The 461,373-nt window shown below is 47.4% G+C and carries 460 protein-coding genes, 1 tRNA gene, 1 other RNA gene, 4 pseudogenes, 2 riboswitches and 1 other annotated feature (2 of these 469 running past the window's edge); of the genes and pseudogenes, 132 read left to right on the forward strand and 334 right to left on the reverse strand.

The genetic code is table 11. The features are described 5' to 3' along the window. From MY7_RS13235 to nupQ, 4 genes are all read left to right on the forward strand, one after another. Window positions 1–197, forward strand: partial view of a BMP family lipoprotein gene (locus MY7_RS13235; RefSeq protein ID WP_007408665.1) — the end only. 877 nt of this gene lie to the left of the window's left edge; 197 of the gene's 1,074 nt are visible here — the last part of the coding sequence; its start codon lies beyond the left edge, outside the window; its stop codon occupies window positions 195–197. Between the two features lie 140 nt (window positions 198–337). Beyond that, a complete protein-coding gene (locus MY7_RS13240) occupies window positions 338–1,870 on the forward strand; it encodes an ABC transporter ATP-binding protein (RefSeq protein ID WP_007613416.1) in 1,533 nt (510 codons plus the stop codon). After that, window positions 1,863–2,909, forward strand: a complete 1,047-nt coding sequence (locus MY7_RS13245) for an ABC transporter permease (protein WP_007613418.1) — start codon at window positions 1,863–1,865, stop codon at window positions 2,907–2,909. The genes MY7_RS13240 and MY7_RS13245 overlap by 8 nt, the downstream gene beginning before the upstream one ends. After that, the gene (gene nupQ, locus MY7_RS13250) at window positions 2,910–3,869 is read left to right on the forward strand and encodes a guanosine ABC transporter permease NupQ (protein WP_003152071.1); all 960 of its coding nucleotides are present in this window, start codon (window positions 2,910–2,912) and stop codon (window positions 3,867–3,869) included. 43 nt (window positions 3,870–3,912) lie between these two features. Here the strand turns inward: nupQ and MY7_RS13255 are convergent, their stop codons facing one another. Then, on the reverse strand, window positions 3,913–4,131 hold the full coding sequence (locus tag MY7_RS13255) for a hypothetical protein (protein ID WP_007613420.1): 219 nt from the start codon (window positions 4,129–4,131) through the stop codon (window positions 3,913–3,915). Window positions 4,132–4,374: 243 nt separating this feature from the next. On the opposite strand from MY7_RS13255, the gene MY7_RS13260 reads away from it, so the two are divergent. From MY7_RS13260 to mnhG, 7 genes are read left to right on the forward strand one after another with little or no spacing between them, the layout of a single operon-like run. After that, entirely contained in the window at window positions 4,375–6,777 is a 2,403-nt protein-coding gene (locus tag MY7_RS13260; RefSeq protein WP_029326019.1) for a Na+/H+ antiporter subunit A, read from the forward strand. Further along, window positions 6,774–7,205: a Na(+)/H(+) antiporter subunit B gene (locus tag MY7_RS13265; RefSeq protein WP_007613424.1), complete on the forward strand. Its 432-nt coding sequence runs from the start codon at window positions 6,774–6,776 to the stop codon at window positions 7,203–7,205. The genes MY7_RS13260 and MY7_RS13265 overlap by 4 nt, the downstream gene beginning before the upstream one ends. Continuing rightward, on the forward strand, window positions 7,205–7,546 hold the full coding sequence (locus tag MY7_RS13270; RefSeq protein ID WP_003152063.1) for a Na(+)/H(+) antiporter subunit C: 342 nt from the start codon (window positions 7,205–7,207) through the stop codon (window positions 7,544–7,546). Before MY7_RS13265 ends, MY7_RS13270 begins: the two co-directional genes overlap by 1 nt. Beyond that, window positions 7,539–9,020: a Na+/H+ antiporter subunit D gene (locus MY7_RS13275; RefSeq protein WP_029326018.1), complete on the forward strand. Its 1,482-nt coding sequence runs from the start codon at window positions 7,539–7,541 to the stop codon at window positions 9,018–9,020. The genes MY7_RS13270 and MY7_RS13275 overlap by 8 nt, the downstream gene beginning before the upstream one ends. Before the next feature lie 5 nt (window positions 9,021–9,025). Next, the gene (locus MY7_RS13280; RefSeq protein WP_007613428.1) at window positions 9,026–9,502 is read left to right on the forward strand and encodes a Na+/H+ antiporter subunit E; all 477 of its coding nucleotides are present in this window, start codon (window positions 9,026–9,028) and stop codon (window positions 9,500–9,502) included. Further along, on the forward strand, window positions 9,502–9,786 hold the full coding sequence (locus MY7_RS13285) for a Na(+)/H(+) antiporter subunit F1 (protein ID WP_003152057.1): 285 nt from the start codon (window positions 9,502–9,504) through the stop codon (window positions 9,784–9,786). The genes MY7_RS13280 and MY7_RS13285 overlap by 1 nt, the downstream gene beginning before the upstream one ends. Then, entirely contained in the window at window positions 9,770–10,144 is a 375-nt protein-coding gene (mnhG, locus tag MY7_RS13290) for a monovalent cation/H(+) antiporter subunit G (RefSeq protein WP_007613429.1), read from the forward strand. The genes MY7_RS13285 and mnhG overlap by 17 nt, the downstream gene beginning before the upstream one ends. A 39-nt stretch (window positions 10,145–10,183) precedes the next feature. Here mnhG and MY7_RS13295 read toward each other — a convergent pair whose 3' ends face one another. The 6 genes from MY7_RS13295 to degQ form a co-directional block, all read right to left on the reverse strand. Next, complete coding sequence (locus tag MY7_RS13295; RefSeq protein ID WP_007613430.1) at window positions 10,184–10,567, reverse strand: hotdog fold thioesterase; 384 nt, start codon at window positions 10,565–10,567, stop codon at window positions 10,184–10,186. Between the two features lie 21 nt (window positions 10,568–10,588). Then, a complete protein-coding gene (locus tag MY7_RS13300) occupies window positions 10,589–11,233 on the reverse strand; it encodes a response regulator transcription factor (protein ID WP_003152052.1) in 645 nt (214 codons plus the stop codon). Window positions 11,234–11,313: 80 nt separating this feature from the next. After that, complete coding sequence (locus tag MY7_RS13305; protein ID WP_007613431.1) at window positions 11,314–13,602, reverse strand: histidine kinase; 2,289 nt, start codon at window positions 13,600–13,602, stop codon at window positions 11,314–11,316. An 11-nt stretch (window positions 13,603–13,613) separates the two neighbouring features. Further along, window positions 13,614–13,778 carry a competence pheromone ComX gene (comX, locus tag MY7_RS13310; protein WP_007613432.1) on the reverse strand — a complete coding sequence of 55 codons (165 nt, stop codon included), beginning with the start codon at window positions 13,776–13,778 and terminating at the stop codon, window positions 13,614–13,616. Then, window positions 13,778–14,689 carry a polyprenyl synthetase family protein gene (locus MY7_RS13315; RefSeq protein WP_007613433.1) on the reverse strand — a complete coding sequence of 304 codons (912 nt, stop codon included), beginning with the start codon at window positions 14,687–14,689 and terminating at the stop codon, window positions 13,778–13,780. Before MY7_RS13315 ends, comX begins: the two co-directional genes overlap by 1 nt. A 151-nt stretch (window positions 14,690–14,840) precedes the next feature. Further along, window positions 14,841–14,981, reverse strand: coding sequence for a degradation enzyme regulation protein DegQ (gene degQ / locus MY7_RS13320; protein WP_003152043.1), 141 nt, complete (start codon window positions 14,979–14,981; stop codon window positions 14,841–14,843). Between the two features lie 465 nt (window positions 14,982–15,446). On the opposite strand from degQ, the gene MY7_RS13330 reads away from it, so the two are divergent. Then, complete coding sequence (locus tag MY7_RS13330) at window positions 15,447–15,788, forward strand: hypothetical protein (RefSeq protein WP_007613435.1); 342 nt, start codon at window positions 15,447–15,449, stop codon at window positions 15,786–15,788. 6 nt (window positions 15,789–15,794) lie between these two features. Here MY7_RS13330 and MY7_RS13335 read toward each other — a convergent pair whose 3' ends face one another. From MY7_RS13335 to MY7_RS13410, 16 genes are all read right to left on the reverse strand, one after another. Then, window positions 15,795–17,018, reverse strand: coding sequence for an EAL and HDOD domain-containing protein (locus MY7_RS13335; RefSeq protein ID WP_007613436.1), 1,224 nt, complete (start codon window positions 17,016–17,018; stop codon window positions 15,795–15,797). 129 nt (window positions 17,019–17,147) lie between these two features. Beyond that, on the reverse strand, window positions 17,148–18,614 hold the full coding sequence (locus tag MY7_RS13340; protein WP_014418767.1) for a nicotinate phosphoribosyltransferase: 1,467 nt from the start codon (window positions 18,612–18,614) through the stop codon (window positions 17,148–17,150). A 17-nt stretch (window positions 18,615–18,631) separates the two neighbouring features. After that, a complete protein-coding gene (locus MY7_RS13345; protein ID WP_003152033.1) occupies window positions 18,632–19,183 on the reverse strand; it encodes a cysteine hydrolase family protein in 552 nt (183 codons plus the stop codon). A gap of 96 nt (window positions 19,184–19,279) precedes the next feature. Continuing rightward, complete coding sequence (locus MY7_RS13350; RefSeq protein WP_007613438.1) at window positions 19,280–19,678, reverse strand: YueI family protein; 399 nt, start codon at window positions 19,676–19,678, stop codon at window positions 19,280–19,282. A gap of 65 nt (window positions 19,679–19,743) precedes the next feature. Next, window positions 19,744–19,992, reverse strand: coding sequence for a YueH family protein (locus tag MY7_RS13355; RefSeq protein ID WP_003152028.1), 249 nt, complete (start codon window positions 19,990–19,992; stop codon window positions 19,744–19,746). 71 nt (window positions 19,993–20,063) lie between these two features. Beyond that, the gene (locus tag MY7_RS13360) at window positions 20,064–20,285 is read right to left on the reverse strand and encodes a spore germination protein (RefSeq protein WP_007408682.1); all 222 of its coding nucleotides are present in this window, start codon (window positions 20,283–20,285) and stop codon (window positions 20,064–20,066) included. Between the two features lie 61 nt (window positions 20,286–20,346). Further along, window positions 20,347–21,453, reverse strand: a complete 1,107-nt coding sequence (locus MY7_RS13365) for an AI-2E family transporter (RefSeq protein ID WP_014418769.1) — start codon at window positions 21,451–21,453, stop codon at window positions 20,347–20,349. 135 nt (window positions 21,454–21,588) lie between these two features. Beyond that, complete coding sequence (locus MY7_RS13370) at window positions 21,589–21,825, reverse strand: DUF2642 domain-containing protein (RefSeq protein ID WP_007613444.1); 237 nt, start codon at window positions 21,823–21,825, stop codon at window positions 21,589–21,591. A 138-nt stretch (window positions 21,826–21,963) separates the two neighbouring features. After that, window positions 21,964–22,494, reverse strand: a complete 531-nt coding sequence (locus MY7_RS13375) for an HD domain-containing protein (protein WP_007613450.1) — start codon at window positions 22,492–22,494, stop codon at window positions 21,964–21,966. A 164-nt stretch (window positions 22,495–22,658) separates the two neighbouring features. Continuing rightward, window positions 22,659–23,390, reverse strand: a complete 732-nt coding sequence (locus tag MY7_RS13380; protein ID WP_007613452.1) for a (S)-benzoin forming benzil reductase — start codon at window positions 23,388–23,390, stop codon at window positions 22,659–22,661. Between the two features lie 60 nt (window positions 23,391–23,450). Next, complete coding sequence (gene essA / locus MY7_RS13385) at window positions 23,451–23,924, reverse strand: type VII secretion protein EssA (protein WP_029326016.1); 474 nt, start codon at window positions 23,922–23,924, stop codon at window positions 23,451–23,453. Between the two features lie 7 nt (window positions 23,925–23,931). Next, a complete protein-coding gene (gene esaA / locus MY7_RS13390) occupies window positions 23,932–27,048 on the reverse strand; it encodes a type VII secretion protein EsaA (protein WP_007613455.1) in 3,117 nt (1,038 codons plus the stop codon). Beyond that, on the reverse strand, window positions 27,045–31,520 hold the full coding sequence (essC, locus tag MY7_RS13395) for a type VII secretion protein EssC (protein ID WP_007613456.1): 4,476 nt from the start codon (window positions 31,518–31,520) through the stop codon (window positions 27,045–27,047). Before essC ends, esaA begins: the two co-directional genes overlap by 4 nt. A gap of 54 nt (window positions 31,521–31,574) precedes the next feature. After that, window positions 31,575–32,861 carry a type VII secretion protein EssB gene (gene essB / locus MY7_RS13400; protein WP_007613457.1) on the reverse strand — a complete coding sequence of 429 codons (1,287 nt, stop codon included), beginning with the start codon at window positions 32,859–32,861 and terminating at the stop codon, window positions 31,575–31,577. Window positions 32,862–32,875: 14 nt separating this feature from the next. Then, on the reverse strand, window positions 32,876–33,115 hold the full coding sequence (locus tag MY7_RS13405) for an EsaB/YukD family protein (protein WP_007408690.1): 240 nt from the start codon (window positions 33,113–33,115) through the stop codon (window positions 32,876–32,878). A 75-nt stretch (window positions 33,116–33,190) separates the two neighbouring features. Continuing rightward, entirely contained in the window at window positions 33,191–33,484 is a 294-nt protein-coding gene (locus tag MY7_RS13410) for a WXG100 family type VII secretion target (RefSeq protein WP_003152013.1), read from the reverse strand. A gap of 315 nt (window positions 33,485–33,799) precedes the next feature. Between MY7_RS13410 and MY7_RS13415 the strand changes: the two genes are divergently transcribed. The 3 genes from MY7_RS13415 to MY7_RS13425 all read left to right on the forward strand — a co-directional run bounded on the left by MY7_RS13415 (window position 33,800) and on the right by MY7_RS13425 (window position 37,058). Next, the gene (locus tag MY7_RS13415) at window positions 33,800–35,029 is read left to right on the forward strand and encodes a PucR family transcriptional regulator (protein WP_007613465.1); all 1,230 of its coding nucleotides are present in this window, start codon (window positions 33,800–33,802) and stop codon (window positions 35,027–35,029) included. A gap of 103 nt (window positions 35,030–35,132) precedes the next feature. After that, window positions 35,133–36,263, forward strand: a complete 1,131-nt coding sequence (gene ald, locus MY7_RS13420) for an alanine dehydrogenase (RefSeq protein WP_003152011.1) — start codon at window positions 35,133–35,135, stop codon at window positions 36,261–36,263. A 117-nt stretch (window positions 36,264–36,380) separates the two neighbouring features. Continuing rightward, window positions 36,381–37,058, forward strand: coding sequence for a YukJ family protein (locus MY7_RS13425; RefSeq protein ID WP_007613467.1), 678 nt, complete (start codon window positions 36,381–36,383; stop codon window positions 37,056–37,058). 44 nt (window positions 37,059–37,102) lie between these two features. Here the strand turns inward: MY7_RS13425 and MY7_RS13430 are convergent, their stop codons facing one another. The 8 genes from MY7_RS13430 to MY7_RS13465 all read right to left on the reverse strand — a co-directional run bounded on the left by MY7_RS13430 (window position 37,103) and on the right by MY7_RS13465 (window position 50,853). Continuing rightward, window positions 37,103–37,318 (reverse strand): MbtH family protein, encoded by a 216-nt coding sequence (locus tag MY7_RS13430; protein WP_007408694.1) that lies wholly within the window; start codon window positions 37,316–37,318, stop codon window positions 37,103–37,105. Window positions 37,319–37,336: 18 nt separating this feature from the next. Next, window positions 37,337–44,467: an amino acid adenylation domain-containing protein gene (locus MY7_RS13435; RefSeq protein ID WP_007613469.1), complete on the reverse strand. Its 7,131-nt coding sequence runs from the start codon at window positions 44,465–44,467 to the stop codon at window positions 37,337–37,339. A 14-nt stretch (window positions 44,468–44,481) separates the two neighbouring features. Next, window positions 44,482–45,408: an isochorismatase gene (locus MY7_RS13440; protein WP_007613471.1), complete on the reverse strand. Its 927-nt coding sequence runs from the start codon at window positions 45,406–45,408 to the stop codon at window positions 44,482–44,484. 18 nt (window positions 45,409–45,426) lie between these two features. Next, window positions 45,427–47,052: a (2,3-dihydroxybenzoyl)adenylate synthase gene (locus MY7_RS13445; RefSeq protein WP_007613472.1), complete on the reverse strand. Its 1,626-nt coding sequence runs from the start codon at window positions 47,050–47,052 to the stop codon at window positions 45,427–45,429. Between the two features lie 18 nt (window positions 47,053–47,070). Next, window positions 47,071–48,267, reverse strand: coding sequence for an isochorismate synthase DhbC (gene dhbC / locus MY7_RS13450; protein ID WP_007613473.1), 1,197 nt, complete (start codon window positions 48,265–48,267; stop codon window positions 47,071–47,073). Window positions 48,268–48,290: 23 nt separating this feature from the next. Then, window positions 48,291–49,076 carry a 2,3-dihydro-2,3-dihydroxybenzoate dehydrogenase gene (locus MY7_RS13455; protein ID WP_007613474.1) on the reverse strand — a complete coding sequence of 262 codons (786 nt, stop codon included), beginning with the start codon at window positions 49,074–49,076 and terminating at the stop codon, window positions 48,291–48,293. Window positions 49,077–49,211: 135 nt separating this feature from the next. Continuing rightward, a complete protein-coding gene (locus MY7_RS13460) occupies window positions 49,212–50,081 on the reverse strand; it encodes an alpha/beta hydrolase (RefSeq protein ID WP_007613475.1) in 870 nt (289 codons plus the stop codon). A gap of 175 nt (window positions 50,082–50,256) precedes the next feature. Continuing rightward, on the reverse strand, window positions 50,257–50,853 hold the full coding sequence (locus MY7_RS13465; protein WP_007613477.1) for a sulfite oxidase-like oxidoreductase: 597 nt from the start codon (window positions 50,851–50,853) through the stop codon (window positions 50,257–50,259). A 98-nt stretch (window positions 50,854–50,951) separates the two neighbouring features. Here MY7_RS13465 and MY7_RS13470 point away from each other — a divergent pair, with 98 nt between their 5' ends. Beyond that, complete coding sequence (locus MY7_RS13470; RefSeq protein WP_003151994.1) at window positions 50,952–51,545, forward strand: biotin transporter BioY; 594 nt, start codon at window positions 50,952–50,954, stop codon at window positions 51,543–51,545. Window positions 51,546–51,591: 46 nt separating this feature from the next. Here MY7_RS13470 and MY7_RS13475 read toward each other — a convergent pair whose 3' ends face one another. Then, complete coding sequence (locus MY7_RS13475; protein WP_007613482.1) at window positions 51,592–52,920, reverse strand: Na+/H+ antiporter NhaC family protein; 1,329 nt, start codon at window positions 52,918–52,920, stop codon at window positions 51,592–51,594. A gap of 132 nt (window positions 52,921–53,052) precedes the next feature. Continuing rightward, on the reverse strand, window positions 53,053–54,543 hold the full coding sequence (locus MY7_RS13480; RefSeq protein WP_007613484.1) for a leucyl aminopeptidase: 1,491 nt from the start codon (window positions 54,541–54,543) through the stop codon (window positions 53,053–53,055). A gap of 147 nt (window positions 54,544–54,690) precedes the next feature. Here MY7_RS13480 and MY7_RS13485 point away from each other — a divergent pair, with 147 nt between their 5' ends. Further along, window positions 54,691–55,167 carry a divergent PAP2 family protein gene (locus MY7_RS13485; RefSeq protein WP_014418782.1) on the forward strand — a complete coding sequence of 159 codons (477 nt, stop codon included), beginning with the start codon at window positions 54,691–54,693 and terminating at the stop codon, window positions 55,165–55,167. A gap of 29 nt (window positions 55,168–55,196) precedes the next feature. On the opposite strand, the gene MY7_RS13490 is transcribed toward MY7_RS13485, so the two are convergent. The 4 genes from MY7_RS13490 to MY7_RS13500 form a co-directional block, all read right to left on the reverse strand. Next, window positions 55,197–55,838, reverse strand: coding sequence for a 3D domain-containing protein (locus tag MY7_RS13490; protein ID WP_029326015.1), 642 nt, complete (start codon window positions 55,836–55,838; stop codon window positions 55,197–55,199). A gap of 100 nt (window positions 55,839–55,938) precedes the next feature. Next, entirely contained in the window at window positions 55,939–56,259 is a 321-nt protein-coding gene (locus MY7_RS13495) for a YuiB family protein (protein ID WP_025285206.1), read from the reverse strand. Window positions 56,260–56,327: 68 nt separating this feature from the next. Then, window positions 56,328–56,453 (reverse strand): YuiA family protein, encoded by a 126-nt coding sequence (locus MY7_RS19615; RefSeq protein WP_007408708.1) that lies wholly within the window; start codon window positions 56,451–56,453, stop codon window positions 56,328–56,330. A 173-nt stretch (window positions 56,454–56,626) separates the two neighbouring features. Further along, the gene (locus MY7_RS13500) at window positions 56,627–57,847 is read right to left on the reverse strand and encodes an NAD(P)/FAD-dependent oxidoreductase (protein WP_029326014.1); all 1,221 of its coding nucleotides are present in this window, start codon (window positions 57,845–57,847) and stop codon (window positions 56,627–56,629) included. A gap of 311 nt (window positions 57,848–58,158) precedes the next feature. Here MY7_RS13500 and yumC point away from each other — a divergent pair, with 311 nt between their 5' ends. Then, the gene (gene yumC / locus MY7_RS13510; RefSeq protein WP_007613496.1) at window positions 58,159–59,154 is read left to right on the forward strand and encodes a ferredoxin--NADP reductase 2; all 996 of its coding nucleotides are present in this window, start codon (window positions 58,159–58,161) and stop codon (window positions 59,152–59,154) included. 40 nt (window positions 59,155–59,194) lie between these two features. On the opposite strand, the gene MY7_RS19770 is transcribed toward yumC, so the two are convergent. Next, window positions 59,195–59,338, reverse strand: coding sequence for a hypothetical protein (locus tag MY7_RS19770; RefSeq protein ID WP_003151982.1), 144 nt, complete (start codon window positions 59,336–59,338; stop codon window positions 59,195–59,197). 217 nt (window positions 59,339–59,555) lie between these two features. Between MY7_RS19770 and guaC the strand changes: the two genes are divergently transcribed. Further along, the gene (gene guaC / locus MY7_RS13515) at window positions 59,556–60,536 is read left to right on the forward strand and encodes a GMP reductase (protein ID WP_007613509.1); all 981 of its coding nucleotides are present in this window, start codon (window positions 59,556–59,558) and stop codon (window positions 60,534–60,536) included. Window positions 60,537–60,597: 61 nt separating this feature from the next. On the opposite strand, the gene MY7_RS13520 is transcribed toward guaC, so the two are convergent. The 6 genes from MY7_RS13520 to MY7_RS13545 form a co-directional block, all read right to left on the reverse strand. Then, entirely contained in the window at window positions 60,598–60,819 is a 222-nt protein-coding gene (locus MY7_RS13520) for a DUF5970 family protein (RefSeq protein ID WP_003151978.1), read from the reverse strand. 16 nt (window positions 60,820–60,835) lie between these two features. Then, window positions 60,836–61,363 (reverse strand): stage II sporulation protein M, encoded by a 528-nt coding sequence (locus tag MY7_RS13525; protein ID WP_007613511.1) that lies wholly within the window; start codon window positions 61,361–61,363, stop codon window positions 60,836–60,838. After that, entirely contained in the window at window positions 61,360–62,064 is a 705-nt protein-coding gene (locus MY7_RS13530; RefSeq protein WP_007613514.1) for an ABC transporter ATP-binding protein, read from the reverse strand. Before MY7_RS13530 ends, MY7_RS13525 begins: the two co-directional genes overlap by 4 nt. After that, entirely contained in the window at window positions 62,057–63,712 is a 1,656-nt protein-coding gene (locus MY7_RS13535) for a hypothetical protein (RefSeq protein ID WP_007613516.1), read from the reverse strand. Before MY7_RS13535 ends, MY7_RS13530 begins: the two co-directional genes overlap by 8 nt. Window positions 63,713–63,794: 82 nt before the next feature. After that, window positions 63,795–64,130, reverse strand: coding sequence for an uberolysin/carnocyclin family circular bacteriocin (locus tag MY7_RS13540; RefSeq protein ID WP_003151973.1), 336 nt, complete (start codon window positions 64,128–64,130; stop codon window positions 63,795–63,797). A 67-nt stretch (window positions 64,131–64,197) separates the two neighbouring features. Beyond that, complete coding sequence (locus tag MY7_RS13545) at window positions 64,198–64,770, reverse strand: hypothetical protein (RefSeq protein ID WP_007613520.1); 573 nt, start codon at window positions 64,768–64,770, stop codon at window positions 64,198–64,200. A gap of 363 nt (window positions 64,771–65,133) precedes the next feature. On the opposite strand from MY7_RS13545, the gene MY7_RS19950 reads away from it, so the two are divergent. Both MY7_RS19950 and MY7_RS13555 read left to right on the forward strand, forming a co-directional pair. Next, window positions 65,134–65,352: a MerR family DNA-binding transcriptional regulator gene (locus MY7_RS19950; protein WP_225307334.1), complete on the forward strand. Its 219-nt coding sequence runs from the start codon at window positions 65,134–65,136 to the stop codon at window positions 65,350–65,352. Window positions 65,353–65,543: 191 nt separating this feature from the next. Next, window positions 65,544–66,305, forward strand: coding sequence for an SDR family oxidoreductase (locus MY7_RS13555; protein ID WP_007613527.1), 762 nt, complete (start codon window positions 65,544–65,546; stop codon window positions 66,303–66,305). Window positions 66,306–66,447: 142 nt separating this feature from the next. On the opposite strand, the gene MY7_RS13560 is transcribed toward MY7_RS13555, so the two are convergent. From MY7_RS13560 to MY7_RS13575, 4 genes are all read right to left on the reverse strand, one after another. Then, window positions 66,448–66,810, reverse strand: coding sequence for a HesB/IscA family protein (locus MY7_RS13560; protein WP_003151967.1), 363 nt, complete (start codon window positions 66,808–66,810; stop codon window positions 66,448–66,450). 76 nt (window positions 66,811–66,886) lie between these two features. Further along, entirely contained in the window at window positions 66,887–67,741 is an 855-nt protein-coding gene (gene dapF / locus MY7_RS13565) for a diaminopimelate epimerase (RefSeq protein WP_007613534.1), read from the reverse strand. A gap of 123 nt (window positions 67,742–67,864) precedes the next feature. Further along, a complete protein-coding gene (locus tag MY7_RS13570) occupies window positions 67,865–69,082 on the reverse strand; it encodes a NupC/NupG family nucleoside CNT transporter (protein WP_012118346.1) in 1,218 nt (405 codons plus the stop codon). Window positions 69,083–69,216: 134 nt separating this feature from the next. Further along, complete coding sequence (locus tag MY7_RS13575) at window positions 69,217–69,453, reverse strand: YuzB family protein (RefSeq protein ID WP_007408721.1); 237 nt, start codon at window positions 69,451–69,453, stop codon at window positions 69,217–69,219. A gap of 266 nt (window positions 69,454–69,719) precedes the next feature. Here MY7_RS13575 and MY7_RS13580 point away from each other — a divergent pair, with 266 nt between their 5' ends. Beyond that, a complete protein-coding gene (locus MY7_RS13580) occupies window positions 69,720–70,787 on the forward strand; it encodes an NAD(P)/FAD-dependent oxidoreductase (protein WP_007613539.1) in 1,068 nt (355 codons plus the stop codon). Window positions 70,788–70,824: 37 nt separating this feature from the next. Here MY7_RS13580 and MY7_RS13585 read toward each other — a convergent pair whose 3' ends face one another. Further along, window positions 70,825–71,151, reverse strand: a complete 327-nt coding sequence (locus tag MY7_RS13585) for a YuzD family protein (RefSeq protein ID WP_007613541.1) — start codon at window positions 71,149–71,151, stop codon at window positions 70,825–70,827. A 79-nt stretch (window positions 71,152–71,230) separates the two neighbouring features. Here MY7_RS13585 and MY7_RS13590 point away from each other — a divergent pair, with 79 nt between their 5' ends. Next, window positions 71,231–71,566 carry a NifU family protein gene (locus tag MY7_RS13590; RefSeq protein WP_169510385.1) on the forward strand — a complete coding sequence of 112 codons (336 nt, stop codon included), beginning with the start codon at window positions 71,231–71,233 and terminating at the stop codon, window positions 71,564–71,566. Between the two features lie 40 nt (window positions 71,567–71,606). Here MY7_RS13590 and MY7_RS13595 read toward each other — a convergent pair whose 3' ends face one another. The 5 genes from MY7_RS13595 to yutH form a co-directional block, all read right to left on the reverse strand. Next, window positions 71,607–73,583, reverse strand: a complete 1,977-nt coding sequence (locus tag MY7_RS13595; RefSeq protein ID WP_007613544.1) for a S9 family peptidase — start codon at window positions 73,581–73,583, stop codon at window positions 71,607–71,609. 103 nt (window positions 73,584–73,686) lie between these two features. Then, complete coding sequence (gene thrB, locus MY7_RS13600; RefSeq protein ID WP_007613546.1) at window positions 73,687–74,616, reverse strand: homoserine kinase; 930 nt, start codon at window positions 74,614–74,616, stop codon at window positions 73,687–73,689. Then, the gene (thrC, locus tag MY7_RS13605; protein WP_007613548.1) at window positions 74,613–75,671 is read right to left on the reverse strand and encodes a threonine synthase; all 1,059 of its coding nucleotides are present in this window, start codon (window positions 75,669–75,671) and stop codon (window positions 74,613–74,615) included. Before thrC ends, thrB begins: the two co-directional genes overlap by 4 nt. Beyond that, the gene (locus MY7_RS13610; RefSeq protein WP_007613551.1) at window positions 75,671–76,972 is read right to left on the reverse strand and encodes a homoserine dehydrogenase; all 1,302 of its coding nucleotides are present in this window, start codon (window positions 76,970–76,972) and stop codon (window positions 75,671–75,673) included. The genes thrC and MY7_RS13610 overlap by 1 nt, the downstream gene beginning before the upstream one ends. A 201-nt stretch (window positions 76,973–77,173) precedes the next feature. Then, window positions 77,174–78,190, reverse strand: coding sequence for a spore coat putative kinase YutH (gene yutH, locus MY7_RS13615; protein ID WP_007613555.1), 1,017 nt, complete (start codon window positions 78,188–78,190; stop codon window positions 77,174–77,176). 154 nt (window positions 78,191–78,344) lie between these two features. Here yutH and MY7_RS13620 point away from each other — a divergent pair, with 154 nt between their 5' ends. Continuing rightward, window positions 78,345–78,845 carry a phosphatidylglycerophosphatase A family protein gene (locus MY7_RS13620; RefSeq protein ID WP_003151934.1) on the forward strand — a complete coding sequence of 167 codons (501 nt, stop codon included), beginning with the start codon at window positions 78,345–78,347 and terminating at the stop codon, window positions 78,843–78,845. Between the two features lie 27 nt (window positions 78,846–78,872). Here MY7_RS13620 and MY7_RS13625 read toward each other — a convergent pair whose 3' ends face one another. The 4 genes from MY7_RS13625 to lipA all read right to left on the reverse strand — a co-directional run bounded on the left by MY7_RS13625 (window position 78,873) and on the right by lipA (window position 81,526). Beyond that, window positions 78,873–79,643 (reverse strand): TIGR01457 family HAD-type hydrolase, encoded by a 771-nt coding sequence (locus MY7_RS13625; RefSeq protein WP_007613557.1) that lies wholly within the window; start codon window positions 79,641–79,643, stop codon window positions 78,873–78,875. Window positions 79,644–79,676: 33 nt separating this feature from the next. Continuing rightward, window positions 79,677–80,111 carry a DUF86 domain-containing protein gene (locus tag MY7_RS13630; RefSeq protein WP_007613558.1) on the reverse strand — a complete coding sequence of 145 codons (435 nt, stop codon included), beginning with the start codon at window positions 80,109–80,111 and terminating at the stop codon, window positions 79,677–79,679. Window positions 80,112–80,136: 25 nt separating this feature from the next. Next, the gene (locus MY7_RS13635) at window positions 80,137–80,412 is read right to left on the reverse strand and encodes a YutD family protein (protein ID WP_003151928.1); all 276 of its coding nucleotides are present in this window, start codon (window positions 80,410–80,412) and stop codon (window positions 80,137–80,139) included. A 217-nt stretch (window positions 80,413–80,629) separates the two neighbouring features. Then, complete coding sequence (gene lipA, locus MY7_RS13640) at window positions 80,630–81,526, reverse strand: lipoyl synthase (RefSeq protein WP_003151923.1); 897 nt, start codon at window positions 81,524–81,526, stop codon at window positions 80,630–80,632. A 202-nt stretch (window positions 81,527–81,728) separates the two neighbouring features. Here lipA and lytH point away from each other — a divergent pair, with 202 nt between their 5' ends. Continuing rightward, window positions 81,729–82,706, forward strand: a complete 978-nt coding sequence (lytH, locus tag MY7_RS13645; RefSeq protein WP_029325853.1) for an L-Ala--D-Glu endopeptidase — start codon at window positions 81,729–81,731, stop codon at window positions 82,704–82,706. A 37-nt stretch (window positions 82,707–82,743) separates the two neighbouring features. On the opposite strand, the gene yunB is transcribed toward lytH, so the two are convergent. The 6 genes from yunB to MY7_RS13675 form a co-directional block, all read right to left on the reverse strand. Further along, window positions 82,744–83,502, reverse strand: coding sequence for a sporulation protein YunB (yunB, locus tag MY7_RS13650; RefSeq protein WP_029325852.1), 759 nt, complete (start codon window positions 83,500–83,502; stop codon window positions 82,744–82,746). Between the two features lie 126 nt (window positions 83,503–83,628). After that, a complete protein-coding gene (locus MY7_RS13655) occupies window positions 83,629–85,023 on the reverse strand; it encodes a bifunctional metallophosphatase/5'-nucleotidase (protein ID WP_007613561.1) in 1,395 nt (464 codons plus the stop codon). A 17-nt stretch (window positions 85,024–85,040) separates the two neighbouring features. Beyond that, window positions 85,041–85,862: a sulfite exporter TauE/SafE family protein gene (locus MY7_RS13660; RefSeq protein ID WP_007613562.1), complete on the reverse strand. Its 822-nt coding sequence runs from the start codon at window positions 85,860–85,862 to the stop codon at window positions 85,041–85,043. 19 nt (window positions 85,863–85,881) lie between these two features. After that, window positions 85,882–86,733: a DUF72 domain-containing protein gene (locus MY7_RS13665; RefSeq protein ID WP_007613564.1), complete on the reverse strand. Its 852-nt coding sequence runs from the start codon at window positions 86,731–86,733 to the stop codon at window positions 85,882–85,884. Between the two features lie 26 nt (window positions 86,734–86,759). Then, the gene (locus tag MY7_RS13670) at window positions 86,760–87,113 is read right to left on the reverse strand and encodes a YunG family protein (protein ID WP_007613566.1); all 354 of its coding nucleotides are present in this window, start codon (window positions 87,111–87,113) and stop codon (window positions 86,760–86,762) included. A 72-nt stretch (window positions 87,114–87,185) separates the two neighbouring features. Further along, window positions 87,186–88,550, reverse strand: a complete 1,365-nt coding sequence (locus MY7_RS13675; RefSeq protein ID WP_007613568.1) for an allantoinase — start codon at window positions 88,548–88,550, stop codon at window positions 87,186–87,188. 179 nt (window positions 88,551–88,729) lie between these two features. On the opposite strand from MY7_RS13675, the gene MY7_RS13680 reads away from it, so the two are divergent. Further along, window positions 88,730–90,325, forward strand: coding sequence for a PucR family transcriptional regulator (locus MY7_RS13680; protein WP_007613571.1), 1,596 nt, complete (start codon window positions 88,730–88,732; stop codon window positions 90,323–90,325). A 106-nt stretch (window positions 90,326–90,431) separates the two neighbouring features. Here the strand turns inward: MY7_RS13680 and MY7_RS13685 are convergent. From MY7_RS13685 to allC, 6 genes and pseudogenes are all read right to left on the reverse strand, one after another. Beyond that, window positions 90,432–90,668: pseudogene (locus MY7_RS13685) on the reverse strand (XkdF-like putative serine protease domain-containing protein); the annotation flags it as partial. 62 nt (window positions 90,669–90,730) lie between these two features. Then, window positions 90,731–91,513, reverse strand: a complete 783-nt coding sequence (locus MY7_RS13690; RefSeq protein ID WP_007613573.1) for a TRADD-N-associated membrane domain-containing protein — start codon at window positions 91,511–91,513, stop codon at window positions 90,731–90,733. A gap of 83 nt (window positions 91,514–91,596) precedes the next feature. After that, window positions 91,597–91,797 (reverse strand): annotated as a pseudogene (locus MY7_RS19330) (hypothetical protein); the annotation flags it as partial. 976 nt (window positions 91,798–92,773) lie between these two features. Beyond that, the gene (locus tag MY7_RS13700; protein ID WP_007613575.1) at window positions 92,774–93,970 is read right to left on the reverse strand and encodes an MFS transporter; all 1,197 of its coding nucleotides are present in this window, start codon (window positions 93,968–93,970) and stop codon (window positions 92,774–92,776) included. Window positions 93,971–94,091: 121 nt separating this feature from the next. Further along, window positions 94,092–95,303, reverse strand: a complete 1,212-nt coding sequence (locus MY7_RS13705) for a pyridoxal-phosphate-dependent aminotransferase family protein (RefSeq protein ID WP_394852438.1) — start codon at window positions 95,301–95,303, stop codon at window positions 94,092–94,094. Window positions 95,304–95,363: 60 nt separating this feature from the next. Next, complete coding sequence (gene allC / locus MY7_RS13710; RefSeq protein WP_007613577.1) at window positions 95,364–96,605, reverse strand: allantoate deiminase; 1,242 nt, start codon at window positions 96,603–96,605, stop codon at window positions 95,364–95,366. 199 nt (window positions 96,606–96,804) lie between these two features. Here allC and MY7_RS13715 point away from each other — a divergent pair, with 199 nt between their 5' ends. Next, window positions 96,805–97,674, forward strand: coding sequence for an endonuclease I family protein (locus tag MY7_RS13715; RefSeq protein ID WP_007613579.1), 870 nt, complete (start codon window positions 96,805–96,807; stop codon window positions 97,672–97,674). A gap of 49 nt (window positions 97,675–97,723) precedes the next feature. On the opposite strand, the gene MY7_RS13720 is transcribed toward MY7_RS13715, so the two are convergent. Then, on the reverse strand, window positions 97,724–98,830 hold the full coding sequence (locus tag MY7_RS13720; RefSeq protein ID WP_007613581.1) for an ABC transporter ATP-binding protein: 1,107 nt from the start codon (window positions 98,828–98,830) through the stop codon (window positions 97,724–97,726). A gap of 155 nt (window positions 98,831–98,985) precedes the next feature. Here MY7_RS13720 and MY7_RS13725 point away from each other — a divergent pair, with 155 nt between their 5' ends. After that, complete coding sequence (locus MY7_RS13725) at window positions 98,986–99,714, forward strand: GntR family transcriptional regulator (protein ID WP_007613583.1); 729 nt, start codon at window positions 98,986–98,988, stop codon at window positions 99,712–99,714. Between the two features lie 24 nt (window positions 99,715–99,738). On the opposite strand, the gene MY7_RS13730 is transcribed toward MY7_RS13725, so the two are convergent. The 5 genes from MY7_RS13730 to MY7_RS13750 form a co-directional block, all read right to left on the reverse strand. Then, the gene (locus tag MY7_RS13730; protein WP_007613586.1) at window positions 99,739–100,593 is read right to left on the reverse strand and encodes a PfkB family carbohydrate kinase; all 855 of its coding nucleotides are present in this window, start codon (window positions 100,591–100,593) and stop codon (window positions 99,739–99,741) included. Between the two features lie 13 nt (window positions 100,594–100,606). Further along, window positions 100,607–101,491: a carbohydrate ABC transporter permease gene (locus MY7_RS13735; RefSeq protein ID WP_007613588.1), complete on the reverse strand. Its 885-nt coding sequence runs from the start codon at window positions 101,489–101,491 to the stop codon at window positions 100,607–100,609. 3 nt (window positions 101,492–101,494) lie between these two features. Then, window positions 101,495–102,385, reverse strand: coding sequence for a carbohydrate ABC transporter permease (locus MY7_RS13740; protein WP_007613590.1), 891 nt, complete (start codon window positions 102,383–102,385; stop codon window positions 101,495–101,497). Between the two features lie 24 nt (window positions 102,386–102,409). Then, window positions 102,410–103,675 (reverse strand): ABC transporter substrate-binding protein, encoded by a 1,266-nt coding sequence (locus MY7_RS13745; RefSeq protein ID WP_029325850.1) that lies wholly within the window; start codon window positions 103,673–103,675, stop codon window positions 102,410–102,412. Window positions 103,676–103,748: 73 nt separating this feature from the next. Further along, on the reverse strand, window positions 103,749–104,735 hold the full coding sequence (locus tag MY7_RS13750; RefSeq protein WP_029325849.1) for an SIS domain-containing protein: 987 nt from the start codon (window positions 104,733–104,735) through the stop codon (window positions 103,749–103,751). 313 nt (window positions 104,736–105,048) lie between these two features. Here MY7_RS13750 and MY7_RS13755 point away from each other — a divergent pair, with 313 nt between their 5' ends. Further along, window positions 105,049–105,321, forward strand: a complete 273-nt coding sequence (locus MY7_RS13755) for a DUF1648 domain-containing protein (protein WP_007410095.1) — start codon at window positions 105,049–105,051, stop codon at window positions 105,319–105,321. 38 nt (window positions 105,322–105,359) lie between these two features. Here MY7_RS13755 and MY7_RS13760 read toward each other — a convergent pair whose 3' ends face one another. The 3 genes from MY7_RS13760 to MY7_RS13770 form a co-directional block, all read right to left on the reverse strand. Beyond that, complete coding sequence (locus MY7_RS13760; protein WP_007410094.1) at window positions 105,360–105,734, reverse strand: nucleotide excision repair endonuclease; 375 nt, start codon at window positions 105,732–105,734, stop codon at window positions 105,360–105,362. A gap of 65 nt (window positions 105,735–105,799) precedes the next feature. Beyond that, on the reverse strand, window positions 105,800–106,915 hold the full coding sequence (locus MY7_RS13765; RefSeq protein ID WP_007613597.1) for an NAD(P)/FAD-dependent oxidoreductase: 1,116 nt from the start codon (window positions 106,913–106,915) through the stop codon (window positions 105,800–105,802). A gap of 37 nt (window positions 106,916–106,952) precedes the next feature. Beyond that, window positions 106,953–107,654: a class I SAM-dependent methyltransferase gene (locus MY7_RS13770; protein WP_007613598.1), complete on the reverse strand. Its 702-nt coding sequence runs from the start codon at window positions 107,652–107,654 to the stop codon at window positions 106,953–106,955. 77 nt (window positions 107,655–107,731) lie between these two features. On the opposite strand from MY7_RS13770, the gene MY7_RS13775 reads away from it, so the two are divergent. Both MY7_RS13775 and csn read left to right on the forward strand, forming a co-directional pair. Continuing rightward, entirely contained in the window at window positions 107,732–108,193 is a 462-nt protein-coding gene (locus MY7_RS13775; protein WP_029325848.1) for a DUF2691 family protein, read from the forward strand. A gap of 136 nt (window positions 108,194–108,329) precedes the next feature. Beyond that, the gene (gene csn, locus MY7_RS13780) at window positions 108,330–109,166 is read left to right on the forward strand and encodes a chitosanase (RefSeq protein ID WP_029325847.1); all 837 of its coding nucleotides are present in this window, start codon (window positions 108,330–108,332) and stop codon (window positions 109,164–109,166) included. Between the two features lie 34 nt (window positions 109,167–109,200). Here csn and sufB read toward each other — a convergent pair whose 3' ends face one another. The 19 genes from sufB to MY7_RS13870 all read right to left on the reverse strand — a co-directional run bounded on the left by sufB (window position 109,201) and on the right by MY7_RS13870 (window position 125,985). After that, the gene (gene sufB, locus MY7_RS13785) at window positions 109,201–110,598 is read right to left on the reverse strand and encodes a Fe-S cluster assembly protein SufB (RefSeq protein WP_007410090.1); all 1,398 of its coding nucleotides are present in this window, start codon (window positions 110,596–110,598) and stop codon (window positions 109,201–109,203) included. A gap of 19 nt (window positions 110,599–110,617) precedes the next feature. Then, complete coding sequence (gene sufU, locus MY7_RS13790; RefSeq protein WP_007613601.1) at window positions 110,618–111,061, reverse strand: Fe-S cluster assembly sulfur transfer protein SufU; 444 nt, start codon at window positions 111,059–111,061, stop codon at window positions 110,618–110,620. Continuing rightward, window positions 111,051–112,271, reverse strand: a complete 1,221-nt coding sequence (gene sufS / locus MY7_RS13795; RefSeq protein ID WP_007410089.1) for a cysteine desulfurase SufS — start codon at window positions 112,269–112,271, stop codon at window positions 111,051–111,053. Before sufS ends, sufU begins: the two co-directional genes overlap by 11 nt. Further along, the gene (gene sufD, locus MY7_RS13800; protein ID WP_007613603.1) at window positions 112,271–113,584 is read right to left on the reverse strand and encodes a Fe-S cluster assembly protein SufD; all 1,314 of its coding nucleotides are present in this window, start codon (window positions 113,582–113,584) and stop codon (window positions 112,271–112,273) included. Before sufD ends, sufS begins: the two co-directional genes overlap by 1 nt. A 17-nt stretch (window positions 113,585–113,601) precedes the next feature. Further along, the gene (gene sufC, locus MY7_RS13805; protein ID WP_003327022.1) at window positions 113,602–114,387 is read right to left on the reverse strand and encodes a Fe-S cluster assembly ATPase SufC; all 786 of its coding nucleotides are present in this window, start codon (window positions 114,385–114,387) and stop codon (window positions 113,602–113,604) included. Between the two features lie 176 nt (window positions 114,388–114,563). Next, complete coding sequence (locus MY7_RS19620; protein ID WP_003151857.1) at window positions 114,564–114,716, reverse strand: hypothetical protein; 153 nt, start codon at window positions 114,714–114,716, stop codon at window positions 114,564–114,566. A 192-nt stretch (window positions 114,717–114,908) separates the two neighbouring features. Then, window positions 114,909–115,286, reverse strand: a complete 378-nt coding sequence (locus tag MY7_RS13810) for a carboxymuconolactone decarboxylase family protein (RefSeq protein WP_007613607.1) — start codon at window positions 115,284–115,286, stop codon at window positions 114,909–114,911. A gap of 92 nt (window positions 115,287–115,378) precedes the next feature. Continuing rightward, window positions 115,379–116,194, reverse strand: coding sequence for a methionine ABC transporter substrate-binding lipoprotein MetQ (gene metQ, locus MY7_RS13815; protein ID WP_007613608.1), 816 nt, complete (start codon window positions 116,192–116,194; stop codon window positions 115,379–115,381). A gap of 13 nt (window positions 116,195–116,207) precedes the next feature. Further along, window positions 116,208–116,876, reverse strand: a complete 669-nt coding sequence (locus tag MY7_RS13820; protein WP_007613609.1) for a methionine ABC transporter permease — start codon at window positions 116,874–116,876, stop codon at window positions 116,208–116,210. Beyond that, window positions 116,869–117,894 (reverse strand): methionine ABC transporter ATP-binding protein MetN, encoded by a 1,026-nt coding sequence (metN, locus tag MY7_RS13825; protein ID WP_003151850.1) that lies wholly within the window; start codon window positions 117,892–117,894, stop codon window positions 116,869–116,871. Before metN ends, MY7_RS13820 begins: the two co-directional genes overlap by 8 nt. 105 nt (window positions 117,895–117,999) lie before the next feature. Beyond that, a riboswitch (SAM riboswitch) is annotated at window positions 118,000–118,106 on the reverse strand. 110 nt (window positions 118,107–118,216) lie between these two features. Continuing rightward, entirely contained in the window at window positions 118,217–118,567 is a 351-nt protein-coding gene (locus MY7_RS13830) for an SCP2 sterol-binding domain-containing protein (protein ID WP_007410085.1), read from the reverse strand. Between the two features lie 96 nt (window positions 118,568–118,663). Next, window positions 118,664–118,984, reverse strand: coding sequence for a thioredoxin family protein (locus tag MY7_RS13835; RefSeq protein WP_003151847.1), 321 nt, complete (start codon window positions 118,982–118,984; stop codon window positions 118,664–118,666). 2 nt (window positions 118,985–118,986) lie between these two features. Continuing rightward, window positions 118,987–119,352, reverse strand: coding sequence for a toprim domain-containing protein (locus MY7_RS13840; RefSeq protein WP_029325845.1), 366 nt, complete (start codon window positions 119,350–119,352; stop codon window positions 118,987–118,989). Between the two features lie 69 nt (window positions 119,353–119,421). Next, on the reverse strand, window positions 119,422–119,658 hold the full coding sequence (locus MY7_RS13845) for a YusG family protein (protein ID WP_003151845.1): 237 nt from the start codon (window positions 119,656–119,658) through the stop codon (window positions 119,422–119,424). Window positions 119,659–119,712: 54 nt separating this feature from the next. Continuing rightward, the gene (gene gcvH / locus MY7_RS13850) at window positions 119,713–120,096 is read right to left on the reverse strand and encodes a glycine cleavage system protein GcvH (protein ID WP_003151844.1); all 384 of its coding nucleotides are present in this window, start codon (window positions 120,094–120,096) and stop codon (window positions 119,713–119,715) included. Window positions 120,097–120,155: 59 nt separating this feature from the next. Further along, complete coding sequence (locus MY7_RS13855; protein ID WP_003151843.1) at window positions 120,156–120,512, reverse strand: arsenate reductase family protein; 357 nt, start codon at window positions 120,510–120,512, stop codon at window positions 120,156–120,158. Between the two features lie 113 nt (window positions 120,513–120,625). Further along, on the reverse strand, window positions 120,626–122,410 hold the full coding sequence (locus tag MY7_RS13860) for an acyl-CoA dehydrogenase family protein (RefSeq protein ID WP_007613612.1): 1,785 nt from the start codon (window positions 122,408–122,410) through the stop codon (window positions 120,626–120,628). A gap of 19 nt (window positions 122,411–122,429) precedes the next feature. Further along, the gene (locus tag MY7_RS13865) at window positions 122,430–123,605 is read right to left on the reverse strand and encodes an acetyl-CoA C-acetyltransferase (RefSeq protein WP_003151841.1); all 1,176 of its coding nucleotides are present in this window, start codon (window positions 123,603–123,605) and stop codon (window positions 122,430–122,432) included. A 10-nt stretch (window positions 123,606–123,615) separates the two neighbouring features. Continuing rightward, window positions 123,616–125,985, reverse strand: coding sequence for a 3-hydroxyacyl-CoA dehydrogenase/enoyl-CoA hydratase family protein (locus tag MY7_RS13870; RefSeq protein WP_007613613.1), 2,370 nt, complete (start codon window positions 125,983–125,985; stop codon window positions 123,616–123,618). Window positions 125,986–126,175: 190 nt separating this feature from the next. Here MY7_RS13870 and MY7_RS19335 point away from each other — a divergent pair, with 190 nt between their 5' ends. Then, a complete protein-coding gene (locus MY7_RS19335) occupies window positions 126,176–126,316 on the forward strand; it encodes a YuzL family protein (RefSeq protein ID WP_074534247.1) in 141 nt (46 codons plus the stop codon). A 29-nt stretch (window positions 126,317–126,345) separates the two neighbouring features. Here the strand turns inward: MY7_RS19335 and MY7_RS13875 are convergent, their stop codons facing one another. Continuing rightward, the gene (locus MY7_RS13875) at window positions 126,346–127,254 is read right to left on the reverse strand and encodes a proline dehydrogenase family protein (RefSeq protein WP_007613615.1); all 909 of its coding nucleotides are present in this window, start codon (window positions 127,252–127,254) and stop codon (window positions 126,346–126,348) included. Window positions 127,255–127,343: 89 nt separating this feature from the next. Between MY7_RS13875 and MY7_RS13880 the strand changes: the two genes are divergently transcribed. From MY7_RS13880 to MY7_RS13895, 4 genes are all read left to right on the forward strand, one after another. Continuing rightward, complete coding sequence (locus MY7_RS13880; RefSeq protein WP_015418171.1) at window positions 127,344–127,601, forward strand: hypothetical protein; 258 nt, start codon at window positions 127,344–127,346, stop codon at window positions 127,599–127,601. 11 nt (window positions 127,602–127,612) lie between these two features. Beyond that, complete coding sequence (locus tag MY7_RS13885; RefSeq protein ID WP_007613617.1) at window positions 127,613–127,945, forward strand: spore coat protein; 333 nt, start codon at window positions 127,613–127,615, stop codon at window positions 127,943–127,945. A gap of 138 nt (window positions 127,946–128,083) precedes the next feature. Further along, window positions 128,084–128,545 (forward strand): MarR family winged helix-turn-helix transcriptional regulator, encoded by a 462-nt coding sequence (locus MY7_RS13890; RefSeq protein WP_007613619.1) that lies wholly within the window; start codon window positions 128,084–128,086, stop codon window positions 128,543–128,545. A gap of 20 nt (window positions 128,546–128,565) precedes the next feature. Further along, window positions 128,566–130,161 carry an MDR family MFS transporter gene (locus MY7_RS13895; protein ID WP_007410079.1) on the forward strand — a complete coding sequence of 532 codons (1,596 nt, stop codon included), beginning with the start codon at window positions 128,566–128,568 and terminating at the stop codon, window positions 130,159–130,161. A gap of 110 nt (window positions 130,162–130,271) precedes the next feature. Here MY7_RS13895 and MY7_RS13900 read toward each other — a convergent pair whose 3' ends face one another. Continuing rightward, window positions 130,272–131,159, reverse strand: a complete 888-nt coding sequence (locus MY7_RS13900; RefSeq protein WP_007613631.1) for a LysR family transcriptional regulator — start codon at window positions 131,157–131,159, stop codon at window positions 130,272–130,274. Window positions 131,160–131,299: 140 nt separating this feature from the next. On the opposite strand from MY7_RS13900, the gene MY7_RS13905 reads away from it, so the two are divergent. Together MY7_RS13905 and MY7_RS13910 are read left to right on the forward strand one after the other, a co-directional pair. Further along, on the forward strand, window positions 131,300–132,046 hold the full coding sequence (locus MY7_RS13905) for an acetoacetate decarboxylase (protein ID WP_007613633.1): 747 nt from the start codon (window positions 131,300–131,302) through the stop codon (window positions 132,044–132,046). A gap of 12 nt (window positions 132,047–132,058) precedes the next feature. Next, entirely contained in the window at window positions 132,059–133,099 is a 1,041-nt protein-coding gene (locus tag MY7_RS13910; RefSeq protein WP_007613634.1) for a ketopantoate reductase family protein, read from the forward strand. Window positions 133,100–133,293: 194 nt separating this feature from the next. Here MY7_RS13910 and MY7_RS13915 read toward each other — a convergent pair. From MY7_RS13915 to MY7_RS13930, 4 genes and pseudogenes are all read right to left on the reverse strand, one after another. Next, window positions 133,294–133,561: pseudogene (locus MY7_RS13915) on the reverse strand (YusU family protein). Window positions 133,562–133,563: 2 nt separating this feature from the next. Next, window positions 133,564–134,388, reverse strand: a complete 825-nt coding sequence (locus tag MY7_RS13920; protein WP_029325844.1) for an ABC transporter ATP-binding protein — start codon at window positions 134,386–134,388, stop codon at window positions 133,564–133,566. Between the two features lie 155 nt (window positions 134,389–134,543). Beyond that, window positions 134,544–134,981, reverse strand: a complete 438-nt coding sequence (locus MY7_RS13925; protein WP_017418952.1) for a YusW family protein — start codon at window positions 134,979–134,981, stop codon at window positions 134,544–134,546. Window positions 134,982–135,099: 118 nt separating this feature from the next. Continuing rightward, window positions 135,100–136,881 carry a M3 family oligoendopeptidase gene (locus tag MY7_RS13930; protein ID WP_007613637.1) on the reverse strand — a complete coding sequence of 594 codons (1,782 nt, stop codon included), beginning with the start codon at window positions 136,879–136,881 and terminating at the stop codon, window positions 135,100–135,102. Between the two features lie 132 nt (window positions 136,882–137,013). Between MY7_RS13930 and MY7_RS13935 the strand changes: the two genes are divergently transcribed. Together MY7_RS13935 and MY7_RS13940 are read left to right on the forward strand one after the other, a co-directional pair. After that, window positions 137,014–137,856 carry an oxidoreductase gene (locus MY7_RS13935; RefSeq protein WP_007613641.1) on the forward strand — a complete coding sequence of 281 codons (843 nt, stop codon included), beginning with the start codon at window positions 137,014–137,016 and terminating at the stop codon, window positions 137,854–137,856. An 89-nt stretch (window positions 137,857–137,945) separates the two neighbouring features. Continuing rightward, the gene (locus MY7_RS13940; RefSeq protein WP_029325843.1) at window positions 137,946–138,410 is read left to right on the forward strand and encodes a Dps family protein; all 465 of its coding nucleotides are present in this window, start codon (window positions 137,946–137,948) and stop codon (window positions 138,408–138,410) included. A gap of 46 nt (window positions 138,411–138,456) precedes the next feature. On the opposite strand, the gene MY7_RS13945 is transcribed toward MY7_RS13940, so the two are convergent. Beyond that, the gene (locus MY7_RS13945; RefSeq protein ID WP_007613649.1) at window positions 138,457–139,818 is read right to left on the reverse strand and encodes a S1C family serine protease; all 1,362 of its coding nucleotides are present in this window, start codon (window positions 139,816–139,818) and stop codon (window positions 138,457–138,459) included. Window positions 139,819–140,094: 276 nt separating this feature from the next. Between MY7_RS13945 and MY7_RS13950 the strand changes: the two genes are divergently transcribed. Both MY7_RS13950 and MY7_RS13955 read left to right on the forward strand, forming a co-directional pair. After that, complete coding sequence (locus MY7_RS13950) at window positions 140,095–140,772, forward strand: response regulator transcription factor (protein WP_007613651.1); 678 nt, start codon at window positions 140,095–140,097, stop codon at window positions 140,770–140,772. Beyond that, window positions 140,769–142,124: a sensor histidine kinase gene (locus tag MY7_RS13955; RefSeq protein WP_007613652.1), complete on the forward strand. Its 1,356-nt coding sequence runs from the start codon at window positions 140,769–140,771 to the stop codon at window positions 142,122–142,124. The genes MY7_RS13950 and MY7_RS13955 overlap by 4 nt, the downstream gene beginning before the upstream one ends. 29 nt (window positions 142,125–142,153) lie before the next feature. Here MY7_RS13955 and spxO read toward each other — a convergent pair whose 3' ends face one another. After that, entirely contained in the window at window positions 142,154–142,318 is a 165-nt protein-coding gene (spxO, locus tag MY7_RS19625; RefSeq protein WP_007410067.1) for an anti-adapter protein SpxO, read from the reverse strand. A gap of 178 nt (window positions 142,319–142,496) precedes the next feature. Here spxO and MY7_RS13960 point away from each other — a divergent pair, with 178 nt between their 5' ends. Continuing rightward, a complete protein-coding gene (locus MY7_RS13960) occupies window positions 142,497–143,372 on the forward strand; it encodes a TetR/AcrR family transcriptional regulator (protein WP_017418948.1) in 876 nt (291 codons plus the stop codon). A 36-nt stretch (window positions 143,373–143,408) separates the two neighbouring features. Here MY7_RS13960 and fumC read toward each other — a convergent pair whose 3' ends face one another. After that, complete coding sequence (gene fumC / locus MY7_RS13965) at window positions 143,409–144,797, reverse strand: class II fumarate hydratase (protein ID WP_007410064.1); 1,389 nt, start codon at window positions 144,795–144,797, stop codon at window positions 143,409–143,411. A gap of 67 nt (window positions 144,798–144,864) precedes the next feature. Beyond that, entirely contained in the window at window positions 144,865–145,050 is a 186-nt protein-coding gene (locus tag MY7_RS13970; protein WP_003151806.1) for a YvzF family protein, read from the reverse strand. A 116-nt stretch (window positions 145,051–145,166) separates the two neighbouring features. Between MY7_RS13970 and MY7_RS13975 the strand changes: the two genes are divergently transcribed. From MY7_RS13975 to MY7_RS13985, 3 genes are read left to right on the forward strand one after another with little or no spacing between them, the layout of a single operon-like run. Next, window positions 145,167–146,609 (forward strand): spore germination protein, encoded by a 1,443-nt coding sequence (locus tag MY7_RS13975; protein ID WP_007613662.1) that lies wholly within the window; start codon window positions 145,167–145,169, stop codon window positions 146,607–146,609. Continuing rightward, window positions 146,584–147,684, forward strand: coding sequence for a spore germination protein (locus MY7_RS13980; protein ID WP_007613666.1), 1,101 nt, complete (start codon window positions 146,584–146,586; stop codon window positions 147,682–147,684). Before MY7_RS13975 ends, MY7_RS13980 begins: the two co-directional genes overlap by 26 nt. Further along, window positions 147,681–148,793 (forward strand): Ger(x)C family spore germination protein, encoded by a 1,113-nt coding sequence (locus tag MY7_RS13985; protein ID WP_007613667.1) that lies wholly within the window; start codon window positions 147,681–147,683, stop codon window positions 148,791–148,793. Before MY7_RS13980 ends, MY7_RS13985 begins: the two co-directional genes overlap by 4 nt. Window positions 148,794–148,835: 42 nt before the next feature. Here the strand turns inward: MY7_RS13985 and MY7_RS13990 are convergent, their stop codons facing one another. From MY7_RS13990 to MY7_RS14040, 11 genes are all read right to left on the reverse strand, one after another. Further along, the gene (locus tag MY7_RS13990) at window positions 148,836–149,468 is read right to left on the reverse strand and encodes a response regulator transcription factor (protein WP_003151798.1); all 633 of its coding nucleotides are present in this window, start codon (window positions 149,466–149,468) and stop codon (window positions 148,836–148,838) included. After that, window positions 149,446–150,528 (reverse strand): two-component system sensor histidine kinase LiaS, encoded by a 1,083-nt coding sequence (gene liaS / locus MY7_RS13995; RefSeq protein ID WP_003151796.1) that lies wholly within the window; start codon window positions 150,526–150,528, stop codon window positions 149,446–149,448. The genes MY7_RS13990 and liaS overlap by 23 nt, the downstream gene beginning before the upstream one ends. Then, complete coding sequence (liaF, locus tag MY7_RS14000; protein WP_007613669.1) at window positions 150,525–151,256, reverse strand: cell wall-active antibiotics response protein LiaF; 732 nt, start codon at window positions 151,254–151,256, stop codon at window positions 150,525–150,527. Before liaF ends, liaS begins: the two co-directional genes overlap by 4 nt. Before the next feature lie 26 nt (window positions 151,257–151,282). Continuing rightward, a complete protein-coding gene (gene liaG, locus MY7_RS14005) occupies window positions 151,283–152,152 on the reverse strand; it encodes a LiaG family protein (RefSeq protein WP_007613676.1) in 870 nt (289 codons plus the stop codon). A 105-nt stretch (window positions 152,153–152,257) separates the two neighbouring features. Then, a complete protein-coding gene (liaH, locus tag MY7_RS14010; RefSeq protein ID WP_007613678.1) occupies window positions 152,258–152,935 on the reverse strand; it encodes a stress responsive protein LiaH in 678 nt (225 codons plus the stop codon). A 13-nt stretch (window positions 152,936–152,948) separates the two neighbouring features. Continuing rightward, window positions 152,949–153,329, reverse strand: coding sequence for a protein liaI (locus MY7_RS14015; RefSeq protein WP_007410056.1), 381 nt, complete (start codon window positions 153,327–153,329; stop codon window positions 152,949–152,951). A gap of 166 nt (window positions 153,330–153,495) precedes the next feature. Further along, the gene (locus MY7_RS14020) at window positions 153,496–154,764 is read right to left on the reverse strand and encodes an MFS transporter (protein ID WP_007613685.1); all 1,269 of its coding nucleotides are present in this window, start codon (window positions 154,762–154,764) and stop codon (window positions 153,496–153,498) included. Between the two features lie 164 nt (window positions 154,765–154,928). Then, a complete protein-coding gene (locus tag MY7_RS14025) occupies window positions 154,929–155,498 on the reverse strand; it encodes a cob(I)yrinic acid a,c-diamide adenosyltransferase (protein ID WP_007613687.1) in 570 nt (189 codons plus the stop codon). Further along, a complete protein-coding gene (locus MY7_RS14030) occupies window positions 155,495–156,721 on the reverse strand; it encodes an ABC transporter ATP-binding protein (protein ID WP_007613689.1) in 1,227 nt (408 codons plus the stop codon). Before MY7_RS14030 ends, MY7_RS14025 begins: the two co-directional genes overlap by 4 nt. Next, complete coding sequence (locus tag MY7_RS14035; protein WP_029325842.1) at window positions 156,718–157,764, reverse strand: FecCD family ABC transporter permease; 1,047 nt, start codon at window positions 157,762–157,764, stop codon at window positions 156,718–156,720. Before MY7_RS14035 ends, MY7_RS14030 begins: the two co-directional genes overlap by 4 nt. Then, window positions 157,727–158,671 (reverse strand): ABC transporter substrate-binding protein, encoded by a 945-nt coding sequence (locus MY7_RS14040; RefSeq protein ID WP_007613696.1) that lies wholly within the window; start codon window positions 158,669–158,671, stop codon window positions 157,727–157,729. Before MY7_RS14040 ends, MY7_RS14035 begins: the two co-directional genes overlap by 38 nt. Window positions 158,672–158,858: 187 nt before the next feature. Here MY7_RS14040 and MY7_RS14045 point away from each other — a divergent pair, with 187 nt between their 5' ends. Beyond that, complete coding sequence (locus MY7_RS14045) at window positions 158,859–159,650, forward strand: SDR family NAD(P)-dependent oxidoreductase (protein WP_003151783.1); 792 nt, start codon at window positions 158,859–158,861, stop codon at window positions 159,648–159,650. Between the two features lie 51 nt (window positions 159,651–159,701). Here the strand turns inward: MY7_RS14045 and MY7_RS14050 are convergent, their stop codons facing one another. The 5 genes from MY7_RS14050 to MY7_RS14070 form a co-directional block, all read right to left on the reverse strand. Then, window positions 159,702–160,580 carry an SMP-30/gluconolactonase/LRE family protein gene (locus MY7_RS14050; protein WP_007613698.1) on the reverse strand — a complete coding sequence of 293 codons (879 nt, stop codon included), beginning with the start codon at window positions 160,578–160,580 and terminating at the stop codon, window positions 159,702–159,704. 63 nt (window positions 160,581–160,643) lie between these two features. Then, complete coding sequence (locus tag MY7_RS14055) at window positions 160,644–162,386, reverse strand: HAMP domain-containing sensor histidine kinase (RefSeq protein ID WP_007613700.1); 1,743 nt, start codon at window positions 162,384–162,386, stop codon at window positions 160,644–160,646. Continuing rightward, window positions 162,383–163,102, reverse strand: a complete 720-nt coding sequence (locus MY7_RS14060; protein ID WP_003151779.1) for a response regulator transcription factor — start codon at window positions 163,100–163,102, stop codon at window positions 162,383–162,385. The genes MY7_RS14055 and MY7_RS14060 overlap by 4 nt, the downstream gene beginning before the upstream one ends. Window positions 163,103–163,274: 172 nt before the next feature. After that, window positions 163,275–163,511, reverse strand: coding sequence for a sigma-O factor regulator RsoA (gene rsoA / locus MY7_RS14065; RefSeq protein WP_003151778.1), 237 nt, complete (start codon window positions 163,509–163,511; stop codon window positions 163,275–163,277). Then, window positions 163,508–164,044: a sigma-70 family RNA polymerase sigma factor gene (locus MY7_RS14070; RefSeq protein ID WP_108655020.1), complete on the reverse strand. Its 537-nt coding sequence runs from the start codon at window positions 164,042–164,044 to the stop codon at window positions 163,508–163,510. The genes rsoA and MY7_RS14070 overlap by 4 nt, the downstream gene beginning before the upstream one ends. Before the next feature lie 242 nt (window positions 164,045–164,286). Here MY7_RS14070 and MY7_RS19340 point away from each other — a divergent pair, with 242 nt between their 5' ends. The 3 genes from MY7_RS19340 (at window position 164,287) to MY7_RS14080 (ending at window position 166,207) form a co-directional block, all read left to right on the forward strand. Beyond that, window positions 164,287–164,442 (forward strand): YvrJ family protein, encoded by a 156-nt coding sequence (locus tag MY7_RS19340; protein WP_014418860.1) that lies wholly within the window; start codon window positions 164,287–164,289, stop codon window positions 164,440–164,442. A gap of 117 nt (window positions 164,443–164,559) precedes the next feature. Then, complete coding sequence (locus tag MY7_RS14075; RefSeq protein WP_007613711.1) at window positions 164,560–165,720, forward strand: oxalate decarboxylase family bicupin; 1,161 nt, start codon at window positions 164,560–164,562, stop codon at window positions 165,718–165,720. A gap of 64 nt (window positions 165,721–165,784) precedes the next feature. Beyond that, entirely contained in the window at window positions 165,785–166,207 is a 423-nt protein-coding gene (locus MY7_RS14080) for a YrvL family regulatory protein (RefSeq protein ID WP_007613713.1), read from the forward strand. A 37-nt stretch (window positions 166,208–166,244) separates the two neighbouring features. Here the strand turns inward: MY7_RS14080 and MY7_RS14085 are convergent, their stop codons facing one another. Genes MY7_RS14085 through MY7_RS14095 form a run of 3 tightly spaced genes read right to left on the reverse strand, consistent with a single transcriptional unit; the run spans window position 166,245 to window position 169,114 of the window. Next, window positions 166,245–167,048: an ABC transporter ATP-binding protein gene (locus tag MY7_RS14085; RefSeq protein ID WP_007613715.1), complete on the reverse strand. Its 804-nt coding sequence runs from the start codon at window positions 167,046–167,048 to the stop codon at window positions 166,245–166,247. A gap of 18 nt (window positions 167,049–167,066) precedes the next feature. Beyond that, complete coding sequence (locus MY7_RS14090) at window positions 167,067–168,077, reverse strand: FecCD family ABC transporter permease (protein ID WP_007613717.1); 1,011 nt, start codon at window positions 168,075–168,077, stop codon at window positions 167,067–167,069. Continuing rightward, the gene (locus tag MY7_RS14095; RefSeq protein WP_029973587.1) at window positions 168,077–169,114 is read right to left on the reverse strand and encodes a FecCD family ABC transporter permease; all 1,038 of its coding nucleotides are present in this window, start codon (window positions 169,112–169,114) and stop codon (window positions 168,077–168,079) included. The genes MY7_RS14090 and MY7_RS14095 overlap by 1 nt, the downstream gene beginning before the upstream one ends. A 247-nt stretch (window positions 169,115–169,361) precedes the next feature. Here MY7_RS14095 and MY7_RS14100 point away from each other — a divergent pair, with 247 nt between their 5' ends. After that, window positions 169,362–170,300 (forward strand): iron-hydroxamate ABC transporter substrate-binding protein, encoded by a 939-nt coding sequence (locus MY7_RS14100; RefSeq protein WP_007613720.1) that lies wholly within the window; start codon window positions 169,362–169,364, stop codon window positions 170,298–170,300. Window positions 170,301–170,474: 174 nt separating this feature from the next. Here the strand turns inward: MY7_RS14100 and MY7_RS14105 are convergent, their stop codons facing one another. Beyond that, window positions 170,475–171,887, reverse strand: coding sequence for an amino acid permease (locus MY7_RS14105; RefSeq protein WP_007613722.1), 1,413 nt, complete (start codon window positions 171,885–171,887; stop codon window positions 170,475–170,477). 110 nt (window positions 171,888–171,997) lie between these two features. Further along, a riboswitch (Lysine riboswitch) is annotated at window positions 171,998–172,178 on the reverse strand. Window positions 172,179–172,300: 122 nt separating this feature from the next. Further along, on the reverse strand, window positions 172,301–172,441 hold the full coding sequence (gene sspJ, locus MY7_RS14110; protein ID WP_007410034.1) for a small acid-soluble spore protein SspJ: 141 nt from the start codon (window positions 172,439–172,441) through the stop codon (window positions 172,301–172,303). Between the two features lie 183 nt (window positions 172,442–172,624). Here sspJ and MY7_RS14115 point away from each other — a divergent pair, with 183 nt between their 5' ends. Together MY7_RS14115 and MY7_RS14120 are read left to right on the forward strand one after the other, a co-directional pair. Further along, window positions 172,625–173,107 carry a metal-dependent hydrolase gene (locus MY7_RS14115; protein WP_003151759.1) on the forward strand — a complete coding sequence of 161 codons (483 nt, stop codon included), beginning with the start codon at window positions 172,625–172,627 and terminating at the stop codon, window positions 173,105–173,107. Window positions 173,108–173,149: 42 nt separating this feature from the next. Then, window positions 173,150–175,006 carry an LTA synthase family protein gene (locus tag MY7_RS14120; protein ID WP_007613725.1) on the forward strand — a complete coding sequence of 619 codons (1,857 nt, stop codon included), beginning with the start codon at window positions 173,150–173,152 and terminating at the stop codon, window positions 175,004–175,006. A gap of 30 nt (window positions 175,007–175,036) precedes the next feature. Here MY7_RS14120 and MY7_RS14125 read toward each other — a convergent pair whose 3' ends face one another. Beyond that, complete coding sequence (locus MY7_RS14125; protein WP_007613728.1) at window positions 175,037–175,963, reverse strand: substrate-binding domain-containing protein; 927 nt, start codon at window positions 175,961–175,963, stop codon at window positions 175,037–175,039. 117 nt (window positions 175,964–176,080) lie between these two features. Between MY7_RS14125 and modA the strand changes: the two genes are divergently transcribed. From modA to MY7_RS14160, 7 genes are all read left to right on the forward strand, one after another. Continuing rightward, complete coding sequence (gene modA, locus MY7_RS14130) at window positions 176,081–176,878, forward strand: molybdate ABC transporter substrate-binding protein (RefSeq protein ID WP_029325841.1); 798 nt, start codon at window positions 176,081–176,083, stop codon at window positions 176,876–176,878. Beyond that, complete coding sequence (gene modB, locus MY7_RS14135; protein ID WP_007613732.1) at window positions 176,859–177,542, forward strand: molybdate ABC transporter permease subunit; 684 nt, start codon at window positions 176,859–176,861, stop codon at window positions 177,540–177,542. The genes modA and modB overlap by 20 nt, the downstream gene beginning before the upstream one ends. 94 nt (window positions 177,543–177,636) lie before the next feature. Beyond that, entirely contained in the window at window positions 177,637–178,284 is a 648-nt protein-coding gene (locus MY7_RS14140; protein ID WP_007613734.1) for a response regulator transcription factor, read from the forward strand. Window positions 178,285–178,289: 5 nt separating this feature from the next. Continuing rightward, window positions 178,290–179,393 carry a sensor histidine kinase gene (locus MY7_RS14145; protein WP_029325840.1) on the forward strand — a complete coding sequence of 368 codons (1,104 nt, stop codon included), beginning with the start codon at window positions 178,290–178,292 and terminating at the stop codon, window positions 179,391–179,393. A 119-nt stretch (window positions 179,394–179,512) separates the two neighbouring features. Beyond that, complete coding sequence (locus MY7_RS14150) at window positions 179,513–180,448, forward strand: ABC transporter ATP-binding protein (protein ID WP_007613736.1); 936 nt, start codon at window positions 179,513–179,515, stop codon at window positions 180,446–180,448. A 23-nt stretch (window positions 180,449–180,471) separates the two neighbouring features. Continuing rightward, entirely contained in the window at window positions 180,472–181,566 is a 1,095-nt protein-coding gene (locus MY7_RS14155) for an ABC transporter permease (RefSeq protein ID WP_007613737.1), read from the forward strand. A 1-nt stretch (window position 181,567) separates the two neighbouring features. Continuing rightward, on the forward strand, window positions 181,568–182,713 hold the full coding sequence (locus MY7_RS14160; RefSeq protein WP_007613738.1) for an ABC transporter permease: 1,146 nt from the start codon (window positions 181,568–181,570) through the stop codon (window positions 182,711–182,713). Window positions 182,714–182,744: 31 nt separating this feature from the next. Here the strand turns inward: MY7_RS14160 and MY7_RS14165 are convergent, their stop codons facing one another. Further along, window positions 182,745–183,575, reverse strand: a complete 831-nt coding sequence (locus MY7_RS14165; protein ID WP_007410023.1) for an aldo/keto reductase — start codon at window positions 183,573–183,575, stop codon at window positions 182,745–182,747. Window positions 183,576–183,796: 221 nt separating this feature from the next. On the opposite strand from MY7_RS14165, the gene MY7_RS14170 reads away from it, so the two are divergent. After that, window positions 183,797–184,282, forward strand: coding sequence for a hypothetical protein (locus MY7_RS14170; protein ID WP_007613741.1), 486 nt, complete (start codon window positions 183,797–183,799; stop codon window positions 184,280–184,282). 36 nt (window positions 184,283–184,318) lie between these two features. Here the strand turns inward: MY7_RS14170 and MY7_RS14175 are convergent, their stop codons facing one another. The 5 genes from MY7_RS14175 to MY7_RS14200 form a co-directional block, all read right to left on the reverse strand. Then, entirely contained in the window at window positions 184,319–186,334 is a 2,016-nt protein-coding gene (locus tag MY7_RS14175) for a Na+/H+ antiporter (protein WP_007613743.1), read from the reverse strand. Between the two features lie 297 nt (window positions 186,335–186,631). Next, window positions 186,632–188,347: an assimilatory sulfite reductase (NADPH) hemoprotein subunit gene (gene cysI / locus MY7_RS14185; RefSeq protein ID WP_007613760.1), complete on the reverse strand. Its 1,716-nt coding sequence runs from the start codon at window positions 188,345–188,347 to the stop codon at window positions 186,632–186,634. Window positions 188,348–188,374: 27 nt separating this feature from the next. Beyond that, on the reverse strand, window positions 188,375–190,183 hold the full coding sequence (locus MY7_RS14190) for an assimilatory sulfite reductase (NADPH) flavoprotein subunit (RefSeq protein ID WP_007613762.1): 1,809 nt from the start codon (window positions 190,181–190,183) through the stop codon (window positions 188,375–188,377). A gap of 174 nt (window positions 190,184–190,357) precedes the next feature. Beyond that, complete coding sequence (gene helD / locus MY7_RS14195) at window positions 190,358–192,673, reverse strand: RNA polymerase recycling motor HelD (protein WP_029325838.1); 2,316 nt, start codon at window positions 192,671–192,673, stop codon at window positions 190,358–190,360. Window positions 192,674–192,792: 119 nt separating this feature from the next. Then, a complete protein-coding gene (locus MY7_RS14200) occupies window positions 192,793–193,401 on the reverse strand; it encodes a trimeric intracellular cation channel family protein (RefSeq protein WP_007410017.1) in 609 nt (202 codons plus the stop codon). Between the two features lie 222 nt (window positions 193,402–193,623). Here MY7_RS14200 and MY7_RS14205 point away from each other — a divergent pair, with 222 nt between their 5' ends. After that, window positions 193,624–194,424, forward strand: a complete 801-nt coding sequence (locus MY7_RS14205) for a zinc-dependent metalloprotease (RefSeq protein WP_007613764.1) — start codon at window positions 193,624–193,626, stop codon at window positions 194,422–194,424. A 33-nt stretch (window positions 194,425–194,457) separates the two neighbouring features. Here the strand turns inward: MY7_RS14205 and MY7_RS14210 are convergent, their stop codons facing one another. The 6 genes from MY7_RS14210 to csoR all read right to left on the reverse strand — a co-directional run bounded on the left by MY7_RS14210 (window position 194,458) and on the right by csoR (window position 201,017). Next, window positions 194,458–194,877, reverse strand: a complete 420-nt coding sequence (locus MY7_RS14210; protein ID WP_007410015.1) for a disulfide oxidoreductase — start codon at window positions 194,875–194,877, stop codon at window positions 194,458–194,460. Next, a complete protein-coding gene (locus tag MY7_RS14215; protein ID WP_007613765.1) occupies window positions 194,867–195,538 on the reverse strand; it encodes a DsbA family protein in 672 nt (223 codons plus the stop codon). The genes MY7_RS14210 and MY7_RS14215 overlap by 11 nt, the downstream gene beginning before the upstream one ends. A 117-nt stretch (window positions 195,539–195,655) precedes the next feature. Beyond that, window positions 195,656–197,767 carry a heavy metal translocating P-type ATPase gene (locus MY7_RS14220; protein WP_007613766.1) on the reverse strand — a complete coding sequence of 704 codons (2,112 nt, stop codon included), beginning with the start codon at window positions 197,765–197,767 and terminating at the stop codon, window positions 195,656–195,658. A 149-nt stretch (window positions 197,768–197,916) separates the two neighbouring features. After that, window positions 197,917–200,346: a heavy metal translocating P-type ATPase gene (locus MY7_RS14225; RefSeq protein WP_029325837.1), complete on the reverse strand. Its 2,430-nt coding sequence runs from the start codon at window positions 200,344–200,346 to the stop codon at window positions 197,917–197,919. Between the two features lie 83 nt (window positions 200,347–200,429). Beyond that, the gene (gene copZ / locus MY7_RS14230; RefSeq protein ID WP_029325836.1) at window positions 200,430–200,636 is read right to left on the reverse strand and encodes a copper chaperone CopZ; all 207 of its coding nucleotides are present in this window, start codon (window positions 200,634–200,636) and stop codon (window positions 200,430–200,432) included. Window positions 200,637–200,711: 75 nt separating this feature from the next. Next, complete coding sequence (gene csoR, locus MY7_RS14235) at window positions 200,712–201,017, reverse strand: copper-sensing transcriptional repressor CsoR (RefSeq protein WP_003151723.1); 306 nt, start codon at window positions 201,015–201,017, stop codon at window positions 200,712–200,714. A gap of 138 nt (window positions 201,018–201,155) precedes the next feature. On the opposite strand from csoR, the gene MY7_RS14240 reads away from it, so the two are divergent. Further along, window positions 201,156–202,196 (forward strand): oxidoreductase, encoded by a 1,041-nt coding sequence (locus MY7_RS14240; RefSeq protein WP_007613777.1) that lies wholly within the window; start codon window positions 201,156–201,158, stop codon window positions 202,194–202,196. A 44-nt stretch (window positions 202,197–202,240) separates the two neighbouring features. On the opposite strand, the gene azoRB is transcribed toward MY7_RS14240, so the two are convergent. The 10 genes from azoRB to MY7_RS14290 all read right to left on the reverse strand — a co-directional run bounded on the left by azoRB (window position 202,241) and on the right by MY7_RS14290 (window position 210,130). Beyond that, window positions 202,241–202,876, reverse strand: coding sequence for an FMN-dependent NADH-azoreductase AzoRB (gene azoRB / locus MY7_RS14245; RefSeq protein ID WP_003151719.1), 636 nt, complete (start codon window positions 202,874–202,876; stop codon window positions 202,241–202,243). Between the two features lie 195 nt (window positions 202,877–203,071). Continuing rightward, window positions 203,072–204,400, reverse strand: a complete 1,329-nt coding sequence (locus tag MY7_RS14250; RefSeq protein ID WP_007613779.1) for an LLM class flavin-dependent oxidoreductase — start codon at window positions 204,398–204,400, stop codon at window positions 203,072–203,074. Continuing rightward, window positions 204,397–204,684 (reverse strand): glutaredoxin family protein, encoded by a 288-nt coding sequence (locus tag MY7_RS14255; protein WP_007613781.1) that lies wholly within the window; start codon window positions 204,682–204,684, stop codon window positions 204,397–204,399. The genes MY7_RS14250 and MY7_RS14255 overlap by 4 nt, the downstream gene beginning before the upstream one ends. Window positions 204,685–204,695: 11 nt before the next feature. After that, window positions 204,696–205,703, reverse strand: coding sequence for an LLM class flavin-dependent oxidoreductase (locus MY7_RS14260; protein WP_007613783.1), 1,008 nt, complete (start codon window positions 205,701–205,703; stop codon window positions 204,696–204,698). Continuing rightward, window positions 205,700–206,479, reverse strand: coding sequence for an amino acid ABC transporter ATP-binding protein (locus MY7_RS14265; protein ID WP_007613788.1), 780 nt, complete (start codon window positions 206,477–206,479; stop codon window positions 205,700–205,702). The genes MY7_RS14260 and MY7_RS14265 overlap by 4 nt, the downstream gene beginning before the upstream one ends. Continuing rightward, a complete protein-coding gene (locus MY7_RS14270) occupies window positions 206,476–207,183 on the reverse strand; it encodes an amino acid ABC transporter permease (RefSeq protein WP_007613790.1) in 708 nt (235 codons plus the stop codon). The genes MY7_RS14265 and MY7_RS14270 overlap by 4 nt, the downstream gene beginning before the upstream one ends. A 15-nt stretch (window positions 207,184–207,198) precedes the next feature. Next, entirely contained in the window at window positions 207,199–207,921 is a 723-nt protein-coding gene (locus MY7_RS14275; protein WP_007613792.1) for an amino acid ABC transporter permease, read from the reverse strand. Between the two features lie 22 nt (window positions 207,922–207,943). Next, window positions 207,944–208,756, reverse strand: a complete 813-nt coding sequence (locus tag MY7_RS14280; RefSeq protein ID WP_007613794.1) for an amino acid ABC transporter substrate-binding protein — start codon at window positions 208,754–208,756, stop codon at window positions 207,944–207,946. Window positions 208,757–208,781: 25 nt separating this feature from the next. Beyond that, a complete protein-coding gene (locus MY7_RS14285; protein WP_007613796.1) occupies window positions 208,782–209,594 on the reverse strand; it encodes an amino acid ABC transporter substrate-binding protein in 813 nt (270 codons plus the stop codon). Next, complete coding sequence (locus MY7_RS14290) at window positions 209,591–210,130, reverse strand: GNAT family N-acetyltransferase (RefSeq protein ID WP_003151702.1); 540 nt, start codon at window positions 210,128–210,130, stop codon at window positions 209,591–209,593. The genes MY7_RS14285 and MY7_RS14290 overlap by 4 nt, the downstream gene beginning before the upstream one ends. Window positions 210,131–210,281: 151 nt before the next feature. Here MY7_RS14290 and MY7_RS14295 point away from each other — a divergent pair, with 151 nt between their 5' ends. After that, complete coding sequence (locus MY7_RS14295) at window positions 210,282–211,172, forward strand: LysR family transcriptional regulator (RefSeq protein WP_029325835.1); 891 nt, start codon at window positions 210,282–210,284, stop codon at window positions 211,170–211,172. Window positions 211,173–211,210: 38 nt separating this feature from the next. Here the strand turns inward: MY7_RS14295 and MY7_RS14300 are convergent, their stop codons facing one another. The 8 genes from MY7_RS14300 to MY7_RS14330 form a co-directional block, all read right to left on the reverse strand. Further along, complete coding sequence (locus MY7_RS14300) at window positions 211,211–212,005, reverse strand: SDR family NAD(P)-dependent oxidoreductase (protein ID WP_029325834.1); 795 nt, start codon at window positions 212,003–212,005, stop codon at window positions 211,211–211,213. A gap of 114 nt (window positions 212,006–212,119) precedes the next feature. Beyond that, window positions 212,120–212,425, reverse strand: coding sequence for a barstar family protein (locus tag MY7_RS14305; RefSeq protein WP_007613805.1), 306 nt, complete (start codon window positions 212,423–212,425; stop codon window positions 212,120–212,122). 74 nt (window positions 212,426–212,499) lie between these two features. Further along, window positions 212,500–212,862, reverse strand: a transfer-messenger RNA (tmRNA) gene (ssrA, locus tag MY7_RS19350). 167 nt (window positions 212,863–213,029) lie between these two features. After that, window positions 213,030–213,500 (reverse strand): SsrA-binding protein, encoded by a 471-nt coding sequence (gene smpB / locus MY7_RS14310; protein ID WP_003151688.1) that lies wholly within the window; start codon window positions 213,498–213,500, stop codon window positions 213,030–213,032. 139 nt (window positions 213,501–213,639) lie between these two features. Continuing rightward, window positions 213,640–215,973, reverse strand: coding sequence for a ribonuclease R (rnr, locus tag MY7_RS14315; protein WP_007613807.1), 2,334 nt, complete (start codon window positions 215,971–215,973; stop codon window positions 213,640–213,642). Window positions 215,974–215,991: 18 nt separating this feature from the next. Then, window positions 215,992–216,732 (reverse strand): alpha/beta hydrolase, encoded by a 741-nt coding sequence (locus tag MY7_RS14320; RefSeq protein WP_007409986.1) that lies wholly within the window; start codon window positions 216,730–216,732, stop codon window positions 215,992–215,994. A 118-nt stretch (window positions 216,733–216,850) separates the two neighbouring features. Beyond that, the gene (gene secG, locus MY7_RS14325) at window positions 216,851–217,081 is read right to left on the reverse strand and encodes a preprotein translocase subunit SecG (RefSeq protein ID WP_003151681.1); all 231 of its coding nucleotides are present in this window, start codon (window positions 217,079–217,081) and stop codon (window positions 216,851–216,853) included. A 123-nt stretch (window positions 217,082–217,204) separates the two neighbouring features. Continuing rightward, window positions 217,205–217,390: a helix-turn-helix domain-containing protein gene (locus tag MY7_RS14330; RefSeq protein WP_087920807.1), complete on the reverse strand. Its 186-nt coding sequence runs from the start codon at window positions 217,388–217,390 to the stop codon at window positions 217,205–217,207. Window positions 217,391–217,585: 195 nt separating this feature from the next. Between MY7_RS14330 and MY7_RS14335 the strand changes: the two genes are divergently transcribed. From MY7_RS14335 to MY7_RS14345, 3 genes are all read left to right on the forward strand, one after another. Continuing rightward, entirely contained in the window at window positions 217,586–217,996 is a 411-nt protein-coding gene (locus tag MY7_RS14335) for a helix-turn-helix domain-containing protein (protein WP_003151677.1), read from the forward strand. Window positions 217,997–218,020: 24 nt separating this feature from the next. Next, a complete protein-coding gene (locus MY7_RS14340) occupies window positions 218,021–218,452 on the forward strand; it encodes a helix-turn-helix domain-containing protein (RefSeq protein WP_007613811.1) in 432 nt (143 codons plus the stop codon). Between the two features lie 81 nt (window positions 218,453–218,533). Then, on the forward strand, window positions 218,534–218,851 hold the full coding sequence (locus MY7_RS14345; RefSeq protein WP_007613812.1) for a winged helix-turn-helix transcriptional regulator: 318 nt from the start codon (window positions 218,534–218,536) through the stop codon (window positions 218,849–218,851). Window positions 218,852–218,935: 84 nt separating this feature from the next. Here MY7_RS14345 and MY7_RS14350 read toward each other — a convergent pair whose 3' ends face one another. From MY7_RS14350 to MY7_RS14390, 9 genes are all read right to left on the reverse strand, one after another. After that, window positions 218,936–220,339, reverse strand: coding sequence for a sensor histidine kinase (locus tag MY7_RS14350; RefSeq protein ID WP_007613815.1), 1,404 nt, complete (start codon window positions 220,337–220,339; stop codon window positions 218,936–218,938). Then, window positions 220,330–220,992 (reverse strand): response regulator transcription factor, encoded by a 663-nt coding sequence (locus MY7_RS14355; protein ID WP_007613820.1) that lies wholly within the window; start codon window positions 220,990–220,992, stop codon window positions 220,330–220,332. Before MY7_RS14355 ends, MY7_RS14350 begins: the two co-directional genes overlap by 10 nt. A gap of 21 nt (window positions 220,993–221,013) precedes the next feature. After that, window positions 221,014–221,784 carry a lantibiotic immunity ABC transporter MutG family permease subunit gene (locus MY7_RS14360; protein WP_007613821.1) on the reverse strand — a complete coding sequence of 257 codons (771 nt, stop codon included), beginning with the start codon at window positions 221,782–221,784 and terminating at the stop codon, window positions 221,014–221,016. Next, window positions 221,781–222,515 carry a lantibiotic immunity ABC transporter MutE/EpiE family permease subunit gene (locus tag MY7_RS14365; protein WP_007613822.1) on the reverse strand — a complete coding sequence of 245 codons (735 nt, stop codon included), beginning with the start codon at window positions 222,513–222,515 and terminating at the stop codon, window positions 221,781–221,783. Before MY7_RS14365 ends, MY7_RS14360 begins: the two co-directional genes overlap by 4 nt. Then, window positions 222,512–223,225, reverse strand: coding sequence for a lantibiotic protection ABC transporter ATP-binding protein (locus MY7_RS14370; RefSeq protein ID WP_007613824.1), 714 nt, complete (start codon window positions 223,223–223,225; stop codon window positions 222,512–222,514). The genes MY7_RS14365 and MY7_RS14370 overlap by 4 nt, the downstream gene beginning before the upstream one ends. A gap of 111 nt (window positions 223,226–223,336) precedes the next feature. Continuing rightward, entirely contained in the window at window positions 223,337–224,014 is a 678-nt protein-coding gene (locus tag MY7_RS14375; RefSeq protein ID WP_007613829.1) for an ABC transporter permease, read from the reverse strand. 18 nt (window positions 224,015–224,032) lie between these two features. Further along, window positions 224,033–224,950 carry an osmoprotectant ABC transporter substrate-binding protein gene (locus MY7_RS14380; protein WP_007613830.1) on the reverse strand — a complete coding sequence of 306 codons (918 nt, stop codon included), beginning with the start codon at window positions 224,948–224,950 and terminating at the stop codon, window positions 224,033–224,035. 14 nt (window positions 224,951–224,964) lie between these two features. Then, window positions 224,965–225,618 carry an ABC transporter permease gene (locus MY7_RS14385; RefSeq protein ID WP_007613831.1) on the reverse strand — a complete coding sequence of 218 codons (654 nt, stop codon included), beginning with the start codon at window positions 225,616–225,618 and terminating at the stop codon, window positions 224,965–224,967. 16 nt (window positions 225,619–225,634) lie between these two features. Beyond that, complete coding sequence (locus MY7_RS14390) at window positions 225,635–226,780, reverse strand: betaine/proline/choline family ABC transporter ATP-binding protein (protein ID WP_029325833.1); 1,146 nt, start codon at window positions 226,778–226,780, stop codon at window positions 225,635–225,637. Window positions 226,781–227,065: 285 nt separating this feature from the next. Between MY7_RS14390 and MY7_RS14395 the strand changes: the two genes are divergently transcribed. Further along, complete coding sequence (locus tag MY7_RS14395) at window positions 227,066–227,599, forward strand: GbsR/MarR family transcriptional regulator (RefSeq protein WP_029325832.1); 534 nt, start codon at window positions 227,066–227,068, stop codon at window positions 227,597–227,599. A 33-nt stretch (window positions 227,600–227,632) separates the two neighbouring features. Here the strand turns inward: MY7_RS14395 and opuCD are convergent, their stop codons facing one another. From opuCD to opuCA, 4 genes are read right to left on the reverse strand one after another with little or no spacing between them, the layout of a single operon-like run. Beyond that, window positions 227,633–228,307: a glycine betaine/carnitine/choline/choline sulfate ABC transporter permease OpuCD gene (gene opuCD, locus MY7_RS14400; protein WP_007613835.1), complete on the reverse strand. Its 675-nt coding sequence runs from the start codon at window positions 228,305–228,307 to the stop codon at window positions 227,633–227,635. 17 nt (window positions 228,308–228,324) lie between these two features. Continuing rightward, window positions 228,325–229,218 (reverse strand): osmoprotectant ABC transporter substrate-binding lipoprotein OpuCC, encoded by an 894-nt coding sequence (gene opuCC / locus MY7_RS14405; RefSeq protein ID WP_007613836.1) that lies wholly within the window; start codon window positions 229,216–229,218, stop codon window positions 228,325–228,327. A 37-nt stretch (window positions 229,219–229,255) separates the two neighbouring features. Beyond that, complete coding sequence (locus MY7_RS14410) at window positions 229,256–229,909, reverse strand: ABC transporter permease (protein ID WP_003151654.1); 654 nt, start codon at window positions 229,907–229,909, stop codon at window positions 229,256–229,258. 20 nt (window positions 229,910–229,929) lie between these two features. Next, entirely contained in the window at window positions 229,930–231,069 is a 1,140-nt protein-coding gene (opuCA, locus tag MY7_RS14415; RefSeq protein WP_003151651.1) for an osmoprotectant ABC transporter ATP-binding protein OpuCA, read from the reverse strand. A gap of 260 nt (window positions 231,070–231,329) precedes the next feature. On the opposite strand from opuCA, the gene MY7_RS14420 reads away from it, so the two are divergent. Further along, window positions 231,330–231,887 carry a GbsR/MarR family transcriptional regulator gene (locus tag MY7_RS14420; RefSeq protein WP_007613844.1) on the forward strand — a complete coding sequence of 186 codons (558 nt, stop codon included), beginning with the start codon at window positions 231,330–231,332 and terminating at the stop codon, window positions 231,885–231,887. A 20-nt stretch (window positions 231,888–231,907) separates the two neighbouring features. On the opposite strand, the gene MY7_RS14425 is transcribed toward MY7_RS14420, so the two are convergent. After that, window positions 231,908–232,540, reverse strand: coding sequence for an NAAT family transporter (locus tag MY7_RS14425; protein ID WP_007409973.1), 633 nt, complete (start codon window positions 232,538–232,540; stop codon window positions 231,908–231,910). A 437-nt stretch (window positions 232,541–232,977) separates the two neighbouring features. Between MY7_RS14425 and MY7_RS14430 the strand changes: the two genes are divergently transcribed. Beyond that, window positions 232,978–233,688, forward strand: a complete 711-nt coding sequence (locus MY7_RS14430; RefSeq protein ID WP_007613846.1) for a hypothetical protein — start codon at window positions 232,978–232,980, stop codon at window positions 233,686–233,688. A gap of 41 nt (window positions 233,689–233,729) precedes the next feature. On the opposite strand, the gene MY7_RS14435 is transcribed toward MY7_RS14430, so the two are convergent. After that, on the reverse strand, window positions 233,730–235,520 hold the full coding sequence (locus tag MY7_RS14435) for a zinc ribbon domain-containing protein (RefSeq protein ID WP_007613855.1): 1,791 nt from the start codon (window positions 235,518–235,520) through the stop codon (window positions 233,730–233,732). Window positions 235,521–235,651: 131 nt separating this feature from the next. On the opposite strand from MY7_RS14435, the gene MY7_RS14440 reads away from it, so the two are divergent. Next, the gene (locus MY7_RS14440; RefSeq protein WP_007613857.1) at window positions 235,652–236,113 is read left to right on the forward strand and encodes a GNAT family N-acetyltransferase; all 462 of its coding nucleotides are present in this window, start codon (window positions 235,652–235,654) and stop codon (window positions 236,111–236,113) included. Between the two features lie 43 nt (window positions 236,114–236,156). Here MY7_RS14440 and MY7_RS14445 read toward each other — a convergent pair whose 3' ends face one another. The 17 genes from MY7_RS14445 to MY7_RS14530 form a co-directional block, all read right to left on the reverse strand. After that, window positions 236,157–237,392: an MFS transporter gene (locus tag MY7_RS14445; protein WP_007613859.1), complete on the reverse strand. Its 1,236-nt coding sequence runs from the start codon at window positions 237,390–237,392 to the stop codon at window positions 236,157–236,159. Beyond that, window positions 237,367–238,287 carry a TIM barrel protein gene (locus tag MY7_RS14450; protein ID WP_007613861.1) on the reverse strand — a complete coding sequence of 307 codons (921 nt, stop codon included), beginning with the start codon at window positions 238,285–238,287 and terminating at the stop codon, window positions 237,367–237,369. Before MY7_RS14450 ends, MY7_RS14445 begins: the two co-directional genes overlap by 26 nt. A 7-nt stretch (window positions 238,288–238,294) precedes the next feature. Continuing rightward, a complete protein-coding gene (locus MY7_RS14455; RefSeq protein WP_023357140.1) occupies window positions 238,295–238,972 on the reverse strand; it encodes a PIG-L deacetylase family protein in 678 nt (225 codons plus the stop codon). Then, the gene (locus MY7_RS14460) at window positions 238,935–239,693 is read right to left on the reverse strand and encodes a WbqC family protein (protein ID WP_007613865.1); all 759 of its coding nucleotides are present in this window, start codon (window positions 239,691–239,693) and stop codon (window positions 238,935–238,937) included. The genes MY7_RS14455 and MY7_RS14460 overlap by 38 nt, the downstream gene beginning before the upstream one ends. After that, window positions 239,666–240,547, reverse strand: coding sequence for a GNAT family N-acetyltransferase (locus MY7_RS14465; protein ID WP_007613867.1), 882 nt, complete (start codon window positions 240,545–240,547; stop codon window positions 239,666–239,668). Before MY7_RS14465 ends, MY7_RS14460 begins: the two co-directional genes overlap by 28 nt. An 11-nt stretch (window positions 240,548–240,558) precedes the next feature. Further along, window positions 240,559–241,815: an aminotransferase class V-fold PLP-dependent enzyme gene (locus MY7_RS14470; protein WP_007613869.1), complete on the reverse strand. Its 1,257-nt coding sequence runs from the start codon at window positions 241,813–241,815 to the stop codon at window positions 240,559–240,561. Further along, on the reverse strand, window positions 241,781–242,710 hold the full coding sequence (locus MY7_RS14475; protein WP_007613870.1) for an NAD-dependent epimerase/dehydratase family protein: 930 nt from the start codon (window positions 242,708–242,710) through the stop codon (window positions 241,781–241,783). The genes MY7_RS14470 and MY7_RS14475 overlap by 35 nt, the downstream gene beginning before the upstream one ends. Beyond that, complete coding sequence (locus MY7_RS14480; RefSeq protein WP_007613871.1) at window positions 242,707–243,837, reverse strand: DegT/DnrJ/EryC1/StrS family aminotransferase; 1,131 nt, start codon at window positions 243,835–243,837, stop codon at window positions 242,707–242,709. The genes MY7_RS14475 and MY7_RS14480 overlap by 4 nt, the downstream gene beginning before the upstream one ends. Window positions 243,838–243,885: 48 nt before the next feature. After that, a complete protein-coding gene (locus tag MY7_RS14485) occupies window positions 243,886–245,220 on the reverse strand; it encodes a nucleotide sugar dehydrogenase (protein WP_007613872.1) in 1,335 nt (444 codons plus the stop codon). Between the two features lie 266 nt (window positions 245,221–245,486). Beyond that, the gene (locus MY7_RS14490) at window positions 245,487–246,767 is read right to left on the reverse strand and encodes a M20/M25/M40 family metallo-hydrolase (protein ID WP_029325830.1); all 1,281 of its coding nucleotides are present in this window, start codon (window positions 246,765–246,767) and stop codon (window positions 245,487–245,489) included. Between the two features lie 168 nt (window positions 246,768–246,935). Further along, window positions 246,936–248,228, reverse strand: coding sequence for a phosphopyruvate hydratase (gene eno, locus MY7_RS14495; protein ID WP_007409956.1), 1,293 nt, complete (start codon window positions 248,226–248,228; stop codon window positions 246,936–246,938). A gap of 27 nt (window positions 248,229–248,255) precedes the next feature. Beyond that, complete coding sequence (gene gpmI / locus MY7_RS14500) at window positions 248,256–249,791, reverse strand: 2,3-bisphosphoglycerate-independent phosphoglycerate mutase (protein ID WP_007613875.1); 1,536 nt, start codon at window positions 249,789–249,791, stop codon at window positions 248,256–248,258. Beyond that, window positions 249,784–250,545 (reverse strand): triose-phosphate isomerase, encoded by a 762-nt coding sequence (gene tpiA / locus MY7_RS14505; protein WP_003151618.1) that lies wholly within the window; start codon window positions 250,543–250,545, stop codon window positions 249,784–249,786. Before tpiA ends, gpmI begins: the two co-directional genes overlap by 8 nt. Before the next feature lie 25 nt (window positions 250,546–250,570). After that, window positions 250,571–251,755 (reverse strand): phosphoglycerate kinase, encoded by a 1,185-nt coding sequence (locus tag MY7_RS14510; RefSeq protein WP_003151616.1) that lies wholly within the window; start codon window positions 251,753–251,755, stop codon window positions 250,571–250,573. Between the two features lie 321 nt (window positions 251,756–252,076). Beyond that, window positions 252,077–253,084: a type I glyceraldehyde-3-phosphate dehydrogenase gene (gap, locus tag MY7_RS14520; protein WP_003151611.1), complete on the reverse strand. Its 1,008-nt coding sequence runs from the start codon at window positions 253,082–253,084 to the stop codon at window positions 252,077–252,079. Between the two features lie 33 nt (window positions 253,085–253,117). After that, on the reverse strand, window positions 253,118–254,152 hold the full coding sequence (gene cggR, locus MY7_RS14525) for a gapA transcriptional regulator CggR (RefSeq protein WP_003151607.1): 1,035 nt from the start codon (window positions 254,150–254,152) through the stop codon (window positions 253,118–253,120). Between the two features lie 264 nt (window positions 254,153–254,416). Next, window positions 254,417–255,811, reverse strand: coding sequence for a sugar porter family MFS transporter (locus tag MY7_RS14530; protein ID WP_003151605.1), 1,395 nt, complete (start codon window positions 255,809–255,811; stop codon window positions 254,417–254,419). Between the two features lie 257 nt (window positions 255,812–256,068). Between MY7_RS14530 and MY7_RS14535 the strand changes: the two genes are divergently transcribed. Next, window positions 256,069–257,157, forward strand: coding sequence for a GntR family transcriptional regulator (locus MY7_RS14535; protein WP_007613876.1), 1,089 nt, complete (start codon window positions 256,069–256,071; stop codon window positions 257,155–257,157). A 35-nt stretch (window positions 257,158–257,192) separates the two neighbouring features. Here MY7_RS14535 and MY7_RS14540 read toward each other — a convergent pair whose 3' ends face one another. Beyond that, window positions 257,193–258,200 (reverse strand): LLM class flavin-dependent oxidoreductase, encoded by a 1,008-nt coding sequence (locus MY7_RS14540; protein WP_007613877.1) that lies wholly within the window; start codon window positions 258,198–258,200, stop codon window positions 257,193–257,195. A gap of 275 nt (window positions 258,201–258,475) precedes the next feature. Between MY7_RS14540 and MY7_RS14545 the strand changes: the two genes are divergently transcribed. Next, entirely contained in the window at window positions 258,476–258,883 is a 408-nt protein-coding gene (locus MY7_RS14545) for a hypothetical protein (RefSeq protein WP_003151600.1), read from the forward strand. Between the two features lie 33 nt (window positions 258,884–258,916). Here the strand turns inward: MY7_RS14545 and MY7_RS14550 are convergent, their stop codons facing one another. After that, complete coding sequence (locus MY7_RS14550) at window positions 258,917–259,795, reverse strand: LysR family transcriptional regulator (protein WP_007613879.1); 879 nt, start codon at window positions 259,793–259,795, stop codon at window positions 258,917–258,919. Window positions 259,796–259,892: 97 nt separating this feature from the next. Between MY7_RS14550 and MY7_RS14555 the strand changes: the two genes are divergently transcribed. Continuing rightward, window positions 259,893–260,810 (forward strand): DMT family transporter, encoded by a 918-nt coding sequence (locus MY7_RS14555; RefSeq protein ID WP_029325829.1) that lies wholly within the window; start codon window positions 259,893–259,895, stop codon window positions 260,808–260,810. A 34-nt stretch (window positions 260,811–260,844) separates the two neighbouring features. On the opposite strand, the gene MY7_RS14560 is transcribed toward MY7_RS14555, so the two are convergent. Continuing rightward, complete coding sequence (locus tag MY7_RS14560) at window positions 260,845–262,185, reverse strand: amino acid permease (protein ID WP_007613881.1); 1,341 nt, start codon at window positions 262,183–262,185, stop codon at window positions 260,845–260,847. 61 nt (window positions 262,186–262,246) lie between these two features. After that, window positions 262,247–262,486 (reverse strand) — a binding site (T-box leader). A 91-nt stretch (window positions 262,487–262,577) separates the two neighbouring features. Further along, window positions 262,578–262,736, reverse strand: a complete 159-nt coding sequence (locus MY7_RS19775; RefSeq protein ID WP_007613883.1) for a hypothetical protein — start codon at window positions 262,734–262,736, stop codon at window positions 262,578–262,580. Between the two features lie 152 nt (window positions 262,737–262,888). Here MY7_RS19775 and MY7_RS14565 point away from each other — a divergent pair, with 152 nt between their 5' ends. The 3 genes from MY7_RS14565 to MY7_RS14575 all read left to right on the forward strand — a co-directional run bounded on the left by MY7_RS14565 (window position 262,889) and on the right by MY7_RS14575 (window position 266,818). Continuing rightward, complete coding sequence (locus MY7_RS14565; RefSeq protein WP_007613885.1) at window positions 262,889–263,746, forward strand: MurR/RpiR family transcriptional regulator; 858 nt, start codon at window positions 262,889–262,891, stop codon at window positions 263,744–263,746. Between the two features lie 172 nt (window positions 263,747–263,918). Continuing rightward, a complete protein-coding gene (gene gntK / locus MY7_RS14570) occupies window positions 263,919–265,463 on the forward strand; it encodes a gluconokinase (protein WP_007613886.1) in 1,545 nt (514 codons plus the stop codon). Between the two features lie 26 nt (window positions 265,464–265,489). After that, window positions 265,490–266,818, forward strand: coding sequence for a GntP family permease (locus MY7_RS14575; protein WP_007407373.1), 1,329 nt, complete (start codon window positions 265,490–265,492; stop codon window positions 266,816–266,818). Between the two features lie 36 nt (window positions 266,819–266,854). Here MY7_RS14575 and MY7_RS14580 read toward each other — a convergent pair whose 3' ends face one another. The 5 genes from MY7_RS14580 to MY7_RS14600 form a co-directional block, all read right to left on the reverse strand. Further along, a complete protein-coding gene (locus MY7_RS14580; RefSeq protein ID WP_029325828.1) occupies window positions 266,855–267,577 on the reverse strand; it encodes a LutC/YkgG family protein in 723 nt (240 codons plus the stop codon). Then, window positions 267,577–269,007: a LutB/LldF family L-lactate oxidation iron-sulfur protein gene (locus MY7_RS14585; RefSeq protein WP_007613888.1), complete on the reverse strand. Its 1,431-nt coding sequence runs from the start codon at window positions 269,005–269,007 to the stop codon at window positions 267,577–267,579. The genes MY7_RS14580 and MY7_RS14585 overlap by 1 nt, the downstream gene beginning before the upstream one ends. A gap of 27 nt (window positions 269,008–269,034) precedes the next feature. Then, window positions 269,035–269,751 (reverse strand): (Fe-S)-binding protein, encoded by a 717-nt coding sequence (locus MY7_RS14590; protein ID WP_007613889.1) that lies wholly within the window; start codon window positions 269,749–269,751, stop codon window positions 269,035–269,037. Between the two features lie 181 nt (window positions 269,752–269,932). Then, complete coding sequence (locus MY7_RS14595) at window positions 269,933–271,123, reverse strand: aminotransferase-like domain-containing protein (protein ID WP_007613892.1); 1,191 nt, start codon at window positions 271,121–271,123, stop codon at window positions 269,933–269,935. A 30-nt stretch (window positions 271,124–271,153) separates the two neighbouring features. Continuing rightward, entirely contained in the window at window positions 271,154–271,873 is a 720-nt protein-coding gene (locus MY7_RS14600) for a FadR/GntR family transcriptional regulator (RefSeq protein WP_029325827.1), read from the reverse strand. Between the two features lie 205 nt (window positions 271,874–272,078). Here MY7_RS14600 and lutP point away from each other — a divergent pair, with 205 nt between their 5' ends. Continuing rightward, on the forward strand, window positions 272,079–273,755 hold the full coding sequence (lutP, locus tag MY7_RS14605) for an L-lactate permease LutP (RefSeq protein ID WP_007613900.1): 1,677 nt from the start codon (window positions 272,079–272,081) through the stop codon (window positions 273,753–273,755). A 37-nt stretch (window positions 273,756–273,792) separates the two neighbouring features. Here the strand turns inward: lutP and rpoN are convergent, their stop codons facing one another. Next, entirely contained in the window at window positions 273,793–275,103 is a 1,311-nt protein-coding gene (gene rpoN, locus MY7_RS14610) for an RNA polymerase factor sigma-54 (RefSeq protein ID WP_029325826.1), read from the reverse strand. 77 nt (window positions 275,104–275,180) lie between these two features. On the opposite strand from rpoN, the gene yvfG reads away from it, so the two are divergent. Continuing rightward, window positions 275,181–275,399: a protein YvfG gene (gene yvfG / locus MY7_RS14615; protein WP_003151570.1), complete on the forward strand. Its 219-nt coding sequence runs from the start codon at window positions 275,181–275,183 to the stop codon at window positions 275,397–275,399. 13 nt (window positions 275,400–275,412) lie between these two features. On the opposite strand, the gene MY7_RS14620 is transcribed toward yvfG, so the two are convergent. From MY7_RS14620 to MY7_RS14690, 15 genes are all read right to left on the reverse strand, one after another. Next, window positions 275,413–276,378: a polysaccharide pyruvyl transferase family protein gene (locus tag MY7_RS14620; RefSeq protein ID WP_007613909.1), complete on the reverse strand. Its 966-nt coding sequence runs from the start codon at window positions 276,376–276,378 to the stop codon at window positions 275,413–275,415. Further along, window positions 276,357–277,529 (reverse strand): aminotransferase class I/II-fold pyridoxal phosphate-dependent enzyme, encoded by a 1,173-nt coding sequence (locus MY7_RS14625; protein ID WP_029325825.1) that lies wholly within the window; start codon window positions 277,527–277,529, stop codon window positions 276,357–276,359. Before MY7_RS14625 ends, MY7_RS14620 begins: the two co-directional genes overlap by 22 nt. A 4-nt stretch (window positions 277,530–277,533) precedes the next feature. Continuing rightward, window positions 277,534–278,181, reverse strand: a complete 648-nt coding sequence (locus MY7_RS14630; protein WP_007613916.1) for an acetyltransferase — start codon at window positions 278,179–278,181, stop codon at window positions 277,534–277,536. After that, a complete protein-coding gene (locus MY7_RS14635; protein ID WP_007613917.1) occupies window positions 278,178–278,786 on the reverse strand; it encodes a sugar transferase in 609 nt (202 codons plus the stop codon). Before MY7_RS14635 ends, MY7_RS14630 begins: the two co-directional genes overlap by 4 nt. Continuing rightward, window positions 278,783–280,300, reverse strand: coding sequence for an MATE family efflux transporter (locus MY7_RS14640; RefSeq protein WP_007613919.1), 1,518 nt, complete (start codon window positions 280,298–280,300; stop codon window positions 278,783–278,785). The genes MY7_RS14635 and MY7_RS14640 overlap by 4 nt, the downstream gene beginning before the upstream one ends. Then, window positions 280,297–281,331 (reverse strand): glycosyltransferase, encoded by a 1,035-nt coding sequence (locus MY7_RS14645; RefSeq protein WP_007613921.1) that lies wholly within the window; start codon window positions 281,329–281,331, stop codon window positions 280,297–280,299. Before MY7_RS14645 ends, MY7_RS14640 begins: the two co-directional genes overlap by 4 nt. Continuing rightward, the gene (locus MY7_RS14650; protein WP_007613923.1) at window positions 281,328–282,404 is read right to left on the reverse strand and encodes a polysaccharide pyruvyl transferase family protein; all 1,077 of its coding nucleotides are present in this window, start codon (window positions 282,402–282,404) and stop codon (window positions 281,328–281,330) included. The genes MY7_RS14645 and MY7_RS14650 overlap by 4 nt, the downstream gene beginning before the upstream one ends. A gap of 4 nt (window positions 282,405–282,408) precedes the next feature. Further along, the gene (locus MY7_RS14655; RefSeq protein WP_007613925.1) at window positions 282,409–283,446 is read right to left on the reverse strand and encodes a glycosyltransferase family 2 protein; all 1,038 of its coding nucleotides are present in this window, start codon (window positions 283,444–283,446) and stop codon (window positions 282,409–282,411) included. An 18-nt stretch (window positions 283,447–283,464) separates the two neighbouring features. After that, window positions 283,465–284,568 (reverse strand): EpsG family protein, encoded by a 1,104-nt coding sequence (locus MY7_RS14660; protein ID WP_007613926.1) that lies wholly within the window; start codon window positions 284,566–284,568, stop codon window positions 283,465–283,467. Between the two features lie 3 nt (window positions 284,569–284,571). Further along, a complete protein-coding gene (locus MY7_RS14665) occupies window positions 284,572–285,708 on the reverse strand; it encodes a glycosyltransferase family 1 protein (RefSeq protein WP_007613927.1) in 1,137 nt (378 codons plus the stop codon). Continuing rightward, window positions 285,701–286,543 (reverse strand): glycosyltransferase family 2 protein, encoded by an 843-nt coding sequence (locus MY7_RS14670; RefSeq protein WP_007613928.1) that lies wholly within the window; start codon window positions 286,541–286,543, stop codon window positions 285,701–285,703. The genes MY7_RS14665 and MY7_RS14670 overlap by 8 nt, the downstream gene beginning before the upstream one ends. Further along, window positions 286,540–287,679, reverse strand: a complete 1,140-nt coding sequence (locus tag MY7_RS14675) for a glycosyltransferase family 4 protein (protein ID WP_007613929.1) — start codon at window positions 287,677–287,679, stop codon at window positions 286,540–286,542. The genes MY7_RS14670 and MY7_RS14675 overlap by 4 nt, the downstream gene beginning before the upstream one ends. 15 nt (window positions 287,680–287,694) lie before the next feature. Further along, entirely contained in the window at window positions 287,695–289,512 is a 1,818-nt protein-coding gene (locus MY7_RS14680; RefSeq protein ID WP_171971827.1) for a polysaccharide biosynthesis protein, read from the reverse strand. Between the two features lie 220 nt (window positions 289,513–289,732). Next, window positions 289,733–290,413: a CpsD/CapB family tyrosine-protein kinase gene (locus MY7_RS14685; protein ID WP_007407393.1), complete on the reverse strand. Its 681-nt coding sequence runs from the start codon at window positions 290,411–290,413 to the stop codon at window positions 289,733–289,735. Window positions 290,414–290,418: 5 nt separating this feature from the next. Beyond that, entirely contained in the window at window positions 290,419–291,126 is a 708-nt protein-coding gene (locus MY7_RS14690; RefSeq protein WP_007613932.1) for a YveK family protein, read from the reverse strand. 243 nt (window positions 291,127–291,369) lie between these two features. Between MY7_RS14690 and slrR the strand changes: the two genes are divergently transcribed. From slrR to MY7_RS14705, 3 genes are all read left to right on the forward strand, one after another. After that, window positions 291,370–291,825 (forward strand): HTH-type transcriptional regulator SlrR, encoded by a 456-nt coding sequence (gene slrR / locus MY7_RS14695; protein ID WP_003151541.1) that lies wholly within the window; start codon window positions 291,370–291,372, stop codon window positions 291,823–291,825. 80 nt (window positions 291,826–291,905) lie between these two features. Next, window positions 291,906–293,354 (forward strand): carboxylesterase/lipase family protein, encoded by a 1,449-nt coding sequence (locus tag MY7_RS14700; RefSeq protein ID WP_029325824.1) that lies wholly within the window; start codon window positions 291,906–291,908, stop codon window positions 293,352–293,354. 154 nt (window positions 293,355–293,508) lie between these two features. After that, entirely contained in the window at window positions 293,509–293,709 is a 201-nt protein-coding gene (locus MY7_RS14705) for a hypothetical protein (RefSeq protein ID WP_007613938.1), read from the forward strand. A 31-nt stretch (window positions 293,710–293,740) separates the two neighbouring features. Here MY7_RS14705 and MY7_RS14710 read toward each other — a convergent pair whose 3' ends face one another. Both MY7_RS14710 and MY7_RS14715 read right to left on the reverse strand, forming a co-directional pair. Continuing rightward, window positions 293,741–294,271, reverse strand: coding sequence for a dihydrofolate reductase family protein (locus tag MY7_RS14710; RefSeq protein ID WP_007613953.1), 531 nt, complete (start codon window positions 294,269–294,271; stop codon window positions 293,741–293,743). A gap of 80 nt (window positions 294,272–294,351) precedes the next feature. Then, window positions 294,352–294,981 carry a YczE/YyaS/YitT family protein gene (locus MY7_RS14715; protein ID WP_025853513.1) on the reverse strand — a complete coding sequence of 210 codons (630 nt, stop codon included), beginning with the start codon at window positions 294,979–294,981 and terminating at the stop codon, window positions 294,352–294,354. Between the two features lie 133 nt (window positions 294,982–295,114). Between MY7_RS14715 and MY7_RS14720 the strand changes: the two genes are divergently transcribed. Continuing rightward, window positions 295,115–295,633: a GNAT family N-acetyltransferase gene (locus tag MY7_RS14720; protein ID WP_029325823.1), complete on the forward strand. Its 519-nt coding sequence runs from the start codon at window positions 295,115–295,117 to the stop codon at window positions 295,631–295,633. Window positions 295,634–295,675: 42 nt separating this feature from the next. Here MY7_RS14720 and MY7_RS14725 read toward each other — a convergent pair whose 3' ends face one another. The 4 genes and pseudogenes from MY7_RS14725 to MY7_RS14735 form a co-directional block, all read right to left on the reverse strand. Next, window positions 295,676–296,164 (reverse strand): phenolic acid decarboxylase, encoded by a 489-nt coding sequence (locus MY7_RS14725; RefSeq protein WP_007407400.1) that lies wholly within the window; start codon window positions 296,162–296,164, stop codon window positions 295,676–295,678. A gap of 21 nt (window positions 296,165–296,185) precedes the next feature. Continuing rightward, window positions 296,186–296,347, reverse strand: a pseudogene (locus MY7_RS19360) (DUF3237 family protein); the annotation flags it as partial. Window positions 296,348–296,586: 239 nt separating this feature from the next. After that, on the reverse strand, window positions 296,587–296,871 hold the full coding sequence (locus MY7_RS14730; RefSeq protein WP_050585489.1) for a DUF1433 domain-containing protein: 285 nt from the start codon (window positions 296,869–296,871) through the stop codon (window positions 296,587–296,589). 236 nt (window positions 296,872–297,107) lie between these two features. Next, window positions 297,108–297,395 carry a DUF1433 domain-containing protein gene (locus MY7_RS14735; protein ID WP_029325822.1) on the reverse strand — a complete coding sequence of 96 codons (288 nt, stop codon included), beginning with the start codon at window positions 297,393–297,395 and terminating at the stop codon, window positions 297,108–297,110. A gap of 189 nt (window positions 297,396–297,584) precedes the next feature. Here MY7_RS14735 and MY7_RS14740 point away from each other — a divergent pair, with 189 nt between their 5' ends. Continuing rightward, on the forward strand, window positions 297,585–297,833 hold the full coding sequence (locus MY7_RS14740) for a helix-turn-helix transcriptional regulator (RefSeq protein WP_260627201.1): 249 nt from the start codon (window positions 297,585–297,587) through the stop codon (window positions 297,831–297,833). Window positions 297,834–297,857: 24 nt separating this feature from the next. Here the strand turns inward: MY7_RS14740 and MY7_RS14745 are convergent, their stop codons facing one another. Beyond that, window positions 297,858–298,202 carry a DUF1433 domain-containing protein gene (locus tag MY7_RS14745; RefSeq protein WP_029325820.1) on the reverse strand — a complete coding sequence of 115 codons (345 nt, stop codon included), beginning with the start codon at window positions 298,200–298,202 and terminating at the stop codon, window positions 297,858–297,860. Between the two features lie 53 nt (window positions 298,203–298,255). On the opposite strand from MY7_RS14745, the gene MY7_RS14750 reads away from it, so the two are divergent. Together MY7_RS14750 and MY7_RS14755 are read left to right on the forward strand one after the other, a co-directional pair. Continuing rightward, a complete protein-coding gene (locus tag MY7_RS14750; protein ID WP_007613965.1) occupies window positions 298,256–299,677 on the forward strand; it encodes a hypothetical protein in 1,422 nt (473 codons plus the stop codon). 16 nt (window positions 299,678–299,693) lie between these two features. Continuing rightward, a complete protein-coding gene (locus tag MY7_RS14755) occupies window positions 299,694–300,005 on the forward strand; it encodes a hypothetical protein (protein WP_007613966.1) in 312 nt (103 codons plus the stop codon). A gap of 59 nt (window positions 300,006–300,064) precedes the next feature. On the opposite strand, the gene MY7_RS14760 is transcribed toward MY7_RS14755, so the two are convergent. From MY7_RS14760 to MY7_RS14770, 3 genes are all read right to left on the reverse strand, one after another. After that, a tRNA-Arg gene (locus MY7_RS14760) sits at window positions 300,065–300,140 on the reverse strand. Between the two features lie 216 nt (window positions 300,141–300,356). Beyond that, window positions 300,357–301,826 (reverse strand): glycoside hydrolase family 32 protein, encoded by a 1,470-nt coding sequence (locus MY7_RS14765; RefSeq protein ID WP_007613974.1) that lies wholly within the window; start codon window positions 301,824–301,826, stop codon window positions 300,357–300,359. Window positions 301,827–301,840: 14 nt separating this feature from the next. Further along, entirely contained in the window at window positions 301,841–303,073 is a 1,233-nt protein-coding gene (locus tag MY7_RS14770) for an MFS transporter (RefSeq protein WP_007613980.1), read from the reverse strand. Between the two features lie 389 nt (window positions 303,074–303,462). Between MY7_RS14770 and MY7_RS14775 the strand changes: the two genes are divergently transcribed. Then, on the forward strand, window positions 303,463–304,437 hold the full coding sequence (locus MY7_RS14775) for a LacI family DNA-binding transcriptional regulator (protein ID WP_029325818.1): 975 nt from the start codon (window positions 303,463–303,465) through the stop codon (window positions 304,435–304,437). Window positions 304,438–304,683: 246 nt separating this feature from the next. Continuing rightward, a complete protein-coding gene (gene clpP, locus MY7_RS14780) occupies window positions 304,684–305,280 on the forward strand; it encodes an ATP-dependent Clp endopeptidase proteolytic subunit ClpP (RefSeq protein WP_003151513.1) in 597 nt (198 codons plus the stop codon). A 43-nt stretch (window positions 305,281–305,323) separates the two neighbouring features. On the opposite strand, the gene MY7_RS14785 is transcribed toward clpP, so the two are convergent. Beyond that, on the reverse strand, window positions 305,324–306,184 hold the full coding sequence (locus MY7_RS14785) for a LysR family transcriptional regulator (protein WP_003151510.1): 861 nt from the start codon (window positions 306,182–306,184) through the stop codon (window positions 305,324–305,326). Window positions 306,185–306,357: 173 nt separating this feature from the next. Here MY7_RS14785 and MY7_RS14790 point away from each other — a divergent pair, with 173 nt between their 5' ends. Both MY7_RS14790 and MY7_RS14795 read left to right on the forward strand, forming a co-directional pair. Further along, entirely contained in the window at window positions 306,358–307,488 is a 1,131-nt protein-coding gene (locus MY7_RS14790; RefSeq protein WP_007613984.1) for a 2-methylaconitate cis-trans isomerase PrpF family protein, read from the forward strand. A 43-nt stretch (window positions 307,489–307,531) separates the two neighbouring features. Continuing rightward, window positions 307,532–308,908, forward strand: coding sequence for an MFS transporter (locus MY7_RS14795; protein WP_007613985.1), 1,377 nt, complete (start codon window positions 307,532–307,534; stop codon window positions 308,906–308,908). 195 nt (window positions 308,909–309,103) lie between these two features. Here the strand turns inward: MY7_RS14795 and MY7_RS14800 are convergent, their stop codons facing one another. After that, window positions 309,104–309,679: a TIGR00730 family Rossman fold protein gene (locus tag MY7_RS14800; RefSeq protein ID WP_015240657.1), complete on the reverse strand. Its 576-nt coding sequence runs from the start codon at window positions 309,677–309,679 to the stop codon at window positions 309,104–309,106. 115 nt (window positions 309,680–309,794) lie between these two features. Here MY7_RS14800 and MY7_RS14805 point away from each other — a divergent pair, with 115 nt between their 5' ends. After that, the gene (locus tag MY7_RS14805) at window positions 309,795–310,115 is read left to right on the forward strand and encodes a MazG nucleotide pyrophosphohydrolase domain-containing protein (RefSeq protein ID WP_003151506.1); all 321 of its coding nucleotides are present in this window, start codon (window positions 309,795–309,797) and stop codon (window positions 310,113–310,115) included. Between the two features lie 44 nt (window positions 310,116–310,159). Here the strand turns inward: MY7_RS14805 and MY7_RS14810 are convergent, their stop codons facing one another. Together MY7_RS14810 and MY7_RS14815 are read right to left on the reverse strand one after the other, a co-directional pair. Next, window positions 310,160–311,749, reverse strand: coding sequence for a SulP family inorganic anion transporter (locus MY7_RS14810; RefSeq protein WP_029325817.1), 1,590 nt, complete (start codon window positions 311,747–311,749; stop codon window positions 310,160–310,162). 2 nt (window positions 311,750–311,751) lie between these two features. Next, window positions 311,752–312,333 carry a beta-class carbonic anhydrase gene (locus MY7_RS14815; protein WP_003151503.1) on the reverse strand — a complete coding sequence of 194 codons (582 nt, stop codon included), beginning with the start codon at window positions 312,331–312,333 and terminating at the stop codon, window positions 311,752–311,754. A 400-nt stretch (window positions 312,334–312,733) separates the two neighbouring features. Here MY7_RS14815 and MY7_RS14825 point away from each other — a divergent pair, with 400 nt between their 5' ends. Further along, the gene (locus MY7_RS14825) at window positions 312,734–313,699 is read left to right on the forward strand and encodes a 2-hydroxyacid dehydrogenase (protein WP_007613994.1); all 966 of its coding nucleotides are present in this window, start codon (window positions 312,734–312,736) and stop codon (window positions 313,697–313,699) included. Window positions 313,700–313,902: 203 nt separating this feature from the next. Next, window positions 313,903–314,292 carry a ribonuclease gene (locus tag MY7_RS14830; RefSeq protein WP_223151841.1) on the forward strand — a complete coding sequence of 130 codons (390 nt, stop codon included), beginning with the start codon at window positions 313,903–313,905 and terminating at the stop codon, window positions 314,290–314,292. A 60-nt stretch (window positions 314,293–314,352) separates the two neighbouring features. Here MY7_RS14830 and MY7_RS14835 read toward each other — a convergent pair whose 3' ends face one another. The 20 genes from MY7_RS14835 to MY7_RS14930 form a co-directional block, all read right to left on the reverse strand. Next, on the reverse strand, window positions 314,353–315,099 hold the full coding sequence (locus MY7_RS14835; RefSeq protein ID WP_007613997.1) for an arylamine N-acetyltransferase family protein: 747 nt from the start codon (window positions 315,097–315,099) through the stop codon (window positions 314,353–314,355). Between the two features lie 24 nt (window positions 315,100–315,123). Further along, window positions 315,124–315,381 carry an HPr family phosphocarrier protein gene (locus MY7_RS14840; RefSeq protein WP_003151495.1) on the reverse strand — a complete coding sequence of 86 codons (258 nt, stop codon included), beginning with the start codon at window positions 315,379–315,381 and terminating at the stop codon, window positions 315,124–315,126. Window positions 315,382–315,404: 23 nt separating this feature from the next. Beyond that, on the reverse strand, window positions 315,405–316,355 hold the full coding sequence (whiA, locus tag MY7_RS14845) for a DNA-binding protein WhiA (RefSeq protein ID WP_007407421.1): 951 nt from the start codon (window positions 316,353–316,355) through the stop codon (window positions 315,405–315,407). A gap of 26 nt (window positions 316,356–316,381) precedes the next feature. Further along, window positions 316,382–317,335, reverse strand: a complete 954-nt coding sequence (locus MY7_RS14850; protein WP_007407422.1) for a gluconeogenesis factor YvcK family protein — start codon at window positions 317,333–317,335, stop codon at window positions 316,382–316,384. Continuing rightward, on the reverse strand, window positions 317,332–318,219 hold the full coding sequence (rapZ, locus tag MY7_RS14855) for an RNase adapter RapZ (RefSeq protein ID WP_007613998.1): 888 nt from the start codon (window positions 318,217–318,219) through the stop codon (window positions 317,332–317,334). The genes MY7_RS14850 and rapZ overlap by 4 nt, the downstream gene beginning before the upstream one ends. Before the next feature lie 25 nt (window positions 318,220–318,244). Beyond that, window positions 318,245–318,712 carry an 8-oxo-dGTP diphosphatase gene (locus MY7_RS14860; RefSeq protein WP_029325815.1) on the reverse strand — a complete coding sequence of 156 codons (468 nt, stop codon included), beginning with the start codon at window positions 318,710–318,712 and terminating at the stop codon, window positions 318,245–318,247. Between the two features lie 273 nt (window positions 318,713–318,985). After that, on the reverse strand, window positions 318,986–319,936 hold the full coding sequence (gene trxB / locus MY7_RS14865) for a thioredoxin-disulfide reductase (RefSeq protein WP_029325814.1): 951 nt from the start codon (window positions 319,934–319,936) through the stop codon (window positions 318,986–318,988). A gap of 206 nt (window positions 319,937–320,142) precedes the next feature. After that, window positions 320,143–321,555: a C40 family peptidase gene (locus MY7_RS14870; RefSeq protein ID WP_029325813.1), complete on the reverse strand. Its 1,413-nt coding sequence runs from the start codon at window positions 321,553–321,555 to the stop codon at window positions 320,143–320,145. A gap of 396 nt (window positions 321,556–321,951) precedes the next feature. Beyond that, entirely contained in the window at window positions 321,952–323,406 is a 1,455-nt protein-coding gene (locus tag MY7_RS14875) for a tetratricopeptide repeat protein (RefSeq protein ID WP_029325812.1), read from the reverse strand. A 115-nt stretch (window positions 323,407–323,521) separates the two neighbouring features. Further along, window positions 323,522–324,583, reverse strand: a complete 1,062-nt coding sequence (locus MY7_RS14880; protein WP_007614006.1) for a sensor histidine kinase — start codon at window positions 324,581–324,583, stop codon at window positions 323,522–323,524. Continuing rightward, a complete protein-coding gene (locus MY7_RS14885; protein WP_029325811.1) occupies window positions 324,580–325,257 on the reverse strand; it encodes a response regulator transcription factor in 678 nt (225 codons plus the stop codon). Before MY7_RS14885 ends, MY7_RS14880 begins: the two co-directional genes overlap by 4 nt. Before the next feature lie 201 nt (window positions 325,258–325,458). Beyond that, entirely contained in the window at window positions 325,459–327,228 is a 1,770-nt protein-coding gene (locus MY7_RS14890; RefSeq protein ID WP_029325810.1) for an ABC transporter ATP-binding protein, read from the reverse strand. A 211-nt stretch (window positions 327,229–327,439) separates the two neighbouring features. Then, on the reverse strand, window positions 327,440–328,060 hold the full coding sequence (hisIE, locus tag MY7_RS14895; protein ID WP_007614016.1) for a bifunctional phosphoribosyl-AMP cyclohydrolase/phosphoribosyl-ATP diphosphatase HisIE: 621 nt from the start codon (window positions 328,058–328,060) through the stop codon (window positions 327,440–327,442). After that, window positions 328,057–328,815, reverse strand: a complete 759-nt coding sequence (gene hisF / locus MY7_RS14900) for an imidazole glycerol phosphate synthase subunit HisF (RefSeq protein ID WP_007614017.1) — start codon at window positions 328,813–328,815, stop codon at window positions 328,057–328,059. The genes hisIE and hisF overlap by 4 nt, the downstream gene beginning before the upstream one ends. Next, window positions 328,812–329,549, reverse strand: a complete 738-nt coding sequence (gene hisA, locus MY7_RS14905; protein ID WP_007614019.1) for a 1-(5-phosphoribosyl)-5-[(5-phosphoribosylamino)methylideneamino]imidazole-4-carboxamide isomerase — start codon at window positions 329,547–329,549, stop codon at window positions 328,812–328,814. Before hisA ends, hisF begins: the two co-directional genes overlap by 4 nt. Continuing rightward, window positions 329,546–330,184 (reverse strand): imidazole glycerol phosphate synthase subunit HisH, encoded by a 639-nt coding sequence (gene hisH / locus MY7_RS14910; RefSeq protein WP_007614021.1) that lies wholly within the window; start codon window positions 330,182–330,184, stop codon window positions 329,546–329,548. Before hisH ends, hisA begins: the two co-directional genes overlap by 4 nt. Continuing rightward, window positions 330,185–330,769, reverse strand: a complete 585-nt coding sequence (gene hisB, locus MY7_RS14915) for an imidazoleglycerol-phosphate dehydratase HisB (protein WP_007614023.1) — start codon at window positions 330,767–330,769, stop codon at window positions 330,185–330,187. Continuing rightward, window positions 330,735–332,048 (reverse strand): histidinol dehydrogenase, encoded by a 1,314-nt coding sequence (gene hisD, locus MY7_RS14920; RefSeq protein WP_007614024.1) that lies wholly within the window; start codon window positions 332,046–332,048, stop codon window positions 330,735–330,737. The genes hisB and hisD overlap by 35 nt, the downstream gene beginning before the upstream one ends. Further along, window positions 332,045–332,686, reverse strand: coding sequence for an ATP phosphoribosyltransferase (gene hisG / locus MY7_RS14925; RefSeq protein WP_029325809.1), 642 nt, complete (start codon window positions 332,684–332,686; stop codon window positions 332,045–332,047). Before hisG ends, hisD begins: the two co-directional genes overlap by 4 nt. Further along, window positions 332,679–333,851, reverse strand: a complete 1,173-nt coding sequence (locus tag MY7_RS14930) for an ATP phosphoribosyltransferase regulatory subunit (RefSeq protein WP_007614028.1) — start codon at window positions 333,849–333,851, stop codon at window positions 332,679–332,681. Before MY7_RS14930 ends, hisG begins: the two co-directional genes overlap by 8 nt. Before the next feature lie 236 nt (window positions 333,852–334,087). Between MY7_RS14930 and MY7_RS14935 the strand changes: the two genes are divergently transcribed. Beyond that, the gene (locus tag MY7_RS14935) at window positions 334,088–334,813 is read left to right on the forward strand and encodes a C39 family peptidase (protein ID WP_007614029.1); all 726 of its coding nucleotides are present in this window, start codon (window positions 334,088–334,090) and stop codon (window positions 334,811–334,813) included. 16 nt (window positions 334,814–334,829) lie between these two features. On the opposite strand, the gene MY7_RS14940 is transcribed toward MY7_RS14935, so the two are convergent. The 4 genes from MY7_RS14940 to hprK are packed head-to-tail and all read right to left on the reverse strand — an operon-like array spanning window position 334,830 to window position 337,790. Next, complete coding sequence (locus MY7_RS14940) at window positions 334,830–335,348, reverse strand: acyltransferase (RefSeq protein ID WP_022553852.1); 519 nt, start codon at window positions 335,346–335,348, stop codon at window positions 334,830–334,832. A gap of 3 nt (window positions 335,349–335,351) precedes the next feature. Then, window positions 335,352–336,002 carry a pyrophosphatase PpaX gene (ppaX, locus tag MY7_RS14945; RefSeq protein WP_007614031.1) on the reverse strand — a complete coding sequence of 217 codons (651 nt, stop codon included), beginning with the start codon at window positions 336,000–336,002 and terminating at the stop codon, window positions 335,352–335,354. A 25-nt stretch (window positions 336,003–336,027) separates the two neighbouring features. Then, a complete protein-coding gene (gene lgt, locus MY7_RS14950) occupies window positions 336,028–336,843 on the reverse strand; it encodes a prolipoprotein diacylglyceryl transferase (protein ID WP_007614032.1) in 816 nt (271 codons plus the stop codon). 14 nt (window positions 336,844–336,857) lie between these two features. Further along, window positions 336,858–337,790 (reverse strand): HPr(Ser) kinase/phosphatase, encoded by a 933-nt coding sequence (gene hprK, locus MY7_RS14955; protein ID WP_003151456.1) that lies wholly within the window; start codon window positions 337,788–337,790, stop codon window positions 336,858–336,860. Between the two features lie 169 nt (window positions 337,791–337,959). On the opposite strand from hprK, the gene nagA reads away from it, so the two are divergent. The 3 genes from nagA to MY7_RS14970 are packed head-to-tail and all read left to right on the forward strand — an operon-like array spanning window position 337,960 to window position 340,617. After that, the gene (nagA, locus tag MY7_RS14960) at window positions 337,960–339,150 is read left to right on the forward strand and encodes an N-acetylglucosamine-6-phosphate deacetylase (protein ID WP_007614036.1); all 1,191 of its coding nucleotides are present in this window, start codon (window positions 337,960–337,962) and stop codon (window positions 339,148–339,150) included. After that, a complete protein-coding gene (nagB, locus tag MY7_RS14965; RefSeq protein ID WP_007614038.1) occupies window positions 339,147–339,872 on the forward strand; it encodes a glucosamine-6-phosphate deaminase in 726 nt (241 codons plus the stop codon). Before nagA ends, nagB begins: the two co-directional genes overlap by 4 nt. A gap of 13 nt (window positions 339,873–339,885) precedes the next feature. Then, window positions 339,886–340,617: a GntR family transcriptional regulator gene (locus tag MY7_RS14970; RefSeq protein WP_007614039.1), complete on the forward strand. Its 732-nt coding sequence runs from the start codon at window positions 339,886–339,888 to the stop codon at window positions 340,615–340,617. Between the two features lie 145 nt (window positions 340,618–340,762). Here the strand turns inward: MY7_RS14970 and MY7_RS14975 are convergent, their stop codons facing one another. The 6 genes from MY7_RS14975 to MY7_RS15000 all read right to left on the reverse strand — a co-directional run bounded on the left by MY7_RS14975 (window position 340,763) and on the right by MY7_RS15000 (window position 347,477). Next, window positions 340,763–341,338 (reverse strand): TetR/AcrR family transcriptional regulator, encoded by a 576-nt coding sequence (locus tag MY7_RS14975; RefSeq protein ID WP_007614041.1) that lies wholly within the window; start codon window positions 341,336–341,338, stop codon window positions 340,763–340,765. A gap of 168 nt (window positions 341,339–341,506) precedes the next feature. Next, on the reverse strand, window positions 341,507–345,376 hold the full coding sequence (locus MY7_RS14980; RefSeq protein ID WP_007614043.1) for a metallophosphoesterase: 3,870 nt from the start codon (window positions 345,374–345,376) through the stop codon (window positions 341,507–341,509). Between the two features lie 93 nt (window positions 345,377–345,469). Further along, window positions 345,470–345,829, reverse strand: a complete 360-nt coding sequence (locus tag MY7_RS14985) for a phage holin family protein (protein WP_007407446.1) — start codon at window positions 345,827–345,829, stop codon at window positions 345,470–345,472. Next, window positions 345,830–346,024, reverse strand: a complete 195-nt coding sequence (locus MY7_RS14990; protein ID WP_007407447.1) for a PspC domain-containing protein — start codon at window positions 346,022–346,024, stop codon at window positions 345,830–345,832. It abuts the gene before it with no gap. Window positions 346,025–346,028: 4 nt separating this feature from the next. Continuing rightward, window positions 346,029–347,126, reverse strand: a complete 1,098-nt coding sequence (locus MY7_RS14995) for a DUF4097 family beta strand repeat-containing protein (RefSeq protein WP_007614045.1) — start codon at window positions 347,124–347,126, stop codon at window positions 346,029–346,031. Between the two features lie 24 nt (window positions 347,127–347,150). Continuing rightward, window positions 347,151–347,477, reverse strand: coding sequence for a hypothetical protein (locus MY7_RS15000; protein ID WP_003151444.1), 327 nt, complete (start codon window positions 347,475–347,477; stop codon window positions 347,151–347,153). Window positions 347,478–347,674: 197 nt separating this feature from the next. On the opposite strand from MY7_RS15000, the gene MY7_RS15005 reads away from it, so the two are divergent. Then, window positions 347,675–347,914: a hypothetical protein gene (locus MY7_RS15005; RefSeq protein ID WP_003151443.1), complete on the forward strand. Its 240-nt coding sequence runs from the start codon at window positions 347,675–347,677 to the stop codon at window positions 347,912–347,914. Between the two features lie 48 nt (window positions 347,915–347,962). Here MY7_RS15005 and uvrA read toward each other — a convergent pair whose 3' ends face one another. The 3 genes from uvrA to MY7_RS15020 form a co-directional block, all read right to left on the reverse strand. Further along, complete coding sequence (gene uvrA / locus MY7_RS15010; protein WP_007614061.1) at window positions 347,963–350,836, reverse strand: excinuclease ABC subunit UvrA; 2,874 nt, start codon at window positions 350,834–350,836, stop codon at window positions 347,963–347,965. Window positions 350,837–350,843: 7 nt separating this feature from the next. Next, window positions 350,844–352,829: an excinuclease ABC subunit UvrB gene (uvrB, locus tag MY7_RS15015; RefSeq protein WP_003151439.1), complete on the reverse strand. Its 1,986-nt coding sequence runs from the start codon at window positions 352,827–352,829 to the stop codon at window positions 350,844–350,846. A 175-nt stretch (window positions 352,830–353,004) separates the two neighbouring features. After that, complete coding sequence (locus MY7_RS15020) at window positions 353,005–353,241, reverse strand: CsbA family protein (protein ID WP_003151438.1); 237 nt, start codon at window positions 353,239–353,241, stop codon at window positions 353,005–353,007. A 300-nt stretch (window positions 353,242–353,541) separates the two neighbouring features. On the opposite strand from MY7_RS15020, the gene MY7_RS15025 reads away from it, so the two are divergent. The 3 genes from MY7_RS15025 to MY7_RS15035 all read left to right on the forward strand — a co-directional run bounded on the left by MY7_RS15025 (window position 353,542) and on the right by MY7_RS15035 (window position 358,048). After that, on the forward strand, window positions 353,542–356,043 hold the full coding sequence (locus tag MY7_RS15025; RefSeq protein WP_029325808.1) for a PEP/pyruvate-binding domain-containing protein: 2,502 nt from the start codon (window positions 353,542–353,544) through the stop codon (window positions 356,041–356,043). 71 nt (window positions 356,044–356,114) lie between these two features. Continuing rightward, window positions 356,115–356,738: a TetR/AcrR family transcriptional regulator gene (locus MY7_RS15030; RefSeq protein ID WP_015240677.1), complete on the forward strand. Its 624-nt coding sequence runs from the start codon at window positions 356,115–356,117 to the stop codon at window positions 356,736–356,738. Continuing rightward, window positions 356,711–358,048, forward strand: coding sequence for an MFS transporter (locus MY7_RS15035; protein WP_007614063.1), 1,338 nt, complete (start codon window positions 356,711–356,713; stop codon window positions 358,046–358,048). Before MY7_RS15030 ends, MY7_RS15035 begins: the two co-directional genes overlap by 28 nt. A 432-nt stretch (window positions 358,049–358,480) precedes the next feature. On the opposite strand, the gene MY7_RS15040 is transcribed toward MY7_RS15035, so the two are convergent. From MY7_RS15040 to ctpB, 8 genes are all read right to left on the reverse strand, one after another. Continuing rightward, complete coding sequence (locus tag MY7_RS15040) at window positions 358,481–359,254, reverse strand: thioesterase II family protein (protein WP_029325807.1); 774 nt, start codon at window positions 359,252–359,254, stop codon at window positions 358,481–358,483. 76 nt (window positions 359,255–359,330) lie between these two features. Continuing rightward, window positions 359,331–360,398, reverse strand: a complete 1,068-nt coding sequence (locus MY7_RS15045) for a DUF3810 domain-containing protein (RefSeq protein ID WP_007614066.1) — start codon at window positions 360,396–360,398, stop codon at window positions 359,331–359,333. Window positions 360,399–360,483: 85 nt separating this feature from the next. After that, the gene (locus MY7_RS19955) at window positions 360,484–360,681 is read right to left on the reverse strand and encodes a hypothetical protein (RefSeq protein ID WP_228767504.1); all 198 of its coding nucleotides are present in this window, start codon (window positions 360,679–360,681) and stop codon (window positions 360,484–360,486) included. Further along, window positions 360,682–361,236, reverse strand: a complete 555-nt coding sequence (locus MY7_RS15050) for a hypothetical protein (RefSeq protein WP_228767505.1) — start codon at window positions 361,234–361,236, stop codon at window positions 360,682–360,684. Beyond that, window positions 361,220–361,381, reverse strand: coding sequence for a hypothetical protein (locus MY7_RS19630; protein WP_153933082.1), 162 nt, complete (start codon window positions 361,379–361,381; stop codon window positions 361,220–361,222). Before MY7_RS19630 ends, MY7_RS15050 begins: the two co-directional genes overlap by 17 nt. A gap of 136 nt (window positions 361,382–361,517) precedes the next feature. Then, window positions 361,518–362,708 carry a S1C family serine protease gene (locus MY7_RS15055; protein WP_029325806.1) on the reverse strand — a complete coding sequence of 397 codons (1,191 nt, stop codon included), beginning with the start codon at window positions 362,706–362,708 and terminating at the stop codon, window positions 361,518–361,520. A gap of 74 nt (window positions 362,709–362,782) precedes the next feature. Continuing rightward, on the reverse strand, window positions 362,783–363,136 hold the full coding sequence (gene swrA, locus MY7_RS15060; RefSeq protein WP_014305920.1) for a swarming motility protein SwrAA: 354 nt from the start codon (window positions 363,134–363,136) through the stop codon (window positions 362,783–362,785). 372 nt (window positions 363,137–363,508) lie between these two features. Next, window positions 363,509–364,867: a carboxy-terminal processing protease CtpB gene (gene ctpB, locus MY7_RS15065; RefSeq protein ID WP_373418800.1), complete on the reverse strand. Its 1,359-nt coding sequence runs from the start codon at window positions 364,865–364,867 to the stop codon at window positions 363,509–363,511. Window positions 364,868–365,076: 209 nt separating this feature from the next. Here ctpB and MY7_RS15070 point away from each other — a divergent pair, with 209 nt between their 5' ends. Beyond that, window positions 365,077–366,483 (forward strand): right-handed parallel beta-helix repeat-containing protein, encoded by a 1,407-nt coding sequence (locus tag MY7_RS15070; RefSeq protein WP_029325805.1) that lies wholly within the window; start codon window positions 365,077–365,079, stop codon window positions 366,481–366,483. A 46-nt stretch (window positions 366,484–366,529) separates the two neighbouring features. Here the strand turns inward: MY7_RS15070 and ftsX are convergent, their stop codons facing one another. The 26 genes from ftsX to degS all read right to left on the reverse strand — a co-directional run bounded on the left by ftsX (window position 366,530) and on the right by degS (window position 388,799). After that, complete coding sequence (ftsX, locus tag MY7_RS15075; RefSeq protein ID WP_007407464.1) at window positions 366,530–367,420, reverse strand: permease-like cell division protein FtsX; 891 nt, start codon at window positions 367,418–367,420, stop codon at window positions 366,530–366,532. After that, window positions 367,413–368,099, reverse strand: coding sequence for a cell division ATP-binding protein FtsE (gene ftsE, locus MY7_RS15080; RefSeq protein WP_007407465.1), 687 nt, complete (start codon window positions 368,097–368,099; stop codon window positions 367,413–367,415). The genes ftsX and ftsE overlap by 8 nt, the downstream gene beginning before the upstream one ends. Window positions 368,100–368,317: 218 nt before the next feature. Continuing rightward, the gene (cccB, locus tag MY7_RS15085) at window positions 368,318–368,659 is read right to left on the reverse strand and encodes a cytochrome c551 (RefSeq protein WP_007614074.1); all 342 of its coding nucleotides are present in this window, start codon (window positions 368,657–368,659) and stop codon (window positions 368,318–368,320) included. 35 nt (window positions 368,660–368,694) lie between these two features. Next, on the reverse strand, window positions 368,695–369,543 hold the full coding sequence (locus tag MY7_RS15090) for a YitT family protein (RefSeq protein WP_007614078.1): 849 nt from the start codon (window positions 369,541–369,543) through the stop codon (window positions 368,695–368,697). 169 nt (window positions 369,544–369,712) lie between these two features. Further along, a protein-coding gene (gene prfB / locus MY7_RS15095) for a peptide chain release factor 2 (protein ID WP_096034905.1) occupies window positions 369,713–370,814 on the reverse strand; the annotation gives its coding sequence in 2 pieces (ribosomal slippage) (window positions 369,713–370,741 and window positions 370,743–370,814; 1,101 coding nt in all). A 74-nt stretch (window positions 370,815–370,888) separates the two neighbouring features. Further along, complete coding sequence (gene secA, locus MY7_RS15100; RefSeq protein ID WP_007614081.1) at window positions 370,889–373,414, reverse strand: preprotein translocase subunit SecA; 2,526 nt, start codon at window positions 373,412–373,414, stop codon at window positions 370,889–370,891. Between the two features lie 166 nt (window positions 373,415–373,580). Continuing rightward, complete coding sequence (gene hpf / locus MY7_RS15105; RefSeq protein WP_007614083.1) at window positions 373,581–374,147, reverse strand: ribosome hibernation-promoting factor, HPF/YfiA family; 567 nt, start codon at window positions 374,145–374,147, stop codon at window positions 373,581–373,583. 194 nt (window positions 374,148–374,341) lie between these two features. Then, entirely contained in the window at window positions 374,342–374,719 is a 378-nt protein-coding gene (locus MY7_RS15110) for a hypothetical protein (protein ID WP_013353772.1), read from the reverse strand. Window positions 374,720–374,728: 9 nt separating this feature from the next. Continuing rightward, on the reverse strand, window positions 374,729–375,073 hold the full coding sequence (gene fliT, locus MY7_RS15115) for a flagella biosynthesis regulatory protein FliT (RefSeq protein WP_007614086.1): 345 nt from the start codon (window positions 375,071–375,073) through the stop codon (window positions 374,729–374,731). Further along, a complete protein-coding gene (gene fliS / locus MY7_RS15120) occupies window positions 375,073–375,474 on the reverse strand; it encodes a flagellar export chaperone FliS (RefSeq protein ID WP_007614088.1) in 402 nt (133 codons plus the stop codon). The genes fliT and fliS overlap by 1 nt, the downstream gene beginning before the upstream one ends. A 19-nt stretch (window positions 375,475–375,493) precedes the next feature. Continuing rightward, a complete protein-coding gene (locus MY7_RS15125; RefSeq protein WP_007614090.1) occupies window positions 375,494–377,041 on the reverse strand; it encodes a flagellar hook-associated protein 2 in 1,548 nt (515 codons plus the stop codon). Window positions 377,042–377,290: 249 nt separating this feature from the next. After that, window positions 377,291–378,121, reverse strand: a complete 831-nt coding sequence (gene hag / locus MY7_RS15130; protein ID WP_007614094.1) for a flagellin Hag — start codon at window positions 378,119–378,121, stop codon at window positions 377,291–377,293. Between the two features lie 143 nt (window positions 378,122–378,264). Continuing rightward, entirely contained in the window at window positions 378,265–378,489 is a 225-nt protein-coding gene (gene csrA, locus MY7_RS15135; protein WP_003151402.1) for a carbon storage regulator CsrA, read from the reverse strand. Beyond that, window positions 378,483–378,914 (reverse strand): flagellar assembly protein FliW, encoded by a 432-nt coding sequence (gene fliW, locus MY7_RS15140; RefSeq protein ID WP_007614098.1) that lies wholly within the window; start codon window positions 378,912–378,914, stop codon window positions 378,483–378,485. Before fliW ends, csrA begins: the two co-directional genes overlap by 7 nt. Window positions 378,915–378,943: 29 nt before the next feature. After that, window positions 378,944–379,513: a DUF6470 family protein gene (locus MY7_RS15145; protein WP_007407476.1), complete on the reverse strand. Its 570-nt coding sequence runs from the start codon at window positions 379,511–379,513 to the stop codon at window positions 378,944–378,946. A 91-nt stretch (window positions 379,514–379,604) separates the two neighbouring features. Further along, window positions 379,605–380,522 (reverse strand): flagellar hook-associated protein FlgL, encoded by a 918-nt coding sequence (gene flgL, locus MY7_RS15150; protein ID WP_007407477.1) that lies wholly within the window; start codon window positions 380,520–380,522, stop codon window positions 379,605–379,607. Window positions 380,523–380,533: 11 nt separating this feature from the next. Continuing rightward, complete coding sequence (gene flgK / locus MY7_RS15155; protein WP_029325804.1) at window positions 380,534–382,051, reverse strand: flagellar hook-associated protein FlgK; 1,518 nt, start codon at window positions 382,049–382,051, stop codon at window positions 380,534–380,536. A gap of 15 nt (window positions 382,052–382,066) precedes the next feature. Then, the gene (locus MY7_RS15160) at window positions 382,067–382,549 is read right to left on the reverse strand and encodes a flagellar protein FlgN (protein ID WP_007614101.1); all 483 of its coding nucleotides are present in this window, start codon (window positions 382,547–382,549) and stop codon (window positions 382,067–382,069) included. A gap of 14 nt (window positions 382,550–382,563) precedes the next feature. Beyond that, entirely contained in the window at window positions 382,564–382,830 is a 267-nt protein-coding gene (gene flgM, locus MY7_RS15165) for a flagellar biosynthesis anti-sigma factor FlgM (protein ID WP_003151393.1), read from the reverse strand. A 69-nt stretch (window positions 382,831–382,899) separates the two neighbouring features. Continuing rightward, a complete protein-coding gene (locus MY7_RS15170) occupies window positions 382,900–383,319 on the reverse strand; it encodes a TIGR03826 family flagellar region protein (RefSeq protein WP_007614102.1) in 420 nt (139 codons plus the stop codon). Between the two features lie 73 nt (window positions 383,320–383,392). Beyond that, window positions 383,393–384,082, reverse strand: coding sequence for a phosphoribosyltransferase family protein (locus tag MY7_RS15175; protein WP_200866785.1), 690 nt, complete (start codon window positions 384,080–384,082; stop codon window positions 383,393–383,395). A gap of 5 nt (window positions 384,083–384,087) precedes the next feature. Continuing rightward, on the reverse strand, window positions 384,088–384,372 hold the full coding sequence (locus MY7_RS15180; RefSeq protein ID WP_003151389.1) for a late competence development ComFB family protein: 285 nt from the start codon (window positions 384,370–384,372) through the stop codon (window positions 384,088–384,090). A 57-nt stretch (window positions 384,373–384,429) separates the two neighbouring features. Beyond that, window positions 384,430–385,815 (reverse strand): DEAD/DEAH box helicase, encoded by a 1,386-nt coding sequence (locus MY7_RS15185; protein WP_007614104.1) that lies wholly within the window; start codon window positions 385,813–385,815, stop codon window positions 384,430–384,432. Between the two features lie 108 nt (window positions 385,816–385,923). Then, window positions 385,924–386,772: a DegV family protein gene (locus MY7_RS15190; RefSeq protein WP_007614105.1), complete on the reverse strand. Its 849-nt coding sequence runs from the start codon at window positions 386,770–386,772 to the stop codon at window positions 385,924–385,926. Window positions 386,773–386,869: 97 nt separating this feature from the next. Next, window positions 386,870–387,559, reverse strand: coding sequence for a two-component system response regulator DegU (gene degU, locus MY7_RS15195; RefSeq protein ID WP_003219701.1), 690 nt, complete (start codon window positions 387,557–387,559; stop codon window positions 386,870–386,872). 76 nt (window positions 387,560–387,635) lie between these two features. Beyond that, window positions 387,636–388,799, reverse strand: a complete 1,164-nt coding sequence (degS, locus tag MY7_RS15200) for a two-component sensor histidine kinase DegS (RefSeq protein ID WP_007614106.1) — start codon at window positions 388,797–388,799, stop codon at window positions 387,636–387,638. Window positions 388,800–389,021: 222 nt separating this feature from the next. On the opposite strand from degS, the gene MY7_RS15205 reads away from it, so the two are divergent. Together MY7_RS15205 and MY7_RS15210 are read left to right on the forward strand one after the other, a co-directional pair. Next, on the forward strand, window positions 389,022–389,669 hold the full coding sequence (locus MY7_RS15205; protein ID WP_007614107.1) for a YigZ family protein: 648 nt from the start codon (window positions 389,022–389,024) through the stop codon (window positions 389,667–389,669). A gap of 4 nt (window positions 389,670–389,673) precedes the next feature. Further along, window positions 389,674–390,855, forward strand: coding sequence for an LCP family protein (locus MY7_RS15210; RefSeq protein ID WP_007614108.1), 1,182 nt, complete (start codon window positions 389,674–389,676; stop codon window positions 390,853–390,855). Between the two features lie 102 nt (window positions 390,856–390,957). Here MY7_RS15210 and MY7_RS15215 read toward each other — a convergent pair whose 3' ends face one another. From MY7_RS15215 to MY7_RS15270, 12 genes are all read right to left on the reverse strand, one after another. Continuing rightward, on the reverse strand, window positions 390,958–392,034 hold the full coding sequence (locus MY7_RS15215; RefSeq protein WP_003151382.1) for a glycosyltransferase family 4 protein: 1,077 nt from the start codon (window positions 392,032–392,034) through the stop codon (window positions 390,958–390,960). Window positions 392,035–392,166: 132 nt separating this feature from the next. After that, window positions 392,167–393,363 (reverse strand): teichuronic acid biosynthesis protein TuaH, encoded by a 1,197-nt coding sequence (gene tuaH, locus MY7_RS15220; RefSeq protein WP_007614112.1) that lies wholly within the window; start codon window positions 393,361–393,363, stop codon window positions 392,167–392,169. Between the two features lie 19 nt (window positions 393,364–393,382). After that, complete coding sequence (tuaG, locus tag MY7_RS15225; RefSeq protein ID WP_007614114.1) at window positions 393,383–394,141, reverse strand: teichuronic acid biosynthesis protein TuaG; 759 nt, start codon at window positions 394,139–394,141, stop codon at window positions 393,383–393,385. Window positions 394,142–394,164: 23 nt separating this feature from the next. Further along, a complete protein-coding gene (gene tuaF, locus MY7_RS15230; RefSeq protein WP_007614122.1) occupies window positions 394,165–394,845 on the reverse strand; it encodes a teichuronic acid biosynthesis protein TuaF in 681 nt (226 codons plus the stop codon). After that, window positions 394,842–396,329: a teichuronic acid biosynthesis protein TuaE gene (gene tuaE, locus MY7_RS15235; RefSeq protein ID WP_029325802.1), complete on the reverse strand. Its 1,488-nt coding sequence runs from the start codon at window positions 396,327–396,329 to the stop codon at window positions 394,842–394,844. Before tuaE ends, tuaF begins: the two co-directional genes overlap by 4 nt. Before the next feature lie 67 nt (window positions 396,330–396,396). Further along, window positions 396,397–397,737, reverse strand: coding sequence for a UDP-glucose 6-dehydrogenase TuaD (gene tuaD / locus MY7_RS15240; protein ID WP_007614125.1), 1,341 nt, complete (start codon window positions 397,735–397,737; stop codon window positions 396,397–396,399). Window positions 397,738–397,741: 4 nt separating this feature from the next. Continuing rightward, a complete protein-coding gene (tuaC, locus tag MY7_RS15245; protein WP_007614127.1) occupies window positions 397,742–398,938 on the reverse strand; it encodes a teichuronic acid biosynthesis protein TuaC in 1,197 nt (398 codons plus the stop codon). Further along, complete coding sequence (tuaB, locus tag MY7_RS15250; RefSeq protein ID WP_007614128.1) at window positions 398,935–400,383, reverse strand: teichuronic acid biosynthesis protein TuaB; 1,449 nt, start codon at window positions 400,381–400,383, stop codon at window positions 398,935–398,937. The genes tuaC and tuaB overlap by 4 nt, the downstream gene beginning before the upstream one ends. Before the next feature lie 36 nt (window positions 400,384–400,419). Then, a complete protein-coding gene (locus MY7_RS15255) occupies window positions 400,420–401,079 on the reverse strand; it encodes an exopolysaccharide biosynthesis polyprenyl glycosylphosphotransferase (RefSeq protein ID WP_003151373.1) in 660 nt (219 codons plus the stop codon). Between the two features lie 217 nt (window positions 401,080–401,296). Next, the gene (locus MY7_RS15260) at window positions 401,297–402,787 is read right to left on the reverse strand and encodes an N-acetylmuramoyl-L-alanine amidase (RefSeq protein ID WP_007614130.1); all 1,491 of its coding nucleotides are present in this window, start codon (window positions 402,785–402,787) and stop codon (window positions 401,297–401,299) included. Window positions 402,788–402,808: 21 nt separating this feature from the next. Next, window positions 402,809–404,929 carry a SpoIID/LytB domain-containing protein gene (locus MY7_RS15265; RefSeq protein WP_007614131.1) on the reverse strand — a complete coding sequence of 707 codons (2,121 nt, stop codon included), beginning with the start codon at window positions 404,927–404,929 and terminating at the stop codon, window positions 402,809–402,811. A 32-nt stretch (window positions 404,930–404,961) separates the two neighbouring features. Continuing rightward, on the reverse strand, window positions 404,962–405,279 hold the full coding sequence (locus MY7_RS15270) for a hypothetical protein (protein ID WP_007407496.1): 318 nt from the start codon (window positions 405,277–405,279) through the stop codon (window positions 404,962–404,964). A gap of 180 nt (window positions 405,280–405,459) precedes the next feature. Between MY7_RS15270 and tagU the strand changes: the two genes are divergently transcribed. Further along, complete coding sequence (tagU, locus tag MY7_RS15275) at window positions 405,460–406,377, forward strand: polyisoprenyl-teichoic acid--peptidoglycan teichoic acid transferase TagU (protein WP_007614132.1); 918 nt, start codon at window positions 405,460–405,462, stop codon at window positions 406,375–406,377. A 30-nt stretch (window positions 406,378–406,407) separates the two neighbouring features. Here tagU and wecB read toward each other — a convergent pair whose 3' ends face one another. Beyond that, entirely contained in the window at window positions 406,408–407,547 is a 1,140-nt protein-coding gene (gene wecB, locus MY7_RS15280) for a non-hydrolyzing UDP-N-acetylglucosamine 2-epimerase (RefSeq protein WP_029325801.1), read from the reverse strand. Window positions 407,548–407,775: 228 nt separating this feature from the next. Between wecB and galU the strand changes: the two genes are divergently transcribed. Continuing rightward, on the forward strand, window positions 407,776–408,660 hold the full coding sequence (gene galU, locus MY7_RS15285; protein WP_003151367.1) for a UTP--glucose-1-phosphate uridylyltransferase GalU: 885 nt from the start codon (window positions 407,776–407,778) through the stop codon (window positions 408,658–408,660). A 38-nt stretch (window positions 408,661–408,698) separates the two neighbouring features. Here the strand turns inward: galU and tagH are convergent, their stop codons facing one another. The 5 genes from tagH to tagD form a co-directional block, all read right to left on the reverse strand. Continuing rightward, window positions 408,699–410,243: a teichoic acids export ABC transporter ATP-binding subunit TagH gene (gene tagH / locus MY7_RS15290; protein ID WP_007614136.1), complete on the reverse strand. Its 1,545-nt coding sequence runs from the start codon at window positions 410,241–410,243 to the stop codon at window positions 408,699–408,701. A 20-nt stretch (window positions 410,244–410,263) separates the two neighbouring features. After that, window positions 410,264–411,091, reverse strand: a complete 828-nt coding sequence (locus MY7_RS15295) for an ABC transporter permease (protein ID WP_007614137.1) — start codon at window positions 411,089–411,091, stop codon at window positions 410,264–410,266. A 185-nt stretch (window positions 411,092–411,276) separates the two neighbouring features. Continuing rightward, on the reverse strand, window positions 411,277–413,451 hold the full coding sequence (locus MY7_RS15300) for a CDP-glycerol glycerophosphotransferase family protein (RefSeq protein ID WP_007614139.1): 2,175 nt from the start codon (window positions 413,449–413,451) through the stop codon (window positions 411,277–411,279). Between the two features lie 49 nt (window positions 413,452–413,500). Then, window positions 413,501–415,039, reverse strand: a complete 1,539-nt coding sequence (locus MY7_RS15305) for a glycosyltransferase family 2 protein (protein WP_007614140.1) — start codon at window positions 415,037–415,039, stop codon at window positions 413,501–413,503. A gap of 137 nt (window positions 415,040–415,176) precedes the next feature. Further along, on the reverse strand, window positions 415,177–415,566 hold the full coding sequence (gene tagD, locus MY7_RS15310; protein WP_003151361.1) for a glycerol-3-phosphate cytidylyltransferase: 390 nt from the start codon (window positions 415,564–415,566) through the stop codon (window positions 415,177–415,179). A gap of 355 nt (window positions 415,567–415,921) precedes the next feature. Here tagD and MY7_RS15315 point away from each other — a divergent pair, with 355 nt between their 5' ends. Together MY7_RS15315 and MY7_RS15320 are read left to right on the forward strand one after the other, a co-directional pair. Then, window positions 415,922–416,692, forward strand: a complete 771-nt coding sequence (locus MY7_RS15315; protein WP_029325800.1) for a WecB/TagA/CpsF family glycosyltransferase — start codon at window positions 415,922–415,924, stop codon at window positions 416,690–416,692. A 32-nt stretch (window positions 416,693–416,724) separates the two neighbouring features. Beyond that, the gene (locus MY7_RS15320; RefSeq protein ID WP_007614142.1) at window positions 416,725–417,891 is read left to right on the forward strand and encodes a CDP-glycerol--glycerophosphate glycerophosphotransferase; all 1,167 of its coding nucleotides are present in this window, start codon (window positions 416,725–416,727) and stop codon (window positions 417,889–417,891) included. 61 nt (window positions 417,892–417,952) lie between these two features. On the opposite strand, the gene MY7_RS15325 is transcribed toward MY7_RS15320, so the two are convergent. Continuing rightward, window positions 417,953–420,598: an N-acetylglucosaminidase gene (locus tag MY7_RS15325; protein ID WP_007614152.1), complete on the reverse strand. Its 2,646-nt coding sequence runs from the start codon at window positions 420,596–420,598 to the stop codon at window positions 417,953–417,955. Between the two features lie 140 nt (window positions 420,599–420,738). Then, window positions 420,739–421,689, reverse strand: coding sequence for a mannose-6-phosphate isomerase, class I (gene manA / locus MY7_RS15330; protein WP_007614153.1), 951 nt, complete (start codon window positions 421,687–421,689; stop codon window positions 420,739–420,741). Window positions 421,690–421,905: 216 nt separating this feature from the next. Here manA and MY7_RS15335 point away from each other — a divergent pair, with 216 nt between their 5' ends. Genes MY7_RS15335 through MY7_RS15345 form a run of 3 tightly spaced genes read left to right on the forward strand, consistent with a single transcriptional unit; the run spans window position 421,906 to window position 425,596 of the window. Then, window positions 421,906–423,357, forward strand: a complete 1,452-nt coding sequence (locus tag MY7_RS15335; RefSeq protein ID WP_029325799.1) for a spore germination protein — start codon at window positions 421,906–421,908, stop codon at window positions 423,355–423,357. A gap of 5 nt (window positions 423,358–423,362) precedes the next feature. Next, window positions 423,363–424,469, forward strand: coding sequence for a GerAB/ArcD/ProY family transporter (locus tag MY7_RS15340; protein WP_007614158.1), 1,107 nt, complete (start codon window positions 423,363–423,365; stop codon window positions 424,467–424,469). Further along, the gene (locus MY7_RS15345; RefSeq protein WP_007614160.1) at window positions 424,466–425,596 is read left to right on the forward strand and encodes a Ger(x)C family spore germination protein; all 1,131 of its coding nucleotides are present in this window, start codon (window positions 424,466–424,468) and stop codon (window positions 425,594–425,596) included. Before MY7_RS15340 ends, MY7_RS15345 begins: the two co-directional genes overlap by 4 nt. A gap of 3 nt (window positions 425,597–425,599) precedes the next feature. Here MY7_RS15345 and MY7_RS15350 read toward each other — a convergent pair whose 3' ends face one another. After that, a complete protein-coding gene (locus MY7_RS15350) occupies window positions 425,600–427,012 on the reverse strand; it encodes a bifunctional glycosyltransferase family 2 protein/class I SAM-dependent methyltransferase (RefSeq protein WP_029325798.1) in 1,413 nt (470 codons plus the stop codon). 94 nt (window positions 427,013–427,106) lie between these two features. Beyond that, on the reverse strand, window positions 427,107–428,483 hold the full coding sequence (locus tag MY7_RS15355; RefSeq protein WP_007407509.1) for a sugar porter family MFS transporter: 1,377 nt from the start codon (window positions 428,481–428,483) through the stop codon (window positions 427,107–427,109). Window positions 428,484–428,787: 304 nt separating this feature from the next. Between MY7_RS15355 and MY7_RS15360 the strand changes: the two genes are divergently transcribed. From MY7_RS15360 to MY7_RS15370, 3 genes are all read left to right on the forward strand, one after another. Beyond that, window positions 428,788–429,774: an LCP family protein gene (locus tag MY7_RS15360; RefSeq protein WP_007407510.1), complete on the forward strand. Its 987-nt coding sequence runs from the start codon at window positions 428,788–428,790 to the stop codon at window positions 429,772–429,774. Window positions 429,775–429,928: 154 nt separating this feature from the next. Continuing rightward, window positions 429,929–430,786 (forward strand): Cof-type HAD-IIB family hydrolase, encoded by an 858-nt coding sequence (locus tag MY7_RS15365; protein ID WP_007614165.1) that lies wholly within the window; start codon window positions 429,929–429,931, stop codon window positions 430,784–430,786. Between the two features lie 103 nt (window positions 430,787–430,889). Next, window positions 430,890–431,615: a sunset domain-containing protein gene (locus tag MY7_RS15370; RefSeq protein ID WP_029325797.1), complete on the forward strand. Its 726-nt coding sequence runs from the start codon at window positions 430,890–430,892 to the stop codon at window positions 431,613–431,615. A 39-nt stretch (window positions 431,616–431,654) separates the two neighbouring features. Here the strand turns inward: MY7_RS15370 and MY7_RS15375 are convergent, their stop codons facing one another. The 5 genes from MY7_RS15375 to pgsB form a co-directional block, all read right to left on the reverse strand. After that, entirely contained in the window at window positions 431,655–432,890 is a 1,236-nt protein-coding gene (locus MY7_RS15375; RefSeq protein ID WP_007614169.1) for a C40 family peptidase, read from the reverse strand. Window positions 432,891–433,040: 150 nt separating this feature from the next. Further along, the gene (locus MY7_RS19635) at window positions 433,041–433,202 is read right to left on the reverse strand and encodes a hypothetical protein (RefSeq protein WP_003151344.1); all 162 of its coding nucleotides are present in this window, start codon (window positions 433,200–433,202) and stop codon (window positions 433,041–433,043) included. 7 nt (window positions 433,203–433,209) lie between these two features. Further along, window positions 433,210–434,358 (reverse strand): CapA family protein, encoded by a 1,149-nt coding sequence (locus tag MY7_RS15380; protein ID WP_007614174.1) that lies wholly within the window; start codon window positions 434,356–434,358, stop codon window positions 433,210–433,212. 18 nt (window positions 434,359–434,376) lie between these two features. After that, window positions 434,377–434,826 carry a poly-gamma-glutamate biosynthesis protein PgsC gene (gene pgsC, locus MY7_RS15385; RefSeq protein WP_003151340.1) on the reverse strand — a complete coding sequence of 150 codons (450 nt, stop codon included), beginning with the start codon at window positions 434,824–434,826 and terminating at the stop codon, window positions 434,377–434,379. A gap of 14 nt (window positions 434,827–434,840) precedes the next feature. Further along, window positions 434,841–436,022 (reverse strand): poly-gamma-glutamate synthase PgsB, encoded by a 1,182-nt coding sequence (gene pgsB / locus MY7_RS15390; protein ID WP_003151337.1) that lies wholly within the window; start codon window positions 436,020–436,022, stop codon window positions 434,841–434,843. Window positions 436,023–436,753: 731 nt separating this feature from the next. Here pgsB and MY7_RS15395 point away from each other — a divergent pair. The 10 genes from MY7_RS15395 to MY7_RS15440 all read left to right on the forward strand — a co-directional run bounded on the left by MY7_RS15395 (window position 436,754) and on the right by MY7_RS15440 (window position 446,772). Further along, complete coding sequence (locus MY7_RS15395; RefSeq protein WP_007407516.1) at window positions 436,754–438,223, forward strand: spore germination protein; 1,470 nt, start codon at window positions 436,754–436,756, stop codon at window positions 438,221–438,223. Continuing rightward, the gene (locus tag MY7_RS15400; RefSeq protein ID WP_029325796.1) at window positions 438,213–439,304 is read left to right on the forward strand and encodes a GerAB/ArcD/ProY family transporter; all 1,092 of its coding nucleotides are present in this window, start codon (window positions 438,213–438,215) and stop codon (window positions 439,302–439,304) included. The genes MY7_RS15395 and MY7_RS15400 overlap by 11 nt, the downstream gene beginning before the upstream one ends. After that, window positions 439,294–440,427 carry a Ger(x)C family spore germination protein gene (locus MY7_RS15405; RefSeq protein WP_007614183.1) on the forward strand — a complete coding sequence of 378 codons (1,134 nt, stop codon included), beginning with the start codon at window positions 439,294–439,296 and terminating at the stop codon, window positions 440,425–440,427. Before MY7_RS15400 ends, MY7_RS15405 begins: the two co-directional genes overlap by 11 nt. Window positions 440,428–440,520: 93 nt before the next feature. Beyond that, on the forward strand, window positions 440,521–441,510 hold the full coding sequence (locus MY7_RS15410) for a LacI family DNA-binding transcriptional regulator (RefSeq protein WP_029325795.1): 990 nt from the start codon (window positions 440,521–440,523) through the stop codon (window positions 441,508–441,510). After that, window positions 441,503–442,384 (forward strand): ribokinase, encoded by an 882-nt coding sequence (gene rbsK, locus MY7_RS15415; protein WP_007407520.1) that lies wholly within the window; start codon window positions 441,503–441,505, stop codon window positions 442,382–442,384. The genes MY7_RS15410 and rbsK overlap by 8 nt, the downstream gene beginning before the upstream one ends. Further along, window positions 442,381–442,776, forward strand: a complete 396-nt coding sequence (gene rbsD, locus MY7_RS15420; RefSeq protein WP_007407521.1) for a D-ribose pyranase — start codon at window positions 442,381–442,383, stop codon at window positions 442,774–442,776. Before rbsK ends, rbsD begins: the two co-directional genes overlap by 4 nt. Before the next feature lie 16 nt (window positions 442,777–442,792). After that, complete coding sequence (locus tag MY7_RS15425; RefSeq protein ID WP_007614198.1) at window positions 442,793–444,286, forward strand: sugar ABC transporter ATP-binding protein; 1,494 nt, start codon at window positions 442,793–442,795, stop codon at window positions 444,284–444,286. Beyond that, window positions 444,276–445,247, forward strand: a complete 972-nt coding sequence (gene rbsC, locus MY7_RS15430; RefSeq protein WP_007614200.1) for a ribose ABC transporter permease RbsC — start codon at window positions 444,276–444,278, stop codon at window positions 445,245–445,247. The genes MY7_RS15425 and rbsC overlap by 11 nt, the downstream gene beginning before the upstream one ends. A gap of 13 nt (window positions 445,248–445,260) precedes the next feature. Further along, window positions 445,261–446,178, forward strand: coding sequence for a ribose ABC transporter substrate-binding protein RbsB (rbsB, locus tag MY7_RS15435; protein WP_007614209.1), 918 nt, complete (start codon window positions 445,261–445,263; stop codon window positions 446,176–446,178). Window positions 446,179–446,238: 60 nt separating this feature from the next. Then, window positions 446,239–446,772, forward strand: a complete 534-nt coding sequence (locus MY7_RS15440; protein WP_007614212.1) for an SH3 domain-containing protein — start codon at window positions 446,239–446,241, stop codon at window positions 446,770–446,772. Window positions 446,773–446,896: 124 nt separating this feature from the next. Here MY7_RS15440 and MY7_RS15445 read toward each other — a convergent pair whose 3' ends face one another. From MY7_RS15445 to alsS, 3 genes are all read right to left on the reverse strand, one after another. Then, window positions 446,897–447,421 carry an NAD(P)H-dependent oxidoreductase gene (locus MY7_RS15445; protein ID WP_007614216.1) on the reverse strand — a complete coding sequence of 175 codons (525 nt, stop codon included), beginning with the start codon at window positions 447,419–447,421 and terminating at the stop codon, window positions 446,897–446,899. 102 nt (window positions 447,422–447,523) lie between these two features. After that, window positions 447,524–448,291: an acetolactate decarboxylase gene (gene budA, locus MY7_RS15450; RefSeq protein WP_003151318.1), complete on the reverse strand. Its 768-nt coding sequence runs from the start codon at window positions 448,289–448,291 to the stop codon at window positions 447,524–447,526. 60 nt (window positions 448,292–448,351) lie between these two features. Further along, a complete protein-coding gene (gene alsS / locus MY7_RS15455) occupies window positions 448,352–450,064 on the reverse strand; it encodes an acetolactate synthase AlsS (protein ID WP_007407527.1) in 1,713 nt (570 codons plus the stop codon). A gap of 156 nt (window positions 450,065–450,220) precedes the next feature. On the opposite strand from alsS, the gene alsR reads away from it, so the two are divergent. Together alsR and MY7_RS15465 are read left to right on the forward strand one after the other, a co-directional pair. Beyond that, a complete protein-coding gene (alsR, locus tag MY7_RS15460) occupies window positions 450,221–451,129 on the forward strand; it encodes an acetoin biosynthesis transcriptional regulator AlsR (RefSeq protein ID WP_007407528.1) in 909 nt (302 codons plus the stop codon). Window positions 451,130–451,323: 194 nt separating this feature from the next. Next, window positions 451,324–452,655 (forward strand): arsenic transporter, encoded by a 1,332-nt coding sequence (locus tag MY7_RS15465; protein ID WP_007614225.1) that lies wholly within the window; start codon window positions 451,324–451,326, stop codon window positions 452,653–452,655. Window positions 452,656–452,702: 47 nt separating this feature from the next. Here MY7_RS15465 and MY7_RS15470 read toward each other — a convergent pair whose 3' ends face one another. The 3 genes from MY7_RS15470 to MY7_RS15480 form a co-directional block, all read right to left on the reverse strand. Next, window positions 452,703–453,377: a hypothetical protein gene (locus MY7_RS15470; RefSeq protein ID WP_029325794.1), complete on the reverse strand. Its 675-nt coding sequence runs from the start codon at window positions 453,375–453,377 to the stop codon at window positions 452,703–452,705. Window positions 453,378–453,418: 41 nt separating this feature from the next. Then, window positions 453,419–454,312, reverse strand: a complete 894-nt coding sequence (locus MY7_RS15475) for a hypothetical protein (RefSeq protein ID WP_007614229.1) — start codon at window positions 454,310–454,312, stop codon at window positions 453,419–453,421. Between the two features lie 122 nt (window positions 454,313–454,434). Beyond that, on the reverse strand, window positions 454,435–455,529 hold the full coding sequence (locus MY7_RS15480) for a CotH kinase family protein (RefSeq protein WP_007614232.1): 1,095 nt from the start codon (window positions 455,527–455,529) through the stop codon (window positions 454,435–454,437). A 140-nt stretch (window positions 455,530–455,669) separates the two neighbouring features. On the opposite strand from MY7_RS15480, the gene cotG reads away from it, so the two are divergent. From cotG to MY7_RS15495, 3 genes are all read left to right on the forward strand, one after another. After that, window positions 455,670–456,200, forward strand: a complete 531-nt coding sequence (gene cotG / locus MY7_RS15485; RefSeq protein WP_007614234.1) for a spore coat protein CotG — start codon at window positions 455,670–455,672, stop codon at window positions 456,198–456,200. A gap of 156 nt (window positions 456,201–456,356) precedes the next feature. After that, window positions 456,357–456,977 carry a flavin reductase family protein gene (locus MY7_RS15490; protein ID WP_007614236.1) on the forward strand — a complete coding sequence of 207 codons (621 nt, stop codon included), beginning with the start codon at window positions 456,357–456,359 and terminating at the stop codon, window positions 456,975–456,977. Window positions 456,978–457,141: 164 nt separating this feature from the next. Then, a complete protein-coding gene (locus tag MY7_RS15495; protein ID WP_007614238.1) occupies window positions 457,142–457,486 on the forward strand; it encodes a DUF4181 domain-containing protein in 345 nt (114 codons plus the stop codon). A gap of 7 nt (window positions 457,487–457,493) precedes the next feature. Here MY7_RS15495 and ggt read toward each other — a convergent pair whose 3' ends face one another. Further along, window positions 457,494–459,071: a gamma-glutamyltransferase gene (ggt, locus tag MY7_RS15500; RefSeq protein WP_007614240.1), complete on the reverse strand. Its 1,578-nt coding sequence runs from the start codon at window positions 459,069–459,071 to the stop codon at window positions 457,494–457,496. A gap of 207 nt (window positions 459,072–459,278) precedes the next feature. On the opposite strand from ggt, the gene MY7_RS15505 reads away from it, so the two are divergent. The 3 genes from MY7_RS15505 to chrA are packed head-to-tail and all read left to right on the forward strand — an operon-like array spanning window position 459,279 to window position 460,892. Then, window positions 459,279–459,755, forward strand: a complete 477-nt coding sequence (locus MY7_RS15505) for an Lrp/AsnC family transcriptional regulator (RefSeq protein WP_007407537.1) — start codon at window positions 459,279–459,281, stop codon at window positions 459,753–459,755. A gap of 13 nt (window positions 459,756–459,768) precedes the next feature. After that, on the forward strand, window positions 459,769–460,359 hold the full coding sequence (gene chrB / locus MY7_RS15510) for a chromate efflux transporter subunit ChrB (RefSeq protein WP_007407538.1): 591 nt from the start codon (window positions 459,769–459,771) through the stop codon (window positions 460,357–460,359). Further along, a complete protein-coding gene (gene chrA / locus MY7_RS15515; protein WP_007614242.1) occupies window positions 460,356–460,892 on the forward strand; it encodes a chromate resistance efflux protein ChrA in 537 nt (178 codons plus the stop codon). The genes chrB and chrA overlap by 4 nt, the downstream gene beginning before the upstream one ends. 26 nt (window positions 460,893–460,918) lie before the next feature. On the opposite strand, the gene MY7_RS15520 is transcribed toward chrA, so the two are convergent. Together MY7_RS15520 and MY7_RS15525 are read right to left on the reverse strand one after the other, a co-directional pair. Then, complete coding sequence (locus MY7_RS15520; protein ID WP_029325722.1) at window positions 460,919–461,137, reverse strand: hypothetical protein; 219 nt, start codon at window positions 461,135–461,137, stop codon at window positions 460,919–460,921. Next, window positions 461,134–461,373, reverse strand: partial view of a flavodoxin family protein gene (locus MY7_RS15525; protein WP_007614245.1) — the 3' end only. 306 nt of this gene lie beyond the right edge of the window; the window shows 240 of its 546 coding nt (coding positions 307–546); its start codon lies off the right edge, out of view — the gene reads right to left on this strand; the stop codon is at window positions 461,134–461,136. The genes MY7_RS15520 and MY7_RS15525 overlap by 4 nt, the downstream gene beginning before the upstream one ends.

A 461,373-nucleotide genomic window follows, 5' to 3' on the forward strand; every position in this document is an offset into this window, starting at 1 on the left:
AAGCAAGTGACGGGAAATTCCCGGGCGGCAAAACATTAACATACGGTTTGGCGCAAGATGCAGTCGGCATCTCGGATCACAAGGAGAACCTTTCTGACGATGTCATCAAAGCAACAGACGATTGGAAGAAGAAAATCGCGGACGGACTCGAGATCCCTTCAACTGAAAAAGAATTGAAATCCTTCAAGGCTGAGTAAGAATCAGGGGATAAGGAGACTTCCGTCTTATCCCCTCTCTTTTATGAAAAGAGCGGTGAAGGAAAAGCTGCATCTCTTGCAGCTTTTCTTTTGCCAAGCTCTTTCTCATCAAAGTATCTCTGAAAAGGAGCGTCAAATCGGTGGATTATATCATTGAAATGCTTAATATACGCAAGGAGTTTCCCGGAATCGTCGCCAATGATGACGTCACGCTTCAAGTGAAAAAAGGCGAAATACACGCCCTTCTCGGTGAAAACGGCGCCGGAAAATCGACACTCATGAACGTTTTATTCGGCCTGTATCATCCGGAAAAAGGCGAGATCCGAGTGCGGGGCGAACTTGTTCACATCAACAGCCCGAACAAAGCCAACGATCTCGGCATCGGGATGGTGCACCAGCATTTTATGCTTGTGGATACCTTTACCGTCTCAGAAAATATCATTCTCGGAAAAGAGCCGAAAACATTCGGCCGAATTGACAGACAGCGCGCCGACCGGGACGTGCGCGATATTTCCGACCGTTACGGCCTGCACATTGATCCTGAAGCCAAAGTTGCCGATATTTCCGTCGGTATGCAGCAGCGGGCGGAAATATTAAAGACCCTCTACCGGGGCGCCGACATTCTCATTTTTGACGAGCCGACCGCGGTACTGACTCCGCACGAAATTCAAGAACTGATTCAGATTATGAAAAATCTTGTCAATGAAGGAAAATCAATTATCCTCATCACCCACAAATTAAAAGAAATTATGGAAGTCTGCGACCGTGTCACCATTATCCGGAAAGGAAAAGGCATTACAACACTCGATGTCGCACATACGGATCAAGATGAACTGGCAAGCCTTATGGTCGGACGCGAAGTGTCATTCAAGACGGATAAAAAGCCGGCCGATCCGAAACAAGAAGTGCTTTCGCTTTCTGATGTAACGGTGAAGGACGCGCGCGGCGTTGAGGCGGTCAAACAGCTCTCCCTCTCAGTCAGAGCCGGTGAAATCGTCGGCATTGCGGGCGTTGACGGAAACGGCCAGTCTGAATTAATTGAAGCCATTACAGGTCTCAGAAAAACAAATGCCGGCACGATCACGTTAAACGGCAAACAGCTGCAAAACATGCCGCCCAGGAAAGTCACTGAAGCCGGCATCGGGCATATTCCGCAGGACCGGCATAAACACGGGCTCGTCCTTGATTTTCCGATCGGAGAAAATATCGTGCTGCAAAGTTATTATCAAAAGCCCTACTCTTCTTTCGGCATATTAAATAAACACACGATTTATGACAAAGCGCGAAGCCTGATTGAAGAATACGATGTCAGAACACCTGATGAATATACGCCTGCGCGCGCTCTCTCCGGGGGGAATCAGCAAAAGGCCATTATCGGCCGGGAAGTGGACAGAAATCCGGATCTTTTAATTGCGGCCCAACCGACGCGGGGACTCGATGTCGGCGCGATTGAATTCGTCCATAAAAAGCTCATTGAGCAGCGTGACGCCGGTAAAGCGGTGCTTCTGTTATCTTTTGAACTTGATGAAATAATGAATCTCAGCGATCGCATCGCCGTCATCTTTGAAGGCAGCATCATCGCAAACGTCAATCCGCTTGAAACAAACGAGCAGGAGCTCGGACTTTTAATGGCGGGAAGTAAGCAAATGGAGGCGGAGAAAACACATGATTAATCGACTTTCTCATCTGGCTGTGCCGCTGATTGCGATCATCCTTGGGTTAGCTGCAGGTGCGGTCATCATGCTCGCCAGCGGCTACAATGTCGTAAGCGGGTATTCGGCTCTTTGGAGCGGCATTTTCGGTGAAGTGTATTACATCGGGGAATCGATCCGGCAGATTACGCCATATATTTTGTCCGGATTGGCCGTGGCATTCGCATTTCGGACCGGCCTGTTTAATATCGGGGTTGAAGGACAGCTCCTTGTCGGCTGGACCGCCGCGGTGTGGGTCGGCGCTTCCTTTGACGCCCCCGCTTACATCCACCTTCCGCTTTCGTTATTGGCGGCTGCGGCTGCGGGCGGCATTTGGGGCCTGATTCCCGGATTTTTAAAAGCCCGTTTTTTTGTCCACGAAGTGATTGTCACGATCATGATGAATTATATCGCTCTTCATTTAACCAATTATCTCATTTCCGATGTCATGACGGACCACCGGGACAAAACAGACAAAATTCATGAAAGCGCGTCGCTCCGCTCGCCGTTTTTAGAGCAGCTGACAGATTACTCCCGCCTTCACTGGGGCATTCTGATCGCTCTGTTTGCGGCAGTCCTCATGTGGTTTATCATTCATAAAACAAAAAGCGGATTTGAATTCCGGGCTGTCGGCTTTAACCAGCACGCCGCACAATACGCCGGAATGAGCGTCAGAAAAAATATGATGTACGCCATGATGATTTCCGGCGCCTTCGCAGGGCTTGCCGGCGCGATGGAAGGACTCGGAACCTTTCAATACGCAGCGGTTAAGGGCGCCTTTACCGGCGTCGGCTTCGACGGCATTGCGGTTGCGCTTCTCGGCGGCAGCACGGCAATCGGCGTGATTCTGGCGGCATGTCTTCTCGGCGGCCTTAAAGTCGGGGCACTAAATATGCCGATTGAATCCGGCGTGCCTTCTGAAGTCGTTGACATCGTCATCGCCATTATTATTTTGTTTGTGGCATCAAGCTACGCCATCCGTCTCATCCTTGATAAATTGAAGAAAAAGGGGGCGAAGTAAGTGGACTTCCTGCAGATTTTATCCATTATTGTCCCGGCAACACTCGTATATGCGGCTCCGCTTATTTTAACTGCTCTCGGCGGTGTGTTTTCTGAAAGATCTGGAGTTGTCAACATCGGTCTTGAAGGACTGATGATTATCGGCGCCTTTACAAGCGTCATGTTCAACTTATTTTTCGGACGCGAGCTTGGCGCCGCCGCTCCGTGGCTCGCCTTGGCTGCGGCTATGATTGCCGGCGGACTGTTCTCACTGATCCACGCGGCTGCCGCGGTTTCTTTCCGCGCCGATCAGACGGTAACCGGTGTGGCGATCAATATGCTTGCGTTAGGAGCAACACTGTTTATCGTCAAGCTGATCTACGGAAAGGCGCAGACTGATAAAATCCCGGAGCCCTTTTACAAAACGAACATTCCCGGGTTAAGCGATATTCCGGTTTTAGGAAAGATTTTCTTTTCTGACGTATATTATACGTCGATTTTAGCCATCGTACTGGCCTTTGTTTCCTGGTTTATTTTATTCAAAACGCCGTTCGGCCTCCGCATCCGTTCTGTCGGGGAACATCCGATGGCGGCCGATACGATGGGAATCAACGTGTTCGGCATGCGCTATATCGGCGTCATGATCAGCGGACTGTTCGGCGGGCTCGGCGGCGGTGTGTATGCTTCCACGATCGCGCTTGATTTCACGCACTCCACCATCTCCGGGCAAGGCTTTATCGCTCTCGCCGCACTGGTTTTCGGCAAATGGCATCCGATCGGCGCGCTCGGGGCGGCGCTGTTCTTCGGGTTTGCGCAGAGTTTGAGCATTATCGGCTCGCTTTTGCCCCTGTTCAAAGACATTCCGAATGTATACATGCTGATGGCTCCTTACATTCTGACCATTCTCGCGCTTGCCGGCTTCATCGGCCGCGCGGATGCGCCTAAGGCCAACGGCATCCCTTACATTAAAGGAAAACGCTGATTGCCACAAAAAAGAGTTCCGCACCCTGGTGCCGGAACTCTTTTCATCTATATACGATTCTGATATACTCACGCGGCTGAAACGGTGTTTGCATTGATTCAGCCGCACTCAGCTTGTCTTCCGCGTATTCCGCACCGAGAAAAAAACGCTCCCAATTATCTGTCTCCGTCTGCTGCCGCGTTTTGCAGAAATCGTCCGCTATGAATGTTCCTGCGATAATAGAACAAAATATTCCAATACAGGCCGCCGCCTTTCTCTTCATCTGATCAGCTCCTTCTTTAAAAGCTTGATCTGAAAGATAAATGTATATACAAAGATCAGGATATTTGATAAATTTATTTTGGGTTCAAAAGACCACAAAAACACAGAAAGGAATACATTATGCCGTAGCAGGGTAAAAAAAAGTGCGATATAATTTGTACTGGGTCCTATGACCGTGAATTGATTGATTCACTCTTACATAAAGCAGTTGCTTGATGAAAAAACAAGCAAAGGAGGTCTTCTGTTGCAGCTGTTACATTTCGCGATTTTGGCGCCTTTTTTATTTGCATTTATCGTTCCCTTTCTTTATAAACGGGTAAAACAAGTCCATACAGGCTGGTTTGTGCTGATAGTGCCCGTTGTGCTGTTTGTTTACTTTATCAGCAAGCTCCCTGTAACAATGGCCGGGGAAACCGTCCGATATGCGGCCGAATGGATTCCGTCCCTCGGTATTAACTATACCGTTTATCTTGACGGACTCGGGCTGTTATTCGCTTTATTGATTACGGGCATCGGCTCTTTGGTGACGCTTTACAGTATTTTTTACTTATCGAAGGACAAAGAAAAGCTCGGCCCCTTTTATGTGTACCTGCTGATGTTTATGGGCGCGATGCTCGGCGTTGTGCTCGTCGATAACGTCATCGTGCTTTATATGTTCTGGGAGCTGACAAGCCTGTCATCCTTCTTATTAATCGGGTATTGGCATAAGCGGAAGAAATCACGCTACGGTGCGGAAAAGTCACTGTTGATTACCGTCGGCGGCGGACTATGCATGCTTGGCGGCTTTATCCTGCTGTATCTGATGACGGATTCTTTCAGTATCAGGGAAATGGTCAACCAGGTGCATATTATCGCAGGCCATCCGTTCTTTATTCCGGCGATGGTTCTCCTGTTATTGGGAGCCTTTACGAAATCAGCGCAGTTTCCGTTTTATATCTGGCTGCCTGATGCCATGGAGGCGCCGACTCCTGTCAGCGCCTATCTGCACTCGGCTACAATGGTGAAAGCGGGCATTTATGTGATTGCCAGATTCAGTCCGGTTTTTGCATTTTCACCCGTCTGGTTTTGGACGGTTGCCTCAGTCGGTCTGATCACGATGGTATGGGCTTCCTTCAATGCGATTAAACAAACCGATTTAAAAGCGATTCTGGCATTTTCCACAGTCAGTCAGCTCGGTATGATTGTATCGATGCTCGGCGCAGGAGCCGCCGCGCTTCATTACCAGCATTCAGAATATTTTACGGCGGCTGTCACTGCGGCTGTGTTTCACTTAATTAACCATGCTACTTTTAAAGGAAGTTTATTTATGGCGGTCGGCATTATCGACCATGAAACGGGAACACGGGACATCCGCAGGCTCGGCGGCCTGATGGCGCTTATGCCGGTAACGTTCACCGTTTCACTGATCGGAACGTTTTCCATGGCCGGCCTCCCTCCGTTTAACGGCTTTTTAAGTAAAGAAATGTTCTTTACAAGTATGCTGCGGATTGCTCATGCAGATATTTTCAGCCTGGATACGTGGGGCGTGCTGTTCCCCGTTCTCGCATGGATCGGGAGCGTCTTCACTTTCATCTACAGCATGAAGCTGTTTTTCAGAACGTTCAGCGGCGCGCGCAAACCTGATCAGCTTGAAAAGACGCCGCATGAAGCACCGCTCGGCATGCTGATTTCGCCGGTCATTCTTGCCGCTTGCGCCGTCAGTCTGTTTTTTGCACCGAACGTTTTGTCTTACAGCCTGATTGAACCGGCGATGAACTCCATTTATCCGGCTCTGTTAACCGGCGGAGATACATTCCATGTCCATATTTCCCAGTGGCACGGGGTGACGGCTGAGGTAATGATGACCCTCGGCATTATCATTGTCGGCACGATCGGTTACGTAACGCTGTCTAAATGGGAGCATTTGTACGGTCTGTTTCCGAAAAAACTGACGTTGAACAAGCTTTACGATGCGGTGACAGGCAGTATGGAAAAAAGATCTTACCAGCTGACGTCATCTTATATGACCGGATTTTTGCGGGATTATCTGCTGTATATTTTTGCGGCGTTTATCATTCTAATCGGAGCGGCGTTCGTGATGAAAGGCGGCTTTTCCATGACAGCGAAAGGCATGGCTGAAATCGGCCTGTATGAAATCGTGCTGTCCCTTGTTATGGTGAGCGCAACAATTGCGACTGTGTTCGCCAAATCGCGGCTGACGGCCATTATCTCACTCGGTGTTGTCGGGTACACACTCGCGCTGTTTTTCGTGATTTTCAGAGCGCCCGATCTGGCGCTCACGCAGCTCGTCATTGAGACGATATCCGTCGCCTTGTTTCTTCTTTGTTTTTATCATCTGCCGAAAATGCGGCGGAAAAAGAAGACAAGAACATTCCGGATGACGAATTTTATCATTTCTCTCGGTGTCGGCGTCATCGTGACAATGCTCGGAATCGCGTCTTCCAGCGAAAAAACAAAAGACAGCATCTCCTCCTTTTTCACCGCTTACAGCCATAAGCTCGGGGGAGGAAACAATATCGTCAACGTCATCCTCGTTGATTTCAGGGGATTTGATACGATGTTTGAAATCACGGTGCTGTCGATTGCCGCACTCGGTATTTACGGCATGATCAGAACGAAAGTAAAAGAGGAGGGAGAAGAGCGTTGAGACAGCAAAAAACAAACGACATCATCCTTCAGACGGCAACGAAGCTTGTATCTTTTATCATACTGCTTTTCTCTTTCTATTTATTTTTATCGGGGCATAACGCTCCCGGCGGAGGATTTGTCGGCGGACTGATTACGTCTTCGGCCATCGTGCTGTTGCTTTTGGCCTTTGATTTAAAAACCGTCAAATCGATTTTGCCCGTCAATTTTATTTATGTGGCGGGCGCAGGTCTGCTTATCGCGATTGCAACGGGTGCAGGTTCGTTCTTATTCGGAGCACCCTTTCTCACCCATACATTCGGCCATTTTCATCTCCCGGTGCTTGGGAATACGGAGCTTGCGACGGCCACTTTGTTTGATTTAGGTGTGTATCTCGTTGTTGTCGGCGTGACGATGACCATTATTCAAACGATTGGAGAGGAAGAATAATGGAAATCTTAATGTCTGTCATTGCCGGTATTTTGTTTATGGCGGCAACCTACCTGCTGCTTTCTAAAAGTCTGCTGCGCGTGATTATCGGCACCGCGCTTTTAAGCCACGGCGTCCATTTGCTGCTCCTGACCATGGGCGGACTGAAAAAAGGCGCTCCTCCCATACTGGGCGGAAAAAGCACGTCGTTTGTCGATCCGCTGCCGCAGGCACTCATACTGACGGCGATCGTTATTTCGTTCGGCGTCACGTCCTTCCTGCTTGTGATGGCGTTCCGCGCCTATCAGGAACTGAAAACGGACGATATGGATCGAATGAGGGGAAATGATCAACATGAATAACTTTGTGATATTGCCTATTCTGGTGCCGCTGCTTGCCGCAGTGCTGCTGATTTTTATGAACAGGCGCGTGATGCTGATGCGGATATTCAGCACTGCCGCTTCCTGTGTCTCCATCGTCATCAGCGCCGCTCTCGTTCAGAGGGTTTTCACACACGGGATTCAGACGCTGACACTCGGCGGATGGAAAGCGCCGTACGGCATTGTGCTCGCCGCGGATCAGCTCGCCGCACTGCTTGTTTTGACAACCGCCATAATCGGGCTGCTCGTCATCCTGTACTCCTTCCGCTCCATCGGAGAAAAAAGGGAGCGCGCTTTCTATTATTCAGGAGTGCAGTTTCTTCTGGCCGGCGTAAGCGGAGCGTTTTTGACGGGTGACCTGTTCAACATGTATGTCTTTTTTGAGCTTCTGCTTATCGCGTCCTACATGCTGATCGTGCTTGGCGGAACGAAAATTCAATTAAGAGAATCATTGAAGTATATCGTGTTTAACATTGTGTCATCCGCGTTTTTTGTCATCGGCGTCGGTTACTTATACGCGGTGACGGGCACGCTGAATATGGCTGATCTAAGCGTAAAAATAAGCGAATCGGGCCAGACCGGGCTGATCACCGTCATCGGCGTCCTTCTTCTCGTTGTATTCGGTTTAAAGGGCGGGATATTCCCGCTGTATTTCTGGATGCCGGGCTCTTATTACGCCCCGCCGGCTGCGATTTCGGCTTTATTCGGGTCTCTTTTGACGAAAGTCGGCCTTTACGCCATTTTAAGAGTATTCACCCTGATCTTTATTCACGATACGGGCTTTACCCACCAATTGATGATGTGGCTTGCGATGCTGACGGTGCTATTCGGCGTAATCGGATCTATCGCCTTTTCGGATGTCATGAAAATCGTCATCTACAATATTATTACAGCCGTCGGCGTGATTTTGTTCGGCATTGCCATGAACACACCGGCCTCCATTCAAGGAGCGGTTTATTACTTGATTCACGATATGCTGATTAAAGGAGCGCTGTTTATGCTTGCCGGCACGCTTATCGCATTGACAGGCACTGCCAGCCTGCATAAAATGGGCGGACTGATCACCCGTTATCCCGTTTTGGGATGGATGTTCTTTATTTCAGCCATATCTTTGGCCGGCATCCCGCCGTTCAGCGGATTTGTGGGCAAGCTGAAGATCGCGGAAGGCGGGTTCGATAAGGGGGAAACATTGTTTTCCGTATTGATTCTCTTATCAAGCCTGCTTGTGCTCTATTCCGTGCTGAAGGTTTTCACGACGGCTTTTTGGGGGGAAGAAAAAGAAATTCCGGGCGCAGGCGGACGGTCCGCAAAAGGACTTCTTTATCCGGCAGCCGCTTTTCTCCTTTTGTCGCTTCTGTTCGGGCTCGGAACCGAATGGGTTTCACCGTATGTCAATCAGACGGCTGAGAATCTGCTGAATCCGGAAAAATACATTGAAGCTGTTTTGAAGGAGTAGATGGCATGGCTTTTCAACTATTATTAAATGTTCTTCTCGCTGTTTGCTGGATGTTTCTCACAAACAGCCTCAGCGCCGGGGGTTTTATGACCGGATTTATCGCGGGCTTGGCGGCGCTGTTTTTTTTCCGGCGCTTCTTCTCGCGGCCGTTTTACATTTGGAAAATATGGTCAGTCATCAAACTGGCGCTGATCTTTATAAAGGAATTATATTTGGCCAATGTCAGCGTGCTGAAAACCGTTATATCGCCGAAACTGAACATCCGCCCGGGCATTTTCGCGTTTAAGACGGAATTGACGGAGGATTGGGAGATCACGCTGCTCTCGCTGTTAATCACTTTAACACCGGGTACGCTCGTGATGGATATCTCCGATGACCGGTCGATTCTCTATATACACGCCATGGACATTGAAGATGCGGAGAAAGCGATCCATGACATCCGCGTCTCTTTTGAGAAAGCCATTCAGGAGGTGAGCCGCTGATGTTTACGTTTATTCTGCAATTATCACTCGGCATTATGGCGGTTTCGACTCTTCTGTACGTCATTCGCGTCATGAAAGGGCCTACGATACCGGACCGGGTCGTCGCGCTTGATGGGATCGGCATTAATCTGATTGCCATGACCGCGCTTGTATCCATTCTCTTAAACACATCGGCCTTTTTGGACATCATTCTGCTGCTCGGCATTTTATCGTTTATCGGCACGATTGCCTTTGCTAAGTTTTTGGAGAAAGGAGAGATTATCGAAAATGATCGAAATCGTTAAATGGGCCGTCGGCATTTGTATTCTGATGGGGTCGCTGATCTGCCTGGTCGCGTCTTTCGGCACACTCAGGCTTCCTGATGTGTATACGCGCGCCCACGCCTCTTCAAAAGGCTCGACACTCGGCGTTAATTTGGTATTGCTCGGGGTGTTAGGCTACTTGTGGATGCTGACCGGAGAAATTTCTGTAAAAATACTGCTCGGCATCATTTTTATCCTGCTGACGGCGCCGGTCGGAGCGCACCTCATATGCAGGGCCGCGTACAATTCGGGAGCGGCGCTTGATAAAAGAAGCGTTCAGGATGATTACAAAGGGATCAGAAACTTTGTGATCAAACGAAAAGAAGATTCATATTTGTAAAAACAAACAGCCGGACGATTCAGGGTTCCGGCTGTTTGTTTATTTTGTTATAACAGCCAGCGTGCAGCGGGAAACACAGATCAGCCTTTCCCGCTCATCGAAAATGTTAATCCCGTACACAATGGTTGCTCTGCCCGTGTGAACGGGTTCTGCTATTGCCGTGACCGTCCCGCCCTCTTTCACGGATTTTAAATGATTGGCATTAATCTCAAGCCCGACACACGCCTGTTTCGACCGGTCGATAAAATGCTGGGCCCCGACACTTGCAACAGTCTCCGCCAGCGCTGCTGACGCGCCCCCATGCAGATATCCGAAAGGCTGCACCGTTCTCTTATCCACCGGCATCACTGCCACGCATCTCTCCGGCGTGTTTTCAGTGATTTCAATACCGAGTGCGCCGAGCAATGTATTGTTCAGATTCATAGGTCATTCTCCCTTCAAGATTTATAGTACGTTATCTGACTTGGCGATCAGCACCGCTTCAGTGCGGGAGCCGACATTCAGCTTATTAAAAATGGATGTCAGGCTGTATTCAATCGACCGCTTGCTTAAGTGAAGCGCATCTGCGATTTCCTGATTGGTCAAACCTTTTTCGACCTCTTGGAGAATATGGCGCTCTCTCGGGGTTAACCGATCCTGCTCACTTTGAGGGGAAGAAGACGTTTTTGTTTTTTGCTGGGTCATCAGCTGTTTGAAATAGGAGAAATCAACTAAAATCTGTCCGTTGAGCACGTGATATATGTATTGCATGATTTTCTCTTTAGATTCGGTTTTGCTGATGGCGCCATGCAGGCCCGCGCGGATGGATTCTTCAAAATAATCTTCAACCTCATAGCCTGTGTAGACAATGATTTTACAGAGAGGATTCTCTTTTAAGATTTTCTTGGAAAGCTCTATGCCGCTGATGTCATCACCCAGATTTAAATCCATTAATATGAGATCGTAAGCTGAAAAATCATGCCGGAGAACGAATTGTTCACTGGCATCAGGACTGAGGCAATCGACAGAAAGATTCGTGTCCGTTTCCAGAATCGTCTTGGTGCCCTCCATGACAGCCGGATGATCATCAATCACTAGTATCTTTTTCATGGTTTCCTCCCTTTTACTCACTCATTTCCATTTTATTAAAAAGACTTGGCTTCTGCCAAGTCGATTTGGTGATAAATTGGTTACAATTCCATTTCAATATCCGCTTTAAAACCGTTTCCTTCACTTGTGTCAATTTTCATTCGTCCGTCAAGCGCACGAACGCGCTCCTTAATACCCGAAAGACCCATGCTCATCGACTGCCCGCCTTCTTCCTGATTGCAGCCGACACCGTCGTCTTCATAATGCAGAATCACTTTATTTTGAATGCTGATCAGCATAATCAGCACCTCATTCGCCTGTGAATGCTTCATGGCGTTCGAAAGAAATTCCTGAATGATGCGGTACAAATTCAGCTGCGTATCCAAATCCAGCGCCGCCGTAAACCGGCCCGTATTCAGACGGATATGAAACGGCGCACGCTCCTGCTGCTGTGCGGCAAGCTTGGATACCGCCTTGACCAGACCCAAATCATACAGCAGCTGAGGACGAAGCTCATGGCACGTCTCCCGGGTCATCAAAATGACATCCGACATCTGCTCATTCATCTGATGAAGCTTGTCCTGCACCTCTAACTGGCAAGGCTCCTCTTTCTTAAAATCGGCCAGAAACAGCTCACACTGGCGCTTCAAAGAAATCAAATCCTGCAGCACCGAATCATGCAGATCACGGGCCAAATCCGACCGCTGCTTTTCCTCGATCGTAAACATCAGCTTTTTGAGCCAGACCGGGTTTGTCTCTTGTTTCTTTAAATCTTCGAGATGATTCATAAGTTCTTCGATTTTCATCACGTTTTCTATTGAAACATTAACGTAAAAAGATAATGTTTTTAACCAAGAAATTTCTTCACGTGATAAACGGGGCGTATTCATCTTAGACAAACAGAGAACAACGAATGATCTATCTCCCCGTTCTCCTACTTTCATTGCGAAACCTTGATTAAACTCCGTTATTTTTCCTATCTCAATAGTAACACTATTTAAAAGCACTTGATAATCATCTATCAAACTTGAATCTCTTTCGTCAAATGCCTTTACATTCCCATCATACGTAACTTCAAATATATACACTTTACTTGTAAGAGTTACTTCGAGAATGGTGGTTTTTAATTCTCCAAAAACCTGATTTAAAGAAGACGAGTTTCTGATTAATTGGGTAAACTTATAAATACTGTCTTGGTAATTGAATCTTTCAGAGACCCTTTTTAATTTAAACCGGAAATCGAGTATTTCTTTATAATAAAAAACAGCTAACATTAAAATATAAATTAAAAATGTCAGTTTGAGATTGTAAAAATTTTCTTCCGGCTCACGTAATAACTCTATTGTCGTAACCAGAATTATAGTTGAGGTTAACGCTAAAAAGCCATAATATTTTAACTTACTTAAGATAAAATCAACGTTATATATTTTATTCGACATGAATTGATATACAAGTGAAAAAGGTATTAGCAGCATAAATGATGCTGTTAAGAAAGAAGAGACATAATAATCATTAAAAAATACATACGGTATAAGATACAGACATAAAAAAGGCGAAAATGCCAATATATTTATAACTACAAGCACCTTTATAATATGTGCCTGATCAGTATCTTTGTTTCTTCTCAAAATAACAATAAAGTAATATGCTACAATCAAAAAAAGAAGGAAAAACGAAATCAAATTAAATTTTGGAATAAAATCACCAAAAGATAATCGCGACCGAAATAATTCAAATAATATATTTATAGTTGGAAATAAATACAAAACGAAAACTTTTTTGCTGAAAAGCACTGTACCTAATTCTTTAAAGTAATGATAAAGAAACAGAAGATAATTTAAAGGTACAGTTATTAATGTTAACAACATGATACATCTGCTAAGCAAATCGCCTTTTGCCGATCCTCCAGCACTAATATATGCAATTGAGGCAGACAAAAGAAATACAATTAGCACCAAAGCAGATTTCAAGTTTTTTTCTTCATTTATTTTAATGATGAAGAAACAGCAAAATAAACATACTACATAAAAAATTATCGGTATTAAGTAAGTACTGAAGTTCCTATCATTAAATAAATTGAGCTTAATCTCAATATCATGACCGTTTCTATCAACGACCATCGAGTTTACATTTTTCAGCTTATTCATTTGAATATTAATTGACTTTACATTTTGGTGGTTAATATTCTTTACTATATCTCCCTTTTGCACTCCGGCGTAATATGCCATTGTAAAATCTTCTACATCTTTTATTTTAATTTCGCCCTGTTTATTTTCAGAAATTGTGGCGCCGACTAAAAGATTATTTGTGCTTATATAAGTCAGATAAATGACATATACCAATGTAAGCAGAATTAAGACAACTGAAACCTTATTGTACTTGGACTTCATTTATATCATCCTCAATATTTCCAATCACCGCCGAAAGAAATAACATCTATACCCTTAAACGCATTTATAACACAATCTGTTTGATCCTGGCTAACTCCAATCAGACTAGCATTGCCTTCAATCACTTTATTTAAAACTTCTGGATTTTTGGTTAAGTATCCTACAATTTCCTGCATTATTTTTCATCCTCCTCTAAATTAACAATCGCATTTAATAAAGTTTCCGTTTTATTTCTTTCTATCTCCAATTCAAATATCTTACTTTTTATTTTTTTTAACGACAAATGTTTCAAAACCAATAAGTATTGGGTTACACCTGCTTCAATTAATTTCTTTTTTATGTCTCGGGTCTTTAAGGTTTTGAATAACTCTGGGTTTTCATACCATTGTAAGATTTCTTCAGAAGCTTTATTGAATTTCTTTTTTAAGTATAAATAAGCAAGTGTATTTTTGCGTTGAACAAAATCATTATTCAAGTAAAACAAACCTTGATAATCATTATCAATCTGGGATATTATTCCGAGTTCATATGAATATGATTGAACGATTGGATTTAACTTTCCTGTAGCCAGCATCGCGCCCATAACGCAAGGCAATGCAGTTAAAGAGCCAGATTTATTCTTAATCATTTTCAAACACTCTTCTTCAGTTTGCGGTGCATTCAAAATATCATCTTGCTGGCCCTCAATTGAATTCAAAGCAAAGTTTAATATTTGCTTAAGAAAATACGGATTTTCACTAATCTGATTCATAACCTGTATACTTAATGTATAGATGGCCGTTACAGTATTCAGCGTAATGGGGAGACCTGTTTTCATCCATTCCATTTTCAGATTATCATTATCTTCTAAATCATCATAAATGTCGTATGACAGGACTAATAATTCTATGCCTACGGCTAACTTTAAAATCGCCTCTGTGTCTCTGCCATTGAACGCTTTGTAATGTTGATATGCCAATTCAGCAAATCCAAATGAATCTTTTGATGCAATAAATTTTAGAAGGTACATTTTCAAGTTAGTATTGCATATATTGTGCTCCACAATTTCCTTCATCTTCTCTTTAATCGTTTCGGCATCTAAACACATTTGCTCAATAATTGTCTTCACCCTCCCATTCTATTTTACTAAATGCAGGTGATGAAAGACAGCAGGTTTTTCGTTTTTTAACAATCGTATAATACTTTATCCATGAAATGGATAAAAAATGCACAAAAAAAAGACTTGTTTCCAAGTCTTTTTAAGAAATTTTCATTGCATATGAGAATTTATCGAGCTGATCAATGCTTTTGTTAATGTTTCGTAATGAGTCGGTTGTTTCTCTGATATCATTTTCAAGTCGGAATAATAATTGCTTTACTTCTTCTAATTTGTTTTCCACCGTTTCCACACTCCTTTTTTTGAAAGATCAATGAATTGTGTATGGTGAACGAGTCCTAGGTATTTGATCTGTTACTAATAGTGTAAACGTTTTTGCGGGATTTTTCACCGAAAAGTATGTGTAAAAGTATCTGCGTGACACCGCAAACCGGGGTAATCCCATAGTCCCGAATGGAGCATTTAGCGAACAGGACTATATAACTACCAGAAAGGCAGACGTTTAGGATGAAGCAGACCAATCTGGCGGTTCTGCTGTTTTTTTAACGGTTTTCCGACAAACCGGCAAGGACTATAGTCCCTGCCGTCGCAATTTCAAAACAGAATGGGCGAACAGCGTCGCATAACCACCGACAAACACCGAAAAGACCGCAACCCCCGCATTGTGGTCTTTTTGCATGTCATAACTCGTTATCACGCCGCCTATACTCATGTATAACCAATGTTTTCTCAGGAAGGAGGCCGCCGTATGCATTATGTGTATCCATGCTGTCCTGTTTTCGCCGCGCCATATCGGCATCCTGCGCCCAGTGCCCCGGTTCACGCAGATATTTTGACAGCGTCCGCAAAAGAGGCTGCGGGCATGCTGGAGGATGCGCGCCTGCTCCTTGCGCGGCTGTCGGCGTCAAAAGAGCTTGCGCGCCGCATCCTCACCGCAGCGCAATCATCTGACACCGCAGCGGTCAAGCGGCTCATTAAGCAGACCGGCATCAAAAATGACTTTGACGTGACGTATAATCCCGACGGCATCCGTGTCAGTCTGGTCAGAGAGCAAAGCCGGTTTATCATCGCCCTCAGGTGGTCGGCTTAAAGCGGCTCAATCCACGATCAGCTGCCGGCACCATTCGATCGCCTGTAGGTAACATTCATACGCTTCTTCTTTGTTCAGTTCTTTTCCCCACTCGTCACAGTCCCAGTTGTTGCATTCAATGGCTTTGACGAGCGCGAGCATCTTATAATAATCGTTTTCATAACCGAGCAGCGCCTGTCCGACTTCATCGATTAAAGGCAGTTCTTTGATGATATCCTCCAGCTCCCTGTGGAGAAGCGTATCGATGAGCGAAAACATGCCGATCAGCATGTAAGAAGAGGGCTGGGGCCTTCCGGTTCTTTTCGCCAGCAGTTCGCACAGTTTGGCCCTGATTAAGGAAATCTTAATGATTTCTTTTTGGCTTGAGTGGCTTTTCGCCGTTAAATCTCTGAATGAAAGAATGTAAATCAAGCGCTTAATCTCATTCAGCCCGAGCATCATGATGGCCTGCTGGATGCTGTCTATCTTTTTTTTCAGCCTTGTTTGCGATCCGTTTAAAAAACGCAGAATCTGATACGATAAGCTGACGTCCCGCTCTATGTATTCCGTCACGCGCTGTATATTGGGCTGGTCATTGTTTAATTCGCTTAAAAGCTGGTAGTAAGAATGAAAATGAAACGTCAGATCATTTCCGCTGATGACACGCGGTTCACTGAAAAAATATCCTTGAAACAGGTGAAAGCCGTCTATGGCCGCCTGTTTATAATCTTTTCTCGTCTCCACTTTCTCCGCTAAATAAATCAGACTTTTACAGCTGTACGTCTGAATGATTTTTTTGCGCTCCAGACGCGAGGATTGCAAAAAGTCGATTTTTAAAATATCAATATATTTCATCAGCTGTTCCACTAACTCTTCATTTTCCGGATTGATGGCGTAAAAATCATCAAGTGCTAATGTATATCCTAATTTCTTCAGCTGTCTGCATCTTGAGATGAGTGCCGGAGTGATCGGTATGTCCTCAAGAATTTCGATAATAAGCTGGTCAGGATCAAAGGAGGTAGGGAGATCTGAAAACATCAGGCTTTCTGTAAAATTCACAAAGCAGCGTTTCCCCTCAGTCAGCTTTTCGATTCCGATGTTGATAAAGCTGTTAATAATGAGATCCGTCGTAGCTTTATCTCCGTCAGCGGCCGAATAACGGTTCTCTTCGCTCTCCCGGTAAAGAAGTTCATAAGCAACAACCTGTTCGTTTCTGTTGAAGATAGGCTGTCTCGCAACAAACACCTTCATTCATTTACCCCCTTAGATGCGGCCTTCGAACATAAGTATATCAAATAACTTGACGAAATTTGTCTAAATGTGAAAAATATTATCACAACAAAAAGGCCTTTCCAGAGAAAGGAAAGGCCGCTTTGTCTTCTATTCAAGTTCCCGTTTCAGCTCGCTTTTGATTTCATGAATCCGCTGCATCTTGTTGCTCCAGCAGTCTTCGCTTAAATCGACCGGATATTCTTCCGGCTTGCTGATCCGTTTGTATTCCTCCCACAGAAGTTTGAGGTTATCCTGCACGTATTGCTGGATGTCGGTAATCTCGGGATTATCATAGCATAAAACGCCGTTTTCAAAGATCGGCTCATGCAAGTCTTTCGCATAGAAATCAGTGACGAATTTGCTGACGAACGTGTGGACGGGATGGAACATTTTTAAGCGTTTCTGATCATTTACCCGCTCGTCATAAAGCGCGATATAATCACCTTCCGAGTGATGATTCAGCTTGTTGATAATCCGGTATACTCTCTTTCTTCCCGGCGTTGTCACTTTTTCAGGGTTTGACGAAATTTTAATGGTGTCGGTCAGTTTGCCGTCCTCTTCAATGGCGACAAGCTTGTAAACCGCGCCGAGAGCCGGCTGATCGTATGCGGTAATCAGCTTCGTGCCGATGCCCCACGTATCGATTTTCGCTCCTTGCGATTTCAGATTTAATATCGTGTGCTCATCAAGATCGCTTGAAGCAATGACCTTTGCGTCTGTGAAACCCGCTTCATCAAGCATTTCACGCGCTTTTTTTGACAGGTACGCCAAGTCCCCGCTGTCCAGGCGGATGCCGATGAAGTTGATCCGATCGCCGAATTCCTTTGCGACTTTAATCGCATTCGGCATGCCTGAACGGATCGTATCGTACGTATCGACGAGAAACACGCAGTCTTTGTGGGTCTCCGCATATTTCTTAAAAGCCGTATATTCATCGCGGTACGCTTGTACGAGCGCATGAGCGTGCGTGCCGGATACGGGTATATTAAAACGCTTTCCGGCTCTTACATTACTCGTCGCGCTGAAGCCGCCGATCAGAGCCGCTCTCGCTCCCCACATAGCCGCATCCATTTCATGGGCGCGCCGCGTTCCGAATTCGAGGGCGTCTTCGTCACCGACAACGCCTTTAATGCGGGCCGCTTTCGTGGCGATTAATGTTTGGTAATTCACAATGTTAAGCAGAGCCGTCTCAATCAGCTGGGCTTCGATCAGGGGCGCTTCGACCCGCATAATCGGTTCGTTGTTAAAAACGAGCTCGCCTTCTTTCATGCTGTAAAGAGATCCGGTAAAAGAAAGATCCCGTAAATAATCAATGAAATCATCAGCATAGTGCAATTCCGTTTTTAAATAATTCAGATCGCTGTCGGTAAATTTGAAGTTCTCCAAGTATTCGATTGCTTTTTCTAAGCCCGCAAATACCGCATAGCCGTTTTCAAAGGGAAGCTTTCTGAAAAAAAGCTCAAAAATCGCTTTTTTCTCATGAATGCCGTCTCTCCAGTACGTTTCGGCCATATTAATTTGATAAAGATCTGTATGTAAAGACAAACTGTCGTCTTTAAAACCATGCTCCACCAAAATTATTTTCCCCTTCCTTACTCTGCCACTTGCGCTCCGATGCTGTTCTTAAAATGGGACAGGGCCCATTCATGCCCTTCCGGATTAAAGCTGGCCACAGCGTTTTGATGAATGACGATCTGAAAGCCCTTGTTGTAGGCGTCAACCGCCGTGTGAAGCACGCAGATGTCCGTGCACAGGCCCGCAAGATGCAGCTCAGTGATCTGCCGTTCCCGCAGTTTCAGCTCTAAATCCGTTCCCGCAAAAGCAGAATATCTCGTTTTTTCCATATAATTTACGTTTTTTGCGTGTTTATGTTTCTCATAAAGAGGCGATAGCCTTCCGTACAGCTCTTTGCCCTCCGTGCCGTTGATATTATGCGGAGGAAACAGGCGTGTCTCGGGATGAAAGTCATCGTCTGCATCATGCGAATCTACCGCAAAGACAACGTAATCACCGTTTTCTATAAATGCTTGCGTCAAACTGACAATCGTATCTTCAATCTGTCTCGCGGGTTCTCCGCAGGTTAATGCCCCGTTCTCAGCTGCAAAATCATTCGTATAATCAATGCATATAAATGCTTTTTTCATAGCCGGCCTCCCCGCCATTCATATGAAAACCATTATATCCTATCTCCACTTGTAAGTGAATTGGCATTGTAAAATGACAAACGGTGTTTTGCCCTTTTAAGATTTCAGGAGTGAGCGCTGAAAAATGTCATCCTGTACGTAAATGCCGTCAAAGTTCACGGCATAATCGGCGGCATAAACCAGGCCGAGCGGCGTTTCGAATTGAAGGTCCGAAATGACGGAGCTTCGGACACCGGCAAGTGCGGCAAGCTTCATATATGGTGAATAAGCATGATACGGTAGCCTTCCGTTTATATAGAGCACCGCGTCTTTTCGGCTTTTCAGCGCCTGTTTCACTTCTTCATACGGCTGCTTTTGCAGCACCTGCCCCTTCGTCAGGGCAATGATGACTCTTTCACGGAGCGAGCCTAAAAATAAATGGCGTTCATCCGGTTTCGTCTGCAGAGGGCCGTACATCCCCTGCTGTAAATAAAGGTCAACCGTTTTGTCGCTCATCGGCCTGTCCCTCCTCAGCTTGTTTTACAATTATCTCCCCGGACGGGACGCGGTAAACCGCTTCGTTACATTTCAGCCACCCAATGGGAGATCTTGCCGGCGAGCTCTCCCGCGGGCTCTTCTTCAATCAGCTTGCTGAACGATTGTAAAAGCCGCTGCGCCAGCGCCTTTTTCTCTTCCTCATAGGAAATGATCGTGCTCCACTCAAGTTCCGGAACCGCTACAAGGGTATGCTGTTCTTTTTTATTTTCATGCAGATATACATCACCGATCATTCCGGACTGCACGGTAATATTCGCTTTTCTGATTTTCATAAAAATTCCCCTTTTATAAAGACTGATTCTATTATACTACAAAAAAGCGACAGCCTCCTAAAAGGAGGCTGTCACGCGTTAAACCAATCAGGTTCGTCAAACACATCGATGTCTTCAAAGCGCGTTTTGCTGAATTTATTAGTAACTTTGACAAAATCTCCGGAATGAAACGCCCCTGCCCCCGCGCCTGAGTGGTCAACGGCTTTGGGAGAAATGGCAAACACGTCACCGAAGCTCGCCGCAGCGTCTCCGGCTAAACTCATAATATAAATCGGTCCCACAATTGCAGGCATACCCACACCTCCGCTTTTATTTACAGCATTTTATGCGCTGCATCGGGAGTGGTGCCCGTTTTTATTTCGGCTTGCGGCTGTCTTCAAGCTTTGACCGCTGACGAAGTTTGATAAGCCGGACGATATTTAAGACGAAAGCTTTTAAAACCGCGTAAACCGGCACGGCCAGAATCATTGCGAGAATGCCGCCGAAACTGCCCGCTCCGATAAGCAGAAGAATAATGGTGAGCGGGTGGGTATTCAGCCGTTTCCCAATCACAAGCGGAGAAAGCAGGTTCCCGTCAAGCTGCTGGACGACAACGACAACAATAACGGCAAACAGCGCCTTAGCCGGCGAATCCATAAACGCGATAATCACCGCGGGCGCCGCTCCGAGAAACGGCCCCAGGTACGGAATGATATTGGTGACGGCGATCACCATCCCGAGAATTAACGCATACTGCAGGCCGATGATCCAATATCCGATAAAGCATGCCGTTCCGACAAAGAGACAAATCAGCAGCTGGCCTTGGAAATAGGCGGCCAATGTGACATATAAGTCATTAAATATTTTCCGACCTTCCGCCCGGTAGGAAGAAGGCAGGATTTTGACCGCCAAGAGCGGAAACCGCCGGCCGTCCTTCAGCATATAAAACAAAATGAACGGAACGGTGATCACGACAAGCGTGATATTCGTAACGACGCCGAACACGGCCGACAGGCTTGCCGTAATATTTTGCGGAAGGCTTTGTAAAAATCCCGTCAGAGACTGCTGGATTTTTTCTATCGACACATAATCCTGCGTCATCATCCACGTAAACCATTTGGAATGGGATAATTGCGCCGTCAAGACTTGAATCTGATGAATGTAATCAGGGAAATTGTTAATCAGCCCCGTGACCTGGGAAGCCACAATCGGTCCGATGGCGGTGAACATAAAGGCAATCAGGCCGATGAAAACGAGATAAATGAGCAGGATCGCCAATGTCCGGGGGATTTTTTTCTCAAGCAGGCGCACGATCGGATTAAAAATGAAAAACAAAATGCCCGAGATCAAAATCGGAAAAAACAGAGTGGTGATAAAACCGAAAAACGGCTGAAAAATAAACGAGACTTTCGTTGATACGTAAATAATGAGCAAAACGAGCAAAATTTGCAGCGTCCAAAAATGGACCTTTGATTTCAACAAGCGGTTTCCTCCTATTGTCATGTGAACTTGTACTGTGATTGTACCAAAAAAAGCCGCCGTGCATCTATGTATCTCAAAAAGAAGACGCACCGGGGTTCTATAGAGCCGCCTCCGGTTTGCGCCTTATTCGGGCTGTTACACGCGTTCGGTATAATCAGGCATGACGGAAACTACATGACGGTTTCTGATATAAAATACACGGTCCTGCGTTTCTTCAATGGCGATGTGATCTGGAGTGGCATCAATCAGCCGTCCTCTGATAATGCGTCTGACGGTTTGAATGATAAACCTTGAGCCGATAAGCTTATGGATGGTCTGATAAACGTAAGGATCCACTAACGAGACGATTTGCGGGCTTCCTTGATGGGCCATTTTCGCTGATCCCCTTTACTATGTTTTCCTTCAGCATATGCAGCGGACAAAGGCTTTGACACAGTACGTCTATCGGAGCGGAAAAGGTGTTAGTGAGCATGCGGAGTTATGTAAAGCGGAAAAGGCCGCATGGGTGGCCTAGACTGAGCTTCTTATGGGATATTGGGCTTGGTCAATTAACTGATCAAGCTTTTGGATTTGTTTGAGCGCGGCCGTGTGATCCATTTGGCGGTAATGGTGATGTCCGCCGGGTTCTTCATCGAGTTCATCCGCTTGTTTCACGATTTGCTGGAGCGTATTCTTGTCCAGTTCGCCTTCAGGCAGATAGGAATCGGTGTGAAGCAGAATCGCCAGCGCAATGTCCTTCGCCGCTTTCGGTTCTTCACCGAGCCGGATGAGCAGCTTATGCGCCCGTTCCGCGCCTTTAATGGCATGGATATCGTTTCTTCTGTACTTTTCATAATCCCATTTGCCGTCTGTGTACCATTCATAATGGCCGACGTCATGCAGTAAAGCCGCTTTCGCCGCAAGATCCGGGCTGACACCTGCTTTTACGGCAAGACGGTATGCATGAAACGCGCAGGCAATCGCATGGGCGACACCGGAACGCTGTAAATACTTTTGTGCGATTGGATGGGTGAAGACATCCATTAACGTTACATTTCTCATGGAAACCCCTCCTTATTTATATTTTTAGAATCCTAACATAAATCGAGAAGAAACTCAATTCATCTGATACATTTCTTATACCCCTTATACGTTGTTTCATTCATCATATGCCGCCGGACCCCGAAGTGATTGTACAAACAAAAAAGAGCAGCGTGAACGCTGCTCTACAAAAATTCTTTGATATCGTATATCCGTCCGTTTTCCGGCTCGCCCGCGATCAGTGAGTGAATGATGCCGGCGATGTATTCAGGACTTCTGAGGTTTTTCGTTTCTTTCAGATTGCGGAACCGTTCGATGTCATGGAAATCTTCTTTTGACGAAGAACGGATGACAGCCTGCATGTCTGTATCCATCACTCCCGGCGAGAATGAGATCATGCGGACCGGCAGTTCTTCATCTTCCTGTTCAAACCCGAATGTTCTCGTAAACATATCAAGCCCCGCTTTTGAGCTGCAATACGCGCTCCAGCCTTTATAAGGATTTTTCGCTGCGCCCGATGTGATGTTGACAATTGTTTTACTGCCGCTGAACGCTTCGAAACGCTTTGTGAACATTTGGCTGAGCAAAACGGGCGCCGTCAGATTAAGGGTGTAATGACGGTTCAATTCTTCACCGGAAGCCTCTTTCGCCCGCTTGATCGGTTCAACCATTCCGGCATTGTTGATCAGTGTGACGGCGGAGTACCCCTTCTCCTCTGCTTGATCAAGAATCGCCTTCATCTGCCGCCCGGTATCTGCCAGATCGGTTAAGTCAACACTGTATTCTGTCAGCCCCTCGCGCTTTTCCCCGCTTATCGTTCTTGAAAGCGCGGCGACTTCGGCTCCTTCTTGAAGCGCCTGTTCTGTAAGCGCCCGGCCCAAGCCTTTTGACGCGCCTGTTATAAGAAAAAACTGCATGAAACTCCTCCTTTTTTTCTTATTTTACGGGCTGTCTTCCCGCAAACACAAGCGATTCGTTTACCGCTTTGCCTTTTCCTGCGCCGTGACTTTCGGGATCAGATAGATCATCGCCGCAATCCCGAGGAGGATCAAGACGGCATAAATGACAGGCAGCAGATAAGAAGTCTTTTTCTCTTCCGTTTCCATATCTGCCGAGGTACGCCGCACCGCAGGCTCGGCAAATGTGATACCCAGTTTTTTCGATTGCGCTTTGATCGTATTCGGCTCCGTGTCTGACGATGTAAACAACTTTGATATCAGTTTGTCATCCGGGTTTTCGGCCGGCTGATCAAACGTGATATCCTTCTGTTCTTTCGGAAGCGCCGTTTTTTCCTCGGAGTAGGCATCGTCGTGCAGGTAATCCGTACGAATTTCAATGTCTTTCTTTTCATATTCATTCGGCTTGACATCAGTATTTTCCTCATTCGCGGCTGAGGCTTGGGGAAGGAAAAGGAAAAAGGAGAGAGCAAACAGCAGCAATCCTTTTTCCATGAACGTGTTACGCCTCATAAGACTGATCACTTTCCTCCGTTTTTTCCGCAAACAGCCGAATGACGAGCGGAAGCGCCGCCGCAATCAGCGTAATGATCGCAAGAACCGTTACCCCCATCGCAAACAGATGGCCCGTTCCGTATTGAATATCGATATAGACTTTCGAAACCGGACTGTCAAAGGTGAAGTTCGGCATAATCAGGTCGATCAAAGGCGCCACATAAAAGAGAATGAGCGCGGATGATGCAATCCATCCGGTGATTGAGCTGAAGACAAAGGCTGCCCGGATAAAAGCTGAACTCGCCGCAAGCAAGAGAATAGTAAAGACTGACCATTTAATCGTCTGATCGTCCGGAAGCGAGTAGATATTCAGACCGAACAGACTGATCATCAATCCGACCATAATGTTTAAAATCCCAAAGAGCGCGCCTTTGACAAGAAGCGGCGCCTGCTGATAATACGAGCTGAAATAGCCGATCAGAAGACTGCTGATCAGAACGATTACCAAAATGACGACCGGCGGAACATTCTGAACCCGGTCTTCCGGCACCTCTCCGCTGATTTTAAGCGGGTTGGCGAGATAATCGTAAACGTAGCCGTTTTCCTGTCCGTCAACGAGCGCGTTCCCTAAAATGCCGTACACGTCATTTCTGATCAATTTCGTGGAATCGACGTTTTTGCCCCAGTTGCTGTTTAAGGTGTCCGCTTTTTGCTGGACGTCATTTACGCTTTGCTGCATATTGTCGGTATAGCTGATGATGCCGGACTGGCGTTCTGACAGATGGCCCATCGTGTCAGACATTTGCAGGACTTCGCGGCCGACGGTATCCTGAGCGCCGAGCGCCATCGTTCCGGTTAATCCGTCTCCGCTGAACGCGGCCGCTTCCTGCACAGCGCCTTCAGCCAGCTGATCGGATGCTTTCGCCGCGCTGTCTGAAATGCTGGCGAGCTCATCGAGCACTCCGGCTTGTTCATCTCTGATATAGGTACTGTAGTTATCCGAGAATTCGGTCATGCCTTTAATGAAATTGCTGATGTCTTCATCTGTCTGCATCTTGTTGTTTTTCAGGTTTTCCCAGCTTGCCGTTTCCACCGGTTTGATGGCGAGAACGGTTTGAACTTCGCCTTGCTGGGCTTTCAGCACCCTGTTTTTCACATCAGGCAGCGGGCCCGCGTCAAGAGAGTGATAAAGTGTCGCCTCATACAGGGATAAATCATTATAGTAACTCATTAAATCGGATATTTCTTTTGTATTGATGTCAGCGGCAAATATCTGTTCAAGAGCAGATTTGCGGCCGCCATCCAATGACGGGTAGTTCAGAATGTTCTGTTCTGTTCTTACAATCATTCTGTAAATGGTATTGAAGTCTTGTTTTCTCTTTTCTTCCAATTCCTCTAGCTTTTTCTTTGCACGTTTTTTGACGTCATCAATCTGGTCTTGAAGGCCTTGGATTTCTTCATCAAGAGCATTGAGACGTTTTTTCAGTTCTTCATTATGAGTCTGCTGTTTCTCTTCCAGCTCTTTTTCAATTTGCTGAATGCGCTCTGCGGCTTGGTTCAGCCTTTCTTTCGCCTCAGATATGTCCGTGCCGCCGTCCCCTTCAGAATCGTTTGGATCGTCCGCCGGCTCATCAGCAGGCGGAGTGACGTTTTTAGCGGCAGTGGCGGTCTGGACGGTTTTTGGCTCCTGATCGCTTGTGTTATCGGAAGCAGGCTGCTCTTCTTTTGTGCCGTCTTCCGTTTTTCCGTCTTCTTCGGGATTCGTTCCGTTATTCGGATCGGTATCGCCGGAGTTTTCACCGTCATCGCCTTGGCCCGGGTTTTCAGGGGCCGGATTTTCTTTTTCCGGTTCTTTTAATCCGTCAGAAATGTGATTGATTTCAGCGGAGATGCGCTTTAATTCGTCACGCTGATCGTCAAGGTCAATTTTCAGATCGCCGGGTTTTTCTTCTTCCGGTTTTTCTTCTTCTTTCGGTTCATCCGAGCCGTCATCCCCCGGGTCCTTTTCCGGAACGGTTAATGCCTGCCGATCCCTTTTCATAAGGGTTTGGATACTGTTCAGTGTTTCAAATCTTGCTTGAGCTTTATATTGAGTCAAAAAATTGTTCAGTAAATTGGATTGAATATCTGCCATCCCGTGTTCCTGCTCAGGAACCTGCGCTTCTCTCACCTGTTGGGCGGCAAGAAGAGCCGATCCTGTCTGGTCAAGCTGTGTCTGCGCCCGGTTTATGTCTGAAGACAGCCCGCTCATCATCGTGCTGAACTGGTTGGCGGCCTGCTGTGCTTTAATGGCATTCAGTCCGGTTGTGATTTGCTTTTGATTTTGTTCCTGCGCGGCCATCAGCAGTTTTTTCTGATTTTCTTGATATTGTTTATAGCGCTCGACCGTATCGGCAAAGTCTTTGAGCGTAGTTTTGGCTTCATCTGCCGAGGTCATTTTTTCTTTTGCCGCGCCCTGCGCTTCATTCATTGATTTTTTCAGTTCGTCAATCAGGTCTTTTTGCCGCTTGATTTCACCTGCCAAGTCATTGGAGCTCGGCTTGTAAAAGTTGTACATGACGTTTTGAAACTCTGATTCTTTATTGATGATCTTGTCAAAATCGCCTCGGACATTGTTCACTTTTTGTGAGACGAAATTCCAATATAATGCCGACATTTTTTTATTCATTGATTTTTGGGCGTCTTCTAGCTCACGCTGCACCTTTTCTTTGTTGACGGCGTTCAGGTTGCTTTGAATATTGAATGTCAGCGTGGCTTTTTGCGGACGCTCCTTGTCATAGCTTAAGATATCTTTTGAAAAATCGGATGGAATGTAAACGACGGCGTCATACTTCTTAGCCGCCAGACCGTTTTCAGCCGCGCTCCTGTTGACAACCGTCCATGAATAATCCGGACGGCCGCCGAGAGCGGCCGCTACTTCTTTGCCGAAATGGACGGATTCCTCTTCCTCATTTTCATCTGTTTGTAAGCCCATGTCTTCATTCACGACTGCGATTTGGCGGGTGGCGTTGATTTTTTGTTTTCCCGGGTCATCGCCGATAAACCGGAAAAACAGCACCGGCAGCAGCAGAATGATGACGACCGCGGCTATTAATTTGATCAGGCTTTTTCGTTGTTCAGTCATCTGACGGCCTCCCTTTCCGCTGAACATAAAGGTATTTGGATTTTTTGCTCCTTCCCGTTTTCAACCAAATAGCCGAAGCCCGGCTGAATGTCCGGTTCCTGCCTTTGATAAGGCAGCGGGATGACATTTTGTTCGGATTTTTTCACAAGCAGCATCGCGTGGCGGATCTGTTTCATTTCCGTCGTTAAGGAATCATAGCCTTTTGAGAATTCGCTGTGATTGCCCGCCGGGATAAAACTGAAGCCCACATGCGCGTACGATTTCATAAACATCGCCAGCTTGTCCTGAATGGCGGTGTCGATCGTCTGCTGGAATCTTGTAATGCCGTCGGCCATTAACACGACCGGAGAGAAACTGAGTTTGTGCACATCGCCATTTTTGACGGCCTGCGCATACTGAGCTTCGCGCTCCGTGAAAATGGCTTCTGCCGTTTCGATCCACTGCTGGACGTCTTCTTTTGTATCCAGATAGCTGACCTTTGTTTCCTGCGCATACTGCGACAGTCCGCGGTCAATCGAGTCAAACAGCCCGACCCGTTCCGTACCTTCACGCAGCAGGTGATTCAGCATCACTTTCAGGATGTTTGTTTTTCCACGCTGTGTCTGGCCCAAAATAAGGCAATGCTTATTTTTGCCCAGATCAAAGTACACAGGGCTGACCTTTTCCTCATGAAGCCCGACAGGAATGCGGAACGGTTCTTGATCCGGGCCGAGACGGAGTGAAAATTCGCCGGCCGTCAGCCTATCCGGAAGCATCGGAATCGGGTCTGGGCCGGCTGTTCCGGCGTGGCGCTCAGCTAAAGCTTTGACATCATCTTTCAGCGCCTGGAACATCTCGAGGTCATTTTCCGCTTCAGCCGGAAGAAACATTTGCGCGAAATACAGTTCTTCTTTTTGGATCATGACGCGGCCCGGGATCGGTTCGAGACTGAACGGCGGACGCCCGTAAATGGAGTATCCTTCTGACTGATCCATTAAATAATGGACGACTTTCGTTTTTATGTTGTTTAACAGCGACTGGCGGACGGCGTTTACCCTCGTTGCGGTCAGCAGGAAGTAAATGCCTAAGCTTTGCCCGTCGCGTGAAATCTGGATAAATTCCGTTTCTAATTCATGCATTTCATCTTTTACGATGTCGAAATTGTCAATTGTGATAAATATAAACGGCAGCTCTTCTTCACTGAGCGAATTATACATTTTGATATGGCTGACTTCTTTTTCTCTGAACAGCCGTTTCCGCCGCTCGATTTCTTCCTTGATGCGGATCATGAATTTTTCGATCTTTCTCATTTGATCCATTAAGAAATAGTCTGCGGTGTGCGGAAGCTTTGCCAATGGCAAAAGCGTGCCGTTTCCGAAATCAAAGATGTACATATGAAGCTCTTCCGGTGTGTATCCTTCCGCGAAGTTCATCAAGAAGGTGATGGCAGCCACTGACTTGCCGTAGCCGGATGAGCCGAAAATGCCGATGTTGCCGTCATCCATCATCGTATAAGCGAGAGGCGCCTGTCTTTGCTGATCAGGCTCATCAACGCAGGCGATGAAGAAGCGGTCTTTTTCCTGCGCAGGGTAAAGCGTGCGCGGGATACGTTCGGCAAGCGGCGGAAGCCACGGGCTCGGCAGCTTTTCAATGCCCATTTCATTTTGAATCCGCTCGATTTCTTCGACTACGGCTTCTATTTCTGCCGGGGCGTCTTTTTTCGCCGCATCATCCGCGTCCACCTCAGACAGCGGAATTAAGCCGGTGTCGGTAACGATGGCAATGTCATCCTCGGTGCCGTATACATCTTCCATGTAAGGGGCGCCGCTCCAGGCAGACTGGAACTGCTCATACACTTCGTTATTTCCGACTTGCAAGTAGCCGCGTCCGGTGACCGTAATATTCGCCGCATCACTGTTTTTCAGGATTTCTTTACTGTCACTTGCATCCTGCACTTTCAGCGCGACCTTAAAGCGTGAGTTGCTCCATATTTGGTCGTCAATGATGCCGCCCGGCTTTTGCGTGGCGAGAATTAAATGCACACCAAGGCTCCGTCCGATGCGGGCCGCGCTGACAAGCTCCCTGATAAAGTCAGGCTCTTCGCTTTTCAGCTCGGCGAATTCATCTGAAATCAAAAACAGGTGCGGCATCGGAATATCCGTTTCTCCCTGTTTATACAGCTTTGTATAGTCATTGATGTGATTGACGCGATATTGATCGAACAGCCGCTGCCGTTTTTTCAGTTCGCTTTTAATGGATGCAAGCGCCCTGATACTGAAGTTTCTGCTTCCTTCAATATTCGTGATGGTCCCGAGAAGGTGCGGCATCTTGCGGAACGGCTGGGCCATTCCTCCGCCCTTATAGTCAATCAGCAAAAACGCCGCTTCATGCGGGTGGAAATGAACGGCCAATGACAGGATGTACGTTTGCAGAAATTCACTTTTCCCGGAGCCGGTCGTTCCCGCCAGCAATCCGTGCGGCCCGTGCGCTTTTTCATGCAGGTTTAAATAGACAATGTCGTCTTTTCCTTTATAGCCGATCGGAACAGCCAGCGATTTTGCAGACTCACTTGTCTCCCACTTCTGCCTGATGCCGATTTCTTTTACTTCCTTCGCATGAAACAGCTCCAGAAATGAGACCGTTTCAGGAATGGAATTCGTCATTCCGACCTGATGGTGCAATGTCCGAAGCGTCCGGGAAAACCGCTCGTTGTTTTTCCGTTCGTGCCTGTCCAGCTTAAACGGGATCTGCACCGCTTTTTTCTGCTGAATGAGAATGTCTCCCTCATCTTCATTAATGTAGCGGACGAGGGTGTGAATGTTTTCCGCCAGGCTTTCCTTCGTTTCCGCGGCGATGATTGCCGAGATGCCGAGATGCTCATGCCGGCCTTCGATGTATTCTAAAATGACGTGCTCTGCGATCAGCTGCTGATTTGTGATGACAAAGACAAAATGCGGCTGAAAGATCTTTTTTTCTTTATCTTCTTCCAAATCCCGCTCCCGCAGCAGCTCGTAAATGGACGATAACAATTGATCACGGGTCTGTTCATTGTAAATAAATCCTTTCGCATACATATGAGGCAGCTGAAATTGCGGCAGCCACTTCATCCATTCCCATTCCTTATATTCGTCCTCATGAAAGATAAAGACAAATCGCAGGTCATGGTAGCTGTTGAAGAACGCGAGCTGGCCGATCAGCTGGTGAATTTCATTTTTGACGATCTGAGGTTTCCCGACAAGCCCCATCGGCCCTTCTTGTAAATCAACGGTCACGGGCGCATGGCGGATATCTTTATACACACGCTGCATGTGCTGCGACTGCTCCATCAAGTCATCCACATCACGGTTCGCCAGGTCTCCGCCGCTCATTGAAATCTCGTAGCTTGCCGGGACCGTGCCCGTTCCGAGCCGAAGCATCAGAAAATCCCTGCTTTCCAGCGATTTCTCCCAAATGCGGCCGCTGATTTCAGAAGTTAAATATTTCATTTTTTCAAACGGGGGAAAATGATGCGTCAGCACTTGCAGCTGTTTTTCCGACAGCGTCTGAAGCTCTTTCCGTTTGCTTTCCAAATACTGCTTGTACACACGCTCCCGTTTTTCCTCCCGTTTTTTCCGCTGGTTTTTTTCACGGAAATACTGCACGGTTGACGTAATGAGAGTCATCATAAACATCGCCAAAGAGACAAGGATGAATATGCCCCTCGGCTGTATAATGGCGACAACCCCCATTACAATCAGCATGACCAAAGGAGGCAGAATGACGAGCCACAGCCCCCGGTTATTCTGTTCGCTTTCCTGCGAAGGAAAGCTGAATGAAACGCGGTCTTCTGGAAGATCGTAGACCATGCGCGGCGTTCTTCGATATTGCGGGTATTTCTTTTTCATTTCGGTGCTTGGTTTTACCGTTTTGGTTAAACCGGTTTGAAGCTTTTCGTGATGAACGACTTCTAAAAGGTCGTCCTCCGTCAGCCTCACACGCAGAAAATTCCACAGCAGCTCATCTCCCGTACGGAGACTTTCGGGAGCTTCTGCAAGCTTTCCGTTCACATAAACGTCCTGGCCATCAGGGACGACAGACCAGCATCCTCCCGACTTTCGCAGATAAAAAGCCCCTGTTTGAGCGGAGGACGGCTCTTTGTATATATCCGCTTCCTCTGTTTCCGATGAGAAAACGATCTCATCCTTCCCGCCGATAAAATAAACGGAGGATTCTTCTTTGTCAGGAGTGAGCAGAAGCCGCATCGTCTCTTCTTCAATCTGGCAGGGCATTTCATTTCCTATTGTCAATTCGCCGGCACAGTTATTTCCCAGGAAAACATCATAACGATCTGTTTCTTTTCGATAAAGGGTTGCGGCGTTTTGCCGTAACGGAAGTGTGCCGACCGTGATAGTATCTTTCATATCCGGACCGATCGTAATCGGCTGAGACGGCGGGAGTTCAGACAGCTGAATCTTTTGTACGTGCTCTCGGTAAAAGACCCATAACAGACTCATATGGCGAACCTCCTGACAGCCTGATCGTTACCTGCGGCCATTTGATGTGTGCTGTTATTTTTTTTCATCTTTTTTCTCATCTTTCTTGTCGTTCTCTTTGTTATCTTTCGCTTTGTCTTGTCTGCTTTCATCCTGTCCGGCGGAAGCTTCGGCGGTGTCACCGTTTTCCTCCGCTTCTTTATGCTGCTCCTCCGCCTCTTTTTTCGCCTTCGCAAGCTCGCTTTCCACGGCGTCCAGTTCTTTCTGCTTTTCGTCGTCTTTCATACTGTCATCCGCTAATAATTGCTGTTTATATTTTGTAAGTCCGAGCCAGATGTACGGGTTGTACTCAAGATTGCGGCCGATTTTGATGGCTTCTTCATTTTCCCCTCTGCCGATATCAATCCAATAAAGGAAGTGCTTCGGGTCTGATTGCAGCGTCACCAGATTCCCGATGTTTTTCCGCTGCTCTTCCCTCAGATTTTCAACTGCTACATAAGAGGAAGCAAGCTCGTACTGGACAGATTCCGGGAGGCTTTCTGCATCGTATTTAGCGAGTGTATCAATGACTTTGCTGTACTGCTGATTTAAAAAATAGCGGTTGCTTTCTGTAATTGCCTCTTGCTTCGGCTGGGCGAAAAATAGAACGTATAAGGAGTAAAGAAGTGTCGGCACAAGGAGGACGGCAAGCGCCAGACCGGCGTATCTTTGGATTTTCCATTTCTTTTTCGGCAGTTTTATGTATGTCTTGTCCCTTTCTTCGAGGGAATCAATTGCGGTTTGAATGGTTTCTTCCAGTTCTTCAATCGTCTCCGCCTCTAGCACGCTTTTCACCTCAGGAGAGAAGTGAAGCGTCTCCTTGTACTTCAAATATTCATCGAAGGTGTACGCCCCGTCAGCTGCAAGCGCCGCACAGACTTTAAGCTCTTTTAACACCCTTTCTCTATCTTCCTCATAAGGCGGAAGGCTCTCCTTTACGCCGTAATGAAGAAAGTAAGGCGTCAGCGCTTTATCAAACACGATATTTTCAGGGGCGGCAATCAGATTGAGACGTTTCAGCTTATGCTGTTTCACGGCTTGGACGAGACGGTAGGCAAATTGCCACCTGCTTTTTTTATCTTTTCCTTTTATATAGCGGAAAGCCTGATAAGAAGAAGGAGGTTTGATTGTGATGGTTACTTCGTCTTCTGAAACTGAGACCTCTTTTTGAAAAAAAGGATCAGCATCTTTAATCACGTTTGCTTCCAGCCCGTCAAGAAGCTTGATTTTTTCCCGCTGGAAGGTGAACGTGAAGCCTGATTCGGTTTCTTCCCGGACGGCGTCTAATTCTGTTTCTAAATAAGATCTGTTATGACCTGTCATTCCACCATGTCCTTTCATAAAATTTCAAGGCGGTCTCCGTTCGTAATGCCGCAGTCAGATAGCTTTTGTTCTCCGGAAAAAACCGCTTCTTTATTGACCACTCTGATCCAATAGCCTTCACGCGGCGGAACGGATACATGCTGAGCCTGCCGGGCAATATCGATGACTTTTTTCACAGAATGGTAATCTGACAATCTGAGATCGAAGACGCTGCCGTTATAATGTGTTAAATCTATTGTAATATCGATATACATATTCATATCACCCTTACATAGAAAGAGCGCCGTCTTCTTGATTGAATCAGGCGCTCCGTTTCTTCATTCATCTTATTATCCGCGAATTTGGTTAGCGATATCTTGGTCAGTAGACTCAAGCGTATTTGCCGTTTGATCGAGCTGATGATTCACATCTTGAAGCAATTCAGACATTTTAATAAATGAAGGTTTCAGCTGCTCATATTGATCTGCAAATGCTTCACTTGAAGCACCTTCCCACATGCCTTTCAAATCAGAAATCATGCGGTTCAGGCGGTCAACCTGATTCATGACTTCCTGACTTTCAACGCCATATTGCTTAGCCATCGCTCTTAGCTCTTCGGGTGTGACACGAATTAATCCAGACATATTCCTTATACCCTCCTGTGTCATCAGCCTAAATATGGGCTAATTCACTTATTTTTTGAACGTCATTATTATAAAAACAACCATTCGGCACAGTCAAACAAATCTGTTTTAATTTTACAAAATGAGTCTTATGATATATTGGATTTTTCGGCATATTTACACATTTTGTAAATATAGTAGTGTGATTTTCTTATTATTTTCGTTTTCATCGAATGATCTTATTGTCCTAGTCTATTTCCCTGCAAAGATGCCTTTCAGTCTGAAAAGCAAGATGGTAAGATCAAGATATGAAGCTATGAAAAAGTAGGGATACAGATGACCAATCCAAAGGATCCATTTAAGTACAGTTTCGACAGGCTTGAAGATGTTGCCGACCATATCAGTGAAGTTCTTCAATGCCCCATTACAATAGAAGACGTTAATCATAAACTGCTTGCATACAGCACGCACAGCGATTGTACAGATCCGGCCCGGACGTCGACGATTATCGGGCGGAGGGTGCCGGAGAAAGTCATCAACAAACTGTGGAAAGACGGAACCATTCCGGCCCTTTTAAAAACGGACCAGCCGATCAAAGTGAAAGAAATTGACGAGGTGGGCCTGAGCAACCGCGTGGCGATTTCCATCTGGAAAAACAGTCAGGTTCTCGGATTTATTTGGGCGCTTGAGATCAAAAAAAAGCTCAATGACGAGGACCTGAAAACACTTCAGCTGGCAGCCAAAGCGGTGCGGAATAAACTTTTGCACCTGCAGATCCGCAAAACGAAAATCGAAGAGCGGGGCCAGGAGTTTTTTTGGAAAATGCTGACCGGCCATATTTATCAGGAAGCCGAAATGGCCGAAGGGTTTCATAAGCTCGGAATGGCGCTGCCGTCCGTGTTCAGCGTCATGATCATCCGTTTACATGATGAGCTGACTGAAAAGACGGAACAGCAGCTGCAATATTTGCAGGAAACGACACAGCAGATTCATGTCATGCTGGCGACTGTTGATTCAAATGAATTAATCTTATTAGCCGCGCCGAAAACCGATCAGCCTTTTAAAGATTTAAAGCACTTCGCCCATCATATTCAAAAACAGCTGAAGGAACGATATAAAATTGAGGATGCGTCGATTGCGGTCGGCGGTATTTACGAATCGATTTCTTATGTTTACCGCTCCTATCAGGAAGCGCTTTCCGTATTAAAAGCGAAAGAGCGGTTTGTGAGAGAAACCAAACACCTTTTTAGCTTTTCGGAACTCGGCATTTATCAGTACCTGGATGTGTTGGATGAAAAACGCAAGCACAGCGGCTATATGAACTATTCCCTCTCAAAGCTTGAGCAGTATGACAGGGAGCACCAAGCCGATATGGTAAAAACGCTCGAACGTTTTATTGATGCCGACAGCAACGTCAACACCGCCGCTAAAGCGCTTAACATCCATGTCAATACATTGAATTACAGGCTGAAAAGAATCAGCCAGATCGCAGAAATCGACTTAAAAAATGTGAATGAAAAGTTTACGATTTACCTTGATATCAAACTTCGCAGCATGGGTTCGTGAAATTTCACAAATCCGTGTTTTTTTATTTTCTGTTTCAAACAAAGAATTTTCGCAAAAATCGCGCTACACTTGAAGCATCACACAAACATTGGGGGAAACAGACATGATTATCGGGGTTCCAAAGGAAATCAAAAACAATGAAAATCGAGTGGCATTAACACCTGGAGGCGTTTCACAGCTTATCGGAAACGGCCATCGGGTTCTTGTGGAATCCGGAGCGGGACTCGGAAGCGGCTTTACAAATGAAGATTATGTATCAGCAGGGGCGGAAATTCTGGAGGACAGAAAGCAAGTATGGGATGCGGAAATGGTCATGAAGGTAAAAGAACCGCTGGCTGAAGAGTATGCGTATTTCCGTCAAGGTCTGGTCTTATTCACTTACCTTCATTTAGCTGCAGAGCCGGAATTAGCTAAAGCGCTTACAGAAAAAGGCGTGACAGCTATCGCGTACGAAACGGTAACGGACGGACGTTCCCTTCCGCTGCTTACGCCGATGTCCGAAGTGGCCGGCAGAATGGCCGCGCAAATCGGGGCTCAGTTTCTTGAAAAACCAAAGGGCGGAAAAGGAATTTTATTAGCCGGCGTACCGGGTGTATCCCGCGGAAAAGTCACGATCATCGGAGGGGGCGGCGTCGGAACAAATGCCGCGAAAATGGCTGTCGGACTCGGTGCCGATGTGACAATGATCGATTTGAACGCAGACCGCCTGCGTCAGCTTGATGATATTTTCGGGCATCAGATTAAAACCTTGATGTCAAACCCTGTAAATATTGCAGATTCCGTCGCGGAAGCGGATCTTCTGATCTGCGCCGTGCTCATCCCGGGAGCCAAAGCGCCGACTCTCGTTACGGAAGAAATGGTTAAACAAATGAAACCGGGTTCCGTCATTGTTGATGTTGCCATCGATCAGGGCGGCATTGTGGAAACCGTTGATCATATTACAACCCACGATAATCCGACTTACGAAAAACACGGCGTCGTTCACTACGCTGTCGCCAATATGCCGGGCGCCGTACCGCGTACGTCTACGCTCGCATTAACGAATGTAACCGTTCCTTACGCGCTTCAAATCGCCAATAAAGGCGCGGCACAAGCCATTGCAGACAGCCCTGCGCTCAAAGCGGGCTTAAATACGGCTAACGGACATGTCACGTATGAAGCGGTAGCCAAAGACTTAGGCTATGACTACGTGCCTGCTGAAAAAGCAATGCAGGGTTCGGCTGCAAAAGCTTAATAGATATGAAGAGGACAGCCTGATCAGCGGGCTGTCCTTTTTTCTTTCTCATAAAAGGAAAAACGGCCCCCTGTCTCGAATATCAATTCATATCCCGGAAGAAAAAGGAGGATTCATATGGCTGTTCAGCACTATGGTGTATTAAAAGGCACTGTGTCAGATATGAAAAGGGAAACAGATGATGATTCTCCGCATTTTCAAGTCGAGGTGCTAGGCGAGCCTGATACGCGCTATCGCTGTGCGATCAATGTCATGTCAAGTTCAAAAGAATCAGAGGTTCTGTATGCGGCACGCGATCATTTTGACGCAAGCGCGATCACCCTGCTGCCCAACATTCCGTATGGATATACCCCAATTGATGAAACCAGCCGTGAGCTGGCGCTGGATTATGTCCGCGGCGGATTGTTTGATCCCCGGAACATGGTGCCCCTCCCGCATGAAGTCACCGGTCCGGATAATGACTTAAATGACTTTATTGAGACGTACATGCAAAAAGCCAAATCAGAAAAAGCCACCGTCTATATTTACGGCTCTAAATTCGGGCCGGAGCCGGGCGCTGATAAGATTTTCGGGTTCAAGCCGACAAACGGCATGCATAATATTCATATGAATCAGGGAAACCCAATTGATACACGCTGGAAGAAGGATAACGGAACGTGGCACGACGGCGGTATTTTAATCCAGTTTGCAGACCAGTGGGCCGCGGTCTTTTTGGCTTTTCTGTCTCAGTCATGGTGCACGAATGAAGAAGGCCACCCTTATACATTTTGTGATCATACACAGCTTAACGGCTGATGTCCGCATAAAAAGCCTGCCGAAATAACGGCAGGCTTTTCTTATTACATTTTAGCGGCTTCCGCCTGTTTCAGGCTTTCCGGCCTCATATCACGCCAGTTTGTTTCAATATATTCGAGACAAACGGGGCGGGTTTCATTCGTGAGGCGGGTTTCCCAGCCGTCCGGCACATCCAGATAGGCCGGCCACAGTGAGTACTGGCCTTCAGCATTGACGAGCACGTGGTATGAGCCGTCTTCCCGTTCAAATGGATTTGTCATATCATCTCTTTCCTTTCTTTACCGGACTGTACGCCGTCCGTTTAATTTCTCTGCCAGAATCGCGCCAATGTCGGCAAGCGGGCCCGGCTGGCACATATCTTTATGGCGGCAGTCTAAGTCATACCGCTCGATTTTCCCCGTAATATACGGTTTCCAAGTATCCGGCTCAATCGGGTCAAACCACTCCGGAATAATCGTTGATCTGAAGAACAGCACATCTCCGTGGAACGGCTTCGGCTTGTATGTTCCTAACAGCCCGACAGAATTAACGTACGTGTCTTTCAGATTCATCATCACTGACTCGTCCAGGCTGGCTAATGCGCTTCCCTCACGGCGGAGAATGGTCAGCGCGGTGTCAAAATCAAGCGGCTGATCCCCGAGGCTGTCCGGGTCGTACCCTCCCAGGGCAAGCAGCGCGATGACGGCTTCCTCGTCATCAGGCGCATTTTTTATCGGCAGAAAATGATTCGGATACGCGTCAAGCATCACCAATAGCGAAACCTCTTCACCCCGGCTCTGTAATTGTGTCGCCATGGCCTGAATGACATTCCCTCCAAGAGACCAGCCAAGCAGACGGTACGGCCCTTTCGGCTGCACGGTGCGGATTTTTTCAATATAATCCGCCGCCATGTCATCTAAGCTTTGCGGAAGCGGTTCTTTTTTTCCGATGCCTCTCGCCTGTAAGCCGTATATCGGATAATCAGCCTCTAAAGAAGACATCAGCCCGGCATAACACCAGCTGAGACCGCCGGCCGGATGGACACAGAACAACGGTGTTTCTTCTCCTGCCGTTCTGAGCGGAAGAAGAACATCAAGCGCGCTTGCGCCCGTTCCTGACTCAAGTCTTTCAGCAAGGCTTGCCACCGTAGGAGCTTCAAATAGTGTTCCGATACTGAGCTCGGCTCCCATCGCTTCCCGAATACGGCTCATTAAATGAACCGCAAGCAAAGAATGGCCGCCTAAATCAAAAAATCTGTCATCAATACCGACACGCGGCAGATGAAGCACCTCTGCGAACAGCTCACACAGCATTTCTTCCTGCGGCGTTCTCGGTCCCCGGCCGGTGACCTCCGTTTGGAAGTCAGGCGCAGGGAGCGCTTTTCGGTCAAGCTTTCCATTCGGTGTCAGCGGCAGTTCATTCATTTGGACAAAAGCTGACGGAACCATGTAATCCGGCAGGCTTTCTTCGGCAAACCGGCGCATGTCCCCCGTGTCCAAGGTGCTGCCGGCAGATCGGACAAGGTAGGCGGCCAGCCGTTTATCTCCCGGCCGGTCTTCACGGACGACTACGGCGGCATCCTCGACATCCGGATGTTTGACGAGAACCGCTTCGATTTCTCCCAATTCAATCCGGAAGCCGCGGATTTTAATCTGGTGGTCCGCCCTGCCCATATAATCAAGAGAACCGTCTGTCCGCACACGGGCTAAATCCCCCGTCCGGTACATTCTCGTTCCCGGCGGGCCGTACGGATCAGCCACAAAGCGTTCGGCGGTCAGGCTTTGCCGCCCTAAGTAGCCGCGTGCCACGCCTCCTCCGGCAACATACATTTCGCCCGTGATGCCCGGGGGCACAGGCTCCAGCCGGTCATCAAGCACATATACGTTCAGATCAGGAATGCCGCAGCCGATGAGGCTGTTTGCTCTCAGTTCGGCAATGTTTTTGTCTAATTCAAGGTAACTGACGTGCACCGTCGTTTCCGTAATGCCGTACATATTCACGAGCACCGGCTGATTGTCTGCGTGGCGGCTGTACCAATCCTCAAGCCGGCTCAGCTCAAGCGCCTCGCCGCCGAAGATGATATATCTGAGTGCGAGCTGACGCCCCAGCTCTTTGTGTTCTTTTTCCGCATGCATCAGCTGGTAAAACGCTGACGGCGTTTGGTTAAGTACAGTCACCCGCTCTTTCACGAGGAGATGTAAAAACGCTTCCGGCGATCTGCTGATGTCATGCGGCACGACGACGAGACGTCCGCCGTGAAGCAGCGGCCCCCACATTTCCCAGACAGAGAAATCGAAAGCGTAGGAGTGAAACATCGTCCATACATCATCAGAATGAAAGTGATACCAATGCCGCGTCGACTCAAACAGCCGGATAACATTGCTGTGCGGAATGATGACACCTTTCGGCACACCTGTTGATCCCGACGTGTAAATGACATAGGCCGGGTGAAGCGGTGACAGCGGACGAATACGGTCGGCATTCTCAGGGTTCGTGACGGCATATTGCCGAAGTGTTTCCTTGTTCTGCGGATCATCCAAGATGAAGGCCGGCATGCCGCTTTCGATAGAGAGCTTACTTGCGCCTTCACGGTTGGTGAGCATAAATACAGGCTTGGCATCATGTAACATAAAAGCAATGCGGTCCGCGGGATAATCAGGATCAAGCGGCAAATACGCTGCCCCCGTCTTCAGGACGGCTAACAGCCCGACAATCATATCTAAAGAACGCGGCAGCGCCAGTGCGACAAACTGCTCCGGGCCGACGCCGCGGGCAATCATCATGTGTGCGAGCTGATTGGCTTTTTCATTCAGCTCTTTATAAGTGAGACCGCTCTCTTCAAATACTGCCGCCGTTTCATCCGATTTTGCGGCGGCCTGTATTTCAAACAATTCAGGCAGTGTCTGCCGAGGCTGAATATGCTGTTTTGCCCGATTAACCGGCAAAAGCTTCCGGCGCTCTTCATCAGAAAGAATGGTTAAGCTTCCGATCGGTTTTTCCGGATGTGATGCAGCATCTTCGAGCAGAAGAAGCAGGCGTCCGGCAAGTGCTTCGGCCGTTTCTTTTCTGAATAAGTCCGTACTGAACTCCAGCAGGCCTTCAATACCGGCAGGCGTGCCGTCGTCATGGCGCTGTTCAGCCAATTCCAGCGTCAAATCAAATTTGGACGACCCGACACTGCTGATTTGCAGGCTTGTTTCCATATCAGGAAGACTGAGTACAGGGTCAGGCGTATTTTGGAATGCGAGCATCACTTGGAACAGCGGATGTCTTGATCGGGAACGAACCGGATTCAATTCTTCCACGAGACGTTCAAACGGCACATCCTGATGTTCATATGCTGCGAGATTCATTTCTCTGACCCTTTCAAGGAGCTCACAAAAGCTCGGATCGCCAGAGGTATCGGTTCTCAGTACGAGTGTATTAATGAACATACCCACAAGGTCTCCTAATGCGTCATCACTGCGTCCTGCTATCGGACTTCCGATCGGAATATCGGTCCCTGCACCGAGCCGGGTCAGTAACGCGGAAAGCCCTGATTGAAGCACCATAAACAGGCTTACGCGCTGATTTCTGGCAAGTGAGAGAAGACGGGCATGCAGCTCTTGGCCGATATTGACCGGAATGACGCCGCCCCTGTAGCTTGATTCAGCGGGACGCGGAAAATCAGACGGCAGCTCCAGCTGATCCGGTACATTTTCAAGCGTTTTCTTCCAAAAATCCAATTGGCGTGCAATTAAGCTCTCAGAATCAGACGCGCTGCCTAAAAGCTGCTGCTGCCAAAGCGCATAATCCGCATATTGAACCGCCAGCGGCGCCCATTCTGCTTTTTCACCTGTTTGCCGGGCGATATAGGCTATGGATAAGTCACGCATGAGCGGATTCAAGGACCAGCCGTCACCTGCGATGTGATGCAGGAGAATCATCAGCGTATACTCGTCGTCACCAAGATCAAACAGCTCAGCCCGGACGGCCGGCTCTTTAGCGAGATCAAACCGATATCGTGCCGCAGCGGCAAGCATGTCTTGGAGCTCGTTTTTGTCTGCACGTGTCACTGTAAACACAGGGCGGCGGGCTTCTTCAGCAGATAAAATGAGCTGATGCGATGATCCCTTATTTTCCGGAAAAATGGTGCGCAGGCTTTCATGACGGCTGACAACATCGTAAAAGGCGTGTTTCAGCGCTGATTGGTCAAGCTTGCCTGACATGCGGACAATCACCGGAATGTTGTAAGTCGGGCTTGGCCCTTCAAGACAGTAGAGAAACCATAGACGCTGCTGCGCAAATGACAGCGGGATGTGCTCCGGCCGGTCAAACGGTTTGAGCTTAGGCCGCGCGCTCTTTGCGGTGTCAAGCTGTGCGGCGAGCCCGGCAACGGTCGGCGTATCAAACAGACGGCCGATGCCAAGCTCTGCGCCCATCGTCTCCCGGACCCGGCTCATCAGGCGTCCGGCTAAGAGCGAATGTCCGCCCAATTCAAAGAACCCGTCATCAATTCCGACCCGCGCGAGACCGAGAACCTCGGCAAACAGATCGCATAATATTTCTTCCTGCGGCGTCCGCGGCCCTCTGTCAGAGAGGACAGCGGAAAAATCAGGTGCAGGCAGAGCGCTGCGATCGAGCTTCTTATTCGGCGTCAGCGGCAATTCTTTCAGCTGTACAAACGCGCCTGGCACCATATAATCCGGCAGGCTTTCGGCCATATATGCACGAAGTCCGCCGATATCAAGGGGCTGATCCGAGACAGCATAAGCCGCCAGCCGCTTATCTCCCGGCTGGTCTTCACGGACAATGACGGCGGCCTGCGAAATACCCGGATATTTCGACAGCACTGACTCAATTTCTCCTAATTCTATCCGGAACCCGCGGATTTTAATTTGGTGATCGGCTCTGCTGATATAATCAAGCGAGCCGTCCTCACGCCAGCGCACGAGATCTCCCGTCCGGTACATCCTCGCGCCCGCGGGGCCGTACGGATCGGCAATGAATCTTTCAGCTGTTAAATCAGGACGGTTATAATAACCTCTGGCAAGCCCCTCGCCCGCGATATAAAGCTCGCCCGCGACTCCCGGCGGGACGGGCTGCAATGCGGCGTCCAGCACGTATACCCGCGTGTTCCAAATCGGCTTTCCGATCGGAGGCGCTCCTGTATGGCCTTTTGCAAGCGGCTGTGCGGCCGACCAGATTGTTGTTTCAGTCGGCCCGTACAGATTCGTCACCGTACAGCCTGATTCAAGCAGAGCATGCATAAGCGCGTTCGGAAGCGCCTCACCTCCGACAAGCACCTGCAGCGCCCGGAGAGAATCCGGTTCATTGGTGACTAATGAATGCCACAATGTCGGCGTTGCCTGCATGATTGAAATACCGTATGAGTGAATCATGTGCGCAAGCGCCCGCGGTTCCTGAATCGTCTCTTTACGTGCGATGACGCACCCCGCCCCGCTGATGAGCGGAAGGAAGAGCTCAAGTCCGGAAATATCAAACGCCGCTGTCGTAACAGCAAGCAGGCGGTCTTGTTCCCCGAGCGGGAACATTTCCCGCATGGATAAGAGGAAATTGCTTACGCTTTTTAATGTCACGACTACGCCTTTCGGTTTGCCCGTTGAACCCGATGTATAGATGATATAAGCGGGGTGCAAAGGCGAACATTCCGCCTGAGCGGGACAGTCAGCATTATGAGCAGCAACGTTTTTTACCGTATCCGGGTCATCGAGAATGATCCTTTTTGCATCACTGTCTTCCGGCATGCGGCCGGATAATTCCATCGTTGTAATCAGGCATGCAGGCTGTGCATCTTTGAGCATGTATGTGATCCGCTCAGAAGGAAAATCAGGATCAAGCGGCAGGTATGCGGCTCCCGTTTTCAAAACGGCCAGCATGCTCACGGCCAACTCCTGTGACCGCGGAAGCAGCAAAGCGGCAAATTGTTCCGGTCCGAGCCCCTTTTCCTTTAGCATGCCGGCAAGCTGGTTCGCGCGCTTGTTCAATTCGGCATAGCTGAGCTCTTCGTTTTCGGTGATGATTGCCGGCCGGTCCGGTGTTTTTACGGACTGTTCGTAAAACAGCTCCGGCAGACTTTTCTGCTTCTCGGTCTTGCGCGTGTCATTCCAGCTTTCCAGTACGCAGAGACGTTCACTTTCAAGCAGAAGGTTGAGTGTGCCGATTTTTTGTGTCTGGTCTTTCACAGCGGATTCCAACAGAAGCAGGAATCGTTTTTGATGGTTTTCAATATCTTCGGCGCTGTATACTTCCGGATTCGCATCAAAGTCCACACGCATTCCGCTTCCGTCCGCTCTGTCGTAAACGTTAATTGACAAATCATCAACGGGCCCGGCTGATAAGTTATGAACGGTCCCCCGCGCTCCGGCGAAATCAAGCGCGTAGTCAAACGGCATCACATTGACTTGCGGGCCGAACAGCCTGCGATTTTCTCCGAGCAATTTAAGGTCGCGGCGCATGTCTTCATGGCGGTATTTCTGATGGCGCCGGATGTTTCGGATTTCTTTTGCCACTTGGCTGACGGCCTCATGAAAATTCATATCCGGGCGGAGAGAAAGCCGTAAAGGCAGAAGATTCATGACCATAATCGGAATATTCAGTGAAATCGAGCCGATCCGTCCCATCATCGGTAAACCGAGCACGATATCCCCTGCGTTTGTCATCCGATGGACATATACCGCTGCTGCGGCCGTGACGGCTTCATGCCAGTTCGGAATCGCTTTTACATGCTGTAAAGCCGCTTCAGAAAGATAAGCCGTGCTCCTGTGAAAGCTTGTTGACGTTCTCGGCGCTCTTTCCGCCAAACTGACGACATCAGGTTCATCTGCAAATTTCTCCATCCAAAATTCCCGATCTTTCAGGAATTGATCAGACGCTCGGTATTCTTGTTCTTCTTTTACCAGCTCCTCCAAAGAGCCGAAGGAGCGCCCGTTATCCGGACGTCCTTCCCGTATTGCGGTGTACATTTGCGCCGTACGCCGTGCCAGCAGTGAAAAACCGTAGCCGTCTATCGCAATGTGGTGAATGCGCTGATACCAGAAAAAGCGTTCCGGTCCCGCCTGAAATAAAATGTCGCGGAACAAAGGCCCGGCCGCCATATCAACGGGCTCAGCCAAATCTGTCTGCATGAGTCTGAGTGCGGCCTGCTTTGGATCAGCTTCTGAACTCACATCTATGACATCGATCGCAGCCTCAAATGGAGGATTGATGATCTGCTTCGGCCCGTCTGCTCCCTCCTCGAAGCGGGCGTGTAATGACGCGGCTTCCGTCAGCACGCGTTCGAGAGTGGTTTTAAATATGTTCACATCGATCGCGCCGTTTATCTCAACGTACTCGCCTGTATTGTAAATCGGATTATCAGGATCAAGCTGCTGCGCAAACCAGATACCGGCCTGTGCGCCTGTCAGAGGCAGCTGTTGTGTATCATGCATTCTATTCTCTCCCTTTATAAATAATCTGCGTTCGGCAAGACTTTTTGAGATCGGGAAGAAAGAAGTCTCCACCACTCTTCCAGCGTCGGGTTCTCCGCCAGTTCCACAAACGTCACTTCAGCTCCGTCACGGCGCCATTGTTCGACAAGGCTCATGATTCTGACGGAGTCAAGACCTCTGTCCAGCAGGTCTTCATGATCCGGAATATCAGACGGTGATTCTTGAAGAATCGCCGCAATTTGTTCCCGCACCCGGTCTTTTGTCAATACGGCGGAAGCCTTCTTTTCTCCTTCAGAAACCGGCGCGCCGCCCAGCAGCTCCAGCACTTCGTTTGTCAAAGCTGTGTAAGCGCAGCGCTGAGACGCATATTCGATGGCCATCTTATGTTTTTCTGAAGAAAAATCAGCAACGGCATCTCCGATAAAGAAGCTTTGGATATCATCCATAAATGCTTCACATGCTGTGACGAGGCAGCCGATGTGTGCATAAATTCCCGTAATCATGAGCTGGTCTCTGCCGCTTTCACGCATGATCTCAAGGAGATTCGTCCGTTTAAACGCGCTGTATCTCCACTTTGTGAGGACAATGTCCTGATCATCCGGGGCAAGCTCCGGAATGACCTTTTCTTCATAGGGCCCGCTTTTTAGCCCCGGCCCCCAAAAATCCGTCAGCAGCGCACGGTCCGCCGGGTCTTGGCTGCCCGGCTGCGCGGTATACACCACCGGAATGCCAAGTGCTTTGCATTGCTCTTTTATTTTTTTGATATTCTTAGACGCCTCTGTGATCGGAGCGACACCTTTCGCAAAAGCATCGACGAAATAATTCTGCATGTCATGGATCAGAAGCACCGCGCGTTTCGGATTCAGCGTCCACGATACTTTATTTTCAGGCATATCTGACGCTGTCGGCAGCGCATATGCGGGAATAGACGGTATAGCCAATGTAAACACTTCCTTTTTTTAAGATTGTTTGATTTCAGCCGGCTTTACTTTTTGGGCGATCGTTTCGCGAAGATCCTTTTTACTGACCTTGCCGACGCCGGTTTTCGGGAAAGAAGCGATAAATTCAATCCGGTCGGGGATTTTATATGCCGCCAGTCCGCGCTCCCGTAAAAACGCTTTCAGCTCTCCCGGTTTCGGTGCTTCTCCTTTCGGAATGACGAACACACAGGAACGTTCTCCGAGAAAGTCATCCGGCATTGAAACCATGGCGGCATCATGAACGGCAGGATGCGCAAGAAGGTGATTTTCCACCTCCTCAGCGGCTATTTTTTCACCGCCCCGATTGATTTGATCTTTCGCACGTCCTTCGACGATGATATAGCCGTCCGCCGTCAGTTTGACGATATCGCCGGTCTGATAAAATCCGTCGGCTGTGAATGATCTTTCATTATGTTCTGGCGCTTTATAATATCCGCGAATCGTGTAAGGGCCGCGTGTAAACAAATGTCCCGCTTCACCGGGGGCGACATCCCGCCCGTCATCGTCTAAAACCCTTACCTCATCAAAAGGTGACATCGGTCTGCCTTGCGTATTGACAATGATCTCTTCAGGATCATCCAGTCTCGTATAATTCACCAATCCTTCCGCCATTCCGAAAACCTGCTGAAGGGTGCATCCGAAAGCGCTCTTTACGCGGCGGGCCGCCTCAGCGCTGAATTTGGCGCCTCCCACCTGCAGCACTTGAAGGCTTGATAAATCATCACTTCGCGAACCGGATGCGTCCATCCACACCATCGCAAGCGGCGGGACGAGCGCTGTAATCGTGACACGTTCTTTTTCAATTAACGGGAAGCAGTCATCCGGACTCGGCGTCGGTGACAGAACAACCCGGCCTCCGGCATATAAAGTTCCCAGCACACCTGGCGAGCTGAGCGGATAATTATGCGCTGTCGGCAGAGCGGCCAAATAAACGCTGTGATGATCCAAGCCGCATATTTCCGCGCTGAGGCGTAAACTGTATATGTAATCGTCGTGTGTTCGCGGAATCAGCTTGGACAGCCCCGTACTGCCTCCTGAAAGCTGTAAAAAGGCGACTTCCGCCGGGCTTACATCTTCCAGCTGAACAGGCTCTCTATGCAGGCTGCTCAGTTCCTGAAACTCTTCAGCTTCGCCGGCCACAATGACATGCGCCAAATCCGGAAGTTTGTCTTTCACCTGTCTGGCAAGCGCCCTATAATCAAAACCTGAATGCATACCAGGAATGATGTATGCTTTCGCCTCTGCAAACTCGCAGAAATACGTAATCTCACTGCTTCTATGAGAAGGCAGCGCGAAAACGGGCAGTGCTCCGAGGCGGAACAGCGCGAAAATCACTTCAAAAAACTCAGCGATATTCGGCAGCTGAACGACAACGCGGTCTTCCTTTTGAATTCCGAGCTCATGCAGCCCCGCCGCTAAACGATCGGCCCTTTCATCTAATTCTTTGTAGGTCCAATGTACATCTTTACACGTCACGGCAGTTTGATTTCCGTATAAAGCCGCGCGCTCTTTCAGCATTCCTCCGAACGTCTCACCCTTCCAGCAGCCGTCTTTTCGGTATTTGTCAGCCCATTCTTCCGGCCATGGCGTAAATCCAGTCAGCACGATCCGTTCCCTCCTTTTTTACAACTCATCTTGGTAAAGCCCCATCGCCCGGAGCATGGTGCGGAATTTCGCCGATGTCTCGTCCAGTTCATCCTGCGGCTTTGATCCGGCGACAATCCCGGCACCCGCAAAGAGCCGGAGAGACCTTGTTTCCGCTTCGGCGCAGCGGAGTGCGATAATCCATTCTCCGTCACCTTCAGCATCACACCAGCCCGCCATTCCCGTGTAGAAATTGCGGTCAAACGGCTCAATATCCTGAATCGCTTCTCTCGCCGCATCCGTCGGCGTTCCGCATACCGCGGGCGTCGGATGCAGGGCGATGGCCAGCTCAAGCGATGTCGTTGACGGATCACGAAGCTCTCCCTTTACCTCGGTGGACAGGTGCCACATCGCCTCAGTTTTAATGAGTGACGGTTTTTCCGGCACATCAAGCACACGGCAGAACGGTTTAAGGGCGGCGGCCACGGCGGCCACAACTACGGCATGTTCATGCAGATCTTTTGCTGATTGCAGCAGTTCTTCCGCTCTTCTCTGATCCTCGGCGGGATCTGTGCTGCGTGGTCTGGAACCTGCCAGCGGATTGGACAGAATCGATGTTCCGTTTTTGGACAGCAGCAGTTCAGGACTTGCGCCGAAAAGCGTTTTTCTTGTTTCTGACGTTCCCGTCACATCCGCAGCGAATGTATAGCCGCGCGGGTTGTGCTGCGCCAAATGCTTGACGGCCTGAGGAATGTCGATATCCTTTTCAGCGGTCAGATGAAGCGTCCTTGACAGCACGATTTTGCTGAGCGGACCGTCCGTAATGTTGAATACGCCTTGTTCCACACCGCTCATAAAGCCCTCAGGCTCCGGAACGGGACGGATGTCATATGTATTGGATTGCGGCTTTTCTGCGGAAGATTCCGCAAACGAAAGCGAGCCTGCCGTATGGACATTCTTCGGTACAAAAAGCCGGGAAGCTTTTCTGCCGTCAAAAGGAATGGCGCCGGCCGCAATCGGATGTTTGATGCCGGCTTTCTTTACCTCAAGAAGCGTCTGTCTCACGCGTTCAGGCAGTGAATCCAGCTGATTTTCCGTGTCTGTATCAGGCACTTCCGCAAACATTCCTTCCGCAAGCATCGTACTTTTCGGGGAAGCTAAAAAGAACGCCCCGGGCTTGTAAGCGTCCAGCACCTCTTTTGCAGACACTTCCGTCAATACATGTTGATTTGTCATGTTTGTCCCTCCTTCTCGTTAAATCAAACGCCTAAAGTAGCGCCGCCATCAACGCATAAATCATGCATCGTAATATGGTTTGCCTGTTCAGAAGCCAGAAACAAAACGGCATTTGCAATATCAGAAGGCTTCGCCAGCTTTTGAAGCGGAATTCCCGTTTTATATGTATCAAGCGAACCTCTGATGACGTCCCGGGCTCCGTTCTCGTCCTGCCACAGCGCCCGCTGCATGTCGGTTTCCGTTGAACCCGGAGATACGATGTTGCAGCGGATATGATGGGCCGCAAGCTCCAGTCCGAGGCATTTCGTAAACATGGCGGCAGCCGCTTTTGACGCCGCATAAGCCGCCATGGAAGCACGCGGAACGCCGGCTGCATTCGAACCGACCGTAACGATGGCGCCCTTTTTCCGCTCAATCATGTACCGGCTTACAGCCCGCGACACATGAAATACGCCGGTCGTATTAACTGAAAATGTTTGATCCCAATCTTCATCACTGAGGGATTGCACCGGACCCGGCCGCAGCACGCCCGCAACGTTCGCCAATATTTCAATAGGCCCCATGTCGCGTTCAACGGCGGCGATGATATCATTGACAGCCGCACTGTCAGATACATCTGCGGCAAACCCCTGCGCCTGCACGCCTTTTTTCCGGAGTCTGTCAGTAAGCCCGAGAAGCAGGTCTTCATTTGTATCTATAGCTGCCACATTTACGCCTTGTTCAGCAAGGGCAAGCGCTGTTGCTTCTCCGATGCCTTGAGCGGCGCCGGTGACAACGGCCGTTTTCCCTTTCATTCCCAATGCGTCCATATTATCATTCCCTTTCTATATTGATAATGATTATCATTATCAATTATGATTCAAGACAATCATATCCAAATCAAAACACGCAGTCAATTAGAAAATTAGAATCAGCCGCATTTAGTTCGAAGGGCCTGTTTTTTCTCATGCGGGAGAATACGGGGTATGCGGCCCTCCCGGATTCAGGCAGAAACGCAGGGCCCTGCTGATTAAAACGGGCAGGACAGAAATATGACCCTCTCCTTCAAACTCGCTGTATTCAGTACGGACTCCATCATCTTCAAATCCGGATAATAAAGAGTACAGCGCCTCTGCGTGCTGCGGGATTCTGCTTTTATGTGTTTTTTCAATTTCTCCCGCAGCCAGCAATACGCTGACTTGAAGATTTTCCGCAGAGAGCCGGTCTGACAAACGTTCCGCTTTTTCCTGAATAAAACGCTTGTTCCAGTGAATTGACGGACTCCCGGCAACATAGGTCTGAAACATGTCCGGCCTCGTCAAAAGCACTTGCAGCACAAAAAGACCGCCCAGCGAATGGCCGAAAATCGTCTGCCTGCCTCTGTCGATCGGATAATCCCGCTCCATCGCGGGCTTTACTTCTTCTTCTATAAAACTCAGAAACGCTTCCGCCCCTCCCTGTTCGGGCCATGCCGCGCCGTGCGGATGCACCGGCAGTTCTGATTCAGAAAGCGGCATCGTAAAATCACTGTGACGTTCGGCGGAAAACGGCTGATCTGTCGGGTAGCCGATTCCGACAATCACCGCCGGAACAACGCCTGTTTTTTCAGGCCGTCGGCTTTGCACCCGCAAAGCTTCGGCCATTGTGCTGAATACGGAATTCGCATCGAGCAGGTATATGACGGGGAAACCGGATGCAGGCGGTTCTTCCTGAGGAAAAGAGACAAAGATACGATACGTACGGCCTCCTTTAGAGCGAATTTCTCTTACTTCTGTGCCCGGAACCGCGTATCGGCCGGCCGGCGTGAAACCCCGCTTTATTTGTTTTCCGTCCATTATATGTTCATCCCCTTTGCGGCAATTGCTTTATCTATGCTTATTGATAATGATTTTCAATATCAAAAGACACCTCAAATAATAGGTTTTTTGCCAAACAAAGTCAATGGATTTTTGATATAAAAAAAGCACCTTATTTCAATAAGGTACCTAAGAACTATATAGTGATAGGGGCTTAATCCCATGTAAAGCGCTCATTCTTCCATGGATCTCCCCTCATATGGTAGCCGTTTTTCTCCCAAAAGCCGGGGTGGTTTTCCTTTGTGAACTGAATGCCGCGCAGCCATTTGGCGCTTTTCCAAAAATAAAGGTGGGGGAAAACGCCTCTGAGCGGATAGCCGTGCTCTGGCGTTAACGGCTCGCCGTTATGCGCATATGCCAGCAGGGATGTTTCCCGCGTAAAATCAGAAAGCGGCAGGTTGGCCGTCCAGCCCTCTTCAGCGTGCAGAATGACGAATCCCGCTTCTTTGTGCACGTCCGCTTTCTCAGCGATGTCTTTGGCGCGTATTCCCTGCCAGATATTATCAAGACGGGACCAGCCCGTGACGCAATGAATATCATTTTTCACTTCGGCTTCAGGAAAGGCTTTGATATCTTCAAAGCTTAACAGTATAGGACGGTCAACAAGCCCGTACACTTGCAGGTTCCATTTTGACATATCTTCATAATAAGGAACATTTCCGGCGTGAAGCACGGGAAACTTCGTTGTGACATTTTGGTTTGGCGGAATCCGTTCCGACTGTTTTGTTGGTTTCGTTTTCCCGAAAAACATATGGCTCCCTCCATTAGTAAACCTGTATTAAATCTTTGTTGACAATCAATCACCCTTCGATTACGCTAATCTGGTACAAGTGTAAGGGGGAAAAACAAATGAAACAACGCAACCTTCGCGCGGGCGATATGGCGCTTATCGGCATGTTTGCCGCACTGATGGCCGTCGGCGCCAACATTACATCAATGGCTCCTTTTTTGCAAGTTGCGGGAATTCCGTTATCGCTGCAGCCTTTCTTTTGTCTGTTAGCCGCGATGCTTCTCGGCGCCAGACGGGCAGCCATCGCAATGACGGTATACGCATTGGCCGGACTCGCGGGGGCGCCTGTTTTCGCCCAATTCTCAGCAGGCTTTGCGCCGTTTATCGGAAAGAGCGGCGGATTTATTCTCGCTTACATCCCGGCGGCATTTGCAGCCGGATGGCTGCTAGAAAAAACAAAAAAACCCGGCCGCCTGCATTATGCATGGGCCTCTTTGATCGGTACCGCCGTCATTTATATCATTGGCACGACCTATACGTATATTGCGCTGAAATTATGGCTTCATGCTCCGATCAGCTACGGAATGGCCTGGTTTTACATGATATGGTTTTTCATAAAAGATATCATTTTAGCACTGTTATTGGCATCAATCGCGCCTGCCGTTTACAGGTCAATTCATAAAGCGACGGGGTTCAGCAGAAATCCGGCGTAAGATGTTCTCAGCATACAAAAAGGCTCCCCTTTCCGGGAGCCTTTTTTTACAGAACAAGCGCGGCAATCCAGCCGAATATCACAAGCGGAATGTTATAGAAAATAAATGTCGGTACGCACGTATCCCAAATGTGGTGGTGCTGTCCGTCGGCGCTGAGGCCTGACGTCGGGCCGAGCGTACTGTCACTTGCAGGAGAACCCGCATCACCGACCGCGGCGGCCGCTCCGATTACGGCGATCGTCGCCATCGGGCTGAATCCGAGCTGAGCGCACAGCGGAACGAATATGGTCGTAATGACGGGTACGGTTGCAAATGATGATCCGATTCCCATCGTGATTAATAAACCGACCACCAGCATCAGGAGCGCGCCCAATGATTGGCTGTGGCCGATAAAGCCTGTTGATGCTTTGACCAAGGAAGCCACATCGCCCGTTTTATTCAATACATTTGAAAAACCGGCCGCAACAAGCATGACAAACCCGATAAAAGCCATCAGAATCATGCCGTCCGTGATCAGCTTATCCGCTTCATTGCGCTTCATGACTCCGCTTATAAACAGCGTAAACAAGCCGGCAAGCGCGCCCATGATCATACCTTCCACTCCGAGCACTTGTGACAGATAGAGCTGAACGGCAAGCGACACGGCAATGGAGATCAAGGCGATGGCAATGCTTTTTTTCGTATAAGGAGAAGACGATAGTCCGGCAATCTCCTTCGTCTCATATTTCTTCGGTTTCCGGAAGACGATGACGGCTAAAATTAAACCGACCGCCATCCCGGCCGTCGGGATGATTAAAGCATACGGGATATCACTGAGCGGCACCTTTAAACCGGCTGACGCCATATTATCTCTCAGCATCCCCTGGAAAATCTGTCCGAATCCGACAGGCAGAACGATATACGGCGCAGTCAGTCCGAATGTCATCACACACGCGATCAGCCTGCGGTCTATTTCAAGTTCGTTAAATATTTTTAAAAGCGGCGGAATCAATACAGGAATAAACGCAATGTGAACGGGCACCACGTTTTGCGAGAAACAGGATATGATTAAAATAATCAGTACGATTAACACTTTTGACAGTGCTTTTTTCCGCGAATCTTCCTTTTTTCCGATTAGTTTGACAGACGCTTCCACCATTGCATCGGGAAGCCCCGTTTTTGTCAGCGCCGCGGCAAATGCTCCGAGCAGCGCGTAGCTGACCGCGACGGTGGCATTTCCGCCGAGACCGTCCGTAAAAGCCTTCACCGTCTCTCCGAGGCCTAAGCCGCCGGTCAGCCCGCCGGCAAGCGCGCCGATCATTAAAGCTATAATAATATTGACACGCAGCAGGCTTAAGACGAGCATAAGCAATACTGCGACAACAACAGCATTCATTGATGAGTCCCTCCAAAAATCCTTTAGTTTGCTAATGTAGTAGATAATTAAAGTTAACATATATTCTGCGCTTTAGTCAACTAAAGATTTTGGAAATCAAAAACCCCGCTGCATCAAGGCAGCGGGATGCTGTTATCTTTCGGGCGTAAAGCGCTCAGTCAAAACAGCCAACGTCCTTGCCATGACGCCTGTTGCGCCGGCAGGGCCGAAGCATGTCGCTTTATTCGCCGTCGCGGTTCCCGCAATATCGAGATGAACCCACGGCGTGTTTTCCGCGAATTCACCAATGAATGCCCCCGCCATAATCGCGTGGCCTTCTCTTCCCGGAGAATTGTTCAAATCAGCCATCTGACTGTTTCTCACCCGTTTTTTATCCTTTTCTGTAATCGGAAGCTGCCAGATCGGCTCGCCGGATTCTTTCGCCGATTCCGCCACCTGTTCATAAAACGCGGCGTGATTGGTCATGGCGCCCGTCATTTCATTTCCTAAGGCGACAATGACACCGCCCGTTAACGTTGCGACGTCTACGAGGACAGAGGCTCCGTGCTGCTTGGCGTATGTGATGCCGTCGGCAAGCACGAGACGCCCTTCCGCATCGGTGTTCAGAATCTCAATGGTTTTTCCGCTGAGCGAAACGATGACATCATCCGGCTTCATGGCATCGGACGAAATCATGTTGTCCGTAGACGGTATGACGGCGAGCACATTTTGTTCAGGCCGCAGTTCGCCGATAATTTCCATCGCGCCCAATACCGAAGCGGCTCCTCCCATATCGCTTTTCATGCCGACGATGCCGGTTTTCGGCTTAATTGAATATCCGCCCGTATCAAAGGTAATTCCTTTACCGACGAGGCCGATGACGTCTTCCCACTGATCTTTGCCCTGATACTTCAGAACGATCATTTTCGGCGGTTCGGATGAGCCCTTGTTAACAGCAAGCAGCCCGCCCATGCCGAGCTCTTCCATTTCATCTTTTTCTAAAATTTCACACTCGAAATCGTATTTTGCCGCCAGCTCAGCGGCATATGATGCCAAATCGGTGGCCGTCAGCATATTACCCGGCATATTTACAAGCGTGCGGGCTGAATTCGTCCCTTGGCCGTATGCCGCGCCGACGTTCAGGCCGGCCTGCACTTCCCTCAGGTCTTCTTCGGTCACGGCGCAGACTGATTTCAGTTCCTGATCCGGCTCATTTGATTTATGTTTATAATCCTGCACTTCGTAAACCGCAAGCAGACAGCTTTCTGAAAGCGCATGAGCGGCATCGGCGGCAGGCACTTCCCCGGAGACGAATGTATCGAGCAAAACGGATACTTCCTGTTTTTTATCTTGATGAATCTGCTGAAATACTCGTGCAAAGCATTCTTTCGTATCTTCAAACGAATAATCCGCTTCTCTTCCCAGGCCGATAAAATAAATACGTTTCATACCGGTCGCAGCCGGAGGGTATACTTTTGATACACGATTGCGTTTGGCGGACACATCACCATCCTTTAACAGCTGGGTCAGATGACCGTCCAATTTATCATCCAATTCCTTCGTAAATCCGTTCAGCGTGCTTTTTTGAAAAAGACCGATGACCAGTGTTTCGGGATGCCGCAGTTGATCAGATGCATAAAACATGAGTACACACTCCTTATGTGGGTATTTGTTATGTAAAGTGGTATAATGAAAAAACATTTTTCATTGATTTTATTTTACCAAACTAAGGGCGTTTTCTGCAGTTTTTCGATACGATCGGAATCAGCAGATACAGAAAGGATGTCGCATATGGATGTACTTATGAATTTTCCTTTACTGGCGAGTTTTGCCGCCATTATTTTTGCCCAAGTTGTAAAAGTGCCTATTCAATTTATCGTATCCAAAAAACTTGACTGGTCTCTTGTGACGAGCACCGGCGGCATGCCGAGCTCCCATTCCGCCGCCGTCACTGCGCTGTCAACCGGAGTCGCTTTGCAACAGGGGCTGGACTCGCCCCTGTTTGCAGTCGCCGCGATTTTCGCCGTCATTACGATGTTCGACGCTACAGGTGTCAGGCGGCATGCGGGTGAACAGGCGACGGTCATTAATAAACTGGTCATCGACTTTAATCGGTTTGTCAGCGAAGCGAAGGACTTTCAGAAAGCGGAAGAGAAGGAAAAACAGAAGAAACTGAAAGAACTGCTCGGGCATCAGCCGATTGAAGTGTTCTTCGGCGGCGTCACCGGTATTGTGCTGACATTGATTTTAGATTATCTCTTTATGTAAAAAACGCTTCAGCGTCCGCTGAAGCGTTTTTATTCTTTTACCGTTTTGTATTGATTTCTGAACACTTGCATCGACTTTGTTTCGTTCAGCTTTACAAGTTCGTCCTCGGTCACTGTGCCGTTCCCTTTTTTAATCATGTAGACCTCAAGTGTTTTTTTGCCCCAATTGTTATAGACGTCCTTGACGGTGTCAAAGTAGAGGTCAAGGCGGCTGCCTTTAATTTTTGAGCCGGTATCGGCGACAACCCCGTAACCGTAATTCGGTATAAACAGAATCGTCCCGATCGGGAAAACAGACGGATCGGCCGCAACAGTTGAATATAAATCGCGTTTGACCTTCACGCCTGAATATGTAATTCCGTACTGCGGATGACCCGGAGATTTTCCGGTAGATTCCGCTCCGGCGGTATAACCGGTGGCCGTCACCTTTTGTGACGGATAGCGTTCCCAGTCAAAAGCTTCTTCCAGCGGTTTTATCCTGCCTGATGCCTTCTTTTCCGGCTGATTCTGTAAGGATTGAAACGGAGTGCCCATGTTTTTCAAAACGGCGCCGCGATGCTCGGTCATCCAGTTTGTCAGATCCTTTGCTTCAACACCGGTTATGGAAAAGTATGTCGCATGGCATGCGCCCAAAAAGAGCACGATCATGAATACGCGTCTGATTATCGTCAATCTAAAATCACTCTCCTCCGAGTCATTGTTCCCAACTCGGTGAGGTGCTATACAAAAAGCGCCGCAACACAAAAAAAGCTTTCTCGAATAAGAAAGCGGCTTAAAACATTTGATATCCTCTTTTTCTGAGCGCCTTTATGGCAATGCCTGACGTGATGGCTCCCGCCAGTCCGCCCGCCAAAATCACGACATCCGCAACCGCTAATGACATGATACGCTGAAACAGGCTTTGAAAGGATTCCCCCGGCGCCTGCACGTAACTGATCATCTTTTTATTGCTGATAATGAAAAGGCATACAATCGGATAGACAACAGCCATAATCCACGACATTCTAAGCAGCATGTTCAACAGAAAGCCTATGCCGAAAAACAGTACAAAAAATAGTACGATTGAGATCAGGACAACCGGCAAACTAATCACAAACATCCACCCCCTACAGCACTTTCAGTGTACCTCGGGGGCGGTAAAAAAGTCAACGTCTGGAAAAGTCATCGTCTCTCTTTGCCGCTTCCCTGGCAGGAGGGACATGTTTCGGAGCCGCCAAGAAGCAATTGAAAATACCCTTTACCTGAGCAGAACGGACACGCCGCCGTGCTTTTTGCTGTCGTTTTCATGCGGATCACCCTTTTTCTTAATTTTCTGATAATATATCATATTTACTTGTCAAGCACCAAGTCAGAATATGTAACAAAACAACTCATGTAAGCGGAAACATTCTTTTTTTTCTTTTACATGCTTTTGATAGCGCTCTTTTTTAAAAGAAGAGAAAACCCGCAGCCGCGGGTTTTCAGAAGAATTTAAACTTCCCTTTTTTCAGCGTCAGGCCCAGCCCGCCGATCATAAAGAGCGATCGGTTGTCAATGACCTTTTTCATAAAGGACGCCGGCATGCCTTTGAGCTTCCTGCCGTATACGACTCCGACAGCGTTATGCTCACCGAGGGAGGCGACGGTTCCTTTAATGTCAGGCTTGAACTCTTCAAGCTGGCCTCCTTTAATCAAACCGCTCAGATTTTTGGCGACCGTTTCTCCTTGCTGCATCGCGATCTGAGCAGTCGGCGGGTACGGCCGTTCCGTCTCTTCATTGATAAAGAGCGAGCTGTCGCCGAGTATAAAAACGTCATCATATCCCGGCGCCCGAAGATCAGGGTTGACCTTGACACGGCCGCGCATATTTTCAAAACCCGCTTCCTCCACGATCGGATGTCCGCGCACGCCCGCCGCCCAGACAACGGTCTGGGATTTGATTTCTTCCGGCTCTTCATCTTTCTTGCCGACTGTGACACCGTCTGCGCGGCATTCTTGAACCGCGGCGCCGATTTTAAATTCAACGCCTTTGCTCTCAAGGTATTGAACGGCGTAATCGACAAGCTCCGGATCAAATCCCGGCAAAACCGTCGGGGCGGCCTCGACACAGACGATCCGGACGAGACTTTCATCTATATCATAATATCTGCATAACTCCGGCTTGCGGTTCGCAAGTTCACCGAGAAATTCAATTCCCGTAAAGCCCGCTCCGCCGACAACGATGGTTAAGCGGTCAGGGCGTTTTTCGGCCTCCGTATTGTATGTCGCAAATTGGAGCTCAATATGGTCTTTCAGCTGGCGCGACGTATTAATATTCGCGATCGGAAAAGCGAATTCTTTTAAGCCTTTAATCCCGAATGTTTCAGGGACGGCGCCAAGCCCGATGACGAGATAATCATAAGGGATGTCCCCTTGTGAAAGCGTCACCTTTTTATTTTGCACATCTATCGCTTTTACGGTATCCTGCACAAAGTTGACCCGTGATTCATTGATTACATCTTTTATTTGATATCTGCAGCGGTCATGATGCAGCGTTCCTGCGCTCGCTTCATGCATCCATGTCGTTTCATAATGATAATTGTGTTTATTGACCAAAGTAATGTCAGCGTCATTTGCCCCGATATGCTTCGGAAGCCTTGTTACTGTCATTAATCCACCATAACCTGCACCTAAAACCACGATTTTGGGTTTATTCAATGCCATCACATCCACCTTCTTTTTTTTGCTGTTAGACGCATAATCAAATCAACATTTGTATTAGCTTCAGCTTATTGGCGGGATTTTATGAAATGAAATATAAAATTTTTTAGAAAACCGCACATGTCTGCATATCACCATACTATCCGGAACAATCACAAAACATTCAGGAAAAAACAGATTGGAATTTGTCCCCATCTTAGCGGCGGACGCAATTTTTTTCAAGAATGAAGCGGCCGGGCGGTTTTCGGCACTCGTCATCCTTTTAAATTGTATGTTATAATTAATAACAATTTTCAATTAGGAGGCAATTTGGTATGCAAGAGGATTCAAAGGTTTATGATATTACGGTCATCGGCGGCGGCCCGGTCGGCCTGTTTACCGCTTTTTACGGGGGAATGAGACAGGCGAGCGTCAAAATCATCGAGAGCCTGCCTCAGCTTGGCGGCCAGCTCAGCGCGCTGTACCCTGAAAAATATATTTATGATGTAGCCGGATTCCCGAAAATCCGCGCCCAAGAACTTGTGAACAACTTAAAAGAGCAAATGGCAAAGTTCGATCAGACCATCTGCTTAGAGCAGGCCGTTGAATCTGTTGAAAAACAGGCGGACGGTGTGTTTAAGCTTGTCACGAATTCAGAAACACATTATTCAAAAACGGTTATTATCACCGCGGGAAACGGCGCGTTTAAGCCGAGAAAGCTTGAGCTGGAATCAGCGGAACAATATGAGGGCAAAAACCTGCACTACTTCATTGACGACCTCAATCAATTCGCAGGCAGACGCGTTGCCGTTCTGGGCGGCGGCGATTCCGCGGTTGACTGGGCGCTCATGCTTGAGCCAATCGCCAAAGAAGTCAGCATCATCCACCGCCGTGATAAATTCCGCGCGCATGAGCACAGTGTCGAAAACCTGCATAATTCTAAAGTCAACGTGCTGACACCGTTTGTTCCCGCTGAACTTGTCGGTGAAGACCGGATCGAACAGCTCGTTCTCGAAGAAGTGAAAGGCGACCGTAAAGAAATCATCGAAATTGATGACCTGATCGTAAACTACGGCTTTGTTTCTTCTCTCGGCCCGATTAAAAACTGGGGCCTTGAAATCGAGAAAAATTCCATCGTCGTCAAAAGCACGATGGAAACGAATATTGAAGGCTTCTTTGCCGCCGGAGATATCTGCACATATGAAGGCAAAGTCAAGCTGATCGCCAGCGGTTTCGGCGAAGCTCCGACAGCCGTGAATAACGCGAAGGCTTACATGGACCCGAAAGCGCGCGTCCAGCCTCTGCATTCTACAAGTATGTTTGAAAAATAATATAAAAAAGAGTCTGTGTCATACCGGCACAGACCCTTTTTTATTTAAACATCCAAATATAATTCATGACGGTTCCGACAACGAGCGCAATGACAAGCGCCGACACGACCCAAATCGTGCCTAAAATAATCCGGTCCTGAATTTTCTGGGCTTTCGGGCTGTGCCCGGGCTGTTTTTGTTCCACACCGGCCCCTCCCTTCTTCTGCAAATCTATCTATCGTAACAAATGTCTTACAACACCCAATACTACTATGATAACCAAACTGCAAATGGATGACAAGCTGACCGCATATGAGGCAGCATGAAATCATTTGACATTCCTGACAAAACAAAGTACATTATAAAAAGACGAACATTTTAATTTTATTTAATTCTATTATTCGCTTTTAGGGGTGTTATATATGGAAAATGTATTTGATTACGAAGATATTCAGCTGATTCCTGCAAAATGCATTGTGGATAGCCGATCTGAATGTGATACATCAGTTACATTGGGCGGACACACGTTTAAACTTCCGATCGTGCCGGCCAACATGCAGACGATTATAGATGAAAACATCGCGGCCTGGCTCGCGGAAAACGCGTATTTTTATATCATGCACCGCTTCGAGCCGGAAAAACGCCTGGCTTTTGTCCGGGATATGAAAGCGCGCGGACTGATTTCTTCCATCAGTGTCGGCGTGAAGGAAAATGATTACGAATTCATCCGGGAGCTGAAAGCACAGGAGCTTGTGCCGGATTATATTACCATTGATATCGCGCACGGCCATTCCAATGCCGTGATCAGCATGATTCAATTTATTAAAGAACATGTCCCGGAAAGCTTTGTCATCGCAGGGAATGTCGGGACGCCTGAAGCCGTAAGGGAGCTGGAACGTGCGGGCGCCGACGCGACAAAAGTGGGAATCGGCCCCGGGAAAGTCTGCATCACCAAAATTAAAACCGGCTTCGGAACCGGCGGGTGGCAATTAGCCGCGCTTCGCTGGTGCGCAAAAGCGGCGAGCAAACCGATCATAGCCGACGGCGGCATCCGCACGCACGGTGATATCGCGAAGTCCATCCGGTTCGGCGCGTCTATGGTCATGATCGGATCATTATTCGCCGGCCACGAGGAATCACCGGGCCAAACGATCGAAATCGACGGCAAGCTGTACAAAGAATATTTCGGCTCCGCTTCCGAATTTCAAAAAGGCGAAAAGAAAAACGTCGAGGGCAAAAAAATGCATGTCGAACATAAAGGGTCTTTACAGGACACGCTGATTGAAATGGAGCAGGATCTGCAATCTTCCATCTCTTACGCCGGCGGCAATACACTCGAAGCCATCCGCAATGTCGACTACGTGATCGTAAAAAACTCTATTTTCAACGGCGACAGATTTTAACACACAGCAGAGCCGCTCGAAGATAAAAAAAATGACATTCAATATGAATGTCATTTTTTTATTAAATACCGAAATAAAGAGCCGCACTGGCCAACAGATTAATCACAAAAATAAACAAAAAGATGTAACGAATGAATTTATTTTGCACCGGTGCAAATATAAAGAGATATAGTCCTGCCACCCCAAAAGTAAGAACAGGAAACAGCCACTCAAAGGATAAAGAAATGATATAACCGATAATCATAACAATCGGCACACCGATTAATGATAATTTACTTCTCATATGATTTCTGCCCCTTTTACTTAAAAATTGGTGTGATGTAAGCTTCAATAATGGCAGCGGCGATCAGCAGACAAATAATTATGAGCACCAATATTCCAATATGCCTGAACATTGAAGCCATTATCTTTTTTTTCTTAGAAAAACACAGCCTGATGACCAATTCAACGCCCTTAAAACCAATGGCGCCACTTAATAATAACGCAGGAACTTCAAATATACCATGAGGAATTAGCAGTAAAAAAATCTGATAAAAAGGAACTCCGCTATGCAGATTTTCTATAATAGAGCCGCTTAAAATAAACCCGTTGGTGAATAAATAAAAGATTGAGGTCAACCCAAAGGTAAAAAAACCCGCGGCTAAAAACAGACAAGCGATTGCATTGTTTTTCAGCAGTTCAACCGCGCCTGACGAGCCGTTGTAAGACGCGGTTGAAACAAAGTGATCGAAAAAAAACGCAGCGATCACACCGCCTGAAAAAAACAGCAATGACGCGGTTAACGGAATGGCGGACGTTCTGATTGCCGGCAACATGCGGTTCATCATGTATAGATACTCTCAGCCAATTCTTCAATCTCTTCTAATGAATGCTCGGATGACTGATACTCCGCCGCAAAAACGCCTTCATGTATAATACCGATCGTATCGCACAGCGAATGCGCCAGCTCCAGCAGGTGGGTCGATAACAGGACCGTATTTCCCTGCTTGACGTACTCCTTTAATAACGTCCGTATCGTTTTACCGCTGATTAAATCAATACCCGTCAGCGGCTCGTCAAGAATTAATATCTTTGGCTGATGAATGAGCGCGGCCGCAATTGATAATTTTTGTTTCATTCCATGTGAATATGTTTTAATCAGCTGATTTCCGTCTTGAGCAAGCTTCAGCGTCTCTAACATATTCTTTATATAATCATTTGTCCGCTGAGACGGCACTTGAAACATCTCCGCTGTAAAACGCAAGTATTCGACTCCCGTTAAGTAATCATATAAAAAAGCATGGTCGGGCACAAAACCGATATCAGCCGATATTTGCCCCCCCTCTTCTGAATCCAGTTCCTTGCCGTCAATCATGACGCGGCCTGAAGTCGGTTTAAGCAGGCCCGAAATGATTTTCAAAGTCGTTGTTTTCCCGACTCCATTAGTCCCCAGCAAAGCATAGATTGAGCCTTTTTTCACCTCAAACGAAATATCTTTCAACACCTGTTTTTCACTATAATTTTTTTGTATATTCACTAATTTAATCATTGTTCGCAAACCTTTCCGCCATATTGATTCTGCGAAGAAACAGAAACATGACTCCATAGTTTAATAGTGTGAACAGGACAAAAATACCTGATGCAGAATGAATAAGCATCGTTTCAAGTTCCGGCTTTTTATAGATAAAATACGACGTGATCGCAGCGATTTGAAGCGACACAATGAAAATGAAAGAACTGTATAAGTTGTTATACGTCTTTGCTTTCCCCGCTTCTCCAATTTCGTACAGATGCTCCCAGTTTTTCTTAGGATACAAGGCGGTGCTTGAAATCTGGACAAGACTGTATAAAAAACCCGAACATAAAAACACAATAAACAAGTAGATCGTCAGCGCCGCGGAAGACGGAAAAAACACCGTAATCAAAATGGTGATGATGAACGAATAGATAAGAGCGGCGAGATTATAAATACATACTTTCGGAAACACCAGCTGCCACGCATGTTTGATATTCCGGTGAAACAAATGCTGATTTTTTATTTCGCCGTCAACTGACAATACTGTTTTGAGCGCATCTCCGACGAGCTGATACGAAAAGTTCGCAATGATAACCGCCGCAGACACGATGGCAGCTGCCGAATACCCGATAAAGTGATGCGATAGAAGCGGAATACAAAAACCTAAAAACAGCATGAACAAATACAGCATACTGCCGAAATTCCTGATAAAAAACCCGTCAATTCTCGATAAGAACAGCAGATCCTTTTGAAAAACGGCATGAAATATTTTGTTATTTCTATATAATTTCAGCTTTGGCGCAAAATCTGCGTTTGTCAAAAACATATAAGGAATAAGGTCCATTTTCTTCAGGGTGGCCGACCACAGTTTAAACATTCCCGCCGTTAAAAGGACGGCGGCCGCAAACACCGCAGCGAAAATGAGCACGGAATGTGAGCGGAATGCTAACCATACATACGGCGTATTCATGAGGATGTTCCGGAAAGCCGGTGACTCCGTAAAGCTTGAAATATCCTTTGCGGTATACTCCCCAAACACGAGAAGATAAAAGGCATACCCGACTGCAAGCGGAACCAGCAGGCTGACGCTGAATAAAACGCCTTTCATGATTTTCAAGTAAAACAATTTGCTCCACATATTTGTAAGAAGATAAACAACATAAGAAAACAGCATAGATAAAAATAAATTGAGAAGAAAATAAACGAAGCCCAAGAAAAATACGATGATCGCCGCAGACCCGGTCATGCCTGCGCTTGATAAAAACAAAAAGACCGGAAAAACAAAAAGATACCATACGAAAATGGTTTTTTTGATCGCCTGGCCGGCAAAAACAGAAAACAGCTGTAAAAAACGCACCTTTTTTAATTGATGAATGACCTTGCGCGTATCCAGCAGAAAGGCATTGTGATGTTCTTTAAAGAAGCCGGCAGCCCAAAAAAGCTGCTCAAGTGAAACGGCGATTAAAACAAATTGCCCCCATGCGCTTAGGGGCAGCTGAATCAGTTTTGTCCCGAATACAACACCGCATCCCAGGAAAACGAGATATAAACATAACAGAGAAATAATAATGGCAGACAGCAGTTTGCTGTTGAGTTGAGGAATGCCCCAATCTTCCTTTCTTTTTCGAAACGATGACAGGGTATTATATTTGATAAGAGCCGCAATTTGTTTGACTATCATACTTTCAATCCTTACATATGTATTTGGGAGAGAGGCTCTTTTTGCAGCTTGTACAAAAAGAGCAATTATTTATTGATCGATTTTACCAAGCAGCTGCGTATTTTTTGCCGTATTTCTTAATCATTGTTTTTGCTGTTGCAACGATTGCATAAGAAATTGCGCCTGCGCCTGTAACGATACCGATAAGAGAAATGATAGAAGCAATTGTTGATGCCGCATCAATAATATCAATTGCTTTTTTAGCTGCTGCTGTAGAGATGCCGAGAGTCGAAGCTAATTCAGCATTGGCTGAGAATGCATGAGCCGCCGCCACGTTTAATTCAGTTCCCGTTAATAATAGTGCATAAACCAATGTTGCTGCAGCAAGAGCCGCGCCAAACAAAATGAAAGACTTTTTATTAGATTTTACTAAGTTCATCATAACATCTCCCTACTCTGTTTTTTTAATTTATAATAAAATTCAGCTTAATTGACTCTCTCCCGAGCTAAATTTTATCCGCCATAAAATAGTTTAAGAAAATAGTAAAGAGTTTTAGTAAAACAAAACATCCAGTCAAAATGATTCTCTTGCCTTTACTGAGATCGGTCAGTTTTCCTGCGGCAGCATAAAGAGCCGCGATTGATATGAGCAGAAATGGGTCCAGCAGCTGCAGACTCAAGCTGGTGCCGCCGGCAGAATATATAAGCGAGGAATCAGCCGTTAAGTAATTAACAACTGAAAGAATTAACATTTTAAATGCCGAGATTAAAGAAGTCAGTGTATATAGAAGCAAATATATTTTTTTCGGTTTTTTTGTACCGAGAATAAAAGCGGCAACGAATAACAGAAATCCGCCTATCAGAATTTCCACAAAAGTTGTGAAGATCATAAACCCTTGCAGAAACATGACAATCGTACGAACACTTTTCTCCCCGATATCATAGGTACTTTCTCCGACGGAAGAATAATACGACTGCAGAACTTTATCTGAAATACTGAATTGGAAGAGTAATGAACAGATCAAAATGATGAAAAAAGAACTTAAAAATATTTTTTTATTGCTCAATTGACCTATCATATTATCATCCTTTTCTTACAAAATAAATTAACTATTCTATACTTTTACAATTTAGTTTAATCCTATCAAAAAATCAATATCCTTTCGAAAAATATGACTTTAGGACGTGTTGACAAAGAGCACATCTTTCAGAGTTTTTGGTGCTATGTACCCTTTATTTTTTTTTGAATTTGCAAATAGTATGATTTGAACCGTTGATTTGAGGATTTTTGTGAAGGCCGTCACTCCTAAACCTATTGAAAATCTGCCCATTTCCTTTTGTGACATATGTCTGAATTCATCACATTTTTTATTGACTTAAAACATGGTTTAAGTCGTATCATCACCCAGTGACAAGGAAAGAATACTGTTGGAGGTCTTTCGATGACATATTGTTCAATTCGTGAAGCAGCAGCAAAGTGTAATATGACAGAATCAACGTTACGTTATTATGAAAAAAAGGGACTGCTGCCGCTGATTGAACGTGATGAAGCCAGCCGACGGTTATTTTCAGAAGATCAAATGCCGCTCCTTGAAATCGCGATTTGTTTAAAAATACCCACATGCCCATCAAAGGCTTTAAGCAATATATTGATTGGGTAATTGAAGGAGAGAGTCCTATTAAACTTCGGCTTGACATGATGAGGAGACACAAGCGGTCAGTACTGGATGAAATGTCGTCAACGACAAAGGATTTAAAAGGAATTGAAATGAAAATTGCACGTTATATCAAAAGCTCTGTTCAAGAGACGTAAGTTTGTTGAAGTAAAAACAATCGGAAAAGAGGAGATAATATGAAACTGACGGGAAATACAATACTGATTACAGGCGGAAATGCCGGAATAGGATTGGCTTTCGCAGAACGGTTTTTAAAAGCGGGAAATAAAGTCATCGTGACCGGACGGCGTGAGCACGCTCTTCAAAAAGCAAAGGAAACATTCCCGGATCTTATTACATATGTCAGTGATTTGAGCATTCCATCAGAACGTATATCACTGTTTGATTGGGTGAAAGAAAATTATCCGGAAGTGAATGTGTTAGTAAACAACGCGGGGATTCAACAACGGTTTCATGTGCTGAAAGCGGATGCGAAGGACAATTGGGACTATTTCAATAAAGAAATCACAACGAACATTGAAGCTCCCTTCCACCTGTCTATGCTGTTCGCTCCGTTTTTTGCCGGAAAAGAAGATGCGGCTGTCATTAACGTCTCTTCGGGATTGGCTTTTACACCGCTTGCCATTGCACCGATCTATTCAGCAACGAAAGCGGCGCTTCATTCATTTACAATGAGTCTGAGACATCAGCTTTCCGATTCATCTGTAGAAGTGATTGAAGTTGCGCCTCCGGCGGTGAATACAGATTTAGGCGGAGCAGGGCTGCATACTCAAGGAGAACCGCTGGATGAATTCGCTGATGGGATTTTTAAGGGACTGAAAGAGGGCAAACAAGAAATCGGGTATGGTTCTTCAGTCGAACGGCTGCGCATGTCACGGGATAAAGCCGATGAACATACGGCAAATATGTACCATGCGATGAAACATACAATCGAATAACATCTTTGAAAAAGCAAAACCCGCTTCTGTTGAGCGGGTTTTATTTTTATTAAACAGATAAACGCCTTTCTTAACAATGGTGCAAGAGCCATCGAAAAGAAAGACGTCATATTTTTTCATCCTAAGAATGGCGGGTTGACCCTTAGCACTCTTCCGGCGTACCGGCGTTTTTGGCCGTGCGGAAAGAAGATCCGCAGCCGCAGGAAGCGATGGCATTCGGGTTGTCAATGGTGAAACCGCCGCCCATCATGGACTGTTTGAAGTCAATGATCGTGCCGGTCATAATATCAAGGCTTTCGCTGTCGACCAAGACGGTGATCCCGTGCTGTTCAAACATGCTGTCTTTTTCGCCTTTTTCGTGCTCAAATCCCATCCCGTAAGACAGGCCGCTGCAGCCGCCGCCTTTTACGCCCACACGGAGAAATGCGTTTTCTTCTTCATGCTCTTTCATCATATCTTTTATATGCAAAGCCGCTGCTTCAGTGATGGTTACTGGAACACTCATAGGTAGACCTCCTTTTTTAAAAACGATGCTGATATCTATTATAAACCTTGAGGAGCGTATTTCTCAAACGAGCTGTTTACAAATAAAAGACGCCGCTGCATACGGTTTCGGCGGGTCCCGTCATCAGCACGTGCCCGTTGTCCTGCCAATTAATCACAAGATCGCCTCCCGCTAAATGAACGGTGATATCCCGGTTTCGTTCAGAAACACCGTTCAATACGGATGCGACAGTCGCCGCACAGGCGCCTGTTCCGCAAGCCTGTGTAATGCCGGAGCCGCGTTCCCATACGCGGAAATGAAGCTCATCGGCGCTGACGGTTTCCACAAATTCGACATTGACGCCTTCCGGAAATCTCGGGTCTTTTTCAATGACGGGACCGAGCGTTGTAAGAGGCGCTTGATTGATATCCGCAACCGGAAAAACAATATGGGGGTTTCCCATTGATACGGCTGTTCCGGAAAGCTCCGTTTCTCCAAAAACAAAGGTTTCATCGATCGTCCGTTCATCTTCATTGCCGAGCATCGGCAGCTCTTTTTTGGTGAGGCGCGGTTCGCCCATATCAACGGCGACTTCACGCACAATCCCGTTGTCCTCTGTAATGTCTGCTTTCACAAGACCTGAAAGCGTCTCAATGAAAAAGGACGTTTCTTCTGTCAGCTTATGTTCGTATGCGTACTTTGCCACACAGCGAAGGCCGTTGCCGCAATTTTTCCCTTCTGAGCCGTCATTATTAAAAATCCGCATTTTGACGGGCGCTTTTTCTGACGGACAGATGAGGATCATTCCGTCAGAGCCGATGCCCGTGTGAATGCTGGACACTTTAACGGCAATCTCAGCCAGCCGTTCTTCCGGCAGCTGTTCTTCAAATTGATTTACATATATATAACTGTTTCCAAGACCGTGCATCTTGGTAAAACGGAATGAATTCATATCGGCCTCCAACTTTTTTTCTTTTACTTAGTATAAAAGCTCTTCTCCTCGGACACAATACAAATATCCCCCGTTTTTCATACATAAAAGCTCCCTGCATATGCAGGGAGCTTTTATCGTTTACTAAATAAACATGCCGGCAATCGCCGCGCTGAGAAGGTTTGCGAGTGTTCCCGCAATAACCGCTCTTAATCCGAGGCGCGCAATGTCCGAACGGCGGCTTGGGGCCAAACCGCCCAGTGTGCCGAGCATAATCGCAATCGAAGAGAAGTTGGCAAATCCGCACAGCGCAAAGCTGATAATCGTAGACGTTTTTTTAGAAAAGTCCGCAATATGCGGCCCGAAGTTTGAATAAGCGACAAACTCATTCAGCACAAGTTTCTGTCCGATATAGCTTCCCGCTCCGAGCGCTTCATGCCAAGGAACGCCGATTACAAATGCGATCGGTGAAAACACGTAACCGAGAATGGATTCTAATGTAATATGTTTGAAACCGAACCAGCCGCCGATTCCGCCCAGAATTCCGTTCACTACGGCGATGAGCGCGACAAACGCAAGCAGCATGGCGCCGACATTTAGAGCAATCTGAAGGCCAGTGGACGCGCCTTTTGCCGCTGCATCAATCACATTAGCGGCGCCTTCGCCTTCTTCGTCCATATTAAAATCGCCTTTTATCGTCTGCGTTTTTTCCGTTTCAGGTATTAAAATTTTTCCGAACACGAGACCGGCGGGAGCCGCCATAAAGCTGGCCGCCAGCAAGTATTCGATCGGAATGCCTAACAGGGCGTAACCGAAAAGCGTCGAACCCGCTACAGCCGAAAGGCCGCTCGTCATAATCGTAAACAGCTCGGAACGGGTCAATCCCGCAATCAGCGGTTTAATGGCAAGCGGTGATTCAGACTGTCCGACAAAAATATTCGCAGCAGCCGCAAGCGATTCCGTTCTGCTTGTCCCAAGAAGCTTTGACAGTCCGCCTCCGATGACGCGAAAGATGAGCTGCATGATTTTCAAGTGATACAAAACGGCAATCAGCGCTGAGAAAAAGATAATGACCGGCAGAACGCTCAGCGCAAAAGCCGGGCTGCTGCCCACTTTTAACAGCGGGCCAAAAATAAAGCTGATGCCTTCGTTCGCATAATCAATGAGAAGCTGCACACGGCTTGAGAACCATAAAAATACGGCCCGTCCGGCGTCCCACTTTAATACGATGAATCCGAAGGCCATTTGTAAACATAAACCGACAATGACGGTTCGCAGGTTAATTTTGCTTTTCTTCTCTGATAACAAAAAAGCAATGGCTAATATAGCAACTGCCCCGAGCAGCCCCCAAACGATATTCAATGAATCCACCTCTAAAATTTTATTTAAAAAAAGTCTTTATTAAGATAACAATATTTATTTTTGCTGTCTACAAATTTTTTATTTTGCCAAAACCCGGGGCGCAATAAAAAAGAGACCCCGTTCGGAGCCTCTGATTAAAACATCGGATTTTCTTCTATGAATGTATATATGTTGTCAACCAATTCAGCAGGCGTGCCCCCCGTGACCACTTCGCCGTTGACCAGGGCGAACAGGGACTCCATGCATTTCCCGCAATAGCTTAAACAGCCGTATTCAAGCACGTCCAAGTTCGGATCCTTCTCTAAGATCTCAAGTGCTTCCTGGGAACCGCGCGCTAAATTGCTGACACAGAATTCAATCATCGGATTCATGCGGTTTCACCTCACATATGTACCTTATCCTAACGGAATTTCCTCTATTCGTCAAAGATCCGGTTTCACGTTCAATGTTATCGTAACATATTAATTCAGGTTAAAGGTTTTACTATTACGTGTTTTCTGGTCAATTTGTAGGTTATTTTAAAACTATTATTGTGGTTTTAGATCAAATTCGATATAATTCTAGATGTTATTTTACATAGTTCGTTATTTTGTAACAACATTGACTACCATATTTTTCGGGCAAAAGGGGAATCATTATGAAAAAATTGGTCTTGATCGGCGGGGGTTACGGAAACATGCGGGTGCTGCACCGCTTACTGCCGAACCAGCTTCCGTCAGATATATCCATCACGCTGATTGACAGAAACCCGTATCACTGCTTAAAAACAGAATATTATGCGCTCGCCGCCGGCACGATTTCTGATCATCATATCAGGGTGTCTTTTCCTGAGCATCCGAATCTGGATGTTCAATACGGTGAGGTGGCTTCCGTCGACACGAAAAACAAACAGGTTCTGTTTCATGACCGCGAACCGATTTCTTACGATGACGCGGTGATCGGACTGGGCTGCGAGGATAAGTATCATAACGTGCCCGGCGCACCGGAACATACTTACAGCATTCAGACCATTGATCAGTCACGCGAAGCCTATCAAAAGCTGAACAACCTCGGCGCCAATGCATCTGTCGCTATCGTCGGAGCGGGATTAAGCGGCGTGGAGCTTGCCAGTGAATTAAGAGAGAGCCGTGACGATCTGAAGATTATGTTATTTGACCGGGGCGACCTGATTTTATCAAGCTTTCCGAAAAGACTCAGCAAGTACGTTCAGAAATGGTTTGAAGAACACGGCGTCACCATTATCAATAATGCGAATATTACAAAAGTGGAAGACGGCATCGTTTATAATCATGATGAAGGAATACCGGCCGATGCCATCGTGTGGACGGCGGGAATTCAGCCGAATAAAGCCGTCAGAGAACTGGACGCTGAAAAAGACCCGCAAGGCCGCATCGTTTTAACACCGCATCACAACCTTCCGGGCGATGAGCATGTTTACGTCGTCGGTGATTGCGCGAGCCTGCCGCATGCGCCGAGCGCCCAGCTGGCTGAAGCGCAAGCGGAACAAATTGTGCAGATCCTCCTGAAACGCTGGAACAATGAAGAGCTGCCGGAAACAATGCCGCAATTTAAGCTGAAAGGCGTTCTCGGTTCACTCGGAAAAAAAGCGGGCTTCGGTCTTGTCAACGACCGTCCGCTCATCGGGCGTGTGCCCCGTTTATTAAAATCAGGCCTTTTATGGATGTACAAGCATCATAACGGCTGATAAGAAAAAAGCCGCTGATTGCGATCAGCGGCCATTTTTAAGAGCCCGCAACATAGCCGCGCTTTTCCATTTCTTCATATATATCTTTTAAATGCGGATTCCCTTCCCCCACAATGACATCCTCCACCAGCACGAGCGGATAGAAGAATTCATCGTTTCTGATGCGCTCCGCAAGCTCTTCTGTCTCCTTTTGCTGAGGCGGTGCGTCAATATCAATATACCGCATGCTAAAAGGCTGCTCCGGATATTTCCGTTTCAGCGCCGCCTCCAGCCATTCAAACGTATCTTTGGCGCTCGGCATATTCACGCAGCTTGCGCAAAGCGTTTCAGCGCCGTAAACACTGAGCGTAACCGGCTTTGTCATGTATATCATCCCCTTTACACCAGTATACAAAGGACGGGGCAGCTTTTGTATAAAAAACGGTTTTTATGTTCAAGTTTAAATATGCTATAATGGGGAAAGCAGCTTTGCAAACCAAACATTAGATTTTTACCGTTACTGTGAATATAATGGTTTTATGTATATGAAAGGAGCGAATCTCATGACTGAGGTTGAAATGAAAGAGCAAGTACAGGAAGTATTGGATAAATTACGTCCGTTTCTGCTTCGTGACGGCGGTGACTGTGAGCTTGTTGACGTAGACGAAGGCATCGTAAAGCTTCGCCTCCTTGGCGCATGCGGCAGCTGCCCAAGTTCAACGATTACGCTGAAAGCCGGAATCGAACGCGCCCTTCTTGAAGAAGTACCGGGTGTCGTTGAAGTAGAACAAGTATTTTAATCGTAAAACCAGGCTGCATGACAGCCTGGTTTTTTATTTTTTACAAATAGTCATCAAACCATGAACAAATATAACGGATGCGTTTCATCCGCTGTTCCGGATGGCCGCTTCTCGACAGCTCATGCGTAGCTTTCGGAAACCGGATGAACGACGTCGTTTTGTTCAGTTTCTTCAATGCGGTAAAAAGCTGCTCCGCCTGCTCTATCGGACAGCGGTCATCGCGCTCACCGTGCAGAATCAAAAGCGGCGTCGAAACGCGGGACGCATATTTTACAGGAGAACGATCCCAAAGCTTATCCGCTTCCTCAAACAAATCATGCCCGAGCTGCCAGTCGGTAAAAAAGAAACCGATATCGCTGACACCGTGGAAGCTAAACCAATTTGAAATGGAGCGCTGCGTGACGGCTGCTTTAAAACGGTCTGTCTGCCCGACAATCCAATTCGTCATAAACCCTCCGTAGCTTCCGCCCGTCACACCGAGACGGCCGCTGTCAATAAACGGATACGCCTGAACGGCTTCATCCACCGCCTGCATGACATCACGGTAATCTCCGCCTCCGTAATCACCCCTGACACGATTGACAAAATCCTGCCCGTAGCCATGGCTTCCTCTCGGGTTGACATACAAGACAGCATATCCTTGTGCGGCCAGCACTTGGAATTCGTGAAAATACGTATGGCCGTACATCATGTGAGGCCCGCCGTGTATATATAGAATGAGCGGATAAGTTTGATCCTCTTCAAAAACGGCGGGCTTTAAAAACCAGCCGTTTACCGTCAGCCCGTCCTTTGTTTCAAATTGCAGCTTTTCCGGCACGGATATGATACGCTCCTCAATAAACCGATCATTGTCAAATGTCAATTGCTTCTCTTCCCCATCTTCAAGTGAAATGCTGTAAAGCTCGGAAGGCTGTGCGGGTTTGGCAATGACAGCGATGCAGCTTTTCTGATCAGGATGAAAAGCAAAACCGTTCACATACTCTTCTTCTAATCGGATCGGATATACGAGGCCGTCAATCGAGATATAATAAATACCGGTGCTTCCCTGCTCGCTCCCGAGAACGTAAAAGCCCTGCCCGTCGTTTGTCCATACCGGCCGGGGCGTCACTCCTCCTATGATTGAATCCGCAATCAGCGCATCGCTCAAATGAACATCCAGCATGTCGGTCAGGCAGGACAGCCGCTCAGTTTTCACCTCGTACAGCCACGCTTTTTCTAAAGTCGCATTGCGAAATTCATTTTCATGACCCAGCATCGCGATATAAGAACCGTCCGGTGAAAACACGCAGGAACCGAAAGAACCGCGGTGCGGCGTAATCTGCTTTAGGCTTCCGTCCGCCAGATTCATCAGATAGACATCGCTCGGCTTTCCGGCGTCACCCGGCTCGCATAAATTGGCGGTAAATGCAAGCTGCCTGCCATCCGTTGAAAAGGCCGCGCCATAATGATCCGCTTCATGATCCGTCAGCTGCTGAATCTCCCCCGTTTCAAGATGAATCAGCACAAGCTGGGCCCAGCTTCCGTTCAGCAGGCCTTTCCCGTCACGTTTATATGTTAATGACTGAATGTCAACCGGCTCATACTCGTCATGCTTCTTTTTTTCTTTCTCATCGGCGCGCTCCGCTGATGTCAGACTGACGGACACAAGCACGGATCTGCCGTCGGGCGCCCATATCGGATCAGATACACCCCAAGGAATATCGGCCGCCTGCTCCGCCTCTCCGCCGGCAGCGTCGATGATGTACAGCTGAGGGATGCCGTTCTCCCTGTCAGAAACAAAGGCGAGGCGCCGTCCGTCAGGCGACCACCGCGGACTTGTGTTTCTATTGTCCCCAAAAGTCCAAGGGTTTGAGATGCCGGATTCTTTGTCATATACCATAATGGCTGAGGAATAGGAATCACGCTTATGATTGACTGTTGTCCGGACGTAAGCGGCTCTTCTGCCGTCACGGGCATATTGCGGGTCTGTCACGGATACGAGAGACGCAATGTCCTCCTCGGTTATGAGTTTTTTCAAATCGTTTCTCCTCCTTTTCTTTTTTATTTCGCTTCTCTAAATAAAAATCCTTCTCCAGAAAAAGAAAGCGTCCTTCTCTGATGGGAAGAACGCTTTTTTATCATTATACACTTTTCACCTGCTCTAAAGGATTCCGTTCAATTACACTTCCTTCTGACGGGACGGTAAGCGCCGCAATCTCACAGTGGGGGAAATGCTCAGAAAGCTGTTTTCTCAGCTCTTCTCCCTTTCCTTTTTCAATCAGGACAAGAATTGTCGGTCCCGCTCCGCTCAGCGCCGTTCCGTAAGCGCCTTTCATTTCGGCCGCATGTTCCACCTTTGAAAGCTCAGGAACAAGCATGGCGCGGTACGGCTGATGGAGGATGTCTTTTCTCATCATTTTCCCGGCGAGCGCCCAGTCATTTGACATGATCGCAGCAACGAGAAGGTTGCTGACGGCGCTTGCTTTAACGGCGCGTCGGTACGGCAGCTCTTTCGGGAGCACGTCTCTTGCGTCCCTGGTCAGAACTTCGTAAAACGGAATCACTGCCACAACGTCGATATCCGCTTCGGCAACACGCACGATATGTGTTTCATCTTCTTCGTGAAGGCCGATCACAAGCCCTCCTGCAAGGGAAGCAGCGGCATTATCAGGGTGCCCCTCTTCAAGACTCGCTAAGTGCAGTTTGTCGCTTTCCGACAGCTGCAGGCCGCATAACTCATCCGCAAGCTCAATGGCGGCGACGATAGCGGCCGCGCTGCTTCCGAGACCCCGCGCAAGGGGGATGTCACTCCACACTTTGACATGGGCGGGCGGCAGCTCTTTCTGATAGCGGTCAGCCGTCCGTTTGGCGACTTGGTAGATGAGGTTGTCCGTTCCTTGAGGGATGCCCGCGACAGTTTCGGTTTCCGCCGAGAACTGCCATTCATCGTTTCGGAAAACCGAAAGCTTCAAATATCTGCTGAGCGCCATCCCGACGGAATCAAACCCGGGCCCTAAGTTGGCGGTGCTTCCCGGAACCGTAATGGAAAACAGCATCTCCGCCTCATTCATACACGCGCCGCTCCATTTAAGTATTCCAGAATACTGTCCTCATCTGTCGGCAGCGTAATCGGTTTTATGTCAGATACGTCTACAGCCGTGTTCGGATCTTTCAGGCCGTTTCCGGTCAAAACTGCGACAACCTTGCTGCCTTTTGGAATTTCACCGGATTTTACCTGTTTCAAAACGCCGGCGATGGATGCACAGGAGCCCGGTTCGGCAAACACGCCTTCTTCACGGGCAATCAGCTGATAAGCGTGAAGAATTTCTTCATCTGTGACTTCATCAATTTTTCCGGCTGATTCCTCCGCAGCGAGCACGGCTTTGTCCCAGCTGGCGGGATTCCCGATTCGGATTGCCGTCGCAACGGTTTCTGGATTTTTAATAACTTCCCCGCGGACGATAGCCGCAGAACCTTCCGCCTCAAAACCGCGCATTTTCGGAAGTCCGGTGCCGTTTTTCTCATGATATTCTTTGAACCCTTTCCAGTAGGCCGTGATATTCCCGGCGTTTCCTACCGGGATCGCCAGAATGTCCGGCGCTTCGCCGAGCTGTTCGCATACTTCAAAGGCCGCTGTTTTTTGCCCTTCAATCCGGTAAGGGTTTACTGAATTCACTAATGCAATCGGTGATTTTCCGCAAATCGACCGGACGATGGCCAGCGCGTCGTCAAAGTTTCCGTCAATCGCAATGATTTCCGCACCGTACATGACGGCCTGCGCAAGTTTTCCGAAGGCGATTTTTCCGTCCGGGATGATGACGATGCATTTCATGCCGGCTCTCGCCGCGTATGCCGCAGCCGCCGCGGATGTGTTGCCTGTAGAGGCGCACATGATGGTATCATTGCCTTCTTCTTTCGCTTTGGCGACCGCCATGACCATGCCGCGGTCTTTAAAGGATCCCGTCGGATTAACGCCCTCTGTTTTCACATGCAGTTCAATTCCGAGCTTTTCGGAAAGCTTCGGCAGGTGAATCAGCGGCGTGTTGCCTTCATGCAATGTCAGGGCCGGCGTCCGATCCGTCACCGGCAGAAATTCTTTATATTGATGGATGAGTCCTTTCCACATTAGCTCCAACCGTTCCCTTCTACGCGATATGTGCTTTTTACTTCTTGTACGACTTCGAGGTCATTTAAGTTTTGCAGAATGTCGCTGAAATCTTCTTCCGATGTATGATGCGTGACGATGACGATTTCCGCGAGGTCGTCGTGGCCTTTGATCGGCAGCTGCAGAATTTTTTCAAAGCTGACGCCGCGCTCTGAGAAGGCCGATGTGATTTTTGAAAAAGAGCCGACCTGGTCTTTGACATGAATTCTTAAAAACTGCTGGGCATAGATATCAGACGGCTGCTTCAGATTTCTTTCAAACTGCGGGGCGACAAAGCTGTTTCCGTTTACGCCGAGACGCATGTTTTTCATGACCGCGACCAGATCGGAAACGACCGATGTCGCAGTCGGCATGCTTCCGGCTCCGGGGCCGTAAAACATCGTTTCGCCGACGGCTTCTCCGTACACGTAAACGGCATTAAACTCGTTATGCACCGCAGAGAGCGGATGATGATCCGGAAGCAGTGTCGGCTGAACGCTGACTTCGATTTTATTGTCATCACGCTGGGCGATGCCGATCAGCTTCATCGTATAGCCGAGCCGTTTGCTGAAGCTGATATCTTCATCCGTAATCCGGGAAATTCCTTTTACTTTGACATCGTCCAGATCAACGTCCATAGAGAAGCCGAGACGGGCTAAAATCGCCATCTTGCGCGCGGCATCGAGCCCTTCTACATCGGCGGTCGGGTCCGCTTCCGCGAATCCGAGATCCTGCGCTTCCTTCAGCACTTCTTCATACGGGCTTTTTTCTTTAATCATTTTCGTTAAGATGAAGTTCGTCGTTCCGTTGACGATTCCCATCATTTTTGTGATCCGGTCAGAGGAAAGGCCTTCTTCGAGCGTGCGTAAAATCGGAATTCCGCCGGCGACACTCGCTTCATAATACAAGTCACAGCCATTTTCCTTTGCGGCGGCTAAAAGCTCTGAGCCATATACGGCGATCAGATCTTTATTTGCGGTCACAACATGTTTTTTCGCTTTCAAGGCGTCAAGAAGATATTGCTTCGTCTGTTCGACACCGCCGATGACTTCAATAATCACGTCGACCTCAGGGTCATCGATTACATCATAGACTTCTGTCGTCAGCACTTCTTTCGGCAGGTCTGCGTCTCGTTTTTTATCAATATCTTTAACTAGCACTTTTTTGATCGTCACCGGACAGCCGACCTGGTGCATAAGCTTATCCTGGTGATCTTGTATAATTTTGACGACTCCGCTTCCCACGGTTCCCAGTCCTAACAGTCCAATACGAATCGCTTCCAAAGAGAAACTCCACCTTTCTTCCTTTTGTCCACTAGAAAAGGACAATTGTTAACCCTTCACAGACATTTAAGTTACAAATATTATATAAGCCCGCATTTGTTTTGACAAGCGGCTGAATATTGTTTCTACGGCTATGAAAACGCTTAACACACTGATATGACAAGATTCCCTATTTTCTAAATATTTTTACGTCATATTTTCTTACGAACTGATTCCTTTTCCGAGCCACGCCACAGGCGGGACAAAAACCTGCGCCGACCTGACATTCATCATGTTGTGACATGTCTGTAAAAACTGTTCATAGCGGGTGCAGTCGGCAAGAATGTAGTCAAGCTGCTCTTCGTAAAACTGTTTTTCAGAATCATGAGAAATGTAATAGCTTTCCACCGTCTCGAAGAAATGGAGCGGAAACAGCAGGCGGCTGTAAAACAGGCGCTTGGAAAAGGAGGATAACGGCGTAACTTGCTCATATTCCTGCAGAAACAAAAAACCATCTTTGAGCAGGTCGTCACGATGATACAAATATGTGCTGCGCATATATTCCGCAATATCACGGGCGGCATGGTCGAATACCCAATCGCCCGGAATGCGGATCAATGATTCCTCCGACCAGGTATCCCGTTCCATCCGCTGATGACAGATTGTCCCCGAGTCTTCTGCGCCGGGATTGTCATCCAGCTCCGTATCCACTAAATATTGAATGGCGTTTTCCGCTAAGCCTGAATAATAAGGAAATGCTTCGATCATTTTCTTTTCGAACGGTTCAAGCGGAGACATATGAATTTTCTGCATCCAGAATGATTCCAGCTGATCCACCCGTTTTCCCCATAAGTCCTTCCATTGGCCGATCCTGCCCGCTTCTTTCACTTCGTACGGAAAACCCCGCCCTTTTCTGTGAAATTCGGCAAGCTCCCCTCCGACAGAAAACGACCGGTTTGAGACGGGAATCGGCGCTTTTAAGAGCGCATACGTTTTGCCTTCGTCCTCAAAGGTCAGTTCTCCTTCCTTCGTAAAGATAAACACTGAAACGTATGGGTCACTTTGTTCTTGTAAATACTGACTCATGTAGTAAAGCTCCGTCAGCTCTGATTGCGAAAACCCGGAAACGGGAATTATAAGAAAGAAGGAATTAGGCGTCTGGAAGCATTGGTATTTCTGATAAACGGAAAGCTGTCTGACGTGGATGCCGTACTTTTCTTTAATGATGCTTTTCATCATAATCACCTGCCTGAAAAATTAGAGCTATTCACATCGTAGTCATACGCCGGCGGAATTATGAATACATATTGTAATCCTTTGAATCAAGTGAAGAAACATCGTACACATCGGAAGGATGTTGTATAAACTAGTAAAAAAAGATTGGGTGAAGCAAATGTCAGAAAAGGAACAACTGAATCAGGTGGAAGCTGTCGCCAGAGCGCGTTTAAAAGAACGGGGGGTTGAGACGGACGATATTGCCGAGCTGGTGTATTTCCTTCAAAAAAAATATCATCCTGATTTGACGATGGAGGTATGCAGGCTCAATGTGGACCGTGTCATCGCAAAACGCGAGGTGCAAAACGCCATTTTAACGGGAATAGAATTAGATGTGCTCGCCGAACAAAAAAAGCTGTCTGAACCGCTTCAGACCATTCTGGCGATTGATGAAAGCCTGTATGGGGTTGACGAGGTGCTCGCCTTCTCTATCGTGAATATATACGGCTCGATCGGCTTTACGAATTACGGCTACATTGACAAAGAAAAACCCGGCATTCTCGGGCGGTTAAATGATAAATCTACGGGCGAATGCCATACGTTTCTTGATGATATCGTCGGCGCAATCGCAGCAGCGGCTTCAAGCCGGCTTGCTCACAGCGCCAGAAATACAGAATAAGGACGGCCGTCATGGCCGTCCCTTTTTTTATAGATGTTCAATCCATTCGGTTAAAGAATCAATCGCATATGTCGGCTTCTGGTCGTAATCTGCCATATGCTCACGCTTTGTCACGCCGGTGTGAACCAGCAGCGTATCCATGCCCGCATTGATGCCGGCCATAATGTCCGTTGCATAGTTATCGCCGACCATGAGTGTTTCGGAAATATCCGTTCCGAGCACACGCATCGCCTGTTCCATAATAATGGATTCAGGCTTGCCGATAAAGACAGGTTCAACGCCCGTTGACACCGTCAAAACGGATGTGAGCGAACCGTTCCCTGGTAAAAGCCCTCTTTCAGTCGGAATGGCGACGTCGCCGTTTGTTGAAATGAACCGGGCGCCGTTTCTGATCGCAAGGCATCCCGTTGCCAACTTTTCATATGTAATGCCGCGGTCGATTCCCACAACGACAAAGTCCGCGTTTTCTTCTCCGAAGCTCAGCCCGTTTTCTTCAATGGCCTGACGGATGCCTTCTTCGCCGATCACATACACCGACGCGTCTTTTTTCTGCTGGGCGATATGCTGCGCAGTCGCCATGCTCGTCGTGAAGACCTGCTCTTCAGATGCCGGAATGTCAAAGCTCATCAGCTTGTCCGCCACCTGCTTCGGCGTCCGGGAAGAATTGTTCGTCACGAATAAATACGGAATGCCGCGCGCTTTAAGCGTTCTCACGAATTCACACGCTTCTTCGATTTTTTCCGTCCCATTGTACATTGTGCCGTCCAAATCTATCAAATATCCTTTATAATCCTTCATACTCAACACTCCTGTGGATTTTCTCACTCTTTGTTATTTAAATGCGGAAACAGGCCCTAATTCTGTTTCCAGGTAGGTTCTTACACGGGCCGGAAAGGCTTTCAGCACATCTCTGTTTGACGTGATCAGCGTAAACAGCTCCTGATGGTCGGCATACTGATATTCCTGGACAAGCTGCTTTCTGGAAGAGATCAGCTGCTTCAGCTTATTCCCTTCATCCTCAGCTACCACCTTTTCATCCGTCAGAATATCCATGATGTCGTCATAACTGCCCGGATCGCGCATGATAAAGCCGTCAATCATATCATTTCCGACATCGAGAATGCATTCGATCATAAGATGGCTGATCCGCTCAAGCGCCCTTTTTTCGATTTCGCTCTGCCATGCAGGCGTGCTGTCAAACAGCGCCAGCTGGGTCTCAAAAAAACGGAGTGTTTGTTCGATATTATTTCTGTCAACAAAATACACGTGACAGCATCCCCTTCTGCATCAATTATTTTCTGATTCGTTTTAAAACAAAATACGCGCAGCCGAAATTGCAGTATTCGTAAATGTATTCGTCCAATGTGCTGATTTTCGTTTCAAAGGTTGCTTTTTGATTCTGGTCATCAAAGAAGCCTTTGAGCCGCAGCTGACTGTATCCCCAGTCTCCCACAATGTAATCATATTTATTTAATATGTCCGAATAGCGGGCTTTGAACGCTTCTTCATTAAAGCCGTTTTTAAAATCGTGTACGAGTTCAAACTCGGCATTTTGAATAAGAATCATGTCTTCACCTCTTTTATCACTCTTTACTATCATAATTCATTGACTTCTGTCCATCAATTGCAAAATGAGACGGTTCGGACGGACGGAGAATTTTTCCTCTTTATATCCAGTGTAGCGGTTCAGACGATCCTTATTCAAGAATGACTTTTTCCCTGCAAAAACGGCTCCATCACAAAAAACCCAAAACCTGCGGCGTTTTGGGTTTTTTCGGCTTATCTTATGCTTGGGCCTGACGTTTTTTAGACGCTTCGTTCACTTGTTCATCCGCATGGTAGGAAGAACGGACAAGCGGGCCTGCTTCACAGTGGCTGAAGCCTTTTTGCATCGCGATTTCTTTCAGTTCGGCAAATTCGTCCGGATGATAATATTTTTGGACTTTTAAATGTTTTTTCGACGGCTGCAGGTATTGGCCGATCGCCATGATGTCGACATTGTTCGCAAGCAGGTCGTCCATCACTTCAATAATTTCTTCCTTCGTTTCGCCGAGACCGATCATAATGCTTGATTTCGTCGGGATGTCAGGCTGCATTTCTTTCGCACGGCGCAAGAATTCCAAAGAACGGTCATATGTTGCGCGGGCCCGGACTCTCGGTGTCAGGCGGCGGACGGTTTCAATGTTGTGGTTCAGAATATCAGGACGGGTATCCATTAATGTTTTCAGGTTGTCGTAATTTCCGCCCATATCGGATGGCAGCACTTCAATTGTCGTGAACGGGCTTTTTCTGCGGATCGCCCGGACCGTTTCCGCAAAGACGCCTGCTCCGCCGTCTTTCTGATCATCACGCGCTACGGCCGTGATGACGGCGTGTTTTAAATTCATCAGCGCGACGGAATCAGCTACGCGTTCCGGTTCCTGCAGATCCAGCTCAGTCGGCAGTCCCGTTTTTACAGCGCAGAAGCGGCATGCTCTCGTACAGACGGAACCGAGAATCATGAACGTCGCCGTACGTCTGACAGCCCAGCATTCATGGATGTTCGGGCATTTTGCTTCTTCACATACGGTATGCAGATTATTTTCACGCATTAATTTTTTCAGACCCGTATAGTTTTCATTCGTGTTCAGCTTTATTTTGAGCCATTCCGGCTTTCTCAGATGCTCGTCTTTCTTTGCCATTTCCCCATCATCTCCATTATCCCTTTATTCATGTTCGTGTGCGAAAAATTTCTATTTCACGATGGATATAAAACTTGCGGATTTCTATTCAATAGTCACTTTAACATAGGAAAAATTTCTCGACAAGGGAAGAGAATTACTTACATTTTCTCGGATTGTTGCCGCAAACTATGTGTATTCAATCCTGAAAGGAGATCATGTTGTGAAAGTTCTGTTATCTGCTCTTCTCCTTTTATCAGTTTTCTGTCCGGCTGCAAGCGGGAAAGAACAATCGGCTCCTGTTTACGGCGAACGGATGCAGTTGTACCGCAAAGCCGAAGCAGTCACGCAGATTCCTTGGTATGTGCTTGCGGCGGTTGATCAATATGAAGAAAATGTCCGCTCGAACCGAAAGGATCTGCCGGAAAAAGCGGGAATCATCAGCATTTATATTCCGGATCATTTGTGGAGCGGCCCTGAAAATCCAAATCCTAAGGACGATGCGCCTCTCAGCATTAAAGTATTTGACGGGATCGGCCTGGACGGCGACGGCGACGGAAAAGCCGAGGTAAGCAATGATGAGGACATTCTTTATACATTTGCACAGTATTTAGCGGGATTCGGAACGGATCTTGACCATATCCGCATCGGCCTCTGGAATTATTACCGCCGTGATCAGACGGTCGGCATTATCACCGAATTCATGACACTGTTTAAAACGTTCGGCCGCCTTGATCTCGGAGAGCACGCCTTTCCGCTTCCCGTGAAGACGGATTACAGCTACCGCAGCACGTGGGGCGCCGCACGGGGTTTCGGCGGGCGCCGGATTCACGAAGGAACGGATCTGTTCGCTCATTACGGGCTCCCTGTCAGATCGACCTGCTACGGTATTGTTGAAATGAAGGGCTGGAACCGTTTCGGCGGCTGGAGAATCGGCATCAGGGATATCAATAACACGTATCACTACTTCGCTCACCTGAACGGCTTTGCAAAAGGTGTGCATAAAGGCCGGATCGTCAAACCCGGAGAGGTGATCGGCTCTGTCGGCAGTTCCGGATACGGACCGCCGGGCACCGCGGGAAAATTTCCGCCGCATCTTCACTACGGGATGTATAAAGATAACGGCAGATCGGAATGGTCTTTTGATCCGTATCCTCATTTAAGGGCATGGGAGCGTAAAGAAATCCGCAGGAAAAAGTAAACACACAGCCGCCAGGAAAAATTGCGGCTGTGTGTTTTTATTTATCTTTCTTCTGTTTTTCATTCGGCAGCTGGACGGAAGGCGTCACACCTGACCCGCCGCTTCCGTTATAAAACTGCGGCACCTCTCCTTGAATCGCTTTAATGGAGACCGGAATATTATTTGTCACGACTGATGTCTTACTGGCAAACGGAATAATGACCTTTACTTTAATTTCTACAAAGATGCTAATATCGATCAGGGCATTGTTAATGCCGTACGGCTTTATTTTTGTTTTCACATCAGTTAACGCATCGCCGATCAGGTTAAAGCGCACGGGGATTTTCGGTCCGAGATTCCCGAGAATGCTGTTTCCCGTGACCTGCCCTAAAGGGATGCTAATCATAATTTCATCGGCCGTTTTCGCGCCTTTTTCCGTTTCATGCTGCTTATTGTTCGACTCCGCTTCCTTCAGATGAGCCTGGAGCTGCTTTGTCACTTTCGCCTTCATACTGTTGACCATTTGTGTATTAAAATCCATCGTTGTGACTTTTCCGTTTTCATCCGTTTTCATATCGACCATATCTTTCACATTGTCGCTGTGAGACATGTATTCTTCAATGGATTCCGTAATGACCTCTGTCGCCACCCGTTTGGTTTCCATTTCTCCGATGTTCATCAGCACCGGTTTGATTGAGGAGTTGATCATCCAGAGGCTGATGACCGTCGATATGATAAAAAAAGCAAACGACAGAAGAAGCACATATCGAAAAGGCAAAGGCCCTCTCTTGCGAAGAGCGCTCCGGTATCTAGGCAAGAAAAATCCCCCCTTACATATCACAATGTATGCTTGTAAGAGGGGACATAGTATTTTATTTTCACTCTTAAAAAGTCCCGCTTACCTTCACTCGGGTGAAATGGAACGGCGGACAGCTATATGACATTACCGCTGCCGCGCGAGCTTCCAGGCGAGCAGATCTCTTAAAAACTCCGGCATAAAGTATTGTTTTTCTTTTGAATCGCGGATGTAAGGGAACAGCTTTCCGAGTGTAAACATATCGAGAACGGCAACCGAGTATATCCGCTCCGGATCAATCTCTTCTCCGTTCACTTTCACATTGAGGAGATGCGTCACACCGTCTTCAAGAATGCCGGCCTCTGCCTCCGCTCCGGCATATACCATCCTGCCCATCACTTCCCCGCGGAAGCCGAGACCTTTTATCCGCAGCTGCTCCATTTGTTCCGAGGCGGCCTGGCTGATTGTTTCCTGGAGTTCCCTGCCTGAAAGACGAACGGCCACCGGATTGATCGGATGAGGGCAGATACGGTGCAGGTCAAGCTTTGTGACAGGCCCCTTCTGTAAAGGCCCCAAAATGACGCCTGAATTCACCATGCTGACTTCACAGCCGCACCAGCTTTTCAGCGCTTCGGCTAATAGAAGCGGGAGCGGCGATTCCTCAAACCACTTCACGCCGGCTTCTTCATTCAGATTGGCGACTTGTACGGAGAGCAGGTTTTCCGCTTCCCGTTCTTTCTCTTTCAGAAAAGCCGCCGTATCTTCAGATTCCCCGTGCCAATCAGCCATTTTCTGTACAGATGCCTGTTTGTTGACAATGGTTCGTGATTCACTTTCTATCGTCAGCTCGACACAGCCGACATAGTTCCCGTATTTCTCCGCACATGCAAGCAATACGCCGTTTATGTCCTGTCCGTCCTCAAGAAGGTGGTGCGTATGTGATTCAAGAATGACATCGATGTCCGGAAATTTTTCCGCTGCGGCCCGGTCATCGATCAGGCCTAAATGAGAAAGCAGAATGATGATGTCCGCTTTGCCCTTGATATCGTCAAGTGATTCTTGAATGCTTTTTTCCGCATTCGTCACTGTCCAGCCGAGTTTTTGATAGACGGGATAATACGGCACCGTGACGCCGAGTATGCCGGCGGTCATCCCGTTTTTCAGCGTTTTAATCACGTAGGGCTCGGCCCATTCCGGCCGCTGTCCGTCCGCGTCAAACAGGTTGGACACAATGACGGGAAACGCAGCATGGGTATATAAACCCGCCAGCTCATCGTGAGGCAGCGTAATTCCTTCATTATTCCCGACGGCAGCCGCATCAATCTCAAGCCGGTTTAACAAGTCGACATTCGCTTTGCCGAAGGTCGCTTCCGTTATCATTTGGAATCGGTCCATATGATCGCCGATGTCAAATACGAGTGTTTCCTCCCCGTTTTTTTCATGCTCACTTCTCTTCTGCTCAATATAATGTACGATTTTCGGCCAATTTTCGAAATGGCTGTGCAAATCATTCGTATGATATAAACGGAGCTTCTCTAACATACCATCTCTCCTACCTTTTAGCTGAATATCCCTTGATAAATCAATTCACAGCCGATCAAAATCAAGACGACCCGCATGAAAAGCACGATCGTTTTCGTCTGCACCCGCTTATTGACCCACGCGCCCATTTTGCCGCCGAACCACGCGCCCGGAACGAGGCACAGCGCATACAGCCAATTGACATGGCCCTCTGCGATATGTGACACGGAACCCGTCACGGAGGATAAGAAAATAATGAGCATTGACGTCGCCACAGCCACTTTCGGCGGGAACAAAAATAACAGCATCATGGCCGGAACCATAAGAGAGCCGCCGCCAATGCCGAAAAGACCGCCCAATAAACCGACGAAAAAGGCAATCACGATACCGGTGAAAATACGGTACGAATATGTATAAAGCTCACCTGATTCATCCTCATATGTCCGGATCATGCCTTTATGCGCTTTATTGACCGGTTTTGCTTTCGCCTTCAGCATTAATGTAATGGAAATCAAAATCATAAAAAGTCCGAACCAGACGGAAAACGTATGCGCATTAAAAAGTTTAGACAAATACGCGCCGATGATGCTTCCCGGGCCGGAACCGATAAAAAAGATCAGTCCGCTTTTGTAGTCAACGGTTTTATATTTCATATAGGCCAGAGTTGATGACAGTCCCGTAAAAATAATCACCAAAAGGGACGTGCCGATGGCTGTCTGCGGTGTTACGTCATGAAAAAACGGAGTCATCGTGCTTAAATAGAGCATCGCCGGCACGATGATAATTCCTCCCCCAAGCCCGATCAGGCTGCCGACCGTTCCCGCGATAAATCCCAATATGATCAAAATAAGATAAGACATGTGTCTTGAAACCTCTTTTCTAGCTGAATAGGTCGAGCTGCTTCGGAGCAAGCCCGGTATATGAGATATCTAACATTTCAAGCATCTCAAGCCCGTTATCGGCGGCGTCTCCGCCTGAGTTATTGTTGAAGAGCACATACAGATTGCGCGACTGTTTTTTCAGCTCCTGAAGATTGTTTTTCCAATCTTTGAGCTCCTGTTTGTTATAGCGGTATAAATATCTGACCTCACGCCAGTTTTGTCCGCCGTCTGGTTTGATCCAGCCCTGCTTGTTCCGCCCGTGAAAACGGACAAGCGTTTTTTCTTCATCCGTTGCTTTCAGGACGGTCGGAATGCTGCCCTCGCCGATTTGCGGCTCGTCACATATGCTGTGAATCCAGCCTTCCTCCTTCATAAAGGAAAGCGTCTGTTCATAAAATGGCGGGGAAAACCAAGACCGGTTGCGGAATTCAAGCGCGCACGGAATATCGCCCATCTGCTGCCTGCACCATCTTAAATATGCGACGTTTTCTTTCTTGCAGTCAAACCACGGCGGGAATTGGAACAGCACCATAGCAAGCTTTCCATGCTCTATATACGGCGATAATGACAGCTTAAACGCCTCAAACATTTCTTCCTTCGATTCAAAGGGAATATCGCCGCGCTGATGGCCCGTCATTCCTTGATATGCCTTAATGACAAATTGAAAAGATTCCGGCGTCTCTTTGACCCATCTTTCATTATTACGGGCGGGCTGTATCGCGTAAAAGCTCGCGTCCAGCTCAACGATGGGAAAATGGGAGGAATACACCTGCAGTTTTTGCGGGCCCGCTGTTTTCGGCGGATAGATGCTGTCATGATCCCCCCACCCCGTCAGTCCGATATAAATCACAATCCTTCACCTCTCACTCTAGTTTATCACAGGTGTTTTTCTCTTTCCGTTTCCATGTTTTTTCTGAATGCACTTTTCAGGAACCGGTATTGGTGTTCATTGGTGTCCGAAAATGCCTCATCTCTGGAAGAAAGAATGTGCTGATAGACGATCGGCTCTGAAAACTGACCGCTCGTGAAATCATATATCTCCCCGTCTATTCGGTTATAAAAATGCCAGCTTGTGCCGGTTTTTGTTTTGAGAATGTCACCGCCGTAAACATCTTGGATGACTAAAGCCGTTACGCCGCACTGGCCTTTGGCCGGGCAATCTTCCGTCCATTTTGTACTAGTCTTGCGCGACCAGGATGCCGTTAATATGTTCAAGATTTGATTATACAATGTGTTTTACTCCTTTTTATAAAAAGATACCACGAGACCCGCTTTCCAAACGACAAAAAAAGCCGATTCTCATCAGAGAATCGGCTCTTTTATTTCAGAAGGCTTCAGGAATGTTCCGAAAGCCCCGTTCTGCTTACCCACGCCATCCTGGTACACACAGCGCCCCTTGCTGTAGGTCACAGCAATTCGGTATGGAAAGGTGCGGCCTTCATACAGGCTTTGCTTATGTTTGGAAAACATCGTTTCTTTTGTGACGGTAAAAGGTTCCGGCCGGACAATGGCAAAATCAGCGTCAAATCCCTCTTCAAGCCGCCCTTTATTCGTTAAACCGAAGCGCTCGGCAGGTGCTTCGGCCGTCCATCGGGCCACATGTTCAAACGGAATCCCATGATCGAGCGCTAATTGAATCATGCCGAGAAGCGTAAATTGGCCTCCGCTGATCCCGCCCCACGACAGAAACATATTATCCTCGCGTTTCAAAGACGGATGACAGGGAGAATGATCCGAAGACACCATATCAATCAGGCCCTCAGCCAAAACTCCGATCAATTCCTCTTTATCAGCCTCTGAGCGGAGCGGCGGGGCGCATTTGGCGCCCGCCCCTTTTTTGAGGAAGTCTTCAAAGCTGAATAATAAGTAGTGCGGACACGTTTCAACGGTGACATCCAACCCGTCTTTTTTCGCCTGCTGAATGGAGAGCACGGCCCGTTTCGTGCTGATATGTACAAAATGAAGCGCGCATCCCGTCGCTCTTGCATATTCAATCGCCCGCTGCACAGCCTCGCATTCGGCTTCTTCCGGACGTGAGGAAGCGTAAGCGCGGGCATCAATTTTCCCTTGGAGCGCGTACTCGGCTTCAAGGAATCGGGTGAGGGCGTCGCTTTCTGCGTGCAGGGCCAAAATCTTGCCGCACGCCGCGATTTCCTTCATTCCCTTTAAAAGAGTCCGTTCATCGGCTGATTGAAATTCATCCGTTCCCGATTTAGACAGAAACGCTTTAAACGCGATTGCCCCCGCTTCTGCCATCGGCCGGATATGTTCGGTATATCCGGGCATCAAACCGCCCCAAAGCGCAAAATCAACCGCTGACTTCCGTTCGGCGATTTCCGCCTTTGCCAGCAGGTTTTCAGCAGTTACCGTCGAAGGGATGCAGTTAAGCGGCATATCAAAATAAGACGTACAGCCGCCGGCAGCCAGCATGTTTGAGCCGGTTTCAATGCCTTCCCATTCTTCGCGGCCGGGTTCATTGAAATGCACGTGACAATCGACCGCGCCCGGAAACACATACATGCCGTCCGCCTGCACCACTTGTTCCGCGTTTTCGTCAATGCCGGGCCCGATCAAAGCAATTTTCCCGTCCTTGACGGCGATATCAGCCCGCTCTGTTCCGCCTTTTCGCACAGCTTTCGCACCCTTTACAATTACGTCATAGGCCATTTTATCTTCCTCCCTGTAAGGATGACGATTTTCTGTCAGTTTTTATCACAACATGCGTCTATGATTGCCAGTTTACTGCTACTATGATCGTAATACATCAGCAAAACCGCTATTATTTTTGATGATTTTTATTCATATTAACCAATGGTTGTCTTTAGAACCTGAAAGGAGATTGACTGATGAACATTTATGACGTGATGAAGATTCCCGCTTATGAGCGGGCCGCATTAATCGCAGGCAGATCCGGCGGCTGGAGGGAGGTGCAGCACGTCAACATGATGGATGCGCCGGACATCGCTGATTTTTTACATAAAAACGAATTGCTCGTCACGACGGCTTACCACTTGAAGGACCGCCCGCAGCTGTTGAAAGATTTGATCCGCCTCATGGCAAAACGGGGCTGCGCGGGACTGGGGATCAAAACGAAGCGTTATCTTGATGTCATTCCGAAAGATGCCGCGGAGCTTGCCGACCGGTATGAATTTCCGATTATTGAGCTGCCGGAAGACATCAGGCTCGGAGATATCGTCAACGCCACACTGAGCCATATTCTTGATATGCGTTCAAATGAGCTGCAGCAGGCCATTTACGCCCACAAAAAATTCACAAACCACATCATGAGCGGCAAAGGGCTTCAATCCCTGCTTAAGAAACTCTCAGACATTCTCCGGCTTCCCGTGCTGCTTTTGGATCAGCATACAAAACTCTTATCATCGTCCCACCGCATACCCATTGACACGTCTTTATTGAAAAACATCTGTTATTCCCTTTCCGGGCCTTATTTCACCTGCTTTTCCATGCTGTCCGACAAAAAGGCGTATTCTGTCCTGCCGATTCTGAATGTTGAAAAAAACTGCGGTTATCTGGTGATTCCGGAGCTGGTGCAGACCGCTGATAAAGGCATGATTTTGACAATTGAACAGGCGGCCAACGTCATTTCCTTTGAACTGTTGAAAGAAAATGCCGTCAAACAATTCAGCAGACGGGCGCGCAATGAATTTTTCAGCAATTTCATCGACCGCTCGTTTACCGGCCATGAAGAAATCAAAAGCCGTGCCAAAGAATTCCGGCTCCGCTGGGATCAAAAATACATGTGCATTTGCGGAAAACTTGACCGAAATGAGAAAACGATCAGCTTTACCGAAAATCAGCTCGTTTCTGATCATGTATTTGATCTGCTTGAAGGGGAGCTGTCATCCTTTCCGTTTCCCCCTCATCTCTTTATTAAAGGAAATGTCGGTATTCTTTTAATTGAAGCGACAGACAGCTGGAATGAAATGCACGCGTCTGTCATCAGCTTTTTGGAGCAGTTTCAAAAGCAGGTCCGGGCGCAGTTTAAACGGACTGTCTCCTTCGGCATCTCAAACATATGCCAAAAGCTGATCGACGTCCCTGACGCCTTTACCGAAGCTTCAGACGCCATTTCATCCGGGCATTTGTCCAGAAGCGCGGAGTTTATTCAAATCTATCATGCCAAAGACGTGCCGGAGCTGCTCCGCCTGCTTCCCGCGGAAGATGTGAAGAAGTTTTACGAAGCCACCCTCCAAAGCCTGGCCGACCGGCAAAAGGAGGACCAGAGCCTGCTTCATACGCTGTCTGTTTACCTGGAGACCCACTGCCAGATTTCAGAAACGGCTAAGCGCCTGTACGTCCATCGAAATACGGTGATCTATCGTTTAGAAAAATGCGAGGAACTGCTCGGCAAAAGCTTAAAAGATCCGGAGACGACGATGCGCCTGCGGCTCGCGCTGAGAATGCAGCGGCTGATCGGTTAAGGAATCGTTAGAGACAGGGATGCGGGTGTTCTCCCGCATCCTATTTAAGGTGGATTCATTCAGCTAAATTCTCAAAATGCTGCCATCAAAATCCTAACGAGTATCCTTTCAGGAAGCCGTGAGCGGCCTTCTCAATTTCTGTAGCTGTCATGAAATCCCCGTGAGCATCCACTGTGTCCGGCTCATAAACGATACCGTAAACAAGTTTTTGTGCATCTGCTTCTTTCGCAAGGATCTTTACTTCCTTGTGAAAGTTCGGATGTTTTTCTGATTTCATAAAATAGAACTGCTTTTGATTAGCAGCCTTGTCTACATAAGAAACATGTGTGGTTTTGCTTAGCAGCTCTCTCGATGTTGTTTACCTACTTTCAAGAAAAAACACCATTAAACCTAATGGTGTTGTGTTTACTCTGGACTTTGTTCTTGTAGTTTGTCTTCATTACTTATATTTAAAGCTAGGTTTGCCAAAGTTTCCTCCCTTTTTTGTTCATCTTTTATTTGAGAGATTAGAAAATTACTGAAATAAAAATGATGTGTATTAACAATCCTATTATGAAATTCAGTTAAAGAGTTAATTGAATTAGTATGCATTTTCAAGTAAATAGCTGCTATAAAGTTAGAGAGTATTCCTGCAAGCGCACCAGTTGCCGCTACTATTATTTTATTTTGCGGATTACCCAATATATTACCCGATATCAAATAGAGGGTTATTCCTATAAAAACGAAACCCAGAACAATACAACTGATCCCAACCCAAAACACAAAAGAGTTTTGTCTAAGATTAAGGTCATAATATCTTTTCAATTGTAAATCATGTTGCTTAAAAAGAGTCTCACTTCTATTTTTCAGAGAATCATCACTCTGCAGTAAGTCAATTTCCCTTTCAATATCATATATCATAGTGGTTAATCGTTGATCTAGCATGACATGTGCCAAAACACTTAAAGTGATACCTATTAAAAAGCAGCTTAAACTCACCATAAGATTAAGTTCTGATCTAGTAGTTACAGAAAAAAAAACTAAACCAAATATTGCATAAAACATTCCACATATAAAGAACACAGCTTTTCTTTTTTTTGCCTTAAGTTCTAATAATGTCTTTTCCCTCTCAAGGTATTTAAGATCACTTTGTCTATTACTACTTATTATTTCTGACTCACTCTCTCTTGGACTAAACGAATTTCCCATTTTATAACCTCTTTACTTTTTTTATAAAGTAAAGAGGTTATAAATAAAATGGTTATATGATACATTTTTAACATTAACGATATTTATTCCATATTTGCTAAAGCTTCACTCCGAATCTTTTCTTTTTCGTCAGCTGACAAGCCTAAAACCTTGTTGTCTACCACAGGCGATAGAACGCAGTGACAACTAACCCGCTCAGCGGCGGAAAGCTTTGTGTCTCGCTGATACATACAGGTTTCGCTGCTTCCTGGTATCTTGAATTCTTCGTCAACACCAACAGTCGAACACATCAAGACCAAAAACCGCTTATGACAGGCCGTGCAAGGGGATTTTATAAAATTTCCGAAAAAGGAGGGACGGTTCCCCTCCGTGAATCGTAATGAAGCCTCGTGTGTTGGCTAATGGCTGTCTGGATAATGGTCTCACTGTCATCCTGGAATAATCACTTACTTCTATAAGTCTTTCTTTTTAACAGAAACCGCAGATATAGCAGCAGAAATAGCTATCCGCTCCGCTTCTTATGCACTCTCTGTAACATGGAGAATTATAAAAAGGAGGGCGCGCGGAAACATAGGGGGAGCTCCCTGAATGGGTCAATTGATGGGGCCATGGATAAGAATTAAATTCTTGCCGCTGATACAAATGGAATGACGGGTAATAATACAACATTTTCAACTCCTTTTCCGTACACCATATTGTACTTACCGACATCCTTTTTAGATGATTGTCTCTTGCATAATTGTGTGTTGGCCTAATTGCGGGCTTTGATCTGCAAAATTCGTGCAGGGGAACCATCACAACATCTTCCGTGAGAGGTTTTATAAGCTAACCTCTCCTTGTTGTCACCAATCAACCCCTACACCCGGCTGAACGGTTCGTATTATCCCAATGACCCGTTTAGGCAGACTGTTCTCACTCTGCATGCGAAACAGCAAATACCAACACCGCTGCTTTTTCCCTTTCTTCATTTACGCCGATCTATGTTGTTCCCGCCTGACTGCCTTCTTTTTTGATCAACTTCCGGCAGATCAAATTCGTCAGACTCCTCAAGAGATAAAGCTGGTTTTACTATATCTACACCTGTTCCGGTTTCCATTCGCGCTATGCTTGAGCATACGGAACAACTGATTTCCCTATAATTCACAATGGCGTTCGATATGATTTTCCCTCTATGCGCATCTCTGCAATTTCAGAGATGCAGACAGCCGAAGAATAAACGACAATAGCAAAAAGCCTCCGGATACACGGAGGCTTTGATTCTTATCCTTGCTGCGTGAACGGCCGTGTCTGTGTCTTTTTGCCCCAGCCAAGCGCGGCCAGAAAACTGATGGCGAGAATGGCCGCTCCCAGCATATACGGAAATTCCATATTTAAATCAAAGAGAAAACCGGCGGCTGACGGTCCGGCGATATTCGCTAAGCTGATGAATGAGGTGTTCATCCCTCCGGCAAACCCCTGCTGGTCACCGGCAAGCTTCGACAGCATCGTATTAACCGCCGGCCGGAGCAGCGATGTCAGCGTCAGGAAAAAGATTGCCGCGGCAAAAACGGCCCAATATGAACCCGCAAACCGGCACCACACAAGTCCTGCAGCAGCCCCGATCAACGTCACGTTAATCACGCGTTTTTCCCCGAACTTGCGGACGAGATAACTGACGCCGACCGCCTGCACAAACACGCCGATGAGACCCGCAGCCGTAATAATAAAGGCAATATCAGACGCTTTAAATCCGTGTTTATGGTCAACGTAAAGGCCGAAAACGGATTCAAAGTTCATAATTCCGAAGTTCAGCACAAAAACCAGAATCAGCATAAACGCGAACGGCGATTTGAGCGCGCGTGACATTTGCTTAAACAGATGCTCACGTTTTTCCGTTTTTGCCCGGGCTTCCAGCTGCTTTTCACGTCCCAGCGTTTCGGGCAGAAAGAAAAATGAAAGCACACTTGAAAAGCAGGCAAGACTTGCAGACACGATGAACGGCACAGACATGCCATAATGAACCAAATAGCCTCCGACACCGGGCCCGATGACGACACCGAGCGTCATCGCCGCGCTGAACAGCCCCATTCCTTTCCCGCGTTCTTCTTCGGTCGTAATATCCGCTATGTAAGCGAACATTGACGGCATTAAAAACGCCGCGCCCATTCCGCCCAAAAGGCGGGATGCGAACAATTGCCACAGGCTTCCGGCAAAAGCGAAGATCAATTGTGACACGGCAAAGGCGGCGATGCCGAAAATAATCAGTTTCCGCCGTCCGTACTTGTCGGTTATTTCCCCGGCAATAGGCGCAAATAAAAGCTGTGTAAGCCCCGCCGCCGCAACAAGCAGACCCATCGTGCTCCCCGTCGCGCCGAATTCGGTAATATAGGTGGGCATAATCGGAATAATCAATCCGATTCCAAGCATCGCAATAAACATATTCAGCATTAAAATTGACAATCGGCCTATGTACGCCATGATTTCTTACCTTCTCCCCAGACAAACAGATGATCATTCCATATTTGTCATTTTTTATACCATTCAGTATAACGGGCAAAAGGGAAAAAAGTCCAGATGATTTCAATCTCGTTTTCAAGTCTCATGACAGCACACCGGTTTCAGCCGGCAGATCATATATGTTAAGGGCCGCCTGCAGCGCTTCCCCGGCTTTAACGGCAACTCCGTGTCTGATCAGAACCGCTTCAAGTCCGGCCAGCACAAACAGCACATTTTCCTTTCTGCAGCTGTAGCCCATCGTTCCGATTCGCCAAATTTTACCCTGCAGCGGACCGAACGAGCTGGCGATTTCAATTCCGAATTGAGACAAAAGCATCCTTCTGATCGATTCGCCGTCTGCTTCCGGCGGAATCTTCACACATGTGACGACAGGCAGCTTCGCCTCCGGATCGCCGAATAAATCAAGGCCCATCGCTGCAAGTCCCGCCGTAAGCGCTTTTTCATGACGCCGATGCCTGCGGAACCGTTCTTCAAGTCCTTCTTCCAGGACAAGACGCACACCCTCCCGCAGCGCATAAAGCATTGCTGTCGCTTCTGTGTGGTGATTCAGCCTTCTTTCACTCCAATAATCTTCGAGCTGGCTCAGATCAAAATAGTTGCTCGTAATAGGCCGATGACCGGACAGCATGTTACCGTCAGCCGCCGTCGCAATGCCCCGTTCTACCTTTTTACGCGCGGCAATGACAGCGGCCGTCCTGTCATTATAAGTAATCGGCGCCATTCCGGAAGGGACCGATAGGCATTTTTGCGTTCCCCCGATGACTGCGTCAATCTTCCACTCATCCGTTTTTACGGAGCAGCCTCCGATCGTGGCCACGGCATCCACGATAAAGAGTGCGTCTTGGGCGCGGCACGCTTCCCCGATTTCTTTCAGCGGGTGAATCCGCCCCGTTGATGTTTCTCCGTGCACCATAGCGACGATTTTCGGGGAAATCTTTTTCATCTCGCTGATAATCTCTTCAGGCCGGAAGACCGTTCCCCATTCACACTCGATCGTATGAACATCCGCTCCGTATCGCTCGGCGATTTCAGTCAGCAGGTATCCGAAGCGTCCGTATATCGGAACGAGCATGCTGTCGCCCGGTTCTATCACACTTGCGAGAACAGCCTCAATCCCCGCTCTTGATGTGCCGTCAATCGGATAGGCCCAGCGGTTTTCCGTTTGAAACAATTCACGGAGCATTTGCATCGTTTCGTTCATGATGCCGGTAAATGCCGGGTCAAACTGGCCGATGATCGGAGCGCCCATCGCCCTCAGCACTCTCGGTTCAGCTTCTGTCGGTCCCGGTGTCATAATCGTTCTTTGCGGAATGCACAATTCTTTTCTGGTCGGCACGCCGATTCCCCCTTTACGTTAATAAGCAAGTTTATGTAATACATTCGCCAGCGTAAGGACGCCGGTTTCAAGCTGATGTGCGGGTGTGAATTCGAGCGGCGAGTGGCTGATTCCGCCACGGCTCGGCACAAACAGCATGCAGGCCGGAAAGGTTCTGCCGAGCATCTGGGCGTCATGTCCCGCTCCGCTTACGATCTTCTCCGGGTCCGCCCCCTGCTCTTTTGCAGCCTCTGCTGCGGTTCGTGTCAGTGTCTGATCCATTTGAACCGGCTCTATCCTCATATATTCATCAATAAAGGGTCTGACTCCTTTGCTGCGGCTGATGTATTCAACAATCGATACCAGTTTCTGATGAAAGGCTGCCAGCACGTCTTCCTGCCGGTGGCGAATATCAACGGAAAACTGGATACGGCCCGGAATGACATTCGCCATATTCGGTTCAACCGTCATTTTCCCGCACGTCAGACGGAGCTCTTCCGGCTGTCTTTCCGCTGAAAGCATCAGTTCGTGGATGATGCTGCTTCCCGCCGCGAGCGGGTCTTTCCGCCATTTCATTGAAGTGGTGCCGGCATGGTTGCATTCACCGTCAAGCGTAACGGTATAGCGTCTCTGTCCGGCAATCCCGGTGACAATCCCGATATCCTTTCCTGATCGTTCAAGCGTTTGCCCCTGTTCAATATGAATTTCCAGAAAGGCACTAATATCAGTGCGCAGCGGCGCTGGATAACAGCCTGCACCGAAGCCGTTCTGCCGCATGGCTTCTCTCAGAGAAATGCCGGACGCGTCTTTCGGCGTTTCCGCATCTGAAAGCGAGAAAGCACCGGTGATATTGCCTGAGCCCCAATAGGTGATGGGAAAACGGCTCCCTTCCTCTTCACAGAGCGACACAGCCTCCAGCGTTTTTTTCGGACGCCCGCACGTCTCATGCAAATGCCGGATCGCCAGCATGCCCGCCAGCAAGCCGAACGCACCGTCATATTTTCCGCCGTCAATAACGGTGTCAATATGCGATCCGGTCAGAATCACCTCATCAGGCGATTCTGTGCCGTTCAGCCGGCCGAACACGTTACCGACATCGTCAAATGCCGTTTCCAGCCCGAACGCCTCCATTTTCTTTTTGACGGCAAGCTGGGCGTCCATCCATTCTTTCGTATATAAAAGCCTCGTCACTCCGCCGGAAGCGGAAGCGCCGAATTGAGACAGCCATTGTATGTCATCGGAAATCCCAATATTCGCCGCCGAAAGCTGCTGATGTTCCATACACGCCCTCCTTTTAAACTGAAAAACTGACAAGATGATCTTCATTATAGAAGGAGCGCATAACGAGTTCATTATCATATCTTCCAAAAAATCAATGATTTTCCGGATACTTTGACCAATAAGCCGAAGGAACTATTTTTCAAAAAAGATAGAATATTAGATTTATTTTTTGGATAATAGAGGTAAAGGAGGGCAAGTCATGACAAAAAAACTTTGGTTTCTGCCGATTGTCTGCCTGTTTTTCATTTTTGGATGGGCCGCGCCGTCAGCCTCTGCGGGCGCGCCGGCTGACACGAATCTGTACAGCCGGATGGCGGTTTCAACTGCCGGCGGCACAACTCTTTTTCCGCAAACTGCCTCAGCTGTCATCACTCCGTCTGCGGATACGGACACATATTACAAAGAAGCTTCCGGAAAAAGCGGAACAGCCTTAAAGAGCGCCCTGCACCGCATCATCAGCGGACATACAAAGCTGTCTTACAGCCAAGTATGGAATGCATTGAAGGAAACTGACGAAGATCCGGCAAATCCGAACAATGTCATCTTGCTCTACACCCAGGAATCACGGGCCAAAAGTAAAAACGGCGGCAGCGTCGGGGACTGGAACCGCGAACACGTGTGGGCAAAGTCACACGGAAACTTCGGAACAGCGGCCGGCCCCGGGACGGACATTCATCATCTGCGCCCTGCAGACGTCCAGGTGAACAGTGCCAGAGGAAACATGGATTTTGATAACGGCGGCTCAGAATACCCGAAAGCGCCGGGCAATTATTACGACGGTGATTCCTGGGAACCGCGCGATGAGGTCAAAGGAGATGTCGCCCGCATGCTGTTTTACATGGCGGTGTGTTATGAAGGAGAAGATGGGTATCCCGACCTTGAGCTGAATGATAAAACCGGAAACGGCTCAGCTCCTTACATGGGAAAACTGTCCGTTTTGCTCAAATGGAATCAACAAGACCCCGTCGACAGTAAGGAAAAACGGCGGAACGAAATCATTTACGAAGACTATCAGCATAACCGCAATCCGTTTATCGACCACCCGGAATGGGCGGACGAAATCTGGTAATCGTATCATAAGAAGTGATAAGGGAGCCCTGATCATCAGGCTCCCTTTTTCAATATACGGCGTTTTCAGTGTCGGCATCAAAAAAGACGGCCCGGTTCATATTGACCGCAAGCAGAATGGCATCGCCGGGTTTCACCTCTGAAGCGCCGTCAAGACGGATCGTCATGCGGTCATCTCCGCTCACCGCATGAACGTACATCTCCGCGCCTAAGTTTTCACATACTTCCGCCACAGCGCGGCACGCCGCTTCAGGCGGGTGCTCTGATTGTCCGGCAAGCGTCAAATGCTCCGGACGCAGCCCCGCAATCATCTCCTTACCGCTGTATCCTTTCTGCACAAGAACGGCCGCTTTTTCTTTCGGAATGGGCAGACGAACGGACGAACCGGCAAAATACCATTGCCCGTGACTTTCTTCAATGACGCCTTTTATAAAATTCATACTCGGAGAACCGATAAAACCCGCCACAAACATATTCGCCGGATAATGATAAATCTCATGGGGGCTTGCGGCCTGCTGAATATCTCCTTCATTCATCACGACAATCCGGTCGCCCATTGTCATCGCTTCCGTCTGATCATGCGTTACATAAACGATGGTCGCTTTCAAACGCTGATGGAGCTTGCTGATTTCCGCGCGCATCATCACTCGCAATTTCGCATCTAAGTTGGAAAGCGGCTCGTCCATCAGAAACACTTTCGGCTCCCGCACGATCGACCGGCCGAGCGCAACCCGCTGCCGCTGTCCGCCTGAAAGAGCCTTCGGTTTCCGCTTGAGCAGATGCCCGATTTCCAAAATATCAGCGGCCGTCCGGACTCGCTCTGCGATTTCTTTTTTCGGCAGCTTTCTGAGCTTCAAACCGAACGCCATATTGTCAAACACCGTCATGTGGGGATACAGCGCGTAATTCTGAAAAACCATCGCGATATCACGATCCTTCGGGGGCAGATCGTTCACCGCGTCTCCGTCGATATAAAGCTTCCCCTCAGAAATGCTCTCCAGTCCGGCAATCATTCTGAGTGTCGTAGATTTGCCGCAGCCGGAGGGACCGACAAGCACCAGCAGCTCCTCATCTTTTACATCTAAGTGAAAATCCTTCACTGCCGCCGATTGGGCGCCGTATGTTTTTTTGATATGGTCAAATGTTAATGATGCCATTCGAAACCTCCTCCAATACTGGAAACCGCCACATCTTTCTGTTATGTTAAAAATGTTCGGGGTTTCTGACAGATTCATAAATGAAAAGCAAATTTGTATTATAACGTCATAATACATATAATAGTACTACTACTTGACAAAGGAGGTCCGTCCCATTGTTAAATAACGGGAGCTCGAAACCTTTATATATTCAGCTGAAACAAATTATCGCGGACGATATCAAGAAGGGCGTTTATTCGCCGTCCGTAAAACTGCCGACTGAAAATGAGCTGTGCGAAACGTACAACGTCAGCCGCATAACGGTCAGGAAGGCCATCCTTGATCTTGTGGAAGAAGGCTGGCTCGTCCGGCAGCAGGGAAAGGGAACGTTCGTTAAAAGCCCTAAACTGAAGCGGGAGCTCATCGCGGTCAACGGCTACTCTGAATTTATGGAATCAACGGGGAAAAAACCGAAACACCAGATCCTTTCCCATGAAATCATTGAAGCGCCTAAATCCATCGCCCAAAAACTTCGCGTCGCTTCCGAAAGTCCCGTTCTTGAATTAAAACGCATTTTATTTCACGACGACCAGCCGCTCTCATTCGAAATCGCCCACTATCCGCTCAGTTTATTTCCCGACATCGGCAAGCATATTAAAGGCGGCGTGTCGATGCATGACATTTTGAAACAGCACTATCAGGTGGTGCCCACCCATAATACGAAGCTGTTAAATGTCGTATACGCCAAGCAGGAAGAAAGCCGCTATCTGGCTTGTGATATCGGGGATGCGCTTTTTGAAATTGACAAAACCGCTTTTATGTCAAAAGACCAGCCGATATACAGCTCGCTGTTTGTAATGCATACCGACCGCGTCACATTTACCATTAACAGTCCCTATGCGTAACAAGTATAAAAAACGAGACAATGCTTATCGTATTCTCGTTTTTTCACTGCTTTTCCCGCCGCCCGGCCTGTAGGGATGCCCGTAACCGAACGCTCCGAACCCTCCGCATGTTTTGGCAGCCGTCCCGGCGGCCGCAGTAAGCGCTCGCCGAATATCCTGATGCTCGAAGAAATCGGTAAGAAACCCGGCGATAAAAGAATCACCCGCGCCCAATGTATCTATTATATCAGCTCTTACCACCGGCTGATGATAGACGCGTTCCCCATCCGATAACACCGCGCCATATTCTCCCCTTGTCAGACAGACGATTTTCGCTCCGAAACCGCGGGCTTTTTCGGCAAGCCGCACACATTCACTTTCACTCAAATCACTCCCGGAAAAAAACGCATACGTCACGTACGGACAGACCGCTTCTAAATAGGCTTCGTCACGTTTTACAGAGAAATCAAAGGAAATCGGCACATGGCCGCTCAGCATCGGAAGATCACGTTCTATCCTGCTGTATACGCTCGTATGCAGCAGATCATGCCCGGCGATAAATGAGATGTCATTCTCCTGAAAAGCGAGCGTCAGACGCGATTGCACGCCGCCTTTATTTGATCCGGCAAATATCCTGTCCCCTCTTTCATCAAGCGTGACGACTGCCATCCCGTTTTCGCCGTATGCCCGGCGGATCAGGTCGGCATTCACCTTTTCCAGTTTCAGCACATTCAATACGTGATCCGCCGCTTCATCACTGCCGAGAATCCCGATATAAGAGGTTTCGTGGCCTAAGCGCCGGGCAAGCACGGCTACGTTTAACGCATTTCCGCCCGGGTAAAACGTCTCCTGATCCTGATAATAATCTACTACATTATCTCCGGCCGCTATCAGTTTCATCTTTTCATCCTCCTTATCCTTTCACGCTTCCCGCTGCAATGCCGCGGATAAAATATCTCTGCATCAATAAAAACAGCGCGATGATCGGAGCAGCAGAAATCGTCAGCCCGGCCAGCAGCACGCCCCAATCCGTCTGCAGCGCATCTCTGAACTGCATCAGCCCGGCCGGAATCGTCCGTAAATTTTCATCATCGATAAAAATAATCGCAAACATAAACTCATTCCATGTATGGTAAGCCGTCAAAATGCCTGATGTCACCAGAATCGGCACGCTCATAGGTAAGAATATTCTGGAAAATATTCCGAAACTTGTACATCCATCCAGATAGGCAGCTTCCTCAAGCTCTTTGGAAATCGACAAAAAATAGGAACGGATCAGAATCACGGTAAACGGAATACGGTAGGCGGCGTACGGAAGAATCAATGCCCAATACGTATTGTACAGTCCCAATGACTGGATAATGGAGTACAGCGGCACAAGACTGACCTGCGGCGTCAGCATCAAGCCGCCAAGACAAATGATCAGCACAAACCCTTTTCCTTTAAATTGAAAACGGGCCAGCCCGTATGCCGCCCAGGCGCTCACAAATACGGTGATGAGACAAGTCAGCACGGTCACAATGACGCTGTTCATAAAATAAGCGGAAATCCCTTGGTTCCATGCGGATACGAAGTTTTCGGGATGCCAGACAGAGGGCAGCGACCAGCTGTGCTCAAAAATCTCATCCGAGCTTTTAAAGGCGCTGACCGCCATCCATAACAGCGGATATGCAACGGCAATGAGGTAGATAAAGAGAAACAGCCACACAGACGTTTCCCCGATATACCATTTTCTCGGTTTTCCGCCTGTTCTGACGGCCTGACGGGCATGACACAAGTCCGTCTTTTCAGGAAGCATCGGCTACTCCTCCTTTCCGGTCTTAAAGAATTTCATCTGAATAAGCGACAGAGCAAGCGTCAGCAAAAGCACCACCGTCGCGATCGCAGAAGCGTAGCCCATCATATCCTTTGTAAAAGCGCTCTTATACAAAAATGTGCTCAGCACTTCTGAAGCATTGCCCGGCCCTCCGCCGGTCAGAATATACGGTTCATTAAATACGGTAAATGCGCCGGTCAGCGTCATCACCACGGCAACAAACGACATTTCTTTCGTCTGCGGCACCGTAATGTGAAAAAACTGCTGGATTTTTCCGGCTCCGTCCAGCTGCGCCGATTCATATAATTCAGCGGGAATGCTCTGAATCGAGACAATGTACAGCATGGCGATGTAACCGACAGACTGCCATTGAGACACAAAAATGACAGACAGCATAGCGGTGTTTTCATCGCCCAGCCACGCGCGGGTCAGTTCATCAAGTCCGACGGCTTCCAGCAGCTGATTCAAAAGCCCGATTTCCGGGTTATAAATAAAATCAAACAACAGCGCAATGACGGTCATGGAAATGACGACCGGAAGAAAAAAGACCGTACGGAAAAAAGGCGACCATTTTCTTACCAGTCTGTCTTCCAGCACGGCCGCCAGAATTAAGCCGCCGCCAACCTGGCAAATCAGCGATATGACCGCATACAGCACATTGTTGCGGAGTGCTGTAAAAAACACGGGATCGTGAAACAGGTCAATATAATTTTTCAGACCGATAAACGTCTTTTCGGGTTGAAATGAGCTCCATTCAAACAGACTGAAAAACACATTCTCAATAATCGGAATGTAAACGAACAGCAGAAAAATCAGCGCGGGCGCGAGAAACAGATACGGAATGAAACGGTTTCGGCTGACCAAGGAAATCCTCATCTCCTTTCTCCAAAGAAATCTGTTCTATTCAGATGACGCTTTGACTTGACGCGCCGCTTTCTGCACGGAATTCATCACCTCGCGCGGTGTCATTGTGCCGCCGAGCATCTGCTGAACGCCTGCCGCATACACATCGGCGATTTCAACGTCAACATCCATATCAAACCACGGCACCATTGTTTCGGCGCTGACGATATCCTGCACGGCTTCGCGCTGGATCGGGGCGGAATTGTTTTCTGTCGCCGTTCCCTGAACCGCGCTGTATTTACCGACGTCTTTTATCAGCTTCTCTCCCATTTTTTTCGAGGTTAAAAACTGAAGAAATTCCATGGCTTCTTTCGGGTGCTTCGTTTTTGAGGAAATCATAAATCCTTCCGGAGATCCGGTCAGTGCGCGGGGAGATCCCTTTTCGCCGCTGATTTTCGGGAAAGGAAACAAGCCCAGATTGACCGGTTCGACGAGCTTAATTTCTGCCGTTTCCGCGTAAATCATCGCCGCTTTGCCGCTCGTAAACTGCTGGCGCACGTATTCGTGATCAACGGAGTTCACGTGCTTTGTAAAGTACGGCAGAAGTTCCTGAAGCTTTTCAAGCGCTTTGACATAGCCTTCGTCCGTAAACTCCCCGGTTTCCGGGCTGTAATCCTTCGCCCGCGTTTTTTCATCCACCATACGCTGGTTCAGCGTCCCGATATAATGAGAAATGGTCCAAGGCGCTTTTGTGCCGAAACTGATCGGAATATATCCGTTCTTTTTCAATTTCTCAGAGACTGTGATCAGTTCATCCCATGTCGCCGGGGGCTTCAAATGTAATGTATTAAAAATGTCCTTATTATAAAAGAATGATTTAGCGTCCATTTGCCACGGAACACCGTACTGTTTTCCGTCATGCGTAAAGGGTTTGACTTGTGACTGCACAAGCTGTGAGGACCAATCTTTATCCTGCTGATAGTAAGACGACAGATCGAGGGCTTTATTTCCTTTGATGAATTTATAAGCAAACCGGTCGCTCCATGAAAAGAAAATATCAGGGGGGCTTGTTGTTCCGAGCATGACTTTCACCTTGTCTTTATAAGAATCGTTTAAGACCGCTTCCGTTTGGATATGAATATCCGGATGAGCGGCTTCAAATTCTTTGACCGCTTCTTCAAAATAGCTTTTTTCCGGCTCCTTCGGCCACCTGTGAAAAAACTTCAGGGTCACTTTTCCGTCAGAGGAACTGCTTTGGCTTGAACAGGCGGCGGCTGACAGACATACAGCTAACAGAACGAACAGGCAGATGAGCTTTTTCAGATGCTTTTCCTCCTTTGTCACCGGACCATAACGTTATATATCATTATAGTCCGGTGAAATATAATGCGCGTTCTTAATATTCGACTTTCCACATGTAACGCCGCTTGCTTAACGGATGGTTCCTTGCTTCCGCCAGCGCATCCGCATAGCTTCTGAGCACCCGGTTTAATACGAGAGGAGCCAGGTAGCCTTTTACAGAATCGTCAATTCCGGAAAAATCATATGCTGCCGCATCAAGCACAGTCAGTTTTTTGCCGTATCTTTTTGAGAAGGAAAGCGCCCGCTCTTCAAGGGGTCTTGTTTCGTCTAAGCCGAGCAGGATAATAAATGGAACGGATTCATCAATGATTTCGAACGGTCCGTGAAAATATTCTCCGGCATGAATGGCGTGGGAATGAATCCATTGCATTTCCATGAGAATGCAGATGCTGTAGGAGTAAGCGACGCCGTAGTTCGCACCGCTTGCCATCGTGTAAATGATATCTTCTTTTTCGTGGGTTTTCGCGAATGCCTTTGCGTGATCCGCTTCTTGTTTAAGCGCTTTGTCATATACGGTCTGGAGCTTATTGAGTCCGTCGACCGCCTGCTCAAACGCGGGATGGTTTTCCAGCACGTGTAAAGCGCCGAACACGATTTGATACAGAACCCCATAATTCGTATTTATCGCCTGTGCGTTCTCACCCCAGTCATACACCGCGACATATTCGGCTTCTTTCGCTAACGGCGAATCAGGCTCAAAGGTCATCGCAATCGTAAGCGCGCCTTTTTTTCTGGCGAAACCGGCGGCTTTCACCGTTTCCGGCGTATTGCCTGACTGAGAACATAAAATCACGAGAGAGTTCTCCCCGAGCTGAACGGGATTGCGCTGAATAAATTCATTTGAACTGTAGAGATCAGAGCTGATGGCTTTCGCCTCTCTGTCAAACACGTACTTGCTCGGATACATAATGGCTGAAGAACCTCCGCAGGCGACGAAAAAGACGTGATCAATCGTTTTTCCTTTCAGATCATCCAAGAAAGCCTGAACCTTGTGATTCACTTGTGCGGCAGTTTGACTCAAATCCTTCACTCCTCAGTATTTTATTATATAATGTTATATAACATTATATAACGTTATATTAATCGCAACAAAGGTGCGTTGTCAATCATATTTTCTGAAATTTCTAAAATATAAAATAGACACGTCTTATTTCCCGCCCTCTCTTGACCTGACCCTTAGAGACACGTTTAGAATGAAAAGCAGGGAGTGATTCAGAATGAATATAAAAGAAGCCGCCAGGCAAACGGGTCTCACGAAAAAAGCCATCAAATGAATACCGAAAAATGAACTTTTTACACTAAAATACTATAATATGTAAAAAGGGAGTGTTCATATGTTTTTGATGAATGATAAAGTGCTGTGGGGAGCTGTGGTTCTCGCCTTTATTCTGTCGATTGTGTTTTATCCGTTTCTTCCTGCTGATATGGCCATTCACTATGACGTGTCGAACCGTCCGAATACATCAATCAATAAAACGGCCGGCGTCCTGATTTTTCCCGTGCTCATGATGATCTGCATGTTATTCAGAAAAAAGGTCGTCCAGCTATTCCTCGTCGTTTACTGTCTGCTGATCGTGCATATTGCCGTGATGTGGCTGGCACTGTAAACATAAAGAAAACCGGAGCCCTTAAGCTCCGGTTTTTCTTATTTATAAAATACTTTCTCAATGTTGTATTTCGACTGAAGGGTATTGATCGCGTACGTTTCGTAAATCTCCCTTTCCATCGGATCATTTACGACACATACTTCAATTTTATACACTTCGTCCCTGTGATGTTTAACAGGCGACACATTGTCTTCAAAATGCTTTTTGATTCTTTGTCTTAATTTACGGGCTTTCCCGACAAACAGCAGCTCATCATGAATGTTATAAAACATAAAGATGCCGCCTTTGTCTCTCGGAATTTGGTGAAAATCAATGAAACCGTAAATCGCTTTAATCGCCGGTTCATTCTCCGACGGTGACTGCTGCCGTTCCGTAATGGTTACATCAGGAGCAGGAAGGTTTATTTTTATCAAATGGGTCACGTCCTCTTATTCATTAAAGCTCCATCCTATCATAAGAATGCGCCAAAAGCTATTTTTTATTCAAGCGCCCCGGCCGGATCATAAAGGCTCAAATCAATTTCCGTCTGCTGCCCGAGCGCGAGTTTCGCCAGTTCAGCCCCCAGATACGGCCCGCTCGTCAGTCCTGAGGCGCCCAGCCCGTTGGCAACGAGGAGTCCGCTGATATTCGGCACTTTGCCGATGACGGGAAGAAAACCGGGAGTAAACGGCCTGAAACCGACTCTTGTCTCTATCATAGTACTGTCTGAAAGCCCCGGCGCCACGGTTAATGCTTTGTCAAAAATCTCGCGGAGACCGCCGGCCGTCACCCGCAAATCCATGCCGGTATCGTTTTCATGAGTCGCGCCCGCTATGATTCTGCCGCTGTCAAAGGCGAGAATGTATTGATCGCTTGGGGGCATGACGACGGGCCAGCCGCCCGTCTCCTCTCCCTGAAGCTCTAAATGAACGATCTGCGCCTTTTGGTATGATACTGAAAAACGGATGCCGAGCGGCTCAAGCAGCTCTCTCGCCCAAGCGCCGGCCGTTACGAGAACCTGGTCGGCAGTAAGCGTGCGTTCTGCGGTTTTCACACCGATGACGGCACCGTCCTCTGTCAATATTGACGCTTCTTCATTGTAAACAGCCGCTCCGTGCTTAACGGCCGCATTTAACAGCGCCTTACGAAGCGCCCTCCCGTTCACCCGGGCCGCGCCGCTGACATGAACCGCCCCGTATTCCTCCGACAGCGCGGGGAACAGCGCCTTCGTTTCTTCCGGAGTCAGTCTTGTAATGTGACCGATTTCAGGAGCGTCCTCTCTTCTTTTATAAGCTCTTTCCTCCATTTGGCTGAGCTTTTTTTCATCCGTATGGAGGCTGACGGCACCGACCTTTTGATAACCGGTTTCTGTTTCTCCGTCAGCTTCAAGGTGCTGTATCAATTGGTTATAATAGCGGGCTCCGCCTTTTGCGATCGCATACCATGCCTGATTGCGGCGCTGTGACAGCCACGGGCAGACGATCCCCGCCGCGGCGTCAGTCGCCTGCCCCGGGTGCTTCCGGTCAATGACCGTTACATCCGCCCCGGCCTTTGCGAGATGATAAGCCGCGGACGCACCGAGAATGCCGCCCCCGATAATTATATAAGACTTCATGTGTAACACCTTTTCTATCTGTTTTGTCTTATTTATTTTAACAAATAGAGCGCCCGGTTCCTACCGGAGTCCTGACAGCAATGATGAGTTTCGAAAACGGAAACGTATAATAAAAGGAATACGTTCTTGTCTGAAAGCCGTTTTCCTCAAGAATCTCTCTGTATTGTGATGTATTTTTTATATCTGACACGGCCAATGTGCCGCCAGGCTTCAGCACCCTCACCATTTCTGCAATCGCCCGTTTCCTCTCTTTTCTGCCTGAAATGTTGTGTACGACAAAATGCGAAATGACAAGGTCAAACGTTTTATCAGGAAACGGCATGTCTTGCGCGAGTCCGTCATACAAATCAATTTCCGGCGCTCCTTCTGCCCGTCTGTTCTTTTCAAATGCGTCTCTCCCGTTTCCGCCCAGATCCCAGCCTGACCATTTGTCAATCGCTGAGACGTCAGCGCCTTTTTGAGCCGCGGCGATGGCTAGCAGCCCCCGTCCCGTCCCAATATCAAGCACCTTCATGTCCGGCTTTAAACCGGAAAGCGCAAGAATGCGATGGCGGTGTAAAAGTTTAATGGCCGTTGAATACAAGAGCATCCAAAGACCGAGCAATAAAAACAAGGTGCCCGTCAGCCAGCCCCAGTAAGGAGGAATCATACCGCATAACGTGGCAGCGGCATAAAGGAGCGCAAGAAAGATAAATCCAAACGCTCCATAAGGCGCATCAATGCCGTATCGTGTTGTCATAACACCCAGCCCTTTCAATATTTATCCAAATGGTATACCATATTATTCTAGCAAAAGCCGAAAGGAGATACGACCATATGAAACGCGGCATTACTTTTGACATCCCAAATCAATTCGGGCGGTTTGCGGCAGATATATTACAACCGTTCCCCATCTCTTCCTATGCGTGGTTTATCGGTGATGGAGAGGCGTATACTGAATTCAAAGAAAACACCGATACAGACCTGTTTCCGCAAAATCAGCGCATCATTCAGGGTCAAGAACTCCGTCAGCGTCTGGAAGGAGACCCTTATTATATGATTTTTGCTGAATTGAAAGCTTTCCCGAGCGGGATGGTAACGGAAATCAATACGTATGAGGAATATTTGGAGAGTTCCTGTGAGCTTGTGCTTCTCATTGCAGATTGCTCGTATGTAACGTTATATTGCAAAGATCCGGATATGCTCGAAGCCCTTTATCAGCAGGCTGTACAATGCGGGTTTCACCGCGTTGACTATGTTACAGATGAGAATGACGCGAGAACGGGATTGTCTGTCTGATGAAGGTGCGTTCTTTTTATGAAGCGCCGGATAGGGCTTAGGATTCAAAATATTGACAAATTCGTGTGTTTTCAACAAAAAAACAACCCCCTCATGTATACTGAGTGCGTAACTTACATATGAAAGGGGTATGGCAATGAAAATCAGCTTGAAGAAAAAAGCAGGTTTTTGGAAGAAGACGGCGGTTTCGTCACTTATTTTCACCATGTTTTTTACCCTGATGATGAGCGGTACGGTTTTTGCGGCCGGGCTGAATACGGATCAGAAGCGCCGGGCGGAACAGCTGACCAGCATCTTTGAAAACGGAAAGACGGAAATCCAATACGGATATGTTGAAGCGTTGGATGACGGAAGAGGTTACACTTGCGGGCGGGCCGGCTTTACGACGGCTACCGGAGATGCGCTGGAAGTAGTCGAAGTATACACGAAAGCGGTGCCGAATAACAAATTGAAAAAGTATTTGCCTGAATTGCGGCGTCTTGCGAAGGACGAAAGCGATGACATCAGCAATCTGAAAGGATTCGCTTCTGCCTGGCGCTCACTTGGCAATGATAAAGCCTTCCGCGCTGCCCAAGATAAGGTAAATGACAGCTTGTATTATCAGCCGGCGATGAAACGTTCAGAAAATGCCGGACTGAAAACGGCCTTGGCAAAAGCAGTGATGTACGATACGGTGATTCAGCATGGCGACGGCGATGATCCAGACTCCTTTTATGCCCTGATTAAACGCACGAACAAAAAAATGGGCGGGTCACCGAAAGACGGAACTGACGAGAAGAAATGGCTCAATAAATTCTTGGATGTGCGCTATGACGATCTGATGAATCCGTCAGATGAGGACACTCAGGATGAATGGAGAGAATCGGTTGCCCGTGTCGACGTTTTCCGCGATATTGTCAAAGAGAAGAACTACAATTTAAACGGGCCGATTCATGTCCGGTCAAGCGAATACGGTAATTTCACTATTCAATAAACAAAAAACCCCGCCATATGGCGGGGTTTTACTATTATCCGATACTACCTTCCATTTCGAACTTAATCAAACGGTTCATTTCAACTGCGTATTCCATCGGAAGTTCTTTTGTGAATGGCTCGATGAAGCCCATAACGATCATTTCTGTTGCTTCTTCTTCAGAAATACCGCGGCTCATCAAGTAGAAAAGCTGTTCTTCAGAAACTTTTGATACTTTTGCTTCGTGCTCCAATGAAATGTTGTCGTTCAGGATTTCATTGTAAGGGATTGTATCAGAAGTTGATTTGTTATCCATAATGAGCGTATCACACTCGATGTTTGAACGGGCGCCGTCCGCTTTCCGTCCAAAGTGGACGATACCGCGGTATGTTACTTTTCCGCCTTGTTTAGAAATCGATTTTGATACGATTGTGGATGACGTATTCGGTGCAAGGTGAATCATTTTCGCACCTGCGTCCTGATGCTGCCCTTTGCCCGCAAGAGCGATAGAGAGCGTCATGCCGCGCGCGCCTTCACCTTTCAGAATGACAGCCGGATATTTCATCGTCAATTTAGAACCGATGTTTCCGTCAACCCATTCCATCGTCGCGTTTTCTTCACAAACCGTACGTTTCGTTACTAAGTTGTAAACGTTGTTCGCCCAGTTTTGAATTGTTGTATAACGGCAGTAGCCGCCTTTTTTGACAATGATTTCAACAACTGCGCTGTGAAGCGAGTTTGTTGTGTACACAGGAGCCGTACAGCCCTCTACGTAATGAACGCTTGCTTCTTCGTCAACGATGATCAGCGTACGTTCGAACTGACCCATGTTTTCGGAGTTGATGCGGAAGTAAGCTTGAAGCGGTGTTTCAACCTTCACGCCTTTAGGCACGTAGATGAAAGATCCGCCGGACCAAACAGCTGAGTTCAGCGCCGCAAACTTGTTATCAGTCGGCGGAATGACTTTCGCCCAGTGCTCGCGGAAAATGTCTTCATTTTCTTTCAGCGCGCTGTCTGTGTCTTTGAAGACGATGCCTTGCTCTTCAAGATCTTCTTTCATATTGTGGTAAACAACTTCGGATTCGTACTGTGCAGAAACACCGGCAAGGTATTTTTGCTCAGCTTCAGGAATACCGAGTTTGTCGAATGTCTGTTTAATTTCCTCAGGCACTTCATCCCAAGAACGCTCTGAACGCTCAGACGGCTTTACGTAATACGTAATTTCGTCAAAGTTTAAAGAGTTTAAATCCCCGCCCCACTGCGGCATCGGCATGTTGTAGAAATGCTCAAGAGATTTCAGGCGGAAATCAAGCATCCATTGAGGCTCTTCTTTCATGCGTGAAATTTCTTCTACGATTTCTTTTGTCAATCCGCGCTCTGAACGGAAAATGGAAACGTCCTTATCGTGAAAACCGTACTTGTATTCACCAATTTCAGGCATTTTTTTAGCCATCCATTTTCACTCCAATCTTTTAATTGCCGCCTTTTTCGCCAGCGACTCCTTTTTCAAGTGCTTTCCATGAAAGGGTGGCACATTTAATCCGGGCCGGGAATTTCGAAACGCCTTGAAGAGCTTCAATATCCCCGAGATCTATCGAGTCGTCATACTCTTTCCCTTGCATCATGTCTGAGAAAACCTTAGACATGGAAAGGGCGGTATCAATATCTTTTCCTTTAATCGCCTGCGTCATCATGGAAGCTGAAGCCATGGAGATAGAACAGCCTTCCCCTTCAAACTTCGCTTCCTGAACGGTATCGCCGTCAAGCTTCATTGTCAGTCTGATCCGGTCGCCGCAAGTCGGGTTGTTCATATCGACGACGATGCTGTCATCCAAAACCCCTTTGTTGCGCGGATTTTTGTAATGATCCATGATCACTTGTCTGTATAATGTATCTAAATTTGCATTAAAAGACATTTGTAAAGTACTCCTTTGTCTTTTGGAGGGCTTCCGCGAGCTTATCGATCTCTTCCTCTGTATTATACAGATAAAAACTCGCTCTCGCAGTAGCAGATACATCCAGCCATTTCATGAGCGGCTGGGCGCAGTGATGGCCGGCTCTGACCGCAATGCCCTCTGCATCGAGGACAGTCGCGACATCATGAGGGTGAACCTCATCAAGATTAAATGTCACAAGTCCCGCCCGCTCTTTCGGACCGTATACCGTCACGCCGTCTAGCTGCTCGAAACGGTCAAGCGCATAGGCTGCAAGCTTATGCTCATGCCGGGAAATCTCGTCGAGTCCGATCTCTTCAAGAAAATCAATCGCGGCTCCCAATCCGATCGCGCCTGCGATAATCGGCGTGCCTGCTTCAAATTTCCACGGAAGCTCTTTCCAAGTTGATTCATAAAGCCCTACAAAGTCGATCATCTCGCCGCCAAATTCGGCCGGCTCCATATTCTCAAGCAGTTCTTTCTTGCCGTACAGCACGCCGATTCCCGTCGGGCCGCACATTTTATGGGAAGAAAGCGCGAAGAAGTCGCAATCCAAGTCCTGAACGTCGATTTTCATGTGCGGTGTGCTTTGCGCCCCGTCCACCACGATGACCGCGCCATTGTCATGAGCGATTTTGGCGATCTCTTTAATCGGGTTGATCGTGCCGAGCACGTTTGACACATGAGCGACTGCCACGATCTTCGTATGGCTTGTGACAGTCTGCCGGACGTCGTCTAACGAAAGCGTACCGTCTTCCTGCATCGGGATATATTTTAAAGTCGCGCCGGTTGCTTTTACTGCCTGCTGCCACGGAATGATATTCGCATGATGCTCCATTTGGGTGATGACCACTTCATCACCGGGTTTTAAGCTGGCGCGGGCATAGCTCAGCGCCACCATATTCAGTGAAGTTGTCGTGCCTTTTGTGAAAATGACCTCAGCCATTGATTTCGCATTGATAAACTTACGGACTTTTTCACGCGCACCTTCATAGCCGTCTGTCGCTCTCGTGCCAAGAGTATGAACGCCTCTGTGGACATTGGAATTGTATTTGCTGTAATACTGATCCACTGCTTCAATGACAGCACGCGGCTTCTGGGAAGTCGCCGCGCTGTCAAGGTACACGAGGTCATGTCCGTTCACTTGCTGATGAAGGATCGGGAACTGTTCACGAATATCGGTGATATTCATTATTTTACTTTCCTTTCGATGACGGAGACGAGCTGTTTCTTAACTCCTTCAATCGGAAGCTCTTTTACCACCGGAGCAAGGAATCCGTAAATGACTAAGCGCTCCGCTTCTTCTTTCGGAATTCCGCGGCTCATTAAGTAGTAAAGCTGGATCGGGTCCACACGGCCGACAGATGCCGCATGTCCTGCAGTTACATCGTCTTCATCAATTAAAAGAATAGGGTTTGCATCTCCGCGTGCTTTTTCACTCAGCATCAGAACGCGGGATTCCTGTTCAGCGTTTGCTTTCGACGCGCCGTGCTCGATTTTGCCGATTCCGTTAAAGATGGAAGATGCGGCATCTTTCATGACTCCGTGCTTCAGGATATAGCCTTCAGAAGCCTTACCGAAGTGGATGATCTGCGTCGTAAAGTTTTCCGTCTGTTCTCCTCTTCCGACAACTACGGTTTTCGTATCGCCGTATGTGCCGTCTCCGTAGAGGTTTGTCGTATTTTCAGAAATCGTGTCGCCGTCGTTCATCAGTCCGAGCGCCCACTCGATTCTGCTGTCGCGTCCGCGCGCGGCTCCGCGGCGGTTGACGTATGTTGTGACGCCTGCTGACAGGTTATCAACGGCGCCGTACGTCACGCTGGCATTATCACCTGTGACCACTTCACTGATAATGTTGAATACAGCTTCTTTCGGATTCACCGTGCTGATGTAGTTCTCAACGTAAGTGACGGAGCTGTGGTCTTCAGCGACGATCAGCACGTGGTTAAACAATGCCGTGTCATTGCTTTCATGAACGTAAACGGCCTGAACAGGCGTCTCCACCTGAACGTTTTTAGGAACATAAAGGAATGCCCCGCCGTTCATTAATGCTGCATGAAGCGCAGTCAGTTTATGTTCGTCGACCTTAACGCCGTCTTTCATGAAATACTTCTCAACGAGGTCGCTGTGCTCACGGGCAGCCGTTAAGATGTCCGTAAAGATGACGCCTTTGTCTTTCAGTTCTTTAGAAAGAGAAAGAAAAGCGGGCGTTTGGTCACGCTGCACATATAACGTTTTGTCTTCGTTTTCGATATCGATCAGCGCTTTTGCTTCATCAGCTAAATCTTCTAAAGAAGCAAGCGGCGCATTTTCTACTGTATGCTTGTTGAACTTTGTAAAGTTCCAATTTGTGATTTTTGTTTTATCAGGCTTAGGCAGCGGCAGATCTTCAGCTTTTTCAAGAGCCTGTAAGCGCAGGTTTTTCAGCCAGGCAGGTTCTTGATGCTTTTCAGAAAAGCCTTTGACATATTCCTGATCTACGGATAGTTTCGTTTCCAATGTCATGATTATCCCCCTAACGCTTACGCTTCTTGGCCTACAGTTTCGTCTTCAATGCCCAGTTCTTGTTTAATCCAGTCATAACCTTCCGCTTCAAGGCGCTGTGCAAGCTCCGCGCCGCCGGATTTCACTACGCGTCCCTGCATCATAACGTGAACGACATCAGGCGTGATGTAGTTCAGAAGGCGCTGGTAGTGAGTGATCATTAAGCAGCCGAAGTTTTCGCTGCGCATTCTGTTGATTCCTTTAGAAACGACTTTAAGCGCATCGATATCAAGACCTGAATCGATCTCGTCAAGAATGGCGATTTTCGGCTCGATCATCATAAGCTGAAGGATTTCGTTGCGTTTTTTCTCCCCGCCTGAGAAACCTTCGTTCAGGTAACGCTGCGCCATTTCAGGGTCCATTTCAAGGAACTCCATGTTTTCGTCCATTTTGCGGATGAATTTCATAAGAGAAATTTCATCGCCTTCTTCACGGCGTGCGTTAATCGCAGAGCGAAGGAAATCGGCATTTGTCACACCGCTGATTTCGCTTGGGTACTGCATCGCAAGGAAAAGACCCGCCTGAGCGCGCTCGTCCACTTCCATTTCCAGTACATCCTTGCCGTCAAGCGTGATGCTGCCTTTTGTAACTTCGTATTTCGGGTGTCCCATAATCGCTGCTGAAAGCGTGGATTTACCGGTACCGTTCGGCCCCATGACAGCGTGGAATTCGCCGCCTTTTATTTCAAGGTTTACACCTTTTAAGATCTCTTTTCCTTCGATTTCAACGTGAAGATCCTTGATCGTTAATGTTGAAGCAGCCATATCTATACCTCCAAAATATATAATCATTATTCTCAATTTATTCTCATTCTAATTTTATAACAAATGAAAAGTAAATACAACTTTTTATATTACCCGGAACATTCCTAAAGTTTATCAAAGATCAAGGCGTAATTAAAGCTGTTTGAAACAGAAAAAGGGCGGAAATCCACCCTTTTTTACTGACCGATTTTCTCATTAAGCTGCGCTGCGAGGAACTTGCTTTTTTGATATTCAAGCTCCCTCTGCCGTTCGACTTCCATCCTTTTTGAAAGACGCCGTCCGTATTCCTCGTAGCCGATGCCGTGTGACTTCTGCATCGCTTTTTCCATTTCAGGCGTATAGTCAAGGTCCAGTCTCTCGTGGCTGGTGCAGATAATGAATCAATCCCTTCATCTATTTGTTTCTATTGTAACAATGATCCGCTGCTCCGGCCAAAGGGAGTGTGCCCCTGAATCCTTTCGAATGTGCCGGAATCCGGCGCTCGCTTTATCTGAAAAACGGTATTCACACGATTGCTCTTTCTAATGCGTCGTATGTCCGAATTCCTGAATGCACTGCTGCACGAGGGTCACTCCCTGACTGAGAGCCGCGCCGCCCCCGAATGCCGCCGCGACGCCGATGACCTCAAGGATATTTTCTTCTGTCGCCCCTTGGTCAAGGCAGCCCTTCGTATGATAAATCATGCAAAATTCATCTTGAGCGCTGATGCTGATGCCCAGAGCGATTAATTGTTTCTCTTTTTCAGTTAATGAATCCGCTGAGAAACACTGTTCAGTAAATTCATTAAACTTCCGCCCCATCATCGGCATTTTTTGCTCGAATATACCTAAACCTTCTTTATATTGTTTCAGTGCGTCGTGCACGCTTTTTCCGTTTTCCTGGTATTGAGCCACTGCCATTCCCTCCAATCGTTAACCTTCCTTTTTATTATGGACAGTTCTCCGATTAATACCCGAAAAAAACCCCGGATGATTCATCCGGGGTTTTCGTTTTATTCAGATACGGGAAGCACGGCTCCGTCGTATTTTTTCTCAATAAAGTCTTTGATTTTCTTAGAGTGAAGCACTTCCATAAGCGCTTTGATTTTCTCTGATTTTTCGTCACCTTTGCGTACGGCGATGATGTTTGCGTACGGGTTGTTTTTCGTTGATTCCACTTGAATCGCATCTCTTAACGGATTCAGTTTGTTTTGAATCGCATAGTTGACGTTAATGAAGACTGCATCGCCTTCTTCTTCATTATATGCTTTCGCCGTTAATTCAGGGGCGATTTTTTTGAATGTCAGGTTTTTCGGGTTTTTCGTAATGTTTTTCGTAGTGGCTTCAATCGTTTTTACCTTCGGATCAAGTGTGATCAGTCCGGCTTTTTCAAGCATCGCCAGCATACGGCCTTGTTCAGCGACATTGTTAGTCATGATGATGGTCGCGCCTTTAGGCAGGTCTTTCAGTGATTTGTATTTTTTCGTGTAAATTCCGAATGGCTCAAGGTGAACGGCTCCGGCATTCACGAGTTTGTAATCTTTATTTTCTTTCATTTCCTGTTCAAGGTAAGGAACGTGCTGGAAGTAGTTCGCATCCACTTCATTATCAGCTAACGCTTTGTTGTACATTTTGTAATCGTTCAGCACTTTTACTTTTAATGTGTAGCCTTTTTCCTTCAAGAGCGGTTCCGCTTCTTTTAAGATTTCAGCATGCGGTGTTTTTGTCGCGGCGACGACGATTTCCTTTTTATTTGAGCCGTTTGATCCGCAGGCGGCCAAAACTCCCGCGAACACAAGCAGCAGCGCACTTAATACAATCTTTTTCAATGTAAATCCTCCCTTATCTTTTGTCTATTATATTTGTAATCACATCACCGATAATCTGAATGATAAAGACGATGATGAGTATAAATACTGTCGCTACAAACGTTACATCCGTATTGTTGGACTGGTAGCCTTCTACATATGCAAGGTTTCCGAGTCCGCCTGAACCGATGGCGCCGGCAATGGCGGTAGATCCGATCAGGGCGATGGCCGTAACGGTGATGCCTGAAATTAACGCAGGCATTGATTCAGGAATCAGCACTTTGAAGATAATCGTCGATGTCTTTGCTCCCATTGATCTGGCAGCTTCGATGACTCCTTTATCGACTTCCCGGAGCGCAATTTCCGCAAGACGGGCGTAAAACGGCGCGGAGCCGATAATCAGCGCCGGCAATGCGGCGTTCGGTCCTAAAATCGATCCGACCAAAATCTTAGTAAAGCCGAGAAGCAGAATAATTAAAATAAGAAACGGAATAGACCTGAAAATATTAACGACCGCCGCGATCACGGTGTTAATGATTTTATTTTCCCATAAGCTTCCCTTGCCCGTTAAAAAGAGCAGAAGACCGAGAATCGATCCGATGATAAATGAAAAAACTAATGCGATGACCGTCATATAAAGGGTCTCGTATGTGGCCGTCCACAGCTCGGTTATATCAACGTTCGGGAACCATTTTTCAAACATTTGTGATCACCTCTGCTTCTACCTGTTTGTCTTTGATGAATCGGATCACGTTTTCTACTTCTTTTTCCTGACCGTCAATATGAATGAATAAAGAACCGTAGGCTCCGTCCTTCGTCTGTGAAATTTTCCCCTGCAGAATATTGACGTCCACATCAAAGTTTCGGATCATTTCCGTAATGAGGGGCTGCTCGGCGGCCTGCCCGACAAATGAGAGCTGAATCGTTTTTCCTGTCGCTGTTTCCTGCAGAAAATGCTGGATGGTTTCTTTCGTCTCCTCCGGTTCTGTCACCTGCTGAACGAAACGCTTGGTCATCGGTTCGCGCGGGTTTCTGAAAACTTGGAGTACTTCGCCTTCTTCAACGACTTTCCCGTTTTCCATGACGGCGACTCTGTTGCAGATTTTTCGGATGACGTGCATTTCATGGGTAATGAGCACGATCGTCAGGCCGAGTCTGTCATTTATATCGGATAAAAGATCCAAAATTGAATCGGTCGTCTGCGGATCAAGCGCTGATGTCGCTTCATCGCACAGAAGGACTTTCGGATTATTGGCGAGCGCCCGGGCGATGCCGACACGCTGCTTTTGACCGCCGCTCAGCTGCGACGGATAAGATTTTTCTTTCCCCTCTAATCCGACCAGTTTAATCAATTCATCAGCGCGGCGGACCCGTTCGCTTTTTTTCACGCCGGCGATTTCCAACGGGAACATAATGTTCTCCCGGACGGTGCGCGACCACAGAAGGTTAAAATGCTGGAAGATCATGCTGATTTCCTGGCGCGCTTTTCTCAGTCCGCGGCTGCTTACTTTATTTAATTCCGTCCCCGCGACTTCCACGGTTCCCGACGTCGGCTTTTCAAGGCCGTTCAGGAGACGGATTAAGGAACTTTTACCAGCTCCGCTATATCCTATAATTCCAAATATTTCGCCCTTTTTGATATCAAGAGTGACATCTTGGACAGCATTGACATCCCCATGCTTCGCTTTGTAAATTTTTGAAACATTTTGAAGATGGATCAAAGCAATCACCCGCCTTACACTATTCTAAGAAATCTTCCGGGTTTCTCCGCAAAAGAAAAGCCTTTCTGCAAAAATGAGCAGAAAGGCTGATTGAAAAAGGCCTTTCTCTCATCTTTCAAAGCAGACCGCTTCGAGTGAATTGGCACCATTTCAACATTGTTGATGGTTGCCGGGCTTCATAGGGCACTTCCCTCCACCTCTCTTGATAAGAGAAAACATATCGTATTTTCGTCCGGAAATTCTTACTGTAGAATAGCACGGCGAATGATAAAAAGTCAATAAAATAAATATTGGAAGTTATTGTCACATAGTAGATTGGCAGTTACGGCCGTTTACTGATCGCCTGAAAAAATCCGTTTGTCAGCCAGAGGATGGCCTCCAGCTTCAGCAGAGCTCTGAATGATCCTTTCACTTTGAGTTTTCCGCTTTGGATAAGCTTTTGCAAAGAGACATCACCATGAAGGAGATGGATGATTTCCGTCTGGTTTCCGTAAAAGGTCAAATTAGATTTTTCCTTTGAAACCGACGTTTTTCTCATTTCTCCCTGTCCGTTAATTGAGACCGTTAAGGCTTCTGTTTCTCCTTGGAATGTAATCAGCAGCGTTGAGGCGTTTAATAGCGGTTTCAAAAACAGATGCTGTCCGTCATTCTCTGAAACTTCTATTTTCTCCACTCGTATAACCTCCCGTTTTAATGGCCATACATACACTTTCTCTTTTTAACGGACAGAACCCTTTATAAACCGCACGACATTTTCCTGTAAATATTGTCACATCGGGAACGTTTGCGATGTTTTTTGTTTAATCAGCTCATATAAATAGGAAACGGAGCGGAAGGCGTATCCTTTCTCAACAAGCTCTCCGCCTTTAAACAGCAAAAAGCACGGAACGCTTTCAATCTGATAGGCTTTGGCGAATGCGGGGGAATAATTCACGTTGTTTTTATAGAAGGCGGCGCCGGGCAGCATTTCTTCGACGACAGTAAGCATTTTGGACGCCAGCTGGCATGTGCCGCAAAACGGGGTGTACAAATACAGGAGATAAACGTCATCCTGAATCGATTCGAGTTCATTTTCTTGGAGTTCTTTCATGATTACCACCTCAGGTCGTTCTTTTTCAAAAATACAGTGTCAGCATCAAAGCCGGCTCTGATCAGCACAGATGCGAGATGATGGCCCGGGCACGACTCGACTTGCCTGTATGTTCTGTCTATATAAATATGGCGCGCTTCGGGAAGCTCCCGTTTCAGCTGTTTTCTTAATTTTTCTCCGGAGTCATCTGCGTCCGTTAAAATATAGACGTCTCTGTCAAACAGGCGGTCCGCCAAATCTTCCAGTTCGGTTTGGCCGATCGTCCCGTTTGTACAGACGATTTCCGCAGGTTCGATGAGCACTTCCCTGACTTTGATTTTATCAGATTTTCCTTCTACGATAATGACCTTTTCATTTCCGTTGTACATAAGCGCGTCACCTGCCGATTGTTTTAGCGTCAGATTGAAAAAGAAGGCAGTGAAATTCACCGCCAACTGTTAACACCAGCCATTCTCATAATCGCAATCGACATATTTCGGATCGCTGCCGTTTATGACATCGGCTGTTTTATAAAATTTTTGATTTTCAAATGAAAAGCCCTGTTTGAGCTCGTACTGGTCCATGCCTGTCATCTCGCCGATGGCTTCATTTTCATGAAACAAGGAAAACCGGCCGTTTTGAAAGCGGCCCGTAACGTTCTCCGTCACATCGACCTTTTGTTTATCAAAAGCCATTTTAGACACCTCCCGTTACAGATAGAATGTCCAAATGGCCCGTTTGCTATCCGATCAGTCTTCCTGTGTCATTTCGTCATATTGCTCGGAAGTCATGAGGTTTTCGATTTCTTCAGCATCAGCCGGTTCCACGACGATCATCCACGCTTTTTCATACGGAGACTCGTTTACGAATTCAGGACTGTCATCAAGGTCTTCGTTCACTTCCGTCACCGTTCCGTTAATCGGTGCGTACAGTTCGGAAACGGTTTTGACGGATTCCACGCTGCCGAATGGCTCGTCCGCTTTAATTTCGGCGCCGACTTCCGGAAGCTCGACAAAGACGATGTCGCCAAGTTCGGCTTGCGCGAAATGTGTAATCCCGATGCGGGCTTTTCCGTCCTCAACTTTGACCCATTCGTGCTCTTTGGAATAACGCATATCTTTCGGTGTGCTCATCTAAATCCCTCCATTTTTTTCTTATAATAAGAAGATACCATAATTCTTTGAACCTGGCATTACATCCAATATTTTTCGAATTGGTCTTCTTTAAAGCCGACAGTGACTTTTTCGCCGTCTGTCGTAATCGGGCGTTTCAGGAGCATACCGTCTGATGCCAGGAGTTCGAGCTGTTCATCCTCTGACATGTGGTACAGTTTTTCCTTTAAGTTCAGCTCGCGGTATTTCATTCCGCTCGTGTTGAAAAACTTTTTGAGCTCAAGACCGCTCTTTTCATAGAGGTCTTTAATTTCTTCTTTCGACGGAGTTTCCTCCGCGATATGTATTTCGTTTATTTCCTTACCGCGGTCTTCCAGCCATTTTTTCGCATTACGGCACGTTCCGCATTTAGGGTACCAGTAAAAATTTAACGACATCTTCTTCACCCCTTGTAAATGATCGTCGTTATTTTAACACAATCACTTGTAAAAACCTATAACGTTGCTTCGTGAAAAAGCGCCCCTGATGAAGGAGCGCTTTCAGCATGTGATCAGACCGTATATTTTTCTTCACGGAAGACGGCGGCTGCCGCTTCACGTTTTTTCTGAATGAGGTTTTTCGGCGTCAGGCGCGTCAGTTTGCGCAGCACGGAAAGCATCATGCGGAGGGAATCTCCTTCCTCCATGGCGATCAATGATTCTTTGGCGTGCGCTTCAATGTTCTGAAGGGCTTCCTGGGCAAAGATTTCCGTATATAACAGCTTCTGCGCGGCTTTTTCGGCACCGTCCGCCGCAATTGCTTTTTCCGTTCTGAGGACGGCTGATTCCAAAGCGTACAGCGCGCTGACAATATCGGCAATGTTCACCATGATTTCCTGCTCGCCTTCGATCTCTTTGCCGTATTTCTGCGCCGCGAGACCCGCTGTCAGGAGGGCGATCTTTTTCGCCTGTCTGACAATGTATTTTTCCTGTTCAAGAGGTTCTGAGCCCGGCTCTTCAGGCATCAGCATCATGAGTTCTTCTTGGAGCGCTTTTGCTTTTTCAAAGAGCGGCAGCTGACCTTTTACGGCTTTTTTCAGGAACGTGCTCGTTACGATCAGGCGGTTGATTTCATTTGTGCCTTCAAAAATTCTGTTGATTCTTGAGTCGCGATAGGCACGCTCCACTTCATATTCCTGCATAAATCCGTAACCGCCGTGAATTTGAACGCCTTCATCGGCAATATAATCAAGCGTTTCAGAACCGCACATTTTGTTGAGCGAGCATTCAATCGCGTACTCGGCGATTGACTTCGCGACTTCGCGTCCGTCTTTTTGCTCCTCTTCCGTCAGTCTGCTCATATTATCTTCGAATAAGCCCACTGTTCTGTATACAGAGCTCTCCATCGCGTAAAGCCGAGCTGACATCGTCGCAAGCTTTTCCTGAGTGAGCGTGAAGCTTGAGATCGGCGTTTTAAATTGCCGGCGCTGGTTTGCATAAGCGGCAGACAGCTCAATCACCCGTTTTGAAGCACCGATTGTGCCGACGGCAAGCTTGTAGCGCCCGATATTCAGGATATTAAAAGCGATGACATGGCCTTTTCCGATTTCGCCGAGAAGGTTTTCTTTTGGGACTTCCGCCTGATCTAAAATCAGCGTTCTTGTCGATGAACCCTTAATCCCCATTTTTTTCTCTTCTGGGCCCGTTGACACGCCTGGATAGTTCTTTTCTACGATAAATGCGGAAAATTTATCTCCGTCCACTTTAGCGTAGACGACAAAGACATCTGCAAAGGCGGAGTTTGTAATCCATTGCTTTTCTCCGTTAAGAATATAGTGTGTGCCCGCTTCATTCAAAACAGCCGTGGTCTTCGCGCCGAGGGCATCTGAACCTGAACCGGGCTCAGTTAAGGCGTATGCCGCGATTCTTTGTCCTGAAGCCAAGTCTGGCAAATAGGTTTTTTTCTGTTCTTCCGTTCCGAAGAACACGATCGGCAATGAGCCGATACCGACGTGAGCGCCGTAAGACAGCGAAAAGCTGCCGGCACGTGAAAACTTTTCCGTAATGAAGGCTGAACTGATTTTATCCAGGCCGATTCCGCCGTACTCTTCAGGCACGTCTGCTCCGAGGAGGCCGAGATCTCCGGCTTTTTTCAGCAGTCTGACCGAATGCTCGAACTGATGGTTTTCAATTTCATCGATATAAGGAAGCACATCGTTTACGACATAGTCTTCTGTCGTTTTGCCGATCATTTTATGTTCGTCTGTGAAGTCCTCCGGAGTGAATATTTGATCATATCCCGTCTCTTCAATCAGAAAGCTGCCGCCTTTTTTGACGTTGACCGTTTCCTGTTTCATGCTTCGTTTCCCCCTTGTTTTAAATGAGCTCAAATACGCCGGCAGCGCCCATGCCGCCTCCGATGCACATCGTCACCACGCCGAATTGCTCGTTTCTCCGTTTCATTTCATGAATGAGTGACAGGGTCAGCTTCGTTCCCGTGCATCCGAGCGGATGTCCGAGCGCGATGGCGCCTCCGTTGACGTTCACCTTTTCTTCATCTATCCCAAGCGATCTGATGACTTGAATGGCCTGTGAAGCAAAGGCCTCATTCAATTCAAAAAGCCCGATATCCTGTAATTCGAGTCCGGCAAGCTTGAGCGCCCGCGGAATAGCTTCAATCGGACCTATCCCCATTACCTCAGGCGGAACGCCGCCTACGGCAAAGGAACGGAATTTGACAAGCGGCGCCAATCCGAGTGACGATGCTTTTTCGCGATCCATCAGCATGACAGCCGCCGCGCCGTCACTTGTTTGTGAAGAGTTCCCGGCCGTCACGGTTCCCGTTTTAGAAAAAGCCGGACGGAGCTTCGCCAAGACGTCAGCCGATGTGCCGGGACGAACGCCTTCATCTTGAGAAAAGGTAAATTGTTTTTTCCGCGGCTTATGGTCATCACCGACTTCTGTCAGCGATACTTCAACCGGGACGATTTCGTCATTGAATTTGCCTTCTTTAAGGGCTTTTGCGGCATTCTGATGGCTGCGGACGGCAAATGCATCCTGGTCTTCTCTGGATACGCCGTACGTTTCGGCGACCTGCTCCGCTGTGTGCCCCATGCTCATGTAATACTCAGGCGCATGCTCCGCCAAAGCGATATTCGGGCGGGTCACATGCCCCATCATCGGAACTTGCGACATGGATTCCGCACCGCCCGCAATGACGGTGTCACCCGCACCGATCATGATTTTTTCAGCACCGTAAGCGATGGATTGGAGCCCGGAAGAGCAGTAGCGGTTCACCGTAATGGCCGGCACCGTATGAGGAAGCCCCGCCAGCGCACCGATATTCCGCGCCATATTTAATCCTTGTTCGGCTTCAGGTGTTGCACAGCCGATAATTAAGTCATCGATATTTCCTTCATAGCCGCCTGCCCGTTTCAGCGTTTCTTTTACACAAAGCGCGCCTAAATCATCAGGACGAACGGCTGCAAGCGATCCTTTTTTCGCTTTACCGACCGGGGTTCTCGCACCGGCCACAATGACTGCTTCTCTCATAAACACCCTCCTAGTTCCGTAAAGGTTTGCCTTTGACGAGCATATGCTGCATTCTCGCTTGAGATTTCGCCTCACCAGCGAGGCTTAAAAAGGCTTCTCTTTCAATCTCGAGTAAATATTCTTCTGAAACCTCCGTGCCGAACGGGACTCTTCCGCCGGCAATAACATGGGCCAGCTTCTTTGCAATCTTCATATCGTGATCGGATAAATAACCCGACCGTCTCATTTGGTCTGCTCCGAGCAGTAATGCCGCACAGCCGGTTTCTCCGGTGACTTTCACTTTTTTGCGGGCAGGCGGGCGGTATCCGCTGTCATATAAGGAAGCAGCCAGCTGTTTCGCATCGTGCAGCAGGTGATCCTGATTCATGCTGACACGGTCAGCCGCGGACAAAATCTTCATATCACGGGCTTCGTGTGCCGAACCGGACACTTTGGCAAGCGCGATTGTTTCAAAGGTTTTAATCGCTGCGTCCATCAGTTCACTTCCGCCGTCCAAATAATTCATGTACAGCTCTTTGTTTCCTCCGCCGCCCGGAATAAGGCCGACGCCGGTTTCAACGAGACCCATATACGATTCGCTCGCCGCCTGAACGCGTGCCGCCGGGAGACAGACTTCCGTGCCGCCGCCGAGTGTCATCCCGAATGGCGCCGCGACAACGGGTTTAGCGCTGTATTTGATGTTCAGCATCGTCTGCTGAAAACGGCGGATGACAAAATCGACTTCCATGAAGTTATCATCCTGAGCTTCCATCAAAATCATCGCAAGGTTTGCCCCCGCGCAGAAATGTCTGCCTTGGTTACCGATGACAAGTCCTTTATAATTCCGCTCCGTTTCCTCAAGCGCATTGTCAATCATCTGAATAATGTCTAAGCCGATCGCGTTGCTTTTCGTATGAAATTCCAACAGCGCGACATCATCGCCGAGATCAATCAGACTTGCGCCGCTGTTTTTAGTGATCACGCCTTTTGTTTCTTTTAACGCTTGCAGGCTGATCCGTTTCGGATTTTCTTTCACAGCCCTGTATTGGCCGTCTGAATAGTAAAATGGTGTTCCGTTTTCCTTCATATAAAATGTTTCATGGCCCTGATCAAGCATTTCTTTCACCCAGCCGGGGAGTGCTGCACCTTCTTCTTCGAGCCGCTCCGCTGATTTTCTGACGCCGATGGCATCCCACATCTCAAACGGTCCGAGCTCCCATCCGAAGCCCCATTTCATGGCGTCATCAATTGCTTTGATATCATCAGCGATCTCACCTAAAAGCCGGGCTGAGTATAAGAGTGTTTGCGATGTGATATTCCAGAGCAGGCGTCCTGCGCGGTCATCGGAATATACAAGCGCTTTCATTTTGCCTTTGGCACCCTTTGCCTGTTTGGCGGCTTCTAAAGCGGGCGTCTTCATTTTCGAACGCTCACCGTATGTCATGGTCAGCGGATCGAGTTCATATATTGTTTTACCTTCTTTTTTGTAAAAACCTTGGCCTGATTTGCTGCCCAGCCAATTGTTTTTCAGCATGTCATTCATAAATTCAGGAAGCTTAAACATGTCTTTTTCAGCGCCGTCGGCTTTATCATACACATTTTTCGCCACATGGGCGAACGTATCAAGCCCCACAACGTCAAGGGTTCTGAAGGTCGCGCTTTTCGGTCTGCCGATCAAAGGCCCGGTCACCGTGTCCACCTCGCCGATGCGGCAGCCGGAAGAAAGCATTTCTCTTACCGTGACCAACAGGCCGTACGTACCGATGCGGTTGGCGATAAAATTAGGCGTGTCTTTTGCGATGACGACACCTTTCCCAAGCGTGTTTTCTGCAAATGAAGTCATAAACTCCAGCACGTCAGGATCTGTTTCCTGAATCGGAATGATTTCCAGAAGCTTTAAGTAGCGGGCCGGATTAAAGAAATGGGTTCCTAAGAAATGAGCTTTAAAATCGGCAGATCGGCCTTCCGCCATTTTTGTGACGGAGATACCGGACGTATTGCTCGACACGATGCTTCCCGGTTTCCGGTATTCATCAACGAGTGAGAAAATCTGTTTTTTTACGTCAAGATTTTCGACGACGACTTCAATAATCCAATCAGCATCCTTCAATTGAGCTGCGTCATCTTCCAAATTCCCCGCCGTTATATAGTCGAGATTGGCAGCCGAAGTCAGCGGCGCCGGTTTTTGCTTCAGCAGCTTTTGCATGGCCGATCGGCTCAGCCTGCTGCGGACCTCCGGGCTTTCTAATGTCAGCCCTTTTTTCATCTCATCCTTTGTCAGCTCGTTTGGCACAATATCAAGCAGCAGGACGGGAATTCCGATGTTAGCCAAGTGCGCGGCAATTCCGGACCCCATAACGCCTGATCCGAGAACGGCTGCTTTCTTTATAAACTTGTGCATGAGTCATCCCCCTTGAACTTTGAATGAATAGTCATTCATTTTTTCGGCAAAAAAAATGAAACCCTTTTCTTCTTTCATCTTAAAAGATTTTCAGGATGACTTCAATAGCAAATATGGAATTTTTTTAAATTTTTCGGCTTCCGCATGTTCAATGGCGCGGGTGGGAAACTTAAACCCGGAGGTGAAGGGAATGGTGCGAGGGAGAAAAGATCCGTCTTCTGCCGCAGTGAGCGCGGCCAGCATGAAAGGAAATGCGGGACCGAAGCAAAAATACGGCGGCGGCAAACGGACGAGCCAAAATCAGCAATATAAAAAAGAAAACATGGAATAACATGCTGCGGCTGCTTTTTGGAGCAGCCGTTATTTTTTGAAGATCCCTTTCAGCACAAACGCCGCATTTGCCGGGCGCTCGGCAATTCTTCTCATCAGGTACCCGTACCAATCGGTTCCGTACGGGACATACACCCTCATCCTGTACCCTTCTTCGGCAAGCTCCTTCTGGCGCTCCGTTCTGATGCCGTACAGCATTTGGAATTCAAACTGCTCCCGGGGAATCTGATGCTCGCTGATGAGTGTTTTCGTATAAGAAATGATGTCATCATCATGTGTCGCCACCGCCGTTTCATGGCCGCTCAAAAGCTGCAGTTTAATCAGCTGCTGAAAATGAAGATCGGTTGCTTTTTTATCAGGGAATGCAACGGCCGCCGATTCTTTATAAGCGCCTTTTACAAGCCTGAGCCTCGGCTTGTATGGCATCAGACCGCTGATGTCTTCAGCTGCCCGGTACAAATAAGCCTGAATGACGGTGCCGAGCATCGGAAAATCCGGCTTGCACCGCTTATACAGCTCAAGCGTACGGCCGCATCTTGAATAGTCCTCCATATCAATTGTTACAGGCACGCCGCGTTCTTTTGCCTCCGTCAATATGTCTCTGACATGCTGTTCCGCGAGTTTCTCGGAAATATCCAGACCGATGGATGTTAATTTCAGAGACAGCTCACAATCCAGTTGATTCTCGGCAATCGCCCTGATTGCTTTTTTACATTCTACCGCCGTCCTTTTCGCATCCTTCTCTGAACCCGCATATTCACCTAGATAATCAATCGAAGCCGACAGCCCTTTTTGGTTCAGCCGCTTTACCGTTTTCACAGCTTCCGCGAGTGTTTCCCCTGCAACGAACCTTCCCGCGCCGAAGCGGATTCCGTAAGCCTGGGCGAATTTTGTAAGCATTTTATTTTTCGACAAAAATAAACATATGTTCCGCAGCAAAGATGAACTCCCTCCTTTTTCTTTTATTCGTGTATGAATTTTCGGTCGCAGAGAAAGCTAAAAAGAACAGAATTGAAGGAGGCGTTTATATGAACAACCAAGAGCAGCACGGAAACTTGCCGCCTGCCGTCATCTCAACGAAAGACCATTTGTATCTTGAGGACATGCTGAACTGGAATCTGCTTGCCATGAAAAAAGCGCATTTTATGGCGGAACACTGCCAAAATCAGACGTTAAAACAAGAGCTTGATCAAATCGGCCGGATGCATCAGAAGCATTATCAGCACATATTGGGCCGCTTGAACCCCGATCAAGGCGGGCAGACAACAACAGGCTATATGCAATAGGAGGACAATACATGGAACAGCAAAATCAAAAAATCACGAATCCGCAGACGCCCGTGCCCAATACGGCGCAAATGAATGACAGAGACTTGGTGAATGAGCTGCTGACGACGGAAAAATACATCACGGCTTCATATTGCACAGCCCTGCACGAGTTCAGCCACGAGTCTCTTTATCAAGATATTCAGGCGATTTTCGATGAGTCACAAAAAGCGCAAAGAAGATTATACGATGTGATGTTTCAAAATGGCTGGTATTCCATTGAAGCAGCCGATACCCAAAAGCTTCAGCAATCGTATCAGAAGTTCCAGCAGACTATTCAGCAGCAGTCTCCCTACCAGCAGTAAAACGAAGAAGGATTTGATGTTTTCGACAAGCATCAATCCTTTTTTTATTTTTGCACAAAAAGATTGACTTATCATTAATCCTTATTTATATTTAACTAATGTTAATTATTTTCTCAAGGAACAAGATGAGGAGGAGTTATGAAAAACGCGGATCAATATGTGTCTGACATCCAGAAATCTCTTCAGACGCTGCTGCAAAACATACAGCCTGAAATGGTGGAAAGCATGGCAAAACACGAGGTGACGCCTGCCCAATTATTTGTTTTAGCCAGCCTGAAAAAATACGGGAGCTGCAAAGTTTCCGAAATTGCGGAACGCATGGAGGTAAAACCGAGCGCAGTGACGCTGATGGCCGACCGCCTCGAACAAAAAGGACTTATCGTCCGCAAACATAACCAGCAGGACAGACGCGTCATCGACATCAGCCTCACCAAAAAAGGCGAAACAAAATTTGAAGATGTTGTGGAAGGACGGAAAGCGATACTGGCGCGAAACCTGTCCGTTCTGACTGACGATGAACTGATTCAGTCCGTGAACATCATCCGCAAAGTAGCTGAAGCAGCCGAGAAATACGCGGCTGATCAAAAAGAAAACGAATAGAAAAGAGGAGCTGCCGAAACATGAGCATTGAAAAGAAAGATCCAAAACGCACATTATTAATAACCGGCTTAATCATCGCCATGTTTTTCTCAGCCCTTGACGGCACCATCGTAGGAACGGCGATTCCTAAAATCGTGGGTGACCTCGGGGGATTAAGCATGATGACGTGGCTGACCACAGCATATCTTTTAACTTCGACGACGATCGTTCCGATTGCGGGGAAACTTGCAGATTTATTGGGGCGCCGCGTCGTCTATGTGTCAGGTTTATTGATTTTTATGGGAGCTTCCGCACTGTGCGGAATGGCCAGCAACATGACGGAACTGATTATTTTCCGCGGACTTCAGGGAATCGGCGGCGGTGTCATGATGCCGATGGCTATGATCGTCATCGGGGATTTGTTCACAGGGAAACAGCGTGCCAAGTTCCAAGGGCTTTTCGGGGCGATTTACGGGCTTGCTTCCGTGATCGGCCCGCAAATCGGGGGCTGGATTGTTGACTCATTAAATTGGAAATGGGTTTTCTATATCAACCTGCCTGTCGGAATTTTAGCCGTCATCTTTATCGCAAGAGGACTTCAAGGCAGAAAACAGACCGGGCCGATTAACTTTGACATCGCCGGCATTTTCACAATGATCGTCGGAATCGTCAGCCTCCTCCTCGCGCTCAGCTTCGGAGGAAAGGATTACGCATGGGGCTCTTGGCAGATTCTCGGTCTCTTTGCGCTTGCACTTGCCGGGATTGTCGGATTCATTTTCGCTGAAATCAAAGCAAAAGAACCGATTCTGCCGATGTACCTGTTTAAAAACAGAACGTTTACCGTACTGAATCTGATCGGCTTTTTCATGAGTATCGGCATGTTCGGCGCCGTCACGTTTGTTCCTTTCTTTATGCAGGGAATTATCGGAGTCAGCGCCACCGCGTCCGGCACGATTATGACGCCGATGATGGTATCTATGATTATCACAAGTATTATCGGAGGCCAGCTGGTTTATAAGATCGGTATTAAACCGCAAATCATGATCGGTATGCTGATCATGGCCGTCGGCTTCTTCTTATTAACGACTTTGCAGCTGGATACAAGCAAGCTCGCGGCTACATGCTATATGGCCGTGATCGGTCTGGGAATGGGGCTCGTCATGCCGCTTCTCACACTCGCTCTGCAAGAAACGTTTTCAAAAGAAGAGCTGGGTGTTGTGACCTCTTCAAGCCAATTTTTCCGGATGATCGGGGGAACGTTCGGCATTACAGTGCTCGGCGCTGTCATGAATGCCAGATCAGGAAGCCTTTTAACCGACAGACTGGTGCCTTACTTAGACTCACTGCCGAAACAGGCAAGTGCCTTTGCCGCCCAGTTTAAAGGTATGATTGACAAGAATCCTGAAGGGCTGCTTCAATCCTTGTTCAGTCAGGAATCGATTAAGCAGATTCCGGCCGCATTTTCTTCCCATATCGTGCCGGTTTTGAAAACGTCACTGATGGATTCGCTTCACAGCGTGTTTTTCACAGGCCTGGCCTTTATCGCTGCCGGATTGATCCTCACGCTGTTTGTTAAATCAATTAAGCTGACAAATAAAAAGACAGGCAAACAAGAAGAAAAGGCGAAAGCCGTTTAACAAAGAAAAATCCCGCGGATGCCGCGGGATTTTTTTATATCATCTGGGAATGACCAGTCTTCCGCCTCATTGGAAATGGGGGAAATTCAATAAAATAATGATGAAACCCTTTAATAAACCTTAAACATTTCATAGTTATCTTTATAGTACGACATAATAAAGTCACGAAAATTTCTTACGGAAGAAGATAACAGCTTATGTCTCATCCAAGATAAGCCGACTGGATATGAAGCAGAGTGATCAGTCACTTTTATAAAATTCAGCCCCAATGTTCTGCAAACTGAAATAGGAAGCAACGCCACACCTTGATCCAGCTTTAAAATCTCGACCAGTAAATGAGAATCTGCCTCAAACGCAATATTTGGGGTGAAACCAGCTTTCTCACAAAGCGAGGCTGTAAAACCGCTATACTCTTCATTATTAGCAAGGGTAATAAATGGTTCATCGGCGACAAGGCGTAAAGAAATTTCTGTTTTACCCGTAAATCGGTGGTTTGAGGGCAAAGCCAGAACAATATCTTCATTTACCAGCACACAACTCTCTATCTCTTCATCTTGAATCGGATGACCTGTTATTCCTAAATCAATGTCCCCTTTTTTTAAACTTGTTATGATCTCGCTTTTAACTCCGATTGCTTGGAGAATTTTTGATTGAGGGGAGCGGTTGATATATTCACTCATCAGTCCTGCAAGGAATCTTGGATTGGAAATAGATATTCTGATGGTGTCAGAAATTTGATGTTCCTCCAATTGAATTTCTGTTTGTGCATTTTCAATCTCAGTAAAAATCCTGTTTACATGTTTTAAAAGAATTTTCCCTGCTGAACTCAGCTTAATATTTCTGCCTTTTCTCTCAAACAAGGTTGTTCCCAGTTCATTCTCAAGTCTTTTTATAGTGAGACTTAAAGAAGGCTGGGCAATCTTTAATTGTTCTGCTGCTTTAGAAATATGTTCAGTATAGGCAACTGTCTGAAAGTATTTTAGCTGCAGCAATTCCATCTGTCTGCACCCCCCTCATTTATTTCAATAAATATATATATACCTTATTATGTATTGGATTAAATGTAAATGCGAATGTAAGATAATAGCATAGTTAAATTGAAAAAACATAAAAAAGAAAAAGAAAGGGGTCTCATACTATGAAAATTGATGTGAATAACATTGTTAAAAATTTAAACACACCTTTAACATCACCTGCTTACCCCGTGCCAACCTATAAATTTGTTAACCGGGAATATCTTAATATTATTTACCGAACGGATGAAAAAGCTTTACGTGCGGCAGTGCCAGAACCTCTTGAAATTACTGAACCTTTAGTGAAATTCGAAGTGATGTGGATGCCCGATGTTTCCGGACTTGGCGCCTATACAGAGGCAGGACAAGTCATCCCTGTCAGCTTTAATGGTGAAGAAGGAGATTATGTACATTCTATGTATGTTGACAATTTCCCGGCTATTGCAAGCGGACGGGAACTTACTGCATATCCAAAGAAATTGGGTGCCCCTAAGCTGTATATAGACTCTGATACTCTTGTTGGCACATTGGATTATGGCAGTCTTCGTGTGGCAACTGCGACTATGGGATATAAACATTTCGAAATGGACAAGGAAAAAGCGAAAAGGGAAATTTGCCGACCTAATTTTATGGTTAAGATTGCTACTGATTACAATGGTGATTTAAGGGTTTGTGATTTGGTGCGAACGCAAATAACGAATATAGAAGTTAAAGGTGCCTGGACTGGACCGGCGCGGCTTCAATTATTTGAACATGCTCTGGCACCTCTTGCAGATTTGCCTGTATTAGAAGTCGTTTCAGCATCTCATATCCTTACAGATTTAACCTTAAATGCAGCACAGCCGGTTTATAACTACTTAGAGGAAAAATAAGGAGCGTTGACAATGAGAATTGCAGTTTTAGGAGCAGGTTCTTTAGGAACCATAGTTGGAGCATATCTGTCTGCTGGCGGAATGGATGTCGAATTGATTGATTCGTACAAAGAACATGTAGATACTCTAAATCAAATAGGTGCTAAAGTAGTTGGTACAACGGAATTTCAAGCAAAAGTGAAAGCCATTACCCCTGAAAACAAGTCAGGCAAGTATGATTTAATATTACTTCTGACGAAACAATTATATAATGACTCCATTCTTAAAGAGTTGCTGCCTTTTTTAAAGGATGACAGTGTAGTATGTTCCTTGCAAAACGGCATACCTGAACAGAAAGTTGCTTCGATCGTTGGTGATGAACGTGTTATTGCAGGTTCTGTTGAATTTGGTGCTACGTTTATTGAGCCGGGCGTATCCAGACTTACAACTGAGTATACTCAATTTAAAGAGTACGCTTTTCAAATTGGAGAATTACATGGTGAAACAACAGAAAGAATCATGCGTATTAAATCGGTTTTAGACCTTTTCGGCGGAACACATATTTCCGATAATTTAGTTGGAACGAAGTGGTCAAAATTACTTATCAATAATGCATTCAGTGGTTTATCGGCAGCATTAAACGGAGAATACGGAGACATTCTTGACCATGAAATCGGCATTGTTAGTGCAGTCCATATCGCAGATGAGACGATTAAGGTTGGACACGCCAATGGTGTCAAATTTGCGAAAATGGGCGGCCTTGATTTAGAATCTTTGGAATTAAGAAGTGAAAATGATATTCCTGAACGTATCCAAACATTTAGGTCAGCCATGGAACCATCTAGGCTGCTAAGAGCAAGTATGCTCCAGGATCTTGAGAAAAAACGCAAAACTGAAATTGATTATATTAATGGAGTTATTCCCAAAATGGCAGAAGGTACTGGCATTTCAACACCTTTTCATGATTTGGTTGTGGCACAAGTCAAATGTGCCGAGGAATCTCAAACAGTCCCCAATTTTGATACAAATATAAAAGCATTTGAAGAGTTATTACGTAGCCGAAAGGAAATGTGATATATAGGAAAGAGAGAAAGGGATTGCTGCGGCGGTCCTTTTTTCTTGGTTCAGCAAGCGGAAGAAATATACGTAAACAAACGGGTGCATTAGTTACATTAAAGTTCTTCGCCTATGAATTGAACGAAGCCTTTATTGATTCCTTTTCAGCAAAAAAAAGCTTCCGGCACCTCTCTTTGATGCCGAAAGCTTTTTTATTGTTTTTTTCTGTGTGCTTCATTGAGCTGTTTAATATGCTGTATCGCAGCTTTGATGCCCTCTTTGGCGTCCGGGTAGGATTGATTCCAATGTTTGACGAGCGGAGGCATGCTTTTTGCGATATGTGTATACAAAATCCACTGCCTGACTTCTTCCTTTACATCCGGGTTTGTTTCGCCAAGCAATAGTTCCGTGTATTTCTCAAGCAGGCCGTCCAGCTGCTGCTGCAGTTTCTCTTCCATACCGTTCCCTTCCCTTTTTCATGATTATGACAATCGGGCGGTGAGGGCCGCTTCCTGCACGATACATCTGCCGCGTCCGTGCGGAATGCAAAGCGGCGTGCCGAACAGCGGATCTTGCGTTACCTGGCAGTTCATCGCAAAGACCTGCTGTACAAGCTCGCAAGTGATGACTTCTTCGGGACGGCCCTCTGCGTAAATCTGTTTATCTTTAATGGCGACCAGATAATGGGCATAACGGCATGCCAGATTGAGGTCGTGCAGCACCATGACGATTGTGCGTTTTTCTTTTTCATTTAATTCAAACAGCAAATCAAGAATTTCAATTTGATGCGTCATGTCGAGATAAGTTGTCGGCTCGTCAAGCAGAATGATATCCGTATCCTGAGCGAGTGTCATCGCAATCCATGCGCGCTGGCGCTGTCCGCCTGACAAGGAATCCACAGGACGGTCGGCCATTTCCTCAAGCTTCGTCGCTTTAAGCGCTTTTGCGACTGCGTCCTCGTCCTCGTTGGACCATTGCTTCAGCCAGCTTTGATAAGGGTATCTTCCCTGCTTCACAAGCTGATGCACCGTCAGGCCTTCGGGAGCTGACGGACTCTGCGGCAAAATAGCGAGCTCTCTTGCCACTTCCTTCGTCGGAAGCTTAGCGATGGCTTTTCCTTCTAAAAGCACAGAACCGCCCCTCGGTTTCATCAGCCGGGCCAATGAACGTAAAAGCGTCGATTTTCCGCAGCCGTTGCTTCCGATCAATACAGTGATTTCGCCTTTTGGAATCGCGACATCCAATTCGTCAATGATAACAGTTTCTCCGTACCCTAAGCTCAGCGTCTCTGTAGAAATTGCACTCATACCGCTAACCGCTCCTTTTTTGAGTTTCCCAACACTATGTATATAAACAAATTGCCTAAACATTCAACGTGAGATCATGATTATATTGTAACAGAAATTAATGACTCTGAATATCATTATCAATTAGTTTTGGGCAAAAAAGCAGCGGACGGCGGTTATTTTTTTATTTCCGTCATTTCTCCATCGTTCTTTTTCAGTTTCAGATAAAAATGGTCATAGCGGCTGTCCAAATTAAAAGCCGAGAGCACCTGCCGGACGACCTCGCTTTCCTGCATCCGGCTGTTTACGGCAAGTTCTCCGAGGATCATCTTCATTTCATCAAGCGCTTCCTCGCCCTCTCTGTGAACCCCTGAGAGCTTGTCCCGGATGTCCGCCTTTTCATGACCGCTTTTTCTTTCATACAAACCTTCATAGCGGTTATGCTCTCCGGCTCCGTAGCTGACGCGAAGGGAAAAGCTGCTGTAAGGAACCGGCTTCGCGGATGACACGGGTGTGCTGTCTTGTTCCGCTTCCCGTTTTTCTTCATTCAATCGGCAGCCGGCAATCAGCATCAGCGTAAGACATAAAACGCCCGCCGTCCTGAACCATTTCATGCGATTCACTCCCATTCCATTCCGATCGTTTTTAGGTATTTCCAAGGGAGGCGGCTGTCATTCATTAAACAAAAAAGAACCGGAGCGGTAACACTCCGGCCGGTTCATCTCAAGATTATCATTCAGTCAGCTCTAAAAATTCCTGCACATCCTGTACGGCAAGGCGGACCGCGTCTTCCCAAAACGACCGTTCCGTCAGATCCGCTCCAAGGTGCTTCATCGCCAAATCCTCAACGGTCATCGAAGCCGTGTCACACAAAAGCGCGATATATTTTTCTTCAAAATCCGCTTTTTCCCGAAGAGCTCTTGCATATATTCCAAGCGAAAATAAATAACCGAACGTATACGGAAAGTTGTAAAACGGCACTCCCGTAATATGAAAATGCAGTTTTGACGCCCAGAAATGAGGGTGGTATTCCCCTAATGAATCGCAAAACGCTTCTTTCTGCGCCGCTTCCATCAGTTCATTCAGTTTCTCAGCCGGAACGACGCCCTGCTTCCGCTCTTCATAAAAACGCGTTTCAAATAAAAATCTCGCATGAATATTCATAAACATGGCTACGCTTCTTTGAATTTTATCTTCAAGCAAGAACAGCTTTTCATCCTTTGTCTCCGCTTGTTTCAAAGCGGCGTCGGCGACGATCATTTCCGCAAAGGTCGAGGCTGTTTCAGCCACATTCATGGCGTAGGCTCTGTTCAGCTGCCGCACTTGAAGCATGGCCTCCTGATGGAACGCGTGACCGAGCTCATGCGCCAGCGTCGATACATTCGAAGCGCTTCCGGAAAACGTCATAAAAATCCGGGATTCTCCGCTGTCGGGAAAGCTGGTGCAGAAACCGCCGACCCGTTTTCCGCTGCGGTCTTCCGCTTCTATCCACCGATCACGGAACGCTTTTTCCGTAAATGCGGACAGCTTTTTGCCAAACGTCGAAAATTGGCTGACGATCAGATTAGCCGCTTCATCATATGTGTATTCTTTCGGAGCCTCGCCGATCGGTGCGTCCACATCATACCAGTTCAGCCGCTCAAGCCCTAAAAGAGATGCCTTTCGATTCAGGTATTCAGCAAAAGGCTTTTTATGATCGGTAATGACCTGCCACATGACATCCAGCGTTTCTTTTTTCATCCGGTTGATCGCAAGCGGCTCTTCCAAAGCGCTTTTCCAGCCCCGCGCTTTATAGATTTCCGTGCGGAAGCCGGCCAGATGATTCAGCGTGCTGCCGAAAAGCTCCTCTTCTCCTTTCCACGCTTCATTAAGCTCTTTGAACACTTGATGTCTGATGCGGCGATCCGGGTGCGCCATCATATTTTCCGCTTGACCGACCGACAGCTCTTTATCCTCAAATGGAATCTTCATTCTGCCGACAGCCGCATTATACAGGTCGCCCCATGCGTGATAGCCGTCAACGGCCAGGCCTTCAATCAGCCTTTCTTCTGAAGCGCTGAGCTTCTCTTTGACCCGGTCTCTTCTTTCATTTAAAACATATGTGAGATCCTGAAGTTCCGGTTTTTGCAGCAGCTCCTCCCAGACCCGCTCGTCAATCCGGGCAAGTGTATCGTCAAGGGTGACCAGAGCGGATTTAAAATCACTGCTCAGCTGATTGATCCGCGCCCTCCATTCATTCGCTTTCTGATCATGAGTGTTCTGAGCCTGAAGACAGCCGACGAACGCTCCCGCCTGCCTGATCATGATCGCTGACCGTTCAAACCTATCAATCAGATTGATCAGCTCCCGGCTTTCATCCGCATGCGTCGGAACTGTAAACGCTTCAGCCGCATGTTGAAAAGCGCTTAGATGCTTTTTGAGCTCTTGTATGTATTGCTGAAACTCTTCCGACCGGCTCCCGCCCTCAAAAATGGAGTTTAAATCCCATGTTTCCTTCAATCCCTCTAATGCCATCTTTTCTTTACCCCTTTCTATCCGAAGCTGACTCTATTATAAAACAATTCTGACATATTTCCGAACGATTTCTCCTTCTTTCCGCGAGATGATATACACTATGAGATAAGAACAAACGGGGAGGATTATAAGATGAACAGAAAAATTGCCATTGTAACCGGCGCGACGAGCGGATTCGGGCTGCTGACAGCGCTGAAGCTCGCCCGGTCTTATCACGTCATCGCAACAGCCAGACAGCCGGAGAAAGCTGAAATACTGAAAGAGGCCGCCGCTCAAGCGGGTGCATCCGAACATGTTACGGTCGTTTCTTTAGATGTGACAAATGAGCAGTCGGTGTCTGACTTCGGGAACACCATCAGCGGTTTCGGATCGATTGACCTGCTCGTCAATAACGCCGGCACTGCGTACGGGGGGTTTATTGAAGATGTGCTGATGGAACATTACAGACAGCAGTATGAAACGAATGTATTCGGTCTGATTCACGTCACAAAAACCGTGCTGCCTTATATGCGAAAACATGGCGGGGCAAAAATCTTCAATATCAGCAGTATCAGCGGACTGACCGGTTTCCCTGCTCTATCTCCGTATGTCTCTTCCAAATTCGCGGTTGAAGGATTTACAGAGAGCCTGCGCCTCGAACTGCTGCCTTTAGGAATTGATGCCGCTTTAGTAGAACCGGGCTCCTATAAAACGTCTATATGGGAGACGTCTCTCTCCAATCATCTTACGGCCCCCGGCAAAGATTCGCCCTATTACCGCTATTATCAGCAAATCGAAGCTTACTTCAAAGCCAACGCATCCAAAAGCGGCGATCCTGATGACGTAGCGGAGCTGATTTATCAATTGGCACAAAGGAAACGGCTGAAGAAACTGCGGTATCCGATCGGCAGGGGCGTTAAGCTCACATTGGCTTTCCGCTCACTCTTTCCGTGGTCCGCCTGGGAATCGATTATAAAGAAAAAGCTGTTCACTTGAACCTAAATTATAATAATTATAATTTAGTATTGATTTTTATTTGATACGTGATATAATTAAATTAACAGATCACAGGGAGGACGATGAATATGAATACACAAAACGCGAAAAATACTGAAACTCTTGTTGAGAAATCAATGAACACACAATTATCAAACTGGTTTATCCTTTACTCTAAACTGCACCGCTTTCATTGGTATGTAAAAGGCCCTCACTTCTTTACGCTTCATGAAAAATTTGAAGAACTGTATAACGAAGCGGCGGAAACGGCGGATGCCATCGCAGAGCGACTTCTGGCCATCGGCGGACAGCCTGCGGCGACTTTACACACTTACCTTGAACAAGCTTCCATTACGGATGAAGGCCAGGAAAAAACGGCTGCTGAAATGGTGGAATCACTGGTTCAAGACTATAAACAAATCAGCCGCGAATCAAAATTTGTCATCGGCATCGCCGAGGAACAAAATGACCCGTCAACTGCCGACCTGTTTGTCGGATTAGTTGAAGAAGCGGACAAGCATGTGTGGATGCTGTCAGCCTACTTGGGAGAATGACGAAAAAAGCTGAACCTCAGTTGAAGGTTCAGCTTTTTTTATGCGTTCAGCTTGCGCTTTCGGTTTGTTTCGTTAATGTGACGTTCAGCGTCTTTTTGCTTCCGCTTCTGAGCACTTGAACAGTCGTTTTATCGCCGATTTTCAGCTGATTATATAAGATTTGTCTGATATCGGCGCTGCTGCCGACATCTTTGCCGTTCAATTGTACAATGACGTCATTTGATTTGATGCCCGCTTTCGCAGCCGGTGAGCCGGATTGCACTTCTTTTACGTAAACACCCTTAGACAGCTGGTCGCCGAACAGTCCGAGCGTGTTTTCCTGATAGGTTTCCGGCACTTGCGACATGTCAATCATCTGCACACCTAAAAACGGGCGCTCGACTTTCCCTTTAGCAAGCAGCTGGTCGACTATCGGTTCTACATCATTGCTCGGAATGGCAAAGCCGAGTGACTCCACACCGTTTTCACTGACTTTCATGCTGTTGATCCCGATGACCTGGCCGCTTGAGTTGATTAACGGGCCGCCGCTGTTTCCGGGGTTAATCGCCGCATCCGTCTGAATCACGTTCATTTCCACCGTGCCTTGGGATGTATCGGCGTCTACCGTTCTGTTCAGCCCGCTGATGACACCTTGTGTGACGGTGCCGGAAAACTGCTGGCCGAGCGGGTTGCCGATGGCAATCACTTTATCGGCAATGCGGAGCTTGGAGGAATCCCCGAAGCTGGCCGCTTTTTTGACATTGGACGAGCTGATTTCCAATACAGCCAAGTCGCTGATGGCATCCTTTCCGACAAGCTTTGCCGTTTCGGTTTTCCCATTGTAAAGAGTGACCGACAGTTTGTTCGCCCCTTCTACGACATGATTGTTTGTGATGATGTACGCTTTTTCGCCGTCTTTTTTGAAGATGACGCCTGACCCCGTGCCGCTTTCCGTTTCAGAGCTTGAACCGCCGTCAAGTCCGAACTGGCTGCTTTGCGAAGCTTGGTAGTTGGACACTCCGACAATCGCGGGCTCCAAATCTTCCACCATATCCGCTACGCTTGAGGTATTTTTCAAAGGCGTTGACGTAAAATTCGAAGACTGAACTTGTTTCGTATCAGAAACGGCTTCTGTCTTATGCTGCTCACTCGGCAGGTTCGGCACAATGCCAAGCACGAGGCCGCCGCCGATAATGCCGCCTAAAACCGGGCTCAGCCAAGCAGCTCTCCGTTTTTTTTCTTTTTTCACGGCAGCCGTTTTTTCAAATTCCGTACCGGCCGCCGTCTCGTTTTCCGCTTCTTTCGAGACGGGCTCTTCAAGCAGCTCGGGCTCCTGATGGCTGATCCGCTGCTGTTCATTTCTGTTTTGTTCCGTATGTGAAAGATCTGACTGATCGCGGCTTCTTCCGTCATCTCGATGATCATTCATATTCACGCACACTCCTTCAGCATGTTTTCATTCTATCGATTACATATTCATCGCATGTACAAATTCTATTGTCCCAATAATAAGGAGAAAAGCAAAGCTCCAAAACAAAATGTGTTTGAACATGTTATCTTCCCCGCTTTTTTTCTTCCTTTCTTCCCTTATACACATCATAAACAAACATTGTGGGATAAAAATGAAAAGAATATGTGAAATTATGAAAATGCGGCTTGAGTGTGTTAAAACTAGTATAATGACGTTGAAAGGATGTGAAATGCCTTGTCATACACCATTTATCTAGTTGAAGATGAGGATAACCTGAATGAACTGCTCACAAAATATTTAGAGAATGAAGGCTGGAACATTACATCTTTCACAAAAGGCGAAGATGCCAGAAAGCAGATGCAGCCGTCTCCCCACTTGTGGATTCTTGACATCATGCTGCCGGATACGGACGGCTATACATTGATAAAAGAAATAAAAGAAAAAGATCCCGATGTGCCGGTCATTTTCATTTCCGCGCGGGATGCCGATATTGACAGAGTCCTCGGGTTAGAGCTTGGAAGCAATGATTATATCGCCAAGCCTTTTTTGCCGAGAGAGCTTATTATACGGGTCCAGAAGCTGCTCGAGCTCGTGTATAAAGAACAGCCCGCTCCCAAAAAAACCGGCATCACCGTTTCTTCCTACAATGTGATCGAAGATGCCCGAGAGGTTTATGATGAAACCGGCAGCCTGGTCAATTTGACGTCTAAGGAATTTGATCTGCTGCTTTTATTTCTTCACCATAAAGGACACCCCTTTTCCAGGGAAGACATCCTGCTGAAAATATGGGGCCATGATTATTTCGGCACTGACCGGGTGGTCGATGATCTTGTGCGGAGGCTGAGAAAAAAAATGCCCGGGTTAAAGGTTGAGACCATTTACGGATTCGGCTACAGGATGATGACGTCATGAAAAATAAGCCGCTTGCTTTTCAAATATGGGTAGTCATCTCAGGCATCCTCTTAGCCATTTCGATTCTGCTTCTCGTGCTGTTCTCAAATACGCTGCGTAATTTTTTCACGGATGAAACGTATACGACCATTGAAAATGAACAGCATGTACTGACGGAGTACCGGCTGCCCGGATCGATCGAGCGGGGATATTACAGCGAGGATGCGACCGCTCCGACGACTTTCCGATCCGTTCAGCACGTTCTTCTGCCTGAGCGGGAGGAATCGGCCAGTGACAAAGACTTGAACTACTTTTCTTCTTCCTTTATCCATAAGGTGTACAAGCTCGCGGGCCGTCAGCACAGCGTCACGAAACGATACAGCGCGGACATCAGCGGTGAAAAAGTGTTTTTCGTCATTAAAAAAGGCCTCACCATTAACGGCCAGGATGCGATGATGCTGTCTTACGCCCTTGATTCTTATCGTGATGATCTGGCATTCACCCTGTTCAAGCAGCTGCTCTTTATCATTGCCGGCGTGATTTTGTTAAGCTGGATTCCGGCGATTTGGCTTGCCAAATATCTCTCGCGCCCGCTCGTTTCCTTAGAGAAGCATGTCAAACGGATTTCAAAACAGGATTGGGATGATCCGGTCATCGTCGACAGAAAAGACGAAATCGGAAAATTAGGCCATACCATTGAAGATATGCGGAGCAAGCTGGTGCAAAAGGATGAAACGGAAAGAACGCTCCTGCAAAATATCTCTCATGATTTAAAAACGCCTGTCATGGTGATAAGGGGCTATACTCAATCAATAAAGGACGGGATTTTTCCTAAGGGGGATCTGGAAACCACAATTGATGTCATTGAAGGCGAAGCAGAAAAACTTGAGAAGAAAATTAAGGATTTATTATATTTAACGAAGCTTGATTATTTAATGAAGCAGCGGGTGCACCATGAGACATTTGACATTGTGAAGGTCACGGAAGAAGTCATTGAACGGCTCAAATGGGCCCGGAAGGAATTATCGTGGACCGTTGAAACAGAAGATGCATTAATGATGCCCGGTGATCCGGAACAATGGAGCAAACTTCTTGAAAACATTCTCGAAAATCAAATCCGCTATGCAGAGACGGCGATTCACATTCGGATCAGCCAAAATCAGCAGCAGATTGTCATGACGGTTGAAAATGACGGGCCTCCGATTGAGGATGAGATGCTATCCAGCTTGTACGAGCCTTTTAATAAAGGGAAGAAAGGCGAGTTCGGCATAGGACTCAGCATCGTAAAACGGATTTTAACCCTGCATAAAGCATCAATTTCAATTGAAAATGGCCAATCAGGTGTAATCTACCGAATTATCATACCAAAGTAGACTGTAGTGTTTCATTGCAGTCTTTTTTTTTATGTGAAGGAGTAGCCGTTAAAATCTCTGTAGTTTGTTTTCAGCGGTTTTTGGCATTGATGAACCCATTTCTTTTCACAAATTGTCTTTTTCGGATATTTCACCTTTTCGACTTTAATTCCTCTGTTTCGCAAGCGGCTGATCATTTCATCTAATTCTTTCATTTTCAGATTCACCCTTTCGCCAGAACTTTGACCATTCGGTCAGCTCACTTTATAATATAAATAAAACAAAACAAAAAAACAAGTTACAATCAGGTTAAATTTACGGAATATCAATATGACCATATAGTCATACATGAGAAGCACAAGCCAGCCTCCTGGCTCCGAAAGGGTGGAACCATTGAAGGAAAAAGAAAAGCTGATCATTGAAGCAGCAATTAAACTGTTTGCCCGAAAAGGGTACAAATCTACATCGGTTCAGGAAATCGCCGATGAATGCAAAATCTCAAAAGGCGCTTTTTATCTTTACTTTCCTTCCAAAGAAGCACTGCTTCTATCCATGCTGAATTACTACTATGATAAAACGTTTACCCGAATCACGACGATCCAAACGGAGGGTGACAGTCCGAGAGCCGCTTACCAAAAACAGCTTGCGGTGTTTTACGAATCGATTCTCGCCCATCAGGATTTTATTACCGTGCAGATGAAAGACGGTTCACTTCCTTATACCGAGGAAGCGGCGCAGTGCGGAAAGAGAATCCGCCGGTCGATCCTGCAGTTTCATATCGACAGTCTTCTTGCTATTTACGGAGAAAAAGCTGAACCATACACAGCCGAGCTTTGTTTTTTAATAGAAGGAATCAGTCAGATGTATCTTGAATATCTCATTCTGACCGGCCGGTCCGTACAGCCTTCGCTTCTGGCAAATACCGTGATTCACAGAATTGATGACATCGTAAACGGAATGGCGGACAGACATGATGAAGCGTTTATTTCTCTTGATGAGGCAAGCTCACTGTTTGGGCCCCTTCATAACGGGCAGCCCGATCCTTTAAGCCAATCGATCTTGCAGACCCTCCGCACGCGCATCGGCACGATGGACAAGGCGCAAGCATCTGAATTCACCGAGAGCTTGGATATTCTGGAAGCGGAAATGAAGAAAAAGTCGCCGAAACCGGCAATCATCAAAGGAATGATTTTGAATTTGAAGGAATCCGACCTGCTGGCTGAAGATGCAGAACAGCTCAGATTTTTACTGAAACAGCAGTTTATTTAGAAGAACGGCCGCAATGACTGCAGCCGTTCTTTCTTTTTATGCTTTCGGGTGCACCATATCTTCCGGACGCACCATTTCATTAAATTGTTCTTCTGTCAGAAGGTTCAGCTGTAATGCCGCTTCTTTAAGCGTCAGGCCTTCTTTGTGGGCAAGCTTGGCGATTTTCGCGGCGTTTTCATAACCGATGTGCGGGTTAAGCGCCGTAACAAGCATTAATGAGTTAGAGAGATTTTCCTGAATCGTCTCTTGGTTCGGCTCAATACCGACAGCGCATTTGTCATGGAAGGAATTCATTCCGTCACTGAGCAGCTGCACGGTCTGCAGGAAGTTATAAATAATAACCGGTTTGAAGACATTCAGCTCGAAGTTTCCTTGGCTGGCCGCAAATCCGATTGTCGCGTCATTTCCCATCACTTGCGCGGCGATCATTGTCAGCGCCTCACTTTGCGTCGGGTTGACTTTGCCCGGCATGATAGAGCTTCCCGGCTCATTTTCAGGAATGACGATTTCGCCGATTCCGCAGCGCGGGCCGCTGGCCAGCCATCTGACATCGTTGGCAATCTTCATCAGGTCGGCAGCCAATGCTTTTAACGCGCCGTGAACGTGAGTGATTTCATCATGGCTTGTCAGCGCATGGAATTTGTTAGGCGAACTCTTGAATGTCTGCCCCGTTACTTTTGTGATTTCTTCCGCGACGAATTCACCGAACTGCGGATGGGCGTTGATTCCCGTGCCGACTGCCGTGCCTCCGATGGCAAGCGCGCGGATTTTTTCCGTTGACTCAAGAATCATTTCTTTCGAACGGTCAAGCATGTATACCCAGCCGCTGATTTCCTGTCCGAGCGTCAGCGGAGTGGCGTCCTGCAAATGCGTCCGTCCGATTTTCACAATATCCTGATAAGCTTTCGCTTTTTCATCAAGCGTCGCGCGCAGCTGATCAAGCGCCGGAACGAGCTGCTCATATACGGCAAGAACCGCCGCAACGTGCATCGCCGTCGGGAATGTATCGTTTGAGCTTTGGCTGCGGTTAACGTCATCATTCGGATGAATCTTCAGCTCGGAATTTTTTTCTTTCAATAAAGCTGTCGCGCGGTTGGCCACCACTTCATTCATGTTCATGTTGCTTTGCGTGCCGCTTCCCGTCTGCCAGACAACGAGCGGAAAGTTATCGTCGTATTTGCCGTTTAAAACATCGTCACATACAGCGGCAATCGCCTGTGCTTTTTCAGACTCTAAGTTGCCGAGGCGTTCGTTCGCGATCGCTGTGCTTCTTTTCAATATTGCAAACGCCTTCACAACACGCTGAGGCATTTTTTCTGAACCGATTTTGAAGTTCTCTTTGCTGCGCTGTGTCTGAGCGCCCCAAAATTTATCTGCCGGAACTTTAACTTCTCCCATGGTGTCTTTTTCAATTCTGTAGTCCATTTATGTATCCCTCCATAACAGTTGCTTCACCCTGAGTATTATTCGCCAGTAACAGATGAAACCCTTTTTATTTTTCGGCCTTGGCCGTTTTTAATTTCAGCTCAAGATAGACGCGCGAATCCTTTGAGTATTTATACTTCGGATTTGTTTTACGGTATTCTTTCGACGTGTAAGCCACTTCGTAATGCGCTTCAAATGATTTGATGAGCTGTTCAATTTCTTCGGCATTTCCTGCCAGTCTGACTTGTGCCACATCTCTCCTCCGCTTTCATAAAAAAACTTGTACCATTAAATACTTTATCATAGTATATCATTTTTTTAACAGGAAAAGATAACCTCAATTAAGGATTGGAAGGCGGGTGACTGTCGATGGCGCAATCGGAATTCAAGGAATACATACACGTTAATCTGGCACTGGTGCTTCCCCACGTAGAGCAGAATGATGACCTGGTTCAAAATAAAAAGATGCTTCCGAACGGGCTTGTTTTTTATTATATGTATCTGAGTGAAATGAACGACGAAGACAAAATAAAAGAAGCGATTGAAACGCTGCTTCGGGAGGAAGACACTCTGACGCTGGATACGGTGGCGAAACGTCTTGATAAGATCGACGCCCGTCCCGTCTTTACGTCGAAGGAAGCCGTCATCTCCATTCTGCGGGGAAAATGCGCCGTGTTTATTAACGGACTTGACAGCGTATACATTTTGTCCACGGGAAAAAGAGAAAAAAGAAGCGTGAATGAACCCACATCCGAAAAGGTCGTAAGAGGTCCGAAAACCGCCTTCATAGAAGATTCTGATACAAACGTCGCCATGATCAGGCAGCGCACGAACCATCCGAAGCTGAAAACGAAAAAGGTTCCGATCGGAGAAAATAAGTTAAAATACGCCACGGTCATGTACATAGATGATAAGGCGGACCCGTCTGTCGTCAGCGATGTTGTAAAGCGACTCAGCGAAGTGAAGATGGACGACATCCAGGATTCCGGAACGCTTGAGGAGCTTATTGAGGATAATAAGTATTCGCCCTTTCCGCAAATACAAAATACGGAACGGCCTGATAAAGTCTCTTCCGCCTTGTTCAACGGCCGCGTCGCCATCCTTGTCGACAACTCGCCGTTTGCGCTGGTGGTTCCGGCTTCTTTAGGAATTTTAATGCAGTCTCCCGATGATTATTATGAACGGTGGATTTCCGCCTCGCTCATCCGGGCGCTGCGGTTTACGTCTATTTTTATCACGCTGTTTTTTTCGTCCATTTATATCGCCCTCGTTTCGTTTCACCAAGGGCTGCTGCCGACGACGCTCGCAGTCACCATCGCGGCGAACAGAGAAAACGTTCCCTTCCCGCCTATCATTGAAGCGATGGTAATGGAAATTACGATAGAGCTGCTGAGAGAAGCGGGCTTGAGGCTTCCCAGCCCGCTCGGCCAGACGATCGGATTGGTGGGCGGAGTCGTCATCGGCCAGGCGGCCGTTGAAGCGAATATTGTCAGCTCCATCATGGTCATCGTGGTCAGCATTGTCGCGCTCGCTTCATTTACAGTGCCGCAGTACGGGATGGGTCTGTCGTTCCGTGTGCTCCGTTTCATTTCGATGTTTACCGCGGCAGCTTTCGGGCTGTACGGCATGATTTTATTTATGCTGGCGATCTACACTCATTTATCGAGACAGCGAAGCTTCGGTTCTCCGTATTTCTCGCCGAATGGATTTTTCAGCTTAAAAAACGCAAACGACTCTATTCTCCGTCTCCCTATTAAAAATCAACCAAAAGAGGCGAAAAACATAAATGAGCCAGAAAACAACTCACAATAAGCTTACAAGCTATCAAGGGACAGCATTGATTTCAAACACGATGCTCGGCGCGGGACTCCTCACCATGCCGCGTGCGCTGTCAGCAAGGGCAAATTCGCCGGACGGCTGGATCGCGTTATGTCTGGAAGGCGTCATCTTTATCTTTTTGATTTATCTCAATACGCTCATTATGAAAAAGCATCAGTACGGATCATTATTTGATTATATGAATGAAGGACTCGGCAAATGGGCGGGAAATATCGTCAATCTTATGATCTGTCTCTATTTTATAGGAGTCGCCAGCTTCGAAGCCCGGGCGATGGCGGAAATGGTCAAGTTCTTTTTATTGGAAAGAACGCCCGTGCCGGTCACGCTGTTTATCTTTATCGCCTGTTCCGTTTATTTAATTATCGGCGGCATGAGCGATATCGGCAGGCTCTTTCCTTTCTATTTAACGATTACGATCATTATTTTGCTGTTGGTGTTTTCTTTCAGCTTTAAAATATTTGATCTGGACAACCTGCGGCCGGTGCTCGGGCAGGGATTTTCTCCCGTTATGGCTTCCTTGACCGTCGTTTCTGTTTCCTTCTTGGGAATTGAGATTATGCTGTTTCTCCCCGAGTACCTCAAAAATAAAAAGCACACATTCCGCATGTCGGCCATGGGCTTTGGCATCCCGATTATTTTATACATCATTACCTATGTTCTCGTCGTCGGCGCCTTAACCACCCAGGATGTCAAAACAATGATCTGGCCTACGATCGCGCTCTTTCAATCATTTGAAATCAAAGGGCTTTTTATTGAAAGGTTCGAGTCCTTTTTGCTTGTTGTCTGGATCATCCAATTTTTCGCCACCTATGTCTCGTACGGGTATTTCGCGACATCTGGCCTGAATAAAATTTTCGGGCTGAAGCAGAAAAAAGGGATCATCTTCGTAGGGATTGCGACATTCTTCGGATCATTGATGCCAAAAGACGGCAACAAGCTGTTGATGTTCAGTGATATTCTCGGCTATATCTTCTTGGTTTTCTTTTTGCTGCCTTTACTGATGTTTGGAGTCGTCGCTGTGAAAAGGAAGGTGAAAAAAGCGCAATGAAGAAATACATCGTAATCTTTCTTTGCTCATTGCTTTTGACGGGATGCTGGGACAGCCGTAATATAGAAGACTTGAGCCTCGTTATCGGAGTCGGGCTCGATAAACCTGAGGAAGAAAACGTGGAAGTGACGCAGCAGATTCTGATCCCTCAAAAAGCAAGTTCCCAGCAGTCGACATCAAGCAATCCGACAAAGGTGACTTCCACTTCCGGGGAAACCGTTCACCAAGCCTTAAGGACGGCATCGTTAAAAAACCACCCCGCTTTCTCTCAGCACTTGCGCATCATGCTGTTTTCCGAAGCGCTGTTAAAGGATGACATTCCGCTTGACGCATTGATGAACCAATTTATCAGAGACAACGGTACGAGAAGAAGCTGCAATGTGATGACGGTGCCGGATAAAACGAAAGATATTTTCAAAATCAGTGACCAGGGAGAACCTGCGTCAAATACGATCTATGACTTAACGGAGAATAATTCGGTCACCATCCGGATGATGGAGCCCGTGACATTGGGGGAAATATCAGAGAAAATCGCCAAAGGCGAGACCTTTGCCCTTCCTCAAGTGCGCCAAGTGGGCAGCAGACTGGAAATCTGGGGCGCTACCATTATTAAAAATAAATTCTGGTATGCGAATTTAACGCCTTTACAAGTCCAGAATATGAACCTGTTCACAGGCACGGTAAAGGGAGGCGTCACGTTTGCAAAGCATGACAATCATTATTTATCCTTCGAGGTATTTTCCAGCAAATATAATGTAAAAACAAAATATAAAAATGGAAAATTCAAGTTTATCGTCACCCGGTTTGTTGAAGGCCGTCTGTCTGAGGATTGGAACCCGAAAGAAGATTCTTTCAAGGAGTCCTATATAAATGAAATCAAAAACGCGGTAAAACGCAGCATTCATTCAGATGTCATGGCATTCATTGATTACATGCAGCATGAGTTGAAAGTGGATATTACCGGGTTAGGCGATCAAGTCCGGATTCATTATCCCGGTAAATGGAAAAAGATATCCTCTGACTGGGATCATCACTTCAGTGAATCGGATATTGAATACAAAGTCAAAGTCGCCATCAGGGATTTCGGAACAAAGGGAATGTCCCAATGACCCCGTCCCTCGGGAGAGTGTGCTGGCGCCGCTCTCCTTTTCTTATGTCACGAGATGGTTGCGGTGGGCATATACGGCTGCCTGCGTGCGGTCACTGACATCAAGCTTTGACAATATATTCGTAATGTGGGTTTTCACCGTTTTAATCGTAATGAACAGCTCTTCACCAATCTCTTTATTCGTCTTGCCTTCCGCGACGAGACAGAGGATTTCCAGTTCTCTTTTTGTCAGTGTTTCATGCGGAAGCTGATTCTCTGAATGACGCAGCCTTGACAGCACTTTTCCCGCCACCTTCGATTCAAGCTTCGGTTCACCCTTGGCAGCCGCTCTGATGGCTTCAGCTATTTCTGCCGCCTTGGACGTTTTCAGCAAATAGCTGAGCGCTCCCGCTTCGATCACCGGATACACTTTGTCGTCATCAATAAAGCTCGTCAGCACGATGATTTTCGGGTCATTGAGTTTCGCGCAGATCTGTTTTGTCGCTTCGATGCCGTCCATGCCGTCCATGACAAGGTCCATTAAAATCACATCCGGCAAAAGCTCTGCGGCCAGATCGACGCCCTGCTGCCCGTCTGATGCTTCACCGGCGACTTCAATGTCCGGCTGTGCTTCTAAAAATGCGGCCAGACCCATCCTGACCATTTCATGATCATCAATCAGTAACACTCGAATCACTGTCGTTCTCTCCTTTTGTTTTCTGATAAATCGGGACTTTCACGTCGATCTGCGTGCCTTTTCCCTTTACGGAGATAATTTCCGCTATGCCGCCGATTTCACTCGCTCTTTCCTTGATGGAATGCAGGCCGTATGAGGATGCTTTCACTTGATCCATCGTAAAACCCGCCCCGTTATCAATGACTTTTAGCTGAAGTTTTTGATGTTTCGCGCCGAGCCTGACGGTGACCTTGGTCGCCTTTGAATGTCTGAAAACGTTGGAAAGCGCCTCCTGCACGATGCGGAACAGATGGTCTTCAACGCCTTTTGACACACCCGTATCGCTGATGTCCCACTCAATATCCAGCGGCTGCTTCGCTTTGAACTCTTTTAACAGCTCAATCAGCCCTTCTTTTAAGCCTTTTCCTTCTAAGGTGACGGGCCGCAAATGCAATAGCAGCGCTCTCATCTCGTTTTGCGCTTCCCCCGCCATATGTTCAACCATGCGAATCCGTTTGACGATTTTGTCATCCGCATCTTTCACCTGCTCTAAGACGGCGGATGTCATCATAGAAATGGCAAAGAGCTGCTGGCTGACGGCATCGTGCAGATCGCGCGCCAGCCGCTGGCGTTCTTCAGTGATGACCGATTTTTTCATTTGATCCTGCCATTCCGCCCGTTCGTTGGAGAGCTTTTGCAGCGATGTGACCTGGAGCTCGACCCGCTTGGCCATTTCGTTGAGCTGATCTGCCGCCAGACCGATTTCATCATCGCCGAGCGGCGGCACCCGATAAGCAAAATTGCCGTTTTCAAATTTCAAAACCGCTTCAATCAGTGTATCCATTCTTGTTTTCAGGCGGCCGCCGTATACATAACCGGAAATCAATCCCGCCGAAAGAGACGCCAGAAGCAGGATGACCACAAACGGAATACCGAACCAGCCGGAAGAAAACAGCAGCATCGGGTCAAGCCCGTAATACAGCAGCATCAGCGTAATAAACACCGCGCAAAGGAGCAGACTGAGTCCCGCGGTCATCCGCATGGCGCGCCACTGAATATTGGCGAGTAATTTTTTCCTCATAAATACTTCACATCCACATCGCCGATGAATAACGAAATTGAAATTTTAATCCGCCGCGGCGAGTCGCCGTACTCAGACGATACTTTATACAGATTCGGGCTCATGCCGCTTTTCTTAGAGCCGAGCAGGTTCATATCGCCGATAAAAGCTGATGAACTGACGGACACTTCGATATCGGGGGGGACGTACACATCGACATTGCCGATGACACCGCTGATGGTCATCGTGCTTTCTCCTTCGGGAATCATCGCTTTTGACAAATCAATTTTCACATCGCCGATGAATCCGGAAACATTTAAATCATTCAGCTCAAATGGGTCCTTCATCATCCGGAGCTCGCCGATAAAAAAGCTGCGGAGGTCCGGCTGTCTGCTTTCCGTCTGGGCGGAAGACTTTGACTGCTCTTCTTTTTCAAGATTGATTTTCTTCTCTTTATGTTCATGCACGCGCTTTCCTTTCAGGAGCCTGTAGCCCGCGTATATGAGAAAGGCGGCGAAGGCATAGCCGAACAGGTTAAAGGTGGCGCTGAACAGGTTCCTCAAAAATAAAAAAGCGGCGAAGATATACAGGACGGAGCCGAGCCAGCCGCGGGAATATTTATTAAAAATATAGCCTGTGATCAGAAAAAAGAGCGGCCAAAACAAGAAGTCGCCGATGCCGATAATACGCAAAAACATGCTGACGCCTAATAAGGCGATGATAAGTCCGAGAATCTGTTTTTTTGCCATCAGCTGCTTGCCCCTCCTTTCCTTGACTATTGCAGTGCAATATTGCCGCTCGTCACTTTTATATCAATCGGCCTGGCGCCGCTGCCTTTCATGCCGGTAAATGCCCCGCCTTCCTTACTCGTTTTCTCAAAGGAATAAGACGGCCAGATCCTTCCGCTTGCCGTCTCGGCGTTCACCGTAAAACTTCCGTCTTTCGGCAGGCTGATCGCTGCGCTGCCGCTCGCAAGCCTGACGGATACGGGAGCATCCGCCGTCTCAAGCGAGGCGTCGACACTGCCGGAAGCGACCCGCACGTCAAGGGCGCCCGCCGCATGCTGAAGCCCGACATGTCCCGAGGATAAGCGGACAGCCCCCGTTTTTGCCGCAAGGCCTGCTGCTGTGAGATTGCCCGACAGCCCCTTCGCTTCAAACACATCCGTCTTCACGTGCTTCAGCGACATGTTCCCGCTTACAGAACGGACGCTGAGGTGCGCAAGAGACAGCCCCTTGTTTCCGTCGACGGCAATGCTGCCGTTTGACGTATGGACGGTGATGTCCCGATGATAATCATACGGAATGCGGACAATCAGCAGAGGACGCTGAAAGAGATTCAGAAATTGGAACCCTTTCTCCTTCGCTTTGAGATTGAGGGTCTTTCCCCTGTTTTGGACAAACATTTTCCCCGCCGGTCCCGTCATGTTTGCCGCGATATCATTCCGCGCTTCCGCGATGATTTTCACATCCGTCTGTTCCGATGAAACGGACAGGCTGTTGACGGCACGCGGCGGTATGCTTGCCGACTCCGCTTCTGTTTCGTACAGCGGAAAAAAACGCCCGGCAAACACTTCTTTCACCAAAAACAGACAGCAGATCAGAACGGACGCCGCCATCAGTCCTTTGGCAATCTTACGCTTCATTACGTTCCATCCTTTTTCATTCATTTTATTATAAAGGAAAAGCCGGAGAATTGATACGTGCGTATAGGGAAGAGGCGTAAACGCGCCGATCTTCCCTTGTGCACATTATTCATGAGCCGCTTTTTGACGCTCTGTTTTTTCCAGAGAAAGCGAGCGCATGTTTTCAATCTCAGCTTCCACCTCGTCTGAATATTGGGAGCGGCTGTATTCTGTGTTTGCCTCAGCTGAAGTGCCGTATTTGACGCGGACTTCCATTTCTTCAATGCGGCTTTCCATTCGAAGGAACTCTCTGTAGGCGCTTTCGCTGTCAATTTTGTCGAAAGAAGCGTTCATATGTTCCTTCGCATTTGCCGCGTTCGCGCGGGCGATGAGCGCCTGTTTTTTATCCTTTACGTCGCGGAGGCGCGTTTCTAAAGTTTCCAGCTGCTCTTTCAGCTCTGCCAGCTGTGTTTTCGCCTGCTCATACGCTTTTTCATGTTCGGCCGCTTTTCCCTCAAGGTATTTCATTTCAGTCAGAGCCTTTTTCGCTAGCTCCTCTTCCCCGGCGTCAAAAGCAAGCTGAGCTTGGTTTTTCCGTTTTGCCGCCGTTTCGGAGGCATCTTCCTGTTTTTTCTTAAACTGATGGACGATCGTGTGCTGTTTGACAATCGTTTGTTTCGCCTTAGCGATGTCACTTTCCATATCACGCACATATTGATTCAGCATGACTTTCGGATTTTCTAATTTATCAAGCCCTTCGTTAACAGATGCGACGAACATATTTCTTATTCTTTTTAAGACCATTTTGTCTTCCTCCTTATTTTTTCTTCAGAAATTCTTCCCATTCAGAGTCAAATCCGGATTGATAGCCCGGTGATGCCGCTTCCGGTTCATACTGGCGGGAAGCGGTGTCTGAGCCGCCCTGCTTCATCATCTTCCACCCGAAATACACCATGGCGCCGGCCAGTCCGATCGCAACGATAAATGGAAGAGAACCGACGAGAATCATAGCTCCGATGACGCCCGCGATGATACCCGATACCGCCCGGCCTTTTGAAAAACGTTTGATTCCCCAGTAAAGCATCAGGCCTCCGATCGCCAGCGGGATGATAAATGCGAAATGGCCTCCTCCGAAAAAGACAGAAAGTCCGAACACAATCAGCAGAAAGCCGCCTGCCGTTTTACCATTTATATTCATGCAGATCCTCCTTTCGTTTTCCTTGTCTTTACTATAAACAAATCCCGCGGCCGGCAAAACGAGTCAGAGATTGATTTTCATATCAGACCGGAGTCGTATAAGCCCCCGGACCTTCGCATAAAAAAACGCCGCTGCACCGGACGGCGCAGGGCGTTTTACGAAAAATCTATATTCTGATGCTCGCTTCTTTTTCTCTGATGAGATCTGAGCGTTCGGCTTTGGCCAGCTTCGTAAAGAACAATATTCCGAGACCGGACAGGACTTCAACGAGACCGCCGGCGGCAATGACTTTTCCGGAACCGAAGGCGTTAGCCGCGTACCCGCAAAGAACCGCGCCGAGCGGAATGGATATGTTTGAGATCATATGGATGACGGCATAGACTTGCGGCTGGTCATCATGGTCCACAGACGTCTGAATAATCGTATATTCCGGCACATTAATCGCGCTGACGGCAGATCCGAACGCAAACGCGGCGAGGAAGACGAGCGGCAGAAAAGTGTTGAGGCCGGTGATGAAAAATGCCGCTCCTTCTATGATTCCCGCTGACACAAACAGGAGACCGTATTTGTTCACCTTCACCTTAGCCAAAATAAAACCCATTAAAAAGGCTCCGCCCGTGCCTGTCGCTTTCAAAAGCGAGTAGATGATCGGCGGCATGTTTAAATCTTCGGCGACATAAACGGCAGAGAGCGCCTCCCACGGAGCGGCCGCAAAATTCATGAAGATACAATAGATGGCGAGCGGGTATAAAATCTGGTGTTTCCTGACAAGAACGAAACCCCGTTTGAGCCTTCCGAAATACGTCCCGCGCTGTCTGACGGCGACTGTATCCTGTTTGGCATGCTGGACTTGGTATGACATAAAGAGTACGAGAAAACCTGATAGAAGATAGAATATAAGAGCGATAAACAAAGAATAAGCGGGACTGATAAATGTTAAGAACACCCCGCTCAGCGTAATGGCGGCAAGCCTGACGATCTGGCCTGATGACTGGATGACCGCATTCGCTTTCTGCAGGCTGTTTTCTCCGACAATATTGGGGATTAACGAGATAGATGCAGGATTATAAGCGGCTCCCGTGGCTGAATGCACAATCATGAGAAGCATGACAAACCATAAAGGAGAAAAACCGTTAAAATAACAGATCGGAATGATCAACACGACCGCCGCGCGCGTGAGGTCGGAGAAATACATCCAGAATTTCAGCGTATGCTGCTTCATAAAAGGCCCGGTAATCGGCGCCAGCATCGCCTCCGGAAGGAACGTGACCGCAATTAACAGGGACGTGCCGATCGCGCCTTCCCCGTCAAAAATCAAAAACCATAGAATGGAATTAAAGGCAAAACCGTCGCCTGACAATTTAACTAGCCTTGAGATAAACAGAAGGGTGAAATTTTTATTCCAGATGCTCTCGCTCTTATTATATGTATCCATCTATCAAATCCCCCATTATTTTACAATGTTTCTTATAATATCTCATTTTTTAATTTTTCAGTCAATAATGCATAAGATACATTTTCCTTCTGTCAATAAAGGTTCAATTGATGGATATCTCTATAAAAAAACAGCCGGCTTGCTGCTGCCGGCTGAACAAAACGTTATTCATCATCACGGAATACCGCGGCGCTTCTTTCATATTCTATATCCTGAACGCCCTGTCTTGCGTTAACCGCTCTTGCCGCCGCGAAAAAATAATCAGACAGGCGGTTCAAGTAACGCATCACCGTATCATTTATCTCTTCTGTTTTGCCCAGTTTCACGACGAGACGCTCAGCCCGTCTCGTGACGGTCCGCGCGATGTGAAGCTGAGCAGCCGCCTTATGCCCGCCCGGAAGAATAAATTTCTCAAGCGGGGGCGCTTCAGCCGTGTAACGGTCTATGCAGTCTTCCAATGCGGAAATAGATGTCTCTCTTAATGTATAGCTTCTATGTTCAGTGACCGTCGCCAAGTCGCCGCCGCAGTCAAACAGCTCATGCTGAATGTTTCGGAGTTCGGCTTTCACATCACCGCAATTCTCACAATCATCAAGCTCCGCAAGCGCAAGCCCGATAAAGCTGTTCAGCTCATCGATCGTCCCGTAGCTTTCAACCCGCAGACTGTCTTTATCCGTTCTGCCGCCGATCAGGCTTGTCTGTCCTTTATCGCCGGTTTTCGTATACAGCTTCATCGTTGTATTCCTCCTTCTTCCGCCGCTTTTACACATGCCGCGGTTCCTCTTCTGACGGCTCTTTCCGCGTGAGGGACGTCCATCGCCTCTCCTGTCTGCAAGGCACAAATGACAATGTCGCCTTTTGCCTGTCTGCCGGAAAGAGCCTGCATTCTCGCTTCAGCCGCTGCCGTTAACAGCCGTACAAATCCCTGTTCCGATAAACGTCCGCTGATCAGCACCCAAACGGTATGCTGCGCAGTCACGGCAATTGTGACCGAATCAAACGTACGGCAGATCAAACCAGCGGCCGCTGAGCCGGAAAGCCGGCGGCTCCACGAAAAGCCCGGGCCGTCAGATGCGGTTGACAACATTCTGAACGGCCGTTCTGTATGAAGCGTTACGGTAGTTCCGCTTTTGTTTATCAGAGAGGCGAACGGAACGCTGACGGGCTCTCTTTCCTCCCGCGCTTCCGGCATGAAAGCGATCAGCGGTTTCGGCGACGATTGCTGGGCAACAGCGCTGACACTGATGCTATAAATGTCTTCAATCGTCTCTTTTTTCAAAGCCTGATCCGGCGTCTGCTTCGGAAAAGCGCGCCCGTCTTTCATCATCAGAAGCTGATCACAATATTGGCCTGCGGCGTTTAGGTCGTGAAAAATACTGATGACCGTCAGGCCTCTTTCTCTCGTCAGCCGCTTCACTGTATCAAGCAGGTCTTTCTGATATTTGAGATCAAGAAAGGTCGTCGGCTCATCCAGACACAGCACCTCAGGCTGCTGAGCCAGCGCCTGCGCCAGATAGACGCGCTGCCGCTCTCCTCCGCTCAGATTGCGGACGGATTGCTGCGCATATCGGTCGATGCCCGTCATTTCCATCGCTTCCCGGACAATGTCTTCGTCATGTTGATCCATCTGTCTGAAGAGTCCTTTTTGATATGGATATCTGCCGAAGGACACTGTTTCCTTAACGGAAAATGTAAAGGCTTGCTCCGTATGCTGCGGCAAAACGGCCATGATTTTCGCAAGCTCCCGCGGCTTGTATCCGCCGACAGGCCTGCCTGCTGCGAGCACCTCGCCTTTTGACGGAGAGAGCATTCCCGTCAGCAATTTCATCAGCGTTGTTTTTCCCGAGCCGTTCGGACCGAGTATGCCGACAAATTCACCTTTTCCAGCGGTAAAGCTGACATCTTCCACAATCATCCGGCCTCCGTACCCGCCGGACAGGCTGCTCACCCTGATCATAAGCGTTTCCCTCCATGATGCTGGCGAAGCAGAATCAAGGCAAACACAGGCGCTCCCGCCAAAGCGGTCATAATGCCGATCGGCAATTCGACAGGCTCAATGACGGTGCGGGAAAACAAATCCGCCAAAATGAGAAACCCGGCACCCGTCAATGCTGACAGCGGCAGTAAATGGCGATGATCCGTTCCCCATAAAAGCCGTGTCACGTGGGGAATGACAAGGCCGACAAATCCGATCGTCCCCGAGACGGCAACCGCTCCTCCCGTCAGCAGAGATCCGGCGGCGATCAGCAGCAGTTTTCTTTTTCCCGTACTGACGCCTAACAGCCTTGCCTTTTCTTCTCCATAAGTCATAATGTTTAATTCTCTGCCATTGATAAGCAGAAGCGCCGTCCCGGCCAGAAAAAAAGGCAGAAACAGCGCGACATAGCCCCAGCCCCTCATTGACACGCTTCCTAACAGCCAGCGGACAATCGGGAGCAGATCATTTCCCGTTAAAGCGATCACAAGCGAAATGAGAGCCCCGAGAAAAGAATTCATGATGATGCCTGTCAAAATGAGCGTCGAAACCGACATCGACGCATGAACGAGGCGACTGAAAAACAGAACCGCCGCCATGACCGCAATGGCTGCGGCGATGCTGACAACCGGTAGTGTGAACCGGCCGATGACGGGAATCTGAATGCCGAAAAACAAGGTGATAACGGCTCCCGCCGAGGCTCCCGAAGATACCCCGAGTGTATAAGGGTCGGCGAGCGGATTTTTCAGAAGTCCCTGAAACGCCGCCCCGGCAATGGATAACGCGGCTCCGACAAGAGCGGCCAGAACGACTCTCGGCAAACGGATATTCATCATAATATTTACATTCATGGGATCAACAGAGGATGTCCGGCCGATCCCGATCCAAAAAACGTCGGATAAAGGAATATGCAGACTGCCGATTGAAATGCCGAGTGCCGTACAAACGGCTAAAAACAGCAGGCTGACCGTGTAGGCCAGCGGGCGGTTACTTTTTAAACGTTTCAGGATAAACGCTTTCTGCAAGCTTCTCGACCCCTTTGACAAGGCGCGGGCCTGAGCGTGTGACAAGGTCGGGATCAACAGAATAGACATCGTGGTGTTTGACCGCATTGACGGCACCCCAGCCGGCGCGTTTTTCCACTTCAGCGGCCTTTACGCCGTCTGTCGTAATGATGACGTCCGGATTCATTTTGACAATCGCTTCATCAGTCAGCTGCACCCAGCCGGTCTGGCTGCCGGCGGCGTTTTTCGCGTGTATATCTTCAAGCATTTCGTTCATAAACGTGCCTTTCCCCGTCGTGTAGCCGTCAGGAGACACTTCGACGAATACTTTCTTTTCGTCTTTTTCAGAAATGGCCGCCGCTTTCTTTTCTATGCCGGAAAGGTCGGATTTCATCGATTTGATCAGCTTATCCGCCTGCTTTTCTTTGCCGGCCGCTTTTCCGATCATGCTGATAGATTTGTACACGTCTTGGAACGATTGCGCATCATTGACCGTTAAGACGGTGATGCCCGCATCTTTCAGTTGCTTCATCGCATCGGCGGAAGCGGACATAGAGGACGCGTGGGCAAGCACGAGATCCGGCTTCAGCGCGATGACTTTTTCAGCGTTCACATTCATATCTCCGACTTTCGGTTTTTTTACCGCTTCTTTCGGATATGTATCATTTGTTGTGACGCCTGCGACCTTATCTCCCAGTCCGAGCGCGTATGTAATTTCCGTATTGCTCGGCATGAGGGAAACGATTTTTTCCGGTGCCTGCTTTATGGTTACTTTTTCGTTCGCGGCATCCTTAATGGTTACCGGGAATGCTTCGGTTGAGACGGCTTTTTGTTTGGCCGCGCTTCCTTCTTCCTGTGCGCCGGAACAGCCGGCGGTCACAAAGGCGGTGACCAAGAGCGCCGCCCAGACGGCAGTGATCTTCTTCATTCTTTTAACTCCCCCTGATTATGGTAAACGATTGTCTCTTTGACATTCGTATCCTTTTTTCGCAGTAATTATACTATAAGTCTTTAAGGCTTGTATATCCGGCCTTTTTGCATGAAAGCAAATTGTTCGTACACACTAAAATTCATCATGTATACTGTTACACAATGGTGTAAAAAGGAGGATTATCATGGAATTACAGCTTGAACGAAAGCTCGTGTTGATTACAGGATCAACTTCCGGGATCGGAAAAGCCGCGGCAAAAAGCTTTTTAGCCGAAGGCGCCGAGGTGATTGTAAACGGAAGAAAAAAAGAAACTGTGGAACGGACGGTTGAGGAGCTTTCCGCTTACGGAACGGTTCACGGTATCGCTGCGGATTTATCGCGTCAGGATGAGGCGGATGACTTGATCAAGCGCGCCGGCGGAATCGGGGAAGTCGATATTCTCGTCAATAATCTCGGTTTTTTTGAAGTAAAGGACTTCGCTGAGGTGTCTGATGACGAATGGACTCGGTATTTTGAAGTGAATGTTATGAGCGCCGTGCGCCTGTGCCGGCGTTTTCTGCCGCAAATGCTCGAAAGAAACAGCGGACGGATTCTGAACATCTCCAGTGAAGCCGGAGTCAAACCGCTTGCGCAAATGATTCCGTATTCAATGACGAAAACGGCGTTAATCAGCCTGTCCCGGGGAATGGCTGAAATGACGAAAGGCACAAATGTCACGGTCAACTCCGTGCTGCCGGGACCGACATGGACCGAAGGCGTCGCTTCTTACATGGAAGGAGCCGCAAAGGCTGCCGGAGAAGACACGGACAGCTTCGTCCGGGATTATTTTAAAGTGAATGAGCCGACATCTTTGATTCAGCGCTATGCAACCCCGGAAGAAGTCGCCAATACGATTGTATTTCTCGCTTCATCAGCGGCTTCTGCTATTAACGGCACCGCACAGCGGGTTGAAGGCGGTATCATCCGCTCCATTTAACACAAAAAAGCCCGGCACAATGGGAACTTCCCCATATGCCAGGGCTTTTTTTTACACCATGCCTGCAAACGGAACCGGCTCCCAGCCGCCCGTCTCAAGCTCTGCTGAAAACAGGCCGCCCGCATGCGGCTGCTCAAGTCTTTCGGCTTCCGTCAATTTTTCCGTCGCGGTCGTAATGTATAACGTGTTTAAGTCTCTGCCCCCGAACGCGCAGCAGGTGACGTATTTCGCCGGAACTTCGATAGATGCAATTTCCTTATGCAAAAACGGGTCAATCCGGACGGCACGGCCGCCTCCGAACAGAGCCACCCACAGCATTCCGTCACGGTCAATGGTCATTCCGTCGGGAGATCCTTGCGATTCCGGAAAGCGGTAGACCGTTTTCGGATCTGATACGGCTCCGGTTTCAGGATCGTATGCATAACAGACAATTTCCTGCGTCGGAGTATCGATATAGTACATCAAGTTTCGGTCCCGATCCCAATCCAAACCGTTCGAGGTGGAGACCTGGTCTTTTATTTTGGCAAGGCTGCCGTCCGTATTCAGACGGTACAGCGAAGCCTCCTCTTCTTTGCCTTCCATGCTCGTCGTTCCCGCCCATAATCTGCCGGACGGGTCGCATTTTGCGTCATTGAAACGGATATCTTCCCGCATGTCTTTCGGCTGCTTCATCTTCGTCAATGTGTCTTCCCGAAGATTGTACAGGTAAAACCCATCTTTCATCGTCATCACCAGCTCTTCCTTTGAATACAAGGCCAGAGCCGTGACAAATGATTTGAATTTAACGGAACGGTTGATTCCGTCAGCCGGAGTGAAGATATGGAGCTGGCTGCCCAGTATATCCACCCAGTACAGGCATTCCTTATCCTTGTCCCATAAAGGGCCTTCTCCGATAACTGCTCTCGTATCTGCTCGTAATGCTGCTTCCATATGTGAACACCTCTTTTGCTTGTCAGTCTTCTATTGTTATTCCCGACAAAGCGGCGTCCAAACTTAATCTTTTTTAAAAAGAATCGTAATCACCGTTCCGGCGCTGATTCTGCTGTTGACATGGATGGTTCCGTTATGAAGGTGTACCAGCTCCTTGGCAATGGCGAGTCCGAGTCCCGTTCCTTCTGACGGGCCTTTCGTATTCGTTCCCCGGTAATAACGGTTAAACAGCTGGTGAATCGTTTCGTCGTCCATTCCTCTTCCGTTATCTTTCACTTTCAGAATGAGCTGTTCGGCTGATTCCTCAAGCACGACCCGAATGGCGGTCCCTTTCTTATTATGCTTAACCGCGTTTGCCAGCAGATTCTCCAGAACACGGCGGAACCACGCTTCATCAATGGCGAAAAGAATGTCTTCCTTTTTGGTTTCAAAGGCGATGTCATAGCCTTCCGAGAACGTGTTTTTCGTGAAATCATTCGTGACGTTTCTGATAAACGGCACGACGTTGATCAGCCGCCGTTCGATCGGGAGGGCCGCGTTTTTGAGACGGTATGTTAAGTTTAAGTCCTCAATCAGCTTGGACATATATTCTGATTTTTCCCGGACGATCTGCCCCATCTCTTTGACTTCTTCCGGGGTCCAGTCATATTGCTTCGATTCAAGCATCATGCTGTAGCCGTAAATCGTGCTCAGCGGGGTTTTTAAGTCATGGCTCAGCCCGGCGATCCATTCTTCCCTTGTCGCCTGGATTTTTTCTCTGTTTTTCTTATCCCGCTTCAGCGTGTCGGTCAGCTGATCCATCGATTCGAAAATCTCGGCGAAAAAGCGGAACGGCTGTTTTGTTTTGCCTTTTTTGTTTTTGCTGACCGGCTGTCCTTTGCGGTTCTTCGGCTCTTCAAGCCGGCCCTTTGATAAATTGACGAGCCATTTGATGGTATGAAACAGCGGCCAGCCGAAACGGAAAGAGTACCAGATGGTCAAGATGCAGATCATAAATACCAGAATTCCGATCAAGAGAAAGAGGGTTTTCATCACATTTCTCAAAAATGATTTGTTAAACTCGTGATCGGGGATGTACACGGGGTTCGGCACCGACGCGACCATCCATTTCGTTTTATCGAGTCTTTTAAAAGAAATTTCCCGTTTGTAATTCCACGGCTTGGAACTGTATTTCAGCAATTCAAGCTCATTGACGGTGTTCCGTTCTTTTTTCGTGCTGTTGATATCCCCGAGCAGTCTGCCGCTGTCTTCGAGAAGGTAGACCGCCCCTTTTTCCCGTTTAATATAATCAACCGTGCTTTTTTTATATTGAGAAAGGGAAGCGAGGGATGGCTCCTGTGATTCGATGTAAGTGAGAAGCTGCTCACTGGCGGATTTCCAGCCGAACAGAATCAAATAGGTCTCATCATTTATCGTGACCGTCCAGTAATTCAGCTTGTAGTTGTCAAAATTCCGGTACTGATAAATGGATAAGAGGTCTTTTCTGCTGTAATGGCTCGGGACGTCTTTCGGCACTCTGTAGGCGTAGTCCGTTTTTTCATTGTCATTAATGATCTGCAGCCAGCCCTTCTGCTTTCTGACCGACATCTTTAAAAATTCATCGACATCCCATGTGCCGTCTTCATTTTTATCAAGCCACGCTTCAAACGAGTCTGCCGTCGCTTTGGTCAGTCCCGCATTGGCTTCCGCTTCGCTGAAACGCCAATCCAAATAGAAGAAAGAAGCGACGGCCAAAACGGACATCAGCAGGATGACAAGCAGCAGCTGTCCGAAAAAGTGGAGCAGAAATTTTCCGCGCATTCTCATGACCGGGTTCCTTTTTCTCCTTGATCGGGAATAAACCGATAGCCGAGGCCGCGCACCGTTACAATATAAGACGGATTGCTGGGGTCTTTTTCAATCTTTTCTCTGAGTTTGCGGATATGCACCATGACGGTGTTGTTGTCGCCGTAAGACGGATATCCCCATACTTTTTCATAGATCTGATCTTTTGAGAGCACCACATCAGGGTGTTCACAGAAATATTGAAGCAATTGCAGAAGCTGTGCGGAGCAGCTGACGGGCTCGCCCCCGACGATCAGCTCGGCGTTTTGCGGCGAATAGGAAAAATGGCTGTATGAATACGTCTTTACCGCCGTTTTCTCTTCGCGCTTATAGGTTCTCTTTAACGTCGCCCTGATCCGCGCCGCCAATTCGAGCGGATTAAACGGCTTTGTTATATAATCGTCAGCTCCCAATGCAAATCCTGACAGCTTATCCGCATCAGAAGAACGGGCAGTCAGAAAAAAGATCGGAGCGTCGGTATAGTTCCGGATTTCGGTGCATGCTTCAAAACCGGACATGCCTTCCATCATCACATCCAGCACAAGCAGATCCGCGGTTTCATGTTTAACAAACTCGATCGCTTCCTCAGCGCTTCCGGCTGTCTTAATGTTGTGATAGCCTTCTTTGACGAGAACGCGTTTGACCATATCAACGATCGCCTTCTCATCGTCTACAATTAAAATTGACGCATTTTCCACCTTGGACGTTCCTTTCTCTTTGTTTTTTTCATCATATCATTATATGGATAAGATTTGGTACCTTTTTAGTGCGGAGGTCTTGCGGGGAAACAGAAAAGAAAAACGAGACGGACATCTCTTCTCGTTTTTCTCACGTTGTCAGAGCGGAATATCAATCATCCCGCCGCTTTTGTCAGGAGCTTTCATTTATAAGATGAAGTATAAATTCCCAAAAACCCGGCACTTCCTGGCATAACAGCATGTCCGCTTTTTCAACTATTTTAATCTTCAATTCTTGTTCAAGATCTTCTCTTTCCTGGTATGATGTATTGCTCAGTTTTTTTTTTATCATTGGCGAAAAACGCGAAATCAAAAGTTCCATTTCGTCGGTATCTGTGTTCTCTTTGTTGAAGTCAAATGGCCCGTTCACTGCTTATTTTCCCCCTTTTTTTGCTTGTCCAGCTGCTTTCTGAGATTATCGAGCCCTTTTTTATGAATATTGGAAATGTTCTGCCGTGATTCACCCAGCGACTCGGCAATCTCCTTCATCGTCGCTCCGTGAAGATAAATATTCGTCAGCACGCTTTTTTGTTTATCGGTTAACGTCTGAAGCGCTTCGTATAAATCACGGTTTTGGACATGCTGGCTCAAATCCCCCTGCTTCCGCAGAAACTCTTCATACGCGTCTTTTCCCATTTCATAGGGAAGCGCTTCACCTCCCTCCGGCTGATCCACCGTCAGCGGATAGCGCTTCTGATTTTTACGGACGCGCTTGTCAAAATCGATGGAGAAAATCCGGATCATAGAGTTCATATATTTGATGATCCGGATTTCCTTATAAAACTGCTTAAAATGGTCGTCCAATGATTTTGCATCCTTCTCGTCTGAATGTTCCAGCACATTTTTAAATTTCTCGTAATGCTTTGGGTCACTTAAAAAATGTTTAACGATCGGATGTTTCATAATTTCCTTGCATTTTGACCGTAAAAGAACTTGATAGTCCATAAAACCGCCCCCTATTTAAATTAAATGAAAGAAAGCAAAAAAAAGTAAACTACTCCTTTCCGACTAAGATTCCGCACTCCTTATGTCCCGGATTTGCCGGAACAAAAAAAAGACCCTCAACCGGGATATCAGGTTTACAGGAGCCGCTCTTTCTTTCACTTATATACATGACTGCAGGTCAAGTCAGGAGGTGGCTGATAATGGATCAGGTTTTTATAGAAGAAACGGTCAGACAGATCGGCAATCTCGGCTTTCCGGCTCTGATTGCCATGTATCTTCTCACACGGTTTGAGAAGAAGTTTGACGCCCTGATCGAACTGATGACGGAACTGAAAGATCAGAAAATGAAAAATTAATTTTCACACGAAGTTGACTTTTCATCGGAACGCATCACTTAACAAAGCAGAAGGGAAAACGAAAGGCCTTTCACATTCTCTTTCTGAAAAAACAAAGCTTGAGAGGAGACGATTTACATGTCAAAAGAAAACAACTGCAATATCCCGCAGCCGATCAGAGGAGACAAAGGAGCGACCGTCACGATTCCGCGCAACCTTGAAAGAGACCGCCAAAATCCGGATATGCTGACGCCGCCGGAAACGGATCACGGCACAGTGGATAATATGAAATTCTCTTTCTCAGATGTGCACAACCGACTGGAAAAGGGCGGATACGCGCGTGAGGTGACCGTTCGCGAGCTGCCGATCTCTGAAAATCTAGCATCTGTCAACATGCGTTTAAAACCGGGCGCCATCCGTGAGCTGCACTGGCATAAAGAAGCGGAATGGGCATATATGCTGACGGGCAAAGCGCGGGTCACGATCGTTGATGAACAGGGACGCAGTTTTATCGATGACGTGAAGGAAGGAGATCTGTGGTACTTCCCGTCAGGCCTGCCGCACTCCATTCAGGCGCTGAAAGAAGGCTGTGAATTCCTCTTGGTTTTTGATGACGGTTCTTTCTCAGAAAACAGCACATTCCAATTAACTGACTGGCTTGCCCACACGCCGCTTGATGTCATCGCCAACAATTTCGGTGTTTCAGAAAAAGACCTCGCCGGCCTGCCCGGGAAAGAAAAATACATCTTTGAAGAGCCTGTTCCCGGCAAGCTGAAAGATGACATTGTGGAAGGACCGAACGGCGAAGTGCCTTACCCGTTCACATACCGCCTGCTGGATGAAGGCCCGACCGCTGAGACGGACGGCGGCAAAGTATATATCGCGGATTCCACAAACTTCAAAGTGTCCAAAACGATCGCTTCAGCGCTTGTCGTGGTCGAACCGGGCGCAATGAGAGAGCTGCACTGGCATCCGAACACGCATGAATGGCAGTATTATATTTCCGGTAAAGGACGGATGACGGTTTTTGCATCGGACGGCCATGCGAGAACATTTAACTATCAGGCCGGGGATGTCGGTTACGTTCCGTTCGCAATGGGCCACTATGTGGAGAATTTGGGAGATGAGCCGCTCGTCTTCCTGGAAATCTTCAAGGATGACCACTATGCCGATGTGTCCCTGAACCAATGGCTTGCCATGCTTCCTGAGAAATTCGTCCAGCAGCATCTGGATCTGGGCAAGGACTTTACGGATATTCTTTCGAAAGAGAAACACCCTGTCGTCAAAAAGAAATGCTGAAGATACATCGACTTGCAGAGTTCCGTCTCTGCAAGTCTCCTCTGTGTGAAAAGGAGCTGAACAGATGATCAATCAAAACGGGACGAAAATGTTTTTTCTTCATGTGCTCCGGTATGCCCTGGCAGCCGCTGCCGTATTATTCGGGTATTTTATCGTGATGATGGCTGTATTTTCATTAGCCGGGACGAGCTACGGATCGATGGCGTACGTCCTGCTTTTTTCCGTGCTTTTTATTTTTCTCGGTTTATGTTTTGAACCGCTTGAGCGGCTGATGATACATAGCTTTACCTTTTTTGGGACGGGCAGGCTGCCTTTTCTCCTTTTAGCCAGCACCGTTCAGCTGCTGTTCCTCTGGATGACCGCGTATACGACGGATAAATTGATTGAAAAGATTTGGCTGTCAACGACGGAGGAGCTGATTGTGGCGGGGGTTTTTTTCGTTTTGGATAAATGCGTCTCCGGACAAAAGGAGCCCCAGGCGCAATAAAAAAACGCAGGCCGGAATGGCTCTGCGTTTTTTTTCATCATACCGTTGCGTTTTCATGCCGGATTAAATCGTAGGTTAAGCAGACCGGTTTGTTCGTGCGCGGATCTTTTACAATCTGTGCGTCAATTTGAAAAACGTCTTCCAATATGCCGGGAGTCATGACTTCCTCCGCCGTTCCTTCCTTGATGACGCGCCCTTTTTTCAGGGCGATCATGTAATGGGAAAAACGGGCGGCATGGTTCAGATCATGAATGACCATTAAGATGGTGCGGCCCTGCTCCTTGTTTAATTTGTCCAACAGCTGCAAAATTTCAAGCTGATGAGCGAGATCTAAATAAGTGGTCGGTTCATCAAGAAGCAGCAGCTCCGTTTCTTGAGCGAGCGCCATGGCGATCCACACACGCTGCCGCTGCCCCCCGGAAAGCGCTTCGATCGGCCGGTCGTAAAATTCGGCCATCCCCGTCTCTTCAAGCGCCCATTTGATCATGTCACGGTCTTTATCACTCAAACGGCCCATTCCGGACTGATGCGGAAACCTGCCGTAAGAAACAAGTTCGTACACCGTCAGCCCGCTCGGCGCTTCAGGCGTCTGCGGAAGAATTGCCATTTCCTTGGCGATGTCCTTCGTGGATTTTTGCATGATTGCCTGTCCGTTTAAATAGACGGCGCCGGATTTCGGTTTCATGATTCTTGACATCGTTTTGAGAACCGTCGATTTTCCGCAGCCGTTCGGACCGATCAGCGTTGTAATTTTTCCTTTCGGTATGGCGATATCCAATTCTTTCGCTATCAAACGGTCGCCATAACCGACAGTAAGCTGTTCAGCCGATAATGAGTTCATCGCGGCAGTCTCCTTCCTCTATTTCGTTTTCATCAGCAAATATACAAAATACGGCGCTCCGAGCACGGAAATCACCAGGCCGACGGGAACTTCGGACGGTGCAAGCACATTTCTCGCCAGCGTATCGGCAAGCAGAAATAAAAATGCGCCGATTAAAGCCGAAACCGGGATAAGCGTCTGGTGGCGCGGGCCGGTAAGCCTTCTGGCCAAATGCGGCGCAATGAGTCCGAGAAAAGCGATTCCGCCGGCTGCCGCAACACATGACGCGGTCAGGGCAACGGCGCACATCAGCAGAACGCGCCGCTCCTTTTCAACCCGGGTGCCAAGCCCCGCCGCCAGCTGATCACCGAGCTGGAGCACATTTAAATACCTGGCTTTATAGAGGCTGAACGGTAAAAGAACCAGCAGCCACGGCAAAATGGACAGCACCATTTTCCAATTGGCGTTCCAAATCGAACCGGAAATCCATACAAGCGCCTGCATGAAATCCCGCGGGTCCATTTTCAGCTGAAAAATCAAGAGAAGCGCATTAAACCCCGCATTGACGCCGATCCCGACCAAAACGAGCCGGACAGGTGAAACGCCTTTTTTCCAAGCCAGCACATAGATGAGCAGCGCAGCCAGAAAAGCCCCCGCCAAAGCGCTCACCGGAAGCAGCCATGTACTGGCCATGCTTAAATCAACAGCTGATCCTTGGAAAAAGAAGATAAACAAAACGACCGCCAAAGACGCCCCGGCGTTAATACCGAGAATGCCCGGCTCCGCCAAGTCATTTTGAGACACGCTTTGAAAAATCGCGCCTGAAACCGCGATTCCGGCGCCGACCAACAATGACAGCACCATGCGCGGCAGTCTGAATTCAAATAAAACGAGCTGATCCCGGGCATCCCCCTGTCCGAAAAAGACACGTAGCGTATCAATAGGCGCAATCCGGATCACACCCATGTTTAAGCTGATAAAAAAGACGATGCATATGAGCAAAAACGTAACGGCCATGACCGCCAGCGGTTTTTTCGATTTTACATTCATTACAGCCCTCTCCTTTCCCTGCGCGCCAAATAAAAGAAAAAGGGAACGCCGATAAGAGCGGTTAAAGCGCCGACCGGTGTTTCAAACGGTGCATTGACGAGTCTTGCGGCAATATCACTGAAGACTAACAGAACGGCGCCGAATACCGCCGAACAGGGAATGATCCACCTGTAATCTACCCCGACTAAAAATCGGGTGATATGCGGAATCACCAAGCCGATAAAAGAAATGGCTCCGGCGACTGAGACTGAAGCCCCCGTCAAGAGGACAACGACAAACATTCCGATTACTTTCACAAGCGATGTGTACTGCCCGAGCCCTTTGGCCAGCTCCTCACCCAAGCTCAGCACTGTCACTGAGCGCGCAATCAGAAATGCCAGCAAAAGTCCGATAACCCCGACCGCCAACAGCAGCTGCACGCCTTCCCATTTCACGGAAGCGACTCCTCCGGCGTACCAGAACTTCACATCCTGGGCGACATCAAAACGGATCGCAATCGCGCTTGAAAGCCCCGTTAAGAAATAGCCGACTGCCGTACCGGCCAGCGCGAGCTTCACCGGTGTCAGACCGCCTTTTGAAAACAGGCCGATGCCAAACACAATAAGCGCTCCGATTCCCGCTCCCGCAAAGGACCACAAAACAAGTCCCGCTGCAGACAGCCCCGGAAAAAAAGCAAATGCCAATGCGATCGCAAATCCTGACCCCGACGTCACGCCCATAATGGAAGGCTCAGCAAGCGGGTTCCGTGTCAGCCCCTGCATAATCGCCCCGGACACAGCTAAAAAAGCCCCGACGAGCGCGGCGGCGGCGGTTCTCGGCAGCCTCAGATCGCGTATGATTTGATGAGATGTATTTTGCGGCTGAAAGTGAAAGAGAGCATCCCACACCGTCCGCAGATGAATATCGGCAGCTCCGATGGAAACAGACAGAGCCGCGCCGATCAATAAAACCGCAATACCGGCACACAGCAGCACAGCCGCCCGGAATGAACGCGCCGTCCACTGGATTTCACTCCCTGATGCTCCTTGAGCCGTCATTGTCTGTTTCTTTTTCAATAGACCCAACACTCGTTCTTCCTTTCTCAAAACAAGAATGGTAATGATAATGATTATCAATGACTTGTTTCAGTATAGCACTTTTATCTTCTCTTTTAATAGACCTAATTTCATATAAAAAAAGAAAGTTTTTCTTAAAAAAGAGCGTGCTTCTCTATGAAAGCAGTGATATAATCACACTGATAATGATTCTCTTTATCACTAATTTTTATGAAAGAAGGAATGTCAGATGTTCCATACATACAAGAAAATCGGCGCAGCGCTGATTGCCATGCTGCTCATCGCCGCTTTGGCCGCATGCGGCAATTCTTCAGACACAAAAGGTTCTTCTGAAAAAGCAGAAACCATCACGTATAAAGCCGAAAACGGCAATATTAAAATTCCGAAGCACCCGAAACGGGTCGTCGTCATGGCTGACGGCTACTACGGCGACTTTAAACAGCTCGGCATCAATGTTGTCGGCGCGCCGCAAAACGTATTTAAAAACCCTTATTACAAAGGGAAAACAAAAGGTGTCACAAACATCGGCGACGGCACGTCCGTTGAAAAAATCATTGACTTAAAGCCGGATTTAATCGTTGTCTGGACGACACAAGGCGCCGATATTGAAAAACTGGAAAAAATCGCGCCGACAATCGCCATTAAATATGACAAGCTCAGCAACATTGATCAATTCAAAGAGTTTGCGAAAATGACAGACACTGAAGATAAAGCAGACAAATGGCTGGCTGAATGGGATAAGAAAACCGCTGCCGCTAAAACAAAGGTTCAAAAAGCGGTCGGCTCAAAAACCATCTCCATCATGCAGACAAACGGAAAAGACATCTATGTATTCGGTAAAGACTTCGGCCGCGGCGGAAGCATCATTTATGATAAACTCGGGCTGAAGGCCACAAAACTGACGCAAGAAAAAGCCATTAATCAAGGGCCGGGCTACGCCAGCATTTCACTCGAGAAACTGCCTGACTTCGCGGGAGACTACATCTTTATGGGGCCATGGCAGGCCGGCGGTGACGACAAAGGCGTGCTTGACAGCTCAATCTGGAAGAACCTCGATGCCGTCAAACAAAACCATGTCTACCGCATTGATCCGATCGGCTTCTATTTCTCAGACCCGATCTCACTTGAAGGCCAGCTCGACTACATCACAAAAAGCTTAACGAAGTAACCCCGAAGCCGCTGTCACAGCGGCTTTTTATTACGCTTTACACTTGACCGTTTTTTCAGCGGACGCACTGACCATTTAACCGCATTCGAGGCCATTCATTATATACACGCCGTCAAAACGTAACCCGCCGCCGCAAACAAAAAAGACATCTCACAGACGTGAGATGTCTTTTTGTCATACCGATTGTCTGTTGTTTGCAAATTTCTTTGAGACGAAAGGGTATAACAGCAAACCGACGAAGAACAGCCCGATACCGAGAATAAAGGTCGTTAAATCGGCCGTTCCGGTAATAATGACGTAAAAAGAATAAATGCAGGCAAGGATGGCGATGATACCGTCTCTTACTCTTGAACCCTTTATCTCGTCATACGTTTCACCCGTAAAAATGAGCTTCAGGCTGTAAAACGCTGATACGAGATACGGAATCAGATAAGCGAGCGTCGCCGCCGTCGTTAAAAACGTAAATGCGTCACTGATCGTCCGGGAAATAACTGAAAAGATAAAGATCTGTGACATCACGTTCGTTACGATTAACGACACAACCGGGCTTCCCTGTTTATTCGTTTTTGCAAAAGCAGCCGGAAAGTCTCCTGATTTCGCCGCTTGATACGGAACTTCAGAGCCGAGAAGAATCCAGCCGAGCATCGTTCCGAACAGACACAAAATCGCCAAAATCGCCATGATGACGCTTCCCGCATTGCCGACGATCGCGTACAATACGTCAACAAACGGTTTTTCCGAGCCGACAAGCTTACCATGCGGAAGCACGCCCATCGTAATCAATGTTACGATGATATAGATGCCAAGCGCGATCAATAATCCGGTAATAGTGGCGCGTTTCACGTCGCGCTGCGAACGGGCGCGCCCGGATAAGATGACTGCCGATTCAATTCCGACGAACGCCCATAATGTTGAAATCGCCGCATTGTGGATCTGTCCGCCGATTCCCTCAACTGTGTGAGGACCTGTTTGAACCGGAAAATAAAAATGATCGAAAAACGACGTTTGAAACACAAATAAACCTGCAATGATAAAGAAGATAAATCCTAATACTTTTGAAAACGTCGTGACGAAATTTAATTTACTCGCACCGTTAATGCTGGTGACGAGAATCGTGTGAGTGCCCCATAATAAAACCGTACATACGGCAAACGTCAGCAGCTGGCCGAGCGTAACCGCCTGACCGCCGATCGAAAACATTTCACGCTTATCCGTTAAAATCGGGAAAAATGATGTTAAATATCCGGCAAGGCTCGTGATGATCGCCACGTTGCTGATCCAGCTCGCCACCCAGTAGCCCCACACCATCGTGAAGCCCGCTGCATTCCCTTTTTTCCGATCGCTGAACAGCGCACGCGCATAGCTTTGCGGTCCCGCCGTCAGCTCAGGCTTGCGGATGGATAAGTGGCCGAAGACCAGCGCGATCATTAACACACCGGCTCCCGTTAAAAGCCATGCCGATGTGGCGCCGAACGGGCTCGCGATTTTTGCGAGCGAACTCGGAAGCGAAAAGATGCCCGAGCCTACCATATTTCCTACGACAAACGCCGTTAATAACCAAAAACCCCATTTTTTCGTCTGTTCCATTCCTGTACCTCCTGGTTGTTCATTCGTACGGACCAGACCCCGAGATCATATTTACACGCAAAAAAAGCCTGAACAAAAGTCCATGCTTAAAGAAACACACACACCCTTGATCTCCGGATAGCCCTCCGCGAAAAAGCACGCGGCAGTCCTGCACTTATTCAGATACAGTCCCAGCATAAAGAAGGATCGGCTTTCTTTACACTTCGGCGCTGATGCCTTTAACACATGTTTTGCGGCCCCTATCAGCCTGGCATGTGCGACTCATCATCAAGCGCAACCTCTACCTCACCGAGAAAGAGTGAGGATTTTTATCATTCAATTCTACTCAGAGGTTATCAGAGATAAAAAGATCTGTCAAAGGGAAAAATTAGATGGAAAACGGATAGAGCATTCGCCCTACCCGTCTTATATGGTCAGCGGTTGTTTTTTTTCTTTTGAACAGCTTCTTGAAGCGGATCGTCTTTCAGAGCTGCACCGGCGTCTTCAAGCGCGCCTTGAATGACATTTTTGTTTTTATCGCTGTTTTTTCCTTTTTCTTTGTTAAAGAAAGCCATCTGTATCACCTCTTTATCAAATATAGGTACACCTATAATGTGTCTTTTTCCGCGGCAGAATATGCGGAATCCGCGTCTCCTTCCTTTTGGCGGAACAGGTAAAGTTTGTTGATCAAACATGCATTCTCTTGATATATTTGTAATTCAGGGGATTTTGGCAAAAATAAAAAGGAGAAGCGAAAAATGACAGGAAAAACACACATCATGGGAGGCATCGCTTCTTGTTCCGCAATTGCGTATTATTACGGGTATGATCCGGTCCTTATGACCTCAGCGGGTGCCCTCGGGGCGCTGATTCCCGACATATGCCATACGAAAAGCAAAATCGGCAGGACGCTGCCCGTTCTGTCCAAAATCGTAAGCACGGTGTTCGGCCACAGAACGTTTACACACAGCCTGCTGTTTATGCTTATTATGTTTTTCATTACGGCAACCTATATTCCGAATCCGAGCATTTCCGCCGGACTGATGATCGGAATGGCGAGCCATCTTGTTCTTGACGCATGGACCGTCAACGGCATTAAACTGCTGTTTCCGTCCGCCATCCGCTTCCGTCTTCCCCTTTATATGAGAACGGGGAGCTTTTCGGAGCAGCTTGTGCTGGCCGGCTTAACGATTGTATCCTGCTATTATTTATACGAACTGGTTCACGGCCGCATCTCTTAAACAAAAAGCGCCTTTTCGCTTTTAGGGTGAGGAGTCATACATATGAAGAAAACCTTTTTCAGCAATCATCGGTTTTTATGCCTGTCCATCCTGTTCATGTGGATGAAAACCTATGCCGTTTATAAGCTCGGTTTTGATCTGCAGAACAATTCGGTTCTTGAGGAATGTCTGCTTCTCATTAATCCGCTGAGCTTCATTGTGCCGCTGTTCGGCATCGCCCTGCTGCTGACAGAAAAAAAACAGCGGATCTTTCTGCTTTCAGCAAATGTGATGCTGACGGGAATTTTAATCGCGAATACGGTGTTTTACGGGTTTTATATTGATTTTATCACCATACCGGTTTTGTTTCAGGCGAGCAATATGGGTGATATGGGAAGCAGCGTCCAAGAGTTGTTTCACCCGCTTTATATCGCTTTATTTTTGGATATTGCGGTTTTGTTTTATCTTGGTAAAAGGCATAAAGCTGGTAAAGGAAAAGCGGGCGCCCGTACCGTTAAAGCGTATGCGTGGGCATCAACCGGCCTCATGCTGTGCAATCTTGCACTGTCTGAGGCCGAGCAGCCGAAGCTGTTCAAGCACCCTTTTGATCGTGAAGCGCTCGTAAAAGGAATCGGCCTGTTCCACTTTCATTTGTATGACACCATTTCGCAGACGCTGAATGCAGGGGCTAAAGCGTTTGCCGACGAAGACAGCCTTGCGGCGGTCGCAAATTACACTCAAGCCGACTACAGCAGGCCGTCCGATTCAAAATTCGGGCTTGCAAAGGGGCGCAATGTGATTTTTGTTACGCTCGAATCAACACAGCGTTTTGTAATGGATGAGCGGGTCAACGGACGGGAGATTACCCCGTTTTTAAATAAACTGCGGAAAAAAAGTTATGACTTCACTCATTTTTATCAGCAGACTGAACAGGGAAAAACCTCAGATTCAGAATTCATTACTGCGAATTCGCTGTATCCGTCCTCAAGCGGCGCCGTTTTTTTCACAAAAAGCGGCCACCGGTTCAATACGATGTACCATATGTTAAAAGATCATCAATACTATTCAGCCGTTCTGCATGCCAATCATAAGGCCTTTTGGAACCGGGATGAGATGTACGGGGCATTCGGAATCGACCGTTTTTTCGACGCGGATGAATTTAAGGTGACACAGGAAAATTCAACAGGCTGGGGCCTGAAGGATAAGGAGTTTCTCGAACAGTCAGCTGAAAAATTAAAGAAACTTCCGCAGCCGTTTTACGCGAGCCTGCTGACTTTGACCAACCATTTTCCTTTTGAAATTGAAAAACAGGATCAGCTCATTGAGGAACCGGACACAAGCAGCGAGTTATTAAACCGCTACGTGACGACGGTCCGCTATGAAGATGAGGCCCTGAAACACTTTTTCAAGAAGCTGAAAAAAGAAGGACTGTATGACAACGCGATGATCGTCCTGATGGGAGATCATTACGGTATATCCGAAGCACATAATCAAGGACTTGCCGAATTCTTAGGGAAAGAGGAAATCACTCCGTTTGATACGGTTCAGCTTCAGCGCGTGCCGTTTATCATTCATATTCCCGGGGTGACCGACCGTGAGCCGGAAACGATTGCTTCCGCCGCGGGACAGGTTGATGTAAGGCCGACGCTGCTTCACCTGCTCGGCATTGAAACGAAAGGCAGCATTCAGTTCGGCAATGATCTGTTTTCCGGAGAGCGGACCCCGTTTGCGGTGCTGAGAAACGGCAGCTTTATCACGGATGATCATATTTATACGAAAAATACGTGTTACAGCCGTAAAACGGGCGAACCGCTTTCTGATATAAGCGCGTGCAGCGATGAGAAAGAAAAAGCGGAACAAGAGCTGATGCTTTCCGATAAAATATTAAACGGCGACCTGCTGCGGTTTTATAAGCAATAAAAAAATCCCTCCGTTATATGGAGGGATTTTTCATGTTTCATATATGAGCCGTCCGGTCATTTTCGTATCATATCCGGATAATTGAGAAAGCTGAGACTTGAATTCCTCAGAATTGAGGATGTCCTGCACGCTTTGAACAAGCTCCCGGTTTTGTTTTAAGACGACCACATCGTACTGCTCACTGATCACCGGGATAAAGTCCGTGCCCGCCATATGCGCCGCATGCTGCGACCCGACTCCGATATCCGCCTTTCCGCTTGATACTTGTGAAGCCGCTGACAGATGATCCGTGACAATGTCATGGTAGCCGGCGACATCAGACGGCGTAATGCCGAATGATCTGAGCTGTTCATCCAGCAGGACCCTCGCGCCTGATCCTTTTTCGCGATTGACGATACGGACATCCTTTCGGCTCAAATCCTGAAAGCCCTGAATGTTCAGCGGATTGCCCTTTTTCACATATAATCCGGCCTGACGAAGCACGACATGAAAAAGCGCAAACGGCTCCCCTGAAAGAATGCGCTTCACATACGGGATGTTATACTGCCCCGTCTCCCCATCGTACAAATGCAGACTGACGATGTCACAAGCTCCGCGGTACATCTCGATCAGGCTGTTCAAACTGCCGCTGTACTTGCGGAGCGGAGCCGCCTGTATTGTTTGTTCCAGCTGTTTGCTGAGGAGGTCCATCGACACATCCTGCCCGCTGATGATAACGGACTGCCTTTTTTCCGGCTCCCGCCCGCGGGACGGGTCAGGCGGTTCTGCTGCGGATGGCTTTTTTGACATTCTCATGTTGGCTTTATATTGTTTTAAGTCCTCTTCATCGACCCTCATCTGTCTTCCGACCCTGTACGCCGGAATGAGTCCTTTTTTTATCAAATCATATACTGTCAGTTTGGAGACCTTCAAAAGGCCCGCAACTTCTTCTATTGTATAGGAAGTGGCTTCTGTCATATTATCACGCTCCGTTTTTATTATAACTGTTCAGATATTGAAAAAAAACCGCACCATCACGTACAATTGCGTTATAATTAGTTTGATCTAATGATATTTAGCTATAAGGGGTGCACAATGTTGAAAAAGAAAGCGACACTACTCACAACTGCGGCTATGGCCGTTTTCCTCGCAACTGCGGGCTGCTCATCCGGACAATCGTCCAAAGGCGGACAAAACGAAAAAGTCACGCTGACCGTTTCTGCGGCAGCAAGCGCTCAGGATGCACTTGAAGAAATCCAGACCAACTACGAAAAATCACATTCAAACGTAACCATTCAAGACAACTTCGGATCATCAGGCACATTGCAAAAACAAATTTCACAAGGCGCGGGAGCTGATTTATTCTTCTCGGCAGCCGAAGATAAATTCGAAAAGCTCGTTCATGACGGAGATATCGATAAAAAGGACAGCACGGATCTTTTGAAAAATGATCTCGTCATGATCGTGCCTGAGAAAAACAGCGCACACCTGACACATCTGAATGACCTGAAAAAAGACAGCTCGGAAAAAATCGCGCTCGGCACACCTGAATCCGTTCCGGCCGGACAATACGCCAAACAATCATTGACGGCATTATCCCTGTGGGACAAGGTAAAAGATAAAGTCGTCTATGCAAAAGACGTTCGCCAGGTGCTTTCTTATGTTGAAACCGGAAATGTCGATGCCGGGCTTGTCTATAAAACAGACGCGCTGATTTCGAAAAAGGTGAAAATCACCGATGAAGCGCCGGCGAAAACGCACGATCCGATCGTGTACCCGCTCGGCATCGTCAAGGATACAAAGCACCGTAAAGAAGCAGAAGCGTTTTATCAGTATCTGCAGTCGGATGAAGCGATGAAAGTGTTTAAGAAATATGGATTTACTGCCAAGTAACATTACGGCTTCGGAGTTTTTCACTCCCGTCGTACTGTCGTTTCAGGTGGCTTTGGCGTCGGGCTTCGCCGTCATCATTCTCGGGACGCTTGCCGGCGCCTGGATGGCGAAAGCGCGATTTCCCGGGAAAACGGCTGTGGAGACGCTGTTTATGCTCCCGCTCGTTCTTCCGCCTACCGTTGTCGGGTTCATTCTCATTATCATTTTCGGAAAACACAGCTTTATCGGCCGGGCGATTGAGCGGATTTTTCACCAGCCTGTCATTTTCACGTGGTCGGCTGCGGTGATCGCTTCGGCCATTGTCGCCTTCCCGCTTATGTATCAGTCCGCTAAAACGGGCTTCGCGGCGGTTGATGCCGACATCGAGGGAGCGGCGAAAGTAGACGGAGCCGGCAGGTGGCAGGTGTTCACCCGCATTTCCGTCCCGCTTGCCTTTCCCTCCCTCTTGACCGGAAGCATTCTCAGTATTGCAAGGGCGCTAGGTGAATTCGGGGCGACTTTAATGTTTGCGGGAAATATTCCCGGCGTCACCCAAACGCTGCCGACAGCGATTTACGTCGCGATGGACTCCGGCAATGAAACACTCGCCTGGGTGTGGGTGATCTGTATTGTGATCATTTCTTTTCTGATGCTGTTTTTCATCCAATTGAAAAAACCCGCTTGACCGCTCCGCTTTCCGCGCACCTTTCGCCGGGAGGCTTTTTGATTTAAAATCGGATGGTATATAATGAAACAAAAAACACACAAAGGGTGCGGCCATGAAGATTAATGTCATTATCGCGGATGATAATTCTTTCATCAGAGAAGGAATGAAAATCATTTTGCATACATATGAGGAATTTACTGTATCGGCAACGTTGGAAAACGGACTAGAGGCGGCAGAGTATTGTAAACACAATCCCGTCGATATCGCCTTGTTGGACGTCCGCATGCCGGTGATGAACGGTGTCGAAGCCGCAAAACGGATCGCGGAGGAAACGGATACGAAGCCGATGATCCTGACGACATTTGACGACGATGAGTATATTTTAGAAGCGATTAAAAACGGCGCGAAAGGATATTTATTAAAAAATACCGAACCGGAACGGATCCGCGATGCGATCAAAAGCGTCTTCAACGGGCACAGCATTCTTCAGGACACCGTACTGGATAAAATAAAAGACAGCCTTTCCCGGCCGGCGGAAGCCGCGCATCAGATTGATGAAAGCCAGTTTACTGAAAGAGAGCTCAGCATCATGTCGCTTATTGCGAAAGGATTCTCGAACAGGGAAATTTCAAAACAGCTTTTCATTTCTGAAGGGACGACGGCTAATTATATTTCCTCTATTTTAGGGAAAACGGGGCTTGAGCACAGAACGCAGATCGCGATTTATTATATCACCGGGAAGGTGGATAACGGGCGTTGAACGGTATGGATTTTTGGATGCTGATGAGCAGACTGATCGCCATTTTTTATACGGCTTTTTTGTTCGTATCGGCAGACCGCCCTTACACGCCGTACGCCGTCTTGTTTCTGCTGCTTTATCTGTCTTTGGGCATTGCGGTCTGCATGATCAGGCCGCCCGCTTGGAGGCGCGGGATCACCCTGCTGGCGCTGGCATTGACCGCCTGGCTTTCCGCCTTAGGCCATCCGGCGTTTCTGTTTCTTTTACCGCCCGCCATTTTTGCCGTTCTTGCCGAATATCCGGTTCACCGCTATGTGTTCTGCCTGCTCGTGTTTTTGCCGTTTTTATTTATCCCGTACGGCGACCTTCCCGCCTATACCGTCATAACTTTGTTCTGTCTGGCGATTTTCGTTTTGGCCGCCCGGTCCAGCGATCGGCTGAAAAAATATGAAGAGCAGTCAGACAGCATGCGCTCAAGCATTGAAAAACTGACGAAACAGCTGCACAGCAGCACAGAATATATCAAACAATCGGAGTATACCGGCAAACTCGAAGAAAGAAACAGATTGTCCCAAGCCATCCATGACAAAATCGGTCATTCCATGACAGGCGCGCTCATTCAGATGGAAGCGGCGAAACGGATGCTCGGCTCCCATCCGGACAAAGCGGCTGAACTGCTCCAAAACGCCATTACCATTTCCAAAGAGGGCATAGAGGATATCCGCATTACGCTGAAAAATATGAAACCGCCCGCTGAACAAATGGGCATTCACAGATTAAGAACGTTTATTGATGAATTTTCGGCCAAAAACGGGATGCCGGTTCCGTTTACGCATCGAGGCGATTTGGACAGGCTGACGCAAATGCATTGGAGAGTCATTCAGGAAAACGTAACCGAAGCCTTGACCAATGCAATGAAATACGCCGATGCCACGCAGATTTTCATTGATATCCATGTGCTGAACAAAGCCGTGAAAGCGGAAGTGAAAGATAACGGAAACGGCGCCGTCCGCTTTAAAAAAGGCCTCGGCATGCTCGGTATGGAAGAACGGGCGGCCGTCCTGCACGGAACCGTTATTTTTGACGGCACGGCCGGTTTTTCCGTCACGACATTGCTTCCGGTTGAATAAGTGAATGTTTTCATGTGAAAAATATGAAGATTCTCATGTCAAAGGAATGAACAGCTGCACTAACGGCCGTTCATTCTTTTTTTTATAATAAGAACATCACAAGACATAGAGGTGGAAACATGAACATTTTGGAGCTCAAACAGCTGAGTAAGAAATTCGGTGATTATACCGCCGTTGACCAAATGTCGCTTGCCGTAAAAGAAGGTGAGATTTTCGGGTTTCTCGGCGCAAACGGAGCCGGAAAAAGCACGACGATCAATATGATCTCAGGTCTTTTAAAACCTTCAGGCGGAGACATTCTGTTTCTCGGAAAAGATATTTTCAAATATAGCAAAGCAACGAAAATGAATATCGGCATCGTCCCTCAGGACCTCGCGATTTACGAAGAATTAAACGCCTATGAAAATGTGAAGTTCTTCGCCGGGCTGTACGGCCTGAGAGGGGCGGCTCTGAAAGAACGGGTCGAGGAAGCCCTGACATTCGTCGGCTTGAGCGATAAACACAAATATTTGCCGAAGCATTTTTCCGGCGGAATGAAACGCCGGCTCAATATCGCCTGCGCCCTTGCCCACCGGCCGAAATTGATCATCATGGATGAACCGACGGTCGGTATTGACCCGCAATCAAGAAATTATATTCTGCAGTCAGTGAAAAAGCTGAATGAAATGGGCTGCACGATCATCTACACGAGCCACTACATGGAGGAAGTGGAAGAAATATGCACGCGCATCGCCATCATCGACCACGGAAAAGTCATCGCAGAAGGCACAAAAGAACAGCTGACCTCCATCATTACCGACACGAAGGACGTCGTGATTGAGCTGTCATCCGGAAACGGCATCAGCCTCGGCGATATTCAGGAGCTGCCCGGCGTCAGAGCCGCCGCACTGGAAGAAAACAGCGTGAAAATCAGCTCTGACACAGGGGTCAACAATTTAAACCGCCTGATCCGGTACTTCATGGACAAAGGAATTGAAATCCGCTCCTTGCAGGAACAGGCCCCTGACTTAGAAACGGTATTTCTCACGCTGACAGGCAGAAGCCTGCGCGACTGACCTCACTGAAAGGAGGATTGCAAATGAATATTCTGCACATCGCCATGAAAGAAATCAAAATCAGCTTCCGCGACAGACGGACTTTTATTTTCATGCTTGCTTTTCCGATCGTCTTCATGCTGATTTTTACTGCGGCATTATCAAACGCCTTTGATTCAGAGGTGACGGTCGGGAACATCAAGGTCGTATATACGGACCAGTCAAACGGCCCTCTTTCTCATGATTTTACTGAGTTTATGAAAGCCGCCAAAAAAGAGCATGTCTATTTTCAAAAAGCGGACACGGAGGCAAAAGGCAAAAACGAGGTTCGAGAAAATCAGGCGGATGCTTTCGTCACTGTAAAAAACACCGGCTTTCAAGTCTATACAAATGACCGGAGCGGCATAAACGGCACGATCGTCCAAGGTATGCTGACCGCTTTTACCAATCAATATAAAGCAGGCGCCGCCGCTTACAAGGCGCATAAGGCGCCTTCCGCCGGACAAATCAAAAGCGATTATATGAAGCAGACGTCTTTACACAAAGCGAAAGAACCGAAAGCGAAAGATTTTTACGCGATATCCATGACGACGATGATCGGGCTGTACGCCTCGATTTTTGCAAGCAGCTTATTCCGCGGGGAAAGAATACGGCACACCGCAGATCGCCTGATCGCCGCCCCGCTCCGGAAAAGCGATATCTTTCTCGGAAAGATGCTCGGCATTTTGGCTGTGAATGTTCTGACGATTCTTGCCGTTGTTGCCTTCAGCAAATTTATCTTAAAAGCGAATTGGGGCAGCCACATGGGCCTTGTGCTTTTGATTCTCGTTTCTGAAATTCTTTTGGCCGTCAGCTTCGGGCTCAGCCTGAGCTATTTGACCAGAAAACCCGAAAGCGCCAGATTAATCACCGTCATCATCGTTCAGGTGATGTCCATTATCGGCGGCGCCTATTACAAATATGAAGGCGGAGGAATTTCCGCCCTGTCGCCCTTATCCTGGATCAATAAGGCGATTAACAACATCATTTACGCAAATGATGTATCAGCGGCATGGCCTGCACTCGGTTTAAATACAGCATTGGCGGCACTCTTTTTGCTGATCGCCGCATTTACGTTTCAAAGACGGGAGGGACTGTAATATGAAAAACTTCTGGTGGCTGTTTGCGCACACTCTCAAAGGGATTACAAAAAGCAAAAAACAGCTCATTCTTTATATCGGGGCTCCGCTGATCGGCGTCTTCCTCTCCTTCATGACCAATGCCAACGGCGGAGCCGAAACGCTCAATATCGGCATTCTCAATCAAGACGGCGGAGAAGTGGCACAGGATACGGTCACGTTTTTAAAAGGACTGGATCATGTGAAGATTTCGGAGGAAACGGCTGCGTCCGCCACATCCAAGATCGCTTCAGGAAAAATGGAGGCGCTCATTACGTTTGAAAAAGGCTTCTCCCAAAGCGTAAAAGACGGGAAACCGGCTCACATCGGCATGACCTCGCTGAAAGGCGCCCAGGTCACCGGATATGTCAGCTCTTATTTGTACAATTATATGAACAGCGCCGCCTCAATCGGCAAATCTTCCGGCGGAGACGCAAAGGCCTTTCAGGCGATGTACGCCGATTTCAAGCATTCTCCGATTCAAACGGAATCCGCTGTTTTACAAGATACATCGAACCATAAAGAAATGACTTACTCAGTCATCGGGTATCTCATTATCATTATGCTCTATTCCGCCGGCAATCTGACGGAACTGATGATTAAAGAGCGGGAAAACAGGACGTACTACAGGCTTCTGTCAACGCCGATCACATCAAAGCAGTATGTACTGGCAAACGCGGCGGTGAATATCATTATCATGGCCGTCCAAATTCTACTCGCCGTTCTCTTTATGGGCGCCGCTTTTCATATTCATCCCTCATTCCCACTGTGGCAGCTGTTCGTCCTGATGGTGCTGTTTGCATTAAGCGCGATCGGGATCGCCTTTATTACCGTCGGTTTTTCCAACAGCAGCGCTTCGGCATCGGCGCTTTTGAATTTGATCGTCGTGCCGACATGCTTGCTGGCCGGCTGCTTCTTTCCGGGCAATATTATGCCGAAAACGGTGCAGACAATCGCCGAATTTCTGCCTCAGCGCTGGGTGCTCGATACGGTCGATCAATTGCAGCACGGCCGCACGCTCCAAAGTCTGATGCTGAACATCATCATTTTGGGAGCCTTCGCCGCCGCCCTGTTATTAATAGCCGCATACAGGTTCAGCGTAAAACGTCAGACACAGACATTTATGTAAAGAAAAACAGCCCCGTAAAGGGCTGTTTTTCTTAGAACAGAAGCTCGTCCGGATTCGGGCCGACACGCTCGTCTTTGTTCAATGCGCTGATCTTTTCCATTTCTTCCTGTGACAGTTCGAAATCAAAAATATCGGCATTTTCTATGATGCGGTGCTCTTTAATCGATTTCGGAATGGTAACGACTTCGTTCTGAAGATCCCAGCGCAAAATCACTTGAGCAACCGATTTGTTATGTTTTTCCGCAATTTGAGACAGCACTTCGTTATCGAGGAGCTGCCCCTGCATCAATGGAGACCAAGCTTCCACTTGAATGCCCTGCGCTTTGCAGAAATCTCTTACTTCTTTTTGAGTCAGGCGCGGGTGGAATTCAATCTGGTTGACCATCGGCTTGATTTCAGCATCTTTCAGCAGCTCTTCTAAATGATGCACTTGGAAGTTGCTGACGCCGATGGCGCGGATTTTGCCGTCTTTGTACAGCTTTTCAAGAGCGCGCCATGTGTCTTTATATTTATCCTTGCCCGGCCAGTGAATCAGGTAAAGGTCGAGGTAATCGAGGCCGAGGCGCTCAAGGCTTTTCTCAAACGCGTCAAGTGTCGTTTCGTATCCTTGATCTTCATTCCACACTTTTGACGTGATGAACAGCTCTTCTCTGGCAACGCCCGCAGCTCTGATGCCTTCGCCGACACCCTCTTCATTTTTATAAATAGCCGCCGTATCAATGCTGCGGTAGCCGTTTCTGATTGCCGCTTCGACGGAGTCCGCCGCTACGCTTCCGTTTTCCACCTTGAACACGCCAAGGCCGAACCACGGCATTTCAACGCCATTATGAAGCTTTACAGTATCTTTTAAGCTTTTTGCCACGTTGAACCATCCTTTCTAGTCATTATGTAAACGGTTATTATTATCTCACATTTCCGCTGTAAGAAACCAATTATACGCTCATCGTTATCACAAAAACCATCTTTAGTGCCCAAGCACCACTGACGTTATTATTTTCCTATTTTTCAAAAATTCAGGTTAACCGGGTAACTATCCGGGTAAATCGCTACTGTAGCCACCACACAATTGAAGGAGGAAATCATATGAAACGTATGCGTATCCCGATGTCCGTTGCCCTTGGCGCCGCTTTGTCTCTGACTCCTCTGTCCTTTGTATCCGCAAAAGAAACCCCGGTCCCTCAAAACATGGCACAGCAATCATCAGATGTCTCAGCAAAAGATGTCGGATTAAACATTGACGTTGACCTGCTCGGCATCGGCAATTCGATTGCTGACGCGATTAAGTCGGCGCAAAACCGTGACGGCTTCGTCAAAAACTTAATGGAATCTTCATTCTACGCTTCCGGACAAAAATATAACGTCATGGTGTTTAATTTAAGCCAGGAATATGAAGATCATTTTAACGGCGTTCAGTTTTACGGTTCCGCCGTTTATGACGGCATCACGTACGGCATTTGGGTGTTTGAAGACGGAAGCTTCACCAACAAAGGTGATGGCGGCTGGATCAACTGGGCCTTCAGAGGCTGGTTTGACCGCGACGGCGATCACGTCGAATTCCATCGTCCGTAATCAAAAAAAGTCCGGCGAACAGATGCCGGACTTTTTTTATTCACCTCCGTCAAGCATGGCCGCTTCCACATCATTGATGTATTGGCGAAGCTCATGTGACATATCGCGGGAAATTTCCCGCTCTTCGAATAATGTTTGGATTTCGTTGCGGATGGCCTGCACGGCCCGCAGTTTGATTTCGAGTTTTTGATTTTCAAAACGGCGGCTCGGACTCTGTTCGTGATACGAGTGCCCCAGCCTGAAAATCAAGTGATTGTAAAAGGAAATGACGGCAAGCGTCACATCTTTATTTTCTTCAGTCATGTGTTTTTTCAGGCTTTCAATGGCCGCTTTTGCCGTTTTAACCCTTGTGGTGCGGATGAGGCCTTCTTCATTTAAAATCGACATTTCCGGCTTTTTTTGTTCACCGAAAAAGATCCAGTACATCAGGCGTTTCAGCTTTTTCTTAGATAAGCCGACTTTAAACGGATTCGTATACAGCACTTCCAGTTCATCAAACCGTTCCTGAAGGCTGTCAGCCGTTTCTTCCGGTATGTCACCCCGCTCAATCAGCCGCAGCAATTCTTCCTGTTCAGCCTGTATCCCTTGGGCGCGGACTTTCCGCTCATCTTTTTTTGTGCGGTTTTTGACGGTGAACTGCTGAAACCTGAGATTTTTCATTTTCTCATTGTATTCGGCAATGACCGCAAAAGAAGCCGTTTTGTTTGTCTCATTCATATTTTCTTTAATGGCGGTTAAGGCAGCCTTTATCAGCTTCCGTCTCGCTGTCAGCAATTTGACTTTCTTCTCTTTCACATTGTCTTCCGGCTTATCTGTCAAAATCGGCAGTACGATTGTCGCCAGTACCAATGTGCACATAATAACACCCGCGGCTAAAAAGAGAATCAAATTCCGTTCAGGAAACGGTGAGCCGTCAGAGAGCACGTAAGGAATGGAAAAGGAACCCGCAAGCGTGACCGCTCCCCTGACGCCTGAAACCGAAATCAGCAGGGTCGAGCGCAGGCCGGGTTTATAAATGCTCTGATCCTTGTTAAAAAACCACTTGCCGTTCCAAAAAAACAGCACCCACAAAAACCTGAGAATCATTAACGTCAGCGTAATGACGATAATGTACCCGATGACCATCATATTGTTAAATGCGGTATCATTAAAGATGACAGAAACCACATCCGGTATTTGCGCACCTAAAATAACGAAAACAAGACCGTTCAGAATGAACAAAATAATATTCCACGTACTTGAAGAGACGATTTGCAGTTTGACCATCGTTGATTCAAGACGGTCCTGCTCCACCGCATGCGTGATGCCGCCGGCCACAACAGCTAAAATGCCGGAAACGCCGATTTCTTCAGCCGCGAGATAGATGACGAACGGCGTCAGAATTTGAATCAGCATATGCATCGTGACATCCTGCATGCCGAGGCGGCGCAAAAACAGCCGGAAACGGATAATCAAAAAAGAAATGACGACACCGCTGAGTAAACCGCCGGCTGAAATCAGAACGAAACTGAAGGCGGCCTGCGCCAGCGAAAATGCGCCCGTCACGGCAGCCGCAATCGCAAATTTAAAAGCGACCAGGCCGGATGCGTCATTCATCAGACCTTCTCCTTCAAGGAGACGCAGAATGCCTTTTGGCATCTTCACTCGCCCTGACAGCGCGCTGACTGCGACAACGTCAGTCGGTGACAGTATCGCTGCCAGCCCGAACGCAGCAGCCAGCGGAATGCTCGGAATCATCCAATGAATCGTGTAACCGCCGACAATCACCGTGGCAAACACGAGCCCGAGCGCAAGCAGCAAAATCGGCGCTCTTAAATTCCAAAGTTCCGCACGCGGCGTCCGTTTTCCATCGTTAAAAAGCAGCGGAGCGATAAACAAAACAAAAAACAATTCGGTATTCAGTTCAAAATGAAGCCCCTGCGGAAATGACGCCGCAATGATACCGAGCGCCACCTGAATCAGAGGCACCGGGATAAAGGGGACAAACCGATTTACGATATTTGAGATCGCGATGATGGTTAAAAGTACGAGTACGACTAAAAATATGTCCAAAGCATGACCTCCTTCATCTGCTGCATCATATCCATTATTGCCTGTTCTCTGCCTTTGCCAAAGGCCGGAGCCGATGATCGGGCAGATTCAATATATTTTCCGCACGCAACCATTCTTCTTTTATTTTACCCGTTTTTATTTAAAATTTCTCATAACGTGCTCACGGCGAACTTTTTTTGCCTTCAGCTACATTTTTTCCGGAAAAAGAAAAAGCCTGTTTTCTCTGAAAACAGGCTTTTTCGCAAGCTGCGTCATCTGTTTCATGACGCGGTGCAGCGTTTGTTTTAAGTGCTCATCTTATTCGTGAAAATTCGTGCCGTCTGTCGTCGCTTTAATGATACCCGCGCGGATGACGAAATCGCCGAAGTGTTCGCCTTCCTCACGCTCTTTCGCGTAGCGCGGGAGAATGGTGCGAAGCTCACTCAGAATTTCCTCTTCACCGATATTTTCCCGGTACATTTTGCTCAAACGGCTGCCGTCAAACGCCGCTCCTAAATACATATTATATTTTCCGGGCGCCTTTCCGATAAATCCGATTTCGCCGAGCGCATGGCGGGCGCAGCCATTCGGGCACCCGGTCATACGGATGGTAATTTCTTCATCCCGCAGCCCGTTTTCGTCAACAATGTCTTCAATCTTATCAATCAATTTCGGCAGATACCGCTCGGCTTCGGCCATGGCGAGCCCGCATGTCGGAAGTGCGACGCAAGCCATTGAACTGCGGCGGAGGGCGGAATGCTGCCGGCCGTCTGTCAGACCGTATTGTTCGATTAATGCGCTGATTTGTTTCTTTTTCTGGCTCGATACATTGCCGATAATCAGGTTTTGATTAGAAGTGAGACGGAAATCTCCCGTATGGACTTTGGCGATTTCACGTAATCCCGTCATCAGCTTATAATTCTCATAGTCCGTGACGCGGCCGCCTTCGATAAACATCGTAAAGTGCCATTTCCCTTTTACGCCCTTCACCCATCCGTAACGGTCGCCGTTATGGTCAAAATGATAAGGTTTCGCTTCATCCAGCTGCCAGCCGAGGCGGTTTTCCAGCTCGGCTTTTACGTTTTCCAGCCCGAGACGGTCAACAGTGTACTTGAATCTGGCGTTCTTTCTGACGGAACGGTTTCCGTAATCGCGCTGAATCGTAATGGTTTTTTCCGCTACATCATACAGCTGCTCCGGTTTGCAGAAGCCGATGACTTTTGAAAGCTGCGGATAAGTGGCCGTATCGCCGTGCGTCATTCCCATACCGCCGCCGATTGCAACGTTGAATCCGATAAGACGGCCTTCCTCCACGATGGCAATGAAGCCGAGATCTTGAGAAAAGACATCGATATCATTGGACGGAGGCACGGCGATTCCGATTTTGAATTTCCGCGGCAGGTACAGCGGCCCGTACATCGGTTCCGTTTCCGTGTCAGGAGTGCCCGCCACACGTTCCTCATCAAGCCAGATTTCATGATAGGCTCTCGTGCGCGGAAGAAGGTCATCGCTCAGTTTTTTCGACCATTCGTACACTTCCGCATGGATTTCAGACTGATACGGATTTGAAGCGCACATGACGTTTCGGTTGACATCTCCGCAGGCCGCAATGGTATCAAGCAGCGCCGCATTGATTTTCTGAATCGTTTTTTTCATGTTCCATTTTAAAATTCCGTGCATTTGGAACGTTTCACGCGTTGTCAGCTTTAATGTATTGTTTCCGTATTTTTGCGCCAGTTCATCCATGACAAGCCATTGTTCCGGAGTTGACACGCCGCCTGGCATCCGAACGCGCAGCATGAACTGATAAGCCGGTTCAAGCTTTTGTTTTTGACGTTCATTACGGAGATCGCGGTCATCCTGCAAGTAGCTGCCGTGATGCTTCATCAGCCGGTTGTCATCGTCCGGGATGCCGGCTGAAATCCGGTCGAGCATGACTTCTTTCAATGTGCCGCGCAAATAATCACTTTTTTCTTTAATTTCCTCAACATCACTTGGAGGGCCTTCCGGCGCTTTTAAAATGTTGTTCACCATGCTGAATAAGCTCCTTTCAAACCAAAATCAATATACGTCACGCTGATAGCGTTTTTTCTGCTGCATGTCTGCCAGGAAGCTTTCCGCTTTTTCACGGCTCATGCCGCCTTCTTCCTGAATGATATCGAGAAGCGCCTGGTGCACGTCATGCGCCATGTGCTGTTCATCACCGCAGATGTATACGGCGGCTCCCTGCTGCAGCCATTCATACAGCTCTTTGCTTTGTTCCTTCATGCGGTGCTGCACATATACCTTTTCCTCCGAATCCCGGGAAAAAGCGACGTCCATTTTTGTGAGAACACCGTTTTGCAGCCATTTTTGCCATTCCGTCTGGTACAGAAAATCAGTGACAAAGTGCTGATCCCCGAAAAACAGCCATGTTTTCCCTTCAGCTCCGGTTTCTTCACGCTCCTGCATAAAGGAACGGAACGGCGCGATGCCTGTCCCCGGCCCGACCATAATGACCGGTGTATCCGGATTGTCCGGCAGCTTGAAGTTTTGGTTGTGCTGAATGTAAATCGGAAGCGTATCTCCCGGCTGGAGTCTTTCCGCACACAGAATGCTGCAGACGCCTTTTCGTTCTCTGCCGTGCGCGTCATATCTGACTGCTCCGATTGTCAGATGCACCTCTTCCGGATTCGCTTCTAAACTGCTTGCGATTGAATAGAGCCGAGCCGGCATTTTACGCAGGATGGAAAGAAAGTCTTCCGCGGAAGCTTCCCACGGCCCGAAATCCCGGACGAGATCAAGCAGGTCACGGCCGTGGATGTATGATTTCAACTGCTCTTCGTTTCCTTCGGCCAGAAGTTCACTCAGCTTTTGGTCAGCCGTAAACTGTGCGGCCTTTTGCAGGAACGGTTTTGTTAAGACGGTTATTTCAAAATGAGAAGTAAGCGCATCTTTCAAAGGGAGACGCTCTCCTTGTTTATTCACCGCCACTTCCTGTTTTGGGTCCCATTTCAGCTCATTGATCAGCTCATCCACGAGCGCCGGATCATTTTCCGGATAGATGCCGAGGCTGTCTCCGGGCTGATACGCGAGGCCCGACCCTTCAAGCGAAAGCTCGAGATGGCGTGTTTCTTTATTCGAACCGCGTCCGTTCAGATTGATGTTCTCAAGAACCTCCGCCCGAAACGGGTTCGTTCTGGAATAAACGGATTCACCGAGAGCCGGCGTCTCGGCAGGCGCTTCGGCTGTTTGATTTCCCGCTCCTTCGTTCAAACCGCCGATGACCGCGTCAAGCCATTCCGAAAACGGCTCATCATAATCAAGATCGCAATCAACCCGCGGCGCAAGCTGGGTGCCGCCGAGCTCTTGAAGACGCTCGTCAAACTCTTTGCCGGTCTGGCAGAAAAATTCATACGAGCTGTCCCCGAGCGCCAAAACGGAGTAACGGAGCGCTTCAAGCTTCGGCGCGCGTCTTCCGTGAAGAAATTCATGAAAGGCCAGCGCGTTATCCGGCGGATCGCCTTCTCCGTGCGTGCTCACCACGATCAGTAAATTGTTTACTTTTTTCAGATTATTCGGCTTAAAATCGTTCATCGACGCGACGGTGACCTGGAATCCCCGTTCCTCAAGCGTCTTTACCGTCTGTTTCGCAAGACCTTCCGCATTTCCCGTTTGCGATCCGTATAATACGGTCACTTCTCTTGAGACTGCCGGGCTTTCTGCTGGAGCCGGAGCAGCGGGTGCGGCTGTTTCACCGGATTCGGACCGGGCCGCAGCCAAATAACCGCTCAGCCAGATTTTCTGTGATTCTGTCAAGGTCGGCAGAAGGCGGTTAAGGAGCTCTGCCTGCTCCTGATTAAACGGACTGTTCATGACCTGAAGTTGCAACGATATCCACCTCACAAGGAATTAAACGTAACGTACGTTATTTCTATAGGAATTGTCAAAATAATATTCTAATTGAAACTTTACCGAAAGTTTGTATGTAAGTAAAATATATAATCATGATGACAATGATTAAGATTACTAATGATAAAAAGCCCTTTGCACTTGGCAAAGGGCTTACACGAATAAGCCGGCGGGCACTTCTTTTATAAAAGGAGAGGGTTCTCCCAGAGACAGCACAGTCAGATGATGCATCGCCCGCGTACAGGCCGTATATAACAGCTTACGGTCATGTTCGCTTTTGTACTGGGCAGCAGCGGCGTCAGCGGCAATGACGGCATCAAACTCAATGCCTTTTGCCAAATACACGGGAATGACACATACCCCTTTTTGAAAAGGCTGGTTTTCTTTATTGATCAAACGCACACCGCTCCCGGCGCTGACCGCCTGAAATACTTTTTTGGCTTCCGCGGCCGTTTTGCAGATGACGGCGACCGTCTCCCAGCCTTTTTGTCTGAGCTCCCGGATTGTATCCGCCAATTGTTCCTGCCGCGCTTTTTCTGTATCCGTCCGCAAAACACGCGGTTTTTCCCCGTTCCGGTTAAAAGGCTCAATGTCATCGCCATCAGCCAGCAGCGCTTTCGTAAATTCAACAATCTGCCGCGTCGATCTGTAAGTCCGTTTCAGGCTGACATACTTTTCTGCACCATTGCGAAAGCAGCCGGCGAGGGAAGAAGGGCCCGTAATGGTGTGGGCATAAATCGACTGGCTGACATCACCGAGCACCGTCATCTTTGCAACTGGGAAGATGCTTTGAATATACGTGAGCTGAAATGGGGAATAATCCTGCGCTTCATCAATGAAGACGTGCTTCATTTGTGTGTTTTTTCTTTTTCCTTCTAACAGATCCTGCAAATACAGATACGGAGCGGCATCTTCATACGGAAGTGACCGTTCTGCAAATGCGTTTCTGGTCAAAGCGCCGATGCTCTCCCAATGATCGGGCTTTTCAGCAGCTCCCCAGTCTGAAAACAGCCGGAGATACATCCGTTTTATATCGAGAAAGCCGAGCCGTCTGACGGCCTGCTTAATCGGTTTAAAGGCTTTGCCGACAATAATGGCGCCAAGCAGCCGCTGTTCGCGCTGATGGTCGTCAAATGCAGGTTCATCATCTGCCGCCTGCTTCTTGAGTGTTTGATAAACCTCGGCATAGTCTTCCTTATCAAGCAGCTCGCTCTCCTGCAAGACCCATTCCTTCTTACGCTCCTTTTTTTCGAGAGCGCTGATTTCCGCGAGAAGCCATTCCGCCGTCAGCTCCGCTCTGTTCGGAATCGGCAGCTGCTGATCAAGCGAATAAAAATAGGCTTCAATCCGTTCTTTTGAAATCAGGATGTCTCCCCGGAAGCTGATCTGTTTACACATTAGGCCCGAGCCGGAAAGCGAGCCGGCATAGCGGTCAATCATGGCCTGGAAAGCTGATGACGCTTTGTAAGCAATGGCTGCGAGCCTTACGGAAAGTGCGTCCTGATTTTGTTCAGTCAGGCAATATTCAAGCTGCTCGTACGGGCTTTCACAATCAAACTTTCGTCCGAGACGGCGGATGATATATTCCTGAAAGGTGGCCTGCTCCATATTCTCTTCTCCCAATTCCGGCAATACGGCGGACACATAACTGTTGAACAAAATGTTCGGGGAAAACAATACAATCTGACGGGCATCAAGCACCCCGCGCCCGCGGTACAGCAAGTAAGCGGCCCGCTGAAGCGCCGCGGATGTTTTCCCGCTTCCGGCGGCTCCCTGAACGATGAGATATTTGCTTTTTTCATCCCGGATGATTTCGTTCTGTTCTTTTTGGATGGTTGACACGATGTTTTTCATATGCTGTCCGGAATGGCCGCTCAGCACCTCTTGCAGCATTTCGTCACCAATCGTCATATCCGTGTTAAACATCGCTTTAAGCGTCCCGTTTTTAATGATAAACTGCCGCTTCAGTGTGATGTCTCCCTCTATCGTTTCTTCCGGAACTTCATAGCGGGCTTTTCCCGGGGAATATTGATAGTAAAGAGATGAGATGGGCGCGCGCCAATCATAAATGAGAAATTGCTCGTTGTTTTCATCCATCAAAGAAGTCAGCCCGATATAAATCCGCTCGGAAGAGGACTCCCCTTTTTCCGTAAAATCGACACGGCCGAAGTAAGGAGAGGTTTTCAGCTTTTGGATTTTTTGAAGCTGCCGGTATTGAAGCCGATGCGTCCGTTCACGTTCTGAAAGCATTTCCGCCTGCTGTTTAATGCTTGAAAATGTCTCAGCCGCTTCGTGGGCATCATCCATATTCACGGTAACATCATCCCAAAACGTTTTTCTCAAGCCCACAATATCCTGCTTTAATCCGCCCGATGAGGCTTCAAGATGAGTTTGTTTCTGTTCCAGTTCCTTCATGACAAAATTGATTCTTTCCTGCTCTTCTTTCCACTCTTTATCACGTTTTGCCATCAGCGGCACCTCCGACATCAAGCTGACAAATCCGGCTTTCATCATACAAACATATATGCAACATATTATTCAGCATTATGGTCAAATACCCTTTTTCTTATCATATCGGGCGTCTTTTTTTACTGATCTATATGATAGGAACGATTCGGCAGGCGCCACCTGAACACATAACTGCAGATGCGGCATGCCACAAGCACAAGAAACAGCACATACAAACCGGCGGCATCCCCGGCCCAGCCGAGGCCTACGATTAACCCTCCGAGCGCGGCCCAGACTGCATAAATTTCCGCCTTGAGCACAAGCGGCTTCCTGCCCGCGAGCAAATCCCGTATGATGCCGCCCCCGCTGCCGGTCAGGACCGCTGCCGCAATCACCGCACTGAGCGGATGGCCCATTTTCACGGCATATAAAGCGCCTTGGATGGCAAACGCCGAAAGCCCGATGGCATCGGATAGGTTGCCCCATTTACTCCAATGCCTTAACAGCAGCTTCGGAAACAAAAAGACAATCGTAACTGATGCGAGAGCGATTTGAAAAAACGCGCCTTGCTCCCACAAGGCGGAGACCGGGACACCGATCAGCAGGTTTCGGATGGCTCCACCGCCGAACGCCGTTACAATCCCCAAAATATACACGCCTAAAATATCATACTCCTCTTCCATCGCAACAATCGCTCCGCTGACCGCAAACGCAATGATGCCGATTACACTAAGCAGCTCCCAGGCCATTCCATATGCTCCTTTTTATTTGTTAAATTTTCTGACGACCATTAGATTTTATAATCGCTTTCTCTTAAAATCAACCTTATTTTTGAAAGATTCTGATTCCTAACTCGGGACAATCCCACCCGCAACGGCTGGGAGCAAGAACATTTACCTATTTTATACTATTTTGGGAGGTTTGTTGGAAGTTTCATTGAATACTTTCTCTAACAAAAAGGGGGTTATGAGATGAAAATCAGTTCACTTGTTTTTCCTGTTTTATTGGCCGCCGGATTAATTCCCGGCCTGCCGTCAGCCGAAAGCCATACGCATTCGCACACTCATGCGGAGCCGGCGAAAACGGTGTATACGGACCCGCTTCCGAAAGCCGATCATTTTAAAGATTTGAAGGGCCCGGTCCAAGTTGAACAGACGGTTGACACAAAAATTCTGGATGAAAACGGAAAGCAGGTCGGCACGAAACGATTTAATGCCAATGTCAGTCAGGATAAAGCCTCAACTAAAGCCGGCACGGGCTCTCAGAAGGTCAGAGTTTTGGCGGTGGCGGACGCTGAATACCGCGCCAAATACAGCGACTGGCAAACGCGAATCGTCCAGATCGTGGAGCAGGCGGATGTCGCTTTTAACCGTGATCACAACATTGATTTCGTCGTACAGGCCGTGCAGGCTTGGAATTCTTCCGGCTCAAACAGTTCTCAGATTTTATCGAATCTCCAAGGCAGCTTTAGAAATCAAAATTATCATTTTGTCGTCGGTTTTACCGCAAAATCAAGTTTTGACGCCGGCGGTATCGCGTATGTATATAACGGCAAACCGAGCGGCCCGGCTTTCAGCGTGAACCTTGATCAAGGAACGGCCAACACGGCGAAAGCGGCACAGCACGAGTTTTCCCATAACTTCGGACTTCAGCATGACGCCCAAGGCAGCGGCATCCGCTGCGTCATGAATTATGATTATGCCTATTCCGTGGATATTTGGGACAGCTCCCATAACAGACAGATTGCGACAAACAAAGCTTGGTACAAATAATAGAAAAAGAGCCGCTCCCATGGAGCAGGCTCTTTATTTTGCCGTGCGTTCCGTTTTGACAAAACACATGCAGATAATAATGAGAATAAATGCCGTCAATGCCAGGAAAGGAATGGTAATGAAACCGAACCAGTTTATATATTCAGATGAGCAAGGCACGCCGTAGACACACGGCTTGATGCCGCTGAAACCGGGCACCTTCTGCTCAAGGTAATGCATGATCGATATAAATGCGCCGATGACGGCCATCGGCAGCACATATTTTTTCACGCGCGTGTCACCCTGAAAGGTGGCGATTCCTAAAATCAGGACAAGCGGGTACATGAGAATTCTTTGATACCAGCACAGCTCGCACGGTATGAATTTTCTGATCTCGCTGAAATATAGGCTGCCGAGCATGGCAGCAAGAGCTATCACCCAAGAAGCATATAAAAATACGATTCTATTTTTCATTTTTCAGCTCTTTCTTAATCGTTTTTGAAATCTCATCATATTTAGAGAAGTCATTAATCACCTTGTCATTTACATAAATCGTCGGTGTCGCCGTAATGTTTAATTTATCATTCAGGTCAGTGTCAGCTTTCAGCTCTTTTGCAAATGTCTCTTTATCAAGGTTTTCCTTCAGCTTGTCAGGATCAACCTTTTTCGCGGTGCTTTTGACCGTTTTTTCAAGCAATGCAGGCGTGACCCATTCCTGTTCGCTTGACGGCTGCTCTTCAAACAACTTTTCATGGAAAGTCCAGAATGATGCCGGGTCTTCTTTCCACACCTCTTCTGAAGCAAGAGCCGCCAGACGCGAGCCGCTTCCGTGGTACATGACGTTCACAAATGAAAATTTCACGTCGCCTTTATCGATAAAATCTTTTTTGATTTTCGGAAAGATATCGCTGTTAAATACTTTGCATGACGGACATTTGTAATCTCCGAATTCAACTACCGTAACAGGCGCGCTGTCTTTGCCGAGCACGGGCTGTCCTTTAATGGAAGGCTGTTCGGCGACTGTTTCGCCCGCTTTTTCCGTTTGGTTGTTAATAATTACGATGGCCGCAAATAAAACGACAACGATTAACGTCAGTATCACCGCAAATTTCGCAGACGATTGTTTCTTTTTCACTCAGACACCTCATTGTTTTTAAAATAAAAAAGAAGCGGATGCCGGATGGCCCGCTTCTCTATTTTACCAAGACAACCTTGTTTAAGAAAACCCTGAAAAACGAATTATCTTTGACAATTATTCCGCTTTCACTCTCATGACGCGCATCGCGTTGGCAACAGCGATCAGCGTGACACCGACATCTGAAAAGACCGCTTCCCACATGGTGGCGAATCCGAATGCGCCAAGCAGGAGAAAAATGATTTTTACGCCTAAAGCAAATCCGATGTTCTGCCAGACGATCCGGCGTGTGCGGCGTGCAATCCGGATGGCTTCGGCTGCTTTTGACGGCTGGTCTGTCATCAGGACGACATCGGCCGCTTCGACGGCGGCATCGGAGCCGAGAGCCCCCATGGCAGCTCCGATGTCAGCTCTGGCAAGCACAGGCGTATCATTAATCCCGTCGCCGACAAACATCAGTTTTTCATTCGGTGCAAGCGCCGCTTCAAGTTCTTCGACGCGGTCTACCTTGTCACCCGGCAAAAGCTCTGTGTACACGTCATCAATACCGAGCTCTCGGCCGACAGCTTCTCCGGTCTGCTTTGAATCACCCGTCAGCATCACTGTCCGCTTCACGCCGAGCGCTTTTAAATTGGCAATGGCCTGTTTGGCGTCCTCTTTGATTTCATCGGCGATCACGATCGCCCCCGCATACTGCTGATCAACGGCGACATAGACGACGGTTCCGTTATTTTCAGCTGTGCCGGAAGCGATTTGTTCTTTTGCCATCAGTTTTTGATTTCCGGCCAAAATCGTTGATCCGCCGGTTTTCACCCGAATGCCGTGTCCGGGTATTTCTTCATATTCTTCAATCTCGTCTGCCGCTAACGGTTGATTGTAAGCTTCACGGATGGAAGAAGCAATCGGATGATTGGAATGGACTTCTGCGAGCGCGGCCGCATGAAGCAGGCTGTCTTTTGTAAACCCTGCCGCCGGCTTGATATCAGTAACGGCGAAATTGCCTTTCGTTAAGGTTCCCGTTTTATCAAACACGGCGTATGCCACCTGATTGAGCGCTTCTAAATAGTTGCTGCCTTTCACGAGCACCCCTGCTTTAGACGCAGCACCGATACCGCCGAAAAACCCGAGCGGAATGGAGACGACGAGTGCGCACGGACAAGAAATCACAAGGAAAATCAGCGCGCGGTACACCCAGTCGGATAGCGCGGCTGAAGGCACGAGAAGCGGCGGTAAAAAGGCGAGAAGCACCGCTACAATGACAACGGCCGGTGTATAGTACTTGGCAAACTTCGTAATAAAGTTTTCCGTTTTCGCTTTACGTCCGGCCGCATTTTCGACCAGATCCAATATTTTTGACACGGCAGAGTCTTCATATCCTTTAGAGGTTTCAATATGAAGCACGCCGTTCTGATTCATAAATCCGGCCATCACATCTTGCCCCGGCTCCGCTTTTCTCGGCACGGATTCGCCCGTTAAAGCGGATGTATCAACCATCGAAGAACCGCTCAGCACCTTTCCGTCCAGCGGAATCCGTTCTCCGGGATTCACGACGATGACCTGTCCGACTTTTACGTCCTGCGGCGGAACGGCAGCCATGCCGTTTTCCGTTTTCACATTGGCGAACTCAGGACGGATGTCCAATAACGCGCTGATCGATTTTCTGGATCGGCTGACGGCCGCTCCCTGAAACAATTCACCGATTTGGTAGAACAGCATGACCGCGACGCCTTCCGGATACTGATGAATCATAAATGCGCCGATCGTGGCAAGCGCCATCAGAAAATGCTCATCAAATACCTGGCCGCGGACAATATTTTTTCCCGCTCTGGCTACGATATCGCCGCCGATGATCAAATATGAAGCAAAAAAGAGCAGAAACTCAAGGACGGCGCCCGCGTGCGCGAAGTAAGCGATGACGGCCAAAACGGCTCCCGCTGCCAATCTCACTAACATCAGCTGCAGCTTTTTGCGGTATTCATCCTCGCCGGGTTTGTCTTCATGCTTCGAACGAACGGTCACATGAGGATCAATGGACTTTACTTTTTTCGCGACTTCGTCTTTCATCCATTGCTCGTTTTTGCCGCCGGCTGAGACCGTGATGGTGCTTGCCGCAAAATTGACAGCACAGCCGTCTATGCCGTCAATGGCTTTTACGCCGTTTTCTATTTTTTTTGCACAGTTGCTGCAATCAAGTCCGTCTAATACAAATTCACCTTTGGCTGCTTTCATTTTCGACTCACCCTACTTTCCGTAATAGGATTCCCATAACATCAATACAGCTAAACGATTTTATATATATGAACATATACTCATATATGTGTTTTCTCTATTATATGCAGGCTTTGAATAAAGTGTCAATAAAAAAGACAAAACAGGCCTCAGCCCATTTTGTCTTTTTTCACCTTCTGTAAACGCAAAGCATTAAGCACGACCGATACTGAGCTGAACGCCATGGCAGCGCCTGCCACCCACGGGGCCAGAAAGCCGGACGCCGCAATCGGAATGCCGATGCTGTTGTATCCCAATGCCCAGCCTAAATTCTGCTTGATGTTTCTCATGGTCAGCCTGCTCATGCCGATGGCGTCGGCAATGCCGTTCAGGTCACCGCGGATCAGCGTAATATCGGCTGCTTCCATTGCGATATCTGTGCCGGTGCCGATGGCCATTCCGATATCGGCCACAGCCAGCGCCGGAGCATCATTGATGCCGTCACCGACCATCGCCACACGTCTGCCTTCTTTTTGCAGCCGGGAAATTTCCGCCGCCTTTTGTTCGGGAAGCACTTCGGCGATCACGCTGCCGATGCCCGCGGCTTTTGCAATGGCCTCCGCGGTCTTTTTGTTGTCACCGGTCATCATGATGACGTCAAGCCCCATATCATTCAGACGTTTCACCGCGGCCGGAGATGTTTCCTTGATCGTATCGGCGACTGCGATAAGCCCCGCCGCTTTGCCGTCTGCCGCAATAATCATCACCGTTTTCCCTTCCGCCTCCAAGCGGGCCATGTGCGGAAGCAGCGCCTCATGTTCAATGTGTTCTGATTCCATCAGCCGTCTTGATCCGGCAAGAATCGTTCTGCCGTCAGCCTCTGCATAGATTCCGGAACCGATCCGGGCTTGGAACCGGGTGATTTTCGGGATGGCAATCCCCCGTTTTTCGGCTCCTGACACGATGGCTTCTCCAAGCGGGTGCTCTGATCCCGTTTCGGCGGCCGCCGCCAGCCGCAGGAGTTCCTCTTCGTTCATTCCCTCTGCCGGTACGGCATCTGTCAGAACCGGTCTGCCGTTTGTCACCGTTCCTGTTTTATCCAGTACGATTGTCGTCAGACGCTGGGTCTTTTCTAGATGCTCTCCTCCTTTAAAAAGAATGCCGAATTCAGCTGCGCGGCCGGAGCCCGCCATAATGCTCGTCGGAGTGGCGAGCCCGAGTGCGCACGGACAGGCAATGACAAGCACGGCGATGAATTTGCCGATCGCTTCAGAAAACTGTCCCGGCGCCGCCCATACATACCAAATGAGAAAAGTCAGCACGGCCAGCCCCAGCACAATCGGGACGAAAATGCCGGAAATGTGATCCGCGAGCCGCTGAATGGGCGCTTTTGATCCTTGGGCTTCTTCCACGATTTTAATAATGTGTGCAAGCGCGGTATCTTTCCCGACATTCACCGCTCTGATTTTGAGAAAGCCGTTTGCATTGATCGTCGCCCCGGTGACACTGCTTCCCGGAGACTTATCGACAGGCATGCTCTCTCCCGTAATCATCGATTCATCAATCGCGGAATGGCCCTCAATCACTTCGCCATCGACAGGGACGCGTTCTCCCGGTTTCACGTATACGATGTCCCCCGTCCGGACCTCATCGATCGGAATCACCTGTACCTTCCCTTCCCGCTCAACCGCCGCCGTCTTCGCCTGAAGCTTCATTAACTTTTTAATCGCTTCTGATGAGCGGCCTTTCGCTTTCATCTCTAAAAGCTTTCCAAGCAAAATCAAAGTCAGCAAAATGGCGCTCGTTTCATAATAAAGCCCCTCAACATGTCCGTCTCGTCCGAGAGACGCAATCGTCATGTACAGGCTGTATGCGTAAGCGGCCGTCGTTCCGAGCGCAACGAGAACATCCATATTGGCGCTTTTGTTTCTCAGCGCCTTGTACGCTCCCATATAAAAAGGCCAGCCGATGACGAGCTGCACCGGGGTGGCAAGCGCGAATTGCAGCCACGGATTCATCAGGATATCCGGCATCCAGATAAAAGAAGTAAAAGAAAAATGGCTGACCATCGACCATAGAAGCGGAAAGGAGAGAACGGCAGAAAATATCAGCCTGATCAGCTGTTTTCGCTGCTCTTTCTCCTTTTGGGATAATCCGCCGGCTCCATCAACCGCTTTCTTCTCGTCTAATCTGTAGCCGAGTTTTGCCACGGTCTCTTTCAGCTCTTTCGGTGTCACCTCTTTCGGATTGTATTCAACGGTGACCGTTTCCAGGGCGAAATTCACCGGTGCGCTGTCAACTCCCCCTATTTTGTTCAGGCGCTTTTCAATCCGGTTGGCGCAAGCGGCGCACGTCATGCCTTTAATCTGAAAATCGGCTTTTTCCGTCACAACATGGTAGCCGAGTTTTTCAATTTTTTCTTTTATGGCGCCAGCTTCGATTTTGTCAGGCTGATAAGAAATATTTGAGGTCTCAAGCGCAAGATTGACGGAAGCGTCATTGACGCCGTCCATCCGCTTCAGCCCTTTTTCAATTCTTGAAGCGCAGGCGGCGCATGTCATGCCCCCCACTTGAATGGTCATTTCTTTCGGTTCACTCAATGTCCTCATCTCTCTCCATAAACCCCAGGGGGGTATAAATTTGATAAAAGAAAACCGCGCCCGTTTCCGCAGCGCGATAAATCCTATACGACGTCATAACCTTGATCTTCAATCGCGTCTTTTATATCTGATACGGAGACTTTGTTCTCATCAAACGTCACATCCACCTGTCCGGCTTCCAATTTCACCTGAACCGCCGCCACTCCGTTCAGTTCTCCTACTCCGGTCTCTACCGCTTTGACGCAGTGCTGACAGGACATGCCTTCGACTTGCAGTGTTTTTTGTTCCATGATGATTCCCTCCACGTCTTGTTTTTTCTTCTTCATGTTACCATACCCCTGTAGGGTATTTCAAAACATTTTATTTTACGATTTTGCGATTTTTTTCACAACATCAAGCAGCTCGGCAATCGCCTGCTCCCCGTTTCCGCTCTCAATGGCGCCGGCTACGCAGTGATGGGCGTGATCTTCCAGCAGATGAAACGCGACTTTCTGCATGGCCGCCTGTACGGCTGAAATCTGCACGAGAATATCCACGCAGTATCGTTCGTTATCCACCATATTCTGAATGCCCCTGACTTGGCCTTCAATCCGTTTCAGCCGGTTCAGGATCTGGTCTTTTTCTTTGGCGCTTTTATGATTTAACGATTGATGCTCGGTATGTTTGTCCATTTTCCACCTCGGTTTTGTTCTTCGTTATCTTCATTATACAGACTTGAAAATCCGGTGTAAAAAATTTTCAACACACAAGTTTTACCAGTACTCCCGCGGGGTATATAATGTTATCACATATCATGAGGGGGAAGTTCATTGAAAACGATACAGGTTGGCATATTGGGATATGGTTTGTCGGGTAAAGTTTTTCATGCGCCGCTTTTGGACGTCCTTGATGATTATCAGATCAAAAAAGTCATGACCTCCAGAACGGAGGAGGTCAAACGTGATCTGCCGGGGGCTGAAGCCGTGCGCGCGATTGAAGACATTACCGGTGATCCTGACATTGATCTCGTCATCGTCACGACACCGAGCGGAATGCATTATGAATCAGCGATGAAATGCCTCCTTGCGGGAAAACACACCGTCGTGGAAAAACCGATGACGGCGACTTCAGCAGAAGCGGAGGAACTGAGAAGAACGGCTGAAGATAAAGGCGTCTTACTGAGCGTGTACCACAACCGGCGGTGGGACAATGACTTTTTAACAATACAAAAGCTGATTCGGGACGGGGCGCTTCAAGACATTCATACATATCAAGTCAACTACGATCTGTACAATCCGGTTGTACAAGAAAGATGGCGCGAAAAAAACGGACCCGCCACGGGAACGCTGTATGATCTCGGTTCACATATTATTGACCAGACACTTCTGCTTTTCGGAATGCCGGAATCCGTCACCGCACATGTGATGAAGCAGCGGGACAATAGTGAAACCGTTGATTGTTTTCTAGCCGCGCTCCATTACGGCAAGCTTCAGGTCATTCTTCAATCCGGCTCTATGAATGCGGCAAGCGGCCCGCGCTATCAGATTCACGGACGGAATGCAAGCTTTATCAAATACGGAATGGACGGACAGGAAGACGCTCTTTCAGCGGGCAAAAAGCCGGTTGACGAGAGCTGGGGCGCCGATGATCCTGACAACTTCGGAGAGCTGACAACCGCAGCGGATGAAAAAAGGCATACAGAAACAATCCCCTCTGAGAACGGCTCTTACCTTACGTACTACAAACTGCTGGCAGACAGCATCTTAAACGGAAAACCGCTTCCCATTACGGCAAAAGAAGGCATCGATGTCATCCGTGTCATTGAAGCGGCGATGAAAAGCAGCGAACAAAAACGGACGATTGCCCTTTAATATAAAAAACCTCCCAGCCGTACGGCGGGGAGGTTTTTTTAAGATCAGAATGATTTTCCGGCTTCTTTCGCGCGGGCAATTGCATCTTCCTTAATTTGCTGTGCTTTATTCGGTTCAGCATTATGGCCTTCAACGATTAATCCGTCAAAAGAAGGAACGCCGAAGAAGTTCATCATGATGCCGATGTAACGGTGGCCCATTTCCATGTCAGCCGCCGGCCCTTCAGAGTAATAGCCTCCGCGCGCCTGAATGTGGAGCGCTTTTTTGTCAGTCAACAGACCGATCGGTCCTTGCTCTGTATATTTGAATGATTTTCCGGCTACAGCCACAGAATCAAGGTACGCTTTCATAACAGGCGGGAATGAGAAGTTCCAAAGCGGTGTGACGAATACGTATTTGTCAGCTGACGCGAATTGATCGCTCAGCTCGTTCAGACGGCCGACTTTCGCTTTTTCGTTTTCAGAAAGCTCTTCAAAACCTGTGCCGGATTGAAGTTTTCCCCAGCCGCTGAATACATCCGCATCGATATGAGGAATGTTCTCTTTGTAAAGGTCGATATGTACAACCTCATCATTCGGGTTTGATTCTTTATAAGAATCGATAAACGCTTTTCCTGTCGCCATACTGTAAGATGTCTTTTCATCATGAGGATGAGCAGTGATATAAAGTACTTTTGCCATTGTAAACAGCCCTTTCGTTTTCAGATTACACACACATTTATTATGAAATATGAATGTTTTTTTATACTGATCAGTTCTGTAATAATTATAGTTACAAAAAAATCATTTAGCAACAATAATATCTTGAAATCAGTATATTTTTTTAAAAAAGGCTGTAATGACGGGAATGGCAAGCAGCAGAAAAAGCAGAAACATTTAGTTTCTGCTCAAAATCGGATTTGGTTTGCAGACCGGAATATCCAATCCGAGATTCCCCCGCAGTGTATCCGCCGGATAGCTTTTTCGGTACAGCCCCTTTTCCTGGAGGATCGGTATGACTTGATCCACAAAGGCTTCAAGCATGCCCGGGATGTCAGAATGAATGATAAACCCGTCCGCCGCTTCCCGCTGAAACCATGTTTCAATTAATGACGCCACACGTTCCGGTGTCCCGATAAAGTTGGTTCGCGGAAACGCGGCTTCGCGCGCCACTTGACGCAGCGTAAGATTCCGGGCTTTCGCCTCTCTTTTGATACGATCTGTCGTGCTTTGAAACGCGTTTTTCCCGACGTCGCCCAAATCAGGAAACGGCTCATCCAATGGAAACTGGCTCAGATCATAATCGTCAAAAAATCTGGCCACATATTTAACAGCGTTCTCTATCGGAATCAGCTCGGCGAATTCTTGGTATTTCGCTTCCGCTTCTTCCTGTGAGCCGGCTATAATCGGACTGATTCCCGGAAAAATCCGCAGCTTGGAAGCGTCCCGGCGGTAATCCGCCGCCCGCTTCTTCACATCATCATAAAAAGCCTTCGTTTCCTCAAGTGAATTAGAGTGCGTAAAGACTGCATCTGCATTCCTCGCGGCAAACGACCGGCCGGTTTCTGAAGACCCCGCTTGGAAAACGACCGGCTCTCCCTGTTTGGACCGGCCGATATTCAGCGGGCCCTCCACTTGAAAATACTCGCCTTTGTGATACAGACGATGCAGTTTGTCAGGGTCAAAAAATTGCCCGGTTTCTTTGTTGCGGACGAAGGCATCTTCTTCCCAGGAATTCCACAGGCCGCGCACCACGTCCACATGTTCCTGGGCGATGGCGTAGCGCCGGCTGTGGTCGGGAAGGCTTTCTTTGCTGTGATTGCGCGCGGCTCCCGCCTGCGGAGAGGTGACGAGATTCCAGCCCGCCCGGCCGCCGCTGATATGGTCAAGAGACATCAGCTGTCTTGCGATGGTGAACGGCTCAGTGAACGATGTGGAAAATGTGCCGATTAAACCAAGATGGGTTGTAGATGCGGCAAGCGCCGATAAAATAGTGATCGGCTCAAACCGATTTAAGAAGTGCGGGATGGACTTTTCAGAAATGAACAAGCCGTCCGCAATAAAAGCAAAGCTGAACAGCCCTCTTTCAGCAGTCTGCGCTTTTTGCCTGTAAAACGCCGCATTCGTGCTTGCTGTCGGATCGGCGTCGGGATGACGCCAGCCGTCCGTTGTGCCGCCGACACCGTGAATCATGGCTCCGAATTGAATTAGATCCGTCCGGCTCATTTTCTCTCCCCCTTTTTCCCCTCGTAATCGGCAAGCGCCCGTTCTACATGTTCAATGCCGACTTGAGTAACGGCCTGATACGCACGGCTGTCACCGCTGCCGATTTCAACGACAGGGACATGACGGATGCCGTATTTCATCTGCAGCACGTCACGCAATTCATCCCGTTCTGTCACATCAATTGTTTCGTATGCCACGGCTTTTTCCCGCAAATATCCTTTCACTTCATCGCAATAGGAACAGCCTTGTTTGCTCCAGACCACTACGTTTACTTCATGACTCATGTTCATCCCTCCTATAATTGTGGGGCCGGCTGCACTGCTTCGCTTAACAGCCGGTAAGACAATCGTTTTTCCTCAGCGTTTTTGATAGGCGACAAAATCACAAAATCAGTAATGCTGTATTGAACCGATAATCGTCTCAGCTCGGCGGCTGTCTCTTCTTTTGTCCCGGCAATCACACCCGTCTTTTGTGTGATCAGCTTATACGGCTGCGTGACTTGTTCAAGAAACGCTTCCGCTTGTTCCCGGGAACCGACATTCACCTTTTTGCCGTCTTCGAGAATGATTTTGACCGATTCACGCGATACCACGTGTTTTTCAGCTTCTGCTTTTGTATGCGCGGTAAAGACCATCGGCGCAAGGTGAAATTCCGCCTTCGACCCTTTCGGCAGATGCTCGTCAAAGGCGTGGCGCGCTTTTTCTAACGCAGCCTCTTCACCGTTTATGAAATAGGCGAAAACGAAGGAAATGCCGAGTTTGGCCGCGGATATCGCGCTTTCCGCGCTGCCGCCGAGCAAAAAGATGTCAGGCGCATACTCAGTATGCGGCATCGGCCGCAATGACGCGTAGCGGTGTGAGTCCGGAAAATCATTTCGGATGAAATGAGTCAGCTCCTCAAGCTTTTCTTCAAACAAACGGGCGGGCTGGATAAGCTCCCGCTGCAGCGCATCGGTTGACAGCTGAAATCCGCCGGGCGCTTTGCCGACACCGAGCGCCACACGGCCGGGAGCAAGGGCGGACAGAACCCGGAACTGCTCCGCCACTTTATAAGGACTGTAATGCTGCAGCATCACCCCGCCGGACGCGAGACGGATTTTTTTCGTGCTTGCGGCAAGATACCCCAGAACAATTTCCGGCGCTGATCCCGCTATCTCTTCATTGTTATGATGCTCCGCCGCCCAGAAACGGTCATATCCGTATTGTTCGGCCTCCTGAGCCAATTTCACCGTTTGCCGCAAGGCTTCTTCTGCGGTTTGGTTTTCCGCGGTGACACTTTGGTCTAAAATGCTTAAACGAATCATACGACAGGCTCCTTTATGCGCTCTTTTATGTCATAACCGTAATCAGGCAGCACGCGGCGGAGGAACTTCTTCGTTCTTTCTTTTTTCGTCTTGTAAAAGACTTCCTCAGGCGTTCCTTGTTCCACGATTGCTCCTTCATCCATAAACACAATTTGGTCGGACACTCTTCTGGCGAATTCCATTTCATGTGTGACAATGATCATGGTGGCGCCGGTCCGCACAATGTTAAGCATCACCTCCAGTACCTCGCCGACAAGCTCCGGATCGAGGGCTGCGGTCGGTTCGTCAAACAGCATGACATCAGGATGAATGGCAAGCGCCCGGGCAATCCCGACCCGCTGCTTTTGGCCTCCCGACAGTTGATTCGGATAGGCGTGCAATTTATCCTGAAGCCCCACCTTGGCCAGTTCCCGCTCGGCAATGGCGTACGCATCTGGTTTTTTCATTTTCCTTGCGACCGTCAGGCCTTCCATGACATTTTGAATCGCCGTTTTATGCGAAAACAAATGATATTGCTGAAAAACCATCGCCGTCTGTTTCCTCAGTCTGAGAATGTCTTTTTTGGCAGGCTTTTTGCAGTTAATGACTTCACCGTGCAGCGAAATGGCGCCCTCATCCGGCCGCTCAAGTAAATTAAGGCAGCGCAGAAAAGTGGTTTTCCCGGAACCGCTCGGGCCGATGATGGTCACGACTTCTCCTTTCCGGACACTTAAATTGATCCCCTTTAACACGTGATGACTGCCAAAATGTTTTTGAATGTTTCGGATTTCGATCATAATGCGCCTCCTTGATATCTGGCTGCCCTTTTTTCCGCCAGACTGTTTACAGCTTCGAGAATCAGCGTTAATCCCCAATAAATCACGGCCGCCCCGATAAATGCTTCCAGAAACGCATAGTTATCGGATGCCGCAATCGTCGCCGTTCCTGTAATTTCAGGCACCGCAACAATGGCCGCGATGGAAGTGGTATGCAAAAAGCCGATGCCTATATTGGTGAAGTTCGGCAGCGATATCATGAACGCCTGCGGCAGAACCACGCGCCGAATCATCTGTCCCCGCGTCAGGCCGATTGAATATGCCGCCTCCGCCTGCCCCGTATCGACGGCCATGATCCCGGATCGGAGAATTTCCGTCATATAAGCGCCTGCCGTTAATGACAGTGCCATGATGACAAACACGGCAACCGGAATCTGATTGGCCGACCAGCCGAGATGAAACGCGCGGCTGAATTGATCGGCAATCAGCGGAACCCCTAAATAAATCAGCATGATATGGAGAATCGCCGGGGTGCTGCGGAAAAAAGACACGTAAAACGATGAGCAGGCCAACAGCCATTTGATGCGGAATATACGCACCGTGATATTGCCGAGAGCTATGAAAAATCCGGCAATAATCGGAATGACCGTCATCGCCAATGTAAGCGGAACGGTTTTCATCATTTGTTTGATCGCAGTGCCGATAAATGGAATGTCCAGCTCCACTGTTCTCCCTCCTTTTCAGCCGTGCGCGCTCATGTCAAAAACCGTCACAAGGCGCGTCTCATCTTTCTTGATTCGTTTTTCGGCCCATCTGAAGACACATTCAAATAAAAGGGCGGCCGCATAATACAGAACAGAAAGCGAGATATACACTTCTAAAGAATGATTGCTCGATGTAATCAAGGTCTGTCCTCTGCCCGACATATCCATCACCCCGATCGAAAAAGCGAGTGATGTATCTTTTAAGAAACCGATCACCATATTCCCGATGTTGGGAAAGGCCTGCACAAGCGCCTGCGGCAGAATGATGCGCCGGAATGTCTGCCCCCCGTTCAGCCCGATGCTGAACGCCGCCTCCGCCTGCCCGCGGTCGACGCTGTTCACACCTCCCCTGATGATTTCGGCCGCTCTTGCCGCGCTGCTCAGCGCGTACGTGGCGATGGCCGCATACAAAGGGTCCATTTTGGAGGTATCAATTCCGGCGAGCGCCGTGAGCGCCGGAATACCGTAAAATACAATGAACAGCTGCACCATGATGGGCGTTCCCCTGAAAAAAGAGATATACAGCTTCGCAAACTGATTCAGCACGGGAATGCGATAGATCCGGGGCAGCGCCAAAAGCAGCCCCAATAGAAAGCCGAACAGCAAAGACACCGCCAATATATACAGCGTGACGGGCAAATACCCGAGCAATGTCGGCACAAAGGATGAGATCATACTGATATCAAACGCTTTTTCCATTGCCGATCCCTCTCTTTTTCACTTAATATTGCTCCTTTGAATAATCCGCGCCGAGCCACTTTTCACTCAGCTTTTTAAGCGTGCCGTCATCAATGATTTCCTGCAGGGCTTTATCAATGTCATCGCTCAGCGTTTGTTCATTTTTGTTAAACATAAAGAACACTTTGGCATTTGACAGCACCCCGCCGACCGTTTTTTCTTTGATCGCGCTCGTTTTGTTTTGGAAATCGACGGCAAACGGCGTTGAAATCGTCGCATCGGCGCGGCCGGATTTCAGCTGATTGGCTGCATCGTTGGAGCCTTGGCCGGCATAAGCGATTTCAAACGGACTGCCGTGTTTTTCATTCCATTTTTTCAGCACAAGCGCGCCGTTTGACGTCGGACTCGTAATAACCCGCTTCCCTTTCAAGTCCTCAATGCCGTGAATGTTCCCGTTTTCTTGAAGCACCGTGATTTTCAGCGGGAAGTTGTTATACGCGACTTGATTGAACAGAAATTTTTTCTCCCGTTCGGCGCTTTTCTCCATTTGATGGGCTACGATATCGACTTTATGCTGGCTGAGGCTGACAAGCAGGTTGGAGAAATCCATCGTTTTAAAAGTGAAACGATAGTCCGGCAGGCGCCTGTCAAGCTCTTTCACCAGCTCAACGTCGTAGCCCGTCAATTTGCCTTTATCATCAATAAAGCAAATATTCGGAAATTGAGTGCCGGTGCCGACCGTAATGTTCTTCACGTTTTTCTGATTGCCTGATGCCGCCTCCCCGCCCGCGCCGCAGGCTGATAACGCCGCCGTTGCGGCAATTGTTAATGACATGACCGCCAGTCTTATTTTCATGTGATCGCCCCGTTTTCTGCTTCAGTTATTTCGTGAAACTTGATTTTGAATAATCCGCGCCGAGCCATTTTTCACTCAGCCTTTTCAATGTGCCGTCCTTCTCAAGCTTTTGAATCGCCCGATCCGTATCGTCCGCCAGGGTTTGGCTGTTTTTATTGAACATAAAATACACTTCGGTATCCAGCAGCACATCACCGACCGTCTTTTGTTTGAACGCGTGCGTCTTATTTTGAAAATCGACGGCAAACGGCGTGGATACGGTGGCGTCAGCGCGTCCTGTCTCCATTTGGTTCGCTGTGTCATTGCCGCCCTGCCCGGCGTATTTCAAATGTATCGGGCTGCCGTGGGCTTTGTTGTATGCCGTCATATAATCCGCCGCGTTTGACGTCGCGCCGACGATGACGGTTTTCCCTTTTAAATCCCGGAGCGTGTGTATCGCGTTATTATCCGCCTTCACCGTGATGTACATCGGCGAGTAGTTATACGGGATTTTGTGATACAAAAAGCGTTTCTCTCGTTCCTTATTTTTCGCCATATTGTGCGCGATCACGTCAATTTTCCGGTTTGCAAGACTTGTAAGCAGATTCGAAAAATCCATCGTCTTAAAGACAAATTTGTATTGCGGCAGCTGTTTATCAATGGCTTTCATCACTTCAATGTCATAGCCGGTCAGCTCGCCTTTTTCATCCATAAAAGCAATGTTCGGAAAATCAGTTCCCGTGCCGACGATGACGGTCTGCACGCCGCTCCCCGCTTTTGTGCTTTCTCCTTGCCCGCACCCGGACAGCACGCCGAGCAGCAGAAGCAGACAGCCGGCTCTGATCCGTTTTTTTATCATTGCGCCCAGCTCGGTGTGCCTAACAGCGACGCGTCAAACCGCTCCGGTATGAGCACCTTTCTCATCATGACTCCAATGTCTCCGTCTTTCTCCTGCTCAAAATACACTTCATACCCCCTCCGTCTGTACATATCCACAAGCCAGGGATGCTTGCGCGCCGAAGTGCCGAGCGTGATGGCCGGGGCCTTCAGCGTATCCCGCAGCACGTGTTCCTCCACATAAGTCAAAAGTTTGCTGCCGATGCCCTGCCCCTTCAGCTCAGGAAGCGTCGCAAACCACCAGACAAAGGGATATTTTGACGGAGGCGTGTCACTCTCCCACGGAAAACGGATCGTAATGGTTGAAAGAAGCCGCCCGTCCCGTTCGAGCACGACGGCTGAATGATTTTCAATATTTTCTGTTACCATATCGATGTCGGCCCGCGCCGACGGCCAGTCAATCTCCAAATTGCGGATCGGCTGAAATGCGCTGTACAGCAGCTCTAAAAACTCCGGCGCATCCTTTTTCTCAGCCAATCGAAATATGTCTTCACTCATTCCGGTCACTCTCCCCGCGAAAATATATAATTCCAATTTGTTTACTAAGCTTTGATTGTTTATACTATAAAGCAAACTGATTTATTTGACTAATCAAAAAAAGTAAAGGAAATGTTCAAGAAAATTAATGAACAGCCGGGAGGGGATTTCGTTGGAATTACGCACCATTAAAACGTTTCATACGATCGTACAGTCAGGCAGCTTTTATAAGGCCGCCGAAATTCTGAACTACTCACAGCCGACGATTTCAATGCGGATTAAACAGCTGGAACAGGATGTAGGCGCGCAGCTGTTTGAACGGGGAAAGAAGCTGAAGCTGACAAGGGCGGGGCGGCTGTTTCATGAGCGGGCCGGGCAGCTTCTCGCGCAATACGAGGTGCTTGACCATACTCTGGCCGATATCAGACAGGGCCAGGCAGGCCTTATTCAGATCGGCATATCCGAACCGACGGCAAGCCTGATCTTCCCTTCCGTACTGCGGGGTTTCTTAAATGATTATCCTGACATGTCGGTCAATGTCAGCGTGGATGATGCCAATACATGCAGCCGCAAACTGCTGGAGGGCGCCATTGATTTTGCCGTATGCGGCGAGCCGGAGCTGATTCTGGAAAATTATTTCGATCCGTTTTTCCATGACTCGCTCAATGTCATCGTGTCAGACAGACATCCCCTTGCCGCCAAAGCAAGCGTTAATCTCGAGGATTTAGAAAATGAATGTTTGATTTTTACGCCCGCCAATTGCCCGATCCGGATTCAAATTGAACAGCACCTGCAGCGGGCCATCGGCAGCCGCTATCGAAAAATGGAGCTGACAAGCAGCATGGCTCATCAATACTATGTCAGGGAAAATATCGGCGTCTCAATCTTTACGGCGACGGCGCACTCAGAACCGATCGAGGGCACGAAGGTCATTCCGATCCATAACTTAACAATTTCACCGCCGGTCGGGCTGTTGACAAACCAAAAAGAAGAGCATTTTGACTCTGCCACAAAAGATTTAATCAGCAGGATCATCAGCCAGTTTCAGCGTGATCCGCATTAAAAAAACCCCCGCTTTACGGGGGTTTTTGTACGTTCATCTTATATAATGCTCCGCACCAAGCCGCCGTCGATCCGCAATGCAGATCCGTTAATGGCAGACGACAGCGGGCTGCTTAAAAAGGCGACAAAGTGAGCGATTTCTTCCGGACGGATCAACCGCTGAATGATGGACGTCGGACGATTTTCCTTCATAAATCGTCTCTCCGCCTCCGCCGCGGTCAGGTTTTCACCGGGGTAAAGCGACTCGAGCATTGTTTCGACGCCCTCTGTTTTCGTGGAGCCGGGCATGACTGTATTCACCGTCACATTCGTCCCTTCCGTGAGCTCGGCCAGACTGCGTGACAGCGACAGCTGCGTCGTTTTCGTGGCGCTGTAATGGGCCATTTCCTGAGAAGGCATGACGGCCGCTTCACTCGCGATAAAGATCACCCGCCCTTCCTTCCGTTCAATCATCCGCTTTGCATACCGGCGTGTCAGCCGCACGCCGCTCATGATATTCACCTCGAAAAACCGGAGCCACTCTTCGTCAGGAATATCAAAGTATTCCGCAGGTTCAAAGATTCCTAAATTGTTGACGAGAATATCCACAACAGGGTACTGCTGAAAAATCGCGCCGCATCCTTCCGCCGTGCCTAAATCAAATGCGGCCGGATAGAGACGGGCATCCGGCGTCTGTTTCTCTAGTTCCCGGATCGTTTCGTTCACCTTTTCTTCACGGCGTCCGTTAATGATCACGGCCGCACCTTCTGCAATCAGCGAAGCCGCAATCGCCTTCCCGATGCCTGACGTAGATCCCGTCACAAGCGCCGTCTTCCCTTTCAACTGCAAATCCATCATCCATTCCTCCCTATCGCAAGTCTCTTCTTATATATGGACAGAAATCGAAAGCCTGAAACCTTCCGTCCCTATTATCGGATAGAAAAATGGATGAGGGGAAGTACGCACTTTTTAGTGCCTGTCCGTTGTCCCGGCTGACGGCTGATCGATTTGAATGACAAACCGATTCCCTAACTCTTCTTGAGCCTCTTGAAACAGCTCCAAGACATCATCAGCATCCGAACCCAATGCCTTTTGACTGGCCTCAAAATTCTTCCACACCAAAGTAAGGGGAAATTCGATCCAGCCTGTCAGACAATCCCATAAGGCATTCAGATTTTCACCATAAAAGTCCGGGAAATCTAATTGATCTTTTAAGATTAGGTGTAAAGCTTCTGTGCTTGTAACATCTTTTCCGTCTATGATGACGATTTCCATTCATTTTCACTCCTTGATTTCGGCATGAAAAAACCGCAGTGCGTCATGTGACGGCACTGCGGTTCCTCTGTTATGTATGGAGACGGTGGGAGTCGAACCCACGTCCAGAAACATCGATTACTTAAGCGTCTACGAGCGTAGCCTGCATATTTCGTGTTTCACTCGTCTTCGTGCCTGCGGGCGGGCCTTCCGAGAGCTAGTCTGTCAGTCTCTTCTTACGTTCTCAGACGGGAACACAAGCGTAGCCTACTTGGATGTGCTCTTCACGGACACATAGGCAATGTCAGGAAGAGCTCGCTGCGTTTATTAGGCAGCTAGTGCTAAGTTTTGGTTAAAACTTTTAGTTTTGCCAGTTATATTTAGGTGCGTGTTAACGAGATCGCCTCTCGGCTCGCAGCTCAAGCTCGATCCATCCCTGTCGAATCCGTAACGTCCCCTTGTTAAGGGTATACGGGAGATCTATCAAGCTCTTGCTCAACTGGCTGTACTGTTATTATATCATGATCACAGACAAATTCAATTGGGAATGTCTTCAATAAACAGCCTGTGAATCTGATGTGTGAACAGTATAGCATAGGGCAGTCATCACATCAAGGCTCATGCATCAGAAGCCTTTTTGTCTGTCTCTGAACGCTCTTTCGATTTCTCTTTTGGCGTCTTTTCGTTTTAAATCTTCGCGTTTATCGTATGTTTTCTTCCCTTTTCCGAGGCCGATTAACACTTTGGCAAAGCCGTTTTTCAAATACAGCTTCAGCGGCACGAGGGAATAGCCTTTCTCTTTCGTCAGGCCGATCAGCTTATTGATTTCTTTCCGGTGCATCAAAAGCTTTCTCGTCCGGAGCGGGTCGTGGTTATAGCGGTTTCCCTGCTCGTACGGGCTGATGTGCATGTTGTGGAGGAACACTTCGCCGCGCTCGATTTTCGCAAAGGAATCCTTCATGTTTACGCGGCCGGCGCGGATGGACTTAATCTCTGTTCCCTGCAGCACGATGCCTGTTTCATAGGTTTCTTCTATAAAGTAATCATGGTTTGCTTTTTTGTTTTGCGATAATACTTTGCCTGATCCTTTTGGCATGCCTTATCCTCCTCTCTCCGCAAAAACCGTTCATGTGTGCGATACGCTTTATTTTAGCAAATGGAACGTTCCGCGACAATGAAAATGCGGCTTGCGAAAGAAAGCAAACAGAGCATTATGCCCCATTTGCTTTTCGCATTTACTTCTTCTTTTTGCGTTTTTGTTTCGGCGCGTTTTGGAAACCGCGTTTTTTCTTTTTCTTCTTCGGTTTTGTAAACCATTCCCCTTTTTCCTCCGATTTCGGCGGTGAAGCCGGGGTATTGCTGTTTAACACGCGTTTCCGCGCCGGTCTGCCGCGTTTTCTGCGGTCGCCTGTCGTTTCTCTCGGACGGCGGGTGCCTTTCATGCCGACAATTTCAAAGTCGATGTTTCTCTCATCTTTATTGACGTCGACGACTTTGACCGTGATTTCGTCTCCGATGCGGTAAACGTTGCCCGTGCGTTCACCGATCATGGCGAAATGCTGCTCGTCAAAACGGTAATAATCATCCGTCATAAAGCTGACGTGCACAAGCCCTTCAATCGTATTCGGCAGCTCGACAAACATTCCGAAATTCGTGACGGAACTGATCATGCCGTCAAATTCCTCGCCGATTTTATCAAGCATATATTCCGCTTTTTTCAGATCGTCCGTTTCCCGCTCTGCATCAACGGCGCGACGTTCCATCGTTGACGTATGATCAGCGATTTCCGGAAGGCGTTCGGCCCACTTTTCTTGAGTCGCTTCGTCCGATTGTCCGTTGATCAAATACGTTCTGATCAGCCTGTGAACGATTAAGTCAGGATAGCGGCGGATCGGCGATGTGAAGTGCGTATAAAATTCAGTCGCCAGCCCGAAATGGCCCAGGCTTTGCGGGTCGTATTTCGCCTGCTTCATGGAACGGAGCATGACGGTTGAAATCACCGTTTCTTCCGGACGGTCCCGCACTTCATCAAGAATGCTTTGCAGCGCGCGCGGATGAATGTCTCCGGCTTTCCCTTTGACGATATAACCGAATGTCGTGACGAACTCCAGAAACTTTTGCAGTTTTTCGGCGTTCGGCTCTTCGTGAATCCGGTAAATAAACGGCACGTTCATCCAATGGAAGTGCTCGGCCACCGTTTCGTTTGCGACAAGCATGAATTCTTCGATCAGCTTTTCCGCTACTGAGCGCTCTCTGATGACGACGTCTTTAACGGCGCCTTCCTCATCGACGAGCACCTTCGCTTCTTTGAAATCAAAATCCACGGCGCCGCGGTCCATCCGTTTCGCCCGGAGAATTTCCGCCAGACGTTCCATGTCTTTAAACATCGGGACGAGCGGCTCGTATCTTTCTTTCAGCTCGGCGTCGTCTTCTGTGAGAATCCGGTTGACATCTGAATAGGTCATTCTTTCCGTCGTTTTAATGACGCTTTGGAAGATCTCGTGTTCTGTCACCTGTCCCTGCTGGTTGATTGTCATTTCGCAGGAAAGCGTCAGCCGGTCGACCTTCGGATTTAAAGAACAGATTCCGTTAGACAGTCTGTGCGGAATCATCGGAATGACCCGGTCAACCAAGTACACGCTTGTCCCTCTATCCAGCGCTTCTTTGTCAATCGGGGAATTCTCCGTGACGTAATGGCTGACGTCGGCAATATGAACGCCGAGCTTGTAGCTGCCGTTATCAAGCTTTGTTACAGTGACGGCGTCATCCAGATCCTTCGCATCCGCGCCGTCAATGGTGACGATGACCTGATCGCGGAGATCACGGCGGTCTTTAATGTCTTTTTCATCAATGGTATCGGGCGTGCTTGTTGCCTGCTCCATCACTTCAGCCGGAAAATCTCCCGGCAGGCCGTGCTTATGGATGATGGATAAAATATCGATGCCCGGATCATTTTTATGGCCGAGTATTTCAACAATTTCTCCTTCGGCGTTCATTCTGCCTTCAGGGTAGCTTGTCAGTTTGACGACGACTTTATGGCCTTCCGCAGCGCCGTTATTGGCATGTTTCGGAATAAAAATATCACTCGTGATTTTCTTATCATCCGGGATGACAAAGCCGAAGCTTTTCGTTTCTGTGTATGTGCCCACGACGCGGTCGATGCTTCTTTCCAGGATGCGGATGACCGTGCCTTCCTGTCTCGATCCGCTTGACTGGGAATTGAGCCGCACCATGACGATATCGCCGTTCATGGCCGTATTCAGCTCATTCGGCGGAATAAACACATCGCTTAAAGAGGTATCCTCCGGCAATAGAAACGCGAATCCCTTTGCATGCGCGGAAATTTTTCCTTTTACTAAATTCATTTTTTCCGGAAGCCCGTAGCGGTTGCTTCTGGTGCGGACGATCTGTCCCGTCTCCTCGAGCGCCACCAGCGCTTTTACCAGCTCTTTAAATTCATCTGCTTCCGTGATGTTCAGCATCTCCTCGAGTTCCTGAACGGTAAGGGGCTTGTACGCCTCTTCCTTCATAAACGCGAGAAGACGGTCCATAAACGCTTCTTTTTCCATTATTCGACCTCCTGTTTGTTACCAATCGAGTTTCTCTAAAAATTCGTACACATCCTGATGAACGAGGTCCCGTTCTTTATCGAGCGTAATGACATGGCCTGATTCTTCATACCATTTCAGCTGTTTGTCGTCCGTTTCCACCTCGTTGTAAATGATGTTCGCACTTTCTGTATTAATCATATGGTCATGCCGTGCCTGAACCACAAATGTCGGGGAATAGATCATGTCGACGTTTTTGCGCACATCGGCAATCAGCTCCTGAAGCGATTTGAGCGTATTCATCGGTGTTTTTTCAAACTCCTTCATTTCCTTTTCAATCTGCTCCGGCTGTTTTCCTTCGAATTTTTTATAATTGCGCGCGTAGGAGAGAACTCCTTCGTACATAACCTCTTCACTTTTAATGTGCATCGGCGCACACATAGGAACAATTCCCTTTATGGGTACAGTGTAACCCAATTTCAATGAAAAAACCCCGCCAAGCGACAGTCCGCAGGCCGCAATGTTTTCATAGCCTTCAGACCGTAAATATTCATAACCGTCCATGACGTCTTTCCACCAATCTTCAGGCCCCGTATGTACCAGCTCTTCCGGCGGAACGCCGTGCCCTTTATATTGAGGCGCGTGACAAGTGTAGCCGCGCTCATTCAAGTAGCGGCCGAGCATTCTGACGTCTGCCGTATTTCCCGTAAATCCGTGCAGCAGAAGCACCGCTTTGTCTCCGCCTTTAAATGTAAATGGTTTTGGTGTCACAATTTTCATGCTCATAACCCCTTTTTTGCACATTCAATTTAGTTTTCCACAGTTTTGCGAGAAACAAACGCCGTCTCTCAACAAGAAAAAGGCCTGATATTAAATCAGACCTTATACAAACATTGCCTTATACGATATACGCCAGCGAAATCGTCAACACGAAAAACAAGACTGCCAGCACAACGGTTGTGCGGTGAAGAATCAGATCAAGGCCCCTTGCTTTCTGTTTTCCGAAAAGCTGCTCCGCCCCGCCTGAAATTGCACCCGATAAACCGGCGCTTTTGCTGGTTTGAAGCAATACGACAATAATAAGTGCAATACTGACGATAACCAATAAGGTAATCAATAATGTGTGCATCCCATACACCTCCAGACTGACTGGCCTACATTGCTTCTATTTTACATGAAAAACAAAGGCATGTCACGCCGTATCGGTGCACATCATGTCAGAAAAACGGAAATGCGTTTGAATCTTCCATCATTATTGACTTTTGTCAACAAAGTCGTAGTAAAAAAGATCTTCAAATTTCATGTCAAAGTAATAGAGCATTTTTCCGATGACCAGCTGGCCCGGCCTCCGCTCTCCATTCAGTACACGGCTCAGTGTGGCGGGAGATATTCCGATCTCCAGGGCGAGCTGGTTTAACGAGTAGTCATTATTGACCATATACTGCAGCACATAATCTCTTCTGATCTGTATCTTTTCGACCACTTTCTTCACCTTCCGTTCTGTCAAATACTTTCTTTCTTATACATAAGATACGGCTTTTGTTAACTTTTGTCAATACTTTTCCAGCCTGGCTATTCCCTTTAGTCAATAAACATACTAGAATATAAATAGACCGCGGGAGGGGGAGAGACTGTGGAAAGCTTCGGGAAACAATTGCGGACATTGCGGGAAAAAAGGCATCTGACAGTGAACCAGCTGGCAACGTATTCAGGCGTCAGCGCCGCGGGAATCTCGCGGATTGAAAACGGCAAACGCGGGGTGCCGAAACCTGCAACCATTAAAAAGCTCGCAGATGCGTTAAAAATTCCGTATGAGGAACTGATGCAGACGGCGGGATACATAGAGACCGTCCAGGAAACAAGAGCCCCGTACGACACGGGCTGCACCTTGCTGGAAAAAGCCGAAACGTATGAGCTGCATGATTTATCCCTTTTGGAGCGGGAGAACTGGCGGCACCTGTCGAAAGAAGACTTGGTTCTGCTTGATAAATACTTTGCGTTCTTATCGGCGGAAGCCAAAAAAAGAACAAACGAAGACTCATGACTTTGCACATGTGAGGCGATCTTATTGAACACATTCGGAAAGCAATTAAGAGAGCTGCGCCGCGCCCGGAAGCTTACCGTCAATCAGCTTGCCGTCTATTCCGGCGTCAGCTCGGCGACGATTTCCAGAATTGAAAACGGGCACCGCGGCATTCCTAAACCCGCGACCATCAGAAAATTGGCGGACACATTAAAAATTCCGTACGAGGAGTTAATGGCGCGGGCCGGACACATCAAGGCATTTCAGGAGGAAATCCGCGAAACCTCCGAAAGCTATCAATCCATCTGCGCCATCTATCAGACCGCCGTTGACAAAGGTGCGGAGCATTTGCCGCTGTTTGACAGCAAAAAGTGGCAGCACTTCACAAAAGAAGATATTGAAAGCGTCAGCAAATACTTTGATTTTATCGCGGCTGAAGCGAAAAAGCGCTCCCCGGATTCCTCATCCTCTTTTTGATCCTCTCCTCAACTTAACAAGCGCCAGACGTACGTTCCCTCCGATTTTGCGGTATAATAGCAGAAGACGAGGTGAAAAAGCATGAACCAATCAGAAATGTGCCCCAGATTCGAAAAAGCGGTCGACATCCTAAGTAAACGCTGGGTGGCTCTAATCGTCTTTCAGTTATTGAACGGACAGCAGCGATTTAGCGAAATTGAAGCGGCGCTTCCGAATTTAAGCGGAAGAGTCTTGTCAGAACGTCTGAAAGAACTTGAAACAGAAGGTGTCATCAAACGGGATGTTATCCCCGAAACGCCTGTCCGCATTGAGTATTCATTAACGGAAAAAGGCTGCGCATTAGCCCCTATTTTAGAGGAAATTTCCAAGTGGTCTTCACAATGGATTGATCCTTCCTGATAAACTCTTTTCCGCATAAGCGGCTGATCTCTCAAACGGACAGCCGTTTTTATTTTTGCTTTTCTTAAACAGAAAAACAAGCCCTCATGCGTGCAGGGCTTGTTTTTGTCTGACGCCTTCCAGCGGAATTCGAATCTCCGCCCGGGCTCCTCCAGACTCCTGATTTTCAAGTATTAATTCGCCGTGGTGAAGATGTACGACATGATGGGCGAATGTAAGCCCCATGCCGTGATGCCCCGCCGAATGTCTGCTTTTATCCTCCGTGTAAAAAAGCTGTGTCGCTCTTTTCAGCGCTTCCGGCGAGAACCCGCTTCCGCTGTCGGATACGGCAAGATGGAGGGCGGAATCGGTGCACAGGACGTCCACACGGATTTCCCCTCCTTCCGGCGTATAGTCGACGGCATTAGCCGCGATATTCATGACCGCCCTGTGGAGCAGCTCATGATCGATCGGCGCTTCTATTCGGTCAATTCCCCGTTCGCTGAGGACGAGATCAATCTGTTTCGGCCCCGCAAGCGCCGCCGCGTCACGATATATGTTTTGAATCCACTCTTTGAGGTCGGTATACTCCACATCAACGGCAACTGCCTCCTCCGCTTTGGAAAGCTGGATCAGCTGTCCGACATAATGCTCGATTTTGTTTCCGGCATCCAGAATATACTGCGCATATTCCGCCTGCTCCTCATCAGGTTCTGTTAACTGAAGCAGCTCGGCATTTCCTTTAATAATCGTTGCCGGAATTTTAATATCATGCGCAAGCGCGCCGATTTGTTCTTTCTTGATCCGCTCCGCCTCCCATTGCGCCGCCAGAGATGCCTGAAGCGCGTCTTTCATTTTCAGCAGAGAGTCAATGACATCGTCAAATTCTTTTATGCGCGACCTTTTTGGATTGATATTTAAATTCTGTTTTTGAATGCTTGCCGTAATGGAGCTGAGTGTGCTGAAATGCCGGCTCAGCTGATTGGCGAAACGCGTCGTCACAATAAAAACGGTCAAAAGAAGCAAAGTGATCAGAATCGTAAGACCCGTCCATTCATAATTCGGCAGATAGCGCCTTAACAGCGGCGACTGAAATTCCGACCTGAGTGAATATTGGAGAACGCCGTATTCATCTTTCCGATTTATCACCATGAATCCTTTTTGAGCATAATTAAAATACGGCTGATGCTGAATCTTTTTTCTCGCGTTGGCCGCATCTTGTTCCGTCATCGTTCCTTTTGTCATCCGCTTTGTTTTTTTATCAAAAACGGCGTATGTCATACCTGCGGGGATCATGTCTTCGGTTATCTTTTCCGCTGATTTCAGGCGGGGTTTGATCTGTTCCGCCTCATGCTCGCTGTAGTTTGCGGGCAGGATCGCTCCGGCATTCATGGCAATGGCATTTAAGGCGACGCATAATGCCGCCACCCCCATCGTGCTCAGACAGAAAGTGATGGTAAATTTGACAAGCTCTTTGCGGATGCTGGATTTTCCTTTTGCTATTCCCATTTGTATCCGACACCCCACACCGTTTTGATCGGATCAGCCCCGTGTTCTTTACATTTTTTCCGGATGGTTCTGATAAACTCCGTAATGGTTGAATAGAGCGCATCGCCGTCCAAGCCGTACACTTCCTCGTAAATCTGCTCCCGTGAGAATGTTCTGTTTTTATGCTGTGCCAGACATTCAACGATTTTATATTCGTTTTTCGTAAGAGGCAGTTTCCGGTCATCAATCCATACTTCTTTATTGTCAAAATCAAACATGAAGCCAGATATCAGCCGTTTCGTCTGATGCTTTTCCCGCCGTTCCCTTCTGACATGCGCGTTTACCCTTGCCATCAATTCCTGTACGCCGAACGGCTTTGTGATGTAATCATCAGCGCCTGTCATGAGGCCTTTCACAATGGATTCTTCGTCAGACTTTGCCGTTAAAAACAAGATCGGGCTGTCCACCAGCGGCCGAATCCGCCGGCAGAGTTCAATCCCGTCCGTTCCGGGCATCATGACATCGAGAAGAATCAAATCATAGCCTTGAAAAAAATCCAATGACTGATCCTCCGCTTTTTCCAGAATCGTTACTGTATGCTGATCACGCTGTAAAATGTTTCTGATCAGAACGAGAATATCTTTTTCATCATCAATTGCTAAAATGTTTGCCACCGGCCGAATCGCTCCTTGCCTTTATTCATATGAACGCCGCCCTTCCCATTTTCTGCACCAATAGAGGCCGGCCAGACATAATATCACTATAGAAAAATATAACATTATTTCTCCGTATCTCATATCGTATCTTACATAAGGGAGGAACTCTTTTTTGACTTTGTCAAAATGCAGCAGTCCTGCAAGGCCTGAAAGCCGCACGCTCCATGCCCATGGGAAAAAACGCCAGATGATATCACCAAGTCCCGTATTCATGAGCGCCGCCATTAATAATCCCGCTCCTCCTAAAAGCCCGGACGGTCCCATGCCGTACTTTATGCCGACAAAAAAAGACATCATATAAAGCGGAAGACTGCCGGCAATCAGCCACGCCCCTCCTTTTAAAAAGAGAAGATACGGGAGGTCATTGATGTGAAGAACAAATTTCATCCCCGCCAAATAAAGACAGATGGCGAGACCTATCGATAACACATTCAAGAGCAGCAATAGAAGCAGCTTGCCCGCAAAACTGACGATTTTAGAATACGGAACCGCCAGCATCATCTGAAAATGGCCCGCCTGTTCCTCGACGGAGGCAGACATGCCGCAGACAATACTGATGATTAAAGGGTATAAAACGGCAATCGCGCTGAAAAACACACTGTACAGCATATAAGGCTCATGAACCCTTCCATACATATACAAAAGGAAAAATCCCGCGCATAAAACCGGCGCCGCAACATGCATCCATATGAGCGGCGTGCGCTTCATTTTTAATACATCGGCCCACATATATCGTAAAAGCACGGTCATGACCGGTTTCCCCCTTTTGAAAAAGACACGGCGGAAACAAAACTTATTGCGATAAAAGAAAGAATAGAAAGAATAATAGCCGGAATGATCACGTTTCCGTTTAATAAGCCGCTGTCTGCGGGAAGCGGAATTCCGTTCGGATGGATCCCGAGAATCGGTGACATCACCCGGACTGACCAGCTCCATGGGCTCAGCCACCACAATGAACCGGACGCCGGCACAATGCCTAAAACAAAGGCGGCGATCATATTGATGAGAATGACTGCCGTAAACCCGAACTGTCTGGCAATCCATAAGCAGAACGGAATTTCCCAAAGCGTAGACAGCCACAAAAGGGAGCTTGCTTCAATACCTTTCAGCTGAACCGCAGCAATTGCCGGAAACACAAGGCCAAGCAAAAACACGATGACTAAAAAGACGATTTGCGACAGGAGTGAATACAGCGCGATCAAGCTTATTTTTGAGAGCCAAATGCTCTTCAAGTCAGCCGGCAGTGAGTACACCGCACGGTCATTCGCTGATTTTTTCTCTTTTTTAACAGATAAACCGCACATTAGAGCAATCATGAGCGGCATGAAAATAACCGCCCACCAATTGAACGTGCCCGTCATAAAATAAGCCGTATTCAGCAGAAAAGAAAAAGCCGTGTTCAGAAGAGGGATAAGAATGATCAGCTTTCTGATAAATGTTCTTTTAGATGTAAGATGTTCCGCCTGCATGTACTGAATCATTTCCCAGTCCCCGCTTTCTCCCGTGTTGATTTGACAACCTCCAGAAACAGCCGCTCCAGATCGTCTTCCCGGCTGATTTCTCCCTGATATCCTAAAACGCCGTCACTGATGATTCCGATATGGTCTGCGATCTGCTCGACTTCTGATAACAGGTGGCTTGATAAAATAACCGTTATTCCCTGTCCGGGCAGGGAGCGGATAAATTCCCGCAAATCCTGAATTCCCATCGGGTCCAATCCGTTTGTCGGCTCATCAAGAATTAAAAGCGACGGACGGTTTAATAATGCTAACGCAATGCCGAGACGCTGTTTCATCCCCATGGAAAATTGTCCGGCACGCTTTTTTCCGGTTCCCGTTAATCCCGTGATTTCCAGCACTTCCGCAATTCTTGAATCAGGCAGTCCGAGCATAACGCAGCGGACTTTCAGATTTTCAGCGGCTGTCAGGTTGCTGTAAAGCGGCGGCGCTTCAATCAGGGAACCGATGCTTTTCAAATCTTCGCGCTTCCATGTATGTCCGTCGAACAGAACCTTGCCGGATGTTTGCTGCAGCATGCCGGTCAATATTTTAAGTGTCGTTGATTTTCCCGCGCCGTTCGGACCGAGCAGGCCGTATATACTGTTGCGCTTAACCGATAGAGACACATCAGCCACTGCCTGTTGTCTGCCGAATGATTTTTGCAGCTGTCTCGTTTCTAAGATGTTGCTCATATGATTACCCCTCTGCTTTGTTATTTGATATGTAAGACTTTACAGCGCAGTTATCAAAATTTAATCAAGAAATCAAAAAAAAGCATCCTTCACGCGGAAGAATGCTTTTTTTCATGAGGCTGAGCGTACGATCAGCTTTCTTTTTTGTTTTTTCACCGGGCTGAGGGCTCGTTCCAGCCACGCCATCAGCAGGTCTGCGGCTACCGCCATCAGCGCGGTCGGGATGGCGCCCGCCAGAATAATGGCGGTTCCGTTTGTCGCGTTCGACCCTCTGACGATCATATCGCCGAGGCCGCCCGCCCCGACGAAGGTACCGATCGCCGTGATGCCGATGGCAATGACGAGCGCCGTTCGAAGACCCGCCATAATGACGGAAAGCGCAAGCGGCAGCTCCACCATACGAAGGATTTGGTATTTCGTCATGCCCATCGCTTTTCCCGACTCGAGATAAGCGTGCTCGATATTGATAATGCCCGTGTGCGTATTTCTGAGAATCGGCAGCAGGGAATACAAAAACAAAGCCGTGATGACCGTATTGGCGCCGAGTCCCATGACGAGCATCAGGACGGCGAGCATCGCAAGCGCCGGAACGGTTTGAATCACGTTCGCCACAGCAAACACCCAGCCGGCGAGACGCCCGTGCCTTGCTGTCACAATTCCGGCCGGAATGGCGAAAACGGCGGCGAAAACGACGCCGTACGCCGACATGAGAAAGTGCCGCCAGCACTCATACAGAACATAGCTGCCGTTTTGAGCGTAATACGTAAACAGCTCCTTCATCGTGTCCATCCGCACATCTCCTTTCCGTTATTCAAAGTAATGATGTTTTTCTAAATATTCCTTGGCCACGACGGACGGCTCTTTTAATCGGCCGTCAACTTCGTAATTCATTTTCTGCATCATCTTTGTATCAATCGCGCCGATCATTTTATTGATCACGCCCTCCAGTTCGGGATGCTCTTTTAATACATGATCCGGAACGACGGGTGAACAGTCATACGGAGGAAAGAACCGCTTATCATCCTTCAGCGTTTTCAGTCCGTAAGCGATGATTCTTCCGTCGGTGGAATAAGCGAGCGCGATATCCATCTTCCTGCTTTTCAGCGCGTCGTAAACGAGGCCGATCTGCATCGGATACGTGCCTTCAAATGACATTCCGTATGTGTTCATAAAATCCTGATATCCGTTGCCTCTCAGCTTCATCCAGTAGTTATCTACGCCGAATTTCAGATGAGACGCTTCTTTTTTGACATCGGATACCGATTCTAAATGGTACTTGCGGGCAAGCTGTCCGGAAACGGTAAAGACGTATGTATTATCAAAGCCGTAAGAATCAAACCATTTCATGTCATATCTGTTTTGAAATTCACGCTGAACGAGCCGCAGCGCTTTGTCCGGGTCTTTTTCCGGCTCCATGCGAAGCGTCCCGGTCAGCGCGTCACCTGTATAGCGCGTAGCGGCGATATCAATATCACCGTTGATCAAGGATTGCTGCTGTACGGCGTTGGAACCGAGATTTTTAATAACGGATGTTTTCAACCCGCTGTGATGTTCGATCATCTGCCCGAGCATGCTCGCGATGATTTCTGATTCGGTCATGCTTTGCGCGCCGATTTTAATGGTATCCTCCGATGCGGCGCTCAACCCCGGGAGCGAGCATCCGCCAAGGAGCAGCATGCCGATACAGGCGAATGCGAGCAGCCGTTTTTTGCATCTATTCCCCATGAGAGACCTCCTCCTTATGAAGCATCCTTTATGCTCTTCAGCCCGTCAGGCGTGACTTTCCGTTCTGTCATCCCCAGCATATAATCGACAGCGGCCGCCAGCATTGTGACCGGAACAGCGCCTGCGATAATATACTCCGGTTGATAAAGGTTCAAGCCGATAAAAATGTAATCTCCCAGCCCGCCTCCGCCGATAAAGGAGGCGAGCGTCGCCCAGCCGATCAAATAAATCGCGGACGTCCGGATGCCCGCCATGATGACCGGAGCGGCAAGCGGGAGCTCTACAAGCCTGATCTGCTCCCATGCCGTCATGCCGATTCCTTTTCCCGATTCCAGAAGATGCCGATTGACGCCGAGAATCCCCGTATACGTGTTTCTGAGAATCGGCAGCATGGAATAGAAAAACAGCGCCGCAACGGCCGGGACCTTTCCTACGCCTAAAAGCGGAATAAAAAACGCAAGAATGGCAAGACTCGGCAAGGTTTGAATGATGTTGACGATGCCGATGACGGCGCCGGCTCCTCTTTTCATCCTCGTCAGCAGGACGCCGAGCGGAACGGCGGCGAGAATGCCCGCCATGACGGCGATTAATGAGATGTACAGATGCTCCCATGTTTTATAAAGCATCTCTCCTCCATTTGCCTGTAAAAATTGCACGGTCTGATTCATATCAATTGAAGCCTCCTCATGACATCACCGCGAGCTGATTCTCTTCTCCCCAGATGGAGTCATAGACGATGTCAACGAGGCTTGCCCTTGTCACGATTCCCGTTAAACGGCCGGCTTCATCTATGACGGGCACAAATTTCATGCCTCTTTTTAAAATTTTATGGACGGCGTCGCGGAGCAGAGTGCCGCTTCTGACCGTGTATAGATCCCGCTCAAGCACTTCCGCGACGGTTACCGCCTGTCTTCGTTTGCGGTCAATCATCTCCACATCGACATAACCTTGGAGAACGTTCTTTTCATCAATGACGAGCAGCGAATCCACCCGCTCGGCATGCATCAGCTGAATGGCGGCTGACAGTGTTTTCTCAGGTGTTACCGTCACGGGATCGGGATTCATGATCTGCTCCACCCGTTCAATATCAGGGCTGGATGATTGGATCAGCCGTTCCTTGCCGATAAACTCCTCAACAAATTCATTCGCCGGAAATCTGAGAATCTCATCAGGCGTTCCGGCCTGGACGATTTCTCCCGCTTTCAGAATGACGATTCTGTCCGCAAGCTTGATGGCTTCGTCCATATCATGGGTAACAAATACGATGGTTTTATGTAAGGTTTTTTGCAGTTTTTTAAATTCTTCCTGAAGGGAATCTCTCGTAATCGGGTCAAGCGCCCCGAACGGTTCATCCATTAAGATGAGCGGCGGCTCTGCGGCAAGTGCCCGTAATACACCTATTCGCTGCTGCTGTCCTCCGCTCAGTTCATGAGGGTAACGGTCTAAATATTCAGGCCCCATATCTACGAGCTTTAAAAGCTCCCGCGCCCGTTCCTTCCGTTTTTCGGCAGGATGCTTTAAAAGTTTCGGAACGAGCGTAATGTTCTGCTGAATGGTCATATGCGGAAACAGCCCGATCTGCTGGATGACATAGCCGATGCTTCTTCTGAGTTCCACCGGATCTTGTTCCATAATGTTTCGGCCCTCTATCAGGATTCTGCCTTCTGTCGGTTCAATTAAGCGGTTGATCATTTTCATCGTCGTCGTTTTGCCGCAGCCGCTCGGTCCGATAAAACAAATAAATTCGCCTTTGGCGATATTCAGGTTGATGCTGTTGACGGCTTTTTTCCCGCCTTTATACATTTTCGAGACATTTTCTAATGTCAGCAAACACTCACACCTCCATGATTAAGTTTATTCAATTTGTTAAATTCAAATTTAACTTTTCAGACAATTGAACGTTTCCCATTATAAATTAAACTTTGTAAATTAAAAAGTTTACAATTTGTCCATATTATATATAAAGGTTGTGTAAGCACTGATTTACCCGTATTGACCGGCAAAGTTCTTCTTATTGCTCCGGATTACTGCCAAATTCTCTCGGAAGAGCATTTCCGCCGGTTTAAAAATGTGGTATATTGACATCGGAATTGCTGACTGAAAGGATTGAAACTGTTGGAGAAAGATCCCTTAAACGTAATCGAACAAGCTGAAGATCATTTGATAGAACGAATCGCTGAAAATATGCATACATTCGGAATGCCCGCGACGGTGGGGCGCATTTTAGGCATTATTTATATGAACCGCAAGCCGATGACCTTAACTGAATTATCAGAAGCGACCGGCATGAGCAAGACGAGAATGAGCCAGGCGGTCCGTGAAATGCTTGACGTCAATCTGGCGGAAAAAGTGTTTGAAAAAGGCGTCCGCAAAGATTTATACGACGTCGAGCAGGATTATTACCAAACCTTTATTACGCTGTTTACGGCCACATGGAGCAAGGTCGTCAGCAAAAATAAAATGATGCATAAAAAGCTGAACCGCGAACTGACAGCCGTCCTTGAAAACGGCGTGCCGGAAGAAGCTGAGGAAAAAATCAACGAACTGTTGAAAGAATTAAAGGATTGGCTTGATTACTACAACTGGATCAGCCGTCTGATCGAGTTTTTTGAAAGCGAAGAAATTTTCAAGCATGTTCCGAAGCCATAAGAAAAAAACGCCCTGACCCGCAAGGCGTTTTTTTCATGCCGCATTCGGCGCTTTGGTTCGTTTTTTCTTTCTCACCGGACTCAGCGCCCGCTCCAGCCACGACATCACAAGATCTGCGATAACGGCCATCAGCGCTGTCGGAATGGCGCCGGCCAAAATAATCGCGGTTCCGTTCGTGGCGTTTGAGCCCCTGACAATAATGTCACCGAGTCCGCCCGCGCCGACAAACGTACCGATTGCCGTAATGCCGATCGCGATGACGAGCGCCGTCCGCAACCCCGCCATGATGACGGAAAGCGCAAGCGGCAGCTCCACCATGCGGAGCACCTGAAATTTGGTCATGCCCATCGCTTTTCCCGATTCAAGATAAGCGTGTTCAATGCTGGCGATTCCCGTGTACGTATTCCGAATGATCGGAAGAAGCGAATATAAAAACAGCGACAAAATCACCGTATTGGCGCCGAGCCCCATGACAAGCATCAGCACCGCAAGCATCGCAAGCGCCGGCACGGTCTGAATCACGTTTGTCACCGCGAATACCCAGCCGCTTAATGTTCTGTACCTGGCAATGAAGATGCCGAGCGGAACCCCCACGATCGCCGCAAATAAAACGCCGTATACCGACATGAGAAAATGGCGGTAAAACTCCTGAAGCACATAGGCGCCGTTTTGAGAATAATAAGTGCCGAGCTGCTGCAGCACTTCCATTTGCCCCACCTCATTTCTTATTCAAAATAATGATGTTTCTCCAAAAATTCTTTAGCGACGACGGACGGTTCTTTCAGCTTGCCGTCCACCCCGTAATTCAATTCCTGCATCGTCTCCGTATCGATTTTGCCGATCAGTTTATTCACAATGCCCTTCAGTTCAGGATGCTGCTTCAGCACGCTGTCGGGAATGACCGGCGAACAGTCATACGGCGGGAAAAACTGCTTGTCGTCTTTTAAAATTTTCAGATCGTACGCTTTAATCCGTCCGTCCGTTGAATAGGCGAGGACGGCGTCCATTTTCCCGTTTTTCACGGCATCGTATACAAGTCCGATCTGCATCGGATAGGTTGTGCCGAATTCATAGCCGTACGTGTCGGTGAAGCCTTTATAGCCGTCGCCTTTTCTTTTCAGCCACGCATTGTCTACACCGAGCTTAAATTGATCCGCATGCTTCTTAATATCGGACACTTTGTCTAAATGGTCTTTTTCCGCAAGTTCTTTCGTGACGGTAAAAGCGTATGTGTTCTCAAATCCGTAAGAATCAAACCATTTGTAATGGAAGCGTTTCTCAAATTCCTTCTGGACGATGGATAATGCTTTTTTCGGGTCTTTTTCCGCTTCCATGCCGAGGGTGCTCGTTAAATCCGTTCCCGAGTAGCGCGTCGCGGCGATATCGATTTCACCGCCGAGCATCGCCTGCTGCTGGACATAGTTCGATCCGAGGTTTTTAATTAATGCCGTATTCAAGTCTGTATTGTGTTCAATCATCTGTGCGATCATATTGGCGATAATTTCTGATTCCGTCATGCTTTGCGCCCCGATTTTGATCGTATCATCGGAAGCCCCGCTCAGGCCGGGAAGGGAACAGCCGCCTAGAAGCAGAGCAGCTGACAGCGCCAGTGCGCACATCCATCTCTTTTGGTTTCTTTTCAAAACAGCCAACTCCTTATGATACTTCCTTCAGTCCTTTCAGCCCTTTCGGCGTCACCTTCCGTTCCGTCGCCGCTAGCAGATAATCAATGATAATGGCTAAAATGGTGACCGGCACGGCGCCGCCGATAATATATTCAGGCTGATAGAGATTCAGGCCGATAAAAATATAGTCTCCGAGCCCGCCGCCCCCGATAAAGGAAGCAAGCGTCGCCCAGCCGATCAGATAAATGGTGGATGTGCGGATGCCCGCCATGATCACCGGAACCGCAAGCGGCAGTTCCACAAGCCTGATCTGCTCCCAGACCGTCATGCCGATGCCTTTTCCCGATTCCAGCAGATTTTTGTTTACGCCTTGAATGCCGGTATACGTGTTCCGGAGAATCGGCAGCACCGAATAGAAAAACAGCGCGACGATCGCGGGCACCTTTCCCACGCCTAACAGCGGGATAAAAAACGCCAGTATCGCGAGACTCGGCAAGGTCTGCACAATGTTGACGGCGCCGATGACGGCGCCTGCGCCCTTCTTCATTCTCGTCAGCGCCACTCCGAGCGGAACGGCGACGACAATGCCTAATATGACGGCGATGATCGAAATGTATAAATGCTCCCACGTTTTATATAACAGTTCTCCGCCGTTCGTCTGCAAAAACTTGATCATTTCATTCATTGTAAGCGTTCCTCCCCTTGTCAGCCTGTCACCAGCTGGTCTTCCTCGCCCCAGATTGAATCGTAAACGATGTCGACAAGGCTCGCTCTCGTGACAATTCCGACTAAATGCCTTTGTTCATCAACGACGGGTACATATTTCATTCCGCGCTTTAAAATTTTGCGTACGGTATCGCGCAGCAGTGTCCCCTGCTCGACCGTATACAGATCAGAGCGGAGCACGTCGCCGACGAGGCTCGCTTTTTTCCGGTTCTGATCAATGATTTCGACATCAACATATCCTTGCAGCACATTCAGGTCATCAACGACAAGCAGGGAATCGACACGGTGTTCCCGCATCACCTGTATCGCCTGCGAAAGCGTTTTGTCCGCCGTAACGGTGACAGGCTTTTTGTTCATCATCTGCTCGACGCGTTCAATATCCGGTCTTGATTGCAATAACCGTTCTTTGCCGATAAATTCTTCGACAAACTCATTAGCCGGATTCCGGAGAATGTCATCAGGAGTGCCGGCCTGAACGATCTCTCCCGCTTTTAAAATGACGATCCGGTCAGCCAGCTTAATAGCTTCATCCATATCGTGGGTTACAAACACAATCGTTTTATTCAATGTTCTTTGCAGTTTTTTGAATTCTTCTTGAAGGGAATCCCGCGTAATCGGATCAAGCGCTCCGAACGGTTCATCCATAAGAATAAGAGGCGGTTCCGCTGCAAGGGCGCGCAGCACGCCGATTCTCTGCTGCTGTCCCCCGCTCAGCTCGTGAGGATAGCGGTCTAAATATTCCGGGCCCATATCGACGAGCTTCAAAAGCTCCCGCGCCCGTTCCTTCCGCTTTTGTTCCGGCCATTTCAGCAGTTTCGGCACGAGGGAAATGTTCTGCTGAATGGTCATATGAGGGAAAAGTCCGATCTGCTGAATGACGTAGCCGATTTTCCGTCTCAGCTCCACCGGGTCCTGCTCCATAATGTTTTCGCCATCGATAAAAATCTTTCCGGATGACGGCTCAATCAGTCTGTTAATCATTTTCATCGTCGTCGTTTTGCCGCAGCCGCTCGGTCCGATAAAACAAATAAACTCGCCTTTTTCGATATTTAAATCAATGCTGTTGACAGCTTTTTTTCCGCCTTTATAGACTTTCGATACATTTTCTAATCTCAGCAATCCGTGCACCTCCGAAGGGTTCCGTTATTTTTCTGAAAAGTATAATCTTTATTATAAGATGAAATTTGTAAAATAAAAAGTTTACAATGTGTTGAAATTATATACAATATACGTGTTTTTTCATGTTATCCCGCTGACAATGCGGATGTTCTTACAATCGCTCCAGATAGCTCGCATATCCTGCCGCATCATCTTTTTCATCAACTGTAAAAAATATGATATATTGTCAGCATGAAAAGCCAGTGAAGGGATGATCAGCCGTGGAAAAAAACGCTCTTGATATCATCGGGCATGCTGAAGAGCATCTCATTGAGAGAATAGCCGAGAATATGCATACATTCGGAATGCCGGCCACACTGGGACGTGTGCTCGGTATTATTTATATGAACCGCAAGCCGATGACGTTAAATGAGCTGTCAGAGGCAACCGGGATGAGCAAAACGAGGATGAGCCAGGTGGTCCGCGAAATGACTGACGCCAATCTGGCTGAAAAAGTGTTTGAAAAAGGCGTTCGCAAAGACCTTTATGACGTGGAGCGTGATTATTATCAGACGTTTATCTCCCTGTTTACGGCAAATTGGACAAAGGCGGTCAGCAAAAACAAAATGCTCTATAAAAAGCTGAACCGCGAGCTGACTGAGCTTCTGGAATCGGAAAATCTCAATCCCGATATTGAAGAAAAAGCCCGTCAGCTTTTGGATGAACTGACGGATTGGCTCCATTATTATGACTGGCTGAGCCGTTTGATAGAATTTTTTGAGAGTGAAGAAGTGTTTCAGCATGTGCCGAAAATAGAAAAAAGCAGCACCCGAAGATAACCGGGCGCTGCTTTTTTAAGTCAGGAAACCAATATCGGGAACATGCCTTTCAGACCGGCGCCGATCATGCCGATCGCCACCACTGCCAAGATCAGCCCCATCAGTCGGGTAATGACATTCATTTCGGTTTTCCCGAGCTTATTGCTGATGAAAGATGAATAGTGAAAGAAGATGAACGTCATCGCGATGACGGCCGCAATGCCGATAAGCACGCTGATGTAATGGAAGATGCCGCCATGGCCGGCCGACAGACTCATCACCGTCGCGATCGTACCGGGTCCGGCGATAATCGGAATCGACAAAGGCGTCACAGATATATCGGCTTTCTCCTTGCTCTCCCCTTTCTCTTCATGATGAAGGGACTGTACATGAGATTTCTTCGCGTTCAGAAGATTATAAGCGATGCCGAAAATAAAAATGCCGCCCGCGATACGCAAGGCATGAATGTTAATGTCAAACAGTTTAAAGATCAGATGGCCGAAGATTAAAAAAGCTGCCAAGATGATAAACGACAGTACGGAAGCCTTGCGCGCGATCGCTGTCCGTTCTTTCTCCGAGTACCCTTCCGTCAGTGAAAGAAAAATCGGCACGTTTCCGATGGGATTGGAGACTGCAAACAGTGAAATGAAGACATGAATGATGAATGAAAACATGCGTACCTCCTTATGACTTGCCGTTATTGAGTTATGTTTTGTTCTCCGCTGTTTCTTATGCATGGTTTTTACCCCGGGGTCTGCTTTTTATAACCTCAGCCGGACGATCCGGAAACAGAAAAAACCGTCCTTGTAAGGACGGTTTTTTCTGTTTGTTATCTCCATAAGCCTTTTCCGAATTTCAACAGCCGATAAAGCATTTTCAATTTTTTTAGCATGCGTTAATTTCCTTTTTTACTCTGAATCAATGCGCCAAGAGACATGATATCCATCAGCTTCATTAAAATTCTACCATAATGGGTACTTTTTCTCTATTATCAATTCATAGAGAAAGTGATTTGTATATCTTTAGAAAACTCCGTTACATCCGTCCTATTTTCTTTTATAATGTAAATATTGAACAAAATCCCTATATTACTTGTAAAAGGAGTTTTAGAATGTATTGTTCTCAATGCGGCCATCATACTGATGGCGGAAAGTTTTGTGAAAAATGCGGGGCGCCCCAGCCCGGGCAGGGAGGCGCAGGCCAAACGCAGGGCCAGGCCGCTCAGGCCGGCGCCGCGGCTAAGCAGGCTTCAAAGCAATTTGCCTTATTCGTGCTTGATGTGTTAAAGAGACCGTACCAAACATGTAAAACGACAGGCGGCGAACAGCTTGTCAGCAGCATCATCAACATGGTGCTTTTCTGCCTGGTGACGCCGATTATGTTTTATATTCTCTTATCAGACGGCTTTCGTGACGTCAGTTTTATCGCGGTTGTGATCAAACCGGCGCTTACCTTTGCATTATGCGTTTTCTGCCTGTATCTCTTGATTTTTATCGCTTTAAAGGCCGGCGGCGCGCAGGTGTCATTTAAAGATTCGCTGTCCAGATTCGGAGCATTTTTGATTCCGTTTACAGCTATTTTGCTTCTTGCTCTCATTTTTATGCTGCTTCATACAACCGTTTGCTTTACCATTCTGGCTGTCGGTCTTTTAGGAGCGGCGTTTGCCGTGCCTCCGCTCATGCTGGCGAGCTATCAGCATCAGCTCACTACTAAGGCGGATATCATTTATTCTGTTATCGTCATCTATTTGATCATTTGCGTAACGTTTCAATTCACGATCAAGCATTATATAAAAGAACTCATGAATTATTTCTTCTTTTAAAAACGGAAACCCCCGCCGCCTGATTGGCGCGGGGGGTTTTTTTATTGAATGGATGTTAAATAAATTCTTCCGTCTTTAACAACGCCGCCATACGTCCAATTGTATGTTCTGAGCTTCGGACTGCCGCCGGCTTTCGTAATATAAAACTCCTCGTACGTATGAATCGTCAGATGAGAGCCTTTCTGTGAAAAGCTTTTGACATTCACTTCATTAAATACTTCGGTCGTCCCCTCGCTGTGCAGTTTTTTGACCAGTTTCTGCTGATCTGCATACAAAGGGCTCCCCTCTTCTAAATTGCCCGCCATGATGGCAAAATTGTTAAGGCTGACGGCGCTTGATTGATTTGTCAGGTAATCAGTCATAAACGATGTGACTTGCTCGTTTGTCACGCTGCCTGAAGCTGTGTTTCCTTTGGAAGATGCCCATGCTGATGTATAGGTTTTCGGCTGGTCGTTTTTTATTTTTTTTACATTTGTCCCAGAAGAATCTGAGGCAGGGTCAGCTTTTTCGAAAACCCATTTTTTATGTTTTGTATCATATGAGAGTACATAATGAAAGCTCGGCTCAGCCTCTTCCATATCAGGCTTCGTATTCCCGTCGAAATAAGCAGACTCATGAAGCTCTTTACCCGTAACAGTTACTTGCCAGCGGCCGTTCTCTTGAGAAATCGCAAATGAATCCAGATCAAAACTTGTCTCTTTATACTGATCCTTCAAAAAGGTGCCGGAACTCTTCATGCCGGATACCACTTCTTTCGTCTGCTCTTTCCAGGCGGAACCAGCCTCGGTCATCTGATCGGTATTTCCGTCTGCCATCGCTTTTGTATACTGCTTCGTTGTTTTGACAATCGTGTCCATGATTGTTTGTTGTGTATCTTTATCCGGGATAAGCGTTAAGTCCACATCAGTACTGTTGATCGGGACATCGGCAGTTTTCATTTTCCCCCAAGGAAAATCAGCCTCCACGGCGGCTGTCATGGAACCGTCAGTTAAGAGCGGACCGTATGTAACGGATGTAAACGGATCTTTATGGACGGACTTGCCGTTTATCAGCAGATCGCCTTTCGCGCTTTTGAAGCTGTCTGCCGGAGTGAATGTCACATCCTCGGCGTCTAACGTCAGGTCAAACTCAACATTCCGGCTGCCGGCCGCCTCTGCCTCTTGCTTTTTGACAACGTCAACCGTCTCATTTTTAAGCTTGGCTTCCGCCGTGTAGACACCGGGTGCATACGGGCCGAAGATTTGGGTTTCATCGGCTTTTTTGACCGTACCTGTTTTCTCGCTGTTGATATAAAGATCGGCGCCTTTATAATTGCTGGTGACGCGGAAATAAACCGGATCGACTTTCAATTCGTAATGGTCAAACAAAAGAAGGGTTTTTCCCTCTTTTTTGACGTATACCGCATCTTTTTCTGATGAATTGCCGCGAAGCGATGCCAGCAGTTCATCGTGTTTCTTTGCGTATGCAAGGAGCGGTTTGACATTGGTCTCATTCAGCTTCAGTTTTTTGTCTGAAGGAGTGAGCAGGGCTGCGAGCTTTTTCGTGTCCCCGTCATGAACCGCCTGTTCGAATTGATCTGTGAGCCTTTTTTCAGATGTCAGCCAGGCTCCGGTTTTATATGCGGCAATCAATAAGATCAGCGCTGCGGCAATGCCGCCCCATATGAAGAGCGTTTTTTTAGGGATCGGCTTTCTCATTTGTGAAGCAGGTTCAGCCGTTCTTACAGTCGCCTGCCGCTCCAGCCGGCTTCCTTTCCCGATCGGTTTTCCGCATTCTTTACAGAAATGCGCCTCTTCGTTGTTCTGCTGGCCGCAACACTTACAAAAAAACATGACTTTCCTCCTATTCAATCTGCAAAACTTGTATAACTTTTCCTATGTTACATATTTTATAATAAAGTAGAATGATTTTGGAGTTATTTTGAAAAATAGCTGTCGATCATAACGGAGGAGGAGAAACGGACATGCAAAAACTGAGCATCCGAAAAGCCGCGGAGCCGGATGAAGCGCTGTATGAACTATTGCTGCTGGCCGATCCGTCGAGGGAGATTGTCGATGATTATCTTGTAAGAGGAGAATGCTATACGGCTTGGACGTCAGACGAGCTTGCAGGGGTTTACGTTTTATTGCAAACAAGGCCTAAAACGATAGAAATCGTAAACATCGCGGTAAAAGAATCGCTGCAGAACAGGGGATTCGGAAAACAGCTGGTGCAAGATGCCATTGAAAAAGCGAGACAATCGGGAGCTGACACGATTGAAATCGGCACCGGAAATTCCAGTATTCATCAGCTGTCACTCTATCAAAAATGCGGATTCCGCATTCAGGCTGTCGACCATGATTTTTTTATCAGGCATTATGATGAAGACATTTTTGAAAACGGCATTCAATGCCGGGATATGATACGGCTTTATTTGGATTTATGATAAAAAGGGCGCCGGCTGACATCGGCGCCCCTTCGTTTACCATTCAGACGGATTGATCCGCTTGCTTCTCTGTATTTCTTTGACTCCCTTGTCTGACTGAAAAAATAGCAAAAATGATCGTAAGGGTCAGTCCGACAGCCGCAAAAATATAATCCGCATTCATCAACAGCAGAAGCCCTGTGTAGACAGCGGCCGACAGCGGTTCACCCATTTTGACAATGGAAAAAATCAGTGCAAAGACCCTTCCGAAATATGCGGCCGGAACCGTCTTTTGGAAATACAGCACCGTTTGCACATCAATATACGAGATGATGATGCCAAGCACCAGGAAGATGATGCACTCAAACCCATGAAGGGGAAAAAACAGGAGCATAATGAGCAGTCCCGCTGCCGTTAACGTCCGCGGGTACAGCCGGTTCAAGCGTTTTGTATTCCATTTGAAAAATACGGCCAGATTGCCCAAAAGCATCCCCGCCTGAAACATTGAATACATGACGGCAAACCATACAGAATAGTTCTGCTGAAAACGCTCCACAGCAAGAATCGGCCCCATTACTGAAATAAGGCCGGCAATGACGAGATTTACGACGAAAAAGTATCCGACCGATGTCAGCCATGCCGCATTTCCTTTCAGCATTCTGTAACCGGATTTTACATCTTCAGTTCCGTTGCTTTTTTCATTGGGCTGTTCTGAAATACGAATGAACGCGATAAATGCCGCGGAGATAAAAAAAGCAGTTCCGTTTATGGCAAACAGCAGCCCGAACGGAATAGCCGCAATCATGATCCCGCTGATCAATTTTCCGACGATGAGTCCGATCAAGTCACTCGTATTGATCAGAGATGTCGCCTGATCAAGATGCTGTTTACGGACGAGCAGCGGAATGATCGCGACTTTCGCCGGCGCAAACAGCATCGATTGCAGAGATAGACAAAAGGCGCACACCCCGGCTATCCACACGGTTAATAAATCGTTCGCGCTGAGCACCGCCAAGAGGATCATGATGACGGCCCGGCCCGTATTGCACAAATACAAGATCGACTTTTTTCGGAATAAATCAATCAGCGGCCCCGCCAGCACGCCAAATGTCAGCGGCACGAGTTCGATAAAAGAAATAACGCCGACAAGAATTTTGCTGCCGGTCAATTCCAGCACTAGCAGCGGCAGAGCAATGAGCCAGACCCCGTCCGCCGCTGAAGAAAACACCTGTGCACACCAAAGCTTTGCATAGTTCGGTGTTCGATATGTCATATCAGACCCTTTTTTGATCCTCGTCATCAGAAACACCGCCGAACCATTCCAGCGTTCTCCATGATTCCCGTCTTTCCGTATAATCCTCTTCCATCACCTCAAATACAATGCCGGTATCTTGATTCCGATAAAGCTCCTGCAAAGTATCTGCAGCCCGTCTCAGCAGCTCCTCAGCGATCGTCCCTTCACTCGGATGGCGGCCCTCAAAACAGCGGACGCCGCCATGCGGGAACGCAAGCTGGCGAAATGAGCTGAAGTGATAATGCTTAATGCTCTCTTTTATCGAAAGAAACTGAAAGAAATCGGGATATTTCAGCTGATCATTTCTGAACATAAGGGCGGAAGACAAGTGAGTCTGATAGGTAATCGCCCAATGGCACAGATCCCACGTAATACCGACATGCTTCAGATCCAGCTGCACCAGCTCTGTAAAATCCTCAGGATAAATGAAAATCGGATCAAAATCCTCTCCCAGATTCCCGATGATCGGAAGGTTTTCCACACCGATCCAAATGTCCGTCCCTTTCAGCCGCTCATCAAACTCCGAGAAAAACTCAACGATTTTTTTACGGTTTCCTTCCAGGTCATAGACTTGAAATTCCTCAACCGTCATAAATTGATTCGCATGAACGGTTATGCCTTTGGCGCCGTATTTCACAGCGAGCTCCGCAAAGTGATAAAGCTGTTTTTTGATGTGATCTTCATTCACATAATCGGCATGATCTGTCGGGAAATGCAGCGTCAATAATGAAGGATCAAGCTGTTTCGCATATTCCAGCGTCTGATTGAATGTTTTGAGATAATCCGCTTCCCCAAAGGAATGGCCGTCAAAAATATTCGCTTCCAGACCGTATCCCGCTTCCACCCATTTCTCATCGATTTGCTTCGGATCAAGTCCGAAAAACGGAATTTGAGCAATCATAGGACAGTCACCATGTTCCTCTCACAAGCATAAACGCTTCCGCAGCGGTAAAACCCGATTTTGCTCCCCACACACGGGCATTATGTTCGATCGCCTGCAAAGAGCGGGGATGAGGGAAGTCTCTGAGCTCGGAACCGTAACACGCCATCGATTTCAATTTCGTTTCAAGCTCGTCTTCAATATTAACGAAGAAATTGGCATGAAACTGATCCTTCTGACAGTAATTCCATTCCGTCGAAGACAATGTTTCATAGGCAAAAACCCGTTTTACCGTATGACCGGGAAGCGGACGGGTTGCCGTCATGACCGCTCTGAATACGACGGAGTGGTCAATATTAATGTCACCGCCGTACTGGGTATACACAATGTCAGGCTGAAAACGATTGATTTGTTTCTCCGCTTCCTTCACGACATCCAGCAAATCCATTGAATCCATTCTGTTATCAGGAAGGTTCAGCCTGACAAAATCATGGATGCCCAAAGTGCTGAGCGCCTGCTCCGTTTCTTGATTAGAATGCTCCATAACGGAATCTTCAGGCTTTTTGTAATCCGTTTTTCTTGATGACTTGCCTTCCGCCATAATGACTGCCGACACGCTGTCACCTTGGCGGACATGTTTGGCGAGCGTGCCGCCGACGCCGATAATTTCATCGTCGGGATGCGCTGCAAATACCATTACTTTCATCATATTGCCCTCCTTTGACTAACATTTCGGCTGTATCCGCTCCGCAGTTCATCAGCATATCAAGCATGGAGAGGTGAGGGATATGCTCCCCGAATAATTGAGGATAGCCAAAATGTCGGATCTGCTGATACTCAATGACAATTCCGTTTCTTTCAAAATCGCTTTCTATTAAATAGTCGGAACCCTGACTGCCTGAATAATAACGGTCCGCCCCCAGCTCCTGACAAAGCGCTAAAACAAAATCGCTTTTTTTCTCCTTCCGGCATTCAAGCTCAGAGACATAACAGAGCGGCGTCTCAATTCGCAGCTCTTTTCGGAAAAATTCAATGATGTGCATATTCAAATCATGGAGATATTCCCACTCCCTCTGATAGACATCTTGAAAAAAATGCTGGTATTGCTCAAAATAGGGAGCTTTCGCATAGTTCATTTTAATCGCCATCCAATGTTTTTTCCGCCAATCCTGTGTCTGGTCGATTTTCATATGCCGAAGCTCTATGTCTTTATATTGTTTCATCTGCAAAGGCACCGTCAGCCATCTGGGGCCCTGCGGCGTTTTGATTCTGTTGCGGTTGAGAAATCCTTTTTTCTCAAATTGAGCTGTGTCATGAATGGCAAACAGATCCGACTTATACATTTTTTCAAAAAAACCGTACCACGGCAGATAACTGGATTGATGGCCGCTTATTGTTTTCATTCCGGTTTCGTAAAAAGTCGGCATTGTTTTTCTTCAGCTCCCCAATATCGTTTCGGTCTTGCGATTTCTTTACTGTGTGAATAGCCAAAATCAGCCCATTGAAGCTTGCGGCTAATGGCGAATTGCAAAGCGTCACGCATCAATAAGTAAGAGGCCTGCGCTTTTTTTCCCGCCAGGCTGTTTATATTCTGCCAATAATAGAAATGAGAGCGGTCATAGAGAAAAATACTGCTGCTGATCAGCGTCTCATCCTGATATGCTCCGACCCAAAACATTCGATCCGCAAACGTGTCAAGCAGCTTTTGGAAAAAGCCCTGGCTCAGCACATAAGCCGCGCCGATTGCCGACGTATGCTCTTTGTAGAGGTCATAAAACGCGCCAAGTTCTTTTCGCCCGATCAGCCGGGTGACAATATTCTCTTTTTCAGCGTACCTGACTGCCGTCCGGGCTTTTCCGGAAATGCCCGTCCAAAGTTCGTCAAACGTGTCCGGAAGCGTAAGGATCCGTGTTGCCTTTTCAGTCCACCCTTCCCCGATTTCTTCTGTAAAAGAAGTCTGACCGTACGGCAGCAGCATCCGGGATATGTTCCGGCCGAATATGGTCTGGATTTCACTTTGAAGCCATTCAAATGAGATGGGTCGATCTGAAATAACGCCGCCGTATCCGATCATATTGCCGGATAATACGCCCTTCTGTTCAAAAAGCGGAAGATAGATTACCTGTCCTCCGTCCGTTGTCAGTCTGACAGGGTGAAATGACGTGCCGGGAAGCTCTTCCATGAGGATTCCCCAATCATAGCTTTGAAACAATCCCGCCTGATACATGTCAGCGGCCCGATCCCATGCCTGGCGGGTCGTGTATACTGCTGTTTTTTGCATAGTTATCACCACTATTCAGTCTTATTCTTTTGCTCATAATATGATAAAACGGATTCGGCTATATATCTGACTTGCTCCTTTTGAAGAGGGGGTTTAAACGGCAGAGAAAGAACTCTCTTCCAAAGCGGGTCTCCCCCGCCTTCCCCCGCGTATGTTTCATAAATCGGAATACGTCCGAGGGGAAGATAGTTCCAGCATGTTTGGATGCCTCTTTCAGCTAAATAAACGGAACACCCGTACCGCTCTTCATCCCGGGGAAATACAATTGTTAAATAATTCAGATGTTCTCCTTCTTGGGGCTGGATCATTCTTATGCCGTTTGTTTCTCCCGCCTTTGCAAAGATTTCTCCCGCCGTCTCTAAATTTTGGAGCGAAGCTGTTACAAGCTGATCCATACGTGAAAGCTGATCATCAATAATGGCTTCCCTTGCCGGATGCATGCGAAGCACGGGTACAACAGCCGGTTTATCCGGCAGAGCTTCGAGCTTTGTGGCTTTCATGGAAGGCATGGCGCCCGCTTTTCTAAACATATATGAAATAGGATGATGCCGTTTCCGTTTCATTACAGCTTGGATTCTTTGATTTCTGATATAGATTCGATAGTCAGCTGCCACTTGGCTGCGCTGTTCCATCGGGAGATTTGCTTTTTGCCGCAGCCATTCTTTCGGCGCGATTAACGCGCCGCCTCCGATACTCGCAAGCGGCTTTGAGGGGCCGAAGCTTAAAATGCCGAAATCGCCCAAACCGCCGGCAAATGTATCCGCTTGTTTTGTAAACATGGCTTGAGCGGCATCATCAATGACAACAATTCCGTTTTCCTTCGCCCAGTCAATGATAGCGGTATTTTCTCTCCGGCCGTATACATGCGTGAGGATAACCGCACACGTCTGCCTTGTCACTTTTTTTTTGACATCCTCAAACGATAAGGAAAGATGCTCATCCAGCTGCGCAAACACAGGCGCCGCACCGGATTGCAGCACGGCATCAATGACATTCGGGCAGCTGAAGGATGAGAAAATCACTTCTTTCCCCGGCCCGGCTCCCGAATAAGTTAATGCGAGTACCAGTGCCGCACTGCCGCTGGAGGTCAGCACAACCCCTTTCCCGTAACGTTTTTCCAGTTTTTCAGTCAGTCCGCTTTGTCCGGCAGTTAGCAAGTGCTTCACTGCGCGCAGACGGCCACTGACAGAAAACTGACCCGGATAAATGGGATATTTGACTACTTCCGGGTTTTTAGGAAAGTGAAAGTTTGTGCTTTTGTCTTTCATCTTTTATGATCTCCAGGCCTTCATTCAGACTTACTTTCGGAGCGTAACCGAGCAAACGTTTCGCCTTCTCGATTGACGGCGCCCGTTTAAAAATCTCGATGTCTTTTCCCCTCACGCCGTCTTCGCCCAGCTTTTTAAACAGATAGTTATCCTTCTCTCTGCCTGAGAGCACATTGACTTTTTCAGCCAGTTCTTTTATCGTGATCGGCTGGTCGTTCCCGATATTGAAGTCTTCAAAGACGGCTCCTTCATGAACGAGAGCGAGATAAGTTCCGGTGACGATATCACTGATGTAGCTGAAGCAGCGTATTTGTCCGCCGTCCCCGTAAAGAGGCAGCTCAGAGCCGTTCTCGGCCAGGCTGAAAAACTTGTTGATGACAAAATCCTCGCGCTGTTTCGGCCCGTATACATTAAAGTACCGGACGACCCGAATATGAAGGTCGTCGGAAGCCTGTTCTCTCAAATATTCCTCTGATTGCAGTTTGGCTTTTCCGTAAGCCGATTTCGGAAGCTTTCTGCTTGTCTCGGTATAAGGAAAATCCGGTGAATCTCCGAACACTTCTGAACTCGATGAGAAAAGAAGTGTGCTGATTCCCAATTCACCGCATACCTCAGTGACGTTTTTCGTTCCTTCAAAATTGACCCGTATGACGTCTTCTTCATTGCTTCGGCAGCTGTCCACTCCGACCATTGCCGCCAAATGGACAACCGCATCCGCTCCCCGCAATGATTCGCGGAGGGACGTCCGGTCAAGAATATCCGTTTGGCGGTATTCAGTGTCAAAAGCCGGCTCCTTTTGGTCTGCAATGATGGTGTGATAACCTTTAGCCTGTAATAATGCCGCCAGTTCGCTTCCGATAAAACCGGCTCCTCCGATAATCGCAATATGTTTCATGATCCAACCTCCTGGCTGATAGTCAAAACTTCTTTTATAGACTTGACAATATAGCTGCAATCCTCATCTGATAACTGGCTGTAAAGAGGCAGTGACACGATCTCCCGGAAAACACGTTCAGTTACCGGAAGCTCGGCAGGAAAATGTTTTTTATAGTAAGGATGCAAATGCACGGGAATAAAGTGCACGCTCAGCCCGATTTGTTTTTCTTTCATTTTCTCAATAAACAAATCTCTGTCCATACCGCCGTTTTCTCGAATCCGCAAAATAAATAAATGCCATGAGTGCGTTATGCCGCTTGGAATGTCAGAAAGCGGAAGCGCCGCTTTGTCAGATTGGTCTGACAGTTCACGTACATAAAATTGAGCGATCTGTTCCCGTTTTTCTTGAATTTCGTTTGCGCGTTTCAATTGAACCAGACCGAGCGCGGCCTGAATATCCGTCATATTATATTTAAAGCCCGGCAGTAAAACGTCGTATCTCCAGCTGCCTTTTTCACCGTACCGGTTCCAGGCATTTTTTGTGATGCCGTGCCAGCCGTACAGCCTCGCTCTTTCTGCGGCCTGTTCGTCTTTCATGACGAGGGCTCCGCCTTCCCCCGTTGTAATATTTTTGGTGGCATAAAAGCTGAAGCACACAGCATCGCCGTGAGTGCCGATCATGCTTCCGTTATATTTTGTACCGAGCGCATGAGCGGCGTCTTCAATCAGATACAATCCGTTTTCTTTACAAATGGATTGCAAGTTTTCCAGATCAGCCGGATAGCCGGCAAAATGAACCGCAATTACCGCTTTTGTGCGCGGCGTTATTTTCTTCCTGACATCTTCAGGATCGGCACATAGACTTTTCTCGCATATATCCGCAAACACCGGAACGGCTCCGGCGTGCAGGATGACATTGACGCTGGAACAGAACGTGAAGCTCGGCACGATGACTTCATCGCCTTCTCCCACCCCGAGCGCCAATAAAGCCATATGTAATGCAGCGGTGCCTGAATTACAGCTGATGACGTGTTCGGCTCCTATACATTCTCCCAGCTTTTTTTCAAAATCGATTACCTTCGGGCCTTTCGAAATCCAGCCCGATTGAATCGTTTCGGTTACGCTTGCGATTTCTTCGTTTGTCATATCAGGTCTGTGAAAAGAGATAAATCGATTACTAATGACCGTTCCCTCCTATAAAGTGACAACTCTGCAATTGTCGGCTGATTTTTCCTTGCATACATTTCTTGTGTCAAAGATAATCGGTGAGGCATCCTTCAAAATACTGTAGTCGATGACATCGTGATCTGTATGGATGATGATGACGTCGTACTGATTGATTTGTTCTTTTGTGAAAGGGACAGATTGTTTGCGGCTTCCGTCATTCAAGCGGATCTCGCTGATAAACGGATCATGATAATCAATCGCGCATCCCTTGTCCATCAATTCTTCCATTATCGTAAACACTGAGGATTCACGCGGGTCATTTGTATTTTTTTTATAAGCGGCCCCTATTATTAAGATGCTGCATTTGTCTTTGCCCGACAGTTTCAAAGCATAGTCAGAGACAGAAATCGGCATGTTGGAATTGATTTCGTCCGCCAGATCAATTAATTTTGTCTGCAGCCCTTTTTCATTCGCGATCCATTTGAAGTAAAAAGGGTCAATCGGGATACAATGGCCTCCGACTCCGGGGCCCGGGATAAATTTTTGAAAGCCGAACGGCTTCGTGTCCGCCGCGCAGATGACTTCCCATATATCAATATCAAGTTCACGGCAATTAAGCGCCATTTCATTGATAAGAGCTATATTGACATAACGATAAGTATTCTCTAGGAGTTTAGCTGTTTCAGCTACTTCGGGTGAGGTGACCGGGTGAATGCTTGTAACAATGGTGCTGTAAAACGCTGAGGCAAGTTCTGTGCAAGTCTGTGTGGTTCCGCCGACTACTTTAGGAATATCTGAAACTTCATATTGCCTGTTGCCCGGATCGATTCTTTCCGGAGAATAAGCCGTAAAAAAGTCTGTTCCTATTTTCATGCCGCGGCTTGATGCCATTCTGTCGGCAATCTTTTTTTTCGTTGTTCCGGGATAGGTGGTGCTTTCTAAAATTAAAAGCTGATGCTGCCTTCCATAAGCGATCATGCTGTCAACTGCACTGTCGATGTAGGTTAAATCGGGGATCTTGTCTTTTTTGTTCAGGGGTGTCGGCACACATATCACAATGATGTCGCATTTTTGGATGAGCGACATGTCGGCGCTGATTTGAAAGCGTTTTGTTTGTAAAGCCGAGTTCAGTCTGTCGTCCTCTATATCTTGAATATGGCTGCTTCCGGCGGCTAACAAGGAAACCTTTTCACTGTTTTTGTCGAATCCGATAACATTGTATCCTTTATCGACACATTCCAGCGCAAGAGGAAATCCCACATATCCCATGCCTAACACGCCTACAATCGCCTGCTTCGTTTCAATTAGATGTAACAGCCGTTTTTGACCAAGGTTGCTGGCTTCTTTTGTGACAGTATTCATTTTTCGCCCCCTAATAGATAGAAAAGAGTATTGTTTTTTACAATTTAAAACAAATATCGATCGATATCGCAATTATAACAAAAGTTAAAATTTGATAAATGAGTTTTACATCCTTTTATAAATTAGGTATTATCTATTTATTTTTCTTTTATTTGTAAAATAAAATCCTGTCAAATGGTATATATCTGGTAACGAGTGAGAAAATCTCCCTTAATTGAGAGAATATACAGAAAATAATATAAAAAAACAGGCCGAAGCCTGTTTTTTTATTCTTTCACTGCCTCAGTTACAGCCGCGGAAACGAGTGCTCCCGCTTTCTCTAATCGTTCTTTGCTGATGTGTTTCATATTATCATTCTCGGTGTGATACCAGGGGCCCGGCTCCTGTGTATCGGGGCTGAGCCAAATCCAGTTAGCCGACGGAATCCCCGCTTCATAAAAAGAGACATGGTCTGAGTAACCGAGCTGAATCAGCTTTGGCTTGACCAACCGGGATTTTTCAGCGGCTTTTTCAGCGTACCGGACGCTCGGGTTTTCCCTGCCGTCAGGAGTCGTGACACACATTTGACTCGCTTCTTCCCAGTCAGTCGCAATCATATCGGCATTAAAATTGGCCTGACTGTGCTTTCTTTCATTGTTCGTGAGTGTACTGACGTAATAAGATGAACCCGCAGACCATAATTCTTCTGCACCGAACAGGATAAAGCGGATCTCTTTGTCTTTCGGTATGTGTTTGAGTTGCTTGCTGATTTCCAGAACGGCAGATGTGCCTGAGGCGTTATCATCCGCTCCGGGCGCGCCTTTTACGCTGTCATAATGCGCTGTGACATAAATAATATCAGCATCAGAAGAGTTGGCCTGTGCCGCTTTGCGCGTTCCTATAATATTTTGTGAGGTGCGGTTTTTATAGTTTTTAAATTGAATGACTGCCTGCTTTTCCTGCAGCAATGCTTCACCGTCTTCTTTTTTCATACCCGCCGCCGGTATCGTGATTCCTTTATCGGTATGCGGACGGACGGCGAGCGGTTTTGTTGTCTGATTATAAATAATGACTGCTTTGGCTCCCGCTTGTTCGGCATGTTTGATCTTTTGAGAAACAGGGATCTTTCCTTCGCGTATCACTGCAATCTTTCCTTTGGCTCCTGTTACGTCATTGCGTGATCCGCAGCCGCCGTCAAAAATCCCTCCCTCAATTCTCAGCTCTTTTTCAACAGCGGATTGATCAGCGGAGCGGAGCGGGAATTCATGATCTCCCGCTGTGACTGAACCTGAAAAGTACTTTTTCAATGGAAATGTCTGTACTTTGACACTGGCGCCCTGAGCCCGCAGGCGATTCGATATGTATTCAGCCGCTTCCTTTTCTTTCGCAGTTCCGGTTTCCCGCGGACCAATGGTTTCACTCAGATCATGCATCGTGTCCAATGCCTCATCAGCATCAAAAACCGGCGCGGTCACGGCTGAATAAGCATGGGTTTCGGACAGCGGCCCGGCAGACGCGCCCCATATAACGCTTGCTGCCACCGCGGCTGACATAAATGAAAATTTCATCATAATCCCTCCTCTTATTAACACCTCTTCCCTTTCGATTGAAGAACACTGATTCCTTTAAAAAGGGGAAAAATGAATATTATTGACCAAATGAAGATGATGAAAAAGGAGGGAAAAGCCCGGGAGCATAAAAAAACGCCGGGAGAATATCTCCCGGCGTCCATTCCATTACTTATTCAAGTTATAGAAAGAGTTGATACCGTGGTATTGAGCAGTTTCAGCCAACTGATCTTCGATGCGAAGAAGCTGGTTGTATTTCGCAACACGGTCCGTACGGGACGGAGCACCTGTTTTGATTTGTCCTGCATTAGTTGCCACAGCGATGTCAGCGATTGTGCTGTCTTCAGTTTCACCTGAACGGTGAGAGATAACGGCAGTGTAGCCTGCGCGTTTCGCCATTTCGATCGCATCGAATGTTTCAGTCAATGTACCGATTTGGTTTACTTTGATCAGGATAGAGTTGCCTACGCCGTTTTTGATACCTTCAGCAAGCTTTTTCGTGTTTGTAACGAAAAGGTCGTCACCGACAAGCTGAACTTTTTTGCCAAGACGCTCTGTAAGAAGTTTGTGGCCTTCCCAGTCGTTCTCGTCAAGTCCGTCTTCGATAGAGATGATTGGGTATTTAGAAACCATTTCTTCGTACCAGTCAACCATTTCAGCAGATGTTTTCACAACGCCTTCGCCAGACAGATGGTATTTGCCGTCTTCTTTGTTGTAGAACTCAGAAGATGCAGCATCCATAGCAAGTTTCACTTCTTCGCCAGGTTTGAAGCCGGCTTTTTCGATTGCTTCAACGATTGTTTGAAGCGCTTCTTCGTTAGAACCAAGGTTCGGAGCGAATCCGCCTTCGTCACCTACAGCTGTGTTCATTCCTTTAGCAGAAAGAACTGATTTCAGGCTGTGGAAGATTTGAGCGCCCATGCGAAGCGCTTCACGGAAGTTAGGCGCGCCTACAGGCATAATCATGAATTCTTGAATGTCTACGTTGTTGTCAGCATGCTCTCCGCCGTTTACGATGTTCATCATCGGCACAGGAAGCGTTTTTGAGTTGAATCCTCCAAGGTATTGGTAAAGAGGAATCTGTAAGAAATCAGCAGCTGCGCGCGCACAAGCCATAGATACGCCAAGGATTGCGTTCGCACCGAGTTTGCCTTTGTTTTCAGTTCCGTCAAGCTCGATTAAAAGCTGATCGATTGCGTTTTGTTCAGTTACGTCAAAGCCGAGAAGCTCTGGAGAAATGATTTCGTTTACGTTGTTAACAGCAGTTAACACGCCTTTTCCAAGGTAACGGTCTTTGTCGCCGTCACGAAGCTCAACCGCTTCGTATTCACCTGTAGAAGCTCCGCTTGGCACTAATGCGCGGCCGAAAGCTCCTGTTTCTGTATATACTTCAACTTCAACTGTTGGGTTGCCGCGTGAGTCAAGGACTTCGCGTGCATAAACATCAACAATGTATGGCATGAGTTTGTCTCTCCTTTTGATTTACGCTTATTTTTGAATTAAAGATGTTCCGGTCATTTCTTTCGGTTTTTCAACACCGAGAAGGTCTAATAACGTTGGTGCGAGGTCGCCTAGGATTCCGCCTTCGCGCAGCGTCACGCCTTCTTTCGTCACAATGACAGGGACTGGGTTTGTCGTATGGGCAGTGTGCGGTTCGCCTGTTTCTGTAATCAGAATGTCCGCATTACCGTGATCAGCGGTAATGATGGCATGTCCGCCTTTAGCGATGATGGCGTCAACCACTTCGCCTAAGCATTCGTCCACTGCTTCAATTGCTTTAATCGTCGGTTCGACCATTCCGGAGTGGCCGACCATGTCAGGGTTTGCAAAGTTCAAGATGATCGCGTCGTGCTTGTCAGCCGCGATTTCTTTTACAAGAGCATCCTTCACTTCATACGCGCTCATTTCAGGCTTCAGGTCATATGTCGCGACCTTCGGCGAGTTAATGAGGATGCGCTCTTCGCCCGGGAATTCTTCTTCGCGGCCGCCGCTCATAAAGAACGTAACGTGCGGATACTTTTCAGTTTCTGCAATGCGAAGCTGTTTTAACCCGTGCTGTGCTAATACTTCACCGACCGTATTGTCAAGGTTTACCGGTTTAAAAGCCACATATCCGTCAACAGATTCACTGAAGTGAGTCAGGCAGACGAAATACAGGTTTTTCGGATGATTTTCACCGCGGTCGAAATCGCGGAAATCTTCGTTGGTAAACGTGTTTGAAATCTGGATGGCGCGGTCCGGTCTGAAATTATAGAAAATCACAGAATCGCCGTCATGAATTTTCGCAACGGGTGCACCGTTTTCTTTTGTGATGACGGACGGAATGACGAATTCATCATGAATGCCGTTCGCATAAGAATCGTCGACTACATCCATCGCGCTGCGGTAAGACGGGCCTTCGCCGTAAGCCATTGCGCGGTACGCTTTTTCCACACGGTCCCAGCGTTTGTCGCGGTCCATGGAGTAGTAGCGTCCGGAAATGCTGGCGATTTCGCCGACACCGATTTCTTCGATCTGCTCATTCAGCTGCTGAATGTAAGTTTTCGCTGTTTGCGGACCTACATCGCGGCCGTCGAGGAAACCGTGAATATACACCTTCGTCAGTCCTTCACTTTTCGCAAGCTTCAGCAGCGCGAATAAATGATTGATATGACTGTGTACGCCTCCGTCAGAAAGAAGGCCGAACAGGTGCAGCGCTTTGTCGTTGTCTTTCGCGTTTTTGATGGCGTCAAGGAACGTTTGATTGCGTTCGAATTCGCCTTCGCGGATGGCAACGTTCACACGTGTTAAGCTTTGGTACACAATACGTCCTGCGCCGATATTCAAATGACCGACTTCAGAGTTCCCCATCTGTCCTTCAGGCAGTCCGACTGCTTCGCCTGATGCCGTCAGCGTCTGATGAGGGTATTGGTTCCAATAACGGTCGAAATTCGGTTTTTTCGCTTGTGCGACTGCGTTTCCGACTGTTTCATTGCGTAATCCGAACCCATCAAGAATGATGAGTGCAGCTGGTTTTTTACTCATATTGACCTTCCTCCAATAATTGAACGAATGACTGCGGTTCAAGGCTTGCGCCGCCGACCAAAGCACCGTCAATATCGGACTCTGCCATATATTCTTTAATATTTGCAGGTTTTACGCTGCCGCCGTATTGAATGCGGAGCTTGTCAGCAGTTTCCTGGCTGAAGCTTTCAGCAACGACTTTACGGATATGCGCGCAGACGTCGTTAGCATCTTTCGCTGTAGAAGATTTGCCTGTTCCGATTGCCCAGATTGGCTCGTACGCAATAACGGAAGCGGCAACTTGCTCTTCAGAAAGACCCGCAAGACCTTTTTTCACTTGATCGGCAACAAGATCATTTGTTTTTCCGGCTTCGCGCTCTTCAAGCGTTTCACCTACGCAAATGATCGGCACAATGCCGTGTTTGAAAGCGGCATGCGCTTTTTTGTTAACTGTTTCATCAGTTTCAGCGAACATTTCACGGCGCTCAGAGTGGCCGATGACGCAGTAATCCACGCCAAGGTCTTTCAGAGCGACCGGGCTGATTTCACCTGTGAACGCACCGTTTTCTTCAAAATGCATGTTTTGGGCGCCGACTTTCAGGTCAGTTCCTTTAACAGCAGAAGTCAGCTTTTCTAAGAAAAGAGCTGGTGCGCAAACAACGGCTTCCGCTTTGTCTGCTGCTGGAATGGAAGATTTCACTTCTTCAACGAAGCTGACAGCTTCGCCGAGTGTTTTGTTCATTTTCCAGTTACCGGCTATAATTGGTTTTCTCATCTGTTCCACTTCCTTATAGCAGTTTTTATTTATCGTTCAGCGCAGCTACACCTGGAAGCTCTTTGCCTTCCATGAATTCAAGGGATGCGCCGCCGCCTGTTGAGATATGGCTCATTTTGTCAGCAAGGCCGAATTTTTCAACGGCTGCCGCAGAGTCTCCTCCGCCGATGACAGAGTATGTATCGTTTGCCTCTGCCAATGCTTCAGCCACTGCTTTTGTGCCTTGAGCGAACAAGTCGATTTCGAATACGCCCATCGGTCCGTTCCATACGACAAGTTTGCTGTTTTTGATAACTTCAGCATACGTTTCGCGGGTTTTCGTTCCGATGTCGATCGCTTCTAAATCACTTGGGATCTCAGAGATCGGCACGATTTGAACGTTTGCATCGTTAGAGAAATCATCAGCAACGAGAACGTCTTCCGGCATATAGAATTTAACGCCTTTTTCTTTCGCGCGGTCCATGAATGATTTTGCAAGTTCGATTTTATCTTCTTCAAGAAGAGATTTACCGACTTCATAGCCAAGCGCTTTTACGAATGTGTAAGCAAGACCTCCGCCGATGATCAAGTTGTCCACTTTATCAAGCAGACTTTCGATTACGCCGATTTTGTCTTTTACTTTCGCGCCGCCGATGATTGCCGTAAACGGGCGCTCAGGATTTGTCACAGCTTTGCCGAGAACGTCAAGCTCTTTTTCCATCAGGAATCCTGCAACCGCCGGCAGATGCTCGGCAATTCCGGCTGTAGATGCGTGAGCACGGTGGGCAGCACCGAATGCGTCATTGACATATACATCCGCAAGCTCAGCAAATGCTTTAGCAAGCTCAGGATCGTTTTTCTCTTCACCAGGGTAGAAACGTACGTTTTCCAATACAAGAACGTCTCCGTCCTTCATATCAGAAATTTGTGCTTTTACAGCATCGCCGTAAGCTTCATCCGCTTTTTTCACTTCTTTGCCGAGCAGTTCGCCTAAGCGTGCAGCGACAGGAGTTAAACGAAGCTCCTCAACCACTTCGCCTTTCGGGCGGCCTAAGTGGCTCGCAAGAAGGACTTTCGCGCCTTGGTCTGCAAGGTGTTTGATTGTTGGAAGCGCAGCGCGGATACGAGTATCATCTGTTACTTCCCCGTCTTTCATTGGAACGTTAAAGTCAACGCGGCAGAATACGACTTTGCCTTTTACGTCGATGTCTTTTACTGTTTTTTTATTCATGCCTTAGGAGATCCTCCTTCAAAATGGTTTGCATAGCACGAAAAACGTGAAACGTGAAACCGCCTCATGATGCTTCCGCCGCGGGGCAGATTGCAGCTTCCGGGCACGGGGCAGATCGTCTTCTGAGCCAGGGCAGGCGGCTCAGAAAACGAAAGTGCCGCGGAAACTTCAAAACGCGGACGTTCTGCAGCAATCCGGCGCTTTCTGAAAGCCGGTTCTCATGGAAAAAGGGAAAGGGAGTCCGTCCCCTTCCCTTGTCCGCTTTCATTATAGCGTTTCTGTCCGAAAGAACCAAGTCCGGCCCTTTCCGGGAGCTATGAATTAAAGACCTTGTTTTGCGATGTAAGCTGCAAGGTCAACAACGCGGTTAGAGTAGCCGCTTTCGTTATCGTACCAAGAGATTACTTTTACCATGCTGCCTTCCATAACCATTGTAGAAAGAGCATCGATTGTAGAAGAGTTAGCATTGCCGTTGTAGTCTCCGGATACTAATGGCTCTTCGCTGTAGCCAAGGATTCCTTTAAGATCGCCTTCAGCCGCTTCTTTAAGAGCTGCGTTTACGTCTTCAGCCGTTACGTCTTTGTTAAGTTCAGCAACTAGGTCAACAAGAGAAACGTTTGGAGTCGGCACACGCATAGCTCCGCCGTTCAGTTTGCCTTTCAGTTCAGGAAGAACAAGGGAAACTGCTTTAGCAGCACCAGTTGATGTAGGAATGATGTTTTCAGCTGCTGCACGCGCACGACGGTAGTCTTTGTGCGGAAGATCAAGAATTTGCTGATCGTTTGTGTAAGAGTGAACAGTTGTCATCATACCGCGTTTGATGCCGAATTTGTCGTTAAGTACTTTTGCAAACGGCGCAAGGCAGTTTGTTGTGCAAGATGCGTTAGAGATAACATGGTGGTTAGCCGCATCGTATTTGTCTTCGTTAACACCCATAACGATTGTGATATCTTCTTCGTTAGCAGGTGCAGAGATGATAACTTTTTTCGCGCCTGCTTCTAAGTGTTTCGCAGCGTCTGCGCGTTTTGTGAAGAAACCAGTAGATTCAACTACGATTTCAACGCCTTGTTTGCCCCAGCTGAGTTTCGCAGGATCGCGCTCAGCAGAAACTTCGATTGTTTTGCCGTTAACAACAAGGTTGCTGCCGTCAACTTTAACTTCTGCATCTAATTTTCCGTGTACGGAATCATATTGTAAAAGATGAGCAAGCATGTTAGCGTCTGTTAAATCGTTAACCGCTACTACCTCAACTTCAGGATTGTTTAATGCTGCGCGGAATACGTTACGTCCAATACGACCAAAACCGTTAATACCGACTTTTACTGCCATGATTATTTCCTCCTTTAAATAAGTGAGAGATATTTATATTGAGGGACTGTTATCCCTTAATAACTTCTTTGCGGCTCCTTCGTCTGTGACGAGAACCGTGTTTCGCTGCTTTTTAAAATAAGCTTCGATTGCTTCTGCTTTTGATGATCCGCCCGCTACCGCGATAATGTCGGGAATGGCATCGAGGTCATCGAGCTGCATTCCGACTGAATGCACCTTGTGAACGACTTCTCCGTCCGCATTAAAGTAGTAGCCGAATGCCTCTGTCACCGCATGATTGTCATCTATTTTCTTCAAATCTTCCAAAGGCGTGTTTCTTCGCTCCGCCATTGTTCTAGCTTCGCCGATTCCGTGAACGAGCATACTCGCTGATTTAATCGTGTGAAGCACCTCTTTTACGGAAGGCTCTTCAATAATAGATGAGTAGGCGCCTTGTGACAGCTGCCCGGGAACGAACAAAAGCCGGTAAGTGCCTGAAGCCTTTTCCGCCATATGCGCGCATATGGTGTTCGCCTGGTTTTTCACATCTTCGCCTAAACCGCCTCTTGCGGGCACAAACAGGAGCTCGCGGTTTTTTGAATCCGGCGTCATCATATCGGCGACGGCTTCAATTGTCGTACCGCCGGTTACAGCGACGATATTTTTGCCTGAAAATCTCTTTTTCATACATGCAACGGCCGCTCTCCCTAATTCTTTTTTGACCCAAGGAGATTGGTCGCTGTCTCCGGAAACGATAATGGCGTCTTTCAGATTAAGCCGCTCTTTTAATGTCTTTTCCAGAAGCGTCAATCCTAAAACATCCTTCATCGTATCTTCCAGAATCGAAAGCAGTGAATAGCCCTCTTCCGTCATTGTCATGCCGTTTGTTTTAATATCGATGAGATTCTGTTCTTTCAAAAACTGAACCTCGCTTCTGAGAACGCGCTCGGTCAATCCGAGACTGGCTGCAAGACTTCTGCGGCCGATCGGTTCGGTAAGCCTGATATACTGCAAGATTTCAAATCTTTTCTGCATCACAAGCAAAAGATCAGGCAATAATTTTTTTTGAGCTTGTATTAACTGGTTCATGACTCAAACGTTCCTTCCTATTCATACTGGACAGAAAATGTCCCGCTATGACAAAAAACGTCCCATCATAGCCAAAAAAAATTATGTCTGCTTTCTTTAATTATTTTAACAGGATGACATTGTTAATTCAACTGTTAAAGGTCAATTCCTCGACATTCTTCGCAGGATTTACCAGTATCTCCTTGATACAGTCATTATATACAGAAACGGAATGAAGGTGACAGACAAAAGCCCGCCGGAGCGGACTTTTGTCGTGAAACGCTTTCATTTTATCCAGAGTTTTTCTATTTCTTCTAATGATTTATTTTTCGTCTCGGGGCAGATTGTCACGACAAACAAGAAACAGAGAATATTAATGACGGCGAATATCCAAAAGGTGTACGCGAGCCCTAACCCGCTGATCATCATCGGCACGAACTGGCCGATCGCCCAGTTGGCCCCCCATAAGAATATCGTCGCAATACCGGCGGCGCGTGCGCGGAGGTGGTTCGGAAAGATTTCCGAAATCATGATCCACGTAATCGGCCCGACTGATACACAGAAAGCGGCAACGAATCCCAATATGATGACAACTAAAGCCGGACCGCTCGCCAGCTGAAAATAAAAGGATGCCCCGATTAAGATCATGAACAGCGCCATAAAGGCAGATCCGACCCCCATCAGCTTTTTCCGGCCTACCTTATCGACTAAAAGAACCGCGATAATGGTGAAAATCACTTCAACGACACCGACGATGCATGTCGTGATAAACCCCGCATTCTGTCCGAAGCCCATCATTTTGAAAATTTCCGGCCCGTAATACGTAATTGCGTTCATGCCGATGACCTGATTGAATAAAGCCAGCAGAATCCCGATCACAAGCGCTTTTCTCAGCCCCGGCTTAAACAGCTGAGACAATGAACCCATTTTTTCTAATTGTAAAGACGTTTCGATTTGTTTGATTTCTTCTTTCGCGGTCTGCTCGCCGTTAATGCGCGTCAGCACGGCGAGGGCTTCATTCCGGCGCCCCGCTTTCGCAAGCCAGCGCGGACTTTCCGGCACGATAAGCAGCACGATAAAAAAGATGACGGACGGAATCATGCCGTAAGCGAGCATCCACCGCCAGCCGGTGTGCACCCCCCATTCATACGAGCCGGACTGCTGGACGGCGAGGTTAATAAAATAAGTGCCGGATATCCCTAATATCGTAAACAGCTGATACAGTGAAGACAGACTGCCGCGTATGGCCGGCGGAGCGGCCTCGGTAATATACGTGACAGAAAGCGAGGAGCCCATGCCGATTCCCAGACCACCGATGACTCTGGCGATCACTAAGGAAGACACACTTTGAGAAAGCGCAGAGACAACCGCTGACACCGCAAACAACAGCGCCGCTGCCATCAAAATCTTTCTCCGTCCGAAACGGTCACTCAAAAATCCGGAAATCCCTACGCCGAAAACACCGCCGATCATAATGCTCGAAATCACGAGCCCTTCCATAAAAGGACTTAAGCGGTACAAATCTTTCAAGAAACCGATGGCGCCGGAAATCACCGCCGTGTCATAACCGTACAAAAGCCCTCCCAGTCCGGCAGCGCATGAGATGAGAATGACAAACCACTTGGAATGCTGCCGAGTGACAGGTACATTTGAGCCAATTGGTGCCGGGTGATTCTTCATGAATTTTACCCTCCCGCGAATAATAGAATAAAAACGCTTACAAAAAAAGAGTGCGGCGCTTGATGTTGCTTTGTTTTCTTCATAATCGCCACATTTGTACGTACTTATAAAGAATTTTATCTAAAAATAAGGAAAATTAGTACGTACAAATAAAGAATAAGCAGTTTTTCATAATCTGTCAATTATTTTTACAGCTTGATGAAAGGGCTTACTATGTTATACTGGAATTTGTCCGTATACATTTTGGAGGAATTGATATGCTACCGAAATATGCTCAAGTAAAAGAAGAAATTTGTTCATGGCTGAATCAAGGAAAAATACAGCCGGACGAAAAGCTGCCTACGGAAAATGAGCTGATGCAGCAGTTCGGCGTCAGCCGCCATACCATCAGAAAGGCGATCGGAGATTTGGTCTCGCAGGGGCTGCTGTACAGCGTTCAGGGCGGAGGCACCTTTGTCGCTTCACGCACGGCGAAATCAGCCATGCATTCAAACAAAACGATCGGCGTCATTACAACGTACATATCAGACTATATTTTTCCGAGCATCATCAGGGGAATTGAATCTTATTTAAGCGAACAAGGCTATTCTATGCTGCTGACGAGCACCAACAACAATACAGAAAGTGAGCGGCGCGGCCTTGAAAACCTGCTGTCCAAAAATATAGACGGGCTGATTGTCGAGCCTACAAAAAGCGCGCTGCAGACGCCCAACATCGGCTACTATCTCAATCTGGAGAAAAACGGCATTCCGTTTGCCATGATTAACGCCTCTTATGCGGAGCTGACCGCACCAAGCTTTTCCGTCAATGATGTCAAAGGCGGCATGATGGCTTGTGAATACGTCATGTCCCTCGGCCACACGCACATTATGGGAATCTTTAAAGCGGATGACACGCAGGGCGTCAAACGGATGAACGGCTATCTGCAGGCGCATCGGGAGCGCGGGATTTTTCCGTCTCCGGACATGATCGTGACTTATACGACTGAGGAAAAAGAAACCGTGCTTCTCCAAAAAATTAAGCATACCCTTGAGCAAAACAGCGGGTCATATCCGACGGCCATTCTTTGCTACAATGACGAAATTGCGCTGAAGACGATTAATCTTCTCAGGGAATTCGGGTTAAAGGTACCTGATGACGTATCGGTCATGGGCTATGACGATTCACATTTCGCCCAGATTTCCGAGGTGAAGCTCACCTCTGTCAAGCATCCGAAATCCATTATGGGGAAAGCGGCGGCAAAATACGTCATCGACTGCTTAGAACATAAAAAGCCGAAGAAGGATGACGTCGTGTATGAACCGGAACTCGTCATCCGGAATTCAGTCAAGCGGATCGGCGAATAAAAAAAGCAATGTGCGCGGCACATTGCTTTTTTTGCTCAGCTGTTTTTTAATTCGGCGATGATTTCAAATGATCTCATTCTGTCGGCATGCTCAAAGCTTTCTGAATTCACCATGATTTCATCCGCCTGTGTTGTCCGGATGAAGCTTTCCAGCTTTTCCTTCACACGCTCCGGTCCCCCGACAATCGTTGAACTGAGCTGTTCATTGACCATCGCTTTTTCATACGGCGACCAGATTTGATCCATGTCTTCAACAGGAGGCTTCAGCTGGTTCGGCGTGCCGCGGACGAGGTCTAAAAATCTTTGATAATGCGATGTTGCCAGATGCTCCGCCTTTTCATCCGTATCGGCGGCAATGACGGTGACGCCGACCATCGCGTACGGTTGATCCAGTACGTCTGACGGACGGAAGGAGCTGCGGTACAGTTCAAGAGCGGGCACGGTATTTTTCGGTGAGAAGTGAGCCGCAAAGGCGAACGGAAGCCCGAGCTCTCCCGCAAGACGCGCGCTGAAGCCGCTTGAGCCCAAAAGCCAGATCGGCACGTCCAGCCCTTCGCCCGGAATGGCGCGGACTTGATTGCGCACATTGCCTGACGGTTTGAAGTAATTTCTCAATTCTTCAAGCTGCTCCGGAAAATCTTCCCCGCTGTTTATGTTTCTTCGTAAAGCTCTCGCCGTTAATTGGTCTGTTCCCGGCGCGCGTCCGAGCCCCAGATCAATCCGCCCCGGATATAACGTTTCAAGGGTTCCGAATTGCTCCGCGATCACAAGTGAAGAATGATTCGGCAGCATAATACCCCCAGAACCGACGCGGATTTTTTTCGTGCCGCCGGCGATGTGGCCGATCAGCACCGCCGTTGCCGAGCTGGCGACGCCTTCTATATTATGATGCTCCGCAAGCCAATAGCGGTTATAGCCCCACTCCTCGGCGCGGCGCGCTAAATCCATGCTGTTGCGGAACGATTCAGCAACCGTTCCCCCCTGTACGACCGGCGATAAATTCAATACGGAAAACGCAGTATCTTTCAATGTATGTTCAGCCATCGTTTTCTCCTTTATGGTTTAGTGTAAGCAGATCTTAAACAAGGTCTCTACCACACACCTTACCACAGCTTTTCTCGTGAGTTAAACAATTTGATTCGATGATCTTCGAACAATCAGTCAGCGGTCGTCACTAGTGAACTCTGTATGAATGAATCTATTACATTCAGATATGATGAGCTTTTCATCCTATAAAAGTGAAAATCTATCGTTGAATGAACAAACCCAATAATGTTAAGATATGTATGATATTGAATAGGAAGGAAGTCATTGTCTATATGCGTAAAAAAATCTTAATGGCACTCACAACAGCTTTACTGGCAGCAATCTTCTTTACAGGAAACACTGATAAGGCATACGCTGCAGACTTTTACTCCGGCACTCAGCAGCATTTAAATGTAAGCGGATTTACCGATGCCTCCTACTACACTAAAAAAGCGAAAAGTGTCGATTTTACTCTCAGTACAGCGTATCCGTCAGATCGAACTTTTAAAGGAAACCTATACTTACAGCGAAAGTCCGGAAAGAAATGGACGACTTGTAAAAAAACAACCTTTTCCTTCTCAGTAAGGGTGACTAAGTCATTCTCTTTAAAAGGATGCAAGACAGGTTATTATCGTGTCAAAGCTACGTTCAGCGGTTCAAAACTTGTCAATACGACAAACTCTTTTAAAATTAACCGATAAGATTCAGGGCCCTATGATGATTAGGGTCTTTTTTTATTCGTTCTTTGTGAGTTCCTGTGCGATTTGAATAAAAAGTTTTGCCGCCAATGAAGCCTCCTTTATAGAAGGAACGGCAAGCAGAACATCACGGTACACCGCCTGATTGAGTTCCCTTGTCACGACATTTTCCGGCAGCGATATTCCCGACATAGACATTTGTGATAATATCGCAATTCCCAGTCCCTCTTTGATCATGCTGATGGACGTATTGACGTTGTAAACAGTGAATGCGGCAGTCAGCACAGATCCTGCCTCCTTAAACATATCAATAAACGGTGATTCGTATCCTCCGTCACAGATGATCATCGGCTGGCGGTCAAGATCTTTCAGAGTGATTGACTCACAGCTGCAAAGCGGGTGATCATTTCTAAGCACGACGGCCATTTTATCTTTTTTCAGCGGCAGATATTCCATGTCTTCCGTAGGAAAAAGAGTGATCCCCACATCTATTACCCGGGAGCGGAGCCATTCCTTTACTTCGTTAACCGTTCCTTCATGAAGCACCAACTCAAGCTTCGGATACCGTTTTTTAAACACGCTGATCAGCTTTGGAATGAAATAAGCGGAAGCGGCCGGAAATGTGCCGATGTGAATCGTTCCCTGTTCAAGCCCTCTTTCCGCGGCCGCCAGCTGCTCGGCTTTTTCTATGCCTTTGAGCACCTCTCTGATATGGACGAGAATTTTTCCGCCCGTGTCCGTGAGCCTTACGCCGTTGCGGCGCTCGCGGACGATCAGCTTGATGCCGAGCTCTGACTCAAGCGCAGAGATGGCATGGCTGACGGCGGGCTGCGTCATATTCAGCGCTTGCCCCGCTTTTGTAAAGCTTCCCGTTTCAGCGATTTGAACAAAAACCCGCAGTTGTGTAATCGTCATAACGTTTTACTTATGCTCCTTATAAAAAAGATTCATTTTATTTATCTTACTGATTACCGTATCATATGATGGAATTGTTCTACAAGGAGTGAACGACGTGAAACAGCTTTCGAAAATACAGACGGCTCTTATGCTGGCGTTTCTAGTCACGGTATGGGGAATTAACTGGCCGCTGACAAAGGCCGCGCTTGCCTATTCGCCGCCTCTTCTGTTTGCCGGAATCCGCACGCTGATCGGCGGACTTCTATTATTAATGGTGGCGCTGCCCCGTTTTAAAAAGCTGCGTTTTAAAGAAACGTGGCCGATCTATCTTATTTCTGCCATTTTAAATATTACTTTATTTTACGGCCTGCAAACGGTCGGCTTGAATTACCTGCCTGCCGGCTTATTTTCAGCCATCGTGTTTTTCCAGCCGGTATTAATGGGCGTTTTTTCTTGGCTGTGGCTCGGGGAATCGATGTATCCTTTAAAAATAGCCGGTCTTATTCTGGGCTTTGCCGGTGTCGCCGTCATCAGCGCAGCCGGTTTCGGGGGCCATATTTCCATCGCCGGCATTCTTTTGGCCTTAGGCTCTGCGGTCAGCTGGGCGCTCGGCACGGTATATGTGAAAAGAACGGGCGGACGCGCGGATTCTATCTGGATGGTCGCTCTTCAGCTTCTGATCGGCGGCGTGCTGCTTGTCAGCTCCGGCCATTTTTCAGAAAGCTTTTCAGCGATTCAATGGAAAGCTCCGTTCATTCTCAGCCTTCTGTTCATTTCAGTTTTTGTTATCGCGCTCGGCTGGCTCGCCTTTTTTACGCTTGTCGGTTCAGGGGAAGCAAGCAAGGTCGCCTCTTACACCTTCCTGATCCCGCTCATATCCATTATCGTCAGCTCGATATTCCTGCATGAGCCGCTGACCGTCAGCCTTTTAGCCGGACTGCTTCTGATCGTCACAAGCATTTGTTTTGTGAATATAACACCGAAGAAACTGAAATCACCTGCTCTGGCCGCAGAAAAAAAGGCCGTTCATTAAAAAAACTCTTGCCGCGGGGCAAGAGTTTTTTTATTTATTGACGTCTTCCTTTTACGAGATACGCAGCCGTAATGAGGAGATAGATGGCCGCAGTGATGCATGTAATGACGATGGATGTCGTCGCAATTACGCCGACCAAGATGGCCAAAAGCGCAAGCACCGCGAACCATGTCGTGTACGGGAACCATTTGACGTAATAAGCCGGCTGTTCTGTTGAATGTTTTCTTGATTTCAAATGGGCGAATCCGATAATCAGCCAGATGAACAGCACGGTATAGCCGAGGGAACCCATCAAATAATTAAACGTCTGGCTTCCTGCGAATAATGAAATCAGAACGCCTACATATAAAAATGACGTACAAGTCAGAATCGCATAAACGGGAACCTTTTTCTTCGACAGTTTTGAAAAGATTTTCGGCACCCGGCCGTCAGAAGCCTGCGTAAACAAGACGCGGGATGATCCGTACAGTCCCGAGTTCATAGACGAGATAATCGCAAGAAGAATGACGGCATTCATAATATGGTCGGCACCCGGAATCCCGATCATCTTAAATACTATGACAAACGGGCTTTCCGGAACGCTGTTGACTTGATTCCAAGGAATCAGGCTGACGATGATGAAAAACGGCAGCAAGTAAAAAGCGACAATCCGCGTTAACGTGCTTCGGACAGCTTTCGGGATCACCTTTTCGGGGTTTTTTGTCTCCGCCAGCGTGACGCCGATGATTTCCGTTCCGCCGTATGAGTAGATCACGACGAGCATCGCCGTAATGACGCCCCCCGCTCCATGCGGGAAAAACCCTCCGTGATCCGTTAAATGAGACAGCCCCGGCGCCGTGTGATTGCCGAATGAGAAAAATAATAGCAGAATCCCGCATAAAATAAAGATGACAATCACTGTAATTTTAATGAGCGCGAGCCAGTACTCCGTCTCGGCAAACAGTTTCACAGAAAGCATGTTTACGACCGTCACCACAATGGAAATGATCAAAGCCAATATCCATATCGGACATTCCGGCAGCCAATATTGAATGAAAATGGCGGCTACGACCGCCTCCGCGGCAATATTGAGCACCCACATTTTCCAATAGATCCAGTCTAAAAAGTATGCTGCGTACGACCCGAGAGACTGCTGAACCAAATCACGGAACGTCCTTGCATGTTTGTTTCTGACTGCCATTTCGGCCAGCCCCTGCATAATAAACAGCAGAATGATTCCGCCGAGGAGGTAGGCCAATAACACGGATGGCCCCGCTTCATCAATCGCCGTGCTGCTGCCTTTAAAGAGCCCGGCCCCGATTGCGCCTCCAAGCGCCATCATCATAATGTGTCTGGACGACATCGTCCGTTTTAACGTTTGCTTGTCCTTTTCCATCTATCACACGCCCTCTCGCAAAAAGTGTTCATCACATAAAAAAGCACGCCGCCTCTTTGGGAAAAGAGACGGCGTGCCTCAGGCAGCCGCGGTACCACTCTTGTTGATCCCGAATGTCCGGAATCCAGCTTAAAAACCTTTTAACGAAGGTCAGCCGTTAGGACATAGGGAATATTCCGACAATTCCGTTCCGCCCTGCCACTTCCGGGCGAGTTCAAAGAACAATCAGTCCGCGTTGCACCAACCCGCGGCTCTCTTTTTCTGACTGGATTCTTTTACTGCTCCCGTTCACAGTGTTTTATGTTAAATGAATCTCTTGAGTTTTTATTTTCTGAATATAGTAACATAATATACAGTCTTCTATTTTCAAAGTCAATACTAATTTTTGCCGCCTATTGTCCTTCCCTGTCATTCGAAAGTCTAAGCTGAAATCCGGACACAAGGCTTTGCTTTCCGGGCGCCGCGCTTTCCGCTTTCACCTTTGTGTTTGCGTATAAAAACAGCGCAAGCGCAATGCCGAATGATATGACGAGAATCCATGCTTTTTTCATCCAGATGCCTCCTCACTTTCTATCATCGGCGGCTTTTTCTCTTTTTTTTATACGCCAAATTAAAAAAACAATTTTAAAATTCTGTTTTCCTTATATTAAAACTTGCTTTATCATAAAAGTATGCGTTTACATTCGAGTAGGGAGGTTATAGCATGACCCCTGTGAATTCAAGCAGCATCGGGAAGATTCAGGCGGCCAGCAAAGGTTTGTCGCCAAAATTGAGAGCGATTGCAGACCATATCGTGAAGGAACCGAAAGACGTGATTCACCTTTCCATCATTCAGCTGGCGGAAAAAACGAAAAGCTCTGAAGCGACGATTTTCAGGCTGTGCAAACGGCTCGGTTTTTCCGGCTATCAGGATTTAAAAATCGCGCTTGCTCAGGAGATCGTTCAGGAGCCGGTGCAGCACATTCATGAAGAAATGAGCCCCGACGACGATATCGAAGTCGTCATCCAGAAAGTTTTCCGCACAAACATTTCCGGTCTGACCGATACCTTTCATTTATTAGATCCGGCCGACGTTGAAAAAGCGGTAGAAATGATCCACCGCGCAGACAGAATCGAATTTTACGGAAACGGCGGTTCCGGGCTGATCGCCACAGACGCGTATCATAAATTTATGCGTACGGGTATAAATTGCATCGCGCACACGGATTCTCACTTTCAGGCGATGTCAGCGGGTCTTCTCGGTCCCGATAGCGCAGTCATCGGCATTTCTCATTCGGGAAGCAACAAGGACGTGCTCGACGCGGTGAAAACGGCCAAATCGCTCGGCGCCGGCACGATCGGCATTACAAGCTACCAAAAGTCGCCGCTCACCCAGATTTCCGACGTGGTGCTGTATACGTCAACAAGGGAGACGGCTTTCAGAACGGAAGCAATGTCCGCAAGGCTTGCCCAGCTGTCGGTCATTGATACACTGTATTTCGCCACGGCCCGGCTGCGGCAGGAGAAAACGCTCGCCAACTTGCAGCAAATCAGAAAAATGATCGCGCACAAACGTTTGTAATATTTATTTTTCAAAAGAGAGAATGCCGATACAGCGGGAATTGAGGCAATTTTATGAAAAAAAATTTCTTCTTCATCGTTGATTTATAAAAAAATTATTCCTATAATTGACTTTGTAAGGGCATACATTATCAATCTATCTTATTATTCAATCAGATTAGGCGGGATATATTATGAAGGAAACCCAAGCTGTTATCGGTCTGGATATCGGCACGACCAGTACGAAAGCCGTTCTGTTCGGACCGAGAGGCAAAGTGTTAGCCAAGCATTCGGTTCACTATGATTTAATACAGCCAAAGCCGGCATGGGCCGAGCAGGATCCTGAGCACATTTTGGAAGCGGTTATCGGAAGCATCAGGGGCGCCGTCACAAAGGCGGGACTGAGCCCTAACAATCTGCTTGCAATCGGCATCAGCACCGCCATGCACTCATTGATAGCTGTCGATCAAAACGGCGGCCTGCTGACCAAAAGCATCATTTGGGCGGACAACCGCAGCGCCGAGCAATCAAAACGGATTTTAAAAGAGATGAACGGTTTTGATATTTATAAAAGAACGGGTACGCCGATTCACCCGATGTCTCCGCTTTCCAAAATTGTGTGGATGAAAGAACAGGACAAGGAGACATTCGCGAAAACCGCCAAATTCATCAGTATTAAAGAATATATTCTGCACGAGTTTTTCGGAACTTATGTCGTCGATTATTCGATCGCTTCGGCAACGGGGCTGTTCCGTTTAGATACGCTTTCCTGGGATGAAGAAGCGCTCCGGATTGCCGGAATCCGGGAAGATCAGCTGTCGGACATCGTGCCGACCACTCATCAGCTGCGCGGCCTTGCGCCGGAAATCGCTGCACGGATGGGCATTCATGCGGATACACCGTTTATTATCGGCGCAAATGACGGCGTGCTCGCCAACCTTGGAGTCGGCGCGATCGGCAAAGGCGAAGTGGCCGTTACGATCGGAACAAGCGGAGCCGTGCGTTCGGTGACGGATACGCCGATTACGGATGAAAAAGCGCGGACATTCTGTTACGCGCTGACTGACAAGCATTGGGTCATCGGAGGCCCGACGAATAACGGAGGCATTATGCTGCGCTGGCTTCGAGACGAATTCGCTTCTCCGGAAGTCGAAACGGCGAAGCGGCTCGGCATTGATCCGTACGATTTAATGATTGATATCGCTGATAAAGTGCCCGCAGGCTCTGAGGGATTGTTGTTTCTGCCGTTTTTATCAGGGGAGCGCGCGCCGTTTTGGAATCCGAATGCCCGCGGAACGTTTTTCGGCATCAGCCTCCGCCATAAACGGGAGCATTTTATCAGAGCGGTGCTGGAAGGCGTCATCATGAGCGTCTTTTCAATCGGTGTCGCACTGAGAGATTTGGCGGGCCCTGCAAAAGACGTGCGGGCTTCGGGAGGATTTGCGAGATCGCCGCTGTGGAGGCAGATTTTGTCCGATACGATGGGACGGGAAGTCCTCGTTCCGGAAAGTTACGAAGCCTCGGCGCTCGGAGCGGCCGTCCTCGCTTTGCACAGCCTTGGCGAAATGGAACGGATCGAGGATGTTCAGGACTGGATCAGAATTTCTCACCGCCATGAACCGAACGTCAAAAACAGCGAAACATATATTGAGCTGTTTTACTTATACGAGCGGCTGTATGACAAGCTCAAAGATGAATTTGACGTCATCAGTGAATTTCAGCTCAAACAAAGCCGTTAATTCTTCTTTGAAAGGGTGAAAAGGTCATGTTACTGTTTATTGTCATTGCCGCTATTATCGTTTTACTCTTATTGATTACGGTCGCTAAATTAAATCCGTTTATCAGTCTGCTGATTACATCCATCCTTGTCGGTTTCGCAACGGGCATGAATCTGCCGGACATTATCGCTTCGATGAAAACCGGGCTCGGCAATACGCTGTCGCTGCTTGCGATCGTGCTGGCCCTCGGTACGATGCTCGGAAAAATGATGGCTGAATCAGGCGGTGCGGAGCGGATCGCCCACACCCTGATCGGCCGCTTCGGCAAAAAGAAAGTGCATTGGGCGATGATGGCCGTCGCTTTTATCGTCGGCATCCCGGTCTTTTTCCAGGTCGGCTTCGTCCTGCTCGTGCCGCTTTTGTTTACGATTGCAATTGAAACCGGGGTTTCATTAGTGACGATCGGGATTCCGCTCCTTGCGGGACTTTCCGTCGTGCACGGATTGGTTCCGCCCCACCCGGCGGCGATGGCGGCTGTCGGCATTTATCACGCCAATGTCGGAAAAACGATTTTGTTTTCTTTAATCGTCGGCATTCCGACTGCCATCATCGCAGGGCCGCTTTACGGAAAATGGATTGGTAAGCGCATTCATAAACCCGTTCCCGAACTGTTGAAAAAACAATTTATTGAACGGAATGAAAAACGCAAGCTTCCGGGATTCGCAAATACATTGTTTACGATATTGGTACCGGTGATCCTGATGCTTATGGCAACGCTTGCCGAAATTGCGCTTCCGGAAAAAAGCACGCTCTATGAAACTTTTAAATTTATCGGCGACCCTGTCACGGCGCTTTTGATCGCCACGGTTTACTCCTTTTTCAGCCTTGGTTTTTATCAGGGCTTTGACAGAGAAAGCATTTTAAAATTCAGCAATGACTGTCTGGGACCGATTGCTTCCATTCTGCTTGTGATCGGAGCCGGCGGCGCTTTTAACAACGTCCTGATTGATTCAGGCGTCGGCACGTATATCGCTGACATGGCGAAACACTCAAGCTTCTCTCCCGTTCTTTTAAGCTGGACGATCGCGGCGGTCATCCGTGTCGCCACAGGTTCAGCGACTGTCGCCATGATGACGGCGGCCGGCATTGTTGCACCGATTGCATCTGTCATGCCGGGCGTCAGCAGCGAGCTTCTCGTTTTGGCAACGGGAGCGGGCTCTTTGATTCTGTCACATGTCAATGACTCCGGTTTCTGGCTCATTAAAGAGTATTTCGGAATGACAGTAAAAGAAACATTCCTGACATGGACGGCGATGGAAACGATTATTTCTGTCAGTGCGATCTGTTTTATCATGATCATTAACGCGTTTATATAAAAACAAACCCCGGCCGCAAACCGGGGTTTGTTTTTTTTATCGGTCATTCACAAGGATATAAGCGGCTTTAACGGGTCCGTGGACGCCGACAACCAAATCCATTTCGATATCGGCCGAGTTGCTCGGTCCAGTAATATAGTTGATGCAGGAAGGAACGGTGACGCCGTCTCTGATCTGCTGTTTCAGTATATCGCTGGCCTGTGTCATTCTCGGCACAATGGAAGATTTCGGGATGATTGCGATATAGGTGGTCGGAAGCAGGCTGACAGAACGGCCTGCATGCTCTGACGCATACAAAACGACGGTGGCTGATTCCGCAAGGGTGATCTCGCTGAATGTGATGCCCACATTCGCTTGTTCCGCTTTTTCAATATTTTTCGCTCCTTGTTCCGCGTCCCATTCCCAAACGGGAATCCCTTCATCCGGCCACTCTTCTGTCATAAGGGTCTGCAAGCCGTAAGTTTCAAACCGGCTGTCCTTCGGAATGATGACAGGCCCTCCTTCAAAGCGGTTCACCTGCGTGCGCAAAGCGTCGTAAAGCCCGGCTCCATCCGTTTCGATCAGTTCGGTATGAATGTTGACGCAGTGGTCTTTCAGCATCGTGACAAGATCGTCTTCCGTACAGTCCGCATGCGTTTGATATTGTGGCTGATACTTCCATTCAGGCAGGGACACGTCTGATTTCCTGCGCTCTCTGCCCAGACTTTCGGCGATCCGGTTTAAAAAGGATTCCTGATGTGTAACCGTCCCTTTCATCATCATTCTTCCCCCTTTTGTTTTTCCCGGTCTTTAAACCAATCTCTGAATCTCGATTTATGCGGCGCCGGGAAATCCCGTATTGCCGTCCATTCTTTTAACGGCCCCGGCCCTTTTGATATTTTGTCATCTTCCGTAAACGGCGTCATGGCGGCAGGCACCCATTTCGATCCCATTTTATAAAGGGACGGGGATGACGAGCCGAGCCCGAAGGCTTTCATCGCCAGCTTTTCGCTGATCGGCGCTTTGCCCTCTTTTTCCACGATGTTCTGCCGATGCTTGAGCAGCAGCTCGTGCAGCGGAATTTTAACGGGACACGCTTCCGTACAGGCCGCGCATAAGGAAGATGCGTACGGGAGCTCCTTGTATTCGTCATATCCGCCGAGAAGAGGCGATAAGACGGCGCCGATCGGACCCGAATAGATGGACCCGTACGAGTGTCCGCCGACATGCCGGTACACGGGACAGACGTTGATGCAGGCGGCGCAGCGGATACATTGCAGCACCGATTGGAATTCCGTGCCGAGTATGCGGGAACGCCCGTTGTCCACAACCACGAGGTGGAATTCCTCAGGCCCGTCAGCTTCTCCTTGCTGACGAGGTCCCGTCAGCGCCGTAATGTAACTTGTAAGCCGCTGGCCGACGGCGCTTCTCGTCAGCATGCTGACAAGCACTTCAAACTCAGAAAATGACGGAACGATCCGCTCCATTCCCATCACGGTGATCTGCGTCTTCGGCAGCGCGGACACAAGGCGGCCGTTTCCTTCGTTCGTCACGAGACTGACCGATCCGGTATCCGCAATTGCAAAGTTGCAGCCTGTAATGCCGACATCCGCTTCGAGAAATTTTTTCCTGAGAACGCTGCGCGCGTGCATGACGAGCTCTTCCGGTTTTTCCGTCTGCTTGTATTCGAGTCTCTCTTTAAACACGTCACGGATCTGCTCTTTGTTTTTGTGAAGAGCGGGAGCAACGATATGTGACGGCGGATCGTGATCGTCAATCTGGAGAATATATTCGCCGAGATCCGTTTCTGTGACTTCACAGCCCTCTTCCTCAAGCACTTCGTTCATATTGATTTCTTCTGTCACCATGGATTTGGATTTTACGATTTTTTTGGCGTTTTTCTGCCGGATGACATCGCGGATATAGGAGGACGCTTCTTCCGCCGTTTCGGCGAAAAAGACATGTCCGCCTCTGTTGGCGACGTTTTCGGCGAGCTGTTCCAAATAGAAATCAAGATTGTCCAGCACATGCTGTCTGATTTCTTCCGCATGGGAACGCCAATCCTCCCAGTTTCCCAATTCCTCGGCCGCCTGAAGCCTTCTTGTCCTGAGCCGTTCCTGCGCTCCGGAGACGGCTCCTCTCATAAACTCATTATCTATTCCTTCTGATACCCGCTCTTTAAAAGCGGCGGTACCGATTTTCATCGCCATGATTTTCCCCCCTTGTTGTTTCTCGTGTTATCTGCTGTTCAGCACTTCGGCGATGTGCATGACTCTGACGTTTTTATCCTTACGGTCAAGACGCCCTCCGATATTCATCAGACATCCGCAATCCGCCCCGATCAGCACCTCGGCCTCCGTGTCTTCCACGCAGGCGACCTTCTCATCCACCATTTGTTCAGAGATTTGCGCCATTTTCACAGAAAACGTTCCTCCGAATCCGCAGCATTGGTGCTTTCCGGGAAGCGCGGTCAGCTCGAGCCCCTTGACATGGCGCAAAAGCTTCATCGGCTCCTCCGACACGCCGAGCAGCCTCGTCATGTGGCACGATGTATGGACTGTCGCTTTTTTATGCAGCACCGCCCCGACATCCTCCACCCCGAGAACGTTGACGATAAAATCTGTTAACTCATATGTTTTGTCCGCAAGCTGCTGCGCTTTTGCCGCCCACTTCGGATCGTCCTGAAACAGATGCGGATATTCACGGAACATCGTCGTACAGGAACCTGACGGACTGACGACGTACTCCGCTTCTTCAAACGCGGCAATCATCCGCTTCATCGCTTTTTTCGCATCCGTCACATACCCGCTGTTGTATGCGGGCTGCCCGCAGCAGATCTGTCCCTCGGGAAAATCCACCTCACACCCGAGCCGTTCCAGCACCTCAACCGTCGCCTTTCCGACATTGGTCTGGAACATATCCACAAGGCACGTGACAAATAATGAGACTTTCATGATGAACCCCTCTTTCATCCTCAATATGTGATCCGGTCATCTGATGACCTGTTTTTAGGAAAGCTCTATGAATATCCTACACTATTCTGAATATGGATTGGAAGGTTTTTCTGAAAAATCCTTTCGTCCGATGCGCTGAAGGGGACAAAAAAAGAGAAGCCCGAAAGCTCCTCAAGCTGCTCTACATCCCGTTTTCCAGCAGGCGTCCCAGTTTTTGCACACCCTCTTTTATCGCGGCTTTACCGGCATAACTGAACGACAGGCGAAGATATTCCGCACCGTCTTCATGATGCAGAAAAAAATATTTACCGGGTACATAGGAAACGCCGTGAGAAAGAGCCCTCGCCAGCAATGCGGATGTATCCGCTCCAGGCGCTTTCACCCATACAAAGTAACCGCCTTCAGGCACGTGCCAGGATGCGGATTTCGGAAGATATCGCTCTGATGCGGCGAGCAAAACGTCACGTTTGCTTTGATATGCTTCCCGCAAGGCGGCGAGCCGTTTTTCAACATTCGTTTGTTCCAGATAGACGGCGGTCACCGCTTGGGAAAACGGGTGGCCTAAGTCTTTTTTTAACCATGACAATGCCGTGATGAATGCGGCGTCCCCTGCAATCCAGCCGATCCTCATACCCGGGGCGATGACTTTTGATAATGAACCGGCGTACAGCACCCGGCCGTTTTGATCCATGGCTTTTAAGGGCGGCGGAATATCGGTGAATCCGAGCTCGCCGTATGCATCATCCTCCAAGATGAGAAAATCATATGTTTCGGCAAGCTGAAGCAGGCGTGTTCTCCGCTTCGCTGACATTACGGTTCCCGCAGGATTCTGAAAAGCGGGTATCGTGTAGAGAAGACGGGGAAGCAGAAGCCCTTTTCGTTTTCTTTCCTCAAGCATGAACGCTAATGTTTCTGTTTGCAGGCCCTCTTGATCTGTCGGAATGCTCATGATATGTGGTGTATAATTTTTAAAAATCTCGAGCGCTTCCATGTAGACCGGCGCTTCAACGGCAGCGGCGGTTTGTTCATCGAGGAAAACCCGTGCAGCCAGATCTATCGCCTGACAGGCGCCTGACGTCACGATCAGCTCATCGTCCCGGCAGTGAATGCCGCGGATGGCTAACCGTTCTTGAATCTGCTTTTTTAAAACGGCCGTCCTCGGGCTTCCCATATAATGCAGCGGCAGATCGCGCTCCTCATCCAGAAGGCGGGCGGCGGCTTCTTTCAGCTCCTTATCAGGAACGAGTGCGGGATCGGGATAGCCGGAATGCAGGGGGATGCACGCTTTCGGAACTGCCGGCATCCATTCCCCGGGAGGATCGTTTGTCAGAGCTTTCTTTACATGGTCAGAAAAAAAAGATTCGGCCTGCATGTGATATTATCCCCTTTCACAAGTCAGCTTCTATACATTTTCTTCAAAATAAGCCCCCAGCACTTCTTCCACATTCGTCAAGTGCGCGGTCATCGCCGTTTCCGCTTCATCCGCGTCTCCGGCGGCGACGGCGCTGTAAATGCGTTCATGCTCTTCATACAATCGCTGCACGCTCGTTCGTTTAGAAAACAGCCAAATTTTTCTCGTTTCTCTCATCGTTTCCAAAAGAAGCGCGGAGACATGATTCATGAGATGCTTGAGTAGCCCGTTTTGTGATGCTTCCGCCAGCGCCATGTGAAAGGAGAAATCTGCTTTTTCGCCCAATTCTTCGTCTCCGTCAATGTCTTTCATCTCCATGAGAGCTTGGCGGATTTTTTGTAAATCGTCTTCGGTGCGTTTTTGAGCGGCCATGGCGGCGACGCCGAGTTCAAGCAGCTTTCTGACTTCGAGCAGCTGTTTGACATCCTCTTTTTTCATCAAGAGGGCGGAAGAAAGCGGCTGGGAAACATGAGACGGCTCAAATTCTCTTATGTATGTGCCTTCTCCCTGCTTCATGTCGACGAGCCCCATCGCTTTCAAAGCCGACAGCGCTTCTCTGACCGCCGAGCGGCTGACCTGAAAACTCTCAGAAAGCGCCTGAACGGAATCAAGCTTTTCACCCGGCTTAAGCTCGCCCGCTTTTATCTTCTCCAGCAATGCGTCAGCGACTTCCTCGTAGATTTTTTTCGTTTTAATTTGTTTATATTTCAACGCGATCACCCCGTCACTTGTGAATCTTGATGTTTATCGTCTATTATACTTCTTTTTTTGTATTGCCGACAGGTTCAGACAATTTGTTCAAGAAAAGTATTGTACTTTCAAAACTTTCAAAATATAATGCTAATTAACCCGGTCATCAGATGACCTTATCATAAAAAGTAATCGCTTACATGACATAAGGAGGGGTTTTTTAGGGATGCAATGGACACAGGGGTACGCTCCTTTAGGGGGAAATTTGCTTTTATCGGCAGCTTGCGCGCTCGTGCCGATTATCTTCTTTTTTTGGGCGCTTGCGGTGAAACGGATGAAGGGGTACATCGCGGGGCTTTTAACATTAGCCGTTTCACTTTTAATCGCTGTATTTGTTTACGGCATGCCGGCGGAAAAAGCGGTGATGTCTGCTTCTCAGGGAGCGGTGTACGGGCTGCTTCCGATCGGCTGGATTATCGTCACATCAGTCTTTCTGTATAAAATCACCGTGAAAACGGGACAGTTTGAGATTATCCGGAGTTCGGTGCTGTCAATTACAGATGACCGGCGTTTGCAGGCGCTGCTCATCGCCTTTTCATTCGGGGCGTTTTTAGAAGGCGCCGCCGGTTTCGGCGCACCCGTCGCGATCTCGGCCGCTTTGCTCGTCGGACTTGGTTTTCAGCCGCTGTATGCGGCGGGAATTTGCCTGATTGCCAATACGGCGCCCGTTGCCTTCGGCGCGATCGGCATTCCGATTACCGCCGTCGAAGGTCCGACCGGGATACCGGCAATGGAAATTTCTCAAATGGTCGGCCGGCAGCTTCCGTTTTTATCCGTCTTTATTCCGCTGTACTTAATCATTTTGATGAGCGGGTTTAAAAAGGCTTTTGAGATATGGCCGGCCATTCTTGTTTCCGGCGTCTCCTTTGCAGCCGTGCAGTACGCAAGCTCGAATTTTTTAGGGCCTGAGCTTCCGGATGTGCTGTCGGCGCTTGTTTCCATGGCTGCGCTCGCTGTGTTTTTGAAATTTTGGAAACCGAAAACGGCCTTTCGTTTCGCGGCAGAACGGGAATCAGCAGCGGCCGCTGACCGGGCGCCGATCAAGTACGGGGGCGCCGCGGTGTTTAAAGCGTGGTCTCCTTTCCTTCTTCTGACGGCCATGATATCCGTCTGGGGGATTCCCGGCGTGAAGGCTGCATTAACCGGTCATTACGAAGGAACGTCAATGTGGCTTTCCTGGCTGAATGCAGCCGGGCGTGCATTGACCTTCACGCCTCCCGTCCCATTTGTAAATCAGCAGATTCTTCAGGCGGACGGCACGCCGATTGAAGCCGTGTACAAACTTGAGCTTTTCGGTTCAGCAGGGACGGCGATTCTGATTGCCGCCGTCATCTCCAAGTTCGCCCTCGGCATGTCGTGGAAGACTTGGGGCGAAGCGTTTATAGAAACGGTGAAAGAATTAACGCTTCCGGTCGTGACCATTGTTTCTGTTGTCGGCTTTGCTTATGTGACGAATGCTTCCGGCATGAGCACGACACTCGGTCTTGCGCTTGCCATGACGGGCGCGATGTTTACCTTTTTTTCGCCGGTGCTCGGCTGGCTCGGCGTATTTATTACCGGCTCTGATACGTCGGCCAACCTATTGTTCGGCGGATTGCAAAAGGTGACGGCGCTCTCTGTCGGGATGGACCCGGTTCTCTCCGTCGCCGCCAATTCATCAGGCGGTGTCACCGGAAAAATGATTTCTCCGCAATCCATTGCGGTTGCCTGTGCCGCTGTCGGTCTGGCGGGCAAGGAAGCCGACCTTTTCCGCTTTACGATTAAGCACAGTCTGTTTTTGCTTCTGCTCGTCTGCCTCATTACATTTTTACAGCATCATCTGTTTTCATGGATGATCCCGTAACACGGAGAACCTCCCCGGGGTTTGGCTCGGGGAGGTTTCAGCTGTACCGTTTTCTCGCCGATGACGGCGGAATATTTAATTGGTCACGGTATTTGGCGACGGTGCGCCTTGAGATTCGGATGTCATATTGTTCATGCAGCAGATCGGCAAGCTTTTGGTCTGAATAAGGTTTCTTTTTATCTTCTTTACCGACCAATGCCTCCAGATGCGCTTTTACGGCATAATTGGAGGCGCCGCCGTCCCCCGACGATTCAGCTTTCGCCGAGAAAAATGTTTTCATTTCATACAGTCCGTACGGCGTCTGAACGTACTTCCCTTTGATGGCCCGGCTGATCGTTGATTCGTGGAGCTCCAGCGTTTCCGCCACCTCTCTTAAGGTCAGCGGCTGCATTCCGCTTTTTCCTGTGAGAAAAAAGGATTCCTGCCGTTCAGTCAGCACGCCGATAATTCTCGTGATCGTTTGTTTTCTTTGCGACAAAGCTCGGTTCAGCCAGCGCCATTCCTGATATTTTGCCGACAGATAATTTTTCGTGTCTCGGCACCCGGCAGCTGACAGCAGCGGCTGATAATGGGTATGAAGCTGGATGTCAGGAAACGAACGGCTGTTGAGCCGCGCTTGAATGATGCCGTTTTTCACTGTGATGAAAATATCCGGTTCCACGTAAAAACCCGGCTCCTCATGCGCATAACGGAGCCCCGGCCTCGGATCAAGCGCGCTGATCATGTCAGCGATGTCCTGAATGTCTTTAAGCGGAATGCCCGTTTTTAGTGTAAGCGCTTTCCAGTTCTTTCTTGCAAATAGCTCAAAATAGGCTTCGGCAATCCATTCCGCCTGTTCGTTCCGCTCGGGCAAACGGCGGAGCTGAAGAAGGATGCATTCCTGCAAAGACCGGGCGCCGATTCCCGCGGGCTCAAGGGATTGAAGCTTTTTAAGAACCGCTTCCGTCTCCTCTTGTGAAGCGGATACATGGTCGGCGGCGGCTGGTATGTCCTCTTTTAAATATCCGTTTGAATCCAATGAATGTATCAGATAATTGAAAATTTTTTTCTCATCATCGGACAGCTTCATGTCTAAGGCTTGCTGTTTGAGCGAATCCTGCAGCGTTTTGCGGGTAAGTCTGATCTGCTGGCTTCCGTCCCGTTCTTTCATCCTGTTTTTATTTGTTTTATGGTAAGATAGTGGCGGCGTGTCTGTTTCCTTTCGTTCAATCAGAGGGTTTTCCAGTGAGAGCTCATCAATATATCCGGCCAGTTCCGCGGAATTGTATCCGAGTAATGTGATAGCCTGTTTAAGCTCTTGCGTTAATTGAGGCTTTAACATTTGTGTTTGCTGAAGTTTGATATCCATCATGCTCACTCCCCTTTTTTCATTGTACATGATTGGTTTCATACCGTATATACTTATTAAAAGGAGTTGCTTTATAGATGTCAGAACTTTTTTCTGTTCCTTATTTTATTGAAAACTTTACACAGCACATTGAAATGAATCCGAATGAAGACCGAATTCATGCGATGAACAGCTATTACCGTTCCGTCGTTTCAACCCTTGTTCAGGATCAGCTGACGAAAAACTCGGTTGTGCTCAAAAGAATTCAGCATTTGGATGAGGCGTACAACAAAGTAAAACGCGGAGAAACAAAATAAACCTTCCGCTCATTCAAAGCGGAAGGTTTTCCTTCGTGCCGGCGGTTTCCCCGATCAGACGGACATCCGGCGCTTCGTGCATCCAGGTGTAATAATAGTTGGCGTTTTTCCCGTATGAATTATCAATGACGGTATTCGGTTTCCCGAGAAGTGAGGACAGAATGTGGCCGTGAAGCCTTGACGTTTCCACCGATTCGTATCTGCTGAAAAACAGGACCGCTTTCTTTGTTAAGAAATCGGTATAGCGTTTCCAAAACCGCGCAATCGGCAGCGGGTTTCCCGCTTTTTTATTCAAAACATTCAGCGTTTGGAAAAAAGCGATCCCCCTGCGGTCGCTTGCTGACAGCACATCCTGCCAGTCGCAGCTTTTAACGGAAGAATTGGTTTGCAGCTTCGGATTGATTTCCCCATCCGTGCGGATAAAATGAAGCCTGCCGCGTGACGGAGCCGCTGACGCCGCCATCGGATACAGCTGATGGGCCATATCAGGCATAAGCCCGATATGATTCGCCGAAAAAAAGCGTTTCGCAGTCTCGTGTGACACATGATCTCTCGTAAACAGGTGGAGATCCTTGTGCTCCGCAAAAAGCGCCGCTGTCTTTTGCAGCCGTGTCTCATCCTGATAATAGATGGATTGCGGCAGGATGACGATCCTGTTTTCCGGAAAGGATTTGACGATTTTTTCCCTGAACGTCTGATAGTACGGATAGAGATCCCCGAAATTTCCGCCACCCTGACAGACGATGATCGTCTTTTTGTCCGCCCGGCGCCCGAATGGAAAATTGTCGGGATTCCAGCGCTGTTTCACGCGGATGCCGTGCGCTTTAAAAAACGCCTCCGTCCCTTTCATAATCAATAAATCCCCTACATTTCCGTAGAGGGGATAGTCGGCATATATGATGTCAGATTGCGGCGGTATAACGCTGAGCAGACCCGTCAGCGTTTCTTTTAATCGGCTCATAACATGGCGGCTGTCCATGTTTTCTCCCCTTTCGTTTCAAACAGTTGCGCAAGTGCGTCAATGACACGCTGCTGCTCCTCAGAAGACAAGTCAGACCCGGACGGCAGACAGATGCCCCGGCTGAAAAGATTTTCAGAGACCCGTTCATGTTCGCTGTGAGGATAAAAGACGGAAGATGAGAAAAGCGGCTGCGTATGCAGCGGTTTCCACAGCGGCCGGGCCTCAATGTTCTGTTCCGCAAGACAGGCGACGGCTTCTTCCGGCGTCACGCCGTTATCAAGCGTCAGAGCAGTCAGCCAGCGGTTTGAAACCGTTCCCTCAAGCTCCGGCATCATGCGGATGCCCGGATACGTTTCCAGCGCTTCCCGATACCTGTGAAAGATTTCTCTCCTCGCCCGGACGCGATCTTCGAGCACTTCCAGCTGCGATATCCCCACGCCCGCGAGAATGTTGCTGAGCCTGTAGTTATACCCGAGCTCGCTGTGCTGGTAATGAACGGCGGCATCTCTCGCCTGTGACGCAAGAAACTTCGCCTTTTCAATCGCGGCTTCATCGTCAGACACGAGCATGCCGCCTCCCGATGTTGTAATGATTTTGTTGCCGTTAAAGGAATAAATGCCGAAACGGCCGAACGTGCCGCTCTGCCTGCCTTTATATGTTGATCCTAAGGACTCGGCAGCGTCTTCAATCAGACAGACGCCGTATGCGTCACAAAGGCTCGTTAATTCATCCATTTTCGCGCTTTGGCCGTAAAGATTGACGGCGATCACCGCTTTCGGGAGTCTGCCGCGCCGCTTTGCATCCCGCAGCGCCCGCTCAAGCGCATCGGGCGACATATTCCACGTCTCCCATTCCGAATCAATAAAAACGGGCTCAGCCTGCTCATACACAATCGGATTCGCCGTGGCGACAAACGTAAAGGAAGGACAAAATACAGCGTCTCCTTTTTTCACACCCGCAAGCCGCAGGGCAAGATGGATGGCGGCCGTTCCCGAGCTTACGGCCGCCGCGCTTTTCACTCCCGCATATTCCGCGAGCCGCGCTTCAAACGAATTGACGAGCGGACCGAGCGGGGCAATCCAATTGGAACGAAAAGCTTCTGCAATGTATTCCTGTTCTTTTCCGCTCATATGAGGCGGAGACAAATAAATCCGTTTGTTTGTTTGCATGAAATCATCCTTTTTCATTATGGATAGGGGAGATGATGCGGGCTGGAACGCCGACCGCCGTCACATGGCCGGGAATTCGGCTGATAACCGCAGCCCCCGCGCCGATAACGGACCAAGGGCCGATGTCAATCTGCGGTATGACGGACGCGCCGATTCCGATGTGCGTTCCTTCCCCGATTTTCACTCCGCCGGCAAGCGCCGCGCGCGGTGAAAGATGGACGTAATCTCCGATTGCATTGTCATGATCGGCAACCGCCCCCGTATTGATGATGCAATGGGCGCCGATGTCAGCGCCCGCCTGAATGACGGCACCCGCCATCACAACCGTTCCGTGTCCGACGGAAGCCGTTTCACTGACGATCGCCCCGGGGTGAATGAGTGTGGCATAATCGTCATGTTCAATCCCAAGCGTTTCAGCGAGCTGCTTTCTGACGCCGTTGCGGCCGATGCATATCGTGAACACGGCCTCGGGGACGAGTTTCCGAAGCATGTGCACGTCTTTCGTCCGGCCCGTATATAAACCGTTCCGAACGGCAAAACCGCTGAATCCGTCATCCAATATGCCCGCAAGCTCCATATCAGAACGGGCCTGCACGATTTCTCTCACGACTTTTCCGTGTCCGCCGTTTCCGATCAGCACGACCTTTTTCACGATGACATGTCTCCGCTGCCTGTGAAGCGCTTTGCCGTCACTTGGCCGGCTTGGTGTATGCCTTCTGACACGAGAACTTTTTTCACTGTTAAAAGCAGAATCTTTAAGTCGAGAAGAAATGTGCGGTTGTCGACGTACCACACGTCGAGCTTGAATTTTTCCTCCCATGAAATCGCGTTTCTCCCGTTAATCTGCGCCCAGCCCGTAATCCCCGGCTTCACCTCGTGCCGCCGCGCCTGCTCCGCCGTGTAAAGCGGAAGATAATCCATCAGCAGAGGGCGGGGGCCGACAAGACTGATATCGCCTTTGAGCACATTAAAAAGCTGGGGAAGCTCATCGATGCTCAGTTTTCTGATCAGCCTTCCCGTTTTGGTCAGGCGGAGATGATCCGGAAGCAGCACACCGTTTTTATCACGCGCATCCGTCATCGTTCTGAGTTTATACAACGTAAACGGACGCCCGTTATGCCCCGGTCTCGTCTGTTTGAACAATACCGGAGACCCGATGGCGCATCTGACGGCTGCCATGGCGAAGAGAAGGATGACGCTCGCGCCGCACAATAACAACATCGCGGCCGCTATATCAAATACACGTTTCGCCTTCAAATCTGAACAGCTCCTTTCACTTTTCGGCATTTCTGTAAAGCAAGCCGCCTTTCTTCTTTCGTACAAATGAAGAAAAAAGCGAATGCGGCATAGCTTATGCATACGGCAAGCCCCGCGGCGATCAGGCCGGCCCAGCTGTCAAGCGGTGAAAACAGCCGGATTCCCCGGCAGACAGCCCAGGCAAATACGGCCGCCGCCAACGGTCCGAACATTCCTTTATAAAACGCGGTTTTCTGAAAACCAGTAATATGTGAAACATACAGCGGCGTGAAGACGGCATTTTTCAAAATGAGGGAGACAGCCCCGGCAATGGTGATGCCGTACAGCCCGAGATGTGCCGGTCCGCTGAGAACCACGGCCAATATGACATTCAGTCCGCCTAAACATAAAGTAACGACGGCGGGCGTTTTTTGTTTATTAAAAGCCGTCCATACGTAAAAAAGCGGCATGACAGAGAGACTGACCGCCAAATACGCGGCGTGAATGTATAAAAGCGGCGCCGTCTGCACAAACGACGGGCCCAGCCAAATCGCCAGAAACGGTTCGGCAAGCCCTCCTAATAATGCGGCGGGAAGCGCGAGCAGAAGCCCGTTCATCCGCACAGCCTTATTGGCGTAAGACAGGAGACCTTCCATATCCCCTTTTGAATAGTAGGAAGTCAAAACCGGCGCAAACAGTGAAGCAAGCGTCCCGGCAAGACTTCTGAGCAGGAGCGGGAATTGAATAATCGCCGCATAGACACCCGCTTCAGACGGCCCCAGCACAAGGTTGGCCGTCATGAGGTCAATCTGCAGAAACAGCAGCACGCCGATCTGGTTGACAGAGCTCCAGGCACCGGCCGAAAACAGCACTTTGCTCGTTTGTAATGACAAGGTTTTACGGCTGAAAGAAAACCACGGAATCAATTTCTTAAAGAAGAAAAAAGTCAGCACGGCCGCACAGACAGCTCCCGCTAATGCCGAAAGCTGGATCTGCCAGATTTTCGGCGGCAGGCACGTAAACAGAGCGAGCACACACAGCACCCTGACCAGCATTTGCACGGCCTGAATGGAACTTGTGATATAAAGCTTGTTGGCAAAAAACGGCCCCGTCGCGAATCCCGCCATAAAAAACGTCAGCATAAACAGCACGCTGCCGATTACGATGGACAGCCTCACATCCGTTAGCAGCCCGGCCGGTACATTCATAATCTTGTCAATAAAAAAAGCCGTCCCGGCGAGCGGCACAGCGAGTAATAGAGATATCACGACAGACGCGGCTAAATAATTGCTTACATACGCATTGGCCTCGTCCCTGTTCCCCCTGTGGGCGGCGACGGAGAAAAACCTCACAACGACAGAGCTCAGCGCAACGGTAATAATAGAGAAATAGTTAATGATATTCTGTGTCAGATGGACAAACCCAAAAGCCTCCACACCTAATGTTTTCACGATAAAGGGCGTCATCCACACTGATAAAAACACCGATAGTAAAAACGCCGTCACATTTGCGCCGAAATTAATGGCAAATTTCATGCTCCTTCCGCACTGCCTTTCTCTTTCGATTTCCGTTCGAAAAACGCATGCAGAAGAAGTGGAAGGCGCATTTTGCACAGGCCGAGCACCACGCGCTCCCCCGCCAGCAGCTGTTTATGCCGGCATGGCGTGCTGCGCACCGCCGTTTTTACCATGTCATACGTTAAGATTCTGCCGATGTGCGCCGTAATCTGATGTGACGGCTGCGGGGCGGCGCATGCGTTGGCGATCAGCATCGGAATCTGATGCTTGCACAAATATGTATCAATATCGCTCCGGCAGGCGTCCGTCAGCCCGTTCGCCTCATAAAAAGCCATTTTCGCTTTATATTGCTTTTGCAGTTCTTGATCTAAGTGGGGCTTAAACGGTGTTTCTGTAAGACTTTGCGGATTTTCCCGGTAGATATACAGCCCTTCGTCTATCACTTTGACACGTGCGGCTTGGCGGAACGCTGCCAAGTTAAACGGAGAGTCCTCGGCAAACCGGATATCTTCATGGAACAACAGTCCTTGCAATGATTCTCGCCGGTATATATAGCGCCACACATACCAAATAAACCGATGTTCGTGCGCGCGGGTCAGCAATGCAGTCATTTCATCCGCTGTGAAGACGCGGCCCGGCGGAAGGGACGGCGGCATATACGTTCGTTTCTTAGACGGCGTTTCCTTATAATAACCGCAGCCGGCGATATCCAGCCGGTTCTTCTCCGCTTCTTCATAAAGCCTTTCGAACATCGTTTCCGTCACATAGTCATCGCCGTCCGCAAAACCGATATAACGGCCGCGGGCGGCTTTTATTCCGGCATTGCGAGCCGAGCTGAGGCCGCCGTTTTTTTTATGAATCACCCGGATTCTCGCATCTTCTGCGGCGAATTGTTCAGCAATCCGGCCTGACTGATCCGGTGAGCCGTCATTGACGAAAATGATTTCGATGTCTCTCAGCGTCTGTTTTGTTAAAGAAACCGCGCATTCTTTAATAAAAGGCTCTGTCTTATACATCGGCACGATCACGCTCACAAGCGGCGCGGTCATTGGGCATCACCGCTGATTTTCGAGCGCAGCCCGGCAAAATAAACACTGCGCAAAGAACCGCCTTCCTCATGATTGCCGCTGAGCAGCCGGTTTACGGCGGCCGTTACAGCTTCAGGTTCTGGACGTTCAAGCAATGTCATGTTCGGTATGTTTTTCAGCCATTGATAGCCTTCCATCACTTTATGATCAAACGAACGAATGACGACACAAGGCGTTTTCGTCAGCGCACAAAAAATCATCCCGTGAAGCCTGTCAGTGACGACGGCTTCCGCGCCTTTCAGCGTATTCCAAAGCGCTTCCAGCTCCTTTTCGCGTGTATGGCGGCTGACCCTCCGGCCGACCGTCGTCGTAAAGGAATACAGCTCGCCGTACTCTTTGGCCAAAGCTTCTTTTACCATCGTTCTGTCCTCAGCCGTCAGCGCACTCTCCTTATCCTCCCGTAAACAGAGGTAGATCCCTTCCCGCGGGATGCCCCGCTCGCTTTTATCCAAATATAAGACCATGTCAGGCTGTTTGAGCACTGTTTTTCCGGGAAAATGACGCTTCATCCATTGATACGTCGTCTCATCTCTCGCCATTAACAAAAGGTCGGGATGCGCATTGTACACTTTTCGGGCGCGCTTCAGTTCCTTCCGTCCCTTTTTTGATTCAGAAAAGTGAGCCGTCGCCGGAAGCTGAACGATCCGATATTCCCGGAATGTTTTGATAATAAAGCGGCGCGTCCATTCCTCATACCGGTACAAATCCCCCATGTTCCCGCCGCCGATGATGAATACCATATCATCGGGGTGGCGCTTTTTGATCAGCGCTTTTGCCGATCTGTATATATCCTTCATATCCACTTCGACAATGTCAAAATCGGGATACTCCCGTTCAAGAAACGTTTTGCTTGCGTAGGCGATGGCGTGATCGCCGAGATTATCGTGGGACGGGAGCAGCGTCAGAATGATCTTTTTTCTTGCCGCTGTAAGCCCCGCCCCATCCGCTGCCGTTCCGAAATGAAATTGGGACGGATATTTGACCTTAAGCAACAGCCATTCGGCGAGATTGATTTTTAAAGATTGTATCGACATGTCTTCACCCTCTGATTTTCATTTTGTACTCGATTGCCCGCTGATACGCGGCTGATGCCAGCGACACGAACGGAATCAGCTTCAGCTTCGCCAAAAGCAGAAGGCATGAGCGTTTGGCGTCAAACGGCGCCGTTCCGGTTTTGGAAAGGCTCAGGCGGAACACGGGATCAGCGCATATCCGGCTGATATTCTTCCACTTCTCAGAAAACCGGCCGCCGTTATTTCGCTTCCATTCATTCAGCAGGCAGACTGTTCCATGCTGAACGATGAAAAAATCCAGCTCCTGCCGGTATTCCTGTAAGCAGCCGTTTTCACGCAAAAAAGCCTCGTTCAGCCGATAGAGAACGAGACCTGAGTCAAACAGCTTTTTCTGATAGCTTTGCACAATGGAAGTCAAGTGAATCCGATAATGGTAGAGCGGCTGATCCACGTACGAGACCGCACCTGCGAAAACATGCGCCCGGAGGCTGAAGTACTGATCCTCCACGTGCTCCAGCTCATCACGAAGCGGAAAGCGCAGCTGATGATGCTCGATCATGGTTCTTTTGTACAGCTTGTTCCATGAAAAACCGCTGACTCTTCCTTCAAATAAATCTTTCAGGTACAGTTGTTTCGGGCGGCCCTCGTACGCTGAAGCGATCGTTGAAACGGCGGTTTTCCCGGTATCCGCGAATTCGGCCGCATATTCGCAAATCACGAGATCAGCCTGATCAGCCTTCGCTTTTTTATACATGCGCAGGCAATAATCAGGTTCAACCCAGTCGTCCGCATCAATAAAAGCGATAAATTCGCCGCGCGCCGCCTCGATTCCCCTGTTGCGGACGGCTCCGAGCCCCCGGTTTTGCTGATGAATGACCCTGATTCTCCCATCCCGCTTCTGATAGGTTTCAAGAATCGCCGGGCTTTGATCCGTTGACCCGTCATTAACGGCCACGATTTCGATATTGGCGAGCGACTGATTGAGCAATGAATCTAAGCATGTTTCTAAATAAGTTTCCGTATTATACACAGCAATTAATAAACTGACCGCGGGTGTTTCCATATAAACCTCCAGTGTTCATTACCGGGAAAAAATCGTTCTGTACGGAAGCACAGACGAATCGACCGGCATAAGCAAGTAACTGTAAAGAAAATAACAGACAATAATGGCGATATAAATCAGCGCATTTGATTTTTCATCAAAAATCCTCACAAAATAAGGGATCAGGATCATTTGGTACAGGCCGAAATATATATTAAACCGGGCAAAAATAACATCCTTTGTCGCCAAAAGACCGAAGAGCAGGCCGAGCAGACAGAAATTCACGATGACATCAATGTCAGGCCAGAGCTTCCGCAGCCGCTCCCGATAGCAGAAAGCCAAAAACAGCGGCAGAAGCAGCACCGCGATTTTTACGACGTTCATCCCGTTCGTATTGGTCATCAGCCATTTCTCATAATGGCCGTACGAGCTGTTTTCCAGCACGACGACAAACAGCGAAATGAACTTCTGATACAGGAACGTCATAAGAAGAAACAATGCCGACAGTCCGAAAATCGCGGGCGACCAGGCTCTTTTTCTGACGAGAAAATAAACCGGAATCATAATCAGCGCTGAGGAATGAAAAAGCGAACACAGCAGCACGATTGACATATAACGCTTCCAGCTTCCGCTGATCACGTAGCGGACGGCCCAAAACAAAACGGCCGCCACCATATACTGCCTGATCCCGTTAAAGGAAGCGTAATAGTGATACGTGCCCAAAAACAAAAACACACTCAGCTCAAACGGACGGCCAAACTCAACGAGCCCCTTTAAAATAAAGCTGCACGTCACGACCGCCACGGTGAAATACATGATTTGCGGATCTTTCGTGATAAAATTCATGAGCCAGATGAGAGCCGTAAACCCCGGATCAACGGCTGCTTTTTTCGCTCCGAATCCGAAGATCTCCCAAATGCTGCCATAATTTCCCGCCAGCTTGTACATCAGCGCGTACGTCTGAAAATCCGTCCCGACTCTGTAGCGCAAACCGGAGACCAATACGAGCGATAGCAGCGGAACGATCATGACGAGCTGATTCGGCCGGTATCCGGTCGAAAGCGATTGATCACGCCCGCCGCACATTTTCGCGAACCATGACCAAATATACACAATTCCCATATTGACTACGTATACAATCATTCGTTACTGTTCCTTTTTCCAATTCATATTATAAAGCTTCATAACAGCCCCCGCATTTTCTCCCGCATCATATCCCTGCCGTCTGAGGGTTTCTTTAATGCGCGCCCCGTCAGGCTTTGCCGCCTCTGCTGCCCGTAAAACCGCGGATACCCATTGTCCGGGCGGTTCTTTGAGGCTGAGCCTTTTGACCAGCCCGAGCCCGGCATCGGCTTCTTCCGTTATGCCGTCTGATATCACGCACGGCACCCCGGAGGCCTGCGCTTCAACGAGCGTGACGGGCAGCCCTTCATAAAGAGACGGCATGACAAATACATCCAGCGTTTTCAGCAGGGCATGAACGCGGTCTTCTATGCCGATAAAACGCACATCATCATCAAGCCCCAGCTTCGCCGCCAGATTTTCCATGTCGGTGCGAAGCGGACCGTCTCCGGCGAGAATCAGCTGTAAACCGATGCCCCGCTCTTTCATATCAGCGGCCAGCCGGAGCAGAAATTCATGGTTTTTTTCTTCTGTAAAGCGGCCGATATGGCCGATCAGCAAACGGCCGTCCGCAATGCCCCGCTTCCTTTTTTCAGCTTCTGTGTCCGCGCACCCGCCGGCAAATAAGTCGAGATCAATGCCGTTCGGCAAAAGATGCACGTCTTTTTCTTTCCCGAATAAGAAACGGCCCGCGTCTTCCCCGCAGGCGCACAGTGCCGTGGCGTTTGCCGTGATCAGCCGTCTGAAAACAAACAGCTGCATCCCGGCAAGCCGCGACGCCCGCCCCCGCCACGACGTACTGTGCGAATGGCAGATCCGCACCGGGACGCCGGCTAAACGAGCGGCAAGCGCGATGAATCCAGACTGAAAATCGGTATGGGCGTGCACGGCGGCAAACGGGCCTTTTTCCTGAATCACCCGTTTGACCTGTTTCACAAATGTAATCGGGTTTGTGCTGCCGATGCTCGGCACATAAAAAAGCCGTCCGCCGAGAGCGAGAATTTCCTCATCATAAGCGCACGGATCGTTCCTATGGGTTAAAAAATCAAACTGCACCTTCGTTCTGTCCATCTTCCGGTACAAATTCATCATCATCGTTTCTGCGCCGCCCCTGTTCATCCCGCTGAAGATGTGCAGCACCCGCATCGGTTTGTCAGTCATGTTCGGCAAGCCCTTCTTTTTGGCGGATGTCCCTGTTTTTATGATAACGGTTCATGACCGCGGGCGGCGTAATGGCGCGGATGAGCGGTTTTGCGATATAAGCATAATGGGAAAGCGGCAGCTTCAGCCGTCTGCATGCCTGAAAAACGAGGACCGCATTATCAATGGAATACGTAAACGATCTCCTTTTAAACGCATCACTGTCCTCTCTGACTTTATACAGCGTTTCTTGGAGATTGTACCCCCGGAAACCCGCTTCAAAAAAGCGCAGCCACAAATCGATATCCTCCATCCGCCGCGTCCGCCTGACTGACCGGTAGCCGTCAAGCGCTTTGTACGCTTCAGCCCGCATCATAATGGTGCCGTGGCAGAATGGTGTGCCTTGCGCCATAATTCCCGGTTTCGGCACGGGCGGCAAAAGCCGGGCGCCCCTTACACCGAATTCGTCAAATACGAGCATCCCCGTGCCTACGACTTGATAGTGGGCGTGCTTGTTTAAGAAAGCGGCCTGTTTTTCCAGTCTCCTCGGGTTGGAGATGTCATCACCGTCCTGCCTGGCGATATAATCCCCCGTTGCGTATGTCAGACAGCGGTTCAGCGAAGCGGCAAGCCGTTGATTTGTCTTATTTTGAATCAGCGTGATCCGGTCGCCGTAATGATCCGCGTAACGGCGCGCAATCTGATACGTTCCGTCAGTTGACGCGTCATCACACATAATCAGTTCCCAATTCTTATAAGATTGGCTCAGGATGGATTCAATACTCTCCGCTAAAGTCTCTTCGCAATTATAAATTCCCATGATCACGGAAATTTTCGGTTGTGCTCCTGCATTCATACGCTTTTCTCCTTTTTATCCATATAACCGGCGTAAATGTGCGCCATTTCCTTTACCGTACGTGTTTCAGAAAAACATTCCGCCGTGCTGCGCCCTTTTTGCCCCATTGCTTTTCGCAGACCCGGGGAGCGGTACAGCTTTTCAATTCGATCGGCAAACGCCGCGCTCTCCCCGGCCGGCACGAGAAAACCGTTCACGCCGTCTTCGATGATCTCACGGTGCCCCCTGTTGTCCGCGGCAACGGCGGGCTTTTCGGCAGCCATTCCTTCAAGCAGATTCATGCCGAGTCCTTCGCGGATGCTTGAGGCGACAGACAGATCGGCAAGCTGAATCAGTTCATGAATATCGCGGCAAAAACCGTAAAACCGCACCATGTCGGATACACCGAGTGATTCAGCCTTTTTTCTGTACGGCGCTTCCATCGCGCCTTCTCCGGCAAAAACGAGTTTCAGCTCCGGAATGCGGTTCTTCAGCAATGCCGCAGTCTCAATGAGAAGTCCCTGGTTTTTATTGCCGTTTAATTCAGCGGGGTATACGAGAATAAATTCCCCGGCGCCGAAGCCGTGTTTTTCTCTCAGACGTTCACTCTCTTCCCGGCTCACAGGGCGAAACCTGTCTGTATTCACCCCGATGCCGTGTATTTTTTTCGCGCCGCAAGCTGTTTTTTTCATTTGTTTGGCCCGTTCGTAATCCTCTTCATTAATCGTAATCAGACAATCCGTATAAGAAGAAAGAAATTTTTCGATCGGGTAATAAAGAAGCCAGTTTTTTAGGGGCGCTCCGTCGCAGAAGTGAAAGCCGTGCGCGGTGTACAGCACCTTTGTCCCTTTTTGGCGCGCTTGTCTCGCAGCAAGGCGTGCGAGCACGCCGCCGACCGGCGTATGACAGTGAATCATGTCGTAGCCGTTGTCCTGAATGAGCCGTTTCAGCCGCCTGTAAACAGAAAGATTTTCGGGATGAAACGGCGAGCGCCGGATCGGAATGGAAAACTTTTCATCAACGAAAGGAAGATTCATATTGCCGCCTGCCGCGACGTGCACTTCCCACCCCATATCCTGAAACCATTGAAAATACGGAAGATGAAAGGCTTTAAAATGATAATCGACAGTGGCGCAGAATAATACTTTTTTCGTCATCTATCTGTCCTCCCATCACACGCCTGCGGCCGCTTCTTCATGTACTGATTCGATCGCCTCAAACAGCCTTTTTCTCAGCTCTTCTTCAGGCAGACGGCTGAACTCCTCCATAAAACGGATGAGCACGGCCCAATTCCCGTCCACCGCTTTCCCGATATGGATTTTCGGAAAAATCTGCTCCGTATGTACTTCATTATGATTCAGCAATTCTTCATACATCTTTTCTCCCGGGCGGATGCCGGAGAATTCGATGGGAATCTGTTCTGTCGTATAGCCTGATAAATGAATCAGGTTTTTGGCCAGATCGACGATTTTGACGGGTTCTCCCATATCCAGAACGAAAATCTGCCGCCCTTTTGCAAGCGCCCCCGCCTGAATGACGAGTCTTGACGCTTCGGGGATCGTCATAAAATATCTTGTCATCGCCGGATGCGTGACGGTGACGGGTCCGCCTTTTTCAATCTGCTTTTTGAAAATCGGAATGACGCTGCCGCGGCTTCCGAGCACATTTCCGAAACGGACGGCGGCGAATTTGGTGCGGCTGACCTTTCCGAGGTTCATGATGACCATTTCCGCAAACCGTTTCGTCGCCCCCATGACATTGGCCGGATTGACCGCTTTGTCAGAAGAAATCAGCACGAATGTTTCCGTTCCGCACATGTCGGCGGCTTCGGCGACATTTTTCGTGCCGATAATGTTGTTTTTAACGGCTTCTTCCGGATTATGTTCCATTAACGGCACATGTTTATGGGCAGCCGCATGATAGACGACGTGCGGCTCGTATTTTTTCATCAAAGTAAAGATTTTATCTCTGTCCTGAATATCGGCGATCTCCGCATGAAAGAGCACCTCTTTGCCGAAGCGTGCGGACAGCTCGGTATGTACAGAATGAATGCTGTTTTCCCCGTGGCCGAGAAGGACGATTTCCCGCGGAAGAAACGCGCTGATCTGGCGGCAGATTTCAGAACCGATTGAGCCGCCGGCGCCCGTGACCAGAATCGTTTTTCCCTTGATACTGTCAGAAATTTTGCTCGTATCAAGGGTGATCGGCTTTCTGCCGAGCAGATCTTCGGCTTTTACATCTCTGATGTGTCCGGCAGCCTGCGTTCCGAGCAGGATCTCGTCAAATTGCGGCATGATTTTAATATGGGCGCCCGTCTGCACACATTCTTTGTATAATGTCTGAAGCTCATGGGTGCAAAGAGACGGAATGGCAATGATGATATGGTGAATTCTCAGCCTCTGCACCGCCGGCATAATGCTTTCTTTTCCGCCGATGACGGGCAGGCCCATGATTTCGAGCTTATGCTTCGTCTGATCATCATCAATAAAAGCCACAGGCATGATTCCGAGATCGTTTTTCTGGGTAAGCTGACGGACGAGCAGCGTCCCCCCCGAACCTGCGCCGATGATCAGCGCCCTGGAAGAGTCATTTTGCTTCCTGCCGATCGTTTCTTTCAGCACCCGTGAAATCATCCGGCTTCCTCCGATGAACAATAGCTGAACCATCCAGCTGACGGCCAACAGCCGGAACAAAATCGTGTGGAACACCCCGTATTGGACGGCCGCTGTTACGGCTGCTGACAGCGTGATCCCCTTCATCAAGGCAAGCAGCTCGCCTATTCCCGTGTACGTCCATACCTGCTTATACTGGTGAAACATAAAAGCGCATACATGATGGCTGATCAGCATGCTCACGGCAGTCAGCAGCAACGCTCCGGAGTCATAAAAGTGATAAGAATCCTCAAAAAATTGATATCCTATAACAACGGAAAGTAAAACGAGATACGTATCCAATGCAAAAATCATTGAAAGTCTTCTCCGGTAAGTCAATCTTTCCCCTCCTCATTTATCGGTTTAGCTGATACGGTTTTCGTAAAAACAGACATAACAGCTAAGCCGATAACAATGCATCATCTTAAGATAAATTGGGCATTTAACCCGTCCTCACACCCCGCCACCGACGACCAGCATCTAAGGCAGCGAAAAACGCCGCCCACAGCAGAGCCGAGTGCCTCCGTTGATAAAGGTAAGGAGACATCACCTGCACCGCTCAATACGAGTAGTGCTCCGTTTTTTTGATTTTCTTTTTATTCAGCAGCGCCCCCAAAAGCTTTGCCTTTGACTGCTGGAGCGCGTCTCTCGCCTTTTGGACGGTATCCATTTTCGTTTTTCCGCTCAAGACGACGAGAACGCTTCCATCTGTCTGATTCGCTAAAATCTGTCCGTCCGCCACAGCCAAAAGCGGAGGTGAATCGAAAATAACCAGACTGTACCGGCTGTACATCTCCTGAATCAGCTCTCCCATCGCCTTTGAAGATAAAAGCTCAGCCGGATTCGGCGGCGTCGGCCCGCTCGTTAAGACATAGAGGTTGTCAATCAGCGTTTTTTGCACCGTTTCGCCGAGGGAAGCGTTTCCGACTAACACATTTGTCAGGCCTTGTACATTTTCAAGCTGATAGGTCTCGTGTATCGTCGGTTTTCGTAAATCCGCATCGACGAGCAGCACCTTTTTTTCCTGCTGCGCAAATACCGCGGCAAGGTTGGCGGCGCTGAATGATTTTCCTTCTCCCGGAACGGAAGAAGTGACGAGAATAGAGCGCAAATGGGTCTGAACAGAGGAGAACTCAATATTTGTCCGAATGGTGCGGTATTGTTCAGCCACCAATGATTTGTGATGTAAAACGGATATTTGAGCCAGTCCCCTTCTTGATTTCTTTTTTCTGAATCCCAAACGCCTCACTCCCCGAAATGTTTTTCATCAGACCGTGTCTGCTGATTTTTGATGTCATACACAACCCCTAAAACAGGCAAGTCTGTTTTTTCGCTGAGCTGCCGCTCGCTTTTAACGGTTTCATCAAGAAAATGGAGAAAAAACGCAAGCGTCACACCCGCCATGAGAGCCGCACCGAACGCCATCATGATATTTCGGATGCGCGAAGGCTTGACCATCGGACTTTCCGATGCTTTTGCCTCAGACAAAACAATGACGCCTTTTATATTCATCCTGTCACGGACTTCTTTTTTAAATGTCTTCATCAGCGTGTTCGCTATAGCGGCGGCCTGTTTCGGATTCTCGTCCTGCACCGCTACGGTAATGATCTCTGAATCGGTTTCGCTGCTTGTCGTGATCTTTGCTTTTAAAGCGGATGCCGTCTCAGAAAGATGCAGTGTCTGCTTCACTTTCTCAAGCACAACCGGGCTTTTCATTATCGTTTGAAACGTATTGTTGTAATGAAGATTCAGCTGAACGTCGCTGAGATTCGAATTTTTTTCACCGCTTGTTTCATGAATGAGCACTTGGGTCGATGACTGATAAACGGGCGAAATCACCCGGAATTGGATGTATCCCGTCACCAGCGTTACAACTGCTGTCATGATAAAAATCAGTAAAAGTCTGTGTTTAATAATGTCAAATAATTCTTTAAAACTCATATTCTCATTCATGTAATTACAGCCTCATCCTTATTGCATCAGGCTTAAACGCCCCCTTCTGTTAATAATTGGATTATAAAAGAAAAGGTCGAAATTTGAAAATTTCAAATTAAGCCATTTAGTTCTTTTTAGAGAACATTATCATGATTTTCCTCTTATTTACTGCACTTACCTTATAATTTTAAATTTTATAAAGAACGAAAGATTTCTTATAATGAACAAAAAAAGCCAGTATACAGGGGAGAATTCAGCACAATGATTGGAAGAATAATTCGTTTATACCGCAGAAGAAAAGGCTACTCTATTAATCAGCTAGCAGTTGAAGCAGGTGTCTCTAAATCTTATTTAAGCAAGATAGAACGGGGGGTTCACTCAAATCCGTCCATCCAATTTCTGAAAAAAGTATCCGCCACCCTGCAGGTCGATCTGACGGAGCTTTTTGATGCCGAAACGATGCTGCATCACATGGGGGGCACGGAAGATGAGTGGCGCATCCACCTTGTGCAGGCCGTGCAGTCGGGCATGCCGAAAGAAGAACTGTTCACCTTTACGAACAAACTGACTGAAAAACGCCCGGAGCCCGCACCCTACCGCAACAGAAAACTGACTGAATCCAACATTGAGGAATGGAAAGCGCTGATGCAGGAAGCCAAAGAACTCGGCTTGTCCGTTCAGGAAGTCAGATCATTTTTAGAACGGAAGCGTTACTGATGATATGCTGATGAAAAGGCTTTTATTCGCTTCATGTCTTCATCTCTGTTTATAATGAAAAGAAAAAAGGGGATGAAATGATGACAAAACTTACCGTTCAAACCCGCTCCGGCGCACTGAAAGGAACTGCCGGCCGCGGTGCCCGCACATGGAAGGGCATACCGTACGCGAAGCCGCCCGTCGGAGAGCTGAGATTTAAAGCGCCGGAGCCGCCCGCACCTTGGGACGGCGTAAAACATGCCGATTCGTTCGGACCGGTTTGTCCGCAGCCGGATGATATGCTGTCTATATCGTTTTCCGGAGATGTACCGCCTCAATCTGAAGATTGCCTTTACCTCAATGTTTTCGCCCCCGATTCAGAGGGCGAAAACAAGCCTGTCATGGTATGGATACACGGCGGGGCATTTTATTTAGGTGCCGGAAACGAACCGCTTTACGACGGATCTGCCCTTGCCGCTGACGGAGATGTCATTGTAGTGACACTCAATTACAGGCTCGGACCATTCGGCTTTTTACATTTATCTTCTATTCATGACGCGTATTCCGCCAATATCGGGCTGCTTGATCAGATCGCCGCGCTGCGCTGGGTGAGGGACAATATCTCCGAATTTGGAGGAGACCCGGATAACGTCACGATATTTGGTGAATCGGCAGGCGGCATGAGCATCGCCTCCCTTATGGCAATGCCTGACGCAAAAGGCCTGTTTCATAAAGCCATTTTAGAAAGCGGCGCCTCTCATACGATCCCGGCGGACATGGCAAAAGACATCGCGGCGGCATTTATTCATGAAGCCGGCACTGATCAATTGCAGGAGCTTTCCGTTAATGACCTGCTTAAGACTGCGGATAAAGTGCGGCGCTCACTAGATCAAAACATTTTTCAGCTTTTGTTTCAGCCCGCCATCGATCCGGCCACATTGCCTGCGGAACCGGTGAAAGCCATAGCAGACGGGGCCGCAGAAGGCATACCTATGATCATCGGAACCAATCGTGATGAAGCATATTTGTTTTTCACCCCTGATACAGACATTCATTCCGAGAAAAAGCAGCAAGATTATTTGCATTATCACCTCGGAGAGAACTGCACCGGGCAAGCGGCAGATTTATATCCGCATTCATTAAAGGGACAAATCGATATGATGACGGATCTGATTTTCTGGCGGCCGGCTGTCGCTTTCGCACAAGGACAGTCGCAGCACGCACCGGTCTGGATGTACCGCTTTGATTGGCATGGCGAAACACCGCCGTTTCATAAAGCCGTTCACGCTCTGGAATTGCCGTTTGTGTTCGGAAACTTTGATTCTTTGAGAAAGACGCTGCAAGAACCGCTCGGTGACGACGCAGAACAGCTATCCAAACAAATCCAATCCGTATGGCTCGCTTTTGCAAAAACCGGAAACCCGAACACCTCTCACTTCAATTGGCCTGAATATGAAACCGATTCACGCGAAACTTTGCTTTTCAACACGGATACCGCTGTCGAAAGTGATCCCGATTCAGCAAAACGCCGCATCCTGTTTCAAGCATAAAAAACGCCAAGGGAGCCGGCTCCCTTGGCGTTTCGTTTTCATCTTACTTTGACATCAGTCAGTTTCGCAGTATATCCATTTCCACATTACCCCTGATATATATGTTATATTCTAACCCAATACGTTAACCAAACATTCATAAAGGAGTTTTTATATGGAGAAATCAAGTATTATCGGCACAGCTGCCATTATAATCGGGGCGCTTATGACCTTAGTTTCATTTATCTTCCTGCGCGACACTGATTTCTATGCCGTGAGGTGGATAGGGGTTGTTATCATGGTTGCAGGATTTTCATGCGGGCCGGCCCACACCATTTCAAAACATAAAAACAAACATGAAAAAGAAACCCGGTAACCTTTACTGGGTTTCTTTCATACACTTCATGTTATCTCACTTCATAATGCAACTCCGCAAATTGCTTATAGCGCCTGACATCAGTCAGCTTCAGCCCTGTCTCCCGGTCTCCTGGTTTGAACAAAGAAATTCCGCGGCCGAGCAGAACGGGGGCGATCTGAATGATAAACTCATCGACAAGTTTTTGCTCCAAAACCGGGTGCAGCAGATCATTCCCGCCGACAATCCAAATCCGCTTGCCTTCTCGGCGTTTCAATGCTTTTATAAAATCGGCAGGCTCTTCATGAATAAACCGCACATGTTCAGTACGCCCGGTCAATGTCCGCGAAAACACATAGCATTCTTTACCTTTGTACGGAAATTCCTCAGGCAATAAAACCAATATTTCTTCGTATGTTTTTCTGCCCATGATGATCGTATCGACAGATTCATAGAAAGCTTCATAATCGGTGCCGTCTTCACCTTCAGTTCCGATTAACCAATCTAAAGAATGATTTTCCCGTGCAAGATAGCCATCTGCGCTGACAGCTCCGTAAAAAACGAGCTTTCTTTGACCGCTCATAAAAATCCCTCCCCCTTTTTTATTATACCTTGAACATACGGATGAAATGAAAAAATGATAGAATCGGGTAAAAACCCCCGTTACCGAGTTTTCGTTTCTTCCTGTTTTGGAGATGCTGTTAATATGCCGTCTATCCATCTTCCGGTAATCGGCATAAAGAAATGAAGGATGATCCCTCCTAAACAAACGGTTAATAACGTTCCGATGCCTACCGGACCTTTTAGCATCACGGCCAGTATGAAAAATATGAAGTAAATGACCGTTCTTGAAAAAAAGATGCTTCTCCCGGTTAATTCGCGGACAATTAACGTTAACCGATCAACCGGGATCGGGGCGAAATTTGTGTGCAGATAGGTTGCGGTTCCTATCCCTATCACAACTAAACCGATTGCAAAACAGCCCGCTTTTCCGTACCATAGTTCAGGCGTTATGACTCGATGCAGAAAAAAAAGCCACATATCAATCCCGATTCCCGTTATAAACGCCGTAATCATCCCTGAAAATTCCGGCCTTTGCCTTTTTAACATTGAATTACAGCAAATTAACAGGAAAGCGATGATGATTTCCCAGCTTCCCACGGTAAGCCCTGCATGGACGGACAATCCCACAATAAGCGCATCAAAAGGCGACGTTCCAAGATCTGATTGAATCGTGACAGAAATACCAAAGGTCAAGATCATGATTCCTAAAACATAAAAAACATATTTCACTTTATCGTCCTCATTTTCTTATTTTACGTTGCAAATACAACAAAATTACGGTATGTTTACTATACGGTATTTTTATTGCAAATACAACAAAAAATCAACTGATATGATAAATGAAGAAAGGAGCTGTATGACCATGAGTATTCAATTAAAAAAGTGCAGCCTTAACGATATAACAGAGCTCCGGGAGATAAGCATTGAAACATTCAATGATACATTTAAGGATCAAAATTCACCTGAAAATATGAAAGCTTATTTGGAAAATGCATTCCGCTCTGAACAGCTGAAAAAGGAATTATCCAATCTGTCTTCTCAATTCTATTTTGTTTATTATCATGATGATCTTGCGGGGTATGTAAAAGTCAACATGAACGAAGCACAGTCAGAAAAAATGGGTGAAGATTCTCTTGAGATTGAGAGAATTTATATAAGAAAAAACCATCAGAAACACGGGCTTGGCAAATATCTGCTGAATGAAGCTGTGAAAATCGCAACAGCACACAATAAAAAGAACATCTGGCTGGGCGTATGGGAAAAAAACGAAAATGCAATCGCCTTTTATCAAAAAATGGGGTTTGTCCAAACCGGAGAACACTCTTTTTATATGGGGGATGATAAACAAGTCGACATTATCATGACCAAAACCCTGTCGTAAAAGGATACAAAAAAACCCGGCCAAGCTGCCGGGTTTTTTCTCTTATTTTAATTTTCCCGCACGGATATCATCGGTCATTCCTTCGTACGGCGCTTCTGAAATCAGTGCTTCGTTATTGATTCCCGCATTGTTGAGATACGTAATATCCGCAAACTCGGGAACGACATATTTCGGGTATGTTTCATATTTCTCACGTGACTCTTTCATCACGTCAATGTAATCATTTTGGTAGCACACCGTGATTTCCGGATGCTCATGCACCCATTTCGGGAAGAAAATAATTCCGTGCATCCGTTTTTCATTCGGCATAAAGTTTAAGGAAACGTCTGTGCCTGTCGGTTCAGTCCATGACACTTTGTATACGCCTTCTGTCAGCTTGACGATATTCACTTCCTGATCGCGCACCCAGCGGCCGCCTACCATTCCGCTATGAATCCGATAGTCGATCGTATGATCATTTTTAATATAGATTTCATACTCCCAGCCGTTTTCATACGTGTAAATCATATGGCTTCCGATAAAGTTTTCCATGTTGACTCACTCTCCATATTATTATTGAACTTCATAAACATCTAACCGAATGTCATCCGGCAATCGGACCGCAGCCCCGATAAACAGCCGGTCCTGCAGATGCTGATATGCCTCGCTGCTTGTTTCAAACACAGGCACAGTACGGAAATAAACATGCTCGGGATCAATGATGCGGTTCACTGACTCATAAATGACTTTTTTAAAGAAGGTTCATTCAAGGACGTATCACCTCCCGAGACATTATGTTTATTTGAACATGTAACTATTTACACGTTTAATTGTAACGCTGTTAAAATGGACTGTCAAATAATGAGCTGTTTCTGATTATGTTTTCCAATGTTCAATGAAAAAAGACAAGGGCGGCAAATGCCGGCCCCTTGTCTTTTTCGTTTAGTGTATGCTCATACCAGACGAGCGTCTTCTTAGTAATCACAATCTTTATCTCTGCATTCTTTCTTTCTTACAGCGTCTATTGAGTGCCCCATGATCTTGTCATTGGCCTTATCATACATACCATCGAATTTATTCGATGTATCATCGTTGTAATAGCCAAATACCTCTATCCCGCCCATTGGATCTATCTCGTATTTATCTTTAAATGTAACGTTATGTATGCCTTCATAATTCGCTTTGATAAATTTCTCCATTCGTTCTTGAGCAATCTTTATCTCTTCAGCCTGAACATTTTTATCATTCATACTCTTCATTATAAAACCTCCGGCCGCTATTAAGATAATGAAGATAATAATATATTTTTTCACATAACTCATCCTTTCCATGAGTTATGATGAAGTTCGCGAACTAGAAAAAATGGTCGGTGACATCCGGTGCAATAATTCATACAAAAACAGACGCCATTTAGGAGCGACTTAAAGTTTTTCTTCAATGTTCACAGCGGATCATATAAACCGGCAAACAAGAGAACTTCTTTATTTTGCGTCTTTTAGTATTCACATTCTTTTTCCTGACATTCGGGTTTCTCTTCCGCATCGACTAACGATATCCCTATTTCATCATTCATTTTGTCATAAAGTCCGAAAAATTCTTTTTCCTTATTACCATTCAAGTACCCTTCAATGGAAATTCCCCCCATAGGGTCTATTTTGTAATCGTCATCGTATGTAATGTGCTTTATATTTTTGTAATTAGCTTTTATATAGCTTTCCATTTTATCTTTCGCTTGGTTAAAAAGTTCTTGCTCTGCTTCTTTTTTATCATGGTGGTACTTCATGTAGATACTTCCTGACGCTATAGTTATTACAAATATCAGGACAACCATGTATTTCTTCACAGACTCATCCTTTCTTAGATTAAATTTACATCAACCTCAGAGTGTTGTACATGTCTAAAAAATATCAATGTATCAAGTATCAGTGATCGAGAATACTTTTATATAAGCGTTAGTTAGACTATCCTAAAAGTGTGCGAATTTCTACAAAAGCTTATAGTTAGATCTAGGTTAAATGAAGTGATGAAGGAGAAAGGAATTCAAAGCCAAAAGGATTTGGCTGATTTAGTTGGTTCTACTGAGGTTACGATAAGCAGATTTAAAACAAATACAAGATATGATATCACAACACTATTCATTATTAACAGAGGATTAAATGTACCTATGGAAAATTTGTTTTATGTTGAGGAGATTAGAGGAAGAGCAATACAACAAAATTAGCCCAGCTCGATTGAGCAGGCTAATTTATCTTGTACAAAGATTATCTTTACATTCTTCCTTTGGTTCGGCATCAACCGTATACGACAATATTTCTTTATTGTTTGGATCATACAGACCTTCAAACTCTTTTTTTCCGTTAGTATAACCCTTAACACTAATACCGCCCATTGGGTTAATATAGTAATCCTCAGAAAAATGGATATCTTTCACATTTTTATAGTTCGTTGTTAAAAACTTTTTCATTTGATTCTGGGCTTCTTCGAATAACGCAATCTCTTTTTCCTTTTGATCATACTGATGCTTCATAAAAAGTCCCCCAACTGCTATAATTATTAAAATAAGGATAATTATGTACTTTTTCTTTTTCATTTGGAAATCAACCCTTTCCTGTCTCATTTTACAAAAATAAGGAGGCGTTGTATATGAATTACAAGATTAAAGTTCCAAAAATAACAGATAAAACTTATTATACGCTAAGTCAGGAATCTTACAACCGCGAAGGATTAGCTGATAAATTGAAAACGGGGAAACCGATACAAACAGACCAAAAAACTTATTGGTACGTTGAAAAAATAAAAACTGACGAAGATACCGGATTGGACGCGGTTGTACTATCACAAGGGGAAAAAACACAAGATGGTAAATGGATAAAATCAAAAAACCCCGAAAACGTGGTCGTCGCCTTTGCGGGAACCGATATCGGAAAAGACCCGATCAATGACGGCGTAAAAGCGGACGGCGGCAATATTGTTTTCGGAAATGATCCGAAAACAGAAGTACATTATATTGTAAAAAAAGACGCAAAGGATACATCAAAAACACTCGGAACCTATCACGGAACGCCCTCTCAAGACGCCATGCTCACAACCGGAAAGTATAAGCTGATAACGAAAACATCGCAAATCGATCAGGCCGATCAGCTGGTACGCGGCGTAAAGAAAAAGTATGCCGGAACGTCAACGATTATTTCAACAACCGGCCATTCACTCGGCGGCGCTGAGGCCGAATACAGCGCGGTGAATAATGATGTTTATGCCGTCGCGTTTAACAGTCCTTCCGTCGTGAAACTGCACGATGAGGAAACACAGAAAGACATCAACAGCGGCATTTACGATCCTTACATCCGGTCAATTATCAATCCGGACGACATGGTCGGGGCGGGTTATTGGAACGAATATGACCGCCACAACGGGACAACGATTTATACGAAAAACCCCTCGCTCTCACAGTTCAGCCGAAAGCAGCGGCTTGATGGGAACTTAAACGAGCAGATCAGCAAGAATCTCGCTTATTTCTTCACTACCGTCATTCTGAGAAATCCGGATACACACGGCTTAAACGAAGCAAATTTCGTGTTCGACAGAAACGGCACTATTGCAAATCCGAACGGAGATGAGTTAGTCTTCGATAAAAACCTCGGCGCTCTTCTGCCGGCCGGTGCGATCGGAAGCGCAGATACAATAAAAGTAACGCCGAAAAACGCAAAGAAGCTGGCTGAAAAGGTGCAGGCTATGACTGAGGATTTGCGGACGATGAAAAAAGAAGCGCAAAACGCCTATCAGGAGCACGATGAAAAAGTCGCCGAGCTGAAAACAGAATTTTACGGCCAAGTCGGACACGGCTTGTTTGATCAGCTTCAAGCACAGGACGTGACCAATACCATTGAAGATATTGCGCAATCCTACGATAAAGGCCCGATTTTTTATGACACTCAGGCTGAGCAGGCGTTTATTGATTCCTTGCAGGCGGCGATTACGGACCTTGAAGAAATCGGCGGATTCTTACATAAAATAGCAGACGAATTTCAGGAAAAAGACCAGATGCTCGCAAACTGGTTAAGATGATAGAGGTGGATACATAATGCCGACATTAGACGAACTTTTAGAACACAAGGACGACCCGATGAAGAAAAGGCTGCAGCGGCAGATGCTGAAAACCGTCATGACACAGGCAGCGGGGACAAAACTGGAGACAGTGCGCCGAACGCTGAAACCGACATTCGAAATGGATACGTTGAAAGATGAATTATATGAAGTGTATTCAGCACTATTGAACAGCTTTGAAGGTAAGGCGCAAAAAGCTCTCGCACAGCGGATCAGTGAAAGTGCGCGGCTGATTGCCGGAACCGAACATAACAGAGACACATTCGTTAACAGTTTCAAAACAAGATAAAATAAAAAAACCTCGCAGATGTATTATCTGCGAGGTTTTTCCTATCGTCTTAACTGAGACGCGCTCGGAGGGATTCGAACCCCCGACAGACGTGGTACCGGAAACCACCGCTCTATCCAACTGAGCTACGAGCGCACGTTTTTTCAATCAGATACCTTTAAATTATAATAAAGAAACGCACAGAAAGCAACTCTTTTTTGATAATGCACAACAGGATTATGCAGCGTCCTCATGCAGCATAATCCTGCATCGTTTACCGGCATTGATTTTCACAAAAAACCCATTTCAGGCGGACTGTCCCCCGGCTCGGTACATTTTCAGCCACTGCAGAAAAAGCGGTAATCACCCGTTTCAGCTTCTTTTCCAAATGTCCTTTAACGTCCAATAGGTGAATTCCTCAACCTTTACGGCGCCTTTCTCAGAAAACAGCTCAATCCCCAATCTGCCTTCATTCGGATAGATACGGCTTGTCATCGTTGTTTCTCCATGATTGGCGAATACTTCAATCGAGGATCTGTCAATAAAGATACGCAGCGCCAGCTTGCCGTTTGTATCCGTCTGCACCCTTCTCACACCGTCTTTCGCTTTCCCCATCTTGGTGCAATCAAGCGTCAGCTTTTTATCCGTTAGATTGTATGTCAGCACAAGTTCTTCTTCATCAAGGCCGCGAATCTTAAAACCTGCCGTTTCGGCATCAGAATCGTTCACATCAAACACGGCCCGGACTTCAAGCAGGTCTTCGGACGTCTTTGCCAAGTAACTCCCTGAAAGCGATCGTCCGGCACATTCCCGGTATTCCATTTTCCGCAGCTGCTTGGTTTCTTCCACGGGGTTCATCAAAAGTTTATGATCATCACGCAATGTCAGTTCTCGCGGCAACGTCAGTGCACCGCACCATCCGTCCGCTTTTGTCGGCATCTCAGATTCCCACATATCCATCCAGCCGATGGCAATTCTGCGTCCTTTATCATCTAATAATGTTTGCACGGCGTAAAAGTCATGGCCGTGATCCAGTTCTTTAAAAGCGCCGTGTGTAAATTTGTTTGTTTCATCATGATAGTCACCGATTAAATAACCGGTTTGATGTAAATTTTGATATGAATCACCGTCCGCCTCGATCCCCTGGGGCGAAATCAGCAGGACATGCTTGCCGCCTAATTCAAAGAAATCAGGACATTCCCACATATAGCCGAGATTACCGTCACTTTGGGCGAGAACCCCGCCGTATTCCCAATCACGCAAATCAGGTGAACGGTATAAAACGACCCGTCCGACGTTTTCTTTTGAAGAGTTGCCGATGACCATATACCAAACATCGCGATGCTTCCATACTTTCGGATCGCGGAAATGACGGGCGCTGTCTTCCGGCGGTTCCGCAATAACAGGGTTTTCCTGAAGCTTTTCAAACACGATTCCATCTTGGCTGACAGCGATATTTTGAGTTTGATAGAATAGGTCTTTCTCTTGATCAATTATATTATGTCCTGTATAGATGAGGGCTAATCTTCCATGATCATCGACCGCGCTTCCCGAAAAACAGCCGCTTTGGTCGAATGCATCGCCCGGAGCTAAGGCAACCGGCAGGTGCTCCCAATGAATGAGATCTTTACTTTTTACATGTCCCCAATGCATCGGCCCCCAATGCTCATCATACGGATGATGCTGAAAAAAGACGTGGTATTCTCCTTTAAATTGAATAAGCCCGTTCGGATCATTGATCCAATTCGCCCGGGGCATAATATGGTACCCCAATCGATATCTTTGTTTCACTTTACCCTCGGCTTCCTTCAAAGCTTCTTCCGCCTGCTGAATTCTATCCATTTGTAACATCCTCTCTATCCGATTTTTTGCAGACGCTGGACACGCCTGCTGTTTTGTTTCGGGCCCAATAAAGTAAATATGGAGATGACGGTAAAACCGAAGACGACGATTCCCATGATGAGATAGGTTTGACGGAATCCCGCACTGTCATATAATCCTCCCGCAAGCGGCGACAGAATCGACGCGCCTGCCTGAGATGCGAATTGAAAACCGACAAGATAAAGGACGGACGACAGACGCGTATCAAAATTGGCAGCCAAATATTTAAAAACGGCGATCAGCATAATCGGCAATTCCAGTGCGTGGATGAGTTTCATTGATGAAATGCCTACAGGCTCAACTGCAATTCCGGACCCGACGATGCGGAAAGCCATTAAAAACCCCGCTAAAATCAAACTGTTTTTCGCCCCGAACTTATTGACGATAAAAGGCGCAAGAAACATCATGCCGGCCTCCAAAAACACCTGGAATGAATTAAGATAGCCGAATACTTGGTTACCCGTCGACACTGAAGGAAACAAAGACGCATAATAGATCGGGAACTGCTGATCATATACGCCGTAAATGCAAGTCACCCCGATAATGTACATCATAAAAAACCAGAAATCTCTTAGTAAAAAGAGCCGCCCCACATCTTTTAACCGGACCGAATCCGCTCTGTTTTTCTCATGATCGGTCATTTCAATTTTCACAGACATGATAATGGCCGTTAATATGACAGCTGAAACAGACGCGATCCAGAAGTTGATATTGGGATTGATATTGAAAAGCTGCCCTGCAAAAAATGCAGCAGCCGCCCAGCCCAGCGAGCCCCACATTCTTGATTTTCCATACTCGAAATCATACTTACGGCTGACCTTTTCAATGTACGTTTCAATCGCGCCTATCCCCGCCAAAAAAGCGGCTCCCAAATATAAGCCTCCGACAACGGCGCCAAGAAAGACGTTGTATTGTAAAAGCGGCCCATAGACGAAGATATAAAACGGACCCGTGAATATGAGAAGACAGCTGATCATAAACAATATCTTTTTCTTCAGCCCCAATTTGTCAGAGATAAAACCGTAAAGAGGCTGCATGCACAGAGCAAATACGGCGTTTACAGAAAAGATAATGCCTGTCGCTGATCCGTTTAAATTGATTTCCTGCCCTAACCAAATCGCAAATAAAGAATAGCTGGAAGACCAAGTAAAAAAGAAAAAAAAGAAATAAGCACTCAGTTTCCAATACAGACTTTTTGAGCTTTTCATTTGCACCGCTCCTTTAATAGGACCTTTTAATAGCCGTTTTAGAGCCGCATACTTCCTTCTTCATTTTCATCACATACATGCGACCCGTGAGTAAGCGCTTACTTTTCACCGCTGCTTGATTCTTTCACTTTATTGCCGCCAGCCATCTCTCCATACCCGTCACTTCCCTTCACTCCGTAAATAAAGCGCTTTCAAAAAGAATTGTATGTCAACCGGTTTCATATGTCAATCGGTTGACATAAATTTTCTGATTATTTCAATCAAACAAAACACACCCTCTTTATATGAAAACAGAAACATGGAATGTCCTTGCACATGTCAGCCTGATTCTCTAAAATAAGTGCGTGACGGAAATTGTAAGCCATTTCAGTAAGCAGGAGGGCACGGGAATGAAGCCTAACATTCATGATGTTGCGAAAATAGCGGGAGTTTCATCCACAACCGTTTCGCGGGTATTAAATAACCGCGGCTATATCAGCGAAAAAACAAAAGAAAAAGTGTACAAGGCGATGGAAGAAATCAATTACTTTCCAAACGATCTGGCCCGCTCTTTATTCCGAAAACGCACCAATTTAATAGGACTTATCATCCCAAACTCCAGCAATCCGTTTTTCGGCGAACTCGCCTTTCATATTGAAAGCATTTGTACGTCCATGGGCTACAAACTGCTGCTTTGCAACAGTTTACATCGAAAGGATAAGGAAGAAAAATATTTGGAGATGCTGATAAGAAACCAAGTGGACGGCGTGATCGCCGTGACTTACAACCGGGGAATTCTCAATTATCACAAGCAAAATCTGCCGATTGTCGCCATTGATCATTACTTATCGGACACGATTCCCGTCGTCGGCTCAGACAACTATGACGGCGGAAAAAAGGCGGCAGAACTGCTGATTGAAAAAGGGTGCCGGCACATCGTCCATATCAACGGCCCGCTTGAACTCGAGACACCGGCAAACCTCAGAAGAAAAGCATACGAAGACGTCATGCATGAACACGGACGGAAGCCTATTACATATGAAGTACCCTTTTATCAGCATTACCATGACATTATTTCAACATTATTCGATGAACAGCCTGACACCGACGGAATTTTTGCCAGCGATGATATCATGGCGGCTGCAGTGATGACCGAGGCCAAAAAACGGGGAATAGACATCCCGAATCAATTAAAAGTGATCGGTTATGACGGCACTGAAACCGTTCAATCGGTTCTGCCGGACTTGGCAACCATCCAGCAGCCGATTGAATTGATTTCCAAAACAGCCATCGAGATTTTAGCAAAAGAAATTGAAGGCGAATTTGATGATTTGCCGCTGGAAACGTATTTGCCGGTACGGCTTTTGGAAGGGCGGACAACGTAGTCAGACTCTTCAGCCGTACGTACCGACGCGATTGCGGTCTATTTTGAGCGCTCCCGCCATATCATTTTCTCAAGCGCCGGCGCTGATCATCCTCATTTCCACTTTGCTGTTTGAACTTTTTGTTTTATGGGAAAAATGGTGTTAGAAGAAAAGGTTGGCATTTTGGTCAGCGTTTTGTTTGACCTTTATTGACCAAAAATGTATCATGTAAATACATACTTACCTAAAAGGTGAAGGAGGAGCATTATGAATTTAATACCTACAGTCATTGAACAAACGAACCGCGGAGAAAGAGCTTATGACATTTACTCCCGTCTTTTGAAGGACCGTATTATCATGCTTGGATCTGCGATTGATGACAACGTTGCGAACTCCATCGTGTCACAGCTTTTATTCCTTGAAGCGGAAGACCCTGAAAAAGATATTTCCATTTACATTAACAGCCCTGGCGGATCAATCACTGCCGGTATGGCAATCTATGATACAATGCAGTTCATTAAACCGAAAGTATCCACGATCTGCATCGGTATGGCCGCTTCTATGGGAGCATTTTTACTTGCAGCCGGAGAAAAAGGCAAACGTTACGCGCTTCCTAACAGTGAAGTTATGATTCACCAGCCGCTTGGCGGAGCGCAAGGACAGGCGACAGAAATTGAAATCGCGGCAAAACGCATTCTCTTGCTTCGCGACAAATTAAACAAAGTGCTTGCTGAACGTACCGGCCAGCCGCTTGAAGTCATTGAGCGCGATACAGACCGCGACAACTTCAAATCAGCTGATGAAGCCTTAGAATACGGCTTAATCGATAAAGTGCTGACACGCAATACAGAAGACCAGAAGTAATGCCCAAAAAACCTGCAAGAGCTGATGTCTCTTGCAGGTTTTTTTATGCTTTATTCCCATTCAAAAAAGTAATGAATGCTTTGACGACAGATAATTCTAACGCTGAAGAATCATACATAAGCCAAGTATCGCGTATCACAGGCTCGTTATTTTTATAGGATAGCGCCAATGTGTATAATTCATCAGAAGGCTGAAGACAGATTTCCGGCACAACAGAATAACCGAGACCGTTTTTCACCATCTCTTTACAGGTTTCCTGCCTGTCTACCTCCATCGCAATGAAAGGCGGTTCAGTAAATTGGTTATTCCACCATTTTTGAATCAAACTTTTCAAAGAAGCATCAGTTTGATAATAAATCATCGGCAATTTGGGAAGGTCCTCACTGTTGATTTCAGTTTTTGAAATAAGGTACAGCCGCTCTTCATTTAGCAGTTGTTTTTCCCCTTGCCAATCATAATTTCCCCTCATAATCCCAAGGTGTACCCCCGAATGATGAAGCAGATCCATCACCTTCGCACTCCATCCCGTATTGACGTGGAATTGAACAGACGGATACTGATCAGAAAACCGTTTTAGAATCGCCGGGAGCTTATACTGAGCAAAATTGCTTGAGACTCCTAATCTGAGAACCCCGCTGACTTCATGGCTCATATTGAGCATATCATCCTTCACTCTTCTGAATTCCTGCAGCATTTCTTTCGAATAATCAACCAGATGTTCACCTTCTGAAGTGAACTCCATTCCTTTTTTTCTTTTATAAAAAAGGCGCACTCCGAATTGTGCTTCCAGGTTTTTGAGCCGATAACTTAACGCCGGCTGTGTCATATATAATCGCTCTGCCGCCTTCGTCATATTTTTTTCTTCGAATAATGTAATGAGCACAATCCAATCCTTTTCATCCATATGAAATCCCCCAAAATATTTTTCTGCTATAAAATTTTCTCTTATTATAAAAGTTTTTTATTCAACTTTATAAAAATTATATGTTTTACTTATAATCCTTATTTATCATACGATATTTTCCAAAGGGACCGGTACCTTTTTATCCACACAAAATGATGTAAGGATGAGACAGCATGGAAAAAGTTCCTGTAACCGTCATGAGAGGCGGCACCAGCAAAGGCGTTTTTATTCATCAAAAAGACATGCCAGACGATACAAACCTATGGAGCGATTTTCTTTTAGACATTATGGGGAGCCCTGACGAGAGACAAATTGACGGTCTCGGCGGCGGCCATTCTCTCACAAGCAAGGCAGCCATTATTAAGAAATCCGCCAGAAAGGATGCAGATGTTGAGTATACGTTTGCTCAGGTCAGTTTGACTGACCGTTTTACCGACTTCAAAGGCAATTGCGGAAATATCTCTTCTGCCGTAGGCCCTTATGCTATTGAGAAAGGGCTCGTTCAAGCTGAAGAGCCGGTTACAAAAGTCAGAATGTTAAATACAAACACTCAAAAAGTGATCGTAGCAGAAGTTGAAGTCAGAAATGGAACATTTCATTACCAGGGGGACTGCGCTATCCCCGGGGTTCCAGGTACAGCTTCTCCTATTTATCTTTCATTTCACCAGGCTGAAGGAGCGGTGACCGGTAAGCTGTTTCCCACTGGTCAGCCTATTGATGTTCTCGATACACCGTATGGAAATATCTCGGTCTCGATTATTGATTACGCCAATCCGCTTGTCTTTGTAAAAGCAGAGGACACGGGGCTTACCGGCTTAGAACTTCCGGATGAATATACCCCGGAGATATTGGAAAAGCTCGAAATGATCCGATCGATTGCAGCCGAGAAATGCAGATTCGCTCCGAGACATGAGGCTGCTGCAAAATCACCGGCCGTACCAAAACTAACATTAATCTCATCTCCAGCGGATTATATCGATACAAAAGGGATAAAGAGACACGCAGAAGAGATGGATCTTGTCATTCGTATGATGTCCATGCAAAAACCGCATCAAGCTTTAGCCATTACAGGGGCGGTTTGTACGACTGCCGGCATGCTATTGCAGGATACAATATTATCTGAATTTTCATTCTACGGGAGAACGATTCGATTGGGACATCCAAGCGGCATTTTAGAAACCGAGGCAGATGCTGATCCGGATGGAACAACGATTAAAGTAGTACGCACAGCAAGAAAAATCTCTGAAGGCTATGTGTTTACAAAGCAAAGTTACAACCTGAATACGCTGAATCACATTGGTTAATACCAGTCTTCAGACAAGTCAAAGATAAACGGAGGAATACGAGATGATCAATGTAAATGCGTCTAATCGATTAAACAGACTGCCTTTTTCAAGGGCCCATCAAGCAGTGCTCGTTATCCTTTCATTCGCTTACTTTTTTGATTTTATCGATTTAAATACGTTTTCATATGCGGCGCCTTCACTTTTAAAGGAATGGAACATTTCTACTCATACCATCGCTTTTATTACGTCTGTCTCCTATTTCGGAATGTTTATCGGCGCCTCTGCCGGAGGATGGTTTTCAGACCGTTTCGGAAGGAAAAAAGGTTTAATTCTGGTTGTCACTTTTTTCTCTTTCTTCTCCCTCCTCTCTTCTCTGGCTTGGAACCCAGAAATACTCGGTGTTTTTAGATTTCTTACGAGTTTAGGTATCGGCGCCACAACGATTGTGGCAAGTACGTATATCAGCGAATTTTTCCCATCCGCAACTAAGGGTAAATACCAGGCAATCTGTATTACAATCGGCATATGCGGAATTCCTGCAGCCGGCTGGGTGGCTAAATTGGTCGTGCCGTCCGCCTCTTACGGCTGGCGGTTTATCTTTCTATTCGGCGCGGTCGGTATTTTTTTTCCGCTGATCGCCAGAAAACTGGAAGAATCACCGAAATGGCTGGACACGAAAGGAAAAAGCGAAGAAGCACACCGCATTCTGCTTGAACTGGAGGCAAAAGCAGAAAAAGAAAAGGGTGAACTGCCTGAACCAGCTCCGGCTCTGCGAAGCAGACAAACCGCTGTAAAATCTGTTCCATATCGGACGTTATTTCAAAAGCCTTTGGCACGAAGAACTTTTGTTTTAATGACGATGTGGGCAGCTTCCACGATTGCAATTCAAGGCTTTGGCACGTGGGTTCCCACCCTTTTGGTAAAAGAAGGCGTATCAATGGATGAGTCTATCGTATACGTCACTCTGGGAACGATCGGTGCCCCGCTGGGCGCTCTCATTGCGTCGCAAATCTCTGACCGTGTGGATCGAAAGTGGGCCATTTCTGTTTTATCGTTAATTATTATGGCGCTTGGATTCTTTTACGGCATCAATCCTTTGCCGATGGTCATTGTCATATGCGGATTTCTCATGCATATGTTTGAGCGCACGTTCAGTTCGATCGCATATGCTTATACGCCGGAATTATATCCGGTTGAAGCCAGAGCGTCTGGAAATGGCCTCACTTACGGCGTAGGACGTCTTGCGAATGTAGCCGGTCCCTTTGTCGTCAGTTTCCTGTATTCAGGCTACGGATTTTTAAGTGTTTTCTTGTTCTTTACAGGCTGCTGGTTTCTTTGTGCACTGACAGTCGGTATATTTGGAATCGGTTCAAAAAAACAAAAGATGCAGCAGGATGATTTCATATCGGAGGAAACATTCGTGCAACAAAAGTTGTAAACGCATACAGTCTGCAAACCGCAAAACATCCATCTCCTCTGAGGAAATGGATGTTCTTCTTTCAATCCCAGCAGCATTCTCTTTATCATCTTAAAGAGAAAACGATTTCCAGAAAGAAAAGGTATTCTATAGGCGGAGAATTTTCCGTCAGAATGGATTAGATGCAACCGCCGAAACATATTTCAGACCTCTGCCTTACAATTCCCGCCATTTCTTATCTAAAATCGGGTATGTATACCGATTCATCTGCTCAATCAGTTCATCCGGCCGAGAGGAACTGTGTATCAGTTTTAAATGAGACTCATTCGAAAATCCTTCCTGAATGCTGTACTTGACCATCTTCATCATCGGCTCAAAATACCCGTTCACATTGTACAGTCCGATCGGTTTTTGATGAATGCCGATTTGCGCCCAGCACAGCACTTCAAATAACTCTTCATATGTTCCGAAGCCGCCGGGCATGGCAATGTACCCATCGGCAAGTTCACTCATTTTCGCTTTCCGCTCATGCATGCCGCTGACTTCAATCAGCTCCGTCAGATTCTGATGAACAACCTCTCCGCTGAACAGCCCGCTCGGCATGACACCGACAGCTTTTCCGCCGCCTGCCATTAACGCGTCGGCGACGGTTCCCATCAGACCGACCCGTGAACCGCCATAAACAAGGCCGATTCCCTGCTCTGCCATATATTCACCCAGTTCGGCCGCTTTGCGTTTGTACTCTTCATTTACCCCCGGGTTTGACCCCGCAAATACACAAATGGTTTTCATTTTTTCATCTCCGTATCTATATATGTACATCAATAAATCAAAATACACTATATATTGTCCCATCTCTATATGATAATATCAATAAGAATCATACAGGACATAAGGAGTGTTTCACATGCAGATGGCTGAAGCAGAACAATGGACGAAAGATTTTTATGAAAAACGAGGATGGACGGCGTACGGACCATTTATCAGAATCGGCTTTTTAATGGAAGAGGCGGGTGAGCTCGCCCGGGCGGTAAGAGCATATGAAATCGGCAGAGACCGGCCGGATGAAAAGGACGCGACCCAGGCTGAACGCAGGCAGGAGCTGATTGAAGAAATGGGTGACGTCCTCGGAAATCTGGCTATCCTTGCCGATAAGTACGGAATCACGTTAGAAGATGCGATGAAAGCCCATCAGGAAAAACTGATCAAGCGCTTTGAAACCGAATAAAAACACGGCCTGTCCGCTTTTTCATGGACAGGCCGTATCTGAATTTATCCTGTTATCTCGTCCTGATGCTCAAAGAAATGCTGTTTCCCGATTTTATGAAACAGCCCCGTCTTCCGGATCAGCTCTCTCGGCTGTGATTGCAATCCGACGATCATCAATCTCCCGTTATGCCGTTTGATCCGGTTCATCACATTCCCCAGCACCGCTTCTGCGGAGGTATCCATGTAATGTACATTATTCATCAGCAGAATAAGCGTCTTCGGCTTTTCCTGAAGCCTCTCCAGCAGCGATGATTCCAGTGAATCAATTGAACCGAAAAACAGCGGCCCTTCAATGGAATATGTGCTGACGGATGAATCATTTTTAACCGATTTGACAGCGGCATGCGGTGTTTTGATGCTTGTTGATTCGCTCATTTTTCTGATAAAGAAAACAAAAGCGAGCACGAGACCGGCAGAAACGCCGATGATTAAATCGAACAGAACCGTCAGTAAAAAGGTTGCCGCCAGTACGAATGAATCAGTGTTTTTCAGCCGCATCATATTGGCGACTTCCCTCCGCTCACTCATGTTCCAAGCCACCACCATCAATACCGGCGCCATGCTTGCCAGCGGTACATGAACGGCAAGCGGGGCGAAGACGAGCAGGACGAGGAGGACGGTGACTCCGTGGACAACACCGGAAATCGGAGAAACTGCGCCGTTTTTAATATTTGTTGCGGTCCGCGCAATCGCTCCCGTTGCCGGTATGCCGCCGAAAAGCGGCGCTGCCATATTGGCGATGCCCTGCCCGACAAGCTCCCTATTGCTGTCATGCCGTGATCCTTTCATATTATCCGCGACCATCGCCGATAATATGGACTCAAGTCCGCCGAGAAGCGCAATGATCAAAGCCGACGGAAACATCATTATCATGTTATCGATTGAGAAATCCGGAAGCTGGAAAGCCGGAAGCTGCCGCGGGATTTCCCCGTAAGCAGAACCGATTGTCGCCATTTTGTCAGGGAAAAACACCACCGCCGCGGCTGTAGAGACAAGCAGCGCCACAAGCGCGCCCGGAATCTTCGGCATCAGCCTGGCTGATAACAGCAAAATGGCCAAAGCAATTCCCGCGATGAGGATGCTGTACAAATTAAAGGTTCCGAGCTTCTTGCCGATTTCCGCAATGTTGAGGATAAAGCTTTCATGCTTTTGAATATCGCGCAGACCGAGAAAATGGGCAATCTGCTCCGAGAAAATCAGCACCGCGATTCCGGCCGTAAATCCGACGATCACCGGCTTCGGCACGAATTTCATAATCTTTCCGAGCTTAAATACGCCAAACAGGACGAGCATGACGCCTGCCATAAAACCGGCTACAAGTAAATTCTCAAAACCATACTGCATCACAATGGCAAATAAAATGGGAACAAACGCCCCCGTAGGCCCGCCGATCTGATATTTAGAGCCGCCCAACAGCGAAATCAGAATTCCGGCCACAATAACGGTGTAAAGCCCGTATTCCGGACCGACCCCCGAGGCGATGGCAAAGGCCATTCCCAATGGAATCGCTACAATTCCGACCACAATTCCCGCGATTAGGTCCTTCTGAAATTTCTGCAAATTGTATCCCTGATATCTGCCGGTAAATTGCATCGTCAGCTGCATCCTCCTTTGACTGTTTCATAACCGTCAACGACAACATCCAGCGTCCCCGTCCCCGGATCGATCACCAGCCCGTGCACCGGCACCTCTTCAGGTAAGAGCGGATGATGCCTGACCATATTCACGCTGTGGGCCACGCTTTCTTCGACGCTGTGAAAACCGGTCAGCCATGTTTCCAAATCGACTCCCGCATGCTGCAGAAGGCTGAGACATTTGTCCTCAACGCCGCGCTCTTTCGCTTTATTTAATATGGAAGCCGCATTTAATCCCGACATTCCGCACTCGCGGTGACCTATGATGCAGACTTCCTCTGCCTGCAGTTCATAAACGGCAACCAAAATGCTCCGCATGACACTTCCAAATGGGTGAGAAACAATGGCTCCCGCGTTTTTTATGATTTTGGCATCGCCGTTTCTGAGTCCCATCGCCTGCGGCAGAAGCTCCGTCAGCCTTGTATCCATACAGGATACGATGACAAGCTTTTTTTTCGGGAATTTTGTCGTTTGGTAAGGTTCATATTTCCTTTCTTGGACAAACTGCTGGTTGTGCTCCAAAATGCTTGATAAAGAAACCATTTTTCTATTCATCTCCCATCCGATTGTATTGCAAGCCTTCTTACCCAGCTTACAGTAAGGAATTATAGCACAGAAAAAGGCCTCAAAAGCGCTTTCAACAAAAGACACGATAATTTGACTGTAAATTCAGATTATATTCATTTATATCTTTCAAAAATAATAAAATTTATCTTTACACCAACCTATAAAGCTTTTGAAAACAGCGGTTCCGCTCATTTTGCCTTCAGAAATATAGGCGGATTCTGTTATTGTTTGGAGAAATCAAGCATGTACATTTCTTTTTCTTTCATTTTAAGTTCAAAAGAACCAGAAATTTATCGTAATGCGTTTGAATATTTCTCACGTTACCGCTTCTCTTATATAATAAAATAGAGAAGAAAGACAAAGGAGGAGAAGCCCGTTGAAACCCTATGTATTCATCGCGAAACCGATACCGCCGGAAGTCGAACAAATGATAGGCGAGCATTGCCGATATGACATCTGGAAAGAAGATACCATTCCAAAAGAGGAACTGTACGAAAAAATGAAAGATGCTGAAGGGCTGCTGACATCCGGAACGGCGATTGACAGTGATTTACTGGATCACGCGCCGAAGCTGAAAGTCGTCAGCAATAATTCAGTCGGCTATGATAATTTTAATATTGAAGAAATGAAAAGACGCGGGGTTGTCGGCACGCATACGCCGTACACCTTAGATGACACTGTCGCTGATCTGGCTTTTTCATTAATCCTGTCTTCCGCCAGACGGGTTGCCGAATTGGATCGATTCGTCCGCGCCGGCAAATGGGGAACCGTTGAGGAAGAATCTCTTTTCGGTATGGATGTCCACCATCAGACATTAGGAATTATCGGCATGGGCAGAATCGGTGAACAAGCTGCCAAACGGGCAAAATTCGGCTTCGATATGGACGTGCTGTATTATAACCGCAGCAGAAAACCGGATGCTGAGAAGGAACTCGGGGTTACATATGCCGACTTAGATACACTGCTGAAAACATCAGACTTTGTGCTTTTAATTACGCCGCTTACTGACGAAACGTATCATATGATGGGAGAGCGGGAATTTAAATTGATGAAAGATACGGCATATTTCGTCAATATTTCCCGGGGAAAGACGGTTGATGAGAAAGCGCTCATCCGCGCATTGCAGGAGGGCTGGATAAAAGGCGCCGGTTTAGATGTGTTTGAAAAAGAGCCGATCGCCGAAGACAATCCGCTCCTGCAGCTGGAAAACGTCACATTGCTTCCGCATATCGGGTCAGCAACGGCAAAAATCCGCTTGAATATGTTCAAGCAAGCCGCACAAAACATGATTGACACCGTATACGGAAAAACGCCGAAAAACCTCACGAAGGAATTTCAATGAGATGAAAAACCCCGGCCGTTCAGCCGGGGTTTATTTTTCGCTAGATCAAAAGTACTATTTTTAAATTCTTTCTATTCCTTTCTCTCGATGCTGATACAATGAAAAGGAATCAGCTTCACATGATAAAAATGGGAGGTATTGCTTTGAAAAAACGATTATCGTGGATTTCCGTTTGTTTGCTGGTGCTGTTCTCCGCGGCGGGGATGCTGTTTTCCACGGCTGCCAAGACGGATACATCTTCTCACAAGGCGCACACTGAAGCACAGGTTATCAACACGTTTGACGGGGTTGCGGATTATCTTCAGACCTATCATAAGCTTCCTGATAATTACATTACAAAGTCAGAAGCGCAGGCCCTCGGCTGGGTTGCATCAAAGGGGAATCTTGCAGACGTCGCTCCGGGGAAAAGCATCGGCGGAGACATCTTCTCAAACAGGGAAGGCAAACTCCCTGCCAAAAGCGGACGGACGTGGCGTGAAGCGGATATTAACTATACATCAGGCTTCAGAAATTCAGACCGGATTCTTTACTCAAGCGACTGGCTGATTTATAAGACGACAGATCATTATCAAACCTTTACAAAAATGAGATAAACACATACAAAAAACGGCTTCCCTGCGGAGGCCGTTTTTTTTGCAGAGAACCTGCGAGCTTCATATAAAATGAGCAGTAAATTTTTCTTCAAACTCTGACCGGTCTATTCTGCTGTTTTCCGCCGTGCCATCGTGTTTTTTTATTGTTATATTGCGTTCAGACAGAACCATGTGCCCTTCCGGTGTCCGCTTAGAAGCAAGCAGGCGTTTGTTGAAAGGAGAGCGTTCATGTTCAAAGATTGTTTGTTTCATAGACTTGAGGTCCTTTTCATCGATTTCTTCAAGCGAAAATGCGTAACCTGTCTGCCAGCCGTCCCCTTTGTTCATTTCAAGCAGGTATGTTCCGAATTCCGTCTCTTCTATCTTCACGCGGAACGCTCCGGCCGCTGATACCGTCTCGTCTCCCGACATCGGCACAGGCTGCATGGCGAGATTGAGGCCGAAGCCTGCATCAGCGATGTACTCATTTTCCCCGGCGGAAAGAAGTACGGCCGCATGTGTGCCGGGCAGCGCCCAGCCGTTTTTCCAGACCGTTCCGCGGATCAATTTGACATCAAATCCGGCATCTTTCAGGATGAAATAAAGCAGTCCGTTCAAGTCATAACAAAGGCCGCCATGAGGTTCCTTCACCATGTGCCGCCACAGTCCTTCTTTCGTGACGTCATATTCTTTTTTGGACAAAACCGCGCGATTTTCAAACGGAAACCGATACGCGAGCGCCTTTAAAAACTCCGGCAGGTTGCTGAAATCGAGGGAATCCTTTTCCCAGCCTATCGTTTGATAACAATCTTTCAGAAACTCATTCATCGTTCCGTCCCCCTTACAAAGTGTTTACACTTCTTCCTGCACATAAGCGGACAACTTTTCCAGCGCTTCCTTTTCATCGTCGCCTTCAGCGATCAGAGTGACTTCCGTCCCCGTGCTGACCGCCAGACTCATTAATCCCATAATGCTTTTGGCATTTACTTTCTTGCCGTTTTTCTCAAGAAACACATCGGATGCAAAACGATTTGCCTCCTGTACAAACAATGCAGCGGGGCGCGCCTGCAATCCCGTCTTTAAACGCACTTCCACTTTCCCCTGAACCATAAGATCTCCCCTTTTCTGTACGGTTATTTCAAAGTGATGCTTTGTCCTGTACGCAGCTGTTCTGCGATTTCATCGAGCTTTCTCAGCCTGTGATTGATGCCGGATTTGCTGATTTTCCCGCTTGCAACCATTTCCCCCAGTTCTTTCAGCGTGACCTCCTGATAATCAATCCGCAGCTGCGCAATTTCGCGAAGCTTTTCCGGCAGCGCTTCAAGACCGATCCGTTCATCAATGTATTTAATATTTTCCACCTGTCTGAGCGACGCCCCGATGGTTTTGTTTAAGTTTGCTGTTTCACAATTGACGAGGCGGTTCACTGAGTTTCTCATATCTCTGACAATCCGCACATCTTCAAAACGCAGCAGTGAATTGTGAGCGCCGATGACATTCAGAAATTCAGTAATTTTTTCCGCCTCTTTTAAATACGTAATATAGCCTTTTTTCCGTTCAAGCGTTTTGCTGTTCAGATGAAATTCATTCAGCAGCGCGCATAATGAATCGTTATGTTCCTTATAAAGCGAGAAGATTTCCAAGTGGTACGACGAGGTTTCGGGATTATTCACAGATCCCCCCGCCAAAAACGCCCCTCTCATATAAGAACGTTTGCAGCAGCGTTTCGCCACCAGTTCCTCAGAAATATTCCGTTCAAATACAAAGTTCTCTCCGAGGATTTTCAATTCCTCTAAAATCAGCTTTGCATTTTCAGAAAATCGCACAATATAAACATTGTTTTTTTTCAGCCGCATTTTTTTTCTGACTAACAGTTCGACCGATACATCATATTGTTTCTTCAGCAATGTATAAATGCGGCGGGCAATCGCCGCATTTTCGGTTTGAACGTCAAGCACGAGATGGCGGTTTGAAAATGACAGGGAACCGTTCATCCGAATCAGCGCGGACAGCTCCGCCTTGGCGCAGCAGTCCTTCACTTCCAGATTCGTCAGTTCTTTTTTTGTTTCCGATGCAAATGACATATTAGCCACCTCATTTCAAAAGGCCTCTAGTCCCTTAATAAGTCGACAAGAAGAGAAGCCACTTTATGTGTATCGTGACGGATTACGCCATTTTTATACGTGATAATCTGATCCCTGATGACCTCAAGCCCCATGGATTTCAGCTTTTCAACATTGAAGTCGACGGGCCGGGCCAGCTCTTTCGCATATTTGCTTTTGATTTCGTCAGGGATCTCCTCATTGTTGATTAAGATCGTGTCGATAAACGGCTGCTCCATATGATCGTTCAGCGCCTTGACATGGTCGGCCGCGCTGTATTGCAGCGTCTCTCCAGGCTGTGTCATAACGTTGCATATATATACTTTTTTGGCCGCAGCCTTGACGACTTCCTCTCCGATTTTCGGTACGAGCAGATTCGGAAGAATGCTTGTGTACAGGCTTCCCGGACCGATAATGATTAAATCGGCCTGACGGATGACGTCAATCGTTTCCGGGAGCGGATCAATTTTTTCAGGCGTAAGAAACACCCGTTTAATCCGCTGGCCGTAAGAAGGGATTGTCGATTCTCCGGAGACGACCTGCCCGTCCTCCATTTCAGCGTGAAGAACGACACTGGTGTTGGCAGCCGGCAGCACTCTGCCGCGGACATTCAGCACCTTGCTCATTTCGGTGACAGCGTGAAAGAAATCACCGGTTATATTTGTCATCGCTGCCAAAATCAAATTGCCGAGCGAATGTCCGGTTAAGTCGCTTCCTTTGTTGAAACGGTGCTGAAACAGATTTTCAACGAGCGGCTCAACATCTGACAAAGCGGCCAGTACGTTACGAATGTCACCCGGCGGCGGAATTTGAAGTTCATCCCGCAGACGGCCTGAACTTCCGCCGTCATCAGCAACTGTCACAATCGCCGTAATATCAACGGGCTTATGCTTTAACCCCCGAAGCAGCACGGACAGACCCGTTCCGCCGCCGAAGATTGCGATTTTCGGCTTCTTATTCATTTCCGGCTTCTCTTTTCAATGTCCCGGTGAGTGACATGAGTATAGTAATCTTTTTTAAAATAGTCAGCCAAATACTCAGCGAGCGTGACGGAGCGGTGCTGGCCGCCCGTACAGCCGATCGCGATGACAAGCTGGCTTTTACCTTCCCGCTTATAAGACGGAAGCATAAAGCCGAGCAGATCAACAAGCTTTTCAATAAACTTTTGTGTTTCGTTCCACTTCATCACATAGGACGACACTTCCTCATCTTTCCCCGTAAGCGGCCTCATGCTTTCAATGTAGAACGGATTCGGCAGAAACCTTACATCAAACACGAGGTCGGCATCTATCGGAAGCCCGTATTTGAACCCGAATGACATTACGTTCACTGTAAATGTTTCACCTTGGTTCGTGGCGAAATGCGCCACGATTTTTTCACGCAGATCACGCGGTTTCATATCCGATGTGTCATAGATCAGCTGAGAGCGCCCTTTCAATTCTTCAAGCAGCTGGCGTTCCAGCGCGATTCCTTCGAGAGGAAGCCCGGTAGCGGCCAGCGGGTGAGAACGCCTCGTTTCTTTGTATCTCGTCACAAGGATGGAATCCTTAGCGTCTAAAAAGAGAATGCGCGGTGTAATCCACGGATTTTCCGCCATTTCATCCAGCGCCTCAATCAGCCTGTCAAAAAATTCACGTCCCCGCAGATCCATGACAAGCGCGACCTTGCTCATTTTTGAACTTGATTCTTTCATCAGCTCCAAAAATTTCGGCAGCAAGGAAGGCGGCAGATTGTCGACGCAAAAATAGCCGAGATCCTCAAAGCTTTGAATGGCGACGGTTTTCCCCGCTCCAGACATTCCCGTAATGATGACGAGCTGAATATCATGGTTTTCATTCATACTCATCTTTCTCCCCCCTGCGGTCTTTCTTTTATTTAATAAACTGCGGATCTAAACGATAGCTGAGCAGCTCGAAGTCCGGCGTATACGTAAAGGTGCCGTGCAAAAGCCCTTGGCCCTTGATCATAAAATCAAGGATATGCCCGTCTCCGGGGGCCATCGGAAGGCTGTGGATATCTTTTACGTCATGCCACTTCAGAACGCCTTCCTCTGATTCAGCGACATTCCGCCCCGTGTAGGAGTCGGCGACGAAAGTAAACATCATCCACTCTGACACGATTTGTTCCTGTTCCTTAATAATAAAGGTAAATACGCCTTTTAACTGCGGATTTAGTATATAAATGCCCGTCTCTTCTCTGTACTCTCTGATGACGGAATCTCTGACGGACTCGCCGCTTTCCATCTTCCCGCCGGGCGCGACCCACCAGCCCCGTCTCGGCTTTTGGAGAAGGAGAACCTGATCATCTGTCTGCAACACACAATTTGTCACTCTTTGCACAAGTACGTCACCTAACCTTCTCAACAAATCATCGTCTCTTCATTATACCGTTTCGGCATGTCTCTCACAATGCAGAGACACCGACATCCTTTTCTTTTATTTGACAGAAAACAAAAAATCGCAAAAAAAGGGCACGGATACTGGAATCCGTGCCAAAGTGTATTCATTAAAAAGGGGGTCAATTACTACATTCATCTTAAAACATCAGTATTTCACCCGTGTTACAGCGTAATTAAAACACAGTAACGATTCAAAAACTGAACATTACAGTGATTATTTAACGGTTTTGAGCGTTTCCTCAAGCTCTTCCACATAATGCTGAACGCTTTGAGCCGCAATACTTCCGTCGCCTGTCGCCGTTACGATCTGGCGGAGCGTTTTTTCACGGATGTCTCCCGCGGCGAAAATGCCTGGGACTTTTGTCTCCATTTGGGCATTTGTTTCAATGTAGCCTTCTTCATTTGTGATGCCCAAGTTTTCGAACGGTTTAGAAAGCGGAAGCATACCGATATAAATAAAGACGCCGTCAGCTTTGAATTCTTCCTCTTCTCCCGTCACGGTATCCACAAGAGTAAGTCTGCCGACTTTTCCGTTTTCCTCATGGATTTCTTTTACGGTTTTGTTCCATTTGAAGTCAATTTTCTCATTGTCAAAGGCACGCGCCTGAAGAATGCTTTGCGCACGCAATTTGTCACGTCTGTGAACGATGGTGACTTTTGAAGCGAAGCGTGTCAGATAGACCCCTTCCTCAACGGCGGAGTCTCCGCCGCCGACAACGACAAGCTCTTTATTTTTAAAGAACGCGCCGTCACAAACCGCGCAGTACGATACGCCGCGGCCGCCCAGTTCTTTTTCGCCGGGAACGCCGATCTTTTTGTATTCCGCTCCGGCAGAAATGACGATGGCGCGCGCTTTATATTCTTTTGAACCGGCTTTGATCGTTTTATATTCTTTGCCGTCAACGATTTCTTTAATATCGCCGTACGCATATTCCGCACCGAATTTTTTCGCATGTTCAAACATTTTATTAGAAAGTTCAGGGCCGAGAATGCTTTCAAAACCCGGATAGTTTTCAACATCCTCCGTGTTGGCCATCTGGCCGCCCGGAATTCCTCTTTCGATCATTAATGTGGATAAGTTCGCTCGTGATGTGTAAACAGCAGCGGTCATCCCCGCCGGACCCGCGCCGATAATGATCACATCATAAATTTTTTCTTCTGACACCATGATTCACTCCTTTTCGAAATGGGGCGCACCCTATATGACTAAGAATCCCCATCAATCGTATTCCTTACCCATATCCTATTAAATCTGAGGGCAATTCGCTATTTTTTTGCTCATTTTTCTGAGAAACCATGATTAGGCGGCTCCTGAGCGGGTATACAAATAAAGAAAGAGCCTTCCGGGATAGAAGGCCCTTGTCTTATTCATTATTGCACGACACGTCTTACATTGCCGTTGAATGCTTTCTTCCAGTAAGGGTTGCTCATAGAATCAATGGATACACCGTGTGATGTATTATCGTTCAGGAACGTTCCGTTACCTAAGTAGATGCCGACGTGGCCGTTTGTTTTATACGTATTGAAGAATACTAAGTCTCCGCGTTTCATGTCAGACGCGCTTACTGCTTTACCTCTTCCGATTAATGTATCTGTGTTTGTGCCGCTTGCAGGTCCGAGGTTAACGCCTGCGTTAGCATAAGCCCAGCGTACGAATGAAGAGCAGTCAAAAATACGGTTGTTAATATCAGATTGAGTGCGTCCGCCGCCGAATTTGTAAGGGGATTGACCCACAAGGCTTGATCCTACGCTGATGGCGCCTTCAATACCGCCTGAATTTGAAATAACAGATCCGCCGTCAGAATCATCTGAACCGCCGCTGTTATGAGATGATCCGCCTGAAGTGCTCTTCGGTTTACTTGAGCTGTCAGATGAATCAGATGATGTTGAAACTGCCGCTTTTTTCACAGTTTTTACCGCCGGTGCCGGCTGGCTGTCATCTTTTTGGTTTTGGTCTTCAGAAGCTTTTTGTGCTTCTTCCTGTTTTTTGATCAGGGCAGCCGCTGCAGCCTGCTCAGCTTTAATCCGCTTCTGTTCTTTTTCAGTGTCAGCTTTTTCGTTTGCAAGCTTTGATGCTTCTTTTTTCAGATCAGAGATAGCGGAAGCCGCTTTTTTCTGACCGTTTTTCGCTTCGTCGAAAAGCTTGTCTTTCTGATCAAGCTGTTTGTTCAGGTCTTTTTGCATAGACTCGAGTTTCGCAAGATCATCTTGAACTTTTTTCAGCTTCACGTTAAGTTCAGCTTCTGCGTCTTCGAGTTTCGCTTTATCCTGCTCCTGCTGTTTGATCAGCTCTTTATCCGCATCAACGATAGAAGATACCGCAGTCGCACGGGAAATGAAGTCTCCGAAGCTTGTCGCCCCTAAAAGAACATCTATGTATCCCTGAGAACCGCCGTTTTCCTGTAAAGAACGAACGCGTTTTTTCAGGATTTCATTGCGTTTTTCAATACGCGCTTCTGTTTCTTTGATTTCTTTTTTCAAATCAGCGATCTGCTTTTTCGTTTTTTCGTTTTCAGCTTTTTTATCTTCGATTTTATTGCTTGTATCCAACGCTTTAGCGTTAATGTCTTTCAGTTCTTTTTCAATCTTAGCCTGCTTGTCCTGAAGCTTAGACAATTCTCTTTCTTTTGCTTCAAGGCTTGAAGCCACCTCAGATTGCTTGCTTTCAATTTTTGCTTTTTTGTTGTCTAATGTTTCCGCCGATGCAGTTTTTGTAAACGGGATCAAAAAACTGCTTGTCCCGATGACGGAAGCCAAACCAAGTGTTAATAAACTCTTTTTCACTTTTTCTTTCCTCCCTTTTACTTTAAACCTGTTCTCATTTGGAATTCTATTATGAACATCAAAGTTACGCTCCCTCACAAATCCGTGAGGCTGATGATTTTTATGTATGAATCTTTAAATCTTTTAAATTGGTATAGATTATACAGCACATGTAAAATAAACTAATCTCTTATGTACGAGACTCATTATACCATCATGTTTCGACAATTTTTATTACAGTTATATTTCAATGTGATTGCAAATCTCATATTTTGCAAAATAAACGGTGATTACGGCCTGATTTCGATTCGAAAAGCAAAAAAAGACGTATGAATACCTCTTTTTTCGGCGGTAAAGTTCTGTTTTGCCCCTTTCTGATAAAAAAAGAACCGACTCTTTATATAGAAAGAATCGGTTTTATTCTAATATATCGTCTATTTGTCTGATGTATTTCGAAAGGGTTGCCGGCGTTATACCGTAAACGGCGGCCGTTTCTTTTTTCGTCGTTTTTTCGCCGTTTGCTTCTTTCCATACATATGCGATGGCTGCGGCCCATGCCCGCTCATTCTGTACGGCAGCGGCGGCGCGGATGTGCTGAATGACGTGAAAAACCCAGCAGCTCATGACGTCAGTTTTTAAACTGTCGGCTTCCGCTTTCTCCAGAAGCTTGACCGTCCGATACGTGAACACCGCATCACCGGAGACGCCTGAAGCGCCTTTTTCACCGGAAAGCAGCAGCCTGACGAAATCTTGTTCAAACGGTGAAACGGCGCGTTTTGCCGTCAGAACTTTTTCAAGCTGGTCCCGCTCTCCTTCAGCGCTGCTGATATAATAGGCGGCAAGCCGCTGTTCAAGTGAAGCAGGCAGCGGTTCCTGCCGCTCCGCCCAAGGCGCGGGCCGGTCTGATTCGGGAAATTCGGCTTCGGCCTTTTTCCAAATGGTTTCCGCAAATTCTGTGCGGCCTGTCCCGTAGGCTGAGGCGGCAAGCCAGTAATAAAACGTGTCGTCGCCTTCGAACCCGCTTTTGTAAAGAGAACGGAGCCATTTATAACCGAGATCATGTCTGCCGACAAGCGCTAGCGTCGCTCCCAGCTTATAGCGCTGTTCGAATAAAATCGGATACACGTTGGCGAGTTTTCCGCTCAATTCTCCGACTTTTTCATCTTCCCTCTCGTAATAGCAGAATACAAGGAGGTTGCACATGGCATGGAGATTGCCTTCATTTTTCTCAAGCACTTCGAATACCGTTTGTTTCGCTTTTGTGACATTGCCTGAGTAAAAGTAGGCGAGCGCCAGGTTGTTGTATGCAGACCAAAGCTCGGGGTAATCGGCCGTAATCTCTTCAAGCATGACAACCGCTTCATGAAGCTGGCCGCTCTCAAGAAGCGTTTTTGCCCGGTCCTGCCTGATCAGCAGCTCATCCTGGTCATAGAGCGATTCGTCTTCACCAGCTTCACCGAAATCCAAAAGCTCCATCAGATTTTCAATCTCTTCGCTGAATTCCCCGTCCGGATCGGCATCTGAATAAGCCGCCGCTTCTTTGTATGCTTCCTGAAAGAGTCCCAAATGCGCGAAATTATTCGCTTTAAAATAATGACACTCGGGCATTTCTTCTTTCAGGTTCACCAAAATAAAGTCGAACAGCTCATTTGACTGCTGGTAGTGGCCCATTTCAGAATAAATGACGGCCAGCCGGGACAGCATTTCGGAATCATTCGGCTCGAGGTGGACGGCCCGCTGAATCAGTTTGCTGGCCCGCTTTAAATTCCGCTCTTTATATGCTTTTAAGCCTTTATGAAAAAAATATTGTCCATCCTGAAGCAGCTGGACAATTTGCGCGTGCTTTTTCTGTTCAGAAGTGTGTTTTCCCACAAATATCCTCCGTTTTATACGTATTACCGTCAGTAGTATACCATAAAACGGTTTCACCTCAATAGTTCAAAAGACAGGATCGGCTTCGTTTTTTACTGGCTGGTTCGACCAGATTTTAGCTGTTTTTTTCACGAGGCTCGGCTGGAAGAATGACACGGAAAAGGGTTCCTTCGCCGCGCTTGCTCTCAACCTCTATCGAACCGCCGTGCAGCTCTGCGATTTTTTGGGCGATGGACAGGCCGAGCCCGCTTCCTCCTTCGTTTCTCGCCTTATCCGCTTTATAAAACCGTTCAAATACACGCTCCGCCTGTTCAGGCTCCATTCCGATTCCGTCGTCGGCGATTTCGACAGCCGCCGCTCCCGGCAGATCTGCAATTTTAACGGAAATGCGGCCGCCTTCACCGGTAAATTTTACGGCATTGTGAATCAGATTCATCCATACTTGGCTGAGCAGCGCTTCATCTCCGTACACATACGACTCCTGTAAATCAATGAGAAACTCAATCTGTTTGGCTGACCACTCAGGCTCACAGGTCAATATGGTGCGCCGCAGCTGTTTGTCAATGCGGAACGGTTTTTTTTGTATCGGTTCGGTTTGGCGTTCGAGCGCAGTGAGCTTCAGCAGATTTTCACTGATTTTTGATAATCGTTCTGTTTCTGTTTCGATGATGTGTAAGTAGCGCCCCCGCTCCTCATATGATAAATCCGGTTTTTTCAGAAGATGCGCGTAGCCCTTTAATGAAGTGAGCGGGGTTTGGATTTCATGGGAAACGTTCGAAATAAATTCTTGTTTCAGCTTTTCCATTTCACTCAGTTCCGCGGCGAGTGTCGACAGTTCATCAGCTAATTTCGTCACGGGGTGGTTCCGCTCAATCTTCTCCATTTTCCGGGAAGCGGCCGCTGTGAAGTTGCCGCTCGACATTTGCTTGATCGTGGCGGTCAGCGAATCCCAGATCGCATGATGTCTTTCACGTGCTGACTTTGAAAAAATAAACATCGTTACAAACAGCAGGCCGAAAACAAGCCAAAGCGTCAGAATCTGCTCGGCGTACGGCACAAGCAAAATCGGCCATATGAGACCGAATCCCTGAACGATCAGGTGAGCCGCCAGCCATAAGAATGCGGTGACGGTGAGAAGGATGATGATTTTTCCAGCCGTTCTGAAGATCCGTTTCATCCTGTCACCACAAACCGATACCCGAGCCCCCGCACCGTATGGATGGCAAACGGATAGTCTTTTTCCGGAAACCGTTCTCTCAGCCTTTTAATATGCACATCAACGGTCCGCTCGTCACCTTCATAATCAAAGCCCCAAATATCTTCTATTAATTGTTCTCTTGAAAACGTCTTATTCGGATAACCGGCGAGCTTAAATAAAAGCTCAAATTCACGCCGGGGCAGTGTCAATCCCGCTCCGCCGCCGCGCGTTACGGTGCGGGATTGCTTATCTAATGTGACCGTTCCGATGGTCAGCAGTTTTTCAGCGGTGATCCGGTACCGTTTCAGCAATGCTTTGACCCTTGCTTCCAGCTCAAGCGGCTCAAACGGTTTGACGAGATAATCATCCGCTCCGGAAGTAAAGCCTTGCACTTTGTCCAGCGTTTCGCCTTTTGCCGTCAGCATCAAAATCGGAATATCCGTAAAGCTGCGGACGGCTTCACTGACTTCAAACCCGTCCATTTTCGGCATCATCACATCCAGTATGATGAGATCTATAGGAGCTGATTCGACCAGCCGCACCGCCGCTTCCCCGTCTGCCGCTTCTGCGACGTCAAAGCCGCTCTGCTCCATCATGAGGCGGACTAGCTCACGGATATGGCGGTCATCATCCGCAACCAATATGACAGCCATGAAAATCCCTCCTTCTGCTTTTTTCTTTTCATGAATCGACATGATGTCTATAAACCGAATTTTTTCATTGTCTCCTGTACCGGCATACACGCTTATGGCTTGGCTCTTCATCGTTACCGACCGTACACCCGTATGAACAGGACTCCGGCTGCAAAATAAAAAGCAGCTTTTTCAGCTGCTTTTTATTCATAAAGTCTTGCTTTACACAGCTTTGTTTTCTAAGTCGGCATTCAGTTTCAGCTGCTGCTCCGCAAAATCGCGGTACAGCGAATGGGATGCCATTAATTCATGGTGTGTGCCCCGTCCGGTGATTTCACCCTGTTCGACAAAGAGAAGCTGATCTGCATCCACAACCGTGGATAAACGGTGGGCGATCACAATCGTGGTGCGGCCTTTCATTAGAACTTCCAGCGCCTGCTGCACCCATTTTTCAGATTGGCTGTCCAGACTTGATGTCGCTTCATCAAGCATCAGAATGCTCGGGTTGCGAAGGAGCGCTCTGGCAATAGCGATGCGCTGGCGCTGTCCGCCTGAGAGCATAATTCCCCGCTCACCGACCTCGGTTTCAAATTTCTTCGGTAAGTCTTCAATAAATTGCAGAGCGTAGGCCATGTCGGCCGCTTGCCTCAGTTCCTCATCAGTCACCTCGCGTTTTAATCCGTAGCAGATATTGTCGCGGATGGTGCCTGACATTAACGGGCTTTCTTGCGACACGTAGCCGATATGCTCCCGCCATGATTCAAGGGAATATGCATCAATCGGTTCATTTCCGAGCAGGATGCTGCCCGCAGTCGGATTGTAGAATCGTTCAAGCAGCTTAAATAACGTTGTTTTTCCGCCGCCGCTCGGTCCGACGATCGCGGTGACTTTGCCGGCCTCAATCGTAGCCGTAATGTCTTTTAAGATGGTTTGATCTGTTTTGTAGCCGAATGAGACTTGTTCGAGCTTAATCGGCTGATCCGCGTTTTCAATGGCTTTTCCGGTTTGGATATCTTCTTCTTTTTCTGCAAGAATATGAATCATCCGTTCCGTTGCGCCGACGGATTTTTGAAGCTGTGTAAAAAATGAAGTGATCTGGCCCATCGGCATAATGATCTGAAACAAATACAGGATAAAGGCAACGAGTGCGCCGGCTGTCAATTCACCGGACGACACTTGCATCCCGCCGTACCCGATGACAGCGACCAGCGCCGCCATTAATACAAGTGTAATAAGCGGGCCTACGAGCGACTGCACCTTCGCTTCACGCAGCCCGAGTTTAAAGAGCGCCATGATGCCTGCTTTTCCGCGTCCGTATTCCGCTTCTTCAGCGTTTGACGCTTTTACAAGCCTGATTTCCGGGAGGATGTGGTTTAATAACCCGGTGAATTTCGCCGTTTCATCCTGTGTTTCCCGAGAAATTTTAAACATTTTCCGCCCGATCGGCACTAAAATCACCGCAGCCAGCGGCACGACGATCAGCACGAGCAATGTGAGCTTCCAGTTCATGAAAAATAAGATCGTCAGTGACCCGATAACGGAAATGATTCCGGTAATAAATCCGCTGATATTGTTTGTGATCAGCTCTTTTACCACCATTGTGTCATTGGTGACACGGCTGATCGTTTCTCCTGTGGCGTTTTTGTCAAAATAAGAGACGGGCAGTTTAATTAATTTCTGCCACAACAAATCACGCAGTCCCGAGATGATTTTCTGGCCGCTGTAGTTCAGGGCGTAGGTGGCGTAGGCGCTTAATGCGGCCTGTACGATAAACACGGCTGCAATGATTCCGATTTGCACGCCTGACAGCGACGACATGGAAAAGCCGTCAACGAGCTGCTTTGTCAACAGCGGAATCAGCAGGCTGACGAGCGTTGTCACAATACTGAGAGACAGCGCGAAGGCCAGCATACCGTATGATGGTTTTGTTTTTTTGACTAATGAAAAGAACGAGCTGAATTTCCCTTTAGGTTTTGGTTGTTTATTCGGCATATGTTTTCCTCCTATATCACTGTTTATACTATAACGGATGTGCATGAACGGAATATGAACAAAACGTATATTTTTGATAAAAACCAAAATAAACTCTATTAGTCAATATTATCAAATTCATCTGCCTCCGGTTGCGGAAATAAGGAATATTTAATTGAATGTTTAAGTTTGACAGATTAAAAACCTCACGGATCTCTCCGTGAGGTTTGTTTTACTCAGATGCTGAATGGCGTTTCGCAAGGACGTCAAGCACGTCGTCCAAAGGAAGCGACTGCTCACGCAGAAGAACGAGCAAATGATACAGCAAATCCGCCGCTTCCCATTTTAATTCTTCATGGTCGCGGTTTTTCGCGGCGATAATAACCTCTGCGGCTTCTTCGCCGACTTTTTTGAGGATTTTATCGACGCCTTCCCGAAACAGATACGTTGTGTAGGCTCCGTCAGGCATCTCCGCCTGCCGTTTGGCGATTACGCTTTCCAGTTCGTTTAAGATGCCGAAACGATCCTGCGCGTCCGCTTTTTCCGAAGAAAAGCAGCTGTAACTTCCCTTATGGCATGCGGGTCCTGAGGGCTCCGCAAGCACGATGAGGGCATCTTGATCGCAGTCATAACGGATGGCTTTCACCTTTTGGGTATTCCCCGACGTCGCTCCTTTATGCCACAGCTCCTGCCTTGAACGGCTGTAAAACCAGGTTTCTTTCGTTTCTATCGTTTTTTCGTAGGATTCACGATTCATATAAGCCAGTGTCAGCACTTCTTTGCTTGCCGCATCCTGTACGATGGCGGGAATCAGTCCGGCCTCGTCAAACCGCAGTTCATCTGCCCGTTTCATCTCACATTCACCCCGTGTTTCTTCATATAATCTTTCACTTCTTTTATAGATGTCTCTTTGTAATGGAAAATGGAAGCTGCAAGCGCGGCGTCCGCTTCACCGATCGTGAAGGCTTCAAGCATATGGTGCGCGCTGCCGGCTCCCCCTGACGCAATGACGGGCACCGGGACGGCACGTGTGACAATCTGTGTGAGCGTATGATTAAAGCCTGTTTTCTCACCGTCTGCGTCCATGCTTGTCAGCAGGATTTCACCCGCTCCCCGGCTGACGGCTTCTTTTGCCCAGGCCGTGACTTCCCACTCGGTTTTCTTTCTGCCGCCGTGTGTGTACACTTTATAGCAATCCGAATCTTCGTCATACTTTGCGTCAATCGCCGCTACGATGCATTGCGAGCCGAAAAAATCCGCTCCTTCCGTAATCAGCTCGGGGCGGAGGACGGCCGCTGTATTAACGGATACTTTATCAGCGCCGGCGCGAAGCATTCGTTTCATATCGCTTAATTGATTAATTCCGCCCCCGACCGTAAACGGAATCGCCAGTTTTGCCGCAACCTGTTCTACGACGTCCGTCATCGTCTTGCGGCCTTCGTGAGAGGCGGAAATGTCGAGAAAAACAAGTTCGTCAGCGCCCTCCCTGTCGTAAGCTTCGGCCAGCTCGACAGGATCGCCCGCATCTTTCAGCCCGAGAAATTGAATGCCTTTGACGACGCGGCCTTCTTTCACATCGAGACACGGAATGATTCGTTTCGTGATCATGCGTCCTTCACCCCGCCGAGCGCCTCAGCCAATGTAAATTGTTTTGTATACAGCGCTTTTCCGATAATCGCTCCCGATACGCCGGCGTCTTTGAAGCGGGCCAGTGCTTTGAGGTCGGCGACTGAGCTGACTCCGCCTGAAGCGATGGCGGTTTTTCCCGTTGCTTTTGCGAGCTGAACGGTGCTTTCGATGTTCGGTCCTGACAGCATGCCGTCAGTTGCAATATCCGTGAAAATGAAGGTTTCCGCTCCTTCGGCCGCCAATTCACGGCCCAGATCGGCCGCCCTTACCGAGGATGTTTCCAGCCAGCCTTCCGTCGAGACATATCCGTTTCTTGCATCAAGGCCGATCGCGATTTTGCCGCCGTATTGTTTCAGCATGCTCTTCACGAATGCCGGATCGGATACGGCCGAGCTGCCGAGAATGACGCGATCAACGCCTTGTGATAAATAACCGTACACATCCGCTTCAGAACGGATCCCGCCGCCGATCTCGACTTTGACATCAAGCTGCCGCGCAATGTCAAGAACATGCCTGTCGTTTACTTTCCTGCCTGCTTTCGCGCCGTCAAGGTCCACGAGATGAATCCACTCGGCACCTTCTTGTGCAAATTGCGCCGCCATGTCTAAAGGAGAGTCACCGTATATCGTTTCCTTGCCGTAATCGCCTTGGATGAGGCGGACGCATTTGCCGTTTCTCATATCGATTGCCGGATATAATGTAAAAGCGTTCATTTCTTCACCTTCTGTTCTGCCGCCATTTTTGTAAATTGTGTTAAGATCGCCATTCCGGCCGTGCCGCTTTTTTCCGGATGAAACTGTGCTCCGAAGACATTGCGCTTCCCGACGACCGCCGGAACCCGAACGCCGTACTCAGCGCTTGCCAAAAGATCGCCGTCTTCCATCCCGTCTATATAATAGGAATGTACAAAGTAAACGAAGCCTTCCGCCGCTTCCGAAAGCAAAGGAGACGTTTGGTGAAACGTCAGCCGATTCCAGCCCATATGCGGCACCTTCAGCTTGTTTCCTTCGGCATCTCTGTCCTTGAGCCTCACTGCTTTTCCGGCTAATAAACCAAGTCCTTTTGCAGAGCCGTTTTCGGTGCTTTCTTCAAAAATGAGCTGCATTCCGAGGCAGATGCCGAGGAGCAGCTTACCCTCGTCAACCATACGGTGTATGAATTGATCAAGCTTCGTGCTGCGTAAATTGTCCATGGCATCACTGAACGTTCCGACACCGGGAAGAACAAAAGCATCCGCTTTTTCAAGCTCTTCCGGCCGGTCTGATACGACATACGGGACGCCGACGCGTTCCAGCGCCTTCGATACGCTGAATAAATTGCCCATACCGTAATCAATTACACCGATCATTTACAGCATTCCTTTCGTAGACGGTACACCCTTGACGCGCGGATCAATGGATGACGCTTCATCAAGCGCTCTGCCAAGCGCCTTAAACACGGCTTCTATCATATGATGGGTATTCGTGCCGTAATGAACGATGACGTGCAGATTCATTCTCGCTTCGAGCGCCAGTTTCCATAGGAATTCATGTACCAGCTCGGTATCAAACGTTCCGACTTTCGCTTGCGGAAATGCAGCGCGCATCTCAAGGTGCGGCCGGTTGCTCAGGTCTACGGCGACTTGGGCGAGCGCTTCGTCCATCGGTACTAGCGCTGATCCGTATCGTTTGATCCCTTTTTTATCACCGAGCGCCTCCAAAAAAGCCTGCCCTAAACAGATGCCGATATCTTCAGTCGTATGGTGATCATCTATCTCCGTATCGCCTTTTGCGTCAACAGTTAAATTGAATTGCCCGTGCTTTGTGAACAAATCAAGCATATGAGTCATAAACGGCACATCCGTGCTGATGTCGGCTTTTCCTTCTCCGTCTATTTCGAAAGCCAGCTTAATATCCGTCTCATTTGTTGTTCTGGCGCGTTCCGCTTTTCTCATCGGTCATTCCTCCGTTTCTCGCTTCAATCGATCGTGCGTGCGCTTCAAGCCCTTCCAGTCTCGCGAAGGCGGAAATGCTGTCCGCGTGTGTTTCAAAAGCCTTCCGGCTGTATGAGATGATGCTCGATTTCTTTTGAAAATCTGTTACATTCAACGGGCTTGAAAACCGCGCCGTTCCGTTTGTCGGCAAAACGTGATTCGGTCCGGCAAAATAATCGCCGACCGGTTCAGCGCTGTATCGTCCTAAGAAAATCGCCCCCGCGTGTCTGATGCTTCCAAGCAAAGCCTCCGGCGAATGCGTCATGATTTCTAAATGCTCGGGCGCCAGCGCATTCACCGTGTCCACCGCATCTTCCATCGATTCCGCGATATAAATGCGGCCGTGATCCCTGATCGACGCTTCGGCGATTTCTTTGCGCGGCAGCGTCTGAAGCTGTTTATTCACCTCATCTGATACGGCTTCGGCAAGCTTCCGTGAGTCGGTGACAAGCACGCTTGAGCTGAGCGTATCGTGTTCGGCCTGTGAAAGCAGGTCAGCGGCGACTTCTTTGGGCACCGCCGTATCGTCTGCCAGAACCACGATTTCACTGGGCCCGGCAATCATGTCAATATCCACAACGCCGAAGACTTCGCGCTTTGCGAGCGCCACAAATATATTTCCGGGGCCCGTGATCTTATCAACAGGCTGTATCGTTTCAGTTCCGTAAGCGAGCGCGGCAATCGCCTGCGCGCCTCCCGCTTTGTAAATTTCCTTTATGCCCAGCTCAGACGACGCCGCCAGAACGCCCGGTGAAAGGCGGCCGTCTTTTCCCGGAGGACTGACGAGAACGATCCGTTCCACTCCCGCAGCGAGAGCGGGGATGACATTCATTAAAACGGAAGACGGATAAGCGGCCGTCCCGCCCGGCACATATACGCCCGCGGAATCGAGCGCCGTTATTTTCTGCCCGAGCATCGTGCCGTCTTTGCGATGGTAAAACCAAGAAGATTGCAGCTGGCGTTCGTGATATTCTTTAATATTTGCAATCGCCTGTCTGATCACTTTTAGCAGCTGATCATCAAGCAGACGGTATGCCTCGGTGATTTCCTCTGCGCTCACGGCCATTTGGTTCAGGCTGATGCCGTCAAATGTTTTTGTATAGGCCAAAACGGCTTTGTCACCGTTTTGTCTGACGTCTTCAATAATCCCCCTGACGATTTTCCGCTGCTCTTCGGTTCCGCTGTCGATGGAACGCTTCAGTGAGAACCGCTCGCTTCTATTTACTGCGGTTATTTTCATTGTGCCGTTTCTCCTTCCACAACCTTGGCCAGCCTGGCCGCCATTTCGTCGATTACATCATCCTTCATGCGGTAGCTAACCGGATTGACGATAAAACGCGATGTGATGTCACAAATATGTTCTGATTCAACGAGACCGTTTTCCTTTAATGTCCGCCCGGTTGATACGATATCTACGATTCTGTCAGCAAGCCCGATTAAAGGCGCCAATTCAATCGAACCATTCAGCTTAATGATTTCCACCTGCTCGCCCTGCTCTCTGAAATAACTTGACGCAACATTCGGATATTTCGTCGCAATCCTCGGGGCGACTCCGTTCCAATCCGCTCCGGGAAGCCCCGCAACGGCGAGATGGCATTTGCTGATTTTCAGATCGAGCACCTCATACACGTCACGCTCTTCCTCAAGCATGACATCCTTTCCGGCAATACCGGCATCAGCGACGCCATGCTCGACATAAGTCGTCACATCCATCGGCTTTGCCAGAATAAAGCGGAGATTTTCTTCAGGAACGTCAATGATCAGCTTTCTCGATTCTTCAAACTCCTCGGGGAGCCTGTATCCGGCCTGCCTCAGCAATCCGGCCGCTTCTTCGAATATCCGTCCTTTTGGCATTGCCATTGTGAGTACCTTACCCATTCTGCTCTTCCTTTCTGGCACCGATAAAGTATGTGACGTTTGCGAATGATTTTGTCATATGATCGATATTTTCAATGCCCGCCAGATCCTGCAGGACGACTTTTCTGCCTCTCGCCCTTTCTTCCTCTGCGAATAAAATGGCCTGCGCCCGCTGCTCCTTGCTGAAAATCACGGCGTCCGCTTCACTAGTTTCTTCCTGGATGCCGAGCGCTTCAATCAGCCTGTCGATACGGAGCCCGAAACCCGTGGCGGGAGCGGGACTGCCGAAATGGCCGAGAAGATTGTTATAGCGTCCGCCGCTTCCGATGACAAAACCGACATTGGCCGCATACACTTCGAATAAAATTCCCGTGTAATAACTCATATGGCTGACCATATTCAGATCAAGGCGAATATGCTCGGCACATCCGTAATCCTCAAGAATGTCCCACAGGTCTTCCAGCTCCTGAATCAAGCTTTGTCCGGAGATGCCGATGATCTCCTCCGCCTTGGCGCAGATCTCTTTCCCGCCTCGCAATTCCAGAAGTGCGAGCAGCCGGCTTTTGTCTATTGAAGAAAGCGGAAGCGATTTGACATGTTCCCTGTATCCCACGTAATTTTTTTCAAAGAGAAAGCGCCGCAGAACATCCGCCCGCTCAGCATTGCCCAGAACCTCGACAAACAGCTCATCAGCGAGTCCGGCATGGCCGATCGCGATTTTAAACCGGTGCAATCCCGCGTTTTTCAAAGCGCCGGCCGCCAGCGCAATCACCTCGGCGTCCGCGCTTGTTGATCCGTCGCCGATCAGCTCCGCGCCGACCTGTTCAAATTCGGCCGGGCGTCCGCCTTCCCGCTCCTGAGCGCGATAGACGCTTGCCGCGTACCCCGCCCTGAGCGGATGGTTGTGTTTGTGCAGCTTAGACGCCGCCACCCTGGCAATCGGTCCGGTCATGTCAGGCCGAAGCACAAGCGTTTTTCCGTCCTGGTCGAGAAGCTTAAACAGCTGCTGTTCTTCAATGGCTGACTGGACGCCTACTGTTTCATAGAATTCAAGGGTCGGCGTCTCCATAAACTGATAACCCCATTTATCAATTAAATCCGTCAGTGTGAAACGGACTTTTTTCTTTGCTTCGTATAAACCGGGCAGCGTATCTCTCATGCCATGCGGTTTCTCAAACATAAACATTTGCCTTTTACACCTCCGCTTTGTCTGAAGGAAAATTCCGAATCCTTTAGTTCGCTAATATGATAATATGTTAGCAGATAAAAGAATGAATTGCAACGCCCAATGTCCGCCTATTCTTTTCCATAAACATGGCTAAAGAATGAACAAACCTGTAAACATATCGGAACGATCGAATCATATTGAGCAGAAGTGCTATAATACATAGAATAGCTTCATCAGAACAAGGGAGAGTAATAATGAAGACGCTTGGAACATTATGTGTGCTGATTCTGACAGCCATCCTTGTCTATCTCGGGTATAACATCTATACAAACGATATTCATTTGAATTTTTTTAATCAGCAGTCCGACGAGCCTGATGAGAAAACACCGTTAAAAGGGAGCGCGTCACCGCTGAATGTCGTTCTGTACAGACAGATGGATTCTCCCAGACTGTACAATGGCTGTGAGGTGACAAGCCTTGCCATGATTTTGAACAATGCCGGATATCATGTGTCAAAAAATACATTGGCGGATAAAATCAATAAAGTTCCGCTCACATACAGCAGCGGGCTGAAGGGAGATCCGAATGAAGGATTTGCCGGAGATATGGAAAACGGCCCGGGTTTAGGCGTTTATCATGAGCCGATTGATAAACTTGCCAAAGAATATGCGGGAAACAAAGTATACGATCTGACGGGAAAAGACATTTCTTCAGTGTACCGCCAGCTTGAAAAAGGGCGGCCGGTCTGGGTGATTACCACCACATCCTTTAAGCCGGTTGATAATATGCAGACTTGGAATACGCCGAACGGAAAAATCGACATTACGTTCAGCATGCATAGCGTAGCCGTTACCGGTTATGATCACGATTATGTATACGTTAATGATCCTTACGGCTATAAAAACAGAAAAACAGACCGATCTGACTTTGAAAAAGCCTGGAAGCAGATGGGCAGCCAGGCCATTGTGATCAAGTCATAAAAAAACCCCGCTGACGTTAATCAGCGGGGTTTTCTATTCGTTTTTTCATTTCTTCGTCCGTATAGATCACCTGCATCGGATTCCCTCCGACAAATGCCCCGGCCGGGACATCTTTATGCACCAGCGTGCCGGCTGATACAACGGCTCCGCTCCCGATGGTGACGCCGGGCAGAATCGTTGTGTTTGCCCCGATCATCACCTCGTCACCGATTGTGACAAAACCGGTCCGGTACTCATGTATTAAATATTCATGAGCCAAAATCGTCGTATTGTAGCCGATGATGCTGTTTTTTCCGACAGTGATTTTTTCGGGAAACATGATATCCGGCATCACCATCAGCGCGAATGACGTCTGTTTTCCGACATTCATTTTCAAAAAGGTTCGGTACAGCCAGTTTTTCACGCTTAAAAACGGCGTATACCTTGCGATCTGAATGATGATGAAATTTTTCATCACCTTCAGGAAGGGAACCGTCTGATAAACATGCCACAATGAATTTGCACCTGAAACCGGATGGCGGTCTGTTTTTCTCACGGATTACTTCACTCCGGTGATGTGCAATAAATCACTCATTTTCTCGAGCATATAATCGGGTTCATAGGCGGAAAGCGTCTGTGCGCCTTTAATTGTCCACGCGACGCCGGCTGTTTTCGTGCCGGCGTTTTTGCCCGCCATGACATCGTGATAATTGTCACCGACCATTATGGCTTCCGACGGATCGCACCCAAGCCGGCCGAGAGCAAGCCGCACAGGTTCGGGATCAGGCTTCGGATGCTTTACATCATCAAGCGTGACGACAGTATCGAAAAACGCCCCGATGCCTGTCAGCTTCAATCCCATATTGACTGTATCCCTCAGCTTCGTGGTGACAATCCCAAGCAGATAGCCCGCTTTTTTCAATTCATCGAGCGTTTCATAAACCGTTTCGTACTCCGTGACGAGCTCATCGTGCTTTTCATGGTTGAATGCTCTGTACATGCTGATCATGTCATCGCACTTTTCGGCATCAATGCCTGAAAACGTTTCGTACAGAGGCGGGCCGATAAACGGAAGCACATCTTCCCTTTTGAACTGCCCCGGGCAATAATGATCAAGCGTATGAAGGTAAGAAGCGATAATCAGTTCATTCGTGTCAATCAGCGTGCCGTCTAGATCAAATAAAATGGCGGTTACACGTTTATCAGTCATCTTATGTCCTTTCCGATTTCAGGCGTCAGTCCGTGTCAGCATACCGCTTATCGGCATACCCCTTCATGCGTCTGAAAATCATTAAAATAATCGCAAGTACAATCAGCACAATGGAAATGACCTGCGCGATCCGAAGCTGGCTCGTAAGCATCAGGCTGTCCGTCCGCATTCCCTCAATAAAGTATCTGCCGATCGAATACCAGATCACATACGTCAAAAACAGATCGCCCCTGCGCAGGTTCACGCGGCGGAGCAGAAGCAGAATCACGACGCCCGCAAAACTCCACAGCGATTCATACAAAAACGTCGGGTGATAATATTGTCCGTCTATGTACATCTGATTAATGATGAAATCCGGAAGATGCAGACTTTCCAAAAATGACCGGCTGACCGCTTCACCGTGAGCCTCCTGGTTGATAAAGTTCCCCCAGCGCCCGATGGCCTGGCCAAGCAGAATACTCGGCGCGGCAATATCCGCCAGCTTCCAGAATGAGATGCCTCTTACTTTTGAAAAGACGATTCCCGTTGCGATCGCGCCAATTAATCCGCCGTGAATCGCAATGCCGCCTTTCCAAATTTTAATGATTTCCCCGGGGTGTTCCGAGTAATAGCTCCACTCGAAAAGCACATAATATGCCCTTGCGCAAATGATTGCGATCGGGATGGCGAAAAGAACAAGATCAATAAAAATGTCCTTTTTCAGCCCCCGCTTTTCACTCTCCCTCATGGCCATCCAAAGCCCTAATAACGCGCCCGCGCCGATAATGATGCCGTACCAGTGCACGGATAATGGCCCGAGCTGCAAGGCAATCGGATTGATTGGTGTTCCTGCTTCATTCATATCATTGCCAACTCCTATTCGTCTTGTTCGCCGTCCTCAATGACATCCGCCAGCTTATTCGTGAATTGCTCGGCAGCATTTAAGCCCATCCGCTTCAATCTGAAGTTCATCGCCGCAACTTCGATAATAACGGCGAGATTCCGCCCCGGGCGGACGGGAATGGTCAGTTTTGTAATTTCCGTATCAATGATTTTCATTTTTTCTTCTTCAAGTCCGAGACGGTCGTATTGTTTCCCTTGCTCCCAAAGCTCAAGGTCCATGACGATTGTAATTCTTTTATTGCTTCTGACGGCGCCCGCTCCGAACAGCGTCATGACATTTATAATGCCGAGCCCCCTGATTTCGAGCAGATGCTCAATCAGATCAGGCGCGTTCCCGACAAGGGTATCCTGATCCTCCTGCCGGATTTCAACGCAGTCATCCGCGACAAGACGATGGCCTCGTTTGACAAGCTCCAGCGCCGTTTCACTTTTACCGACGCCGCTTTTTCCCGTAATGAGCACGCCGACGCCGTATATATCCACAAGCACGCCGTGAATGGCCGTTGTCGGCGCGAGACGGCTCTCAAGAAAATTCGTCAGCCTGCTTGACAGCCTGGTTGTTTTCAGAGGGGATCTGAGCACAGGCACACCGTTTTGCTCGGAAGCTTCTACAAGCTCCGGCGGGATCGGCATATCTCTGGAAAGTATGATAGCCGGCGTCACATCGGTGCACAGCGATTTCATCCGCTGTTTCTTATCTTCCTCGGGAAGCTGATCGAAAAATGACAGCTCCGTTTTTCCTAAAAGCTGCACCCGTTCTCTCGGGTAATATGTAAAATAACCGGCGATTTCAATACCGGGCCGTGATAAATCACTCATCGTAATCGGGCGGTTAATCCCTTCTTCTCCGCTGATCAATTCTAAATGGAACTGCTCCATTACGTCTTTGGTCCGAACCTTTGCCAAGATATGTTCCTCCTGTTCTGGGATGTTCCGAGCTTTGAACAGTTATATTTTATCACTTTACCGTCTGAACCAAAACAGATTTATACAATTCCGGCATAACTGGTATAGATAACTAGTCTGAAAAGGAGTAAAATAAAACTAACAACTAACCAGAAAGGCGTGTTTTAAAGTGGCTGAAAGCTTGTTAATCAGCGGTGCGGACATCGTAACAGAAAAAGAAATCATCCGAAACGGTTTTCTCGGTATAAAGGACGGCATCATTTCTTACGCGGGAAAAACAAGGCCGCAAGAAACGTATGAGAAGGAATGGAAGGCGCCCGAGGGCTCGTATGCGCTTCCCGGAATGGTTGATATCCATATTCACGGCGGATACGGCGCGGATATGATGGATGCTGATGTTGCGGCTCTTGATACACTGTCCGTCCGGCTGCCCGAAGAAGGAACAACCGCTTTTTTAGCGACAACGATCACACAGCAGCACGAAAACATTGAAAAAGCGCTCATCAACGCCAAAAAATGGGCGTCTTCCTCACCGGAGACCCAAAAAGGCGCTGAGTTGATCGGCATTCATTTAGAAGGACCGTTTGTCTCTCCGAAAAAGGCGGGAGCACAGCCGAAACAATGGATTACTCCTGCTGATGCCGGGCTCTTTCAGAAATGGGAGCAACTCTCGGGAGGGCTGATCAAAATCGTGACGCTTGCGCCGGAAGAAGATCCTGATTTCAGCCTGATCCGTTATTTAAAAAACCAAAACATCATCCCGTCAATGGGACACACAGACGCAGGAGCCGAGCTTTTACAAAAAGCGGCGGATGCCGGGGCGGTGCATATGACGCACCTCTTTAACGCCATGAGCTCCTTTCATCACCGTGAGCCGGGGGGCATCGGCACGGCTCTCGCCTGCGGCCGCATCACGGCGGAGCTGATCACTGACGGCATTCATTCTCATCCTCTGGCTGTAAAGCTTGCTTATTTGGCGAAAGGAAGCCAAAACCTGATCATGATTACAGACTCCATGCGGGCAAAAGGGCTTAAGGACGGAGAATACGAATTCGGCGGGCAAAAAGTCACCGTTCGCGGGGACACGGCGCTTCTCTCTGACGGAACGCTGGCCGGTTCCATTTTAAAAATGAATGAAGGCGCGGCGCTCATGCGCAGGTTTACAAACTGCTCATGGCTGGATATAGCAAATATGACATCGGCAAATGCGGCCCGCCGCCTCGGCATTTTCGACCGTAAAGGAAGCATCGCGGAAGGAAAAGACGCCGACGTTGTTCTGACGGACGGACAGTGCGGCGTGCTGGCCACGATTTGCCGCGGAAACACCGCATATATCTCAAGGGAGGCTGATTGGACATGAACGTTATCACATGCAGACATTATGAAAAATTAAGTGAAAAAGCCGCAGCGATTATTGCTGAAACAGTGAAACAAAAGCCGGATGCCGTTCTCGGCCTTGCGACGGGAGGCACTCCTGAAGGCGTATACAAAGAACTTGTGCGGATGCACCGCTCAGAGGGCTTGTCATTCCGGAATGTCACGACGATCAACCTTGATGAATACGCCGGGCTTTCTCCCGAGGACAAAAACAGCTATCATTATTATATGAATACACATTTTTTTGCACATATCGACAGCCGAAAGGACCGCCACTTTCTCCCTGACGGACGGGCAGACGATCTTGATGCCGAATGCGGACGCTATGACCGATTGATTCAAACACTCGGCGGAGCGGATATACAGCTTTTAGGCATCGGACACAACGGCCATATCGGCTTTAATGAACCCGGGACGCCATTTGAATCCCGAACCCATGTTGTTGAGCTGAATGAAGAGACAAGACGGGCGAATGCGCGGTACTTTCCGTCAATTGATCAAGTCCCTGTAAAAGCCCTGACAATGGGGATCGGGACGATTTTGTCCGGCAAACGGATTTTGATCATGGCATCCGGAAAAAGCAAGGCCCAAGCGGTGAAGCAGCTTCTGGACGGGCGCGTCAGCGAAGCATTCCCCGCCTCCGCCCTGCACGCGCATCCGGATGTGACGGTCTTGATTGATGAACAGGCTGCGGGCGGCGATTGAAAGGATTTGACCTATGCAGATTGATAAACAATCTCCGATTCCGATTTACTTTCAGATTATGGAACAATTAAAAACACAAATCAAAAACGGCGAGCTGAAAGCGGATGCGCTGCTTCCGTCGGAGCGGGAATACGCCGAACAATTCGGCATCAGCCGAATGACGGTGCGCCAGGCGCTTTCCAATCTGGTGAATGAAGGATTTTTATACAGGCAGAAAGGCCGGGGAACGTTCGTCAGCAAACTGAAGATGGAACAGCCGCTTCAAGGGCTGACAAGCTTTACGGAAGATATGAGAAGCCGGGGCATGAAGCCGGGGAGCAGACTTGCCGAATACCAGCTGATTCAGGCGACGGAAGAATTATCTTCTATCCTGGGATGCGGCTATCCGGCAATGCTTCATAAAATCATCCGCGTCCGGCTGGCGAATGATATCCCGATGGCGATTGAAGCCTCGTACATTCCGTTTGACAAAGCGGGAAAACTGGACGCCTCTCATTTTCAATCATCCATGTATGAGCATATTGAAGCGTACAATCAGATGCCGATCTCACGGGCTAAACAAGAGCTTGAACCGGGAGCCGCTTCCGAGGAAGAAGCTGAGCTGCTCGGTATCCAGCCCGGCGCCCCCGTCCTCTATATCAAGCGGACCACTTATCTGCAGGACGGCACTGCCTTTGAGCACGTCAAATCCGCCTACAGAGGCGACCGCTACACATTCGTGCATTATATGGACAGGGTGAAATGAAACATCTCCAACCGTTACGGGTTGGAGATGTTTTTTTGATCTGCCATTTTCAAATCAAGCCGGTGAATGTTCTCTATGACTCTGGCAAAACGAAGAGGCTGTGGTTCTGGTATCTATTTTTTATAAAGAAAAGAGTACTAAAATGCTACCCTCTGTTTTGGACAATATACGGAACCTGCTTTGAAATCAGCAGCAGCGGTTCTTTGTTTTTATGAGCCAGCGAAAACATGATTGCGCCTTCAATCATCGAGTTGATTGTCACCCCGAGCTTCTCCGCTTCCTCTTGTTCAAACCCATGCTCAAGAAATTTTGCCGCAAACACATCCGTCCACTTCTTGAACACCTCAACACATGTGCATCTTAACGTTTCATTGATCAGAGCGGTCTCACCCGCCAGCAATCCAACCGGCACGCCCTCAATATTCTGCGGATCATTAAACTGTTCAGCCGTTACATGAATAAAGTGCTGAATCGCTTCTATAGGGTCCGCGAATTGAGACATACTATTCTGTATTTGCTTTTCAACGCATCTTCCCGTATATTTGATCGCCGCAATGGCGAGTTCTGCTTTTCCATTTGGAAAGTGATGATACACAGACCCTCTGGGTGCTCCGCTCTCTTTTATAATTTGATTCAAACCAGTCGCATGATATCCCTGAATCTGAAAAAGATATGCAGAGGTTTGAATAATTCTTTCTTTTGTCCCGGTTTTACTGTTCATTATGTTTCCTCCTGCATATTACGAAAACCAATCGATTTTAGTATAGAAAAGGGACATAAAAAAGTCAAAAGCACTTATCACAGCAGGGCGCCGCCATTTACGCACAGAAAAAAAATCCTGCTGACCGTCAGATTTTCTTCTGACCGATCGGCAGGCTGTATGTTTTCGTTATGGGTTTGAGGCATGCCTGAAATCAAACTGATCCGGAGCCGGGTGATACGGCGTATTTCCCGTTTTGAACATCCACAGCGGTGATATTGTTTTGCCGTTGTACGGGTCCTTCACGACGGTGTACCAGTAATAAACGGAATCAGGCTGCAGGCCGTCCCAGACCCAATTTGCGGTTTTTCCGCTTTTTACGTGTTTTTTATGACCGAGCAGTTCGTTCGTATAGACGTTGCATTCAAAATAATCGGTCGCCACCCTTTTCCTCTTCGGCTGTAAATCCATTTCTGCTGAGAATTCGTCTTTATCAGCGAACAGATCGGTGTCATAGTAATTGATGTCATCCGTGTACGGCGAGTAGGAGAACATGTGAACCTGATTGGCGGCCTGATCGAATTGCATCATGCGCATAAAGCCCTGCCCCCCTTCCGGACCGTCCTGGTAGTCGGTCAGAATTTGGTGAACGAGGCGGTCCGGTTTTCCGTCCCCGTCATCGTCAAGCGCATCGGTTTTTTTCATGGCGTTATGGTAATGGCCGCTTAATACCATCGCCACATTGCGATTCGGCTTGACGACTTTTCGATAGATCGTTTCCCCGATCGGGCTTCGATTTCCGCTGACAAGCAAGTACTCATGAAAGCATAAGATGGCGGTTCGATCCGGATACCTCTTCAGCACTTGATTGATCCAGTCAATCTCTTGTTCCGCAATGCCCCAGCCCATATAGATCATAATAAAATCGTTCCCGCTTGCCGACAGCAGGTCATAATGTCCGCGGTTATTTTTGTATGATCCGCCGTAATGCATGTTCTGTTCAAACCGGCGGCTCCCGAAGAAATCCCCGAAGGTTCGGTATGTGCCGTCTTTATGGCCGACGTCATGATTGCCTGCAAGCACTCCGTACGGAATCCCCGCCTTGTCAAGCGTCCGCATGGAGTGATCGGCGTTTTTCCACTGTTTCATCACCATTGAATCATCGACGATATCACCGGTATGAAAGACATATTTAATATTGTGCTTTTCCTTATTTTCTTTGATCCACTCTGTCATTTTGTCAAAAATGTGCGGGTGCCCTTGTGCGTAATATTGTGTATCCGACATCCAAACAAACGTGTAATTGCCTTTCGCTGGTATTTGATCCTGCACGATGACATTCATTTTTGAGTTCTTCACCACATCCGCTGCGGAAACGGCGGCTTTTAATGTAAACGGCTTTTTATCTTTGGCAAGAACGCTGTCCGCCTCCTGCCAGCGGCTTGTCCGGTAATTCCAAATATACATGGTTACCTTTCGGCCGGGCAGAGAGCTTCCTTTCCAGACCGCCTCGGCCAGATCCGTTTCGTCGATAGACGGGTCAACGGAGACTTCGAATCGGTGATAAGGAAAACGCTCCACACTTTCCGTCGATACGGTTTTTCCGTCATTTGCCGAGATGCGGTTCATTTCCGGCAGGGTAAACGGCATTTCATTTTCTTTTATGCCCCTCGGCGGTTCCGTTAATGAGGCGTGTTTATACACTTTCACGCTGCCCGGATTCCGCGCGGTATAACGGAAGCCGCGATAAAATGATACATTCATGTCATCCTTCGTCGGGTCTTTTACCCGGACGGACAGCTTTGCTTTGTGGGCGCCGATTTTTTGATCGGCAAGCTCCGGCTGGTTCGGCTCCTCCCGTTTGATATGGAAGGTGCGGACGGACGTTGTTTCATTTCCGGCAAGGTCTGCCGCAATGATGGTAAGGGTATGTTTTCCGGGCTTGAGATCGGCTGATGACGTGTGATGCGGGAGCGTAATGCTTTCTCCGTCCAAAAACGCTTTGACCTCTTCCACTTTGCTCCATTTGTCACGGATGTCCGCATTCAGCTCAACATTACCTTTCAGCGCCGCGCCTTCTTTGATACCCGGGACAATCTTCGGCCCCGTATTGTCCACCCGCACAGATTGGCTCAGCTGCTCCTCACCGTCGCTAACAAAAATATGGTGATAGCCTTCAGAAAGCTTCGCCGTGTTCCACGGCAGCAGCCGTGACGTAAACAAATGATCCGGCAGGCTGAATGAGAAGGTCTTCTGCTGATTCGCCCGCCTGCCGTCACCGATAAACAGCTGCTCAGCCGGATCCGTCTTACGGTCTTTGATCACCGTTCCGTCCGAAAGCACCAGACGGGCATGTTTCACCACAAAATCATCCCGATTCTCTCCCGTGTCATACGGAGAAACCTTTGAGCCCGAACGGATGGATACTTTCTGCGTTTTGCCCCCTTTTTGCAGCAGACGTTCCGGAAGGAGAACCGAGTGCGTTCTGTAGCGGTGAGACGGATCGTCAAAAATGTGCAGCACCTCATTTTCCATTATGACGGTGTTTTGAAAATAAAGATTCGTTTTCCGGGCATCGAAGGCGAAATAGACCTCTTTTTCCAGCGCCGGCCGAGTCTCCTGCCGCTTGCCGTCAATCCACAGCTTGATCTTATCGGCGCTGACGTCGGAAGTCGCTTTGAGCAGATAGGTGCCGGATATCGTATCTTCGGGTTCAACATTCATTCTGAGTCCGTGTGATTTGCTCGTCTGTTCAATGTCAATCATCTTGACGGGCGTTTTTGCTTCATTTTCTCCATCACTGGCTGCGATATAATACTCAAGCTGATCCTGACCGAGCAGTTCCGGGGAATAAAGAATATGATGGTATAAGCTGTCGTTGCGGTCTTTTTCGGCCAGAATTCGTTTGAATGGTTTTTTCTCATTGGTCCGGTAATAAAACGCGGCTGTTTTGACAAGGTTTTTGTCTTTTATGTCAGCCTTTAATTCAATGCTTTCAGCGGGCCGGACGGGCTTTCTGTCTGTAAGGTCTTCGATGACCGGTTTTTCCTTGTCGGGTTTTATCACCCTTTTCTGCTGCGGGATCTGCGCCTGAAAAACAGAGCCCGGTGACGGCTTATGCTCGCTCGTGGAGATCCTCAGCAATTCTCCCGTTCCGTTCAGCGGATATTTGTACAGCAAAGAAGTCAGCCGGCGGAAAGCGTGTTTCCGGTAATGCGCTGAGGCGATACCCTTTCCGGTATTTGCCGACAGCACCACCGTACGCGGGCGGCCGTTGGACATTCCGTCCGTCCCTTCGATGACGGCGAGATGTTCTCCCTCCTTCAGGCGTGTCCCGTAATAGCGATTGAAATCATCTATCGTCAGTTCTGATGCGGCGCGTCTCAGCCAAAACACGTAAGTCCCGCCTGACGGAATGACGGTATCTTCTTTCGGCCTCCATATCATATCTGATTCCGGCCCTTCCTTCGGATAGCGGTAGCGGATGTGATAGTCTTTAAAATGAATGGGTCTGTCCGTCGTGTTATACACCTCGATAAATTCATAGGCATCAGCGCCGTCTTCATTTTTCGTATCAACCGCAAGCTCCGTAATCATCAGCTCGGGAATATGATTCAAATCGGCTTGATAGCCGTCCAGCTTCAGCCGCTTTTTCTCCGATTCCGCCCGCTGTCTGCCGTTGGTGAAAACGAGGTAATATTCCAATTCTCCATTCCAGATATCCCGCTTTGAAACCTGGGCCGTAAACAGCCGGATTGCGCCTGGCGCGGGCTCCATCGGCACCATTTTAAACCCCAGCTCATTGCTTTGTTTATAAAAAAGAAACGCCGAAAATGCTTGATAGTCAGCATTCCGTACATGAGCCTGTATGAACAGGTTTCTTTTCATTTCCGCCTTTACTTCGATTTGGGGAGGATTCTCCAGAAGCGGTATGTAATGAGGCGGCTGTCCGAATTCCTGCTGATTCACGGGGATTGCCGATTCTTTGCGCGCCGCATCCGCAGAAGGACTCACACAAAGCAAACCAATCAGAAAAAAGAGCGTCATCACAAGTTTCATCTCATTACCTCCCTATGCATTATGTTGCGTCAGGAGGCTGCCGCTTATGTAAATCACACATAAAAAAGCTGCCCTCTCGGGACAGCTCGTTTTTTACCTTTTTCTAAGCGGCTCCAATATGCCTTTTTGGATCAGCAAGTGGAAAACAGACAGCACGACGGATGCCCAAATGGCGGTGCCGAACCCATCAATCTGAAAGCTGTCTCCCATCAAGGCTGCGGTCATCATTAACGTAATGGCGTTGATGACAAACAGAAAGAGGCCGAGGGTCACAACCGTGACAGGCAATGTCAATATGACGATGATCGGCTTGATCAGTACATTTAACACAGAAAGAATCACACTGGCGATGACAGCCGCTCCGATACTGCTGATATGGACGGAATCAAAATATCCCGCGATAACGATTAATAATAAAGCATTTACTAAAATGCTGACTGCCCATTTGATCATTTATTTCAAATCTCCTTCTAAAGGTACAACAAAACACCAGATAATATATACAATCGGCACGATTCCGCTCGTGACAAGCGCTAATACAACGGTGATAATGCGTAAAAGCGACGCATCCATATTGACGTACTCCGCCAAACCGCCGACGACGCCGGCGATTTTACGGTTTTTTTCTGAACGGTAAAGTCTTTTCATCCAATCACCTCTGAGTATGCTTGAGCTTAATGGCTCCTGTTAACGATTCTGAGAAAATCGAGAGATGCTGATCATGGCCTTGATTTGATGCCAGCATCAGTTCTTTTTGAATGGTATCATTCTTTTCCTTTAAAATTTCCGCATCAATCAGCTCATGGCTGAGAGAGCCGAGATTGCTTTTCAGCTCCGCTTTCACCGCCGAATCATCAGGCAGAGCGATATCCACGTTTCCGGTCGTCGTTTTCGTGTAGATGGAGCGGCAGTGCGGCGCTGTCACGGTAAGCATGATATTGCCGTTAAAGCTTTGAACGTCAATGGATTCACTCGATCCGCGCAAATCAATCAAGCCGTTGATCGTTTCCGCTTCAATCGCGCCGCATTGATGTCCGGCCAGCTTGATTTGTCCGTTAGCCGTTTCCGCCGACGCTTTATCAGCCGTCAAATGAGAGAATGACAGAACGCCGTTTGTCGTTTTCGCCGAGAATTCTTTTACATGTAAATGTTCCCCTCTGATCGGTCCGTTAAACAGCTTCACTCTTATCTTATCGTACTCTTTCTGGGGAACATAAAGCGTGACATTGGTTTTCATCGTTTTCTTTTCCGTGCGGACAAAAAACTTATTGCCCTTCACTTCACACTCAATGTGCTGAAGAAATGCGGTGCGCGCCGCCTCCTGACTGTCCGCCCGGTACACTTTCGCCTGGCACTCCGCTCTGATATCTTCATCCGCCCACGGCACGATATTGACGCTGCCGTTTGCAATCTGCATATCAATGGCCGAGAATTCGCTGTCTTTAAATTGAAAAATATGCTGCACTTCGTGTGCGTGGCCGAAATTCAGATCAAGATCCGCTTCCTTCACTTTTTTGACGGCAGAATCAATCCAGTCGAACAGCTTCGCCCCGAGCGACGGCTTTTGGCTTCCTTTTGCCCCGCTCTCGAAATCTTCCGCAGGTTCCTGGACCTCCGCAGATAATGCGGTGATCTGCTCTTCTTTTTCTTTATATTCATGATCCAGTTTTTCAATGAGCGTCAGTGCTTCCTGCGCCGTCAGCATGCCGTCTTCCACAAGCTTTAAAATCCGTTCTTTCTCCTGTTTCATACAAAACGCCTCCCCCGACTTTTCTTACACCTGGCGTAACACCTTAATTCCCTGCACGATATTCCAAATGACCATTCCGATGAGGATCAGAAAATAAACAGCTGCTCCTGTTATCATAACAAAAACGGGCACCATACTCTCCCCCTGAGCCGTAATCAATCCGCCGACAACACCCGCGGTCACAATCAGCAATCCCGCAAACGGAATGATATGGGAAATCAGAGCGCGCATGGCATGCCGCTTCGTCTCTTTTTCATCGACGACAAAGTAAGCCACAATCGGAAGAATGAGCGGCGCGAGAAACACGCTGAAATAACAGATTGATGCAATAATCGCTTGATTTCGGTTCAATAAAAACACTCCCTGTGCCGTGATGTAAAAACCCTTCCTTATACATACGTATGACGAATGGGCGGGTTTCATTTTCATGCTAAGGACATGCTTCGTTATACGTAATTTTTGATTTCAGAGATTTCACTATAGAATCTTTTCCCCGAACCGATTACAATATGTAACAAAGCCTGACCGTATGCAAGGAGGACATGCAAATGGAGAAAGATCCCGAAAACGCCCAAGTAACGGAAGAGAGTCTTCGAAATTTAATTCGCGAACAGAAAAGAATGAACAGCGAAATGCTGGCTGAATTGGAACAGATCAAAGCAGCCCCTCTTCCCATTTCCCATGATATCCAATATATAAAAGTGCTGCTGGACAGCAGCAGCACCCATATTCTGCAGGACTTAATGCATTTAAGCAGACAGCTTCCCCAACAGAAAAAAAGCCTGTAACAACAACAGCCCAAAACCGATGAGTTTTGGGCTGTTGTTATTGATCTATTACGTGGCTGCCGTTTCTTTTTCGGCCAGCAATGTTTTCATCCGTTTTCTATCACGTTCCATTACCGGTTTCAGATAGCGGCCCGTATATGATTCTTTCACTTCGACAACTTCTTCAGGCGTCCCGGAGGCTACGATCGTGCCGCCGCCCGCTCCGCCTTCAGGTCCCAGATCGACGATGTAGTCCGCCGTTTTAATGATATCGAGATTATGTTCAATGACCAAAACGGTATCACCATTATCGACGAGTCTTTGAAGCACAACCAAAAGCCTTGCGATATCATCAACGTGGAGGCCTGTCGTCGGTTCGTCCAAAATATACAGCGTCCGGCCGGTGGAACGCTTATGCAGTTCGGAAGCGAGCTTGACGCGCTGCGCTTCTCCGCCTGACAGCGTCGTCGCCGGCTGGCCGAGCGTCACATACCCGAGTCCGACATCGGCAAGCGTTTGAAGCTTGCGTTTGATTTTCGGGATATTTTCAAAGAAAGACAGAGCATCTTCCACCGTCATATCCAGAACGTCAGAAATGCTTTTTCCTTTGTATGTGACCTCAAGCGTCTCCCGGTTGTAACGTTTGCCGTGGCACACTTCACACGGAACGTACACGTCAGGAAGGAAGTGCATCTCAATTTTGATGATGCCGTCGCCGCGGCAGGCCTCACAGCGCCCGCCTTTTACATTAAAACTGAACCGGCCTTTTTTATAGCCGCGCACCTTTGCTTCATTTGTCTGCGCGAATACATCGCGGATATCATCAAACACACCCGTGTAAGTTGCCGGATTTGATCTCGGTGTCCGGCCGATCGGCGCCTGGTCGATGTCGATCACCTTATCAAGGTGGTCGAGGCCTTTGATCTCTTTATGGCTTCCCGGTTTCGCTTTGGCTTTATGAAGCTTTTGCGCAAGCGCCTTATGCAGAATTTCATTCACAAGCGTACTTTTTCCGGAACCGGACACACCTGTCACCGCCGTAAAAGTGCCGAGCGGGAATTTGGCGTTCGCTTTTTTCAGGTTGTTTTCTGAAGCGCCTTTGATTTCAATGAACCGGCCGTCAGGCTTTCTTCTCTCCGGAGGCATCGGGATGAATTGAGCCCCTGACAAATAACGTCCGGTCAGAGAGTCCGCATCATTCATCACTTCTTCAGGCGTCCCCGCCGATATGACGCGGCCGCCGTGAATGCCGGCGCCCGGACCGATATCTATCAAATAATCGGCAGCCATCATCGTATCCTCATCATGCTCCACGACAATCAGTGTGTTGCCGAGATCCCTCATGTTTTTCAGCGCGCTGATCAGACGGTCATTGTCACGCTGGTGAAGGCCGATGGACGGCTCATCAAGAATGTACAGGACGCCTGACAAACGGGAGCCGATCTGCGTTGCAAGCCTGATGCGCTGGGCTTCTCCGCCTGACAGCGTTCCCGCCGCCCGGCTCAGCGTCAGGTAATCAAGACCGACTTTATCTAAGAAGCTGAGCCGCTCCACAATCTCTCTTAAAATTAAATCGGCAATCTGCATATCTTTCTCAGACAGTGTCAGTTTTTTGAAAAATTCCAGCGCATCGCCGACGGAAAGCTCGGTAATGGTGCCGATGTGGCGCCCGTTGACCAAAACGGCCAGCGCTTCTTTCTTCAGCCGGTAGCCTTTGCACGTCGGGCACGGCTTCTGTGACATGTACTGCTCCATCTGTTCACGGATATAATCGGAGCTTGTCTCTTTATACCGTCTCTCAATATTGCGCAGCACGCCTTCAAATTCAATTTCATTTTCGCGCACTTGTCCGAAATCATTCTCGTATTTAAAGTAGATCCGTTCATCACTGCTGCCGTACAGCACTTTATCAAGCTGATGCTTCGGCAGGTCTTTGACCGGAGTCTCCATATCAATGCCGTAATGGCGGCAGACCGCCTGAAGCAGCTGCGGATAATATTGTGAACTGATCGGCGTCCACGGCGCGATGGCGTGTTCTTTTAATGACAGCTCAGGATTGGGAATGACGAGCTCAGGGTCCACTTCCAGCTTCAAGCCGAGACCGTCGCAAGTCGGACAGGCGCCGAACGGGCTGTTAAACGAAAACAGCCGGGGTTCAAGCTCTCCGATAGAAAAACCGCAAAGCGGACAGGCGTGATGCTCGCTGAACATCAGCTCCTCCTGACCGATTACATCTATCATGACACGGCCTTCCCCTAAGCGGAGCGCGGTTTCCAGTGAGTCGGAAAGCCGGGCGGCAACCCCTTCCTTGACGACAATCCGGTCAATGACTACTTCAATGGAATGCTTTTTGTTTTTTTTAAGTTCAATATCGTCGGAAAGCTCGGCCATTTCTCCGTCAATCCGCACCCTTACGTAACCTTGCTTTCTGATTTGGTCAAGCACTTTGACATGGGCGCCTTTTCTGCCTGAGATGATCGGCGCAAGCACTTGAAGCTTCGTCCGCTCCGGATATTCAAGAATCCGGTCAACCATCTGTTCAATCGTTTGCGACGTAATTTCAATGCCGTGCTCCGGGCAGTGCGGCTTCCCGACTCTCGCGTACAGCAGCCGGAGATAATCATAAATCTCCGTTACCGTTCCGACGGTTGACCGCGGATTGCGGCTCGTCGTTTTCTGATCAATGCTGATCGCCGGAGAAAGCCCTTCGATCGCATCGACGTCCGGCTTATCCATCTGCCCTAAAAATTGGCGCGCATAGGCAGAAAGCGATTCAACATACCGCCTCTGTCCTTCCGCGTAAATGGTGTCAAAGGCAAGGGATGATTTTCCCGATCCGGACAGCCCCGTCACGACGACGAGCTGATCCCGCGGAATCGTTACATCAATGTTTTTTAAATTGTGCGCCCTTGCGCCTTTCACCTCGATCCGGTCAATTGCCATGTGTTCATCATCCTTCCGCTTTAAGCTCTAACAGTAAATCACGAAGCTCTGCCGCCCGCTCGAAATCAAGCGCTCTGGCCGCTTCTTTCATTTCGTGCTCCATTTGTTCAACGACTTTCTGGCGTTCTTTCTTCGTCATCTTCGCCAGTTTAGGCGCGGCTTTTGTTTTATATTCTTCTTTATCCTCAGCGGCCTGCGTCGCGCGGATCACATCGCGGATTTCCTTATTGATCGTTTGCGGCGTAATGCCGTGAATTTCGTTAAAGCGCTCCTGCTGTTCCCGGCGGCGCTTCGTTTCATTAATCGCGATTTCCATCGAATTCGTGATTTTATCGGCATACATGATGACGCGGCCTTCCGCATTTCTGGCCGCCCGTCCGATCGTCTGAATCAGCGAACGTTCAGAACGGAGGAAGCCTTCTTTATCCGCATCGAGAATGGCGACAAGTGACACTTCCGGAATATCAAGCCCTTCCCTCAGCAGGTTGATGCCGATTAACACATCATGTTTTCCGAGGCGGAGGTCACGGATGATTTCAATCCGTTCAAGCGTCTTAATCTCGGAATGCAGATAATTGACCTTGATGCCGATTTCCTTGAGATAATCGGTCAGATCCTCTGACATTTTTTTCGTTAAAGTCGTCACAAGAACGCGTTCATTCCGTTCTATCCTCGCCTGAATCTCGCCGATCAGATCATCAATCTGTCCTTCGATCGGCCGGACGTCAATGAGGGGATCGAGGAGTCCCGTCGGTCTGATGATCTGCTCGATCATTTCCGGCGTATGCTCAATTTCATACGGTCCCGGAGTCGCCGACACGTACACGATATTGTGCATGTGTTTCTCAAATTCCTCGAATCGGAGCGGACGGTTGTCAAGCGCTGACGGCAGGCGGAACCCGTGATCGACAAGCACCTGTTTTCTCGCCTGGTCACCGTTGAACATGCCGCGCACCTGCGGAATCGTCACATGTGATTCATCAACGACAATCATAAAATCGTCCGGAAAATAATCAAGCAGCGTATATGGCGTAGAGCCCGGCGGACGGAGTGTCAAATGTCTTGAATAGTTCTCGATCCCTGAGCAAAAACCCATTTCCCGCATCATTTCAAGATCATATCTCGTCCGCTGCTCAAGCCGCTGCGCTTCAAGGAGCTTGCCGTTTTCGTGCATCACTTTCAAGCGCTCCTCAAGCTCCTGTTCAATATTCAGAATCGCTTTTTCCATCTTTTCCGCCCGGGTGACGAAGTGGGAAGCCGGGAAAATCGCGACATGGTCACGGTCGCCGAGAATTTCTCCGGTCAAAGCGTCGACCTCTCTGATCCGCTCAATTTCATCTCCGAAAAATTCCACTCTGATACAATGTTCGTCACGGGAAGCCGGAAAGATTTCCACAACGTCTCCGCGCACGCGGAACGTCCCGCGCTGAAAGTCGATATCATTGCGGGCATACTGGATATCCACAAGCTTTCTCAGCAGCTCGTTCCGCTCAATCTCCATTTCCGGTCTGAGCGACACGACCATTTCCCGGTATTCTTCAGGTGAACCGAGACCGTATATGCATGACACACTCGCGATAATAATGACATCTCTCCGTTCAAACAGAGAGGATGTCGCGGAGTGTCTCAGTTTATCAATTTCATCATTAATGCTTGCGTCTTTCTCTATAAAAGTATCCGTTTGAGGCACGTACGCCTCCGGCTGATAGTAATCGTAATAGCTGACAAAATATTCGACAGCGTTGTTCGGGAAAAACTCCTTAAACTCGCTGTACAGCTGTCCGGCTAGGGTTTTGTTATGGGCAATGACCAGTGTCGGTTTATTCACTTCTTTAATCAGATTGGACACGGTAAAGGTTTTGCCCGTCCCTGTCGCACCCAGGAGAGTCTGGTGTTTTCTGCCTTCCTGTATGCCTTTGACAAGCTTCTCAATCGCTTGCGGCTGATCTCCCTGGGGCTGATATTTCGAGACTAACTCAAAACGATCTTTCACAAAAAAGCCTCCGTTTCTTTACGAAATCTTCCTATTGATATAGTAACACAATGACGGGCAAAATCACTAAAAATACGAACTAAAGTTCGATGGTTTGTTTTTACCAAGTCAATTTTTGTATAAAAAACCTGCTTTTATGGCGTAAAAGCAGGCATTCTATTTCATATTCACCATGTCAGGCATTGTCTTTCTTTTTGTCTGCTTCTTTTTTGGCCATGTACAGCCCTCCGGCCACCAGCGATACGACATCCAATCCAACGATAAAATACGTTTCGGTATAACCCTTTAAATAGGATGCGAAAAGCAGTGCGGCTGTGAGAGCGATCGCCACATAGTGGTTAAACGTGACGCGCGTAAAAAGGACGACCAGCATAAAAGGGAAACATAATGCAAAAACGGCTTTTGTAATCACAAAAACCCTCCTCGGGAATTCTTCATCTCATCTGATTATAGTAAAAAATGAAGAATCGGACAATCGTTCCCCTGCTATCACAATACCCTTTTTCAGCAGTCTTCAATCATCTGTCAAAAAAATTGTGAATATAAATCCATTGAACCATTAACCAGATGAATCGAATTACCTTTCTTCAGCCGAAAGGATGAGAAGGTTTAGGTCTTTGTATCTTTGACAGTTTCTTCCTCCCTCTTTACAATGTAATGATAGTGTTTACTATCATTTTCTTGGATGAAGAAAAAAAGGGGGTCATACCGCATGTATTCAGTGCGATTTCAAAAAGCGGAAGAATCGAGCCGCTCTGCAGGAGCAAAAGGAATGAACCTGATTAAACTGACGAAAAACGGGCTGCCCGTTCCCGGCGGTTTCATCATTCAGACGAATGCCCTGACACGTTTTATGGAAGACAACGGGCTTCAAGCAGATCAGGAACAGATGGAGCGCGCCATTATGAACGGCACGTTTTCAAAAGAGCTTCGGGAGGAACTGACCGCGTCGTTTTATGAATTGAGAGAATCATACGCCTCTGTCGCCGTACGTTCCTCCTCCGCGTCCGAAGATCTTGAAGGCGCTTCTTTCGCGGGCCAGTACGAAACCTATTTAAATATCAAAACAGAAGAAGAGTTTCTCGGAAAAGTGAAAGAGTGCTGGGCTTCCTTCTTCTCGGCGCGGGTCAGCGGTTATAAAGAGAAAATGAACAATGACACCGCAGAACCGTTAATGGGCGTTGTCGTGCAAGGGCTTATCAATTCCGAGGTTTCAGGGGTTATTTTCAGCCGCAACCCCGTCACACATGATGACGGAGAACTGATGATCAGCGCGAGCTACGGCCTCGGAGAAGCAATCGTCTCCGGCAGCGTGACGCCCGACACATTTATCGTCAATAAAGACACATTTCAGATTGAAAAAGAAATCGGCTTAAAAGAAATGTATATCGTCTCTAAAGACGAAGGCGTGACGGAAAAAGAGACGTCCGCTGACATGAGAAACCGCTTCTGCCTTGATGACGAGAGCGTCAAAGAGCTTGCCATGCTGACGATAAAGACGGAAGAACTGTACGGTTATCCCGTGGATCTCGAATTCGGATTTGCCGAAAATAAGCTCTATCTGCTTCAGGCCAGACCGATTACAACGATCGCGCAGGATCAGAAAGCGGCAGACGAAGAACGGGAATTTATCATGACGCCCCGGGATCAGAAAGATTTTTGGCTCAATATGGAGTCCAATATAGAAGGTCCCGTCAGCCCGTTATTCGCTTCACTCATTGTGCCGGCTTTGGAATACGGCCTCAAAGAGAGCACGAAGACCTTCCCTGTGATGGGCATCGAGATTGAGCGTGTCAAACTTCATCAGGGCCATGTTTTTTCCAGACAGCATAAGACGGACGACAAGCTGCCCGCAGAACAGTTAGAAGCGCTTTTCCCCGTCTTGGCTGACCGCATGTACGATATTATTCAGGAAACCTTTCTGCCTTTTTATCAAAAGCTGGACGAACTGGCGCATACAGACCATACGCCGGAGACTGCCCTTGATGCGTTCCGAAACCTGCAAGACTTCTATTTAAAAGGATACGCAGAACATTTCAATATTGTCTTTCCGCAGGTTGCGTTAAACATGATACTGGAATCTATGTACGGACAGGTTGAGAAAGAAAACACCTCCCTTCTGTATGAAATGCTGGCCGGCGTCATGAATAAGTCATTGGAAACCGACAGACAGCTCTGGCTGCTTTCCGGACAAGTAAAAGACAGCCCTGAGCTGCGGCGCGTCTTTACGGTTTCTCATGCCGACGAGCTGCATCAGACGCTTCTGCAATCAAATGAGGGAAAACGCTTTCTCGAACAAGTCGGTGAATTTTTACAGGAATACGGCTGGAGATCCGTGAAAAGTCATGATCTCATTGAAGAAACTTGGGCGGAAAACCCTTATTTCGCTTTGGCCAACATTCAGAACTATGTCCGGAACGGATACGATTTTGACAGTGAGTTTCATAAAACGATAGAAAAACGAAAACAGCTCTACGCCGACTTTATGGATAGAATTGAAGATGACGGCTTCCGGGAAACGTTTGACCGCTATTATCAGTGGACATTGTCTTCATCCGTCATCAAAGATGATCACCATTTTTATATTGATGCGATGCTGGACGCCAAAGCGCGCCTTTGCCTTCTGAAAATCGGCGAGCTGCTTCAAAAACAAGGCGTAATCGATGATCGGGAGGATATGTGGTACTTATACAGCGATGAAGTCGAGAAAGCGCTGGTATCGCCGGTTCCGATGCAGGAAAAAGCCGCTGAACGAAAACAGCTCTTCAAGCAATATCAATTGCTTGAAGCCCCCGCTTATCTCGGGACTCCGACTTCGGAACAGCTGAAAACGGCTGAACAGATTACCGGCTCCATCACAGAAGATGAAAAAAACACTGAACATCAAATTTACGGACTTGCGGCGTCAAGCGGAATCGCAAGCGGCCCGGTGAAAGTCATTCGTGACGCAAGTGAATTTTCCCGTTTTTCAACAGGAGACGTGCTTGTCTGCAAAATGACGACACCGCTGTGGACCAGTCTGTTCCAGGATGCAAAGGCCGTCATTACGGACACGGGCGGCATCCTGTCACATGCGGCGATCATCGCGAGAGAATACGGGCTCCCGGCCGTTCTCGGCACTCGTGCCGCGACTGACAGGCTCAACGACGGAGATATCGTCACGGTGGACGGGACAAACGGCAAGATTACGATTGTTAAACGCGCTTCATGCTAGGTTTCCCTCTTTATTGACGGCCAGGGCGGGTGTATACTTGTCCTGCCAGTATTTACGCGAGGTGAAACATGTTGAGAACGACGAACAAGAGAATTATTGACGCCGCGATGAATCTGATCATCCAAAAAGGATACCGCGCAGCGACAACAAAAGAAATCGCAGAAAAAGCAAAAGTAAGCGAAGCAACGATTTTTCGTAATTTTAAAAACAAACAAGGATTAATGAAAGCCATGATTGAACAGCAGACGCCGGTTCCGGAAAGCATGATCACTAAGGCGGAAGGCGATCTGTATGAGGATCTTCTTCATTTCGCCGCGACCCTTCTTCAGCAATTGGAACAAAAAAAAGAAGTGTTCCGCATCTGCCTGCGCGAACCGGAACTATTCGAAGACGTCCTGCAGGATATCGTCGTATATCCGCAATCCGTGAAAAAGCATTTAATCGTTTACTTTAAGGAGCTGACAAAGAAAAATATGATAAGCCCCGGCAGCGAAGAAGCTAATGCAGACGTCTTTATGACGATGATTTTCGGTTATTTTATACACCGGCTGCAGCTGGGGAAAAGAGTCATTACTCTCTCTGAGGAAACGATGCTGAAACACAGCACTGAGATTTTCATGAAAGGCATTACCGGCCGGTCATTTTCCGGCTCCAAGGAGGATGAAGGATGGGTTCAAAGAAAGAATGGGCGCTGATTGTTTCGCTTTTGCTGGGAGCCATACTCGTTCCCATCAATTCTACGATGATCGCAGTCGCCCTTTCATCCATTTCCCGCTCATTCAGCGAATCAATTGCCAGCATCACATGGGTAGTGACCGTGTATTTAATCGTGATGGCCGTGACACAGCCCATTGCCGGCAAACTCGGTGATATGTACGGAAACAAAAAAATGTATTTATGGGGCGTCGGCCTTTTTCTCATCGCATCATTGGGGTGCGCCCTCTCGCCAAGTCTTTTCTTATTGATTTTCTTCCGGGCGCTTCAGGCTGCCGGCGGCGCTTTGCTTACGCCAAACAGCATCGCCATCATCCGCCATGTCGTGTCTGAAAAACGGCTTCCGAAAGTATTCGGCTTTTTCGGCCTCGGTGCCGGGCTGGGCGCGGCTCTCGGTCCGTTTATCGGCTCTCTTTTAATTGAGAGCTTCAGCTGGCATTCGATCTTTTGGGTCAACATTCCGTTTCTTGCAATCGCACTCGTGACGGCATTAGTGATGTTTCCTAAATATAAAGAAGAAACGTCTGACGCTCCGCTTGATATCATCGGGTCCGTTTTGCTTGCCGGAAGCATTGTATCTATTATTCTTCTGACGAAAAATGAAAGCTCTTTGGGCTATTGGGTGTACGCGCTGCTCATTCTCATATTTGTTCCGCTGTTTTTCAGGCGGGAACTGCGCACGAAACATCCGATTATTGATTTTGACCTGTTTAAAAACACGACCTTTACGAGCGCCAATCTGTCGGTTCTGTTAAGCAATTTAATGATGTACGCCGTGTTATTGATTATGCCGCTCTTTATGACCGGCCACTTCAGCATGAATACGTCGCACAGCGGCATGGCGCTGTCAGTCTTTTCTGTTTTCATGTCCGCCAGCAACTGGGGCGGAGCTCAGCTGCATCAGAAATGGGGCGCGCGAAGAATGATTTTTCTGTCCTTCGGGCTGATGGCCGCAGCCAATCTCTTATTTCTGCTTTTGGTTTATTCCCATTCCGTTCCGTTTCTTATGGCATCGCTTATTGTAGGCGGCATCGCGTCAGGTGCGGGGCTGACGAGCATGCAGGTATCTTCTCTTGCGACGGTAGAACCGGGCATGTCCGGCATCGCATCCGGGATTTTCTCCACCTTCCGTTATTTCGGAAGCATTATTTCTTCAGCACTGATCGGTTTAATCTCCGGGTTTCATATTCTGTTTATCATATTGATCGGAGTTTCTGTGATCGGCTTGTTCGTATCGCTTGGTATCAAGTCCGGGGAAACCGTTCAGACGAAAAAGAGCCATTCGGCGTAAACAAAAAAAGGTTCCGTGAGCACCCGCTTTCCGGAACCTTTTCCAGTTTTCCTTCTTATTTTTCTCTCTCAAAGTGTCACCGCAATGCCGTTGCAATGTAAATGGCTGAGAGTTCCGATCAAGTTCGGCGCTTACATCGTAATCCGGCCGTAAAAAAAGCCCGGCCGCCGTGTTGTTAGCGGCACCGGGCTTTTTATATGTGATTTTTCATAATTAATAAAACTGAAAGCTTATTATTTCCAATGTTTTTTCTTATTTTTTTTCATAATTCTCCTTACTAAAACCTACCTAAAACAATTATCGAATATTACTTTTATAATTAAGCAAAATTAAATAACAATCATTGAAGGATTCTCAGACTGATAAAATTTATTTTAAATATAATATTTCAAAACACATTCAAACTGTACAAAGAAAAGAAAGTCTAAATTTTTATTTTTGGAACTTGATTGGGACAAGAAAGTCTAAACCAAAATCTAGGCGATCCAGGTGGGTGGCCTGGTAAATATTTTGAGTCTCTGTATCTTTAACAATAGTATTTACAATATCATTAGGATACCGATTCAAAAAAAAATGTTCTCCTTTAAACTTATGAAATTTCACGTTTCCTTCAACAACTTCACTCCATTTATGCATTTCATTGATATGAGTCGAAAAATCGCTATCCGCATAAAAAACGCTTACTCCACAACTTATTTTTTCTGCTTTGGGCTGAAACTTATAATTGTCCAAAATTATAAAATCTGCTCGCAAAATCGGAAGAAACATATCCATAATCTCTTTTGTATAAAAATCCTCTGGTATTCCCCCATATTGTTCCACCTTTGTCAAGAAAGTTTCATTAGTCATATTTTCAATGTCTTCTCTCTTTTCAAAAATATGTGGAGCATCTCGCCCAGAAAAAAACAGATGCCTTGGTTCATTAGTTCCCATTTGCTTAAGTTTATAATATATCTCATAAGTCAATAAGGCTCCCATGCTGTGTCCAAATATAACATATTCATCGTCATATTCTAATTGTTCACTTATTCTTTTGGCGATATCTTCACTTGCTTCACCAACAGACTGGTAACAAGGCTCTGTGAATCGAGTTCCTCTTCCAGCCAATTCACATATACACAATTCATATCTATCCGGCAGTAGTTTTTTCCATTCATAATATGCATTTACCGACGCTCCAGCATATGGAATAGGAAATACTTTTATTTTATTTCACTCACTCCTATGTTCAACTTGAGCCCACTATCATTACTATATAAACCTATAAGTATTCAAGATACATTTAATTGTACTTCTCTATCTCTCGCTGCTCTGCCAGCAACAAATTCACCATATCACTATAGCTATTCAAACCGTCTGTCTGATTATTTGCCTTCAGATATACATCATTTGCATTTCTTGAAATACTTGAAATAACACCCTCATACTTATCCCGGTACTGCTCATTTTGTTCTATATCATGCCGCACCGCTTTGGACAGACTGGACATTATATCAGACGCCTTATCTGGATCCACTTTCTTTAGCTCAGATATAGAATAATCAAATGCCAGAAATAAACCACTGTATAGTATCATTGGATCATCCTGCTGCTTACATGCCAGATAAGCTATAAAATTAGCCTCATCCTCATGCATGAAACCACTCTGATGTGCCAATTCATGCGCCATAGTAGCAGGCACCAAAAAAACTGGCACATTAACATTGATATTGGATTCATAAGTAAAAGGGACAAAAATACCATGTATCCCTGCATGCGACATTAGTTTTGACATCACCACTGGTTTTGGTGTTGAATATGAATGCTCCAAAACAGGATATTTCTTTGATAACATTTGCATCGAGAACACTGCGTGTTGTGCATAATAATCAAAAACCTCTGGTACATGAGCCAAAAGATCAGTATCCGCTAACTTTTCCCTTGCCAATTCCATTTCAACGGCAAGTGACTTACTCAATTTAACCAGTTCTTCCTTGCTGTAGTTCTCTTCTTTATATTCGGTATGAGACAAAAAAGAATATCTGTGATAGTTTATTCCACCCAAAATAGTATAACAAAAATATATCACGCTACAGATCGTAACTATTCCTAGAGCACCACGATAAACTACCATCCTACGTACACCTTTACTCATGATAACCTTGCGCACATAATAAACGATATAAAATAGAAAAAGTAACACAACCAACACGACGAGCCATTCACTAACAGAAAATGTGACCCAAGAAGGTACAAATCCTACTATTTTTGACAATAACGGATATACAGACCTACTGTATTTTTCCGCCCAATCCTGATGGTTCTGCGCGTATTTTGTCAGTATGTAAGCTATAACTCCAAGTGAAATCAACGGTAATCTCTTAAGTAAAAGCTTTTTTATAATGTACTCCCCCTATCCAATAAATATCAGATGTACGCCATGTAACCTAGTCATATCATTTCTTTATTTCAACATACTTTTCCTCATAAAAATCATGCTTATTAGAAAAAACATATTGATTCATAAAATCTATAGGAAGTACTTCATAAGCCCAGTAGGTACCATTAGGTCTATTACTTGAAATAACTTGTCGGGCGATTTCAGCAGCCACTGTACCCGTTAACTCTGAACTCGTTTCCATTTGTAAATTCAATCAGCACCTAACATCCTTTCCATTTTTCACTCCTGTAGCATCAATGACTAAAGCTATCCATTCCTCTTTAGGTTGCTCCTCTAAACTAATGTCTAGTTTTTTCAGGGCTTCTTCAACCGAAGACTCAAGTTGCATTTGATAAAATTGCATTGCTAAACGAAAAATATTATCATTTGCTGCTATATTGTACCAGTGGAGTTCTTGTACCGAACTAACTTCCAGAATATCAATGATCTCTTGACTTAAATACGGTTTCTTATAGACAGGGACATCCACTTCAGGTACAAATTCTTTCTTCATCATATTTATATTTTCCGTTTTAACACAATGATCACTCCAATAAGAATCTGTTTTTCCAATTACACTATGGCCACTCATTAATATATCTGAGATAGAAGTTTTCGTATAATGTTCCGCACCACCAATATAACAATTCACATACTTCGTTTCGTCTAATAAATGATTTATTACTCGTTTTAATAGCAGACCTGTAATTCCAGGACAAAAACCAGCTCCTATGTAATTTACACCGTTAGCTTTAAGTACCCGCATCACCTCTAACAATTTTCTTTTTTTTTATCTGAGCCATAGTATATATCCAACTAGAATTTTCATAACCATTATAATCAGTTATTCTTAATATATATCCTGCTAAAGATTCATCTTCTAAAGGTTTTGGAGTTAGCAATAACCTTTCCAATAAGCCATACCTCTCCTTCATTTATTTTTTTATTATTTCAAAATAAAACAGCTAAGAAAATATAATTTTCTTAGCTGTTTTTGAAATCTAGTTTAGGAGTTCTTGAAACTATTCCGAATAATTATGAAAAATCACATTATAATGCTGTCATTTCTTCGTGCTCGTGTTCATCCTGCACGAATAAAATACCTAATTCATGATGTTCGCCTTCATAGGACGCGCGCTGATCAAACCGGATCTCACCGTTCAGGCCGATGATCTCCATTTTTACAAATGCGCGGTTTTTTTGAAGTGCTTCATAAAAATCCGATACATGCTTCACGGGGATGCCGTTTACTTTCGTAATAATCTCACCGATCTTCAGCTCAAGATCGTCCGCGGGTGTATTCGGAATGATGCCGAGCACCATTAAACCCTGATCCCGCTTAGAGAAATAAAACGGAGCCGCGTTATCGTTCAGCCGCTGTCTTAATGATAAAAACAGGCGTCCGAGCACCGCAATACAAGCGGCAGCTCCGGCAAGCGGAGTCCACCAAAGGGCCGCTGCTCCGAATACGGTCACGATAACCCCGAGAATCATGACACGTTTCGCTGTTATCCTTATGCTGACTTCCGGAAGTGACCCCTGCACACGCTGTCCGAAGCCGGCGATATAAGGAATCCAGATCAAATGGAAAGAGCCGCCCGGCACGGTAAAGACAGGCCACCAAGAAAGGTGTGACTCAAGCCCGCTGCCCGGCACCAATAAGAAAAGCGGAAGCAGCCATGCGCGATTCGCCAATTGTCGGCCGATGGGCAGGCCTCTGCTGCTGACGACAAGCGCCGGAGATGTTTTCAGATGCGCTGAACGGCAGGCAGCCGCTCCCTCCGTGATAATCAAAAGGCCCATAAACACGGCCGCCGATGCCCAATTCACGCCGAATGCCTGCGGAAACCGATCCGCAAACGGCACTGTGTGGGTATACTGAAGGATAAACGCAATGAACATGCCGGCGCTGACAATATAAGCTGAGGACAGCCAATTCATACGGAACGTCAGCGAAGCCAAAGCCGTCACAGCCGCGATTATGCCGAGAAGACCGAATGGAATCGAAATTCCCAGTCCAAAAAATAATATGGAGAGAAGAATACCCGGTATAAGTCCTTTTATGTATGTAAAGATAAGCTCGTCATACATATCCGCGATTTTTGTATGAAACGTATGGCGTTCACGTTTGATCCGCAAATATCCGCATGCGAGACTTATGATGATAAAAAACCAGAACATCGGGTGCAAAAAAAACAGACCGATACTTTTCAGAAGTTCAATTCCCCATTGAACAGACACTGCTTTCACCGCCTCAAGCCAAACATTTTAATTCTATTCTACCAAATAATCATTGGCTTGAATATCTCAAACGTCTATCTCTCTTCCGTCATCCACAATGTTACATTTGAGAGAGAGAAATCTTTCAGATAGTGGTCAACCTCCACCTCGATCACGCCGCTGATCAGGAGCATGGACCGCTTAATATCCGTCAGATTGATTCCTAAACGTTTATGGTTTTTCATTAAGTAAGTGAAATAATGCTTCGCACACTCTTCATTGATTTCATGAACGCATTCAACATTTGTGTAATTGACCAGGTATCTGCTGAACAGCATAAGAAGACTTAGTGCTTTTGTTGATGAAAATGTGACGTCTTTTGTTCTGTCTTTTAGTTGTTCCACTAATTCATAATATTTCTTTTCACGCACAATACTTGCCCTCTTCAATTGTGAACCCCCATTTTTTTATCCAGATAAGCACGGGTGATTACAGCTGCCGTGCTGAAGCGCCGCAAACACTTCTGCTTTCGATACTGAAATGCAGCTGCCAAACTAAAACTGTTCTCTATTAGAACCTTCTTTTATTGTAAGAACTAAAACTGACTGAGGCAACTTTCAAAAGTTTCATTTTGAATACATATTAACTCGGCATAAAGTCTCTCTTCTCTATAAATATCGGGTAATGTTTGTCCTTTATAAATGTTTAAATGTGAAAATTTTTTTAATATCTTGTCAAAACCGACATAATTATATGTCTTTTAGTTCATTTTTAGAGAGTGACAAAAGAAACAGGAGACGTAAAAAACGCCTCCTTTTCATTTATTTTACAAATAATGATTTTAACGCCATTTGCAGCTGTAAATCATTTTTTTCGTCAGATTTCTGTTCATTCATCAGCTGATTCATTTTTTCCGCTGTCTTTTTATCAATGACCGCTGTTTTATCAAGTTTGTACCGGTCTTGAAACGCCAGAACGGCTTTTTTCATTGTTTTGCTGAAATAGCCGTCTGCTCTGCCCGGGTCGAAGCCTAGGCCTTTCAGCAGGATTTGGGCGTGCTTGACATCCGCGCTGTTCATATCAGGCTGAAGCGGCTGTTTCAGCTGAAGCGGTCCCGCTGCAAAATAATCCGGCTGGCTCACAGCGATTGTCGGAGCAATGCCTTTTTTGTGAATCCAATTGCCTTTCGGTGTCAGCCATTTGTAAAGCGTCAATTTAATGTTGCTCCCGTCTCCCATAGGCACGGCCTGCTGAACCGTTCCTTTACCGAAAGAAGTGTCACCGACAACGTCATAATGTCCCGCTTCTTTTAACGCACCCGCAAGAATTTCTGAAGCGGAGGCGCTTCCTTTATCCGTGATGACATTGACGGGATACGGCTTCTTATGTTTCAAGGTTGAGAAATATTGTTTTTTATCGCCGTTACGCTCCGCAATTTGGATATACGGCATGTCTTTTGTGATGAAATGCTTTAAAATTTGTTCGACGCTTTGAAGATAGCCGCCGGGATTCCCTCTTACATCAAGGACGAGACCGTCAATCCCTTGTTTTTCAAGCTTTTTCAGCGCCGCGGCGAAGTCCTGGGCGGTATGCTCGGAAAATGTCGATATGCCGATGTAGCCGACATGATGACCGCCTGATTCTTTGCGGGAAGCAAATACGGTTTCAAGCGGGATTTCCGCTCTTTTAATCCGGAATGACAGCTGTTTATCAGTACCCGGACGCTGTATTTTAATAGAAACCTTCGATCCTTTTTTTCCTCTGATTTTCAGCACGGCTTCGTTTAAACCTTTCCCGTTCATTGACTCACCGTTTATGCTGATGATTTCATCATTCGGCTTGAGTCCCGCTTTTTCCGCCGGAGATTGCTTAAACGGTGATACGATAATGATTTTATTGTCCTCCATACCGACTTCAGCGCCGATCCCTTCGAAAGAAGAATCAAGAGAATCGGAAAACTGCTTAGCGGTCTGCTTGTCCATATAAACTGAATAAGGATCGTTTAATGTAGACAGCATCCCCTGAATCGCTCCTTCAAGAAGCTTTTCTTTATCTACATTTTCCACGTATTCGTTCGAGATCAGCTCATATGCTTTTTCGATTTTTTCCATTGCCCGGCTTCTTTCTGCGTCTGTTGAATTCGGCTGTGCCGCCCCGGCAATATGAGCTCCGCCGCACATGATGCTGACGGCCGCTATCACTGCGATCATTTTCTGCTTCATCGTTTACCTCCTCTTAGTCCTTTTACGAAAACCTGGAGATAGTATGTGTAAATTGCAAAGAATTCATGTAACGGCAACAAAAAAATGAAAACGCGAGATTGTTACATATATATGGGTAACGTATAATATTTTGTATGCAATTCATTAAATATACAGGAGAATGCGATATGAAAATAAAATTATCGATTTTATCCGCGGCGGTTCTGGTCGCAGGCATTACCGCCTTTGTCTGGCAAAAAACAGAGGCCAATGAAAAAATGCAGACGGACGCCTTGTATGTTTCTCCCGCAGGCAGCGACCAAAATGAAGGAACGAAAGAAAAGCCGTTCCGCACATTAAAACATGCGGCTGAAAAGGCAGAGGCCGGGACAACCGTATTGATTCGGGAAGGGACGTACGATGAAACGTTTGAAGTAAAGCACAGCGGCACGGCCGAAAAGCCGATTACATTTCGGAACTATCAGAATGAGCATGTCGCCATCAGCGGCAAATCTGCGCCAAAAAGCGATTCTGAAACTCCGTTAATTCAAATCCGCAATAAACAGTACATTACCATTCACGGCGTTACGCTTGAGAATCTCTCCGTATCATCAGAAGATGCGACGGCCATGGGGATCTGCGTCACCGGGTCGAGCAGTCATATCAACATTGACGGCAACCATATCCGAAACATTAAAACCACGGCTGATGAGGGAAATGCACACGGCATCGCGTTTTACGGCACAGGCGCCATGAAGGATGTCAGCATCACAAATAATACGGTTGAAAAATTGACGCTCGGCGCAAGCGAAGCGGTCGTGCTGAACGGGAATGTTGACGGATTTAAGATTGCCGGCAATACCATCCGGAACAATAACAATATCGGGATTGACGTGATCGGATACGAAGGAACGTCCAAGCAAAACGACTATGCGCGAAACGGCGTCATTGAAAACAATACGGTGAGCCATAACTCTTCTTACGGAAACCCCGCTTACGGAGATGAATACTCAGCGGGCGGTATTTACGTTGACGGCGCAGAACATGTGGACATTAAGAATAACACCGTTTACAACAATGACCTCGGCATTGAAGCCACCTCTGAGCATAAAGGGAAATACGCACGAGATATCCGGATTACGGATAACAAGGTGTACGGCAATGCTTACACCGGTATTTCAATCGGAGGCTATGACACGAAACGCGGCGGCACCATCAATTCGGTGATCGCTCATAACATTATGTATCGAAATGACACGAAGGACCTTGACGGCGGCCAGCTGCTGCTGCAGTACGGCACAAAAGGGAACACGATCGAAAAAAACATCATGACGGCAAGCGGTTCACGGATTTTTATCGCAAATGATTATACGAAAAACGAAGGCAATACCGTTAATCATAACGTCTATCACAAAGAAGCGGGAAAAGACGGCATTTGGAATTGGAAGAACAGAGAATATGATTCATTCACAGCGTACCAAAAAGGAACGGCAAACGATTCGGATTCCATTTATGCGGACCCGATGTACCGTGACGAAGCGTCTTATGACTTTACATTAAAGCCCGGATCACCGGCCCTGCCCGTCATTCAGTAACGAAACCATTAAAAAAAGCCAGTCTATATCAGACTGGCTTTTGTATTTATACACGAAGGAATTTCCGGATGGAAGTCAGACTTCCCCATACTCCGATAACCGCGCCGATCAGAATGAGCACAAGTGATACTTGGAACACAAACGGACTGTACGGCAGAAGTGAAACAAATGATCCCTGAACTTTCGGGGCCACCCAAGCGACCATCGACTGGTACGTACTCAGCACGAGAGCGATCGGTATGATAGAACCGAATACCCCCAGCAGCAGCCCTTCCAGGAAGAACGGCCAGCGGATAAACCAGTTTGTCGCGCCGACAAGCTTCATGATTTCAATCTCTTTTCTTCTGGCGAAAATCGTGATTTTAATCGTATTTGAAATTAAGAACATCGCCGTGAACAGAAGGCCGATGATTAACGCAATCCCGATGTTGCGTGACACCCCGACGATCTTAAACAGACGGCTGACTTCTTCTTTCCCGTATGTCACTTTATACACATGATCCAGCTTCTCAATTTTTTTCGCGACTTTCGGCGTATCATGCGGATCTGTCGTTTTGACGATAAACGCATTGTTCAGCGGGTTTTCCTGATCTTGCATTTTCATGGCCTTTCCGCTGTCGCCGAAGCTTTTGACCAATTGATCAAGCTCTTTATCTTTAGATGAAAACTCTACGCTCTGGATTCCCGAGATGTCTTTAATCTCATTCTGCAGCGTATCCTGCGTTTTCTTATTCGACGTCAGATCGATTAATACTTTAATTTCCACTTCTTTTTCAGCATTTTTAGCCATGTTGTTTAAATTCAGCATAATGACTAAAAACACGCCGACCAAAATCAATGTAACGGTAACGGCACTGATGGATGCAAATGTCATCCATGTGTTTCTTCCGAGAGATTTAAAACTCTCACGCAAATGGCGCCCGAGAATTTTAATCATAAGAACCATACTCCCCTCTTGACTCATCACGCACAATAATTCCGTCTTCGATCGCGATGACCCGTTTCTTCATGGTGTTTACTATTTCTTTATTGTGTGTCGCCATCACGACGGTCGTTCCGCGGTTGTTAATCTCTTCCAGCGTCTTCATGACTTCCCATGATGTTACCGGGTCAAGGTTGCCCGTCGGTTCGTCAGCTATCACGACATCAGGATTGTTGACGATGGATCTTGCGATGGAAACACGCTGCTGTTCTCCTCCGGAAAGCTGGTCGGGAAACTGCCGCGCTTTATGCTTCAGCTGCACAAGATCGAGCACTTCGAGCACGCGTTTTTTAATGACTGACTGCTGTTCTCCGATAACCTCAAGTGCAAACGCGACGTTTTCAAATACCGTCAATTTCGGAAGAAGTTTGAAATCTTGGAAAACAACACCTATTTTACGCCGCACGAAAGGAATCTCTTTTTCTTTCACAGACGCGAGATCTTTATGATTAATCAATATTTGCCCTTTTGTCGGTTTTTCTTCTCTGTAAATCATTTTAATAAAAGTAGATTTACCGGCTCCGCTCGGTCCTACGACATATACAAATTCTCCGGGATGAATCATGACTGACAGCCCGTTAATCGCTTTTACACCGTTCGGATAGGATTTATATACTTCTTTCATCTCTATCATGAAATCACCTAATCTTTTAATTATGTCTTGCAGCCATAGAGTTCGCAAACGTACAGCGGTTTATGGCCGATTTACCAGGAAACAGATGAAAAATCTGAAAGTTCCTTTTCCTCAGTACACTTCATTATACGTCAAATTTAGACATATTACTATTACAGTTTCTTTTCATTCCCAGGCCGTGAAAAAACCTTGCCCCTATAACAGGCAAGGTTTTTCTGTTATTTTTTCTGTGACAGCCATTTTGCGATCTCAGCGGCTTCCTTATCATTTACAAGATGGCTCGGCATATTGCCGCGTCCGTTTTTAATGATGCTTTCAATTTTAGCTTCATCATACTTCCCGCCGACTTCCTGTAAATTCGGACCTCCGCCGCCTTCTAAGTCTTTTCCGTGGCAGCCGATACAGCTTTGCTGATAAAGCTCTTCTCCTGCTGACGCAGATGCTTTTGACCCGCCTGAGCTGTCAGAGCTTTCTTTTTTCGATTCATTGGAACCGCCGCATGCCGCCAGCAGGACGGACATGGTCAGAACCAGCGCCAGCAGCGCCCATTTTGATTTCATATGTAAGATGCACCCCTTCGCTATTATAACCCCGTTTACGCGCGTTTGAAACCCTCGCCGAGCACCTCGCTTGCGTCTGCGACAATGACAAAGGCTGACTCGTCAATCTGTTTGACGATTTGTTTCAGTTTTGTGAATTCGGTCTGGCCGACGACACACATTAAGATCGGCCGGTCATGTTCCGTATACCCGCCGACTGCGGAAATCTTCGTCACACCCCTGTCGATTTCTTTAAACACAGCCGATCTGACGGCTTCTTCATGCTGCGTAATGATTAAAGCCATTTTGGAGCGGTTGAACCCGACCTGCACGACATCAATCGTTTTGCTTGAAATAAATACCCCGAGCATCGCATACAGTCCCTGCTCCACTCCGAAAACGAGCATCGCGCTCAGCACAATTAATCCGTCCATGATGGCAAGGCACGTTCCCAGCGACAGCCCCGTGTATTTGTGAATGATCTGCCCCGCCAGAGCCGTTCCCCCCGTGGAGCCTTTGCCGAGATACACGATGCCGATTCCCGTTCCGATCCCGACGCCTCCGAAAATCGCCGCCAGCAGTTCATGGGTCGTCGCGGCAGGCAGATCTCTTGTTAAATAGACGGCGAGCGGCAGAACAATGGAACCGACCAGTGTCTTCATTCCGAACTTCCCGCCGAGAATGATCACTCCGGCGATAAACAAAGGGATGTTAATAATCCACTGCACGTAAGCCGGTTCAAAACCAAACGTTTCTAAAATGGTGCTGATCCCGCTTACTCCCCCCGCTGCTATACGGTTCGGCAGCAAAAATACGTTAAACACGACCCCCGTAATCGCCGCGCCGATCATGATGTATATATAATCTTTGATCAGACGGAGCGGCTTATTGTGATTCACATCCATGCAAAATCCTCCGTTCTCCGATTTTCTCTCGATAGCATTTTAAGTCTTCCCGGCTTAGAAGTAAATAACAGCCAAATACCGTATTAATTTGCTAAAGCGCTGTTGTGAAAAATGGAAAAAGAGAACGGATAAAAAAACACACCTTGCCAAAGGCAGGTGTGTTCCCGGATTACGACAGTTTAGAACGTAAATAGGCGTCAATGAAGATATCGATATCTCCGTCCATAACCGCCTGCACGTTCCCCATTTCGGTATTGGTACGGTGATCTTTCACCATGGAGTACGGATGGAAGACGTACGAGCGGATTTGGCTGCCCCAGCCGATTTCTTTCTGTTCGCCGCGGATTTCGTCAAGCTCCGCCTGCTGTTCTTCAATTCTGCGCTGATACAGCTTCGCTTTGAGCATTTTCATCGCCCGGTCGCGGTTTTTGATTTGTGAACGTTCCGTCTGGCACGTGACGACTACATTTGTCGGCAGGTGGGTGATCCGAACGGCTGAATCAGTCGTATTGACGTGCTGTCCGCCGGCACCGCTCGCCCGGTACGTATCAACTTTAATATCTTCGGTACGAATATCAATGTCGATTTCTTCATTAAATTCAGGCATGACTTCACATGACACGAATGACGTGTGGCGGCGGCCTGATGAATCAAATGGAGAAATCCGCACAAGACGGTGTACGCCTTTTTCCGCTTTTAAATAGCCGTATGCATTGTGGCCTTTAATAAGCAGTGTGACAGACTTAATTCCTGCTTCATCTCCCGGGAGATAATCAAGCGTTTCAACTTTGAAGCCGCGTCTTTCCGCCCAGCGGGTATACATTCTGAGCAGCATGGAACCCCAGTCCTGAGATTCCGTACCGCCGGCTCCCGGATGAAGTTCTAAAATCGCGTTGTTTTTGTCATATGGTTCACTGAGCAGCAGCTGAAGCTCAAATTCATTCAATTCCTTCGTTAATGACTTCAGCTCTTTCTCAAGCTCTTGCTGAAGGTCCTGGTCAGGTTCTTCTTTTAAAAGATCATGTGTCATTTGCAGCTCTTCGTGAGACTCGCTCAGCTGATGATAGGAATTCACGTATTCCTTCAGACCGTTCGCTTCGTTGATGACGGTTTGGGCCTTCTGCTGGTCATTCCAGAACTCCGGTTCCGCCATCTTTTCATCTAATTCTGCAATGCGGGCTTCCTTTGATTCGAGGTCAAAGAGACCCCCTGAAGTCCGCTAAACGAGAAGCCATATTTTCGAGCTCTGCCCTGATTTCTGATAATTCCATTCCATTCACCTCATTAAAAGATCCGGGGCGCCATAAGACGCAGACCCGGTCATGTTCGCTTCATACAGTCGAGACTATTCTGTCCGGCCGCAGCAATTTTTATATTTTTTTCCGCTTCCGCAATGGCAAGGCGCGTTGCGTCCGATATCTACGACTTTGCGCACCGGCGCTTTTTTCGCTTGTTTGGCCTCATCGCCGTCCTGCGGCTGATGAGCCGTCGTTTGGCCCTGAACAACTTCTTCGCGTTCCAGATTGCTTTCAATCTCGGCCTTCATGACGAATTTCGCAACTTCGTCCTCAATGGACTCAATCATGTGCTCAAACATTGCGAAACCTTCCATCTGATATTCACGCAGCGGATTTGTCTGCGCATAAGCGCGGAGGTGAATCCCTTGACGCAGCTGATCCATCGCATCAATATGATCCATCCATTTTGAATCAACGGCACGCAATACGATGACTTTTTCAAATTCACGCATCTGCTCTGTACCGAAATTCTCTTCTTTTTCATTATATTTTGTCATGATGCGATCCATGATCATCTCATGCATTTCATCCGGTTCTTTTCCGAAGATATCGCTCTTTTCAAGCGCGCCTTCATCAAGATATGTTGAATTCACCAGCTCCACGAGGCCGTCAAGATTCCATTCTTCCGGAAGCTCCTCTTTCGGCGTATAAGCGGCAATCGCACGCTCCAGAGAAGACTTGATCATGCCTTCCACAATGTCACGCAGGTTTTCAGAGCCAATGACTTCAAAACGCTGCTTGTAAATGACTTCGCGCTGCTGACGGAGCACGTCGTCATATTGAAGAAGCTGTTTACGTGAATCGAAGTTGTTTCCTTCGACACGTTTTTGAGATGATTCCACGGCGCGTGACACCATTTTGCTCTGAATCGGCGTGGAGTCATCCATACCGAACCGGTCAAGCATCGCCATCGTCCGTTCAGCTCCGAAACGGCGCATCAATTCATCTTCCATTGAAAGATAAAATTGTGTGATGCCCGGGTCTCCCTGACGTCCTGAACGTCCGCGGAGCTGATTGTCAATCCGGCGGGATTCGTGGCGTTCCGTACCGACGACTGCGAGACCGCCAAGCTCTTTTACGCCTTCGCCGAGTTTAATGTCGGTTCCGCGTCCCGCCATGTTGGTCGCAATCGTGACAGCGCCTTTTTGTCCCGCTTCTTCAATAATCTGAGCTTCACGCTCATGGTTTTTGGCATTCAGCACCTGATGCGGAATCCCTTTGTTTTTCAGAAGTTTAGAAATCAATTCAGACGTTTCAACGGCAACCGTACCGACAAGAACCGGCTGTCCGGTCATGTAGCGCTGGGCGACATCCTCCGCCACCGCCTTGAATTTCCCTTCCATTGAGCGGTAGATCAAGTCCGGACGGTCGTCACGGATGACCGGCTGGTTGGTCGGGATGGATACAACCTGCATGTTATAAATATTGCGGAATTCTTCCTCTTCCGTTTTTGCGGTACCGGTCATACCGGCCAGCTTTTCGTACATACGGAAATAGTTTTGGAACGTAATCGTCGCCAATGTCATGCTTTCATTTTGAATCTCCAGGCCTTCTTTCGCCTCAATCGCCTGGTGAAGACCTTCGCTGTAGCGGCGTCCTTTCATCAGACGGCCGGTGAAGGAATCAACGATGACGACCTGGCCGTCCTCAACAACATAATCCACGTCTTTCTGCATCGCCGCATGGGCTTTTAAAGCCTGGTTGATATGGTGGTTCAAGGCCACGTTTTTGACATCAAACAGGTTGTCGATGCCGAACGTTTTTTCAGCCTTCGTCATTCCTTCTTCCGTCAGCTGAACGCCCTTCGTTTTGACGTCATACGTATAATCCTGATCTTTCTTGAGTGTGCGGACAAACGCATTTGCCTGCACGTACAGTTTTGTGGACTTCTGAGCTTGTCCGGAAATAATCAACGGCGTTCTCGCTTCATCGACTAAAATTGAATCGACTTCATCAATAACGGCAAAATGAAGCGGGCGCTGTACCATCTGTTCTTTATAGAGCACCATGTTGTCACGCAAATAATCAAAGCCGAGTTCATTGTTCGTTGAATACGTGATATCGGCTGCGTAAGCTTCGCGTTTTTCGTCTTTTGACATCGAATTCAGGTTCAGGCCGACTGTAAGCCCGAGAAACGCAAAAATTTCTCCCATTTGCTGGGCATCACGGCTCGCCAGATATTCGTTGACCGTTACGACGTGAACGCCTTTTCCCGTCAAGGCATTTAAATACACGGGAAGCGTGGACGTCAGCGTTTTCCCTTCCCCTGTTTTCATTTCGGAGATGTTCCCCTCATGAAGGGCGATGCCCCCCATCAGCTGCACTTTAAACGGGAACATGCCGGTTACGCGGCGGGAAGCTTCACGAACGACGGCAAACGCTTCGACAAGAAGGTCATCCGTCGTTTCTCCTTTTTCAAGCCGCTCTTTAAATTCTGCCGTTTTATGTTTAAGCGCCTCGTCAGAGAGATTTTCATAATCTCCTCTTACGGCATCAATGTCATTTGCTATTTTTTCGTATTTGTTCAGCGCACGTTTGGTCGGATCAAACATTTTATTTAAAATCCCAAGCATCTATAACGCTCCTCTATGTTCACATGCAGATTTTGCATGGAATAAATGATAATTTTCTGTCCATGTATACCTCTCATTATCATAACATACCTTTTGCCATTTCCAAAGAATTTGCAGATAAAGATAGAGAAAAACCTTCCGCGCGTTCACGGAAGGCTGGATGGGTTTATTCAGTCGGTTCAATTAATCCGTATTTGCCGTCATTTCTGCGGTAAACGACGTTTGTGAGATTCGTCTCCGCGTTGGTGAATACGAAGAAATTATGTCCGAGCATATTCATTTGGAGAATCGCTTCTTCATTATCCATCGGTTTTAAATTAAAACGCTTTTGACGGACAATTTCCGGGCTGTCATCTTCAATTTCGTCCTGAACCGCTACGCCCGTATCAGCAACGCTGCCGTTCTCGAAATAATGTTTCGGAAGACCTTGGTCGCGGAATTTTCGGTTGACTTTTGTTTTGTGCTTTCGGATTTGACGTTCCAGCTTGTTTGTTGCGAGATCAATTGCATTGTACATATCCTCGTTATGCACTTCGGAACGAAGCGCCAGATCAGTCATCGGAATGGTGACTTCAACTTTGGATTCCTTATCGTTATAGAATTTTAAGTTGACGTTCACATCGGCATTGACGCTCTGCTCGAAATATCGCTCCAGCTTGCCGATTTTTCTCTCCACATGATCCTTTAACGCAGGTGTAACCTCAATGTTTTCTCCTCTGATATTGTAGTTCATCAAAGAACGCCTCCCTTTATCTAAGGATATGTAACTATTTCTCTTTTACCCCTTCTGATCCCTGCTGAAACGTTAAAATAATGTGTAAATTCGGTGAACGATGACGAATGGTGTCGGTTTTATCCCGCAGCTTCCGGCAGGATTATAAGTATATGCGGAAGACGCAGGCAAAAGACCTGCCGCTTGCAGCAGGTCTAGTGAAGAACATACGGTTTGATGCAGTCGTGCGTCTGCTCCATCCATAGCTTATAATGCGGCAGAAAGATGGTTTTTAAAAACTCCTGAAAAGGGGCGGACGGGAAATCATAATCATTTAACATGCTGAAATCCTGAAAGATCTCGTCAAATGAGCGGATCGCCGTCTCCACGCATCGGCACTCAACGATAGACAGCAGAAGCGCATGAGAGGAATCGAGATGAAAAAAAGCCTGAATCAAATCGTTGTAAATCCGCTCGCCCTCCGTCTTAAAAAAATCATCCTGCGTGTCCAACAGGTAGCAAAGCCCCTCATCAATCGTAAAAAGAAGCTGGTAATAGGCTGACACCAAATGGTAATCGTTCAAACTTCTCAAAACACTCACCTATTTGCGTTTGTCGTAAAAACGGCCGTCACTTGTCGTTTGATGATACGGATTGAAATACGTATTATGGTAGATTCGTTTTTTCTTAAGCGTTTTTATTTCATTTCGGATACCATCCTGAATCCGTTTCACTTCGCCGGTAATCAGACGGTCCATCGCGGCCACCTGCTGAAGCAGCGTTTTTTCCTCTTCGGAAAAAGGCGGCTTTATGCCCGCAAGCATCTCCTCCCTTTTCTCCGTAAATGCCGTAACGCTGCTGATGAGACCGTCGCTTTCCGGGGCGTCCTTCAGTGCGGCGTACATGTTCTTCGTTTCGTTATACAAAGAAAAGACATTGCTGTTCATCAGGCAAGGCCGCCCGCGCCGTGGCTGTTTTTCCGTTCACTCTGCATGGCCTGCTTCCACGTATCGCGAAATTCAGTCACGAGTTTTTCCGCTTCATCTAAAAATTCTCCGTTATTCTGCACGTTCGCGTCGATCAGACGGCGGCGGATGTAATCATAGATGGATGACATCTGCTCGGAAATCTCAATCTCCCGATTTAACGTGAGGCTGAGCTCTTGAATGATGTTTTGCGCCTTTACGATATTTTCATTTTTGGCTTCAAGGTTGTTTTGCTTCATCGCCTGCCTTGCCAGCTTAATGAATCGCAGGCAGCCGTTATAAAGCATAAGGGTCAGCTCTTCCGGAGCGGCTGTAAAGACGGATGTCTGCTGATAAGCAGCAAAAGGATTATTTAATGCCATTTTTATAAAACCTCCAAGGTTATGATGTTGAAGATCCTAACATTGACGTGAGATACGAAGATTGGCTGTTCAATTTCTCCAATGCCGTATCCAGTGCGCTGAACTTTTTATAATATCTCGATTCGATGTCATCCAGCTTTGTTTTCATATTGGAAATATTTGTTTCTATTTCATTCAAACTTTTTCCGATGGCAAAGCTGGATGATACCGAGCTTTCCGTACCCGCCTGTTTTGAAATTTGAGTCTGCATTTTGTTTAATGTGTCTTTTAATCTCCGGGCAATCCCCTGCTCCTCCGGGTTTTTGATAGTCTTACCGGTTGAGCTGTCTGTAATCGTACTTGTACTGTCTGCATTAAACAGCTTAGCCACGAGAGAGGGGTTCTCGGTAATTTTCTGTTTCAGTTTCGCTTCGTCTTTAATGACAAGCTTTCCAAACTTTCCTTGATCATTAAAACTAGACGTCTCTATACCGAAATCGGCAAGCTGATATTTTTTTCCGTCAATCGTAACCGTTGAGTACAGATCAAGCCGCATCTCAGCCAAACCGTTCTGCAGCGTGCTGTCGCTCCGTAATAACCCGCTTTTAGCCTTTGCCTCCCACTGCTCAATCTGCTTATCGGTCATCGCTTCTCTTTGTTCATCAGTTAGCGGCTTATAATCGCGGTATTTTGATTCTGTTACCTTCTCGTTTGCACTTTTAATTAACGTATTGTATTTATCAACGAAATCTTTAATGTTGTCAAAAATGCCGTCCGTATCAGTCGTGCTGTTAATCGTAACCGTTTTATTGCTGTCCGTCACGCTGTTCAGCGTGTATTTGATGCCGTTTATCGTAAAGTTATTTGACGTTTTTGTCATTTCAAGCCCGTTGAACGTAAACTTCGCGTTTTTCCCTTCGGCATTGGCCGTCAGTTCATTTGTTGCATCATCAACGGCAAAACCGAGCTGATCTTTCAGAAAGCTTTTGGTTGCGTCATCACCTGCGGCAAGGGTAAATCCTTCCCCCGTTTTATTGGAAGTGAACGCAATCGTATCCACATAATCCGTGCCGTTGGAAATTTTCTCTTTTAAAGCCGTCACTCCGAGACCCGAGCTGTTCAGTTTGGAAATGACATCGTCAATCGTATCGGTTGCGGCGATCGTGACGTTTACCTCAGTCGGCTTCGTTTCACCCGGATTTGTGACATTGAATTTCAATGTTTGGATCTGACCTGAAGTGAAATTGATGGCGCCTGATGATTTATATGTCGTCGGCGTGGCCAGCTGCTGTACAGACATACTCGTTGAAATATTCTGCTCAGCACTGACGGCCGCCGCGCTGACACTAGAATCCGAACTTGTTACTGTTTTTTTATTCCAGTTTGTGGACATCAGCATATTATTAAATGTCGTAGAATACATGTCGGCAATCTGGGTATTCACTTCCCGATAAGCATCGCGCTTCCATTCAAGCGTCTGCTTTTGCTGGTTTAATTTATTAAGCGGCTGCTTTTCGGCATCCATCATTTTTTTCACCAGAGAATCTACATCAAGACCGGAATTAAGGCCTGTGATTCTTGTGACCATATGTACCCTCTCCTTTTCGGCGTTTAGTCGTAGACGGCTCTATGACAACAGTGAGTTTCCGACTGTTTATCATATCACAGCTCCATAAATGTATGATCTTATTCTTATATCGGTCATATTAAAAGGTTTTCAATAATTTAACTGCAAAATATAATGTTTCATTTTGTCAATAGGGTTCTTTGGCTTGCTGAAGGGGGAGATAGCTGAAGAAATAAAAAAAGACCCTGGAGAACCAGGATCTTTCCGTCATTAACCTTTCAGCAATTGAAGAACTTGCTGAGGCTGTTGGTTAGCTTGCGCAAGCATAGCTTGAGAAGCCTGAGTAAGGATGTTGTTTTTCGTGTACTCCATCATCTCAGAAGCCATGTCTACGTCACGGATACGTGATTCAGCAGAAGTCAGGTTCTCAGAAGAAGTACCAAGGTTGTTGATTGTGTGCTCTAAACGGTTTTGAACCGCACCAAGTTTAGCGCGCTCGCTTGAAACTGTGTCGATAGCTGTTTTGATTGTTGTAAGAGCAGTAGATGCTGCATCTGCGGAAGTAGAGATATCAATTCCTGCAGTAGCAGTCCCAACAGCAAGACTTTCAGAATCCATTTTATTAATTGAAAGTTTCATAGTTTGACCTTCATTGGCACCGATTTGGAAAGTCAGGTCAGTTGCTGTACCATCAAGTAATTTCTTTGTGTTGAATTCTGTGTCTGTAGAAATTCTAGTTACTTCAGAAGAAAGCTGATCCATTTCTTTTTGTAACTCAGCACGGTCAGAAGTAGTGTTCGTGTCGTTAGCCGCTTGTGTAGCAAGCTCGCTCATACGCTGAAGAATGCTGTGAGTTTCGTTCAATGCACCCTCAGCCGTTTGGATAAGAGAGATTCCGTCTTGAGCGTTTTTAGACGCCATGTCTAAACCGCGGATTTGAGAACGCATTTTTTCAGAGATCGCAAGACCCGCAGCGTCATCACCAGCGCGGTTGATGCGAAGACCTGAAGATAATTTTTCCATGTTTTTTGCAGCAGAGTTTGAACCTGCATTCAGCTGACGGCTAGTGTTAAGAGCCGCGATATTGTGGTTGATTCTCATTTTGTATTTCCTCCCTGAATTGTTTTTCGCACGTCCTTGTGCATTTGCGCAGCGTCATTCTGAAGAAAATTTTTCCTCTCATTGGCTACAATATATATATCGGACGGCCGCTTCCATTGTTTATATTGAAAATAAAAAAATCCTCACTTTTTTTGTGAGGATAAGTTAAGTAATAAATCAGTATTAAAAGATACAGCTCTGTTGTTCTCTTCCAGGATCGACAAGTAGATTTCTTTCCTGTGAATATCTACGTGCTGAGGCGCTTCAATTCCCAGCTTCACTTGTTCTCCTTCGATGGCGATCACCTTTATTTCAATATCCGGCCCGATCTGAATGGACTCATTCACTTTTCTTGAGAGAACTAGCATGATCCTCCTCCTATCAGATGTTTTGTTTCATAGGAAGCATCATGTAAAATGATTTGTTTCGCCTTCATTTCCTTTTTATTGACGATAATCGGCGCTTTTAAATTGGCGGTCGTGTTTTCAAAAGGCTCTTCCAGCGTTAAAATCGCCATCACTTCGACGTCCTCTGTATCTTCAATATGCAAAAGTTCAAGCGTCGCATGGTCAATGTCAAATTCGTACCCTTTAAAGAAAATAAACGGACTGGCGACAATAAAGGCGATGTGCTCCTGTTTCACAGACTGCAGCGCCAAAAACGGTGAATCCTCCGACAAAGGAAGAACAACAAATTGAGTCTCGTCATTAAATCCCGGCAGGCCGTTTTCAAATGAGATAATCTGCCCTTCGTCTATTCTGATTTCTCCGTGATATTTTGTTTTAATTATCATGCTTCACAATCCTTTACCACTTTCATCTTTTATTCTGCGTTGCCATCGTCAACCGAAATCGTCACCTTAGGGTCTTGCATCATATCAATCTGAACTTTCCCCGGCGTATAATTCCATACAGGTTTATTGACGGCTGCTTCAATTGAAGGTTTGCGGGCTTCAATATCAATCGTAAGCTTTGAAGGAATGCAGTCAATGTCGACGAGAAACTGCGCAGGCAGAAAGTCGCTGAATTCGCCGAATGGATCGGGCGGTCTGACATCTGCTGCCTGCCGGGCCATCACATTGCCCGTTTTCTTTTCGATAGCCGCCATTTCCTTCCCTTCCCTGACTGTTTTTGCAATAAACTCGCTGCAGGCTTCCGCACCTTTCTGGGCGGCTTCAGCGTTCAGCTTTTCAAATGATTTGAGATTCAAGTTCTCCCAAGCCCTCGTCTGGTCAATCGTCAGTTTGGCCGGCGTGCTTTCTATGTTCAGCTCTGCCGGCGGCTGCTCGATTTCCAAGTCAGCGGGCGGCTGTTCCATCTCGATTTCTTCCTTTTGAAAGGTTATACCGATTTTAGCAGGCACACTGTCAATAATCAATCTCGGCATCTGCACAGAGACCCCTCCTGTTTATAATATTTTAGTAAAAAAAGCGATCTCCCTGTTGTGAGTCGCTTTTTTTATATATTGAAGACGATCAGTTTTATTATTTCAGGAAGTCGATCAGTGACGGCTGAATGATATTCGCATTCACTGACAGCGCTGCTCTATGGACCGTCTGCTGAGATAAATAATCAACAATCACATCTTCCATTTCTACATCTTCATTATCCGACAATACTTTTTCAGCGGTTGCCGCTTGTGATTCCAATCTTGTCTGAATGAGTTCCAACCGATTTGTGCGTGCGCCGATATTGGATTTTTCAGCATTCATTTTATCAGTAAAACCGTCAATATCTGACAGAATTTGATCTGAATCTGCTTCGGACAGCGTGCCTTTGCTTAAAGAAGCTTCTAGGGAGTTTAGAAATTCAAAAACATTATCTCCATTTTGTGCGACGCCTCCGAAAGCTGAGTTTGGATCAGAATTCACTTTCAGCACTGCTCCGTTCGAGATGTTGATGTTAACATCCGAAGCACCGGTATAATTCTCATAGTTGTACGTATATGTGCCGTCGGCATTTTCAGTGATCGGCGGGACATCTGAATTTGTTCCGTTAAACAGATAACGTCCGTTTACCTGAGTATTCGCGACAGAAACGAGCTGCTTTTTCAGCTGGCCGATTTCTGTACCGATTGCTTTCAATTCTGTTTCACCGTTCGAATCACTTTTCGCCTGAACCATCAAGTCCCGGATTTTCCCCATAATATCCGTTTCCGAGTTTACGCTTGATTCCGAGTTTTCCAGCCATGTAAAGCCTTGCGAAACATTCCGCTGATACTGGTTTACCTGCGCAAGCTGAGTACGGTACTGCATTCCCTTCATTGCAACGACCGGATCATCAGAAGCTTTTGTGATTTTTTTCCCCGTAGACACTTGCTGCTGAAGCCGATCGAGCTTGTCATAACTTGAGCCGATAAATCGAAGAGAATTTTTTGCGATCATCCCTTGAGTTACTCTCATTTACTTATCTCCTATCTTCCTCCGGTGCCCATACCGTTAATAATTTTATCGAATATTTCATCCTGCATCGTTATGATCCGCGCAGCCGCATTATAAGCGTGCTGAAACTGAATCATATTTGTCATTTCTTCATCTAAAGACACTGCACTGATTGATTGTCTCCGTTCATCGGCTGAAAGGGTGTTGCTTTCAGAGTTGTTCATAAGATTGGCCGCTTTTTGTGAATTAACGCCCAGCTTTCCGATAAGGGATTCATAAAAGTCATTAATTGTAGTGGTTTCACCGTTAATAGTCAGCTTGCTGTTCTGTACAGCTGCAAGATTTGTCGCGTTTGTGCCGTCACTTTTTTCTCCGTTTAACGACGCTGCGATATTATCAGTAGACGCAAGAATTTTGTCACTGACTTTTATTTTCGCTGCCGCACCTTTTGCAGGCACCGCTTCACCACCGCTGAAATCAAAAAATGCTGCGCCCTGTTCGCCTGTATAGGTCTTCCCTTTTTCATGAACTGCATTAAACGCGTAAGCAAAGGATAGCGCCATATTGTCAAGAGCCGTCAGCATTTCAGGATAAAGACCTTTTTCTTCTCCGTTTGACATATAGCCGTATGATTCAATAAGACCTAAAAGTGAGCCTTTACCGGTAAATGCATCCGCATTGACCGTACTGCTGCCGACTGACACACTCGACACGAGACCGCTGTCCTTGTCGTAGTTGATTTTCATTTCTGAAACTGTTTTTGTGTTACCGTCGAGCAGCGTACCGAGAGAATTGTTGTTCCCGTTCAGCAATTCGACGTTAACCGTGCCCTCAGCAGTCGCCAAGGCATGTCCGCCCGACTTATTATATGAAACTTTAATATTTGCCATAGAAGATAATTGATCAATCAATCTGTCTCTTTGGTCATACAAATCATTAGGGAGCATACCGCTCGGCTCAACTGCCGCTATTTGATTGTTAAGGTCATTCAGCTGATTGAGAATGGAATTGACCTGATCCGCTGTGTTATCCAGGTTCTTTTTAATATCACCCTGAATGTTAGTCAAAGAGGTAGATATATAGTTAAAACTTTCGGCAAGAGATTTCCCCTGCTCCTGCAAAACTGAGCGCGCTCCCGTATTTTCCGGATTCGTCGCCAGATCCTGAAGGGCATTCCAAAACGAACTGAGCGATCCGTTTAATCCGTTATCGTCAAGCTCTTTCATGACGCCTTCCATTTGCGACAATGAATTGGAACGGGCTGTATAGTACCCTAATTTTGTATTTTCAGTTCTGTACTGATAGTCTAAAAAACTGTCTCTGACGCGCTCAACTGAACCGGCTTTAACCCCTGTTCCGATTTGCCCGGCCGTCAGATCACTGTTTTTTGATACTGCGGGATAAGGGCTCGTCGATTGTAATGTGACGCGCTGCCTCGTATATCCTTCTGTATTTGCATTTGCAACGTTATTTGAAACTGTGCTCAATGCAGTCTGCTGCGCACTCAATGCACGCCTTGCTGTTTCGAGCCCCATAAAAGTCGATGGCATTGAAAATCCTCCGTTCTAAGCTTTTGAATCGAATAATGTCAAACGGCTGACAGGCTTGCGCGCCGCTTGCGGCTCTTTATAATTCATATTCTCTTTTTCACCCGGCATGATCATATCAAATGCCCCGGAGATGAATTGTAAAGCCTGAATCGTGAGCTGTTTGTTCATCTCATTCACTTCTTTCAGACGGTCAAGAAGCGCAGACAAAGAGTGAAATAACCCTTCAAGCTCCTGTTTTTCACTGCCTGAAGTTCTGGAGATGCATGCAGCAATTGTATTGTCCTCACCGCGGCTGAGAAACTGAGAAGTTAACCTGATTCGTTCTTCCTCAGTCTGCTCGATTGCCTGAATATACTTTTGCTCTTTGGTCAATATGTTGGAGAGCTCTTTTGTTTTACCTGCTTTCAGCGCTTCCGTTTTCTCCTCAGACAGCGTGAGCAGATGTTCATGCAGTGCGCAAAGTCGCTTCAGTTGGTCAATAATTGGCTTTGCTGACATTGGCTTTCTCCTTTTTATTGCTTTTTATAGAAATTCACTATGTTTTCAGCGATGCTGTTTGAATCTATTTTATATGTTCCGCTCTCTATATCCGCTTTAAGCTGAGCGATTTTTTCCTGACGTGTTTTAGTGACCGCATCTGACGCATTTTGAAGCTCTTTTGCATGAGAAGAAATTTCCACTTTGTCCTTCGGCTTTGCAGCCTCTTTTTGTACGGCTTGCTTTTCGTAATTTTTTTGGTATGGATTAACGGATTGTGTTCCGTACTGATTGATTTTCATAGGATTCCTCTCGCTTTCTGTTCGCAGTCTAATTCTTTTATCGACTGCGTTATCAGTTAGTTTAGGGAATCAGGTGTTTTTGGTATTATAGGCATAGTATGTGTCTTTTGCACTGTTTTTTTCTTCGAATTCAGCGGCTGTTTTTTGGTTCATATGGTCTAATTGCGACTCAATATCTGTCTGACAGGACTTGCAAAATTTCCCCGTCCTGATTGGATTTCCGCACCTTTCGCAAGGATATGCCAAATTTGGAAGCTGGCTGATCTGAATCCTTTTTTGTTTGATAAACTTGAGGATCAGCTCTTCATCCACACCTGTTTCCTCAGTGATCTGCTGCATCGTCGACTGTCTGTTGATCTGCTTTCTCAAAAATTTATAGACGGTTTCAAATGCTTTTTCTTCTTCTTTAATACACGCCTGGCACACGGTCTGCAGGTTCGTTTTAAAAAATAAAGCATTGCATTTTGGACAATTCGCCAATTCACCCATCGTATTAACTCCTATTCCTTCTTTAATCTGCCTTATATTTCTATCAATTATATCGGCAGAAAAAAAGAATGATTTAGCTCCTGATTAAAGTAAAAGAGGCGACCGATGACGCTTTGCCCGCTGTCAGCAGGACTTCGGCGGCTTGGTGAAGTGTGGCGCCCGTCGTATAAATATCGTCTATTAAAATGACGTTCATACCTTCGGCGGAGTTTTCGGCTGCTGAAAACTTTTTTTCTGCAGACAGCCTGTCTGTTTTGCTCTTTTTGGATTGTTTTTCGTTGTTCAGTCGGATGAGGGGGGAAATGACGGGCATTCCGAGCAGAGAGGCCAGCAGCTCGGATTGATTGAATCCGCGTTCCGCCAGCCGTTCGCCGCTCAGCGGAATAGGGATGAGAGTATGTGTATTTGATGGATATGCCGCTTTAAAGCCGGCAGCAAAGTCACGTTCAAATGCTTGAATGATTTTCGCATCACCCCTGAATTTAAACCGGGCCAATGAGTCCTTCATCGCATCATTATACAAATATACCGAACGGTTTTGCCGCAGCAAAAAGCGCTTTTCCGTTTTTGATTCCCGGGCCGCACAATCAGCGCATTTTTCATTTGACTCCTGAGGCCTCCCGCATATACTGCATACGGGGCCTTCAATTTTTTCGAATTGGCTGCTGCATATGCTGCATACCTCTTGCTCGGGCGCCAGAGAAAACAGAGATCTCCAAGTCAATGAACTTGTAATTGGTGAGTCACACAATAAACAATTCAGAGATATTACGCTCCTTCCCGAGTTTCACAGAACTCGCTTGGATTAACCGAAACAATCGCCGCTGATTCAGCCAGAATGACAAGCAGCGCTGTATTTTTCTGTTTATCAACTATCTCTGCTTTTGCATAAGCAACTTTCTTTTTATCTGTAACATATGCCGGTTCAGCCCGGTTTAGTGAAAGTGCCAGTACATCATTTTTGCATACCCGGCATGTGCATTTCATATGAAGCTTAGGCATATGGCGGTCGAGAAGTTCCTTTAATATGATTTCTTTAGAATTGACAAGCATGCTGACAGCTCCTCATAGGAAAGTATGAGTATACTGTATCACGTTTTCTGAAATTAACTAGTCCAACAATTTACTTTTTTGTGCCAATTTGTTCATATGTTCAATATGTTTTTTTGCTTTTTTCATTCCGTTTGTAATTCCGAAATGAAACATGACGACATCACCGCTGAAATGTTTATAATGCCTTCCCGTTCTGCCCGCGATCTGTACGAGCGCGCTCTCAGTAAAGATAGGTGCTTCTGCGCCGAGGACACATGTCTGAACTTTGGGCACGGTAACCCCTCTTTCTAAAATCGTAGTCGTTACCAGCAGGTCAAGCCGGCCGTTTCTGAACCGTTTCACTTTATCCTTTCTGAATGTGTCTTCCGCATGTACGCCTTCTGTCCGTATGTTTAATTTCTGAAAATAATCCGTTGTCTTTTTCAAAACGTGTACAGACGGAACAAATAAGAAAACCGGCAGCTGTAATTGAAGTTTTTGGCAAACCCAATCCGTTACAGAGCGCGGCAGTTTTCCTTTCTGAAGCTTCTTCTTCCAATTGCCGCACCACAAAAAACGCGGCTCCGGGAGGGGTTTCCGATGATATCTGGCCGGTATGCGGACGCTTTTCAGCAAACCGGCTTCAGCCTTCTTTTTTAATGTGTCTGAAGGAGTTGCCGTTACATAAACAAGGGCGCTGTTTTTCTTCCTCGCTTTATCAACAGCGAATCTTAATGTCTCATCGGCTGAAAAAGGAAACGCATCTACTTCATCTATTATCATGACATCAAAAATGTCTCGGTAGCGCATCAGCTGGTGAGCGGTTGAAATCATCAGCGGAGTCAGACGGCCTTTGTCCTCGCTGCCGCCGTACAAAGCAGAAACTTCGATTTTCTCAAATGCTTTTTTCAGTCTCGGCAGCAGTTCAAGTACGACATCTGTACGCGGAGTCGCGACACAGACGCGCAAACCGTGATTCAGCGCAAACTCGATACCCGGAAACAGCATCTCTGTTTTCCCCGATCCGCAAACCGCCCATACTAAAAGCTCTTGTCTCTCTTTTATCGCATCTGTAAGCGCGGCGGCCGCCTGCTTCTGCCCGTCTGTCAGTGTTCCTTCCCAAGAAAGCTTTACAGGCTCCCAGCTGTTTTCAGGGGCTTGATTCCAAGAATATAATGATGTCTGTTCATCAGCCCTTCCCATCATGACACAGGCACGGCAATAGGTAATCTGCCTTTTGGCAGAGGGCGCCCAAAATGCCGCAAAGCAGGCTTGATCAGACTGACCGCATCGTTGGCAGACGTAACGGTTTTTCCGGCGGATGATTGACGGCTCGGCCGTTATATACTCTTTTTCTATAAAACCGTTGATGCGCTGATCTGAAAACGGTATCTCAGATCTCAATAAATGCCGGCCGTAAAAGAAATCCCGCACCTCTAAAAATTCTGAAGCACCTTCGGACATCTCCCTGCCTCCTTTCTGCTCAAAGTATGCCTTGTCGGGAACCCACTTGTCGAATTGCCAAAATTAAAAAATAAAAAAATCTCCGCCCTTGAAAACGGAGATTTTCACTTAGTTTTTAAAGCACCAGCCGATTCCGATGGCACCTTCGCCCAAATGGGTTCCGATCACGGCACCGAAATAGCTGTTATAGAATTCGACATGAGGATACTTACCGCTTAACTCCTGTATAAGATCCGCCGCTTCTTCTTCCCTGTTTGCATGGATGACAGCGGCCCGCATCGGGATTCCTTTACTTGCATCTTCCCCAAACAGCTCAAAAATTCTCGAAATCGCTTTTTTGCGTGTCCGAATCTTCTCAAAAGGAACAATTACCTTATTGTCAAAATGAAGAATAGGCTTTACCTTTAACAGACCGCCGATAAAAGCCTGAGCACTGCTTAGACGCCCGCCCCGCTGGAGGTGTGATAAATCGTCCACCATAAAATACGCACGGACTGTTTTTTTCATTTCTTCCAGCTCTTTTATAATCTCTTCCGGTGAGTCAACACCGTCTTTAATGAGCTGTGCTGCCTTTAATGCATAAAAACCTTGTGCCAAACAGCTGATCTCTGAATCAAAGGGATAAACTTTAATATGATCAACCATAGTGTTTGCCGAGGCGGCGCTGTTATATGTTCCGCTGATTCCGCTGGACAAATGTATGCTTATGACTGCATCATATGTTTTGCCCAGTTCTTCGTACAATGCGATTAATTCACCGAAAGAAGGCTGAGACGTAGTCGGCAGCTCATCATGATTTTTTACTTCTTTATAAAAACTTCTCCAGTCGAGTTCTGTTTCTTCGCGGAATGTTTTTTCACCGAAAACCACTTGGAGAGGGATCATATGAATATGATGTTCTTCTCTCATCTCTTTCGGAATATATGCTGTACTGTCTGTTACAACTGCAATCTTCATCACTTTACCTGCCTTATTAAGTACTTAATAAGTATTTTAATAGATATGCAGCTGTAAAAAAAGACTTGCCATAACAGGCAAGTCTTCTCACACATGACTAACGCATCTCTACCCAGCCGTTTTTAATGGCCACGACAACGGCTTGTGTCCGGTCATTAACGTTCATTTTCTGCAAAATATTACTCACGTGATTTTTCACTGTTTTCTCACTGATAAACAATGATTCACCGATTCCGCGGTTGCTTTTTCCGTCTGCAAGCATTTGCAGCACTTCACATTCCCGTCTCGTTAATATATGTAATGGTCTCCGGATTTCCGGGTAAACCTCATGCTGAGGATGAGCAGAAACTCCGCTTGTCGCAAGACGGCGGAATTCGTTGACAAGATTGTGGGTTACTTTCGGGTGAAGGTAAGAACCGCCCTCGGCTACCACTTTCACTGCTTCGATTAAAGTATCTGCGTCCATCTCTTTCAGGAGATAGCCTCTTGCACCTGTTTTTAAAGCATGAGTCACATAATTTTCATCATCATGGATGGAGAGGATAATCACCTTAGATTCAGGGTACAGCTCAACAAGCTGTTTAGTAGCCTCTACACCATTTACATTCGGCATATTAATGTCCATTATGACAACATCGGGATGATAATGCTCGACGATTCGAGCCGCCTCATCTCCATCGTCACCTTCTGCTACCACTTCAAAGGTAGGTTCAAAATCCAATATTCTTTTTACACCCTCACGGAATAGTTGATGGTCGTCGATAATAACAATATTTACTTTAGTCACACGCTACGCCTCCTTATCCTATTGTTCTATATACGCCGCTGTTCGGTCAATATGTCTTTTGGCTCTATTTAACAAATTATAGGCCGAGAGATAACGGAACCTTAATCATGATAAATGTCCCAAGACCTATTTTAGAGTCTATCGTTATCGTTCCTTCAAGCAGATCTACTCTTTCTTTCATTCCCAGCAAGCCGAATGACTTGTTTTTCTTTTGTTTAGCATCCTTAATATCAAAGCCTTTTCCATTGTCCTTAATGATGAGAACGACAAAATCAGCGGTTATTTCCACTTTTACTGTAATTTCCTCTGATTCTGAATGCTTGAGTGCATTTGTGACGGCTTCCTGAGCGAGACGGAAAAGCGCCACTTCAAATTGCGGGGCAAGCCTTTGGTTCTCCGTGTCTCCGATGCACTGAAAATGTATTTTCACCTTTCCGTTATATTCTTCAGTTGTATAAAGATATTTTCTCAGTGTCGGAATCAGCCCGAGATCGTCCAATGCCATCGGTCTTAAATCATATATAATCCTTCTGACTTCGTAAAGGGCATTCCGCACATTCTGCCGTAGATTTCTGATTTCCTGAAATCCGTCCTCCGTGCCGCGGTCGCGGAAGATCCGTTCAATTAATTCCGATCTCATCATGACATTTGCCAGCATTTGCGCGGGACCGTCATGTATTTCTCTGGAAACTCTTTTTCTTTCTTCCTCTTGGGCTTCAATGATTCTTAAACCGAAATCTTGTTTAGCCTGCGCATCGGCAAGAAGAAGCCCTACTTGGCGAAGGTCTTGATTCAGGTAATTCAGAACGACGGTTATTTGGCTGACTAATGATTCTGACCGTTCAATGATTTCCTGAAGCCCCAAAAGCCGGCGTTCTAAATCATCTCTGCGCTCCCGCAGCTGCTTTTCACGCTGCTGGATCATCGTCAGTTCCACTTGAAGTTTGTGCGCCTTTTCATAGGCGTTGCGAATTTCTTCTTCGCTGAACTTATGGAAATTTCTGCTTACTTCAGACAAGCGGTTTCGTGCGTGCCGCGTATGAACTTCAAGTTTGTCGCCCAGCTCAATGACTTCGTACACCTGCTGTTTGATCTGTTTGAGTTCTTCAACCAGCTGCTCATATTGCTGGCGCGACTGCTCTCCGATTTGAAAAACCTCGTCCTTGCTCCCGTCCACGGTTTTCAGCATTTTCATAAGTATAGAATCCAAAACTTTGGAGTCCATCTTCGATTTATTCATCTGTCTCCCTCCGTAACGGTGTTGTTATGTATTTTTATTATAAATGTAATTGAACTGCAATTTATGTCGAATTATAATGAAAGAATGCGTATATTCTAGAAAAAAACATTTTTATATAGTATCTTACTCTTTCATGATACCAAAATATGCGCAAAAATTCTAAAGTCTGTTCGAATTTGTAGAAACAAGTCTTTTAATGCTTGTCAGGAGGGTCCAGCAATCATGCTGCACAGCTATTTAACAGTTAAAGAAACGGGTGAACATGAGATTGTGATTGAAAAATCGCGTTTTATCTGTCACCTGAGCCGTGCTGCTTCTGAAGAGGAAGCGCAGGAATTTATACAAAAGATAAAAAAACAGCACTGGAATGCGACTCATAACTGCTCAGCTTATCTGATCGGCGAAACCGACCATATACAAAAGGCGAATGATGACGGAGAACCAAGCGGCACAGCCGGCGTCCCCATGCTGGAAGTGCTGAAAAAACGCGGTCTGAAAGATACCTGCGCGGTGGTTACCCGGTATTTCGGCGGAATAAAGCTCGGTGCGGGCGGATTGATTCGTGCATATGGGAAGTCAGTGTCTGAAGGCTTAAATCATATAGGAGTTACGGAGCGGAAGCTGATGCGGATTATGCATACATCAGCGGATTATACGTGGCTCGGCAAGATAGAGAACGAACTGAGAGAATCAGTTTTTTTACTGAAAGATATCCATTATGCGGATCATGTCGAATTTGAAACGTACGTTGAAGAAAAAGACAAAGACGAGTTTATAAAATGGATGACAGAACTGACGAACGGCAAGAGTAAGAATACAGAGGGAGAACTGACGTATTTAGAAACAGACGTCAGCCCTAAAGGAGACTAATGTAATGGCTGAACGTGTAAGAGTGCGTGTTCGAAAGAAAAAGAAAAGCAAACGAAAGATCATATTCAAACGGATTTTGCTGCTGCTTACCCTCGTTTTGTTAGTCGCTGCCGGGTTTGGCGGATACAAAGTATACAAAACGATCAATGCGGCAGATAATGCGTATGATGCCCTTTCCCGCGGAGACAAATCAAAACTTCGGGATAAAGTCATCGATATGAAGAAAAAACCGTTCTCCATTTTGTTTATGGGGATCGAAAATTATGCCACAAGCGGAAAAGGCGGACGATCAGACTCTCTTATTGTCGTTACCCTTGATCCGAGAAATAAAACAATGAAAATGCTGAGTATTCCGCGTGATACGCGGGTGACGCTTGCCGGCGATACAACCGGTAAAAAATCAAAAATCAATGCGGCTTTTGCTAAAGGCGGGGCGGATGAAACCGTCTCAACCGTCGAAGACTTATTAGGCATACCGATTGATAAGTATGTCACTGTCGATTTTAACGGCTTTAAGGATGTTATTGATGAAGTCGGCGGAGTCAATATAAAAGTGCCGTTTGACTTCGACGAAATGAGTGACGTCAGTAAAAAGAAACGGATCTACTTCAAGAAAGGAAACATGCATTTGAACGGTGAGCAGGCTCTGGCTTACGCGCGGATGAGAAAGCAGGATAAGCGCGGAGACTTCGGCCGGAATGACCGCCAAAAGCAAATCCTAAATGCACTGATCGACCAAATGTCTAAGGCTGGAAATATTGCTAAAATCGATAAAATCGCTGAAACTGCAAGCAATAACGTCCAAACGAATATCCGAATCACTGAAGGACTTGCCCTTCAGCAGATTTACAGCGGCTTTACCAGCAAAAAGATTGATACACTGACCATAACAGGATCAGATTTATATTTAGGCGGCGGCGGAACCGCGTCTACGGGCGGAACGTATTATTTCCAACCGGATCCGGCCAATCTCGAAAAAGTACGGCAGGAATTGCAGAAACACCTGGATTACCCGTCCGGAAGCAGCACGGCGTCCGATCCTGCTTCTGACAGCACCGGAACAGACGGCACGACTGATTCGACTTCCGGCAGCACAGGAACAGGCGGTACAACCGATTCAACCAACGGTACTGCTGGTGCAAACGGTACGGACAGCACACAGTCCGGCGGCACAACAGGCTATTAAGAGTAAACCCGATCCTTTGAGCAGGATCGGGTTTTTTTATATAATAAGAGAATAGCAGAATCCATCCACAAAAAAGCAGACCATTCGCATGATCTGCTCTTTTTAATTTTTCTTTACCAATCTCTTGTAAAACTTGGTAAATGGTTTAAATTGTTCATTTACTAACCCTGTGACCTCTGCTATGATTTGCATAAATACAATCAATACAAAAATAATAAACAGCGAAAGCCATATGGTCGCGCTTTTCAGCAGGATGGCACTGACGCTGAAAATGAAGCCGATTAAATAAATGATAATGACAGCCGTGCGGTGTGACAGCCCGAAGGCCATCAGCCGGTGGTGTATATGTGACTTATCAGGCGCTGAGATCGGCTGTTTGTTTAAAATCCGCCTGATGACGGCGAATGTCGTATCAAAAATCGGCACGCCCAAAATGATGATCGGAATGATGATACTGAATAAAGTAACACTTTTATAAAGACCCAATAATGAGAGTACTGAGATGACGTATCCGAGAAAGAGCGATCCGGTATCTCCCATAAATATCTTTGCCGGGTGAAAATTATAAAATAAAAATCCGAGTGTGCTTCCTATCACGACAAGTGAAAGTGACAGAATAAGGATTTTCCCTCCGGACAACGCCATAACGGCGATAGTGGAGAGTCCGATGACCGACAGGCCGGCAGCGAGTCCGTCCAAACCGTCAATCAGGTTCATCGCGTTCGTAATACCGACGATCCATAACACAGTCAGCGGGTAAGCGACCCATCCCAATTCTAAACGTTCCGTTAAAAACGGTACGGAGAAAAAGTCCATTTTCAGTCCCGTGCTCACAATCATAATGGCCACGGCCAGCTGGACGAAAAACTTTACCTTTGCGCTTAATTGGTATTTATCATCAAGGATTCCTAAAATAACAATAATAAACGCACCCACTGTAATGGCGGTCATTTTCGTTTCATTATATATGCCGGCCGCGAGCACACCCGCCGCTACGCCGATAAAGATGGCCAAGCCGCCCATACGGGGCATTATTTTATCATGTACTTTTCGGTTGCTGGGCTGGTCAACTGCACCTATTTTGATCGCAATTTTTTTTACGATAGGAGTTAGGATTAAAACCGTTAGCAGAGAGACAAAAAACGCAACAACTATGCGAAACATGCGTTCGTCAAGCATAAAGAAGTCTCCTTTGGAATTATATGAAGTCTTTTCTGATATTGAACCGTTCCTTCCATTATAATTCTTACTAGTTATTATAACAAGCATCATCAAAAAGAAACACGCAAATCAAAAAATGCGCTTTCCCTTTTAATGGGATTGCGCATTTTTCAATATACCCGTGCATTCGAGCATTCGGCCGAATAAAACATTCCAATCCCGTCTCCGGGCCAATTCACGGCGCAAAGCCTCATATGACCCGTTGCGGTCCGCTGCCAGAAGCGCGTCGCACGCCGCGATGAAATCTGCGGGGTCACTGCCTTCAACGTATTCATAAACGAAAGGCCTTTTGATTTTTGACGTAGAAGAAAGGTTGCAGCCGACAACCGGTTTCCCGGCGGCTAAAAATTCAAAAAGCTTAAGCGGAAATACCGCGTCATTATAAGGTGAATTTTTATACGGCATGATGCCGATGTCGACAAGCTGCATATAGGACGGCACTTCATTCGGCTCGGCAGGTCCCGTCCAGATGACATTCGGACGCTCCAGAAGCGACTTGAAATCCGGATCGTCCTGAGCCGTGTTAGGGCCTACCAATAAAATCGTCCAGTCAGGCCTCACATCTGCCGCTTCCGTCATAAGCGCAAAATCGAGCTTCGGTTTGATTCCGCCGATAAAACCGAGAACCGTTCCGTTCCGTCCCCGTAAAATGTCTTCATCCGGGTGTTTATTTTCCTGTGAAAACAGGTCATATTCCACTCCGTTTTCAATGGTGAAAACCTTCTGGCGCGGGTTCTCCAGCTTTTTTCCGACCTCCTGATGAAGACAGTCAGATGTGCACGTAATGGAATCGGCACGCTGAATGATTCTCATTTCCGCCTGTTTTATGATATTTCTTCTGATATTTGACAGCACACCGGCCCGGCCGCTGATCGGAGCGGCCCACAGATCACTGCAATCATAAATCACTTCATCCCAAGGAAACAGATCTGCCAGAAGCGGAAAACCGGGGAAGGTGTACCATAAGCAGCAGCGGGCCCCTTCTCCTTCTTCCTTCAGCACATTCACCAATGGTGAAAGCTTATGCCTGTAGCACATGTCTGTATACCTGCCGAAGCGGAAAGCTTTTTGCTGCATGAGATCCTTTACAGTGAACTGCCGGATTCCCTCGGCGATCCCGGCCATCTGACCATCATTGGCTCGCGGGGACGGGCATACCCAAATGACGCTTTTCGTTTCTTTTTGCCGGGCGAGAAATTCAGCCAGCCGGTGCCGTCTGTATCTCAGCTGGTCATGCCCCCATTCTGCCGCTCCGACGATTACGTGAATAATCGGTTCCACCTTCATCACCCAGCTCCTCTGACGCCTACAGTCTTTTCATGACCGCGTTTTTTGCATATTGCATAAAACACCACGAAGCCTTGATAAAATGCAGGCGCTCAATTTCTCTATAAACAAACCACGTTTTTTTTGCGGCTTTCCACTTGTTGCTTGAAATCGAATTCTGCACAAGCCTGTATTCTGAAAGGCACTCATTCAGGCCGTAAGCCGTAAATCCCCTTTTCAGCAGGGAAAGCCATGTCGCTAAATCCTGCCGCGTTCTGATATCAGGCATTTGAATCTGCCCCGTCTGCTCTCTGTCAATCATGACCGTTAAACATCCGATAATCGTGTTTTTTAAAGCTTCATCATATGACAGGCTTTCAGGGGCTTGAATCGTTTTGTCCGTCGGCGTTCCGTCCTGCTCCATGACGCTGTAGCCCGTAAATGAAAAAGCGCAGGACCGCTCTGCCATAAACGCAAGCTGTTTATGAAGCTTTTCCTTTTTCCATCTGTCATCGCTGTCCAGAAATGCGACATAACGGCCCTTGGCATGTTTAAGGGCTGTATTTCTGGCAGCCGCGGCTCCCCCGTTTTGATCTAAATAAACGACGCGGATCCGCTCATCCTTTTGTTCATATTGCCGTAAAATATCTCTCGTTCCGTCCGTGGAACAATCATCCGCGATAATCATTTCCCAATGCGGGTGGCTTTGATGTAAAACGGACTGAATCGTGTCTTCGATATATTCACTTGCGTTATAAGACGGTGTAATGACAGATACGAAAGGTTTCCAGTTTGTCATGGTCACATCTCCATCGCAGATTTTTACAAGGACTCTCTAAAAAACTCAGGAATGACAATGAACATAAATGCAACTGCAATGCCGATTAAAACACCCAGAACCGCTTTCTTTTTCGGCGACATGCCCTGTCCCGCCATTTCATTCATCGGCTCTGAATTGATGACGCCGGCCGCTTTCAGGTTCAGCTGCGTATTTTTCAATTCGTATAAAAATCGTTCCTTATCCACTTTGGCGTCCGCGCTGACGGTTTCTCCTTCAAGCGCAGCAATACTCTGCCGCACTACTTTTGCCCGTTTTTCAAACAGATCCTGATCATTCTTCAGAAAAGTTGTTATGACGGCTTGAAACACCGATTCGGTCTCCTGTTTGTTTTGGCCGCTGTAGCTGACCGTGATCAATGAATCTGATTGTGTTTCGACAGTCAGTTTACTTTTCACGGCCGCTCTTTCTTCATCTGTTTTATCAGGCAGAGCCTGCTTTAAAAAGGCATCGCTCGTCAAAAGGAGCGGGATTTCTTTTGTATTGTTATAAAGCGGATGATCATAGTTTCCCGCGGCGATCGCGGCTTCTGATGTAAAACTGCTGTTTCCGCTGATTTTTGACGGCAATACATATCCCGCCGCCCCTAACACAACGGGCAGCGCAATGATCCAAATGATATTCTTTTTGATACGGCGGGTTATTCTTGTCAACATATCCTTCATCTCGCATCTCCCTGTTTTTCATAGTACGCCGTGACGGCAGGCTCCTTTTGTAAACGCCTCAATATATTGACCGCCGCGATCACGAGCGAGAGAAATACCCAGTGGAAAAATAAATTTGATACGGAGCTTGGGCTGATGCTGCTTACCAAAAAACCGGCCATCGCCGTGATAAGTCCTTCTGTGATCAGTCTTGACTGATTTTCCGATTTTCTTTCATGACATTTATAAAGTGTCCAAAAAAGGAACAAATAGACTGTCAGGTAACCGAGCATCGTAAGCACGCCGAAGTTCGCCATAATCTCGACGAGCCAGTTGTGCACCTCAACTACGCCGCCCGTATCATAAACGGGCTCAGCTTTTAAATAATACGAGACGTTTCCGGCACCCACTCCGAACCCCCAGGAATCAATCACATAGTGAAAGGCGTTTTTTAAAAGATTCGCCCTCGCGAGGTTGGAAGGAAGCGGTTGCTGTCCGGGCATCGCCTGCGGAGCTGAAAACAGATTCAAGACGGCATTGGTGATACGGCCCGCAAATAAAACCGCAAACAGCGCCGCACCCGCTCCCGCAGCGTACAGCGCGAGTTTTTTCAACAGGGAAGGCAGCAGGATGAAGACGTATACAGCCGCCCCCGCGCATATGCCCAGCAGACTCGCGCGCGAACCGGTCAAAATGATTAAATACAAAGCACTGATTGCAAAGAGCAGGCTGACGGCCTTCACATAGCCGTTTTTCATATTTTTCACCGCCGCCGCATACAGAAAGAAACTGATGCACAAAAAGGCGGCGAAATCATTTTGATTAAAGAAAACGGACGTCGGATAATGCTGTTTGTACTGCGGGCCGTTATAAAGCGTGGAGCTCGGCAGATGGTGGTGTGTAAAATGGTTGTAAAAGCCGATCGCCATCACAAAAATGGTCATCACAAGCCATATGCCGTAAAAAACCATCAGCTGATCAAAGCGCTGAATGAACATGACAATAAGATAAATCAAAAACATGCCCATTCCCATTAAAGCTAAATATTTAATCCCGTACGTCACGGATTTTGCCCACAATAACGATAGGAGACCGTATGTAAACCATAAGGCGAAAAACATCAGAATCCCTTTTACATTCACCCGATTCCATCTGTCAATATGATGACGGTTTGTCAGGATGCCGGCAATGTGAAGGGCGCCCGCTCCGATTAATAACAGCCGATATATAAATAAGCTGAAAAATCCGAGATGAACCGCAAAGAAGGCCTGGTTTAAAAATGTACACGCGATCAGTATATAAATGAGCCCCATAAACATCTGACCGTTTGTTGTAAAGGCGGATAGCAAAGCAAGTCCGGCAATGCCGATCATGGCGGCAAGCAGCAGCACGGTGATTTTTCCGAAGCCGGCATCCGCCCTGACCGCCTCCAGCATGATAAATCCTCCTGTAATGAGAGCGGCAAGCAGCACAAGAACATGTGCCGCTGAACATTTGATACTCACATGGCAAACCCCTTTCCAAAACCGGCAGCCGAGCCGGGCTGCCGAGAGCCTGAAGACAAATCTTTTTCTATCTTGCCAGTTCTTTTATTTGCCGATCGGCATGAACCGCCGGACGTCCGACGGAATGATAAGTGAATCCTGAAACCCTCATATACTCCAACGGAAACATATTTCTGCCGTCAATGATGACCGGCTGTTTGAGCAGCTGCTTCACTCTCTGAAGATCCATCTCCTTGACTTCCGGCCAATCTGTTGTAATCAGGCATGCGTCCGCGTTTTTGATGGCACTGTACAGCTCTGTGTGATATTCAATGCCGCCGTCTCCTAATATGGCTGACGCTTCGGGAATCGCGATCGGATCATACGCTTTCACGTGAGCGCCCTGCTCTTTAAGACTTGTGATGATATCAAGAGCCGGGGCGGAGCGGACGTCATTTGTGTGCGGTTTAAAGGCCAGCCCCAGTACGGCCACGGTTTTCCCTTTTAAGGGACCGATGGCGCGGTTCAATTTTTCCGTAATACGGACCCGCTGCTTCTGATTGGTTTCAATGACGGCTTCCATCATTTGAAACGGATAGCCGGCGGCGTTTGCGATATGCAATAAAGCCGTTGTATCCTTCGGAAAGCAGGATCCGCCGAATCCGATGCCCGCCTGCAGAAATTTATTCCCGATCCGGCTGTCAAGACCGACGCCTTCTGACACGTGGGAAATGTCCGCGCCGACACGTTCGCAAATATTGGCGATATCATTAATAAAAGATATTTTGGCGGCTAAAAAAGCATTTGCGGCATACTTAATCATTTCCGCGCTTTCAAGATTGGTCTTTACGATCTTCGTACGGAACGGCTTATGAAGCTCTTCAATGACCGAAGCGGCATGTTCGCTTGTGGCGCCGATAACCGCCCGCTCCATCTGCATCGTATCCCTCACCGCCGAACCTTCGCGGAGGAATTCAGGATTTGACGCGACATCAAACGGATGTTTTCCCTTTGACGCTTCGCTGACGATTTGATAAACGAGCTTTCCCGTCCCGACCGGAACAGTGCTTTTGGTGACAATGATTTTGTATCCGTTCAGCTGTTCTCCGATTGTTTGCGCCGCTGCCTTAATGTAGGTCAGATCGGCTTCACCCGTCTTTGACATCGGCGTACCGACGGCGATATAGATGATATCAGCGGCTTTCACAGCCGGCTCAATGCCGGCCGTAAAGGATAAGCGCCCGGCACTGACATTTTTTTCGGCTAATTCCTCAAGCCCCGGTTCATATATCGGGATGACTCCGTTTTGCAAGCTTCTGATTTTCGCTTCATTGATGTCACAGCAAGTCACATGATGGCCGATTTCCGCAAAACAAGTTCCAGATACAAGACCTACATACCCTGTTCCTAATACAGCGATTTTTTTCACAGCTTCATCCCTCTTTCGAAAGGTTCTCCTCTTGCCCGGCCCGGTTCATTACGGATCGGTATTTCTCATTCAGCGCTTTCGCGTTTTGGCGTGCGTCAAAATACGTGCGGACGGTTTGATAAAGTTCCTCGGCTGTTTGCGGCGTCCAAGCCTCTCCTCCGTCATATCGCAGAATCGATTCTGCCAGCGTGTCAGGTGAACCCGGCTTGATCAGCAACCCCCGGTGTTTCCCGAATAAAGAAGCCAATCCTCCGACATCGGTACAGATCACCGGCACCTTCAGAGCGAGCGCCTCAATGACCACAGTCGGCATGCCTTCGCTGTAGGACGGCAGCGCCATTACATCCGAGGCCAGCAGATAGTCCTGTACCTTGTCGTTCGGCACTTGCCCCGTGACGATATGAGCGGCTTCCCGCAATGAAGATGCGGCGGGACCGTCACCGACAAAGACAGCTTCATAATTTTCATCCAATGACTGAACGGCTTTTGATAAGTCGAAAACACCTTTCTCTTTGACAAGCCTGCCGATGAACACGATCAGTTTTTTATCCGGAGGAAGGCCGAGCCGTTTTCTGACGGCTTCTTTCGTCTCGTTCCTTTCTCGGAAGGCGTCAAGCGTGATGCCGATCGGAAGCACGCTGCACTCCGCTTCGATGAGCTTTTTCATTTGTTCCCGCAGACTGCCGCTCACAGCGTAAATATCGGCTGCTTCCCGCACCGCAAATGTAAATGCGCGATGAGCGCTTTTGCTGTAATGCGGATAGACATTGACATCACTGCCATGCAAGGTCAGCACATACGGAATGCCTAAAGCCTTTGACACAATGGCGGCCGCTCCGCCTGACGGCATGGCGAAATGCGCGTGAATCAGATCGGGCTTCAGGCCTTGATTTTTAATCGCGGAAAGAACCGATGACGCCATTCTTTTATGCGGCTGCGCCCATTTCAGCTGCCCGGGAACCGCCTGATAAAACGGCCGGTGGACGGACACGCCTTTCCGCCATTCATGTGCCGGCCTGATATCCTTTTTCCGATATGTCTTTTTTAGCACCCGGAATGGCGCGGCGAGTTTCGGCCGCGGACAAATAACGGTCATCTCCGCGCCAAGCTTTCTCAGTTCTTGCGCCTGTGTTTCATGAAAAACGCCTTCCCCCGGCTTCTCACTGCTCGGATAGACACTTGTCAGCCACAATACCTTCATAGCAAACGTCCTTTTCTTAATTTACTTTTCATCTGCGGATAAGCTTTTCCCAACAGGAATAAATAACACAACGCGCCGCAGGCTACGGAGATCGCCAGCCGCAGCTTGACATCAAGGCTGATCCGCTCCGTTCCGAAGCTGGCTGTAAAGGCGATGACACCCATTGCCGCCGTAAGCAGAAACGGTTTGGCTACGGCTTTGAAGTAAGCCGACAGCCGCAGCTTAATGACATATGCCAACAGCCAGCGCCCGATCAGGAAATTCAGGAGGCTGATGAAAGCGTACGTCCAGGCTACCGTCAAGAGATTTCCGGACAGCACGGCGGCGTACAAAGATGCACCATACAGCAGCATCACCCCGGCGTCCCAATAAAACGCCAGATCGGCCCGCCCTTTTGCGAGCAGCACAGATCCGTTCGGATTCATCAGGACCCTTAAAATCCCTACGATGGCGAGAACATTTAAAACCGGGACAGCCGCCAGCCATTTTTCTCCGAATACCGAAGCCACGAATGCATCCGACACTGAAACCAAACCGAGCAAAAGCGGAAAGGATATCAGCGCGAGTATTTTGGTCATATTAAGAAATCCTTCTCTGATAACGCTGTTTTCATGCTTGTTTTTCGCAAAGACGGGAAACGCGACTCTCGTAATGATCGGATTAATTTTTAATACCGGAAGCGTGACAATCTGGTAGGCCAGATTGTAAATGCCGAGCGCCTCGGCGCCGATAAAACTGCCGATCAGAATCATATCAATATTCGCTCCGAGCCGGTTCACAAGCCGGGAAGACAGCTGAAAGGCCCCGAAAGAAAAGAAGCCTTTCATTCCTTTCAGATCAAAAACGAACGCCGGTCTCCATGTTTTTCTGCAGGACATCCAGTACAGAATGCCTTTTGACGATTGCAGCAGCACCTGGGAAATCACATAGGCGAGAATCGGGTCCGTATAAAAAACCGCGGCCGCCAAATACACGAAGGACAGCACATTTGAAAAGATTTCAATCTTGCTTAGCGTGTTAAATGCCAGCGCTTTTTGCAGCATATACTGGTATTGCTGACCGATCGGAGCGATTAAAAACATGACGGCCAGCACGCGGATTAAATAGACAAGCTCCTCCCGCCGATAAAAATCGGCGATGAGCGGACTGCTGAAAAACAGCAGCGCAAACAGCGCAAGCCCCGTTATGATATTCAGCCAGTACAAGGAAGACATCTGTTTATCAGTCACATGATCTTTTTGAATGAGCGCGGCGCCAAAACCCATATCAAGCGCAATTTGGGCAAACACCACTACCGTTGTGATCATGCCGACAAGGCCGAATTCAGCCAGTGACATGACCCGCCCGAGCAGGGCGAATTGGACGATTTGAATGACCGTAATACACGCTGTCGAAATACTTGTCCATTTGGCGCCGCTCAAGATTTGATTTGTAATACTAGGCATCGTTTTCCCTACTTTTTTATCTGCTGACCAGAATTTTTATCGCGCCCCGTCACCGGTCCAGATCACTTTGCACGTTTTGAGCATAATCTTCAGTTCCAATGAAAAGGTCAGGTTGCGGATATAATATAAGTCAAACATCAGTTTTTCCCTCGGTGTCATGTCATATCCCCCGTTGACCTGCGCCCAGCCGCTTAATCCCGGCTTAACGGCCAGCCGCTCCGTAAACCCCGGAATCTCAGCCTGAAACTGTTCCGTAAACACGGGCCGCTCGGGACGCGGGCCGATCAGACTCATTTCTCCCCGAAGCACATTTACCAGCTGCGGCAGCTCATCAATACGGGTCCTTCTGATAAAAGCGCCGACCTTTGTCACGCGGGGATCCTTTTTCAGCGCCCAAACCGCCCCCGATTTTTCAGCATCTATTTTCATAGAGCGGAGCTTATACAAATAAAACGGCTTCCCGTCTTTGCCTACCCGCTCCTGCTTATAAAAAGCCGGGCCGGGCGACTCCAAACGAATCAGTATGGAGAACAGGCCCATCACCGGGAGTGCCGCCAAGAGCCCCGCAAGCGCAAACACAATGTCCATGAATCGCTTAAAAGCCAAATAACGGGCCGTTCTTTCCGTAACGGCAGCGGAAGTCCCCTGCCGCACTGCATAGTTATTATTTACATTCATGCTTTTCTCTGCTCCCACTGACACACACCTCACGATTTGTTGGGATGTTTGATGACCTATGCCGTGAGTTTAGCAGATGGATGTTAATTGGAAGTAAAGGAAGCGTTAATGTTTATTAGAATGTTTCGATTATTGTTTTTTTATTGTAAATCTATTCATATCCATATTTGAGACAAAGCATAATGAAAAATAAAAAAACAGACCGGTATGAACCGGTCTGTTTCCATGAAAAATATTATCTGAAATAGGAGGAAACGCCTTGGGTGATCCCCGCCGCGAGTCTGTCCTTTTTCGTTGATTGTTTTAAAATGTTGGCATCAATCGGGCTTGTGACAAAACCGGTTTCTAACAAGACACTCGGCATTTTAGAATACTTAATGACGTAAAACCCGGCAGTTTTCACACTGCGGTCACGCGTGCCGAGGGCAGAAACCATTCTCGGCTGAATATTTTGGGCAAGCCTCAGACTGTTTGCGGATTGGTACGTTTTATCATAATACGTCTCCGTACCGTTTGCACTGCTGTTATCATTTGCGTTCGCATGGACGCTGATGAAAATATCGGCGTTCGCCTTCGCCCCTTTGTTCACTCTCTCCTCAAGCGAGTCAAAGGTGTCGCCCTTCCTCGACATTACAGTAAGCGCGCCCGCCCCGTATAATTGATTGTTAAGACGCGTAGCGATATCAAGGTTTACATTTTTCTCAAGCAAGCCGTTTCCGGTTGCTCCTGAATCCTGTAAACCGTGGCCCGGATCAATAAAGACCGTTTTGCCGACAACCGGATTTTTAAGCTGCGACGCGGCATTGTTGCTTAAAGATGAAGCACTTCCTATGACGGTGAAGCTGGTGATGTTTTTACTTCCGATATACGTCCGGACGTCTTTTGACAGACTGTCTCCATTCGTCAGCAGGTGAACTCTTCCCTGTTTGGCGCTCAGCACGCCTCCGACGATGGTATCCGCCTCTTTAAAACCATTGGTAACAAACGTATAGCCTGTGCTTAGGCCTGTCTTTTTTGCAAGATTCACAGACAGGTTATAGCGGTTTTTGCCGCTGATTCTTGAAGGGTTCGGCAGCTTATTATAAAGTGAGCTGCTGATGCTGCTTGTCCCGCCGATGACAATCGTGTTTTTAATCCCTAAGCTTTTGATCGCATTGGACGTAGAACCATTTAATGTCGAATCATTAGTGAATAAAATCGGATATTTTTTAGCGGACGCATAAGAAATCGCAGCCATTCCATCTGCATCAACAAACCCGTTGACCACAAGGGCTGTAGAAGATCTTGTCATTTCACCCGCCACTTTTGCGGCTGTGGCATATCTCGTGCTCCCTGATAATCGTTTGACACTGATGCCTAATTTAGCAATTTGATTTTCAGTATTTTTCGAAACGGCAGGTGTGCCGCCTACGATAATCACATTTTTCGTTTTTAAATCAATTAATCCCTTTTTTGTGCCGGCAGACAGCTGATCTTTATTTGTAAACAGCAGCGGCGCATTTTTTTGATATGCAAGCGGCGCAGCGGCAATTGCATCGGCATATGAAGTTCCGCCGGTGATAATGACCGTTTTCGCTTCACCCCATGATTGTTTTGCCGCCAGTACAGCCGTATCATACCGGGTGCTTCCGCCGATCCTTTTAACCGTGTTGTCAGCCAAAGCGGAAGGGACAAATAGAATGACCCCGAGAATAAAGACGGGGAGACATTTTATGATGAATTTCAATCCGATCTCCTCCACAGAAGTTTAGTAGTTTGTAAGTGCTGTATTAGGATAATAGAACGCAAGAATAGAAGTATACGGCTCTCCGGCCTCCGCTCTTTCTTTTGCTCCGTATTGACTCATTCCTACGCCGTGACCGTATCCCTTTCCTGATATCGTGATTTGCGAAGAATTACCGGACGCACTGGCGTATGTGCTTTTAAAAGATGAAGCTCCGATCATCGTTCTGAGTTCAGACGCTTTCACCTCAACAGATGCAGTCTTGTTCATGACATAGCCCTTCGACTTGTCATTCACGTGGTACGTGACTTTCACCGCGGCGTCTTCCGCGCGCTGGCCTTTTGTTTTTCCGGTGAGCGAGAGATCAGAGATGCTTGCAATTTTTATGGAACTTGCATTGGTTTCTTTATTTTTCATCAGCCAATTTTTTATTCCGTTGAGCTGCGCGGCATTTGCTTCGTTTGTTTTAGACCACCAGGATGCGGGATTTTTCATATCCAGACCCGCTGGCAGCTGCTGCTTCTGCAATGTTAAAGACCAGCTGATTTCCGGATCTTTTGTATCCTTTTTGGCTACCAAATACGGCACTTTCGATCCCCACACTTCATCGCCGGCTTCCATGTAACCGCCATTGCTTGATGAGTAAGTGGCATCTATCAATCTGCCGGAATAAGTGAGCACTTTCCCTTTTGTTCCGTTAACGGCTGCGGTGGCGTTTGGATACCAGCTGTATCCCCCGTAAACCTGAAAGGCCGTTGTATCCGCGACTGTTTGTCCCATCTTGCCGATAGAGTAGGTGCGGGCGGCAACAGCTTGGGCTTTCAGCGCTTCTGTCGGCCAGCTTCCAGGCATTTCATTCGGCAGGACACCTTTCAGATAATCCTCAAAAGGAATGTTTTCATTAACAGGTCTTACATATTTGCCGGATTCCGCAGTGAAACTCATATTCCCCAGATACGGTTTCCCGTCAATGCTGATTGTGTTTGCTGTTGAATATTTTTCAGGAACCGCCTTGAAAGACGTTTTTCCGCTGTTAATGCCTGCAACGCCTAATTTGCCGCCGGACGTTTCAATACGGTACGTCTTTCCGTTTACGAGATAAAACTCTTTTGCGTAAGCAGCCTTAACTGAATCGGCAATTGAATTCGCGCTGCCTATTAATGTATAAGAATAGGTGCCTTTCGTTTTAAAAAGGCTGGCCTCGTCGGCGGGTGTTTCGCTTTTTTTGATGTATACAAGCGGCATGTGATTTGCGGCGGCAATATTTGATCCGACAACGATGTCCGCTAATTTTGTCCCGTTGGCAGCCACCGTTTTGCTTGCATCCATGCCCAGCGAAGTGACTGCGTTTGCTGATATTTGATATCTGTTTGATCCGGTAATTCTTTTGGTGACCGAGGCCTTCTTTTTAATTTGATTCTCCACATCTTTGCTGACGCTTGAAGTGCCTCCCATGATGATCACTTTTTTAGGCAGATTGTAGCTCGGGAGGGAGTCTTTTTTCGTCAGGAGAATCGGATAGCCGTTTTGCGCAGCATAAGGCGCGATTGCCAGCGCATCCGTATATACATCCCCCGTTACTACGACCGCCTGGTCATAGCTGCCCATTTCGGCCGCAATATTTTTGGACAGATCATATCTGTTTTTTCCGCTGATCCGTTTCGTGCGGCCGTATTTCTTCAATGTCTTTTCCGCGGCTGACGAAATACTGTTCGTTCCGCCGATGATTAAAATATTATCCGGACTGAATTTCTTGATTTGCGCTTCTGTGCTGCTGCTCAGTTTTTTCGCTTCAGTCAGCAGAACAGGCGCTTTCAGTTTATTCGCTAAAGGGATGACGGAAAGCGTGTCCGCAAAATAAGCATCCGTATTCACGACGACCACGTTGGACGGGTTTTTCCAATACTTAGATGTCGCAGCGTTAGCCGTATCATATTTGGACGCGCCTCCCAATCTGGCAACGGAGGAGACATCGCTTCCCGTCAGTTTATAAGTTCCTGAAGGTTCGATATTCAGAGTCGATTTATTACCAATATAATTCGTCAGTTTTACTGAAATATCAGAACTGGACGCAAAAGTGCTTTCCGGTAATAAAGCCAGGCTGAATATCACAGAAAAACAGACAGCCCATATTGTTTTCTTCAATTTTTATCCCGCCTTTTGCTGATCATGGTGTATTATTTTGCTTTCTCGATTTCCTTGATCTCTTTTTGGCCTTTATCATTTGTGAAATAAGTAATGCTGACTTTGTCATTTTCGCTGAATTTATTCAGAACATCAGAGAAGTCATCAGAAAATTCAAAGCTGACGGGCTGATCATCCACTTTTACTTCAATTGTGTGCGTATCCGCCATACCGACATAATATGCAGTTTCTTTTTGAGCCTGGTTCTCCGAAGAACCGCTTCCCTTCTTTGATTGATCCGCCGTTCCGCACGCTGCCAATACAACAGAAAAAAGCAGTATTAAGAACGAAGCTGCAATAGTTTTTTTCATTTTTTTCACCTCATCTTTATGTATCGTCTTATACTAACTTTTTTTTAAGGTAATTTTAAGGTCTTTTTGTAACCTTTTTTTAAGAATTTCGTCTATTACATGGTTATAAGTAAAAATATGACTGGGTTTATAAAGATTAGTAAATTGCATCAGGAAAGTTAATAGAAAAGGTGATGACAAATGAGAGCTGAACGAAAAAGAAAGAAGAAAAAAGTTCTTCTGACAATCGTAACAATCATCGGGCTGTTAGTTTTATCATCAGGAGGCTACGTCTACTACTTGTGGCACAAAGCGGCTTCAACGGTGGCAAGCATTCAGGAAGACTTGAAAAAATCGGACAAACGTGACACGGATATAGATCTCGGAAAGAAGGATCCGATTTCTGTTTTAATCATGGGCGTCGATGAGCGAAAAAATGACAAAGGGCGCGCGGATACGATGATTTATATGACCGTCAATCCTAAAACGAATACAACAGAAATGGTCAGCATTCCGCGTGATACGTATACGAAAATCTACGGCAAAGGTACGATGGATAAAATCAACCACTCCTATGCTTTCGGCGGAACGCAGATGGCCGCGGATACCGTCGAGGACCTGCTTGACGTGCCGGTAGATTATTTTGTGAAAGTAAACATGGAGAGCTTCAAAGATACCGTGGATACACTCGGCGGGATTACGGTGAACAGCACGTTTGCCTTCAACTACGACGGGCACTCTTTCGGAACGGGGAACATCAGCCTGAACGGCGAAGAAGCACTTGCCTACACGCGTATGAGAAAAGAAGATCCCCGGGGGGATTTCGGCAGGCAGCAGCGCCAGCGCCAAGTGATTGAAGGGATTATTTCTAAAGGGGCAAACATCTCGTCTGTCACGAAATTCGGAGATATGTTTAAGGTCATTGAAAACAATATGAAAACAAACATGTCATTCGATGATATGTGGACGGTTATGACTGACTATAAAAACGCCCGCAGCAAAGTCACTCAGCATGAACTGAAGGGAACGGGAACGAGAATCAACAATATCTATTATTACAAATTAGATGAAGCAAGCCTCGCTTCAGTCAAAAAAGAATTAAAAGAAAGCCTGAAATAATAAAAAACTCTGCATATGATGCAGAGTTTTTTATTCTGTAAAAGGCTGCGGACGGGTTTTTCTATAGCCGTACCGATAAAGCAGTTCTTCCACAATCCGTTTTGAAGCCGATCCGTCACCATAAGGGTTTGACGCCTTTGACATCCGTTCATATTCAGTCTGATCGGTTAAGAGCTGTTTTGTCAGCTGATACACCGTTTCTTCATCTGTACCCGCCAGCTTTAATGTCCCGGCTTTCACTCCTTCGGGGCGCTCGGTTGTGTCCCGAAGCACCAAGACCGGCTTTCCGAGAGAAGGCGCTTCCTCCTGCACTCCGCCCGAGTCGGTCAAAATGAAATTTGCTTTCGCAGCGAAGTTATGGAAATCCACGACCTCCAGAGGTTCTATTAAATGCACCCTGTCCGAATCAGCGAAATGGGCTTCTGCGGCCTCACGAACTGCGGGATTCAAATGAACGGGATAAACGACTTGTACGTCCTCAAACTCTTCAACGATTCTTCTGACGGCCTTAAACATCTGTTCCATCGGCCTGCCTAAATTTTCACGTCTGTGCGCTGTCAAAAGAATCATCCTGCTTCCGTCCAGCTTGTCAAAAATCGGATGAAAATAATCTTCCCGCACTGTCGTTTGAAGTGCGTCTATCGCTGTATTTCCCGTGACAAATATAGAATCCGGCTTTTTATTTTCAGCAAGCAGATTCTGTTCAGCCTGGCTTGTCGGCGCAAAATTCACATCAGCGATCACGCCCGTCATCTGCCGGTTGATTTCCTCGGGGAAAGGAGAGTATTTATTTTGCGTACGCAGACCGGCTTCCACATGGCCGACAGCGATTTGATGATAAAAGGCGGCAAGACTTCCGGCGAACGTTGTCGTCGTATCTCCGTGGACCAAAACGATATCTGGTTTTACTTCTTGGAACAGCTTGTCCAGTTTCAGCAAAGCATGAGATGTAATTTCTGAAAGCGTTTGACGCTCTTTCATAATATTCAAATCAAAATCAGGCGTAATGCTGAATGCTTCAAGCACTTGATCCAGCATCTGTCTGTGCTGTGCGGTTACTGTCACCAGCGAATCAATTTCCTGATATTTTTCAAGCTCTAATACGAGCGGAGCCATTTTAATTGCTTCAGGTCTTGTACCGAATACGGTCATTACTTTTAGTTTTTTCAACGGTTTGTCTGCACCTCGTTTTATATGTCGGATATCCCTTCATGTTAACATATTTATGCCGTTTCTTAGATATTGTAAAGCTTAATGGCAAACAAAGCAAAAACCGTTACAAGACTCTTTGAAAGCGGATTAAAAGGTGTGAATTTTAATCAATTGTGGTAAAGTGGAAAAAGACTAGGTTATAGTTCTGAAAAAAAGATTTTGCAGAAACAAGGATGGTGTTATTCAGTGAAGAAAGTACGCAAAGCCATTATTCCGGCAGCAGGTTTAGGCACTCGTTTTTTGCCGGCCACAAAAGCAATGCCTAAAGAAATGCTTCCAATCGTTGATAAGCCGACAATTCAGTATATTATCGAAGAAGCTGTCGAATCCGGCATCGAAGATATTATTATCGTAACCGGAAAAGGAAAAAGAGCAATAGAAGACCATTTCGACAATGCCCCTGAACTGGAACGCAATTTAGAAGAAAAAGGAAAAATCGAACTGCTTCAAAAAGTGAAAAAATCGTCAAATATTGCGGATATCCACTATATTCGCCAAAAAGAGCCAAAAGGACTCGGTCATGCCGTTTGGTGCGCACGCAACTTCATCGGCGATGAACCTTTCGCCGTTCTTCTCGGCGATGATATTGTCCAGGCTGAAAAACCGGGACTTCGTCAGCTGATGGATGAATACGAAAAAACATTGTCTTCAATCATCGGTGTTCAGCAAGTTCCTGAAAGCGACACACACCGCTACGGAATTATCGATCCGTTAACAAATGAAGGCCGCCGTTACCAGGTCAAAAATTTTGTAGAGAAGCCTGAACCGGGCACAGCTCCTTCCAACTTGGCTATTTTAGGAAGATACGTTTTCACTCCTGAAATTTTCATGTACCTGGAACAGCAGGAAGTCGGTGCAGGGGGAGAAATTCAATTAACGGACGCCATCCAAAAGCTCAATGACATTCAGCGTGTCTTCGCTTATGATTTCGAAGGAAAACGTTACGATGTCGGTGAAAAACTCGGATTTATCGAGACGACACTTGAATTCGCCTTACAGGATCAGGATATCCGCCATAAATTAATTCCGTTCATGAAGGATCTTCTTGAAAAAGAAGAAGCTGACGAATAGAAAAAGCTGCCGAATCCGGCAGCTTTTTTATGTGATCTTTACTTTTTAGACGTTACCGTCAGTGTTTTATCAGCATTGTTCACAGAAAAAGTATATTCCTGGTTTTTAAGCATGAGCAAATTCTGATTGATTTTGCTGCCGCCTTTTTCACTTAAAGCTGAGATGTCTGCTGGACGCGATAAATGAAAAACCACTTCGGAGACTGTATCATTGTCAATCACTACATCCGTTTTTGCATCGGATGTTTTTAATACGTTCCGTCCGTCAGCCGTTTGTCCGGCAGCTGGATTTTTCAATTTACTCTCCACATCGTCCCGGCTTTTATTGAGATATGAGAGAAACTCTTCTGCTGTTTGGCTTGATAAACTGCCGCTGAAATCATTAAGCTGAACATCCGTCTTTTTTAAAGCGTTCACTTTATACAGATCAGTCTTTTTCATAAAGTACTCTTTATCGTTTAATTTCACTTTGGCCGCCTGGTTATTTTCGGCTTCTACCTGCACCTTCGTGCCGAAACTTACACTTGCGGAGGCTTTTCCTTTTATATCTTTTTCAGTATAAAGGTCCGCCTTTTCCGCTTTTACCAAAGCAGGTTTATTCACAGACTCATAAAGTCCGGCATCGCTCTGTTTGACGTGACCGAAAGATGTGATCGCACGCAGAGGCTTGTCTGAAAACATCGAAGCGCCTGCGCCGACAGCCAGCAATGCAAGCAGCGTAATCTGTATCGTATTGGCAATGAATTTAGGCTTCGCTTTCTTTTGCTGCGCCTGAGTGATTTTCTGTTCCTCGGCTGCCCGCGTTCTGCCTTCAATCTGCTCGTTTTGATATTTCTTTTTTTCTTTCTTTGAGAGCTTGTTGAACCAATCCACAAAAGCTTTATATTCTTTCACAACGGCTTTCGTTTCGTCGAACATACGCATTTCGCCGTAATGCATCCAAGCCACCCGATCACACATTTTCTCAATCTGTCCGATGGAATGACTGACGAAAAAGATCGTTTTGCCGCGTTCTTTAAATTCCGTAATGCGGTCCACACATTTCTGATAGAAAGTCTGGTCCCCTACTGAGAGCGCCTCATCAATAATAAGGATGTCAGGGTCCATATGCGCCGATATGGCAAAACCGAGACGGGATTTCATACCGCTTGAATAGCTTTTAACAGGCTGATCTATAAAGTCGCCGATATCCGCGAATTCAACGATTTTTTCATAAAGCTCGTCTATCTGCCGATTGTTGAGACCCATCATCAAGCATTTTAAACGAATGTTGTCTTTACCGCTTAATTGATTGTTTAATCCGGCAGAAATCGCGATTAAAGACGGCTGCCCGTTCATATCAATCTCACCGCTTGTCGGCGGAATAATCTTTGCAAGCAGATTGGACATCGTTGATTTTCCCGACCCGTTGATCCCTACGAATCCGATCGTTTCCCCTTCATAGACGTCAAAAGAAACATTTCGGACAGCGAAAAAACCTTTTTGATTTCTGTTTGGGAAAAACAGTCCTTTAATTTTGTCAGACTGTTTTTTATATAGAAAATACTGTTTTGAAACATTTCTGAACGAAACTTTTAGTTTCATCGTATAATCTCCTTACTATATTAAAGAAAGTCAACAAACTTATCTCTGAATTTCATATGAAGAAGTGAACCGACTGTTAACAACAGCAGTGTGACAAACCAGAAATACAGCGTGTATTTCACATCGTGGAAAAACCACTGCCCTTCCATAAAGCTGTCTCTAAAGCCCTCGATAATATAGAAAAGAGGGTTTAACTTCAAGATGGTCAAAACTTCAGGTCTGTTTCCGAATTTCTCTGCAATGTCCCAAAAAATCGGCAGAAGAAAAAAGAGCAGCCTTGTGACGGCCTGAAGCAAAAACTGGTAATCCCTGATTAATACGCTGATAGTCGAATTAAACAGGCCGAAAGCAAACATAAAACTGATCATACAAAACAGGTAATAAATATATTGCAGCCAGTGCAGCGTCGGAAAAAGACCGTTGCTCAGCAGCACAATAATATAAATCCCCATCATCACAAAATAACTGAATAAATTCGATGCTATCACTACAGAAGGCAGTGAACTGATCGGAAAGTTCATTTTCGACACTAAATTTATCCGTTTAAAAACGCTGTTAGATGCATCCAGTATCGTCGGACTGATAAAGAACCAAGGAATTAAGCCGGCCAGCATCCAGACGATGAACGGTACGCTGTCTCCATTTCCAAGCACCATATCATGTCCGCCGCGAATCCCGAGACCAAATACGAACCAGTAAGCCAGCATTTGAATCATAGGGTTGAGAAACTGCCACAATATACCCAGATAGTTCACTTGATACTTTGATTTCGTTTCGTACACTGCAAGCCGCATAATCAGCGGAAATGAGTTGAATTGCTCTTTCAGAATTTTTACCAATGCATTCATTCTAATCTTCCTTAGTCGTAAGTTTTAGGTAATAGCTTTGACTTACAAAAGCACCGCTCATAATTGTAACAGATTACGATGTATTTTTCACTTCATAACAAGCCTGAGTCCCATGAGCGCAGCATGCCGTCACTTAAGCAAAAAAGCATAATTAACGTGGTTAAATTATGCTTTTTTGCACTTATTTACTTGTCCCCGAAAATCACTTTTACAGCTTTTTCAGACGATTCTCCGGTTTCTAAATAACAGAACTTCTCGTAAAAAGGCCCGAACGAATCCGGAAGCTTATAATCATCTGATTCCGTTTCATTGACCCATTTGATAACGTCACCTGTTTCTTTGACAAGCGGGCCGGGCGCTTCTTTTTCAAAGTCAAAGTAAAACCCTCTGAGTTTATCCCGGTACGTTTCGATATCAGGCACATAAAACAGCATCGGTCTTTTCAGATTTGCATAGTCAAAAAAGACAGAGGAATAGTCCGTTATGAGTAAATCAGAGACCATATACAGCTCACGGATATCTTCGTAGCTGGAGAAATCATAAGCAAATCCTTCATACGGTCCGAGATCAAAGTTTTCCGCCACGAGATAATGCATCCGTAAAATAATGACATAACGGTCGCCGATCGCTTCTCTCAATTGATGAAGGTCTAAATCAAGGTCAAACTTGTATTTTCCCTTCTTATAAAATTGGTCATCCCGCCATGTCGGTGCGTAGATAATCACTTTTTTATCTTGCGGAAGATTCATTTTTTCTTTCAGCGCTTTGATGACAGAAGGGCTGTTATCCGTTTGAAGGAAGTCATTCCGCGGATATCCCGATTCAATCATGGTTTTATTAAACTGAAACGCCCGGGCGAATATTTCGGTTGAATATGCGTTCGGTGAAATCAGGTAATCCCACTTTGAAGCCTCTGTCGTAAAGTTGCGCTTGTATTTTTCAGTGTTTGTTCCCGGCATATGCACTTCATCCATATCTACTGCAAGGCGCTTTAAAGGCGTGCCATGCCATGTCTGGACATATGTCGTATGCTCAGGTTTCGGAATCCACAGCGGCATACGGCTGTTGACAACCCAGTACTCGGCTCTTGCCATGGCGAACAGCCATTTGAACGTAAAGCGTTCGATATAAGGAATTCCTTTATCTTTAAATGTCTGTGAGTAAGCGGGGTTTACACTCCAGCAGAGACGGTATTCCGGCATCTCTTTGCTCATGTATTCATAAATCGCCCGCGGGTTGCAGCTGTACTGTTTTCCGGCAAAGCTTTCAAACATGACAAATTTCTGTTTGACAGGCAGTTTCCCCGCAACCCTGAATCCCGCTTTATAAGTGTTTTGTATTCTTTTCTCAATGAACTTTTTCAGCTTATTCTTTCTCTTGCGTACAAAGGAAGCGCCCCGTTTCAGCTTTCCTTTCACAAAATACTCCACGCGGGTGCTGAAGCTGTAATCGTTCATTCTCAGGTGGAGATTTTTCGTTTTCTTTTTCGTGAAAACGTGAAATCTGGCAGGCCCTTTCTCCGTTTTCAAAATCGTGAATTGGTTAGGATTTACATGTTCAGATTTCAGAACCTTTAACGGTTTGCTGTTGGTGATAATCTCTTCACCCGTCCCGGCATCTTCAAAAATGAATTGAATATGGAATTGAAAGGTTAGCTGCTGATTCAATTCTTTATAAACAGCATTCAAATCAATTTTTGTATCAAAGCCTATCGTGTCAAGCATCGTTGTGTCCTGAACATATTCATCAAGGTCGTGTCTCGGCACGTCGTGAAGCGGGTACTTCAGAATGAGAGGCTCCTCTTCTTTTCCTTTTTTCATTTTCAGAATCAGGTTTTTTTCTTTTATCTTTAAGGTTTCTGCCGCATTCAGCCGGAATGCAAAACCTTTCAGATGTAAGCTGCCGTCAGATTCGAGCTCCATTTCATCAATCCGCGTAACGAACTTTTTCTGCAGCAGCTTTAAGGAGAAATTCCCTTTTTTCGTCGTGTAAGGGAAAAAGAACATATGATGAGCCTCATCTTTATAAGAAGACAGTTCAATAGGTTCAAGGCTGGATTTTAACCGTTTTTTACTGATATCACTGTCATCATTGATAAAGGAGACATAGAAATCCAGACATCCTTTGCCGTCCGTATGGTCAGAAAGCAGATCCGTGCTCATGACAGCATGGTACTCCCCGCCTTCTCCTGCCAACCGTTTCAGAGGGACGGAAAGTTCCGCTTTTGTCTTACGATTTATAATCTGAAGAGAAGGCTCTTCCCCTGCAGTGACATTTTCACAGGATATCGTAATGCTGAATGTCTCTTCCTTTATGTTAAGATGTTTTAACTTGTATCTGACAGGATTTTCTATACCCATAAAATAAGTCTACTCCTCTGTTTCAATTAAACATATCCAATTACAATCATCATTTTGTTACTTTCAGCGAAAGGTTCTCCTTCACCGTCCGGTAGAATTGATATTGCAGTCCGTTCACTTCTGCCGTCACCTTTTCACCGTCTTCTCTGTTTAACATGACACGTTCATAATCGTTATAAATGACATACATAATATAACCGCCAAGTCCGACTTTTTCAATGTCACTTAACGGGATTTCAAGGACGTACCGCCCGTCTCCCAGTGACTGAACCGGAAACTGGTGTTGTACTTTCATGTTATCTCTGTGCTGAAACAGAATATATTGGGCATTATTTCTGTCCTGTCCGAACAAGCGGAACGTAACGGTGAATTTATGATCGGCGAACACCGCGCTTTCCGTTTCTCCGTGCATGCGAAGTTCGACCAGTTTATTTTCTTCATCCGTCAGCGGGCTTTCTAAATAAGCCAGCCCGTCTTGCGTCACGATGTTTTTATCGGGCTCTTTTTTGGACCAGCGGAACAGCTTTTCGACCTCATCATACCGTTTTTGAGTCAGCAGACGGAAGGCTGTTTTATGAATCGGATGAAAAAATGTCTCGGAAATATCGTATTTCGTCTTCTTTAACACATTCAGAATTTCATTGAATTTATTGTAGTAGGCTTCTTTGTTTTCGCTTTTCAGGAAGTGCATCCGATCGAAAAGGCGCGTAATGGAATCGAATTCGATCAGGCGGTTCATCGCCATCTTCTCTTTTTCAGTATCTAATTTTTTGTTCAGAATATACTTCATTACGGCTATGTTCGTGTCGGTTTTTTCCATTATATTAGTCTGCTTTGTCAGCGACTCATTATTGTCCATTCTGTTCAGATAATAGACCGGTTCGGTTGACGTTGAAATATCTCCGCACGCCAAAAGAACATCCATAAAAAATTGCTTATCTTCAGCAAATTTCATTTCCGGATATCTGATATCATTATCTTTTAGAAATTGTAAGTTCATCATTCTTGCCCGCGGGCCCAGATGATAGAAAATATGCCGGATTGAAAAAGGCGATACCTTCGCTCTGTTCAGCGAAGACTCATGTTTCCCGATCGTTTTTTGACCGTTCACCTGCATTTCGATCGTTTTTCCGACCGCATAATTTACCTGATCTCTTTCAAGCATGTCGAATAAGATTTTAACTCCGTTCGGCGCAAACCAATCATCTGCATCCAAAAATGTAATGTACTTCGCATTTGCCAGCTCAATTCCCAAGTTTCTCGGATAAGCCGGGGTTCCCGTGTTGTCTTTCAAAAAGACGACTGTAATATTTTCATACAATTCGGCGTACTCAGTCAGGATGTTTCTGGAATCATCAGTAGAGCAATCATCGACCAGAATTAAAGAAATATGCTGAAAGCCGATGTTTTGAAGGATCACTGAATCAACTGTTTTCCTTACATATTCTTCTGCATTATAAACAGGAACGACTACCGCTACCTTCTTCTCTTCCGCCAATGCTTCTTTGTTTAAAATGGTATATTCGCGTTCTTCTACGGACGGCTTGGACTCTTTTTTATTCAACTTAAAAAAGTTACTAAGATTCATCTTTAAATTCTCCTCTTATTGTCTAGCTTTTTTTCAAAAGCGCATAACAAATATAGCGAAAATAACCTTATATTACAAGAAGTACTCCCTATCCGGAGGGAGTACTTCTTTATCATCTGTATATCCGAATGTTTCAATTACACCCCGGCAATTTCTTTTTTAATCTGTGTGGTGGAAATGCCTTCGGTTCTAGGGAGGTAGATGACTTCGCATTGATCTTTAAGGAAATCGAATTTGCCTTCCCAATCGTCTCCCATTACGAACACGTCGATGTTGTGATCCGCTACGTCACGTACTTTTTGATCCCAGCTGTTTTCCGGAATGACTTCGTCGACATAACGGATCGTTTCCAGAATCAGCTTTCTGTGTTCATAGCTGTGGTAGGCCTTTTTTTGTTTTTGCAGGTTGAACTCGTCTGTTGAGATGGCAACAACAAGGTAATCTCCAAGCTGCTTTGCGCGCTCAAGCAGTTTAATATGACCCCAATGCAGTAAATCAAACGTACCGTAAGTAATGACCTTCTTCATGAAACAAAAGCTCCTTTCTATCATCATACGTATAACAAGCAACTGCCCTGAAATGCTGCGCAGCTGTATCCTTAATCACTAAAGTGCCAATTTCGTACTCATGGAACCTCATTATATCACATAGCCCTGAAAAGGTTAAGCCAATGTAAAACGAAGTTAAAATCCACTTATTAACAAATGTTATTACAATAGGAGTTTAGCAGGGTTTTTGCGCGTATGATTAAAGAAATTGTTATCTTATTTATATTTTTGTAAAACTATTGTTAAGTTTATCTGAAGGTATTATGTTAAAATAAAGCTTAGCCTAAGTCACGAAAAAGTGAAAGAAAATCCCGTACAAAAAGGAGGACGGCTGATGCAGACTGAAATGGTGCACAACCTTTCTTATGTTAATGGAAATTTACAGGAGTTTATTTCATATTTAGACACTTATTATATCGCACAAAAGCAAGGAGCCGTCATTGCGACGGTCAATCCTGAGATCGGATACGCTGCGGCGAAAGACAAAGGTTATCATCAAGTCATTTCATCCGCGGATTTCGTCCTGCCGGATGGTATCGGCGTCGTGTTAATGTCACGTTTGACGCAGCACCCGCTGAAATCAAGAATTGCGGGATTCGATGTGTTTCTTGCGCTGCTCGGCCTCGCAAACCGGCAGTCTAAAAAAATATATTTATACGGAGCTAAGCAAGACGTGCTTGACGCCGTTTTGAACCGGATCAGCAAAGAGTATCCGAATATTGAGGTTGTCGGAGCCAGCAACGGTTATGAAGCGGATAAACGCTTCGTCGCCAAACAGATTTCCCGGGCGAAACCCGATCTCGTGTTTGTCGCCTTAGGATATCCCCATCAGGAACAATTTATTTATGAATACAAACATCTTTTCCCTCAGGCTGTATCGATCGGTTTGGGCGGAAGCTTTGATGTGTTCAGCGGAACGGTGAAACGCGCCCCTGAATGGATGATCAAAACGAATCTGGAATGGCTGTACAGACTGGTGACGAATCCGTGGAGATGGAAAAGGATGCTGAACATTCCGAAGTATGCTTTTACCGTTTTGAGAAATAATAAATCAAATAAAAGCCTGTATTCCAAGCAGGCAGAAGATCAAACGAAACAGCTTTAAACAAATAAAACAGCAAAAGAGATTGGTAATCTATGAACTTGCGATCTTTATTCGCCGCTTTTTATTCTATATATCTGTCTGTTCTCGGCGTTTTGTTCAAGCCTGTAAAGCCCAAGAACCATCTGACCCTGCTGGTATCTTTTGAAGAGAATGCGCAGGCTCTCATCCGTTCTTACAAAGCGCACGCTGAATCGCTTTCTTATGAAGTGACGGTTTTGTATACGAGACATGCCGTCAGTCTGAAAAAAGAGCTGGAAGGTATCGGCTCTTTTTATCTGAACGAAAAACATCCGCTGCATCTTTTGAAGGCTGTTTTGATCCTTTTTAAGAGCAAAGTGGTGATAACGGATAACTATTTCCTCATGACAAGCGTCTTAAACCGCCGGCCGCAAACGACATGCATTCAGGTGTGGCATGCGAACGGCTCTTTGAAAAAGTTCGGCCTGGAGGATGTGACGAATCAAAACCGCCCGACATCAGACATCAGCCGTTTTAAAAAAGTGTACCGTTCGTTTGACTTTGTCACCGTCGGCTCAGACGCAATGGCTGACGTTTTTAAAAAGTCGTTCGGCATACGGGACGGCCAGCTGTTAAAAACGGGTGTCCCCCTGACTGACGTCTATTATGAAGAACACAAGCCCGAACTGAAGCACAAATGGCCGAAAAAAATCATCTTGTACGCACCGACATTCAGGGATTATGATATGCAATCCTTTCGGCTGCCATTCACCGAAGAACAGCTCACAAACGCGTTAAACGGAGAGTATATGCTGCTTGTAAAGCTTCATCCTGCCGTTTTGCATCAGATTTCGGCTTCGTTTGAAAGCGAATTGATCAAGAACGTGTCTGACATGCGTCTTCATGATCTCTTGAAAGCGGCTGATATTTTAATTACGGATTACTCTTCCGTGCCTTTTGAATTCGCGCTCTTAAATAAACCGATTTTCTTTTTCACATATGATCTGGAGGAATATGATCAAAAGCGCGGTTTAATCGACAATTATACTTCCGTCATTCCCGGAAAGGCTTGTCATGACAGCGAAGCTCTTCTGGAGGAAATGACGAAAAAGCCATTTCGTGCAGAAGAAATGAAGCAGTTCTCGGACAAATGGAATATGTATTCAGATGGGAATTCGAGTGAAGCGTTATTGAAATTTGCGGAAACAAAAATGAAAAATTGTGCTGAAGCACCTGCCTGAATCCGATGGCGGGTGTTTTTTGCATGAAGAAAGGGCTGAAGCATACACTTCAGCCCTTTTTTTATACTTTCATATACACGGGAACATCATAGTAAAGCGTATAGTCATCCAGCAGTGAGTATAAGCTGTACATGCGGTTTACCTGCTTATACGCCCAGCCGATGTCTGTCGCATACTGATGGGCCGCGGCTGGAGACCATCTCATTTTATACAGCGTATCCTGCTCGTATGAAGGCTTGTGAATATAAGAGGCACCGATAAATTGGGCTCCGCCGATAATCGCGGCTTCCGGAGTAAACCAGCCTTGATTATAAGCGTATTGTGCGCCGTAGTAATTCGGGTTGCTGTCATAAGCCCCGATGCCGTACATGTTGTAAACCTTTTTACCATTATACATAATGCCGTTCGCAAGCTCTGACGTGCCATTGCCCGTTTCAAGCAAAGCATGCGAAATCAAATACACTTCATTGATGCTGTATTTGCCGGCGGCTGTAATAAAGGCCTGGCCTTTCCCTGTCAGTATTCCTTTATTGACCAGCACTTTTTGATTCAGTTCCGATGCGTTCAGTCCGGCTGCCTGAGAGAGCTTCAGAAATTGAAAGTAATACTTGCTGTCTTGTGCGAAGTGAGCCGGATTGACATACTGCCCGACTTCGTCACTGCTGGCGTTTCTCCAGCCCATGCTGAGTTTGGCCCAGCCGTTTGTCTGGCCTGTGATGCTGACTTTATCGCCTTTTTTCAACTGCCCGATAATATTGCCGGAGCTGACTTCCGGGGTTGACCGGACGTTCAGGACGTCGGCTGTGACCGTTCCGGAGGCCGTATTGATGTACGTAAGCGATGCATAAGCCGCGGCATCAGTCTGCGGGCTGACTGTCATTTGTTTTTTGACCATATCTGCCAGCGAGATGTTGTAATTGGTATTCATGATTTGCGGTCCGTTTTTTATTTTCAAAATAGCCATCGTCCATCCGTACAGCTTTTTCAGCTTTTGGGAGGCGGCGTCCGCTGACTGCGCTCCCGTGAATTGATTGCGAATGCGGAGTTCATAAACCGGATGGCTTTCACTCGTATAGCCGGCCTGTAATTGTTTGGCGCTGAAAAAGCTCATGCTTTTATTTAAAACGGTTTTACTGCTGAATGTTTCGGTTTTGATGACGTACTGTGCAGAGCCGGTTTTCCCCGTCTCCTTCACAGTGCCGGCCGCTTTGTTTTGCTTGAAAAAAGCAGTCACACGGTCAATGTCTTCCCTTTTAAGCAGCGGTGCCGTTTCAATTCTGAATTGTGTATACGCTGCTTCACCTGTTTTCTGTGCGGAGGCAGATACTTTTTTCCCTTTGAAAAAGTCCAGCGAACGATTGATCTTTGCCGTATCAAGCAGTGATTCGGTTGTGACTTGGTACGTTGTGTCGGTCTGCTTGGATATCGTTTTTGAAATGGCAGTCAGTTTATATCCCGCCAGCAGATTCAATCCTTTTTTTATCTTCGACTGGTCTGCCGTCTGCTGAGAAAGCAGCTGATATTCGTTTTCTGCTGTTTTTCCCGCCGCTGTTCTTGCCGTCTTTACATGCTGCTGGCGGAAAAACGCCTCCGCTTGATCTGCCAGTGCAGCGGTAAGCTGCCCTGCCGTGATCCGATAAACGGACACTGATGCTGTCTTTTTGACAGGCGATGCGTCGCAATGCCATTTTTTCTTTTTAAAGAAAGCTTGAACACTTTGCAGCTGCTTAGCCGTCAGTCCGCTCATCCCGACCGTATAATTATTTTTCTTGCCGGCTTTTTGATAGCTTCCGCTGACACCCGTATTCTTCTTGATTTGGGTGATAGCATTTTGTACGGCGCTTACTCCGTTAAAATATCCTGATTGCACGTTGTACACGGTTGCTGTTTTGCTTTGGGCATACTTTTGAACATTCCCTTTGACGCCCGTTTTCTGCTGCAGCTGTTTCGCTAAACCTGCCGCAGCATTTGCATTTGAAATGTCAGAGGCTGTCACGGTGATATTCGGACTGGCCTTTGCCGCGACTTTCAGCGACGACTGCAATCCTGTTTGCTTTTGAAAATCAGTTTGGATTTGAGCGGCTTTTTGATCGCCGGAGATTGTTCCTGATTGGATCTGAAACCGGGCTGTTTCCCGTTTGATCTGACGGTATGACGCTTTCACACCCGTCTGCTTCGTCAACGCTTGCGAGAGCGCTTTTGCATCCGCTTCGGCCGCCATCTCAGAAGTCACGACCTGCATGTACGGCTGTTTTGTCCCCGCCGGCTTGACGGCGCCGGTCACGCCCGTTTTTTTCGTCAGTTCGGCAAGAAGATTTTTCGTCTGCCGCTCGTCTGATAGAACGCCTGATGTGACGGTCACGTACGGCTGTTTGCTTCCGCTTGCGCTGTAAGTGCCGGACACGCCCGTCTGCTTCGTAAAATCTTTCAGCACGGTTTTCGCATCCGTTTCATCGTGTAAGCCTGAAGCTGAGATTTGATAAGTGAGCGGCGTATTTCCGGCTTTCTTTACGTCAGCCTGCCACCCCGTATCCTTTTTCAATTTCGCTGCCGCTTGAAGCGCCTCGTTCTCAGAAGCAAATTGCTGCTTCGTTTCCAGCTCGTAAACGGAGTAGTCGCTGTATGCGGCCTCAGCGGGCTGTGTAAGGGTGCAAAAGACAAGGAAAACGGCGGACAATAACATAGGTGCAACGAATCTCTTTTTCATTCCTTCTCCTCTTTCTGATTCAATTGGTTTCTATCAAACTAGTTTATTTATCGGCCGGCCTTCTTCATTTTTACAGAGAGAAACCACTCAATTTTCCAAATAAAAAAAACTTAATCCCAGAGCTGGGATTAAGTTTGGTTTTATATATGAGAAACGATGAGCGTGCAATCTCCGTTTATCGTAAAGTCAGGCATCTGATCCGGCAGTATGAAATGCGCGCCTTTTTCAAGCTTGGCAGACTTGCCTTCACAGATGATGGAGCCGCTTCCTTCTGTGACGCTGCACAGCATAAACGGAGCGTCCTGGGTCATTTCCGCCGTCCCGCTGATATCCCATTTGTATACAGAAAAATATTCTCCCTGCACAAAGGTTTTAATGGTGACGCCTTTTCTCGTTTCAGTTGATTCATCTAAAAATCCGTCCACATGAGGAACGGTGGCGGCGTTGACGGCATCACGGATATGCAGCTCACGCGGCTGGCCGTTTTGATCTGTACGCCCGTAATCATATATCCGGTAGGCCGCCTCTGAATTCTGCTGTGTTTCAAGCACGAGCGCCCCCGCGCAAATGGCATGGATGGTACCGCTCGGCACATAATAAAAATCACCGGGTTTGATCTTCACGCGGCGCAGCAGGCCTTCCCAGTCACCGCTGTTAATCATGGTGACAAGTTCCGCTTTCGAACGGGCCGTGTGACCGTATATAATCTCCGCGTTTTCTTTACAGTCGATAATGTACCAGCACTCAGACTTCCCCGTTTCACCCTGTCCATGCTCCTCGGCGTCATAATCGTCAGGATGGACTTTAACAGACTGATGATGTTTGACGTCCAGTATTTTCGTCAGCAGCGGAAACCGGTCCCCTTCCGTTCCGCCGAATAATTCTCTATGCTGATCCCACAGTTCCATCAAGGTTTTCCCTTGATACGGACCGCTTTTGACCGTGCTCATTCCGTGCGGATGGGCTGATATCGCCCAGCATTCGCCGGTTGTTTCTGAAGGTATGTCGTATCCGAATCGTTCGCGTAATAACGTGCCGCCCCATATTTTTTCTTTACATACAGGCTGTAAAAAAATCGGCTCTTGCGTCATGTTCGTTCCCCTCCCCTTAAAAAGCGGCTCATATCCCATTCCCCCTGTGTCTTTTTTAAAACACGGAGGGAGCCGCGGTTAAAAACACTATGTATAATGGCTGACCTGCTCATTATACCATTCGGATGGGGCGGAATGCTCAGTCATTTCCTATTCCAGAATAAAATGCCTTGTTTGTCGCAAATTAAAATAACTGATGGAAAGGGGGGGAACATTGTGACGATACATGCGGAGCTCGGCAAAAACCTTGAAGTGCTGAAAAAACGGTTCGGCCAAAGCGATGACATGATGTTTTATTCGTTTACGTACGGAAACGGCAAATGTGACGCCTGTCTTATATATATAGACGGACTGACCGACAATCAATTGCTTGCGGAATATATTATTTCGCCCGTGCAGGCGGCCGCCCGGCATCAAGAGGAACCGGCTGAAACACCGCCGTCATCCATCTCTTTCGGCTATCGTCATACCCGGCTTTCTTCACTTAAGGACGCGGAGGCAGACATTTTCTCCGGCAAATCGGTTTTGCTGGCGGAGGGATGGGAGGAAGCTCTTTCGTTTGAGACGGAAACATTTAAAATGCGTGATATTGAAGAACCGACTTCAGAAGTGCTTGAACGGGGGCCGAGGATAGGTTTTGTCGAAAAGCTCCGAACGAACACGGCGCTGTTGCGCGAGCAGTCCGGTGATCCCAACCTCCAAATCAAAGAGATCACACTCGGCGAACGGACAAAAAAGCGGATCGCCGTTGCCTACATTCGGGATATTGCCCCTGATGATGTTGTAAAAGAAGTGATGAAAAGACTGGATTCGATCACCATTGATGACATTCCGGAATCAGGAGCGATCGAACAGCTTATTGAAGATAACACGTATTCTATTTTCCCGACCGTCTTAACGACCGAACGGCCCGACCGGGTTATGGGCGCTCTTTTGGAAGGAAGGGTTTCCATTCTTGTAGACGGAACGCCTTTTACCCTTTTGGTGCCGGCTACCGTTGATGAATTTATCCACTCACCTGACGATTATAATCAGCGGTGGGTTCCGGTTACCTTTCTCAGACTGCTTCGGTATACATGCATTTTAATCACGATTTATTTACCCGGCCTTTACATATCGCTCGTTACGTTCCACACGGGGCTTTTGCCGACGAGAATGGCGGTTACGATTGCCGGAAGCAGATTGAATGTCCCGTTCCCTCCTTTTGTTGAAGCGTTCATCATGATTTTTACGATCGAGATGATCAGAGAAGCCGGACTCAGGCTGCCGAAGCCGATCGGACAGACGATCGGCCTGATCGGGGGCGTGGTGATCGGACAGGCCGCCGTTCAGGCGAATATTGTCAGCGCGATGATGGTCATTGTCGTATCCGTTACGGCGTTGGCTTCTTTTACGGCGCCCTCCTATGCGTTCAATTTTCCGCTGAGGCTCATCCGTATTTTTTCAATGATTTTGTCGGCGATATTAGGTTTATACGGACTGATCATGTGCTATCTGCTTGTCATCGGCCATCTGATGCGTCTGAAAAGCTTCGGTCAGGACTATCTTATTCCGATCATGGCGCAGCCTGGCCAAGACTTAAAAGATACGATCGTCAGACTGCCGACGCCTCTTTTGAAAAAACGGCCGACCAGAAAAGAGACGAAAGATAAAATCAAGCAAAGGTGATCCCCATGAAAAAACCGGAAGACAAGCTGTCGTTTATGCAGACACTTCTCATGGTAAGCGGAACAATGATCGGAGCGGGCGTGTTAACACTGCCGCGCTCCGCCGCAACAGCGGACAGTCCGAGCGGATGGATCATTATTCTTGTGCAGAGTGTCGTGTTTATCGGCATCGTCCTGCTCTTTATGCCGTTTTTGCAGAAAAACAGCGGGGAAACCATTTATGAGCTGAATCAAAGCATCATGGGCCGCGCCATCGGTTCTCTTCTGAATTTATTCATCAGCTGTTATTTTGTCGTCACCGTCTGTTTTCAAGCCCGTTTTCTCGGTGAAGTCATCAATTACTTTTTACTGAAAAATACGCCGATGGGTGTCGTCATATTCATCTTTCTGGCGGTAGGCATTTACCATGTGACCGGCGGGGTCTATCCCATTTCAAAGCTTTATGCCTATCTGTTTCCGATTGCGATCGTCATTCTGATTACGCTGCTCATATTCAGTTTGAGACTTTTTAAGCTGGATTTCGTCCGCCCGGTCATGGAAGGAGGCTACAAAAGCTTTTTTGAGCTGTTTCCGCGGACCCTTCTGTATTTTTCGGGACTTGAGGTGATTCTTTATCTGGTGCCGTTTATGAAAAACCCGAAGCAGGCGAAAAAGGCGGCTGTCTTCGGCATCGCAGGCGCGAGCATTTTTTACAGCTTTACGCTGCTTGTCGTCATCGGCTGTATGTCGGTCGCTGAAGCCAAAACGGTGACGTATCCGACCATTTCCCTGATTCATGCCTTGGAAATCCGGGGCATTTTCATAGAGCGGTTTGATATCTTTCTTTTAATTACGTGGACATGCCAGCAGTTCACCTGTATGCTCGGTTCTTTTAAAGGAGCGCATCTCGGATTAAACACCATTTTCAAACTGAAAAATAAAAACAATGCCTGGCTGCTGGGAGGCTTATTGGCAGTGACATTCGGCCTTTCAATGTACCCCGATGATATCAACAGTGTGTTTGCATTCGCGAATATTCTCGGATATGCGTTTTTTGCCGTCATTATGATTCCTTTTCTCATCTGGTTTGTCAGCTGGATGAAAAAAATAGCCGGGAGGAAACAGACGTCATGACACTTTTCATAAAATGGGCGGCTGCGCTTTTCATATTGATGACGCTTTCAGGATGCTGGGACGCGAAGGAAGTCGAAAAGCTGTCTTTCGCCCGGGGGCTGGCGATAGACGAGACGAGTGACCGCCGATATAAATTAACCTATCAAAACCTGCTGCCCCAAAGCGAAAACAGCCAGGCTTCCGGCCGGCCCGTGTTTGTCAATGTGACGACGCGGGGGGATACCATACTTGAAGCCGTCAGTGAAGTCTCTTTAAAAGATCCGCCAGTTTACAGCGATCATTTAAAAGTGCTGATATTCAGCGACAAATTGCTGGCCGACCAAAATATCCTGCAGATGATGAATCATTTTATCCGCGATGATGAATTACGGCGGAGCAGCTATCTCTTCGCGGCAAGAGGAAAAGCGTCCGATATTCTGACGGAGCCGACGCCGAATCAGCAGCAGCCCATGGCCGCGGAAAAGCTGATCGACCTTACGAACAACGGCGGCTACAACGGGAAGATTTTAAAACCGCTCCGAATCGGGAGAGCTTCGATTTACTGCCATAATAAACTCAGTTTTCTCATTCAGGCCGTCAGCAATCAAAAAGGAAAAACGGTGTATGACGGAGCGGCCATTATCAAAAACGCAAAACAAAACAGATTGGCGGGCTTTCTGTCATCATACGAAATACAGAGCCTGAATTGGCTGATGGGGACGATACGGGGCGGCGTGCTGCCCGCTTTGGATAAAGGGGGGCACCCGATTACCTTCGAGATCAAAAAATCAACATCCGCCATCACTCCCAGGCTGAAAAATGGGAAGCTGTCATTTCATGTAGCGGTAAAAACAAAAGGACTTTTGTCAGAGGATCAATATGCCGGAGAAGATTCATTCGATCAGCACTATTTAAACGGGCTGGAAAAGATTTTCGAAAAAAAACTGAAAAGCGATGTGAAAGAAGTCATCGATAAGCTGCAGAATCAATATGAAACGGACCCTGTATTCTTTTCTGACAGAGTCCGCATTCAATATCCCGACTATTGGAAGAAAGTAAAGCACCGCTGGGATGAGACCTTCTCCGAAGCGGCCTTTGACTATGATGTTTCCATTCAGATTACCAACTTCGGAACGATGGGACGGTAGCCTTCAGCGTTTTTTTTCGACACGGAGGAGAATTTGATAAATCCGGCTTTGTTCGGGCAGCTGTGTCACCGGAAATTGCATCGATTGCGCCATTCGTGTGATTTCCTGTAAAAACAGCTGCACCCGCTCATCCACGTGAACATACGTATAGGACTGCTTTTTCACGTCAAATGTCTCTTCCGGAAAGAGCGTGCGCACCGTCTGCGGCGTAAAAAACCGCAAGTGGGTCCGATCGAGAATGCCGGCGTCTCTGTATGTCCAGTCACCGAGCAGAAGCGGGAACAGCGCTTCGGCGTGGGAAATATTCGGAATGCTGCAAACGATTGATCCGGCAGGCGACAAATAGGATGAGTACGTTTCAATGACGCGCCACGGGTCTTTTAAGTGCTCAAGGATGTCGGCGAAAATAATGCAATCAAAAAAGCCTTCCGGATAAGGCAGCTTCACTTCTTCGACATCTTCCTGCAGCACCGCTTCATAGTGTCCTTTTGCCGCTTGCGCCGCCAGCGGGTGCAGTTCTATTCCGTACAGTTCGCAAGGCTGTCTGTTTTGAAGTTCCAGCCCCGTAGCCCCCGCGCCGCAGCCGACATCAAGTATCCGTTTCGCCTCCCGGGGAACGAGCTCCGCAATTTCCGGTCTCGGATGAGTAAAGTACGTAAAATCAGTGCCCCATTTTTCCGTAAAACGCTGGCGGTTATCCGAATATAACTGATTGATATTGATATCCTGATTAGCCGTAAACGTCGCGTGCCCGTGGTGATGCACAAAGGCATCGAGGGCGATGTGCAGGCTGTAGCCTTTTTGCAGGGCGCGCAGACATAGGTCATCATCTTCAAAAGAACCGTATCCGAATTGCTCATCGAACGGGCCGATGTCTTCAATGACGCTTCTTTTCACCAGGAGGCAGAATCCGACAAGGCGCAGCACCCGCTTTGTATGATGCTTTTCCCGTGCGCAATACGCCTCCGCGAATGACTCCAGCTCATCAAGCGATTGATACGCGTCATAGATCATTTGCTCGCCGCTGACATAGTTGCTGACGGGTCCGACCATACCGGCTTTTTCAGAATGATACAGCACCCTCAGCATGGAGGTGAGCCAATTTTTCGTGACCATCGTATCGTTGTTCAGAAACAGCAGATTTTCTCCCCCTGCCGCTTCGATACCCTGGTTGCACCCTTTGGCGAACCCGAGGTTTTTTTCATTTAGGATGACTTTGACGTCAGGCAGATTTGATATGTATTCTCTCGTTCCGTCTGAGGAACCGTTGTCAACTATAATCAGTTCAATCTTATCTTTGTCGGTGTATCGTTCAATGCTGGCCAGACATTTTTTCGTCAGCTCAAGTTCATTATATGTAAGGATAATAATACTCGTTTTCACCGGCATCCCCGCCTTTATCGTGACTTTATACAACGTATGACATATCCCCGTCATTTATGTGACCGGGCGCCCGCTCGTCATCCGTTTTGAGGGGCCGGTGAATAACCGCCCCCCCTAAAACTGAATATTACGGATGAACTGTCCGCCGATTTGATTCTGATCCCGAGCCTCCGTTACGGCTTTTCAGATCCTGCTCAATTTCTTCAAGGCTTTTCCCCTTCGTCTCGGTCACTTTAAACCGGACGAACAGGAATGCCAGTATCCCGATCGCGGCATAAATGAGAAATAAATAGCTGATGCCGACTGCTTCCATTAACATCGGATAGGTTAATGAGACAATCAATGTTCCGGCATGCAGCATCAAAGTGGAGACACCCGTCCCGATACCCCGGACATGCAGCGGGAATAATTCAGGAAGCATGACCCACACGGCAGGCCCCCAGCTGACCGCAAACACAATGATAAACAGGCCTAAACAAATCACCGTTGTCCATGATGCGGCTGCTGAATGTTCAAAGAAAAGATTGACCGCGGCCAATACGAGCAGACTGATGACCATGCCCGCATTACCGGCCAGCAGCAGCGGCTTCCGGCCGATTTTATCAATGACTTTAATAGCCGCAAGCGTCATGATGACATTGACGGCACCGATTCCGACAGTTCCCAATATAGACGCGGAATTGCCGAACCCGACACTGGTAAATGTTTTCGGGGCGTAATAAATAATTGTATTTGTCCCGATGAATTGCTGTAAAAAGGCAAGTCCGAGGCCGGCAATCAGCGCGGGTCTCACCCACGGCTCAAACAATTCTTTCAAGCCGCCTTCGTTTTCCTTTTCCGCTTCTTTCATCTGATCAATCTCATCATCAATATTCTTCGTTCCCCGCAATGATGAAAGGATTTCTCTTGCTTTCTCTTCTTTGCCGATCGTAAACAGCCAGCGCGGGCTTTCCGGCATAAATAAGATTCCGATCAGCAGAATGACTGACGGCACAACCGCAAGTCCAAGCATCCAGCGCCAAGCGCCTGCATCGGCAAATATATAGTTCACGATATAAGAAACGAGGATTCCGACCGTAATCATCAGCTGATTCAGCGAAGAAAGCGCCCCCCGTTTATGTTTCGGAGCCAGCTCCGATAAATAGAGCGGAACGATCGTTGTAGATGTTCCGACAGCCAGTCCGAGAATGATCCGGAAAAGAACCATCACCTCTGTATTCGGGGCAAAAGCGACTCCTAAACCGCCTATACAGAACAGCAGCGCCGCTCCCATGATGGCCTTCCGCCTGCCGAACCGGTCGGTCAGTTTGCCGGCAAACCCCGATCCGAGAATCGCCCCCGCCAATAACGAACTGACGACGAGGCCTTCTGTAAAGGCGTTCAGTCCCAGTTCTTTTTTCATAAATAAAATAGCTCCGGAAATGACTCCGGTATCATATCCGTATAACGCGCCGCCGAGTGCGCCGAAAAAATAGAGCCATTTATTCGAGTGTATGCTTTTCATGTTATGTAGACTCCCTTCATCCAACGCTGTATCCGCGCGGAATTGTTCTACTGCTTCTTTTACCTGTTTCCGTCCGTTTCAAACCTTCCGCACCGTTAATATCCATTATTTTACTAATTATTTTTTACAAAGCGACGAAACATTTCCCGCTTCCTGCCGTCCAATATAATGTGAACCTGATGCAAAAATAACAGTAGATGTTGTCGAAATAGAGAGAAAGATTTGGAATTTTCTCATTTGCAGAGTTGCTCCAAGTCAACAATTATGGTACGCTTCACAAAGAATAGAAACGAGAGGTAATGATATGGAAGAACGATCTCAACGCAGAAAAAAGAAAAGACGCCTCAGAAAATGGGTGAAATTTGTACTGGTATTCGCCGCTTTCTTATTGGTGATCGCCGGTTCCGTTGGCACCTACGCATTTGTGAAATTGAATAATGCGACCAAAGAAGCGCACGTCAGCCTTGACCGCGGCGACCAGTCCGTAAAACGGATCAAAGAATTTGACCCGAAGAAGGATTCTTTCACCGTATTGCTTTTAGGAATAGACGCCCGTGACAATAAGGGCGAATCAGTAGATGACGCAAGAAGTGACGCCAACGTGCTCGTCACCTTCAACCGGAAAAAGAAAACAGCGACGATGCTCAGCATTCCGCGGGATTCCTATGTCAACATCCCGGGACACGGCTATGACAAATTCGCGCACGCACATGCTTACGGCGGTTATAATTTAACTTATAAAACAGTAGAAAACATGCTTGATATTCCGGTAGATTATGTGGTTGAGAGCAACTTCGACGCGTTCCGCGATGTCGTCAATGAATTGAACGGCGTTACGGTAAATGTGAAAAGCCAGAAAATTGCCGATCGTATTAAAGTCGATACAAAAGGAAAAGTCGTGCTGAAGCCGGGCGTCCAGACGCTTGACGGTGAGCAGGCGCTGGCTTATGTAAGAACACGCAAAGCGGACACCGATCTGATGCGCGGACAAAGACAGATGGAAGTGCTGAGCGCCATTATTAAAAAATCTAAATCGTTAAGCTCGATCCCATCTTATGACGATATCGTCGACAGCTTAGGGAAAAACTTAAAAATGAACTTATCTCTTAATGACGCCATCGGTCTGTTCCCGTTTATCACATCGCTGAAATCGGTGGATTCTTTGCAGCTGACAGGTTCAGACAGCTATATTTACACTCCTCAGTACGGCAAAAATATTTATTACTTCAAGCTGAATGAGGAAAACCTTCAAGAAGTGAAAACGAAATTAAAAAATGATTTAAACGCGTAAGATGTCACGGCGGGATTAGCAAATCCCGCCGTTTTTCTGTTGAAAAAAAGGACATGAAGGTATAGCCTTTTAACTGACGGCTTTCTGCTGATTTCGCACAAAGCTGAACATACTACATGAAGCAGCTTTATTTTTAAGGAGGGCATCCATACATATGAAATTGATAGCCATTGACTTAGACGGCACATTACTGAACTCGGACAGTGTGATTTCTCCGGAAAACAGAGCGGCTTTACAAAGAGCGGATGAAGCGGGCATTCTCGTGGCCATCTGCACGGGCAGAGCCACGTTTGATGTAAAAGCGCTCTTAAAGGATTTGGATATTCCGATCATTGCGGCAAACGGCGGGACAGTCCATGACAAAGGATACCGCCTCGTCAGCCGGCTCTTAATGGATCAGCAGGCCGGGAAGGATATCGCCGCTTATTTAACGGACAAAGACATTTATTTTGAGGTCTATACAGATGATCATCTGCTGTCCCCATTTGACGGCGAGTCCAAACTGCAGGCAGAACTGGACATTCTGAAAAGCGCCAATCCCAAGGAAGATATCCAGACACTATGGGAGGGCGCAAAGACTCAGTTCAAACAATTCGGCATTAAACCCGTACAGGATATACAGGCGATTTTTAACGGAGACGAACATGTTTACAAGCTTCTTTGTTTCTCTTTTGATATGGAAAAACTGAGAAACGCCAAAGAAGAAATTACACATCATCCGAAATTATCCCAGACATCTTCCGGGAAACACATTATCGAAATCCTCCCTGCCGGCTCCGGAAAGGGACGTGCTCTGACGGAGCTTGCCTCACTGTACGGAATTGAAAAACAGGATATTTACGCCATCGGCGACAGCCCGAATGATTTCTCCATGTTTGAAGCGGCGGGAAACCGCATCGCCATGGGCAATGCGATTGATGAACTGAAGGAAAAAAGCACGTATATTACAAAAAGCAACGATGAAAACGGCGTCGCATATTTCATCAACCGGCTTCTCGACAACGATCAATAAAAGGCAAAAGCCAGGTCTTTCACGGCCTGGTTTTTCATGTTTCAAAAAAGAAATTCCCAAAAATGAAAATAAATTGTAAGATAAAGAAAAAAGGAGTTTCATGATGTCGAATGCAATCGCTATTATAGGATGTTTAGCTTTTCTCTGCGCAGTCGGATACGGAATATTCCATCTCATATGCAAAGCGGCAAAAAAAGAAAAACATTTTTCAAAAAAGCTGTTTTGGCCCCTTCTCATCGGCGGATTTATCCTGCTTCTGACCGGCGCCTCCCTCGCAGAGCCGGATGCCTCGGCCGTGAAGGCAGAGGAGAAATACAGCACCCTCGATACCGCTTATCAAAAATTGACGAAGGAACACCAGGCGCTTGAGAAAAAATATGAAAACATCAGTGCCGCGGCCGAAAAGGAGAAATCCGAAGCCGAAGCCGGCAATGAAGAAAAACTCAGCAAACTCAGCCAAGAGATAAGCGAGCTGAAAAAAACAAACAAATCACTCAAACAAGACAATGAGACATTAAAAAATTCACAAAAGAAGCTCGAAAAGACCGCTGAAACGCTTCAGTCAGAAAATAAAACTTTAAAGCGGCAGAAAGCAGAATCAAAAACATCCGAAAACGCGGAAACGGCGCAAAACAATGCCCCTTCCTCCGGCGGACATGCCGAAACGAAAGCAGCCGGCACCTCACAGGGATGCGACATTAAAGGCAGCCGGAACGGCATTTATCACACGCCGGGAAGTACATACTACGACCGGACGACAGATCCCGCGGAAATGTTCTGTTCCGTAGAGGATGCGGTAGCGGCCGGATACAGAGCGCCGAAACGGTAAAAGAAAAAGACGTCAGAGACACTCTCTGACGTCTTTTGTTTACGGAAGCCGGATGCTGCCCGCATATTTGTCCTTCCAATAAGCGCTTGTGTTCATATTTGTTATGGTAACGCCTGCGGACACGGTGACATGAATCACTTGTCCGTTCCCGATATAAATGGCCGGATTCAGGCTTTCCGCTTTAAAGAAGACCAGATCGCCGGGCTTCAGATCTTGTTTATCGACCGGAACGCCCGCCTGCATCTGCTTGTCCGCATAACGCGGCAGGCTGATTCCTTTCGCTTTTTGATAGATGTATTGAACAAATCCCGCCGTATCAAAGCCGGTTTCCGGTGAAACGCCGCCTTTCAGATAAGAAATTCCGATATGATCGGCCGCTGTGGACACAACGGGATTTTCTTTAGAAATGGCTAAATTGCTGAATCGGCGCACCCCCGTAAAATTTTTTTTCCAGTAATCTTCCGACAAGTAAGAAATGGTGACTTTTGCGGAGCGGCTTGCTTGGATGAACCTTCCCTCTCCTGCATAAATGCCCGCATGGGAAATTCCTTTTTTATACGTGTCGCTGAAATAAATCACGTCCCCGGGCCTTATGTCGCTCAGTTTGATTTTCTCACCGACCAGCCACTGCTGTTCCGCAGATCTCGGCAGGTAAATGTGAAGCTTGTTTTCAAAAACATATTGGACCAGCCCCGAACAGTCGAATCCCTCCTCGGGCGTGCTTCCGCCGAATACATACGGAATGTCGAGGTAACGGGCTGCCTCCTGAACGATCGGATCATCAGCCAATTCCGGATCTTTTGTAATCCGCTTTGCGCCAAGATATAAATTCATCCAATAACTGCTTTTTTGAAAGCGTGTGACGGTTACGCCTTCTGACGGAGAACTGTGTATCATCTCTCCGTTCCCGATATAAAGACCGTCATGGACGGGCGCGTTTTGTGTGGAATCCGACTTTTTGAAAAACACAAGATCTCCCGGTAAAAGGTCATTTTCTTTGACGGCGGCTCCGACTTTCCATTGATCACTGACCGTTCTCGGCAGATGGATGTTCTGTCTGCTGAAAAGATAATGCATCAATCCGGACGGATCAAAACCGTCCTCAGGCTCTTCGCCTCCGTAAACATATTTATTTCCGACAAGTTTTTGCGCGTCTGAAACCATCAGGACAGAAACTTGAGAATCCGCTTCAGCAATTTCCGTTCTCGTTACTGCGGGTGCCACAAGACAAATCATAAGGCCGGCAAGGATGTACTTCCTCCAGCTTGTGAGCATGTTTTCTATTCACTCTCCTCATTTTTAGTAGTTTTTACATCGGTAACTTTTAACAAATGTTTAGGAGAGCACACAAAAAAAGAATGCCCGTTATGGGCATTCTTTACTGGATTCGGAACAAACAATATGCCGGCAAGCGGAATCATGCGCTTATTTTGCGCCCGCTGTGTCCTCTTGCTGAATTTTTTGCATTTCCGTGTCAATTTTTTGTTTTTCCTGATCTGTGAGCTGATCATTGTATTTAAACGCTGACATAAACATAAATACCATAATGATCGCGGCAAACGGCCATCCCGCTTTAATGATTTTCATTTGTTTTTCACTCCGCTTTCTTTTTTAAGATATCGCTGTGATCCACATCAAACGTTAATTTTCCATCCTTGACGCTCCAATCGAAATTCGATTCTTTCGTCAGTTCACGTACGATCGTTTTATGATTGATGCTGCCTTTTTTAACCGGTGCAGGCGTTGCTTCATGAATATTCATCGGCGTGACTTCAAAGCGTCCCGTGCCGTTTTTCTGCAGATGATATTGAACAAGCGCCGTGTCTCTCGTTCTTGTCCACCCCTGGTCGAATACGAAGTTGCCCAGGCTGTAGAAAATAACGGTGCCGTGGTACATTTCGATCGGTTCTAGCACGTGCGGATGGTGTCCGACGATAATATCCGCTCCGGCATCTGACATTGCTCTTGCCAATTGGCGCTGTCTGTCATTCGGATCATTATCGTATTCCTGTCCCCAGTGTGTTTGAACAATGACAAGATCGGCTTTCTTTTTGGCTTTAGAAATCATCGGAATAAACAGCTCTGGATCGGCCGGAAGCACACCCGGCGCATTTCGTTTAGCTGCAAAGCCTTTTCCGGAAACATCAGTGAAACCCAGTGTTGCGATTTTGATTCCGTTTACATCTTGATAAGAAATGTTCTGCTCGGCTTCCTTCAGCGTGAGGCCCGCGCCGACAAGTTCAAGATTTTGCTTTGAAAACTCTTCAACCGTATCCCGCATTCCTTGAGGGCCGTAATCCATCGCATGGTTGTTGGCTGCCGTGAGAACGGTGAAATTCATGTCCTTCAATACTTTTACGGCATCTTTGTTTGACTGAAGGTGGATATTTTTTTCTGCTTCTTTGTAGTTCTTTTTATATGTAACCGGGTTTTCAAAGTTCCCCGACACATAGTCGGATGCTTCGAAGAATGGCTTTGCGTAACGGAAGACACTCTCCGTGCCTTTATGCTTTGTCACTTTCTCGACATTCCGGCCCATCATAATATCTCCGACGAATGAGGCTGATACAAGGTCATCGGCATTTCTTTTCACACTCGGCGTTTCCGCCTTCCCTGTCAGAATGCAGACGAACATCAGGCAAAAGACGATCGGCAGCGCGATAAAAACGTGAAGATTGGTCTTCTTTTTCTGCTGTTTGGTCAGCTTCAGCAGTTTTTCTTGAAAGCTTAATTGTTTTTTCATCGTTTGACACACCTTACATTAGATTAAGTAGTAAGCAAACATAATGGCAAAAGTTGCGCCGCTTAAGAACAGCGTGCTGGCAAATGTAATCGTTAATCCCTGTTTCTGAATGGTATTGGCGATCAGACCCGGTACGATGATACCGATTCCTCGGAATTCTGATATCTCAAACGGTACGATCGGGTAAAGGAAATCAAGGGCGATTTTTAAGCAGATTCCCGTTATAAGCATAGCTGCGAATTTTCTGCGTCCGTACAAAATCATAAATCTGGATAAACCGTATTTGACGATCACGTATGTAAGAAGACTTACTAACAATACGAGTAAAATAAAGACCGGCTGGTTAAAAACGAGCCCTAAATAACCCGGCACGACTAAACCGGCAGGTACGATACCTGTTTTTTCCGCGAAAATTAAACTGATTAACACGCCTAAAATAAGTGAGATGTATAAATCTGATCCGAACATTTATCCTTTTCCTCCTAGCTAACGAGCTGTTTCACCTTATACTCTTGAATTTTTTCAATTAATGGTTCCGCTGAACCGTGGATATTGCCGACGCCATATATGACACGGTTTTGCATTCTTGTTTTCAGCACGTCCATGATTTCGTCTGTTGATTTATATTCCAGATCGTGCAGTGTATCGGCAGGAATCTTGCCTTCTTCATAAGCTCTGACGATCGGTTCTGTCGTCTCGCCGATGAGTATGAGTTCCTTCGTTTTAATGTACGGAAGCACGTCGTTTGCGAACTGAATCGTTCTGTCCACACGGTCGGCGCGGCAGTTCATGATAACGATCGGTTCATCTGTCGGGTAGCCGATTTCCTTTACACGTTTCCATATATTTAAAGTAGAAGATGCATCATTTGCGGCAAAGCCGTTTACGAAATGACCGGGCTCCTTCGTGCTGAGCAGCGGCAGGATTCTCATGGCGCCAGGATCAGGCGGCGCATTCAGCATTCCTTTAAACGCCGTTTCTTCATCTATCCCAAGAGCCTGGGCAACGCCGAGCGCAAGGGAAGCGTTATCAGGAAAGACCATATATTCAAATTTACGAAGGTATTCATCTGTAATTTTAGAGTTATCCGCAATAATGACCTCGGTATTTCGCTCTGCGGCTTTTTCTTTAAAGAAGTCTGTGTATTCACTGTCTGTAATAACAAGGTGACCGTTATACGGTATCGTCGCGGTAAATGCTTCAGCGATTTCATCAAGCGTCGGCCCCATGACGTCCATATGGTCTTCAAGCACATTCACGATGACGCCGATGTTGGCTTGAAGGAGTTCTTCCTGAAAGATAATCTGATAATCCGGGTTTACCGCCATACATTCACTGACAATGGCATTGGCGCCCCGTTCTACGGTTTCCTTCATTACTTCTTTTTGCTCGCCGATATTCGGGCCCTGCGGTTTCCGTTTGATCGGTTTCTCCTCAGGTGTATCCCAATAAATCATCCTTGCATCTGTTCCCGTCGTTTTTCCGACTGTTTTGTAGCCCGCCTCCATCAGTATTCCGGTCGTCAGCCTCGTTACGGTTGACTTTCCGCGGATACCATTAATATTGACGCGTACTGGCAGAGCATCGATATTCTTCTGATGCCGCCTTTTTTCAATGATTCCGATGATTAGTACGGCAGCACAGGCTATAATGAGTAACCACATTGATTTTTGACATCTCCTTCTGTATTGATAAATTCATTCATCAGTATATAGCTTCACTATGAATTCTCAATCGGCATTATGTAACATAATGTTCCCGCTTTCACTGAGCCAAACTTCTCTATTAGTGACGCTATTCTTCCTATTATCGAATTGCTTTTTTTGGGAATAGGCAGGACTTCAACCTTACTTCAATTTTTCAAAAGAAAAATGAATGCGTTTACATTTGCACACAGAAATTCATTTGGACCAATGGAACTATTCGCGTTCCGGAAGAAAAAGATGTAATGATAATCCATCTTTTCCAGCCCGTTTGTATCAGCGTTTTTCGCACTGCGCATACGTTTCGGGACTCTCTGTCCGCTGTGTGCAGACTGCCTGTTTTGTTAAGGATAAGGTCTTAAAGTCATTCATTTTTCCCCCGTATCCTGCTTTCAGTCCCATTCCAAAATAACTAGCGGAATGACTGGTACATGACAGAATAAGACGGGTCCGGAGTGTTTACAAGAAATACACATTTTATATGCGGAAAGCCTTTCTCCTTTTAAACCATTTACAGGACATTTATCCCTCTTTTGAAATAATTTTAATAAATCTTTATATTCGTTCAAGAAATATTCATCCATAAATGTGAAGTTCTTGGTAAAACATCGAGGAGCTCCTCTATTTTATAAAATGCATAAAAAAGGAATACCCGCTGAAAACTACAGATAACCGGGAAAGGAGGCGGTCTGATGTCTGCGGATAAACAAAACAAACGGATTCCCGGCGATTTTGAATCGGCTGTACGGGAAATGCAGGAGCTGATGTGTGTTTGCGGTGATTTTAAAATACGAAGGATCAAACTGCAGGACCGTCATACCGCTTTCTTTTATATTGAACAAATGATAGAAGAACAGAAGCTGAATGAGTTTCTGTTAAGCGACACCCTGCAGAACGGCCCGCTCGAGGAAACGATGAATGCCGTCAGCAGTGCGGAAACGGATGAAACCAGAAAACTCATTGACGGGATTTTGGCAGGCCAGGTTGTTTTTCTCAGCGATGCATCGAGGAAAGCGAAGCTGTTTTCTGTCGGGCAGAATCCGCTGCGTTCCATTATGGAACCCGAATCTGAAAGTATCGTCCGCGGCGCCCATGACGGGTTTGTGGAAAGTTTGGAAACGAACATTCATCAGCTGCGGTTTCACATACAGGACCGCCATCTCTCCGTTCATTATATGGATATCGGGGAAAGAGCCAAATCAAAAGTTGCGGTTATCTTTGTTGAGAATATCGCCAATCCGGAGATTGTGGAGGAAGTGAAGCGGCGCCTGTCATACCTGCGTATAGACAGCGTGCTTGCGCCCGGGATTATCGAGGAATCAATAGAAGATAATTCGTTTTCCATTTTTCCGCAGATCATTCATACGGAACGGCCGGATAAAGCAAAAGCATGCGTGATGGAAGGCTGTGTACTGATCATGATGGACGGGAGCCCGTCGGCTTTGATTGCGCCGATCACATTCTTTTCTTTTTTTCAATCTCCGGATGACTACAGCACGAGATGGATTTCCGCCAGTTTTTTAAGAGTGCTGAGATTTTTCGCCTTTATGATCGCGATTACGCTGCCCGCTTTTTATATCGCGCTGATTGCGTTTCATTTCGAAGTCATTCCCAACGATCTGATTATCACCATGAAAAATTCGATTGTTGATATTCCCTTCCCTCCGCTGATAGAAGCCATGATTATGGAGATTACAATTGAACTGATCCGCGAAGCCGGTATCAGGCTGCCGAAACCGATCAGTCAGACGATCGGCATTGTCGGCGGTCTCGTGATCGGTGACGCAGTCGTTCAGGCGGGACTCATTTCTAATATGATGATTATCGTCGTAGCCGTTACGGCCGTATCTTCTTTTGTGCTTCCTTCATATGAAATGAGCACGTCCATCCGAACGCTCAGGTTTCCGCTTATGTTTCTGGCATCCTCGTTCGGTTTTATCGGCATCGCACTCGGCTTCGGGCTTATTCTGATGAACCTGTGCAAGCTTGAATCACTCGGCGTTCCTTATTTATCATCTCTGACGCCGTTTCATTTCAGCGACTTGAAGGATGCATTTATCCGGCTGCCGGCTTGGTTTATTAAAAGAAGGCCGTTTTATTTGAGACCGCAAGACTCAAAGCAGATGAAACATGTTCGGGGGTGGAGAAAAGATGAAGCCTAAAAAAATAAGCCGGCTTCAAGGCGTGTTTTTCATTAATCAGACGCAGATCAGCATCGGCATTTTGGCGCTGCCCCATTTACTGATGATGAAATCGGGAAGCAGCGGATGGATTTCCATTCTGCTTACCGGATTGCTCGTCCAGCTTACATTCAGCCTGTATATGATATTATTTCACCGGTTTCCGAAGCTGAACCTGTACGAAATGCTGGAGGAGGTGTTCGGAACACTTGCCGGCAAAGGGGTGCAGGTGCTGTATATTTTGTATTTCGCGTTTCTCTGCACGCTCATTCTTTCTGTATTTACACGGATATTGGATATCTGGGTGCTCCCGCAGACTCCGAATTGGGTGGTCAGCTTAATGCTGATCCTCGGTTCCGTCTATATCGCCCAAGCCCCGCTGAATGCGATCGCCAGGTTCAGCTTTATCTTAACGCCGTTTTTGCTGCTGATCTCTCTGCCGATTTTATACACGCTGGGAAAAGCCGATATCACATACATTATGCCGATTTTTCACGGAACCGCAAAAGACATGCTTACCGGGGTGCAACAAACACTTGTCAGCATTACCGGCTTTCAGGCGGCGCTCGTGATCGGGCCCCTTATCAACTGCACCGTCAGCCAGCGTTACAAAATACTGACGATTTCAAACATCTTGATTATCCTTTATTACCTGTATATCACCCTTACTTGCTTTGTCACAATCAGCCCCGAAGAAATAAAAATGATCCCGGAGCCTGTGCTGTACCTGTTAAAAACCGTTTCATTCAGAATTATCGAACGGACGGATCTGCTCTTTTTGACGTTTTGGTTCGTGACCGTCTTTTCAACGCTGGCCAACGTGTTTTACTTGGCAAGCACCGGCATCGCCAAGCTGTTCAATCAAAAAGACCACAGCCGGTTTGCTTATCCGCTGGCCCTGCTCGTCTTCCTTCTGTCTATTTGGGCCACAAGCACAGATAAAACGATACAGCAGCTGGATCAGTTTTTCCGCATTTCCGATATTGTGTTTGTGTATTTGTTTCCGTTGTTTATGGTATTGATTGTCCTTGTACGCAAAAAGGGTGTCCGCCATGCGCATTAAAAAAGCGGTTCTTATCAGTCTCATGTGCGCAAGCCTGACACTTGCGGGCTGCTGGGATCAAAATTTGCTGAAAGATATTTCTCTCGTGCTGACCGCAAGCCTTGATGTTGATCATGACGGTAAAAATAAAATCGGCATCACCTATCGGAAGGTTCAGTCCTCCCAGGCGGAACAGGAAACGGGCGGCTCATTCATTACGACGGTGCTCAGCGCTTCCGGGCACACCATCCGTGAAGCGCGGTTTCAATTGGATAAGCTTGTCGATCAGCGCATTGACACGTCCAAGCAAAGAGTCTTATTAATCGGTGAGAAAATGGCCGAAAAACCGCTTTTTCCTTATCTCGATGTCTTTTACAGAGATCCGAAAAGCCCGCTTCTCGCTCATCCGGCAGTTGTAAAAGACGGCGAGGCGATTGAAGTGCTGAAGCTGATCGTCCGGCAGAAATTGATCGTCAGCAAGTATTTAACGAATTTATTAACAAGCGCTAATGCGGAATCAAATATCAGCATGGAAAATTTGCAATCCATCCGTTCAAGCATGCTGACGGCTGATAAGGATTTCGCCCTTCCTTATTTATCGATTAACGGACAGACGATAAAGATAGAGGGTTCTGCCCTGTTCAGCGGCCAGCGGAAAGTGACTGAGGTGCTCGGTCAGGATTCGACCCTCCTGACCCTTTTAAGCGGGCAATTTAATAAATCGGCTAATATTAATCTGAAGCTGTGGGACAAATACAAAATGGATATTGAAAATTATCTTTCTCTCGGCATCACGGATGCCACGCGAAAGATTGTATTTATAGATACAGATCCGCAGCATATAAAAGTGAAAATCCGTTTAAAACTGAATGCACGCGTCTTGGAATATCCAAAGGACAAGCTGAATTCTTATACGGCAATCGACCAAATGAACAAACAAGCATCAGCAAATTTGAACAGCCAGGCCAGATCGGTGATCAGTCATATTCAGGAGCACAACTCGGATATCCTCGGCATCGGCCGTAAATATCAAACCCATTATTATGAGCGGGGCAAGCGGCTCAATTGGCGTGAGGTCTATCCTTCCATCGAGATAATCCCTGATATCAAAGTGAATATCTCACAAATCGGCATCGTGAACTAAAAGAGACCCCGGTCTCTTTTTTTGTTGCCAACCGAAAATATTCGTGTTACTCTTTTTATGTAAACGGTTACATAAATGAAGGGGGAGTGTTTGTTGGCAACGATTAAAGATGTCGCAGGCGCTGCCGGCGTCTCTGTTGCCACGGTTTCGCGTGTCCTCAATGACAACGGCTACGTGCATGAAGATACACGAACGAAGGTCATGCTTGCCATGGAGAAGCTGAATTATTATCCTAATGAAGTTGCCCGCTCTCTTTATAAAAGAGAATCCAGACTGGTCGGGCTTTTGCTTCCGGATATTACGAATCCCTTTTTCCCTCAGCTTGCCCGCGGCGCTGAAGACGAGTTGCAGCGGGAAGGATACCGGCTGATCATCGGCAACAGTGATGAAGAATTGGAAAAAGAACTCGACTACCTGCAAACATTTAAACAAAATCAAGTTGCCGGTATTTTGGCGGCCACCCATTACCCCGACCTTCCCGAATACAGCGGCAGCCTTTACCCGGTCGTATTTCTGGACCGGACAAAAGAAGGCGCCCCATCCGTATTCAGTGACGGGCGGGCAGGCGGAAAACGGGCGGCTGAGGAAATGCTTCGCGGCAAAAGCACAAGCATCACACTTGTCAAAGGCCCAGCCCACCTTCCGACCGCTCAGGAACGTTTTAACGGCGCACTTAGCGTGCTGCAAAAAGCGGGCGCGCAGTTCAATGTCATCTCCGCCGCTTCATTTTCCATCAAGGATGCCGCCATTTTAGCAGAAGAATTGTTTGCAGCATACCCGGAAACCGACGGAGTCATTGCCAGCAACGACATTGCGGCGGCTGCCGTCCTCCATGAGGCGCTGCGGCTCGGCAAAAAAGTTCCGGAGGAGATTCAGATCATCGGATACGACGATATTCCGCAGAGCAGGCTTTTGTTCCCGCCGCTTTCAACCATCCGCCAGCCTGCATATGAGATGGGAAAAAAAGCGGCAAACCTGCTGCTGCAATTGATAAAGAAAGAGCCGCCGAAAGAGACGGCCATTCAAATGCCCGTGACTTACATAAGAAGACAAACGATGAGAAAGGATGATCACCATGAGTGAAATTTGTGTTATCGGAAGCTGTTCTATGGATTTAGTCGTTACATCTGAACGGCGTCCGAAAGCCGGAGAAACCGTACTGGGCACAGACTTTCAAACCGTGCCCGGAGGAAAAGGCGCAAATCAGGCCGTAGCCGCTTCCCGCCTGGGCGCAAACGTATATATGGTAGGAAAAGCAGGCAATGACAGCTACGGAAAAGCGATTATTGAAAACCTGAAGGCAAACGGTGTCAATACGGACTATATGGAAACGGTTACACATAAAAAAAGCGGAACGGCTCATATTGTGCTCGCAGAAGGAGACAACAGCATCGTCGTCGTAAAAGGCGCAAACGATGACATCTCCCCCGATTATGCCAAAAGTGCGCTAGCAAAACTTCCCGGCATTGATATCGTGCTGATCCAGCAGGAGATTCCTGAAGAAACCGTTGAAGAAGTGTGCAGCTACTGCCGCGCGCAGCAAATTCCGGTTATCCTGAATCCCGCGCCGGCCCGGCCGCTGAAACAATCGACGATTGAGGATGCCGCATATCTTACGCCGAACGAACATGAAGCATCCATTTTATTTCCTGACCGGACGAAAGAAGAAGCGCTCGCCGGCTATCCCGGCAAACTGTTCATTACCGAAGGAAAACAAGGCGTACGCTACTCAGACGGCACCGCGGAACGGCTTGTTCCCGCCTTCCCTGCAGAAGCGGTCGACACGACGGGAGCCGGCGATACCTTTAATGCGGCACTTGCCGTCGCACTCGCGGAAGGACGGGACATTGAGCAAGCACTGCTGTTTGCCAACCGCGCCGCCTCCCTGTCCGTGCAGCACTTCGGCGCCCAAGGCGGGATGCCGGCCAGAAAAGAAGTTGAGGAGCTGCTGTCATGAAAAAACACGGAATGTTAAACAGCCACATTGCCAAAGTATTAGCCGATCTCGGGCATACAGACCTCATCGCAATCGCCGATGCGGGTCTCCCCGTCCCTGACGGTGTCCCTAAAATTGATTTGTCCTTAACGGCGGGCGTTCCCGCCTTTCGGGACGTGACCAGCCTGGTAGCCGGGGAGATGGCAGTCGAAAAGGTGATAGCCGCTTCCGAGATCAAAGACGCAAATCCTGAGAATGCAAGTTTCATAGAAAGCCATTTCTCAGCGCAGACGATCGAGTACATGTCCCATGAGGAATTCAAACGGCTCACACAGAAAGCAAAAGCCGTCATCCGAACGGGTGAAATGACACCATACGCCAACTGCATCCTGCAGGCGGGTGTGATTTTCTAGAAAGAAGGGATCCAGCATGCACATCGGCATGACAGACATTCATAAAGCATTCGGCAAAAACCAAGTGCTCTCCGGCGTCTCATTTGAGCTTCTGCCGGGAGAAATCCACGCTTTGATGGGAGAAAACGGAGCGGGCAAATCGACGTTAATGAATCTGCTCACCGGGCTCCACCGGCTCGACAAGGGAGACATTACGATAAACGGAACAAATATGAGCTTCTCCAATCCAAAGGAAGCCGAAAAGCACGGAATCGCCTTTATCCATCAGGAACTGAATATATGGCCGGACATGACGGTGCTTGAAAACCTTTTTATCGGCAAAGAGCTGACGACGGCGTTCGGCGTTTTGGAAACGAAGAAAATGAAAGCGCTAGCAAAATTACAGCTTGAAAAACTGGGAGTCTCTCTTCCTCTTGACCGGGAAGCCGGACAATGTTCCGTCGGCCAGCAGCAGATGATTGAGATTGCCAAAGCGCTGATGACAAACGCCGAAGTCATTATTATGGACGAACCGACCGCGGCGCTGACCGAACGGGAAATCAGCAAACTGTTTGACGTGATGACGGCGTTAAAGCGGAACGGCGTATCCATCGTCTATATTTCGCACCGAATGGAAGAGATATTTTCGATTTGCGACCGGATCACCATTATGCGGGACGGCCTCACTGTCGATACGGCGCATATTAAAGACACTAATTTTGATGAAGTGGTCAAAAAAATGGTCGGGCGGGAGCTGACCGATCGGTATCCGACTCGCACGCCGTCACTCGGCGATAAGGTGCTCGAAGTGAAAAACGCCTCAAAAAAAGGAAGCTTTTCACAAATCAGTTTCCATGTGAGCGCCGGAGAAATCCTCGGCGTTTCCGGCTTAATGGGTGCCGGACGGACAGAAATCATGAGGGCGCTGTTCGGAATTGACCGGCTCGATTCCGGAGAAATCTGGATTTCCGGCCGAAAAACCAGCATTCCGCGTCCGTACGATGCCATCCGCAAGGGACTCGGCCTGATTACGGAAAACCGCAAAGATGAAGGGCTGCTGCTGGATACGTCCATTCGTGAAAATATCTCATTGCCGAACCTGACCAGCTTCTCTCCGAAAGGCATCATTGACCGAAAACGCGAGGCGGAGTTCGTTGAGCTGCTCATCAAGCGTCTGACCATTAAGACCGCATCTCCGGAAACCGCCGCCCGGCATTTATCAGGAGGAAATCAGCAAAAGGTCGTCATCGCCAAATGGATCGGAATCGGCCCGAAAGTTCTCATCCTTGATGAACCGACAAGAGGCGTCGACGTAGGCGCGAAAAGGGAAATCTATTCATTAATGAATGAACTGACCGATCGCGGAGTCGCCATCATCATGGTGTCTTCCGAGCTGCCGGAAATTCTCGGCATGAGTGACAGAATCATCGTCGTCCACGAAGGGCGCATCAGCGGAGAAATCAATGCGTCCGGCGCAACACAAGAACACATCATGACACTTGCCACGGGAGGGCAGCAGTATGAAAACTGAACCAATAACATCAACTGAACAAAAGCGATTTTCCATTCATACCTTTACGCAAAAACTCGGTCCGTTTCTCGGCTTACTGATTCTTGTGCTGATCGTTTCCGTTTTAAACCCGAGTTTTCTTGAACCCCTCAATATTCTCAACCTTCTTCGGCAGGTTGCGATTAACGCTCTGATTGCATTCGGAATGACGTTTGTCATTTTAACGGGAGGCATTGATCTCTCTGTCGGAGCCATCCTCGCCTTATCGAGCGCATTGGTCGCAGGTATGATGGTCTCAGGCATCGACCCGATCTTAGCCGTCATCATCGGCTGCGTGATCGGCGCCGTACTCGGCATGATAAACGGATTATTAATCACAAAAGGAAAAATGGCGCCGTTCATCGCCACTTTGGCGACAATGACCGTCTTTCGCGGACTGACCCTCGTCTATACGGACGGAAATCCGATTACGGGGCTCGGTTCAAATTACGCATTTCAATTATTCGGGCGCGGTTATTTTCTCGGCATTCCCGTACCTGCCATTACGATGCTGATTGCATTTGCGGCCCTGTGGGTTCTTCTGCACAAAACACCGTTCGGCCGCCGGACATACGCCATCGGCGGCAATGAGAAAGCGGCGCTGATATCGGGAATCAAAGTGCCCCGCATCAAGATCATGATCTATTCTCTGACAGGTTTATTATCGGCGCTGGCGGGAGCGATTCTGACATCACGCTTAAATTCCGCACAGCCGACGGCCGGGGAATCATACGAGCTGGACGCCATCGCAGCGGTCGTTCTCGGCGGAACGAGCCTGTCCGGCGGTCGAGGGCGCATCATCGGTACGCTGATCGGGGTTTTGATTATCGGTACGCTGAACAACGGCTTGAACCTTCTCGGCGTGTCATCTTTTTATCAGCTCGTCGTCAAAGGAATCGTCATTTTAATCGCGGTGCTGCTGGACCGCAAAAAATCGGCATAGTAGGAGGACCATTATGAAGAAAGCCATCATCACGATCGCGGCATTATCACTGTTTTTGCTGTCCGCCTGTTCACTTGAACCGCCACAATGGGCAAAACCGTCAAACACAAAACATAAAAAAGAATTCACTATCGGGCTCTCCGTCTCCACATTGAACAATCCGTTCTTCGTTTCATTAAAAGAAGGCGTTGTAAAGGAAGCCAAAAAACGGGGCATGAAGGTCATTATTGTCGATGCTCAAAATGATTCATCTAAACAGTCAAATGACGTAGAAGATTTGATCCAGCAGGGAGTCGATGCGCTGCTGATCAATCCGACCGATTCATCAGCGATTTCAACAGCCGTCGAATCGGCAAATTCCCTCGGCATTCCCGTCATTGCGCTTGATCGTTCAGCCGAACACGGCAAAGTCGAAACGCTTGTCGCCTCTGACAATGTCAAAGGAGGAGAAATGGCGGCTGACTACCTCGCCGATCAGCTCGGAAAAGGCGCCAAAGTGGCTGAATTGCAAGGGGTGCCGGGCGCATCCGCGACACGGGAACGCGGAACGGGCTTTCATCATATTGCCGACATAAAGCTGGATGTCGTAACAAAGCAAGCGGCGGATTTTGACCGTGCAAAAGGATTGACCGTCATGGAAAACCTTCTGCAGGGACATCCGGATATCAAAGCCGTGTTCGCCCATAATGATGAAATGGCACTCGGGGCGCTCGAAGCGATTAACAGCTCGGGCAAACACATTTTGGTCGTCGGTTTCGACGGAAATAAAGATGCGATTTCTTCCATTAAAAACGGAAAGCTGACAGCCACGGTCGCCCAGCAGCCGGAGCTGATCGGAAAACTGGCGGCCGAAGCGGCGGAGCAGGTGCTCAAAGGAGAAAAAGTCAAAAAAACCATTTCCGCTCCATTGAAACTTCAAACACAAAAATAACCGGCCGATGTTTAGACTTACGGTAAAACGTGAAAGGATGAAGTAAAAGGAGAGATACAGATGAAGAAAACAGCCAAAGCGGCATCCATTCTGACCCTTGCAGCGGGAATATCAGCGGCTTCAGCTGCCGGAATAACGCCTCTTCCGGAGACACACGCGCAAGAAGCGGTCAAAATTGACGATCTGTACAGCTACCCGCTTGACTCTTATCTCGTTTCCGCGGAAGCATTGAACGTCAGAACAAAAGCATCAGCAGCCAGTCCGAGAGCTGATACCCTTCATTTAGGCGACAGCTTAAAGATCGTTTCATTCCAGAACGCTGACTGGGCAAAAGTACATTATAAAAACGGAAAAACAGGATTTGTATCTACTCATTATATTGTTAAAGAAGCAACAACCGTAAAAACGACGGCAAAAACAAAAGTATATACAGACAAACAAGCGGTCAAGGCTTCCCTTGCCAAAAACACGAGCGTTTCTTTCCTCGGATGGAAAAAGACAGCCGGCGGCGGCATTGACTTCGGCTGGGTGCTTGTCGATTACGGGGGCGCCACGGGATATATCAGCACAAAAGATCTGCAAAAACTGACATAATATCAAAACGGATTTCGCAAATTCAGCGCGAAATCCGTTTTTTCTTTCTTGAGCAGTCAGAAACGTCTAAGGTTCGAAATATTTCTCAGGAAATATTGTCGGATGAAGATGAATGCATACGACTCTAAAATGGCTTCTTTACGTAATCCGCCAGGCGTTTGGCATTGTCACGGATAGCCGCAGCATCGGCGCTGCTTACCCCGTACATCGCGAAAGCCGGCAAATAGGTCATACCCGTAAAATTAGCCATTGCCTGAAACGGCCTTAAGAGCTCGCTCAGTGAAAAATGGTTGGACCCGCCTGCCTGATATGCATCCTCTCCGGCACCTACGGAAACAGCCAGCAGCAATTCTTTGCCGTGCAGCGCCTTTCCTTTGGAGCCGTAAGCCCAGCCATACGCCAGCACATGATCCATCCATGTTTTTAAAAGCGGAGGCGCACTGTACCAGTACAGCGGGAATTGAAATACGATCCGGTCATACTGTTCACACAGCTGCCGTTCCTTTTCCGCATCTATTTTCCCGTCCGGATATTCTTTATAAAGCTCACGGACCGTGATTTCATCATGATTTTTTAATTCTTCTGTCCACGCCTTATTGACCGCTGAGTTGTCCATGTCAGGATGAACCGCTAATACCAATACTTTCACAGCTACCACACCTTTCCCTTTTGACTGTATTTTACCTAATCTTTGCCGGTTCAGCCAAATAAAAAGAAAGCCCCCGAGAAAAATGAGGCTTTCTTTTTTAATTTATTCCGGGCTTCCTTCGGTTGTTTCGATATCCTTCGCAAAATTCGGATTATCTAAATTTGCGTTGAAAAAGTCCGCCGTATTCGGAAGCTTGAGGTTCATATTCATTTTTTGAGAAATGGTCACTTTACAATCTTTAATGACATAGTCAAACACGTGTCCGCCGGAATTGCGTCCTTCATCAATGAAGTGCAGGTGATATCCGGAAACAGCGATGCCGTTTGCGTAACCCGGCGTCCAGAAGCCGGCAATTGTCCCCTGAATGTCGTCAAAGTTGAACACAGGCTGTGTTTTTACCGCTTCGATCATCGGAACGTACGGTTTCTCCTGGCGTTCTACCGTTCTTGTCTGCACCTTTTTAAATACGCCGTCTAAACGGATCGCATAAAATAAGTTTTTACTAGGCAGAAGGCTGGCGATTTCCTGCTCGAATTCTTCACGGGTCATTTCGCCGTCGATCGTATGCGTCATATCCGGCGTGAAAAATGTGAATGAGCAGAATGGTGACAGGTCTCCGCCTTTAACAGGCGTAGCCGTTCCGTCGCCGCGCAGACGGTAAAATTCTCCGTCAAATCCGATTAATTCGCCGTCCAGTTTGTTGAACGTGCCGATTCCGAAATCACCGAATTTCGGAATGTCAGCCATATCAAAATCTCCGTCATATACTCCGTCCAGCAGAGATGTCATTGTGGATACTTGATAGATCTGATCCTCAGGTGAGCCTTTTTCTCCGCGGCTCATCATATGGATGTCGCTTGCGTTTTTCATATTCCCTTCACTCCTTTTAAATTGGGCTGTTTTAGAAAACAGGTCATGGTGCGCAGAGTGCTAGAGAGCTTTTGCTTTCATTTTTTCTTTGAATTGCTTCGGAAGCATGTCGCTTGATAAATGGACATTATCACTGTAATCGACAGGAATGTCAATGATGACAGGGCCTTCTGTGTTCAAGCCTTTTTGCAGCACGTCTGCCAGCTGTTCCGGTGACTCAACGCGCAAGCCGGTGGCGCCGAAGCTTTCTGCATATTTTACGATGTCAATGTTTCCGAAATCTACGCATGATGTACGGTTATATTTTTTCATTTGCTGGAATGCGACCATATCATATGTGCTGTCATTCCATACAAGGTGAACGATCGGCGCTTTTAAGCGGACTGCCGTTTCCAATTCCATTGCAGAGAACAGAAATCCTCCGTCTCCTGAAACGGATACGACTTTTTCACCCGGATTCACCAATGTGGCGGCAATCGCCCAAGGAAGCGCTACGCCCAATGTCTGCATGCCGTTGCTGATCAACAGTTTCAGCGGCTCATAAGCGCGGAAGTAGCGGGACATCCAGATCGCGTGAGAACCGATATCGCAAGTGACGGTTACGTCGTCGTCAATTGCATTGCGCAGTTCTTGGACGATTTGCAGAGGATGCACTCTGTCGGATTTATGGTCGCTTGGCGCCTTCTCGCTGTCTGTGAGCATCTGTTTTAATTCGCTCAGCACTTCTTGTTCACGGCTGCCCATATCAAATGTCACAGCGTCGTGTTCAATTTGTTTAACCGTAGCGGCGATATCGCCTAATAACTCTAATTCCGGCTGATAGGCATGATCGATATCGGCCTGGATTTCGTCAAGATGGATAATAGCACGGTCACCGTTTACGTTCCAGAACTTCGGATCGTATTCAATCGGATCATAACCGATCGTTAATACGACATCCGCCTGTTCAAGCAGAAGATCGCCCGGCTGGTTGCGGAACAGTCCGATCCGGCCGAAATATTGGTCTTCCAGCTCTCTGGATAATGTGCCGGCCCCTTGGTACGTTTCTACGAAAGGCAGTTTTGTTTTGGCAAGCAGTTTGCGGATTTGTTTTACCGCTTCCGGTCTACCGCCTTTCATGCCGACTAACAGAACGGGAAGTTTCGCCGTCTGGATTTTCGCGATAGCCGCGCTGACCGCTTCTTCCGGTGCAGGGCCTTGTTTCGGCGCCGGCACGCTGCGTACGTTTTTCACATTTGTGATTTCATTCACAACATCCTGCGGAAAGCTCACAAAAGCCGCGCCTGCCTGACCTGCTGACGCTGCCCTGAAGGCGTTTGTTACCGCTTCTGGTATATTCCCTGTTTCCTGTACTTCTACACTGTATTTTGTAATCGGCTGAAATAGCGCCGCATTGTCCAATGATTGGTGTGTCCGTTTTAACCGGTCTGCGCGAATTACGTTACCCGCCAGCGCCACTACCGGATCACCTTCTGTATTAGCCGTTAACAAGCCGGTCGCCAAGTTGGATGCCCCCGGGCCTGAAGTAACGAGACAAACGCCTGGTTTTCCAGTCAGTCTTCCGACAGCCGCAGCCATAAATGCAGCGTTCTGTTCGTGACGGCATAAAACCAGTTCAGGTCCTTTATCTTTTAACGCATCAAATACTGCATCAATTTTTGCACCCGGAATGCCAAAAACATGTGTGACACCTTGCTCCACTAAGCAATCAACAACAAGCTCCGCCCCCCGATTTTTTCCAGAGGTTTTTAGTTCATTTGTTGCTTTTGCCAACACCCTCACTCCTTATTATGCATATTAAATATAAAATTTTAAGTAATTTGTGATATTATTCACTATACACTCTTTGGAAATTGACCTCCAATATCAATTCGCCGTATGATTAATATGTTTCACGAATAATTAACAAAGAGAAAGGAATGGATAAGGATGGAGCTTCGCCATCTTCAATACTTTATTGCCGTTGCCGAAGAACTTCATTTCGGCAAAGCTGCGCTTCGGTTAAATATGACACAGCCGCCTCTCAGCCAGCAGATCAAACAGCTTGAGAAGGAAGTCGGCGTGACCTTATTAAAGCGCACGAAACGGGTTGTAGAGCTTTCAGCTGCCGGAGAAAGTTTTTTAAAACACAGCAGAAACGCGATCGAAGAAATAGACAAAGCGATTGAAATGGCGCAGAGAACGGCGCGGGGAGAGCTCGGCCGCCTTGTCGTCGGTTTTGTCGGCTCGGCCACATATGAATTTCTGCCGCCGATCATTCGGGAATTCCGCGAAAAATTCCCCTCCGTCAAGCTTGATCTGCGTGAAATTTCTTCTTTCAGACAGCAGGAAGAACTTCTGAAGGGGAACATTGATATCGGCATCCTTCATCCGCCTTTACAGCATTCCGCGTTACATATGGAAAAGGTGCAGAGCAGTCCGTGCATTCTGGCTTTGCCGAAGCAGCACCCGCTTACCGCTAAACAGACAATCGACATTCAGGATTTAAAAAATGAACCGATTATCACACTGTCGAAAGAAACGTGGCCGACTTTATACCTAGAGTTTGTAAACTACTGTGAGCAGGCGGGCTTCAAACCGAAAATCGTTCAGGAAGCGACGGAGTATCAAATGGTGATCGGATTGGTTAGTGCCGGTATCGGTGTAACCTTCGTGCCTTCTTCTGCTAAAAAGCTGTTTAATCTCGAAGTCGCCTACCGCGGCATTAATCAGGTGCAGCTCACGGCCGAATGGGTCATTGCCTACCGCAAGGATAATCAAAATCCGATTCTGAAACATTTTCTGGATATTATGAATAAGCGCCAGGCTTTATTGCAGGCGGATAAGGAAAATGCATAAAAAAGAGGGCCGCCGAAAGCAGCCTCTTTTTTTGTGCTTTTATGGATTTTTACTAAATTGGTAGAAACGCTCAGTACACCTTACGACCTGTACCCGTATACATACAGTACAACTGATCAGGAGGGATAAAAATAACGGGGCGGCAATGACCCATCTAAAAGGAGGCACAACACATTACACATATTACCGTCATTTTGACCCTGATTTCTTTCTTTGTGACCATTATTTTTATATTTTGGAGACCCGGGGGATTAAATGAAGCCGTTCCGGCGTCGCTGGGCGCCATTCTCGTTTTGTTATGCGGAACCGTTTCCTTTCATGATTTGGGGGATATAGGGTCAAAAGTCACCGGAGCATCAATCACCATTATCTCCACAATGATTATGGCAATCGCGCTGGAAAGCTTCGGTTTTTTTAACTGGGCGGCGGCCAAACTGCTTCACCGCGCCAAGGGATCGGGCATCCGGCTTTTTTGGCTGACCAACCTGCTCTGTTTTTCAATGACGCTTTTTCTGAATAATGACGGCAGCGTCTTAATCACCACTCCTATTTTACTATTGGTCTTACAATATCTCGGACTTAAAAGACATCAGAAAACACCGTATTTAATAAGCGGCGTATTAATTGCGACGGCCGCAAGCACCCCGATCGGCGTCAGTAATATCGTCAATTTAATTTCTCTCAAAATGATAGGCATGGACCTTTATTTGTACACCAATATGATGTTTATCCCCGGCACGCTGGGACTGGTGTTTATGGCCTTTCTGCTGTTTGCCGTTTTTTACCGCCGTTTGCCGAAACAGCTCCCCGATATTCCGGTTCACTTTGACTCGCTGGAACACAAACGATATCATCCGCTTCAGCCTCCGCCAGACCTGACCCAAAACAGCCGTACGAACATCATGTTTTGTGTTTTGGTATTTGTATTGTTCGTACGGATCAGTCTGTTTGCAGCTTCTTACAACGGCATATCCGTTTCGCTCGTGGCTGTCATCAGTTCAGTCATCCTGCTTGGCTGGAGATGGTTTTATTTAAAAATCGGACCGGCAGACTTATTAAGGAAAGCGCCTTGGCATATCTTTATTTTTGCCTTCACGATGTACATTATCATCTACGGACTGCATAATATCGGACTGACGGCGCTGCTTGTTCAGTCTATTGAGCCGTATGTCTCACAAAGTATTGCCCACGCTGCATCTATTATGGGCATTGCTACATCCGTCCTCTCTAATTTGTTCAATAACCATCCCGCCCTAATGATCAGCACTTTGACATTAACGGAAATGTCCATCGACCCATTAACCGTAAAAATCATTTATCTGGCTAATATTATCGGCAGTGATATCGGATCATTGCTTCTGCCGATCGGGACATTAGCCACGCTGATCTGGATGCATATCATCAGACAGCACGGCGAAAAAGTTTCTTGGTCAGAATATATCAAAACGACCATTATCGTTGTCCCTCTTACCGTCGTGTTTACCATTACCGTTTTATATGTTTGGATCAGTTGGATTTACCTTTAGCTCCCATAAAAAAACTGCCTGCTGTATAAGAGAGGCAGTTTTATCATTTATGGCAGGTGCATGGTCTTTAAATGATTCAATTTCCAAAAAACAGTATCGCCGTCTGCATTGGTCAATTCAAGAATATTATCTGAGACATCCTGTAACAGCCCCACTTTATTCGGTATATCTCCTAAATCCAGAATAATCAGCTTCCCGGTATATCTTTTTAATTGCTCCTCAAAATTTCGGACAAGGGGCACATTAGCGGGAACAACCGGCAGCTCTGAACTGTTTAATGTGTACGGCGTCTGCTCATCGGAATAGGGTGTCAGCCATTTCAAATGATGCATCGAGATGAAAAGAGTCTTATAAACCGGAGAGAAGAAAACAAAATAATCATTTAAAACACTTGTCACATACCCATGAATGGAACGGTCTCCCGTAACAAATATTTCTGTAAATCTGCCTTTTATATGCTGGAGGGTATTCCGGTAAGAAAAGGAATGTTCCTGTTTTTCGGGATGCGGACTTTTTTTTCTTGCGTACGGTTCTTTATTCTCTTCGTCCGGGAGCGTCAATGTCATCCTCTGAAGATGCAGCAGCGGAATATAAAGAAACGTCCGGCCGTCATGAATCACAATGATATCCTGACCGATATCCAAAAGAGTTCCTGAAAATGTCGTATTCCCCGATATCTCAATATCGACTTGTTTATCCAGAAATCTGCTTAATCCAGCCATTTCATTCCCCCCTCTCCCGCGTTTACGGACAATCTTTCCAATCATTTACGGCCGTGTTTCCACCGATAATCTATTGTCCTTAATACAGTGGCGTAGCTATAAGAGTTCTCTTCCTCCCGTTTTGAGGATCGAACGGATCTTGATGATCTTTTCGACTTTTTAGAGGAAGTACGCTGCTCTTCGCGTGATTCTTCTTCATGCGGCTTTTCTTCTTCGGCGCTCTCTTTCTCACCTTTATTCTCGTCGTCTTTATTCTCCTCTTTTTTAGCTGCTCCTTTTGCCCCTTCGCTGATGCTCTTGATATGAAAAGGATAGATCCGCAGCACTTCTTTATCTTTCACAAGAGTGTAGTGGCCGTCGGAATTATCCACAAGTATACCTTCAACAGCTTCAGGACCTCCGCGGTTGATGGATACCCATTTGTGGATCAGGCGTTTAAATATGCCGTGAAAATCATCAGCCATTTCAAATTCCGGGCGCTCCTCCTCTTGGCCGTCCTCTTCTTGTTCCGCGCTGATGCTTTTGACATGGTCGGCGTTAAAATATACAATTCCGTCATCTTCCGTTTCCAGCACGAGAAAATCATCCCCTGTTTCGTGAAGCTTTCCTCTTTTCGATTCCGGACCTCCCTGATTCAATTGCACCGTGCGATTGGTCATCCGGCTGATCAGGTCTTGAAAATCATCAGCTTTTTCACATTCTGCCGCTTCGGCCGGCGATACGGTTTCACTCGTATTTTCCGTTACACTTTTCACGTGTTTCCATTGATAATAAACGATTTTATTATCAACCTGAAGAGCGATATAATCCGATTGAATGTCTGCTAATCTCCCTGTCTTGGACTCCGGGCCTCCCCGGTAGACAGTAATTACTTTTCCTTCCATCGCATGCAAAAAGTTGTCATCAGACCGCTGCCGCTTCGTATTGCGTTTCATCTATTGTCCTCCTAGTCATTTTTCTCATAATGTAAAAAGCATAATGCATATATACGTATCACGATTATTTTCGGGAACTGATTCACCAGCCTATTTGTAAAAAATCTTTCTTCATCTCCAAATCAGGTATTCCACCGCTCTAACTCACTGCTGATGAAGGCGGACCGCTCCTTAATGTATTCGCAAATCACTTCAGGCTCCCGGTCAAAGCAATCAATCTCTTCTTTCTTATATGGATCCTTCGCGACATGCGGCCTGATCTGCTCATACAGTGACATGACCTTCGGCTTCATATGTTCAATGGTAAACCGGTTCTGAAGCGTCTCTTCCAAAAGCCGTTTGTACGCTTTGCGGAAATACGGTTCATCCAGAAGCCTTGCAGTCAAGGTATTAAACCCTTGTATTCTGACATAATCGGCCTCCATCCGATCACCGTGAATGTCTCTTCCCCACGTCGCATCGTAATCCCACGGAATGACTTCAAAAAGTCCCGTTTCATGATTCCGGTACAAAGCGTAATTATGAACAAATCCATCGTAGTTTGAAGTAAACACAATGCCCGCAAGCCACCGCAAATACTTATCGGCGTCCAAGTGTTTGACGATCTCCCCCTTGAACTCTGACTTCGGCACGGTATTAATTTTATAGATCATATCCTGCAAGTATAAATCGTCTTCTTTCGTTCCCGTTTTCTTTTCATAACCAAGTTCGAGCGATGTTTTCGTATCCCGCTCCAGATCACTGACGAGGGAGAAATTGGCGTCGTCATCAACCGCGTAAAAAACAGCGCCGTCCGCCAAATTCCGTTTCGCCAGAAAATATTCATCCACTGACTCCAGCTCAAGATACACCCCCTCATGTCTGCCATTGATTTGCAGGGTTACGAAATTCGCCTTTGGTGACAGCGTCCCAAGCTCCGCGAAGAAATCGAGAGACAGCTTATTCCGCATCATCGACGGATCTTTATATTCAGCGTTTAAATGTATCTCTTTCGCCCTGCGAAATGTTTTCGGCGAATAAAAAGCGATGTGATACGATTTCTTCTTGAAATCTCTTATATGCGAGCCGCGGTACGCCAGATCAATGTCAAGCCGTTTTTGATTCACTCTCAGCACCGCGGGCACCGGATCATCATCCCAAATGTCTTTTTTCAGCTCCATTAAGTCTTTCGGGTGAATAAACAGCTGGTATAGAGGCAATGTTGATTGGTCTTTCATCAGTAACCCTCCCTGTATTAATTTAGGCTGTGCTTTTTATATAAAACTCAGCGAATCACACATACACTTTTTTCATTCATGCGTACTATGTGGTAGTAAGGATCGCATCCTTAAAACATATATCATGAGGAGGTTTCAAAATGGGCCACTATTCCCATTCTGATATCGAAGAAGCAGTAAAGTCCGCAAGCACCGAGGGATTGGAAGATTATTTGTACCAAGAACCAAAAAGCAGTAAGAAGAGAAAATCTCGCAAGCATAAAAAATCCCGTTCTCACAAAAAATCTCGCAGTCATAAAAAATCGTGCCGCTCTCACAAAAGATCTCGCAGTCATAAAAAATCGTGCCGCTCTCACAAAAGATCTCGCAGCCATAAAAAATCCCGTTCTCACAAAAAATCTCGCAGCCATAAAAAATCCCGTTCTCACAAAAAATCTCGCAGCCATAAAAAATCCCGCTCTCACAAAAAATCTCGCAGCCGTAAAAAATCATGCCGGTCTCACAAAAAATCTCGCAGCCATAAAAAATCATGCCGCCGCAAGAAAAAACGCACGCAGAAAAAACCTTATCGTCCTCATAAAAAAGACCCTTGCAAAAAAGACGATTACTGCAGCAAAACAGAGTACTGGAAAGACGGGAACATTTGGGTTGTAAAGAAAAGCTACAAGTAACAACATTTGTAAATAGGCTGCCGGCTAAACGGAAGCCTTTTTCCTCAATCAGATATATGCCACGTGATAAGATATGCAGCCGGTTTTCTTTTGTTGTGTTTCCGAATTTTCTTTCTGTATAATCAGGTCATACGATAAAGAAAGGCGGCCGAAATCATGCATATCTTACGAGCAGACGAACTGAACGCAAAAGACACTTACAAATTGCTTTCGGGCACAGTCGTTCCCCGGCCGATCGCATTTGTCACTACGCGGTCATCCATCAACGGCGCCGTAAACGCGGCGCCCTTCAGTTTCTATAACGTTGTCTCCGCAGAACCGCCGCTTCTGGCCATCTCAGTCAGCCGCGCGGACGGTCGGCAGAAAGACACCGCGAGAAACGCACTCGCTCATCGCGAATTCGTGGTGCACGTCAGTGATGAGTCCATTATTGAAGACATTAACAAAACGGCGGCAAGGCTTGATCCTGATGTCAGTGAGCTTGGCATGACAGACCTTTCTGTGACAGACAGCGCTTGCATCAGCGTTCCCGGTATAAAAGAAGCAAAAGTCAGGTTTGAATGTATACTCGAACGCCATCTTACGTTCCAAAATGACAGCGGAGAAACGACGACAGACCTCATCATCGGCAGAGTCGTTTGTTTTCATTTGAATGACCAAGTATATGACGCCGATAAAGGCTACATACGGACAGATGAGCTGAAGCCTGCGGCAAGGCTCGCGGGGAATGAATACGCCAGACTCGGGAAGACATATACGCTTGTCCGCCCGACCTGAAGCAGAAACCTTTATAATAGAAGAAACTAGTCAAAAAGACCCCTTTCGAAAGGGGTCTTTTTGAGTCTTTTACCATTAAACTCAGCCTAATGTCTTATAGAATGCCGAAACTTACAAGCCCCTCACCCGTATGAAACGAGTGACACATTTTTAGGAGGCAGACGATGGATTTCATTCAGTTACTGTTTTTTTCAGCCGTATTTATTTTGCTCAGCCTTATGTTTCAAGTATTTGCCGTCAAAGTTCTCAATTTGCCAAAGCCTGCTAAAAAGCAGAAGCCGATAAACGGCACACATCGATTAATCGAAATCACACTGCTTATTACGGGCATCGCAGCGGTGAATTTTTTCAATGAAATGTACGTATTTGCGGGAGTTGTTTTCATGGTATTTTTCTGCACCGGCATAATGGAATGGCGGCACCGGCGGGAGGAAAAGCAATATGTGTACGATTCGTTTTACGCGGGTCTTTCTGCCGCGCTTGGCGTGCTTATTTTTTTCATCAGTTAGCGTAGCTCTATACTCCTGCGGCCGCTCCGTCGCCGCGCGGGTCGGCACCGCCTTGGAGAAAGCCTTCTTCATCAATAACGATCGCTGCCGCATGACCCATAAGCCCGTCAAAATCACCAACGGTCTCGACGCGGTGGCCGCTCTGCCTTAGGGCTTCTCTCGTTTCAGGGCTGATTCTGCTTTCAACCCTCAGCCCTTCATACTCCTCTCCCCATGTCCGTCCCCAGACCCAGCGCGGCTCATTGATCGCCTGCTGGGGGTCCATTTTGTAATCAATGATGCGCGTAATCATCGCTGTCTGAGTTTGCGGCTGGCCTTCTCCTCCCTGGGTTCCGTACAGGATGTGAGGCTTTCCTTCTTTACAGGCCATCGCCGGCATGAGGGTGTGGAACGTCCGCTTGCCGGGTTCAAGTGTATTGACATGGGATTCATCCAGCGAAAAAAATGACCCGCGGTTTTGCAGCAGAATGCCCGTCTCCCCCGCTGTAACGGCAGACCCGAACTCGAAATAGAGGCTCTGAATAAAGGAAACGGCATTTCCTTCCGCATCGGCGACGGCGGCATAAGCAGTATCGCTTCCGACCGGCCGGCTTACCGTCGGCGCAGCCACGTTACCTATTTCTTCCGCAAGCTGCTTTGCATACCGTTTATCAAGCAGCCGATCCAGCGGAATATGAGAAAATGCCGGATCAGTCAGCACTTCATTCCGGTGCTGAAAACTCTTCTTCAGCGCCTCGATCAGCAGATGATAATAGTCAAAGGAACCGTGTTCGATCTGAGAAAAATCATAGTTTTCCAATATATTGAGCGTCATTAAGCCTGTAAAGCCCTGTGAATTCGGCGGAGCCTGATAGATTTTGCACCCGCGGTAATCGGAGGATACCGGGTTCGTCCACTCGCCGCGGTGGGCTTTAAAGTCATCAAGTGTCAGACGGCTGCCGTTGTTTTGCAGAAAGGATATGATGCGTTGAGCGAGATCTCCTTCATAAAAAGCGCCTCTGCCTTTCTCGGCAAGCTGCTCCAAGCTGGCCGCCAGATCCTTCTGGACAAACCGTTCACCGGGCATGGGCGCTTTTTTGTTTCTCGTAAAAATGGCCGAGGTGTAAGGCGTCGAGGCTAAAAGAGCGAGATTGCGTTCTGTGTGGGCGCACTGGTCGGCGGACACTGGAAATCCGTTTGCCGCATAATCAAGAGCTGGCTTCAGCACCTCAGCAAGAGAAAGACGCCCGTACGCCGAAAGCACAGCATCCCAGCTGTCCGCCATGCCCGGAACGGTAATGGCGCTTTCTGTCCCGCGCAGAGGGATCGCTTCTCTGCCCCGATACAAGTCTCTCGTCACATGCTTCCCTGAACGTCCGCTCCCGTTATAAGCTTTGATTCGTCCCGTTTCTTTATGGTAAGTGAGCCAAAATGAATCCCCGCCAAGACCCGTCATATGCGGATACACGACTGCCAGACAGGCGCTGACCGCCACTGCCGCGTCAAACGCGTTTCCGCCCTTTTCCAGAATGCCGGCCCCCGCCTGAGAAGCGAGATAATGCGGACTGACGACCATTTGTTTCGTTCCGATGGTTGAAGTATTCATGGCAAGCCCCTTTACAAATTTTCTCAAGTATAAAAAGCGGCTTCGCAGCCATCCACATTCCTGAAAGAAAATCTCACACACTATTTACTTTTCGATAAGAAATGATTCCAAATTATTACGCATCGTAAACAATAAAAAAATTCTCTCTTCATACCGTAATGTTTCATGATACAATAATGTCTACCAAATGAAGGAAGGTGAAGCGGGTTGGAACATGAATACAGCATTCCGAATCTTGTCCTTGATGAAACGGATAAACAGATTCTCTCGATTTTGCACGAGGAAGGGAGGATTTCCTATACAGACGTAGGAAAGCGGGTTAACCTGTCGCGAGTGGCGGTTCAGCACCGCATTCAGCATTTACTGGATGCCGGTGTGATTGAAAAATTCACCGCTGTCATCAACCCGGCGAAAATCGGCCGTCATGTGTCCGTGTTTTTTAATGTGGAGGTGGAGCCGCAGTATTTGGAGGAAACCGCATTAAAGCTTGAAAAGGAGCCGGCCGTGACAAGCCTTTATCATATGACCGGACCGAGCAAGCTGCATATGCACGGCATTTTCGCAAATGATCAGGAGATGGAAGAGTTTTTGACAAAACGGCTCTATACGCAAAAAGGCGTCGTCAGCGTCGACTGCCAAATGCTGATTAAACGGTATAAAAGCAGAACGGGCATGAAGCTGTAAGGAGGACATAGCCATGAAACATCCCTATTGGGACATTACGGCGGCGATGGTCCGAACGGGCATTCTCGGATTCGGGGGCGGCCCGTCGGTGATCCCGCTCATCCGCCATGAAGCCGTCAATAAATACAAATGGATAGATGATGATGAATTCGGAGAAATATTAGCGATCGCTAATGCGCTTCCTGGACCGATTGCCACAAAAATGGCTGCGTATCTGGGCTTCAAGCTGAAAGGCACGTTAGGCGCAATCTTGGCAACCCTCGCCCACATTCTGCCTACATGCCTTGCTATGGCGGGCTTGTTTGCCGCTGTCAATGTCTTAAGCCACTCAGCAATTGTTGCCGGCATGATTGGCGCTGTAACACCGGTGATTGCGGTAATGCTCGGCATTATGGCGTACGAGTTTGGCCAAAAAGCGCTTAAAGGTTTCGGCTGGGTCACGGGCATCCTGTTTTTTATCATCGCTTTTATCGGCCTGCAAACGCTGCAGATCAATCCCGGCTTTGTCATTATCATTTTCTTGGCGTACGGCGCGTTTCATTTTAAATTAAAGGACAAAATCACAAATAAACGTTCAAAAGATAAAGGAATGTCAGCTTCATGATTATGATTTATGTATTTATGGCGTTTTTTGTCGCAAACGTACTCGGATATGGAGGCGGACCGGCGTCGATCCCGCTGATGTTTGAAGAAGTCGTCAACAGATACAGCTGGCTCTCAAACGATCAATTCTCAAATATGCTCGCACTTGCGAACGCATTGCCGGGTCCGATCGCAACCAAAATCGCGGCGTATGTCGGCTACAGCGCAGGCGGGTGGCCCGGGTTCCTGATTGCGCTGATCGCCACCGTCGTACCGTCGGCGCTCGCATTGATCGTCCTCTTGCGCATCATTCAGCGCTTCCGCCAATCCCCCGTCATCAAAGGTATGACGCTGTCCGTCCAGCCTGTCATCGCCGTCATGATGCTCATTCTTACCTGGCAAATCGGCGCAGACGGCATCAAAGCGATCGGCTGGGTTCAAGCGATAGTGATTGCGGGGATTTCCCTCCTTGCCTTGACAAAATTCAAGATGCATCCGGCCTTTCTGATTATCGCGGCGTTTTTGTATGGAGGGCTTGTGATTCCTCATTTATAAAGAAAAGCACCTGGACAGGTGCTTTTTTATTTTGGCCCAGAAATACCATTTGATATGACAACTGTTTCTTCGCCTGCATCACTCTTGATGATTTTCTTGACTTGCAGCGTTGCGCCTGCCATTCTCACAAATTGCTGAACCTGAGGCGAATTGGTTTCAGCCTGTATCCAAACAGAAGTCGGCGCTTTCCAAGCTAAAAAGAGTGCGAGAATCAACATACCAGAGATAACCAGCAGCAGCTTCATAGAGCATCACTTCTTTTCAATAAGCTGCTCGCCGCGCTCAGCGCCTGATGATCATGAAGAATATCACCTGGACGATTGCCTTCTCCCAGCACATAGCCTTTAAAGGACATCCCCATAAAATGAAAAATATGTTCAAATTGCTGAATCAGCGGCAGCCCTTTTAGTTTAGGATTGTCTCCTCCCACTGCTGTTACATATGCCTGCTTCGCTGACATTTGCTGTTTAAAATCAGGAAA

The sequence above is a fragment of the Bacillus sp. 5B6 genome (assembly GCF_000259405.1).
GTDB classification, from domain to species: domain Bacteria; phylum Bacillota; class Bacilli; order Bacillales; family Bacillaceae; genus Bacillus; species Bacillus velezensis.

Excerpts from the sequence above, each read along its gene's own strand:
- MY7_RS14735 (WP_029325822.1), bottom strand. The coding sequence starts at position 297,395 with ATGAAGTACCACCATGATAAAAAAGAAGCAGAGCAAGAACTTTTTAAC.
- MY7_RS13545 (WP_007613520.1), bottom strand. The coding sequence starts at position 64,770 with ATGATAGGTCAATTGAGCAATAAAAAAATATTTTTAAGTTCTTTTTTC.
- MY7_RS13895 (WP_007410079.1), top strand. The coding sequence starts at position 128,566 with ATGAGCATTGAAAAGAAAGATCCAAAACGCACATTATTAATAACCGGC.
- MY7_RS14100 (WP_007613720.1), top strand. The coding sequence starts at position 169,362 with ATGTTCCATACATACAAGAAAATCGGCGCAGCGCTGATTGCCATGCTG.
- spxO (WP_007410067.1), bottom strand. The coding sequence starts at position 142,318 with ATGAAAGAATTAGATGAAATGATCAGCCGCTTGCGAAACAGAGGAATT.
- MY7_RS14565 (WP_007613885.1), top strand. The coding sequence starts at position 262,889 with ATGACCCCTGTGAATTCAAGCAGCATCGGGAAGATTCAGGCGGCCAGC.
- ggt (WP_007614240.1), bottom strand. The coding sequence starts at position 459,071 with ATGAATACTTCAACCATCGGAACGAAACAAATGGTCGTCAGTCCGCAT.
- rnr (WP_007613807.1), bottom strand. The coding sequence starts at position 215,973 with ATGGAAAAAGAAGCGTTTATGGACCGTCTTCTCGCGTTTATGAAGGAA.
- MY7_RS13900 (WP_007613631.1), bottom strand. The coding sequence starts at position 131,159 with ATGGAATTGCTGCAGCTAAAATACTTTCAGACAGTTGCCTATACTGAA.
- MY7_RS13880 (WP_015418171.1), top strand. The coding sequence starts at position 127,344 with ATGAACAACCAAGAGCAGCACGGAAACTTGCCGCCTGCCGTCATCTCA.
- MY7_RS13355 (WP_003152028.1), bottom strand. The coding sequence starts at position 19,992 with ATGAAAATCAGAAAAGCGAATATTACCGTGCAGTCCGGAATGATCGGT.
- MY7_RS13980 (WP_007613666.1), top strand. The coding sequence starts at position 146,584 with ATGAGCCAGAAAACAACTCACAATAAGCTTACAAGCTATCAAGGGACA.
- guaC (WP_007613509.1), top strand. The coding sequence starts at position 59,556 with ATGGAAAATGTATTTGATTACGAAGATATTCAGCTGATTCCTGCAAAA.
- tpiA (WP_003151618.1), bottom strand. The coding sequence starts at position 250,545 with ATGAGAAAACCAATTATAGCCGGTAACTGGAAAATGAACAAAACACTC.
- csrA (WP_003151402.1), bottom strand. The coding sequence starts at position 378,489 with ATGCTAGTTCTCTCAAGAAAAGTGAATGAGTCCATTCAGATCGGGCCG.
- MY7_RS14810 (WP_029325817.1), bottom strand. The coding sequence starts at position 311,749 with ATGCAATTTACCGGCAGATATCAGGGATACAATTTGCAGAAATTTCAG.
- MY7_RS14160 (WP_007613738.1), top strand. The coding sequence starts at position 181,568 with ATGAAAAACTTCTGGTGGCTGTTTGCGCACACTCTCAAAGGGATTACA.
- MY7_RS14045 (WP_003151783.1), top strand. The coding sequence starts at position 158,859 with ATGGAATTACAGCTTGAACGAAAGCTCGTGTTGATTACAGGATCAACT.
- MY7_RS14885 (WP_029325811.1), bottom strand. The coding sequence starts at position 325,257 with ATGGCTGTCATATTGGTTGCGGATGATGACCGCCATATCCGTGAGCTA.
- sufS (WP_007410089.1), bottom strand. The coding sequence starts at position 112,271 with ATGAATATCACCGATATTCGTGAACAGTTCCCGATCCTTCATCAGCAA.
- MY7_RS14480 (WP_007613871.1), bottom strand. The coding sequence starts at position 243,837 with ATGACAAACGAAGAAATCGCAAGCGTAACCGAAACGATTCAATCGGGC.
- MY7_RS14210 (WP_007410015.1), bottom strand. The coding sequence starts at position 194,877 with ATGAAAAATAGAATCGTATTTTTATATGCTTCTTGGGTGATAGCTCTT.
- gap (WP_003151611.1), bottom strand. The coding sequence starts at position 253,084 with ATGGCAGTAAAAGTCGGTATTAACGGTTTTGGTCGTATTGGACGTAAC.
- MY7_RS14785 (WP_003151510.1), bottom strand. The coding sequence starts at position 306,184 with ATGGATGAAAAGGATTGGATTGTGCTCATTACATTATTCGAAGAAAAA.
- MY7_RS14575 (WP_007407373.1), top strand. The coding sequence starts at position 265,490 with ATGTTACTGTTTATTGTCATTGCCGCTATTATCGTTTTACTCTTATTG.
- MY7_RS13775 (WP_029325848.1), top strand. The coding sequence starts at position 107,732 with ATGAAACGCGGCATTACTTTTGACATCCCAAATCAATTCGGGCGGTTT.
- MY7_RS14490 (WP_029325830.1), bottom strand. The coding sequence starts at position 246,767 with ATGAAATTTTCATTTATGTCAGCCGCGGTGGCAGCAAGCGTTATATGG.
- MY7_RS14280 (WP_007613794.1), bottom strand. The coding sequence starts at position 208,756 with ATGAAAATAAGACTGGCGGTCATGTCATTAACAATTGCCGCAACGGCG.
- MY7_RS14590 (WP_007613889.1), bottom strand. The coding sequence starts at position 269,751 with ATGAAAGTCTCATTATTTGTCACGTGCCTTGTGGATATGTTCCAGACC.
- MY7_RS15470 (WP_029325794.1), bottom strand. The coding sequence starts at position 453,377 with ATGGCTGGATTAAGCAGATTTCTGGATAAACAAGTCGATATTGAGATA.
- MY7_RS14535 (WP_007613876.1), top strand. The coding sequence starts at position 256,069 with ATGCTACCGAAATATGCTCAAGTAAAAGAAGAAATTTGTTCATGGCTG.
- fliT (WP_007614086.1), bottom strand. The coding sequence starts at position 375,073 with ATGAACAGCAATGTCTTTTCTTTGTATAACGAAACGAAGAACATGTAC.
- MY7_RS14150 (WP_007613736.1), top strand. The coding sequence starts at position 179,513 with ATGAACATTTTGGAGCTCAAACAGCTGAGTAAGAAATTCGGTGATTAT.
- fliW (WP_007614098.1), bottom strand. The coding sequence starts at position 378,914 with ATGATAATTAAAACAAAATATCACGGAGAAATCAGAATAGACGAAGGG.
- MY7_RS13935 (WP_007613641.1), top strand. The coding sequence starts at position 137,014 with ATGAACAGAAAAATTGCCATTGTAACCGGCGCGACGAGCGGATTCGGG.
- MY7_RS14025 (WP_007613687.1), bottom strand. The coding sequence starts at position 155,498 with ATGAAGCTGTATACGAAAACCGGCGATAAAGGACAGACAAGCCTGATC.
- sufB (WP_007410090.1), bottom strand. The coding sequence starts at position 110,598 with ATGGCTAAAAAAATGCCTGAAATTGGTGAATACAAGTACGGTTTTCAC.
- MY7_RS13405 (WP_007408690.1), bottom strand. The coding sequence starts at position 33,115 with ATGTATATCGATATTACAATAGATTTAACACATTATAACGGCAGCGTC.
- MY7_RS14510 (WP_003151616.1), bottom strand. The coding sequence starts at position 251,755 with ATGAATAAAAAAACAGTAAAAGACATCGACGTAAAAGGCAAAGTCGTA.
- MY7_RS14720 (WP_029325823.1), top strand. The coding sequence starts at position 295,115 with ATGAGTATTCAATTAAAAAAGTGCAGCCTTAACGATATAACAGAGCTC.
- tagH (WP_007614136.1), bottom strand. The coding sequence starts at position 410,243 with ATGAAACTAAAAGTTTCGTTCAGAAATGTTTCAAAACAGTATTTTCTA.
- MY7_RS13460 (WP_007613475.1), bottom strand. The coding sequence starts at position 50,081 with ATGGACGGAAAACAAATAAAGCGGGGTTTCACGCCGGCCGGCCGATAC.
- hpf (WP_007614083.1), bottom strand. The coding sequence starts at position 374,147 with ATGAACTACAATATCAGAGGAGAAAACATTGAGGTTACACCTGCGTTA.
- MY7_RS19775 (WP_007613883.1), bottom strand. The coding sequence starts at position 262,736 with ATGAAAAAAGCATGGATTCTCGTCATATCATTCGGCATTGCGCTTGCG.
- MY7_RS15440 (WP_007614212.1), top strand. The coding sequence starts at position 446,239 with ATGAAGAAAACAGCCAAAGCGGCATCCATTCTGACCCTTGCAGCGGGA.
- MY7_RS13675 (WP_007613568.1), bottom strand. The coding sequence starts at position 88,550 with ATGGCCTATGACGTAATTGTAAAGGGTGCGAAAGCTGTGCGAAAAGGC.
- MY7_RS13465 (WP_007613477.1), bottom strand. The coding sequence starts at position 50,853 with ATGTTTTTCGGGAAAACGAAACCAACAAAACAGTCGGAACGGATTCCG.
- MY7_RS15370 (WP_029325797.1), top strand. The coding sequence starts at position 430,890 with ATGTCGAATGCAATCGCTATTATAGGATGTTTAGCTTTTCTCTGCGCA.
- MY7_RS14580 (WP_029325828.1), bottom strand. The coding sequence starts at position 267,577 with ATGATGAAAGGGACGGTTACACATCAGGAATCCTTTTTAAACCGGATC.
- csn (WP_029325847.1), top strand. The coding sequence starts at position 108,330 with ATGAAAATCAGCTTGAAGAAAAAAGCAGGTTTTTGGAAGAAGACGGCG.
- MY7_RS19950 (WP_225307334.1), top strand. The coding sequence starts at position 65,134 with ATGACATATTGTTCAATTCGTGAAGCAGCAGCAAAGTGTAATATGACA.
- MY7_RS13720 (WP_007613581.1), bottom strand. The coding sequence starts at position 98,830 with ATGGCATCATTAACATTTGACCATATCAAAAAAACATACGGCGCCCAA.
- MY7_RS13255 (WP_007613420.1), bottom strand. The coding sequence starts at position 4,131 with ATGAAGAGAAAGGCGGCGGCCTGTATTGGAATATTTTGTTCTATTATC.
- MY7_RS13430 (WP_007408694.1), bottom strand. The coding sequence starts at position 37,318 with ATGACAAATCCATTTGAACGGGAAGACGGCTCATACCACGTGCTCGTC.
- MY7_RS15125 (WP_007614090.1), bottom strand. The coding sequence starts at position 377,041 with ATGGTCACAAGAATCACAGGCCTTAATTCCGGTCTTGATGTAGATTCT.
- MY7_RS13715 (WP_007613579.1), top strand. The coding sequence starts at position 96,805 with ATGACAAAAAAACTTTGGTTTCTGCCGATTGTCTGCCTGTTTTTCATT.
- MY7_RS14440 (WP_007613857.1), top strand. The coding sequence starts at position 235,652 with ATGCAAAAACTGAGCATCCGAAAAGCCGCGGAGCCGGATGAAGCGCTG.
- MY7_RS14030 (WP_007613689.1), bottom strand. The coding sequence starts at position 156,721 with ATGATCAGGGTGAGCAGCCTGTCCGGCGGGTACGGAGGCCGGATGATT.
- MY7_RS14540 (WP_007613877.1), bottom strand. The coding sequence starts at position 258,200 with ATGGCTGAACATACATTGAAAGATACTGCGTTTTCCGTATTGAATTTA.
- MY7_RS14260 (WP_007613783.1), bottom strand. The coding sequence starts at position 205,703 with ATGATTCGTTTAAGCATTTTAGACCAAAGTGTCACCGCGGAAAACCAA.
- MY7_RS15360 (WP_007407510.1), top strand. The coding sequence starts at position 428,788 with ATGGAAGAACGATCTCAACGCAGAAAAAAGAAAAGACGCCTCAGAAAA.
- MY7_RS14545 (WP_003151600.1), top strand. The coding sequence starts at position 258,476 with ATGCGTAAAAAAATCTTAATGGCACTCACAACAGCTTTACTGGCAGCA.
- sspJ (WP_007410034.1), bottom strand. The coding sequence starts at position 172,441 with ATGGCTTTCTTTAACAAAGAAAAAGGAAAAAACAGCGATAAAAACAAA.
- MY7_RS14745 (WP_029325820.1), bottom strand. The coding sequence starts at position 298,202 with ATGAAAAAGAAAAAGTACATAATTATCCTTATTTTAATAATTATAGCA.
- MY7_RS13300 (WP_003152052.1), bottom strand. The coding sequence starts at position 11,233 with ATGAAAAAGATACTAGTGATTGATGATCATCCGGCTGTCATGGAGGGC.
- MY7_RS14995 (WP_007614045.1), bottom strand. The coding sequence starts at position 347,126 with ATGAAACAGGAGAAAGAACGGATTTTAAAGCTTGTGGAAGACGGCATG.
- MY7_RS13975 (WP_007613662.1), top strand. The coding sequence starts at position 145,167 with ATGGCGCAATCGGAATTCAAGGAATACATACACGTTAATCTGGCACTG.
- MY7_RS13585 (WP_007613541.1), bottom strand. The coding sequence starts at position 71,151 with ATGACAAAGCCGGTTACGCTCAGTGTTTACGGCGCTGAAACGCTTTGC.
- hisH (WP_007614021.1), bottom strand. The coding sequence starts at position 330,184 with ATGATCGGTGTAATTGATTACGGTATGGGCAATTTATTCAGCGTATCG.
- MY7_RS14050 (WP_007613698.1), bottom strand. The coding sequence starts at position 160,580 with ATGGAAGCAGCATTACGAGCAGATACGAGAGCAGTTATCGGAGAAGGC.
- MY7_RS13870 (WP_007613613.1), bottom strand. The coding sequence starts at position 125,985 with ATGCACAAGTTTATAAAGAAAGCAGCCGTTCTCGGATCAGGCGTTATG.
- MY7_RS15475 (WP_007614229.1), bottom strand. The coding sequence starts at position 454,312 with ATGAAACGCAATACGAAGCGGCAGCGGTCTGATGACAACTTTTTGCAT.
- allC (WP_007613577.1), bottom strand. The coding sequence starts at position 96,605 with ATGGAACATCAGCAGCTTTCGGCGGCGAATATTGGGATTTCCGATGAC.
- MY7_RS15210 (WP_007614108.1), top strand. The coding sequence starts at position 389,674 with ATGGCTGAACGTGTAAGAGTGCGTGTTCGAAAGAAAAAGAAAAGCAAA.
- tuaC (WP_007614127.1), bottom strand. The coding sequence starts at position 398,938 with ATGAAGGTATTGTGGCTGACAAGTGTCTATCCGAGCAGTGAGAAGCCG.
- hisF (WP_007614017.1), bottom strand. The coding sequence starts at position 328,815 with ATGATCACGAAACGAATCATTCCGTGTCTCGATGTGAAAGAAGGCCGC.
- MY7_RS14795 (WP_007613985.1), top strand. The coding sequence starts at position 307,532 with ATGATCAATGTAAATGCGTCTAATCGATTAAACAGACTGCCTTTTTCA.
- secG (WP_003151681.1), bottom strand. The coding sequence starts at position 217,081 with ATGCACACATTATTGATTACCTTATTGGTTATCGTCAGTATTGCACTT.
- essB (WP_007613457.1), bottom strand. The coding sequence starts at position 32,861 with ATGACAGGTCATAACAGATCTTATTTAGAAACAGAATTAGACGCCGTC.
- opuCD (WP_007613835.1), bottom strand. The coding sequence starts at position 228,307 with ATGGAAGTGCTGCAGCAGCTCGGCACTTATTATTCTCAAAACGGCGCC.
- smpB (WP_003151688.1), bottom strand. The coding sequence starts at position 213,500 with ATGCCAAAAGGATCAGGCAAAGTATTATCGCAAAACAAAAAAGCAAAC.
- MY7_RS13985 (WP_007613667.1), top strand. The coding sequence starts at position 147,681 with ATGAAGAAATACATCGTAATCTTTCTTTGCTCATTGCTTTTGACGGGA.
- helD (WP_029325838.1), bottom strand. The coding sequence starts at position 192,673 with ATGGCAAAACGTGATAAAGAGTGGAAAGAAGAGCAGGAAAGAATCAAT.
- MY7_RS13330 (WP_007613435.1), top strand. The coding sequence starts at position 15,447 with ATGCATTATGTGTATCCATGCTGTCCTGTTTTCGCCGCGCCATATCGG.
- MY7_RS14330 (WP_087920807.1), bottom strand. The coding sequence starts at position 217,390 with ATGGTCAATAATGACTACTCGTTAAACCAGCTCGCCCTGGAGATCGGA.
- MY7_RS14585 (WP_007613888.1), bottom strand. The coding sequence starts at position 269,007 with ATGGCGATGAAAATCGGTACCGCCGCTTTTAAAGAGCGGGTATCAGAA.
- MY7_RS14935 (WP_007614029.1), top strand. The coding sequence starts at position 334,088 with ATGAAGACGCTTGGAACATTATGTGTGCTGATTCTGACAGCCATCCTT.
- MY7_RS14360 (WP_007613821.1), bottom strand. The coding sequence starts at position 221,784 with ATGACCGTGCTTTTACGATATATGTGGGCCGATGTATTAAAAATGAAG.
- MY7_RS14730 (WP_050585489.1), bottom strand. The coding sequence starts at position 296,871 with ATGAAGAGTATGAATGATAAAAATGTTCAGGCTGAAGAGATAAAGATT.
- MY7_RS14800 (WP_015240657.1), bottom strand. The coding sequence starts at position 309,679 with ATGAAAACCATTTGTGTATTTGCGGGGTCAAACCCGGGGGTAAATGAA.
- flgK (WP_029325804.1), bottom strand. The coding sequence starts at position 382,051 with ATGCCATCGACTTTTATGGGGCTCGAAACAGCAAGGCGTGCATTGAGT.
- MY7_RS14275 (WP_007613792.1), bottom strand. The coding sequence starts at position 207,921 with ATGGAAAAAGCGTTTGATATCAGTATGATCTCATCCTTTGTGCCGACA.
- flgM (WP_003151393.1), bottom strand. The coding sequence starts at position 382,830 with ATGAAAATCAATCAGTACGGAACACAATCCGTTAATCCATACCAAAAA.
- MY7_RS15295 (WP_007614137.1), bottom strand. The coding sequence starts at position 411,091 with ATGAATGCATTGGTAAAAATTCTGAAAGAGCAATTCAACTCATTTCCG.
- MY7_RS14070 (WP_108655020.1), bottom strand. The coding sequence starts at position 164,044 with ATGAAACATCCGATCGTTAAACATTTTTTAAGTGACCCAAAGCATTAC.
- thrB (WP_007613546.1), bottom strand. The coding sequence starts at position 74,616 with ATGAATGAGGCGGAGATGCTGTTTTCCATTACGGTTCCGGGAAGCACC.
- MY7_RS13435 (WP_007613469.1), bottom strand. The coding sequence starts at position 44,467 with ATGCATGATACACAACAGCTGCCTCTGACAGGCGCACAGGCCGGTATC.
- MY7_RS13345 (WP_003152033.1), bottom strand. The coding sequence starts at position 19,183 with ATGAAAAAAGCATTTATATGCATTGATTATACGAATGATTTTGCAGCT.
- yumC (WP_007613496.1), top strand. The coding sequence starts at position 58,159 with ATGCAAGAGGATTCAAAGGTTTATGATATTACGGTCATCGGCGGCGGC.
- MY7_RS19335 (WP_074534247.1), top strand. The coding sequence starts at position 126,176 with ATGGTGCGAGGGAGAAAAGATCCGTCTTCTGCCGCAGTGAGCGCGGCC.
- MY7_RS13920 (WP_029325844.1), bottom strand. The coding sequence starts at position 134,388 with ATGAGTGCAATTTCTACAGAGACGCTGAGCTTAGGGTACGGAGAAACT.
- MY7_RS13855 (WP_003151843.1), bottom strand. The coding sequence starts at position 120,512 with ATGTCGTTAAATTTTTACTGGTACCCTAAATGCGGAACGTGCCGTAAT.
- rbsC (WP_007614200.1), top strand. The coding sequence starts at position 444,276 with ATGAAAACTGAACCAATAACATCAACTGAACAAAAGCGATTTTCCATT.
- dapF (WP_007613534.1), bottom strand. The coding sequence starts at position 67,741 with ATGAATTCATTCCGTTTTACCAAGATGCACGGTCTTGGAAACAGTTAT.
- MY7_RS14170 (WP_007613741.1), top strand. The coding sequence starts at position 183,797 with ATGAAACGTATGCGTATCCCGATGTCCGTTGCCCTTGGCGCCGCTTTG.
- MY7_RS15365 (WP_007614165.1), top strand. The coding sequence starts at position 429,929 with ATGAAATTGATAGCCATTGACTTAGACGGCACATTACTGAACTCGGAC.
- MY7_RS14970 (WP_007614039.1), top strand. The coding sequence starts at position 339,886 with ATGCAGATTGATAAACAATCTCCGATTCCGATTTACTTTCAGATTATG.
- gpmI (WP_007613875.1), bottom strand. The coding sequence starts at position 249,791 with ATGAGTAAAAAACCAGCTGCACTCATCATTCTTGATGGGTTCGGATTA.
- MY7_RS13315 (WP_007613433.1), bottom strand. The coding sequence starts at position 14,689 with ATGTGTTTAGATGCCGAAACGATTAAAGAGAAGATGAAGGAAATTGTG.
- MY7_RS14345 (WP_007613812.1), top strand. The coding sequence starts at position 218,534 with ATGAACCAATCAGAAATGTGCCCCAGATTCGAAAAAGCGGTCGACATC.
- MY7_RS15185 (WP_007614104.1), bottom strand. The coding sequence starts at position 385,815 with ATGTCCGAAGGTGCTTCAGAATTTTTAGAGGTGCGGGATTTCTTTTAC.
- comX (WP_007613432.1), bottom strand. The coding sequence starts at position 13,778 with ATGCAGGAAATTGTAGGATACTTAACCAAAAATCCAGAAGTTTTAAAT.
- MY7_RS15320 (WP_007614142.1), top strand. The coding sequence starts at position 416,725 with ATGAACTTGCGATCTTTATTCGCCGCTTTTTATTCTATATATCTGTCT.
- cggR (WP_003151607.1), bottom strand. The coding sequence starts at position 254,152 with ATGAACCAGTTAATACAAGCTCAAAAAAAATTATTGCCTGATCTTTTG.
- MY7_RS14350 (WP_007613815.1), bottom strand. The coding sequence starts at position 220,339 with ATGGGAATAGCAAAAGGAAAATCCAGCATCCGCAAAGAGCTTGTCAAA.
- MY7_RS14425 (WP_007409973.1), bottom strand. The coding sequence starts at position 232,540 with ATGTTTTCATTCATCATTCATGTCTTCATTTCACTGTTTGCAGTCTCC.
- esaA (WP_007613455.1), bottom strand. The coding sequence starts at position 27,048 with ATGACTGAACAACGAAAAAGCCTGATCAAATTAATAGCCGCGGTCGTC.
- MY7_RS14205 (WP_007613764.1), top strand. The coding sequence starts at position 193,624 with ATGAAAATCAGTTCACTTGTTTTTCCTGTTTTATTGGCCGCCGGATTA.
- essC (WP_007613456.1), bottom strand. The coding sequence starts at position 31,520 with ATGAGTCTGTTATGGGTCTTTTACCGAGAGCACGTACAAAAGATTCAG.
- MY7_RS14655 (WP_007613925.1), bottom strand. The coding sequence starts at position 283,446 with ATGGAAACACCCGCGGTCAGTTTATTAATTGCTGTGTATAATACGGAA.
- MY7_RS14930 (WP_007614028.1), bottom strand. The coding sequence starts at position 333,851 with ATGTTTATGTTTGAGAAACCGCATGGCATGAGAGATACGCTGCCCGGT.
- MY7_RS13480 (WP_007613484.1), bottom strand. The coding sequence starts at position 54,543 with ATGTTTTATGCATCTGATCAACTGCGGCATCCCGAAACACTGGTCATC.
- MY7_RS13285 (WP_003152057.1), top strand. The coding sequence starts at position 9,502 with ATGTTTACGTTTATTCTGCAATTATCACTCGGCATTATGGCGGTTTCG.
- tagD (WP_003151361.1), bottom strand. The coding sequence starts at position 415,566 with ATGAAGAAGGTCATTACTTACGGTACGTTTGATTTACTGCATTGGGGT.
- MY7_RS14115 (WP_003151759.1), top strand. The coding sequence starts at position 172,625 with ATGACAGGAAAAACACACATCATGGGAGGCATCGCTTCTTGTTCCGCA.
- MY7_RS14530 (WP_003151605.1), bottom strand. The coding sequence starts at position 255,811 with ATGAAGAATCACCCGGCACCAATTGGCTCAAATGTACCTGTCACTCGG.
- chrB (WP_007407538.1), top strand. The coding sequence starts at position 459,769 with ATGAAACATCCCTATTGGGACATTACGGCGGCGATGGTCCGAACGGGC.
- MY7_RS14890 (WP_029325810.1), bottom strand. The coding sequence starts at position 327,228 with ATGCCGAATAAACAACCAAAACCTAAAGGGAAATTCAGCTCGTTCTTT.
- MY7_RS15490 (WP_007614236.1), top strand. The coding sequence starts at position 456,357 with ATGCATATCTTACGAGCAGACGAACTGAACGCAAAAGACACTTACAAA.
- MY7_RS14015 (WP_007410056.1), bottom strand. The coding sequence starts at position 153,329 with ATGAATATAAATGGTAAAACGGCAGGCGGCTTTCTGCTGATTGTGTTC.
- gntK (WP_007613886.1), top strand. The coding sequence starts at position 263,919 with ATGAAGGAAACCCAAGCTGTTATCGGTCTGGATATCGGCACGACCAGT.
- liaS (WP_003151796.1), bottom strand. The coding sequence starts at position 150,528 with ATGAGGAAAAAATTACTCGCCAATATTCAGTGGCGCGCCATGCGGATG.
- ctpB (WP_373418800.1), bottom strand. The coding sequence starts at position 364,867 with ATGTGCGGCGGAGCTCATATTGCCGGGGCGGCACAGCCGAATTCAACA.
- MY7_RS14985 (WP_007407446.1), bottom strand. The coding sequence starts at position 345,829 with ATGATCAAATGGGCAGTCAGCATTTTAGTAAATGCTTTATTATTAATC.
- copZ (WP_029325836.1), bottom strand. The coding sequence starts at position 200,636 with ATGGAACAAAAAACACTGCAAGTCGAAGGCATGTCCTGTCAGCACTGC.
- chrA (WP_007614242.1), top strand. The coding sequence starts at position 460,356 with ATGATTATGATTTATGTATTTATGGCGTTTTTTGTCGCAAACGTACTC.
- MY7_RS13755 (WP_007410095.1), top strand. The coding sequence starts at position 105,049 with ATGTTTTTGATGAATGATAAAGTGCTGTGGGGAGCTGTGGTTCTCGCC.
- liaF (WP_007613669.1), bottom strand. The coding sequence starts at position 151,256 with ATGGCAAAAAAACAGATTCTCGGACTTATCATCGCCTTATTAGGCGTC.
- liaH (WP_007613678.1), bottom strand. The coding sequence starts at position 152,935 with ATGGTCTTAAAAAGAATAAGAAATATGTTCGTCGCATCTGTTAACGAA.
- MY7_RS15495 (WP_007614238.1), top strand. The coding sequence starts at position 457,142 with ATGGATTTCATTCAGTTACTGTTTTTTTCAGCCGTATTTATTTTGCTC.
- MY7_RS13410 (WP_003152013.1), bottom strand. The coding sequence starts at position 33,484 with ATGTCTGGATTAATTCGTGTCACACCCGAAGAGCTAAGAGCGATGGCT.
- MY7_RS13500 (WP_029326014.1), bottom strand. The coding sequence starts at position 57,847 with ATGGCATTGAATAAACCCAAAATCGTGGTTTTAGGTGCAGGTTATGGT.
- opuCC (WP_007613836.1), bottom strand. The coding sequence starts at position 229,218 with ATGTGCGCACTGGCGCTGTCAGCTGCTCTGCTTCTAGGCGGCTGTTCC.
- ftsX (WP_007407464.1), bottom strand. The coding sequence starts at position 367,420 with ATGATTAAAATTCTCGGGCGCCATTTGCGTGAGAGTTTTAAATCTCTC.
- MY7_RS13655 (WP_007613561.1), bottom strand. The coding sequence starts at position 85,023 with ATGTTAGAGAAGCTCCGTTTATATCATACGAATGATTTGCACAGCCAT.
- MY7_RS14155 (WP_007613737.1), top strand. The coding sequence starts at position 180,472 with ATGAATATTCTGCACATCGCCATGAAAGAAATCAAAATCAGCTTCCGC.
- MY7_RS13270 (WP_003152063.1), top strand. The coding sequence starts at position 7,205 with ATGGAAATCTTAATGTCTGTCATTGCCGGTATTTTGTTTATGGCGGCA.
- essA (WP_029326016.1), bottom strand. The coding sequence starts at position 23,924 with ATGGAAAAAGGATTGCTGCTGTTTGCTCTCTCCTTTTTCCTTTTCCTT.
- MY7_RS15090 (WP_007614078.1), bottom strand. The coding sequence starts at position 369,543 with ATGGATGTGAATCACAATAAGCCGCTCCGTCTGATCAAAGATTATATA.
- MY7_RS15025 (WP_029325808.1), top strand. The coding sequence starts at position 353,542 with ATGTATTCAGTGCGATTTCAAAAAGCGGAAGAATCGAGCCGCTCTGCA.
- MY7_RS13885 (WP_007613617.1), top strand. The coding sequence starts at position 127,613 with ATGGAACAGCAAAATCAAAAAATCACGAATCCGCAGACGCCCGTGCCC.
- MY7_RS13575 (WP_007408721.1), bottom strand. The coding sequence starts at position 69,453 with ATGAATCCGATGATTGAATTCTGTGTCAGCAATTTAGCGCGCGGTTCC.
- MY7_RS15070 (WP_029325805.1), top strand. The coding sequence starts at position 365,077 with ATGAAAATAAAATTATCGATTTTATCCGCGGCGGTTCTGGTCGCAGGC.
- MY7_RS14850 (WP_007407422.1), bottom strand. The coding sequence starts at position 317,335 with ATGAATAAGAAGCCGAAAATCGCAATCTTCGGCGGCGGAACGGGTCTG.
- MY7_RS14380 (WP_007613830.1), bottom strand. The coding sequence starts at position 224,950 with ATGGGGAATAGATGCAAAAAACGGCTGCTCGCATTCGCCTGTATCGGC.
- MY7_RS13280 (WP_007613428.1), top strand. The coding sequence starts at position 9,026 with ATGGCTTTTCAACTATTATTAAATGTTCTTCTCGCTGTTTGCTGGATG.
- hag (WP_007614094.1), bottom strand. The coding sequence starts at position 378,121 with ATGAGAATCAACCACAATATCGCGGCTCTTAACACTAGCCGTCAGCTG.
- MY7_RS15300 (WP_007614139.1), bottom strand. The coding sequence starts at position 413,451 with ATGGGTATAGAAAATCCTGTCAGATACAAGTTAAAACATCTTAACATA.
- rbsD (WP_007407521.1), top strand. The coding sequence starts at position 442,381 with ATGAAAAAACACGGAATGTTAAACAGCCACATTGCCAAAGTATTAGCC.
- MY7_RS19620 (WP_003151857.1), bottom strand. The coding sequence starts at position 114,716 with ATGGAAAAAGCGATGCAGAAGTCACACGGCATCGGCTACGAGGAATAC.
- MY7_RS13295 (WP_007613430.1), bottom strand. The coding sequence starts at position 10,567 with ATGAATCTGAACAATACATTGCTCGGCGCACTCGGTATTGAAATCACT.
- nagB (WP_007614038.1), top strand. The coding sequence starts at position 339,147 with ATGAACGTTATCACATGCAGACATTATGAAAAATTAAGTGAAAAAGCC.
- MY7_RS14710 (WP_007613953.1), bottom strand. The coding sequence starts at position 294,271 with ATGAGCGGTCAAAGAAAGCTCGTTTTTTACGGAGCTGTCAGCGCAGAT.
- MY7_RS13820 (WP_007613609.1), bottom strand. The coding sequence starts at position 116,876 with ATGTTTGAAAAATGGTTCCCGAACGTTGATATAACCGAGCTGTGGACG.
- MY7_RS13735 (WP_007613588.1), bottom strand. The coding sequence starts at position 101,491 with ATGCTTCCTGAAAAGACGGACTTGTGTCATGCCCGTCAGGCCGTCAGA.
- MY7_RS14770 (WP_007613980.1), bottom strand. The coding sequence starts at position 303,073 with ATGAAAAGCTCAAAAAGTCTGTATTGGAAACTGAGTGCTTATTTCTTT.
- MY7_RS14120 (WP_007613725.1), top strand. The coding sequence starts at position 173,150 with ATGAAGAAAACCTTTTTCAGCAATCATCGGTTTTTATGCCTGTCCATC.
- MY7_RS14105 (WP_007613722.1), bottom strand. The coding sequence starts at position 171,887 with ATGGAACAGACGAAAAAATGGGGTTTTTGGTTATTAACGGCGTTTGTC.
- MY7_RS15355 (WP_007407509.1), bottom strand. The coding sequence starts at position 428,483 with ATGAAAAGCATACACTCGAATAAATGGCTCTATTTTTTCGGCGCACTC.
- MY7_RS14665 (WP_007613927.1), bottom strand. The coding sequence starts at position 285,708 with ATGACTGACAAACCGATGCGGGTGCTGCACATCTTCAGCGGGATGAAC.
- MY7_RS15480 (WP_007614232.1), bottom strand. The coding sequence starts at position 455,529 with ATGAAAGACCAATCAACATTGCCTCTATACCAGCTGTTTATTCACCCG.
- MY7_RS13770 (WP_007613598.1), bottom strand. The coding sequence starts at position 107,654 with ATGACAACACGATACGGCATTGATGCGCCTTATGGAGCGTTTGGATTT.
- MY7_RS13620 (WP_003151934.1), top strand. The coding sequence starts at position 78,345 with ATGTCAGAAAAGGAACAACTGAATCAGGTGGAAGCTGTCGCCAGAGCG.
- MY7_RS14485 (WP_007613872.1), bottom strand. The coding sequence starts at position 245,220 with ATGAATACTGTCACAAAAGAAGCCAGCAACCTTGGTCAAAAACGGCTG.
- MY7_RS13835 (WP_003151847.1), bottom strand. The coding sequence starts at position 118,984 with ATGAAAGAACTCCAAGAAAATGAACTCGAATCGATTCAGGATGACGTT.
- MY7_RS13380 (WP_007613452.1), bottom strand. The coding sequence starts at position 23,390 with ATGCAGTTTTTTCTTATAACAGGCGCGTCAAAAGGCTTGGGCCGGGCG.
- MY7_RS14455 (WP_023357140.1), bottom strand. The coding sequence starts at position 238,972 with ATGAAAGTAATGGTATTTGCAGCGCATCCCGACGATGAAATTATCGGC.
- MY7_RS14620 (WP_007613909.1), bottom strand. The coding sequence starts at position 276,378 with ATGGACAGCCGCCATGTTATGAGCCGATTAAAAGAAACGCTGACGGGT.
- MY7_RS14595 (WP_007613892.1), bottom strand. The coding sequence starts at position 271,123 with ATGCAGGCCGAATCTTTTTTTTCTGACCATGTAAAGAAAGCTCTGACA.
- MY7_RS13765 (WP_007613597.1), bottom strand. The coding sequence starts at position 106,915 with ATGAAGTCTTATATAATTATCGGGGGCGGCATTCTCGGTGCGTCCGCG.
- MY7_RS15270 (WP_007407496.1), bottom strand. The coding sequence starts at position 405,279 with ATGAAAAAAACTATTGCAGCTTCGTTCTTAATACTGCTTTTTTCTGTT.
- alsR (WP_007407528.1), top strand. The coding sequence starts at position 450,221 with ATGGAGCTTCGCCATCTTCAATACTTTATTGCCGTTGCCGAAGAACTT.
- MY7_RS13940 (WP_029325843.1), top strand. The coding sequence starts at position 137,946 with ATGAATACACAAAACGCGAAAAATACTGAAACTCTTGTTGAGAAATCA.
- MY7_RS14640 (WP_007613919.1), bottom strand. The coding sequence starts at position 280,300 with ATGAAATTTGCCATTAATTTCGGCGCAAATGTGACGGCGTTTTTACTA.
- MY7_RS14305 (WP_007613805.1), bottom strand. The coding sequence starts at position 212,425 with ATGGAAATCGTCATCATAGACGGAAAAGATGTTACAAGCACAGAAGCT.
- MY7_RS14880 (WP_007614006.1), bottom strand. The coding sequence starts at position 324,583 with ATGAAACGGATCTTCAGAACGGCTGGAAAAATCATCATCCTTCTCACC.
- rapZ (WP_007613998.1), bottom strand. The coding sequence starts at position 318,219 with ATGAGTATGAATGAAAACCATGATATTCAGCTCGTCATCATTACGGGA.
- hisA (WP_007614019.1), bottom strand. The coding sequence starts at position 329,549 with ATGAACGCTTTTACATTATATCCGGCAATCGATATGAGAAACGGCAAA.
- MY7_RS14145 (WP_029325840.1), top strand. The coding sequence starts at position 178,290 with ATGGATTTTTGGATGCTGATGAGCAGACTGATCGCCATTTTTTATACG.
- MY7_RS14990 (WP_007407447.1), bottom strand. The coding sequence starts at position 346,024 with ATGAAAAGACTTTACCGTTCAGAAAAAAACCGTAAAATCGCCGGCGTC.
- hisIE (WP_007614016.1), bottom strand. The coding sequence starts at position 328,060 with ATGAAACGGGCAGATGAACTGCGGTTTGACGAGGCCGGACTGATTCCC.
- MY7_RS14475 (WP_007613870.1), bottom strand. The coding sequence starts at position 242,710 with ATGAAACATATTGCGATTATCGGAGGAGCCGGTTTTATCGGAAGCGAA.
- MY7_RS14265 (WP_007613788.1), bottom strand. The coding sequence starts at position 206,479 with ATGATCGAAATCCGAAACATTCAAAAACATTTTGGCAGTCATCACGTG.
- MY7_RS14975 (WP_007614041.1), bottom strand. The coding sequence starts at position 341,338 with ATGAACAGTAAAACCGGGACAAAAGAAAGAATTATTCAAACCTCTGCA.
- MY7_RS14365 (WP_007613822.1), bottom strand. The coding sequence starts at position 222,515 with ATGATTCAGTACATGCAGGCGGAACATCTTACATCTAAAAGAACATTT.
- MY7_RS15520 (WP_029325722.1), bottom strand. The coding sequence starts at position 461,137 with ATGAAGCTGCTGCTGGTTATCTCTGGTATGTTGATTCTCGCACTCTTT.
- MY7_RS13275 (WP_029326018.1), top strand. The coding sequence starts at position 7,539 with ATGAATAACTTTGTGATATTGCCTATTCTGGTGCCGCTGCTTGCCGCA.
- MY7_RS14435 (WP_007613855.1), bottom strand. The coding sequence starts at position 235,520 with ATGTTTTTTTGTAAGTGTTGCGGCCAGCAGAACAACGAAGAGGCGCAT.
- MY7_RS13455 (WP_007613474.1), bottom strand. The coding sequence starts at position 49,076 with ATGGACGCATTGGGAATGAAAGGGAAAACGGCCGTTGTCACCGGCGCC.
- MY7_RS14370 (WP_007613824.1), bottom strand. The coding sequence starts at position 223,225 with ATGAGCAACATCTTAGAAACGAGACAGCTGCAAAAATCATTCGGCAGA.
- MY7_RS14200 (WP_007410017.1), bottom strand. The coding sequence starts at position 193,401 with ATGGCCTGGGAGCTGCTTAGTGTAATCGGCATCATTGCGTTTGCGGTC.
- ftsE (WP_007407465.1), bottom strand. The coding sequence starts at position 368,099 with ATGATAGAGATGAAAGAAGTATATAAATCCTATCCGAACGGTGTAAAA.
- MY7_RS14675 (WP_007613929.1), bottom strand. The coding sequence starts at position 287,679 with ATGACGAAAAAAGTATTATTCTGCGCCACTGTCGATTATCATTTTAAA.
- MY7_RS15170 (WP_007614102.1), bottom strand. The coding sequence starts at position 383,319 with ATGGGTGAATTGGCGAATTGTCCAAAATGCAATGCTTTATTTTTTAAA.
- MY7_RS13305 (WP_007613431.1), bottom strand. The coding sequence starts at position 13,602 with ATGAAGTCCAAGTACAATAAGGTTTCAGTTGTCTTAATTCTGCTTACA.
- budA (WP_003151318.1), bottom strand. The coding sequence starts at position 448,291 with ATGAAAAACGCAAGCGACATCCATATGATGAGCCGCGGAGAAAAAGGC.
- rpoN (WP_029325826.1), bottom strand. The coding sequence starts at position 275,103 with ATGGATATCAAACTTCAGCAAACACAAATGTTAAAGCCTCAATTAACG.
- MY7_RS14670 (WP_007613928.1), bottom strand. The coding sequence starts at position 286,543 with ATGAATGCAGGAGCACAACCGAAAATTTCCGTGATCATGGGAATTTAT.
- MY7_RS13930 (WP_007613637.1), bottom strand. The coding sequence starts at position 136,881 with ATGGCATTAGAGGGATTGAAGGAAACATGGGATTTAAACTCCATTTTT.
- degS (WP_007614106.1), bottom strand. The coding sequence starts at position 388,799 with ATGAATAAATCGAAGATGGACTCCAAAGTTTTGGATTCTATACTTATG.
- MY7_RS15035 (WP_007614063.1), top strand. The coding sequence starts at position 356,711 with ATGGGTTCAAAGAAAGAATGGGCGCTGATTGTTTCGCTTTTGCTGGGA.
- MY7_RS14645 (WP_007613921.1), bottom strand. The coding sequence starts at position 281,331 with ATGACCGCGCCGCTTGTGAGCGTGATCGTGCCGATGTATAAGACAGAG.
- MY7_RS14430 (WP_007613846.1), top strand. The coding sequence starts at position 232,978 with ATGTATTGTTCTCAATGCGGCCATCATACTGATGGCGGAAAGTTTTGT.
- MY7_RS15190 (WP_007614105.1), bottom strand. The coding sequence starts at position 386,772 with ATGAAGATTGCAGTTGTAACAGACAGTACAGCATATATTCCGAAAGAG.
- MY7_RS13910 (WP_007613634.1), top strand. The coding sequence starts at position 132,059 with ATGAGAATTGCAGTTTTAGGAGCAGGTTCTTTAGGAACCATAGTTGGA.
- gcvH (WP_003151844.1), bottom strand. The coding sequence starts at position 120,096 with ATGAGCACACCGAAAGATATGCGTTATTCCAAAGAGCACGAATGGGTC.
- MY7_RS14220 (WP_007613766.1), bottom strand. The coding sequence starts at position 197,767 with ATGAAAGCAGCCAAAGGTGAATTTGTATTAGACGGACTTGATTGCAGC.
- MY7_RS15315 (WP_029325800.1), top strand. The coding sequence starts at position 415,922 with ATGCAGACTGAAATGGTGCACAACCTTTCTTATGTTAATGGAAATTTA.
- MY7_RS15345 (WP_007614160.1), top strand. The coding sequence starts at position 424,466 with ATGACACTTTTCATAAAATGGGCGGCTGCGCTTTTCATATTGATGACG.
- MY7_RS14980 (WP_007614043.1), bottom strand. The coding sequence starts at position 345,376 with ATGAAACTTGTGATGACGCTCTTTTTTCTGATTGGTTTGCTTTGTGTG.
- MY7_RS13425 (WP_007613467.1), top strand. The coding sequence starts at position 36,381 with ATGGCTGTTCAGCACTATGGTGTATTAAAAGGCACTGTGTCAGATATG.
- MY7_RS13540 (WP_003151973.1), bottom strand. The coding sequence starts at position 64,130 with ATGAACTTAGTAAAATCTAATAAAAAGTCTTTCATTTTGTTTGGCGCG.
- MY7_RS14750 (WP_007613965.1), top strand. The coding sequence starts at position 298,256 with ATGAATTACAAGATTAAAGTTCCAAAAATAACAGATAAAACTTATTAT.
- MY7_RS14385 (WP_007613831.1), bottom strand. The coding sequence starts at position 225,618 with ATGAATCAGACCGTGCAATTTTTACAGGCAAATGGAGGAGAGATGCTT.
- thrC (WP_007613548.1), bottom strand. The coding sequence starts at position 75,671 with ATGTGGAAAGGACTCATCCATCAATATAAAGAATTTCTGCCGGTGACG.
- MY7_RS14290 (WP_003151702.1), bottom strand. The coding sequence starts at position 210,130 with ATGAGTGAAGACATATTTCGATTGGCTGAGAAAAAGGATGCGCCGGAG.
- MY7_RS13360 (WP_007408682.1), bottom strand. The coding sequence starts at position 20,285 with ATGCCTGCAATTGTGGGACCGATTTATATTATGAGTTTAGCCGGAGAC.
- slrR (WP_003151541.1), top strand. The coding sequence starts at position 291,370 with ATGATTGGAAGAATAATTCGTTTATACCGCAGAAGAAAAGGCTACTCT.
- MY7_RS15395 (WP_007407516.1), top strand. The coding sequence starts at position 436,754 with ATGTCTGCGGATAAACAAAACAAACGGATTCCCGGCGATTTTGAATCG.
- MY7_RS14090 (WP_007613717.1), bottom strand. The coding sequence starts at position 168,077 with ATGAATGTAAAATCGAAAAAACCGCTGGCGGTCATGGCCGTTACGTTT.
- MY7_RS13925 (WP_017418952.1), bottom strand. The coding sequence starts at position 134,981 with ATGAAATGGTTCAGGACGGCGGGCGTTTTATGTCTTACGCTGATGCTG.
- MY7_RS14460 (WP_007613865.1), bottom strand. The coding sequence starts at position 239,693 with ATGCCGACTTTTTACGAAACCGGAATGAAAACAATAAGCGGCCATCAA.
- MY7_RS13955 (WP_007613652.1), top strand. The coding sequence starts at position 140,769 with ATGAAAAATAAGCCGCTTGCTTTTCAAATATGGGTAGTCATCTCAGGC.
- tuaH (WP_007614112.1), bottom strand. The coding sequence starts at position 393,363 with ATGAAGGTGGAACCGATTATTCACGTAATCGTCGGAGCGGCAGAATGG.
- MY7_RS15425 (WP_007614198.1), top strand. The coding sequence starts at position 442,793 with ATGCACATCGGCATGACAGACATTCATAAAGCATTCGGCAAAAACCAA.
- modB (WP_007613732.1), top strand. The coding sequence starts at position 176,859 with ATGGATTTACTGCCAAGTAACATTACGGCTTCGGAGTTTTTCACTCCC.
- MY7_RS15340 (WP_007614158.1), top strand. The coding sequence starts at position 423,363 with ATGAAAAAACCGGAAGACAAGCTGTCGTTTATGCAGACACTTCTCATG.
- hisD (WP_007614024.1), bottom strand. The coding sequence starts at position 332,048 with ATGAAAATAACCGCAGTAAATAGAAGCGAGCGGTTCTCACTGAAGCGT.
- MY7_RS13415 (WP_007613465.1), top strand. The coding sequence starts at position 33,800 with ATGACCAATCCAAAGGATCCATTTAAGTACAGTTTCGACAGGCTTGAA.
- MY7_RS15205 (WP_007614107.1), top strand. The coding sequence starts at position 389,022 with ATGCTGCACAGCTATTTAACAGTTAAAGAAACGGGTGAACATGAGATT.
- MY7_RS13525 (WP_007613511.1), bottom strand. The coding sequence starts at position 61,363 with ATGATGAACCGCATGTTGCCGGCAATCAGAACGTCCGCCATTCCGTTA.
- MY7_RS14410 (WP_003151654.1), bottom strand. The coding sequence starts at position 229,909 with ATGAATGAAATGATCAAGTTTTTGCAGACGAACGGCGGAGAACTGTTA.
- clpP (WP_003151513.1), top strand. The coding sequence starts at position 304,684 with ATGAATTTAATACCTACAGTCATTGAACAAACGAACCGCGGAGAAAGA.
- MY7_RS14805 (WP_003151506.1), top strand. The coding sequence starts at position 309,795 with ATGCAGATGGCTGAAGCAGAACAATGGACGAAAGATTTTTATGAAAAA.
- uvrA (WP_007614061.1), bottom strand. The coding sequence starts at position 350,836 with ATGGCAATTGACCGGATCGAGGTGAAAGGCGCAAGGGCGCACAATTTA.
- eno (WP_007409956.1), bottom strand. The coding sequence starts at position 248,228 with ATGCCATACATTGTTGATGTTTATGCACGCGAAGTCCTTGACTCACGC.
- MY7_RS13865 (WP_003151841.1), bottom strand. The coding sequence starts at position 123,605 with ATGAGAGAAGCAGTCATTGTGGCCGGTGCGAGAACCCCGGTCGGTAAA.
- csoR (WP_003151723.1), bottom strand. The coding sequence starts at position 201,017 with ATGGACAAACATACCGAGCATCAATCGTTAAATCATAAAAGCGCCAAA.
- modA (WP_029325841.1), top strand. The coding sequence starts at position 176,081 with ATGTTGAAAAAGAAAGCGACACTACTCACAACTGCGGCTATGGCCGTT.
- MY7_RS14725 (WP_007407400.1), bottom strand. The coding sequence starts at position 296,164 with ATGGAAAACTTTATCGGAAGCCATATGATTTACACGTATGAAAACGGC.
- liaG (WP_007613676.1), bottom strand. The coding sequence starts at position 152,152 with ATGAAGCGTAAGATTGCCAAAGGACTGATGGCGGCGTCCGTTCTGATC.
- MY7_RS15375 (WP_007614169.1), bottom strand. The coding sequence starts at position 432,890 with ATGCTCACAAGCTGGAGGAAGTACATCCTTGCCGGCCTTATGATTTGT.
- secA (WP_007614081.1), bottom strand. The coding sequence starts at position 373,414 with ATGCTTGGGATTTTAAATAAAATGTTTGATCCGACCAAACGTGCGCTG.
- MY7_RS15180 (WP_003151389.1), bottom strand. The coding sequence starts at position 384,372 with ATGCTTGTCAATTCTAAAGAAATCATATTAAAGGAACTTCTCGACCGC.
- MY7_RS13625 (WP_007613557.1), bottom strand. The coding sequence starts at position 79,643 with ATGAAGGATTATAAAGGATATTTGATAGATTTGGACGGCACAATGTAC.
- MY7_RS14125 (WP_007613728.1), bottom strand. The coding sequence starts at position 175,963 with ATGACAGAAGCCACTTCCTATACAATAGAAGAAGTTGCGGGCCTTTTG.
- sufU (WP_007613601.1), bottom strand. The coding sequence starts at position 111,061 with ATGTCTTTTAATGCAAATTTAGATACATTATACAGACAAGTGATCATG.
- fliS (WP_007614088.1), bottom strand. The coding sequence starts at position 375,474 with ATGGCATTAAATAATCCTTTTGCTGCTTATCAGCAGACATCCGTCTTT.
- MY7_RS14075 (WP_007613711.1), top strand. The coding sequence starts at position 164,560 with ATGTCAAAAGAAAACAACTGCAATATCCCGCAGCCGATCAGAGGAGAC.
- MY7_RS14300 (WP_029325834.1), bottom strand. The coding sequence starts at position 212,005 with ATGGATTTGCAGTTGAAAGGGAAGACGGCGCTTGTGACGGGATCTACG.
- tuaG (WP_007614114.1), bottom strand. The coding sequence starts at position 394,141 with ATGACAAACTGGAAACCTTTCGTATCTGTCATTACACCGTCTTATAAC.
- MY7_RS14055 (WP_007613700.1), bottom strand. The coding sequence starts at position 162,386 with ATGAGAATGCGCGGAAAATTTCTGCTCCACTTTTTCGGACAGCTGCTG.
- MY7_RS14650 (WP_007613923.1), bottom strand. The coding sequence starts at position 282,404 with ATGTCGATACAATCTTTAAAAATCAATCTCGCCGAATGGCTGTTGCTT.
- cccB (WP_007614074.1), bottom strand. The coding sequence starts at position 368,659 with ATGAAATCAAAATGGGCGCTGCTGGCGCTGGTTCTGACCATGTCCGTC.
- yutH (WP_007613555.1), bottom strand. The coding sequence starts at position 78,190 with ATGATGAAAAGCATCATTAAAGAAAAGTACGGCATCCACGTCAGACAG.
- MY7_RS14255 (WP_007613781.1), bottom strand. The coding sequence starts at position 204,684 with ATGAGTCATGAAGTAAACGTAGTGGTCTGGAGCAAACAAGGCTGTTCC.
- MY7_RS14450 (WP_007613861.1), bottom strand. The coding sequence starts at position 238,287 with ATGATTGCTCAAATTCCGTTTTTCGGACTTGATCCGAAGCAAATCGAT.
- MY7_RS15325 (WP_007614152.1), bottom strand. The coding sequence starts at position 420,598 with ATGAAAAAGAGATTCGTTGCACCTATGTTATTGTCCGCCGTTTTCCTT.
- MY7_RS13905 (WP_007613633.1), top strand. The coding sequence starts at position 131,300 with ATGAAAATTGATGTGAATAACATTGTTAAAAATTTAAACACACCTTTA.
- MY7_RS14625 (WP_029325825.1), bottom strand. The coding sequence starts at position 277,529 with ATGCAAACAAACAAACGGATTTATTTGTCTCCGCCTCATATGAGCGGA.
- lutP (WP_007613900.1), top strand. The coding sequence starts at position 272,079 with ATGCAATGGACACAGGGGTACGCTCCTTTAGGGGGAAATTTGCTTTTA.
- pgsB (WP_003151337.1), bottom strand. The coding sequence starts at position 436,022 with ATGTGGTTACTCATTATAGCCTGTGCTGCCGTACTAATCATCGGAATC.
- MY7_RS14470 (WP_007613869.1), bottom strand. The coding sequence starts at position 241,815 with ATGAAAGACAAAAGCACAAACTTTCACTTTCCTAAAAACCCGGAAGTA.
- MY7_RS13680 (WP_007613571.1), top strand. The coding sequence starts at position 88,730 with ATGAACATTTATGACGTGATGAAGATTCCCGCTTATGAGCGGGCCGCA.
- MY7_RS14040 (WP_007613696.1), bottom strand. The coding sequence starts at position 158,671 with ATGAAGAAGATCACTGCCGTCTGGGCGGCGCTCTTGGTCACCGCCTTT.
- MY7_RS14095 (WP_029973587.1), bottom strand. The coding sequence starts at position 169,114 with ATGACGGCTCAAGGAGCATCAGGGAGTGAAATCCAGTGGACGGCGCGT.
- hisG (WP_029325809.1), bottom strand. The coding sequence starts at position 332,686 with ATGGGTAAGGTACTCACAATGGCAATGCCAAAAGGACGGATATTCGAA.
- lgt (WP_007614032.1), bottom strand. The coding sequence starts at position 336,843 with ATGAATGAAGCAGGAACACCAATCAATCCGATTGCCTTGCAGCTCGGG.
- MY7_RS13660 (WP_007613562.1), bottom strand. The coding sequence starts at position 85,862 with ATGTCTTATCTTATTTTGATCATATTGGGATTTATCGCGGGAACGGTC.
- MY7_RS13945 (WP_007613649.1), bottom strand. The coding sequence starts at position 139,818 with ATGAATGATCATCGAGATGACGGAAGAAGCCGCGATCAGTCAGATCTT.
- MY7_RS14840 (WP_003151495.1), bottom strand. The coding sequence starts at position 315,381 with ATGGTTCAGGGGAAAGTGGAAGTGCGTTTAAAGACGGGATTGCAGGCG.
- fumC (WP_007410064.1), bottom strand. The coding sequence starts at position 144,797 with ATGGACTACAGAATTGAAAAAGACACCATGGGAGAAGTTAAAGTTCCG.
- MY7_RS13730 (WP_007613586.1), bottom strand. The coding sequence starts at position 100,593 with ATGAAACTGATAGCGGCCGGAGATAATGTAGTAGATTATTATCAGGAT.
- MY7_RS13635 (WP_003151928.1), bottom strand. The coding sequence starts at position 80,412 with ATGATTCTTATTCAAAATGCCGAGTTTGAACTCGTACACGATTTTAAA.
- MY7_RS15160 (WP_007614101.1), bottom strand. The coding sequence starts at position 382,549 with ATGTCAGCAAAGCCAATTATTGACCAACTGAAGCGACTTTGCGCACTG.
- MY7_RS14020 (WP_007613685.1), bottom strand. The coding sequence starts at position 154,764 with ATGGATACATATAATAAGAGCGAGAGCATCTGGAATAAAAATTTCACC.
- dhbC (WP_007613473.1), bottom strand. The coding sequence starts at position 48,267 with ATGACAAATCAACATGTATTGACGGAAGTGTCTGCAAAAGAGGTGCTG.
- MY7_RS14705 (WP_007613938.1), top strand. The coding sequence starts at position 293,509 with ATGGAGAAATCAAGTATTATCGGCACAGCTGCCATTATAATCGGGGCG.
- MY7_RS13350 (WP_007613438.1), bottom strand. The coding sequence starts at position 19,678 with ATGAGCGACAAAACGGTTGACCTTTATTTACAGCAGGGGATGTACGGC.
- MY7_RS14775 (WP_029325818.1), top strand. The coding sequence starts at position 303,463 with ATGAAGCCTAACATTCATGATGTTGCGAAAATAGCGGGAGTTTCATCC.
- MY7_RS13810 (WP_007613607.1), bottom strand. The coding sequence starts at position 115,286 with ATGGCAGTGGCTCAATACCAGGAAAACGGAAAAAGCGTGCACGACGCA.
- lipA (WP_003151923.1), bottom strand. The coding sequence starts at position 81,526 with ATGGCAAAGAAAGACGAGCATCTGAGAAAGCCGGAATGGCTCAAAATA.
- MY7_RS13840 (WP_029325845.1), bottom strand. The coding sequence starts at position 119,352 with ATGTACAACGGAAATGAAAAGGTCATTATCGTAGAAGGAAAATCTGAT.
- rbsB (WP_007614209.1), top strand. The coding sequence starts at position 445,261 with ATGAAGAAAGCCATCATCACGATCGCGGCATTATCACTGTTTTTGCTG.
- MY7_RS13690 (WP_007613573.1), bottom strand. The coding sequence starts at position 91,513 with ATGGGAAATTCGTTTAGTCCAAGAGAGAGTGAGTCAGAAATAATAAGT.
- MY7_RS13335 (WP_007613436.1), bottom strand. The coding sequence starts at position 17,018 with ATGAAGGTGTTTGTTGCGAGACAGCCTATCTTCAACAGAAACGAACAG.
- MY7_RS14465 (WP_007613867.1), bottom strand. The coding sequence starts at position 240,547 with ATGCAAAAAACAGCAGTATACACGACCCGCCAGGCATGGGATCGGGCC.
- MY7_RS14445 (WP_007613859.1), bottom strand. The coding sequence starts at position 237,392 with ATGACGAGGATCAAAAAAGGGTCTGATATGACATATCGAACACCGAAC.
- MY7_RS14375 (WP_007613829.1), bottom strand. The coding sequence starts at position 224,014 with ATGGACACGATGAAGGAGCTGTTTACGTATTACGCTCAAAACGGCAGC.
- MY7_RS13705 (WP_394852438.1), bottom strand. The coding sequence starts at position 95,303 with ATGACACCGGGACCGACAGAAGCTGAACCGAGAGTGCTGAGGGCGATG.
- MY7_RS15215 (WP_003151382.1), bottom strand. The coding sequence starts at position 392,034 with ATGCTTGACGAACGCATGTTTCGCATAGTTGTTGCGTTTTTTGTCTCT.
- MY7_RS13245 (WP_007613418.1), top strand. The coding sequence starts at position 1,863 with ATGATTAATCGACTTTCTCATCTGGCTGTGCCGCTGATTGCGATCATC.
- MY7_RS13860 (WP_007613612.1), bottom strand. The coding sequence starts at position 122,410 with ATGAAACAGGAAACGGTCAACGTCAAAAAAGGCGGCAGCTTTCTGATT.
- MY7_RS14080 (WP_007613713.1), top strand. The coding sequence starts at position 165,785 with ATGATCAATCAAAACGGGACGAAAATGTTTTTTCTTCATGTGCTCCGG.
- MY7_RS13375 (WP_007613450.1), bottom strand. The coding sequence starts at position 22,494 with ATGAGAAATGTAACGTTAATGGATGTCTTCACCCATCCAATCGCACAA.
- MY7_RS13520 (WP_003151978.1), bottom strand. The coding sequence starts at position 60,819 with ATGAGAAGTAAATTATCATTAATCGGTGTGCCGATTGTTATGATTATC.
- pgsC (WP_003151340.1), bottom strand. The coding sequence starts at position 434,826 with ATGTTCGGATCAGATTTATACATCTCACTTATTTTAGGCGTGTTAATC.
- MY7_RS19635 (WP_003151344.1), bottom strand. The coding sequence starts at position 433,202 with ATGAAAATCATTAAAGCGGGATGGCCGTTTGCCGCGATCATTATGGTA.
- MY7_RS13890 (WP_007613619.1), top strand. The coding sequence starts at position 128,084 with ATGAAAAACGCGGATCAATATGTGTCTGACATCCAGAAATCTCTTCAG.
- sufC (WP_003327022.1), bottom strand. The coding sequence starts at position 114,387 with ATGGCTGCTTCAACATTAACGATCAAGGATCTTCACGTTGAAATCGAA.
- flgL (WP_007407477.1), bottom strand. The coding sequence starts at position 380,522 with ATGAGAGTAACTCAAGGGATGATCGCAAAAAATTCTCTTCGATTTATC.
- yvfG (WP_003151570.1), top strand. The coding sequence starts at position 275,181 with ATGTCAGAACTTTTTTCTGTTCCTTATTTTATTGAAAACTTTACACAG.
- tuaB (WP_007614128.1), bottom strand. The coding sequence starts at position 400,383 with ATGCCTAGTATTACAAATCAAATCTTGAGCGGCGCCAAATGGACAAGT.
- MY7_RS14815 (WP_003151503.1), bottom strand. The coding sequence starts at position 312,333 with ATGGTTTCTTTATCAAGCATTTTGGAGCACAACCAGCAGTTTGTCCAA.
- MY7_RS13535 (WP_007613516.1), bottom strand. The coding sequence starts at position 63,712 with ATGATAGTCAAACAAATTGCGGCTCTTATCAAATATAATACCCTGTCA.
- MY7_RS15005 (WP_003151443.1), top strand. The coding sequence starts at position 347,675 with ATGGAGAAAGATCCCGAAAACGCCCAAGTAACGGAAGAGAGTCTTCGA.
- MY7_RS13370 (WP_007613444.1), bottom strand. The coding sequence starts at position 21,825 with ATGGCCCATCAAGGAAGCCCGCAAATCGTCTCGTTAGTGGATCCTTAC.
- sufD (WP_007613603.1), bottom strand. The coding sequence starts at position 113,584 with ATGACATTGGAAACGAAACTATCCGTAGATCAGGAATATGTCAAAGGC.
- tagU (WP_007614132.1), top strand. The coding sequence starts at position 405,460 with ATGAGAGCTGAACGAAAAAGAAAGAAGAAAAAAGTTCTTCTGACAATC.
- MY7_RS14320 (WP_007409986.1), bottom strand. The coding sequence starts at position 216,732 with ATGAAAATTGTGACACCAAAACCATTTACATTTAAAGGCGGAGACAAA.
- MY7_RS19615 (WP_007408708.1), bottom strand. The coding sequence starts at position 56,453 with ATGAAAACGACAGCAAAAAGCACGGCGGCGTGTCCGTTCTGCTCAGGT.
- cysI (WP_007613760.1), bottom strand. The coding sequence starts at position 188,347 with ATGGTGAACAACATTTTAAAAGCGCCGGAAGGCCCTCCAAGTGATGTT.
- manA (WP_007614153.1), bottom strand. The coding sequence starts at position 421,689 with ATGACGCAAGAGCCGATTTTTTTACAGCCTGTATGTAAAGAAAAAATA.
- MY7_RS13530 (WP_007613514.1), bottom strand. The coding sequence starts at position 62,064 with ATGATTAAATTAGTGAATATACAAAAAAATTATAGTGAAAAACAGGTG.
- hisB (WP_007614023.1), bottom strand. The coding sequence starts at position 330,769 with ATGAGAAAAGCGGAACGCGCCAGAACAACAAATGAGACGGATATTAAG.
- MY7_RS15305 (WP_007614140.1), bottom strand. The coding sequence starts at position 415,039 with ATGAATCTTAGTAACTTTTTTAAGTTGAATAAAAAAGAGTCCAAGCCG.
- MY7_RS13560 (WP_003151967.1), bottom strand. The coding sequence starts at position 66,810 with ATGAGTGTTCCAGTAACCATCACTGAAGCAGCGGCTTTGCATATAAAA.
- MY7_RS14755 (WP_007613966.1), top strand. The coding sequence starts at position 299,694 with ATGCCGACATTAGACGAACTTTTAGAACACAAGGACGACCCGATGAAG.
- azoRB (WP_003151719.1), bottom strand. The coding sequence starts at position 202,876 with ATGGCAAAAGTACTTTATATCACTGCTCATCCTCATGATGAAAAGACA.
- MY7_RS13845 (WP_003151845.1), bottom strand. The coding sequence starts at position 119,658 with ATGGCTTTTGATAAACAAAAGGTCGATGTGACGGAGAACGTTACGGGC.
- rbsK (WP_007407520.1), top strand. The coding sequence starts at position 441,503 with ATGAGTGAAATTTGTGTTATCGGAAGCTGTTCTATGGATTTAGTCGTT.
- MY7_RS14250 (WP_007613779.1), bottom strand. The coding sequence starts at position 204,400 with ATGAGCCGGACGGATCTAATTCAATTCGGAGCCATGATTCACGGTGTC.
- MY7_RS14085 (WP_007613715.1), bottom strand. The coding sequence starts at position 167,048 with ATGAACTCATTATCGGCTGAACAGCTTACTGTCGGTTATGGCGACCGT.
- MY7_RS13555 (WP_007613527.1), top strand. The coding sequence starts at position 65,544 with ATGAAACTGACGGGAAATACAATACTGATTACAGGCGGAAATGCCGGA.
- MY7_RS14140 (WP_007613734.1), top strand. The coding sequence starts at position 177,637 with ATGAAGATTAATGTCATTATCGCGGATGATAATTCTTTCATCAGAGAA.
- MY7_RS14765 (WP_007613974.1), bottom strand. The coding sequence starts at position 301,826 with ATGGATAGAATTCAGCAGGCGGAAGAAGCTTTGAAGGAAGCCGAGGGT.
- MY7_RS13580 (WP_007613539.1), top strand. The coding sequence starts at position 69,720 with ATGAAAAAATTGGTCTTGATCGGCGGGGGTTACGGAAACATGCGGGTG.
- MY7_RS13740 (WP_007613590.1), bottom strand. The coding sequence starts at position 102,385 with ATGAGGATTTCCTTGGTCAGCCGAAACCGTTTCATTCCGTATCTGTTT.
- MY7_RS13475 (WP_007613482.1), bottom strand. The coding sequence starts at position 52,920 with ATGAATGCTGTTGTTGTCGCAGTATTGCTTATGCTCGTCTTAAGCCTG.
- MY7_RS14790 (WP_007613984.1), top strand. The coding sequence starts at position 306,358 with ATGGAAAAAGTTCCTGTAACCGTCATGAGAGGCGGCACCAGCAAAGGC.
- ald (WP_003152011.1), top strand. The coding sequence starts at position 35,133 with ATGATTATCGGGGTTCCAAAGGAAATCAAAAACAATGAAAATCGAGTG.
- MY7_RS19340 (WP_014418860.1), top strand. The coding sequence starts at position 164,287 with ATGGATCAGGTTTTTATAGAAGAAACGGTCAGACAGATCGGCAATCTC.
- MY7_RS14560 (WP_007613881.1), bottom strand. The coding sequence starts at position 262,185 with ATGGAAAAGGACAAGCAAACGTTAAAACGGACGATGTCGTCCAGACAC.
- MY7_RS15405 (WP_007614183.1), top strand. The coding sequence starts at position 439,294 with ATGCGCATTAAAAAAGCGGTTCTTATCAGTCTCATGTGCGCAAGCCTG.
- whiA (WP_007407421.1), bottom strand. The coding sequence starts at position 316,355 with ATGTCATTTGCATCGGAAACAAAAAAAGAACTGACGAATCTGGAAGTG.
- tuaF (WP_007614122.1), bottom strand. The coding sequence starts at position 394,845 with ATGAAGGATATGTTGACAAGAATAACCCGCCGTATCAAAAAGAATATC.
- mnhG (WP_007613429.1), top strand. The coding sequence starts at position 9,770 with ATGATCGAAATCGTTAAATGGGCCGTCGGCATTTGTATTCTGATGGGG.
- MY7_RS13485 (WP_014418782.1), top strand. The coding sequence starts at position 54,691 with ATGGATGTACTTATGAATTTTCCTTTACTGGCGAGTTTTGCCGCCATT.
- cotG (WP_007614234.1), top strand. The coding sequence starts at position 455,670 with ATGGGCCACTATTCCCATTCTGATATCGAAGAAGCAGTAAAGTCCGCA.
- MY7_RS14660 (WP_007613926.1), bottom strand. The coding sequence starts at position 284,568 with ATGATTGTATACGTAGTCAATATGGGAATTGTGTATATTTGGTCATGG.
- MY7_RS15400 (WP_029325796.1), top strand. The coding sequence starts at position 438,213 with ATGAAGCCTAAAAAAATAAGCCGGCTTCAAGGCGTGTTTTTCATTAAT.
- MY7_RS14550 (WP_007613879.1), bottom strand. The coding sequence starts at position 259,795 with ATGACGATTACACAACTGCGGGTTTTTGTTCAAATCGCTGAAACGGGA.
- ppaX (WP_007614031.1), bottom strand. The coding sequence starts at position 336,002 with ATGACTGATAAACGTGTAACCGCCATTTTATTTGATCTAGACGGCACG.
- MY7_RS14285 (WP_007613796.1), bottom strand. The coding sequence starts at position 209,594 with ATGATAAAAAAACGGATCAGAGCCGGCTGTCTGCTTCTGCTGCTCGGC.
- MY7_RS14690 (WP_007613932.1), bottom strand. The coding sequence starts at position 291,126 with ATGAATGAGAATATGAGTTTTAAAGAATTATTTGACATTATTAAACAC.
- MY7_RS14835 (WP_007613997.1), bottom strand. The coding sequence starts at position 315,099 with ATGAATGAGTTTCTGAAAGATTGTTATCAAACGATAGGCTGGGAAAAG.
- MY7_RS15380 (WP_007614174.1), bottom strand. The coding sequence starts at position 434,358 with ATGAAAAAACAATTAAGCTTTCAAGAAAAACTGCTGAAGCTGACCAAA.
- MY7_RS13470 (WP_003151994.1), top strand. The coding sequence starts at position 50,952 with ATGAAACAACGCAACCTTCGCGCGGGCGATATGGCGCTTATCGGCATG.
- MY7_RS14830 (WP_223151841.1), top strand. The coding sequence starts at position 313,903 with ATGCTGTTTTCCACGGCTGCCAAGACGGATACATCTTCTCACAAGGCG.
- MY7_RS13700 (WP_007613575.1), bottom strand. The coding sequence starts at position 93,970 with ATGGCGTACATAGGCCGATTGTCAATTTTAATGCTGAATATGTTTATT.
- MY7_RS14700 (WP_029325824.1), top strand. The coding sequence starts at position 291,906 with ATGACAAAACTTACCGTTCAAACCCGCTCCGGCGCACTGAAAGGAACT.